The organism is Alteromonas sp. ABH2_165, from assembly GCF_056159945.1.
The window spans coordinates 288,056-647,776 of record NZ_JBSWWF010000002.1; the positions used below are offsets into that span (position 1 = coordinate 288,056).

The 359,721-nt window shown below is 48.6% G+C and carries 282 protein-coding genes, 1 tRNA gene and 8 pseudogenes (1 of these 291 running past the window's edge); 176 read left to right on the top strand and 115 right to left on the bottom strand.

Annotation, left to right across the window (positions count from 1 at the left end; translation table 11 throughout):
- A protein-coding gene (tal, locus tag ACXAFQ_RS05915) for a transaldolase (RefSeq protein ID WP_474818761.1) crosses the window boundary here: on the bottom strand, nucleotides 1-668 show its 5' portion. It extends 286 nt beyond the left edge of the window; the window shows 668 of its 954 coding nt (coding positions 1-668); it begins with the start codon at nucleotides 666-668; its stop codon lies beyond the left edge, outside the window.
- A 223-nt stretch (nucleotides 669-891) separates the two neighbouring features.
- Here tal and ACXAFQ_RS05920 point away from each other — a divergent pair, with 223 nt between their 5' ends.
- The 6 genes from ACXAFQ_RS05920 (at nucleotide 892) to ACXAFQ_RS05945 (ending at nucleotide 8,716) form a co-directional block, all read left to right on the top strand.
- Nucleotides 892-2,550 (top strand): ribulokinase, encoded by a 1,659-nt coding sequence (locus ACXAFQ_RS05920; protein WP_474818762.1) that lies wholly within the window; start codon nucleotides 892-894, stop codon nucleotides 2,548-2,550.
- The gene (locus ACXAFQ_RS05925) at nucleotides 2,547-3,239 is read left to right on the top strand and encodes an L-ribulose-5-phosphate 4-epimerase (RefSeq protein ID WP_474818763.1); all 693 of its coding nucleotides are present in this window, start codon (nucleotides 2,547-2,549) and stop codon (nucleotides 3,237-3,239) included. Before ACXAFQ_RS05920 ends, ACXAFQ_RS05925 begins: the two co-directional genes overlap by 4 nt.
- 31 nt (nucleotides 3,240-3,270) lie before the next feature.
- The gene (araA, locus tag ACXAFQ_RS05930) at nucleotides 3,271-4,770 is read left to right on the top strand and encodes an L-arabinose isomerase (RefSeq protein ID WP_474818764.1); all 1,500 of its coding nucleotides are present in this window, start codon (nucleotides 3,271-3,273) and stop codon (nucleotides 4,768-4,770) included.
- Between the two features lie 136 nt (nucleotides 4,771-4,906).
- On the top strand, nucleotides 4,907-5,491 hold the full coding sequence (locus ACXAFQ_RS05935; RefSeq protein WP_474818765.1) for a beta-phosphoglucomutase family hydrolase: 585 nt from the start codon (nucleotides 4,907-4,909) through the stop codon (nucleotides 5,489-5,491).
- A gap of 90 nt (nucleotides 5,492-5,581) precedes the next feature.
- On the top strand, nucleotides 5,582-6,781 hold the full coding sequence (locus tag ACXAFQ_RS05940) for an aldose epimerase family protein (protein WP_474818766.1): 1,200 nt from the start codon (nucleotides 5,582-5,584) through the stop codon (nucleotides 6,779-6,781).
- Between the two features lie 6 nt (nucleotides 6,782-6,787).
- Complete coding sequence (locus ACXAFQ_RS05945; RefSeq protein ID WP_474818767.1) at nucleotides 6,788-8,716, top strand: family 43 glycosylhydrolase; 1,929 nt, start codon at nucleotides 6,788-6,790, stop codon at nucleotides 8,714-8,716.
- Nucleotides 8,717-8,863: 147 nt separating this feature from the next.
- On the opposite strand, the gene ACXAFQ_RS05950 is transcribed toward ACXAFQ_RS05945, so the two are convergent.
- Nucleotides 8,864-10,402 carry an alpha-N-arabinofuranosidase gene (locus tag ACXAFQ_RS05950; protein ID WP_474818768.1) on the bottom strand — a complete coding sequence of 513 codons (1,539 nt, stop codon included), beginning with the start codon at nucleotides 10,400-10,402 and terminating at the stop codon, nucleotides 8,864-8,866.
- Nucleotide 10,403: 1 nt separating this feature from the next.
- Nucleotides 10,404-11,369, bottom strand: coding sequence for a glycoside hydrolase family 43 protein (locus ACXAFQ_RS05955; protein WP_474818769.1), 966 nt, complete (start codon nucleotides 11,367-11,369; stop codon nucleotides 10,404-10,406).
- Nucleotides 11,370-11,694: 325 nt separating this feature from the next.
- On the opposite strand from ACXAFQ_RS05955, the gene ACXAFQ_RS05960 reads away from it, so the two are divergent.
- The 8 genes from ACXAFQ_RS05960 to ACXAFQ_RS05995 all read left to right on the top strand — a co-directional run bounded on the left by ACXAFQ_RS05960 (nucleotide 11,695) and on the right by ACXAFQ_RS05995 (nucleotide 30,170).
- The gene (locus tag ACXAFQ_RS05960; protein ID WP_474818770.1) at nucleotides 11,695-15,129 is read left to right on the top strand and encodes a LamG-like jellyroll fold domain-containing protein; all 3,435 of its coding nucleotides are present in this window, start codon (nucleotides 11,695-11,697) and stop codon (nucleotides 15,127-15,129) included.
- A gap of 91 nt (nucleotides 15,130-15,220) precedes the next feature.
- Complete coding sequence (locus tag ACXAFQ_RS05965; RefSeq protein WP_474818771.1) at nucleotides 15,221-18,142, top strand: TonB-dependent receptor; 2,922 nt, start codon at nucleotides 15,221-15,223, stop codon at nucleotides 18,140-18,142.
- Nucleotides 18,143-18,714: 572 nt separating this feature from the next.
- Nucleotides 18,715-21,513 (top strand): TonB-dependent receptor, encoded by a 2,799-nt coding sequence (locus tag ACXAFQ_RS05970; protein ID WP_474818772.1) that lies wholly within the window; start codon nucleotides 18,715-18,717, stop codon nucleotides 21,511-21,513.
- A 438-nt stretch (nucleotides 21,514-21,951) separates the two neighbouring features.
- Entirely contained in the window at nucleotides 21,952-24,621 is a 2,670-nt protein-coding gene (locus ACXAFQ_RS05975) for a TonB-dependent receptor (protein ID WP_474818773.1), read from the top strand.
- 205 nt (nucleotides 24,622-24,826) lie between these two features.
- Nucleotides 24,827-26,248, top strand: coding sequence for an MFS transporter (locus ACXAFQ_RS05980; RefSeq protein ID WP_474818774.1), 1,422 nt, complete (start codon nucleotides 24,827-24,829; stop codon nucleotides 26,246-26,248).
- On the top strand, nucleotides 26,248-27,189 hold the full coding sequence (locus tag ACXAFQ_RS05985; RefSeq protein WP_474819270.1) for a glycoside hydrolase family 43 protein: 942 nt from the start codon (nucleotides 26,248-26,250) through the stop codon (nucleotides 27,187-27,189). The genes ACXAFQ_RS05980 and ACXAFQ_RS05985 overlap by 1 nt, the downstream gene beginning before the upstream one ends.
- 8 nt (nucleotides 27,190-27,197) lie before the next feature.
- Nucleotides 27,198-29,660, top strand: a complete 2,463-nt coding sequence (locus tag ACXAFQ_RS05990; protein WP_474818775.1) for a beta-L-arabinofuranosidase domain-containing protein — start codon at nucleotides 27,198-27,200, stop codon at nucleotides 29,658-29,660.
- Nucleotides 29,661-29,732: 72 nt separating this feature from the next.
- Nucleotides 29,733-30,170: an FKBP-type peptidyl-prolyl cis-trans isomerase gene (locus tag ACXAFQ_RS05995; protein ID WP_474818776.1), complete on the top strand. Its 438-nt coding sequence runs from the start codon at nucleotides 29,733-29,735 to the stop codon at nucleotides 30,168-30,170.
- A 35-nt stretch (nucleotides 30,171-30,205) separates the two neighbouring features.
- Here the strand turns inward: ACXAFQ_RS05995 and ACXAFQ_RS06000 are convergent, their stop codons facing one another.
- Entirely contained in the window at nucleotides 30,206-31,231 is a 1,026-nt protein-coding gene (locus tag ACXAFQ_RS06000) for a family 43 glycosylhydrolase (RefSeq protein ID WP_474818777.1), read from the bottom strand.
- Between the two features lie 115 nt (nucleotides 31,232-31,346).
- Here ACXAFQ_RS06000 and ACXAFQ_RS06005 point away from each other — a divergent pair, with 115 nt between their 5' ends.
- The gene (locus ACXAFQ_RS06005; RefSeq protein ID WP_474818778.1) at nucleotides 31,347-32,369 is read left to right on the top strand and encodes a glycoside hydrolase family 43 protein; all 1,023 of its coding nucleotides are present in this window, start codon (nucleotides 31,347-31,349) and stop codon (nucleotides 32,367-32,369) included.
- An 81-nt stretch (nucleotides 32,370-32,450) separates the two neighbouring features.
- On the opposite strand, the gene ACXAFQ_RS06010 is transcribed toward ACXAFQ_RS06005, so the two are convergent.
- Nucleotides 32,451-34,079: a sodium:solute symporter gene (locus ACXAFQ_RS06010; RefSeq protein WP_474818779.1), complete on the bottom strand. Its 1,629-nt coding sequence runs from the start codon at nucleotides 34,077-34,079 to the stop codon at nucleotides 32,451-32,453.
- A 244-nt stretch (nucleotides 34,080-34,323) separates the two neighbouring features.
- Between ACXAFQ_RS06010 and ACXAFQ_RS06015 the strand changes: the two genes are divergently transcribed.
- From ACXAFQ_RS06015 to ACXAFQ_RS06030, 4 genes are all read left to right on the top strand, one after another.
- Nucleotides 34,324-35,043 carry a FadR/GntR family transcriptional regulator gene (locus ACXAFQ_RS06015; protein WP_474818780.1) on the top strand — a complete coding sequence of 240 codons (720 nt, stop codon included), beginning with the start codon at nucleotides 34,324-34,326 and terminating at the stop codon, nucleotides 35,041-35,043.
- A 42-nt stretch (nucleotides 35,044-35,085) separates the two neighbouring features.
- The gene (locus ACXAFQ_RS06020; RefSeq protein WP_474818781.1) at nucleotides 35,086-35,865 is read left to right on the top strand and encodes an SDR family NAD(P)-dependent oxidoreductase; all 780 of its coding nucleotides are present in this window, start codon (nucleotides 35,086-35,088) and stop codon (nucleotides 35,863-35,865) included.
- 116 nt (nucleotides 35,866-35,981) lie between these two features.
- Nucleotides 35,982-36,689: a TSUP family transporter gene (locus ACXAFQ_RS06025; protein WP_474818782.1), complete on the top strand. Its 708-nt coding sequence runs from the start codon at nucleotides 35,982-35,984 to the stop codon at nucleotides 36,687-36,689.
- 47 nt (nucleotides 36,690-36,736) lie between these two features.
- Nucleotides 36,737-37,642, top strand: a complete 906-nt coding sequence (locus ACXAFQ_RS06030) for an SMP-30/gluconolactonase/LRE family protein (RefSeq protein WP_474818783.1) — start codon at nucleotides 36,737-36,739, stop codon at nucleotides 37,640-37,642.
- A gap of 5 nt (nucleotides 37,643-37,647) precedes the next feature.
- Here the strand turns inward: ACXAFQ_RS06030 and ACXAFQ_RS06035 are convergent, their stop codons facing one another.
- On the bottom strand, nucleotides 37,648-39,072 hold the full coding sequence (locus ACXAFQ_RS06035) for a sensor domain-containing diguanylate cyclase (protein ID WP_474818784.1): 1,425 nt from the start codon (nucleotides 39,070-39,072) through the stop codon (nucleotides 37,648-37,650).
- 214 nt (nucleotides 39,073-39,286) lie between these two features.
- Here ACXAFQ_RS06035 and glmU point away from each other — a divergent pair, with 214 nt between their 5' ends.
- Complete coding sequence (gene glmU, locus ACXAFQ_RS06040; RefSeq protein WP_474818785.1) at nucleotides 39,287-40,645, top strand: bifunctional UDP-N-acetylglucosamine diphosphorylase/glucosamine-1-phosphate N-acetyltransferase GlmU; 1,359 nt, start codon at nucleotides 39,287-39,289, stop codon at nucleotides 40,643-40,645.
- 48 nt (nucleotides 40,646-40,693) lie between these two features.
- On the opposite strand, the gene ACXAFQ_RS06045 is transcribed toward glmU, so the two are convergent.
- Nucleotides 40,694-41,185: an acyl-CoA thioesterase gene (locus tag ACXAFQ_RS06045; protein ID WP_070123454.1), complete on the bottom strand. Its 492-nt coding sequence runs from the start codon at nucleotides 41,183-41,185 to the stop codon at nucleotides 40,694-40,696.
- A 169-nt stretch (nucleotides 41,186-41,354) separates the two neighbouring features.
- On the opposite strand from ACXAFQ_RS06045, the gene ACXAFQ_RS06050 reads away from it, so the two are divergent.
- The 8 genes from ACXAFQ_RS06050 (at nucleotide 41,355) to ACXAFQ_RS06085 (ending at nucleotide 51,443) form a co-directional block, all read left to right on the top strand.
- Entirely contained in the window at nucleotides 41,355-42,401 is a 1,047-nt protein-coding gene (locus ACXAFQ_RS06050; protein ID WP_474818786.1) for a Gfo/Idh/MocA family oxidoreductase, read from the top strand.
- A gap of 65 nt (nucleotides 42,402-42,466) precedes the next feature.
- A complete protein-coding gene (locus ACXAFQ_RS06055; protein ID WP_474818787.1) occupies nucleotides 42,467-43,294 on the top strand; it encodes a DeoR/GlpR family DNA-binding transcription regulator in 828 nt (275 codons plus the stop codon).
- A gap of 3 nt (nucleotides 43,295-43,297) precedes the next feature.
- On the top strand, nucleotides 43,298-45,130 hold the full coding sequence (gene glmS / locus ACXAFQ_RS06060) for a glutamine--fructose-6-phosphate transaminase (isomerizing) (protein WP_474818788.1): 1,833 nt from the start codon (nucleotides 43,298-43,300) through the stop codon (nucleotides 45,128-45,130).
- Between the two features lie 365 nt (nucleotides 45,131-45,495).
- A complete protein-coding gene (locus ACXAFQ_RS06065; RefSeq protein ID WP_474818789.1) occupies nucleotides 45,496-45,825 on the top strand; it encodes a helix-turn-helix domain-containing protein in 330 nt (109 codons plus the stop codon).
- Complete coding sequence (locus ACXAFQ_RS06070) at nucleotides 45,825-47,111, top strand: type II toxin-antitoxin system HipA family toxin (RefSeq protein ID WP_474818790.1); 1,287 nt, start codon at nucleotides 45,825-45,827, stop codon at nucleotides 47,109-47,111. Before ACXAFQ_RS06065 ends, ACXAFQ_RS06070 begins: the two co-directional genes overlap by 1 nt.
- A gap of 151 nt (nucleotides 47,112-47,262) precedes the next feature.
- A complete protein-coding gene (locus ACXAFQ_RS06075; RefSeq protein ID WP_474818791.1) occupies nucleotides 47,263-49,437 on the top strand; it encodes a TonB-dependent receptor in 2,175 nt (724 codons plus the stop codon).
- Between the two features lie 10 nt (nucleotides 49,438-49,447).
- Entirely contained in the window at nucleotides 49,448-50,005 is a 558-nt protein-coding gene (locus tag ACXAFQ_RS06080) for a hypothetical protein (RefSeq protein ID WP_474818792.1), read from the top strand.
- A gap of 1 nt (nucleotide 50,006) precedes the next feature.
- Nucleotides 50,007-51,443, top strand: coding sequence for a PepSY-associated TM helix domain-containing protein (locus ACXAFQ_RS06085; protein ID WP_474818793.1), 1,437 nt, complete (start codon nucleotides 50,007-50,009; stop codon nucleotides 51,441-51,443).
- A 57-nt stretch (nucleotides 51,444-51,500) separates the two neighbouring features.
- Here the strand turns inward: ACXAFQ_RS06085 and ACXAFQ_RS06090 are convergent, their stop codons facing one another.
- The 10 genes from ACXAFQ_RS06090 to ACXAFQ_RS06135 all read right to left on the bottom strand — a co-directional run bounded on the left by ACXAFQ_RS06090 (nucleotide 51,501) and on the right by ACXAFQ_RS06135 (nucleotide 68,398).
- Entirely contained in the window at nucleotides 51,501-52,211 is a 711-nt protein-coding gene (locus tag ACXAFQ_RS06090; RefSeq protein WP_474818794.1) for a DUF6445 family protein, read from the bottom strand.
- Nucleotides 52,212-52,217: 6 nt separating this feature from the next.
- Nucleotides 52,218-53,732: a glycoside hydrolase family 30 protein gene (locus tag ACXAFQ_RS06095; RefSeq protein ID WP_474818795.1), complete on the bottom strand. Its 1,515-nt coding sequence runs from the start codon at nucleotides 53,730-53,732 to the stop codon at nucleotides 52,218-52,220.
- Between the two features lie 76 nt (nucleotides 53,733-53,808).
- A complete protein-coding gene (locus ACXAFQ_RS06100) occupies nucleotides 53,809-56,364 on the bottom strand; it encodes a carbohydrate-binding protein (protein ID WP_474818796.1) in 2,556 nt (851 codons plus the stop codon).
- Nucleotides 56,365-56,561: 197 nt separating this feature from the next.
- Nucleotides 56,562-57,584: a cupin-like domain-containing protein gene (locus tag ACXAFQ_RS06105; RefSeq protein ID WP_474818797.1), complete on the bottom strand. Its 1,023-nt coding sequence runs from the start codon at nucleotides 57,582-57,584 to the stop codon at nucleotides 56,562-56,564.
- Complete coding sequence (locus ACXAFQ_RS06110; RefSeq protein ID WP_474818798.1) at nucleotides 57,577-58,296, bottom strand: SapC family protein; 720 nt, start codon at nucleotides 58,294-58,296, stop codon at nucleotides 57,577-57,579. The genes ACXAFQ_RS06105 and ACXAFQ_RS06110 overlap by 8 nt, the downstream gene beginning before the upstream one ends.
- Nucleotides 58,297-58,398: 102 nt before the next feature.
- Nucleotides 58,399-61,377 (bottom strand): TonB-dependent receptor, encoded by a 2,979-nt coding sequence (locus ACXAFQ_RS06115; RefSeq protein ID WP_474818799.1) that lies wholly within the window; start codon nucleotides 61,375-61,377, stop codon nucleotides 58,399-58,401.
- A gap of 186 nt (nucleotides 61,378-61,563) precedes the next feature.
- Entirely contained in the window at nucleotides 61,564-63,036 is a 1,473-nt protein-coding gene (locus ACXAFQ_RS06120; RefSeq protein WP_474818800.1) for a tryptophan halogenase family protein, read from the bottom strand.
- Complete coding sequence (locus ACXAFQ_RS06125; RefSeq protein WP_474818801.1) at nucleotides 63,026-64,606, bottom strand: tryptophan halogenase family protein; 1,581 nt, start codon at nucleotides 64,604-64,606, stop codon at nucleotides 63,026-63,028. The genes ACXAFQ_RS06120 and ACXAFQ_RS06125 overlap by 11 nt, the downstream gene beginning before the upstream one ends.
- Nucleotides 64,607-64,668: 62 nt before the next feature.
- On the bottom strand, nucleotides 64,669-65,820 hold the full coding sequence (locus tag ACXAFQ_RS06130) for a helix-turn-helix domain-containing protein (RefSeq protein ID WP_474818802.1): 1,152 nt from the start codon (nucleotides 65,818-65,820) through the stop codon (nucleotides 64,669-64,671).
- Between the two features lie 454 nt (nucleotides 65,821-66,274).
- The gene (locus ACXAFQ_RS06135) at nucleotides 66,275-68,398 is read right to left on the bottom strand and encodes a TonB-dependent siderophore receptor (protein WP_474818803.1); all 2,124 of its coding nucleotides are present in this window, start codon (nucleotides 68,396-68,398) and stop codon (nucleotides 66,275-66,277) included.
- 221 nt (nucleotides 68,399-68,619) lie between these two features.
- Here ACXAFQ_RS06135 and tatA point away from each other — a divergent pair, with 221 nt between their 5' ends.
- The 5 genes from tatA (at nucleotide 68,620) to ACXAFQ_RS06160 (ending at nucleotide 72,249) form a co-directional block, all read left to right on the top strand.
- The gene (tatA, locus tag ACXAFQ_RS06140; protein WP_474818804.1) at nucleotides 68,620-68,856 is read left to right on the top strand and encodes a twin-arginine translocase TatA/TatE family subunit; all 237 of its coding nucleotides are present in this window, start codon (nucleotides 68,620-68,622) and stop codon (nucleotides 68,854-68,856) included.
- Nucleotides 68,849-69,217, top strand: coding sequence for a Sec-independent protein translocase subunit TatA/TatB (locus ACXAFQ_RS06145; protein WP_474818805.1), 369 nt, complete (start codon nucleotides 68,849-68,851; stop codon nucleotides 69,215-69,217). Before tatA ends, ACXAFQ_RS06145 begins: the two co-directional genes overlap by 8 nt.
- Entirely contained in the window at nucleotides 69,210-69,992 is a 783-nt protein-coding gene (gene tatC, locus ACXAFQ_RS06150) for a twin-arginine translocase subunit TatC (RefSeq protein ID WP_474818806.1), read from the top strand. Before ACXAFQ_RS06145 ends, tatC begins: the two co-directional genes overlap by 8 nt.
- 220 nt (nucleotides 69,993-70,212) lie before the next feature.
- The gene (locus tag ACXAFQ_RS06155) at nucleotides 70,213-71,637 is read left to right on the top strand and encodes an alkaline phosphatase PhoX (protein ID WP_474818807.1); all 1,425 of its coding nucleotides are present in this window, start codon (nucleotides 70,213-70,215) and stop codon (nucleotides 71,635-71,637) included.
- A gap of 63 nt (nucleotides 71,638-71,700) precedes the next feature.
- A complete protein-coding gene (locus ACXAFQ_RS06160; RefSeq protein ID WP_474818808.1) occupies nucleotides 71,701-72,249 on the top strand; it encodes a hypothetical protein in 549 nt (182 codons plus the stop codon).
- A 52-nt stretch (nucleotides 72,250-72,301) separates the two neighbouring features.
- Here ACXAFQ_RS06160 and ACXAFQ_RS06165 read toward each other — a convergent pair whose 3' ends face one another.
- Nucleotides 72,302-72,826: a prepilin-type N-terminal cleavage/methylation domain-containing protein gene (locus ACXAFQ_RS06165; RefSeq protein WP_474818809.1), complete on the bottom strand. Its 525-nt coding sequence runs from the start codon at nucleotides 72,824-72,826 to the stop codon at nucleotides 72,302-72,304.
- A gap of 303 nt (nucleotides 72,827-73,129) precedes the next feature.
- Here ACXAFQ_RS06165 and ACXAFQ_RS06170 point away from each other — a divergent pair, with 303 nt between their 5' ends.
- Together ACXAFQ_RS06170 and ACXAFQ_RS06175 are read left to right on the top strand one after the other, a co-directional pair.
- The gene (locus ACXAFQ_RS06170) at nucleotides 73,130-73,597 is read left to right on the top strand and encodes a hypothetical protein (RefSeq protein WP_474818810.1); all 468 of its coding nucleotides are present in this window, start codon (nucleotides 73,130-73,132) and stop codon (nucleotides 73,595-73,597) included.
- Nucleotides 73,598-73,646: 49 nt separating this feature from the next.
- Nucleotides 73,647-74,096 carry a RidA family protein gene (locus ACXAFQ_RS06175; RefSeq protein ID WP_474818811.1) on the top strand — a complete coding sequence of 150 codons (450 nt, stop codon included), beginning with the start codon at nucleotides 73,647-73,649 and terminating at the stop codon, nucleotides 74,094-74,096.
- Between the two features lie 77 nt (nucleotides 74,097-74,173).
- Here the strand turns inward: ACXAFQ_RS06175 and ACXAFQ_RS06180 are convergent, their stop codons facing one another.
- The 5 genes from ACXAFQ_RS06180 to ACXAFQ_RS06200 all read right to left on the bottom strand — a co-directional run bounded on the left by ACXAFQ_RS06180 (nucleotide 74,174) and on the right by ACXAFQ_RS06200 (nucleotide 81,228).
- Nucleotides 74,174-75,871, bottom strand: coding sequence for an NAD-dependent malic enzyme (locus tag ACXAFQ_RS06180; protein WP_474818812.1), 1,698 nt, complete (start codon nucleotides 75,869-75,871; stop codon nucleotides 74,174-74,176).
- 60 nt (nucleotides 75,872-75,931) lie between these two features.
- Complete coding sequence (locus ACXAFQ_RS06185) at nucleotides 75,932-77,314, bottom strand: TRAP transporter large permease (protein ID WP_474818813.1); 1,383 nt, start codon at nucleotides 77,312-77,314, stop codon at nucleotides 75,932-75,934.
- Nucleotides 77,314-77,844 carry a TRAP transporter small permease gene (locus ACXAFQ_RS06190; RefSeq protein ID WP_474818814.1) on the bottom strand — a complete coding sequence of 177 codons (531 nt, stop codon included), beginning with the start codon at nucleotides 77,842-77,844 and terminating at the stop codon, nucleotides 77,314-77,316. Before ACXAFQ_RS06190 ends, ACXAFQ_RS06185 begins: the two co-directional genes overlap by 1 nt.
- A 211-nt stretch (nucleotides 77,845-78,055) precedes the next feature.
- Nucleotides 78,056-79,387, bottom strand: coding sequence for a sigma-54-dependent transcriptional regulator (locus tag ACXAFQ_RS06195; protein WP_474819274.1), 1,332 nt, complete (start codon nucleotides 79,385-79,387; stop codon nucleotides 78,056-78,058).
- Between the two features lie 14 nt (nucleotides 79,388-79,401).
- Complete coding sequence (locus ACXAFQ_RS06200) at nucleotides 79,402-81,228, bottom strand: sensor histidine kinase (protein WP_474818815.1); 1,827 nt, start codon at nucleotides 81,226-81,228, stop codon at nucleotides 79,402-79,404.
- A 238-nt stretch (nucleotides 81,229-81,466) separates the two neighbouring features.
- On the opposite strand from ACXAFQ_RS06200, the gene ACXAFQ_RS06205 reads away from it, so the two are divergent.
- Entirely contained in the window at nucleotides 81,467-82,441 is a 975-nt protein-coding gene (locus ACXAFQ_RS06205; RefSeq protein WP_474819276.1) for a TRAP transporter substrate-binding protein, read from the top strand.
- 36 nt (nucleotides 82,442-82,477) lie between these two features.
- The gene (locus tag ACXAFQ_RS06210) at nucleotides 82,478-83,533 is read left to right on the top strand and encodes a porin (protein ID WP_474818816.1); all 1,056 of its coding nucleotides are present in this window, start codon (nucleotides 82,478-82,480) and stop codon (nucleotides 83,531-83,533) included.
- Between the two features lie 89 nt (nucleotides 83,534-83,622).
- Here the strand turns inward: ACXAFQ_RS06210 and ACXAFQ_RS06215 are convergent, their stop codons facing one another.
- Both ACXAFQ_RS06215 and ACXAFQ_RS06220 read right to left on the bottom strand, forming a co-directional pair.
- A complete protein-coding gene (locus ACXAFQ_RS06215; protein ID WP_474818817.1) occupies nucleotides 83,623-85,545 on the bottom strand; it encodes a metallophosphoesterase in 1,923 nt (640 codons plus the stop codon).
- A gap of 170 nt (nucleotides 85,546-85,715) precedes the next feature.
- Nucleotides 85,716-86,369: a haloacid dehalogenase type II gene (locus ACXAFQ_RS06220; protein ID WP_474818818.1), complete on the bottom strand. Its 654-nt coding sequence runs from the start codon at nucleotides 86,367-86,369 to the stop codon at nucleotides 85,716-85,718.
- A gap of 119 nt (nucleotides 86,370-86,488) precedes the next feature.
- Between ACXAFQ_RS06220 and ACXAFQ_RS06225 the strand changes: the two genes are divergently transcribed.
- Entirely contained in the window at nucleotides 86,489-87,367 is an 879-nt protein-coding gene (locus ACXAFQ_RS06225; protein ID WP_474818819.1) for a LysR family transcriptional regulator, read from the top strand.
- A 56-nt stretch (nucleotides 87,368-87,423) separates the two neighbouring features.
- Here the strand turns inward: ACXAFQ_RS06225 and ACXAFQ_RS06230 are convergent, their stop codons facing one another.
- Nucleotides 87,424-88,035: a Yip1 family protein gene (locus ACXAFQ_RS06230; protein WP_474818820.1), complete on the bottom strand. Its 612-nt coding sequence runs from the start codon at nucleotides 88,033-88,035 to the stop codon at nucleotides 87,424-87,426.
- Between the two features lie 186 nt (nucleotides 88,036-88,221).
- Complete coding sequence (locus ACXAFQ_RS06235) at nucleotides 88,222-90,117, bottom strand: M1 family metallopeptidase (RefSeq protein ID WP_474818821.1); 1,896 nt, start codon at nucleotides 90,115-90,117, stop codon at nucleotides 88,222-88,224.
- 208 nt (nucleotides 90,118-90,325) lie between these two features.
- Here ACXAFQ_RS06235 and ACXAFQ_RS06240 point away from each other — a divergent pair, with 208 nt between their 5' ends.
- From ACXAFQ_RS06240 to ACXAFQ_RS06250, 3 genes are read left to right on the top strand one after another with little or no spacing between them, the layout of a single operon-like run.
- Nucleotides 90,326-91,108: a hypothetical protein gene (locus tag ACXAFQ_RS06240; RefSeq protein WP_070123427.1), complete on the top strand. Its 783-nt coding sequence runs from the start codon at nucleotides 90,326-90,328 to the stop codon at nucleotides 91,106-91,108.
- A 21-nt stretch (nucleotides 91,109-91,129) separates the two neighbouring features.
- Entirely contained in the window at nucleotides 91,130-92,056 is a 927-nt protein-coding gene (locus ACXAFQ_RS06245) for a D-amino acid aminotransferase (protein ID WP_474818822.1), read from the top strand.
- On the top strand, nucleotides 92,056-92,781 hold the full coding sequence (locus ACXAFQ_RS06250; protein WP_474818823.1) for a sulfotransferase-like domain-containing protein: 726 nt from the start codon (nucleotides 92,056-92,058) through the stop codon (nucleotides 92,779-92,781). The genes ACXAFQ_RS06245 and ACXAFQ_RS06250 overlap by 1 nt, the downstream gene beginning before the upstream one ends.
- 20 nt (nucleotides 92,782-92,801) lie before the next feature.
- Here the strand turns inward: ACXAFQ_RS06250 and ACXAFQ_RS06255 are convergent, their stop codons facing one another.
- Nucleotides 92,802-93,641 (bottom strand): polyphosphate kinase 2 family protein, encoded by an 840-nt coding sequence (locus ACXAFQ_RS06255; protein ID WP_474818824.1) that lies wholly within the window; start codon nucleotides 93,639-93,641, stop codon nucleotides 92,802-92,804.
- Between the two features lie 132 nt (nucleotides 93,642-93,773).
- Entirely contained in the window at nucleotides 93,774-94,622 is an 849-nt protein-coding gene (locus ACXAFQ_RS06260; protein WP_474818825.1) for a LysR substrate-binding domain-containing protein, read from the bottom strand.
- A 152-nt stretch (nucleotides 94,623-94,774) separates the two neighbouring features.
- On the opposite strand from ACXAFQ_RS06260, the gene ACXAFQ_RS06265 reads away from it, so the two are divergent.
- The gene (locus tag ACXAFQ_RS06265; protein ID WP_474818826.1) at nucleotides 94,775-95,896 is read left to right on the top strand and encodes an S-(hydroxymethyl)glutathione dehydrogenase/class III alcohol dehydrogenase; all 1,122 of its coding nucleotides are present in this window, start codon (nucleotides 94,775-94,777) and stop codon (nucleotides 95,894-95,896) included.
- A 513-nt stretch (nucleotides 95,897-96,409) separates the two neighbouring features.
- Here the strand turns inward: ACXAFQ_RS06265 and ACXAFQ_RS06270 are convergent.
- From ACXAFQ_RS06270 to ACXAFQ_RS06295, 6 genes and pseudogenes are all read right to left on the bottom strand, one after another.
- Nucleotides 96,410-98,539, bottom strand: coding sequence for a tetratricopeptide repeat protein (locus ACXAFQ_RS06270; protein WP_474818827.1), 2,130 nt, complete (start codon nucleotides 98,537-98,539; stop codon nucleotides 96,410-96,412).
- A 381-nt stretch (nucleotides 98,540-98,920) separates the two neighbouring features.
- Nucleotides 98,921-99,298 (bottom strand): annotated as a pseudogene (locus ACXAFQ_RS06275) (ISAs1 family transposase); the annotation flags it as partial.
- A 9-nt stretch (nucleotides 99,299-99,307) separates the two neighbouring features.
- A pseudogene (locus ACXAFQ_RS06280) lies at nucleotides 99,308-99,478 on the bottom strand (transposase family protein); the annotation flags it as partial.
- Nucleotides 99,479-99,790: 312 nt separating this feature from the next.
- Nucleotides 99,791-100,150, bottom strand: a pseudogene (locus tag ACXAFQ_RS06285) (methyl-accepting chemotaxis protein); the annotation flags it as partial.
- Nucleotides 100,151-100,321: 171 nt separating this feature from the next.
- Nucleotides 100,322-101,098 (bottom strand): annotated as a pseudogene (locus tag ACXAFQ_RS06290) (PAS domain-containing protein); the annotation flags it as partial.
- Nucleotides 101,099-101,291: 193 nt separating this feature from the next.
- Nucleotides 101,292-102,491, bottom strand: coding sequence for an anhydro-N-acetylmuramic acid kinase (locus ACXAFQ_RS06295; RefSeq protein ID WP_474818828.1), 1,200 nt, complete (start codon nucleotides 102,489-102,491; stop codon nucleotides 101,292-101,294).
- 214 nt (nucleotides 102,492-102,705) lie between these two features.
- Here ACXAFQ_RS06295 and nagZ point away from each other — a divergent pair, with 214 nt between their 5' ends.
- Entirely contained in the window at nucleotides 102,706-104,616 is a 1,911-nt protein-coding gene (nagZ, locus tag ACXAFQ_RS06300) for a beta-N-acetylhexosaminidase (protein WP_474818829.1), read from the top strand.
- Nucleotides 104,609-106,168 carry a serine hydrolase domain-containing protein gene (locus ACXAFQ_RS06305; RefSeq protein WP_474818830.1) on the top strand — a complete coding sequence of 520 codons (1,560 nt, stop codon included), beginning with the start codon at nucleotides 104,609-104,611 and terminating at the stop codon, nucleotides 106,166-106,168. Before nagZ ends, ACXAFQ_RS06305 begins: the two co-directional genes overlap by 8 nt.
- Here ACXAFQ_RS06305 and ACXAFQ_RS06310 read toward each other — a convergent pair.
- Together ACXAFQ_RS06310 and gpmA are read right to left on the bottom strand one after the other, a co-directional pair.
- Nucleotides 106,143-106,859, bottom strand: a complete 717-nt coding sequence (locus ACXAFQ_RS06310; protein WP_474818831.1) for a TVP38/TMEM64 family protein — start codon at nucleotides 106,857-106,859, stop codon at nucleotides 106,143-106,145. The two genes, ACXAFQ_RS06305 and ACXAFQ_RS06310, sit on opposite strands and share 26 nt — an antisense overlap.
- A 94-nt stretch (nucleotides 106,860-106,953) precedes the next feature.
- Nucleotides 106,954-107,700: a 2,3-diphosphoglycerate-dependent phosphoglycerate mutase gene (gene gpmA / locus ACXAFQ_RS06315; RefSeq protein WP_474818832.1), complete on the bottom strand. Its 747-nt coding sequence runs from the start codon at nucleotides 107,698-107,700 to the stop codon at nucleotides 106,954-106,956.
- A gap of 322 nt (nucleotides 107,701-108,022) precedes the next feature.
- On the opposite strand from gpmA, the gene ACXAFQ_RS06320 reads away from it, so the two are divergent.
- Complete coding sequence (locus ACXAFQ_RS06320; protein WP_474818833.1) at nucleotides 108,023-108,199, top strand: hypothetical protein; 177 nt, start codon at nucleotides 108,023-108,025, stop codon at nucleotides 108,197-108,199.
- Nucleotides 108,200-108,265: 66 nt separating this feature from the next.
- Here ACXAFQ_RS06320 and ACXAFQ_RS06325 read toward each other — a convergent pair whose 3' ends face one another.
- Nucleotides 108,266-109,150, bottom strand: a complete 885-nt coding sequence (locus ACXAFQ_RS06325) for a LysR family transcriptional regulator (protein ID WP_474818834.1) — start codon at nucleotides 109,148-109,150, stop codon at nucleotides 108,266-108,268.
- Between the two features lie 281 nt (nucleotides 109,151-109,431).
- On the opposite strand from ACXAFQ_RS06325, the gene ACXAFQ_RS06330 reads away from it, so the two are divergent.
- The 15 genes from ACXAFQ_RS06330 (at nucleotide 109,432) to ACXAFQ_RS06400 (ending at nucleotide 129,855) form a co-directional block, all read left to right on the top strand.
- Nucleotides 109,432-109,971, top strand: a complete 540-nt coding sequence (locus tag ACXAFQ_RS06330; RefSeq protein WP_083272858.1) for a DUF2271 domain-containing protein — start codon at nucleotides 109,432-109,434, stop codon at nucleotides 109,969-109,971.
- A gap of 2 nt (nucleotides 109,972-109,973) precedes the next feature.
- The gene (locus ACXAFQ_RS06335; protein WP_474818835.1) at nucleotides 109,974-110,801 is read left to right on the top strand and encodes a DUF4198 domain-containing protein; all 828 of its coding nucleotides are present in this window, start codon (nucleotides 109,974-109,976) and stop codon (nucleotides 110,799-110,801) included.
- 251 nt (nucleotides 110,802-111,052) lie between these two features.
- Nucleotides 111,053-112,111, top strand: a complete 1,059-nt coding sequence (locus tag ACXAFQ_RS06340) for a 5'-methylthioadenosine/S-adenosylhomocysteine nucleosidase family protein (RefSeq protein WP_474818836.1) — start codon at nucleotides 111,053-111,055, stop codon at nucleotides 112,109-112,111.
- 92 nt (nucleotides 112,112-112,203) lie between these two features.
- Nucleotides 112,204-113,436: a diguanylate cyclase gene (locus ACXAFQ_RS06345; RefSeq protein WP_474818837.1), complete on the top strand. Its 1,233-nt coding sequence runs from the start codon at nucleotides 112,204-112,206 to the stop codon at nucleotides 113,434-113,436.
- A gap of 75 nt (nucleotides 113,437-113,511) precedes the next feature.
- On the top strand, nucleotides 113,512-115,356 hold the full coding sequence (locus tag ACXAFQ_RS06350) for a serine hydrolase (RefSeq protein ID WP_474818838.1): 1,845 nt from the start codon (nucleotides 113,512-113,514) through the stop codon (nucleotides 115,354-115,356).
- Nucleotides 115,357-115,566: 210 nt separating this feature from the next.
- Entirely contained in the window at nucleotides 115,567-116,928 is a 1,362-nt protein-coding gene (locus ACXAFQ_RS06355; RefSeq protein ID WP_474818839.1) for a TolC family protein, read from the top strand.
- Nucleotides 116,925-118,196 (top strand): efflux RND transporter periplasmic adaptor subunit, encoded by a 1,272-nt coding sequence (locus ACXAFQ_RS06360; RefSeq protein ID WP_474818840.1) that lies wholly within the window; start codon nucleotides 116,925-116,927, stop codon nucleotides 118,194-118,196. Before ACXAFQ_RS06355 ends, ACXAFQ_RS06360 begins: the two co-directional genes overlap by 4 nt.
- Nucleotides 118,186-121,365 carry an efflux RND transporter permease subunit gene (locus ACXAFQ_RS06365; RefSeq protein WP_474818841.1) on the top strand — a complete coding sequence of 1,060 codons (3,180 nt, stop codon included), beginning with the start codon at nucleotides 118,186-118,188 and terminating at the stop codon, nucleotides 121,363-121,365. Before ACXAFQ_RS06360 ends, ACXAFQ_RS06365 begins: the two co-directional genes overlap by 11 nt.
- A complete protein-coding gene (locus ACXAFQ_RS06370; protein WP_474818842.1) occupies nucleotides 121,343-122,014 on the top strand; it encodes a response regulator transcription factor in 672 nt (223 codons plus the stop codon). Before ACXAFQ_RS06365 ends, ACXAFQ_RS06370 begins: the two co-directional genes overlap by 23 nt.
- A 1-nt stretch (nucleotide 122,015) precedes the next feature.
- Entirely contained in the window at nucleotides 122,016-123,293 is a 1,278-nt protein-coding gene (locus tag ACXAFQ_RS06375) for a sensor histidine kinase (RefSeq protein ID WP_474818843.1), read from the top strand.
- A gap of 85 nt (nucleotides 123,294-123,378) precedes the next feature.
- Nucleotides 123,379-123,912 carry an RNA polymerase sigma factor gene (locus ACXAFQ_RS06380; RefSeq protein WP_474818844.1) on the top strand — a complete coding sequence of 178 codons (534 nt, stop codon included), beginning with the start codon at nucleotides 123,379-123,381 and terminating at the stop codon, nucleotides 123,910-123,912.
- Nucleotides 123,913-123,981: 69 nt separating this feature from the next.
- Nucleotides 123,982-124,968, top strand: a complete 987-nt coding sequence (locus ACXAFQ_RS06385; protein WP_474818845.1) for a FecR family protein — start codon at nucleotides 123,982-123,984, stop codon at nucleotides 124,966-124,968.
- An 11-nt stretch (nucleotides 124,969-124,979) separates the two neighbouring features.
- Complete coding sequence (locus tag ACXAFQ_RS06390; RefSeq protein ID WP_474818846.1) at nucleotides 124,980-127,919, top strand: TonB-dependent receptor; 2,940 nt, start codon at nucleotides 124,980-124,982, stop codon at nucleotides 127,917-127,919.
- A 203-nt stretch (nucleotides 127,920-128,122) separates the two neighbouring features.
- Nucleotides 128,123-128,518 carry a helix-turn-helix domain-containing protein gene (locus ACXAFQ_RS06395; RefSeq protein ID WP_474818847.1) on the top strand — a complete coding sequence of 132 codons (396 nt, stop codon included), beginning with the start codon at nucleotides 128,123-128,125 and terminating at the stop codon, nucleotides 128,516-128,518.
- Nucleotides 128,518-129,855 carry a type II toxin-antitoxin system HipA family toxin gene (locus ACXAFQ_RS06400; protein ID WP_474818848.1) on the top strand — a complete coding sequence of 446 codons (1,338 nt, stop codon included), beginning with the start codon at nucleotides 128,518-128,520 and terminating at the stop codon, nucleotides 129,853-129,855. Before ACXAFQ_RS06395 ends, ACXAFQ_RS06400 begins: the two co-directional genes overlap by 1 nt.
- Before the next feature lie 140 nt (nucleotides 129,856-129,995).
- Here ACXAFQ_RS06400 and ACXAFQ_RS06405 read toward each other — a convergent pair whose 3' ends face one another.
- Complete coding sequence (locus ACXAFQ_RS06405; RefSeq protein WP_474818849.1) at nucleotides 129,996-132,746, bottom strand: TonB-dependent receptor; 2,751 nt, start codon at nucleotides 132,744-132,746, stop codon at nucleotides 129,996-129,998.
- 36 nt (nucleotides 132,747-132,782) lie between these two features.
- A complete protein-coding gene (locus ACXAFQ_RS06410) occupies nucleotides 132,783-133,838 on the bottom strand; it encodes a Ca2+-dependent phosphoinositide-specific phospholipase C (RefSeq protein WP_474818850.1) in 1,056 nt (351 codons plus the stop codon).
- A gap of 229 nt (nucleotides 133,839-134,067) precedes the next feature.
- Here ACXAFQ_RS06410 and ACXAFQ_RS06415 point away from each other — a divergent pair, with 229 nt between their 5' ends.
- Entirely contained in the window at nucleotides 134,068-135,921 is a 1,854-nt protein-coding gene (locus ACXAFQ_RS06415; protein ID WP_474818851.1) for a metallophosphoesterase family protein, read from the top strand.
- Between the two features lie 22 nt (nucleotides 135,922-135,943).
- Here the strand turns inward: ACXAFQ_RS06415 and ACXAFQ_RS06420 are convergent, their stop codons facing one another.
- Both ACXAFQ_RS06420 and ACXAFQ_RS06425 read right to left on the bottom strand, forming a co-directional pair.
- Nucleotides 135,944-137,221 (bottom strand): aminotransferase class V-fold PLP-dependent enzyme, encoded by a 1,278-nt coding sequence (locus ACXAFQ_RS06420; RefSeq protein WP_474818852.1) that lies wholly within the window; start codon nucleotides 137,219-137,221, stop codon nucleotides 135,944-135,946.
- 243 nt (nucleotides 137,222-137,464) lie between these two features.
- Nucleotides 137,465-138,628 (bottom strand): MFS transporter, encoded by a 1,164-nt coding sequence (locus ACXAFQ_RS06425; RefSeq protein WP_474818853.1) that lies wholly within the window; start codon nucleotides 138,626-138,628, stop codon nucleotides 137,465-137,467.
- A gap of 100 nt (nucleotides 138,629-138,728) precedes the next feature.
- Here ACXAFQ_RS06425 and ACXAFQ_RS06430 point away from each other — a divergent pair, with 100 nt between their 5' ends.
- From ACXAFQ_RS06430 to ACXAFQ_RS06440, 3 genes are all read left to right on the top strand, one after another.
- Entirely contained in the window at nucleotides 138,729-139,634 is a 906-nt protein-coding gene (locus ACXAFQ_RS06430; protein ID WP_474818854.1) for a LysR family transcriptional regulator, read from the top strand.
- A 168-nt stretch (nucleotides 139,635-139,802) separates the two neighbouring features.
- Nucleotides 139,803-140,276, top strand: a complete 474-nt coding sequence (locus tag ACXAFQ_RS06435; protein WP_474818855.1) for an NYN domain-containing protein — start codon at nucleotides 139,803-139,805, stop codon at nucleotides 140,274-140,276.
- Between the two features lie 55 nt (nucleotides 140,277-140,331).
- Complete coding sequence (locus ACXAFQ_RS06440) at nucleotides 140,332-141,333, top strand: proline iminopeptidase-family hydrolase (protein ID WP_474818856.1); 1,002 nt, start codon at nucleotides 140,332-140,334, stop codon at nucleotides 141,331-141,333.
- A gap of 93 nt (nucleotides 141,334-141,426) precedes the next feature.
- Here the strand turns inward: ACXAFQ_RS06440 and ACXAFQ_RS06445 are convergent, their stop codons facing one another.
- The 5 genes from ACXAFQ_RS06445 to pedF all read right to left on the bottom strand — a co-directional run bounded on the left by ACXAFQ_RS06445 (nucleotide 141,427) and on the right by pedF (nucleotide 148,497).
- A complete protein-coding gene (locus ACXAFQ_RS06445) occupies nucleotides 141,427-142,299 on the bottom strand; it encodes a PEP-CTERM sorting domain-containing protein (RefSeq protein ID WP_474818857.1) in 873 nt (290 codons plus the stop codon).
- A 377-nt stretch (nucleotides 142,300-142,676) separates the two neighbouring features.
- A complete protein-coding gene (locus ACXAFQ_RS06450; protein ID WP_474818858.1) occupies nucleotides 142,677-144,794 on the bottom strand; it encodes a 4Fe-4S binding protein in 2,118 nt (705 codons plus the stop codon).
- Between the two features lie 104 nt (nucleotides 144,795-144,898).
- Nucleotides 144,899-146,665, bottom strand: coding sequence for a methanol/ethanol family PQQ-dependent dehydrogenase (locus tag ACXAFQ_RS06455; protein ID WP_474818859.1), 1,767 nt, complete (start codon nucleotides 146,663-146,665; stop codon nucleotides 144,899-144,901).
- Nucleotides 146,666-147,160: 495 nt separating this feature from the next.
- Complete coding sequence (locus tag ACXAFQ_RS06460; protein ID WP_474818860.1) at nucleotides 147,161-148,045, bottom strand: substrate-binding periplasmic protein; 885 nt, start codon at nucleotides 148,043-148,045, stop codon at nucleotides 147,161-147,163.
- 5 nt (nucleotides 148,046-148,050) lie between these two features.
- Nucleotides 148,051-148,497: a cytochrome c-550 PedF gene (pedF, locus tag ACXAFQ_RS06465; RefSeq protein WP_474818861.1), complete on the bottom strand. Its 447-nt coding sequence runs from the start codon at nucleotides 148,495-148,497 to the stop codon at nucleotides 148,051-148,053.
- 399 nt (nucleotides 148,498-148,896) lie between these two features.
- Here pedF and ACXAFQ_RS06470 point away from each other — a divergent pair, with 399 nt between their 5' ends.
- From ACXAFQ_RS06470 to ACXAFQ_RS06490, 5 genes are all read left to right on the top strand, one after another.
- Nucleotides 148,897-149,976, top strand: a complete 1,080-nt coding sequence (locus ACXAFQ_RS06470; protein ID WP_474818862.1) for an ABC transporter substrate-binding protein — start codon at nucleotides 148,897-148,899, stop codon at nucleotides 149,974-149,976.
- A 3-nt stretch (nucleotides 149,977-149,979) separates the two neighbouring features.
- Nucleotides 149,980-150,936, top strand: a complete 957-nt coding sequence (locus ACXAFQ_RS06475; protein WP_474818863.1) for a YVTN family beta-propeller repeat protein — start codon at nucleotides 149,980-149,982, stop codon at nucleotides 150,934-150,936.
- Nucleotides 150,933-151,670 (top strand): ATP-binding cassette domain-containing protein, encoded by a 738-nt coding sequence (locus ACXAFQ_RS06480; RefSeq protein WP_474818864.1) that lies wholly within the window; start codon nucleotides 150,933-150,935, stop codon nucleotides 151,668-151,670. The genes ACXAFQ_RS06475 and ACXAFQ_RS06480 overlap by 4 nt, the downstream gene beginning before the upstream one ends.
- Nucleotides 151,667-152,464: an ABC transporter permease gene (locus ACXAFQ_RS06485; protein ID WP_474818865.1), complete on the top strand. Its 798-nt coding sequence runs from the start codon at nucleotides 151,667-151,669 to the stop codon at nucleotides 152,462-152,464. Before ACXAFQ_RS06480 ends, ACXAFQ_RS06485 begins: the two co-directional genes overlap by 4 nt.
- A gap of 72 nt (nucleotides 152,465-152,536) precedes the next feature.
- Nucleotides 152,537-153,202, top strand: coding sequence for a response regulator (locus ACXAFQ_RS06490; RefSeq protein ID WP_474818866.1), 666 nt, complete (start codon nucleotides 152,537-152,539; stop codon nucleotides 153,200-153,202).
- A gap of 45 nt (nucleotides 153,203-153,247) precedes the next feature.
- Here the strand turns inward: ACXAFQ_RS06490 and ACXAFQ_RS06495 are convergent.
- From ACXAFQ_RS06495 to ACXAFQ_RS06535, 9 genes and pseudogenes are all read right to left on the bottom strand, one after another.
- A pseudogene (locus ACXAFQ_RS06495) lies at nucleotides 153,248-153,412 on the bottom strand (type II toxin-antitoxin system RelE/ParE family toxin); the annotation flags it as partial.
- Complete coding sequence (locus tag ACXAFQ_RS06500) at nucleotides 153,408-153,653, bottom strand: type II toxin-antitoxin system Phd/YefM family antitoxin (protein WP_474818867.1); 246 nt, start codon at nucleotides 153,651-153,653, stop codon at nucleotides 153,408-153,410. The gene ACXAFQ_RS06500 and the pseudogene ACXAFQ_RS06495, both read right to left, overlap by 5 nt.
- Before the next feature lie 119 nt (nucleotides 153,654-153,772).
- Nucleotides 153,773-156,466, bottom strand: coding sequence for a NahK/ErcS family hybrid sensor histidine kinase/response regulator (locus ACXAFQ_RS06505; protein ID WP_474818868.1), 2,694 nt, complete (start codon nucleotides 156,464-156,466; stop codon nucleotides 153,773-153,775).
- Nucleotides 156,432-157,643 carry a nitric oxide-sensing protein NosP gene (nosP, locus tag ACXAFQ_RS06510; protein ID WP_474818869.1) on the bottom strand — a complete coding sequence of 404 codons (1,212 nt, stop codon included), beginning with the start codon at nucleotides 157,641-157,643 and terminating at the stop codon, nucleotides 156,432-156,434. Before nosP ends, ACXAFQ_RS06505 begins: the two co-directional genes overlap by 35 nt.
- A 79-nt stretch (nucleotides 157,644-157,722) precedes the next feature.
- Nucleotides 157,723-158,445: an ABC transporter ATP-binding protein gene (locus ACXAFQ_RS06515; protein ID WP_474818870.1), complete on the bottom strand. Its 723-nt coding sequence runs from the start codon at nucleotides 158,443-158,445 to the stop codon at nucleotides 157,723-157,725.
- Complete coding sequence (locus tag ACXAFQ_RS06520) at nucleotides 158,442-159,281, bottom strand: ABC transporter permease (RefSeq protein WP_474818871.1); 840 nt, start codon at nucleotides 159,279-159,281, stop codon at nucleotides 158,442-158,444. The genes ACXAFQ_RS06515 and ACXAFQ_RS06520 overlap by 4 nt, the downstream gene beginning before the upstream one ends.
- The gene (locus ACXAFQ_RS06525; RefSeq protein WP_474818872.1) at nucleotides 159,223-160,203 is read right to left on the bottom strand and encodes an ABC transporter substrate-binding protein; all 981 of its coding nucleotides are present in this window, start codon (nucleotides 160,201-160,203) and stop codon (nucleotides 159,223-159,225) included. The genes ACXAFQ_RS06520 and ACXAFQ_RS06525 overlap by 59 nt, the downstream gene beginning before the upstream one ends.
- Nucleotides 160,204-160,323: 120 nt before the next feature.
- Nucleotides 160,324-161,841 carry an acetaldehyde dehydrogenase ExaC gene (gene exaC, locus ACXAFQ_RS06530; protein ID WP_474818873.1) on the bottom strand — a complete coding sequence of 506 codons (1,518 nt, stop codon included), beginning with the start codon at nucleotides 161,839-161,841 and terminating at the stop codon, nucleotides 160,324-160,326.
- Between the two features lie 142 nt (nucleotides 161,842-161,983).
- Nucleotides 161,984-163,150, bottom strand: coding sequence for a porin (locus tag ACXAFQ_RS06535; protein ID WP_474818874.1), 1,167 nt, complete (start codon nucleotides 163,148-163,150; stop codon nucleotides 161,984-161,986).
- Nucleotides 163,151-163,520: 370 nt separating this feature from the next.
- On the opposite strand from ACXAFQ_RS06535, the gene ACXAFQ_RS06540 reads away from it, so the two are divergent.
- The 4 genes from ACXAFQ_RS06540 (at nucleotide 163,521) to ACXAFQ_RS06555 (ending at nucleotide 168,484) form a co-directional block, all read left to right on the top strand.
- On the top strand, nucleotides 163,521-165,614 hold the full coding sequence (locus tag ACXAFQ_RS06540) for a TonB-dependent receptor (protein WP_474818875.1): 2,094 nt from the start codon (nucleotides 163,521-163,523) through the stop codon (nucleotides 165,612-165,614).
- Nucleotides 165,615-165,892: 278 nt separating this feature from the next.
- Nucleotides 165,893-167,185, top strand: a complete 1,293-nt coding sequence (locus tag ACXAFQ_RS06545; RefSeq protein WP_474818876.1) for an NAD(P)/FAD-dependent oxidoreductase — start codon at nucleotides 165,893-165,895, stop codon at nucleotides 167,183-167,185.
- 148 nt (nucleotides 167,186-167,333) lie between these two features.
- Nucleotides 167,334-167,972 (top strand): tellurite resistance TerB family protein, encoded by a 639-nt coding sequence (locus ACXAFQ_RS06550; protein ID WP_474818877.1) that lies wholly within the window; start codon nucleotides 167,334-167,336, stop codon nucleotides 167,970-167,972.
- Between the two features lie 23 nt (nucleotides 167,973-167,995).
- Entirely contained in the window at nucleotides 167,996-168,484 is a 489-nt protein-coding gene (locus tag ACXAFQ_RS06555) for a TIGR00645 family protein (RefSeq protein ID WP_474818878.1), read from the top strand.
- A gap of 20 nt (nucleotides 168,485-168,504) precedes the next feature.
- Here ACXAFQ_RS06555 and ACXAFQ_RS06560 read toward each other — a convergent pair whose 3' ends face one another.
- The gene (locus tag ACXAFQ_RS06560) at nucleotides 168,505-169,107 is read right to left on the bottom strand and encodes a LysE/ArgO family amino acid transporter (protein WP_474818879.1); all 603 of its coding nucleotides are present in this window, start codon (nucleotides 169,105-169,107) and stop codon (nucleotides 168,505-168,507) included.
- Between the two features lie 72 nt (nucleotides 169,108-169,179).
- On the opposite strand from ACXAFQ_RS06560, the gene ACXAFQ_RS06565 reads away from it, so the two are divergent.
- On the top strand, nucleotides 169,180-170,085 hold the full coding sequence (locus ACXAFQ_RS06565; RefSeq protein ID WP_474818880.1) for a LysR family transcriptional regulator ArgP: 906 nt from the start codon (nucleotides 169,180-169,182) through the stop codon (nucleotides 170,083-170,085).
- Nucleotides 170,086-170,159: 74 nt separating this feature from the next.
- On the opposite strand, the gene arfB is transcribed toward ACXAFQ_RS06565, so the two are convergent.
- The 3 genes from arfB to ACXAFQ_RS06580 form a co-directional block, all read right to left on the bottom strand.
- The gene (gene arfB, locus ACXAFQ_RS06570; protein WP_474818881.1) at nucleotides 170,160-170,579 is read right to left on the bottom strand and encodes an alternative ribosome rescue aminoacyl-tRNA hydrolase ArfB; all 420 of its coding nucleotides are present in this window, start codon (nucleotides 170,577-170,579) and stop codon (nucleotides 170,160-170,162) included.
- Nucleotides 170,579-171,457 (bottom strand): DUF2608 domain-containing protein, encoded by an 879-nt coding sequence (locus ACXAFQ_RS06575; protein ID WP_474818882.1) that lies wholly within the window; start codon nucleotides 171,455-171,457, stop codon nucleotides 170,579-170,581. Before ACXAFQ_RS06575 ends, arfB begins: the two co-directional genes overlap by 1 nt.
- A gap of 164 nt (nucleotides 171,458-171,621) precedes the next feature.
- Entirely contained in the window at nucleotides 171,622-174,054 is a 2,433-nt protein-coding gene (locus tag ACXAFQ_RS06580; protein WP_474818883.1) for a TonB-dependent receptor, read from the bottom strand.
- A 276-nt stretch (nucleotides 174,055-174,330) separates the two neighbouring features.
- On the opposite strand from ACXAFQ_RS06580, the gene ACXAFQ_RS06585 reads away from it, so the two are divergent.
- The 3 genes from ACXAFQ_RS06585 to ACXAFQ_RS06595 all read left to right on the top strand — a co-directional run bounded on the left by ACXAFQ_RS06585 (nucleotide 174,331) and on the right by ACXAFQ_RS06595 (nucleotide 175,989).
- Nucleotides 174,331-174,630, top strand: coding sequence for a hypothetical protein (locus ACXAFQ_RS06585; protein WP_474818884.1), 300 nt, complete (start codon nucleotides 174,331-174,333; stop codon nucleotides 174,628-174,630).
- A 60-nt stretch (nucleotides 174,631-174,690) separates the two neighbouring features.
- A complete protein-coding gene (locus ACXAFQ_RS06590) occupies nucleotides 174,691-175,251 on the top strand; it encodes a CBS domain-containing protein (protein WP_474818885.1) in 561 nt (186 codons plus the stop codon).
- Nucleotides 175,252-175,560: 309 nt separating this feature from the next.
- Complete coding sequence (locus ACXAFQ_RS06595) at nucleotides 175,561-175,989, top strand: antitoxin Xre/MbcA/ParS toxin-binding domain-containing protein (RefSeq protein ID WP_474818886.1); 429 nt, start codon at nucleotides 175,561-175,563, stop codon at nucleotides 175,987-175,989.
- 8 nt (nucleotides 175,990-175,997) lie between these two features.
- Here the strand turns inward: ACXAFQ_RS06595 and ACXAFQ_RS06600 are convergent, their stop codons facing one another.
- Together ACXAFQ_RS06600 and ACXAFQ_RS06605 are read right to left on the bottom strand one after the other, a co-directional pair.
- Entirely contained in the window at nucleotides 175,998-176,783 is a 786-nt protein-coding gene (locus ACXAFQ_RS06600; protein WP_474818887.1) for a siderophore-interacting protein, read from the bottom strand.
- An 827-nt stretch (nucleotides 176,784-177,610) separates the two neighbouring features.
- Complete coding sequence (locus ACXAFQ_RS06605) at nucleotides 177,611-177,868, bottom strand: superinfection immunity protein (protein ID WP_474818888.1); 258 nt, start codon at nucleotides 177,866-177,868, stop codon at nucleotides 177,611-177,613.
- A 221-nt stretch (nucleotides 177,869-178,089) separates the two neighbouring features.
- Between ACXAFQ_RS06605 and ACXAFQ_RS06610 the strand changes: the two genes are divergently transcribed.
- Nucleotides 178,090-179,043 carry a GlxA family transcriptional regulator gene (locus tag ACXAFQ_RS06610; RefSeq protein ID WP_474818889.1) on the top strand — a complete coding sequence of 318 codons (954 nt, stop codon included), beginning with the start codon at nucleotides 178,090-178,092 and terminating at the stop codon, nucleotides 179,041-179,043.
- Nucleotides 179,044-179,331: 288 nt separating this feature from the next.
- The gene (locus ACXAFQ_RS06615) at nucleotides 179,332-182,028 is read left to right on the top strand and encodes an ATP-binding protein (RefSeq protein ID WP_474818890.1); all 2,697 of its coding nucleotides are present in this window, start codon (nucleotides 179,332-179,334) and stop codon (nucleotides 182,026-182,028) included.
- A gap of 44 nt (nucleotides 182,029-182,072) precedes the next feature.
- Here ACXAFQ_RS06615 and ACXAFQ_RS06620 read toward each other — a convergent pair whose 3' ends face one another.
- Complete coding sequence (locus ACXAFQ_RS06620; RefSeq protein ID WP_474818891.1) at nucleotides 182,073-182,813, bottom strand: MauE/DoxX family redox-associated membrane protein; 741 nt, start codon at nucleotides 182,811-182,813, stop codon at nucleotides 182,073-182,075.
- 401 nt (nucleotides 182,814-183,214) lie between these two features.
- Here ACXAFQ_RS06620 and ACXAFQ_RS06625 point away from each other — a divergent pair, with 401 nt between their 5' ends.
- The 5 genes from ACXAFQ_RS06625 to ACXAFQ_RS06645 all read left to right on the top strand — a co-directional run bounded on the left by ACXAFQ_RS06625 (nucleotide 183,215) and on the right by ACXAFQ_RS06645 (nucleotide 190,324).
- The gene (locus tag ACXAFQ_RS06625; RefSeq protein ID WP_474818892.1) at nucleotides 183,215-184,531 is read left to right on the top strand and encodes a methyl-accepting chemotaxis protein; all 1,317 of its coding nucleotides are present in this window, start codon (nucleotides 183,215-183,217) and stop codon (nucleotides 184,529-184,531) included.
- Between the two features lie 137 nt (nucleotides 184,532-184,668).
- Complete coding sequence (locus tag ACXAFQ_RS06630) at nucleotides 184,669-187,203, top strand: efflux RND transporter permease subunit (protein ID WP_474818893.1); 2,535 nt, start codon at nucleotides 184,669-184,671, stop codon at nucleotides 187,201-187,203.
- 19 nt (nucleotides 187,204-187,222) lie between these two features.
- On the top strand, nucleotides 187,223-188,032 hold the full coding sequence (locus ACXAFQ_RS06635) for an outer membrane lipoprotein-sorting protein (RefSeq protein ID WP_474818894.1): 810 nt from the start codon (nucleotides 187,223-187,225) through the stop codon (nucleotides 188,030-188,032).
- Nucleotide 188,033: 1 nt separating this feature from the next.
- Nucleotides 188,034-189,368: a hypothetical protein gene (locus ACXAFQ_RS06640; protein ID WP_474818895.1), complete on the top strand. Its 1,335-nt coding sequence runs from the start codon at nucleotides 188,034-188,036 to the stop codon at nucleotides 189,366-189,368.
- Between the two features lie 191 nt (nucleotides 189,369-189,559).
- A complete protein-coding gene (locus ACXAFQ_RS06645) occupies nucleotides 189,560-190,324 on the top strand; it encodes a sulfite exporter TauE/SafE family protein (RefSeq protein WP_474819281.1) in 765 nt (254 codons plus the stop codon).
- Nucleotides 190,325-190,361: 37 nt separating this feature from the next.
- Here the strand turns inward: ACXAFQ_RS06645 and ACXAFQ_RS06650 are convergent, their stop codons facing one another.
- Nucleotides 190,362-191,669, bottom strand: coding sequence for a sigma-54 interaction domain-containing protein (locus ACXAFQ_RS06650; RefSeq protein ID WP_474818896.1), 1,308 nt, complete (start codon nucleotides 191,667-191,669; stop codon nucleotides 190,362-190,364).
- Between the two features lie 358 nt (nucleotides 191,670-192,027).
- On the opposite strand from ACXAFQ_RS06650, the gene ACXAFQ_RS06655 reads away from it, so the two are divergent.
- From ACXAFQ_RS06655 to ACXAFQ_RS06695, 9 genes are all read left to right on the top strand, one after another.
- Nucleotides 192,028-193,596 carry a cytochrome ubiquinol oxidase subunit I gene (locus ACXAFQ_RS06655; protein WP_474818897.1) on the top strand — a complete coding sequence of 523 codons (1,569 nt, stop codon included), beginning with the start codon at nucleotides 192,028-192,030 and terminating at the stop codon, nucleotides 193,594-193,596.
- Nucleotides 193,593-194,729: a cytochrome d ubiquinol oxidase subunit II gene (cydB, locus tag ACXAFQ_RS06660; RefSeq protein WP_474818898.1), complete on the top strand. Its 1,137-nt coding sequence runs from the start codon at nucleotides 193,593-193,595 to the stop codon at nucleotides 194,727-194,729. The genes ACXAFQ_RS06655 and cydB overlap by 4 nt, the downstream gene beginning before the upstream one ends.
- 11 nt (nucleotides 194,730-194,740) lie before the next feature.
- Nucleotides 194,741-194,854: a cytochrome bd-I oxidase subunit CydX gene (gene cydX, locus ACXAFQ_RS06665; RefSeq protein ID WP_070123361.1), complete on the top strand. Its 114-nt coding sequence runs from the start codon at nucleotides 194,741-194,743 to the stop codon at nucleotides 194,852-194,854.
- Between the two features lie 8 nt (nucleotides 194,855-194,862).
- Nucleotides 194,863-196,461, top strand: coding sequence for an ATP-binding cassette domain-containing protein (locus ACXAFQ_RS06670; RefSeq protein WP_474818899.1), 1,599 nt, complete (start codon nucleotides 194,863-194,865; stop codon nucleotides 196,459-196,461).
- Nucleotides 196,458-197,963: an ATP-binding cassette domain-containing protein gene (locus ACXAFQ_RS06675; RefSeq protein ID WP_474818900.1), complete on the top strand. Its 1,506-nt coding sequence runs from the start codon at nucleotides 196,458-196,460 to the stop codon at nucleotides 197,961-197,963. The genes ACXAFQ_RS06670 and ACXAFQ_RS06675 overlap by 4 nt, the downstream gene beginning before the upstream one ends.
- Before the next feature lie 106 nt (nucleotides 197,964-198,069).
- Nucleotides 198,070-199,044, top strand: coding sequence for a cation diffusion facilitator family transporter (locus ACXAFQ_RS06680; protein ID WP_474818901.1), 975 nt, complete (start codon nucleotides 198,070-198,072; stop codon nucleotides 199,042-199,044).
- Between the two features lie 309 nt (nucleotides 199,045-199,353).
- On the top strand, nucleotides 199,354-199,599 hold the full coding sequence (locus tag ACXAFQ_RS06685) for a type II toxin-antitoxin system CcdA family antitoxin (RefSeq protein WP_474818902.1): 246 nt from the start codon (nucleotides 199,354-199,356) through the stop codon (nucleotides 199,597-199,599).
- A complete protein-coding gene (locus ACXAFQ_RS06690) occupies nucleotides 199,599-199,916 on the top strand; it encodes a CcdB family protein (RefSeq protein ID WP_474818903.1) in 318 nt (105 codons plus the stop codon). The genes ACXAFQ_RS06685 and ACXAFQ_RS06690 overlap by 1 nt, the downstream gene beginning before the upstream one ends.
- Before the next feature lie 194 nt (nucleotides 199,917-200,110).
- Entirely contained in the window at nucleotides 200,111-202,354 is a 2,244-nt protein-coding gene (locus ACXAFQ_RS06695) for a TonB-dependent receptor (protein WP_474818904.1), read from the top strand.
- 138 nt (nucleotides 202,355-202,492) lie between these two features.
- Here ACXAFQ_RS06695 and ACXAFQ_RS06700 read toward each other — a convergent pair whose 3' ends face one another.
- Complete coding sequence (locus ACXAFQ_RS06700) at nucleotides 202,493-203,893, bottom strand: amidase family protein (RefSeq protein ID WP_474818905.1); 1,401 nt, start codon at nucleotides 203,891-203,893, stop codon at nucleotides 202,493-202,495.
- 218 nt (nucleotides 203,894-204,111) lie between these two features.
- Between ACXAFQ_RS06700 and ACXAFQ_RS06705 the strand changes: the two genes are divergently transcribed.
- Nucleotides 204,112-205,629: an amino acid permease gene (locus tag ACXAFQ_RS06705; RefSeq protein WP_474818906.1), complete on the top strand. Its 1,518-nt coding sequence runs from the start codon at nucleotides 204,112-204,114 to the stop codon at nucleotides 205,627-205,629.
- On the opposite strand, the gene ACXAFQ_RS06710 is transcribed toward ACXAFQ_RS06705, so the two are convergent.
- On the bottom strand, nucleotides 205,611-206,390 hold the full coding sequence (locus ACXAFQ_RS06710; RefSeq protein ID WP_474818907.1) for an AraC family transcriptional regulator: 780 nt from the start codon (nucleotides 206,388-206,390) through the stop codon (nucleotides 205,611-205,613). The two genes, ACXAFQ_RS06705 and ACXAFQ_RS06710, sit on opposite strands and share 19 nt — an antisense overlap.
- Nucleotides 206,391-206,456: 66 nt before the next feature.
- Nucleotides 206,457-209,675 (bottom strand): amidohydrolase family protein, encoded by a 3,219-nt coding sequence (locus ACXAFQ_RS06715; protein ID WP_474818908.1) that lies wholly within the window; start codon nucleotides 209,673-209,675, stop codon nucleotides 206,457-206,459.
- 162 nt (nucleotides 209,676-209,837) lie between these two features.
- Between ACXAFQ_RS06715 and ACXAFQ_RS06720 the strand changes: the two genes are divergently transcribed.
- Nucleotides 209,838-210,452, top strand: coding sequence for an FMN-binding negative transcriptional regulator (locus ACXAFQ_RS06720; RefSeq protein ID WP_474818909.1), 615 nt, complete (start codon nucleotides 209,838-209,840; stop codon nucleotides 210,450-210,452).
- Nucleotides 210,453-210,486: 34 nt separating this feature from the next.
- Here ACXAFQ_RS06720 and ACXAFQ_RS06725 read toward each other — a convergent pair whose 3' ends face one another.
- From ACXAFQ_RS06725 to ACXAFQ_RS06735, 3 genes are read right to left on the bottom strand one after another with little or no spacing between them, the layout of a single operon-like run.
- Nucleotides 210,487-212,703: a xanthine dehydrogenase family protein molybdopterin-binding subunit gene (locus ACXAFQ_RS06725; protein WP_474818910.1), complete on the bottom strand. Its 2,217-nt coding sequence runs from the start codon at nucleotides 212,701-212,703 to the stop codon at nucleotides 210,487-210,489.
- Between the two features lie 12 nt (nucleotides 212,704-212,715).
- A complete protein-coding gene (locus tag ACXAFQ_RS06730; protein ID WP_474818911.1) occupies nucleotides 212,716-213,696 on the bottom strand; it encodes an FAD binding domain-containing protein in 981 nt (326 codons plus the stop codon).
- A 9-nt stretch (nucleotides 213,697-213,705) separates the two neighbouring features.
- On the bottom strand, nucleotides 213,706-214,365 hold the full coding sequence (locus ACXAFQ_RS06735; protein WP_474818912.1) for a 2Fe-2S iron-sulfur cluster-binding protein: 660 nt from the start codon (nucleotides 214,363-214,365) through the stop codon (nucleotides 213,706-213,708).
- 428 nt (nucleotides 214,366-214,793) lie between these two features.
- Between ACXAFQ_RS06735 and ACXAFQ_RS06740 the strand changes: the two are divergent.
- The 7 genes and pseudogenes from ACXAFQ_RS06740 to ACXAFQ_RS06770 all read left to right on the top strand — a co-directional run.
- A pseudogene (locus ACXAFQ_RS06740) lies at nucleotides 214,794-215,342 on the top strand (carbohydrate ABC transporter permease); the annotation flags it as partial.
- A gap of 10 nt (nucleotides 215,343-215,352) precedes the next feature.
- Nucleotides 215,353-216,099: pseudogene (locus ACXAFQ_RS06745) on the top strand (ABC transporter ATP-binding protein); the annotation flags it as partial.
- A gap of 53 nt (nucleotides 216,100-216,152) precedes the next feature.
- Nucleotides 216,153-217,349, top strand: coding sequence for a mannitol dehydrogenase family protein (locus ACXAFQ_RS06750; protein WP_474818913.1), 1,197 nt, complete (start codon nucleotides 216,153-216,155; stop codon nucleotides 217,347-217,349).
- Nucleotides 217,350-217,455: 106 nt separating this feature from the next.
- Entirely contained in the window at nucleotides 217,456-218,175 is a 720-nt protein-coding gene (locus ACXAFQ_RS06755) for an HAD family hydrolase (RefSeq protein ID WP_474818914.1), read from the top strand.
- The gene (locus tag ACXAFQ_RS06760; protein ID WP_474818915.1) at nucleotides 218,172-219,131 is read left to right on the top strand and encodes a sugar-binding transcriptional regulator; all 960 of its coding nucleotides are present in this window, start codon (nucleotides 218,172-218,174) and stop codon (nucleotides 219,129-219,131) included. Before ACXAFQ_RS06755 ends, ACXAFQ_RS06760 begins: the two co-directional genes overlap by 4 nt.
- Before the next feature lie 138 nt (nucleotides 219,132-219,269).
- Nucleotides 219,270-219,674: an acyl-CoA thioesterase gene (locus ACXAFQ_RS06765; protein ID WP_474818916.1), complete on the top strand. Its 405-nt coding sequence runs from the start codon at nucleotides 219,270-219,272 to the stop codon at nucleotides 219,672-219,674.
- A gap of 2 nt (nucleotides 219,675-219,676) precedes the next feature.
- Nucleotides 219,677-220,384, top strand: coding sequence for a 2OG-Fe(II) oxygenase (locus tag ACXAFQ_RS06770; RefSeq protein WP_474818917.1), 708 nt, complete (start codon nucleotides 219,677-219,679; stop codon nucleotides 220,382-220,384).
- A gap of 107 nt (nucleotides 220,385-220,491) precedes the next feature.
- On the opposite strand, the gene ACXAFQ_RS06775 is transcribed toward ACXAFQ_RS06770, so the two are convergent.
- Entirely contained in the window at nucleotides 220,492-220,980 is a 489-nt protein-coding gene (locus tag ACXAFQ_RS06775; protein WP_474818918.1) for a DUF3299 domain-containing protein, read from the bottom strand.
- Nucleotides 220,981-221,074: 94 nt separating this feature from the next.
- A complete protein-coding gene (uvrA, locus tag ACXAFQ_RS06780; protein ID WP_474818919.1) occupies nucleotides 221,075-223,897 on the bottom strand; it encodes an excinuclease ABC subunit UvrA in 2,823 nt (940 codons plus the stop codon).
- Between the two features lie 172 nt (nucleotides 223,898-224,069).
- On the opposite strand from uvrA, the gene ACXAFQ_RS06785 reads away from it, so the two are divergent.
- From ACXAFQ_RS06785 to ACXAFQ_RS06795, 3 genes are all read left to right on the top strand, one after another.
- The gene (locus ACXAFQ_RS06785; RefSeq protein WP_474818920.1) at nucleotides 224,070-225,413 is read left to right on the top strand and encodes an MFS transporter; all 1,344 of its coding nucleotides are present in this window, start codon (nucleotides 224,070-224,072) and stop codon (nucleotides 225,411-225,413) included.
- An 88-nt stretch (nucleotides 225,414-225,501) separates the two neighbouring features.
- Nucleotides 225,502-226,089 carry a beta-phosphoglucomutase family hydrolase gene (locus tag ACXAFQ_RS06790; RefSeq protein WP_474818921.1) on the top strand — a complete coding sequence of 196 codons (588 nt, stop codon included), beginning with the start codon at nucleotides 225,502-225,504 and terminating at the stop codon, nucleotides 226,087-226,089.
- Nucleotides 226,090-226,168: 79 nt separating this feature from the next.
- Complete coding sequence (locus ACXAFQ_RS06795; RefSeq protein ID WP_474818922.1) at nucleotides 226,169-227,026, top strand: alpha/beta hydrolase; 858 nt, start codon at nucleotides 226,169-226,171, stop codon at nucleotides 227,024-227,026.
- A 70-nt stretch (nucleotides 227,027-227,096) separates the two neighbouring features.
- Here ACXAFQ_RS06795 and ACXAFQ_RS06800 read toward each other — a convergent pair whose 3' ends face one another.
- The 3 genes from ACXAFQ_RS06800 to ACXAFQ_RS06810 form a co-directional block, all read right to left on the bottom strand.
- Entirely contained in the window at nucleotides 227,097-228,491 is a 1,395-nt protein-coding gene (locus tag ACXAFQ_RS06800) for a M20/M25/M40 family metallo-hydrolase (protein WP_474818923.1), read from the bottom strand.
- A gap of 23 nt (nucleotides 228,492-228,514) precedes the next feature.
- Entirely contained in the window at nucleotides 228,515-229,249 is a 735-nt protein-coding gene (locus tag ACXAFQ_RS06805; protein ID WP_474818924.1) for an RDD family protein, read from the bottom strand.
- An 87-nt stretch (nucleotides 229,250-229,336) separates the two neighbouring features.
- Nucleotides 229,337-230,338 carry a substrate-binding domain-containing protein gene (locus ACXAFQ_RS06810; protein ID WP_474818925.1) on the bottom strand — a complete coding sequence of 334 codons (1,002 nt, stop codon included), beginning with the start codon at nucleotides 230,336-230,338 and terminating at the stop codon, nucleotides 229,337-229,339.
- Between the two features lie 278 nt (nucleotides 230,339-230,616).
- On the opposite strand from ACXAFQ_RS06810, the gene ACXAFQ_RS06815 reads away from it, so the two are divergent.
- The 6 genes from ACXAFQ_RS06815 (at nucleotide 230,617) to ssb (ending at nucleotide 239,343) form a co-directional block, all read left to right on the top strand.
- Nucleotides 230,617-231,669 carry an aldose epimerase family protein gene (locus ACXAFQ_RS06815; RefSeq protein WP_474818926.1) on the top strand — a complete coding sequence of 351 codons (1,053 nt, stop codon included), beginning with the start codon at nucleotides 230,617-230,619 and terminating at the stop codon, nucleotides 231,667-231,669.
- 192 nt (nucleotides 231,670-231,861) lie between these two features.
- Nucleotides 231,862-232,914, top strand: coding sequence for a UDP-glucose--hexose-1-phosphate uridylyltransferase (locus ACXAFQ_RS06820; protein WP_474818927.1), 1,053 nt, complete (start codon nucleotides 231,862-231,864; stop codon nucleotides 232,912-232,914).
- Nucleotides 232,907-234,049 carry a galactokinase gene (galK, locus tag ACXAFQ_RS06825; protein ID WP_474818928.1) on the top strand — a complete coding sequence of 381 codons (1,143 nt, stop codon included), beginning with the start codon at nucleotides 232,907-232,909 and terminating at the stop codon, nucleotides 234,047-234,049. Before ACXAFQ_RS06820 ends, galK begins: the two co-directional genes overlap by 8 nt.
- Before the next feature lie 49 nt (nucleotides 234,050-234,098).
- Nucleotides 234,099-235,661 (top strand): sodium/sugar symporter, encoded by a 1,563-nt coding sequence (locus ACXAFQ_RS06830; RefSeq protein ID WP_474818929.1) that lies wholly within the window; start codon nucleotides 234,099-234,101, stop codon nucleotides 235,659-235,661.
- A 225-nt stretch (nucleotides 235,662-235,886) separates the two neighbouring features.
- Nucleotides 235,887-238,439, top strand: coding sequence for a right-handed parallel beta-helix repeat-containing protein (locus ACXAFQ_RS06835; RefSeq protein WP_474818930.1), 2,553 nt, complete (start codon nucleotides 235,887-235,889; stop codon nucleotides 238,437-238,439).
- 334 nt (nucleotides 238,440-238,773) lie between these two features.
- Entirely contained in the window at nucleotides 238,774-239,343 is a 570-nt protein-coding gene (ssb, locus tag ACXAFQ_RS06840) for a single-stranded DNA-binding protein (protein ID WP_474818931.1), read from the top strand.
- An 87-nt stretch (nucleotides 239,344-239,430) separates the two neighbouring features.
- Here the strand turns inward: ssb and ACXAFQ_RS06845 are convergent, their stop codons facing one another.
- The 5 genes from ACXAFQ_RS06845 to ACXAFQ_RS06865 are packed head-to-tail and all read right to left on the bottom strand — an operon-like array spanning nucleotide 239,431 to nucleotide 244,472.
- Nucleotides 239,431-240,072, bottom strand: coding sequence for a TetR/AcrR family transcriptional regulator (locus tag ACXAFQ_RS06845; RefSeq protein ID WP_474818932.1), 642 nt, complete (start codon nucleotides 240,070-240,072; stop codon nucleotides 239,431-239,433).
- Between the two features lie 8 nt (nucleotides 240,073-240,080).
- The gene (locus tag ACXAFQ_RS06850; RefSeq protein ID WP_474818933.1) at nucleotides 240,081-240,404 is read right to left on the bottom strand and encodes a DUF190 domain-containing protein; all 324 of its coding nucleotides are present in this window, start codon (nucleotides 240,402-240,404) and stop codon (nucleotides 240,081-240,083) included.
- Between the two features lie 45 nt (nucleotides 240,405-240,449).
- On the bottom strand, nucleotides 240,450-241,475 hold the full coding sequence (locus tag ACXAFQ_RS06855; protein WP_474818934.1) for an HlyD family secretion protein: 1,026 nt from the start codon (nucleotides 241,473-241,475) through the stop codon (nucleotides 240,450-240,452).
- Between the two features lie 5 nt (nucleotides 241,476-241,480).
- Nucleotides 241,481-243,013: an MFS transporter gene (locus ACXAFQ_RS06860; protein ID WP_474818935.1), complete on the bottom strand. Its 1,533-nt coding sequence runs from the start codon at nucleotides 243,011-243,013 to the stop codon at nucleotides 241,481-241,483.
- Nucleotides 243,006-244,472: an efflux transporter outer membrane subunit gene (locus ACXAFQ_RS06865; RefSeq protein ID WP_474818936.1), complete on the bottom strand. Its 1,467-nt coding sequence runs from the start codon at nucleotides 244,470-244,472 to the stop codon at nucleotides 243,006-243,008. Before ACXAFQ_RS06865 ends, ACXAFQ_RS06860 begins: the two co-directional genes overlap by 8 nt.
- A 334-nt stretch (nucleotides 244,473-244,806) precedes the next feature.
- Here ACXAFQ_RS06865 and ACXAFQ_RS06870 point away from each other — a divergent pair, with 334 nt between their 5' ends.
- Both ACXAFQ_RS06870 and ACXAFQ_RS06875 read left to right on the top strand, forming a co-directional pair.
- Nucleotides 244,807-246,147, top strand: coding sequence for a hypothetical protein (locus ACXAFQ_RS06870; RefSeq protein WP_474818937.1), 1,341 nt, complete (start codon nucleotides 244,807-244,809; stop codon nucleotides 246,145-246,147).
- A gap of 165 nt (nucleotides 246,148-246,312) precedes the next feature.
- Nucleotides 246,313-249,180, top strand: a complete 2,868-nt coding sequence (locus ACXAFQ_RS06875; protein ID WP_474818938.1) for a M16 family metallopeptidase — start codon at nucleotides 246,313-246,315, stop codon at nucleotides 249,178-249,180.
- A gap of 72 nt (nucleotides 249,181-249,252) precedes the next feature.
- On the opposite strand, the gene ACXAFQ_RS06880 is transcribed toward ACXAFQ_RS06875, so the two are convergent.
- Nucleotides 249,253-249,627, bottom strand: a complete 375-nt coding sequence (locus ACXAFQ_RS06880) for a Dabb family protein (RefSeq protein ID WP_474818939.1) — start codon at nucleotides 249,625-249,627, stop codon at nucleotides 249,253-249,255.
- Between the two features lie 91 nt (nucleotides 249,628-249,718).
- Complete coding sequence (locus tag ACXAFQ_RS06885; protein ID WP_474818940.1) at nucleotides 249,719-250,261, bottom strand: DapH/DapD/GlmU-related protein; 543 nt, start codon at nucleotides 250,259-250,261, stop codon at nucleotides 249,719-249,721.
- A 432-nt stretch (nucleotides 250,262-250,693) separates the two neighbouring features.
- Between ACXAFQ_RS06885 and ACXAFQ_RS06890 the strand changes: the two genes are divergently transcribed.
- The 24 genes and pseudogenes from ACXAFQ_RS06890 to tldD all read left to right on the top strand — a co-directional run bounded on the left by ACXAFQ_RS06890 (nucleotide 250,694) and on the right by tldD (nucleotide 275,281).
- Nucleotides 250,694-251,650, top strand: a complete 957-nt coding sequence (locus ACXAFQ_RS06890; protein ID WP_474818941.1) for an MSHA biogenesis protein MshI — start codon at nucleotides 250,694-250,696, stop codon at nucleotides 251,648-251,650.
- Nucleotides 251,640-252,248 carry a hypothetical protein gene (locus ACXAFQ_RS06895; RefSeq protein ID WP_474818942.1) on the top strand — a complete coding sequence of 203 codons (609 nt, stop codon included), beginning with the start codon at nucleotides 251,640-251,642 and terminating at the stop codon, nucleotides 252,246-252,248. The genes ACXAFQ_RS06890 and ACXAFQ_RS06895 overlap by 11 nt, the downstream gene beginning before the upstream one ends.
- The gene (locus ACXAFQ_RS06900; RefSeq protein WP_474818946.1) at nucleotides 252,245-252,889 is read left to right on the top strand and encodes a hypothetical protein; all 645 of its coding nucleotides are present in this window, start codon (nucleotides 252,245-252,247) and stop codon (nucleotides 252,887-252,889) included. Before ACXAFQ_RS06895 ends, ACXAFQ_RS06900 begins: the two co-directional genes overlap by 4 nt.
- A complete protein-coding gene (locus ACXAFQ_RS06905) occupies nucleotides 252,882-253,244 on the top strand; it encodes a hypothetical protein (RefSeq protein ID WP_474818950.1) in 363 nt (120 codons plus the stop codon). The genes ACXAFQ_RS06900 and ACXAFQ_RS06905 overlap by 8 nt, the downstream gene beginning before the upstream one ends.
- 10 nt (nucleotides 253,245-253,254) lie before the next feature.
- Nucleotides 253,255-254,928 (top strand): pilus (MSHA type) biogenesis protein MshL, encoded by a 1,674-nt coding sequence (mshL, locus tag ACXAFQ_RS06910; protein ID WP_474818952.1) that lies wholly within the window; start codon nucleotides 253,255-253,257, stop codon nucleotides 254,926-254,928.
- Nucleotides 254,929-254,931: 3 nt separating this feature from the next.
- A complete protein-coding gene (locus ACXAFQ_RS06915) occupies nucleotides 254,932-255,846 on the top strand; it encodes an ExeA family protein (RefSeq protein ID WP_474818956.1) in 915 nt (304 codons plus the stop codon).
- On the top strand, nucleotides 255,843-257,135 hold the full coding sequence (locus tag ACXAFQ_RS06920) for a tetratricopeptide repeat protein (RefSeq protein WP_474818960.1): 1,293 nt from the start codon (nucleotides 255,843-255,845) through the stop codon (nucleotides 257,133-257,135). The genes ACXAFQ_RS06915 and ACXAFQ_RS06920 overlap by 4 nt, the downstream gene beginning before the upstream one ends.
- 3 nt (nucleotides 257,136-257,138) lie before the next feature.
- Nucleotides 257,139-258,884 (top strand): GspE/PulE family protein, encoded by a 1,746-nt coding sequence (locus ACXAFQ_RS06925; RefSeq protein ID WP_474818962.1) that lies wholly within the window; start codon nucleotides 257,139-257,141, stop codon nucleotides 258,882-258,884.
- Nucleotides 258,871-260,106, top strand: coding sequence for a type II secretion system F family protein (locus ACXAFQ_RS06930; protein ID WP_474818964.1), 1,236 nt, complete (start codon nucleotides 258,871-258,873; stop codon nucleotides 260,104-260,106). Before ACXAFQ_RS06925 ends, ACXAFQ_RS06930 begins: the two co-directional genes overlap by 14 nt.
- A complete protein-coding gene (locus ACXAFQ_RS06935; RefSeq protein ID WP_474818966.1) occupies nucleotides 260,103-260,618 on the top strand; it encodes a hypothetical protein in 516 nt (171 codons plus the stop codon). The genes ACXAFQ_RS06930 and ACXAFQ_RS06935 overlap by 4 nt, the downstream gene beginning before the upstream one ends.
- A gap of 43 nt (nucleotides 260,619-260,661) precedes the next feature.
- Nucleotides 260,662-261,297: a pilus assembly FimT family protein gene (locus ACXAFQ_RS06940; protein WP_474818968.1), complete on the top strand. Its 636-nt coding sequence runs from the start codon at nucleotides 260,662-260,664 to the stop codon at nucleotides 261,295-261,297.
- A 56-nt stretch (nucleotides 261,298-261,353) separates the two neighbouring features.
- Nucleotides 261,354-261,447 (top strand): annotated as a pseudogene (locus ACXAFQ_RS06945) (type IV pilin protein); the annotation flags it as partial.
- A gap of 416 nt (nucleotides 261,448-261,863) precedes the next feature.
- Entirely contained in the window at nucleotides 261,864-262,433 is a 570-nt protein-coding gene (locus ACXAFQ_RS06950) for a prepilin-type N-terminal cleavage/methylation domain-containing protein (RefSeq protein ID WP_474818971.1), read from the top strand.
- Nucleotides 262,423-263,010 carry a type IV pilus modification PilV family protein gene (locus ACXAFQ_RS06955; protein WP_474818975.1) on the top strand — a complete coding sequence of 196 codons (588 nt, stop codon included), beginning with the start codon at nucleotides 262,423-262,425 and terminating at the stop codon, nucleotides 263,008-263,010. The genes ACXAFQ_RS06950 and ACXAFQ_RS06955 overlap by 11 nt, the downstream gene beginning before the upstream one ends.
- Entirely contained in the window at nucleotides 263,007-263,858 is an 852-nt protein-coding gene (locus ACXAFQ_RS06960) for a prepilin-type N-terminal cleavage/methylation domain-containing protein (protein WP_474818980.1), read from the top strand. The genes ACXAFQ_RS06955 and ACXAFQ_RS06960 overlap by 4 nt, the downstream gene beginning before the upstream one ends.
- A gap of 7 nt (nucleotides 263,859-263,865) precedes the next feature.
- A complete protein-coding gene (locus tag ACXAFQ_RS06965; protein ID WP_474818984.1) occupies nucleotides 263,866-264,288 on the top strand; it encodes a pilus assembly PilX family protein in 423 nt (140 codons plus the stop codon).
- Nucleotides 264,289-264,598: 310 nt separating this feature from the next.
- Nucleotides 264,599-265,642, top strand: coding sequence for a rod shape-determining protein (locus ACXAFQ_RS06970; protein ID WP_070125118.1), 1,044 nt, complete (start codon nucleotides 264,599-264,601; stop codon nucleotides 265,640-265,642).
- A gap of 72 nt (nucleotides 265,643-265,714) precedes the next feature.
- Nucleotides 265,715-266,599, top strand: coding sequence for a rod shape-determining protein MreC (gene mreC / locus ACXAFQ_RS06975; RefSeq protein WP_474818988.1), 885 nt, complete (start codon nucleotides 265,715-265,717; stop codon nucleotides 266,597-266,599).
- Nucleotides 266,599-267,078 carry a rod shape-determining protein MreD gene (gene mreD, locus ACXAFQ_RS06980; protein WP_474818992.1) on the top strand — a complete coding sequence of 160 codons (480 nt, stop codon included), beginning with the start codon at nucleotides 266,599-266,601 and terminating at the stop codon, nucleotides 267,076-267,078. Before mreC ends, mreD begins: the two co-directional genes overlap by 1 nt.
- Nucleotides 267,079-267,087: 9 nt before the next feature.
- Nucleotides 267,088-267,672 (top strand): Maf family protein, encoded by a 585-nt coding sequence (locus ACXAFQ_RS06985; protein WP_474818994.1) that lies wholly within the window; start codon nucleotides 267,088-267,090, stop codon nucleotides 267,670-267,672.
- A complete protein-coding gene (rng, locus tag ACXAFQ_RS06990) occupies nucleotides 267,669-269,135 on the top strand; it encodes a ribonuclease G (protein ID WP_474818997.1) in 1,467 nt (488 codons plus the stop codon). The genes ACXAFQ_RS06985 and rng overlap by 4 nt, the downstream gene beginning before the upstream one ends.
- 15 nt (nucleotides 269,136-269,150) lie before the next feature.
- Entirely contained in the window at nucleotides 269,151-273,029 is a 3,879-nt protein-coding gene (locus ACXAFQ_RS06995) for a YhdP family protein (protein WP_474819002.1), read from the top strand.
- Nucleotides 273,022-273,846 (top strand): carbon-nitrogen hydrolase family protein, encoded by an 825-nt coding sequence (locus ACXAFQ_RS07000; protein ID WP_474819007.1) that lies wholly within the window; start codon nucleotides 273,022-273,024, stop codon nucleotides 273,844-273,846. The genes ACXAFQ_RS06995 and ACXAFQ_RS07000 overlap by 8 nt, the downstream gene beginning before the upstream one ends.
- Nucleotides 273,839-275,281 carry a metalloprotease TldD gene (gene tldD / locus ACXAFQ_RS07005; protein ID WP_474819011.1) on the top strand — a complete coding sequence of 481 codons (1,443 nt, stop codon included), beginning with the start codon at nucleotides 273,839-273,841 and terminating at the stop codon, nucleotides 275,279-275,281. Before ACXAFQ_RS07000 ends, tldD begins: the two co-directional genes overlap by 8 nt.
- Nucleotides 275,282-275,387: 106 nt before the next feature.
- On the opposite strand, the gene yjgA is transcribed toward tldD, so the two are convergent.
- Nucleotides 275,388-275,939 (bottom strand): ribosome biogenesis factor YjgA, encoded by a 552-nt coding sequence (yjgA, locus tag ACXAFQ_RS07010; RefSeq protein WP_474819016.1) that lies wholly within the window; start codon nucleotides 275,937-275,939, stop codon nucleotides 275,388-275,390.
- Between the two features lie 71 nt (nucleotides 275,940-276,010).
- Between yjgA and pmbA the strand changes: the two genes are divergently transcribed.
- Nucleotides 276,011-277,342 carry a metalloprotease PmbA gene (pmbA, locus tag ACXAFQ_RS07015; RefSeq protein WP_474819019.1) on the top strand — a complete coding sequence of 444 codons (1,332 nt, stop codon included), beginning with the start codon at nucleotides 276,011-276,013 and terminating at the stop codon, nucleotides 277,340-277,342.
- An 86-nt stretch (nucleotides 277,343-277,428) separates the two neighbouring features.
- On the opposite strand, the gene arcA is transcribed toward pmbA, so the two are convergent.
- The 6 genes from arcA to ACXAFQ_RS07045 form a co-directional block, all read right to left on the bottom strand.
- On the bottom strand, nucleotides 277,429-278,136 hold the full coding sequence (gene arcA, locus ACXAFQ_RS07020) for a two-component system response regulator ArcA (protein WP_070125108.1): 708 nt from the start codon (nucleotides 278,134-278,136) through the stop codon (nucleotides 277,429-277,431).
- Nucleotides 278,137-278,268: 132 nt separating this feature from the next.
- Nucleotides 278,269-279,930 (bottom strand): sensor histidine kinase, encoded by a 1,662-nt coding sequence (locus tag ACXAFQ_RS07025; protein WP_474819023.1) that lies wholly within the window; start codon nucleotides 279,928-279,930, stop codon nucleotides 278,269-278,271.
- A 90-nt stretch (nucleotides 279,931-280,020) separates the two neighbouring features.
- Nucleotides 280,021-281,448, bottom strand: coding sequence for a glycogen synthase GlgA (glgA, locus tag ACXAFQ_RS07030; protein ID WP_474819028.1), 1,428 nt, complete (start codon nucleotides 281,446-281,448; stop codon nucleotides 280,021-280,023).
- Between the two features lie 107 nt (nucleotides 281,449-281,555).
- Nucleotides 281,556-282,644, bottom strand: coding sequence for a methyltransferase (locus tag ACXAFQ_RS07035; RefSeq protein ID WP_474819032.1), 1,089 nt, complete (start codon nucleotides 282,642-282,644; stop codon nucleotides 281,556-281,558).
- 39 nt (nucleotides 282,645-282,683) lie between these two features.
- A complete protein-coding gene (gene trmB / locus ACXAFQ_RS07040) occupies nucleotides 282,684-283,403 on the bottom strand; it encodes a tRNA (guanosine(46)-N7)-methyltransferase TrmB (protein ID WP_474819036.1) in 720 nt (239 codons plus the stop codon).
- A 111-nt stretch (nucleotides 283,404-283,514) separates the two neighbouring features.
- Nucleotides 283,515-284,210: an alpha/beta fold hydrolase gene (locus ACXAFQ_RS07045; protein ID WP_474819040.1), complete on the bottom strand. Its 696-nt coding sequence runs from the start codon at nucleotides 284,208-284,210 to the stop codon at nucleotides 283,515-283,517.
- 79 nt (nucleotides 284,211-284,289) lie between these two features.
- On the opposite strand from ACXAFQ_RS07045, the gene mutY reads away from it, so the two are divergent.
- The 5 genes from mutY to ACXAFQ_RS07070 all read left to right on the top strand — a co-directional run bounded on the left by mutY (nucleotide 284,290) and on the right by ACXAFQ_RS07070 (nucleotide 288,129).
- Nucleotides 284,290-285,330, top strand: a complete 1,041-nt coding sequence (gene mutY / locus ACXAFQ_RS07050; protein WP_474819044.1) for an A/G-specific adenine glycosylase — start codon at nucleotides 284,290-284,292, stop codon at nucleotides 285,328-285,330.
- 75 nt (nucleotides 285,331-285,405) lie between these two features.
- A complete protein-coding gene (locus tag ACXAFQ_RS07055; RefSeq protein ID WP_070125101.1) occupies nucleotides 285,406-285,678 on the top strand; it encodes an oxidative damage protection protein in 273 nt (90 codons plus the stop codon).
- A gap of 170 nt (nucleotides 285,679-285,848) precedes the next feature.
- Nucleotides 285,849-285,924 (top strand) — tRNA-Phe (locus ACXAFQ_RS07060).
- A 212-nt stretch (nucleotides 285,925-286,136) separates the two neighbouring features.
- Nucleotides 286,137-287,468, top strand: a complete 1,332-nt coding sequence (locus ACXAFQ_RS07065; RefSeq protein ID WP_474819047.1) for an amidohydrolase — start codon at nucleotides 286,137-286,139, stop codon at nucleotides 287,466-287,468.
- 388 nt (nucleotides 287,469-287,856) lie between these two features.
- Entirely contained in the window at nucleotides 287,857-288,129 is a 273-nt protein-coding gene (locus ACXAFQ_RS07070; RefSeq protein ID WP_474819049.1) for a hypothetical protein, read from the top strand.
- On the opposite strand, the gene ACXAFQ_RS07075 is transcribed toward ACXAFQ_RS07070, so the two are convergent.
- On the bottom strand, nucleotides 288,130-289,302 hold the full coding sequence (locus ACXAFQ_RS07075; RefSeq protein WP_474819053.1) for a diguanylate cyclase domain-containing protein: 1,173 nt from the start codon (nucleotides 289,300-289,302) through the stop codon (nucleotides 288,130-288,132).
- 416 nt (nucleotides 289,303-289,718) lie between these two features.
- Here ACXAFQ_RS07075 and ACXAFQ_RS07080 point away from each other — a divergent pair, with 416 nt between their 5' ends.
- From ACXAFQ_RS07080 to ACXAFQ_RS07090, 3 genes are all read left to right on the top strand, one after another.
- Nucleotides 289,719-291,749, top strand: a complete 2,031-nt coding sequence (locus tag ACXAFQ_RS07080; RefSeq protein ID WP_474819055.1) for a BCCT family transporter — start codon at nucleotides 289,719-289,721, stop codon at nucleotides 291,747-291,749.
- Nucleotides 291,750-291,964: 215 nt separating this feature from the next.
- Nucleotides 291,965-293,848, top strand: coding sequence for a CocE/NonD family hydrolase (locus ACXAFQ_RS07085; protein WP_474819057.1), 1,884 nt, complete (start codon nucleotides 291,965-291,967; stop codon nucleotides 293,846-293,848).
- Between the two features lie 100 nt (nucleotides 293,849-293,948).
- Complete coding sequence (locus ACXAFQ_RS07090; protein WP_474819059.1) at nucleotides 293,949-294,620, top strand: MBL fold metallo-hydrolase; 672 nt, start codon at nucleotides 293,949-293,951, stop codon at nucleotides 294,618-294,620.
- Nucleotides 294,621-294,706: 86 nt separating this feature from the next.
- Here the strand turns inward: ACXAFQ_RS07090 and ACXAFQ_RS07095 are convergent, their stop codons facing one another.
- Complete coding sequence (locus tag ACXAFQ_RS07095) at nucleotides 294,707-295,309, bottom strand: glutathione S-transferase family protein (protein WP_474819063.1); 603 nt, start codon at nucleotides 295,307-295,309, stop codon at nucleotides 294,707-294,709.
- Nucleotides 295,310-295,446: 137 nt separating this feature from the next.
- Here ACXAFQ_RS07095 and ACXAFQ_RS07100 point away from each other — a divergent pair, with 137 nt between their 5' ends.
- Complete coding sequence (locus ACXAFQ_RS07100) at nucleotides 295,447-296,355, top strand: LysR family transcriptional regulator (protein WP_474819065.1); 909 nt, start codon at nucleotides 295,447-295,449, stop codon at nucleotides 296,353-296,355.
- Nucleotides 296,356-296,466: 111 nt separating this feature from the next.
- On the opposite strand, the gene ACXAFQ_RS07105 is transcribed toward ACXAFQ_RS07100, so the two are convergent.
- Both ACXAFQ_RS07105 and ACXAFQ_RS07110 read right to left on the bottom strand, forming a co-directional pair.
- Nucleotides 296,467-297,576, bottom strand: coding sequence for a glycerol dehydrogenase (locus tag ACXAFQ_RS07105; protein ID WP_474819069.1), 1,110 nt, complete (start codon nucleotides 297,574-297,576; stop codon nucleotides 296,467-296,469).
- A 144-nt stretch (nucleotides 297,577-297,720) separates the two neighbouring features.
- A complete protein-coding gene (locus ACXAFQ_RS07110; protein WP_474819073.1) occupies nucleotides 297,721-298,572 on the bottom strand; it encodes an MBL fold metallo-hydrolase in 852 nt (283 codons plus the stop codon).
- 389 nt (nucleotides 298,573-298,961) lie between these two features.
- Here ACXAFQ_RS07110 and ACXAFQ_RS07115 point away from each other — a divergent pair, with 389 nt between their 5' ends.
- From ACXAFQ_RS07115 to cheD, 5 genes are all read left to right on the top strand, one after another.
- Entirely contained in the window at nucleotides 298,962-299,330 is a 369-nt protein-coding gene (locus ACXAFQ_RS07115) for a response regulator (RefSeq protein ID WP_474819076.1), read from the top strand.
- Nucleotides 299,331-299,807: 477 nt separating this feature from the next.
- Nucleotides 299,808-300,311, top strand: a complete 504-nt coding sequence (locus ACXAFQ_RS07120; protein ID WP_474819078.1) for a chemotaxis protein CheW — start codon at nucleotides 299,808-299,810, stop codon at nucleotides 300,309-300,311.
- A 3-nt stretch (nucleotides 300,312-300,314) separates the two neighbouring features.
- Entirely contained in the window at nucleotides 300,315-302,603 is a 2,289-nt protein-coding gene (locus ACXAFQ_RS07125; RefSeq protein WP_474819080.1) for a methyl-accepting chemotaxis protein, read from the top strand.
- Entirely contained in the window at nucleotides 302,604-303,434 is an 831-nt protein-coding gene (locus tag ACXAFQ_RS07130) for a CheR family methyltransferase (RefSeq protein WP_474819082.1), read from the top strand.
- Between the two features lie 12 nt (nucleotides 303,435-303,446).
- Complete coding sequence (cheD, locus tag ACXAFQ_RS07135; RefSeq protein ID WP_474819086.1) at nucleotides 303,447-304,055, top strand: chemoreceptor glutamine deamidase CheD; 609 nt, start codon at nucleotides 303,447-303,449, stop codon at nucleotides 304,053-304,055.
- Nucleotides 304,056-304,105: 50 nt separating this feature from the next.
- Here the strand turns inward: cheD and ACXAFQ_RS07140 are convergent, their stop codons facing one another.
- From ACXAFQ_RS07140 to xylB, 3 genes are all read right to left on the bottom strand, one after another.
- Complete coding sequence (locus ACXAFQ_RS07140; protein ID WP_474819088.1) at nucleotides 304,106-305,278, bottom strand: pyridoxal phosphate-dependent aminotransferase; 1,173 nt, start codon at nucleotides 305,276-305,278, stop codon at nucleotides 304,106-304,108.
- Nucleotides 305,279-305,421: 143 nt separating this feature from the next.
- Nucleotides 305,422-306,741 (bottom strand): xylose isomerase, encoded by a 1,320-nt coding sequence (gene xylA, locus ACXAFQ_RS07145; protein WP_474819092.1) that lies wholly within the window; start codon nucleotides 306,739-306,741, stop codon nucleotides 305,422-305,424.
- Between the two features lie 115 nt (nucleotides 306,742-306,856).
- Complete coding sequence (gene xylB, locus ACXAFQ_RS07150; RefSeq protein WP_474819097.1) at nucleotides 306,857-308,347, bottom strand: xylulokinase; 1,491 nt, start codon at nucleotides 308,345-308,347, stop codon at nucleotides 306,857-306,859.
- Nucleotides 308,348-308,518: 171 nt separating this feature from the next.
- On the opposite strand from xylB, the gene ACXAFQ_RS07155 reads away from it, so the two are divergent.
- From ACXAFQ_RS07155 to ACXAFQ_RS07165, 3 genes are all read left to right on the top strand, one after another.
- Nucleotides 308,519-309,739, top strand: a complete 1,221-nt coding sequence (locus ACXAFQ_RS07155) for a XylR family transcriptional regulator (protein WP_474819100.1) — start codon at nucleotides 308,519-308,521, stop codon at nucleotides 309,737-309,739.
- 38 nt (nucleotides 309,740-309,777) lie between these two features.
- Complete coding sequence (locus tag ACXAFQ_RS07160; protein WP_474819104.1) at nucleotides 309,778-311,196, top strand: sugar porter family MFS transporter; 1,419 nt, start codon at nucleotides 309,778-309,780, stop codon at nucleotides 311,194-311,196.
- Between the two features lie 87 nt (nucleotides 311,197-311,283).
- Complete coding sequence (locus ACXAFQ_RS07165; protein ID WP_474819108.1) at nucleotides 311,284-312,501, top strand: MFS transporter; 1,218 nt, start codon at nucleotides 311,284-311,286, stop codon at nucleotides 312,499-312,501.
- Between the two features lie 24 nt (nucleotides 312,502-312,525).
- On the opposite strand, the gene ACXAFQ_RS07170 is transcribed toward ACXAFQ_RS07165, so the two are convergent.
- Nucleotides 312,526-313,011: a cupin domain-containing protein gene (locus ACXAFQ_RS07170; protein WP_474819111.1), complete on the bottom strand. Its 486-nt coding sequence runs from the start codon at nucleotides 313,009-313,011 to the stop codon at nucleotides 312,526-312,528.
- 222 nt (nucleotides 313,012-313,233) lie between these two features.
- Here ACXAFQ_RS07170 and acnA point away from each other — a divergent pair, with 222 nt between their 5' ends.
- On the top strand, nucleotides 313,234-315,954 hold the full coding sequence (gene acnA, locus ACXAFQ_RS07175; protein ID WP_474819115.1) for an aconitate hydratase AcnA: 2,721 nt from the start codon (nucleotides 313,234-313,236) through the stop codon (nucleotides 315,952-315,954).
- An 85-nt stretch (nucleotides 315,955-316,039) separates the two neighbouring features.
- Here acnA and ACXAFQ_RS07180 read toward each other — a convergent pair whose 3' ends face one another.
- The 3 genes from ACXAFQ_RS07180 to ACXAFQ_RS07190 form a co-directional block, all read right to left on the bottom strand.
- Nucleotides 316,040-316,399, bottom strand: a complete 360-nt coding sequence (locus ACXAFQ_RS07180; RefSeq protein ID WP_474819120.1) for a DUF3392 domain-containing protein — start codon at nucleotides 316,397-316,399, stop codon at nucleotides 316,040-316,042.
- A gap of 132 nt (nucleotides 316,400-316,531) precedes the next feature.
- The gene (locus ACXAFQ_RS07185; RefSeq protein ID WP_070126443.1) at nucleotides 316,532-317,425 is read right to left on the bottom strand and encodes a sugar phosphate isomerase/epimerase family protein; all 894 of its coding nucleotides are present in this window, start codon (nucleotides 317,423-317,425) and stop codon (nucleotides 316,532-316,534) included.
- A 122-nt stretch (nucleotides 317,426-317,547) separates the two neighbouring features.
- Entirely contained in the window at nucleotides 317,548-318,552 is a 1,005-nt protein-coding gene (locus tag ACXAFQ_RS07190) for a LacI family DNA-binding transcriptional regulator (RefSeq protein WP_474819125.1), read from the bottom strand.
- Nucleotides 318,553-318,849: 297 nt separating this feature from the next.
- Here ACXAFQ_RS07190 and ACXAFQ_RS07195 point away from each other — a divergent pair, with 297 nt between their 5' ends.
- The 12 genes from ACXAFQ_RS07195 to ACXAFQ_RS07250 all read left to right on the top strand — a co-directional run bounded on the left by ACXAFQ_RS07195 (nucleotide 318,850) and on the right by ACXAFQ_RS07250 (nucleotide 331,109).
- Complete coding sequence (locus ACXAFQ_RS07195; RefSeq protein ID WP_474819129.1) at nucleotides 318,850-320,007, top strand: Gfo/Idh/MocA family protein; 1,158 nt, start codon at nucleotides 318,850-318,852, stop codon at nucleotides 320,005-320,007.
- Between the two features lie 30 nt (nucleotides 320,008-320,037).
- Nucleotides 320,038-321,093 (top strand): sugar phosphate isomerase/epimerase family protein, encoded by a 1,056-nt coding sequence (locus ACXAFQ_RS07200; RefSeq protein WP_474819133.1) that lies wholly within the window; start codon nucleotides 320,038-320,040, stop codon nucleotides 321,091-321,093.
- Nucleotides 321,094-321,146: 53 nt separating this feature from the next.
- On the top strand, nucleotides 321,147-322,367 hold the full coding sequence (locus ACXAFQ_RS07205) for a nucleoside permease (protein ID WP_474819135.1): 1,221 nt from the start codon (nucleotides 321,147-321,149) through the stop codon (nucleotides 322,365-322,367).
- A complete protein-coding gene (locus ACXAFQ_RS07210; RefSeq protein ID WP_070126448.1) occupies nucleotides 322,360-323,250 on the top strand; it encodes a hydroxypyruvate isomerase family protein in 891 nt (296 codons plus the stop codon). The genes ACXAFQ_RS07205 and ACXAFQ_RS07210 overlap by 8 nt, the downstream gene beginning before the upstream one ends.
- A gap of 41 nt (nucleotides 323,251-323,291) precedes the next feature.
- Complete coding sequence (locus ACXAFQ_RS07215; RefSeq protein WP_474819141.1) at nucleotides 323,292-324,974, top strand: GMC oxidoreductase; 1,683 nt, start codon at nucleotides 323,292-323,294, stop codon at nucleotides 324,972-324,974.
- A 2-nt stretch (nucleotides 324,975-324,976) separates the two neighbouring features.
- Nucleotides 324,977-325,594 carry a gluconate 2-dehydrogenase subunit 3 family protein gene (locus ACXAFQ_RS07220; RefSeq protein ID WP_474819145.1) on the top strand — a complete coding sequence of 206 codons (618 nt, stop codon included), beginning with the start codon at nucleotides 324,977-324,979 and terminating at the stop codon, nucleotides 325,592-325,594.
- Between the two features lie 73 nt (nucleotides 325,595-325,667).
- Entirely contained in the window at nucleotides 325,668-326,417 is a 750-nt protein-coding gene (locus tag ACXAFQ_RS07225; protein ID WP_474819285.1) for a 3-keto-disaccharide hydrolase, read from the top strand.
- A 313-nt stretch (nucleotides 326,418-326,730) separates the two neighbouring features.
- The gene (gene mqo, locus ACXAFQ_RS07230; RefSeq protein WP_474819149.1) at nucleotides 326,731-328,398 is read left to right on the top strand and encodes a malate dehydrogenase (quinone); all 1,668 of its coding nucleotides are present in this window, start codon (nucleotides 326,731-326,733) and stop codon (nucleotides 328,396-328,398) included.
- 226 nt (nucleotides 328,399-328,624) lie between these two features.
- A complete protein-coding gene (gene rpsF / locus ACXAFQ_RS07235) occupies nucleotides 328,625-329,023 on the top strand; it encodes a 30S ribosomal protein S6 (RefSeq protein ID WP_474819151.1) in 399 nt (132 codons plus the stop codon).
- Nucleotides 329,024-329,034: 11 nt separating this feature from the next.
- Nucleotides 329,035-329,265: a 30S ribosomal protein S18 gene (gene rpsR / locus ACXAFQ_RS07240; protein ID WP_070126454.1), complete on the top strand. Its 231-nt coding sequence runs from the start codon at nucleotides 329,035-329,037 to the stop codon at nucleotides 329,263-329,265.
- A 17-nt stretch (nucleotides 329,266-329,282) separates the two neighbouring features.
- Nucleotides 329,283-329,735 carry a 50S ribosomal protein L9 gene (rplI, locus tag ACXAFQ_RS07245; RefSeq protein ID WP_474819158.1) on the top strand — a complete coding sequence of 151 codons (453 nt, stop codon included), beginning with the start codon at nucleotides 329,283-329,285 and terminating at the stop codon, nucleotides 329,733-329,735.
- 219 nt (nucleotides 329,736-329,954) lie between these two features.
- Complete coding sequence (locus tag ACXAFQ_RS07250; protein ID WP_474819160.1) at nucleotides 329,955-331,109, top strand: glycosyltransferase family 9 protein; 1,155 nt, start codon at nucleotides 329,955-329,957, stop codon at nucleotides 331,107-331,109.
- Here the strand turns inward: ACXAFQ_RS07250 and ACXAFQ_RS07255 are convergent.
- The 3 genes from ACXAFQ_RS07255 to ACXAFQ_RS07265 form a co-directional block, all read right to left on the bottom strand.
- Entirely contained in the window at nucleotides 331,088-332,029 is a 942-nt protein-coding gene (locus ACXAFQ_RS07255; RefSeq protein ID WP_474819162.1) for a bifunctional helix-turn-helix transcriptional regulator/GNAT family N-acetyltransferase, read from the bottom strand. The genes ACXAFQ_RS07250 and ACXAFQ_RS07255 overlap by 22 nt on opposite strands.
- 72 nt (nucleotides 332,030-332,101) lie before the next feature.
- On the bottom strand, nucleotides 332,102-333,193 hold the full coding sequence (locus ACXAFQ_RS07260; protein WP_474819164.1) for a glycosyltransferase family 4 protein: 1,092 nt from the start codon (nucleotides 333,191-333,193) through the stop codon (nucleotides 332,102-332,104).
- Nucleotides 333,190-334,227 carry a glycosyltransferase family 9 protein gene (locus ACXAFQ_RS07265; RefSeq protein ID WP_474819168.1) on the bottom strand — a complete coding sequence of 346 codons (1,038 nt, stop codon included), beginning with the start codon at nucleotides 334,225-334,227 and terminating at the stop codon, nucleotides 333,190-333,192. The genes ACXAFQ_RS07260 and ACXAFQ_RS07265 overlap by 4 nt, the downstream gene beginning before the upstream one ends.
- Nucleotides 334,228-334,304: 77 nt before the next feature.
- Here ACXAFQ_RS07265 and waaA point away from each other — a divergent pair, with 77 nt between their 5' ends.
- Entirely contained in the window at nucleotides 334,305-335,609 is a 1,305-nt protein-coding gene (gene waaA / locus ACXAFQ_RS07270; RefSeq protein ID WP_474819172.1) for a lipid IV(A) 3-deoxy-D-manno-octulosonic acid transferase, read from the top strand.
- Between the two features lie 277 nt (nucleotides 335,610-335,886).
- On the opposite strand, the gene ACXAFQ_RS07275 is transcribed toward waaA, so the two are convergent.
- On the bottom strand, nucleotides 335,887-337,686 hold the full coding sequence (locus tag ACXAFQ_RS07275; protein WP_474819175.1) for a cation:proton antiporter: 1,800 nt from the start codon (nucleotides 337,684-337,686) through the stop codon (nucleotides 335,887-335,889).
- Between the two features lie 220 nt (nucleotides 337,687-337,906).
- Here ACXAFQ_RS07275 and ACXAFQ_RS07280 point away from each other — a divergent pair, with 220 nt between their 5' ends.
- Both ACXAFQ_RS07280 and ACXAFQ_RS07285 read left to right on the top strand, forming a co-directional pair.
- The gene (locus tag ACXAFQ_RS07280) at nucleotides 337,907-338,743 is read left to right on the top strand and encodes a hypothetical protein (RefSeq protein WP_474819179.1); all 837 of its coding nucleotides are present in this window, start codon (nucleotides 337,907-337,909) and stop codon (nucleotides 338,741-338,743) included.
- A gap of 155 nt (nucleotides 338,744-338,898) precedes the next feature.
- A complete protein-coding gene (locus ACXAFQ_RS07285; RefSeq protein ID WP_474819181.1) occupies nucleotides 338,899-339,480 on the top strand; it encodes a hypothetical protein in 582 nt (193 codons plus the stop codon).
- 76 nt (nucleotides 339,481-339,556) lie between these two features.
- Here ACXAFQ_RS07285 and ACXAFQ_RS07290 read toward each other — a convergent pair whose 3' ends face one another.
- The 3 genes from ACXAFQ_RS07290 to thpR all read right to left on the bottom strand — a co-directional run bounded on the left by ACXAFQ_RS07290 (nucleotide 339,557) and on the right by thpR (nucleotide 343,396).
- Nucleotides 339,557-341,746: a M3 family metallopeptidase gene (locus tag ACXAFQ_RS07290; protein WP_474819183.1), complete on the bottom strand. Its 2,190-nt coding sequence runs from the start codon at nucleotides 341,744-341,746 to the stop codon at nucleotides 339,557-339,559.
- 119 nt (nucleotides 341,747-341,865) lie between these two features.
- Entirely contained in the window at nucleotides 341,866-342,720 is an 855-nt protein-coding gene (purU, locus tag ACXAFQ_RS07295) for a formyltetrahydrofolate deformylase (RefSeq protein ID WP_474819188.1), read from the bottom strand.
- A gap of 76 nt (nucleotides 342,721-342,796) precedes the next feature.
- Entirely contained in the window at nucleotides 342,797-343,396 is a 600-nt protein-coding gene (gene thpR / locus ACXAFQ_RS07300) for an RNA 2',3'-cyclic phosphodiesterase (RefSeq protein ID WP_474819192.1), read from the bottom strand.
- A 159-nt stretch (nucleotides 343,397-343,555) separates the two neighbouring features.
- On the opposite strand from thpR, the gene ACXAFQ_RS07305 reads away from it, so the two are divergent.
- The 3 genes from ACXAFQ_RS07305 (at nucleotide 343,556) to phbB (ending at nucleotide 348,168) form a co-directional block, all read left to right on the top strand.
- Complete coding sequence (locus ACXAFQ_RS07305; protein WP_474819196.1) at nucleotides 343,556-344,533, top strand: alpha/beta fold hydrolase; 978 nt, start codon at nucleotides 343,556-343,558, stop codon at nucleotides 344,531-344,533.
- Nucleotides 344,534-344,638: 105 nt separating this feature from the next.
- Nucleotides 344,639-347,146: an ATP-dependent helicase HrpB gene (hrpB, locus tag ACXAFQ_RS07310; protein WP_474819198.1), complete on the top strand. Its 2,508-nt coding sequence runs from the start codon at nucleotides 344,639-344,641 to the stop codon at nucleotides 347,144-347,146.
- Nucleotides 347,147-347,445: 299 nt separating this feature from the next.
- Entirely contained in the window at nucleotides 347,446-348,168 is a 723-nt protein-coding gene (phbB, locus tag ACXAFQ_RS07315; protein ID WP_474819202.1) for an acetoacetyl-CoA reductase, read from the top strand.
- Nucleotides 348,169-348,227: 59 nt separating this feature from the next.
- On the opposite strand, the gene ACXAFQ_RS07320 is transcribed toward phbB, so the two are convergent.
- The 5 genes from ACXAFQ_RS07320 to phaR all read right to left on the bottom strand — a co-directional run bounded on the left by ACXAFQ_RS07320 (nucleotide 348,228) and on the right by phaR (nucleotide 352,556).
- Nucleotides 348,228-349,454, bottom strand: a complete 1,227-nt coding sequence (locus ACXAFQ_RS07320; RefSeq protein ID WP_474819206.1) for a lytic murein transglycosylase — start codon at nucleotides 349,452-349,454, stop codon at nucleotides 348,228-348,230.
- Nucleotides 349,455-349,594: 140 nt separating this feature from the next.
- Nucleotides 349,595-350,812 carry a polyhydroxyalkanoate depolymerase gene (locus ACXAFQ_RS07325; protein WP_474819210.1) on the bottom strand — a complete coding sequence of 406 codons (1,218 nt, stop codon included), beginning with the start codon at nucleotides 350,810-350,812 and terminating at the stop codon, nucleotides 349,595-349,597.
- A gap of 108 nt (nucleotides 350,813-350,920) precedes the next feature.
- The gene (locus tag ACXAFQ_RS07330; RefSeq protein ID WP_070126467.1) at nucleotides 350,921-351,268 is read right to left on the bottom strand and encodes a phasin family protein; all 348 of its coding nucleotides are present in this window, start codon (nucleotides 351,266-351,268) and stop codon (nucleotides 350,921-350,923) included.
- Nucleotides 351,269-351,294: 26 nt separating this feature from the next.
- Entirely contained in the window at nucleotides 351,295-351,948 is a 654-nt protein-coding gene (locus tag ACXAFQ_RS07335) for a phasin family protein (protein WP_474819215.1), read from the bottom strand.
- Nucleotides 351,949-352,139: 191 nt separating this feature from the next.
- On the bottom strand, nucleotides 352,140-352,556 hold the full coding sequence (gene phaR, locus ACXAFQ_RS07340) for a polyhydroxyalkanoate synthesis repressor PhaR (RefSeq protein ID WP_474819216.1): 417 nt from the start codon (nucleotides 352,554-352,556) through the stop codon (nucleotides 352,140-352,142).
- 246 nt (nucleotides 352,557-352,802) lie between these two features.
- Here phaR and ACXAFQ_RS07345 point away from each other — a divergent pair, with 246 nt between their 5' ends.
- Nucleotides 352,803-353,201, top strand: coding sequence for a DUF4168 domain-containing protein (locus ACXAFQ_RS07345; protein ID WP_070126470.1), 399 nt, complete (start codon nucleotides 352,803-352,805; stop codon nucleotides 353,199-353,201).
- Between the two features lie 286 nt (nucleotides 353,202-353,487).
- On the opposite strand, the gene phaC is transcribed toward ACXAFQ_RS07345, so the two are convergent.
- Nucleotides 353,488-355,263 carry a class I poly(R)-hydroxyalkanoic acid synthase gene (phaC, locus tag ACXAFQ_RS07350; protein WP_474819222.1) on the bottom strand — a complete coding sequence of 592 codons (1,776 nt, stop codon included), beginning with the start codon at nucleotides 355,261-355,263 and terminating at the stop codon, nucleotides 353,488-353,490.
- Between the two features lie 15 nt (nucleotides 355,264-355,278).
- Nucleotides 355,279-355,518 (bottom strand): DUF6489 family protein, encoded by a 240-nt coding sequence (locus tag ACXAFQ_RS07355; protein WP_070126472.1) that lies wholly within the window; start codon nucleotides 355,516-355,518, stop codon nucleotides 355,279-355,281.
- Between the two features lie 162 nt (nucleotides 355,519-355,680).
- Between ACXAFQ_RS07355 and mrcB the strand changes: the two genes are divergently transcribed.
- On the top strand, nucleotides 355,681-358,017 hold the full coding sequence (gene mrcB / locus ACXAFQ_RS07360; protein ID WP_474819230.1) for a penicillin-binding protein 1B: 2,337 nt from the start codon (nucleotides 355,681-355,683) through the stop codon (nucleotides 358,015-358,017).
- A gap of 553 nt (nucleotides 358,018-358,570) precedes the next feature.
- Here mrcB and ACXAFQ_RS07365 read toward each other — a convergent pair.
- Nucleotides 358,571-359,488 carry a DUF808 domain-containing protein gene (locus ACXAFQ_RS07365; RefSeq protein ID WP_474819234.1) on the bottom strand — a complete coding sequence of 306 codons (918 nt, stop codon included), beginning with the start codon at nucleotides 359,486-359,488 and terminating at the stop codon, nucleotides 358,571-358,573.
- Nucleotides 359,489-359,721: the final 233 nt, after the last annotated feature.

Sequence of the window (359,721 nt, forward strand, 5' to 3'; positions counted from 1 at the left end):
CCCATAACGATTGTGTCGAAGTCATGCTTTTTAAAATAGTCGTAAATGGCGCTGACAGACTTCACACCAGGATCGTTGTCGCCACTAAAATCAGCTTCAGGCTGACTGGCTTTGTACCAGTCCAGGATGCGTCCAACGAAAGGCGATATCAGATAAGCGCCTGCTTCAGCACACGCTCTGGCCTGAGCAAAGGAAAATACTAAAGTAAGATTACAGTGAATTCCCTGTTCTTCCAGGATACGCGCAGCTTGTATACCTTCCCAGGTGGCCGCAATTTTGATAAGCACTCTTGAAGTATCAATCCCTTGTTCTTTATATAAGGCTATTAATTTCTCTGCCTTATTGACCGTCTCCATAGTATCGAAGGACAACCTTGCATCTACCTCAGTTGATACCAGCCCGGGTACTTCGTCCATCAATTTTGCGCCAATTAAAACTGCCAGCTTATCGGCAGCTACTCGACCAACGTCTCCGGCTCCTGACTGTTTTTGTGCCCACTGAACAGCTTCTATACCCAAAGGTCGATATTTTTCTATTTGCATCGCCTTGAGCAATAGAGAGGGGTTAGTTGTGGCATCCTGCGGCTGATATTTCTTAATCGCCTCAAAATCGCCGGTGTCGGCTACTACAGTGGTCATTGATTTAAGTTGTTCTAACTGGCTGGTCATACTTATCCCATAAACATATTAAATGATAATTGCACGCTAAATTTCAGAGGCGAGAAGCTACTGAAACACAAGTTTGTATGCTTTTTGGTCATTCTGGCCCGAATGACGCAAAGTAACGGTGTTAATATTATTTTTATATTACCTTTACAACCTGACATTGTTGATATTATCATACAAATAAATGAAATGACTATCGATGTTAACAAATAGTTGAAAGGTATTTATGTCTCGTTACACGTTGGGATTGGATTACGGCTCAGACTCGGTTCGTGCATTGCTCGTTGATGTAAAAACCGGTGCCGAATTGGCCAGTCATTTAATAAACTATCCGCGTTGGGCTGAAGGGCGATTCTGCGAACCGTCCGAGGATCAATATCGTCAGCATCCACAAGATTATATAGATAGCCTTGTTGCCGTTGTACGCGGCTTATGGGAACTCGTACCTGCTGGAACAGCAGATAAAGTAATTGGCATGAGCTTTGACACGACTGGCTCTACGCCAGTGGCAGTGAATAAACACGGCGTCCCCTTAGCGCTGACAGAAGAGTTCAGTGAAAACCCGAATGCTATGTTTGTGCTATGGAAAGATCATACGGCAATTCAAGAGGCTCGTGAGATTACCCAGGCTGCTACTGAAAATGCTATCAACTACCTCTCTCACATGGGGGGCATTTATTCTTCAGAGTGGTATTGGGCCAAAGCACTGCATATTTTCCGCAAAGATGCAGCGGTGAAAGCCGCTACCTATGCGTGGGTTGAGCATTGTGATTGGATGACTGCGCTGATGTGTGGCACTACACATCCTGACCAGCTGGTACTCGGCCGCTGCGCATCCGGGCACAAAATGATGTGGAATGAAGCGTGGAATGGTTTCCCTCCGAACGATTTTTTCACCAGCATCGATCCGTTGCTAGATGGCTTAGTGAATCACATCAATCCCGCTACCCAGTCAAGCGATAAAGTGGCCGGAAGCTTAGTTTCAGAGTGGGCCGAAAAGTTAGGTTTGCCAGCGGGTATTGCGGTCGGATTTGGTGCTTTTGATTGCCACATGGGGGCTGTTGCAGCAAATGTCCGCCAAGGTGTTCTTACAAAAGTAATGGGAACGTCTACCTGTGATATCACTGTGACATCTAAAGCGCACCTTGGTGATACCTGTGTCAGAGGTATTTGCGGTCAGGTGGATGGCTCAGTCATCCCAGACATGATTGGTCTCGAGGCTGGTCAGTCTGCATTTGGCGATCTTTATGCCTGGTTTAAAAACGTTGTGTTATGGCCAACTCGCCAGCTTGTTTCGGAACTGACTGAGAGAGGGCAACTTGAGCTGGTTCAAAAAATTGAAGACAGCGCTCTGATCCGCCTCTCCGAAGCGGCAGCAGCATTGTCGGTAAAATCGACAGATATAACTGCGCTCGACTGGGTTAACGGCAGGCGTACGCCAGATGCTGATCAAGGTGTTTCTATGGCCATTGCCGGAATCAAAATGGGAACCGGCGCGCCGCAATTATTTAAAGCATTGGTAGAAGCGACAGCATTCGGCGCCAGAGCGATTACCGAACGGTTCCGTGAAGAAGGGGTGCCAATCGAATCGGTTGTAGTAATTGGCGGTATCTCAAAGAAATCTGATTATGTTATGCAAACCTGCGCAGACATTTGGAACTGTCCTATCGACGTACTCGAAAGCGAGCAGAGTTGCGCACTCGGTGCTGCCATTATGGCCGCTGTGGCAGCGGGTGAATATCAGACTGTAGAAGCCGCACAGAAAGTGATGGCATCGCCGGTATGTAAACAGTATCTGCCTAACCCGGAACGTTCTGAGATTTACGACGAACTTTACAGTAAGTACCAGACTTTAGGTGCACATGTAGACGGAGGAAAAATATGAGTTACAAGGAACTTAAACGCGAGGTTTTTGAGGCGAATATGGAGCTTCAACGCCGAAACCTTGTGATATATACCTTCGGCAACGTGTCTCAGGTTGACAGAGACAAAGGCGTTGTAGCCATCAAGCCTAGTGGTGTGGCTTATGAAGATATGAAGCCGGAAGATATTGTTGTCGTGGACCTGGAGAACAATATTGTTGAAGGCTCAATGCGGCCTTCATCTGATACAAAAACCCATACGCACTTGTACCGCGCTTTTGAAAGCATAGGTGGTGTTACCCATACCCACAGTACCTATGCCACAGCATGGGCACAGGCAAAGCAGAGCATTCCCTGTTTAGGTACTACCCATGCCGATTACGTATATGGCGATATTACCTGTACCCGAGAGCTTACCGACGAGCAGGTGAATGGAGATTATGAGGAAGAGACCGGTGTGCAGATCACCGATGCTTACAAAGACAGAAATCCTGCCGAAGCGCCAATGGTAATTGTAGCTGGCCATGCGCCTTTTACGTGGGGAAAGAGCGCCGCACAGTCTGTGTATCATGCGGCGTTATTAGAAGAAATTGCCAGAATGGCCTATTTAACGCGTACGCTCGATCAGAATGCTGCACCGTTAAAGCGCGCTGTGATGGATAAACACTATTTACGCAAACACGGTAAAAATGCCTATTACGGCCAAAGCTAATTAGTACCGTGACGATAGAGAGGATTTAAATATGACGACGATAACGAAAGAAGTTTGGTTTGTCACAGGTTCTCAACACCTGTATGGGCCAAAAGTATTAGAAAACGTTGCAGCAAACAGCCAAGCCATTGTTGCCGGTTTAAATGAGTGCGGCAAGCTGCCGGTAAATATGGTTTTCAAACCTACCGTAAAATCACCGGAAGAAATCCATGCGGTGTGTCAACAAGCCAATGCGAATGCTGACTGTGTCGGTTTAGTATTATGGATGCACACGTTTTCTCCAGCAAAAATGTGGATAGCCGGATTAAGTGAATTAAGAAAACCCTGGCTACACTTACATACCCAGTTTAATGCCGCCCTGCCGTGGGACGACATTAATATGAACTACATGAACACGCACCAAAGTGCACACGGTGACCGGGAATTTGGGTTTATTGGCACACGCATGCGAAAAGACCGAAAAGTTGTAGTTGGACACTGGCAGCGTCCGGAAGTGCAGGACCAGATTGATGATTGGTGTCGCGCTGCGCTAGGTTGGGCTGAAAGTCAAAGCCTGAAAGTTGCACGCTTTGGTGACAACATGCGCCAGGTGGCGGTAACTGAAGGCGACAAAGTTGCAGCACAAATCCAATTTGGTTATGAAGTGCATGCTCACGGGTTAGGTGAGTTATCTGATGTAGTAAACGCCGTTTCCGATGCTGATATTGCAACACAGTTAGATCTATATCATCAGGAATACGTGATTTCAGATGCAACGTGGAAAGACACTTATAACGTTGACATGCTGAAAAACGAGGCTCGTCTTGAATTAGGTATGCAGCGTTTTCTTGATGGTGGCAACTACAAAGCACTTACTAACTGCTTCGAAAACTTATCAGGGCTAACTGGGTTACCGGGTTTGGCAACTCAACGCCTGATGGCCAAAGGCTATGGCTATGGTGGCGAAGGCGACTGGAAAACCTCAGCGATGGTTCGCATCATGAAAGTAATGGGGCAGGGTCGTGAAGGTGGTTGTTCGTTCATGGAAGACTACACCTATAATTTTGGTGCAAAAGATCAGGCGCTAGGTGCTCACATGTTAGAGGTTTGCCCATCAATAGCTTCAGCCAAGCCTCGCCTGGAAGTTCACCGTCATACTATTGGTGTTAAATGTGATGTTGGTCGCTTATTGTTTGAAGCCAAACAGGGCCCGGCGATTAATGTATCACCAATTGATATGGGTAACAGGTTCCGTATTCTGATCAATGAAGTTGATACGGTTAAGCAGCCTGCAGAAACGCCTCATTTGCCAGTTGCTTCAGCGCTGTGGGAGCCTAAGCCGAATCTGTCAGTTGCAGCTGCGGCGTGGATTCATGCAGGAGGTGCGCACCACACTGCATACAGCCAGGCGGTTACTACAGATATAATTATCGATTATGCAGAAATGGCTGGCGTAGAAACTGTCGTCATCGACAGTGATACGACGATTCGTTCGTTCAAGTCTGAGTTACGTTCAAATGCAGCATACTATATGCTTAAGCAAGGAATCTAACTGAAGGGACTTCTGCTCTACTTTGTACTGCAATATAGCAGCAGTAAAGTTGCTTTACTTTTTGAAACTGACGCCATGTGCGTCAGTTTCTTTTTCCGGCATCCGAATCTGTCTGTGAAATAATTGAGGATCTAAAATGGTAAATTTAAGCGCTTACGAGGGCATAGTGTTTGATATGGATGGCACGCTTATCGATTCCATGGGGGCACATATGGAGGCGTGGCGAATGACCTGTGAAGAGTTTGGTATTCCGTTCGATTTAAAATATATGTACGGACTAGGCGGTGTACCCACGCGTAAAACTGTAGAGATCCTGAATGATAAATACGGACTAGCACATAGTCCGGATATGGTTGCATTGCACAAGCGTAAAGTTTGGGAATCCATGGATTTAATGCCAGAAATCATTGCTGAAACCGTTGATATTTTTCATCACTACCGCCCTGACTTGAAGATCGGTATCGGAACTGGCTCAGAGAGAAATCACGCGCTTCATTTGCTGGAACATCATGGTTTATTAGATAAATTAGATGCACTGGTAACGGCGACAGATGTGACACATGGGAAGCCGCATCCTGAAACATTTTTGAAAGTGGCTGAGCTAATGGACGTTGCACCTGAAAAATGTGTTGTTTTTGAAGACACCGAGATTGGTTTTGAAGCCGCGCAGCGTGCGGGAATGGATTGTATCTTGGTAAAAGACGGTAGAGTCCAAATTTAACATTTTTTTAAACGAAATCGGAATCACCCCTTGCTTTACTTATGCTATTTGTAATATAAAAGTATAAAATTAGTTAGGGAACTGTATTTCATGTCTGTATCCGAATATCAACATAAAACCATTTCTTCTTTTTCTCAGGGCAGTTTTAAAACCAGCGTGAAAATGGCCGTGTTGTTCATGACCAGCCTGGTACTAAGCCCTTCACAGGCACAGGAAGTCAAAAACGTGAATAATCAACCTTCTGCTAGTTCAAGTTATTACGGGGCGATGCCAGACAGCACGCCGGTCTATAGGGTTACGTTAAAAAACAGCAACGGCGTGGAGGTCGATGTTATAAGCTACGGCGGCACCATCACCCGTTTACTTACACCAGATAAGAAAGGTCAATTAGGCAATATCGTGCTGGGGTTCGACAAACTGGAAGACTATTTGTCCGCTGGTTATTACTTTGGTGCCATTATCGGCCGGTATGGTAACCGTATTGCAGAAGGTAAGTTCACTCTGAACGGCACAGAATACCAATTAGCAACCAACGATGGTGATAATCATCTTCATGGCGGCGTACAGGGTTTCGATAAGAAGGTGTGGCAGATGGCTCCCTTTGTCACTGAAAATAGTGCCGGGGTTGTGCTAACGCTCACAAGTCCTGATGGTGACCAGGGTTACCCGGGAAAACTAGACACGCAGGTGACATACACACTGACCAACAGCAATACGCTGGATATGGCATTCACTGCAACCACTGATAAGCCAACTATTGCGAACTTTACTCAGCATTCTTATTTTAATCTGCAGGGTAAAGGCGACATTCTTGATCATAAACTGCAAATTAACGGCGACAGATACACGCCGGTTGATGGCGGCCTAATCCCTACCGGTGAAGTCGTATCTGTAAAGGGAACCCCGTTTGATTTCACACAGCCTAAAGCGATTGGAAAAGACATTGACGCTAAAGATAAACAGCTGTCTCTTGGTCAGGGCTTCGATCATAATTTCGTGATTAAAGACGCGCCCAGCGATGATTTAATAGAGGCAGCAAATGTCTATGAGCCTAAAACCGGTCGTACTCTTACCGTGTACACCGTTGAGCCCGCTGTACAGTTTTACTCAGGCAACTTCCTTGATGGCAGCACTCAGCAGGAAGGCATGAGCCATACACTGCGTTCCGGCTTCTGCCTTGAGCCTCAGCACAACCCTGATTCACCGAATCAACCTGATTTTGCCAGCACTGTACTCAACCCGGGTGAAGTATACTCCACACGCATTGTTTATGAGTTTGGTACGAAGTAGAAGGGAATGAGTGATTCAATGAAATCTATGAAGTTAAAAACGCTTGCGGCGTCATTGCTGGTGGCTTTTGGTTTGACTGCATGCTCATCGACGCCGGCTACGCCGACCGGTGAAACTGCAGATAAAAGTGATATTCGAAAAAGTGGTACGTTCACAAATCCACTTTTCCCTAATGGTGCGGATCCGTGGTTGGAATACTGGGATGGTAATTACTACCTTACTACTACAACCTGGACGTCTGAATTAGTGATGCGCAAGTCACCGACACTTGCTGGTCTAGCCGATGCAAAGCCGGTGAATGTGTGGTCGGCTACCGAGTCTGATCGGTGCTGTAACTTTTGGGCTTTTGAGTTCCACCGTCTTAAAGGACCAGAAGGCTATCGCTGGTACATGATGTACACCGCAGGCAGAGACGGTACGCTGGACTTTCAGCATTTGAACGTGCTGGAAAGCGCCGGCGATGATCCGATGGGACCATACCAGTATAAAGGCGCGCTGATGCCCGATGTGTGGAATATCGACGGCAATTACCTTGAATACAAAGGAAAATTGTATGTGATTTATTCGCAATGGCGCGGTGATCAGCAAATGAACATCATTGCTGAAATGGAAAACCCGTGGACGCTCAAGGCTGACCAGCCTCACACAGTGCTTACCCGGCCTGAACTGGACTGGGAAATCAGCGGACGCAAGGTAACTGAAGGCGCTGAAATTCTGCAGCACGATGGTCGTACATTTATGACTTACTCTGCCAGCTTCTGTAATACCCCGGATTACAAACTGGGTATGCTTGAGCTGGTTGGTGATGATCCGATGGATGCCGCAGCATGGAAGAAATTTGATGATCCGGTATTTGTGCGCACAGATAAGGTCTTCGGTCCCGGCCACAATGGCTTTTTCACCTCTCCGGATGGCGGGGAAGACTGGCTGGTTTATCACGGTAATGATTCCGTGGAGCATGGTTGCTCAGCAACCCGCTCTTTGCGGGCGCAAAAATTTGAGTGGCAACAGGACGGATTACCGGATTTCGGTGAACCGTTAACCCCGGGAGTCGTTGTGCCACCTCCTTCCGGAGAAAACGGTCCGTTGGTAACAAGAGTACAGGGACAGCGCTATCAGTTAGTTAATGCAACGAGCGATTTGTGTCTGGATATTTCTTCTGGTCCGCAAGACAACCGAGCGGTGCAGCGTCAGTGTGCAGCAACTAACGGACAATGGATCCTGGATGCCACTTCTGATGGCTTTGTGCGCCTTGCCAACCGTGAAGACAGTAAATTCCTTGAAGTGGCGAACTGCAGTACCAGTGAGAATGCCCGTGTGCAATCGGCTGCGTGGCGGAATAACTTCTGTCAGGAGTTTAAAGTAGAGAGCGGTATCGACGGCAATGTCACATTGACGAACCGTTACTCTGGTAAGCCTCTTGCGGTGGCTGGATGTTCTGCTTCAGAAAATCAGGCGGTACTTCAACAAAACGAAGACAGTGCCTGTTCACAATGGCAGCTCCGGCCAACTGGTGATGTAGTGATCCTGAGTGAGCAAAGCGGTAAAGCGTTGTCTGTTCACAATGATGCACTGTCGGATGGTGCGAATGTAGAGCAGCGGGGCTTCGATAAGACACCTGCGCAATACTGGCAGTTTGTGCCCACAGATACCGGCTACGTTAGTTTAAAAACGGCAGGAAACGATTCGCTGTGCATTGGTACAGATGACAATGCCGTCGTGCCCGGCGCGAATTTGTCTATGGTGAGTTGTGGCGAGCCCACTGCACAGTGGCGTATTAGCCCTGCAGATGGCGGTGGTGTGATGTTATTTAACCGATATACCAAACAAGCTATGGGCGTAAGTGACTGCGGGTTAGCCGAGGGGACCAATATAGCCCAGCAACCTGATTTAGGCACAAAGTGCCAAGTGTTTCATTTGCGTGAGCCGCAATAGAGCCTTAAACGTATTGTCGCAGTTTTTTCGTTGAAGAGAGGGTATCCGATTGTAGGGCGGTACCTTCTCTTTTTTATGGCCGTAAAAGAGCAAAAAACGGGCTGGTGAATACACACCAGCCCGTTTTTATTTGGTTATGCTGTTTAATCAGTTTAACGTCAGTACCACCACTGATTTCGCCGGAAGCACCAACTTATCAGCCCTTGCTTTGAATGGCTCAGGCTCTAAGCTATGTTGATCGTCGAAAGTGTTTTTTGCGGTAATGATATCAGCGGTGAGAATACTGCCGGACAAGGTTTTATTTACCTTACCATCAAGGTTCAGATCAATGTCGGCATCTTCCGTCGGGTCCATATTAACCAAAGCTAAATACACATGGCCATCCGTGCCTATTGCCAGTGAACCTGTTACAGCCGGTAAATCTTCCCCGTTCATTGAATAGCGCGATGTATCCAGTTTGAAAGGAATGGATGTGGCGTCCTGAAACACCGTATACATGCCATAAACATGATAGGTGGGTGTTTTCACCATCTTCGCGCCATCCGTTAAGATCATCGCTTGTAATACGTTTACCATCTGCGCGATATTCGTCATATGAACACGTCTGGCGTATTCGTGGAATAGATTCAGGTTTACTGCTGTTACCACAGCATCACGAAGCGTATTTTGCTGATACAGGAAACCGGGCTCCCGCCCTTCTTCAGCGTCGTACCACGTACCCCATTCATCCACATAAAAGCCCAGCTTACCGTCAGGATCATTCTTATCCATGATGTCGATATTATTCTTCAGGTAAGTTTCCATCCGATAAGTGCGCTCCATGGTTTTAAACCACATGGCGTTATCGAACTCGGTAGCATGCCCTTTTTTCTGCCAGTCACTGGTGGGAAGGGTGTAGAAGTGGTAACTGATACCATCCATATTACGGTCGATGTTTGCACTCAGAACGTCTGTCCATTCCGTATTATCTGTGTCACCACCGCTACCCACCAGGAGAGGCCTCTTGCCCTTAGGGGTTTTGATAAACGTGGCGTACTGACGATACAGGTTTACATAGTAATCAGGGTCCATGTGACCACCACAACCCCATGATTCATTGCCAATGCCGAAGTATTTAATGTCCCAGGGTTCTTCGCGTCCGTTAGCGCGTCGCTCATTGGCCAGGGTAGAGTTTTTATCAGACGTCATGTATTCAACCCATTCCGCCATTTCCTGCACGGTACCACTACCCAGATTCCCGTTAATGTAGACATCTGCACCAATGAGTTCAGCTAAATCGAAGAATTCGTGAGTACCCACAGCATTGGTTTCTTCAACGCCACCCCAGTGCGTGTTAACTTTTACCGGGCGTTCATCTTTGGGGCCAATCCCTTCGCGCCAATGGTATTCATCGGCGAAACAGCCTCCTGGCCAGCGGATCAGCGGTACTTTGATGTCTTTCAGGGCCCCGACAACATCATTCCGGAACCCTTTTGTGTTTGGGATTTCCGAGTCTTCACCGACCCACAACCCTTCGTAAATTCCGTGCCCGAGATGCTCGGCAAACTGGCCGTAAATATCTTTATTAATGACAGCACCACGGTCTTGAAGGTTCGCGCTGATTGTTACTTCATGGTTGGCAGCCGATGCGTTACCCGCCAATATCGACGCAGTTAATAGTGAAATTTTCAGTAGTTTACGTTGCATATTAATCTTCCTTGGTTGATCGAGTAACGCCTTCTGTTGTCATAATGACCCGTTGCAGCGAGCCATCTTTATTGTAGTGAAGAGGATCCACTGCAACTGAGCGGCGGAACCGTCCGCCACTTGGCTTATCGCCTTTCGGAGGCAAAGCACCGGTGTGATAAATGAAATAATCCTGGCCCTTAAATTCAATAATAGACTGGTGATTTGTTTCGGTATTGCCCGCGACTTCATTCAAAATGCCCTTATACTCCCACGGACCGTGAATACTTTTACTCATCGCATAGCAAATCTTTTCCGGAAACTCGCAAGCGTAGGAAAAGTAGTAGTTATCGCCTTTTTTATGAACCCAGGAAGCTTCTGTATAATTTGGGACATCAATGACTTTTATCTCACCATCCAGTTCCAGCAAGTTGTCTGATAACTTGACGTATTTCGGTACCAGATTGCCGAAGAACATGTAGGTGTCGCCATTTTCTTCAACATAAATTGCAGGGTCGATATCATCCCAGTCATTCGGCGTCTGTTTGGTCATATCATCTGTGACAAGGGCATGACCGATGGCGTCCTTAAAGGGGCCTGTCGGAGAGTCTGATACCGCTACCCCAATAGCAAAACCGGGTTTGTCGTCTTTGTGACGGACGGTGGTGAAAAAGTAAAATTTGCCATCCTTTTCAATCATATGTGACGCCCAGGCATCGCCTTTCGCCCAGCTGAAATCAGTGGCTTTCATAATGGGACCATGTGACTTCCAGTTCACCATATCGGTGGAAGAATAGGCTAGCCAATCGTGCATTTCGAAGAAGACATCGTTGTTGGGCGCCTCATCGTGGCCCGTGTAGAGATATACCGTACCATCATGCACCATGGCTGCCGGATCGGCAGTGAACACATCGGTAATAATCGGATTCTGTGCGAACACTTGCCCGCTTAAAAGCAAAGCCGCTGAAGATAACAATACACGTTTCATGTAAATTCCTTGTTGTGACCTGAATTCACCATGCCAAATTTTTAACAACACATGGTGTGGCACTGGTTAAATAGTAAGGTTCTGATATTACGTTGATATTCTGACATTTCCCCAAGTCTGGCCGCCAATCAAAACATCTGATTATTAGAACTAATGTAAAAAAATTGTTTAATAGTATTGTAATATTAATGTAGAAGATGTAAATATTTTAAAAATACTATTGTATTACTTTATTGCGATGTTGGTCACTTTACTTTGCCATTCGTCGTATGACAACGCTCTTTATCGTAAAGAGCATAATAATAAATCCTGAGGGAAAACGAGAATGAAACCTAGATCGGCGCTCATCGTGAGCAGCATCCTCTGTGTCACAGGGTGTGGCGGTTCAGGGGGAGATAGCACTCCCCCTGAAACCATCACGGTAGTTGACAACCAAACGTTGGCTAATCCCACGACTTCAATTGCCGATAGCAGTGGATATATGGATATCGGCGTACACGACCCGTCTGTTGTAAAGGTAGATGGTACTTACTACATATTCGGTTCGCATCTGGCAGCCGCGAAAACAACAGATCTACAAACGTGGGAATATATTTCGTCATTAAGCGCCAATAATTTGGTGGATGAATCTCCGTTATTTAATACTTATTCCACGGAGTTTGCGGAAGGTATCGCCTGGACCGATGATTTCACCGGCAGTTGGGCATCTGATGTTATACAAGCCCCAGATGGTGAGTTTTGGTTTTATTATAATCACTGCGCACAGGACAACCCTGACACGCCTGAACGTGACGAGGTTTGCTGGCACCGCTCGTATCTCGGCCTGGCAACGTCCGACTCTGTCGAAGGCCCTTACGTGGATAGAGGCGTTTTCCTGAGATCTGGGTATCGCGATGAAGCAGAGCTAGCCGCCTACCCCGTTGACGGTGTGGAAAGCTATAATCCGTCTGTGCATCCCAATGCAATAGACCCGGCAGCGTTTTATGACAAAGACAATAATCTGTGGATGGTGTACGGCTCTTACTCCGGCGGTATTTTTGTATTAGCGATGGATGAGCAAACAGGTATGCCGGAAGCCGGGCAAGGTTACGGTAAACACCTTGTGGGCGGCAACTATAACGCCATTGAAGGTGCATTTGTCATCTACAGCCCCGACAGCGATTATTATTATTTGTTCTGGTCAAATGCGGGATTTGCAGCCGGTGACGGTTATAACATCCGTGTTGCCCGCTCAAGAACGCCAGACGGCCCTTACCTGGATGCGGCAGGTAATGATATGACCGGTGCGACTGTTGCTAACAATTACGGTAACAAACTCCTAGGTAGTCATCTGTGGTCGTCGGCCTTCGGTGAGACTTCTAGTCAGTACGGTTATAATGCGCCGGGCCACAATTCAGCTTTATATGATGAGGAGTTGGATAAATATCTGCTGTTCACCCACACCCGTTTTCCTGATGAGGAAGGTCGCTACGACAATCCGGAGGCGCATGCCGTGCGGGTGCATGAGATGTGGATTAACAACGACGATTGGTTGGTCGTTTCGCCACATCGCTACGCGCCAGTTGACGGAGAGAATGTCACTGATGCAGAGGATGTTGCAGGTGATTACCGTCTTATCCTGCAAAGCAATGATAGCAATGGCGATGAACACGAGTCTGTTTACGTTACCTTAAATTCGCAAGGGCGCAGTATTCAGGGGCAGCTGACCGGTACATATAAACTATACAGTGACGAACCGTCGCGGGTCCGCCTTACCATCGATGATGACACGGTTTATGAAGGCGTCGCCAAGTGGCAGTGGAACGTGGAAGATGCCCGTTTTGAAGTTGTCATCTCTGCATTAAGCGGTGCCGGTGAGAGTTTACTGGCAGCGAAACTGCCTGAGCAGTCTGTTGCTGACGTGGTTGATGACATCAGTAACGCCATTGATGTTGCATTTGCTAATCCGGCAAACCCTGATGCCATGCTGGAGGTGAAAAACGACCTGTCTTTGCAAAGCACTGGTGCACGGGGAGCTGTTATCTCCTGGGAGTCCAGCCACCCGCAATTTATATCTGCTTCAGGTGCAGTCACCCGGCCTAACGTGGATGAGGGCGATCAGGTCGTTACGCTTACAGCCAACGTTGATATCAATGGACAAACGCTGTCTGTAACAAAAGACGTCAAAGTGATTGCCCGTTCTACGTACAACCGCACAGCATGGTACTCCTTCGAGGACAGCCTCGATGACTCACTGATGAATTATGACGATGCGCAGTCTGTTACGGACGTCAATTCGTTCACCAGTGCCAGTGCTGTATTCTCGGATGGTGCACAGGGTCGTGCCGTTAACCTGGATGGTTCGTACGGCATATTATTGCCGGACAACCTCATTGACAGTTATCAGTACACAGTCTCTTTCTGGCTGAATACCGCACAAACGCAGTTCTTTAGCCCTGCTTTTTTCGCGGCAAATCAAACCGATCGCTGGATCAGCTTCCTGCCTGTTAGCTGGAATGCAGAGCTTATGGTCTGGGCTAACTACGTGGATGATGAAGGGGCTGTCAGCTGGTTTGACGGACTCTCGGGCGTTGCCTTCCCGCTTAATGAATGGCATCACGTGGCATTCTCGGTAGACCAGGGCTTCGTCAGCATTTTCTATGATGGCACGCTGGTGGGAACAGCGTCGTCTGTCAGGGATATTTTTACTGTACGGCCTGAAGGCGCAATCATCTCCCTTGGTCTTAACTTCTGGGATGTCCCCCTGAATGCTCAATATGATGAATTGAAAATTTATGACGAAGCATTGTCTGCAGCTGAAATCTCAGCGCTGGATGTTGAGCAGTTACCGGCAGAAGCACTGGTGAATATTGCTCAGGCAGATTTGGATCTTGGCAATCTGGACTTCGTTATCACCGATATTGCACTGCCACATACCGGACCGTTTGCTTCGGCGTTGAATTGGGAATCAAGTAATACTGCGGTTATCGATCCTGCTACCGGAAAAGTTACCCGTCCGGCCCGTGGTGAAGCGGATGCAGAAGTGACCCTGACTGCGACAATTTCTCTGGCTGGTCAGTCGGTGACGAAGTCTTTCGTAGCCAATGTCATTTCAAACACCCCTCCTGAAGCCATTGCGCGCTTTAGTTTCGAGGAGAACCTCGAAGACGCGCAAGGCAACTTTGCTGCCGGCGAAGAAGCCACTAAAACTGCAGACGCGCCCCTTATCGTTCCAGCAGATACGTCGCTGACTTATCAGGCTGGTGTAGTCGGCTTGGCTGCGGAGTTCAAAGGTGATCAGGGACCGGGCGTCAAGTTACCAGATGGTCTTATTTCAGACTACAGCTATGCAGTATCGATGTGGTTGAACCCTGCCTCGTTAAACCAGTTTACGACTACGTTCTTTGGCTATGCTGCGTCGAACAGCTGGATAAGTTTAGTACCGTTTGGTCCAGGCTCCGGTGACACCATGGTGTGGTCTGGAGAACAATGGTTCGATGGCACATTAAACGCGCAAATACCGACAGGTAGCTGGACACATATCGTTTTTGTCGTCAACGAAGGCACCTTTTACGGATACATCAACGGTGAACTGGTCAGCGAATTGGAAAATTTTCCTGACGTGTTTACAGCATCCGGAGCTAATTCGGGCTTTTCGCTGGCCACGAATTTGTTCCCCTGGGATGCAAACTTTTCAGGCTTGATGGATGAGTTGGTTATCTACGACGACCCGCTGTCTGCAGACGATGTACAGGCGCTGTTTACTGAAGGCAGCAACTAAGAAACGGGTGAGGCCGGGAGAATGCTCTCCCGGTCAAAGGACAACAAGATAAGACCCGAAAAAAAGGGTACAGAGAATCCGGGAGAAAACCATGTTTAAACCCACTTTTTTAAGCACAGCCGTGGCTGCATCTTTAATGACGCTCACCCCTGCTGCTATTGCACAGCAAAATGAACAAACAGAAAATAGTGAAGAGGATGCTGTAGAAGTCATTCAGGTCTCCGGTATTCGCGGATCACTGGCAAAAAGCCTAGATATTAAGCGGGAAAAAATTGAAGTAGTCGATTCAATCGTTGCCGAAGATATCGGTAAGTTTCCTGACAACAATGTAATAGAGGCATTACAGCGAGTACCCGGCGTACAGGTAACTAACCGGGATCGGGGTGAAGTAGGTACGTTGTCAATTCGCGGCTTAACCGATATCACTACTACAGTGAACGGGCGACAAATGTATATCTCCACAGGCCGCTTTTATACGATGGCTGATACACCGGCTTCGCTGATTAACCGGGTTGATGTGTACAAAGCGCGCTCGGCAGACAAAGTGCCTAGCGGTATTGCCGGTCAGGTTGATGTAATAACCAACCGCCCCTTCAATTTCGAAGGGAGTAAGTTCGCCTTTGCGGGACGCGGAATATACTCTGATCAGGAAGGTACCGTTGATCCGAACCTGAGTGTGATGCTCAGCAACAACTGGGACACTGATTACGGTAAATTTGGAGCGCTGGTAAATGTAGCTTATGCACGCACAAACTGGCGTGACCAGGGTATTACCGCTGGTGCCGTGTTTCCGTATTTTACCGCAAGTCCTGAAGGAGAGGGACTAGACCGGTTTGGGAATAGTGGTGAGTTCCCTGCATACGAGCGAATCAATTCGGCTTATTGGGATCCGGGCTTAGAAAACGGGCTGCCGTTTGCCAGTGGCTCTACCCTGAATACCAATGGCTACGAAAATGATTATATCTTGTCCAGAGATGCTATTTTTGCCTCCGATTTATCCGGTAAACGGGAGCGACCTGCGCTGAATCTGTCGTTTCAGTGGGCGCCTGACGATTACTCAAGTTATGTGTTCGAGGTGTTCTATAACGGCTATCGTGAGCGGGTAAGAAACAGTCTGTTTTTTGCCTATCCCGATTCTGCTTATAACGTAAATTTCAATGACGATATTGTCTTTTATGAGGGTACAAATATCGTGAAAGAGCGCACTGTCTATGATGGTGACCCCCGCTATGGTGTATGGGAGACTGACTTTAACAGTACGGACGTTGATGAACGCCAAACAGACACCCTGATGTTTGCTTTCGGTGGAGAATGGTCTCTTACCGAAGAATTCACACTATCTGCAGAAATAGTGTCGCAAAAGAGCGTGTTCACCTCAGACTTTTTTGCGGTTCGACTGTTGCACGATTACTACGCAATGACTGCCGACTTCAACACCGGTGAGGGAATTGCCGGCTTAACCTTCCATGATAACCCTGCGACCGGCGAAATAGATGAATCTGACCTTTACGACCCGCGTTTATATTCGATGGGGCCTGCGTGGGACAATGGTTCTCGCGATGAAGGTACGTCGAATGCGCTGTATGTGGATGCAGAGTGGCTTACTGATTTCGCTGGAATAATGGAGGTAGATTTTGGTTTGCTGTATGAAAAACGAGAGTTAAGTAACGAAAGTCGCGCAGCAAATGTGATCGTTAATCAATATGATATTCCGATGACAGATATGCCAGAAGAATTTCTCGACAGAACCGAAAACTTCTTTGATGGCCGGGCAGAGTTTCCTGATGGCTGGTTGATTGGGAATGTTGACTACATGGTTGATAACGTAGATTACTTTAGGGAGCTTTACGGTTTTACCGATGAAAACGGTCAGCCTGTAGATGATTACCTAACCGGTGGCGCATCGCTGATCTTACGGCCTACATTTGAAGCCGACGAAACTACACTCGATTTATATGTGCAGGCGAAATATGAATACGATGTTCCTGGCGGTTTCCTCGATGGCGCCATCGGTGTGCGTTATACCGATGCCAGCACGCCTTATAGCTTTGTTCGTGTAGACACCGTTAATCAGATTGTTGAGCAGGACAGCGGTGAGAATGAAAGTAGCGAAGTGCTTCCTACATTCCTCGCCCGCTATAATTTTTGGGATGACTACATGCTTCGTTTCTCATACACAGAAACAATGCGTCGTCCGGACTTTGGGTCACTTAACCCTTATACCACGTACACCAAAGGTGTGACTTCAGTTGGTACGGGAACGGCTTCATCAGGCAACCCTGCACTTGCGCCGGTCATCTCAACAAACCTGGATATTTCGCTGGAATACTATTTTGGCGAGGGCAACGCTATTTATGCTACCTGGTTTAAACGTGACATCGACGGCCTTGTGGTAAATTCCCGCTCTGAGGTGTATTACGATTACCCGGACGACACTGATGAAAATGGTGAAGAAATTGGCGAGTTGCTGCATATTCTTACCCAACCGGCTAATTCAGCGAACGGCAGCTTAGAGGGTATGGAGCTTGGCCTGGTCTATTTCCCGGATGATCTGCCTGCATGGCTACAAGGAGCAGGTATTCAGGCTAGCTATACAACATTAGATTCGTCTCAGGATTTGCCAATTTTCGACTTAGAAGATCCGACCAACCCAGATCCTATTGACTATGAAACGGTAGAAATGTTTGGTGTCTCTGACGAATCATTAAGTGTTGTTCTGGCGTACGAAAGGGAAAAATTCAGTACTCGTTTGTCCTACGTATGGCGGGATGCCTTCCGATACGATAACGAAGCGGCTATCTTTGCGAACCCATTGGCGCGCTATCGTGCTCCGGAACAAAGCTTAGATTTCCAGCTTTCGTACAATGTGAACGATAACCTGGTGCTGACATTCGATGCTACCAATCTTACTGACGAGGTATTTCAGGCATATTATCAATATCCTGATATTTATAACTTCTCGAGTGGGATTTACAGTCGCACTTATGCACTGGGAATGAGGTATCAACTTTAATATCAGTTTTTTCACAGTTTTACTGAAGCCCGGTCAAACCGGGCTTTTTTAATCTGAAATTTTATTACATTTCTTGAACATAGTTTCGTACTCCGGAAGTTCATTTGAATACCATAGTAAGGATACGAGGCCTGCAAAGCATTCATTTTATACGAAATGTACTATTGTAGTATTTAATTGAAGGGGTTCTGCCGAAATACCGGTAAAAATGAAGTAAATTGGCGGATAATCTTTTGAAATAAAGCAACAAGTCAAGCATAAAATTTCCCGAATCTTTGCGATAGATCATCGCTATTACACTGAAAAAAAGCCAAATTTCTTGGTGCATACGCATAATGCAAACCAGATAATCGAATTTAAGCAGTCTAGCGCTGCATGTTTATAAATCGTTAAATTAATCCTGTTGACAGAAAATATATCATACAATAGTATCAAAAGGGGGTAACAAATCTTTAACAGGGAAAATGGTCTGCCAGAACTGCTACCCGACGTGCTGATTGCCTCAGTAATGTGCCTTTTTTTTGGATATCGCGGACCATTTTAGCGACATCTCAACCGGAGTACTTAACTAAATGTTTAACCGAACACACCTTGCCAGTGCTGTTTTATTTGCACTGTCATGCAATGCTGCAATTGCGCAGACAGCACCGTCCAATACATCAAATGATACTGGTAACCAATCTGATGACGTTGAAGTAATTGAAGTTTCAGGTGTTCGGGCCAGTTTAAGTAAAGCGATAAATATCAAAAGAAATAACGTTCAAATTGTCGATGCTATTGTGGCTGAAGATATTGGTAAGTTTCCGGATAACAACGTAGTTGAAGCATTACAGCGTGTAACGGGTGTTCAGGTTACCGACCGTGGCGCTGGGGAAGTCAATACTGTAACGATACGCGGCCTGAACGATGTTACAACGACAGTGAATGGCCGCAACGTGTTTACAGCTTCTGGTCGAATGGTTGCTCTCGCCGATATTCCGGCAGCTTTGTTGCGTAATGTCAGTGTTTATAAAACGCGTTCAGCATCGCAAATAGGTAGCGGTATTGCCGGCCAGATTGATGTAGAAACACAAAGACCGTTTAATTTTGACGATAAAACATTTGTATTTGCAGGTCGTGCTGTTCATCAGGAACAAGCTGACAAAACTGATCCACAAATTAGTATGTTGGCATCTGACCGTTGGGATGTGGGTGATAAAGGGGAATTGGGTGCGTTGTTAAACGTTGCATACACCCGCACTAATTTCAGAGACCAAAGCATCACGGCTGGTGCAATGTTACCTTTCACAACCTCTTCACCTTCAGGTACGATGTTAGGCGGCACAGAATATGGTCCTCTTCAACGTATTTACCCTGCAGAATGTTCGCCTGAATGCTGGTCTCCCGGACTGGATGCCGGACTGTCTTTTGCTCCCGGTTCAACACTTAATCTGAACGGTACTGACGCTGAGTATTATTTGAGCCGCGATGCGATATTTGCATCCGATTTTACCGGCAAGCGTGAACGTCCAGCTGTTAATCTTTCCTTGCAATATGCGCCAAATAGCGATTCCACCTATACGTTCGAAGCGTTTTATAACGGTTATGAACAGGAATCTTTTAACTCGTTATTTTTCCAATTTGTAGACTGGTGGGGTAACGTAGATCCGAATGATCCGGTCACGCTTATCGATGGCACAAACATTATCCAATCCAGATATGTGAATGAGGCTTTTAACTTTACGTCTGGCGACGTGTCGAAAGCAAAGACAGATACTTACCTTTTCGCTCTAGGTGGTGAATGGCAGATTACGGATTTTCTAAAAATCGAGTCTGAGGTCTACTATCAAACATCCGAATATACGACAGAGTTTTTTGCGCTTCGTGGCACAACGGTGCAGCCTCGCGTTTTCATGGACGTTAATGACGGTAGCGGAATCCCATCATTGGAATACCCGGAAACAGATCCTGCAGATGCATCTCTTTACTCTGTCGGTGAGGCTTACGATAACGCTTCGGCGTCAGAAGGTGATGCGATTACTTGGACACTAGACGGTGAGTACCTCCTTGATAGCGACATCTTTACGAAAGTCAGTTTCGGAAGCTTTATCGACCGCAGAACTGCCAAAGAAGGGGCTTACGATTATGTAGGTTCTGCAATAGGCGGGTTGCTCACCGATTATGATGAGAATTTGCAGTACACAAATAGTAACTTCTTTGACGGTAATGCTAACTTTCCTTCATCATGGGTTTCTGCAGATGGTTATTACGCATTCAATAATCGTGAACAGTATCGCGAACTAGCCGAACTGCCGACAAACCCTGAAGTTTTCTATAACTTCGATATTGAGGAAACAACTATTTCTCTTTACGGGCAGGTAGATTTCAATACTGAAATTGCTGGGCGCGTTTTAGACGGACAATTTGGTCTCCGTTATGAAATGAATGATGCAGACATGACCTTCTTTACTGAAGATAGCAGTCTTCCTCCGCAGAGCTTCGCTGAGCGAAGTGATAACACACTCTTGCCAAGCTTAGTACTGCGTTATGAACTGGCTGAAGATGTCATGTTACGTGCTGCGTACACCGAAACAATTCGCCGGCCGGAAATGTCGCAACTTAATTCGTACGTCAGATACTTCCCTGATGTTACTGACATTGGTTATGGCACAGCGACAGGTGGTAATCCGAATCTTAAGCCTGTCGAGTCCACTAATATCGACTTTTCATTAGAGTGGTATTTTGCGCCGGAGAGCTCTCTGTATGCGACTTATTTCACCCGTGACATCGAAGGTTTTGTTTACGATTCTGTCGTTGCACAAGACTATCAGGGACCAACAGATGATGAGCCATACACCTATATTGTTAGCCTGCCGGATAATACTTCAAATGGTAAATTGGATGGTTGGGAGTTCGGAGCAATATACTTCCCGGATTATTTACCAGGTTTATTAGACGGACTGGGTGTTCAGGCGAGTTATACTTTGCTTGATTCCAGCCAGGATATTCCCATTTTTGATCGTGAAACCGGTGAGCTCAATGGGTACAGCAACCAACCAATCTTTGGTGTATCAGATAGTTCTTATTCAGCTGTACTTGTTTACGACAATAGTAAGCTAAGCATGAGGCTGTCATACGTATGGCGGGATGACTTCCTGAATAATTACGAAGCGCGTTTATTTGCTAATCCTTTAGGAGTGTATCGCAAACCTGAACGTTCAATGGACTTTCAGCTGACCTACGATGTAACTGAAAACTTCACTGTGACATTCGACGCAACAAACCTGACCGAAGAGATCTACCAAAGTTACTATCAGTATCCTGATACCCATAATTTTGGCAGCTCCTTATATAGTCGTACGTTCGCATTAGGAGCACGCTTCAAGATTTGATATTGAAGTGCAACAATTTAAATAAGCGACTGTTAGGGGTCGCTTATTTTTTAATAATGATTTGATTTCTCTTTTTTCACGACCCCCATCAACAAAACTTCAAACACCACGTTGTATTCGTTTACATAATCTTAATGAATGGATGCTAGACGCAATATGTTTTGAGCTATCTTTGTAAGCACAAATCAAAATATCGTTTCAAATTGCAATTAACTGCTTGAAAGTTATGTACATTTTTATTTCTCCTGATTTCTTAGCTTATACTAAAGTATTGTTAATGCAATGTTGACTATATTATTATCATACAATACTATCTAGGCTGTTTTTAAATCATTCATCGGCATAAAAACTGCGCCGAAACACACATTTGATAAAGCACCAGACCACTATGCAGGAATATATAGTGAATCGTGCACAGGACATACCCGGAGAATTTCTATGTTTAAGCGTGGCCAACTTGCTTCAGCCGTATTATTCGCACTGACCGCACAGCCTTTGCAGGCACAGGATAATGGTAGTGACAACAGTGACGACGATATTGAAGTTATTGATGTCCGCGGTGTTAAAGCCAGTCTTAATTCCGCCCAGACAATGAAAATGAGTGCCACAAATGTTTCAGACGTTATTGTGGCTCAGGATATCGGGAAACTACCGGATAATAGTGTGGCGGCTGCACTGCAGCGAGTCACGGGTGTACAGGTAGCAAGAACCAACGGCGAGGTTAATCAGGTACTGATACGTGGGTTACCAGATATAGTGACTACCATGAGTGGACGCAATATATTTACTACCACGGGCCGCTCGATCTCACTGGCCGATATTCCAGCAGACTTGGTGTATTCTGTCGACGTTAAAAAATCTATCAGTGCGGCTGATATCGAAGGTGGCATCGCAGGCAGTATTGATATTCAGCTAAGACGCCCTTTCGACTTTGACGATGGCTTCTCAGCAGCGGGGAATCTACGCTATGAATACAGTGATGAAGCAGCTTCGTGGAATCCCGTTGGCAGTGTCACAATTAATAATAATTGGGAAAATGGAAGTGGTAAATTTGGCGCGATGCTGAGTGTTTCACATCAGGATCGTGATTTTCAGGATCAGGTGAATTTCGTTACTGCGCCTTTCATATTGCCAGACTCAGTTGTGAATAATTCTAATTCTGCGCCACTGAATGTGGCCGGAGAACCAGCCATGGCACCTAACGTAATTGGCGGATATTTCCGTTACGGTGACAGAGTCCGGGATTCATTTAATGCTTCTTTCCAATGGGAACCGAACGCAAACAGTTCTTACTATATCGATATATTCGGCGTGAACTATGAGCAGAATAGTCAGCTTAATTTTTGGGTGCCATTACCCAGTTGGGGAGGTTGGGGCAATGGTTATGTTGAGTCGTATAAAGAAGGCTCGAATGTAGCACAGTCGGTAGTGCGTCCGGATGCACCAGGCACAATTACCAGTAATCAGTCTTTCTTCAACGAGTCAGATACCTATCAATTCGCTCTAGGAGGCAAATGGTATTTCGATAATGTGACTATTGAATCCGATCTTGCCTATACCGATACAGAAGCTAATAGCCGTGGATTCATTCTGGATCTGGCCTTCTTTGCAGACACTATTATTTATGATTTTGATAAAAATGGTGCTGGTATTTCAGATGTTCAGATTTTGGATGCCAATGGTCAACCTTACGATATGACTGATTTAAGTCAGTATAACTTATGGACCTACTTCGATTCTCGGGGTCACCAGGAAGGAGATGCTATAGATTGGACGCTTGATGCAAACATCGGATTAGATTCGTGGATTCATTCTGTCGATATGGGATTGAGAGTCAACGAACGCTCGGCATTTAATCAGGAAGCTGATACGGCAGGGCGCGGTAACATTTCGGGCCGAAATATTTCACTAACGGAATTTCCAGGAATGGAGGATTACTCTCCATCCGGTTATATGAGTGACGTAACCAGCTTGAATAATACTCAATGGCTTACTCCCAGCGCTAGTTATATTATGGAAAACCGTGCAGACATTCGCGAAGCAATGGGGTATTCCCGCGAAGAACCAGAATTTCTTCCGGCTCGCTATTATGATAATACCGAAAAAAATTATGCTATTTACGCGCAAGCTAATTTCACTCAAGAATTCAATGACATGATTCTTGATGGGCAGGCCGGCGTCCGAGTTGTTCGTCTAGAATCCGAATTAAACGGTAATAGCATCACAGATGGCGTGGTTTCGCCTGTCACTGTTGATACGAGTGCTACAGAAGTTTTACCTGCGGTAAATATGCGCTTGCAGATGACCGACGAAGTGTATTTGCGTGCAGCTTACGGTAAAACGATTAAACGACCTAACTTCGCAGATCTAAATCCTAGCGCTTCGTACTTCCTGCCTACGGAAACCGGCTCAATTGGATATGGTAATGGCGGTAACCCTGAACTAAGTGCTGTAGAGTCTCAAAACTATGACCTGGCTGCAGAATGGTATTTTGGTGAAGCCAGTTCTCTTACCGGGACAATTTTTTACCGCGACATCGATGGATATGTGAAATACGTTGCCAATGAAGAAGTTGTTGATGGCCGTGATTTTGCTATAACTCGACCTGTGAATTCTGGCGCAGGCTCCCTTGAGGGCGTTGAATTAGCTTATACACAGTTTTTTGAAAACCTTCCGGATATCCTGGACGGTCTCGGCGTACAGTTGAATGCTACGTTCATGGACCATGAAGCCGAAAATGCGGACGGGGTTATGGAGCCATTGCCGAATGTTTCTGACCGCTCATATAACGCAATCTTGATGTATGAGCGTGATGGTCTCAATATGCGTCTGGCTTATAACTGGCGAAGTGAGTGGTATGGAAGCTTTAATGAGGTGGGCGATCAACCAGGAAGTTCAGTGGTACATGACCCTATCAGTTCGCTTGATTTTTCCATTAATTACGACGTTAACGAGAGACTAACGGTAAGTTTCGATGGCACAAACCTTACCGACGATGTTGCAAATGACTATTTTGGCGGTGGTTCTGCGGATGATGCAAGGCTTTATCCGCGCGACACCTACATTCGCGACCGAACGTTTGCGGTGGGTGTCCGCTACAGAATGTGATTTCCCTGTAACTTAAAATGTTAAATCCATGATATTGTAATCTCTACAGCGGGATGATTTACTGAGTAAATCATCCCGTTTTCAATAGTAATGCCCTGATAGAATTCCCGCACTACATAAAAGCAGAATAAAGGTTGTAACTTAATTGGTATGATAATAGTATATTTGTCGTATTAACATTTGATTTGCAATCCGGAAACGCTTAATGACTTCCCAGAAATTATCAAAAATCGAGAAAATCGGTTTCGGTGCAGGCGACATGGCAGTGAATGTTGTTATTTCCTCCATGATGCTCATCATTACCTTCTTCTATACCGATATCTACGGCTTAAAGCCATCAGACATGGCGTTAATGTTTCTCTTAGTGCGCTTTCTGGATGCGGTTAGCGACCCACTTATGGGCACTATTACAGACAAATACACCAGTCGGTGGGGGCGATACCGACCGTATTTTCTGTTTCTTTCCATTCCTTTTGGGATCTCAGTCTTTCTGACATTCAGTACACCGGATGTTGACTACAATGCAAAGCTGGTATGGGCTTATTCCACTTACATTTTTGTGACACTGATGTTTACTGCGGTAACGATTCCCTACATCTCGCTTATTGGTGTGATGACGGCAGATCCTAAAGAAAAGCTATCTGCCAATGGCTACCGATTATTCTTCGCTAAAATTGCTGCTTTCTTGGTTACGATTATTGTGCCAAAACTAGCCGGTGCTGATATGTGGGAAGGGAATCTGGCGGAAGGCTACCGCGTGGCTATGGGGCTAATGGCAGTGCTGGCCGTGATAATGTTTCTATTTTGCTTTTTCACAACAACCGAGCGCCTGGAACACAGCGTTGACGAAAAGCCGTTTAAGGAACAGTTCAGGTTGCTGATGAAGAATGATCAATGGTTAATTCTGTGTGGGGTATGTGTCCTTGGTACTGTTGGTTACGTAGTTCGAGGCTCAGTGGCTATTTTTTATGCCAAATATTACCTTGGTGGTGGCGCTGACATGCAAGCTAATTTCATGGCTACTGGTGTCGTGGCTGCTATTTTGGCGATGATAGCCTCAACCTGGATTACTAAACGCTATTGCAAGGTTAAGTTGTTCCGCTTTAGTCAAATGGCAGTAGGATTACTTAGTGTAGCCATGTACGTCACAGTGGGACAGGGTGATGTAGTGCCTGCTTTTATCTTCTACTTCCTGATCTCCTTCGTTGTAGATCTTCATGCCCCTATATTTTGGTCAGCAATCGCTGAAGCTGTCGATTATGGCCAAAGTAAATCAGGCAAGCGAGTTGCGGGCCTCTCGTTTGGCGGTATTTCATTCTGCCAGAAAGCTGGTATGGGCTTCGCTGGCGCGATGGTCGGCTGGTTGTTGGCATGGTTCGATTATGCTCCTGAGCAAGTGCAAAGCGAGTTTACTCTTACCGGACTGGCATTGATGCTAACCATTATTCCCGGAGTATTTCATTTTCTCGTTGGCTGGCTGATGAATCGCTATCGCATCACTGACGCAGAGTATCAGCGTTTGGTATTAACGCTTGACGCAGAATATAAAGCGCCTGGTGAAAGCCATAGTAATAACGAAGAGCACCTTAGCAATAACCAAAACATGACAAGAGGAGTCCAGTCATGATGAATTCAAATACACCGCTGATCCCCCAGCGCGCAGATCCGTTTATTTATAAACATACTGATGGCTATTATTATTTCGTTGCATCGGTACCGTCTTACGAAGGCATTGAGCTGCGCCGTGCTCGCACTTTAGAGGCGTTGGCAGAGGCTGAAACGCGTATGGTGTGGACAAAGCCGGAGACTGGTCCCTACTCAGATCTAATCTGGGCTCCTGAAATTCATTTTAACGATGGCGCATGGTATGTCTATTTTGCTGCCGCCCCAAGTCGTGAAATTAAAGACGATCTGTTTCAGCACCGTATGTATGCTATTTCCTGCCTGGACGATAATGCAGTAACAGGAGAGTGGTCGTTTTGTGGACAGATTGACACAGGTATCGATACTTTCTGCCTGGACGCGACAACGTTTCATCATAAAGATCAGCTCTATTACTTGTGGGCGCAAAAAGGCCCAGGCATTAAAGGTAATTCTAATCTCTACATCGCGCCGATGTCTTCACCAACAACAATATCCGGCGAACCTGTTCTGTTGACTAAGCCTGAATTGGAATGGGAAATTCGGGGATTCTGGGTGAACGAAGGTCCTGCAGTTTTGAAAAAGAACGGTAAGATTTTTGTGACCTATTCAGCCAGTGCCACAGATGAAAATTATTGCATGGGTCTCATTTACGCTAATGAGAACGCTGACCTGCTAGATCCGGCGAGCTGGACGAAAGTGCAGGACCCCGTATTCCAGACTGATGAGTCCGTGACTATGTTTGGACCGGGCCATAACAGCTTTACAAAAACAGAAGATGGCGAAGATGTACTGGTCTATCATTGCCGCCAGTATACTGAAATTGAGGGAGACCCATTGTGGAATCCCGATCGCCATACTTTCGTGAAAATGGTGAAGTGGGACGAGAATGGCATGCCGGTGTTTGGGAAGCCAGGACAGCCGTAAGGATGACTATGGCCAATTCATTTTCAGTATTCAGGCGCCCATTAGTGTGCGCCTTCATTTCTGTAGCATTTCTTACAGGATGCGACTCCTCGACGCACACTTCCTCTGGTCAGCTTACTTCTTCCAAGCAAGCCGTAACGGACAATGTCGGCCATGAGTCATGGCAGCAACAGATGGATTTTGCTATCGCACAAGTGCAGATTACTGATGGGCCGTTTCTTCACGCCCAGCAGACCAACATAAAGTATCTGATGGCAATGGATCCCGACCGCTTACTAGCGCCTTATCTCCGTGAGGCCGGCCTTGAGCCCAAAGCTGACAACTACGGCAATTGGGAGAGTTCAGGTTTGGACGGACACATCGGTGGGCATTACCTCTCTGCACTAAGCCTGGCATGGGCGGCTACTGGCTCTCAAGAAATCAAGCAGCGTCTGGACTACATGATCAGTGAACTGTCTCGGGCGCAAGCCGCGACCGGCGGATATCTGGGAGGGATCCCAAACGGTAAGGCAATGTGGGAGGAGATAAAGGCGGGTAAGATTAAAGCCGATTTGTTCAGCCTTAACGAACGCTGGGTGCCGCTTTACAACATTGATAAGATATTTCACGGGCTGCGAGATGTCTATCAGGTAGCCGGCATCGAAAAGGCGAAAACGATGTTGCTTTCGCTGGGTGAATGGATGCTGGAAGTTACCGAAAATCTGACCGACGAACAGATACAGGACATGCTTTATTCAGAGCATGGTGGGTTAAATGAAGTGTTTGCTGATATGGCGCAAATCAGTGATGATCAGCGGTACCTAGAGTTGGCGCGACAGTTTTCTCATCTTTCCGTATTAAAGCCTTTGGAAAGACGCGAAGATAAGCTAACCGGGTTGCACGCGAATACGCAAATTCCAAAAGTAATTGGATTTCTGAAAGTTGCAGAAATTGCAGACAAAGACGCCTGGGAGCAGGCGGCAGCGTTTTTCTGGGCCACCGTTTCTCGTGAGCGTAGTGTCAGTATTGGTGGCAACAGTGTACGAGAACACTTTCACGATAAGTCTGACTTTACTCCCATGATTGAAGATGTTGAAGGCCCTGAAACCTGCAACACCTACAATATGATGAAGTTAAGTAAAATGTTGTACCTTCATACTGGTGAAGAACGCTATCTGGCATTCTATGAGCGCGCTATGTACAACCATATTCTGTCTTCACAGCACCCTGATCATGGGGGCCTGGTGTACTTTACACCAATGCGCCCGGGTCACTATCGCAAGTATTCTTCTGTTCAGGATTCAATGTGGTGCTGTGTAGGATCGGGTATCGAAAACCATAGTAAATATGGTGAGTTGGCATACACTCATAAGGGGGACGAGCTATGGGTGAATCTTTATGTGCCTTCACGATTAAATTGGCAGGAAAAGGGCTGGACCGCTTCTCTTGACACGCTCTTCCCGGACGACAATGCAGTGACTCTTACACTGAATACTGCTGGTCGTGCCGCGACGTTTTCCCTGCATCTTCGCAAGCCACGCTGGTTATCTGCAGAGATGCAGATAAATGTAAACGGCATGGTGGCAGATTATAAAGAGCAGAATCAGTTTCTCACTTTAGAGCGTGAATGGCAGGATGGCGATAAAGTTACCTTTTCATTACCTGCAGCACCGTACGTTGAGCAACTTCCAGATGGCCAGGATTATTACTCTGTACTCTACGGGCCAGTAGTAATGGCGACCAAGGTACAGGCATTTGCAAACGAACAACTTAGTTTTGTTGCAGACGACAGTAGGATGGGTCATATAGCTTCAGGGCAGGTGTGCCCGCCAGAAGCGTTACCAGTTATGTTAGGTGACCCGGAAACTTTTCTGGCGGGGCTTGAGCGTAGTGAAGACACGAAACTGGCTTTTACCACCAGAGAAAATGTAGCGATTGCTAATCAGCCTGAATTAGACAACCTAAAATTTATTCCGTTTTTCCGGCTGCATGATAGTCGCTATGAGGTGTATATGCCGCAGTTAAGTAAAGACGGTTTTAAACGCTTTGTCGCGAATGCCAAGGCTGAAGCTACGAAAGCCGAAGCGTTACGCAGAATCACGGTTGACTCTATTAACCCGGGCGAGCAACAGCCGGAAGTTGAGCACAATTTCAGTGGTGAGAAAACACGTGCAGGTGTTAATAATGGTCATCACTGGCGGGATGCCACTGGTTGGTTTGGGTATGAGCTTAAGAACCCTCAACAAAAGGCCACTATGCTGCGGCTAACCTATTTTAAAGGTGACGTGGATCGCGAATTTACAGTTTACGTGAACGACAAGGTTTTGGCTGAAATTAGTCTACCGGTAAAGGGGGCCGACAGTGAGTTTTACACAGTAGATTATCCGCTGCCAGACTCATTGCAGAGTAGCGAATTGTTGCGAGTGAAGTTTGTAGCTAATGCTGATTCTGTTGCTGGTGGGCTCTACGGGATACGTTTAGTTTCAGAGTAGAATATTTTAATATTATACGCCGCGTCTGGCTTGTCAGTCGCGGCGTTTTTCGTTTCGTGTTGTGGTTAATCAATGGCTAAAAATAAACAGAAAAAGCAAAGTAAAGGATCTGCCGGGCAAAACCGAAATCAGACTGCCGCTTTTCTTGAGCGCTATGCCCAGAGAGAGGGAGTTATCAGTACGGGGTCGGGACTGATGTACCGTGTTATTGAAGATGCCATCAATCCGTGTCCGGACCTGAATCAGGTTGTAAAAGTACACCAACGCATTCTGCTCGCTGATGGTAGCGTAGTTGATGATACCTACAAGAAGGGGCCACCCGAAAATTTCCATTTGGCCGAAGCGATAGAAGGGCTAAAAGAAGGCTTTCAGCTTTTACCAAAAGGTGCACGATATGAGTTTGTTATCCCTCCCGCACTGGCATGGGGTAAAAAGGGAAATGGCGGTAAAATTGGTCCTAATGCCGTGATGATCGTAGATGTGCGACTAATTGAATTTGAGGCAGAATAACCTGCCTGCAAAAGTACGGCAGGCAGGTGAGTCTGTTAGTCTTTGCTGAGTGTGGTAGTGCGGATGTTAAGATCTTCCGGATCAACCTCTGGCCAGTTTTCATTCCATTGAATGGGCAGAATTCTCAGTTTCTGTTTAGCGTTATCTGCAGTTTCATAAGCGTGAAATACAAGATAATCTTTACCGTCAAAGGTATAAGCAGCGTTGTGTCCAAGTGCAACCCAGTCTTCATTCCCTTCTAATACAAGCGTGCCGCCACCATCATTTAACGGCTTGCCACTTTTGTCCAAGTAAGGCCCTTCGACCTGTTTACTGCGACCAACGCGAATATTGTACGTGCTATCCATGCCGCGGCAGCATTTATCGAAAGATACGAATAAATAATAAAAACCATTCTTCTTGAAGATATAGGGGGCTTCAATAGCACCTTCGCCAGGATCTGAATCGTCATTAGTATCTCGTCCAGGGCGTTTGGCAATAGTGTACCACTCCTGAGGCTCTGCCAATCTGACCATGTCATCATCCAGTTTTACCAGCTTCAGGCCGCCCCAAAAGGAACCGAAACTCATCCAGGGGGTGCCATAATCATCTTCTACAATCGCAGGATCTATCGCGTTCCAGAAATCCCGGTTTGGCACCGACTCAATCACAATACCATGATCAACCCAGCGGTAGTTTTCGGCATCGGGATCAAGAGTTTCATTGACGGTGACACCTATTCCTGAGGTATTTTTTCCAAACGCTGAAACTGAGTAGTAAAGGTAAAATTTACCGTCTTTCTGGTAAACATCAGGGGCCCACAAGTGGCCGTTAAACCCTGGGGCGACCCGCGCTGCCCAACTGGGCTCATCAGGGAAAACCCGTCCGGTGAGTTTCCAGTTTTCCATGTCATCAGACTCGTAGTAGGTGATGCCCGGGCCAGTACTAAATACATAGAAAGTATCACCTTCTTTTGTCATCACCGGGTCGTGAACCTCGACCTGTTTAGCGCTGACATCATTGCAACCTGTTAACAATAGGATTGCTGAAGACCAGGCGATTTTTTTTAATCCATTTGGCATATCATTTCCCCAATAACTGAATTTGGTATAGGAAGTTTATCAGGTATCATGTTAAATATGTAATACAATATTAATAATTGGTTTTCAACTTATCGTCTTAATTTAAGGAAATGCTATGTCAGGGTGCAAACCATCTTTACTTGCAGGTTTCATGTTTACCTGTTTTTCAATTAATGCCTCATCCGAAATTCAGTTACCTGCGCCACCAATAGATAACCCTATCGTACTGCAACGCGCGGACCCTATGCTAGTGAGACACCCGGATACCGGCTGTTATACCTTTATTGGCACCTCGCCTGATTTTGATGAGATTGAATTGAGGCAGGCTTGCCGGCTCAATGACCTTAAACTGGCGAAGCCAGAAGTAATCTGGAAAAAGCGGGAAAAAGGAGAAATGAGCGCAAATATTTGGGCACCAGAGTTGCACAAAATAGAGGGAGACTGGTACATCTATTTTGCAGCTGGTGATGCAGATAAACCATTTAGCATCCGAATGTATGCACTAAAAAATACCAATGACGACCCAATGAAAGGAGAGTGGCTGGAAGCTGGAAAAATAGAAAGTGGCTGGGATACTTTCGCCCTTGATGGCACCACATTTGAACACAATAACAAGCGATATTATGTTTGGGCACAACAAGACAGAGCGCGCTCTTACAACTCAGCATTATGGATTGCAGAAATGCTTTCACCAACCACACTCAAGCTGCCAGCCACATTGTTATCAGAACCCTCACTTGATTGGGAAGTGCAGGGATATAAAGTGAACGAGGGCGCATCGGTTATTTCGCATCAGGGAAAAGTATTTATGACTTATTCAGCCAGCGCCACCGACCACCGTTATGCCATGGGATTATTGTGGGCAGATGCCGATGCCGATTTACTCAGTCCTGGCAGTTGGCACAAGATGGCCGAACCTGTGTTTACCACCAATCCGGAGGTTGGACGTTTTGGCCCTGGCCACAATAGCTTCGTAAAAGCTGAAGACGGTACTACCGATTTGATGATTTACCATAGCAGGGACTACGAGACGCTTAGAGGCACGCCGCTGACAGACCCTAATCGGCATGCCAGGGCTCGAGTACTGCGTTGGAATGACAAAGGCTTTCCAATATTTGGCGAGTCTATTGCAGACTAGCGGCATGAATTTGGCGAAGAGAAAAAAAGCCCCGGTATATGCCGGGGCTTTATATGTGTTTTACATGTTATCCGTTTACGATCACCAGAATCGAATGTAAATAAACGCAGTGATACCAAGAATACCGGCTGTGTGAATATAGTCCCACTTATCGATATTGTTGATAACCTCACGGTAAGTGCCTTTATCAAGAGTGGAGAAAGTCAGTCCGGCTAACTTTTCTTTACTTGCTGGCTTTGTAAAGATACTCGTTACAATAATAATCCCCACAACTATCACAAACAGCAGAATACAGAAATATAGCCAGTTCATAGTGACAATCCATTCAAATGGACTCCCTGCCAGGTTATCTCGGAAAGGTAGCATTGCTAGACGAATCATACCCAGTACAAAGCCCGATACAAGGCCGACAAAACCAGCTGTTGGCGTAACCCTCGTGCTACATAAACCAAGCAAGAATACTGCAGCGATACCTGGCGCTATGAGTGATTGAACACTCTGTAAATATTCATACAGAACATCTGCAATTAGACGCATAACAGGAATCCATAGAATACCGAGAAATACAATAACAATCGTAGCGATGCGACCAACCCGAAGGAGATGCTTTTCACTGGATTCTGGCTTGAACTTTTTATAGAAATCGATTGTGAACAGCGTAGCCGAAGAATTAAATAGTGAAGCCAGGGAACTCATCAGGGCAGCCACCAGACCGCCGATAACAATACCTTTTACTCCTGCCGGCAGCAATTCAGAAACCAGCGTAGGAAACGCTTGATCAGCACTTTCGTAGGAAATGATGCCTTTCGCGTTTAGGGCATATGCAATCATGCCCGGTACCAGGAAAATAAATACAGGTAATAGTTTCAGGTAGCCGGCGAACATCGTTCCTCTTCGAGCTTCCTTGATGCCTTTTGCTGAAAGAACACGTTGCACAATATACTGATCAGTACACCAGTACCAAAAACCAATAATAAAAGACCCGAAAATAATACCTGGCCATGGGAAATCGGGATCCGAAGCGGACCGAATAAGGTGCATTTGTTCAGCATTGAGGCGCTCTACTTCTTCCCAGCCTCCCACTTTATCAAGGCCAACCCACAGAATGACCACTGAGCCAATAATTAAAACGGGTGTTTGCAGCACAGAAGTCCACATAATGGCTTTCATGCCGCCCAGTACAGTGTAAATGCCGGTAATGATGACCAGTCCCAGAGCCGATATCCAGAAGAAATCAATGCCCCATATACTTTCAATGCCAAGTATTGTTTTGAATGCGATACCGCCAGCATAAACAGTAACTGCAACTTTAGTAAGTACATAACTGACTAGAGAAATGACTGACAGAAAAGTTCTGGAGGAGGCATTAAACCGGCGCTCCAGAAATTCTGGCATGGTATAAACCTTACTGCTCCAGTAGAAGGGAACAAATATCCAACCAAGCAGGATTATGATCCAGGACTGAAGTTCCCAGTGTGCCAGTGCCATGCCTGACTGAGCTCCAGACCCAGAAAGACCAACCAAGTGTTCTGAACCAATGTTTGAGGCGAAAATTGATGCCCCGATAACAAGCCAGCTAGCATTACGACCAGCGAGGAAATAGTCCGCAGTATCCTCTTCTTTCTGGCGCATAGAAAAGATAACGACGGCCAAAAGCAGTACAAGAAAACCAGCAAGAACGAGCCAGTCAAGAGTGCTAAGTTCTACCATTTTGAATCCATATTACTTCCCTGTTAAACAGGATGATTTTGAGATATAGAAATATTATATGATAATTAATCGGATGGGAAGAACTTGTAAAAAGTAGGTTAAGTTTACGGCTATTTAATTTGATATCTGAAATTTCTAACGTAATTGCACTATTTCAGCGACCGGTTTCGAAGTCTGAGCCGGTAACAATGACTAGCTAATATTATCGTAGTATTATAGGGTTTCTGACTACAAAGGAATCACCATGGCGCGCATTGAAAACCTTAATTTGTCTCAACGGGTAACGAATGAGCTTGGCAAAGCTATCATCTGTGGATCGTACAATACCAATACTGGCTTACCTACTGAAGCCCAGCTTTGCGAGGAATATGGTATTAGTCGTACTGCAGTGCGTGAGGCGGTAAAAATGCTCGCTGCCAAAGGACTTATTTCATCTCGGCCCCGGCAGGGAATTCGTGTCGAATCTTCTTCTAATTGGAATCTTTACGATACCAGCGTTCTGCGCTGGTTGCTGGATAGTAGTCCTTCTCTCTATGTGCTTAAAGAGTTTCTGCAGATGCGAATGGCAATTGAACCTCAAGCCGCTGCCCTTGCTGCCCGAAATGGTGATAAAGAAGCAATAAGCAGAATTAACGATGCACTGCTGGACATGCGAAAAGCCGTAGATCAAAAAGAAGGCAGTCTGCATGAAGCCGACCTTGCATTTCACACGGCAATCTTGTCTGCATCTGGCAACCGCTTTTTCTTTCAGCTCAGAGAGTTCATCATTACTGCCCTCAATGTCAGTATTCAACACACAACGCCAGCAAAGGGTAACAAAAGCACCATTGTTGAGGAGCATGAAAAAGTGTATGCCGCTATTCTAGCCGGGGAGCCTGAACGCGCTAAGAACATGATGGCCTATCTTATTGATGAAGCCATGGCCTTCATTGAATCAGAAATTGCACAATCTCAAAGTGCGTAAATGCCCTTTAAATCTTTTCGAGTTTAAGCTTCCAGGATGGCAATGAATCAATCGTCCGATCTACAAGCCGTATATCCCAGTCTGTCAGACAAAATTGTCTTCATTACCGGTGGTGGTACTGGTATTGGAGAGGTGCTGGTACGAAAGTTTGCAGCACAGAATGCACGAGTTATCTTTGTCGACATGGCCGTTGAGCAAAGTGAGTCACTGGTAACTGAACTAAAAGGCAGGCATCGCTACGATGTGATGTTTTATCAGTGTGATATTCGCAATATTGCGCTCCTTACATCAATACTTTCAGATGTGGCTGATAATGTCGGGAACATTGCTGTGTTAATCAATAATGCTGCAGATGATACTCGACATTCGGTGGAAAATTTGACAGTAGAATATTGGGATGACCGCTTTGCGGTTAACCTTCGTCCATCATTTTTTGCTGCGCAAAGCGTAGCCCCGCAGATGAAAGTGCGTGGCGGTGGCTCTATTATCAATATGGGGTCAGCAAGTTGGCGTATGAAACAAAGCTGTATGCCTGCTTACACTACCGCGAAAGCGGCAATTGAGGGATTGAGTCGGAGCCTCGCCGGAGCACTTGGTGGCGATAATATTAGAGTAAATACACTCATCCCTGGTTGGGTAATGACTGAACGTCAGATGAGCCACTGGGCCAATCCGGATATTGTTGAAGAAGTAAAAAAAGAACAATGTTTGCACGACACTCTTCGCCCTACACATATTGCTGATGCTGCGCTTTTTCTGGCCGCAGACGAAAGCAGAATGATGACAGCACAGACACTTACCGTAGACGCTGGCTGGACCTGATATAAGTATTTAAAAAGAAGGTTGACGAAAATTCATATTTACAATAAAAAGTAATATAATATTAAAAGTGAAAATATTGTATCTATTTCGTTAATTGTTGAAGGTTGTTAGCTGCTTTGTCTGAGTTTGTCCTCGTTTACGTTATTTTAATTATTGGCTCCTGCTTACAAAGCGTGATCGGATTTGGCCTTGGCCTGTTGTCTGCGCCCTTACTCTATTTTCTAATGCCTGAACTGGTTCCTGGTCCAATGATTCTCAACGCTCTGCTATTAACATCACTACTTTCAGTAAAACATCGAGGTGAAATAGATTTAAAGATGACGGGGTTTTCAATTCTTGGCGGTACTGCGGGTGTTCTTATCGCCGGTAGTGTACTGTCGTTCATCGACAGCCATCAATATCAGTTGCTGTTCGGTGTATCTATTTTACTTGCTGTAGCGCTTTCCTTTATAGGTATCATGCCGAAAGTATCAGTGATTTCTAATCTCGTTGCTGCTATGGCATCGGGCTTTATGGGAACAACTACATCGGCGGGCGGGGCCCCAATGGGTCTTTTGTATCAATCTAAAGATGCAGACACTATCAAAGCGAATCTTAGTATCTTCTTTGTTTATATTAACTTCTTCGGCATCAGTGTGTTGTGGTGGAATGGCAAAGCCGGTCATGACGATTTACAGTTGTTCCTTAAATGTGTACCTGCGCTTATTCTGGGCTGGGCAATTTCATTTATCTTTAACCGGCAATTAAATGAAAAGCTTATTAGGCTGCTCATTTTATTTATTGCAGCATTATCGGGGCTGCTACTTATTCTTTTCCACGGTTAATCTACGCGTTAATATGACGTTCGATCTTTCTCAAAATGGTGCTCATTATGCAGCAAGGTTCTAATACGAACATGGAGCAATTCACTCTTGTACATACTGTGAAATGTCAATGTGTGCTAGGAGAAAGTGTTTTTTATAGCGATGATCGGCAGCAAGTCATTTGGAATGATATTGAAGGCAGAGTCATCCACACTCTCGATTGGGATACTAAATTCCACAGAACCTATGGCGTATCTTCGCGCCTTTGCTGGCTGATTCCTTTTGAACATGGTGGTTTTGTAGGCGGTTTTGAGAATGAAATTTGCCTTCTTGACGACAATTTCTGCAGACAGAAAACGCTTTGGGTGAATAAAGATTTCGCGGAGCGTGTACGCCTGAATGATGCTAAAGCAGACCGATCAGGACGAATCTTCTTCGGCACAATGGATGATGAAGAGAAGGAAGCGAAAGGGAATATTTACCAACTAGTGGTGTCAAAGGAGCCGAGGATCATACAACGTGATTTTACGGTTTCTAATGGTCCTGCTTTCAGTACATGCGGAAAGTATATGTACGCCGTGTCATCGGCCGAAAAGTGTATTTACCGTCTCTTCCTTTCAGCTGCAGGCGAATATCACTCTCCTGAAGTGTTTATACGATTTGGTGAATGCTTTGGTTGGCCAGACGGTGTTACCGTTGATGCTGACGATCATCTCTGGATAGCTGGATGGGATGGTAAAGGCGTATTCAGATTTACTCCCGAAGGCGAACTAATTGCAAAATTGTCTACACCCGCGCCACTGACAACATCTGTCGCATTTGTGGGGCCGACCAGAAGGCATATAGCCGTTACTAGTGCATCAAGAGACTTAACTAATGAGCAGCTTGCCCTTTACCCTGAAAGTGGGAATCTTTTCATCTATTCAGTAGAAGCAACCGGTGTGGTGGAAACACCGGCAACGCTATCTGACTAACAACGTCAAACACCAATAAGCTGTTTACACACCCGGTTACTGCCGTCTCGTCTTGCTTGATACAGGGCATCTTCGGCATTCGCGGTAAGCTCGTTCAACGACTTACTTGATGCAGAGAACGATACCCCGAAAGAGCCTGTGATTTGAATTTGTGATTGCAGATCACTGGTATCCATTGTGGCCAACCCCACGCGCAAACTCTCGGCGATATCCATTGCTTCGTGGGGGCCGCTTTCTGGCAATAGAATAATGAATTCTTCGCTACTCCAGCGACCAATAATGTCCTTGGTGCGGATGCTGGCAAGGAGATTCCCCGCCACTTTATCAAGCACCTCGTCGCCAGTATTACGGCCGTAGGTATCATTGATTACCGCGAAATTATCGATGCCTGCGATCACAACGCTGATAGAGGAGTACGCTTCCAGCAATTCTTTGTACTGCATTTCAATGCCTGGTCTATCTGGCAAACGCTGGCTTTTGCGTACCACCATTTCAGGCTGCATATCTTTGCGGAAATAGTAAAGCAGGTGGTAAATCATGAGGAACAGCGAGAACACCACAACCAGTAAGGTCACTACACTAACCACAAAGGCCTGTGAGATATCCGCCTGACGTTTATCCAGCGGGCTTAGCAGGTACACCGTCCAGTTGAACTGGTTAAGTTTAACTTCGGCGATTAAGTATTCCTGCTGATTAATGGTGACAAGGCGGTTATTCAGCGCGCGCTGATCTTTTACATCTACCGGTAAACTGGCAAACCACGGCAACTCTGAAAGATTGGTAAAATCAGAGTATTCGGCCATGAGCGACGATTCTGAAGACAGCATGATGTCGCCTTGCTCATCGACGAAAAGGAAATCATAACCATACTGTTGTTTGTAGGTATCGAAGATACTGATAAAGCTCTTTAGGCTTTTGGCGATACCAAAAAAGCCAAGGAACTCATTGTCTTTGTTGTAAATCTTAATATCGATATAGAAATGGGTGTCCTCCCACTTACCGATATCCGCGACTCTGTCGGCTGGTAATTTTTTATACTTGAAGTACCAGCTTACTTTGCCTTTGATCAGTGGAATGGTGGTACCATCTGAATTGTACTGCATGCGGGCTTTTTCACTGGCAATGAAGAACTTCATGCCAAATTCATCTTCTAGGCGGGCCAGGGCCGACTGAATTTCAGGCACATCGAGTTCTTCGCTGTCCATTAGCGCCACTAATTCTGTTGAGCGACCCAGAGCTTCAGACACATGCAATGGCTTTAATAACTGATTGACGATCAGGGAAATGGCTGGAGAAAGTGACTGTTGTTGCGCCCGGCTTTGCTCGGCAACAATTTTATTTACACTGAAGTGGACCAGCGTAACGATAGCGATCACCACTACTGCAAACAACAGTAAAATACTGCGGTGAAGTGTCCTAAATGTGCTCACAGATTACCTGCTCTCCCTGCCTGTTTCTGTAAATGATTTTGACCTAATTAATAGACAAAAGAGTATACCTTTTCACCAACAAAACTGCTACCCAACGCAATTAGATTTAATATTCTCTCTCAATTTTTCATAACGATGTCGCTGACTTGTTCTCATCCCTTGGTTACACTAGCGCCATTAAGTAGGTATGCAGCACTTCAATTAAGGATTATAAATGGCTTTTTCTGTAGTTGTTCTCGCCGCTGGTAAAGGCACGCGAATGAAATCTTCTTTGCCCAAGGTATTGCACCCCATCGGCGGTATTCCCATGGTTCAGCGGATCATCAATACAGTGGAAGCACTTAGCGCCAGCGCGGTTCATCTTGTTTATGGTCATGGTGGCGACCAATTGCAGGCGGCGGTAAGTGGTAACAACCTAAACTGGTGTTTGCAGGCTGAGCAGCTGGGTACAGGTCATGCTGTGCAGCAAGCTGTTCCACACATCAAAGACGACGAAGATGTACTGGTGCTGGTGGGCGATGCCCCATTAATTCAGAAGGCCACACTGGAGCGGCTGGCTGCAGTAAAAGCAGAGTGTGATTTAGCGTTACTTACCGTGCAACTGGATGATCCTACCGGCATGGGCCGCATTGTGCGTGAGAACAACAACATCACCGCCATTGTCGAGCATAAAGATGCCACCGACCTGCAACGCGAAATCAAGGAAATTAACACGGGCATGATGATGATGGCCGGTGCCGATCTGAAACGCTGGTTGGGTAACCTGAGCAACGATAACGCCCAGGGCGAGTTTTATTTAACCGACGTTATCGCTATGGCGGCTGCCGAAGGAAAATCAATTCAATCTGCGCAGCCCGATGCGGTTGAAGAAGTGGAAGGCGTTAACAACCGTGCGCAGCTTGCGGCGCTGGAACGTGCCCTCCAAGCTCGCCAGGCTCACGAACTCATGATGAATGGTGTGACGCTGGCTGATCCTGCCCGCGTAGACATTCGCGGTGAAGTCACTACCGGCAATGACATCGTGGTTGATGTAAACGTGATCTTCGAAGGTAAAGTGACGTTAGGCAGCAACGTGAAAATTGGTCCGAACTGCATTCTTAAAAACTGCACCATTGCCGATAACGCCGTTATTGAAGCAAATTCGATTATTGAAGAAGCCGAAGTAGGCGAAGCATGTACCGTGGGGCCGTTTGGTCGTTTACGTCCGGGGGCGGTGATGAAAGCGAAAGCCAAAGTCGGTAACTTTGTGGAAATGAAAAAAGCCGTGCTGGGTGAAGGCGCGAAAGCAAACCATCTTACGTATCTGGGAGATGCCGAAATTGGCGCTGGCGCAAACATCGGTGCCGGCACCATTACCTGTAACTACGACGGTGTGAACAAATCGAAAACGGTAATTGGCGAGAACGCTTTTATCGGTTCCAACTCTGCGTTGGTGGCACCGGTTACCATTGGGAACGGTGCAACCGTGGGAGCGGGGTCGATTATCACTGCTAAGGTAGAAGACAATGCACTGGCCATTGCCCGCTCAAAACAGCGTGTTATCGCCAACTGGCCGCGCCCAACTAAGAAGTAAGTGTTTACTTATTGAGCGGTGATGTCTGAAAAGGCATCACCGCTTTTTTTATGCTTCGCCGTCGAGTTTCGCCAATGTCTGCGACATCTCGTCGTTAATTTCGGTACGCATCTTCGCTAAGCGCAGCGCATAGTCGCGCAGGTAAATGTCCCGCTCGGTGGTGGGTTTCCATTCCGGTACTTCTGCCGGTTTCCCGTCTTCATCTACTGCCACCATGATCACAATACAGTGGGTCGTTTTATGGCCGTCTTCCCGTTTCGGATCGCGGGCGTTCACATCAATAGACAAGTGCATCGATGTGCGGCCGGTGTAAATGACCGATGCTTTTACTTCAACCAGGCTGCCCACCAAAATAGGTTTCATGAAACGAATACCGCCCACATAAGCGGTGATACAGTACTTACCGCTCCAGCCCGCCGAACACGCGTAGGCCGCAAGGTCAATCCAGCGCATTACAGCCCCACCGTGAACCTTACCACCAAAGTTCTGATCGCCGGGCTCGGCGAGAAAGCGTAAGGTGACTTCTCTGTTATCTGACATCTACTTCTCCGTGGGTCATCAATCATTTGTTCTCTTTATATTCACACTATTACCATTCTGAATGGCAATGTCACCCTTTTTACTTATTTGAGGCCACTGGTCCGTCAGGCTTTGAGGCTTTGGGCAATATGCGATAATGTGCGCAAATAGTTTTTCAAACGAGACCGTTATGATCCGCACGCTTTTAGTGGGCTTTGGTTTTTCAGCCACCACCTTTCATCTTCCTTTTCTACAGCAGCTTTCCGGGTTTTCACTTTCTGGCGTAGTGTCGTCCCGGCCCGACGATGTAAAAGCCGTGGTTGACGATGTACCTGTTTATGCCTCGCTGGCCAAAGCACTGGCAGCAGACAGTTTCGATTTAGTGGTGATCACCACGCCGAATACCCTGCACGCCCTGCAGGCAAGACAGGCATTGATGAACGGTGTCAATGTGCTGGTAGAGAAGCCGTTTACGCTTTCTGGTGATGAAGCCGACGAACTGGTTTCATTGGCTACCCGAGAAAACAAGAAGCTTTGTGTTTACCACAACCGTCGCTTCGATGGCGACTTCCTAACCGTGAAGTCGTTAATTGAGACAGGCACGATGGGTAATGTGAAACGGCTGCAATCCCGGTTTGACCGATTCCGGCCGCATCCGCGAAACCGCTGGCGAGAAAATGCGGGACCCGGCGCGGGTATCTTTTGGGACTTGGGTCCGCACTTGATGGATCAGGCCGTGCAGCTGTTCGGTGTACCAAAACAAATTCATGCTGATGTTCAAATCACCCGTGAGGGTGGTGAAAGCGACGACAGTTTCGATATTACCCTGTTCTACGGTGACAAAACCGTGTTGCTGGGAAGCTCGCCCCATCAAGCCAATACCACATTGCGCTTCGACCTTCAGGGTACAGCAGGCAGCTATCGAAAATTCGGCTTAGATCCGCAGGAAGATCAACTGAAGCAAGGGCTCACTCTCGACCACCCGGCCTTCGCCACTGAATCTGAATCAGCTTATGGTGAAGTTGCTGATGGCGAGCAGGTGATAAAGCACCCCACGCAAAACGGCGACTATATCGGCTTTTACCAGCAACTCGCCGGCGCCATTACCGAAGGCGAGGCATTACCTGCCGATGCTGAATCGGTGGTACCGGTTATTCGCCTTATCGAGCTGGCTTTCGAAAGTGCGGAAACGGGCAAAGTGATGCCTGTATACCTGGATATGAAAGTAAATAACTAATTTATCTTGCATGTCGAAACTTTATCTGGTTAAGTGCTTTCACTTCGTAAGATAAAAGTTTCGAAATGCAAAAAAGAAATACACAGCAGCGTCGTGAAGACATTGTTGAATGGGTGAATCAAGCTGGCCAAGTTCAGGTAGATGAAATGGCCGCTCGGTTTGGCACCTCGGAAGTCACTATTCGTAAAGACTTAACGGTGCTGGCCGAAGAAAAAAGAGTGCTCCGCCAGTACGGAGGCGCTGCGCCTATGCCCATGCTTCAGCAGTTCGGTCCGGCTCAGCAGTCCGGTTCGGCTCAGCCATCTGGCTCCGGGTCAGCATCGCAACATGCGCAGCAGGTTTCACCGCCTGTGAAATCTGCCATTGCTCAACTTGCCGCCCAGCTTGTTGATGACAGCAGAAAACTGATCCTCGATAGCGGTAATACCACCGCAGCCCTCATTCCGTTTCTTACCCAAAGTAAATTGGTGGTAATGACCAATTCTTTAAGAAATGCTAATGAATTAACGATCGCCGACAACGAACCTACCGTACTCATGACCGGCGGAACCTGGGATGCGCACTCGCAAGCCTTTCAGGGCCGCATGGCAGAGAACATGATTTCCGCTTATAGCTTCGATATCGCCTTTATTGGCGCGTCTGGACTGGACGTTGCTCGCGGTACGACTACGCTGAATGAACTTACTGGGCTTTCCAAAGCTATGGCTGGCGTTGCCAGCAAAGTGGTGATTCTGGCGGAATCCGAAAAATTTACTTATCGCATGCCAAACCTTGAACTGGCGTGGGATGACATTGATGTGCTGGTAACCGACAGCGGCATCGACGAACAGATTAAACAAAAGATTGAACAGCAGGGCGTCACCGTATTGGTCGCGCCGGCAAATGGAGAATAACCGATGTGTGGAATTGTAGGCGCTGTTGCAGAGCGTAATGTAGTTGAAATTTTGCTAGAAGGTCTGAAGCGCCTTGAATACCGTGGTTACGATTCCGCCGGTGTCGCGCTGTTACAACCAAGCGGTGAACTTACCCGTATTCGTCGTACCGGCAAGGTACAGGAACTGGCGGATGCTGTAGCATCTGGCGAAGCGCTGGGTTCTACCGGTATTGCGCATACCCGCTGGGCAACCCACGGTGGCGTAACTGAAAAGAACGCCCACCCGCACTGTTCAAGCGACCGCATCTCGGTGGTTCACAACGGCATTATTGAAAATTACTTGGCTTTGCGTGAAGCGCTCACCGCGCAAGGTTATACGTTCACCAGCGACACCGACACTGAAACCATTGCCCACACCGTGCATGCAGAAATGCAGAAAGGCGGCACGCTGCTACAAGCTGTGCAGAACAGCGTGAAGCAGTTCCACGGTGCTTACGGTACGGTGATCATGGACAGTGAAGACCCAGGTCGCGTCGTGGTTGCTCGCTCAGGCAGCCCGTTGGTCATTGGTTTAGGTTTAGGTGAGAACTTTATTGCGTCTGATCAGATGGCACTTTTACCGGTTACCCGTCGTTTCATCTTCCTGGAAGAAGGTGATGTGGCAGAGATTACCCGTCGTGAAGTGCGTGTTTACGACGTAAACGGCGAGCCTGTTGAGCGTGAAGTTATCGAATCAAACATCGAGCATGACGCTGGTGACAAAGGCGGCTATCGCCACTACATGCTAAAAGAAATTCACGAGCAACCTACGGTAGTTCGCAACGCGTTACAGCATCGTTTGGATGAAAGCGATTTGCTGCCTGATATCTTTGGCCCGGGTGCAGAAGAAATATTCTCTAAAGTAAAACACGTGCAAATTATTGCCTGCGGTACCAGTTATCACGCAGGTATGACCGCGCGCTATTGGCTGGAACAGTACGCCAATGTGTCTTGTAGCATCGAAATTGCCTCGGAGTTCCGTTACCGTAAATCGGTGGTACACGAGAACAGCTTGCTTGTGACTATTTCTCAGTCTGGAGAAACTGCCGATACCTTGGCAGCATTGCGTTTGGCCAAAGAGCTGGGTTATATGTCTAGCCTGACTATCTGTAACGTGCCAGGCTCATCACTGGTGCGCGAGTCTGATTTGTCGTTTATGACCCGCGCCGGTGCGGAAATCGGTGTGGCGTCGACCAAAGCATTCACCACCCAGTTAACTGCCTTCCTGATGCTGACGTTGGCGATAGGTAAGCACAGCGGTATCAGCGAGCAGGATCAGCAAAGCATTGTGAGTGCGCTGCACAGCTTGCCCGCAAAACTGGAAGAAACCCTGACCATTACCAAAGGCATTGAAGATCTCGCAGAGGAGTTTGCCGACAAGAACCACTCACTGTTCTTAGGTCGTGGCGACCAGTATCCCATTGCCATGGAAGGCGCGCTGAAGCTGAAAGAGATTTCCTACATTCACGCTGAAGCCTACGCTTCGGGTGAACTCAAACACGGCCCACTGGCCCTGATTGACGAGGAAATGCCAGTCATCGTAGTAGCTCCGAACAACGAACTGCTGGAAAAGCTGAAGTCTAACGTGGAAGAAGTGCGCGCCCGTGGCGGTATCATGTATGTGTTCGCTGATAAGGATGCACACTTTGCCAGCGACGAAACCATGCGGGTAATCAACGTGCCGCACTGCGAAGCGCCTATTGCGCCCATCGTTTACACCTTGCCACTGCAGTTGCTGTCTTATTACGTAGCGCTGATTAAAGGTACCGATGTGGATCAACCTCGTAACCTGGCCAAGTCGGTGACGGTGGAGTAGGGATACGGAGTACTCTGAATGAGTGCATATTAAACGATGTCCGAAACATTGTTTAATATGCACATCTCTTTTTAAACTCAAATACGACTAACTTCCCACTATCGAAAGTGTGAATCAGCTTTGTGAAATTCGAATAGACCTCTGATTTGAGAGCATAGCTGCACAGCGGATAACAAGTGGTCTTCCTCACTTGAGCAATAATTCACATTTTGCCGACAGCACGTTTCCAGCAAATATCGTCTAATTAAAATCAAACTATGTAATATATGGAATATCTCTAATTATTCCAAAAAAAGAATATTGCGAAATATTCCTTATAGAGTATATTTTGTATTATTCACTATAGCGAATACTGAGGTCTAGCCATGAAAGTGATTACACCAATGGATTTTGGACATTTCATTGCGTCAACACGCAAGGCAAAGCAGTGGTCGCAGGTCCAGTTAGCCCAAAGGATAGGTAAAGACCAGCGCTTTGTGTCAAAACTGGAGAAAGATCCTTCGAGCGTGGCGTTCGGTACGGTTATGTCAACGCTGACTACACTGGGTATTAAAATGGAACTAAATAACGACGCAAATACAGCAGGGCCATTAGGCAAAAGACAGGCTAATGATAGAAAGGGTACAGTTTTAGCTGGCAGAAAAAACTTCAAGAAACCTGCAATTGTTAGCTCCGAGCCGGGCGACAAAAACTAGTGAGCAAGAAACGCAAGACTAACCTTTTGCATGTCGGCATTAACGGACGCCACGTGGGTACCTTTGAGCGCAGAGGTGGTACTCATGCGTTTAACTATGATCTTGAGTGGTTAAATAGTAAAGACAGTCATCCTATTAGTCTATCGATGCCACTGACTATGCAGCGGCATACCGGTGAGGCGGTGCGCTTTTATTTTGAAAATCTACTGCCAGATGACACCGACATACGAAAGCTGATTGTCGATAGAGTAGGAGCGTATTCTGTTGATGCCATGGATTTGCTCAATGAGATTGGGCGGGACTGTATAGGATCCTTGTCGCTGACCGCGGAGCCCGTTGACGGTATGACGCGCATGGAAATGCAACCGATGTCGGAACAGGAGGTCGCCGAACACCTGAGAAAAACGGCGCGGCGTAAAACGCTGGGTATGGATAACGATGATGTGTTCAGGATATCGCTAGCTGGGGCCCAAGAAAAAACGGCTCTGACGTATATCGATGGGAAGTGGCATAAGCCAATAGGTACAACACCGACTACACATATATTCAAATTACCTTTATCGGATCTCGGTAACGGACTTAACTTCAATCACAGTGTGGATAATGAATGGTTCTGTTTACGGGTTCTTCATCATCTGGGCTTTCATGTTGCGCAAGCTGACATCCAAACCTTTGATGATCAAAAAGTACTCGTCGTTGAGCGCTTTGACAGGGCTTTTGGAGAAGATGGCAGATTGTATCGTCTTTCCCAGGAAGACATGTGTCAGGCGATCGGAAAGGGAGGGCAAGCCAAATACGAAAGCCAAGGTGGCCCTGGTGCAAAAGAAATATCGAATCTACTTCGTTTTAGTAATAACAGCGATGTAGATCCCTATGATTTCTTCCTGGCGCAGTATGTGTATTGGCTGATGATGGCTATTGATGGTCATGCCAAGAACTTTAGTGTGTACATTGATCACTCGGGATACTGGATGACACCGTTGTACGACATTATGTCGGTGCATCCAATGAAAGATCAATTTCGACGCCGACAGCTTAGGATGGCAATGCGCGTTCTATCTAAAAATAGTCACTATATTTGGTCGGATATTCAAAAGCGTCACTGGGTGTCACATGCTAAGAAAACAGTCCTGGACCCTGTCACGGCAATGGCGTATATGCAAGAAATTGATGCGACTCTCGATGATGCAATTAGTCTAGCTTTTGCTGATGCGGATGAGCAATTTGACCAGTCGACCGGCGAGAAGATTGCCGAAGGAATGCTTCTGGCAAAGACAAAACCATAGTACGCCTGCACTTTTCGCAAGGTTTGGCTATTCCCTTTACTAAACCCGCAATAACCGCCATTCATCTTTCACTTTTGAATGATTCATTGTTTATATTTCTGAAAATAACTATCATTTGCATTCTTTTTTAAAGGTTCGACTCGGAGTATCAATGAAGTCTCGTAAAAGTACGCTCGCGCTAATGATGAGTTTAGCCATGGCAAGCCACGTTGCTCAGGCGCAGATAACACAAGAAGACGTTGAAAAGGACGACGAAGTCGAACACATCACAGTAAGCAGTTCACAGGTAAAACTTAACGACAGTTTTGCTGGTGGTCAGGTTTCTCGCGGGGGCCGCGCCGGTATCCTGGGTAACCTGGATATGATGGACTCGCCTTTTAACAGCATTAACTTTACCGCCGATATTATTCGTGAGCAGCAGTCGCGCAGTGTGGCTGATGTACTGCAGAACGATCCGGTTGTGCGGGTAGCAAAGGGCTTCGGGAACTTCCAGGAATTGTATGTCATGCGCGGCCTGCCGGTGTATTCCGACGATATGACGTACAACGGACTATTCGGCATTTTGCCCCGTCAGTACGTGGCGGCTGAATTACTAGAGCGGGTTGAAGTATTCCGTGGTGCCAGTGCCTTTTTGAACGGCGCAGCACCGGGTGGTAGCGGCCTGGGTGGCTCGGTGAACATCGTGCCGAAAAGAGCCGGTGAAGAACCGCTGAACCGCTTTACTCTGGGCTATGAATCTCAAAACCATTTTGTTGGTGCGGTAGATGTAAGCCGTCGCTTCGGTGAAGAAGATAACAGTACTGGCGTACGAGTAAACCTGGTTCAACGCGGTGGCGAAACCAGCGTAGATAATCAGGATCGCGATTTAAGCGTGGCATCTGTGGGTATCGACCACGAAAGTGAGAAGGCACGGGTATCGCTGGATTTAGGCTATCAGGATCATCAGGTGGATGCGCCGCGTCCGGCCGTAACGCCATCTGGCGGTATTCCTGAAGCACCAGAAAGCGACACCAATTTCGCACAACCATGGACCTACACCAATGAACGCCAGTTGTTTGGTGCCGTACGTGGTGAATACGACTTTACCAATAGCATGACAGGTTGGGTTGCCTACGGCTTCAGAGAAGGCGAAGAAGATAACATTTTTGCTAATCCAACGGCGCAGGTGAGCGGCGAAAGCAGTGCATATCGCTTCGATAACGTACGCAATGACAGCATTCGTTCTGGTGAAGTGGGCCTGAACATCGAGTTTGAAACCGGTGAGGTTGCACACACACTAATCACATCGGCTTCTGTTTTCTCATTGTCATCTGAAAATGCCTACGCGTTCTCTAGTTTCGCTGGGTTCCCGGGCAATATTTATAATCCACAACCTGCAGAAATGCCGGCTGCTGACTTTTTCATAGGCGGGGAGCTGGATAATCCACTGGTTACCGAAGAAACCGATTTGTCGAGCGTGGCTATTGCCGATATGCTGTCACTGATGGACGGTAAATTACTGGTTACCCTGGGTGGCCGTTTCCAGAATATTGAAACTCAAACGTTCAACTATAACGATGGTTCATCGCTGTCTGCTTATGACGAATCTCAATTCACGCCAGTGGCTGGCGTGGTGTACAAGCCTTCTGAGCAATTGTCTTACTATGCCAACTACATCGAAGGTTTATTACCAGGCGAAGTAGCACCTGCCAGTAGCGGTGGTGAGCCTATCGATAACGCCGGTGAGGTATTCGACCCGTATCGTGCAGAACAAATCGAAGTGGGTGTGAAGTACGATGCCACTGACTTTGGTGGTGCATTCAGCGTGTTCAGTACCTCGAAGCAAACATCCGTGGTAAGAAATAACGTGTTTTCTACCGATGGTGAGCAGGAAAACCAGGGTGTTGAATTAAGTGTCTTTGGTATGCCGTCAGACAACCTGCGAGTGGTTGGCGGATTTACCTGGTTAGATGCTGAAATGACCAAAACCCAGGACGGCCTGCTGGACGGAAAAACCGCTATTGGTGTGCCTGACTTGCAAGTAAACGTGAATGTTGAGTGGGATGTGGTGGCATTACCAGGCTTAACACTGGATGCCCGCGCTGCGTATACGTCTGAGCAGTACGCCAGTGCAGACAACAGCCTGGAAGTGGATGCTTCAAACCGCTTCGACATCGGCGCCCGATACAGCTTTCTGGTTGGCTTAACCGATATTACCCTGCGTGCACGCATCGATAACGTTTTTGATAATAACTACTGGGCATCGGTTGGTGGCTACCCAGGCTCCAATTATCTGGTACTCAGTGAGCCGCGTACAGTTAAGTTATCTGCTTCAGTAAGCTTCTAACAGGCTCTCCATGATGTTATCTCTCGCTGCCTTTTCAGGCAGCGCTTTTGCTGTCGGACTGTTTTATTCAGCCTGGCGCTCTCATCAGCCCGCAACTGGGCGATTCATGAAGCTCTTTGCCATAGCATTGATAGTCGCGAGCCTATGGCTATGGTGCAACCAACATGGCCCAGAGCTGGGTACTTGCTACGCCGTAGTGGCGTTTTCCCTGCAAGCCTGGATCTGGATTTTCCTCGCCAGACAACGTATCGACAAAGACATCAAACGCGTAATCTTACCCTTTGAATCTGGTCTGCAGTTGCCGAAATACAGTGATATGACCTTGCGGCTAGCGAAAGCGGCTGGGTGTATCTTCTTGTGTGCAATCAGTGCCATGTTGCTTACCGTGGTGTGGACTACAGCTTTGCCCATGGATAGAGTAGACCAAATTGCCCTTGGCATTTACACCATGCCATTGCTGTGGGGGGCGTTTGTTTACTGGCTGTGCGCCGACGATGCATGGTGGCGACCGGCTGTATCACTGAGTGTGATTGGCGTGTTGAGTTATTTGCTGATTTATTATGTGTAGTATGAAAATTCCAATTTCTCCCAACGCCAATAAAAATGCACTGAAGAGCCATGCCTGGATTGGCTTGGCGGTGAGTGTGCTTATGTACTGGGTTTGCTTGTCTGGCGCGCTCTCTGTGTTTTCCCAGGAGCTGTTGCGCTGGGAACAGCCCCATATAGCCGACAACCTGGATTACTCACCTGAGACTATCCAGAAAGCCTATGAGCAGTTCTTGTCTATACAAGGTGGCACAACACAAGGCAATATCGTTGTGCGTTTACCCACCCAAGATCTCCCTCGCGCGCGTATCAGTGCCGACGATGAAGTGTGGAACATAGCCCCAGATGGCACGCTCAGTGAGCCGTCCAGTACCCCGATTACCGATCTCATTGTTGATTTACATGTGGCGCTGCACCTGCCCGAAGATACGGGCATGATAATCGTGAGTATGCTGGGTGCCATGTTAAGCGCGTTGATACTGTCCGGCATCGTCGCTCACCGACGCATCTTTAAAGATGCCTTCCGTTTGCGAACCGGGAACAACGAGCAGTTAACTCAAGGGGATTTGCATAACCGAATGAGTGTTTGGGGTTTGCCTTTTCATTTGATGATTGCACTAACGGGTGTGTACTTCGGGCTGGCGTCGTTTATGACGTCGTTCTATGCCGACACTTTATACGATGGCAACAAGATGGCCTTGTTTGCCGATATTTACGGCTCGCCCATTGAGGTAGAGCCGCAGGCGGGAGTAGCTAATATCACCCGGGCGCTATCTGAGCTAGAGAGCATAGCGCCGAATACCCAACCGATTTTTGTTACCCTGGAAAATGCGACCCGCGACAACCAATACATTCTGCTTAGCTCTCAGCATATGGATAAGTTGATTTACGCCGAGCAATATCGTTTCGATGCGCAAGGGAATTACATCAACAAAGTTGGCTATTCTGATGGCAAAGCAGGTCAACAGGCCATTTTCTCTGTTTACCGTATTCACTTTGGTCACTTTGGCCCCGAGGCGATGAAAATTTTCTTCGGACTCATGGGCTTTGCACTCACGATTATTTCTGTAACGGGCATCAATCTGTGGCTGGCGAAACGACAAAAACAAGACATGTTAAATCAGCTGTGGATGGGCATTGTGTGGGGAACGCCCATTGCGATGGCCGTAGCCGGTATCGCTTCGCTGGGTGTTGGCTTGCCCACAAAACCCGTATTCTGGGTTGTTTTAACCGCCGTACTGGCGGGTTCGCTGCTGCAAAAAGCGCTGGTTAAAACGCATTTGAATTTGCTGCAAATACTGACAGCACTGCTGGTCTTACTGCCGGTCACTCACTTCGCAGTGCACTACCCAGATGTACTGGTATTAAACTCACTGGTCATCGATGCCGCATTTGTGGTGTTTGCTGGTTGTGTGTGGCGCTATCGGATGTCTCGAATTCGCAAAGGCTGGATGAGCTAGGCCGGTCATTTCGCCTTGCTCGTCCACCGGCTAGCTATCTCTCATGAAGCCAAGTCCTCAAGAAACCCCGGCAAATACATTCACCGTTAGCCTGCCATCAAAAGGAGAGTCAGACAGCGTTTGTGAACTGTCGATTAATCCAGAATGCAGAAGTGTGCCCGGATAAATCACCAGTCGGTTTGGCTTGTAGTCTATCTTGCCCATCAGGGTATATTCTTCGTTACTTCCATAAAAATAGGCTTGTGCGCGTGGGTTTCCATTGGAAGAGTATTCCTGCCGGGATTGTTCAAAAGCAGGCCAGCGTTCTGGCGTAATGTTTTCGAAACCGGTTGGATTGTGGCGATAAAACCCGGTGCCTTGAAAGCTCTGTGCGCTGGCATATAGCATGATGGCGAAGTCGGTGTGTCGCTGAGAATCGAAGTGTGGGACACATTGCAGAGGATGCAGCTTGTCGGGTGGGGTGCTGGCGATGCTTACCCAGGAACCCTGATCGGCTAAACCATCATTGCCAGATAGTCCGTAGGCCTGGCGGATAATACCACTGCTCATGGTCGTTAAGGCTTCTCGTAAAGCATCTGGGCAACGGGCGCGAACGCCCGGATAATAGGTGCTGGCTTCTTTGTCGAATGCGAGCTCATAAGCCATGCTCTGAACAGCAGAGATATCGACAAACACATCATCGACCAGCAAAACACGGGTTTTCTCATGGCCTATTTTCAACACATGCCAGCGTGCCCGGGAATTTAATGCGAGTGCGGATTCAGTCATGGTTAATCACCAGATAACCGTCGCGATACTGTTGCCCGGAACGTCAATCTGCCACAGTTTGTCATGCAGAGAGAAAGAGACGGTTTGCGTGCTGTCATTGGGATTTGTGATCACACTCACCACTGAGCCGTCAGGATTCTGAAAGGCGACATTTTCCATATGATTAATGGTTTCTGGTGAGGAGGCGATACGAACAGCACCCCGCCGAATGAATTTTGAAAATTGTCCGGTAAGCCAGTATTCCGGGGTTTTGTACCAACCTGCGCTGTTGCCTTTCTCCTGGATGAGCATGGTAGGGCCCACAACACCCAATTTGTTATACGGCCCCTGATTGGCTTCATCCACCTGTTGCGGCAGCATGGTAACCCAAGAAATATAGGCAGTAGACCAGTGACGAAAATGACGAATAACTGATTGGAAACCTCTGTTCAGGTTCGCATTGCCCACGCCCCACACGCTGCCTTCGGTGAATATCACGTCTTTTTGCGGATGGGCCTGATGCACACTGGCCATGGCCGAAGAGTCACCGGCGTAGTGATGAAATGCGGTGCCGTCGATATAGTGATACAGCCCCTTTTCAAGAAAGTCGTCTAGCTGTGCAACGGCTTGCTGCCAATAGTCAAAGTTATGGTCGAGAGTCCACAATTTCACATTCAGCTCTCTGCCATGATGCTGATTAACGTTATGGAAATTGTGATACACCGCAATCAGTAAATCCCGTTCTTGTTGCCATGACAACACCATGCCCGGATAAGCGGGTGGTTGAAACTGGCGCTCGTTCTGTAGCGTGAGTGCGTAAATGGGAATACCCTCTGCCGCATAAGCTTCAACAAACTCACGCAGATATTGGGCGTAAGCTTCGTAATACGCGGGCTTCAATGTGCCGCCTTGAACCATGTTGTTGTGCTCTCGCATCCAACGTGGTGGGCTCCATGGGCTTGCTACCAGTTTCACCGGATTATGGGTTTCCTTACCAACTTCCAAAGCCATTTGAAGCGTGTTTACAATTCCCAGCTCAATATTGCGCTGAATAGAGAACGCACTGTCAGCGGTATCTTGAAAGCTGTACCACCCCTTTTGGTTGTCTGGCGGCGTCTGCGCATGGGTGCCATCGGAGAAATCTGAGGTACCAATGCTTATTCTAAAGAGATTCAGGCCAATGCCATTCACCGGGTCGATAAGTGCAGAAAGCAGGGCCTTTTGCTGTGCTGGGCTTTTATTTTTGCGGATGGCATAAACCGTGGAGTGCTCCAACGAGGCGCCTATGCCCAAAATGCGCTGATATTTCTGTTCTGGGTCAAGCACTATCAAGTTCTTCGCATCGGCATTACTGACTGACTGAACGGGCAAATCATCGAGTCGGTGCGGTACCGCTTCTTCCGGCCAAGGTTCGCTATACCACTGCTTGTCATTGGGATGCCACTCGGTGGAAACCACGGCTTGAGGCGCTGAGTGGGTTGATGTATTTCCGCAGCTGACAGACAAACCGGCCACGGCAATTAAAAGAAGCAATCGATACATAGTGAAAAAAATCTCGGTTAAATAAAAAAGCCGGTAAGCGCGCGAGACTTACCGGCAACAGGGCCAAACTAAAGGGCTAGTTTGTCGTAAACTCCATCCAGTTCAGGTTCCACGCGCCGCCTAGAGCGGTAAGTTGTAGTTCCTGATCGCCGGCTTCCAGCGTAACGGTGAGTGAAATGGTGGACCAGTTCTGCCAGTCGCCGGTATCGGCCACCGCAATGCTGCCAATGCTGTTTCCATTCATTGTGAATGCAATGCCTTCAGAACCGCCTGAACTGGCTACTCTTAGCGATAGTGTGTACTCGCCAGCTTCAGCAACCGACACGTTGTAGGTTAAGGTGTCGCCCGCATCGGTATAGCCCAGGTTCTGGCCACCACCTTCATCCTGCGTATCTTCTACCTCGAAGCCCGACTGACCGCTGAAGTGCTCAGCTTCAATGCGTCCTGGAATGGCGGCATAAAAGATTTCAGTGGCAACTTCGTTGGAGGCGTAGCTTTCTTCACCATTGTCGGCGGTTACCATGTAGTAGTAAGTCACGCCTTCCGTGGTGGTTTCGTCGAGGTACATTTCCGATTCCAGGCCTTCTGCAAGCAATTGATAGTTGCTGCCTGACGAGGTAGTGCGGTACACGTTGTAGGTTGCATCGCTCACCCCCATCCAAACCAGACTCATTCCAGCGTCAGTTTTTTCCAACGTGAGGGCCTCGGGGGCATCGGGAAAGTTAAAAATATCAGCCGGCTCATCAGACACCAATGCCTCATACACGCCTTGATTAATTTCATATTCCACCGTCGACATGCCTGCAAAATAGGCCTCGATGGTTTCTTTGGAATCGTTATTTAAATCGATTTTTGCCATCGCTGCGGCGCTGATGTCCTCGCCATTTACTGGTGGTTCAGGAAGTAGATAGATTTCTGCCCACATATCAGAGGAATTCACATCGGCAAAGGTGCCGCTGAGTAAATACGACTCGCCACCTTTGAGTTCAACGGCTTGATAAACACCGCCGTTTGAAAAGCCATCTGTTGCAGAAAGGCGCAGTACGTTTTCATCACCATTGGCGAAACCGAGCTCTACCGACAAGTTATCATCCTGAGGACTGGTATTCGTACCGCTCCACTCGGTCCAGCCTGCATCGGTATCGAATGCGCTGTTTGTGAGGATGTTTTCACCGCTTGATTGTGCGGTGAGTTGCAGGTTGTCGAACTGCACATCATGCTGTCCACCCAAAGCACCCGATTTCACAATAAGATAAAACGTTTGATCGGTGTCTGTCGGGGTCACTATTTTCGCTGGGGTTTCACAGGCTTCGGCGAGGGTTGAATCCCAACCATCACAACTCCACGTGGTGGCTTTTGCCAGCAGACGCTCTCCTTTGTTAGTGACATAGCCCCAGGTGCCATTCCCCTGACCGCCGTTAGTGCTTAGTACCTTGTAAGACCAAGCGGTTCCAGCCCAACTCAGCTCATTGTATCGGTCGAAGGTGGCACGGGTGATGGGGCCTCCAAGTTCGCCTAAACCCGCCCAAGGTTGCATTTCACCTATCAGGAACGGGGTATCCAATTCGCGAATGCGGGCGTCCCATTCGCACACACCCGTAGTGCCATTTTGTCCGCAAGTCAGCCAGTCGCGATGCACGTCGTAGCCAATTTCACCCCAGCCGAAAATGCCCGGATAAAAGTGCATTTCAAACGCAACATTGTTCATCCCGGCGTCTTCAGGATCGCCGTAAGCATCAATGCCGCTGTTGTGCCCAGGTAAAATAACCACGTGACTGGTATCGACTTCGCGAATGGCGGTATAGAGCTCGGTTACGTTTGCCGCCAGCGTTTCGGCATCCGTGCCCCAGGGTTCGTTCAGTACGCCGTAACCGGCAATGGCGGGCTCATCTTTGTAGCGCTCAGCAATCTGCTGCCATAGCCAGCGGGTGCGGGCCTGATTGTCTGCTGCATTGGGGCCATCCCAATATTCATTTTTACCTGCGCAACCGCTGTGATGTTCCCAGCCCTGGGCGCCCGCCGCACCGTGTAAATCCAGTACTACCCACATATTGCGGGATTTCGCTTCTTCGATGGCGTAATCCAGGTATTGCCATGCGTCATCGCGAAGCGTCATTGGGTTGTTGGCGTCTTCAATAAGCTGGTAAGGGAAAGGCAATCGGATGAGATTGAATCCAGCTTCCTGCATGATGTCCCAGTCTCGCGTAGTAATGAAATTGTCGCGGTACACGTCCATCAATCGGGCTTTTTCATCGGTACCGAAGCGTTCTTCCAGTTTTGCCTCAAAGGTACATTGGTCTTCAATGCCTTCACCCACAGGGTTATCGCCACTGTCGAGCATCCACATTTCCAGCATCAGCCAGTTGCCGAGATTCACCCCACGAAGAGAAACTATTTCGCCTTGGGCATTCATCCAGCGTTCGCGATCTTGCTTTAACAGACTGTATTGCTCAGCGCCGGTTGTGGGTTTAGGTGGGGCAAAGTCGTATACCGTAACGCCATTATTGCTGTCAGCATCACTGGCTTCGTCCAGGCCGCCGCAGCCAACTAAATTGAGTGCCAGGCCACTTATAGCAATCAATTGTGCGAGTTTGGTAAGCGTAAACTTATTCTGTTTATGGGTTGTTTTCACCGGTTCTCTCCGAATAGCTCTATTGGGTTTGTCGATGCGCTTGATTCAACAAGTTTGCAACAATCAGTTAACCAAAATCTGTCGCAGGAAGATTCCGCATCGGCGCGAAAAGGCCAATCAGAACGTTCTGATTAAGGTCAGAACGCGATTTTTGAACGAAAAGTAGGCAGAACCTTTTGTGGTTTGGGCGAAAGAGGTTAGCGGTTAAGGGATTGCATGAGTAGGCTGCGAAGTTGCCGTGCCTGGTTGTCATCGAGTTCTCCCAGCATGCCTTTGGCTGCGGTAGGGATATGCGAAAAACGCTCGTTGTCGTTGCTGAAAATGTAGTGAGCGAACATGTCCTGCCATATCCGCTTTTCATGCTCTGGTAGGCTGGCGATGCTAAGCAAGGCATGTTGCAGTGCATGAATAGGCGCATCTGCAAAAGCCGGTGTGGTGCGCCACCAATAATTTACTAACATATTGAACGGTGCCGTGGCTTCTACCTCATGCCACCACATACTGGGAATAAATAACGCGTCACCCGGTGTCAGCGTGGCAATTTGTGCTTGTGCGAGTGCTTCACTGAAAGCAGGGAAGCGCTGTTGGTCGATGTGGTGCAAGTCAACCAGGCTTACTGGCTGGCCAGAGGGAGTAAACTCCAGCGGACCAACATAAAGGTTGTTAGTTTGTGACGGCGGAAAAAGGGTGAACTGTCGTACTCCTGCCACACAGCAAGCAATGTTGAGGGGCAAATCCTGATGAATCGCTACCCGAGACTGATTGCCTACCCACAAACCATTGCGTACTTGAGAAGCCGGGATGGGAACAGGTAGATTTAGCGTACTGAAATTCGGCAAATAATGTTGCAAATGGGTGCCGCCGATGAACATGGCGGGCGGCGATGTGAGGTCCGCGGATTCAATGAGTTTTGTGAGGATGAGATCAAGACCGGCGGCCACCTTTTCGAAATTAAAGCCGCTCATATCGTGATTGTAAAAGAAACGACCTTTCACTTCGGGTTCGGCAAAGAAGAACCCCAATGGCTCGCCGGTGTAGTATTCAAGCAAGTGATCGCAGAGTGCCTGTGCACTTTGTTGTGCGAGGGTGACTGCAGGCCAATGGCTGACATAGTTACTCAGTTTCACCGGCTGCTGGCTGGCAAGTAGCCAGTCTGGAAGTGGCGCGCCCGGGGCCAATGACACTTCCTGACAGTGCGGTAAATTGTGGCGATTACTCACTTTGTCGGGCCCGTTTTTTGTCGATAAGTTCGGCAAAATTAGCCTGACTGGCTAACACGAAATGAATTAACGCCAGCATGCCGGTTTTGTGTAAATGCAGCACTTGTGCGTCGGTTAGCGTGCGTAACTTATCTTCGTTTATCGTGTAATAACCATTGAGGCGGTGTTTACTGTCGTTACCCATGTCCACGTCGAGATAGAAACTTTCCAGTAATTCGTATTCGGTGAGCGTATTCATGAAAGCGCGGGTTTCTTGTTCTCTTTCTTGGATCGCCGACAGAATATCTGTCACTTTTTGTAAGTGTGCACTGTGTCCACCGTGGGCTAAGAACAGCGGTTCTCCTTCGGTGTGACTAAGTTTGGGACTATCGGTGTCGACCAATAAAACCGTTTGGCGCTCTCCATCGTCGTTGGCTGGGCGTTGACCAATTAAAAACGGCTGACGCTGTACCATAAGCGGAATATAGCTGGCGTCCCAACCAAACTGGTTTACATACAAGTTTTCGTTTTGCTCTAATCCTAGTAAAACAACAGCATGGAATTGTTGCTTATCGTCTTTATAAAACACAATCGGGTATTCATGCTGCAAGCTTCTAAATTCAAACGGCAGCGCTAACGCAATCATCAGCGACTCGGTGTTCTGGCTGTTATGAACCGGATTTATTTTTAGATCTTTGTGCGTAACGTTGTTCAGTACTACGGGGTTAGGCATGGTATTACCTCGTTAAACAGTAGGTTAAAACGCAAAAAAACCGCACGAAGAGCGGGGTGGTTGGGAATGCTCTTCGTGCAGCGCTGGGCTCATTGCTATGGCTTAAAAGGTGTAACGCATACCGAGGTTGTAGCGCGGCGATGATTGTCTGAGGTTAATCAGCATTTGTTCATGTCGGCCGTGCTGGCGCTGGTACTCGTTGGTCAGGTTAATGCCTTCCGCAAAAACGGTAAGGTTTTCGGTAACGTCGTAACTCATGTTTACGTCCCACTGGCCGTATGCCTCGGTGTAAACTGGGTTGTCGCCAGAGCCATCCCCAATCCAGGCAAGGAATTTGTCTCGCCAGTTATAGGCAACACGAATAGACAGCTTATCGTTCTCGTAAAAAGCGATGAAGTTTGCCGAGTCGCTCAAGCCGGTAAGGGCATATTGCGGCTCCATCGACGCGTTGTCGTAGTAGAGGTCGCCGTCAACCATGGTGCCGTTCACGTTCACGCCAAATCCAGAGTCCCAGAACATGTGCTGAATCGCTACTTCCCAGCCATTCACGTTGTTATCGCGCTGGTTAAAGGGAATATTGATTTCGAACTGAGCCAGGTCGTCTTCCGGGCTGGCGTCAATCACCACGTCGCCGTGCTCGTTTAGGTACACATTCGGATCGCTGTCGAGATAGTTATCCAGAATGTACTGACGAATTTCAGCGTTGCCAGTGAAGCCGGCGGCTCGTGCTGCATCAGATCTTGGCCCTTGTGCCGGGTTGCGCAGATCAAACGCCGTTTCGGTTATGGTGCGACGGCCGACAAAGTTGGTTACGTCTTTATTGAACCAGCCCACTGCGGCGTAGCTGGCTTCGTCGTAATACCATTCCAGCGATAAGTCGTAGTTGGTGGATTCCAATGGCAATAGGGCGGGGTTGCCCCGTGAACCACTACCTTGAATGGTAGTAATTTGTCCGCCCAGGGTTTTACCACCCTGCATATCGCCGTAACTTGGGCGGGAAATGGTTTTACTGAATGAAGCCCGGGCAACCAAATCGTCTGTCAGATCAACTTTAAAGTCGATGCTAGGTAGCCAATTACTGTATTCACCGTATTCATCGGTAAAAACCGATTCGCCCGTGGGCTGCAGTACTAATTCATTGGTGCTGCTCCAGGAAATACCGTCGTAGCTAGGTACCAATGCTGATGCATGGGTTTTGGTTTTCTCGTACCGCACACCGGTGATGATTTCTGCCGGCATGTCGCCAATATCGAATACCAGATTAGCTTGCACATAAGCGGCCTGCATTTTTTCATCAGTATACCGGTCTGTGGTGTAATTGGTGCCGCCACAGAAGCGTGGGCCACAAGGCCACTCAATATCATTCTCGTTGTAAAAGTTGGCTGCGGTAAATTCGGCAATTTGTTCGAAGTCCCAATCGATATAGTAAGGTTCTAAATCGGGGTCACTATGCCCTGGAATATTGTCAAACATATCGCCAAGTGAGCGCTGGGTGAACCAGCTGTCTTCCCAGTCTTCGGGCTCGCCCACACCGCTCCAGGTGCCGCGTGTTGCGCTGGCATATTTAGAGTGATTATTGGTTTCTGTTTGTGAAATACCAAAATCAATACTCTCAATAATGCCGGCGTCAAAATAATACTTACCACTGGCCTGAATTTGCTCTAGATCGGTGCGCTCGTGGTTGTTTCCGAAGTTACTCCCTGCGCCAATCATGTCTTCTGGCTCAAATCCATCAACGCCTTCAGGATATTCGATGCTGAGCACAGGTAGTACCTGAGAAAAATCCACCGTCGTACGGATACGGTTGTTGGAAATCATTGCCAGTGAACCCCAGCTACCGTATGGGCTGTTTGGTTCATGTTTAGCCGAGGCGTCGTGATAATCCAGTTCTACCATCAGGTTATCATTCACCTGATACTCAAGATTAAGACCCACTGAGTTATTGGTATTTTTAGTGGAGGAGAATCCTCTACCAGAGTTAATGCCAGTACCCGCACCACGAGCGGCATCCGCGCTGAAGTTATCGGTATCCTGATATTGGATGGGATAAGAGATACCTTCTTCATTGGGATCTGACCACACCATGGTCGCATTGTTGTAGTTGAACGAGAACCAGGTCGACATATCGGTGAGCTCTCGGTCGATACTGCGCTCTGAGTAGGTGTAGTCCAAACGGGTTTTCAGTTTGTCGGTAGCCTGATATTCCAACGTAAGCTGGCCATTCACCCGGGTGCGATACGCTTCATTAAACTGGTACACCAGGTTCTGAGGTACAGCGTAAGTCACGCCATCGGCAGGCTTATTCAGATACGAATTATCAGGGTCTTCTGCGGGAAGATTACCCCAGCCGCCTTCATCCTGACCGGATATAAACGAACGCCAACCCGAGGCAACCGAGGCATTGCTGTTGCCGCTGTCACGCTTTTGGTAGCTGCCGGTTAGTGCGATGCCGAATTTATCGTCCATGAAGGTTTCAGAGTATAGACCGGAAAGTTCCGGTGTCCACTTGTCGCCTTTCTGCGTGGAGTCGTCATTCACGGCTTTAAAGCCAAACGTTGCCTGCCGGCCTGGGTTTGCCAGCGGTCGGGGAGTGATAATGTTTACTGTGCCACCAAGGCCGCCAGTCGCGATAGAAGCGCGTCCGGTTTTATATACTTCTACTGTACTCACCCCTTCAGATGCCAAATCGGCAAAGTCAAAAGAGCGGGTTGGGGTTGGCATTTGTCTGCCGTTTAGCAGTACTAGGTTGCGGTCGGCACCGAATCCGCGAATGGTGACGCGGCTACCTTCACCGTCAGAACGGTCTATAGAAACACCGGTAATCCTTTGCAGTGACTCGGCCAGGTTGGTGTCGGGGAATTTCCCGATATCTTCTGCTGATATGGCTTCGACGATACCATCCGCTGAGCGTTTCAAATCCATGGCGCGAATCATACTGCCACGAATACCACTGACTTCAATAACCTCAACGGCATCGTCAGTGTCTGCTTCCTGAGCGTGTGTGCTGGTGATCATCGCCGAACCTAAAATCAGCGATACCGAAAGGGCAATCCTGTTTTTATTAAAGGGGCGAGTTTTCATTATTTTCTCCCTGCGTAAGCCTATGTGTTGTGCCCGTGTTGCACTCAATTTTTAAACCTTTCATTAACATTTTTGAAAAGCATGGCGGAGAGTACGCTTGCGCAAAAAATAAGTCGTTTTAATGGTGAAAAATCCGCGAATACGAACGTTCTGATCAGGGAATAGAACGTTCTTTTTTCAATATTGCTAAGCCCGGGTCTTTAAATACACATGGTGGGGAGGGAGGTGGTTGACTGTGCGATCAACGTTCCCTTTGATATGACTAAGAAATTCCTTGAGTTCCTGTTCACTCATCATATCTGCAATGGGATGATAGCCCTCGGGTAATAAACCCTGACCAATCATTACTTGTTGCCAGGAATCATCGAATAGCTCATTGGCTTTTCGGTGGATTTGACCGCTTTCTCGGAAAATTTGTAGGCGCTGAGCGAGCGTTTCCGGTATATCCATGTGTCGGCAATGTCGCCAGAATGCGGAATCAGTTCGCGCTGTCACGTGATAGTGAAGAATAATAAAATCGCGAATATGCTCGATTTCATCCACACTTTGACGGTTAAACTCATCCACGATGGCTGGCCTGATTTCGTCGTGGGGAAACATTCTGAGAAGCCGCACAATACCCTGCTGAATAAGGTGGATGCTGGTCGATTCAAGGGGCTCGATAAAACCGCTGGCCAGGCCTAACGATACGCAATTACGGTTCCATTGTTTTATGCGTCTGCCTGGCCGGAACTTAATCACCCGCGGCGGGTTAAGAGGTGCGCCATCAATATTGTCAGTAAGCCGCGTGATCGCATCGCGCTCAGAAAGATACTTACTACAAAATACTAAGCCGTTACCCACTCGTGTTTGTAGTGGTATGCGCCATTGCCAGCCATCTTTATGGGCGATACTGCGGGTATAGGGCAACGGTAAGCTAACACTTTCTGTTTGCACGGCAACGGCACTGTCGCAAAGCAACCAATGCGACCATTCTTCGTAGCCTGTGTGTAGGGTTTCTTCGATTAGTAAGCCACGAAACCCGGTGCAATCAATGAATAAGTCCCCTTCTATTTTTTCTCCATTATCCAATTGCAGATGACGGATGTAGCCATTGTCTTCTCGCGTTGCCACTTGTGCTATTCGGGCATCGAAGCGTCTGATCCCAGCTTGCTCGGCGAGGTTGCGCAGGAACATCGCGTATTTACTGGCATCCAAGTGATAGGCGTAGTTAAGGCCGTTTTGAGGTAAATGCGCAAATTTTCCCTGTTCTGCAGCAACACGCTCTAAACAGTATGCGCCGAAGTCATCGCTTAGGCCCAGCTGCCTCCCTCTTGTCCAGAAATGTTGGAATCCGGCTGCCCAGCAATCTTTTCCCGTTGCGCCAAAGGCATGCAAGTAGGCGTCGCTGGTGGTTTTCCAGTTTTCAAAATTGATCCCAAGTTTGAAGGTGGCATTGGTGGCGGCCATAAAGGATTTTTCGTCAATTTTCAGCAGGCGATGAAAGAACGTTAGCGTTGGGATGGTGGCTTCGCCCACACCAACTGTACCAATGTCACTGCTTTCTATCAGGGTAACCTCTACCCGATTATGTAATAAGCGAGAAAGGGCTGCTGCTGCCATCCAGCCTGCAGTGCCTCCGCCGGCGATAACAACGCGCTGTTTCTTATTATTGTTCATGGTGTTTACCTGAAGTTACTGCAACTTGTGTTAATTGACTGAGAAGTGCCCGGTTGCCTGGCAATCCGGCCAGATACTGTTGAAGCAATTTATGCTGCTCTTGTTGTTTAAAGGTTTGCTGTTGGTGATGTTGAAGGGCGCCGACAGAATGCTGGAAATCCGTTGTAAACCCCATGCCATAAAGCACATAGAGGTAACTGGCTGCGGGAAATATTTCCTCTCGAAAGCTAAAGTCAGCAGCACTGGGCGAACGGGTTTTCCATAACGTCAGCCAGTCACACAGCTGTTCTGAGCAGTCACTCATGTTGGTTACTTTTCGCCAATATTCGCTGTCTCTGCGTTCGCTTAACACATAATGCAGCTTGAGGAAGTCGACTATACGCGGCCATTTAGTACTGAATTCCCGATTAAATTGTCGCGCTGCGGCCGGCAGTTGATAATGGTATCGGGGAAGACGTTCAGCGAGGTGCGAGGCGGCTAACTCTGTCATGACCAGCGCAGAGGCTTCAAGGGGTTCGAGAAAGCCCGAAGCGGTACCAATAGCAATACAGTTTTGTATCCAGGGGCGTTGGCGATAGCCAGGTTGAAAACGAAACAGGCGGGCTTGTTGCGCAATGTCATCCCTTGATTTAGGTGCTAAAGCGCTATCCGCTAAAATGTATCTTTGCAGCGCATTAATGGCGTCATCTTCAGAGCTGTATTCGCTACTAAAAACATGACCAACGCCGCGCCGGTTTGTTAGCGCAATGTCCCAAATCCAGCCGTTTGCTTGTGCCGTAGAGCGAGTAACCGATGGGATGTCTGTATCGCTTTGTGTATAGGCGCATTGCAAAGCGACAGCGCTATCGTTAGGCAGTTGTGCCTTACAAGATAAAAGCGGCTCTCCAAAATGCTCGCCAATTAATCGTGCTGAAAAGCCGCTGCAGTCTACAAATAAATCGCCTTTGATCTGTTTGCCAGATTTCAACGTCAGTCCCTGTATGGCGTTGCCTGGCGCAGCAATAATACGCTCGACATGATCAACAACATGGGTGACACCCAATTTTGAAATGGCGTGAATTTTCAGTAGTTGTGCAAACTGGCTGGCATCCAGGTGATAACCGTAATTCAATACACCGGCAAAAGGCGGCGTTTCTACCTGCTTGGGCGCCAGGAAATGATCGCAAACCGTACTTTGGGTGGTAACCGCATGGGCGAAACTGGACTGGCTCGCTTCTCGCTGCCACCATGCTGCGCAATCGGTGTCAAAGTAATTAAAAGGCAGGCTGAAAGGATGGTAATACTCGTCGTTGCTGTTGCCCGTCCGCCACTGGCGAAAGTGTGTTCCCTGTTTGAATGAGGCGTGACATGCGTGAAGAAAAGTGACCTCGTCGATGCCTATTTTTTGTAGGGTACCACGCATCGTGGGCCAGGTACCTTCGCCAACACCAAGTAAGGGGACATCCGGAGACTCAACGAGTGTAACTTGTATATCGGCGCTGTGTTGTGCGGCCAACAATGCGGCGGTAAGCCAGCCTGCACTGCCTCCGCCAACAATAACAACCGATGTAATTTGGGTGGTGTCCTGCATCTTACTTCCCTAAAACTGCTGCACAGTGTCAGGGGAGTGATTCAGTTACACTTATTCCTTAGCTATGCACTTTGCCTGGCCAGCCTGAGTTTGCATTCACTGCGATACTGACTCGGCGTTTTATTAAATTTTTTCTTAAACAGCGTGTTGTACACCGACTTGCTGTTGAATCCGGCATCGTAAAAAATATTGGTGATGCTTTTGTCATTTTCTGCCGGATCTTCAAGCATCCTGCGGGCTTCCTGGATGCGATAATTGTTGATGAACTCGTAAAAATTCACTTCGTAGTGCCGGTTTATGGCGTTTGAAAGTTCCTTCACCGGAATATCCAGCTTCTCTGCCAGCCGCTCAAAAGAGAGGTTCTGGTTCAGATAGGGCCGCTCCGTTTCCATGGTGCTTTCAAGGCGTTCAATAACGGCTTCACTTACCGGCTCTTTATTTACGGTTTTTACTTTTATTGGCTGTGTTCTCAGGAAATGAGACGCCGCCATAAAAATTACTGCGTTGAACAACACGAACTGCATGTAATACGATGCCAGCCCAATGAACTCCACCAGTTCGTAGTAAGGGAACCCGTACATAGCATGATATACCTTGATACCGCTTAGCATGGTTTCCCAAGCCATAATGCCCGCAAGTACCATCAACACTTTTGGTAGCCAGGCTGGAATATTAAATCGCTCTTTTACTTGCTCATCGGCCCTGCTTACCACTGCCACGGCATAAAGACTAAAGCCGACCCGGGCGATTTTGGCGATTAAGTCCACAAACACGTAATCAAAGTCGGCAAAACTGTAATTTCTGATCAGTGTGACCTTGGTCTCGTGGGGCAGAGCGTAAAAATGCAGATAGATAAATATTCCAAATATCAGCACCGGTAATAGCAACGCACTGTGCCATCGCTGCAACGTAAATTTCTTTTGTGTGATGGCGCATGAAAAAAGAAACAGCAAAGGGCCATCGAGCCAGTATGCAAAGTTAAGCGTGAAAAAGTAGTTTGGTGAAGATTCAAGTACCCAGTACCTCACTGAGCTTCCCCAAAGCACAAGTTCATGCAGTGCAATACAGGCATGCACAACAAAAAATGCGATTAGCAAACTGGTAGGGAAGCTGCCTTTGGCGCGATTAAATCCTATGTAAATCGCTACCGCCAGACATTCGAAAGCGATAAGGAGAAGCACCAAATCATGCAGGTTGAAGAGCGTTTTATCCATGACTCTCTGATTATGACTGTTGTAATAATATTGTTAATAAGTCATAGGGATAGTAACGAGTGCCTGTTACTAAATCAATCGATAAAAGTGCCTTCAGGCGTTTAACCGAACGTTCGGTTGCACGATGTGGCGAGTAGTTTCCCTGCTTTCAGACTTATGCCCCTGTCAGTTGTACTAACGTCTTACAAGGTGAATAAAAAACGAGAATTCAGTTGGTTACAAGTTCGTACCGGGATCAGAACGTTCGGATAAGCGTTTAGGCGCAGAATGAAGCGAACCTTAAATCTGCAAATGCAATCGTATCAGTGAGTTACGGTAAAAGGAGAGAATAAAGGGAGTGGTGATAAAAGTTACAATTATGTTGCATTTATTGTGTTTTTCGGTGAGGCCGTATGCAGGCCAGTGACGTTGTTGGCAACATCACCGGCCCAATTTCAATGCTATTTTAAGTGCATCAGAACTGATATTTCACGCTTACGCTGTAGTTAACTGGCGAGCCTGGCATGGTCCATAATGCATGATAAGAATTCTCGAAATATTCCTCATCAAACAGGTTGTTCACATCAAGCTTCACCGATAGCTGATTGGTGAGGTTTACCGAACCTGACAAATTCACCAACGTGTAAGACGGCAGAATGTAGTCTGGGTCGGTGGTTTGTCCAAGGCGGTCGCCCACGTAACGCACTGTTACACCAACGAAGGCGTCTTTCGCCATGACTTCGGTATAGTGGTTCAGCGAGATAAAGCCCGAGTGCTTAGCAATGTTTATTAGTCGGGAACCTTTTGGGATCGGCACGCCCCAGTCAAGATTGTTCACTTCGTTTGCGGTTTTTGCGTCGGTATACGCGTAGGACACATCAATACGAGTGGACGCGGTTAAATCGGTTGTCATCTGGAACTCGACGCCCTGACTTTCAACTTCACCCAAGGTGGCGGAGAAACCCGTATTCGGTTCTGCTGTTAGCATGTTAGTTTTTTCGGCGTTGAAGATTGCCAGACTACCGGAAAACATGTCGGCGACATTTTCCCATTTTGCCCCCACTTCATACGACGTGGTTTCTTCCGGGTCAAAGGCATTTCTGTCGGAATCCAGACCTGGATTCGGACGGAAGCCTTCGGCATAGCTGGTATACAAATTCAGATTTTCGGTAACTTCGTAGGTAAAGCCAAAACGTGGGGTAAACGCGGTCTGATCCTGCTTCTGCGGCTCTGGCGTTTCGGCGAGGAAGTTAGTAATTTCCTGCTCGAACTTATCTACACGGAAGCCTATCAATAAGGTAGCTTTTTCGGTGAGTTCAATTAAGTCTTGTGCATAAAAACCAAGACCTTGCTGCTCTTCAGCCGTAAGCGTGGTGGGAGATACTTCTGGCCGGAAAATAGTGTAATCCGGGTTGTTCGGATCAATGCTGTAAGTGGTATCGCCAGCACCCCAGGCCGTGCGCCATCTGCGATAGTCTGTGTCGATATCGTAGTTGTAATAGTCCAGACCGAACAGCACATTGTTCACTAAGCTACCGGTACTGAACTCGCCGCTTAGCTCCAATCGCAGAGATAAATCCTGCGCTTCGTAATCTCGGGTACGGCGTTGTCTGGATAAAATATTCGGATCAGTAAACAACAGCTGACGACCGCTAGACAGCTCGGTATCAGAAGACTGACCTTTCATCGAAGAGTCGCGGAATGCGACACCACTCAGCAGGTGCCAATCGGGATTCAGTTCATGGTTAAGTACTAACTGGTGTCCAAACGCTTTCACTTCATGGGCGCCGTCGCGGATGTCGCCATAGAAGCTTTCAGGTTCAACGGCATCAAAGTCGCCGTTAAGTACAAAAACGCCTCGATCCAGTGGTTTTTCCTGGTCGAGAATCTCCATCTGATAGCTCATGCTGGTGGCTTCAGAGATATTCCAGATGAAAGACGGATTAATGTTCAGATTTTTGAAGAATACATGGTCTCTGTAGGTGTCCGAATCTTCATAGGAACCGTTCAGGCGGTACGCCATGTCGTTGTTAAGGGCATTGGTGTAATCGAACTCAACTTGCTTTTTATTGTAGTTTCCAACGGTACCTTGCACGTAACCTTGTTCTTCAAACTGCGGCTTTTTCGTGATCACGTTAATCGTGCCGCCGGGTTCTCCCTGGCCGTATAACGCAGAGCCAGGACCTTTCATCACTTCGATAGTTTGAATATTAACCGTGCTGCGATTGCCGCTGTAGCCGCGGGTATTAAATCCGTTGATCAGGTAGCCAGTAGGGTTGTTCTCATCACCAGAAAAACCGCGCACGGCAAAACTATCAAACAAACCGCCCGAAGCGTTTTGTCGAACGATAGTAGGGCTAAAATCAAGTGCGTCGAGAAATCGGGTAATACCTTCATTATTCAGCGTTTCCGCGCTTATGCGGTCGATTGCCTGTGGTGTGTCGATAAGCGGCACGTTACCGCGATAGGGCTGGTAGTGCTTTTTTACTTCAACGTGCTCGATGTCATCGTTTTTTTGTGAAGTGCTCTGTGAAGTGTTTTGTTGCGCCGCTACGCTGGTTGATACGGCGAGTAATGAAAGTAAAAACTGCTTTTTCATATATTAAGTTTATCTTAGCCAGGGAATGAACGGCGAAAGATGTTATAACATCACATAATTGGGGGCAAGTGCAAAACAAGTCTGGGTTTAGTGGTCGGCTCACAGCGCTAATTCGATTTCGATAAACAGTGAAAATCTCATCAAGTGTTCACTTAATCGTCATGGTCCGGTCATATTTTGCTCCCAACATGACTGTCGAAAAAATATTAAGGAGACAGAGCATGGGCGTGAATATGTGGCAACTGCTGTTGGTATTGCTAGTGGTTATTTTGCTGTTCGGTCGGGGTCGCATTCCTACACTGATGGGCGATGTCGCGGCAGGCATTCGCAACTTCAAGCAGGGCATAAAAGACGAAGAAAACGCTACGCTGGCAACCAATCAGAATGCGGAAAAAGCCACAGCCGGTATCGATGAAATAAACACGCAACCCGCTTCGGTAGAGCAAAAAAATGCTTGATTTGAGTTGGACCGAACTGTTCTTCGTGGCTGTGTTGGCCCTTATTATCATTGGGCCAAAAGACTTGCCTGAAATGTTCCAGTTGTTCGGTCGATTCACTGCCAAGATCAAGCGGATGTATGCTGACATGCAAGGCAGCATGAACCAGCTCACAAAAGAAGTGAACATTGTGAACGGAAAAGCGCAGCCTGGTGATGAAAGCTGGAAAGCCTTTCTGCCCGAGGAAATAAGAAACTTACCGACGGATTACACGCCGGGTTCAATGACCGCAGAGCAACATGCAGAGCGTCGTAGCAGAATTGACGATGCACGCAGGCAGGCTGAAGAAGCGCGCGCTGCGAAGGAGTCGGGCAATGAATGACGAACAGATCAATAAGTCTACGGCTCCCTTACTCAACCACCTCATCGAGCTTCGCACGCGACTGCTTTATTGTCTGGCGTTTTTTATGGTGATGTTCGGTTTGGGTTACTATTTCTCTGCTGACATTTATCACTTCTTGCAGCAGCCTCTACTTGAGCAATTCGGTGCAAACAGCCAACGCCGTATGATCTATACGGGGCTACAAGAAGCCTTTTTCACCTATCTGAAGCTGGCCTTTTTTACTGCTCTATTTTTCTCCATACCGCTTATTCTCATTCAGATATGGCGATTTCTTGCGCCTGGTATGTATGCCCACGAGAAAAAGAGCTTTATGCCGCTATTCCTGATGACACCTGTATTGTTTATTGCCGGTGCAGCGCTCGCCTTTTACGTGGTTATGCCCATGGCGTGGCAGTTCTTTATGAGTTTTGAAACTGCCGGCGGCAATGAGGCAATCAGAGTCGAACTTGAAGCGAAAGTGAGCGAATACCTTTCACTGGTGATTAAACTGATTCTGGCATTCGGATTGAGCTTTGAACTACCTGTATTTCTACTCATTTTGGCAAAAACTGGCATTGTGACTGCGCAGACGCTGCGGCACTACCGACGTCATGCCATCGTGATGATTTTCCTGGTGGCCGCGTTTATAACGCCGCCGGATTTAATATCGCAAATAGCACTGGGCACACCCATCGTGCTGCTTTATGAAATCTCAGTTTATCTGGTCTCGCTCACCGAGAAAAAAGCCGCAGAAAATGAAACAGTAACTGCGTAGCTAACTTCCTAACACATTATTTATTCGGTGTTTTTTTTCTGAAGGTTGCGCTGTGTAAGCAAGTAAATCATCTGTCATTATTTGTTCTTTTAATCGTCAATAAAATGACGACGAAGTGTCATTTTTCCACCTTACCTTATTGGCTGGCAAGACCGGGAAGTTGTCCCCGTAGAGGTTCGGGGTTCCAAACATTAAAAACCAAATTATACAGGTGCAAAAAATGTCTAAAGATACAACCGGGATGAATGCTATCCAGCCGGCGGTCAATCGTCGTGATTTTGTTAAAGGTGGTTCAGTGGTCGCAGCAAGTACGGCGCTGGCGTCGTTATCTGCAAAGGCGGCAACGCTGCCGTTTTCTTCATCGTATGGGCCGCTCACGCCAAAGGCATGTAAAGCAACAGGTTTAGAGCTGTTGGCTCTGCCTGAAGGCTTCGAATACACCTCTTATGGTTGGACAGGTCAAATCCAATCTGACCGCAACCCTACACCCACTGATCACGATGGCATGGCTGTTGTGGCTGCGAAGCAGAACATTGTGTGCCTGGTACGCAACCATGAATTGAGCGAAGGCGAAGGCCACAAATGTGACCCATTACGTGGTCGTGGTATCTACAACTCAGCGCAGTACGGCGGCACCACAAACGTACTTTTCGACGTAGTAAACGGTCAATTCTTATCGTCTTACAACAGCCTTGGCGGCACAATTCGTAACTGTGCTGGCGGTGCAACGCCTTGGGGCACCTGGTTATCTTGTGAAGAAACCTATCAGTTTGCGCAGGATATTCCTCACGGCTACATCTTCGAAGTACCAGGATTCGGTATTTCAGACGGTCAACCTATTCGTGAAATGGGTCGCTTTACTCACGAAGCGGTTGCGGTAGACCCTGCCACAGCCTTCGTTTACATGACTGAAGACACAGGTAGCTCCGCTTTTTATAAATTTGAACCTGCTGGCGCATGGGGCGATCTGAAGTCTGGCGGCACACTGTACGCCATGGTTGTGAACAACACACCTCGGGTTGATTTGCGTGGTGGTTTGGTTGAAGGCGCTACTTACGATGTAACTTGGCAGGAAATTCCTGATCCTGACGCTTTCAATGAAAGCTGTTTCAGCCAGGCAACCGACGCTGCGATTATTCTTCGCGGTGAAGGTTGCTGGTATGACGATGGCAAAATCTATTTTGTATCCACCTCTGGCGGTGCCGCAGGTCTGGGTCAGATTTTCTGCTTCGACCCCCGCCGTCAGTTACTTACCGTGGTATTTGAATCTACCAGCACCTCCGAAGTTGATGGTCCAGACAACATTGCCGTTAGCCCTCGCGGTAGCATTCTGATGTGTGAAGACGGTGGTTCTGATCCTAAGCGTCTGGTGGGTTTAACGCAGGGCGGCGAAACCTTCACCTTCTGTGAAAACCGTATCGCGTTGGACCAAGGCGACTTAGCGGTAATTGACGAAGTGTATCCGGGCGTTGCATCTGGTTTTACCGACAGCGTAGGTGAGTCATTTGATGGTTCTGCACGTCGCAGCTTTACCAGCCGTGAATGGTGTGGTGCATGTTTTTATGGTCGCTGGTTGTTTGTAAACATCCAGTCGCCGGGCGTTACGTTTGCCATTACCGGCCCGTGGGAAAACGGCGCGTTATAAGCTTTTTAGCAAATTAAAAATCCGGGGGCAGAGTCAGCCCCCTTTTACACTTAAGGAATAGTCATGAAAGTTTTAGTATTACTCGCGTCTTTGCTGGTAGCTGTACAAGCCAACGCCGCCATTTTGTCTCTTGACGTACCAGGAACGGCAACCGGCTCTTTTTCTGACGAAAGTGGCTGGTTAAACGGCGATACCGCAGAAATTGATTTTTACACCTTCGAGCTTACTGCAGATACCGATGTGAGCTTCTCGCTGGAAACCGTTTTCACGTCGATGGGAATGAGCTTATATACCGGCGAGATTATGATGGATCCGGGCTTTCTTTTTGATAACAGCGGTGACTTCTTCGATTTTGCCGGTACCGCGTTAACCTATGTAACCGGAACGGACGCGTTACTGCCTGGCGCTGGTGACAACGAACTGGCAGCGGGTTTATTGGATGCAGGCTGGTATACGTTGGCAGTAGGTGGAAATGAAGGTTTCAGCTTTGGTGCGTTTGATTATACGCTGACTGCAACAGCAGTTGCGACTACGGTGTCTGAGCCTTCTACCTTTGGTGTTGTGCTAATGATGTTAGCCGGTCTGGCGTACAGCCGCCGCGCGCAACGATAAGCAACAGCTTAAATTTATAGAAGAGGGCCGTGCAGGCCCTTTTTTGTTTGCATCAGCAACCCGACAAATCCACAATAATTTCAGGCGCTTTGTAAGCATCAACATATGTTTCGTAAGACACGTAGCATCCACTTCCTGCAATTTGCGTGTGCCCCGCACCACTGGCCATGCGATTTCTGGTGGTGATATACATTTCCCGGGTTAATTCGCCGCTGATTGACTGGCCGTTGAAGTTTTCGGCAATGGTAAAATCGTTGGAGCCATATTCAACCAGCTCCAGAATTTCAGGCACGCCGTCACTGTCTCCAAAGGATGTGCCAAGAGGATAGCCTTTATCGAAGTACACGCCGTCAAAATCAAATCCATTGGTAAAGCCGCCATTTCGACGGGCAATAATGGCTTTGGTGTGAGCAATGTTAGCGGTTGAGCGAAGGGTGCCTGCCATTGTTTTCAATACGGCAGCATTGGCTTCACCCGAAAGATCGACAAATCTTGGCAGGGCTGTCACAGACAGCACACCCAGCAGGATGATCACCAGAATAAGTTCGATAAGCGTGAAACCCGATTGCTTCGTCATCGCCGAATTCATTACCTTCTCTCGAAAAGTTTCCCTGAACACATCTATTTAACCCGTTCAGTCTAAAACAAACCCAGCACTGTGTGGTTATGCTTACACATACTCAGTTAGTCTGCTTTTTACCCGATTTGTAGTTAAGCTTTCTTCATTATTAACGGCTGCAGCGCGGGAAACCTGAAGCGAATAGGCAAAATGGACTGGAATATCTGTAGGTTGATGACGGAATTTTAATCGAATTAATAGTGACAAAGTCCATGGTTCTCGCTATTTTTAATTAATTGTTAATAAAGTGGGAGACGAACAATGAAGTTTGTAATTGCTGGGCTTTTAGCCATAAGCACTTCAGCTTATGGAAGCTACACCACTGATGAAGCAGAAATCATCGCTTTACTTGAAAAGGAGTCGACGAGTTGGCGGCTAGGCGATTTAGAGGCGCATGCCGAGTGCTGGAACATTCAACCCTATAGCCGAATTCTTGTGTCGGAAGTGAATGGTGCCGTCAGAGATATTCCTCCGCAGATAATGGTTTCGCCGCCCCCGGGTGCGGCAGGACAGGGAGGCACGTTTGAACATTCAGATTATCGCTTTAGTGTGGTGGGCGATTCTGCGTGGGTAAGCCACAACGAGGTATCTACTGCGGCCGATGGCGACAAAACCTATACCTATGAAATTCGACTGCTCGAGCGTTTCGACAATGAATGGAAACTGGTGGGGCAGTCCATCCACGTTTATGACTATGACTGGGATGAAGATTTGATGATGCCGGACTGATTTTTTTTCTGTAGATTAATGATGATGCATTATTAATTCAGGGAAAATCGTGAAATCTACTCTTAAAGTTATTATTACAGCACTTTGTTTATCTGTGGCATCTGTAGCGGCAAGTGCATCGTCCGGGCCTGTATACTTTCCAAAATCAACAGGCGCACCTTATTCGAAAGCCGTTCAGGTGAACAATACGCTATATATTTCTGGCCTGCTGGGGATGGGGAAAGGCGGCCTTTCTGATGATTTTGGTACTCAGATGACGCAGTTGATGACGAACCTGTCGTCTACACTGTCTGAATTTAATCTGACAAGTGCCGATGTGTTTAAATGTACGGTGATGATTGACGACATGGCTAACTGGCCTGCGTTCAACAAAATCTATGTTTCATTCTTTGAGTCTGATCGTTTGCCAGCGCGTAGCGCTTTTGCTTCAAATGGTTTACCTGCAAATGCGCTTGTTGAACTGGAATGTCTGGCGTATATGCCGAAGAGGGAAGAATAGCCCGATAAAGCGATGAAAGGATGTGTGAGCCGAAGGGGAGACGTATAGCTCACACATCAAACTAGCAGAAGAATTTACTAAGGCGTAGTACGCAGGTACTCCCGGTATTCCGGTTTCCAGAAGTTGGCTTCGATGACAGCACGCAAGTCATCATCGGAAATCGGCGAACACAGGTTTTGCATCTGTGCGACTTTCGCCACATTAAATGCCATTTCTTTACTCAGTGCTTGCAGCTCCGTTAATGGCGGCAGCAGTGCTGACTTATCCTTGATGGTGCGGTTAGACCATTCTGCCAGCGTATCGGCAGCGGTAAGTAGCATTTCATCAGAGATACGATTAATGCGTGCAGACACCACACCCAAACCAATGCCCGGGAAAATGTAGGCGTTGTTACACTGGCTTACTGTGCGTTTCTCACCATCATATTCTACTGCTGCGAACGGGCTGCCGGTGGCAACAATGGCGCGGCCTTCAGACCATTCGTAGATGTTTTCTGGCGTCGCTTCTACCTGAGAAACCGGGTTACTCAGCGGGAAGATTATAGGGCGTTCGTTCACGGTGCTCATGGCGTGAATAACTTGCTCAGGGAACAGGTTAGGCTGACCAGAAACCCCAATCAAAATGGTAGGTTTCGCACAGTTAATAACATCCAGCAGCGTTGGGTATTCGCCGCTATAGCTCCACTCGGTAAGACTTGCTTCTTTACGCGCCAAGGGCAATTGGAAGTCACGTAAGTCAGGGGTGGATTCGGTAACAAGACCAAAACGGTCTACCATGTAGAGGCGATCCCGAGCTTCTTCTTCGCTTAAGCCGTTCGACACCATGTAGCTGATGATTTGTTCTGCAATACCACAGCCAGCACTTCCGGCCCCGGTGATCACCACGCGCTGGTTCTGCAGAATTTCTTCTTTACGGTAACAGGCAGCAATCAGTGTGCCCAGCGCCACAGATGCGGTGCCTTGAATGTCGTCGTTGAAACAGCGATAGGTGTCACGGTAACGTTTCAGCAGTGGCATGGCGTTTGGCTGTGCAAAATCTTCAAACTGGATCAATGCGTCAGGCCAGCGACGGGCAATGGCTTTCATCGCCAGATCCACGAACTCGTCATAGGATGCCTGATCGATACGCTCATGACGATTACCCATGTAGAAGGGGTCGTCCAGCAGCTTCTGGTTATTGGTACCCACGTCCAGCGTGATAGGCAGCGTGTAAGCCGGGCTGATACCACCACAGGCGGTGTACAGTGAGAGCTTACCGATAGGAATGCCCATACCGCCAATACCCTGATCGCCAAGGCCAAGAATGCGCTCGCCGTCGGTGATAACGATCACTTTTACGTTTCGTTTTGGCGCATTGCGCAGTACTTCGTCAAGGCGGTCTTTGTCGCGATAGGCGAGGAACAAGCCACGGTTATGACGGTAAATATCGGAGAAGCGTTCACAGGCTGCGCCCACGGTAGGCGTGTAGATGATAGGCATCATCTCGTCCAAATACTGGTTCAGCAGCGAGTAAAACAAGGTTTCGTTACGATCCTGAATAGCGCGCAAATAAATGTGCTTGTTAATCGGGTCGCTGAAACTGGAGTATTGCATGTAGGCCCGACGTGTCTGTTCTTCAATCGACTCGAAACGGGGCGGGATAAGGCCGGTGAGGTTGAAGTCCCAACGCTCTTTTTCAGAAAACGCCGTGCCCTTGTTCAGCAACGGGATTTCCAGCAGATTAAAACCCGCGTAATGGGTAAACAGTCGTTTTTTACTGTTTGATTTGGTAGTCATGATGTTTCCAACAGAAATGTGTGACGAGAAGGGGGTCGAAAGACCCCCATTAACGATTTATCAGTGCAGCATCTCAGGCAGGAAGAGCGAGATGGCCGGAATGTAGGTGATCATGGCCAGGAAGATAAGCATCAGACCTAACCACGGCGCACAGGCCTTGATGGTCCACAGCATACTCTTTCCGGTAATACCTGACGTTACGAACAGGTTCAGACCCACCGGCGGTGTTAGCATGCCCAGCTCCATGTTCACTACCATGATGATACCGAAGTGGATTGGGTCGATACCCAGTTGCATGGCAATCGGGAACAGAATTGGTGCCATGATCATAATGATCGCACTTGGTTCCATGAAGTTACCGGCAACCAGCAGCAGAATATTCACTAAAATCAGAAACGCCCAGGCTGGCAGACCCCATTCAACCAATGTAGAGGCGATACCGTGAGGAATTTGCTCGGTAGTCAGTACGTAAGCGAACAGCATCGCGTTAGCAATTACGAACAGCAGAACCACACTTACACGGGCTGATTCTTTAATCATCTTGCCCACTTCCTGATCGAACGCAGATTTCACGATGGCAACCGGCAGAGCGATAATGTTGCGCATCAGGGCTACGCCCAGGTTTTCACCTTCGTTGCGCCACTTCACGCCTTTCAGCGGGCCCACATCACGGTAAACCCATACGCACACCAGGTAAGCGTACACGGCAGCAACCGCAGCGGCTTCAGTTGGACTAGCAACACCGCCATAGATAGAACCCAGTACCAGGATGATGAGCATTAATCCACCCATTGCGCGGGCACCGGTGCTCATTAGCGTGCGAACACCTGGGAACGGCTGAGAAGGCAGGTTCTTTTTAATCGCTACGATGTAAATAACCACCATCAGGCTCAGGCCCATCAACAGACCAGGAATAACACCGGCTTCGAACATACGTGCTGCAGATACTTCAGTGGCAGACGCGTACACCAGCATTACGATAGAAGGAGGAATAAGAATACCCAGCGTACCAGCGGTAGAAATAGTACCGGCGGCAAAATCAAGAGGATATCCGCTACGCGCCATACCCACCAGTACGATTGAACCGATAGCTGCTACCGTTGCTGGTGAAGAACCCGATACCGCAGCAAACAGCATACAAGCCAGAACCGATGCCATTGCCAGGCCACCGCGAACGTGACCAACAGAAGCGATGGCGAAGTCGATAAGACGACGGGCTACACCACCGGTTGAAAGGAACGAAGAAGATAAAATGAAGAACGGAATAGCAAGCAGTGTGTAGTGCTCGGAAACCGACTCAAACATCTTCAGGGCCACAGAGGCCAGTGAATCGTTAGTGAAAAATAAAATAGTGAGTAGTGACGACAAACCCAGCGAAATTGCAACAGGTACGCCAATGAACATCAAAATAAATAAACAGGCAAACAGGGCGAGGGCAGTCATTACTTCATCTCCTCAGATTCGTCGAATGCTTTGCTGACATCATTAGCTTGATGCACATGGAAGGTGTCTTCTTTGCCGCGGATGATGTTGAACAGGATTTCCAGAATACGGTAACCCAGTAACACGAAGCCGATGACCATGACTGAGTAGGCAATCCACTTTGGTACCGGAAGGTCGTCGAGTTCCAGCCCAATTAACTTCATCTTGCTTAAGTACACGTAGCCGCCGTAGCCAATTAGTACGCAGTAAGTCAGGCTCGCCAGACAGCCGATAGCGACTATCCAAGGGCGAACTTTTTCAGAGAATTTTTCCAGCAGAAAATCAACGCCGATGTGAGCACGTTCACGCAGCGCCCATGAGGCACCTAGCAGAACCATCCAACCCACTAATATGGAAGTCACTTCCTGCGACCAGTGTAAACCTGTGTCAAAGCCGAATCGCAATACGACTTCGATAAACACTAACAATGTTGTCAGTACAAGCAGGATGCCGATGAGTGCATCTTCCGCTTTGTTTATAAATTGCCTCATGTTGTTATCTCATTAACGAAACGTAACCTCCTATGGCAAAGAGGATGCCAGAATGTTAAATGATGTTAACGCAATGAAAGATATGGACTTTATTTTAAAGGGTGAAAATTGAGCAATTGAAATGGGTGGACAACCACACGTTTAAAAAGGCAAATGTGTGGTTGTCGGTACATACGTTGAGCCGGTGACCCGGCGCAATGCATGGAAAATGTTACTTAAACTGGCTTTTATCGATGTCGAATTTTTTCATCTTTTCGTACAGGGTTTTACGTCCAATGCCGAGACTGGCTTGAACATCTTTAAGTACACCATTATGGCTATTGAGGGAGTTTCGGATCACTGATTCTTCAAAATGGTCCATTTGTTCGGTAAGTGTTAAATGCCCACCCGAAAAATCGCTGCTGTCCGCCATTTCACCAAAAGCCCTTGATTCGCCTAACAGAGTAAAGCAGTCGGCCACGTTGCGCAGTTCCCGCACGTTACCGGGCCAGTCGTTATTCTGAAGGGCATGAGCATGGGCTTCCGATAAACTCGGCATCTCCGCGCCATAACGGTATGCGGCCATGGCCATGAAGTGTTCGAACAGCAAGGGTATGTCAGATTTGCGGTTGCGCAGGGCGGGAATATCTACCTGAATCACGTTCAGACGATAATACAGGTCAGAACGGAACTCACCTTTGTCAGAAAGCTCACGTAAATCTTCTTTGGTGGCCGCAATAATACGGATATCCAGCGGAATTTGCTTATTCGAACCTAAGGGCTCTACCTTACGTTCTTCCAGCACCCGCAACAGTTTGGTTTGCAGGTTCAGTGGCATACTTTCGATTTCATCCAGCATCAGGGTGCCGCCGTTGGCGTACTCAAATTTACCTACACGCTTCTTGTTAGCGCCGGTGAATGCGCCGGGTTCGTGTCCGAACAGTTCACTTTCGATGATGGTTTCCGGTAGCGCACCACAGTTAATCGCCACGAAAGGCTTCTGACGACGTTTGCTGTGATGGTGAAGATAACGGGCGACCAACTCTTTACCGGTGCCGGTTTCGCCGTTAATGAGTACGTCTGCCGGGGTGTCTTTTACTTTATCCAGCAACGCCCGCATTTTTACCACGCCGGAACTACGGCCAATAATTCGCGGGCCAGGTAATTCCGAGGCTTCCAGTTCCCTGCGCAGGCTACGGTTTTCCAGGGTCAGAGTGCGCTTTTCCACTGCCCGGTGAACCGTTTCCAGTAGAATGTCGACAGAAAAAGGCTTCTCAAGAAAATCGTAAGCGCCCAGTCTCATGGCTTCTACGGCCAGCGACACATTGCCGTGACCGGTTAGCACAATCACCGGAATATCGCTGTCGATGGCCTGAATGCGCTCAAGTAACTCTACGCCATTCATGTGCGGCATGTTAATGTCGGTGATGACAATGCCTTCCCAGTTCGCTTCAATAATTTTTAGTGCTTCCTGCGCGCTTTCGCAGGCTTCAATATCAAAATCTTCCAGGGTAAGTGTTTGTTGAAGTGATTCACGAACGTGCTTTTCATCGTCAACAATCATTACTTTTAACGCACTCACGTATTATCTCCATGCAGCTCTTTGAGAAGTGTGATGGTAAAGGCGGTGCCGTTTGGCTCTACCGCTTTTACAGTAAGGGTACCATTTTGTGACTCAACAATACGCCTTGATATAGTTAACCCTAAACCGAGACCTTTCTCTTTGGTGGTAAAAAAAGGTTCGAACAGGTTTGCCATTACATCGCTGTCCATACCGGGCCCGTTGTCAGTAACCGTGATCAGCATCCATTCGTCACAGTCTGAAATGTTAACGACAATGCGTGCATCAGGTGTGTCTTCCAATGCTTGCGCCGCATTCGATATCAGATTAACCAATACCTGACCAATCATTACGGGCTCGCAGTTTATCATCTGGTCAGTGGCTTGATTATCGATCTGGTAATCAATCTGTTGTTTCTGAATTTGCGGCATGATGATCGCCGATACGTTATCCAGAATTTCGCCAATGAACGCTTTGCGGCTGTCTGGCTTGGCGCGGCGGGAAAAAATCTTAAATTTGGCTACGGTTTCTGCCATCGTAGCGGCAATGTTGGCAATTTCTTCTAAATTTTTCTCTGCCAGCTCAATTTTATCCCGCTCGATGAACTTCTTACCATTCTGAGAATAGGCGATGAGCGCTTGTAGCGGCTGGTTCAATTCGTGGTTTATCCCTGCAGCCATTTCACCTAATACCGCCAGTTTGGCGGTTTGAATCAGTTCAGACTGGGTGTTCTCCAGCTCAGTCTGGGTGCGTTTATAGTGATCAAGCGACAGCTCCAGCTCTTCATTTTTACGGGTAAGGTTAGCCGCTAGCTGCTGAACCCGGATCTCCAGAGAATTATTCAGTGCAGCAATTTCCTGATGATGACGTCGTCGCCCGCGGTACACCATTAAAAAAGCCGCGATGGCGAAGTAGGTCAGCATGGTTATGCCGGTCATCTGAGCGACAAACATCACGCGGTATTTATAGTCTGAAATACTCATCACCGACCAGGATAGCCCCGGAATGGGTAATTTGTATCCACTAAAATAGGCCTGAGTTTTACCTGACTTCAGTAGCATGCCTTCACTTAAACCGGTATTTAAAACCGGTTGATTACGGATAACTTCGATAGGTTTGTCGTTAAATCGCTGTTCATAATCAAGCTGCGTTATATCTTTATCGCTAAGCGTTGATAACCCTTTTTCTTCAAAGCGCCCAGACCCAGAATAGAAAACGATATTTTTTTCGTCGAGGAATAGTAAGTCGGTGGTTTTTTCTACCTGAATGGTAGACAGGAAATCGATATTCACCTTCAGTGCCACACCACCGATGATATTGCCGTTCTCTCTGACAGGGGCAGAAAAATAAAAGCCCCGTTTGCGGGTTTTTATTCCCACCGCCATGAAGCTCCCGTTATCACCTTTAATGGCGCTTAGCACATAGGGCCGGAAGCTGTAGTCGTCATCAATGAAATTTAATTCGTTATAGAAGTTGCTGGCCGCCAGTACTTTGCCGTTTTCATCGAATACGTAGGCAAAATTTACGCCCAGCGTGTCGGTTAACTGCAGCAGAAAGAAATTAGCCGCATCCTGTTTTTTCTGATCGGGCGCCGTGAGTAACTCCCGAACAATAGGATACTGGCCAATAACCTGTGGCAACCCCTGAAAGTGACTACTCCAAAGATAGACCTCCCGCTGTATACGGTTAGTTTGCGTGTTCAGCAGGTTTCGCTGGCGTTCGGCGGAATATAACCAGAATCCGCTGAGGGCCAGTGAAAGGACAACCACACCCATAATGATGAGATTGCGCCTGTTAATGTTAGCAACCAGAAGCGTTTCAATGTCGCGATGTGTCAGTTTCAACCCATTTCCCGTTTATCTATGTTTCACAATCCACTCATAGAGGGATTGGTTAAGGGTGATAGTTTGTATATCTCACTGTTTTACTTGATTTAAATCAAGTTGGCACACGCTGTGCCTATAGAGTGTTGTAAATGAATCATTTCATTTCGGTTAATTGCCAGTTTTATTTTAACCAGTAATTAAAACATATAACGAAAACCTTCTGAGCGTTAAAGGAAATAGATAAATGTTTAACAAAATGATCGCTTCACTCTTGCTGACTGCCGCTGCCCTTACACCGGTAACCAGTATAGCCCGTCCGGTTGAAATTAAGTTTTCACACGTTGTAGCAGAAAATACGCCAAAGGGACTGATGGCTGAAAAATTTAAGGAACTTGTTGAAGAACGTATGCCAGGGAAAGTAAAAGTCAGCGTTTACCCTAACTCACAGTTGTTCAACGATAACAAAGTTCTGGAAGCGATGCTTCTAGGTGACGTGCAAATGGCTGCACCTTCACTGTCTAAGTTCCAGAGCTTCACTAAGAAACTGCAAGTTTTCGATCTGCCGTTCCTGTTTAAAGATATCGACGCGGTAGACCGTTTCCAGCAAAGCGAAACAGGTCAGGAACTGCTGGGTTCACTGAAAAAGCGTGGCCTGGTAGGTTTAGGTTACCTGCACAATGGTATGAAGCAACTGTCTTCTAACGAGAAAATCGTTACCCCTGATCAAATCGCCGGTAAGAAATTCCGCATCATGACTTCTGACGTACTGCAGGCGCAGTTTGAACAAGTCGATGCGATTCCACTGAAAAAGCCGTTCTCTGAAGTATTTACCCTGCTGCAAACCCGCGCTATCGACGGTCAGGAAAACACTTGGTCAAACACTTACTCGAAGAAGTTCTACGAGGTTCAGCCTTTCATTACTGCTTCTAACCACGGTGTACTGGACTACATGGTTGTGACTTCTGCAGAGTTCTGGATGACCCTGCCAGATGACCTGCGCACTGAAATTAAACGTGCGATGGACGATGCCATTGCTTACGGCAACGCTATCTCTAAAAAGAAAGCAGACGAAGACCGTCAGTTAATCGCCGAATCAGGCGTTACTGAAATCATCGATCTGACAGACGCACAGCGCCAGGCATGGGTAGCTGCGATGAAACCAGTATGGAAAAAATTCGAAAGACAAGTTGGTAAAGACGTTATTCAAGCCGCTGAAGCTAGCAACGAATAATTCCTACAACCGTCGTAGCAAATAAGAAGATTAATTATGAAAAATAGCACACTGAAACTTGCCTTAATGAGTGCTGGCTTATTTTCAGCAGCCAATGTAACTGCCGCCGCCATTCCAGATGCCTACGTACCCAATGTTGATGTGTACGGCTCTATTCGCCTCGGTGCCGACTATATCGACGCCGGTGTAGAAGATGATGGCGCGAACGGTCGTGACTTTCTTAGCCGAATTGGCGTGAAAGTAAGTGGCGAAGTCAGTCCGGGCCTGACAGCTGTGGGCGTGGTGGAATACGGTATTCGTGAAGAGAATATTGTTGATTTCGTCCAGAACAAAGGCCCTACGCTTCGTCTGGCTTTCATTGGTCTAAAAGGTAACTTCGGTGAAGTGTACTTTGGATCGCAAACCAATGTGTTCCACAAGTACCTGCGTACTTCTTATTTCTCCGACGGTCTGGATACTATCCGTCAGGGATCGGTTCGTGATGACGACTTACTGCAGTACTATTACAACGAAGGAAAGTTCTCCTTCGGTGCGAGTGTAATGATGGAAGGACAAGATGGCGATTCCTTCGATCAATTTCAGTTAGGTGGTCAGTATAATGATGGTCCCATAAAGCTTCAGGTTGCCTGGTCTAAAGACAATCGTGGCGAGAACAAAGGAAACCTTTACGGTATCCGTGGTTGGTGGAAGGTTACTGATAAAATTACGTTGTCAGCTTTCCATCACTATGCGGACGACCAGTACGATATCTACGGCGGAAGTCTGACAGGTACTGTACGTTTACGAGACGCGGAATTTGAAGGGAATAAAAATGCCCTGAATCCGTGCCGCACTGAGTCTCGTACCAGTTCTGCCATTTACGCAGGCTACCGCACTGGTCCTCACCAAATCCACGCTAAATACGCGCTGGATGCCTGTGATGTATCGGGTGACGTTAAAGCTGTGAAAGTGGAATACGCTCACCACTTCAGCAAGCGTTTCCGTATGTGGACAGCGGTTGAAGCCTTCAATAACGACGAAGGCCGTGCACCGACTACCGCATCAGGTAAAGACTTCACTCAGGTTCAGGCGGGTGCCCGTTTCGATTTCTAATCGAACAACACACACATTCCTCAACACTTAAGCAAAAACCCACCTAAAAAGGTGGGTTTTTTATTTAGATCCCTTTTTTGTCCTGTGTGCTATTCGATGGAAAACTCATCAAAAAGCATAACTTCAGAATCTAGGTCGCTCGGGTCGAAAACATAGCTTTTCACTGTTCCAGAGCCAGTATCAAGCACAGAGAACACGGATAACACATTGCTCGCTACAAATGGCAGGTTCGGATAGTCTTCATTCTCAGCACTCATAGGGCTGAAATTGGTAGGGAAGGCCATCACACGACCTTGTGGATCGCCATTAGGCGGGTAATCCGTTTCGGACCAACGTGGATTGGCAGAATACACGTCTTCCCAAAAGTCGGCTGTTGCCGGTCTGCGGTTATCTTCGTATGCACCGGATGCATCATCATAGTAAGCGCCGTAACTGTTGCCTACATTAGAACTCTCCAGGTAGTGGAGGTTTTCAACCTGTGCGCGGTTCCACAAATGTGAATGGCCGATATGAACCAGGTCCACACCGTTTTCCAGCAGCAGTGGTTCAATATCATTTAACCAAACATCTTGGTCTAATGGGTACTGATAGCGTATTTCAGTGGCCGTTTCCAGCATAGGCGCTATGGTTTCTGACCATGTAGCAGGCTCAATAGGGAAGGTATATTCTGAAACGGTTTCAGCGCCTGAGCCATTATCCTGCACTACTTGCAACACAGGCTGTGACAATACAGGAACCGTGTTGTCACCCAATCCAAACACGCCCTGATGGGCCATAACCACTTTATATTTGGCATTTTGGAATGCTTCAGACTGCATCACCTCTGTAAGCCAGGCATATTGCTCTGACTCGGCATCGAAGCGTTCAAACAGAAACTCACCAAAGCCCCATTGTGTTGGGTCGGTATAGTTTTCTGCGTTTTCAACGAACTTGGTTTTGTTGTTCGGCGTGACGCTCCATGAGCGCCAGATACGAGAAACGTTCATTGAAATCAGGAATACGTCACCAAAAGACACGGCGAAATATTCTTCACCACGAGGACCATCATTTGGGAAGGAGAAGATATCCAGGAAGCTCATCTGGTTGTGTGAATGGTCGGCAATCCACTGCGCTTTTACTGTTTCGTCGTCAGAAGGATTTACCTCGGTTTTCACTTCTTCGTACGCCACTTCTGCAAACCAGGCTGGTTGAGGATCACCAAAGCCACCGTTCAGGGTGTAGCTTTCGCTATCAGGGGTATAACGCCCCATGACTTCGTGATTTCCGATAGTGCCGAAAACCGGCGCGTGCTGGAGTATTTCCCCGCCATTGTATGCAAAGCCGGGCATGTATTTCTGATAGTGGCCCTGCAGCGCAGGGAAAAAGGCTGGGGCACTGTCTTTCGCCTGATCGAACCATTCAGATGCACGGTCGGGAACGTTAACAAAATCACCCGCAAAAAAGACGGCGTCAGGAATACCGACGGTCTCTACCACTTTCTGATAATTCGCCACCACGTTTTTCTTCGACTGAAGATCGGATGTAAGCAGGATCATGAGCGGTTGGTCTGCTGCCGGAGAAGGTGCCAGCGTGAACGTGTCGCTGGTAAAGGCGAAACCATCCTCATCGGTACTGGAAACTGAGTAATTGACCCTTTCACCCTGCGTTAGGCCAGTTGCCGTTGCTTCGTGACGATATACATCACGGTAGGTGATACCTTCATAAGTCTGCCCTGTTACTGCGGAACTGGCATCTTCCATCATCCGGTCAAGTTTGGTTGTCATTACGTCGGTCACAGTTTGATCGGCAAAAGTCAGGGAATGACTACTGCCTTCAAAATTTGTGAACCAGACAACGTTAACGGTAGATTCGGTGGGTAATTGTAAGAATGGGTCGGTGAGCATAGTATGCTCAGGATTGACGGTGACGGGGACTTCTACGGGTACTTCGACTTCAATGGTTTCATCGTCGTCACAGGCCGTAAGAGTAAGTATTAGTCCGGCAACACCTGCAACACGTAACTTCCACAACATGGATACATTCCTTTTTAGAATAGAGAAAATGGGGAAAAGAGGGTACTGCAAAGTCCACTTTCTCAGCTTCGTGTGACGGGAATGAGTTTAAAAAATGACAGTGTTGTGAATACTTTCGAACGACGCTCTAACTACTTATTAGAGCGTCGGTTTTGTACCGTAGAAAAAGCCTATTTTGTTAAAGCATTTACCAGTTCACCCAAATCCTTCACGATGTAATCCGGCTTTTGTGCTAATGGATACAAGGCTTTGCCTGGTCTGGCGACAAATGCGGTTTGCATACCGGCTGCTTTTGCACCGGCGACATCCCAACCGTGGGCGGCCACCATCAGGGCCTCTTCGGGTTTCACGCCGAGTTTGGCAAGAGCCCACTCATAAGCGCGGAGGTCGGGCTTATAAATTTGAATATCTTCGATACTGTATCTGGCTTCAAAAAAATCTGTTAACTGCGCGTTCTCGAACTGCGTTTTAACGCCGTAATTGGATGAGTTTGTCAGGCTAACCAGCTTATAGCCCTGCTTCTTCAGGGCAGTTAATCCGGATTTTACATCGGCATGAGGCGGCAGGCTGAGGAGCGGTGTAACAATGGCTTCTTTGGCTTGCTCTTCAGTAATATCGATATTGTTATTCTGCGCAACCATCATCAGTGCTGCGACACCAATTTTACCGAAATCCTGATATTCGCCCGAGACGGTTGAAACTAAGGAATAGTGCAACATGGTGGAAAACCATAACGGTAACAGTTCTTCCTGGCCGTTTAATGCTTCGCCCACGGAGTCACGCATATTTTCCAGGTCGAGTAGGGTTTCATTAACGTCAAACACAGATTTCGAAAATTCATAAATTACCTACGTTCTAAATGATGAGTTGATCTTATTTGTTTTGATTTTTTAAATGAAGTGGCGGATATTGAAACCTGTGTTTAAGTTTCTTAAATGATGTTATGTACAACCTAAGCGATCTTGAAACCTATATTGCGGTAGTGGAAAACCGGGGGATTAACGCCGCTGCGCAAATGCTAAAAGTATCCCCTGCCACTGTCAGCTTGCGCTTAAGTAAGTTAGAGCAAGCGCTATCAACGGTATTGGTGTTCCGTGATAGTCGAAAGCTGAAATTGTCGGCAGAGGGTGAAGTTTTCTATCAGCAGGTAAACACTATTCTTGAGGCACTACGGGACGCAGAATTTCAGATTGGTGCTAGACGCTCATCGGTGAGCGGCGTATTACGAGTCACCATGCCGCCTTGGGTGTATTCTAAATTTGTATTGCCGGCATTAATGACATTCGAGCAACAATATCCAGATCTCAAACTGGAATTCCTGGTAAACGATCAGTTCGTTAATGTGGTCGAAGATAAGCAAGACGTCGCTATTCGGGTGGGCAAGCTGCCAGACTCCGGATTGCTGGGGCGCAAATTAGTGAGCAACCACCGCTTGTTGTGCGCTTCCCCCGACTACCTTGAACGCTTCGGCACGCCTAAAAACTTAACAGCATTACGCCAGCACCGCTGGGTAGTGCTACCTTGGCAGCGTCAGTTAAAAATGCGCGATGCTAATAAGGTGGTAACCTTTCATACTGATGCCCGGTTTACGGTGTCTAACTCTGACAACATGACGCAGGCCGTGCTTGCTGGTCATGGTTTGGGGATCAAGTCGTTCATTGCGATTAGGGAAGAGCTGGAAAGTGGCAAGCTCGTGGAGGTTTTGCCCGGTGTGTTAGCCGATGACGATGCGCCGGTGTGGTTTCTAAAACCGCAAAACAGCCTCACCACCCGTAAAACCGAAGTATTTTTCGGGTTTATGAAATCACTGTTTGCCCAATAAAAAAGGCAGAAGTACATCTCTTCTGCCTGATGGTGTGTTTCCGGTTAGATTACGAATTACCGAAAGAAATACCACATTATGCTGTGCTCTGAACCCATGCTCCACAGCGCTACAGCAATGATCAGTAAGGCTTCGAGGATCAACACGCCCATACACAGAGTAGAGGTGGAGAGAATGAATCCTTCTTTGTCATTAATGCCTAAAAAGCTCGGTGTGCCTGTATACAGTAAGAAAGCGGTGTAAACCACGCCTGCGCATACCGCAGCAACACATAGCCAGAACACCGGATAGATGGCAAACACGCCGCTTAAAAACAGTGGTGTGGCGGTATAGCCGGCAAATACGATGCATTCTGCTCGTGATGGGCGCTCTGGGTATCGCCGTGCCATCCAATGGATAACGCTCCCCACTGCAGCGACTGCTAATAGGATTAATCCGTAAAAGGCTGCTCCTAATATTAATCCGCTAGTTGGTGAAACCTGAAATACTTCTTCGCCACCGAACGTCCAGCCTACGCGGGTAGTGCCGATATACGAACAGACGACGGGAATTAATGCGTACCAGAGCACATGGTGTGTATACAGATGACTTACTGTTTCATGCTCTTCGTTAATAGAACGCCACTCTTTATCCGGGTGATGGATCAAACCCCAAATGTGATTGCTCATAAACAACACTCCTGCTGGTCAAAGAACGAACACTTTCATTATTAACATAAAATAAACATTTGGCTATAACTTTTAACATATAAGCAAGTGGGCTGTAGTAGCTTTATGGAATAAAGCCGCGTTGAGGGCAAAAAAATAGCAGCTCAAAGGCTGCTATTTGCATTGTGGATTGAAACTTCGTATCGGTTAGTCTTCGAAGAAACCTTCATTAGCGCGCACGGTCATCGGGTGATAACCGGGCTTCGCTTCTTCAAACGCTTGCTTCGCAAATGCTTTACCTTCCGGTGTTTTCACCAATTCACGATAAAGTGGTCTCACCAACTTATTGCGGCCGATGGAAACCAGATAATCATGTAAACGGTTATAAGCAGGCTTGTATTCGTTCTGCACTGCAATCATCAGCCAGCTATGCGCGATTTCGTTGTTGTGGCTTTCGGTTAGGCCAAAGGCACTGTCTAGTTCAGCCAACTGTTCGTCAGACAACGACGACGGCATGTTGTTGAGGAAATACAGCCACTCATGGGTGGTCCATGCGGATGTATCGATGTCTGCGGCCGCCTCTTTACCGTTTAGCCATGCAGTGCGAGATGCATCGACTTTATCGAAGGCATCAGACTCAGGCTTAGGTGCGCCTTCAGGCAGACCCGGCTCAAACACCCACTCATTGATACGTTCTTTGCTTAATTTTTCCGGATACTGCTTCAGCAGCGTTTCATCCAGGTAAGTCAGGAAGGTATCGGTGGTAATGCTCTGGAAGCTGAACTTTTTGAAGTAGCTCATAAGGAACGCGTCAAAGTTTTCACGTCCCACTTTCTGTTCCAGCTCGCGCAGGAACAGCGCCCCTTTTTCGTAAGGAATATCGCTGAACACGTCGTCTGCACCGCGACCACGAAGGTCAATGGCGAGGATTTGATCGTTTTCAGGCAAGGCGGCAATATCTGCTTCCAGACTTTGGTAACCCAGCACGGCTTCCATATTGAAGCGGTCTGTACCGTACAGCATTTCCATAATGCGGTAGGTCAGATAAGTGGTGAAACCTTCGTTTAGCCATAAATCCCGCCAAGTAGCATTGGTTACCGTATTACCCGACCAGCTATGCGCCAGCTCGTGGGCGATCAATGAAACCAGGCTCTTATCACCAGCAATAACCGTTGGCGTGATGAATGAAAGACGAGGGTTTTCCATACCACCGAACGGGAATGAAGGTGGCAGGATCAATAAATCATAGCGATCCCAGCTGTACGGGCCGTAGGTTTTCTCGGTCAGTTCCAGCATGCTTTCAGTATCTTCAAACTCTGCCGCAGCTGCATCGAGAATTTCTGGTTCTGCGTACACGCCGGTGCGCTCACCCATGGCTTTAAATTCTAAATGCCCAATGGCCAGCGCAATTAGGTAAGAAGGAATAGGTTGTGGCATCTTGAAGCTGTAGTCGCCATCACGAGCGGTGTCAGGATCGTTCGACGCACTCATTACCGCCAGCAAGTCGGCTGGGGTTTTAATATGGGCGTCGTAGGTTACGCGAACTTGTGGAGAATCCTGCAGGGGAATAAAGCTACGGGCGTGAATGGCCTGCGCTTGGGTAAATAAGAAAGGATATTCTTTACCCTGAGTTTGTGCCGGTGTTAACCATTGTACGCCGGAAGCGTCTTCAGAGGTGGCGTATTCAATAGTTACGGAGGAAGCGGCGTCGGGTAACGAAATCGATAGCGCGGAACCCAGGTTCTCATCTTCTGCAGCCAGCTTAAATTCAACCGGCTTACCTTCTGCAGTCACCTGTTTGATATCCAGATCGCGGGTATCAACAACCAAGGTATCAGCACCGTCTTTAATGCGGTCGAAGTCCAGCGTCACAGAACCAATCAATTGATGCTTATCGAAATCGGCGGTGAGATCGAGTTCAAGGTGAGTAACGCGCACTTCATCCGGATTAGACAGTGAATGATAGTCGGTTCCTGAAACAATCGTGGCTGGTTTTCCAGCCGCAACTGCTGGTTTTTCTGTCGTAGGTTTGTTGTTTTCTGCCGGCTGAGAACAGGCGAACAACAAGGGTGCTGATACGAGCACCAATGAGAGTTTATTCATTGATTTCCTTCACTCTTCAAATTAGTCTGGGCCGGGAAAGTCATCTGTTTAACCCGGGTGACGTACACAATAGCAGGCAGTCGTCGCGTGGAAAACCCAAACGCCGTAAATCGGTGGTGGCAGGCGTTCAGAAGCAGTAGTGTGAAAAAGCATTACGTCTGTAGGCGCAATACGTAACGACTTCATTCATCGTTTCAGGGAGCAAGTTATGAAGAAAGTTCTGGTTATTTTGTTGCTGGTAGTCGTGGTTATTGCTGGCGCAGTGGTTTATTTGGCGAGTGGCGCAAACGACTTTATTCGAGCGCAAATAGAGTCGCAGGGAAGTAAATACCTCGATACACCGGTAACAGTAAGCGCGGTTGATTTGTCCTTCACCGAAGGCCGTATGACCATTACTGATATTGATGTGGAAAACCCAGATGGGTTCAGCGATGAAGATGCGTTTAGCCTGGAAGGTGTAACACTGGATTTAGCTGGTGCAACTGAAGAACCTTATCGCATTCAAGAAATTACCATCAACGCACCGGAAATTCTGTATGAAGTAAATGCGGCTGGTGAGGGTAATTTGCTGGCGCTAAAAAATAACCTGATGGCCAACCTGCCTCAAGGCAATGAACAACCTAGCGAAAGCTCAGGTGCAAGCCCTAAGCTGATTGTAGATAAAGTGACGGTGAGCAATGCCAAACTGATGCTGAACTTTGAGCAATTAAACACCGGCGAGTTGCAAATCGACAAGAAAGCGTACGAGGTTACGTTGCCAACGTTCAACGCGGGCTCTATAGGCCAGCCTGACGGACTTCCAGCAGACCAGGTAGGTGCTGCTATTGTGCAACAAATGTTGGACAACGCTATTAAGCAAGCAAAAGCTGAAGCGAAAAAAGTACTGGCTGATAAAGCCAAAGAAAAAGTACAGGAAAAGATCGATGAAGAGAAAGAAAAGCTGATGGAAAAAGGCAAAGACAAACTCAAAGATCTTTTCAATAAAGACTAATTTTTTACAAGGAACATGGCAATGAGTATGGCTGATGTATCGACCCATACCGCGGCAGAAGATGCCCGTAACGACGACATTCTGATTTACGTAAACGGTGACATTGTTCACCGTGACGAGGCTAAGGTCTCGGTTTACGATAGTGGCTTTATGCTGGGCGACGGGATCTGGGAAGGCATGCGTTTGTATGATGGCAAATGGGCATTCCTAGAAGAGCATATGGATCGCTTATTTGAAGCTGCCAAAGTGGTTGATATGGATTTAGGTATGAGCCGTGAAGAAGTGATAGCCGCGCTGGAAGCCACCCGTAAAGCGAATGACATGCATACCGACGTCCATGCCCGTCTGATGTTCACTCGTGGCAAGAAAAAGAAGCCATTTCAGCATCCGGCGCTGTCGGTTCATGGCCCTACGCTGGTGATTATCTGCGAACATTCTAAGCCTGCCATTGCCCGTCCAATTAAGCTTGCCACTGTGCCCCATTTACGCGGGCTGCCGATGACGCAAGATCCTAAGCTTAACTCTCATTCTAAGCTGAACTGTATTCTCGCGTGTATCGCCGCTGAAAAAGCAGGTGCTGATGAAGCCTTGATGTTGGATGTTCACGGTTTTGTAAACACCACCAATGCATGTAACTTCTTTATCGTGCGCAAGGGGGAAGTATGGACTTCCACCGGCGACTACTGCATGAATGGCATTACCCGTCAGAAGGTCATTGAAGTGTGTAAGCGTCTTGGCTTAACCGTACACGAACGCAACTATTCGCTGGTAGAAACCTTTGGTGCAGACGAAGCGTTCTTAACCGGCACTTTTGGGGCGCAAACGCCGGTGTCACACATCGATGGTCGCGCCATCGGCACCGAGCATCCAGGTCCGGTGACGCAAAAAATTCGAGAAGCCTACTATCAATTAGTTAAAGAGAGCCAGATGATTAAGGAGGCGCAATAATGCGTATCGCAATGTGGTCTGGCCCAAGAAACCTCTCCACTGCAATGATGTACGCATTTGCTGCAAGACAAGACTGTGGGGTAGTGGATGAACCTTTCTACGCGGCATTTCTAAAAGCCAGCGGCGAAGTGCATCCGATGCAGGAAGAAATTCTTGCATCGCAGCCCCAAAGCGCCGATGACGTTATTGCGCAATGCCTGGGTGAGGCACCGAATGGAAAGTCCGTGTTCTATCAAAAACACATGACACACCATATGATGCCCGATTTTCCGATGGCGTGGACAGATAACGTCATCAATGTGTTTCTGCTACGCCACCCAGCACGGGTTATCGCCAGTTACCATGAAAAGCGCGAGAAGCCGGTGCTAGACGATATTGGTATTCGTCAGCAGGCGGTGCTGTTTCAGCGCCAGTTAGACAAAACCGGCACGCCGCCGGTGGTTATCGACAGCGATGACCTATTAGTGAATCCCGCAGCAGGCTTGCAGGCGCTGTGCGAGGCAATTGGCATTCCTTACGATGAAGGTATGTTGCATTGGCCTGCTGGTGGCAACGAAGCCGATGGTGTTTGGGCCAGTCACTGGTACAACGCCGTGTGGGCAAGCACTGGTTTGAAAGCAACGCCAATGAAGCCACTACCGGCTCTGGATGATGAGTTACAGGCAGTGTGTGAGCAAGCGCTACCTTACTATAAACAACTTGAACCCTATAAGCTTAAATTCTGAGCAGTATTTCAAAGTGTGATTCAGGGCTGGTCTGTTGAAGGCAGTGCCAGCCCGAGCTTCTGCTCTGCCAGGCGAATGATATTTTCATCCAGCGGCGGCGGGGTAATATCCACACCCTCACGTAACGCTTTCACGATAGTTTTGATCACCTCAATACGGGCATACCATTTGTGCTCCCCATGAATCTTTGTCCAGGGGGCCTCTGCGGTGTCGGTGTTATCAAACATATCGTGAATAGCAGCTTCATACTGGTGCCATTTCGCCCGGTTACGGATGTCTTCTTCGGTGAGTTTCCAGCGTTTATAAGGGTTGTGCAGCCGCTCTTCAAAGCGGTTCAGCTGCTCTCCGGCAGAAATGTGCATGAAAATTTTGATGATCTTCACATCATCATCAATAAGCATGCGTTCGTATTCGTTAATCTCCTGATAGGCCCGCTGCCACTGCGGTTCAGAGGCAAACGCTTCCACTCTTTCTACCAGCACGCGCCCGTACCAGGAACGGTCAAAAATGGCGATGCGACCAGGCTTGGGCAAACGGGTCTGGAATCGATAGAGATAATGACGCCCCTGCTCGACAGCGGTGGGGGCCGCGATGGGGTGCACGACAAAGCCACGAGGGTCGAGTTTCTCGGTTAGCCGGCGAATCGCCCCGCCTTTGCCCGAAGCATCCCAGCCTTCAAATACCACAATCGCCCGCCTGCCCTGATGAAAATAGGCCTGCTGCACGTGCAGCAGCTTTTTCTGCCATTTCTTCAGCAAATGCTGATAGCGGGCTTTATCATCCAGAGCCGGGGCGTGGGTTTCCTCATCAAGGCGGATTTTACGATTCTGCAGAACAATATCTGATACGCCGTATTTCATACACTTCCCTGTCGTGGTTAAAAAATAAATGACTGCAGACCATTTATACACGCGCAAACAAGAATGTAAACGCAGGAGCCCTGAAGAAAAAACTGCTGTTGCGCTCGATCAACCCCACCTTTTTTGTGTGGGTTAGTGGTAGAGATTTGCAATCAGGTAGTCGAGCAACAGCCGCACTTTGGTTGAGACGTGGCGGGTTTGCGGATACACAGCCCAGATCCCGTCGTCATCCACCTGCTGGGTGGCCAGAATGGCTTTCAGTGAACCGTTGCGGATATCTTCCGCTACGTAGTAGTCCGGCAACTGGATAATCCCCAGATGCTTAAGCGCGGCATCACGGATACCAATACCGCTGTTGCAGCGAATGCGCGGATTCGAAATACGATGGGTGGTCACCCGATCGGCCACCTTAAACTGCCAGTGTGCCGAAGTACCGGCAATACACTGATGCTGGTTCAGATCCGCAGCGGTTTCTGGTATGCCGTGATCGGCGAAATATTCAGGTGAAGCACAGGTGTAAAGGGTTCGGTAACCCAGACGCCGGGCAATCAGCGATGAGCTTTCCAGGTGCCCCAGACGTATGGCTAAGTCATAGTTGTCCTGCACCAGATCCAGCATTTGGTTGGTAAGATTCAGTCTTATTTCAATACGGGGGTGTTCTGCGAGGAAATCGTTTATCACCGGCGCGATGATGCGTTCGCCGTAGGTAACCGGTGCAGTGACCATTAGTTTACCTGACGGCGCGAGCTGCTGATCGGAAACAAATCGCTCGGCATCTTCCAGCTGATCAAGAATATGACGACACTGATGATAGAACTGCTGACCCACGTCAGTAGGGGTGACAACCCGGGTCGTGCGATTAAGTAATTTCGACGACAGGCGGGTTTCAACAAGGTTAACCTGGCGGCTGACTTTGGCGGTGGAGATCCCCCATCTTTTTCGCTGCCAGTGTGAAGCTGCGCTGTTCAACCACGGCGACAAATTCAGTGATACCTTCCCAGTTCATGGTCATGCTCCGGTGTTTAGCTTTATTATTGCAAATATGAAAAAGTGATTTTCAATTTGTCTGTATTGTTTCATAACTGTAACTGGTTAGAATTGTAAAAACATACATAGAATTAAGGATTACACTCATGGCAGATGTTATTACCTGTAAAGCGGCAGTTGCGTGGGAAGCGAAAGCGCCACTGTCCATCGAAGAAGTTCAGGTTGCTCCACCTAAAGCGGGCGAAGTTCGTGTAAAAATCATGGCGACCGGCGTATGTCATACTGATGCCTTCACCCTGTCAGGTGAAGATCCTGAGGGTGTATTCCCGGCTATTATGGGTCACGAAGGTGGTGGTATTGTTGAGTCTGTGGGCGAAGGCGTTACGTCGCTGAAAGTGGGCGATCATGTTATTCCGCTTTACACCGCAGAGTGTGGCAAGTGTAAATTTTGTCTGTCCGGTAAAACTAACCTGTGTAGCGCAGTACGTGAAACTCAGGGTAAAGGTCTGATGCCTGACGGCACTACCCGTTTTACCTGTAACGGTAAGCCAATCTATCACTACATGGGCTGTTCAACGTTTTCTGAGTACACTGTGCTGCCTGAAATTTCACTGGCAAAAGTAAACCCGGAAGCACCGCTTGAAGAAGTGTGTCTGTTAGGTTGTGGTGTTACCACCGGTATGGGCGCAGTAACCAAAACGGCAAAGGTTCAGAAAGGCGACACTGTGGCTATCTTTGGTCTGGGTGGTATTGGTCTGTCTGCAATCATCGGTGCGACTATGGCAGGCGCGGGCCGTATCATCGGTATCGACCTGAACGAGTCTAAGTTTGAACTGGCGAAAAAACTGGGTGCCACAGACTGTATCAACCCGAAAGACTACGACAAGCCAATCCAGGAAGTGATTGTTGAAATGACTGACGGCGGCGTGGATTTCTCCTTCGAGTGTATCGGTAACGTGAATGTAATGCGTTCTGCACTGGAATGCTGCCACAAAGGCTGGGGTGAGTCGGTTATCATCGGCGTAGCTGGTGCTGGCCAGGAAATCTCTACCCGTCCGTTCCAGCTGGTAACCGGTCGTGTATGGCGCGGCTCTGCGTTCGGTGGCGTAAAAGGCCGTTCTGAGCTGCCAGGCATTGTTGAAGACTATCTGGCAGGTAAATTCCCGCTAACGGATTTTATAACCCACACCATGCCGCTGGGCGATATCAACGAAGCCTTCGACCTCATGCACGAAGGTAAGAGTATCCGCTCTGTTATCCACATGTAATGTGCTGAATATGAAAAGCCCCGAATTATCGGTAATGCCGATCATTTAAGCGATTGACATTTGGCGTAAGAGAATCAAAATCCGATGATCGTAAGGTCATCGGTTTTTTTATGGAACTCAGCGAAGCACTCGCCCGCACATCTATCAATCGACTTACCGAGTTTCGGTGTTTAGCCGATATATTAGAGCCTGAAATCATTGAGTCTTGTCTGGGTAACTGCTCAGCAGGACCCTAATGACAGGCTGCTTTAAAGTTGTTGAGCAGAGGATAGGTAGTTTTGTTCTGTGTAGCTTCGAGAATAGCGCGGATCCAATTCAGAGGATTCAGCTTTTGCTTCCGGCACCTTAAGTGAACGGCATTAGGCTTAAGTGCCGCTTTTTTATTACCTTAAAAACGTAGCAGACCTATCTTCTATCATATAGTTTCTTCCAAAAAAGCGTTTGTTTGAAAGCATATAACACTCATTAAAAATAATGTCATATCTAATAACAAGGGCTGACTCAGGTTTACCGTTATAAGCGACCAAGCTGCTTTAAGATTTTACCGTTATCAAACTCTGACACATCTCTACAGAATTGATATTTTTTATAGGAAGGTAAAGTTTTATCGAATACAGCTAGTTTCTGCGCTACTTGTTTGTGACCTAAAGATTTAATCGAGCCGATATTTCCTGATGCAAAGTCAGCGAGAGCTTTAAGTGAATCGTCAAGCTGTCCGCCCATAATTTCGTGAGAAGCATCTTGATAATCTAATGACCAAATGAGAAATTCATTTTGGCAAAAATAATCAACACCTCCATCGATTATTGTAAATCCGGACTCATTAGATATTCCCTCTAGCGCGGCCGACATACCTCTGCTGTAAACATTCATGAGTGAACGATCTCGCCCACTTACAGACAGAAAATGAAAATCTTTTTGTATTAATAAACCGGAAAATTGGCTTTTCAATTTTGCCAAGTCTGCACAATCTGGAAAGCATTCGAACAACAACTTTCTCGTACGTTGAATTGATACTTCTAACTTCTTAAGATCTACTGCTTTAGCAAACACTCCAGAGGCCGCAGCTCCAGCTTGCGCACCCATACCGGAAAATACATATTCTGTTGGCGTAAGTAACCGATATTTAAAGCTGTTATGTGACGAGACTGTAGGCGAACTTGGGGTGCTTTGCGTTTTGTCTAACGAATCCAAAAGACTGCGCGATGTTGCACTTGGTAACTCGAATGCTCTTTCAAAAATTAAATAGGTTTTATCTGATAAGTTCCTATAAACACTTTTATAGGGGGAGCGATCTTCTCGAAGCTCGTTCTTCTCTCCACCGTAATAATCACGTACGGAGTTATCTTTCGCTTTGGAAAAAGCTAGTTCATAAAGTTGCTGCCACATCTTTATTTCAAATCGGAGTGCAAACGCTTTTTTGTTATACCAATCGTTAAATAATTCGCTTGTTATAGCAGAGTTTTCACTAAGGTCTGTTATCAATTCATCGCTAAGCTTAGTTAAAATAGGAGGAATAATGTCTTTAGCAAAATAGCCAATCTCAGATACTAATTTATCATACTCCTTTTTCGATGATATCTCGTTTGAATTAAGCCTTTGTATGAGTTTTATTCTTTGAAGCGCTACGTCATCTATAGTTTTCATAGAATTTTTGCTTTCAATAACGTTTTCATCAATCTTTAATTCATCTTCTATAAGTTTTTGCCTTAAATTCCCAAGCATAGCCATTAATGGGTGCGATTGATATTTACCTTCAAATTGTCTTATAACCTCTAGCGCTTTGTCGTTCTGCTTTAACTGCGTATATATTGCCGCAAGTCCAAACATTACATCAGGCGCGCGTCGTTCATTCGGAAAGTGCTTAAGAAAGTACTCATAAATTAATCTTTTCTGCTCCCAATCTTGAGTCTTCTTCGCTAAATCAAGTAAGTCGCTCGCACTAAGGTCTTCCATCTTTGGTGTTGCTGCTTCTTGGGGCTTCTCGTTTTGACTTAATGTTCTACTCTCGGAATTAGGTGCTTGTGTTAATGCTTGTGAGTTTCTTTCGTTTTCAGAGGGCTTATATAGAGGTTTGCTGCCTTCTATAGTGTTTACGTGACGCGCCGTAATTTGTCTTTGTGTTGTTTTATTCTCTGCAATTATCGCCGCATTATCGTTTGATAACATATCTACGGGGGGCATGGAATAAAGCAAGGAAGCACCATCGAATCTGGAGCTTTTGTTTGTTTGAAGTTTTTTGATAAGAACTAGCATAGTATTTCGGTGCTTATTGTTCCTGTCATTTATTATATTTTTCACATCACTTTTTATTCCCCAGTAAATTGGTACTCCTTCTTCTCTATTTAAAGTAAGAAAACGCAGCACTGCATAGGGTAAATATTCTGAACTTTTATGTTCCTTGATAAGCTCGTGAAGAATCACTCTTTCTCTTTTCGCCAGCTTTTGTTTTTGTCTAAAATTACTGGTTGTTAGGCTTTCTTTTGACACTAACTCACTGAGAATTTCTTGACTGGCGAGCGCTTTCTCGTAAAGTTTATTAGCCTCTGTATTTTCACCAGATAAAGCAATGTTGCAAGAGAAACTCAGAACGATGAAGCAAAGAAGCATTTTAGAAAGGGGAAGTGCTTTAGTTTGGTGCATATAGAATTTCCAATGTCCGTATTGTATAGCCTCAAATAGGCATAGCTACGCATCCAATATCTTTACTGAGCTGCGCTTTAAATAGCATTCAAAGTCAACGAATGATGCTATCTGCGAAATTTGATCCACTAACTAGTGCTGATACTGTCTCGCTTTATATAGTCAATAAAAGTTAGATTTAACTTAAGCCTAACCCATATTGAACAAATATTAACCTTAAATATGGATAAATTAGCTCACTAAATAACAAATCTTTGTCTAATCAGTTAAATACGAACAAGAAAAGGTTCGACGAAAAAGTTGGATATTAATGGCTCATTTGTTAAAAGGCGTATTTCCGAACCAGCTAAGCTTACGTGATCAGGGCGAGAGCATGAACGTTCAAATATCGTTCAGCGCTACCAACCCCGCCGCTAAAACCTTTTCCAAATAATCAGTGCTACCGTGCGCACGTTTCTGTTTCCGTGGCACTCTCACTTTTCTGGTTGTCTTTGCTCGAAGCATGTTCAAGGCAAGCTTCCGTGCCCCTGATAGTATTTCGGCGGCATTGCCACGATATATCTGGCATTCATCTTCTTTCATCGAGACATCAAGGACCCAATGAAGACTGTTTTCTACTGCCCAATGACTTCGCACGGCATTGGCGAAGCGGGCTTTAGTCAAAGCGGCTGAGCTAATGTAGTACCGGTATTCCAATGATGCTTTACCGTTTTTGGGCTGCCGATAGCTTAACGTAACGCCTATCGTTTTCAGCCCTTTCTCGCGGAACCAGTTGAAGTGTAAATCACCAAAATCTTCGATGTCTTCCCAGCCTCTTGCTCCAGCGATGGAAGAACACACAACAAGGAATAAAATATCAGTGAATAAATGCGCCACCTTAGCTGATTGACGAGGATCTTCTAACTCACTAAAAAGCTGTTCAAATGCGCCTGTGCCCATGACTCTCTCCGCAAAAGAGAGTAGAAGATCACAGTCACTATATTTCGTCCAGTTGTAATATCTACTGTTAACTCAACTGTTCAATAAATGTCCCCAGAATTATACTAGATATCAAAAGAAATGCTGCACAGTTCAAGCTTGAAGGAAGGTGTGAAAGAAGTTATCCAAGGTGTTTAAAGGCGTCGAAGAATCGGTATCCAATCGCTAGAAAAAGAAATGCCGCTCACCTTAAGTGAACGGCATTACCGAATTATCGGGGCTTTTAGTTATGGTCATGAAAGGCGGAGCATCCGTGCTCCTAGTCGATTGGACTTACTGGGTCATGATGCGGGCAACGTTTTCTGACACGCTAACCGCACCTTGATATATCTCATCCATCACGGCTTGTACGCTCTGGATCTGTTCTGCATTGGCATCTACGTCATTTTTCACTTCAGACATTTTGTCTCTGGCGCGTTGAGCAAGACCTTTGTTTTCGCCTACCACGTTTTCAATCTCGATGGTGGAGTCGCTGGTACGTTTTGCTAACTGGCGAACCTCGTCAGCAACAACCGCAAATCCACGCCCTTGATCGCCCGCTCGGGCCGCTTCAATCGCTGCGTTAAGTGCGAGTAGGTTGGTCTGATCAGCAATGCCGCGAATGGTAGATACGATCTGTTCGATATTGGCCGATTGCGTGGTGAGTCGCTCGATTAACTCGTTGGCGTCGTCAACTTCTTGCAACGTGGCGTTAAAGAAGTTCACTGAGTTCGCCAGTGACTCGGTGCCACGCAATGCAATCTGCGAGGTCTCTTCTGAAATAGCCACAGCATGCTCAGACGCTCTGGCTATATTGTTTTGCTCGTTGACCCGTTTGGTAATGTCAGCAGCAAACTTGATGATTTTTATTACCCGGCCATCTGGTGAGTAAATCGGGTTATATGTGGCTTCAAGCCATAGCATTTCACCGGCAGCATTTTTACGTTTGAATTGCCCAGACTCGAACTTACCGTTAGCAAGTTTATCCCAGAAATTAGGATTGTCGATGTAGAAGTCGTCGTAGCAGAACATACGGTGGTGCTTGCCGCGAATCTCGTCGAGGGTATAGCCTACAGTTGATAAGAAGTTATTGTTTGCTGTCAGAATAGTGCCGTCTGGCTCAAATTCGATAACAGCCGTGGACCGGTCTAGGGCATCGGAAATGGCTTTATTCGCTTCAGCGGTTTCAATCTGTTTTGTAATATCAGCACAAATTTTCAGTACACTGGTAATGACCCCGTTGTCATCAACGATAGGGTCATACGATGCTTCCAGCCAAACAGCAGTGCCGCTACGATGGCGACGACGAAACTGACCAGTGCTGGCGCGCCCGCTGTGCAAATCGCGCCACATTTGAGCGTATTCAGGAGAATTCTTATATTCGTCGAAACACAAGCTGCTGTGATGCTGACCAATAAGTTCGTTGGCAGAGAAGCCGAAGATAGCAGCAAACTTATCGTTGGTTTCAGTGACGATACCATCAGGCGTGAAAATAACATACGCGTTATGACGTTTTACGGTATCTGAGAATGCTTTGTACTGATTCGCATCTTGAGAAAGTTTCGCGATATGATTTTCGTAGGTTTTTTTCAGGGCAAACATTAGAAGTCTCGCGCTTTATTATTAATTATCATAACCATACTACTTTCATTGGTTTGAATTGTGAGTTAGTCAAAAGGATAAAGTTTGTCTACCCAATTGAATTTATTACTAAAATAAATCTGACTTTATGAAGTCATGACAAATTTTAATAAATTGGTGTAATCAGTTTGTACTTAAATGTTAGGACAGAATGTTAAGGCAAACTAATTTTACCCATCGTGGTTTCAGGAATGCCGTAGCGGTTGTCTTTGAAGCAAGGGCCCCCAGCAAGCGTTTCATTCGCCAGTATGGCGAATAACAGCGCTTCTTTTGCATCAGGGTCGATACCCAGCTCAGCGAGGTTTTTCAACGTAAAGTTGGCTGGTAAGTCCGCTTGGATTGCCGAGGTTAACATTGGATTATGCACGCCTCCGCCACTTAGATACACGGTGGTATCCATACTCGTTTGAACGGCATCAACAATGCCATTGGCAATCGCTTTGGCAGTGAATGCCGTTAGCGTAGCCACAACATCCTCTTTGGGTAGTGTCAGTGTTTGGCTGTGTAAACGAGACTGATGCAAATACTCAAGGTTAAACACTTCCGGCCCGGTCGTTTTAGGCACGGGCGCATCAAAAAATTCGAAGCGTAGTAACTCGTTCAGCAGAGCTTCGTTAACCGTGCCACGCTTCGCGATTTCGCCGTTTTTGTCGTAGCGCAAATGAGAAAAGTGTTTCGACACAAAAGCATCGAGAATCGTATTACCCGGTCCAATGTCGGTACTGAAAACGTCCATGGCTTGCTGACCAGCGGGTAACCAGGTGAAATTAGCGATGCCTCCAATATTTAGTAACACTCGGTTTTCGGTTTCGCTGCCAAACACCAGATAGTCGCCATACACTGCCAGCGGCGCACCTTCCCCCCCCGCAGCAATATGCTTTTGACGAAAATCTGAAAGGGTAATTATGCCGGTAGCCGTAGCAAGGCGGTCACCGTCGCCAATTTGCAAGGTGCCGTTGCCGTAGTCTGGTAAACCGTGTTGTTCTTTCGGACAGTGGAATATGGTTTGACCATGACTGGCAATACAGTCAATGGTTTCAGGCTCGACCTGCCATTTGCTCAGGGTTTGATTAATAAGCGCGGCGTGACAGTCGGCCACCCAGCCATTCAATAGGGTGACTTCCTGTAAATCCACATCCCGGCGGGCAAAAACTTGCTGAATGGCAAGACGGAATTCAACATCATAGTTAACCGTGGTGAAGCGCTCTACCCGCACTATCGTTTGCTGGCCGTGGTATTGAATGTCGCATAGCGCGATATCCAGACCATCCAACGAAGTTCCACTCATCAAACCGAGAATTTTTCGGCTGGATTTGTTACCACTGTTATAAAGGCGTTCTATATATTTGTTCATGCTCTCTGGCCGGTTAGCAATCCGTATTGCAAAAGCAGTAGAATGGCGCAAGATACTACAACGCACTGCGAAACAGAACTCGAATGCTGTTAGTAAGTCCAAACTAGCACAGACTATGTGTATAGTCGTGAACAAAGATTCAGGGTGAGATTACCCGTGATAAAAGTGCGACCGGCTTCGGTTCGCCAGTAGAAGAAGAAGGTAATGAGTAACGATGTTGTCAAACAAGGTTTTTCGCCGTATCGGATTTCGTATTCTGATAGTATTACTGGGCGTGCCGATGCAGGTGAATCTCGCCATGAGTGCTGAATTTTCTAAATCACAAATTCGGCAGAATATTGCTCAAAAGCTCATGCTCGACATGCGCTATTTTTGTCACGACGACAATGACAAATGCCGTGAGCCTATGACGGTTTTGCCAGAGTCGTTAGCTGATTTAATTGAAGATACTGGGCTTGGTGGTGTGATTTTGTTCAGTGAGAATCTGCGCTATCCCAATCAAATTGCGGCCCTTACAAGTGATATGCAGAAAGCGGCACTCAGTAGCAAAGCTGGACAGCCCTTATTTATCGCTATCGATCAGGAAGGGGGGCGCGTGTTCCGCACGCCGAGAGTATTCACCACCGATTTTGCGGGCAATATGGCGATTGGTGCAACAGAAGCGAAGCACGGTACCCGGTTCGCATCAGAAAGTGGACAGATCTTAGCGCAGGAACTTAAAGCGTTAGGGATTAATACCAATTTCGCGCCCAATGTGGATGTGAATGCCAATCTCGAAAACCCAGTGATCAATGTGCGATCTTTCGGTCAGGACCCAAAACTCGTTGCAGAGATGGGGGAGGCACAGGTGAGGGCCATGCAAGGTGAAGGTGTGCTAGCAACGTTGAAGCATTTCCCTGGTCACGGCGACACGCATACTGACAGTCATCTGGCCTTACCGGTTGTCGACCATACCAAAGCGGTAATCGATGCCGTTGATGTATATCCGTTTAAACAAATTATCGCCAAAGCCAATCCCGCCATGGTGATGACAGCGCACATTCAGTATCCACAGCTCGACGACAGCACCCTGCTAGACCGTGATGGCAATCCGCAAATTAAACCGGCTACGTTATCCCATAAAATCCTTACCGGCATTCTACGCGACGAACTTAATTTCGATGGCATTATTGTGTCAGACGCTATGAACATGGCGGGTATTGCTAAATTTTTCGACCAGACCGATGCGGTTGCGGCTTCTTTTGCAGCAGGGACTGATGTGGTGGTTATGCCATTGCCCATGCATAACAAACAAGACATCAAACGGTTCAATAAGCTGCTTGATGCGTTAGTGAAAAAAGTGCAGAAAGGTGAGCTCGACGCGAAGCAAATTGCCCGTTCTGCTGAACGCATCCGCGCCACGAAGCAGCGCTTTGGGTTAGCCAAGTGGCCAGCACCCTCGCCAGAACAATTGGCCGCGAATTTGTCTGCTAACAAACAAGAAGCCCAAAAACTGGCTGATGCCGCAGTGGCTGCTTTGTCTGGCATGGCGAAGGATTATGTTATCCCGGAAAGCGACAAAGTACTGGTTTTGATGCCGGAAATGAATGTGTGCAGTGCCCTTGAGTATCACATCACGTTGTACCGCCCGAAGCAGCAAATTATGTGCATGAGTTTGCAGCAAATTAACGCAGCGTCACTGAAATCAGCGCTGCAACAAGTAGACAGCGTGGTGGTTGGCAGTATGACACCAACACCAAGCCTGGTTGAGCTTGGTGGTATGGAAGATATGGCGGCGAATCAGCAACAACTGATGGGGTTTGATGAAGCGCAGGCCATGCTACCGGGTTTGTTTGATCAGGTTCAGGCCAGCGGCAAGCGCAGCATTCTGGTTTACCTGCGAATGCCTTACGACAAAGCGCGATTGGACACCCGTGCTGGTGCGGTTCTGGCCACCTACAATGCGAATGTGTATGCCCTGTCTGAAGACGAAGATGCCCGCTTTACCGGCGGCACGATGGACAGCCTGGCAAGGGTGTTAATCGGCCTGCTTAGCCCATCAGGTGGATTACCTGTGTCGCTGACAAACTCTGTTCATACTGAAGCGGCACCTCATCCCGCGCGATTTGAATGGGCCAATGATTAGGCGCTTTCGTCGCTACGCCACATTGACACTGGCGACCCTTATCGGCGTGACACCCGTGCTCGCCGATGGGCTCTCGGGCCAACTGGTATTGCAATCAAAAAATCGGGGACAACGTGTTTCCGGTGTGTTTACTACGCCGGGTGAACGCGCCCGGCTGCGTATTTTTCCCATGCAGTACAGTCAGGTCATCATTGAAATTAACCATCAGATTGTCTACCAAGGCGAACTTAGCCCTACATCGAAAGGGCCGCTGATCTTAAATGACAAATCCGCAGTGCACGGCGGAGAAAACACGCTTACGCTCACGCTCACTGAGGGTGATGTTGCCGTGGCGGTGGATTATCCGCAGCTTGAAATGGCAGGCGAAGACGCAGCGCTGACAGAACCCCAGAAGCGTGAACTCAGGCAAATCATAAGTCGCTATTCAGGCACAGACCCCAATACCAGTCTGTACCCTGGTGCGGCTTTACTGGTGGCCCGGGGCGGAAAAATCCTCTTTGCTGAAGGGCAAGGCATGGCGCAATATCAAGGGGCAACAGACGGCGAGCTTTACCCGTTTACTGCCCCTCGTAAGGTGCACGCTGACACTGTGTTCGATTTAGCCTCGGTGACCAAGGTGGTGAGTACCACTGCTGCGATAATGCATCTTGTGAGTAAACGAAGTTTGTCACTCACCGATACCCTGGGCGAATTGTTACCCGGCATGTCCGGCACAGATAAAGCGCAAATCACATTGCAGCAACTTTTAACGCATCGAGCGGGCCTGTGGGAGTGGCAGCCTACCTGGCTGCATAAAAAGCGCAGTCGAAGTTCTGTTTATGCTTATCTGGCAGCGTTACCTCTGCGCTATTCGCCGGGAGAAAAGCGTGCTTATTCTGATATTGGGTTTATGTTACTCGGTGAAATTGTGGAGCATACAACGGGCTCCCGTCTTGATGACTATGTGCAAAACACCGTATTTGGTCCACTAGGCATGAATCACACCCGCTATCTGCCGCCTCCAGAATGGCGAAGCAATATCGCCGCGACGTCATTAGGTAATAGTTATGAACAGCATATGGTCTCGTCGGGTAAGCCTTATCCGATTCTAGATAATCCACCGTTCTCCAATACGTTCCCTGGTTACCGTAATGATGTGCTTAATGGCGAGGTTAACGATGGTAACGCCTGGTACGGACTGGAAGGTGTGGCGGGTCATGCGGGATTGTTTTCTACCGTGCAGGACCTGGCTGTTTTCTGCCAGACATTGTTAAATGGCGGTGGTTACGGCAACACCATGCTGGCCGATCCGGAAACCCTGCATCAGTTTTTGCAAACGCCTTACGATACCAATCAGGCGCTGGGGTTCTGGCGATTTGAAAATGGTGAAGGGCGAGAAAGCTTCGGGCATTCTGGGTTTACCGGCAGTGAAATCATGTTTAGGCCAGACGACCAGCTCATCGTGATCATGTTGACCAATCGGCAACATAATGGACGCTCTGCCGATGGTACATACCCTTCTGTTAAACCTGCCTGGAATGCGCTACTCAGAGCGCTTGACGGGTTTTGGTAGCGGTATTATCCCGGTTTTGTGATTGCTTGTAGCAGTGGTAAAGATACACACTGAGTAGCGCCGAAGCACCTACTAACATCACACTTAGCGCTATTTTCCAGCCAGATTGAACAACTACCCCTTTGCCCATTAATGAGAAAATTATCATTTGCGGAATATAGCCAATGGCCGAACCAAGGATAAATGACTGCGGTTTCACGGCAGTTACGCCAGCAGCAAGATTGGTCAGTAAATTGTTACCAATGGGCAGCAGCCTGATGACAATGGTTTTGAGAAAGCACCGCTCCAGAAGGAAGTCGTTAATCTTGGTAATTTTTTCTGGGAAACGCTTGTTTACCCAGCGACGGGCCCACAGTCGAGACACGGTAAAGCACAATGCGCAACTTGTTGTCGCTGCTAATGTGGCATAGATAAATCCTTCGGTGAATCCAAACGCATATCCAGCTAAAAATGCCACGACCTGACGGGGTATACCTACCGATAAAAGGCCCGTTGCCAGAGCAAGAAACAGCACAACGCCATTGATACCCTGGTTTCGCGCATGCGCATCAATCCAAGCCTGATCAAAGCCGATCAAAGCTGGAAGCTGGCTAAGCAATTCACTGGCAGCAAACAGCACTAACAACAGTAGTATCAACTTTATTATGAGGTTTTTCAGCATGGAGCCAGAAATGAGATTGCTATTTTTCATCGACTGAAAGCGCGGAGGCTGAATAACGCTTAAGAGAAAGGAAGGAAACTAACATACGCCTGATAGGTCAGGCGTATGTTTGAAGAAGGCCAGCTTATTTAGCTTTACCTTGCTTAGCTACGGCATCCATCATCGCTTTGATGGCTTCCGGGTCGCCCAGGTATTCTTTTGAAATCGGCTTCAGATCTGCATCCAGTTCGTAAACCAGTGGAACACCAGTAGGAATGTTCAGTTCCAGCACTTCTTCTTCAGACATACCATCCAGATACTTAACCAGGGCACGCAGGCTGTTACCGTGAGCAGCAATAACCACTTTCTTGCCGCTCTGAATTGAAGGGCGAATCACATCGTGCCAGTAAGGCAGTACGCGATCGATGGTCAGTGCAAGGCTTTCTGCGCGAGGCAGGATGCTAGGATCAACATGGCTGTAACGACGGTCATGGCCAGGGAAATGTTCACTGCTTTCTTCAACCGCCGGAGGTGGTACGTCGAAGCTACGACGCCAAATTTTAACCTGATCTTCACCGTGCTTCGCAGCAGTTTCGGCTTTATCAAGGCCAGTTAGCGCACCGTAGTGACGCTCGTTCAAGCGCCAGTGGCGCTCAACTGGCAGATAATGCTGACCCATTTCTTCCAGCGCCAGATTCAGGGTTTTAATCGCACGCAACAACACAGAGGTATAAGCGATATCAAACTCGAAGCCAGCATCTTTCATCAGTGTACCTGCGTTTTTCGCTTGCGCGACGCCGGTTTCTGTCAAATCCACATCTTTCCAGCCGGTAAAACGGTTTTCCAGATTCCACTGACTTTCGCCGTGACGGATTAGTACCAATTTATACATATAGGTTCCCTAAGACTTGGTGTTGGATAGAAAGTGGTAAAGGCATTCAGACTGCTATGCCAAATTTACAATCGAAATTGCAGTAATCATCCTTTATTCACGGTTAAAAATCCAGTTTAGCTGGTCGGGCTACCACAACTTATTGGTATTAGTTATTGAAATAAAGGCACTTTTTAAGACGGTATTTAGAGAATAAACCGGGTTTGGTGTGTTTTATGCTTCGTCAAAGGGGGAAAGAAACTTTTTAGCTGGTCTGAAGAGCGCATTCAAACCTGAATGGTTACGTCGGGCAGGTATTTAAATTGTGCAGGGAGTAACGACAATGTGTCTTGATTCTATCAAAATTCAAAAAAAACGCGGTAAAGCAATAAAATTAGGCGCTGACGACGCGGCTGATATTAAGGGTGCTGGCAAGCAGTATCGTTACAAGGCGCGAGGTACGCGCAGTTCACAACTGGTGAATAAATCGATTTCTTCTACGTCTCACGCCAGCTATTAATTCGCACTCGTTTACCGCTCATTCAGGCCGGTTGCATCGGCCTGAATGACAAAAAATCTTTCGCAGTTAAATTTCTGCAAACGCCTCTTGCAGAATTTGCACTGCAGCCAGAGTTTTTACAGGTGTAGCGTCGTGTTTAGGGCCAATGGCATATACGCTGTAAGACGCTTTTTTCCATTCCGGCATCACATTCACTAGTTTACCTGACGCGATATACTCGCGAATTTCTGGTTCTGGCAGAATGGCGTAACCCACGCCATCAAGTGTAAGGCGCACCAGTGCCTGCACAGAATTAACAAGCATGCGGGGTACGGCCGGCACCAGATTTCGAATTGCGTCTGACGTTTCAACGGTATCTTGCAGGCCGCGATGAGCCATGTAGGTGTACTCTGATAATGCCTCAGAAGTAAGTTCTGACTGATTCGCGAGGGGATGATCGCCAGCTACACAGAGCATCAGATTCCAGGTTGCCAAGTGACGACAATGTAAATTCACATCGTGAACTTCTTCCACTGAAATAGCCAAATCGGCACCAGATGCGATGACATCCACGTGATCATCGGTGAGATCCAACGATACTTTTATCTTGGGAAATTCATTGAGTAGGGCTTGTAACGGACCACTTAACAAACCACCACCAAACCCTTCAGGAGCAATTATCTTCAGTTTTCCAGACGGCGTCTCCTGAAGTTGTTCCATTTGTTGCTGGGCTTTTTCGGCCACATCGATCAGCTCTAAACTGGTTTTGTAATAGATGTGACCGGCTTCAGTCAGGCTGATGTGGCGGGTATTACGATTAAACAGGCTAAGGCCAATTTCATGTTCCAGTTTTCTTAACTGCTGACTAATGGCTGAAACGGTCATGTGGAGTTTTTTGGCTGCAACACTCATGTTGCTGGTTTCAGCAACTTCAACAAAAATCTGCAGCGAACGGAGAAGCTTGGTGTTCATATAACGAGTTGTTCCTTTGAAATCTCAGAAATGAGTTGAGAAATCGTACGAGTCAGTTTAGTCTAAATAAAAATAATTCTCATTTCTTGATAGTTCACACTTTGCCAGAATAGAGTGGTTAGAAATAAGAGTCGAACCCATAGCGCTCAATTCGTGGGGCAATGGGATAAACGGCTGATAAGCCCGATTTATCTGGGGATTGTGAGTTTTTAAGACGTTTTCAGTAACATGAATTTAATAACCCAACTACGGGTTCAGATATTTTTTATAGGAGTTAGTTCATGGAATTTACTTTTCGGAAGCCAACGGGGGTCGCCAGAAAGGCGCTCTTTTCTCTTGCGGTGGCTTCCGTAGCTCTGATGTCCGGTGCTAGTCAGGCGGATGAACTCAAAGTCACGTTGCCGAGAATGTCAGTGGCTGAGTATCACGCGCCTTACGTGGCGGTCTGGCTGGCTGATGGCAAGAACAAACGCGTAAAAGACATCGCCGTGTGGTACGACATGGAAATGGAAAACGCCAAAGGTGAGAAGTGGCTGAAGGATTTGCGCTTGTGGTGGCGTCGCAGCGGTCGTAGTGCAGATATGCCTCTTGATGGGGTGAGCGGTGCAACACGTCGCCCTGGTGAACACAGTATTGATCTCGGTAACACGTTTGCGGATATCCCTGCTGGTGAGTATACGCTGAATGTAGAAGCAGCCCGTGAGCTTGGTGGCCGTGAAGTTGTAAGTGTACCAGTAACATTGCCTGTAACGTCCGCCCAGCATCAATCTGCTGATGGCGAAAGTGAAATTGAAAAAATTGAATTAACCCTGGAACGGTAAAAATGAAATTAAAAACTCTATTAGGAACCGGCGTTGTTGCCTTGTCTTTAATCGCAACGCCAGCCATGGCACACCGTGCATGGATCAAGCCTTCTACCACTGTAGTATCTGGTGAGAACGAATGGATTACGTTTGATGCCGCTGTCGCCAACGGTATCTTTATGCCTGACCACTTTGCACTGGGCACAGACGCTATTTCTGTTACTTCCCCTTCTGGCAAAGCCGTTGAGAAACAAAATGCGCAGAAGCTGCATTATCGCAGCGTGTTCGATATCAACCTTACTGAGGAAGGGACCTACAAAGTTGAGATTGCGAATCAGTCTTTGATGGCATTCTGGAAAGATGCCGACGGCAAGCGTCAAATGTGGCCTGGTCGCGGTAAAACCGGCACGCTGGCAGAATTTAACAGTGCTGTACCTAAGCAAGCCGATGGCCTGCAGGTCGTTGAGTCTTCGCGCCGTATTGATGTTTTCGTTACCTCTGGTGAGCCAAGTGAAGCGTCTGTTGCACCGTCGGGTAAGGGTCTTGAGTTAGACGGTAAAACTCATCCAAACGACCTGTACACCGGTGAGGAAATCAGCCTGGGCTTCCTGATGGATGGTGAAGCAGCAGCAAACACCCACGTCACTATTGTTAAAGACGGTGAGAAGTACCGTGATACCGATGACGCGATGAAACTGACTACCGACGCCAGTGGCGCTATTGCTGTGACCTTTGACGAGCCGGGTATGTACTGGCTGGAAGCAGAGTTTGAAGACGACAATGCGAAAGCACCAGCACAGAAGCGTCGTGGCGCGTTCGTACTGGTTATGGAAGTACTTTCTCTGTAATCGCAATGCCTGGTTAAACACCTTGCTTAAAGCCCCGAAAGTTAACCTGTCGGGGCTTTTCTATTTGTAACGGACATTTACCCTAATTCACTGGCATCGACTCGCGCTTATATGTCTACTTTTGCGCCCCAAAGTGATAGTCTTAACCCATAAATATTAATTCCTGATGATTCTCACCACGCATCGGCAACGCCGCTCTGGCCGTATCAGCACGGCGAGGTAGATATCATCTTCAATTCAGGCTTACATCCATGTTCCGCGCTGGTTTTACTTTCCGCTCCGCCATGTTGTTAGTGACGGTTTTACTTTTTGTTGGTGGTTGCTCCTCTACGCTTCAATCTGAACTTCCCCGCGTAGAAAGCGCAGAAGCTGGAATCGGTTTTGGACCTAAACAGTTTGAACAAGCCGGTTTCACGGCGATTGCTGTGGCCTATGGCCCGGAAATGAAAGGTATTCTGGGCCGCATTGAAGCCGACCCGGCGGCAGAAATAACCGACGTGGTGCAATACAAGGGCGTAACTTATCGTATGGGCAGCTACCACGATGAGCCCATACTGATTTTTGCTACCGGCATGAGTATCGCTAATGCGTCTTTGACCATGCAAATGGCCATCGATTATTTTCCAGTAAAGCAGGTTGTGTTTATGGGGATTGCCGGTGCGGTGAACCCTGCCTGGCAACCGGGCGATGTAATTGTGCCGGAGCGTTGGTACTATCATGACGAAAGTGTTTATGCCAATCCTGATAAAGCCAACCCGGGCAGCTATGTTCTGCCAGAGTATTACGCCAAATTTGTTGATGAACAAGAGGCCCGCCGGCGTGTAGACCCGCACTTACCCAAATATAAAAACTTCCGCTTTATTCACCCTGATGAAGTGCTCATTGTGAAAGACGGCATGACAGTGCCTCAGGACACGGCATATTTTTCTGCAACACCACGTCTGCTGGATGCCGCCAGGGAAGCGATGATGACCATGCCAGAACAGCGCATCTTAGGTGAACGTAAGGCGCAACTGACAGTGGGCGGCAACGGGGTAACCGGTTCGGTATTCTTAGATAATCGGGAATATCGAAAATGGACCAGAGAAGTGTTTGATGCCGAAGTAACGGAAATGGAATCGGCTGCGGTGGGACAAGTGTGTACCATCAACAATATTGACTGGGTGGTAATACGTGCTATTAGTGATCTAGCAGGAGGCCAGGAAGGCGTAAACGTTGAGCATCTATATGATCAGGAAGTGTCGCGAGTTGGTGCAAATGTGCTGTTTGCGGTATTAAACTCTCTGGTAAATGCAGAGAAATCACGCTAAGCCTTATACATCCGTATAACTTTAGTATTTTGGTGGCGCATAATTATAATTTATTAGGTAAGCTAGTCTGACCAGAAGTTCAGGTTGTAACTATGTTTAAAATTCTTGTTGTCGAAGACAGTCAGATTGTTCGTAAAATTCTGAATAAACTTGTTGAAGACAATCCTCATTTTCAAAGTGTGCTGTGTTCCGACTATGCGCAAGCAAAGGCGAAGATAGAAAGTGACGAGGAATACCTCGCGGCCATTGTCGACCTGAATCTGCCAGACGCACCACGTGGTGAAATTGTAGAGCTGATGCTGTCTCACAATGTTCCTACTGCGGTGCTCACCGGTAACTTTGATGAAACACTTCGCAACGTACTCATTGATAAAGGTGTGTTGGATTACATTACCAAGGAATCCCGCTATTCCTATATGCAGGTAATCAAACTCATCGACCGCTTGCGAAAAAATCTCACTACCAAAGTGCTGGTGGTGGATGACTCCACTACCAGTAATTCCTACTTATGCGCATTTTTGCGGAAATTCCGTTTCCAGGTCATGTCTGCGTTTGATGGTGTGGAAGCGCTGAAGATCTTGCGCGAGAACCCTGACATAAAACTCGTCATTTCAGATTACATGATGCCCAATATGGACGGCTTTGAGTTGGTTAAAGCGGTTCGACAAGACAGGGCCTTCCAGGATCTCGTATTCATTGGCCTATCGGCAAACGGAAACAGTATGTTGTCCGCCAAATTTATTAAAAGCGGTGCCAATGATTTTCTGAGTAAACCTTTCTATCACGAAGAGTTTTTCTGCCGGGTGTTACAAAACCTCGAAGCTCAGGAAATGCTGGAAACAATCCGCGAAGCTGCCAGCCTGGATTCCCTAACCAATACATATAACCGCCGCTACCTTTTTGAACATGGCGAAGCACTGTTCAGACAAGCAAAAGGCGAAGTGGGTCTCAGTGTGGCCATGCTTGATGTTGACGACTTTAAATCCGTGAATGATACCTATGGGCATAAGGTGGGCGACCAACTGTTGCAAGAGTTTGCCAGCCTGATGGGAGACTACTTTGGTGATGATCTCTACGGTCGATATGGCGGTGAAGAATTTAGCGTGATGTCAACGCGTCAGTATCACCTGTTTATTGAAGACATTAATAAATTTGTTGCGGCGGTTAGAAACCACGAGTTCACCGAACACAGGCTCAAACTCACCTGCAGTATAGGTATTTGTTCAGAAGAGCAAGAAACGCTGGATCAACTGGTTGATATTGCAGACGCTCGCATGTACAACGCCAAGCGCTCAGGAAAAGACCAAGTTATAGAGATGGATTGAGTCGACGGGCTTATGAGCCAATATTCAGTGCGCGGTGCTATGGAAAGTATTTAAAATTGATTAAGGACAATGGTTATGTGCAATCGAATACCTTTTGGCGCGCTTTTGTTTACGCTGGTTTGTTGGCTTTCCACGCCACTTGCCAGCGCTAACGAAGATACGCCAGACACTCTAAGCCAGCTTGATAGTGAAATAGCAACCCTCCTCGAAACCCGCAATATTCCCTCTATATCCTACGCCATCATCCAACCTGATCAGCCACTGCATATTAAATCGATTGGCATTGCCGATAACGCCACAGGCAAACCGGTGCAACCTTCTTCTCAGTACCGTATCGCTTCTGTCAGTAAGATGTTTGTGGCTATTGCGGTGATGCAGCTCATTGAGCAAGGCCGCATCGATCTTGAAGCGAATGTGCGTGATGTATTGCCCGACTTCATGTTCGAGAACCCTTGGGAAGATAGTCACCCCCTCAAAGTAAAGCATCTGCTCGAGAGTACAACGGGGTGGGATGATTTGTCGCTGATGGAATTTGTCCATGATAGTCGGCCAGCACTGCCGCTCGACGATGCGCTGAATTTCCACCCAGACAGCCATGTATCACGATGGCCGCCGGGAACCCGCCATGCGTATTCAAATAGTGCTGCAGCCGTTGCGGCCCTGCTGGTAGAAAAAACTTCTGGCATGCCCTTTGGTGACTATGTCAAAGCCAATATCTGGCAGCCATTGGGCATGAATAACACCACTTACAATGAACCTGACGATGAGCATTCCGTTACGGGATACAGTAACGGCCAAGCAGTATCTCATCAACAAATACTGGTTTACCCCGCTGGCGGCGCATCGGCCAGTATTGAAGACCTGGTTACCTTGCTACAAGTGTATCTCAATCGCGGTGAACCGCTGCTAGGCACTCCAAGTGTCGAGCGAATGGAACAGTCTGAAACCACCAACGTAGGTACGTTCCCTGGTGGCTATGGCGTTTATAATTTTGCAGCCACGTTCGACGGCTGGCGTTTTCGTGGTCATGACGGCTCAATAGCTGGCTGGTCTTCCGAGCTGGCATACATGCCAGAAACCGGCGCCGGATTTGTGGTATTGCAAAACAGTGGAGATCAGCGAGGTTTTTATCAGGTGGTGCGTAAACTGGCAGATTTTCTTACCCAAAACTACCCGTTGCCAGAATTAGAATCACAACCTGTACCAGCAAATTGGCAGGAAAAATCAGGTTTTTATCGCCCTATTAACCCCCGTATTGAGAAACAATATTTTCTTGAGCGAATTGGTTCACCTTTGAAGATAGATATCACCGAAAGTGGCGCGCATCTTTACAGCGTGGCGACCCCGGGATTCGACCGGGAAGCCGTTTATGTGGGTGATAATTTATGGAAGAACGACAAAGGTGCCGTGGTAATGACTGCCGGAACCGATCCGGAAGCAGGAGACGTCATTCATTACGGCAACATGGTGTTAATGAAAACCTCCGCGTTCGATGTTTTTGCCGATAAAGCCGTTTTATTGCTTTGGTTGCTGTGCTTATTGATTTCTCTGGTATACACGCCGGTGTGGCTGATCAACAAGGCCAGAGGCAAAATCACAGCACGCGCTGGCATTATGCTTCGTAAGTGGATGTCGTTGTCTATGCTATCAGCAGTGGCTTTCTTGGCGTTACTCGCAGTTGGTTTAGGCGACCCTTTTGGTCAGCTTTCTGCGCCCGGATTTGTGTCGATAGGGATCACCGTGATGTCTGTGGTATTTGCTGCTATCACCATGTATGCCTGTGGTGTGCGGTTCAAATATCGTGGCAAAGACACGTCCCGCTGGCTCCGGGGCTTTGTTGGTTTCTATTTGGTTTTACAGGTGGTTGTGGTTATCTATTTGTTTATCAATGGTGTAATCGGACTCATCCCCTGGACCTGATAGCGCAATAAATTAGCCCATAAAAATCTGTCGCTCCTGTTTTTTTACATCATAAGGCCATTGCGCCTGTGATAGTGAAAAGGTGGGAGCGCCTACCTTCCACTTTTTTTGCTTTTAGCGTTTCACTTTTTACGTTTCAATTTGCGCGTTAACCCGTCGTTAACCCTCCCCGCGTTATTCTGAGATCATCAGAGTAATAAGAGATGCGTCATGAACGTTAAACTGTCGATGCTGGCAATCGGCATCAGTTGCCTTCTAAGCGGCTGCGCCAGTCAATCCGAAACCCATTACAGTGAGCAGGCATTGGAAAGCCTTAACACCGGTGAAAGCTGGGGCCTCGAGCAGTCGAATGCCAAAAGAACAACCAGTCTTGTTGAGTTAATGCCGGTTGCACAAGTGCAGCATCTAATCGACGAAGCCTTGCTGCATAACCCCGGATTGCAACAAACGCTGATCACCTTGAAGCAATCCCGGGTGCGGGAAACCTCGGCTAACGCATCCCGACTGCCGCAGGCATCAACCTCATTGTCGGGCTCAAAATCTGAGAACGGGGAAGACGTGTATAGCGCTGCACTGAATGTAAGCTGGGAACTTGATGTGTGGAATCGCATTGGAAACAGTGTGAGTGCAGCTGAATTCACTTCTCAGAGCAATGCCGCCGCACTGCAGTCGGCGCAAGCGACATTAGCAGCCAGCGTGATGCAGGCTTATCTTGACGTAATAACACAGCAAAAAGTGTTGGAAATTGAGCGAAGAAACCTCGCTACGCTGGAAAACAGCGAAAGTGTGATTCTGGCGCGCTACCGGGCAGGTCTTGGCACCTTGAGCGATTTAGACACCGCCCGTACCAGCAGCGCGACTTCTCGCGCAAATATTGCAGAATACGAATACAACCTGGCGAATTCACGGCGTTCACTGGCGGTGTTGCTGGGCAGAACCGATATGTCGCTAAGCGATATTAGTGATGCCAGTCAGTTCCCGGAAGTGATATTGCCACTGGCAACCATGCCCGAACAGGATTTGGCCCGCCGGCCGGACCTAATGGCAGCGTATTATCAGATAAAAGCGAATGAGTCCTCTGAGAAAGTCGCGTATAAACAACTGCTTCCTTCATTAAGTATTTCTGGTTCACTCAGTGACAGTGGCGGCACGCCAGCGTTAGCATTGTTTAAAGATCCGGTATGGAGTCTGTTAAGCAGTGTAACTGCGCCACTATTCCAAGGTGGTGAACTGCGAGCCAATATCAAACTGGCAGAACTGGATACCCTGAACAGTTGGTGGGGTTATCAACAAACTCTGCTGACTGCCGTACAGGAAGTGCAATCGGCACTGGATTTGGAAACCACCTACCAGCACCAGCAACAGCACACCCGTCAGGCGTATCAGAACGCCAGACGTAGCCTGGACAACTACACCAGCCAGTACCGTCAGGGTTTGAGCGACATACTCGATTACCTCTCGGTCACCCAAACCACCTATTCGCTGGAAGCGCAGTTGGTACAACTGCAACGCAATCAATTATCAAACCGCATTGACCTGGGCCTGGCGCTGGGCCTTGGAGTATCGTCATGAGTCAGAAACGTAAAACTATAATTGTCACCCTTGCTGCGGCAGCGGTGATTTTCCTGTCGTTACAAGTGGTAGGTGGCTCGTCGCAGCCGCCAGGACCACCGTCTGCCCCTGGCGGTAAACCCGAATCTTCCCAGCCGAACGCTGAGCCGGATTCACAAAATCCCGAACGTGAAGCAACACCTTCTCGTCCAGCAACACCTTCTCGTTCACCTATGGGCGCACAGGAAGCGACCGTACCTGAGGTGGGTGTGGTGAATGTAGTAAGCCGCTCGCATCAGGCCAATGTGGAAGGTTACGGCCAGGTGAATCCACAGTTCAATCTTACTTTATCTGCGCAAGTAGCAGGGCGCATTCAGTCACTGGCTGATAATTTTGAAACCGGCGTACAGTTCAGTGAAGGCGACATCCTTGCAACCATCGACGATACCGACTACAAACAAGCGGTTGCTGCAGCCAGCGCCGCGCTGGAAGAGGCAAAAGTTGCCTTGGAAGAAGAGCGATTACAAGGCAAGCAGGCTTTGTCTGAATGGCAGCGTTCGGGTTTGGATGGCGAGCCTTCCTCTGCGCTGGTATTGCGCGAGCCGCAACTGGCTGCCGCCGAGGCAGCAGTGAAGCAAGCCAGTGAAGCCTTGACGCAGGCAAAGCGCGACCTGGCTTATACGGAAATTACATCTCCGTTTAACAGTGTGGTGGTGAGCAGAAGTATTCAGCCTGGCAGTTTTGTTCAGTCTGGTGCTGAAGTCGCAGGCTTGTACGCTACGGATATCGCCGAAATCTCTGTGCCGCTTTCTGCTAGTCAGTGGAACAACCTGCCGCCTGCAAGCTCGCTTAAACAGCAGCAGTGGCCGGTAACGCTCACCGACATGGACGGGCTTACTCAATGGCAGGGTGTGGTTGAGCGTGTGGAGCAACATCTTGATACCACGTCGCGCCAGCGTAGCGCTGTTGTACGTGTGGAAAAACCTCTTGAGCAATCTACACCGCTTTATTTCGGCACTTATGTGGTGGCGAAAATCACTGGTCGCGTGTGGGATGACGTGTGGCAAATTCCGTCTACGGCGATTTCCCAGAAGCAGGAAGTTTGGTTCGTCACCGATAACAACACACTGGATAAATTTACCCCGTCAGTACTGTTTATGGAAGGCGGTCACGCCTTTATCACCCCGGTGGAAGGTATGGATATGGCGAAAGTTGTCGTGCGCCCGCTCAACAGTTACTTGGTGAACACAAAAGTAATGCCGGTATCGGAGGCGTCTGATGGACAATAATAACGGCGGCGCTATTAATAACGGCGGTATCATTGGCTGGTTTGCCCGTAACCCGGTAGCCGCTAACCTGCTGATGCTGACAATGATTGTGGTGGGTATTGCGTCGTTGAGCGATATCCGCAAAGAGGCATTCCCAAGCATGGACCCCCGTTTTATTACCGTGTCCATGACCTACGACAGTGGTGATGCCGAGCAGGCGGAAGAGGGCATTGCGATTAATATCGAGAATGCGCTCGAATCTGTGCCAGGCATTAAGCGGATCACGTCTACCTCATCTGCCAGCGGCGCCAGTGTGCAGGTTGAGAAGGAAAGTGACTACGACCTCGATACGCTGCTAACCGATGTGAAAACCAAAGTCGACAGTATCTACAATTTCCCGTCAGATGCAGAAAAAGCGGTGATTTCGAAAGGGCGTCGTCAGGAGCATGTGATCTGGGTTGAGTTATACGGCGATACCGACCGCGCCACCCTGCAACAACTGGGCGAGCGCCTGGAACGAGAATTACTGGCCAAAGACGGTATTCGCGAAGTCAGTACCCCTAATTTTATCGACCCGATGATGTCCATCGAAATTGATGAAGCGAAGTTGCAGGCTTATGGGATCACCATGTCCGACATTGCTGATGCAATTAATCAGGAGTCGGCTACCGCCCTGACCACTAGCCTGCGGAATAAAGAGAAAGTCATCCGTCTTAAGGCGTCTGAACAAGCCTATTATGCCGAAGACTTTGCCAGTATTCCGCTGGTAGCCAATGACAACGGCACCTATCTTACCGTGGGCGATGTAGCCAAAGTCACCGATATGTTTGCCGACGATAGCTATTCGCTGGCCCGTTATAACGGCGTGAACGGCTACGGTATCGAGATCGTGATGGACGAAAACGGTGACGTGGTCAACATGGTTGAACAGGCGAAGCAGGTCGTTGCCGACTGGCACGAGCGCGATTTACTGCCTGAAGGTGTCGAGCTGGAAACCTGGTACGACAGCAGCTCTATGATCACCGACCGCCTTTCTCTGCTCACTAAAAATGCCATGTCGGGCATTATTCTGGTGTTCATAACACTGGCAATATTCCTGAACTTACGCGTGGCGTTCTGGGTTGCGGCAGGCTTGCCGTTTATCTTCTTCGGCACACTGTTTTTCATGACCGACGATTTTGCAGGCATGACCATTAATGAAATGACCACGTTTGGTTTCATAATGGCCCTGGGGATTGTGGTGGATGACGCCGTAGTGGTGGGGGAGAGCGTATACTCCACCCGGCAGAAATACGGCGATACGTTGAGCAACACGATTAAAGGCACCTTACGGGTTGCTGTGCCTACCTTATTTGGTGTGTTAACCACGGTGGCGACGTTCTTTGCGTTGTCGAACGTGGAAGGCGGATTAGGGAAGCTGTATTCTCAGTTCGGTATGATTGTCACGATTTGTCTGTTACTGTCGGTGGTTGAATCTAAGCTCATTCTACCGGCTCACCTTGCACACTTGCCCACACACAGAAAGCCGAAAAAAGGCATTGCTGACTTGTGGGGTAAAGTGCAGCGCGGTGCCGATCGGGGACTGTCTTTCTTCAACGAGCGCATGTATCAGCCTGCGTTGAAAAAAGCGATTCAGTATCGCTATGCCTCGGTAATGCTGTTCATTGCCCTGTTTATTCTGGTGATTGGCATGCCTATGAACGGTATTGTGCGGGTCGGCTTTTTCCCCAGCATGCCGGGTGACACGGTATCCGCTACCATGACCTTACAGAGCGATGCCAGTTATGGTCAGAATGAGAAGAACCTTACCCGCCTTGAAAATACCCTCAATCAGGCCGACGCTTTTTTGATGGAAAAGCATGGTCTTGAAGGTTCGGGTATTGGTAACCTGCAGGTTACCGCCTCTGGTGACCAAAGTGGTAGCCTGACCGTGTTTCTTTCAGAGGACAAGCCTTACACACTGGACGAGCTGGCAAGTAAGTGGCGTGAACTGGCAGGGAACCCGGAAGGGGTGAAGCAACTTAAAATTCAATCCCGCCGCGAGATGGTAAGTGCCTTCCAGGTTGAGCTGAAAAGTATCAGTAACGACACCCTGAACGCGGCTGAAGCGGCTTTTCGTGAAGAGCTCGCCAGTATCGAGGGGGTTCACAGTGTGGAAAGTTCACTCACACCCGGTGAAGCCATGCTGCGCTTTGAACTAACGCCCCAGGGCCGCGCGCTGGGTATGGATACCAAAAGCCTTTCACAGCAATTACTGCGGGCATTCGGTGGTGAAATTGTTCAGCGTTATCTGCGCGACAAGAACGAGGTGAAAGTGCGGGTACGTTACCCGGAAGCCGATCGTTCTAACCCCGCAGATATTCTTAACGCCCGTGTGCGTTTGGACGATGGTACAGTGGTACCACTGGATGTGGTCGCCAGAATCATCCCAGATAGCCAGCAGAAACAAATCACACGGATTGATGGTTTGCGAGCGCTTACTGTCTCTGCGTCGGTTGTTAGTGATACGGTCACGTCTACAGAGCTAGTGCAACAGTTGAACGAAGGTTTGGCGGCGAAGCTTGAGCGTCAGTATGCCGATCTTAAAATTCACTTTGCCGGTGAAGCCGAGCAACAGGAAGAAACCCAGAGCTCTATGGAAACGGTGTTCATCCTGGCGCTGATTGCGATCTATTCACTCCTAGCCATTCCATTGAAATCGTACATACAGCCGCTAATCATCATGACCGCCATTCCCTTTGGCATCGTTGGGGCTATTCTCGGTCATTGGAGTAACGGACTGATGATGAGCTTGCTTTCATTGAACGGCATTCTCGCCCTCAGCGGGGTAGTGGTGAATGACTCATTGTTACTGGTTTCCCGGTTCAATGAACTGCGCCGCATGGGGCAAGGTGTGCAAGACGCTATTGTCGAATCTTGCAGTAGCCGCTTGCGGGCCGTTCTGCTGACATCGGTAACCACCTTCGCCGGGTTGTATCCTATTCTTGGTGAAACCTCACGTCAGGCCCAGTTCCTGATCCCTGCGGCGGCATCGTTAGGTTATGGTATTCTGTTTGCCACTGTCATCACCTTGTTGCTTATTCCTGCACTGGTGCTGATTAACGAAGATGCCAAACGTGGTCTGCTGTCACTTAAGCATGCCATTGGAAAACGGTTTGGAGACCGCAATGACCACATTACTGCTGGTTGAAGATGATTTCGATTTAGCCGGGAACATTGTTGATTATCTGGCACTGGAAGACTTTGACTGTGATCATGCCAGTAACGGCGTGGCCGCACTGAATTTTCTGGAGGAAAACGAATATGCCGTGGTCATTCTGGATATCAATTTGCCCCGACTGGATGGCTTGTCGGTCTGCGAGAAGCTGCGTGAAAAGGGCAATGATACTCCGGTTATCATGCTCACCGCACGGGACCAGCTAGATGACAAGCTGGCCGGGTTTGCTAAAGGGGCCGATGATTATCTGGTAAAGCCGTTCGCCATGGCTGAGCTGGTGGCACGTTTGCAGGCGCTATCGCTACGACGAAGCGGACAGGTAAAGCAGCTGCGATGTGGTGAACTTTGCGTAGACGTGAACGGAAAAACGGCTACGTTGGCAGGCGAGCCGATAAAGATGAGCCCCACCGCGTTTATTGTTCTTGAACAACTGGTGCGGGCTTACCCTGCGCCGGTATCCAGGGAAATGCTTTCTCAGGCGGTGTGGGGAGAAAACCGACCAGACTCCAACAGCCTGAAGGTACATATTCACCACTTGAGAAAAGCACTGGGGAAAGACAGCGGCCTGGACGTACAAGCCGCTACCGGTGTGGGTTTTAGATTAGTTTCCGGAGCACAATAATATGGTTCGTGGCTTCAGCCTGAGTTTAAGACGCTATATTCTCATTGCTTTGCTGGTAATGGGAACCGTGGTCATTTCTGGTTTCAGCGTACTCGCAATGATGAATTTTTTTGCCGGTATGGATGGCGTTATGCGCGGCACTATGGTGGATGCAGCCAGACAGACCAGGGTCGAGCCAGGTAAGCCACAGGAAGTACTGAGCTATATTATTGCTGCCGACTGGAACGATTTGCCCGAAAGCGTTAAATCAAAATTTAACCCCGACACGCTTCGCCCTTTTCACTTGTATAAGGAAGTGGAGCGATCATTTATTTTTTTCCGCCCTACGAGCGCAATGTTTGTGGTGAAAGTGGTTGATCGCAGAGGCATTCATCCCGACAGATATGTGGCGCAGGTGTTTGGTACGTTGCGATTAGAAGATGAGCCGAGGTACATCCTGTCCCACGAGGGCTGGTCTATGCTGTTAGGTCTGGTGGTACTGATATTGTTTGCGGGCGTGCTGATGATCCTGCTGCGTAGTGTGTCCAAACCGGTAGAACGATTACGTTTATGGGCGCAGGGGCTTAACGAGCAAACTCTGGAGCAACCTGTACCGGAATTTAAATACCAGGAGCTCAACGAGTTGGCGGGTATTGTCCATTCCAGCCTGCAACACGTGCGGGAAGGATTGGTGAGGGAACGAGAATTTGTTTCCCACGCCAGCCATGAACTTCGCACCCCTATTGCGGTGATTCGTTCCAGTGTGGAATTGCTACATAAGCTGGAAGAGAAGGGGCCATCAAAAGGCGGCAATGCCATACGACGGATTGACCACGCTTCGCACACCATGACCGACCTCACCGAAACTCTGCTGTGGCTGAGCAGACAGGACCACGACGATCTGGTTATCTCTGAAATTCAGCCAGGCAAAATGCTGTCTACACTGGTGCAGGACTTACAATACCTGCTAATCGGAAAGCAGGTGCAGGTGGAACTCGCTACGGATGAGGCCGTTTGCTCTATCCCGCGTACGGCGCTTCGCATTGTGTGCGGCAACCTTATTCGTAACGCATTCCAACATACCCAAAGCGGCACGGTTATCATTCGCCAGTGCGGCCAAACGCTGACCATCAATAATCGTGAAGACAATACCGATCAGTGTGATGACACAACCACAGGCAACGAGCTAGGTTACGGGCTTGGTTTGGATTTAGTGAAAAGGGTAACGGCCAAACTGGAATGGACCTATCAGCACCGTTTTACTTCCGATGGCTGCGAAGTGCGTATTGTGCTCTCATGATTGAAGTTTGCTGTTTGAGTATCATCCCACTGTCATAAATCTGCATTAATGTTGTCATCTCTCATCTTCTGCAGCGAAGGCAACATTGAACGAAAGCAACTCTCCGGCTGACTGGCAGGGCATTACCGACCCGGCAGCCGTTCAGTCCCGCAGCGCGTTAAAAGCGTTTATCCGCGGGCTTACCAATGATCCGGTGGTAGCCGAAGACGTGCTGCAGGAAACCCTGCTGCGCACCAGTAAAAGTGTGCGCTTCGCCGAACTGGAAAATCCACTTGCCTACATGATTACCGTGGCGAAGTCGGTGCTGTATGATTTTCAGCGTAAAGCCGTGCCGAATGCCGTGGACTGGCAGAATGAAGAACTGGAAGCCGCCAACGACAGTCCCGAAACCCATTATCACAACGCGAGTAAACTGGCTTTTATTGAAACCGTATTGGCACAAATGTCGCCGTTACGCCGGGACGTTTTTGTTATGCGGCGAGTAGACGGTATGAGCCGGGACGATATCGCCGCCGCGCTGGATTTGAGTGTGGAAGCGGTGAAAAAGCACCTTACCCGGGCCATGGTAGAGCTGACGCTCAAACTGGAAGAAGCGGGTTGGACAGAATCTGCAGAATAATCATTCTTTTTGTCCCCGAATGCATAAAATCACCATCTATATAATTGAATGTAAGTAACAGAGGCACAGATGACACACGCAGATCATTTAGATCAGGCCGCAGACTGGTTTGATCGCTTTGATGAACTGGACGAACAGGGCAAGGTTGAATTGTCGCTGTGGCTTGCTGTGCCTGAACATCAACAAGCTTTCACGCGCATTGCAGCGGCGATTGGCCAGCCTGAGGTGGCAGCGGCAGCAATACAGCTAGCCAGTCGACAGCGCCACGATAAAACAACCACCATTGTGCCTGACGTCGTCGAAATACGCCGTACAGCGCGCCCGTGGTTTGCCATTGCGGCCAGTATGGCGGTGGCGGCAGTACTGGTTATTTGGCTGGGGTTACAACACAACAATACCGTGCAAACAGAGTCGCCAGTGGCCGTTGCTCAGGCTCAGACACTGTCTGTCGAAACACACGCAGGCTCACCTGAATCGGCCGTGTTGCGAGATGGCTCGGTGGTCTATCTGAGCGGCAATTCATCATTGCAGGTGAATCACACGCAGGCGTTGCGTGAAGTGAGTCTTACCCAGGGACAGGCTTATTTCGATATTGCTCATGCTCCGGAGCGCCCCTTCGTAGTTAATGTCGATACCACCAAGGTGCAGGTCGTCGGCACCGCGTTCGATATAGATAAACTAGCGCATCAAACCGTGATCAGAGTGTACGAGGGGGTTGTTCGTGTGTTTGCTGACAAGTCGCTCACGCTGGTGAAAGGCGAGGGCGTGATCCTGGAAGATGGCAACTGGCACCGTACATTCCGAATCGACGACAGTTTGTTGCCGGAATGGCGAAGTGGTTGGCTAGATGCAGATAATCAGCCTGTTGGCATCGTAACCGAGCAATTGTCCCGCTATCTGAATAAGCCGGTGCACGTGGTAGGGAACGGTAACCAACGCATTAGCGGACGGTTTAATCTTAATGAAGCAGCGAAAAGCCTGCGATTGTTGGCGCATTCAGGTGGGCTTTCACTGGTAGAAAAGGATGACGCCTACGTCATAACGGTGTCCGACTAGCAGGGCGGGTTGTGAAAGTGTTTAAGCCGTTAACGCTATCTCGCTTCTCGTTCACTGCCATCGCGGTGGTGACAGGTTTGTGCATTGCCTTACCCGCCAGCGCTGCGGTTTCTTCACCGTCTCCTGTTCCTGTTTTTATTGCATCCCAACCGCTTAAAGACAGCTTGCGCGCGCTCTCTGAGCGGTTTGGTCAGTCTTTTGTCACTGACGCTGCAGTTAATACGGCCATGAGCACCCCAGCGTTGAATGGCCAGTTTACCTTGCCGCAAGCCTTAGAAGCGCTGCTACATCCCGCGGGATTGCAATACCGCATCACCGCCGAGGGTATCGTGATTAGTCCGGCAGATGAATCGCTCCCCCAAGCGCCTATTGAAGAGGTGGCAGTTACCGGATTACGGGCTTCGCTGGATGTCTCCCGTCAGCGTAAGCGTGAGAATCACGTGATTTCCGATGTGATTGCATCAAACGATATTGCCAGTTATCCAGACCGCAACCTGGCTGAATCGATGCAGCGAATTCCCGGCATGTCGATTACCCGTGAAGCCGGGGAAGGCCGTCAAATCATGCTGCGGGGGCTCAACCCGGATTTCACCCTGGTTACCCTGAACGGCATGACAGTGTTGGCAAACAACGATTCGCCCATGGATAGCAGACTTCAGAAGCAGCGGGACCGCTCTTTCGATCTGAATTTGTTTGCCACTGATTTGTTCAGTGAAATACAAGTGCTGAAAACCTACGATGCTGAATTACCCACAGGGGGAATGGCAGGCATTGTGGCGCTTAAAACCGCGCACCCTTTCGACCACCCCGGTTTACACTGGAACCTGTCTGCCCAAACCGGTGAAAACCAGTTTACCGACGTATTATCGAAGCGGGTATCTGCCATGGTGTCGAATGCCCGTGGTCACTGGGGCGCATTGTTCTCTGTGGCCTACGGCACCCGTTCTTATCAGGAAATGGGCGCAAATACCTTTCGGTGGCGCAGTATTCCGCCTGATGGGGCGGATATCTCCGCCTTACCCACAGCGCTTGCCAGTGCATGGCAAAATGGCGAGTTAACCATACCTCGGGGGAATCGCTACTCGGTATGGCAGAGTGACATGGACCGCGCCGGAGTGGGAGCCTCCATTGAATATAAAACCGACTTTGCCCACGTTACCCTGGATTGGTTGCACGGACGTTTGGCTGGTGAGCGATACGAATATCACTTGTATCCCCGAGGCTTTAATTCGACTCCGGTGATTGAAGGGGAAACCCGTATCGTTGATGCCGCTGTGAACGACCAGAACGAACTGATTTATGCGGCCTATGAACAGGCTCAGGTGGGAACGGAAAGTCGTTATCAACAAGTGGCCACCATTTACAATCAGTGGGTGATGAATGTTGAGCATCATTGGGCACAGGCGCTAACCGGTAGCGGTGTGATTGGCTGGGAGCACGCCCGTTACGATATGCCCCGCAGCAACAAGGCCTACATGGAAGGGGAAACCGATATCACGGTGGATTATCGCCACGACGCTCGCTTTGCGGACATCACCTATCAGGACGCTCTGACACAACCCACTTTCTGGCAAATGAAGGAACTGGACGCCGAAGCCTATTTCGCCGCCACGGATTTTTTCAACGCCCGCTATACATTAGCTTACAAGCCGACGGATAACACGACCTGGAAGACCGGCCTTGAGCTGGTTCATTTTCGCAATCAGACCGATTTCTATGATATTCAGGATCTCCTGTCTGCAGACTGGGCAAGCGGGCAACGAGACAGCACGGTGCCTGAAAGCTACAGCACCCCTCTCACTGCTCATCCTAAGCTGAACTGGCTGACACTCAATACCAACGCGATATTTGGTTATTTTGGATTGCCCAATGAGGTAAGTGCACTGAAGGGCACCCATGCTGCCGCTGAAAGTGAATATAGCACCGAACAAGACGACATCATCGAGCAGCGCCTGGCGCTGTATTCGTCATTCAGCACAGATTGGGGAAACTGGCTGCTGGATGCAGGCTTACGCATTGAAAGCGAACAAACCCGCATCAGTGATTCTGACAGCGAGTTCGCCCGCAACCGCACACTGCGTCACGTCCATTGGTTACCTGCGGTGAATCTGCGTTATCGTTTAGCCGCAAACAACACATTGCGCCTGAGTGTGAGTAAAACGCTGGGCCGCCCGCAGTTAGATGATCTGGCCGCGACTGTACGCTATGACAGCGAAGAAAATACGCTCTATGGCTATAACGACAGCCTGAAACCCTACAGTGCTTACAACATCGATGTGGCCTGGGAGCGATATCTTTCCGACACGAATCGGTTTGCAGTGAGCGCCTTTACAAAGTTTCTGGATGACTACATAGTGTATGTAAGTGACAACTTACTCATCAGCCAACTTCCGGAATATGAGGAGTTGCTTTCGCTATCTGCGAGCGACAGTGTTACACTGGTGACGGCACAGAATGCCCAGCAAACCTGGCTTTACGGTGTAGAGGCCAGTGTTCAGCTTGAGACGTCCTGGCCCTGGTCGCCTCAATACCATCTGGGTGTGGTGGGAAATGTGAGTTACACCGAAGGCGATCTCACTTACCATAATGCCAATACCGGCGAAGCGCTGTCGGTGAAAAGCTTGCCGTTTCTATCCCCCTGGCTGGCGAACATTACTGCTTACTGGGAAAGCTACGATTTAAGTATTCGTCTTTCAGCTACCTATCGCGACGATTATCTCGCAAGGGTTGATAGCCAGACATTGCAGGATGAAGACGAGACCGGCTTCGAAGAAAGTGTGTATGTTGATGCCGTTATTGCCTGGTATGTGGCGGATAACTGGGAATTGCGCCTGGAAGCTACAAATCTCACCAATCAACGGGAAATTCAGTATTCCGATTCCTCTCACCGCCCTTACAACACCACGCTAAGCGGGCGAGATTACTACGTTGGCGTAACGTATCGTTTTTAGTTTGCATTTATAGCTGGCCAAACACGAATACATTAAATTTTACTCGCCATAGGCACGCGACGTAGCTTCTGTCGGCTGTTTCTTAATATTGTAAAAAAACAATATAATGCAACTTTAATGTCATAATAATGCTTTTTTACAATGTTATAATTCTAGAGTAATAGTGCTTTTCTGCACTATAATGCCAGTATTCACACACAATAATGAGTATTAACATTATTATGGAACTCGACAGAAAAAGTAATGCAGCGATCCTCGAAATGATAGGTAAGCGATTCTTACAAGTACGTCTTAATGAAGGGCTTGAGCAGCAAGAGTTGGCCGACAGAGCTGGCGTGAATGTGTCAACTGTGCAGAGCTTAGAGGGTGGTAAGCGAAGCGTTGGTATTTTAAAAATGTTGGCTGTAATGCGTGCCTTGGGCAAGTTGCATGAAATAGATAATTTTATGCCGGAGCCACCAATTAAGTCAGCGTCGTTGTTAACAACAAGAAATGAGAAACGTAAGCGCGTATCAAAGGCAAAAAATAAGAATGAGCGAGTAGCGGGTTTCGAGTGGAATAAAAAGATCCAAGATTTACACGGAAACAAGGACAAGTAATGGCTGAAGTCATCGAAAAAGCTGATGTGTATCTTTGGGATACATTGATTGGTTCAGTGATTTGGCAAAAAGGATTGGGTTACTTTGAATATTCAGAACACTTTCAGCGTTCAGGGATAGAATTGTCGCCGCTGAAGATGCCGTTGAGCAGTAAGTCTTATTCATTTGGTGATTTGTCAGAAGAAACCTTTAAAGGTTTACCTGGAATGTTAGCTGATAGCTTACCTGATAAGTTTGGTAATCGGCTAATTGACCAGTGGTTAGAGCGTAATTCTCGCGATCCGAAATCATTTAGTCCTATAGAGCGTCTTTGTTATATCGGCTCTCGTGGTATGGGAGGTTTGGAATTTAGGCCCGCTCTCGGTGAGTTCAAAGAAGGTGTATCAGAAATTCAGTTGAGTGAGCTTGTCAGTTTGGCGAACAAGGCTCTTCAAGAAAAGACAGAACTAAACACGTCGTTTGAGCACGAAAATCATGATGCGCGACGGGATATTGTCGAGCAAATCATCTTAGTTGGTACATCGGCTGGTGGTGCGCGAGCAAAAGCGGTTGTCGCGTGGAACAAAGAAACCAATGAAATTAAAACTGGTCAGGCTCCTGCAGGTGAAGGTTTCGAATACTACTTATTAAAGTTCGATGGTGTAGATGGGAATAAAGATAAAGAGTTACTTTCTGATCCGAAAGGCTTTGGACTGCTTGAATACGCGTATTATTTGATGGCCTTAGATGCTGGTATTGAAATGAATGAATGTCGTCTGTTTGAAGAAAATGGGCGCTCTCACTTTATGACTAAGCGCTTTGATAGGATCAGTGGCGGTGACAAAATTCATATGCAATCGCTGTGTGGTTTGGCTCATTACGACTTTAACGTATCTGGCGGTTATTCCTATGAACAGGCAATAGGAGTCATGCGTGAATTGGGCTTATCAGCAAAAGAAATTAAACAGTTCTATTTACGTATGGTGTTCAACGTAGTGACTGTTAACCAGGATGATCATACAAAGAATATTTCATTTTTAATGGACCAGTCTGGTGCTTGGCGGTTATCGCCAGCTTACGACATTACCTACAGTAATGGCGCGGGATGGACGAGTAAGCATCAAATGACCGTAAATGGTAAAACACGGGATATTCAGTTAGACGATCTAGTCGCTGTAGCGCGTTTTGCTGATATTGGAACTGCGAAAGCTAAGAAAATGGTGGAATCGGTGGTTAAGGTCGTTTCAAATTGGCCGTATTACGCGGAACGCTCCGGTTTGGTCGCCTTTGGTGATATGAATGAATTTGTGGCAGAAGTGGGAAAAGCACATCGCCTATACTTAGGTGAACATTTATAACTGAAACAATGATAATGGTTCGATGTCCATACATTTAATGTTGGGTCATAGCTTGGCTGGAAGAGAAAAACGGGATCTTTGCGATCCCGTTTTTGCTTTCAGGCCGTGAAACCGGCCCTTTTGGGTTTTTCAATGAAACCTTACATGACGTAAGTCACGCCCAGGTACACCGTACGGCCACTTAATGTGGTGTTGTACAGGCGGTCATCAGAGTCAGAGTACTGCTCTTCACGCTCATCGCTCAGGTTAATGCCTTCCAGGCTCACTTTCAGTTTCTCGTTAATGTTGTAGAACGCCGAGAAGTCATAGTAAGTGGTGCCGTGGAAACCCGCTTCATCCTGATCGTCACTGGACGTTTCTACCTGTGTCAGGTAGTCATCACGATGGGCTGCAGATACGCGGGCACCCCAGGTTTCTGTTTCGTAGTAAACTGTTAGGTTATAGGTATTTTTCGACAGTCCATAGAACGGTCGGGATACCTGCACGTTTTCGCCGTCTACCAGAACATTGTGTACCGATTCGCCATCCGCATAGGTGTAGTTGGCAATCGCGCCTAGTTTATCAAACGGTGCTGGCAGGAAGTCGAAATCACGCTGAAACGCCACTTCCCAACCGCTGAAATCACTGTCTTCCAGGTTCTGTGGCTGTGACACGTTGTACAGCGTGCTGGCAGACTGCGCCACACCGTTTTCGTCTACCGCGCCTTCAATCAGGGCAGAAGGATAACCGGTTTCACCGTAAGGTGTAGGAATGGTGGTGGTGGCGATAAAGTTGTCGATGTCTTTGCGGAAGTAAGACAGCGCTGCGTAGCCTACGTCATCAAAGTAGTATTCAACGCCGGTTTCCATGTTCAGGGTTTCGAATGGCTGCAGTGACGGGTTACCAGAGCTGATTGACAAGCCGCTTGAACCGGCCAGCGGATCGGTGTTGATGCTACCGCCAACGGCCAGGTTATTTAGCGTTGGGCGAGTCAGGTTCTTACCCGCACTGGCGCGCAATACCAGATTGTCGGTGGCATACCAGGCCAGGTTCATCGCTGGCAGGAAGCCATCGTAGTCACTTTCAATGGTGACATAGTTGGTGTCGTTAACCAGGCCGGTAGACGCAATTTCTGTTTCATAGTAACGCACACCAAAGTTTGCACGAAGCTCGGTATCGCCTAGCAGCATGTTCAGATCGTAAAGCGCGTACGCTGCTTTGGTTTCTTCTTCCACATTGTTTGGCGTGCGGCTCATGGTGCCATTACGGTCGATATTGAAGTCGGCGAGCACAGCGTTCACATCTGTACTCAGCCACGACTGACGTTCGTGCCCGTTATTCACGTACACCGTGGTTGGGTCTACTATGTCAGACACTTCACCCGACTGCCATTCACTGCGCAGCAGGTTGTCGGTTTGCAGGTAGTTGTCCATGTGTTTGAACTTCTTATACGACAACCCGAACTTCACGCTGCTGATATCATTGAGAAACAAATCGGCATCAATTTTAGCCACGTCGAAACTGTTCTCTACCTCGTTTTCAAGTAGGTCAATTTCATGATAGCGGAACTCATCGATGTTAGTTGGATCGTAGTCGTTGATATAGGTGTTCTGGCCGTAGAATCGGTCTGGGCGGAAGTCCAGTGTCATGTCGCCGAAGGATTCAAGATACACCTTAGCGCTGTTGTCTTGGTATTCGCTCTTCATGTGACCAGCAAGGGCAGATAGCGATAAATCAGAATTCACTGTCCAGTCTGCATTGAAGACAAATTGGGTAATTTCTGTTTTCGCGGTTTGATCGCGACTTTCCGAATGCAGCGCCGTGTTTTGCCATTCTGAGTACACCACTTCATTGTTGCTGTTGAATTCAATGTCAGTCAGTTCAGAGCAGTAGTAGCGCGCGCCGTCATCGTAGTCCGGCCCGGTGCAGCCTAACGCCGTTGAGCTGGAACCACGGCTTTGCAGGTGAAATTCAGAGCGCTTGTTATCCAGTTTGCCGTACAGCGCATCTAAACCGAACGACAGGTCGCTGGTAGGACGATACTGCAGTGCAACCGTTGCACCCAGACGGGTTTGGTCGCTGTTAAACAGCGAGTAGCGGCTACCACGGGAGAAGCGCAAATCACCACTGTTTACCGCGTCCTGATCTTCCGCTGATAACGCAGAAATGTCAGAACCCTGGGCATCACGAGGACGCCAGCGATAGGTGTTATAGCCCTGTTCGCTGGTATCGCGGTTGCTGTATGCGATGGAGAACAGTGCGCCGAACTTGTCCCAGGTATTCGAAACCAGAGCCGCGATGCGCGGGCTGGTGTCCTCGGTATTTGAGTTCTGACCCGCTTGTGCACTGATTGCACCCTTGAAGCCATCGTAATCAAAAGGTTTGGCAGTGTGCAGACCTACCGTACCGCCGATACCACCTTCATCCATATCAGCAGAGTACGATTTCTTCACGTCGATTTGGTTAAACAGTTCTGACGCAAAAATGTTGAAGTCGAAAGAGCGAGAGTTGTTTGTGGTACCACGACTGTCCATGGGCGAAGAAGACGTGCCCAGTGCTTCCATGCCGTTTAACTGTACTTGCGTAAAGTCTGCATTCAGACCACGTAATGAAATTTGACGGCCTTCACCCGCTTCACGGGTAATGGTGACGCCCGGTACACGCTGCAGAGATTCTGCCAGGTTCAGACTGGGGAAGTCGGCAATGTCTTCGGCCAGAATGGTATCTTGCGTGCCCAGTGCATCTTTTTTCAGATCTTTTGCTTTAATGAGTGAGCTACGAAAGCCTGACACTTCAATTTTTTCAATGTCGTCTGTACTGGCTTGTTCTTGTGCCACAGCAGCAGAAGAAATGGAGCCTAATACGCTGATGACGGAAGCCGCCAGAACGTGTTTCTTAAACGTGGTTGTCATAGTGTGTTCCTATTTTTTAATGTTGAGTAATGTGAATTATTGAGAAACCGGGTTTTTCCGGCGCAGGGCGCCATCGGCAAAACTGACAACGTGGCCGTCACGTTTTGCCTGAAGAGAACCCAGATAAAAATCGGTGGAAATCATGTGCGCGCCACTGGTAAACGCCGCCATTTTTTGCGCTGTTTTGTCTTCATTGCTGGCACTGAAGTCAGCATCGGCACGGGTGCGAACCAGAAATCCCTCTGCCACACGCTGCTTAATTTCGGTGTGTTGCGTGAACGGGTCGTTGATGATCATGAAAGCGGCGCCATCATCGTTTGCTGGTAACGAGGCAAACATCACGCGACCTTTTAGTCCTGCATGGTTTTCCATGAAGCGGGCGTTCTGATCAACGTTGCCATCGAACACGAAAATAAATTTCCCGCGCAGGCTGTCAGCGTCCGGCCACCCGCGTTCGAGCACAACTTCACGCAGGGTGCTGAAATCACCCCGGATATCGTCAGGGGTAATAACGCCCTCTTTTAATACTTTGCGGATGACGTCATTGAGTTGGTCGTAAGTGGCGGCGGTGAACGGCGCAGGCGCAGGGCTATTTATAAAAGAAGGCTGGTTCTCTTTGGCGTTCATCAGTACCACGATAGGGAAGTGGTCAGCATGGGCCTCAGACCAGCGTTTTAACTTGTTCAGGCAAGCGGCAAAACCGGTGCAGTGAGATTGCACATCAACGTGAGGTATATGCAGTACCTTAAAACCCGGTCGTGCCAGCTCGCGTTGAGCCTCATTACTTAGCCAGGTTTCGCCAAGGCGAGTAGCCAGTTCCGGTTTGTCATATTGATTGCCTGTAGGGTCATTCACCACGTCAATTTCTAACTGACGCAAACCGGAATCCAGCTGTGCTTCAAGAGTGCCATGGCCGTAATTAATTTGTTTGGCAGCTCGCGGATTGTTTTTGGCCAAAAACTGATAAACCGACGCAGGCAAGCCTTGCTTATAACTGTTGTGCGAGCCAATCCATTGATAATCTGTCAGCGCATCTGCAAATGTTGTTTGCGTGGCCGCTATGGATAAAAGCAGGGTAGTTAAAAGTCGCATTGGTTTTCTCTCACAGGTCATGTGTGAGGAAGATGCGAAAAGCAAAATTTCGGGGACAGCAAAAATTCGCTAACCTATTAATATTCATCAAATTGTCATATTTCAGATGAAGTTTTTGTGACATTTGAAAATCTCTGTCCCCGTTTTTTAAAGGTGCACGTCTATGTGAGTTGGGCCGCTATTTTTTGTGTGTTTTAACGGGCGGCATTGGCTATGCAGGACGAAAAAAATGAAAACGGTACTATGGGGAAAATGGGTGTTTGGTATGGTTGCCGGAATAATACTTTCTGGCTGCGGTGCCGAAGCGGCGAAAACTGAAGTGCCGGAACCTGATAATCAGGAGAAAGAGCAGGAGTTACAAATTGCCTTTCTTGCAGACATTCATTTGCATGACTTCTTCTCGGCAGCTGAAAATTTGGATGCCTCTGAACTGCCGTTGATAGTAAATATCCCAACCTCAGCTATCAGCTCACAGGGAGCACAAACGCCAGTGTTAATGCGTAGCATGCAGGCGCAGCTCAACAGCACCCGGCTGTTCAATGAAAACTATTTTGTTTTTCTTGCTGCATTGGATGAGATTGCTGCCAAAGGCATTAAGCTGGTGGCGTTACCCGGCGATTTTTCAGATGACGGACAGCCCGCCAACGTGAGGGCGCTGGCTAGCATTCTGGCTGAATACACCGGCAAATACGGCATGCGCTTTTTTGCAATTACCGGCAACCACGACCCCGTGCGACCCTTCTCCCGTGCCGGAGGAAAGAAGGACTTCCTGCATCGCAGCGGCAAAGAAGTAGCGGTAATGAGTCCTGACCACCCTGATTGCCTGAATAAATCGGCATGGCAATGCAGCAATGCACTGCGGGAATGGGGCTATGCTGACATCATGGAAACCCTGAAATCACAGGGCTTCAGCCCGTCATCACAGGATGCGTTGTATGAAACGCCCTTTGGTACAGCTGATGTTGCTAAACGGGGCTGGCGCTGGTGCGATCCAGAAAGTAAAAGTGGGGAAAGCAATTCGACTGAAGAGAACGGGGAATCTTGTATTTTCATGCCTGATGCCAGCTATCTGGTTGAACCGGTAGAAGGCCTTTGGCTATTGGCTATCGACGCCAATGTGTATACACCCAAAGGAATGGTTTCGTCGCGGGAATTTAATGGTTCGGGAAATGCGGGTTATAACGCGCTGGTGGACTACAAACCTGAACTCCTTGATTGGATAGCGGGCGTAGTCAAGCGGGCTGAAAAGCACAACAAGCGCCTGATTGCGTTCAGCCATTTTCCCATGGCGGACTTCTACGACAACACACAAAAGCAGCTGGCTGAGCTGTTCGGAGACACCGGCATGCAACTCAAACGTATGCCGTCAGCATCGACAACGCAAATTTTATCTGATCTCGGATTGCGGTTGCATATGGCCGGGCATATGCACCTGTACGACATTGCACAACCTGAAGACACCGGCGGGCTGGTGAATGTGCAGGTGCCGTCGCTGGCTGCCTATCAGCCAGGCTACAGCGTGGTTACCTTAAGCAATGATGGCAGTGCTCAGGTTGATACCATCATTCAGCAGCAAGTCGGCCGTTTCGATACCTTATTCCCTGTGTATGCTCAAGAGTGGCAATACCGCAACCAGGCGGGACTGATAAACTGGGATAAAACCATTTTAGATGCGCCGGACTATCTGCGTTTTACCGACGCGCATTTAAAAGAAGTGGTGCGTCAGCGCTATGTGGGTCGTGAATGGCCGCAGCCGCTGGCTACTTTCATTCAAAGCAAAACGGTTGGTGACGCACTTCAAACGCTGATATGCAGCAATGTTAGTCGTGTTACTGATGAAGCACTGTTCGCAATGCCCGCTATCACATTGGCTAATGATTATTACCGTATCAGGAACGCCGGTCAGTTTGCTGACCTTGGTGGACGGGAGGTGGTATACGAGCGCCTCAGTGATACCACGTTACATTGTGAGTTGCCAGAAGCTGCTCCTGAGCAAACGCAACAGGTGAGGCGCTTTGTCGAACTGCTCAGCAACGTGGCGGTATCACGGGACGTTACGTCAATCACGGTGAAGGGCGTTTAACAGGGCACGTTGCGCCCCGTTGTCAGCCTGCTATCGTGATGATCGCTTCTGCTAGCTTCTGCATGTGGGCAACCGGAGTAAAAATTTGCGGCGTCACGCGGATATTACTGCCGCTGGATAAGTCATTTCTGACAACGGTAAAAATACCAAATTCTTCTTCCAGGCGTTTTTGTAATGCCTGATTTTCTTCGGGGCTGGTTTTGCCTTTTAAACGAAAGCCACCCATGCCAGATGCATTATCTGAACTGGCTGCGCCAAGTATTTCAACTTCAGGGTTTTCCCTCAGTGGTAGCGTCCAGCTTTCCCACAAATACCGCAACCGCGCTTCTTTATTTTTGCCGCCAATTTTGTGGTGAAATGCCAGGGCATCTGGCACGCTTAAGAAACTGGCGAAGTCAGACGTTGCAAGATGTACGCGGTTAGCCACGTCATTGTCGCCCGGATCTTCGCCCGGAAAGGGCATTACAGGTGCTAAGGTTTGTTCCCGCATATACAGAGCGCCTACACCCACCGGTGAACCAATCCATTTATGCAAATTGAAAATTGCCCAGTCGACACCAAGTTCATCCGGCGTGAAGTCGAGTAGACCCCAGGACTGAGCGGTATCACAAATAACATAGATTCCATGTTCTCGCGCAAGTTCTGCAATACGCTTAACCGGCATAACAAGGCCATGCTGATTGCTCACATGGGTAAGCAGCATCAGTTTTAAACGTGGATTGCGCTTAAATGCTTTGCGATACGCATCAACGTAATCATCATCTGCACCGGAGGCCGGAAGTGATAACTCGTGACCTTTTACGTTTCTGCTTTCGCTTAACCAGACCATCATGTCCTGGTAGGCAGGGTAATCTATATCTGCCCACAAGATTTCATCGCCTTCCTTAAAATCATTGAATTGCGTGATCAAATTTACAAATGATTCCGTGGCATTGCGGGTCAGCATGATCTCATGAGTTTTAACCTTCAAAGCGTCAGCAACAGACTCCCGCGCGGCAAGAAAATCGGCTTTATACTGCTTACGCACGTACCAGGACATGGCATGATTGACCTTCTTCGTGTGGTCAAAGAAGGCCTGCTGAACAGGATTGGCCATTTTGCCCCAGTAGCCCTGTTCCAGATTGATGATGTCGTTTTGCACATCAAACTGACTGCGTACGGCTTGCCAAAAGTTCTCATCCCTGGCCACGGTTGCAGCTGAACCAACCGGACTTTCAAATTGCTGAGCAGATAAAGACAAAGCGGTAGATGATGCGGCAAATGCCGCTGAATATTTCAAAAACTGTCTTCTGGTTGACATTTGTTCCCCGAACCTTGTTATTTTTAGTAATGTTATAGTGTTGCAATTCCTACGCTATAACCCTGAAATGTAAAAGTCCCGGTTTTGAGACGGATGTGCGGAAAATCTAGCCGAAGATGCGGTAGCCGGAGAGATGGATAGTGAAGCAGTGAGGGAGAGAAGGGGCTATCAGCCGTTTGAAGGCACCTGCACGATAAGCAGGTGCATCCTTTTTCTGGCCGGTTATTTGATTATTAATTCCGGCTAGGTGCTTAAAGCAAAGCTCGTTTTATTTCTGCTGGCAACTAACACCATGAGTAGCCCAAGCAAGGCGGTGCCTGCGCCAGCTAAGGCTACCGCTGGTAATCCAAGGCCTGCACTTATAACGCCGCCACCTAAAGCTGCGCCAACCGCATTACCAAGATTGAACGCACCAATGTTCATGGCCGATGCCAGATTCGGCGCTTCGCTGGCCTCCTGAACCACCAATGATTGCAGCGGTGGAACCACAGCGAAGCTAGCAATGCCCCAAAGGAAAATCAGTGGCACAACAACAACGGAAGAAGACATGGTAACGGTAAAGATCACCAGCAGCAGAATGACCGCAATTAACGATACGATTAATGTGCCGTACAAAGTGCGGTCGGCATAGCGTCCGCCCAGCACATTACCCACCGCAAGCCCCACGCCGTAAAGCACCAGCATAGCTGTGACAAAAGTCGTCGAAGCATGAGTTTCTTGCTGCAGAATTGGCACAATGTAAGTAAATACCGTGAACATAGAGCTGGCACCCACCACCGTTAACAGTAGTGCTGCCAACACCGACCCTTTGCTTAACACAGCTAGTTCATTTCGAATGTTGGCTTTTTCTTGATTCACCAACGGAGGCAAGCTAAAGCGCAATGCTATCATTGCAACCAAACCGATAGCCGCAATACCTAGAAACGCATTTCGCCAGCCCAGCGTTGTGCCCACAAAGCTTGCCAGCGGCACACCGCCAACAGTTGCAATGGTGAGCCCTGAAAACATTGCTGCAACCGCACCGGCACGTTGATTTGGCGGCACTAATTGGGTTGCGACGACAGCACCAACACCAAAAAATACGCCGTGATTGAACGAGGTGATAATGCGGCTAATCATCAATGCGCTGTAACTGTCGGCCAGCGCGCTCATTAAATTGCCTAGGGTAAAAATGCCCATGGACAAAACTAGCAGGCGACGGCGCGGCATATTGGCAAACAGTAAAGTCATGACCGGCGCACCCACCAATACCCCAAAAGCATATGCACTAATGAGAATACCTGCTGTTGGAATAGAGACGCCTAAGTCATCTGCTATCACGGGCAGCATTCCCATAGGAGAGAATTCCGTTACACCAATTCCAAAAGCACCAATGGCCAGCGCCATCAGTGGGAAGTTAATCTTCATGTTGAACTCAAGTTTATTTATGATGTTAGGGAATATAACGACATAGAGAATCCCCGAGTAGTGGGGTGGAAAGCTAATCTGTTTTGCATTGGATTCACAAATGAAGCAAGTTAAAGCTGATAAAACGACTGAAATGGAAACCTTTTTAACGGTGGCGAAACTCGGCAGTTTGAGTGGTGCAGCCAGAGAACTCGGTCTAACACCGTCGGCAGTAAGCCGGATGATGACCCGAATAGAAAAGCGTTTAGGTGTGCGGTTGCTTGTTCGTTCTACTCGCAAGCTTTACTTAACCAGCGAAGGGGAATCTTATGCCCTGGCTGCCAGGCGAATCTTAAAAGACGTCGAAGAGACCGAGCGCGCCATTGCCGACCGGGCGAGTCCAAGCGGGTTAATTAAAGTGAGTACCGCAACAGCCTACAGTCGTTTGACCATGATTCCTTTGTACAAAGAGTTTTTAGAGCGTTATCCCAACATTAAAATAGAAGTCGAGGTGAGCGATAAAATCAGTAATGTGGCCGACGGCCATATTGACGTCGCAATTCGTTTCGGCCCTTTACCTAATAGCAATTTGACCGCCAGGCGCTTAGGTAAAACCGGCAGAACCATTGTCGCATCACCCAACTATTTAGCACAGGCAGGCATTCCCGAAACCCCTGCAGACTTAAAACACTTTAATTGCCTGGATTTCAGTTTTCAGCGCATAGAGCCCGGCTGGCCTTTTCGTGAAAATGGTGAAGAATACATTCTGCCCATAGAAGGGAATATGACGTCGAACAATGGTGAAACGCTGGTTGAACTTACCATGGCTGATATTGGCATTACCCGGGTAGGCAACTTTCATATCGAACAGATGCTCGCATCGGGACAACTTGTTCCACTGCTAGAAGACTTCAACCCACAAGACAAAGAAGTTATCCACGCTGTGTTTATTGGCGGGCGACACATGCCGGCCAGAGTGAGGGTGTTTGTGGATTATCTGGTTGAGAAAATGGCTTCCAACTCTTAGAAAATGCTACTTCTCTCCCCGTATTTATATAAATCCGAACAGGGCTTTCTTTTACAACGGAATGGAGCGTTCTTGTTAGAATGTAAAATATTAAAGTCAGTAATGCGCTATGCTGGTTGCCCCGGTTTTGCTGATGGTTAACGCTATACAAATTTAATAAGGCCTGTTGTGAAAAAAGTCGGTATTTTCGTAGACGTGCAAAACGTCTATTACACCACCCGCAGTGCGTTTAAGCGCAATTTTGACTACAACCGTTTCTGGGCTGAGGTGACTCACGATAGGGAAGTGGTGACAGCCAATGCTTATGCTATCAATCGTAACGACGAAAAGCAGAAGCAGTTTCAGAATATTCTCAGAGCTATTGGCTTTGAGGTGAAGCTTAAACCGTTTATCCAGCGCGCCGACGGCAGTGCTAAAGGCGATTGGGATGTGGGTTTAACGCTGGACATGATGGAAGCGGCGGAACATTGCGACATACTTGTACTGGTGTCCGGCGACGGTGATTTTGATTTGCTGGTTCAGCGTGCCCGGGAAAAGCACCAATGTGAAGTGGAAGTGTACGGTGTTGAGGCGCTGACTGCCGACAGCCTGAAGCGCGCGGCTGATCGCTTTGTGCAGGTAACGGATAATCTGCTACTCTGAACCCCCATGCTGCTGTCAAACTGATAATTCTTAAAACATTTAACCGGATTCCTTCATGCGCGTAAAACTCCCCTACTCAGCCAAAGCTGTTGCTCTATCGTTAGTCACGGTTCTCTCTTTCTGTGTAACGTCTTTCACTGCTGTGGCAAAAACGGCTGCCTGGGCCCAACCAGAAAAAGAGCTGATGGTGCCGGTGGAAGGCGGCAAGATCTATGTGCGTTTAAATGGAATCGAACATAAAAACACAACGCCGGTGGTATTTATTCACGGTGGCCCGGGTGGCACGCACAATGGCTTCGTCGGCATGACTGAGCTGGCCAACGATCGAATGGTGATCATGTACGATCAACTCGACAGTGGTAAATCAGAGCAGCCAAACGATCCGGCCAACTGGCGGGTCGAACGATTTGTTGATTCTCTAGAGACGATTCGAAAAACCCTAGGGTTAGATGAGTGGCATGTTGTGGGCCATAGTTGGGGCTCGGCGCTGGCACTGGAATACTCGGCTAAATATCCCCAGCACACCGTGTCTACGGTTTTGGGAGGCACATTTATTTCGACGCCACATTGGATCATGGATGCAAACCTGTTGGTAAAAGCCGCCTCGCAAAACGTACAAAAAACGCTGAAACAGTGCGAATCAGCGAAGCCACCAGAAGGCGATGTTTGTCGTAAGGCTTACACCAAACTTTATTCAGCTTATTACACCCGGGGTATTGGCACCGAAGCGGCTAGAGTCTACTACGAGAACGTAGGCGGCAACGGCTTTAACCCGCTTATCTACAACAAAATGTGGGGACCGAGTGAGTTTTCATCTACCGGCGTGCTAAAGAGCTACGATGCCACCCATTTACTGGCAGACATCGACCCAATGAAAACCCTGTTTATGATTGGTCAATATGACTCAGCCCGGATTGATACGGTGCAGGACTATCTGGCACTGACACCCGGTGCTGAGCTGGCTGTGGTACCCGGTGGCGCACACGGTTTCTATAGCGATCGGCCACGCATTACGTTTGCATTGTTGAAAAGCTGGTTGGACAGAAAAGACAAGTAAAGTACTCCCTGTCACAGCGACTTGCGCAAAATAAACACTCCGCTGAAGCGGAGTGTAGTCATTGCATGTAAAGTACAAAACCTTTCAAGTTAATTAGCTTCGCTTTACCCTTTGTCTGAAGCCGGCGAGCCCGGCTAAAAGGCAACCCATCATTGCAAGGGTACCAGGCTCTGGCGCATTTACAGATGGTGGTGGGGCATTGAAACCCGCTTCCCCGGAAACATAAAATCCAGCAAAGAAAATATTGTCGTTAACTGAAGGGTTAATCGTATCTACTGTGATCGAGCTATCGCCAACGTTAATGTAGTTTGTTAGGTCGTAACGTTCTGTATCTTCAGCATAGGAAGGCATGAACGGTGAATAAGCATCGTCGAAGCTGCCGAAGGTGATCAGCGAACCATTTGCCTGGTTTTCACCGTCATCAAATCCTCCGGCATTTTCTGTAATCAGTGTACCATTGACTGAAACGTCAGAGGCCTGATTGCAGCAACTAAAGCCTATACCTAACACCATCTCCGCAAAAAATCCTGGCGAGGTAGGATCTAAAGGGCTTGCGAAGTTAATTGATGTTGTATCGCCGAGAATGTCCGAGAAACCATCCAGCAAGCCAACAGAAGCAATCGGTAAACTTGAGTTTTCGTAAACGATAACCAGTCCACTTCCATCAACTGATGCACCACCCACGAGTTCTTCGATACTGAAATCGTAGATACCACCAGGACCAGCATCGATAGTACTCTTCACAATGGAAGTTACGTCTGCTTTATGCATTCCTGTATGTGGATAACTTGGATTAGTGACCTCAGGGCCAAAAGTAACATTCACACCGTCTAGTGCCACGGTTGGCGTAGTATTTGAACCTTGAGTCGCAGTGTAAAGGTATGCAGCCACAACTGTTGAACCTGCGTCTACACTAGCACTAACAATACCGCTATTACTCGAACCGCCCCATCCATCTGTGGACATTCCGACATTTCCATAATAAGTCGAACTTGGTATAAGGGCCCCGTACGATGACGCTGACAGAGCAAGTGCAGAGATACTTAATGCCTTTAAAAGGCGCGACTTTGACTTTTGCATTGCAAAATTTCCTATGATTTGACTATATCCTTGCTTAGAAGTTTTTCTAAGAATTTTTCCGCAAATTAAACGGCTAAATGCGAACTTAAATTGTGCAAAAAATAAGCCAAATAAGGAAATTCTTATTTAACAGAAAGTTAAATTCTGTGTAAATTTTATACGGTTTGGGTTGTAATTTTTACCGACAATAAAAAAGTATTAGATAGCGCGTTTTTACTGCATGTGCACTGTGGTTAACAGCGAAAAGAAGCCGCTGAAGACGGTTAATGTGCATGAGGGCTAACGATATGTATCTGTTGATTGCGTTTTCTATCCTGTCGCTTGGCTTTCTTAAGCGGCGGGCATAAATCATCGTTGTTGTAGTACACAATGCATTCCAGACACTGCACACATTCGTTGTAATTGATATCGCCTTTGGGCGTGATGGCTTTGATGTCGCACTTGTGATGACATAATGTGCATGGGTTGCCACAAGCCTTGCGACGGGTAAGCCATTCTCCGGCGTGAAAGTAACCCAGAACGGCCAGGCCGGCGCCCAGCGGACAGACATAGCGGCAGTAGAATTTATTGATCCACAGGCCGGCAACCAGCAAGGCTACGGCATACAAAACAAACGGCCAGGTACGTACAAACTGGAGTGTGATAGCGGTTTTAAACGGTTCCACTTCTGAGGCGATTTCGGCTACTCTTACTGATGCAAAAGACGTGGTCACCAGGCCAATCAGAATGGCGTACTTAACCCACCAGAGTTTACTGTGAGCGTCGAAAGGCACCTTCTTCTGGCGGATACGCAGCTTTTTCGCCACCCAGCCCACCATTTCCTGCAGTGCGCCAAACGGGCACAGCCAACCACAAAAAATACCACGCCCAACGATAAACAGACTAACGAATACGTAGCTCCAGAGAATGAACAGAATGGGGTCCATCAAATACATATTGATGTCGAAACCATTGATCACACTTTGCAGGATTGGATAAATGTTGACGATGGAAAGCTGTCCCTGCCACAGCCAGCCAATGAATATGAGCGTGTAGGTGAGGAAACTCCAGCGAACCCAGCGGAATAGCTTCTCGTTACCCGACAAGCGATGCTGGAAGATGAAAATCAGCGTGACCAGAATCAGGCTCACCACCAGAACGGAAATATCCACGATGCGGTTTTCCCAAATCCGCACCCAAGGCGCTTTCGGGGCTTCTTCCACCACGGCTTCGGCAAAATCAAACAGGGTTTCCGGCAGGCTGTAATCATCGTGCAGGTGCAGTTGATTGCGGATGAGATGGTTGCGGGCAATATCAATGTTCAGATTCAATGACATGGTATCCCCAGGGTTGAAGCCAGACTGGGTGTTTACCACGAATACCTGCACATCGTCGCTCTCAGGCATGCCAGTGCCCAATTGCTGGTCGGCATAGCTGTAGAAATTTAAATCCCGCATGGGGAAGGGCAAATCATTCTGCGTCAGCGAAATGCGATTGGCTACCGTGCCGGGTTTGAAGTCGTCTTCCAGGTAGTTAAAGAAACCTTCCGACATCACCAGAAAAGCCTGCTCGTTAGGTTTCAGGATTGTCATCAAGCGCTGATATTCGCTGTCACCCAACAAATTACGCCCGATAGTTGGGGCGTTCAGGTAGGCGTAATACACGTCGAAGTTATCGTAAGAAAGGTCAAAGGTATCGCTGGGGAATGTATCAAGCTCGATGTTAAAGCCATCGGCCATCGCTTGTTGGCTGGTACGCCAATGACGTACCAGACCTTCTTCCAATAACTGCTGCCAGTTCTTTTCTTCAAACGTATCTTTTGGCGTGGCCAGCGGTGAACTGGCGAAGCCGGATAATAATTGACGCGCAACTTTAAGCGAAGACAACAAAATGGTGTCATTGATGATGATCACCGACACCGTGGCTTTGGTAACGCCATCCACATGCACTGTAGAGGGGTCGTCCGGATTATTCTTGGCAGCAGAATCTACAATTACCCGCTGTCCCACATTCAAGCCTTCATATTGATTAATGAAATTGAGCATGGGTTCCGGGCCAAGCCCATGCAGGAAAATGGGCTCATGGTGATTGATTATACGAATGCCTTTCACATTGCCGGCGGTGTCTATGCCAATAAGCAGGTTGATTCGGGTACCCGAGAAGCCGGGTAAATTCACCAAATCGTTACTGGCAAATACATAGCCCAGTAATTCCTGTAACTGATAAACCGGTTGTACGGGGACATCGGTTTGCTTTTCGCCTATGAGCGTGGCTTTAGGAAAAATGGATTGGATAAGGGAATCATCGATACTGACTTCTTCGGCCAGCGTGGCACATGTGCTAATGCAGAGTGTAATGAAGAAGAGGAGTCTTAAAAAGGCAGTATGGATGAATCCTGTCATGAGGTGGGTCCTTAAAAAAAGAGCTGGCGTCAGGTCCATACCAGCTCCTCAAAGAAAAACTCGCAACAGGGTTGTGGGACCAAAACCCTGCTACGATGCCCGCGTTACGAGCGAGGCAACTTGAAGGTCCAGACTGTACCGCCTTGGTTGATGTCTTTTACGCGTTTGGCAACTTCACCACCCCAAAGAGGAACGGCGCCACCCCAACCTGACAGAACACTCAGATATTGCTCACCGTCCATCTCCCAAGTAATTGGAGAGCCGACGATACCTGAACCTGTATTGAACTTATAAACAATCTCACCGGTCTTCGCATCGAAGCCCATCAGATAGCCTTCTGGAGTACCGGTGAATACCAGGTTACCCGCAGTAGCCAGAACACCACCCCACAGAGGCGCGCCGTTCTTGTATTCCCACACAGTTTCACCGGTTTTCGGATCAACCGCTTTCAGTGAACCAATGTGGTCTTCGAATACTGACTTGATGGTGAAACCAGAGCCTAAGTAAGCCGCACCTTTCTTGTAGCTTACTGGCTCATTCCAGATGTCCATACCCCATTCGTTAGAAGGTACATAGAACAGGCCAGTGTCTTCGCTGTACGCCATAGGCATCCAGTTCTTACCACCTAAGAATGAAGGTACTGAGAATACTGTTTTACCTTTCTCACCGTTTTCGCTTTCAGAAGGGTCACCAGGACGGCCGTTTTCAGTATAAATAGGTGTACCGTCGTCGTTCAGACCGCTCGCCCAGGTAATACCGCTTACGAATGGGAAGCCACGGATGAAATCGCCGTTTTCGCGGTTCAGTACATAGAAGTAGCCGTTACGGTCGGCGGTAGCCGCTGCTTTAACGGTTTTACCCTTTGACTTGTAGTCGAAGGCAATGAGTTCGTTAACACCGTCGAAGTCCCAGCCATCGTGTGGCGTGGTCTGGAAGTGCCATTTGATTTCGCCGGTATCAGGGTCGATAGCCAGACGTGAAGAAGAGTACAGGTTGTCACCAGGACGTAAGTGAGAGTTCCACGGTGCAGGGTTACCCGTACCCATAAAGATCAGATCTTGATCTGGGTCGTAAGTACCGCCAAGCCATGTTGCTGCACCACCGGTTTTCCACAGGTCGCCAGTCCAGGTCTTGTTCGCTTCACCACCAGTGATGCCGTTTTCTTTGCCGTTCAGGTAACCCATGTGACCTTCAACAGTAGGACGGGTCCATACCAGTTCACCGGTTTTCGCATCACGGGCTTCCACTTTACCTACGATACCGAATTCACCACCAGAAATACCGGTGATAACTTTACCTTTAACAATCATAGGCGCAGCTGTGAAAGAGTAACCTGCTTTGTAGTCACCCATTTTCTTACGCCATTTCACTTTACCGGTCTTTTGGTCAAGTGCTACCAGAATCGCGTCCAGTGTACCGAAGATAACCAGGTCGTCGTACAGTGCTGCACCACGGTTGATTACGTCACAGCAAGGCATGATGCCGTCTGGCAGACGGGCTTCGTATTGCCACAGCTCATCACCGGTTTTTACGTCAATGGCGTAAATACGTGAATAAGAGCCGGTTACGAACATAACACCGTCGTGTACCAGAGGCTGTGATTCCTGACCACGTTGCTTCTCGCCACCTAGTGAGAATGCCCATACCGGGTGCATTTTCTTAACGTTTTTGGTGTTCAGCGTGTCCAGAGGGCTAAAACGCTGACCGCGCGGGCCCATACCATAACTAAGTACGTCGCCGGTAGTTTTGGCATCGTTGAGGATATCTTTATCGGTAACGCCTGCCGCTTGAACACCAACAACGGTGCTAAGAGACAAAGCCAGACCGACAGCAGAGCTAATCAGGTGACGTGAAACTGTTCGACATTTCATCAGGTTTCTCCAGTAGTTCAACAGGTGCTTGAGGTGGTTATTCCACCTTTTTGCGCAACCGGCGCGCCTTTCTAAAACCTCGTTAAAGGTTGGGAGAGGTTTTTCCAGGTTGCCTAGCGTTATAGTTTAATCCGTCTTCCGGCGTGTTATGAGTTGGGCAACAGTCACTAAGCATAGACTATGTTCGGATGACGACAGCATCAGTATTAGCTAATGTTTTTTTAACAACCATTAAACCTTGGATTATCATTTTTAATCCCTTAGTAGTACTACCTGCTTATTTGCTTCGAAAAGTCGTAACCAAACCGCTGTCATTTAGCTGCTTTGCATTGATAGTGTTACGTTTTTTGGTGTTTTATATAAAAGCGGTGAATGTGAAAAGTGGCGCGAAATTGGAACTAAAACAAGGCTGTAATGCTGGCTATTTAAGGGTGAGTAGGGAAAAGTTCCCGGTATAAAAACTGGGCTTCTTAGAGTTGAATGGGGTGTCACCGGCTATTCGGCATAAAGACCAGGAATAGTGTAGGTGACGCCGTACTTTTCAAAGATACTTTGCATGCGACCGTCTTTGATCATCGGCTCGGTGATGCCTTCAATGGCATAGGCAAGTTGTCGGTAGTCCGTTTTTACCGCCATGCCGATGTCCCAGGCTTTTATGCTCATGGCAGCTAAGCCGGTAGCATTGATGGTGTATTGTTCAGAGGCAGGTTGTGCCCACTCCAACTGAGATTGCATACCCGCGACAGCAGCAACTTCACCCTTCTTGAACAAATCAACGCCATCGAAGGTGGTGGTTGTATGCACCATGTTCTTGCGCAAACGGCCGCCAATGGTCGAACCCAGAAAGGTGTCGGGCAACGAGTCGATTTCTACCGCAATTTTTTCATACTGAAAAATCGCTAGCGTATCGATGCCGTTGGTCTTTTCTGTGTTTTTGAGCAGCGCCCATTTCTCACGATGGTAGGGACCAAACATGGCCACCATTTCATTGCGAGGTAAACCGTAGCCATCAATGCCATAGCTAAACTTACGGTCGTAAGGGACACGCAACATTAAATCGGCTTTCTGGCGAGTGATGATATGGCCTTTCCACACGGCCTGACGCAGGTCGTCTTCAAGGTTCTCGTCGGCATTGATCCACATGAATTCGGCTTTTACGCCCAAACCTTCGGCAATGGCATTGCCCACGTCAATGTCGATACCCGTCGGTTTATCGTTTTCCAGGTAGGAATAGGGAGGGAAGTTATTGTACACCGCGATGGTGATGACGCCAGCATCGATGATGTCGTCGTAGCTTTTGGCCTGAACTGAAAAAGCGCTGGCTGCTATAAAAGCAGTCAGCGCCAGGCCCGTTATCCAGCAACGTAATAAGCGAGCCATGGTCGTTACTCAGGCGTACCGCGAGTCTCAATGTAAGATTTAATCGCCCACATCGCTTCTTGGCTCAGAATGCCTTCAAACGGAGGCATATAAACGCGACCGTCGATTACTGCACCGTTTCGGATACGCATCAGGAACCACTCATCAGCTTCTTCCGGGCTGAAAAATTCGTTTTCGTCATTAAGTTTACGCAAATCAGGCGTGATACCACCAGAGATAACTTCCAGACCGTGACAACGTGCACAGTTCTGGTTGTAAGCTGAGTCACCAATTTTGATGGCAGTTTCATTGCCGGTGAATGGATTAGTTGTTTTCCACTCTTCACCTAATTGCGGTAACGCACTGGTATCGACAGCCTGAGGGGTAACGTCGCCGTGGGCAAATGCCTGCGCGGAAGAAAGCGCAATCACTGCTACAAGCGTGCTACGCATGATGGTAGAAAAAGTTTTCATGTGTACATCTCCAAAAGTTGTCAGATAGTGTCAATGCTGGTTAGAGTTGGCGGACAACTTCAGTTGGTTTTGTTGTATTTGCGACACAACCAGACACCTTTTACAAATTAGGATATAAGCGCTTTTCCTCCAATTGTACTAAGGTAGTAAACCTTTCATCCTTTAAGCTCATTCATTATGGCGGGGGCATCAACTAGTATTTAGTTCACCTTCGCGAAAAGGAGGGTCGGAATGACCGCCCTATATAAAAAAATAATAGCGAAACTTGCCAAGACCTTATGTTTACGTGCAGCGAAGCGTTGCTGTAAACGGTTGCGCCTAAACTTTTTCCTGCCATTGCTTATGCTTTGCTTACCGCCCGTTCACGCCAATGAACTGACCGTAAATATAGCGTACGTTATGCAAACCTCCAGTAAACCTTCGCCATCGCTAGCGTTGTTTAAAACACCTGAGAATAACGGCGTTGCGGGTGCTGAACTGGGCATTGTCGATAGCAACACCACCGGGAAATTCTTAAAGCAGCATTACGCTCTTCAAGTGGTTGAGGGGGCGGATTCTGCTGAGCTTATCGAGTCGTTGAAAAGCTGGCTTGCCACGAACCCAGGGCCCGTTATCCTTGATGTGTCAGACAAGGTAATGTCGGCAATGTTGGCACTGCCAGAAGCTAGCAACCGGTTATTTATCAACGCCACAAATAAGTCTGATCGTTGGCGGGTTAACCAATGTCAGACTGGGCTGCTACACACAGCTCCGAGCTACGCCATGCTAGGCGATGCACTGGGACAGTTTTTAATGGCGAGACGGTGGCGTGAATGGTTTATCGTAGAAGGGAGCAGCGAGGCAGATAAAGCCATGGCTAACGCTTATGTAAGAAGTTCAAAGCGTTTCGGCACAGAAATTACCGGCCGCAGAACCTGGACCTTCGATACGGACCTACGTCGCACCTCTCAGCAGGAAGTGCCTGCACTGACGCAGGGTGAAGATTACGACGTGGTGCTGGTGGCTGACGCAGGTAACCTGTTCGGCTTTTATCTTCCTTACAACACTTACCTGCCGCGCCCTGTAGCCGGTACGCACGGAATGAAAGCCGCTAGCTGGCATCGCAGTATTGAACAGTGGGGAGCACTGCAGTTGCAAAACCGCTTTTTCGATACCAATGGTCGCCCGATGAATGAAGATGACTACAACGCCTGGCTGGCCGTACGGGCGGTTTCTGAAGCCGTCACTCGCACCAAATCAGCGAATTCTGCTACGCTTTATCAGTATCTTATGAGTGATAAGTTCGATTTGGCGGCATTCAAAGGGCGTAAGCTTACCTTCCGAAAGTGGAACGGTCAGCTACGACAACCCATTCCTCTTGTTCAACCTGAATCTCTGGTTTCCCAGTCGCCTCAGCAGGGTTTCCTGCATCCGAATACCGACCTGGATACGCTGGGGTATGACAAACCTGAAGTGCGCTGCTCAATGGCACAGGAGTAAATAATGAAGTCTTGGATTTTGCCTGTAATGATGATGGCTGCGAGCCCGGCGATGGCAGATATTGCCTACGTATCGAATGAAAAAGATGACACTCTGACCCTAATTGATACCGACGCCCTAGAGGTATTGCAAACCATTGACGTCGGCATGCGCCCCCGGGGCATTATTTTCAGTCACGACTACAAATATTTGTACATCTGCGCCAGTGATTCTGATGCGGTGCAGGTACTGGATGTGGCAACCAACAAAATTATCCATAACCTGCCTTCTGGTGAAGATCCTGAGCAGTTCGCACTGCATCCTAACAATCACCACTTGTACATCGCTAACGAAGATGATGCCGTTGTTACGGTGGTCGATACTGAAAAGCGGGATGTGGTGGCACAAATCGACGTGGGCGTAGAGCCTGAAGGCATGGCGGCCAGTCCGGACGGGAAATGGGTGATCAATACCTCTGAAACCACCAACATGCTGCATTGGATTGACGCCAGCACCCAGGAACTTGTCGATAATACCTTGGTGGATCAGCGCCCCCGTCATGTGGAATTTACCAAAGATGGCAAAACCGTATGGTCATCTTCTGAGATTGGCGGCACTGTCTCCATTGTTGATGTGGCCAGCAAAGCCATCACACATACCATTAATTTTAAAATTCCCGGCGTGCACAGAGACAAAGTTCAGCCTGTAGGCGTAAAACTCACCGATAACGGCAAATATGCGTTTGTGGCACTGGGTCCTGCTAATCATGTTGCTGTGGTTGATGCGAAAACCTACGAAGTACTGGACTACCTGTTAGTCGGTCGCAGAGTGTGGATGCTTGAATTCGCCAACGATCAAAAATTACTGCTGACGACCAATGGCGTGAGTGGAGACGTCTCGGTAATTGACACCGACGATTTAAAAGTGATTAAAACCCTGAAAGTGGGTCGCTACCCTTGGGGTGTGGCGGTGAAGCCGTGAGTCTGGCCCTGAAAGTCGATTCGCTGCGTTATCGTTACCTGCAAAAGTGGGTGCTGGACAACGTGGATCTGCAACTAGAGCAGGGGCAGTTTTACGCCTTGCTAGGGCCAAACGGCGCGGGTAAAAGTACGCTGTTTAATCTGTTGTGCCAGCTGCTTCAAACCCGTGACGGCGCCATTGATGTGGCCGGTCACAGCACCTTGAAGGCACCGCGCAAAGCGTTGGCAGCACTGGGCATTGTGTTTCAGCAAAGCACGCTGGATTTAGACCTCACCGTGCAGCAAAACCTGGAATACCACGCCAGTCTTCACGGCATGTCTACAAAAGCGAGTAAAGCGGCTATCGAGCGCGAACTTGCTCGCTTTGAACTTACCGACCGCAAAAAAGATTCTGTACGTTCGTTAAATGGTGGCCACCGTCGCAGGGTGGAAATAGCCCGTGCATTGCTGCATGAACCGGCCATTTTGCTTCTCGATGAAGCCAGTGTGGGACTGGATATGCCAACCCGCGACAGCATCAATCAGCATATTCGTGGCTTGTGTGAATCACGGGGCATTACTGTGTTGTCGTCGACCCACCTGGTAGATGAAGTGTTGCCTGAAGACCACCTTATTCTGTTACATCAGGGCAAAATTCTGCTCGACAAACCCTGTCAGCAAGCGCTGGATGATGAACAGGTGGGCGACGTGAAATCACTGTATCGCAACCTCACTACTTCCGGGGAGGCAGCATGAAGTATTGGGTTGCGTTCAAAGGCATTGTGATTCGAGAAATGTGGCGTTTCTGGCATCAAAAAGCCAGACTGGTTAGTGCGCTAGTACGACCCTTATTGTGGCTGGTGGTGTTCGCTGCTGGATTCCGGGCTGCGCTGGGCATCGCAATTATTCCGCCCTACGACACGTATATCACCTATGATGTATATATTATGCCGGGTTTAGCAGGAATTATTCTGCTGTTCAACGGCATGCAAAGTTCTTTGTCGATGGTATACGACCGGGAAATGGGAAGTATGAAAATTTTGCTTACCAGCCCATTGCCAAGGCCATTTTTGTTGGTGTCGAAACTGGTGGCTGGGGCGATTATATCGTTGTTGCAAGCCTATGCTTTTTTCCTGGTAGCCTGGCTGTTGGGTATTGAAGTGCCGCTGATGGGCTACTTATATGCTGCTCCAGCTCTGCTGATAACCGCCTTAATGCTAGGCGCTCTCGGTTTGTTGTTGTCGTCGTTTATCAAGCAGTTAGAAAACTTCGCCGGAGTGATGAATTTCGTCGTCTTTCCCATGTTCTTTCTTTCCTCAGCGCTTTATCCGTTGTGGAAACTTAAAGAATCGAATGAGTCGCTTTATTGGGTGTCAGCGTACAATCCCTTTACCCATGGCGTTGAATTAATACGATTTGCTTTATATGAAAGCTGGAATCCTACGGCAACATGGGTCACTCTAGTTACCACAGTCCTATTCTGCGGCGTGGCAATTTGGGGGTACGATCCAAAGCGTGGTATGCAACAAAAGAAAAAACCAAGCAAGTAGACAGCTTAATGCTCGACAGCGGTATGCTGAATTGACTACTATTCGTTTAGAATTAACAAAAGGTTTACAATTATGGTAGAGATCCTGGTTGCAGACGATCATCCACTTTTTCGTTATGCCATTACAGATTTCGTAGAGCGCAATATCGCTGACACGAAAACTGTCACCTGTACTGATCTCGATGCTGCCATTGAGGTCGCAGAAGAAAATCCAAACATTGATCTGGTTTTGCTCGATTTAAACATGCCAGGCATGGACGGATTGAACGGTATTGTTCGATTCCGAAATCAGTTTCCGGAAATTCCCATCGTGATCGTTTCTGCTGAAGAAGATAAAAACGTGGTATTGCAGGCGTTTACCTATGGTGCAGTAGGCTTTATCACTAAATCCTCCAGCTGTGAGCAGATTGTAGCAGCGTTAGAGCAAGTGCTTTCGGGTCAGGTTTATTTGCCGCCAGACATTATTCGCAAAGGTGGTAACAGCAAGCCAAAAGATGACAGTAATTCTCAGCAAATCGACCCTAAACTGATTGCAGCGCTAACCCGTCGTCAGCTGCTGGTATTTGAATGTATTGCGAAGGGTAAGTCGAATAAACAGATTGCGTACGAACTTAACATAGCCGAAACCACGGTGAAGGCTCACGTATCTGCTATTCTCAATAAACTTAACGTGCACAACCGCATTCAGGCTGCCCTGTGTGCGGCCAGCATCGACTTTAATCATTATTTGATGCGATGAATAAATGATGATGTGGCCGGCTGCCATGGCTGGTCGCAGCTTATGCTACTTATTGCTTAACAGGAATTTACGTAAATCCCGCTCTTCCCGCATGACGTATAAGATGAATACCTTATCTGCTTCCAGTTTATAAAAAATCCGGCAAGGACTTGCTACAACTTCGCGATAATTTAAATGCTCAAGTTCGGGCGGAATGCGTCCTGATTCAGGACATGCTATTTTTAGCTTCTGAATGACTAACAACCTTGCCATCAGAGAGTGCACGTTCTCCCCGTGCTATGCCTTCTAGAATAGACAAACGATTTTGCATAAACTCATAGTCACTGACATCTACGAGGTAAGCCGAAGGAATACCATGTTCTGTTATCAAAACAGGTTCTTTTGTATCACGTAAATCAGCAAGAATTTTTGTCGCCTGCCGCTTAAGCGATGTGACCAATTCTACTTTCATATACGGTGTCTCCGATGAACACTAAAGTATCACTCAAGTGATACTATTCTATCATTCACACATTTACAAATTGGAAACAGTCATGGCCGGACTTAAGTGATGAGACAGGTCGTCTGAAATCACTCCCCAGCCTTTTTCGACATCAGGTTGCTCAACGCCAGTTTCATCTTGTGAGGCTTAACCGGCTTGTTCAGTAGTGAATAGCCTTTGGCCCGCACGGACTGACGAAGCTCGTTGGTGTAGTTGGCGGTGATCATAATTACGGGCACATCGCTGCCCAGCTCTCGCTCTACAATTTCCAGCGCGTCAAAGCCCGTATCTCCATCGTCGAGATGGTAATCAGCAACGACGAGATCAGGTTGTAAGTCTTTTAGCCAGTTATCCCGCGCCAGGTCTTCCAGTGTTTGTACGCTGGTCACATCAATGCCCCAGCCGGTAAGTAACTCTTCCATACCACGACAAATGGCTTCGTCGTTATCAATGATCAGTAGGTTTGCACCTTCCAGGTGACTGTTAAACCGGTCTTGTACTGCAGGTTTAATGGGTAAATCTGCTGTACTGCGTTGAGTACCAAAGGGCAGGGTTACCGTGAAGCGGGAACCTTTGTTCTCCACTGATGCCACGCGGGTTTTGTGATTCATCACGGTAGCGAGCTTATCAACGATGGCCAGTCCTAAACCCAAACCTTGATCGTGACGCCGTTTTTTCGCTTCTACCCGGTTGAATTCCTGGAATATTTCGCTGAGCTTATCTGCCGGTATACCGATGCCGGTGTCGCAGACCTGAATTTCAAGACCGTGGGCTCTGCGTCGCGCACCCAGCAGAATTGTGCCTTCATTGGTGTAGCGAATGGCATTGGAAAGCAGGTTTCGCAGGATGCGGGCCAGTAGATAGCCGTCGGAATTTACTACTCTGGACGAGTTACGGAAACGGAATTTGAGCCCTTTCGCTTCTGCTTGAGGACGGAATTCAGCTTCCAGATTTGTCATTAAATCTTCAACCGCGAAGTCGTCGAGTACGGGCTCAATAAGGCCCGCTTCCAGCTTAGAAATGTCTACCAGGGCGGAAATTAGCGATTCGAGATTTTCCAAAGAATAACTTAATGAATTTGTCAGCTTTAGTGCTTCTGGTTGTAACTTTTGTTCTGCCAGCGCGCTAACAAACAAGCGTGCGGAGTTCATAGGTTGAAGTAGATCGTGACTGGTGGCAGCCAGGAACTTACTCTTTGATTCGTTGGCGTGGTCGGCCTCGCGCTTAGCTTCCAGCAAGTGGATTTGTGCTAACTGGCGGTCTTCAATTTCTTTGCGCAACTGTGCGTTAATCTCAGAAATTTTCTTGGTACGCTGATTAACCCGCTGCTCCATGTAATCGTAAGCATGCTTAAGGGCCCGGGCTGTTCTACGTTGTTCGGTGACATCCTGTTCAAGGGCAAAAAAGCCCACCACGTTGCGGTCGTGATCGAAATGGGGAATGTAGGTTTTATTGGAGATCCGGCTATTGCCATTCTCCATGGTACTTTCTACCTCAAAGTTCACCGATTGCCCCAGCATTGCCCGTTCGATGTAGATGAATAGATTATTGAAGGCCTGCTCACCCAACACGTGGCGTAGATGCTGACTGATGATCTCTGAACGGGAACGGTGATACCACTTTTCGAATTCGCGGTTAACGAACTCGTAGCACATGTCCTTATTCACGTAGGAAATAAGCGCCGGCATGGCATCGGTAATTAAGCGTATGCGCTGCTCACTTTCCTGTAATGCACGCTGATGATGACTGCGCTCGGTAATATCGGTAAAGGTATTGAGCATGCCGCCAGAAGGGATCAGGTGGCTCTTGAACAACAACACACAGCCATTTTGCATGGTCACTTCTGTCTCGCAGAAGCCATCGTCGTTGAGTTGTTCAGATAAACGTAACGCAGGCAGGGCGTGTAATTCGCTGTTGGCGAGCAGGTCATCATACTTGTCGCCTCGGCGCACCTCACTTTCCTGTAAACCGGCAAACTCAAGAAACTGCTGATTCCAGGTTTCTAGCTCATTGTTTTCGTTAATGAGCGCCACACCCTCGGTCATGTTTTCAAGGGTAGATTTCAGCAACTGTGCTTGTTCCGCCATGGCGGTTTGATAGCGAAGTTCTTCGGTTTTCTTGATGTTGGTGATATCGGTGTACACCACCACCAGGCCATTTTCAGCGGTTTTCCTTTCCGACATCTGAATCCAGGTGTCGTCGCGCAATTTAAAAATCGTCTGGGTAATGGATTCAGGAAACGCACTGACTTTACGTTGAACCTTGCAGCTATGATCGACTAACGGCAGCGAAGCGGCGGTGATTTGCTGAAAAGTTGTTACTCCCATTTCGAACTTAATGCCGAAACGGTTCCAGAATTCACGGCAACGACTGTTTACCAACACAATTTTGCGTTCGGCGTCGAACAACACAAACGATTCTGAAATACTCTCGATGGCGTCGGTCAGTCGTTGTCTGTCTTGATCTGACGATACCCGGCTAATTTCCGCTTCGTGGCGAGCTTGATCGAGTTGCTGGTTGGATTCTTCAAGCCGGTGCAGGGTTTGCTGAAGCTTGTAGGTACGCTCTTTAACCTTGTCGGCCAGCAGTGCTGCGTCTTCAAAGCTTTGATAAGCATCACTGTGGTTGCCCCAGCCCATTTCCACACGGCGCATTAATACCGAATTGATTTTAGTGAGCTTTTCATTTTCGTAACGAAGCCGTTCCAGTTCGTCGGAAGCGGATTCAGTTTCAACGGCCGGGTAGGGGCTATGAGTAGGTATGTTCTGGCTGGAATTCGTCACGGGGATATCCTATAGCAACACCAGTGAAGGTATGGTTAAGGTGTAACCCATTGATTTGCTCACCATAGGTATTAAAGCCAATGACATTGTGCTCCCGGTATAACGCAGACATTTCTGTTTCCAACTGATACTCGTCAACTTCAGCGCGGCGATGCACGCAATCGAAGCCAATAAGCAGTTGGATCTCACCCACTGATTCTTCCAATAAATTAAAGATCATTGAGGTATGAGAAAGCAAGCCAGGTGAGGTCATTTGTGTAAGCACTACGCCTGCGTCTATTGCGCAGAAGAAGGTAAGGCTGAGGTCGTCATTAACCTGCTGAATACTACGAATGTAGAGATGATCACCAATCTGAACCGCCAATGGATACATGGCAAAGGTGCGAGGATTGAGATCTTCCAATTTCAGGTTGTTGATGCGGCAGTATTCCAGTGCAGCGGGCTCGGCATTAAACTCTTGTACCACACGTAAATTGGGTGATACCTGAGTGACTACCAGTTTTTCCTGTTGCGGAGCCAGATGATGCTGCGAAAATACTTCAAACATACAGGTGGTATTCACCAGCATGAATACGGCAGCGTCGCTGTAGAATTTACCGTTATAGAATACCTGGGTGTCTACGAAATGCTGGTCATCACCGGCAGAACCTCCCACCAGCGGCACTTCATGCAAACTGGTACTCAGAGCAGCAATTACCTGCTCCTCGCGGATGGATAATCCGTCGAGCAATGTCATAGCAAAGCAATGCTTGTCGATAGGAGTGGGCGTGACAGCCTTTTTCCGTAGATTATCCATCATGCTGGCAACCAAAACATCGGCGTCGTTCTTAGTAAACGCCGTCAGGTTCTCAATGAGTACTGACTCCACTGCAAAAGACTGATGGCTTAAACCAAACGCACTAATGCTATGTTTACAGTACCCAAAAGGGGTTATTTCACCCGCAGATGTACACCCGATAACGGTAATATCAGGGAAGTAGCGCGATAATTCACGGGAGAGTAACTCCAGCGGATATCGTGTGCAGCAATAAAATACCACGCAGGTAGGCTCACACGGAGCAAGTGCCCGATAGATTTCAGCAGCAGCTTTTACCGGGTCTTGATTTTCACTCCCGGCGCGGGCTACACCGCTGACTACATCGTGGGCGACAGCCAGTTGTGCTTGTTGACGACTCATGTTTCCTCCAGAGGTATGGAGGAATAATATCTGTTTCACAAATACTTAACAACAATGTTGTGCAATTTCACATACGGACTCACCTGTCTGTGTCTCCATAAAGGAGTGCCGGGAAGGCGTTATACAGTGGTTTACATACCTCATTGACCGCCTCATCGTGGAGGAATCGCGGGCGGGGCAGTGAGATAATTTCCTGGTGCACAATGGTCATGGGCTTTGCGTCTAATATCAGCACGCGGTCGGCTATGGTGACGGCCTCCTTTAAGTCGTGGGTTACGTGAATAATGCTGAAAGGCTGTTCCTCTTTCAGCGTCAATAATAATCGTCGTAAACTTTCTGCGGCCGGGGCGTCCAGTGATGAAAACGGTTCATCCATGAGTAATACGCCAGGGTTAAACATCATCGCGCGCGCTAACGCCAGGCGTTTGGCCATGCCGCCAGACAATCGCGCAGGATAGCTGTTGATGTCTTTTTCCAGCCCTACCAGTGAGAGTAGTTTTTTCGCTTCGCTTTGTGGATCAGGATGGGTGGCGGGGGCAACCAATGTGACATTTTCCAGCGCAGTGAGCCATGGCATCAGGCGGGCTTCCTGGAACATTAATCCAACAGGACGCTTGGGCACTTCGGCAATCGTACCGTCGTATTCAGTATCGAGCCCGACGATAATGTTCAGCAGCGTACTTTTTCCTGCGCCAGACGGACCAATAAGAGCAACAATTTCACCTTCTTCAACGGAAAAATTCAGATCGGCGATTAGTGGGGTAGCGGCTTCAAATGCCTTTTGTTTGACTTCAATTCTCATCGTTGACGCCACCCTGACACCCTTTTTTCAAGCGGGCGTAAAACCAACGCCTCAATGCCGTATACAATGCTAACAAAGGCCAATGTGTAGGCTAAAATGGCGGTGATATCGAACAGTTGGAAATAGGTAGAAAGCTGAAAGCCAACCCCATTACTGCAGCCAATAAGTTCTACTACCAGCACGATTTTCCATACTAGGGCAAGGCCGCCTCGTGCAGCCGCGATGACATACGGATAAAGCTGAGGTAAATACACCTTGCTGAAGGTTCGTAGTGGAGACAACTGGTAAACTTTGGCGACTTCCATCAGTTTGTTGTCTACGGCACGGGCGCCTTCACGCAGGGTCACCGCCACATTCGGCGCCTTGTTTAACACCACAGCCAGAATAGCGGCGATATCGTTCAGACCGAACCAGATAAAGCACAGGATGATGGTGACCAGTGCAGGTACATTCAGCATGAGAGTAAGAATGCTGTCTGCCCAGTCATCAACCCGTTTGCTATGACCCATAACCAGGCCAATGGCAATGCCGATTACCATAGCAATAGAAAATGCAATGGCAACGCGGAGTAACGTTTGGCCGAGGTGATACAGTAGCGGGCCTTGCAATTCACTACCTAAGCGGGCAAATACGTCTGTTGGCGCAGGCAAGAGGGCAGGGTTAAACACGGCCACGTACACTTGCCAGAAAGCCAGTAACAGGCACACTGATGCCAGCCGCTTCAATACCGGAAGCTGGTACCAACGCTGAGTGCTGGCATTTAGTTCGCCAGACACGCTATTCCCATTGCCAAAGGATGGCTTCTGGCAGGGCTGTGAGGTTACCGGTGACATCATTGTCTTCCTGGTTGGCTACAAGCATGGCAAACACCTTCGCCATGGCGGGTTCGGTTTGTTTGGTCTCGTGGGTGAAGATACCTTCACGAAATCCGGCAATAAGAAAAGGCTGCGCCGGTATTGGGTAGCGAGTGAAAGCGGGTAGCGATTGCCATACCTCGTCCTGTTCTTTCATTTTTTGCTTCGCGTCGGCTGACAGCGCCAGAAATGAATTAATCGCGCTACGGTGCTCATTAGCCCAGTTTTCACTGAATACCCAGCCTAGTACCGGTAATTTTGTCTCGATACCTGAAGCTTGAAGTAAGTCTTCCATTGTCAGCAGTGTCGGCATATCTTCAGCGTTAAGCTGCGCAGCGTAGTGCCAGAAGTTGAGTACACCGTCCAGTTCGCCTTGTTTTACCAGTGCATTAAGCATGGGGGGCGCACCGAATTTAACGACGATGTCTTTGCCCAGTATTAATCCGGTTTGTTGCTGAATAAATGTTTTGAATAGCACCCAGTTTTTATTGGTTTTCCCGCCGGCGATACCGATAGTTTTGCCTTTTAAGTCACTGAGTGAATGAATGTTTGCGTTGTTTCTAACAACAAGTTGGCCACCGTTAGACGAGTAAGGCGCGAAACGGTATTCGCGGCCAAGGCCTTTTTGTCTGGCTACCCATAGCCAGTCGTTGAGAATGACGTCTACTTTTCCGCCCTGAAGTGCGACAAGTAGCGCCTGAGTAGATGCAAGTGGTATCGCCTCTACTTGAATATCATGGTTTTTTTGCAAGCCTAGGTGTTCAATGGCCTGCATTTCCCAGTTCACTGTGCCGTACTGTAAAACACCTACGCGGACAACGTCTTTGGCAAACGCGTCTTTAACCTGCATAAAACTGGAGAATAGGAGGCTTAACAGAAACAGAATGCGCGGCAATGCAGTCATAAGGTACTTTTTTCTTCTAGGTTTTGAGAATGGCTTACCTTATTAAGCGTAGACCAGCAGAGGAAAAAGGTACCCGCCAGAATGACGGGTACCGGACTTACGCCTTTTCAGGCAACGCTTTTAGAAAAAGCCCAGCGGGTTGATGTCGTAGCTGGTCAGCAGGTTTTTAGTTTGCTGATAGTGGTCAAGCATCATTTTGTGTGTCTCACGACCTACACCTGATTTCTTGTAACCACCGAACGCGGCGTGTGCAGGATATGCGTGGTAGCAGTTCATCCATACACGGCCAGCTTCGATACCACGACCCATGCGATATGCACGGTTAGTATCACGGGTCCATACACCAGCACCCAGACCAAACTCGGTGTTGTTAGCGATGGCCAGTGCTTCCGCTTCATCTTTAAAGGTAGTCACGCCTACTACAGGACCAAAGATTTCTTCCTGGAATACACGCATGTTGTTGTTGCCTTTCAGCAGCGTAGGCTCGATGTAGAAACCTTTGTTGAAGCCTTCGATGTTAGCAGGGCCGCCACCGATAAGGACTTCTGCACCTTCTTTCTTACCAATTTCCAGGTAGCCCAGGATCTTGTCGTACTGCTCAGCAGATGCCTGTGCACCAACTTGAGTATCAGTATCCAGCGGGTTACCACGTTTGATTTGTTGAGTACGTGCAACTACCAGAGAGATAAAGTCATCGTACATATCTTCTTGGATCAGGGCACGTGAAGGACAGGTACATACTTCACCTTGGTTGAAGAAGGCCAGAACAGTACCTTCCACACACTTGCTGAGGAACTCATCTTCATGCTTCATTACATCAGAGAAGTAGATGTTAGGCGACTTGCCACCCAGTTCCACGGTTGAAGGAATGATGTTCTCTGCAGCGCACTTCAGAATGTGAGAACCAACCGGAGTGGAGCCTGTGAAAGCAATCTTAGCAATACGCTTGCTAGTTGCTAGTGCTTGACCCGCTTCTGCACCGTAACCGTTAACTACGTTCAGGGTACCAGGAGGCAGAAGGTCACCGATAACTTCCATCAGTACCAGAATTGAAGCAGGTGTCTGCTCAGCTGGCTTCAGAACGATACAGTTACCCGCAGCCAGTGCCGGCGCCAGTTTCCACGCTGCCATCAGCAGAGGGAAGTTCCAAGGAATGATTTGACCTACTACGCCCAGCGGCTCGTGGAAGTGGTAAGCAACAGTGTTCTCGTCGATTTCACCGATGGTACCTTCTTGTGCACGGATACAGCCTGCGAAATAGCGGAAGTGGTCAGCGGCAAGAGGAATATCGGCGTTCAGTGTTTCGCGAACTGCTTTACCGTTGTCCCAAGTTTCAGCTACTGCCAGCTTTTCCAGGTTTTCTTCAATGCGGTCTGCAATTTTCAGTAGAAGCAGAGAGCGTTGTTGTACAGACGTTTTACCCCAAGCAGCTTTCGCTCTGTGAGCGGCATCAAGTGCCAGTTCTACGTCTTCTGTAGTAGAACGTGGGATAGAACAGAATACTTCGTTGTTAACCGGTGAAACGTTGTCGAAGTACTGGCCTTTTACTGGAGCGACCCATTCGCCGCCGATGTAGTTGCCATATTGTTCTTTAAACGTTACAACCGAGTCTTGTTGTCCAGGTGCTGCGTAAATCATATTTATTACTCCGGTTTTTCAATTTTAAAAGCGTTGCCAGATCGCGAGTTTTAGTCTGCGGACAGTATTTTCGTCTGTCCCGACCCCGGCCCCGCGGACCGGAAATGAATGACTGTTATTTTTCTGGCAATCAAATAACAGTTTAGAAATTCACAATGCCGCCAATCGCGATAGTGTCGGCTTCTTCGTCACCGAGGATGCCGCTGAATTCACTGGAGGCGTATTCAACCGCAAAAGTGACGTGGCTGTTGTAGTTGTAGAACCAAGCAACCTGCATCGCTTCGTGGCCAATGTAGTCTGAATCTTCAATTTCGTTCTCACCGTAAGACACCACAAAACGGTGATCGTCCATTTTGTATGAACCTTGAACCAGATAACCGCTGCTATCTAATTCATTCATGTTCATGTCGTACATCGTGACTGGGCCTAAGCCAAGTGCTGCTTCTGTTGGGCCAAGCAAAATACCGATACCTTCACCGGTGTAACCTGATGCATGCAGTGCAAAGCCACCAAAGCCTACTTTTACGCCGTAAGAAGTACCTGTTGAGTCAACATCACCCATGGTGTCTGACTCTGAACTCTGGTTCAGGAAACCAACCCACGCTGTTACATTACCGCCGTCGAAATCAGTTGAGTAAGTGGCTTCCGCTTCGATGCGTGGTGCAGATTCTTCGCGGTCATCAGCCGCATTGACAGGTGATGGATCGATTGCTGCGATTGCTACTTTGAAACCGCCACCAAAAGTCGGTGTGGTATAACGAATTTGAGAGGTTGGCATAGGATAGGTGTAACCGCTGCCGATGTTACCGAATGAAACGCCCTGACCGTCGATAAGACCAAGCGTGTCATTTACGTTGCCGTAGCCCATCAGGATTTCATCTAAGAAAATGTTGTTACGGTTGAACAGGGTAAAATCTTTACCCAGTAACACTTCACCCCAGTCTGAACCGAGTGTTGCGTAGAACTGACGTACATCAATACCGGTTGAAGTTACCGTGCTGTTGCTGTCATTGATGGTGACCCAGAAAGAAGAACGTCCGCCTACTTTCAGGCCGTTGATGTCTTTGCTGAAGTTCATTCCCAGCCAGTTTGGCAGGAAGCCCATCTTGACGCGAGACTGGTCGCGAGATGTACCAGCAGCATCGCTTTCGGTGCTGGTATTTACGTAAAATGTGTTGAAAGACGCGTCCACAGATACTGTGGCAACTTCTGCGTCATCATAAATCGTGATGGCTGCATTGGCGCTTGAGCAAACCAGTGCTGATACGGCTAAGGCAAGAGGCTTGAGGCTTACGTTCTTGTTGTTCATGTGTTTCACCTATCTTTGATTTGTTTAGTTTTCGTATAGGCGGAGCAACAATTCACATCGATCCCGGGTTACTCATGCCCATTGTTCACTGATGCGTTGCCAGCGAACTTTTTTTGATGTTTCGAGTATTGTTGTCGGGGGCTAAATTGGAAACTCGTCGATAGGGGCGATTCGCTTATCCTTTAGTCCGTCAATGAAATGAAACTATAGGTGTACTTCCAAAGTAGTAGTATTGGCGGTGGCGTCAGGTAGCGCTAAAAAGTACCATTAAAACAAACCTGAATGAGGCCGTGCGCAGGCTTCCCCAACTGTTTTTTTCCATTTACTATTGAGACAGTTCAAGCTGTCTGTAATCCATTTTGAGAGAATTATGACTTCAAAGCGTCACACATCATTTCCGTTGAGCTCGCTGTACTGTGCCCTTTTGACTATCGGCGCAGTCTCTTCTGCGGCAGCGCAAACTGAATCGGACAGTATTGAACACATCACCACCACTGCATCCCGCACTGGCACAGACAGCTTTACCCAACCGGTAGCGGTAAGTAGCGTAGACGAAGACGAGATTGCGCTTCTATCGGCAACACATATTGAAGAAGTGTTCGACAATATCGCCGGGGCGCAATTACAGCGCGGGAACGGCCAGGAATACCTTCCAGCATTACGCTCGCCGGTATTTTCGGGTGCGGGCGCCTGTGGCGGCTTACTTACTGCCGAAGACGGCATTCCTTTGCGATCGGCCGGTTTCTGTAACATTAACGAATTGTTTGAAGCCCACAGTGAAATGGCCCAGCGAATTGAAGTGTTAAAAGGCCCAGGCTCGGCACTTTACGGTTCTAACGCCATTCACGGCGTGGTGAACGTGATCACGCCAGATACCACGCAGGGTGGTGGTATGGCGGGTTTTGATTATGGTTCTTACGGCTACACACGATACAAGCTGCGCTCAGGCTACGACGCTGGGAATACTGGTGTAGGTATTAATGCCAGTGTGACCAGTGATAACGGTTACCGTGTTGATGAGGGGCTGGACCAGGAGAAAGTGAATCTTCGTCACCGCTACGAGGGCAACCAATTTTCTGTTAATACTGGCCTCACTTATACCAACCTGGAGCAAGATACAGCGGGTTATATCAGCGGTACCGACAGCTACAAAGATAAAGCACTGGCGCAGGGCAATGAAAACCCGGAAGCTTACCGCAACGCCCGTTCACTACGACTGTGGAGCAAGGTAGCAATGACGCTGGATAACGGCGATGAAATCATTGTGACCCCTTATTTACGCGATCAGGACATGGACTTTCTGATGCACTTCCTGCCAGGACAACCCGTTGAGAAAAACAGTCAGCGTGGTGCGGGCATACAAACGCTGTGGTCTCATGAATTGGCTGACAATATGACATTGCAGGCCGGTGTCGATGGCGAATATACCTCCGGCGATTTGTTGCAATATCAGGACTCGCCAACCGTAGGCTCTGCATTTCTGGTAGAAACCATTCCTTCTGGTCGTCACTACGATTACAGCGTAGACGCCACCGTACTCGCGCCATTTGCGGAGTTAAGCGGAGACATCGACAACTGGCACTGGAGCGCGGGCGTGCGATATGAGCACACCAAATATGACTACACCAATAACATGAATGCAGGCCGGGTACGTGAAGATGGCACCACCTGCGGTATGGGGGGCTGCCGTTACACCCGTCCAGAAAGTCGCGATGACAGTTTCAGTAATTTCTCGCCAAAGTTAGGCGCATCGTATTCGCTATCAGACGATTTATTGGTGTACGGAAACCTTTCGCGGGGCTATCGCGCGCCACAAGCCACCGAGCTTTACCGTTTGCAACGCGCCCAATCTGTCGCCGATCTTGAACCAGTGGTTGCCGACAACATCGAAATTGGCCTGAAGAGCAAAGGCGACGTACTTCGCTACAACTTGTCTGTGTATCAGATGGACAAAGACCAATTTATCTATCGTGACAGCGATTATTTCTATGTGGCCAACGGCAAGAGCCGTCACCAGGGCATTGAGCTTGAGGCGGAATGGCAGATGAGCGAGCAGTTCGCGTTAATAGTTGCAGCCACAGCAGCGAAACATACGTACCGCCATTCACAGCTTTCCGGCGAAATAGACATTAACGGCAACGACATGGATACCGCCCCACGACACGTAGCCAACACCCGCCTTCGCTACACGCCGGCCGAAAACATTATTGCTGAACTGGCGTGGAATCACGTAGGCTCGTATTACACCGATCCGGAAAACCAGCACGAATACGATGGCCACGACATTGTGGACCTGAGAACTAGCTGGGATATAACACCGCAAATGACGGTGTCTGGACGAATAAATAACCTGCTTGATGAAGCATACGCAGAACGCGCAGACTACACCTCATTCAGCGGAGACCGCTATTTCCCCGGTCGTCCGAGAAACTACATGGTTAGTCTCGTTTATCGTTGGGAATAAAATTTCCAACCGTATGTACCGTGGTGAATCTGTGATGTCTGGCATCTGGCGCTTCTGGCTGAGGTGGGCGTTGATTTTCAGAACACGGCGTAAACCCATCCATGGGGCCTCGGCTGCCGCTTCCCTGCGGCAGACGGTTCTGAAAATCAACGCCTCCCGCTTGCAGAAGCGCCAGATTCTTTCACGCTGTATAAGCACCGAGAGCAGTTTTTCGAGCTATTGGATGACACCGTTTTCAAGACATTCAATAGCTGGAAAAATTGTATTGAGGAAACATCATGAAAAAGATCGTCGTTGTTGGCGGTGGTGCTGGTGGTCTCGAATTAGTGACACATCTGAGTCACAAGCTGGGCCGGAAAGGTGAGGCAGAAGTTATTCTGGTTGATCGTAGCCAGACACACGTGTGGAAACCTTTACTTCACGAAGTGGCGGCCGGGGTTATTGATAAAAACTCCGACGGTGTGGATTACCGCATGCACGCCGTGCGTCATAAATACCAGTTCCAGTTGGGTAATATGCGCCAGCTGGACAAAGAGAAAAAGCAGATAATTCTCGACCCCCTCAACGACCGCGACGGCAAAGAAATCTTGCCAGAGCGCACTATCGATTACGATTACCTGGTGATGGCCCTGGGCAGTGTTTGCAACGATTTTGGTACCCCCGGCGTGGCCGAATATTGCTATAAACTCGACTCCCTGGCCGGCGCTGAGCGTTTCCACCGCGCGTTACTGAATCAGTTACTACGCATCAATCAATCTTGCACCGAGCAGGATATGCTTCACGTTGCCATTGTTGGCGGTGGTGCTACGGGCACTGAGCTGGCGGCACAACTTCACCATATTGCCAATCTCGCCCGGGCGTACGGTATGCCGGAAATGTCTGCCAAGCGTTTAAAGGTGTCCATCATCGAAGCTGGCCCTCGTATTCTGCCCGCATTACCTGAAAAAATAGCTGCGTCAGCGAAAAAAGCACTGCTGAAACTGGGTGTAGAAGTACTTGAAGGCGCTATGGTGTCTGAAGCCACAGAAAAAGGCTTTAAAACCAAAGACGGTCAGGAAATTGATGCTGACTTAATGGTGTGGTCAGCAGGTGTGAAAGCGCCGGATTTCCTGGTGGACATGGGCATTTTTGAAACTAACCGTGCTAATCAGATTTTGGTGAATGAGTATCTGCAAAGCACCATTGATAATCACATTTTTGCCATCGGTGACTGCTGTGGCTTCAAACAGAAAAACGGAAACTGGGTGCCGCCTCGTGCGCAGTCAGCTCACCAAATGGCCACCACTGCCGGTGAGAACATCATTGCCATGTTCCGCGACAAGCCTCTGAAGGAATATGAGTACAAAGACTATGGGTCGCTGGTGCATCTGAGTAAGTACAGCACAGTCGGCAGCCTGATGGGCGCCTTGTCTAACTCCAGTATGTTTATTGAAGGGCGACTGGCACGTCTTGTTTATATCTCACTGTACAACATGCACCAGTTTGCCGTACATGGTTGGTTTAAAGGCACTATGACATTGATGAGTCGTAAGGTGGGCAATATTGTGGGTCATAAACTCAAGCTGCACTAGCACCGTATAAAAGCCAGTGTAATGAGTTAGAGAGTCAGGGGTTCTGGCTCTCTTTTTTATTTATAAAAGGCTGAATCGAATTTGTGTACTTAAATAGTGTCAAAGCGATTCCCGTAAACGATGTCTGGTCCGCATGGAGATTGAAAGTATGAATTTACACAGCGTTTTAAATCAGGTGCTTAACTCGTCGGTAGTGAAACAGCATAAGGACAAACTGGGTGGCTTAGGTTCCGGGTCGTCGTCGGGTTCCGACTCACTAAAGAAAATGGGGCTGGGTATTGCCGGAAGTAGCTTGCTCAAATCACTGCTGAAAAAAGGCAAAGGTTCCACGTTACTTAAAGCGGGTGGCGCCGTGGCTATCGGGGCACTGGCCTACAAGATTTACAATAATTATCAGGCAGAAAAAGCGACGTCTGGTACGGCTGAAACGTTCAGCGAGAATGATTCGAAGCATTCGGTAAATGTATTAAAAGCGATGATTGCCGCGGCGAAAGCCGACGGTCATATTGATGAAACTGAAATGAAGCATATTCATGAAGCACTGGCTAATTCAGCCATCGGCAGCGATGAAAAGCAGTTTCTGGAAAGAGAAATCAATAAGCCGCTTGACCCTTCAGAAGTGGCGGCACTGGCTTCGACACCTGCTGAGGCTTCAGAAATTTATTTGGCTTCATGCTTAGTGATTGATGAAAAAAATCATATGGAAACCGTATACTTGCAGGAGCTTGCCCGCATGCTCAAGCTGGATGACGAGATGGTCAGGCGGCTTAATGAAAGTAGTCGATAGTTATTTTGGAATTTAAATAGAAAATGGAAAGATTGTTCGAAAAGTTGCTTTACGCATCGCGCTGGCTGATGGCACCTATTTATCTGGGGCTCAGCCTGCTTCTTATCTTGTTAACGGTGAAGTTCTTTCAGGAACTGATCCATATAGTGCCCATCATTTTCTCAGTACCGGAAGTTGATTTGATTCTACTGGCGCTGACACTTGTGGATGTGTCGCTAGTGGGCGGCCTGGTCGTTATGGTGATGTTTTCAGGTTACGAGAATTTCGTTTCTAAAATCGATCTCGAAGAGAGCAGCGACAAGCTAGGTTGGTTAGGTACGCTGGATACGGGGTCGCTTAAAAATAAAGTCGCCGCTTCCATTGTGGCAATTTCATCTATTCATCTGCTAAAAGTTTTTATGAATGCCCAGACCATCGAGAACGAGAAAATCATGTGGTATCTGTTCATTCACATCACGTTTGTCGTTTCTGCGTTTGCCATGGGCTATCTGGAAAAAATTAAGAAACACTAAGTCATACAAAGTAATGGCTGTTAAACCTCTATGCTGGCAAGCTTGATGGCAATAACAATGAGGACAACAGCCACGGTTCCATCAAAAATACGCCACCGCAATGGCGAGCTTAACCAGACTTTCAGTTTCGGTGCCAACCACACCAGGCTACTGAACCAGAAGATAGAAGCGACAATCGCGCCCGCTGCAAAAATTTCCGGCTGTGGCTGCAAACTACCAATATTTCCCAGCAATACCACGGTATCAAGGTACACGTGAGGGTTGAGTAAACTGATCCCCAATGCCACCAGACAGGTTTTACGTGCAGACAATGCTTGTTGTGGCGCCACTTGTAGCCCACCGTTTCCTTTCCATGCCCGAGTGAGGGCTTGTGCTGCGAGCCAAAGTAACAGCGCTACGCCGCCCCACATAAGAAAAGGTAACAGTGCGGGCAAAAAAGCCTGAATTTTTACCGCAGCAAACACGCCGGTAATGATGAGTAACACGTCGCATAGAATACAGGTGAGTGCGATGGTTACGCGATGAGGGTTCACCATGCTTTGACTCAGTACCCAAATATTCTGCGAACCAATGGCGACAATCAGGCTAAGCCCCATCAAAATTCCGGTGATCAACGATTCCACGCTATTTCCTCTTACATTGTTCATGCGTTTTCAAACAGTGCGCAGAATAAAGATTAATGGTTTATGATTCTAATGAATAAACCTACTCCATCATGCGTAAAAATCATGTTTGACTATCAATTACTCCGGGCGCTAGAAGCCGTGATTGCCAACCGGGGCTTTGAACGGGCGGCGCAAAAGCTGTTTATTACTCAGTCAGCGGTGAGCCGTCGTATTCGCCAACTGGAGCTGCAAATCGGTGAACCTGTGTTGGTGCGCTCACAACCGCCAGTGGCTACACCTGCCGGAAGCCGACTGCTCACTCATCTGCAACAGGTTATTCAGCTTGAGGCTGCGTTGGGGATGCAGTCGGGCGATGAAGACGCCGAGCAAAATATTCTTGCCGTTCGCATGGCGGTGAATGCAGATTCTCTGGCAACCTGGTTACCTCGGGCGTTGACGTTACCAGAGCAGAAATTCAGTTTCGATTTTCTAGTGGAGGATCAGTCTGTAAGCCTGAAAAGAATGAAACAGGGTGAAGTGATGGTGTGTATTTGCAGCAGCGATGAAACCGTTAATGGTGGTAAATCCGTTTATCTTGGTGCGCTTCGTTACCGCGCCGTGGCCAGTCCTGGCTTTCTGTCGGCTCATGGCATCACAGAAACTGCTGACCTATTCCATGCCCCTTGTCTGGTGTTCGACCACAACGATAGAACACAACACGATTTTATGCGTGAATACGCGGGCGGTGAGCCAGAATATATTCATTGGTGTCCGTCGTCCGAAGGCTTTCGGCAGGCCATGCTAGCGGGCATGGGGTACGGTATGTTACCGGATCTTCAGATTGAGGATGCCATCGACACCGGTGAACTGGTCGATTTGTTTCCTGGCAAGTACATGGATATTCCCCTGTACTGGCACTACTGGCAATCAGAAAGTCCGCAACTGAAAGCGTTAAGGGAGCATGTGGTTACTTCGGCGCAAAGCTATTTGCAATGAACTATTTGCAATAAGTAATCAGCAATAAGCCATCCGTAATCGTCTTCTTAACTTTTCGAACTGTTGATAGCAGGCTAGTAATCCACCTTCTTACGCATATCCTTGCGCTGGCTCTGCTGTTTCTTTGCTTCCGCACGACGTTTCTGTACGCCTTTACTTACACGCGTCGGGCGGCGGGTTTTCTGTACTTTGGTGGCTTCGCCAATCCATTGTGAAAGTCGGTCGATGGCGTCCTGACGGTTCTGCTCCTGAGTGCGGTAATTCTGTGCTTTGAGCACAAACACGCCTTCTGCAGTGAGCCGTGTGTCAGCTTTAGCCAGCAGACGTGCTTTAATGTGCTCAGGCAATGAAGACGCGGCCACGTCGAAGCGCAGATGAATTGCGCTGCTCACTTTATTCACGTTCTGTCCGCCAGCGCCCTGGGCACGAATAGCGCTCATATCAATTTCGCTATCATCAATGCGCAGGGTGGGGGTAATAAATAACGTCGTCATCAGTTTACCGTTAGACAATGCTGAGTGGGACGTGCCGGAAATACTCTCAGCAATGTACTGTTGAGGGTTTCATAGCCTGCAGCCATTTTGTCGGCTTGCTGCTGGGTGAGAACGCTGCCGAAGGCGGCAATCCGGGCTTCTTCTACGTGGGTATAGTAGAAGATTTGCATGTCGGTGCCGCTGTCTTTCCAGGCGGCATACATATTGTCGATATTCTTTTCTGAGTCATCGATAAACACTACTGCATCGAAGTGACGATTAGTCTGCTTCAGAACCCAGTGCAGCATGTCGCCTTTATTCATACCGGTTGTCATCATCACGCCCTGGCTGTAAGTCAGTTCACGCTCTAGTTGCTCGCGGTATTCGGGTAATGCGCCATCTTCGGTGGCAAGCGGCGATTTGGTCATATCAATACCGTTACTTTCCAACTCGCGCTCAGTCGCCGCACGGTAGCGGGGATCGCGTGAAGTGAGCGCTATCACCGTATTACCGTTCATCTGCCAGGTTGCGACCATTTCCGGTACCAGTGGATCGGTCAATCGCATGGGGTTGAGTTCATAAAGTAACCCAATGGTGTCTTCAAACAGACAGGACACTTTTTGCTGGTCTGTAGGCTGAATGTCCAGTTTGCCACGCTGCCACTGATACCAGATGTCGCCACCTAAATCAGTCGCACTGGTCAGCAGGGTATTGTCGATATCGGACACAATCAGCACATTCTCGGGGCCGTATTTGCGGTTAAAAGCATCCACTTTCGCATCGATATCAGAGTAAGACGTGGTTTCTGTAATTTTTACTGTGCCCTTGGGCGTTGGCGTGCTGGCACAGGCGGTAAGAAACAACGCTGTCGCCACAGAAAGCAGGGCAGATTTTAACAAAGGGTTTTCCATAAACGCGTTTTATTGATTCCAAAAACCGTACTTTAGCAGGTCGTGTTAGCGGAGAAAACGGCAACATGTGGATTAGCGTCGGTTTCGAAGAGTGCTTTGAGGTGATAAGAAAAAGCCGGTCATAGGGAATGACCGGCTTCAATGGGCTTACATCAGAATACCAGGCTGACGAATGCAGAGATGCTGCGCGGTGCACCAACGCCGACAAACTCAGTGGATTCGATATCGTCGTAAATCCCTTCCAGTACTTCATCGGCTTCACCATAGGTACCGAAGGTCTCGTACTCTTTGTCGAGCAAGTTGTCGACACGCAAGCCAAGTTTTAAGGCTTCGGTGAGCTGCCAGGTCGCTGATACATCAACAACCGTGTAGCCGCCAAGTTGGCGGTTCTCGTTGGCTTCATCGCCACGGAAGTATTGGCCGCCAGTGTAGTTTACTGACATATCTACCAACAGGTTGTCGATTACCTGCCAATCGAAGTCCAGTCCAAGTTGCATGTCTGGCTGTCCTGGAATGGTGTCACCCGCTTGAACCTGACGGTTACCACCCAGCGGATTTTGCGGGCTAAAAGCGGTATAGTCAGATTGGAAAGTGGCATCTAAGAAGCTGGCACTGGCACCAACAGAAAGGGTGTCAAAGTTATAGCGAGCCGCAAATTCTGCACCCTGACGGCGGGTCTTATCTACGTTCACAAAGTAACCCACAGACGGACGGTCTCCGGCTTGTTGGAAGATGATGTCATCTTTGGAGTTACTGTGGAACACCGCACCGGCCAGTTCAAGGTTATCTTTTATCCAGGAAGCGCGTAGCTCCAAGGTGTCGGTAACAACCTGTTCTAGAGGAGGATCGGCCACGAAACCGTTAGGCAGCTTGCACGGATCATCTTCATCGGCACAAGACAGTTCTGCCGGGCTGGGTGTCCGCGACGATTGGCTATAACTTGCTGAAACCGTTAATGCGTCACGTTGGTACTGTGCCCCAACGGCAGGGTTGAAACGGTTGAATGTGTGATCGCCGTTCAGCGACCCTTCACCGGTTTCAATTTGATCCATCATTTTTATTTCAGAGCGATTAAAGCGGCCAGAAGCCCAAACCTGCCAATTCTCAGACAGTTGCACTGAGTCGCTTAATAATAAGTGGTAGTGCGTTACGTCAGTTCGAAGGAAAACCTCTGAACCCGCATCGAATACGCCCACACCGGTCACGCCGCGGGTGTCTTCTGCAGTGTCGTTGTCCAGAATTGCAAACTCAGTCGCGCTGTTGAAGTCGATATTCGCTCTGTCGATACCGCCACCAAATACCCAGTTGTGGGTATGCATGCGCTGCGCTTTACCATGTAACTCAAAGCTCGCACCATAACTGCGGTTTTTAGTCAGTGAGGTATTGGCAGTGCCGTCCAGCTCGTCTGGGTCTATATCAGAAATGTCTTCTAACGCCGTGTTAGGCAAGTAGCCCACAAACTGCACTGGAATATCATCTGCATCGCCGTCTTCATCATCATCGTCGTCGTCATCGACAATGACGTCATCGACAATGACGTCATCATCACCATCGAAATCATCATCGTCGTCATCGTCATCTTCTTCACCCTCTTCACAGAGGGTTTCACCAAAGCCGACATCACATTCTTCGTAATCGCTGTCGTCACCGTTGTAGGTTTCGATTTCGTTTTCGCGATAGTAAAGGTTAACTGCCAGCTGGAGGTTGTCATTCAGTTCCCACTCTTGCGCCAGGCTCACAAAAGTGAGGTTGGTCAGTGTTTGATCTGGACGGGTATAGATGGCATCGCGGCCTTCGTAAGGAATTAAATCAACGGGAATGGCGCCATTACCAATCAAATCATTGTCGGCCAGTGCCAGCGTCAGCTGCGTGGATGAGTCGTCAGTTTTCCGCGAAAGCGTACCAAAAAGCTGTTTGACTTCGGTAGGCGAAAAGTCGCGCCAGCCGTCTTCTTCATAAAGACTGGCATTTACATAGTAACCCCACTCTCCGTTATTGCCGCCACTTTCCAACGTAGCGCCTTTCTCACCAAAACTCCCACCTTGTAAGGTGAGCTTGTTGTCGGTGAATGAGAAACCGGTTTTGCTTCGCAGAGACAGCGCACCGCCAAGGGTGTTTTGGCCGAAAAGCGGGTTAGCGCCGCTGATCAGGCTGACGTTATCAAACGCTGACATCGGGACTAAGTCCCAGTTTACGGTATCACCAAACGGTTCGTTAAAGCGCGTGCCGTTCAGGTAAACCGATAAGCCTTGCGGTAAACCAAGGAGTGGAGATGCCGTAAAACCGCGATACTGTACATCGGGTTGAAACGGATTGTTTTGCACATCATTAATCGATACTGAAAGTAACTCGCTGTCGAGCAAGCGAGCCAATGAACTCGCATTGGACAGGCTCAGGTCGTCCGCACTTAGTGATGCATTAACCTGCGAGTTATCAGAACCGTAGCCGGAAAGCGGGGTTTGACCCACCACTTCGATAAGTTCCTGATCTTCCCAGTCCACTTTGTTGGCATGAGCCGCGGTTACCGGAAGCATTGCACACACTGAAAGTGCTAAAAGGCTTTTATTGAATGTTCTCTGAGTCATAGTGCTATTCCACAATTATTATAATGTAAATCGTATGGCAAATGCCGTTTACAGAAAATTAACTTATGGTCTGAGGATAGGTGGTACTTTGGTATCAACTTATGGGAACTTTTCCCGGTTTGGGTGGGAATACTTCCCAATCTCTAGCTGCGGCAGAATATTTCCCTGTCGACGAGCCATTTGAATACTGCGTTAAAGTGTAGTTTTAAATTCTGAAAAACGTCGTATGTTATTAAAGAGGCATGCAGAAAATTGATATGCCTCAAAGGAGAACACATGCGTTTCTGGGTTATTGCTCTATGTTTGCTTACTTTGTTGCCTGCTTTGTCAGACGGCAGAGGTGCGGCTGCGGGCGCGAAAACAGAAGCCTTCGTTGCAGCTGTCAGCGGCGATTTGTTTATTGTTGCTGAGCAGCCAGGTGCAGAAGCCGAGTCTGAAAACGGCGATGGCATATTGTCTCCTGTCGACATACCGCTTCCGCGTTTCATTTCTTTTTCTAATACTGAAATAGTTAGTCTCGGCGTTGCTGATTATTTCAGTAGCAACGAGATCAGAGGTCCGCCCCGCTTTTCCTGATATCAACTGTGGGTTGCAAATTGGTTGCAGCCAAAATTTTCGATAATTAAGGAATTAGCTATGCATACCTTACCTTTATACAAAACTGAATCTGTAGACAAACTCGCCTGGCCTGAAGTGCAAAACAGACTTACTTTACAGTCGCCAGCAAAGGCCGTTTTCACCGACTTTAAACAACATGTGCCGCTGGTCATTGATTACGACGCCAAGGCGGCTGACCTCGAGCAGCTTATGAAGCAGTCGCACGTGAAAATGAAAATTGTGCTGGATAAGGCCGGCCAGTTCAGCGGCATTGTTACATTGGCAGATTTGACCAGTCAGCGCATTATGCAGAAGGTTGCCCAGGGAATTCCCCGCAGCGAATTGACAGCCGCAGATTTCATGCAACCTAAATCTATGTTGCAGTCGTTCGACTATGAGCAGCTCTCATACGCTACCGTAGAAGATATTATCTGTACGCTGAAAGATAATGGGCAACAGCATTGTTTGGTGATCGACCGTGAGGAGCACGTTATACGGGGTATTATCAGTGTGAGTGATATCGCCAGAGAATTGCACTTGCCTTTAGATATTCAGGCTCAGCCCTCCTTTTCTGCACTATCTAGCGTGATTGCTGCCTGAACGAAGAAACTGGTGTGGTGTTCCTGCCATGCCGGTTTCTGCTCAAATAAAATGGGTCGTGAAATAACTCGCGACCCTATATCTACCTGAGACTCTCTATTCTCTGAACAAACCATATTGTTGCTAAAGTTGATGTTTATGCAGCAAAAAGCCAATTTCCTCTGTTGCCAGAATTGATGTTCTGGAAGTTTTAAGTAATTTTTTCCTTATTTTCAGCGGTTAAATGGATAAATTTAACTAAACTGTAATAACTGGAATGGTTCTCGCAACAACAGGAGCATACAGGTCCCAATTACAGGAGCAATCGCTATGCATGCAACGGGAACATCACCAGCCGTTTTAATGAAAGCCTATGTAATGGCCTATGAAGCGATAGGTTTAACACCGCCAGAGGCCGCGAATTTACTGGGTGTGTCGGAAAATGCACTAACCCAAAGTTTATATGTGGGGTTTGCAGAAAACTCCAACGAAGCAGAAATTCAACTGGCACTGGTGCGAATGTACCATTTGCTGTTTGCGTTGTCAGATGGTGACAGTCGACGCATTGCTGAATGGCTGAACCGCTTTAATTTTCATCTAAATGCAGTGCCCCTTACCGTTTGTCATAATCTGGCAGGCATTATTTACGTTACGGATTATCTTGAAGATTTGCACAGCGGGGAGGGCATGCCGTTTGTGGACATCAAAGGCCACATCCATGCGGCCAATGATGACGAAGAAAGAACGATGCGAAGGTAGGGTTGGGGTTAATTCCCTGCCTCAAATGCTTCTGCATCTTTACGTTTATCAACTTTATGCTGATCTTCAGAGCGACCTTCACGCCAGTAGCTGCTGATATACAACTGCTCATGGGCAACATGGCGTTCTTTCACCAATAGTTGACGCAATCCGCGCATATCTGAAAATTCACACGCTACCCAAATGCCAGGCTTCCCAGGGTGCCACGACAGTGCTGCCACTTCATCAATCAGGCTATCATTGCCGGTTACCCAGATAATCGATACACCTGCGGGCGCTTCCAGTGCTTGAATGTCGTCTGCCGTCGTTACTTTAATTACGGCATAACCCACTGTTTCTGGCGCGAGTTTCTCCAGATAGGTAGAGATAGCGGGGAGCGATGTCATGTCACCAGCGAATAATACCCAGTCATAACTCTCGGCTAAACCTTTTGAACTGCCCGGTCCGCCCACGACAATGGTATCGCCTTCCAACGCAGAGGAAGCCCAATAGGAAGCAGGGCCGCTGTGTTTGTCATCACCATGAATTGCCATGTCTACATCCATTTCGCCGGCATTTTGGTTGATTGCCCGAATGGTGTAGGTACGAAGCTGCGCATCTTTCATTGATGCGGGGGGCGATGTTAATGGATTACCATCGAAATCAAACATCAGTTTGACGTACGCCGAGGTTTCTATTTCAGGATATTGCTTTAGTGCCTCACCAGAAAAGGTAATGCGACGCATGTTAGGGGTGAGTTCGCGATTTTCTTTTACCACTAGACAGGCGGGTTGTCTTGGCTGTCTTTTTTCCATAATACTCTTCTCATTTATATATTCACTAGTGATTGTAAATACGAATCATTATTGAGAACAGCTCATTGTTACGGATAAACAGACACTGGGGAATCGTATAAATCGAACATAAAAAAAAGCCGGTGACCTGACGGCACCGGCAAAACACTTTTAGGAATACACATGGAAGCAGAAACAATGACATTCAACAACTGTCGTTCTGTAAGATAAACATTAGTTCATGATGATTTATTGATCGACATGGAAGACCATATCAACGTAGTAAACTGTATACCTATTGAACAGAATGTTCGTCTATGGCAGTAAAATTGATTGTTTAAACCCTAGAAAAAAAGCTCCCGCCATATGGCGGGAGAAATCAGAGGTTTTGGAAAGGCCGGGATAGGCCTAGAGGGGAGATTAACTGCCAAGAAGACAGTTCACTTTCAACGTCACAACGTCATCAGTGTTCTTTGCACAACCTGAACATTCCTCTGTGAAGTATTCAGATTTGCCAAATTAGGTAACAATCCTTCGTACTGCTGACATCCTGTCTGCTTTTCCTAAAGTGATTTCCTTGTCTGATTCTATTAATGCCAGTTGTGTGCCAGAGTGGTGGGCTTGTTACTGATTAATTCAAGATATTGAAATTTATAAGGTTTTAGTGTTGTTGGAAGTAAGGTTGGATAATTTTGGTAAATAACCATGGAAATATTTTCCCACCCAGTGTGTATTTTTTCATACACACTGTTAACACTGCATTTTTATCTCGATGAAATCGCGGTTCGATACACTTCATGGAGCAGGCGCATTGGAATAACGCAACCCGCTCTCCAATTCGAGAGCGCTTAGGCAAGCTGTTTTCTTATTTTTGCGGGTAAGTATTTTTCTACAGCCTTTCCGGTAACCGACCATACAAGCACGGCCGTCCAGGCAATCACTGAAAAACCCGCGGGAATGCAAGCCAACGCAATGAGCTTGGCCTGTTTACGATTAAAAATCATCGCTAAAATCGCGGGCAGGAACCACAAAACGGCTACAGCAGCACAAATAACAATAAGCTCTATAGCGGATACATCCTGAAGTCGGGTAAAAAATTCATTCACGGTCACTCTCCTTATTAACTTGTTCATTGTGCTTAGTCCAAGGCGAATCACTTTTATTACAGGTTGCTGCAATAATTTGTTGGGCCTGGGTAATATCTGACGGATGTCAGCTGAGAAAAGGCCTGAGAGAATAATGGCAGTTTTGGTTGTTTTGTAGTCATATGTGACATAACGAAGTGCAGTAGATTAATCATCTCCTGAATAAATGTTAAGCAAATATTATGACTAAAACGATTTGTATTCTTGCCTATGAGGGCGTCGAACTACTGGATTTATCAGGCCCACAGTCTGCATTTTTTGAAGCGAATCAGTGTCAGCCCGATAGCTATGAACTGAAAGTCGTGGGTTTTAGCACCAAAGCTGTTACTTGTGAAGCCGGCCTGCAGATTATACCCGAGCTGTCTATTGAAGAGATTGGCAAGTGCCATTCCCTGATTATTCCTGGCGGTGCGGGAAGTCGCAGTGACAGTATTACAGAATCGGATTTAGAAAAGCTTAGAAAGCTGATGGTTCACTCAGAGCGGGTAGTTTCTATCTGTACCGGAGCATATTTGCTTGCGCGAACAAGGTTGCCTTCGGGAACGAAAGTCGCCACACATTGGGCATTCGCAGAAAAATTGAAAACCGCGTTTCCCACACTAACGGTAGAAAGCGCAAAGCTCTATATCAGAGATGGGAAGTATTGGTCGTCTGCCGGTGTGACTTCTGGCATCGATTTAACATTAAGCCTCATTGAAGCCGATTGCGGCAAGGCTGTTGCTCATTATGTGGCGAAACATCTTGTGGTTTATATGAAACGTTCAGGTAATCAGAAGCAGTACTCAGACTTACTTGATATTCAGTCGCCACGGCAAGATCGCCTGGGCAATGTGATTAATTGGATTCGGGACAATATCGGCCGCGATATCACGGTTTCTCTTCTTGCTGAACAACTCTGCCTGAGCGAACGACAGTGTCATCGCTTCTTTATTGACGAAACGGGGCTTAATCCAGCTGCCTATGTAGAGAAATTTCGCATGCAGGTGGCCAGCGATCTGTTGGTCAGTTCAGAGCGGGAAATGAAAGCCATTGCCGTGTTTGTGGGCTTTTCCTCATACGATGGTTTTCGCCGGGCCTTTATTCGTAATTTTTCCGTTTCGCCTTCTGCATATAGGAATGCATTTCGGTTTATCTAATTGAGTATGCGAGTGTTAGAAATAAATTTATATTTTTAAATGAAAGTATTTAAATTTTTGTCCAATTAAATTATCTACACCAAAACATTAAAGGTTTTTAATCTAACAATTTCAAAATCTGACTTAAAAGTCTATGTGTTTGAATTTAAACGTTATTTTTTAAGGGGAAGAGCTCGCGCTCAGTTATTTTAAATAACTATACTTTCGTCTATATTTTTTGCTTTTTTCCAGACCACACCTATAAAAAAATGCATAATGGAGCGCTAAATTTCAGGGAAAGTGCTTGTCATGAATATCAAAAATTGTGAAGACGAAGCGATCCATTTAATCGAGTCAGTACAGAGCTTTGGCTATCTTCTGGCTATCGAGCCTGGCACCGGGCTGGTTCGCGTGATGAGTGTAAACATCGCGGATATTTTTTCGTCACCCATCGTGCCAAATGAAACACTGATGTCTGAGTTGGTAGAAATGCCCGACAACAGCACAGAAATTCTCACAGAACTTTATGCTAAGGCGGAAGCGGTAGGTCGCCGTCATTCATACGAGTGGAAGTTTCGCAATCAAATTTACCACGATGGTGAATGGCACCAATTGGTCAGCAGTGTTATTTACGCCAGCGGTGATTATCTCATTATTGAACTTGAGCCCTCACCGGTGCTCACTGGCAGTGTATCGTCTAAATGGACGCCAACAGATACCGATATCCGCCCCTTACTGCCTAGTCTTTTTGAACTTAACTCCGTGGAAGCAGTGGCGGATAAGATAGCGTCTGCCATGCGTGGCTTTATCGAATTCGATCGGGTGTGCGTGTACAAATTTGATAAAGACTACTGCGGAGAAGTCATCGGTGAAGATTGCGCTGACGACATGGTGCCGTTCAAAGGTTTACGATTTCCTGCTTCAGACATCCCCTCTCAAGCCCGTGCGCTTTACGTGAAAAACCTGGTCCGTTGCGTTTACGATACCGATGAAACACCAGTGCCTTTACTACCTGCGCTTTCTGATAGCGAAAGAACGCCCCTTGATATGTCACTTTCCATGATAAGAGGGGTTTCACCTGTTCATTTACAATACATGCGTAATATGGGCATTCGGGCTTCTTTTTCGGTGTCTTTGATTTATGAAAATCGTCTGTGGGGGCTTATTGCTTGTCATAATCGCGAGCCGAAATATGTAGAGCAGCGTAGTCGATTGATTTGCGAAAGCTTGTGTCAGGTTTTCACTTATCAATTGCATGGTAAAAGCGTAGAGGTCAAAAGGGAATCGCTTCAGAAGCGACAGCAAAACTTGAATCAGGCGATCAATGCCTTGACCAACAAAGGTAATCCGCTGGAAGGACTAAAAGACGAGCAGGACTTGTTGCTTTCGACTATGCGGGTATGCGGTATTGCGGTGGTCACGCCTAATTCCCACTATCTGGTAGGGAAAACGCCCAGCTTTGAAACCATTTCCCACCTGTTTCATGAGTATTCCAGCGATAGGTCTGGACCATCGAAGGTAACCGCACTGACGCGGATCTCCAGCGACATAATTGCAAACTTTAAGTTAAACGGTGTACGCGGTCTGTTTATTTCTCCGGTTTCGAGTCGCCACGGTTATTACACGATGTGGTTCCGTGAACCAGTGGATAAAACCGTACGCTGGGCGGGCAAAGTGCAAACCGATGGTGAAAAGCCTAAATCACTCACGCCGAGAGATTCATTCGAGACGTATCTGCAGACGGTGGTGGATCAGTCTGTTGAATGGTCTACCGACGATAAATTACTCATTGAAGCTTTTGAGCAATTGTTTATTCCTTACGCACTAGGGATGAAAAACTCGCTGGATAGCCAGGTGGCAAAATTAGAAGAACTGGATAAAGCAAAAGATCAGTTTCTTGCCAGTATTTCCCACGAATTACGTACCCCACTGAACTCGATTATGGGGTGGACGGATCTAGCATTAATGGATACGTCGAATAAGGAGCGTTTGGTTGAAGCGTTAAACGTAGTGAAGCGGGCTGCAAGCACTCAGGCTGATTTAATTAACGACATTCTGGATCTTTCCAGAATCATCTCAGGCACCATGAAGCTGAGTACACACACGTTGCCGATTAGCGAAGCAATTAAAGACGTAACTAAGCAATTCGAGGCAGGTTTCGGGGCGAAGAGTATTCACCTAACCAGTGTGTTCAAAGACGAGCATACTACCATTCTGGCGGATAAAGTGCGTATCAAACAGGTGATACATAACCTGCTCTCCAACGCCCTTAAATTTACGCCCAAAGGTGGCTCTGTCACTATTAGTGGAGCCCGTGACCATTCTAATTATAAATTCTTCGTGCGTGACACCGGAAAAGGTATCCCGGAAGAGCAATTGAATTATGTTTTCGAGCGCTTTTATCAAGGAAAGGTTTCGCACAACAAACAGGGCTTAGGCCTTGGGTTATCGATTGTTAAAAGTATTGTGGAAATGCACGGCGGTAGCATTTGGGCAATGAGCGATGGAGAAGGGTTGGGAGCCACATTTTATGTGACCTTACCCATTGCCCCTGTTGCTACGAAAAGCCCAGAAGAAACACAATCCAATATTGTTGAAGGCGCAGCGGGAAGCAGCGATCGTCTTCGTGGCCTGCGCATTCTGGTTGCAGAAGACGAAGAAGATGCCCGCAGATTCATTCGCCTGTTCCTTGAAAGTCACGGTGCGGTCGTCACCCTGGCGAAAAATGGTCTGGTAGCCTGGAAGTTACTTAATGAAACGCCTGAAGCGTTTAATCTGGTGCTTTCTGACATCGGCATGCCGGAACTTGATGGTTTGGGTTACATCGCGAAAATCAGAAGCAGCGAACGAGAAGATATTCGGAATTTCGATGCGGTTGCACTAACTGCTTATGCTTACACGGCGGATAGGGTTAAAGCCCTGAAGGCAGGATTTTCCAACTACGTTTCGAAGCCAGTTGATGCCGAAGAGTTGCTTACCGTACTGGAAATGTACAAACCTGAATAATCCTTCACGCCTTATCTGAATCTCAGATAAGGCGCCTGGGCGCTTTACAAATAAGAAAGCCACAGCATGAGCAAAGCGCCGCCTATCATAAACAAATTCTCTGAAAGTGATACAAAACCCAACGGCACATTACTGTCGCCGCCCACGCAAGCACACTTAAGTTCCCGCTTATCGATGTAAACCGCTTTAACAACGGAAACCGCACCGATGGTACCGATAAAAAGCGAGATTGGCGCAATGATTACTGCCGGCAACATCGCTACCATGCCAATACCCGCAAATGCTTCAAGAAAGGGATAAATATAGGCGTAGCGAAGATGTCGCATAGCCAGCAAATCGTAGGTGATGAAAGAGTTGGTGAAACTAAATAAATCTCGCAGTTTCTGAACGGCTAATAGGGTCATTGAAAAGGCGATAAAGAGCAATAGCGTGCGAATGCTAAATAGATTCGCCATTAGCGCATGCTGCATAGCCAGCGCTAACAGTAATCCAACGGCAAAAATGGCGAGTACAGGTGTATAAGTCGTACCAGACTGTGCGCTGTCCCCTTTATTGAACAAGGCTTGAAGGTCGTCATAGCCTCCTACACGCTTGCCGTCGATAAATGTTTGAGGCGTCGTTTTTACACCATGATCTTGCTTGAACTTGTCAGTTTCTTCTCGCGAGGTCAGCTTATGATCTTCAATTTCAAAGCCTTCTCGTTCTAGCAAATCTTTTGAGCGTAAGCCAAAAGGGCAAATATGCTCATTTGTTACCATACGATAGAGAATTGCTTTCTTAGCCATGTTTGCCTCATTTCAACGAAAACCTTATACAAAGTAGCTACGGCGTCAGCTTGATTTTTGATCGTCTTCCATTAAAAGGGTTTGAAATGACATACTTATATCTTAAGTTTTGCATTTCATCTTGCTCGTCACGGTGGTAACTTCATCCATAGACAATTCGCCTAACCTTAATTTGACGAGCGGTTTTAAAAGCGAAAACCGTGGTCGTACCTGGCCTGGGTGCCAAACAATGTCAGGGATTGCGCCAAGATATTAAAATTGAAACATATTTTGGTTAGGTTTCTGGTTAAGAAAGCGGATGATAGTGCCGATACAAATACTATCCTGGTGTTCAGGCAAGTGCGCTTCGAACTGCGAAATCGAATTCAATATCAATAAATAACTCGTTGGAAAGACAGTCTATGTTTAATCGTCACCTCGTCAAAGAAAATGAAGCACTTCGTCAAGAGCTTCACATGCTCAAACAGGTTCGTGAAAGTTTCTTAGAGGAAACGATTTATCTACGTCTGGATCATGCTGGCCGAATCGAATTCGTTAACCAACATTTTCAAAACGAGCTCGGATATACCGCATCTGAAGTAATGGGCCGTCCGTTTCTAGAGTTTGTTCCTGAAATCGCGAAGTCGACAATGCACTACAAAAAACTCAAAAGTGCTTTCGACATTAATCAGACTTATCAGGGGGCTATTGAATTTACGCGTCGAAATGGCGAAGAAGCTTGGCTGCGCAGCATCTTGCAGCCCGTTGTTGATATAGAAGGCCGGTTAGATCATTACTCTGTGAGCATGACAGATCTCACAAGAACGATTGCGTTGTCTAAAGAGCATGAAGATTTGGTAGAAGCATTACACAAATCGACCGCCACAATCGAGTTTGACCTAAACGGCCATGTTATCGACGCCAACAAGCCGTTCTTGCGTACAGTGAAATACGACCTGAATGACATCAAAGGCAAGCATCACCGCACCTTTTGTACCGACGAAGAAGCGAACTCTGAGGGCTACAAACAGTTCTGGTCCAAGTTAGCCCGTGGCGAGTTTGTCGCAGGTCGCTTCAAGCGCGTGGATTCGCATGGAAATACGATTTGGCTAGAAGCAACGTATAACCCCATTCACGATTCTCATGGGCGCTTGTATAAAGTATTTAAGTTTGCCACTGAGATTACTGCGCAGGTAGCGCAGGAGCAAGCCGTATCGAACGCGGCAGACATTGCCTATCACACATCTAACAATACCGATGCAGTGGCGAGAAAGGGTAAAGATGTCATCAACAAAGTGCTCGAGGAAATGTCTTCGCTGTCTGAACAAATGGATAAAGCGAAAGAAGGTATTCACGCCCTCGACTCACAATCTCAACAAATTGCCACGATTATTGGCAGTATCAGCGCTATTGCAGATCAAACCAACCTGCTTGCATTGAACGCAGCTATCGAGGCAGCGCGGGCAGGAGATCAAGGCCGTGGATTTGCTGTTGTTGCCGATGAAGTGCGTCAGTTGGCTTCACGCACCTCAGAAGCGACAGATGAAATTGTTAACGTGGTGAAACACAACCAATCTCTGGCTGCTGAAGCTGTTGACCTTGTAAACAAGGGTGATGAGAAAGCGCAGACAGGTTTGTCATATGCTGAAGAGGCCGGCGCGGTTATTGAAGAAATTCAAAATGGTGCCAGAGCGGTAGTGGATGCTGTTGGCCAGTTTGCGAATCAGCTAAACAACTAAATAGATTTTTCTTATATAAAAACGCAGCATGATCAACATGCTGCGTTTTTTTTGCAAAATACATTGATGTATTAGTTTTTATTTATATAATGAGGGTGAATATCTTAGACTTGATGTGAATAACCAGGCTGAATCTAATGTCTTCACTGTTGTTACGCTTTGCCACTCAGCGCGCTGGCTGGGTCTACATTCTTCTTCTGGCACTCACACTGGGTGCCGGCGCAATGATCCCTAATCTGACTGTCGATACCGATCCGGAAAACATGCTTCCGGCTGACCATCCGGCGAGAATTTTTCATAACCAGACTAAGCAGACGTTCGCCATGCACGATGCCATTGTGGTGGGCGTGGTCGCTGAGCAAGATGCTAACGGTGTCTATACGCCTGAAACTCTGTCGGAAGTGAAGCAACTTACGGATAGCATTCTTGAGCTCGATGGTGTGATTGATGCGGATTTAATGTCGCTTTCCACGGTGGACAATATTTCTCAGGCCGGGCCAGGGACCATTCGGTTTGAGTGGATGATGGACAAGGCACCGGTTGATGAAGCGGGCGCGAAAGCCATCGAGCAGAGCATCTCCCGCCTGCCGCTGCTGTACGATACGCTGGTGGCGGAAACCGGCAAAGCGGCAGCGATTTATGTGCCTATTGCGGATAAAAACGAAAGTTATCGCATTGCTGAAGACATCCGTGCCGCCATCAGCAAAATGGGGTCGCAGCAACAGTGGTATATCACCGGTCTGCCGGTGGCGGAAGATCAGTTTGGTGTAGAAATGTTCATTCAAATGGGCATTTCCGCGCCACTGGCCGGGCTAATGATCTTTATTCTGCTTTTCCTGTTTTTTCGCAATTTGCCGCTAATCATCGCACCAATGATTGTTGCTATGGCGACGGTGATCGTCACCATGGGTATCATGATTGGTATGGGCTTTACCGTACACATCATGTCGTCGATGATTGCGATTTTCCTGATGCCCATCGCGGTGGTGGATTCGGTGCACATTCTGTCGGAGTTTTCAGACCGCTATAAGCCGGGCGAAAGCGCCGGGGAAGTTATCAGCAAGGTGGTGTCTCATCTGTTCACACCCATGCTATATACCTCAATTACTTCATCAGTAGGCTTTTTCTCACTCATGCTGACGCCTATTCCGCCAGTGCAGATCTTCGGCGCGTTTGTTGGCTTCGGCATTCTGTTCGCTTTCCTGGTCACGTTGGTATTCATGCCCGCCTATGTGTCCCGTATGAGCGATAAGGCATTGCTGAATTTGCAGCAAACAATGCACGGTGAAGGTGATGGTCAGTCTCGTGTTGCTGCTATTGCCCGAAGTATTGGTAAGCTGGCAATGTCCTGGCGTCGGGGCTGGCTGGTCGTATTCAGTGCTTTATTTGCAGTTTCAGTTTGGGGAATCACCCAGATCCAGATTAATGACAACCCGGTTCGCTGGTTTAAAGCTGACCACGAAATCCGTGTGGCTGACAGAGTGCTGAACGAGAATTTTGCCGGGACTTATAATGCTTACCTGGTGTTTAGCGATACCAATGCGGTGCCTTCGGCAGCGGCATTAATTGGGGTGGATGTACCCGAAGAATTATCTGGCTGGCAGTGGGATACGCTTAAATCTGTGGCAGAACAAACCCCAACTGCTGCACTGGAGTCGCTAATTATCGCTATCGACGACGCCTTGTTTACCGTGGAGTCGGATGAAGCCTTGGATTATCTGGACAAACTGGTAGCACGCACAGAGAAAGCCTTGTCGGCAAGCAAAACGTTCCAGTTCCCCGCTCAACTGGCGTACATTTCAGATCTTCAGAATTACCTGGCGACCACCGGTCTGGTGGGTAAATCTAGCTCGCTGGCTGATGTGGTTAAAGTGGTGAACCGTGAACTCCGTGGCGGCGAGGAGAAAGACTACGCCCTGCCGGATTCTCCCCAGGCCGTTGCACAAACCCTGCTGCAGTATCAGTCCTCACATCGCCCTAATGATTTATGGCACTTTGTTACGCCGGATTACCGTGAAAGCCTGCTGTGGCTGCAGCTCACCAGTGGTGATAATCAGGATATGACAGCGGCGATGAAGCTGGCTGAGCAATACGTTTCTGAGCATCCGCTCCCTGCAGGAATTGATTACCAGTGGGCAGGTAAGGCCTATCTTAATGTGGTGTGGCAGGAGAACATGGTCGCCGGCATGCTCAATAGTCTGCTTGGTGCGTTCATCATGGTTTTTGTCATGATGATGGTGCTGTTCCGATCCTTCGTTTTCGGCGTGCTAGCCATGCTACCACTGACGATTACCATCGCTTTCATTTACGGCCTCATTGGTATTGTCGGTAAAGACTACGACATGCCTATCGCCGTGCTTTCTGCACTCACTTTAGGGTTATCAGTGGACTTCGCCATTCATTTCCTCGAACGTGCACGGGCAATATTCAAAGAAACTAACAATGTATCCGCAACACTTGAAGCCATGTTCGGCGAACCTGCCTCTGCCATTACCCGCAACGCTCTGGTTATCGCGCTGGGCTTTACGCCCTTGTTGTTTGCCCCGCTGGTGCCCTACATCACCGTAGGTGTTTTTCTGGCCAGTATCATGGCAATTTCCGCACTGGTGACCCTACTGGTGCTGCCTGCGGCAATGAGTTTGCTGCATCGTTTTGTTTTCAAATCCCGTTAACCGGGAGCAGGAGAGTAAGATGGTTGTGAGAAGTATGAAATCTGCAATGGCATTGGCATTCACCGGTTTACTGGTGGCATCTGCATCAGTCTGGTCTGCTGAATTCGATGTAAACGAGCTGATTCAAGCATCAGAACGGGCATCGTATTATGCCGGTGACGATGGCCGTTCAGATGCGCGAATGATGATTGTGGACGCGCAGGGCCGTAAACAACTGCGTCAGTTCACTATTCTGAGAAAAGACGTTGCCGACAATGACGATCAGAAAATGATGGTATTCTTCACCCGTCCGGCCGATGTGCGCGATACCGTATTCCGGGTAGAGAAACATGCTGCCGTTAGTGAGGACGATGATCGCTGGTTATATCTGCCGGCGCTGGACCTGGTGAAGCGAATTTCTGCCGGTGATAAACGCACCTCATTTGTCGGTTCACACTTTTTCTACGAAGACGTATCTGGCCGTGCTGTTAGCGAAGATCACTTCACTCTTCAGGAAGAAACCGACAGCCGTTACGTACTGAAAGCCGAACCTAAAAATCCTGATTCCGTTGAGTTCAGCTACTACGTGGTGGAAATCGATAAAACTACGAAAATACCTATGCTGATCAACTTCTACAAAGCGAATGGTGAGAACTATCGCCGGATAGAGGCGGTGGAAGTAGAAACGATTGAGAGTTTTCCCACAGTGACCCGCTCGAAAGTGTCTGATTTGGCTTCTGGTGGTTACACGCTGATGGAATTCCGAAATATGGACTACAACCTGGGCCTAGAAGACGACATCTTCAGTGAACGTAGTCTGCGCACGCCGCCTATGCAGTGGTTGAAATAATATGGCCGGTAACAGCTTTCGTACAAGCCTGCTGGCGGCAGCACTTGCGCTGAGTGTTGGCGTATTCGCGCAGGAAGCGTCACCAGCTGTAGACGATTGGGGCGCTTTTGATGAAATGGGCGATTGGGACGATGAAGAAGTCGCGTCTCCGTTCAACTGGGCCGGATTTATTGATATTGCCGCCGGTACCCGTTTACAGAGCGACAGCGCTATTCGTGGTGACACCACGCTGGCTGATGTGCGCGGTCAATTTCAGGCGGACTATGCTTTTGAAAGTTCGAAAATCGGCTTTCGTGGTGATGTCTGGTACGACGGTGTCACCGATAGCTGGGAGTCACAAATCCGTGAGCTTTACTGGCAGGGCAATCTCGGTTTTCTCGGTAACGCTGGAGAGAAGTTCGACCTCAAAGCGGGTCAGCAGATCCTCACCTGGGGCGTCGGGGATTATCTGTTCCTCAACGATTTATTTCCTAAGGATTATCAGTCCTTCTTCGCCGGGCGGGACGACGATTACCTGAAATATCCGTCACTGGCGGTAAAGCTCAGTGGCTACTTTGACTTGGTGAACGTGGATTTTGTGGTGATGCCGGAATTCGAGCCGGATAACGGTATCAACGGTGAATATTTCTCCTACTTTAATCCCATGCTCGGTGAAAACACCGGTGCACGTATGGTGATCCCGGATGAAAACAAGCCCGACGACCCGGAATACGCGCTGCGTTTATTTCGCAGTGTGGCGGGAACGGAACTGGCGATTTACGGTTACAAGGGGTTCATCAAGCTGCCTGAAGCGGCTGGCGAACTTGGCAGGCCTTTGTACAGCGACCTTATCGTAACCGGATTCAGCGCCATCCGGCCCATTGGCCCGGGTATTGGTAAGCTGGAATACGCTTTTCATGATGGTGAAGATACCGATGGCTCAGACCCCCTTATTCCTAACGATCAGAGCCGCCTGCTGATTGGTTACGAGCAAGAACTGATTGCAAATTTGACCGGTGGCCTGCAGTGGTACACCGAGTTTAATCATGGTTACGATGCGCGGATAGCCAACAGCCCGTGGCCGCAATTCGAAGCGGCGGAGCGCCGTCACGTGATCACCACACAACTGCGCTATCAGGCATTGCAGCAGACGCTGGTGTTGCACGCATTTAACTTCTGGTCACCCACCGATGATGATGGCTTCCTGCGATTCCGGGCAACGTACTCACCCACCGACAAATGGCAGGTGTCCGGCGGCATGAATCTGTTTTATGGCGATGAAGCACATACGTTTTATGGTCAGTTTGAAGATGCATCCAACGTGAATGCGTCTTTTCGTTTCTTTTTTGAGGGATAGCATCGCTTAATTCTGTATCCGCAGATACACAGCGTAGCAGTACGCAGCAAAGACTGTGGTAAATTGTATGTGTGAGGGTAGGTGAGTTGCACGGCTTGTCTCCTTTTGACTGGCTCGTCTTAACAAAGTAACGGGGCAGCTTCTTCAAACGGGTTATTTATTTTTCTTTTTTCGGAGTTTTCTTGGAAGGCATTGCATTTTTCGAGCTGTTTACCGGTGCCGGTGAGCTTTCTTCACTGGTTGCCGCTGGCCTCATCGCACTCACATTCATTACCAGCATCATTACTGCCACCATTGGTATTGGCGGTGGCGTTTTATTGCTGGCGACCATGGCGACGGTGATGCCGCTGGCGGCGCTCATTCCTGTTCATGGTTTGGTGCAACTGGGCACAAATGGTAGCCGGGCGTTTATGACTCGGCAGCATACCGACTGGAACATGGTGAAGTGGTTTGTGGCTGGCGCGTTGATTGGTGCTGTCATGGCATCTTTTATTGTGGTGCAGTTGCCATTAGTGGCTATTCAGTTTGCTATTGCAGGCTTTATTTTGTTTCTGGTGTGGGGGCCTAAACAGAAAAACCGGGAGTTGGGTGACAAAGGCCGCTTTGTTGCGGGTATTTTTACTACAGTGGCAACCATGTTTGTAGGTGCAACTGGGCCGCTGGTGGCGGGCTTTGTTCATCGTTCTACCAGCGACAAAATGAAGCTGGTATCGACTTTTGCTACCTGTATGACTTTTCAGCATCTGCTTAAAGCGTTTGTATTCAGTTTTGCTGGGTTCGCTTTTTTTCAGTGGTTTCCATTAGTATTGGCAATGATTGCCAGCGGCTATGCCGGTACCTGGCTTGGGCTTAAATTTCTGAAAAAAGTCCCGGCTGAAAAATTTCGTTTAATATTCCGTGTGGTGGTAACGCTGTTAGCCATGCGCCTTATCTGGCAGGGGATTGAAGGGTTATGATGGCCAAGCGTTGACGCGGCTTACATCAAAGCTTACGTCAGCGTTTACGCAACGTCAGCTCGTATCTTTGTAACTTGCGGTACAGCGTACGGGTGCTTACGCCCAGCAATTCTGCGAGTGATTCCGGCGTGCCGTCATAAGTTGCTGCTATATCCGAAAGATAACTGGCTTCTGCCTCATCCAGCGTTTTAAGGTGAGGGGTAAATTCAGGCTCACCACCAGTATTCTGTACGCTAAGGTGCATCGGTAAATCAGCAGGGGTGATCTGATCGTCAACAGACAGCAGCGCTGATTGCTCCACAATATTACGTAGTTCACGGATATTCCCTGGGAAGCCGTAACGATTCAGGAGTAGCAGTGCTTCTCGGGTGAAACTTTTATCTGCATGCCCAGTTTGAATAAGAAAGTGTTGGCAAAGCTCCGCGATATCTTCCCGTCGCTGCCGCAAAGACGGCAATAAAATGGGAAAGCCTGCAATACGGTAATATAAGTCCTGACGAAACTGCCCCTTTTCCACCATCTCTTTTAGATTCTTGTGGGTGGCGCACACCAGTCGGAAATTGGATTTTCTCTGCTTCAAGCTGCCCACCGGGCGATAGCTGCCGGTTTCCAGCAAACGCAGTAATTTTACCTGCATACTCAACGGTACATCGCCAATTTCATCAAAGAATACGGTGCCACCGTCGGCCGCGTCTATCAGGCCCTTTTTCGACGTGCTGGCGCCGGTGAATGCGCCTTTCTCGTATCCAAATAGCTCCGACTCAAACAAGGTTTCGGTTAGACCTGTACACTCAATTACCACAAAGGCTTCTTTACGGCGCTTGCTGCTGTCGTGAATAGCCTGGGCAACCAGTTCCTTGCCTGAACCGGTTTCCCCCTGAAGCAATACGGCAATGTCTGCCGGCGCCGCGCGGCTGATTTGCTGCAACATCTGGCGGAAAGAGGGGGCGTTGCCAATGAGCTTGCCTTTTCCTGCCCGACTCGAAGCGTATTGAATTCGTTCCAATATTTCCAAATACCCGAGAACCATGCCGTCCTCATCGTGCACCGGTTTCATCAGAATGTCGCAGTAAGAATCACCATGCTGGGTTTTATGGTTATGCACCACTGTGGTGGCGCGTCCGGACTGCTGACACTCTGCCAGCGGGCAGGATTCTCCGGCTTGATCACAGGGTACCGTGTTGCGGTGAGATATCTGGTGGCAACGACTCTGACCCGTAATAACGTCATCCTGATAAGTGTCGCGGTAAGGCTGATTAACGGCGTGGATAACATAGTCCGGCGTAATAAAAATGGCCGGTTTGTCGATGGCATTAATCATCGATTGAATGATGCTGATATTCATATGTTGTCTGACGATACTGTCACTATGGTGACAAATTTGTCAAAAAATTTCGTTTTCCGCAATGAAAGTTTGCCAATTCTATAAAGATAAATCTTGCGATGGATCAAGTTGCGACAAAATCTAAAGGTGTAATGTAGCGCCATGAATCCAGCGACGTGTCTTGAGTCTTACCGACTAGCCTGTTGTCTCTGCTGTATGCGTATATCTATCGGTTATTAGCTATTTGCAAGCACCAGACGATAGGAGTTCGCCATTCATTCAACGGTTGGCACGACACGTGCTCAGGAAGTGAATAAATGGCAGCCGATGTGTCGCCAAAGAAAGAGCCAAATTACTAATTAACCGGGAGATGTTCCTAATGAGCGATACATTAATTGAGTTATCGCGCTGGCAGTTTGCATTAACTGCTATGTTCCATTTTATCTTCGTTCCTCTCACCCTCGGACTCACGTTCCTGCTTGCCATTATGGAATCGGTGTACGTGATGACCGGCAAGGAAATCTATAAAGAGATGACCAAGTTCTGGGGTAAGTTGTTCGGGATAAATTTCGCAATTGGTGTGGCAACGGGCCTCACCATGGAGTTCCAGTTCGGTATGAACTGGTCCTATTATTCTCATTACGTAGGTGACATTTTTGGCGCACCACTGGCAATTGAAGGATTAATGGCGTTCTTCCTCGAATCAACGTTCGTGGGCCTGTTTTTCTTCGGCTGGGACCGCATGTCAAAAGTGAAGCACCTCATGGCGACCTGGTTGGTAGCTATCGGCTCAAACTTCTCTGCACTGTGGATCCTTATCGCCAACGGCTGGATGCAAAATCCTGTGGGCGCAGAGTTCAATGTTGAATCCATGCGTATGGAAATGGCCAGCTTCGCTGATGTGATTTTCAACCCTGTGGCACAAGTCAAATTTGTTCACACCGTCTCTGCAGGTTATACCACTGGCGCCATGTTCATTCTGGCGATCTCAAGCTATTACCTGCTTAAGCACAAACACGTGGCCTTCGCCCGTCGTTCGTTTGCAATTGCAGCAAGCTTCGGTCTGGCATCGGTATTGTCTGTAATCATCCTCGGCGATGAAAGTGGTTACGAAATCGGCGACGTGCAGAAAGTAAAACTGGCTGCTGTTGAAGCTGAATACGAAACCCATCCTGCTCCCGCGCCATTCACCATCTTTGGTATTCCGAACGATGAAGAAGAGCGTATGGACTATGCCATTCAGATCCCTTATGCCATGGGTATTATTGCCACTCGTAGCTTCGACGAAGAAGTGATTGGTATTAAAGATCTGAAAGAGAATCACCGTGTGCGTATTCTATCTGGTGTTCAGGCGTACAAATACATGGATGCAGTACGTGACGGCTCTGCAACGCCAGCTGAAAAAGCGTTGTTTGAAGCAAACAGAGAGAACCTGGGTTACGCCATGTTGCTGCAACCTTACACCGACGATATCACTCAGCCCACACCTGAAGCGCTGAAAAAGGCCGTGGATTACAGCATTCCGCCCGTGGCGCCGCTATTCTACTCTTTCCGCCTTATGGTGGTTGCAGGCTTCCTGATGTTGGTGCTGTTTGCCACTGCATTCTGGTACAGCACTAAACACCGTATCACCCAACCACGCTGGTTACTTAAATCTGCGTTGTATGGTTTGCCGCTGCCTTGGATTGCCTGTGAAGCGGGCTGGTTTGTGGCTGAGTTTGGTCGTCAGCCATGGTCTATCGCCGAAGTACTGCCGGTTCATGTGTCAGTGTCAAATTTGAGCGTAAGTGATGTGGTGTTCACTATGGTTGGCTACACCCTGTTCTACACCGTGATGTTCATCATTAGCTTCTATCTGATGAAGAAGTTCGCCAAAAAAGGACCCACTCCGCCAGCGGATGAGAAAGAAGAAAGCGTTATTGGCCTGAATGAAGGAGTACACGCATGATTGATTATGAAGTTCTAAGGGTAGTTTGGTGGGTGCTGGTGGGCGTGCTGCTGATTGGCTTCGCCATCACCGACGGCTTTGATTTAGGGGTAGGCGCACTGCTTACCATTATCGGACGTACCGACGAAGAGCGTCGGGTAATGATTAATACGGTAGGACCACACTGGGACGGTAACCAAGTCTGGTTTATCACTGCAGGTGGCGCTATTTTCGCTGCCTGGCCAATGATTTATGCCACCGCGTTCTCCGGTTTTTACATTGCATTGTTTCTGACCCTTGCGGCACTGTGGATGCGTCCGCTAGGCTTTGATTATCGCAGTAAATTACCCAGCCAGAAATGGCGTAAAAACTGGGATATTGCCCTGTTCTTCGGTGGTTTTGTTCCTATCCTGATTTTCGGTGTGGCCTTCGGCAACCTGTTGCTGGGTGTACCTTTCGAGCTGGATAACACCCTGAAATCAACCTACAGCGGTTCTTTCTTTGGTCTGCTAAACCCATTCGCTATTCTGTGTGGCTTGGTATCAGTGGCGCTGCTGCTTAATCATGGCTCTGCCTGGTTGCAGATGAAAACGGACGGTTTTGTTGAATCTCGGGCACGCTCTGCATCGATGGTGTTGTCGCTGGTTACTGTGACACTGTTTATTCTGGCTGGCGTATGGATTGCGTTCGGTGTCGATGGATACGTAGTAACGTCGACTATCGATACGGGTGCAGTGACTAATCCTATGCATAAAACGGTCGCCACTGAAACCGGTGCGTGGATGAATAACTATAGTCTGTATCCCTGGATGGTGATCGCACCTGCGCTGGGTATTCTGGGCGGATTAGCTTGTGCTTTTTTCTCAAAAGCAGCGCGCGGCGGATGGGCATTTGTCTCTAGTTCTGTCATGATTGCGGGCGTCATCTTAACTGCGGGTTTCTCCATGTTCCCGTTCCTGATGCCAAGCAGCACCATGCCAGACGTGAGTCTGACAATGTGGGATGCGACATCCAGCGAAATGACCCTACGTATCATGTTTTTTGTAGCCTGTGTGTTTGTACCGATTGTTTTGTCTTACACCGCTTACGGCTTTTACGTAATGCGCGGTCGCATTAAAAACGCTGATTTAGACAAATCTCACGCAATTTACTAGGAGAAGATACTATGTGGTATTTCACTTGGATCCTTGGTGTACTGCTGGCTTGCTCATTCGGCATTATTAATGCCATGTGGCTGGAAGCGACCGAGAACCTGGACCGCCCCGATACTGAAGAATAAGGGCTAATTTGAGTCGTTCCCCCTCACTATCTGGCTGGTTTCAGCAATCTGTAGCCACCGGAGACGCCGCTTCCCGCGGCGCTCTGGTGGCTTTAATCTTTCTGCAGGTGTTCCGCGATATCGCACTTATCGTGGCCTACTGGGGCTTTTCCGCCATGATTGCCCAATGGGTAATGGAAGAAAGTCCTGCTTCAACCTCGATGCTCGTACTTACCCTTGTCAGCCTGCTGCTGGTGTGGCTGAGTCAGGGTCTGTCACTGTTTCTGAATCATCGATTCCGTTTGGGCCTGCTGGCGCAACTGCAATCGCGGTTGTTAGTTACTTTTTCCCGTCAGCAGCACGCCTTGGTGCGTCAGCATTCGGCTTTTCACTGGCAGACCTTGTGGCAGATGCATTTGCCTGCTGTGGTGAACTGGCATTTTGATTACCGAGTGCAGCAGATGGTGGCCGTCGTCGTGCCGGTAATTGCGCTAGTGGCGATTTTGGCGGTGAATTTGGTGGTAGGGGCGAGCCTGCTGATCACCTTGCCCATTGTACCGTTATTTATGGTGCTGGTAGGTAAAGGCGCTGCTGCCCAGCATCGCAAACATTTCATCGCGCTGGAAAGGTTAGGCCGCCTGTTTGTTGACCGTGTGTCGGCACTGCCTTTACTGGCGATGTTTCGGGCGCACGATGCACAACGTAAACTGTTGGACACCGCCGGTAACAGCCTGCGGGAGCGCACCATGAAAGTGGTGTCTATTGCTTTTCTCTCTACCACTGTACTGGATTTCTTCTCTACTCTGGCAGTGGCGTTGATTGCCGTTTATATCGGTTTCACTCTGCTGGGTGAATTTGATTTGGGCGAATCTATTAATTTGCAGCAGGGCTTATGGCTGTTGCTCACTGCACCGCTGTTGCTCTCTGAAATGAAAAAGCTGGGTCAGTTTTATCACCAGAAAGCCCAGGCTGAAGCTGCCCGGGAAGCCATGGGCGATATGCTGAAAAACGATGAGTTGTCAGCGTATGACGCGGAATTCTCGTCGCTTTCACTCACCGGCGAACTGACTACGACGCCGGATCTGCGTACCGAACAGCTGAACTTGGAAACCGGAGACTGGGTGCGACTTGGTGGCGAATCCGGTGCCGGTAAAACCGTGTTGATGGAGCTGCTAAGCGGCCAGCGTCCGGGCCTTGATGCGTCGGTCACTCACTACGCGCTGCTCACTCAGACTCCGGTTATCCTGCCGTTTTCCGTGCGGGAGAATCTTACGCTCGGCGGTGATTTTACCGACGATGTGCTTAGTCAGGTACTGGCCGAAGTCGAGCTAACCGCCTGGGTGGCTTCACTGCCTCAGGGGCTAGATACGCCAATGGGTGAGCATCCACCACTTTCCGGTGGGCAAGCTCAGCGATTGGCGATTGCTCGCTTGCTGTTACGCAAAGCGCCAGTGTGGTTTCTGGATGAACCCACCGCCCACTTGCCGCAGGCACAACATGATGCCATCAGTGCACTCATTCATCGCACCTGCGGCGATGCTACCGTGATTTGGGCATCACACAAACCGCTGCCTGAAGCCTGGTTTAACCGCAGTTGGCAGGTTGCAAACGGGGTGGTGTCACAATGAGAAATATACCGTTCATCAGTTTACTTTTAGCTATCCTGCACACCACGTCAGGATTACTCATTCTTATATTTTCATCATGGTTTCTCGCTGCTTGCGCGCTAATGCCGGTTAATTTTAATTACATGCTGCCTGCTGTGATTATCCGAGCCCTCGCACTTACCCGAATTGGCGCCGGTTATGGCCATATGTGGCTGGCCCACCATGACTTATTGGGCCGCACGACTTGGTTGCGCAGCGAACTGTTCAATCGCCTAAGAAATCATATCTTGCTGGAAAAAGCGGGGGATGTGGAAAAGCTCGCCGCACAAACTGAAATGCTGTCATCCGTGTGGGTGGGCTGGGTAGCCCATCAGGCCAGCGCTGTGGTGCTGGTACTGCTGTCGGTTTCTGTAGTGACGTATCTAACATTGCCCGGTGCGGCTTTCATGTGGATCATGGCCGGACTGTGGCTGGTGATCAGCCTCTGGCTTGTGTACTTCGGGCTGAATAAGGCCGCCAGTCAGGCGAAAGACGAGCAAGCATTTCGTTATCAGTCTGAACATTTCTTTGCTGCCAGCAGCCTGTGGCATCTGCAACTGAATGAAAATAACCAGCAGTTTCGCAATGCGCCGCAGCTTTCATCAGTATGGCAGAATCAGCAGACGGTGGAATCCGCCGGTCAGTGGGGGTTGTGGTTCATTCACGGTGCCGCTATTGCAGCCATTGGCGCACTGTTCTGGAGTAATCAGCAGGACGGCTTTGGCGACGCCACGGCGATCATCGTGCCTATTCTGCTACTGAGTATTGCCGACTGGCTGGGGCGTCCTGTGGGCACGGCGGCCCATTTGGGTAAATACCGGCAGGCGGCACAGGCGCTGAAGCGGGACGATGCTGCGCCATTACCGCCTATGGTTCAGGGCGCGCCGGAACAGAAGATTGAGTTGCAGTATTTTCAGGCACAGACCATGCCTCACGGAATATCTGCGACACTACCGGTTTCCGGGCTGGTGGTCTTACTCGGCGCCTCTGGCTGCGGCAAATCTTCGCTGATGAAAGCGCTGGCAGGTCTGGTTCCGGCTCACGGCGAATTGCTGTTTGACGGCAGTACCGTGGCGGCTGGTCGTCGTGAAGGCTGGGTATATGTGGAGCAATCGCCGCGTATTCTTGAAGCCACGCTGAAAATGAACCTGAATCCGGCTGAGAAAACGATGACTGCGGAAGCAATGTCGCAGGCACTGGCGCAGTTTGGTCTGCAAACGCTGACCAATACTGATGAGTGGCTGGGGCAGGGCGGACGTCGTCTCTCTGGCGGTGAATCTCGCCGATTGTCTATGGCACGGGCGCAGCTAGCCGAACCTGATGTGTGGCTGGTGGACGAGCCTTTTGAAGGACTGGATGAACGTAACCAGCAACTGGTTGAAGCGGGTTTGTTGCAAGCCGCTGAGAATAATTTGGTGATTGTAGCTACTCACGTTCTGCCAGCGAAACTGGCTGACGGGGCCGTACAAATTATTGAAATGTGACAGCTAAGACTGCACACTCTGCTAATACAATAATTCAATGCCGGTATGCTGATAGCGCTTTCTGAAGCGCCCGTCATGCCGGACCTCAGGCGGGCGGAGACTCACCTTGCATTCTCATAGTCATCATCACGGTCATTCTCATGGCCATCACCATCATCACGATGTGAGTGATTCGCAACGTATCGGCTGGGCGTTCTGGCTCAACTTTGTCTTTACCATTATTGAGTTTATCGGTGGCTGGCTTACCAACTCCGTAGCCATAATGGCTGATGCCGTACATGACTTAGGTGATTCCCTTTCTATCGGACTGGCGTGGTACCTAAGTAAAGTGGGTCATAAGCAAGCTGATGACGAGTATACCTATGGCTACAAACGTTTAAGTTTGCTGGGTGCCATGATTAACGGTCTCATACTGGTGGTTGGTTCGGTTTGGGTGCTTTCTGAAGCGATTCCACGGTTGTGGGACCCAGAAATGCCGGTAACGGAAGGCATGATTGGTCTGGCTATTCTGGGAATTGCAGTAAACGGTTACGCCGCTTACAAGCTTTCGGGCGGCAGTTCTATGAACGAAAAAGTGCTTAACTGGCACTTACTGGAAGATGTGCTCGGCTGGGTAGCCGTATTGATTGTGGGCATTGTGTTGCACTTTGTTCACTGGCCAATCCTTGATCCACTGCTATCTGTACTGTTCACGCTGTTTATTCTGTTCAATGTGGTTCGATACGTTATCGACACAACTAAGTTATTTCTACAGGGCAACCCTGATGTAGAGAAAAAGCGGGAAATTCACGATGCGCTGATGTCTGTCGAGCACGTGAAAGCCCTGCATCACGTGCACTTCTGGTCGCTGGACGGCGAACAGCACGTTCTCACCGCCCATGTCGAATTACAATGCGACATTGATGCTGACACCAATCGCCGACTGAAAGCACAAATCAACGATAAGCTGGCAGATTTTGCATTAGCCCACACCACCATAGAGTTTGAAATGCCCGGTGAAGTCTGCCGCGATCATGACGACCACGACCACGACCACGACCACGACCACGACCACGACCACGACCACGACCACGACCACTAGATCGTGGAGAGCAGGGGCATTCGAAACACGCCGTGAATACATCCATGTAGGCTCGGCTGCCGCATCCCTGCGGCAGACGGTTTCGAATGCTCCCTGCTCTCCACTGAGATGGTCGTTTTCGCACTTGCACTCGAAACTCGCCGTAAAACCGTCCCTGGGCTAAGCTTTTATTGAGAATACAACCGCATCCATGCGGTTGACGGTTTCGAATGCCCCTTCAATTCAACGTGTAGAATCGAGTACATTTACTTTTCAATGCGCATGCATATGCGTATATTCGATTCTGTACTACGGATCTGGAGACGCTATATGAATACCCTGTATGATCAGAATGCACCTAAAAAAGCCACTAATCTGAGTGTTAACAGCGATTTATTGAGTAAAGCGCGAGGAATGAATATTAATCTGTCGGCAACGTTGGAACAGGCTTTAAAAGAAAAACTAGCCGCAAGCGAAGCTGAAACATGGAAAGCTGAGAATAAAATTGCGATGCAGAAATACAACGAGTTGATCGAAGAGAATGGAAACTTCAGCGACGAATTCAGAGTATTCTGATGGCGCAGTTCGACGTTTATGCCAATAGCAATCGGAATACGAAAAAGGTATATCCCTTTATTGTCGACATTCAGCATGATGCCCTGTCGCATCTGGCTACACGTCTGGTTGTGCCATTAGTCAATGCCAGTAGAAAACCGGGAATGGTAATGAGAAAGCTGACTCCGGAAATAGTCATAGATAAATCCGTTTTCATCTTCATGACTCCACAGCTTGCAGCAGTGCCTGTTGAAATGTTGCAATCGCCTCTAGGCTCCCTCAGTCACTCACGACACATGCTGGTGGATGCGATAGATTTCGCTGTCACCGGTGTATAGTTCCTAAATTTAATCTTGGCTGCAGAGTATTATTCTTCATGCAATGTGGCCTGTTCCGACAACAAATTGACCCTGCCTAACAGTTTTTTTGAGATTCCCTTCAATACACTGAATATCAGAATACTGGCATTACGTAGCTAACGTGCCTGTTCATATTAAAACAAGTGAAAAGCTGATAAACCGAGGGAATAATCATGAATCATTTCAAACCGCAACACCTTGCCAGACTGGTAAGTGGTGTGCTTGCAGGTTCGTTGCTGCTGCCGGGGCTGGCGCTGGCACAGGACGAATCTGATACCCAAAAAGAAGAAGAAACAGTCTTTGAGAAAGTAACCGTAACCGCGACCAAGCGTAGCAACGATTTACGTGAAGTGGCGGGTTCAGTCAGCGCCCTGACCGGCGATATGCTCTCCGAAATGGGCGCGGAAACCCTGGGAGATTATATTAACCGCTTGCCGGGTGTACATTTTAACGACTATCAGCCCGGCGTATCTGAAGTGGTTATCCGTGGTGTCTCAGCGTCAACCTATCACGAGCAGGGCCAGACTACAGTGGGATACTTTATTAATGATATTCCACTAAGTGAAGCGGGCTGGCCGATTGTTCTGCCAGACGTTGATACCTTCGATTTACAACGGGTTGAGGTACTGCGCGGACCTCAGGGTTCACTGTATGGTGCGGCTACCTTGGGTGGATTGGTGAACTATATCGCCAAAGAGGCGCAGACAGACGGTATTGATGCTGCGGTAGAAGCGTCCCTTGGCTCTACAAAAAATTCCGAAGACGCGAACTACTCTGTGAAAGCCATGGTGAACCTGCCCATCATCGAGGATACCCTGGCTGCACGTTTTGTTGTGCTGGACCGTTACGAAGGCGGCTATCTGGATAACGTGGGTACCGGCGTTGATGCGTCTAACAATGTGGAAGTGAAAGGATATCGTGGTTCACTGGTGTATACACCCGCGGAAGGCACAAAAATTTCACTGATGAGTATGTTCCAGGAATCGGATCTAGATGACCAGACATATGCCACTTATCCCACGTTGACCCGCGATACGGTTGTACCTGAACCGCATCATACCGAATTTACCCTGCATTCACTTCGCGTGGAGCAGGATCTGGGTTTTGCTGACTTAACCTTTCTTGGCGCACTGGCTGAAAAAGACAGCCTGATTGTTTTCGATTATTCCCTTAATGGTTACCTGCAATCGGATGTAGGTACCTGGTCAGACGGTTTTGGTCATGCAGACAGTGACCATCTTGAGCTGCGGCTTACATCTAAAGACACCGGGCCACTTAACTGGATTGTAGGTGTAACCCGCTACACCAGTGAGAAGCGCTCAAACGATGCGGTTTATCAGGCTGGCGCTGCAGACTATATCGATGCAAACCCGGATTTATTTGGTGGCTTCTCCGGGGATTTACTGGCACCTGACGATTATTTCTCTCAGTATCAGGTGGCACAGGATAACGAGGATTCGGCTATTTTCGGTGAAATCAGCTATGCATTCACACCGGATCTGGAAGTAACGCTTGGCGGACGCTACTTCGATACCTCCAGCGAAACCTATATCACAAGACCGCCAGGCGCCACGTTTGCGGGTGTCTACACCAGTGAAACGGTAACCTACGGTGGTACTTCAGCTGAAACCGGTTTTACACCGAAAGCGTCTGTGAAATATACCATTTCAGACGATCTGATGATATATGCCAGCTATTCTGAAGGTTTCCGCGTGGGTGGTACCAACCCGAATCCACCAGGGTTAACAGCTAATGCACCACAAACCTATGAGCCGGATTCCACTAAAAACTATGAAATCGGTACCCGATACGACCTCATGGATAAACGTTTGTTACTGGATGCTACCCTGTTCCGTATCAACTGGTCTGATATTCAGGTTCGTCTGTTTACGCCGGCTCCTGACTATCTGGCTTATGTAACCAATGCTGGTGAAGCACAAATTGATGGTATTGAGTTCTCAGCCGCATGGCGTCCGGTAAATATCTTTGAATTCAACACCAACGTGACTTATCTGGATGCTGCCATTTCAGAATTCCTGCCTGATACCTTTGCCGCTGGCGGTGGTTATGAAGCGGGTACTACTCTGCCGGGCGCATCGGACTGGACGGTGGCGAACAATGTGACCCTGCACCTGGACGATGTGGCTTTTGCGCCAAAACTGTCTCTGGCTCATCGCTATGTATCTGCGGCACCGGTTGCGTTCCGTTCGGTCACTCAGCGTGGCGGCTACAATATGGTTGATTTCCGTGCGGACTTCGCGCTGACAGAAACGACCAAACTGGCGTTATACGTGGATAACCTGTTTGACGAATATGCCATTCTGAACTCGCCTTTTGGTGATTATTACCCCGCGCCATTGGCCAGTGTCACCCGTCCTCGTTCTTTCGGGGCACGGATAAGCTGGTCAATGTTTTAAATAAAAATAAAATCTGACGGCAGCATGCCCGCTCGACTGAGCGGGCTTTTTTATATGTAAAAAACGTTATCGCATACAAAAAAGCCCCGGCAGTGTTGTGCTGTCGAGGCTTCAAACTGTGACGCTTCAATAAGTTAGTCAGGCATGTTCAGGCCAGCGCTGGGTCCACAGTTCAGCGGCTTCCATTTGAGTTGCTAAAGTCAGAAGTAAATCATCCTGGCCGTAATCAGCAGACAACATCGCACCAATCGGAATGCCCGACTGGCTCATGCCCATGGGCACGCTGATACTTGGCGTGCCGGTCAGGTTCTGGATGGGCGTATGGCTCATATAACCAAATAGTGCTTCCCAGAGTTCATCGAATGCACGGGTAGGCGCCAGATGACCAAGCGGCGGAGAAACGGTGGCATTAACTGGGCTCAAGACTACATCGTACTGTTGGTGGAAAGCACGAAGCACCGCTGTCTGCTCAACGATGACCTGATATGCCAGAGCAAGGTCCGTTGAACCCAGTGTGCTACGGCGTGCATGTAAACCCAGCGTCCAGGGTTCAAGCAACGTATCTATTGGTATGCTGCCACAATTTGCAGCAATGCTATCGACAATGTCGCCACCAAGATAACACCAGATAGTACCCAGAGACTTCCCAAGGGCATTCACATCGATAGGTTGCGGTACAACGTCCACCTGGTGGCCCAACGCTGCCAGTTTATTTGCTGTTTTCGTAATGGTGTTTTCGACTTCGCTGTCGGGTTCTACACTATTGAGGCCCTCCATTACCACCGCAATGCGCAGTCTGGTTACTTCAGGCTGTGTGGCAGGAAACTGAGACGGACGCACCCAGCGGGAGGCCCAGCATACATCACGCATGCTGCGGGCAATCAGGGTATCGTTACATAAGTAGTCATCAACGAAGTGATGAGGCCGGGCACGTAAGTTGTAGTCGCGGGTGGCTTTAAAACCTATGACACCGCAAGACGAGGCGGGCATTCTGATTGAACCTGCTGCATCGCTGGCATGGGCGAACGGCACCATGCCACAGGCAACGGCTGCGGCGGCACCACTACTTGAGCCAGATGTCGAATGGGCGAGGTTCCAGGGGTTGTGAACAGGTCCGCTTAGCACAGACTCACCGGACGCTAACAAACCAAACTCCGGCATAGAGGTCATGCCTACGGGCACCAGTCCTGCTACATCCAGTCGGTTGAAAAAAGGTGATTTGTTCACGCCCATGCGGTTGGCGGCAGAGCGTGAGCCACTCTGTAGCGGAAAACCGGGATATTCTGCCGATGCTTTTAGCAAATATGGCACTTCCTGCATAGCAGCACCAGTTGTTACCGGACAGGGAATGAACTCTGGTTCCGACGTGACGGCTTTTACGGCGGGATTCAGCTTTGCAATACGGGCTCTGGCCACTTCGCCGAGTGCGCCTGGAGGTAGCGCTTTGCTGGCAATTAATGCCGCCTGATCGTGTGCGTCCAGCCGGGCTATGTGCGTCACATCCGACGCGGAGAGTGTGATTAGGTCTTTTTCTGACATTTTTAAAGCTCATACAGGCAAATTAACTGGCTACATTCAATCATGGCTGTGCAACAAGAACTGTCGTTAAGGGGTCGGCTTTTATTCTGAAAGGGCCAGAGCGCTAACCGTATGATTTAAATAGGCCTGCTCTGAAAAATGTGTGGCCCGGACACGCACGTACAGGGGGGCGTTGCGTGGTAGGTTTTTCATATGTCTTATTGCGCATGAAAATCAGTATGCCTAAATCAGTTCAGTTATTTGCCAGAAAGCCGGTTGAGCCGGTATCAGACCAACCACTTAACCGGGTTATGGGGCCTGTACAACTGGTGCTTATCGGCATTGGTTGTATTGTTGGTGCCGGTGTGTACGTTATTACCGGTCCGGCAGCCGCCGAATATGCAGGGCCCGCCATTATGCTGTCATTTATTATGGCAGCCTGCGCCTGCGGTTTTACCGCCCTTTGCTATGCCGAGCTGGCTTCAATGATGCCGGTATCCGGTGCGTCTTACTCCTATGCTTATTCAGCGCTTGGTGAAGTGTTCGCCTGGGCGCTGGGCTGGATGCTGATGCTTGAATTCTGGCTGGCCGGGTCCGCGCTGGCGGTGGGCGCATCTGGTTATCTTGTCAGCCTGTTGCAGGATTTCGGGCTATATCTTCCTGCCTGGTTAACCACTGCTACGGTAGATGCGGTAAAGACCGGTAGCGATACCGCATTCAGCGTGACCGGCAATATCAATCTGCTGGCCGTGGTGATTGTGGCGGCGGTGTGTTCTGTGCTTGTACGAGGCGTACATCAGTCTGTGGTAGTTAATACCATTATGGTGATCATCAAAGTAGGTGTACTGCTATTATTTGTTGCTTTTGGTTTTAAGTATGTGGATACCAGTTTGTGGCAGCCTCTAATCCCGGAGAACGAGGGGGGCTTTCGCTATGGTATTGAAGGTGTGTTCAGGGCTGCGTCTATTCTGTTCTTTTCATACCTGGGGTTTGAGGCCGTCTCAACCGCTGCACTGGAGGCCAAAAATCCCCGCCGGGATGTGCCAATAGGTATTCTCGGCGCGCTGGTGATCAGCTGTTTGCTTTATATGGCAGTGGCCATGGTGCTCACTGGTCTGGTGCCGTTTCGTGAACTCGGCGTGGCCGATCCTATCGCCCGGGCTATTTCGGTTATCGATGAGCCGGTGTTGAATCTTGTGATTAAGATCGGTGCGCTTACTGGTTTACTCTCAGTATTAATGGTGAATACCTACGGCCATTCACGGATTTGTTTTGCGATGTCCCGGGATGGTTTGATTCCGCCTGTTTTTAGTGAAGTAAGTGCTCGCTTCAAAACCCCGCTTAAGGGTACGGTGATTGTGGCAGGGTTAGCGGCGGTGGCTGCTGCATTACTACCTATCAGTATTCTGGCTGACCTGGTCAGTATCGGTACCACTTTTGTTTTCGCCACGGTGGCCATTTGCGTTATTGCATTACGTAGTCGTCAGCCGGATATACCACGTTTGTTTAAGGTGCCTCTTGGCGGTGTAAGAGTTGGAAAAGTCTGGCTGGGCACTACCCCGGTGTGTGCGCTGATATGTTGTGCCGTGATGGTGGCACCAGTATTTATGGATATCTTTCAGCGTGCGAGCAACGGCGATGTCATTCCGCTCATCATTCTGCTGGCTTATCTGGTCGTGGGAATTGCAATTTATGTGAACTACGGTGTGAAAAAATCGCGACTGCAGCAGCGGCTAGCTCAGCTCTCTGAGAGCTGAGCGTCATTAAAGTATTTGCTTGGCGGCACGCCGAATGTTTTGTGAAAAACAGAGGAAAAAGCACTGACACTGGAGTAGCCCACATCAAGGGATACGGTGGTGATGGGCGTGCCTGCCGAAATGCGCGATAGCGCCTCTAGCAACCTCACCTGCTGTCGCCAGGTGGAAAAGCTCATTTCTGTTTCTTGTCTGAACATTCGGGTAAAGGTGCGGCGACTCATGCTGGCGTCTGACGCCCAGTCATCCAGATCTTTATTCACCGAGGGATCCTGCAGAAACTGCTGACACACTTTCAGCAGACGCTTTTCTGTAGGCATTGGAATAAGAAGCGGATCCACCGGCATGCGCTCAATTTCATCAAGGATGAGCTGCATAATACGGCCGTTACGGCTGTCGACGTCATACAGCATAGGGATAGAGCAGGCTTCCAGAATCAATTCCCTCAGAAGCCCGGATACGCCCATTACCTGACATTGCGCAGGAAACCGCTGCTGGGTAAAGGTGTCAACATATAGCGTACGCAGAGATACATCGCTCTTGCAGAATACGGTATGGCGCACCCCAGCTGGTATCCATAACGCACGCTGGGGAGGTAGCACAAAGCTGCCGGTTTCTGTTGTGATATTAAGCACGCCCTTGGATGCGTAAACAACCTGATTGCGCTGGTGACAGTGCCAGTCATCAACATAGCCGCAAGGATATTCGTCTTCCAGTGAAGCCACTGGTCTGTCAATAGACTGCAACTGAGCGCTACTTTTCATATCTGGATCTTCGTTCATCTAAATGATTATTCTTATCATATAAGATGCACAGATCGTACCGTCAGACTATTTTTTCTGCTGATTAAACCAGGTAACAGGCGCAGGCTTTTGGTTAGGCCAGACTTCACTGAGTGTATCGGCCTGATAAATCCGTCCATTCTTAATTACCTTCTCAAGCTGGCGCATGTTTGCCATGTTTTGTCGGGGGTCAGCCGACAGAATAAGCAAATCAGCATACTTACCCGGTGTGATACTACCAATCAGGTGATCCCGCCCCAGCGCTCTACTGCTGCCCATTGTAGCGGCATAGAGCACCTCTAGCGGGGAGCCATGGCCGGAAGCCAGCGCTTCCATTTCCCACAAATAGCCAAAGCCCTGAACTTCACCATGACTACCTACAGCTACTACACCGCCCGCTCGCTGAATATTTATGGCATCGTCAGCAAAGCGGGGATAAGCCTGATTGTCATGGGGTTGCCAGCTATTAGCCTGGCGAAGTTTATTATTTATTAGAGCTGGTGGAAGAAAACGGTGCACCTTTGCATTGGTGTGGGGCAAGTGCTCGGCGATAAAGTCGCTTAGCCCGGGCTTTCCACCATACAGTACTGTGAGTGTAGGGGTATATGAAGTCTGGCTGGCGGCAAATAGCCCAACGATATCGTCATGGAGCGGACTTACCGGCAGATTGTGTTCGTTTCCGGAAAAACCATCCAGTGCGTGGGTGAGATTGAGGCGTAGATCAGACGCGCCTTCGGTAGTGGGCATCATGCCCAGTTCAGCGGCGGCTTCCACCATGTACTGGCGGCGTTCACGCGGCCCCACCATGTAAGATTTAAGATTGCGTGTGCGATAATAGTCGCGATAGCGGGTGAGGACGCCGCGTGCTGCATCCAGTGAGTCAATATGGCTGTTTACAAAGATACCGGGGCCAGTTGAAAACGCTCGTGGACCAGGCATTACACCGGCATCAATCATATCCTGATAGCTGAATACATCCACGGTAAATGGTTGTACATCCAGGCCGCTGGTTACCCCATTAGCCAGGTTCGCGAGAAAATTCCACTGATTATCTGTGTCGAGAATCCCTCGCTGAATATCGAACCAGTGCGCGTGGGCGTCTACCAGTCCTGGTGTGATGTACTTTCCATTTACATCAATAATATGCGTACTTGCGGGCACATCGAGGGAGCCCACAGGACCTACTGCTGCAATCCTGTTTTGTTCAATCAGGATATCTGCCTGTTCAAGCACGTCCTGCTTTTCCATGGTTAACACCGTGGCACCACTCAACAGAATACTTCCTTCGGGGACATCCCGCGGTACGGTGACAGAAAGCGATGTAATTTTTCCTGCCGATTCGGCATCAGAGAACCCCGATGCCTGCAGTGAGGCAAAGTTTATCTGATGAAACTCACTGCCGACTGTCCAGTATAAGGTGTTGCCGTCGGACGACCAGCTTACGGAATCTGCGCCGATGCGGGTTAATTTATAGTGGGGCACAGTAGGTGTCGACAAATTCACCGTAGGGGTTTCGCCATTACTTTCAGGTATGCTGACAAGGTGTAACTGAGAGGCATTTTTGACTATTGCCCAGTCACCTTGCGGCCGAATTTTAACGCTGGTCACCGGCAATGGGTTATCAATGTATTGAGAGAAATGCTGACCGGTGATACGCAGTAGTGGCGCTTTCTGTCGGCTTGGTAGATCAACTACCTGTAAAGCAACACCGTCGTAGTAGAACAAGGTTTCGCCATCTTCCGATTGCTGCAGCGAGACTGCCCCGAAAGCCGATGTAATGGTAATAAGCTGTCGGGTGGCTAAATCGATGCGAATAATGTCCCAGGCCACGTCGTTGGCCAGTTCATTTACCCGGTTCAGGCGTTCAACGTGGCTGCTTCGAAGGGCATATATCGATTTGCCGTCAGCAGAAAAAAGCGGATGCGCGTAATAATCAGCAAACTGAGTTAATCTAACCGGCTTCCCGTCAGGCGCTTTCATCCAGATATGGCCCGCCGTGCTAGCCTTCCAGTTTACAAATGCCATGTTTTTGCCATCCGGCGACCAGGTTGGCTGGAAAGCGCCACGCCCGACAGCACTGATTTTAGCTGGTTGCCTATCATCAGACAGGTCTTTGATGTAAAGCTCACCCAAAGCCGAAAACGCCACCTGAGATGCATCCGGTGATAATGCCGGAAACTGCGCTATCCGCACTTTCACCGGACCAGTTTCATCGGCTACGGCTACCCGGGTTTGCTGACCTAGCGGTAGTGACAACGCCGCTTTGAAAGGAATGTCGGTGGCGCTGCCATTTGCAATACTGATACGGACTAATTTGCCGTTTACGCTGGTGATAAGTGATTTATCGTCTGGGGTGAAGACGAGTCTGGGAAGCAAGCTTTTATAATAGCCTCCCTCATGACCATCATGATCAATACCCGTCATCAAGGTTTTTTCACTGCCTGTTTTCAGGTTACGAAGCCGCAGTACGGTGTCTTCTCCCATGCGGGTTCCGTATACCAGCAATTCGCCATTGTGAGACAGTGCCGGGTTCATGGCTCCACCGGGAGCGCGTACCAGCGGGGTTTCTTCGCCAGTTGTCAGATCACGGCGGATCACAGACCAGTGGGGCATCAGGTGCGGCGACCAGGTATGTCCCAGTTTATGGGAGTAATAGAGATATTGGCCGTCCGGGCTGGCTACGGTGCCAAGATTATTATGACGGTCGTCGAACCCTTCATTCCCGCCGGGCTGGGCCTGAGTGATTGCATAACCTTCACCACCGTCTGTCGGGTACGCGTGAATGTGAAAAGCCAACATGGCATAGCGCATTTGCGAAACCATGACTGTATTGCCATCAGCCATCCAGGCTGGCGAACTGAAAACCATGGCATCGCTGTTATGGGAAAGTTGTTTCAGTTGACTGCCGTCAGCATTCGCAATCCAAAGGTTATTACTGCCGGAACGGTCACTGATAAAGGCAATTTTACTGCCGTCCGGTGAGAATACCGGCTGGGATTCATAGGCGATGCCAGTGAGCAGTGGCTTAGCGCTGCCGCCTGAACTGGGGAGTGTATAGATGTCGCCGAGTATATCAATCAACAGGGTTTTGCCATCGGCAGAAATATCCGGATTCATCCAGGTTGCTTCAGATACCACACTTTCGTAACGACGCTCGGTTTTCAGCGAAAGGCCTTGTGAAAAACATGGCACACTTGCCGCCGCCAGAATTGTTGAAAGCAATAAATGAGGAAGGTAGGGGGCGCACCGGCGGACTGACAGCATCATGAATTTCTCTGGTATATGGTTTGATAAACCACGATTGAAGCATGTCATTAAAGGATAAATCCAGTGTTTGGCCCGTTAAGCAAACACATTGGCCCTGACACAGGTACGTTATCTGGCGAGTTTGGCATAGTACGCCAAAATGCCGTTTTGTAAGGAACATTCGTGTACGCTCCAGCGCCCTTTTATTCATCCTCGTTTAAAGATGCCAGTCAGATTATAGAGAAAACAACAATGGGGACACTCGTTCTTGTTGGCTCCGATGGCATGTCTGGCTCACCCCTACCATTTACAGTGAGCTCTACTTCTGAGGGGCTGCGTTTATTCGGACATTTAGACAGGCAGAATCCGCTGGCAGCGGAGCTATCCAGTGCGCAGTCGGTAATGATCATCTTCTGGGGTGCTGGCAGTTATATTTCTCCCTCTTTTTACACCAGTTCGCCTCGTGTGCCGACATGGATGTTTGCAACGTGTCATGCCTATGGGGTTACTCAGGCGATAAACGATGAAAGCGAGCTGAATGACGAAATGGTAAGACTTACCCAAGAGCTTGAACCTGAAAATTCCGGCTGGAAGCTTGAACAGGTAGCATCCTATAAAAACCGACTGCTTCCGGCTATTCAGGGTTTCTGGGTGGATGTGACGAGAGTGGATAGTCAGTTGCGGCACGGACAGCACAACAGCGATGAAGATCAGTTGTCGGTAATGACAAGCCTGCAAAATGGTAATAAAGATGCTCAGGGCATGGCGAACTGGATAAAAGGCTGGAAAATACAGTAACACAGGCGTTAATACGCCTGTGTTTCACGCAGGATTAAATCAGCTTATCGATGGTAATGGGTAAATCACGCACCCGTTTTCCGGTGGCATGATAAACCGCATTGGCGACAGCTGCTGCCAGGCCGGTAATACCAATTTCACCTAAGCCTTTTGCTCCCACTTCACTGAAGTTGTAATCCGGTTTATCCAACAGGATCACGTCCAGTTCATCCGGCATGTCGGCATGCACCGGCATAAGATACTCAGCGATATTATTGTTGGTAGGGCGACCAGTGCGCTCGTCATATTCGGTATGCTCGAACATCGCCATACCAATACCCATTACCACTGCGCCCGCAACCTGGTTGGTAGCAGTTTTGTGGTTAATGATTTTGCCCACATCAATCGCGCTGACTACCCGGGAAACCCTCAGGTCAGCAATTTCCGGATCCCACTTCACTTCAACAAAGTGCACACCAAATACCCGGCTTGAGAAGCCTTCTTTCATAGCTGCATCGGAACTGCCTTCGCCTTCTGCGCTGGCCAGCTTCTGTGATTTCAGGATGTCTGTGAAAGTGGCGGTAGTGCCGCTCCCATTGCTAAGCACACCATCGGCGAAGGTCAGATCCTCTTCGTCAGCATCGGCAAACGGCGCGTTCTTCATTACCGCGTAGGATTTTAGCTCTTCAACAGCTTTGTCGCAGGCATCCTTCACTGCCGGCAAGACGCTGGCGGTAGCCCAGGAACCGCCAGACAGCGGGCCATCCACATATTCTGAATCGCCAATTTTTACTTCAACGTTTTCAACATCCACGCCGGTAGCGGCGGCGACGGCCTGAGCCATCACATTGTAGGTGCCGGTACCAATGTCCTGAATCGCACAGGATACCCGGACCTTTCCGTTGGAAAGAAAGGACACGCTGGCCTTACTGGGATTTTTCATCGCGTCCCAGGCGCAGGCCGCTACGCCCCAACCAAGAATATCTTTGCCATCGCGCATAGAGCCGGGGTCGGGAGTTCGCTTGTCCCAACCAAATTTAGCCGCGCCTTTATCGTAAGCTTCAAGAATGTTTATGTCAGACCAGGGGAGGTCTTCGGTCTGGTCCTGGTCTGTATAATTCCGTCGGCGTAATTCAAGGGGATCCATTTTCATTGCCACGGCCAGTTCGTCTATAGCTGACTCTGAAGCGAACAGGCCCGGCGCAGCGCCTGGCGCGCGCATGGAAGCCGGGCTGCCCGTGTTCATAGGAATCACACTGTTCGCCACATCCACATTGGGGCATTTGTAAAAGATGGGGGTAATCACACCGGCGCTTTCCACCCGGGTATCAATTTCTGAAGTGCTGTTCAGCGTATGATGGGAAATAGACGTAAAATTCCCGTTTTCATCTGCACTCACGCGCAGCGTTTGTTCCGTACTAGAGCGGTGACCGGTTGTGGTGAACATCTGTGCACGGGGCACCATAAAGTGAACGGGCTGCCCCAGTTCACGGGAAATAGCCGCTGTTGCGAAACAGTGTGGCCAGGTAAATAATTTACCGCCAAAACCGGAACCAAGAAATGGCGTTTTTACCACCACATTTTCCTGCACCAGGCCAAATACCCGTGCAATGGTATTGCGACTGAACGTTACGCCCTGGGTGCTTTCGTATACGACTAAACGACCATTTTCCCAGTACGCGGTGGTAGCGTGCATTTCCATGGGGTTATGGGTTTCAATTGGTGTGGTGTAGGTGGCTTCGTGGGTGTAAGCCGATTGACTAAATGCCGAAGAGGCATCTCCGCGACTCTTTCCCACAGGCTTTTGTTCCTGCACCTCTACGCCAGCAGAGCGGGCCTGACTGATTGACGACACCGGTTTGCTGTCTTCACTGTACGAAACCTTAATTTTCAGGGCAGCTTCACGGGCTTTGGCAAATGTATCTGCTACTACATACGCCACCATCTGTCCGGCGTAATACACCTTATCGTCTTCAAAAGGTAAGCGGCTTTCATCCACTTTTAAACCCTTCTGCATGTTGCTGGGTGCCTTATAAATGCGATCAGTAAAGTGATTGTGATGAAACACATCCACCACACCAGGCATTTGCTTCGCTGCGCTGGTATCAATGCCAGTTATCTGCCCTTTGGCGATGGTGCTGTACACGCCATAACCGTACAGCATGTTTTCAAGATGATGGTCGGCGGCGTACATGGCCTGACCGGTGAGCTTTTGCGGGCCATCAATACGCGGCAGCGCTGCGCCTAATACTTTTGCGTCTTTCATTTCCATCTGTCTGGCCTCCTATGCGGTGACGGTTTGCAGGCTGCGTACCACAGCACGTTTACCAAGGGGAATTTTAAAAGCGTTCTGCGATTGTGGAACTGCGCCTTTAAATGCAATTTCAGCTGCTTCTTCAAAGGCTTTATCTGAAGGGGGTTTTCCAATCAGGGATTGTTCGGCTTCAGTTGCGCGCCACGGTTTGGTTGCAACACCGCCCATAGCAAGGCGTGCCTCTTTGATGGTGCCGCCCTGTACTGACACGATGACCGCACTGGACGCCAGAGCAAACTGATACGATGCCCGATCACGCAGTTTAAGGTAGTGGGACTGATTGCCCGCGATAGGCTTATCCAGGATCACGTGGGTGATGAGTTCATCAGCGGCCTTCGTATGTTCTTCCTGGGGGGTATTACCGGGTTTGAGATGGAAATCGGTAAACGGAATTTCTCGTTCGCCTTTAGGGCCTTTTACCACAACGGTTGCACCAATGGCCGCCATGGCTACACACATATCAGACGGATGGCTGGCAATACAATGCTCGCTCGTACCGAGTACGGCATGCACTGAGCGGTTATGACCACCAATCGCTGCGCAACCGCTGCCAGGTTCTCGTTTGTTGCAGGGGGATACACCGTCGCGGAAGTAGGAGCAGCGCACTCGCTGCATCACGTTACCGCCGGTGGTGGCTTTATTACGAAGGGAAGTCGATGCGCCGGACAACAGCGCTTCAGAAAGTACAGCGTAATCATTCTGTACAACTGGATGATAGGCTAACGCAGTGTTAGACACCAGTGCGCCAATTTTTAAGCGACCATCAGCCAATTGTTCAATATCGTAAAGCGGCAGACTGTTTATATCGATCATGGTCTCTGGCTGCATTACATCCAGTTTTACCAAGTCAATAAGTGTTGAACCACCGGCGAGGAAGGCATTGGCCTCGGCACCCTTGGCAGAAACAGCCTGGGCAGCATTCTCAGCGCGTACATATGAAAATTGTCTCATATTCGCCTCCTATGCGGTTTCGCTGGCTTGCTGCATGGCAGCCAGAATATTTTTGTAGGCACCGCAGCGGCATATATTGCCACTCATCGCCTCTTTCCAGGCTTCCGGGCTGGCCGGGATGTCATCACTGTTTAGTACATAGGTAGCTGTCATCATCTGTCCGGCAGTACAGTAACCGCACTGATAAGCATCACATTCGTGAAATGCCTTTTGCACCGCACTCATCTCGTCATTGTCTGACAAGCCTTCTACCGTGGTGATGTCATCACCATCATGCATCACTGCCAGAGAGAGGCAGGAATTGATAACTTCGCCATTGATATGCACGTTGCACGCGCCACACTGGCCGTGGTCACAGCCTTTTTTGGTGCCGGTAAGAAGAAGGTCATCCCGCAGCACATCCAGTAATACGGCATTGGGAAGCACGCTAATGTTTCGTGCACGGCCATTCACATTCAGATTTATTGCCACTTTACTGGCAGCGTCAGGATCAGCCTTCGTGTCAGATTGCTGCTCGTAGGCCATGCGCTGTGAGGCACAGCCACTTGCTGCAACAGCAACGCCAGACACGCCGACGCCTTTTAGGAAATTTCTTCGTGAACGGGACGCGCTGAAGCTTTTAAACGGCTTTCGGTGGGGGCTTGCTGGCCTTGTCTTTTCACTTGCCATGAATGACTCCTGATCTGTTTGTGGTGTTAATGCCTGGTAATGTGACTCATACCGGAAGGTGGTGTGTAAAGCTGAAACCGGTGTGAAAAACCTGTCTTAATGCCTGATGGATGTGTGATGACTACGACCTTCTTTACATTCGAAGATCAGTTTCAAACATTACATTTGGCTATTAACAGACAGTTCTGTCCTATCTGCCTGACCATTTTTTCTCACAGTCTGTTTGCAGCTTGTTACCCGAAATGTTGCTCAAACTTTGTGTAGAAAGAGTGAATAAGCAGCATTGTTAAAAACCCTTTTTTACATCTACATCTTTTGTTCTATTTACAATTATTTAACCTTTAGGGGGCTCACGTGTCGGTCATATGCTCATAAATTGGCAATTGCTTATTTCTAGTGGATTTAGCTCTTCATTGGCACGATGAAAGTGGGGCATGGCGTTTGTATCCAACAAGCGTACCAAAGACGTGCTGATGTGGATGCTGTCTACCAAGATGCTGCCACCAGTAGGCGTACTGGTACCTATCTACCTGTTGTTCCGCGACTTTGATCTGCTTGATACCAAGCTGGGTCTGGTAATTGTGATGACGCTGATTAACCTGCCTATCATGATCTGGATGCTGTACACCTATTTCCGTGAAATCCCTAAAGAGGTTCTGGAAGCGGCGCGTATGGACGGTGCGACACTGGGCTCTGAAATTGTGCACGTGTTACTGCCAATCGCCTTACCGGGTATTGCATCAACCTTGCTGTTAAACGTTATTCTGTCCTGGAACGAAGCATTCTGGACACTCATTCTGACTGCGGCCAAAGCGGCGCCTCTTACCGCGTTTATCGCCAGCTATTCCAGTCCGGAAGGACTATTTTACGCCAAGCTTTCTGCGGCATCCACGCTGGCCATTGCGCCAATTCTCATCATCGGCTGGTTCAGCCAGAAGCAACTTGTCCGCGGCCTGACCTTCGGTGCGGTGAAATAAGGAATTCGTCATGGGTAAAATTACATTAAAACAAGTGACCAAAAACTTTGACGGCCACGAGGTCATCAAACCATTAGATCTGGCTATTGAGCAGGGCGATTTTGTTTTCTTCGTTGGTCCGTCTGGCTGTGGTAAATCTACCATGCTGCGTATGATTGCCGGTCTTGAAGACGTAAGCAGCGGTACTATCGAAATTAACGATCAGGATGTGACTCATCTGCCCCCGGCCAAGCGTGGCCTGGCAATGGTATTCCAGTCGTACGCACTGTATCCGCACATGAGCGTACGTAACAACATTGCTTTCCCACTGAAGCGTGCGAAAGTTGACGAATCGGTAATTAAATAGAAAGTTGAGCAGGTTGCTGAGAAACTGAACCTGAGCGCTTATCTGGATCGTCGTCCTGGTCAGCTTTCAGGTGGTCAGCGCCAGCGGGTAGCAATTGGTCGCGCCATCGTGCGTGAGCCTGCTGCCTTCCTGTTTGATGAACCCTTGTCTAACCTCGATGCGGCGCTGCGGGTTAATATGCGTCTTGAGATTTCTCAGCTCCACAAAGACCTGCAATCCACCATGATTTACGTGACCCACGATCAGGTTGAAGCTATGACAATGGCTGACAAAATCGTGGTGTTCAACGCCGGTAATATTGAACAGGTTGGCTCACCTATGGAGCTGTACCGTCATCCGGTTAACAAGTTTGTGGCAGGCTTCATCGGTTCACCAAAAATGAATTTCATTGATGTGAATGAAACGGTAAATGGCCAGACTGCGTCTGTCTGATAACGCTAACTGGTACATCTGGAGTATAAATAGTGACTACTCAATTAAATCAGGCCAATCTGGCCAGTTTACCGGCGAACGTTAAAGCGCCGTCTTACGACCGCTCAGCGCTGAGAGCGGGCATACTGCACATCGGTATCGGTAATTTCCATCGTTCTCACCAGGCTATGTACCTGCAAAAGTTGTTTGAACAGGGTAAAGATCACGACTGGGCCCTCATCGGTTGCGGTGTGAAATCTTTCGATGTGGCCATGCGTGACAAGCTGGCAGGTCAGGACTGGCTGACTACAGTGGTAGAACTGGACAAAGACGCACTGAGTGCTGAAGTCTGCGGCTCGATGATTGATTTTCTGAATATCGATGCCGATGAAGTTATCGCTGCGCTATGCAAACCTGAAATCCGTATTGTGTCTCTGACTATCACCGAGGGTGGCTATTTTATTGATGCCAAAACCGGTGGTTTTCAGCAGGACCACCCGGACATTCAGGCCGATGTGGCTGACGCCTCACCGGTATTCTGCGAGCCCTTCCGTCAGTGGGTTATCGAAGATAACTTTCCACAGGGTCGTCCGGCACTTGAAGACGTCGGCGTAGAGTTTGTGGAAGATGTGACCGCTCACGAGTTTATGAAACTGCGTATTCTGAATGGCGGCCACGCTGCATTAGCGTTTCCTTCTGCATTACTGTCACTGTTTTATGTACACGAAGGTATGCAGCATCCACTGGTGCGTGATTACGTGCGTAAACTGGTCACTAGCGAGGCGATTCCAACACTGTCACCGGTGCCAGGTACCGATTTTAACGATTACGTTGATCTTATTGAGGCCCGGTTTGCCAATCCGGAAATCGGCGACACAATCAGTCGTCTATGTACCGATTCGTCCAACCGTCTGCCTAAATTCATCCTGCCAATCACGCAGGCGAATCTTGACAGCAACGGGTCAGTAACGGGGACTGCCCTGGTGATTGCGTTGTGGTGCCGATACTGTGCATTCACGGCCGATGAGAGTAATAACACCGTACTCAATGATGAACAGGCACCACGCTTACAGAAGCTGGCGCTTGAGGCGAAAACAAATCCAGCCTCTTTCCTGGCGATGGATGACGTATTCGGTCAATTGGGTCAGAACCCGCGTTTTGCCGAGGCGTTCAGCTTCTGGCTGCAAAAACTCTGGGAAACAGGTGCCGCCGATACACTGACTGCTTATATCAACGGCGACTCAGAGTAGAGCCTTCCCGTAGATTACGGTAAAGTACTTTTCTCCGGATCTGGCCCGGATTGAACCCGGGCCAGATCAGAGTGACTTTAATGCGGTATTTACGGGAGTTTCCGGATTGCACAGCCAATATGCACCTAGCACTGACGAACGTGGTGGTATACCAGTAGAGCTGGTGATATTCGATTGCGACGGTGTGCTGATTAACAGCGAGGTGATTAGCCTTTCGGTGCTGGCCGGTTTGCTGGGCACTTACAGTATTTCAATAGACAACAGCTATTTTACCCGTCAGTTTCTCGGCCGCAGCTTTTCTCATGTCCGTGAAAAAGTCAGTCTGGATTTCGGCGTCACGCTGCCCGATACGTTTGAACAGCACTATCTTTCAACACTGATGCAGCGGTTTGACAAAGAGCTGACGCCGGTTGATGGCATCGAAGACGTTCTGTCTCAATTGAATGTGCCATTTTGCCTGGCCACATCCAGTCATAGGGAAAGAACCGACCGGGCACTAAAAGCCACCGGGCTGGCAAAGTACTTCAGCGATAACATTTATACGGCTTCACAGGTAAAACGCGGGAAGCCTGAACCGGATCTTTTTTTGTTTGCTGCCAGCGAACAGGGTTTTGCACCACAGAATTGTCTGGTGATTGAAGACAGCCTGCATGGCCTACGAGCGGATACCGCTGCTGGCATGCAGGTATGGCATTTTCAGGGCGGCGCACACATGCCCTCCGCCATTGGCGACATCAGTTTGCCCGACGGTGTCAGCAGAGTCGTCACTCACTGGTCTCAATTTTTCTCTGTGTTGCCTGAACTAAGGAATAACATACCATCATGAATTTGCCTCAAGCTAACGATTCCAGACGATTAGACGAAGCGGCCCGGGCGGGCTGGTTATATCATGTTGCCGGGAACACGCAGGACGAAATCGCTCGCAAGCTGGGAGTTTCCAGACAGTCCGTTCAGCGTATGGTGGCACTTGCTGTGTCAGCCGGACTCATCAAGGTGCGTCTTGATCATCCTATCGCTCGCTGCATGGAGCTGAGTCATCGTATCCAGGACCGTTTTGGTTTACAGGACTGCGAAGTCGTTCCCAGTGATCCTGCCGATCCGTCTTCCATCATTGGTCTCGCTCAGGCGGGAGCGGCTGAACTTGAGCGTTATCTTAAGCTTCCCGAACCGCAAACCATTGCTATGGGTACGGGTCGTGCACTGCGCGCCTGTGCCGACGAACTTGCTCCTCTCAATTGTGAGCAGCACCACATTGTTTCGCTGATTGGGAACATCATGAATGACGGCTCTGCGTCATCCTATGACGTGGTGGTTCGGGTCGCCGACAGGGTAAATGCCAAATATTATCCTATGCTGCTACCAGTGCTTTGTCCTACGGCCGAACAACGCCCAGACTGGCTGGCCCAGGATCACATTAAACCTATATTCGAACGTGCTAAAACGGCTGACGCTACCTTTGTGGGGGTGGGTAACATAGGGCCTACCTCGCCAATATTTGTCGATGGCTTTGTCAGTAAGACCGATGTGGATGATTTGCTGCACAAAGGCGGAAGCGGGGAAATGTTGAGCTGGATATTTGACAAAAATGGCAAGATGATTGATTGCGATATCAATCGCCGTGTTACCAGTGTCGAGCTTAGACCGGAGCCTGAAAAACCGGTTATTGCCATGGCTGCAGGGGCGATGAAAGTGGAAGCGATTATGGGTGCAATGAGAAGCCGCCTGATCACTAAGCTTATCACTAACGAATATACTGCAGAGCTCATCCTCAGTAGCGATTGAGTTGAATATAAGTCAGGGGGCTTATGCCCTCTGCTACCCGGCTCTTTACACCATATTTCGTAAAGGTTCATCTGCGGACCTTCAGAAATACGCTGAAAATGCTATGCTGGCACTCCGACATCACAACAAAGATAAAACATGTCAGCAGTTCCTTTTGAAACCACCTTCGATGTACGTTTTTACGAAACTGACGGGCTCGGGCACGTGGGAAATACAGTGCATGTTGGTTGGCTGGAAGCGGCGCGAGATCCGGTGTTTAAACTGTTCCTGCCAGATCTGGATTTATCCCGCTGGCCGCTCATCCTGGCCAGCTACAAAGTCGACTTTCTCCAGCAGATTTACTACGGCAAGTCCGTTACGGTGAAAACCTGGATCGGACGTCTAGGCGGTAGTTCTTTTGATGTGTATCAGGAAATCTGGCAGGACGATAAGCATTGCGCCACCGGAACCACTACGATGGTTCACTTCAATTATGAAACCCAGAAATCAGCGCCTATCCCCGACGACATTCGCGCAAAGATGGAACAGCATTTAAAGGACTGAGCATGCACCCTAAAGAAACCGACTTTATCGCCGTAATCGATGACGTACTGTCGCCTGAACAGTGTAGCAACATTGTTGCCGCTTTCGAAAAGAGCGCGAACCTTGCCCCAGGGCAAACAGGCGGTGGCATAGACACAGATAAAAAACGCAGCGTGGACGTGTCATTCTCACGAGACGACGTGTTCAAACCTCATCTGAAAGACGTGATGGCCCAGGTAGGCAACGAATTGATGAAATACATCGATGAGTATTTCTTCTCCTTGGTAGGCCCCATTGGCCTCACTGTTCGCCATCCGAAAACCGGTGAGCCGGTAAAAATGACCGGCGAAAATTACGCCGAAGTGGGCCGTCCGGCACTACCGAATCTGGTGAACTACCTGTTTCGTATTGGAGATATTAACGCCCAGCGCTACAAGGCGGGCGAAGGCGGCTATCCTTACTGGCATTCAGAGGTGTATCCACAGTTGCAGCACAACGATGCCCTGCACCGGGTGGTGCTGTTTATGTTCTATCTGAATGATGTGGAAGAAGGCGGCCAAACGGAATTCTATTATCAGCAGCGCAGCGTGAAGCCCAAAGCGGGACGTATGGTCATCGCCCCTGCAGGCTTCACTCACACCCATCGCGGCTGTATTCCTGAGAGTAACGATAAGTATATACTCACTTCGTGGATGTTGTTCAACCGCGCCGAGCACATATATACGAAATAGAGGTGGCGGCTATCGCGGGGACGGTTTCCTGTCACAAAACCTTACCCCGCTGCGCTGCCCGAGGCTCTATCGAGAGACAAAACTGTCCCCGCGAAAGCGCGGCTTAATCACAAACTATACGGGGCGATTTCTGCGCCTTTCATGCTGTAACCTACTGACGCAATGTCACCCTGCCAGCCGTCGGTGGAAATTACGCCGGTCACCCAAATTGGGCTGCTGCTGAATTCCACGGCAACGCCTTCTTCAAACGTTACGTGAATAATCTGATTGGATGCCGGTGGCGGCACATGTACGCAGGCACCAAAAAATGGCACCAGAAGGAATTCTGTAGTGAGATCGTCTGTGCCTTCCAGGGGTACCACGAAGCCCGGGACTTTTACCAGTTTACCATCGTACTTTTTCACCACTGGCGCGTTAGGTTGGGCCTGTGCCATGGTGCTTTGATGGTCTGAAACCGGTTCTGGCGGCAGTGCACTGAATCCAGGCGGCTCCAGATCTTCCCAGAACACCTCTATAGGTTCAGCGGCCTGTGCGGCGGTTGCGATAAAAGCGGAAACGAGCATGAACATGCTCATAAATTTGCGTGATAAAGCCATTCTTCACTCATCTTCGGTTTCGACAAAGCGATTATGACATAAATAAGCGCAGGTTAACGGCGACTTAGCTACCGCAACTCAGCGCTTACCGTGTTTACAGCATGGGTTTCAGGAATCGACCGGTATGAGACTGTTTCGCTTTAGCGATGTCTTCCGGTGTGCCTTCAGCGATGATCTGACCACCGCCAGAGCCGCCTTCTGGACCCAAATCAACCAGCCAGTCGGCGGTTTTGATCACGTCGAGGTTATGCTCGATAACTACCACGGTGTTGCCGTGATCCCGCAGTCTGTGCAATACGGCCAGCAGCTGTTTAATGTCGTGGAAATGCAAACCCGTTGTTGGCTCATCCAGAATGTACAGGGTTTGGCCGGTATCCCGCTTTGACAGTTCTTTCGCCAGTTTTACCCGCTGAGCTTCACCACCAGATAGTGTGGTTGCAGCCTGACCTAATCGAACGTAAGACAAGCCTACGTCGATCAGTGTTTGTAGCTTACGGGCGATGGCCGGAATCGCGTCGAAAAATTCTCGTGCTTCTTCCACCGTCATTTCCAGCACTTCGTGGATGTTCTTGGCCTTGTACTGAATTTCCAGAGTTTCGCGGTTGTAGCGTTTGCCTTTACACACATCACAGGGCACATACACGTCTGGCAGGAAGTGCATTTCTACCTTAATGACACCGTCGCCCTGACAGGCTTCACAGCGACCGCCTTTCACATTGAAGCTGAAGCGACCCACTTTGTAACCCCGGGACCGCGCTTCCTGCGTACCGGCAAACAATTCACGAATAGACGTGAAAATGCCTGCATAAGTCGCTGGATTAGAGCGGGGTGTACGGCCGATAGGACTTTGGTCGATGTCGACTACCTTGTCCATCATCTCCAACCCCTCCATGGTTTTGTAAGGGGCCGGTTCTGACGTAGTGGCTTTATTCAACTCGCGGTGCGCGATTTTGAAAAAGGTATCGTTGATAAGTGTAGACTTTCCCGACCCTGATACGCCGGTCACACAGGTCATCACGCCAACGGGAATGTTCAGTGTCACGTCTGTAAGGTTGTTGCCTGACGCGCCTGTTAACGTAAGCCATTTATCGTCTTTGGCGCTGTTGCGCTTTTTCGGTACTTCAATTTTCTCACGACCAGACAGGTATTTCCCAGTAAGTGAGTCTTCACTGTCTAAGATATCCTGCATAGTACCAGCTGCAATTACCTGACCACCGTGAACTCCGGCACCAGGGCCGATATCGACAATGTAATCGGCTTCGCGGATGGCATCTTCGTCGTGCTCAACCACCAACACGGTGTTGCCGAGATCACGCAGGTGCGTCAGCGTTTTCAGCAGGCGTTCGTTATCGCGCTGGTGCAAACCGATAGACGGCTCATCGAGCACGTACATTACACCCACCAGGCCGGCACCAATCTGACTGGCCAGACGAATACGCTGAGCTTCACCACCGGAAAGGGTATCGGCACTGCGTGACATAGAAAGGTAGTTCAAACCAACGTTTACCAGGAAGCCAAGGCGATCGAGAATTTCTTTTAAGATCTTCTCGGCAATTTGCGCTTTCTGCCCCGTCAGGTTCAGTGTTTCAAAGAAATCAAAAGCGTCGGCGATAGACATATCGGCGATTTTTGGCAGGTTAGTGCCTTCAATGAAAACATTACGCGCTTCTACCCGAAGACGGGTACCGCCACAGCTGTTACAAGGCTGCTGACTCAGGTTCTTCGACAGTTCTTCACGAACAGCGTTGGATTCGGTTTCACGGTAGCGGCGTTCCATATTCGGAATAATGCCTTCGAATGGATGCTTGCGCTCCATAACGTCGCCGCGCTCGTTAATATATTTGAAGTTCAGCGATTTACCTTTAGAGCCGAAAAGTACCACGTCTTTCGCTTCTTTCGACAATTCCGAGAACGGCGTGGTAAGGCTAAAACCGTAGGCGTCGGCAACAGCCTGCAGCATTTGGAAGTAGTAATAGCTGCGCTTGTCCCAGCCGCGGATAGCACCGCCAGACAAACTCAATTCATCGTTAGATACAATTAGCGCCGGATCGAAAAACTGACGAGTACCTAAACCGTCACAAGTGGGGCATGCACCCGCGGGATTGTTAAACGAAAACAGGCGCGGTTCCAGCTCGCTCAGGCTGTATCCACAATGCGGGCAGGCGAAATTGGCTGAGAACATAATTTCTTCAACGTCAGGATCGTCCATAAACGCCACTTTCGCGTTACCGCCTGCCAGTTCAAGGGCGGTTTCGAACGACTCTGCCAGTCGCAGTTGCAAGTCATCACGCACTTTGAAACGGTCGACCACCACTTCGATTGTATGCTTTTTGCGTAAATCCAGTTCAGGTGGATCGGATAAATCACAGACCTCACCGTCGATACGGGCACGAATAAAGCCTTGGGCTGCCAGGTTCTGTAAGGTTTTTACGTGCTCACCCTTACGTTCCTGAATCACCGGTGCCAGCAGCATCAATTTGCTTCCTTCGGGCATGGATAGCACTTTATCTACCATCTGGCTGATGGTTTGCGCATCCAGTGGCACATCGTGGTCCGGACAACGTGGTGTACCTACACGGGCAAACATCAAACGCAAATAATCGTATATCTCAGTAATCGTACCCACCGTTGAACGGGGGTTGTGAGAGGTGGATTTCTGTTCGATTGAAATTGCCGGAGATAAGCCTTCGATATGGTCAACATCAGGCTTTTCCATCATCGAGAGGAACTGACGGGCATACGCCGACAGCGATTCCACATAACGACGCTGTCCTTCAGCGTACAGGGTGTCGAAAGCTAAAGACGATTTACCTGAGCCGGAAAGGCCTGTAATAACAACCAGTTTGTCTCTGGGAAGGGTTAAATCGATGTTTTTAAGGTTGTGGGTGCGGGCACCGCGAATTTCGATTTTATCCATTGAAGCCTGAGAATTGCCAAAAGAGAAAGTATGCCACAGACGGCGCGGAATTTAATCATTAACTACGTTTAACTGTTAGTGTAGATCACTCATTCGCTAGTACTCGGAGGTGGGCGACGAGTGGTTTTGTGCTACACTTCGCCGCCATACAAGAATAAGGTCGAGAACACACTTGAACGCATTAGAAGTTCGCGCCGCATTAGCATTGGCGCTGGTTTATGTATTGCGCATGATGGGCCTGTTTATGGTCATGCCTGTGCTGGCAGTTGCTGCGATGGACTATCCTGATTATTCCCCTCTGCTGGTAGGTCTGGCAGTGGGTGGCTACGGACTTACCCAGGCGGCGTTACAAATTCCTATGGGGATGATGTCGGACCGCTGGGGTCGCAAACCGGTCATCTTGCTTGGATTGTGTGTGTTCGCTGTGGGTTCGTTCATTGCAGCATCGGCCGACAGTATGATGGTGATGATTATTGGCCGTATTCTGCAGGGCGCGGGTGCGATTGCCGGTGCCATCATGGCGCTGGCCACCGATGTGAGCCGGGAAACCCAGCGGGCAAAGGTAATGGCGGTGATCGGTATCGCGATTGGCTTCTCTTTCTACCTTGCCGTGCTCATTGGCCCGCTGATTGCCCAAAACTGGGGCCTGGCCGGAGTATTTGGCGTTACCGGTGTACTTGCCATCTGTTGTATGCCGTTGGTGAAATGGGTGGTGCCGGATGTCACCGTTAGCGCCAGTGGCGACACCCTGCCACACGTTTCTGAAATTAAATCCCTGTTTGTGTCACCGCAGCTTTGGCGTTTGAACGTTAGCGTGATGGTGCTGCACATGATGATTACGCTGCTATTCGTGCAATTACCGCTTACGCTGACGCAGTTCGATATGTCGCTGGAAAGCCATTGGACCATCTACCTGCCGGTGCTGGCGGTATCCATTATTGGCCTGATTGTGTTGATGGGGATCAGTCGTGGACAAACGCCAAAGTCGGTAGTTATCACGGCAGCAGCGCTGATGATGATGGCATTTCTGATGATGAACATGCAGGACCACCATTTATGGGTAGTCGTTACGGCAGTTGTATTGTTCTTTACCGGTTTTAATTATTTGGAAGCAAGCTTACCCGCGCTGGTCTCGACCATTGCGCCTGCTGGTCAGAAGGGCAGCGCCATGGGCATATATGCCAGTTTTCAATTCTTCGGTGCGTTTCTCGGCGGTTTATTGTCGGGCCTTGTAACCGATATCTGGACCCCGAAAACGGCCTATCTGGCCGGTGCCATCGGTGCGGCATGTTGGATTATCATTCTGTTTGGTCTTAAAGAAGTGATGAAATTACGTCGCTTATCCATGCAGGTTTCCTTCGCCAATGTTCAGCCGCAAACACTGGAAAAATCACTGCTGCAGCTAGAAGGTGTGCATGAGGTGGTGGCGTCTGAATCTGATGGCACGGTATATCTTAAAATCAGTAAAGGATTCGATACCAAAGCGGCCAGAGAATTGCTCGCCCAGTATGCCTGAGGCACTGTCGCTGTAGAATAAGTCATCCAGTTGTTGTTTTACGGTGTATAACCTCATCAACCAGTTTTACAACGCGTAAGGAGTCGTGATGGTAGATTTAAGTCGCTACAAAGGCATTATTTTCGATATGGACGGTACCCTGATTGATTCTATGGGTGCACATATGAAAGCCTGGGAAAAAACCTGTGAGCATTTTGGTTATCCCTTCGATTTAGATTACATGTACGGTTTGGGTGGCGTGCCAACCATGAAAACGGCGGAGCTGCTAAACGCGAAGTACAGCAAACAAAACGACCCGCAAGAAGTAGGGCAGTTTAAGAAGAACACCTGGTTGGCAATGGACCAAACCCCCACGCTAATTGATGATACGTTTCAAATCTTCAATGCGAATTTGGGTAACAAGAAAATCGCAGTAGGCACTGGCGCCGAGCGGTCTGGTGCTGAAACGCTATTAGGGCATCATGGATTACTGGGTAAACTTGATGCATTGGTAACATCGTCTGATGTCGTCAACGGTAAACCGGCACCGGACACCTTTCTTAAAGCTGCCGAGTCAATCGGTGTAGCGCCAGAAGATTGTGTGGTGTTTGAAGATACAAAGATTGGTTTTGAAGCGGCCTCCCGCGCCGGCATGGACTGCATCATGGTGATCAACGGTAAAGTGCAACAAGGTTGATAGTACTTTCTGTCAGCGCCAGCTGGTTCTATAATCTAAAAACTCACTCCGATTAATTACAATAAGAGCGTAACGTTCAGTGGTCATAAGCTTTCGTATTTTCGCCGTCATTTCTATGCTGTCTGCACTTGCAGGCTGTGCCATAGATGTCAGTTCTTCCAGTTTCCTGCATCAGGATAATTCACCGTCCACACTAGACACTACCGAATTAAATCAGGCGGTAACGGAAGATGAAGCGGCGATCACAATCACTACGGTGGAATTGAAAAACAGCCAGGATCTCACGTTACGGGGTGTTGCCGTTGCGTATCCGGAACCCAAGGTTAATATTGTGCTGTTTCCAGATAACGGCATGAGTATTAGTAACAATTCCGCGCTCATTCATGAGTTTGGTAAACTGCCAGCGAACATCCTGTGGGTGGATTATCAGGGCACAGGTGCCAGCGATAAACCTGGCAAAGCAAGAATGTACAATCTGAAACGTGATGCCTTGCTGGTTTATGACTACGGAAAAGAAGTGTTTCAGAATGATTTGCCAACGGTTGTGCATGGCATATCAATGGGCTCTATTCTGGCAAGTTACGTAGCGGTAAAACGGGATATCGACGGTTTAGTGCTCGACAGTGCCATTAATAAAGTGAACGATGTGGTGCAGAACATGGTGCCTGAGTGGACCAAAGTGTTTACCTTTCTGCAGGTATCTCCAGAACTGGCCATCATTGAGAATGACGACTTTATTCGGCAGTTAGATAAGCCATTATTGTTGATTGTGGGCGATAAAGATCGCACGACGCCCATTACGTTTAGTCGCCAACTGTACGAAGTCTCGCCCAGTAAGGACAAATTGATTTACGTGGTACCCGGCGGTAAACATAACAAGTCGATGACATATCCGGATGTGATAGGCCAGTATCGGTTGTTCCTGCGAGATTTATAACCATCGAATAAATATCAAAAAAGCAGCCGAAGCTGCTTTTTTTGTCACTGATTTTTCGCGTAGCGCAACATCACTTTCTGAAATTCGTCTCAGACGTTGCTGCCCAATAAGCAAAGGCGGTGAAAATACCGGTGTTAATTTTCAGTGCGTCTGTATCTACTTTATCTAAGGTGTCGTTTTCTGTGTGATGGTAATCGAAGTAATCGCTGCCATCCGGTGAGAAGTTGATGGCGGGTTGGCCCGCTTCACCTAGCGCACTCATATCCGACTGCCCCTTGGCATCGTTTTTATCCGACATACCTACACCATATGGTGCCAGGTATTCAGCAAAGCTTCGCACTTCAGACAGTGCTACTGCACCCACACCCGGGGTTAGCTCGTAAATCGCGCCATTACCGAAATCCCATTCAGCGCCAATAACGTGCTGATCCATATCGCCTTTGTGTTGTTCAACATAATCCTTTGCGCCCCAAAGACCAATTTCCTCGGCAGCAAACAGGATAACGCGAACAGTACGAGCAGGGCGCTGCGGTAATTCTGCAATATAGTGGCCGGCAGCCAGCGTAATACCCACACCAATGCCATCATCAATTGCGCCGGTACCTACATCCCAACTGTCGAGGTGCGCGCCAATGGTAACTACTTCATCCGGCTTTTCACTACCGGTAACATCGCCAATAACGTTGGCTATGGTGGCTGTTTTACCGGTAGGGCCACTGGCTGAAGTGGTGAGTGAGAAAGTGACTGGCTGTTCACGCTTCAGCATATTTTCCAGCAAATCGGCATCTGGGTTTGAAATGGCAACAGCGGGGATTTTCTTAATTCCATCGCTGTAACGCATCATGCCAGTGTGTGCGAAACGATTGGTGTCGGTTCCAACAGAACGCAGTAGAAAAGCCACCGCGCCTTTTTCAGCTGCAGTGGACGCACCGGCAACGCGAGCCCCCACTGCATCACCGTAGCCGTGACCGTCTTTGTGACGTTCCATACGGTAGCCAACATAAGCAATTTTACCGTCCAGGGAACCTGGCTTGGCAGCTTGCAGAGCTTCTAACGACGCAAACTCAACCACTTCCGCTTTCAACTCTTTGCCGTTAGTTCCCACACTACCGCCCAGCGCCAAGGCAATAACTTTGTGTGGGTAAGGGCCGGAAATGGCAGCGGTTAGATCGCCACGGGTCCATTGCGGTACCTTGCTTTCTTCTATCCAAACTTTATCGAAACCCAACGCCTTCATTTTATCCTGTGCCCACTGCACGGATTTGTCTGCGGCAGGTGTGCCTGCATAACGGGCGCCGACTTCCGTGGTGAGTGATTCGATAACGTCATAAGACAGCGAATCTTGTTTGGCATTAGACTGCAGTAAGTCGAGTATAACTTTTTGATCGTCTGTTACTGCCTGACTTTGTGAAGAAAGCATTGCTGATGCGCCGATCAGCAATGAAAGAACGGTTTTGTTTTTCATTCTTATTCCTGTTGTAAGGGTTCTTACGCGTCTATTGACTCAGGCACGCGGCATACACGGGTACCCGCGATGAAGTCGTGCACACAGCGACGGTCTTTGCGGAATACGAAAAAAATGTCTACCAATGCGGCAATGCCACCAATAAACGGTATGTTCACTATTACGGCCACCGGCAGGTATCGTCTTACCACGATATTGGTAAAAGAAGACTGGGAGCCATCGAGATTTTCGATTCGGGTATTAATGAAGTGCTTACCAACAGTTTGTCCGAAATTAATCAGAAAGTAACCATGAACAACGATGTAAGTGACTACAGAGTAGAACATCGACATCAGCAGTACTGAAAACGTAGGTTGGGCCAAGGCTTCCATCCCAACGAAAAAAAACAGAGGAATAGAAATAAGCACACTGATCACCATATCAATGATGGCGCCACCAAGGCGTTCTCCGAGTGACGCTAGTCTGTCATCGGGCTGTGCTGAATGTGTCGGTTCTTGTTCCGGTTTGAAGGCTGCATTTGCGCCTTCTGACGCGGTGCTGGCAGGTGTAGCTTCATGGCTTACAGAGCGTGTGATAGTGGTATCACTTGGCTCAGTAATGGTTTCCGCGTCTGGTGCGGCGATTACTTCTGCCTGTTTCCGGGCTATCGCGGCATCAATCTCTGCCGCCCGTTCAGGCTCTTCTTCAGCATTCAGTGCAGCGCGAAGAGCCTGCAGCTCTTCTAAGTTCAGCGCATCATATTTCCCTTGATCTGACATAGACTTCTCCGGTGTTTTTTTCCCATAATGCCAATATTGCAGACAAAAGGAAACGCATGCGGAGAACGTTCTACAGACTTTAAGAATCTAGCGTGGCGCTGCCACAGATTGGCGGGTAATGAGCGTTGGTGTGTATTTGTGGGTCTCTTCTTTACAGCTTTTCCCCATAGCAAAATCGAGTGCAAGTCGAGTAGCCAGTCCGGCCATCATTTCCACAGGGTAGTGGAGGGTGGTCAGTTTTGGGCGACAGTACTTGGCGAGTAACACATCATCGAATCCTATTACCGAAACATCCTGCGGCACGGCAATATTGTTATCTTGCAACATGGTCATCGCACCTGACGCCATCGCATCGTTGTAGGCCAGAATGCCAGTAAATTGCACATCACGACTTAATAGCTTTTGCATAGCCAGTTCGCCGCCTTCCTGATCTGGCGTGGAAAACTCAATGTGTGAATCAGGTATGTCGATACCGTGGGCGTTAGCAGCGCGGCGAATGCCATCAATACGCATTTGCGGGTCGGTAATTTGATAATTGCTTGAGACAACCGCTAACTTACTGTGACCCTGTTTGATCATATGTTCGGACATAATAAAACCACCCGCCTCGTTATCCAGCCAGACACAGCGGTTGGCTATTTCAGGAATGTAGCGGTTGATCAAAACAAAACCGGGGATCTGACAAGCAAAATCAATAAGTTCCGCATCGGATAACGCTTTGCTATGCACCACCATGGCCTCAACCCGATGCTCAAGCAAGGTTTCAATTGCCCTGCGTTCGGTCTCTTTTTCAATTGAGCCAGCGCTCAGCAGAATTTGGACTTTTTGTTGCCGGGTAACGGTTTCTATACCCTGACCAAGCGCAGCAAAAAACGGTTCAAGTAGTTCAGGAATGACTACCCCTAACGACGCGCTTCGCTTAGTAACCAGTGCGCGGGCATTGGCGTTAGGACGATATCCCATTTCCTGCATGATCGTTTTCACCCGGGCTCGGGTAGCATCGCCAACCTTCGGCCCGTTATTAATTACCCGGGAAACCGTAGCCAGTGAAACGCCCGCAGCAGATGCGATATCTTTAATTGTTGCCATTTATTGTTGTGCCTGTAGTCGGTTCTTTTTACCAAATTGCGGACAAGGCCGCCTATGTTAAGAAATTTAATCTCAAATGCACGAAAAACCGGTTTGCCTGAAATTTAAAGAGAATATAACATGATTTTATTTTTAAGGGTAAACGTATACCCTCATTGTTTCCATTGTGTTAACATTTTGCGCTATATTAAGAGATACAGTGATTTAACCCTTCTGTAAAGCACTTAGCGACCGCGACAGAAGCCCGCGATTTACCGAGCCATTTTTGAGGTGAAAGTTTGCCAGACATTTCTGTAAAACCCTTTGGGGCTGTGAACGGCTGTGATGTGAGTGTGTTCACGTTGCGCAACGATAACGGCATGACCGTATCGGTAACGAATTTCGGCGGTATTGTTACGGCAATTAATGTTGCTGATCGAAAGGGGCACTTTACTAATGTGGTGGCCGGCCTGGATTGCGCGGAAGATTATGCCAACGATGGTGCCTTCCTTGGCGCGCTGGTAGGGCCTTACGCCAACCGCATTGCGAATGGTGCATTTGTCATCGATGGGCAAAAATATCAACTTGAACAGAACGCAGGTACCAACAACCTTCACAGTGCCAGTGCGGGTATTAATAAGAAGGTTTGGCAGGCAACATCTTCTAGCGATGGCCATACTGCAACGTTAACGCTAACTGTTGTTTGCCCCGATGGAGAAGGCGGCTTTCCAGGCGATAGAGAAATCACCGCCGAGTATTCATTAGACAATACCAATACGCTAAGTCTGTTGATGAAAGCCACGTCTACCGCTACGTCACCGTTAAGCTTAACAAGCCACGGTTATTTCAATTTAGCGGGTGAAGGCAATGTGCTTGGCCATCAGGTAGTGATTAACGCTGACACTTTTACCCCATTGAACGCAGACTGCGTGCCTACTGGAGAGTTACGCAGTGTGTCCGATACGCCGTTTGATTTTCGAGCGCTGAAGGCCATGGGGGAAGACATCTCAGTAGCCGATGAACAACTGCAGCTAGGTTCGGGATACGACCATAACTTTGTACTCAATACTTTTGCTGAGCCTAACGCAGAACCTGCAGCAAAAGTGCTTGAGAGTCAGAGTGGACGAGTAATGACCTTATGGACAAATACGCCAGGTTTGCAACTTTATTCTGCAAACTGCCTGAGTATGGCTTCAGCCGGCGCGCAAACGTTTGTTGATGACGGTGCACTCTGTTTAGAGCCACAGGCTTTTCCAGATTCGCCCAATCATCCGGAATTTCCAGGCGGCTGGATTACACCGGGGGAAGAGCACGTTACCTGGATGAAGCTCAATTTTAGCGTTCAGGATTAATCTTAATATCGTTCCTGAGGGAGCGATATTTTTTAACCATTAGGTAAAACGTTTACCTTAATTGCAATAGCAGTAGGCTGGCGCAGCTAAGCCGCAGTCAATTGCCAACAAGGTATAACAGATCGCTTTCAGCGCCAGGTATGATTATTTTGCCAAAATAATCCGGCGCGCCAGCAATAAAGTGAGATAACTATGACTACACCTTTCGACCCTACTGACCATCCGCATCGCCGGTACAATCCAATGATTGGCGAATGGATTCTGGTATCGCCTCATCGCGCCAAACGGCCGTGGCAGGGGCAGAATGAGCCACCTTCAAACGAGGTGCGTCCGTCTTATGATGATAATTGTTATTTATGCCCGGGCAACATCCGTGTAAATGGTGAAGTGAATCCGAAATACACTGGCACTTTCGTGTTCGGCAATGATTTTGCTGCGCTTCAACAAGATACGCCAGACGCGTCATCAGACGATCCACTGTTCACCTTCAGTGCGGAGCAAGGCTGCAGCCGGGTAATTTGTTTCTCCCCGGATCACAGCAAAACCCTGCCAGAGCTTACCGATGAAGCACGCGTAGAAGTGGTGAAAACCTGGGTGGCACAAACCGAAGAGTTAGGTAAAGACTATACCTGGGTGCAGGTTTTCGAAAACAAAGGTGCGATGATGGGCTGTTCCAATCCGCATCCTCACGGACAAGTGTGGGCACAGCGCCATCTACCCACGTTAGCGGCAAAAAAGCAGCAGCATTTTAGCGAGTACTACACTAAGCAGGGTACCAGCATGCTGGCAGACTACGCGCGCCGCGAGGTGGAAAGCGATGAACGTGTGGTTTGCAAAAACGACGATTGGGTGGTTGTGGTACCTTATTGGGCCGCATGGCCGTTTGAAACCTTGTTACTGCCGCGCTTTGAAGCGAACTCACTGCTGTCACTGAACGATGGACAACAGCAGAGCCTAGCGCAAATCATCGGTAACATTACCACGCGCTACGATAACTTGTTTGAAACCTCGTTCCCGTATTCTATGGGCTGGCACAGTGCACCGTTCGATGGAGAGGCACATGCCGAGTGGGGTTTGCACGCACACTTTTTCCCACCGTTACTGCGCTCGGCGTCTGTGCGCAAGTTCATGGTGGGCTACGAAATGATGGCGGAAGCGCAACGAGACTTAACGCCAGAACAAGCCGCACAACGATTAAAAGCACTGTCAGAAGTACATTATAAAGAGACACAACGCCATGACTGAGAATACACACATTGCCTCCGCTTTCGAAACCGTTTTTGGCACGGCTCCTACAGTGACCATTCAGGCGCCCGGCCGGGTGAATCTGATTGGTGAACATACCGATTACAATGGCGGTTTTGTATTTCCAGCGGCGATTAACTTTGGCACCTGGATCAGCGCATCTCCCAGAGACGACCGTGTCATCGATGTTGTTGCCCTGGATTACGATGGTGAGCGCAATCGCTTCTCCCTGGATAACATCGAACATGTGAAAGAAGCCAGCTGGTCGAACTATATTCGCGGCGTGTGCAAGGTGCTGCTGGAAGTGTTTCCAGATCTGAACGGTGCGAATCTGGTGGTTACGGGCAATGTGCCTCAAGGCGCAGGATTAAGTTCGTCAGCCTCGTTTGAAGTGGCCATCGTGAAAATGTTCAAGGCCCTTTATAACATCGATGTGAACGGCATTCAGGCTGCGCTGCTGGGTCAGAAAGCGGAGAATACGTTTGTGGGCTGCTCTTGCGGCATTATGGATCAATTGATCTCAGCCATGGGCAAAAAAGGGGAGGCAATGCTACTCGATTGTCGTTCACTGGCTATTCAACATACTCCCATTCCCGACAAGTATGCGATCATGATTATTAACTCAAACGTTAAGCGTGGTCTGGTAGACAGCGAATACAATGTTCGTCGTCAGCAATGCGAAGAAGCCGTTGAGATTCTTGGCGTGCAAAGCCTGCGCGATGCGCACATAGAGCAATTAAACGCAGCGAAAAGCGACATGTCTGAGGTAGTTTTCAGGCGAGCCCGACACGTGATAACGGAAAACGCGCGTACTTTGGAGATGTTCGACGCGCTAAATGAAGAGCGTACCGCCGACGTAAGCAGACTTATGGCTGAGTCGCATAAGTCTATGCGTGATGACTTTGAAATTACCGTTAAACCTATTGATATTCTTGTGGAAATTATCGCCGATGTTATTGGAGAGCAGGGCGGAGTAAGGATGACAGGCGGTGGCTTTGGTGGTTGCGTAGTGGCATTGGTGCCAAAAAATATCGTAATCCAAGTAGAAGAAAACGTTAAGAAACATTATTATGCGCGCACCGGGTATACACAATCCATTTACATCTGCTCGGCTGAACAGGGGGCTTTCGCTTAACCTGTTACAAAAAATATTCAGATAAAAATAACATTCGTTGGGAAATAATATGAACATTGAGACGTTGGATATCACGGTATTTGTGATATATGTCATCGCGCTTATTGGGATCGCATGGTGGGTTTCTCGTGAGAAACAAGGCCATGAAAAAGATACCAATGATTACTTCCTTGCTGGCTCAAGTTTGCCCTGGTGGGCAATTGGGGCATCATTGATTGCAGCAAACATTTCCGCAGAGCAAATTATCGGAATGTCTGGCTCGGGTTACGAGATCGGACTTGCCATTGCTTCCTACGAATGGATGGCTGCAATCACGCTGTTAATCGTTGGTAAATACTTTCTGCCGATCTTCCTTAAGCACAAAATCTACACCATGCCGCAATTCCTGGAACAACGTTATGACCATCGCGTTCGCGTTGTCATGGCAGTATTCTGGTTAGCGGTCTACGTATTTGTAAACCTCACTGCAGTTCTGTGGCTTGGCGCGCTGGCAATTAATACTATTGCGGGTGTCGACATGATGTACGGCATGCTGTTCCTTGGCGTTTTCTCGCTGGCGTACTCGTTGTATGGCGGTCTGAAAGCGGTAGCGATGACAGATATCATTCAGGTTGTACTGCTGGTACTGGGCGGGTTATTCCTGTCGTACACGGCACTGAATCTGATTGGTGACGGCAACGGCATTATCCACGGCTTCAATGAACTGACTACGCGTCTGCCTGAAAAATTCGACATGATTCTGTCTGAAGACAGCCCGCACTATAAGAGCCTGCCTGGTATTTCGGTACTGATTGGTGGTATGTGGATCATGAACCTGTCTTACTGGGGCTTCAACCAGTACATCATCCAGCGTACGCTGGCAGCGAAAAGCGTACAGGAAGCGCAAAAAGGTATCGCGTTTGCTGCCTTCCTGAAACTGCTGATGCCGTTAATTGTTGTACTGCCTGGTATTGCTGCTGTATTGCTGGTACCCGATCTGAACCGTGCTGACGAAGCGTATCCATCACTGATGACGTTGATGCCAGTGGGTCTGAAAGGTCTGATTTTTGCTGCGCTGGTTGCTGCTATCGTGTCTTCACTGGCATCAATGACCAACAGTGTGTCGACCATCTTTACCATGGACTTCTACAAGCCAAGAAATCCTGATAAGTCTCAGAACCACTACGTGAAAGTGGGTCGTATTGTGAGCCTGATTTCTCTGATTATTGCTATGCTGGTAGCGAAGCCGCTGCTGGGTAACTTTGATCAAGCGTTCCAGTACATTCAGGAATTTACCGGATTCTTTACGCCGGGCATCGTAGCGCTGTTTGCGTTAGGTATGTTCTGGAAGAAAACCACGGCCAACGGCGGCTTAATCGCAGCCCTGGGCTCATTCTTCCTGAGCCTGGCAGGTCGTTCGTTCTTCCCGGATGTGCCGTTTATCGACCGTGTAGGCATTGTGTTCCTGCTGTGTGTAGCACTGGCAGTTATCGTGTCACTGGCCGAGAAGAAAGGCGACCATGAAAATGCGATTGAGCTGGGTGAAGTGAGCTTTACTACTACTTCAGGCTTCAACATTGCAGCCGTTGCCATCGCTATCGTAACCGCAGCGTTCTATATCACTTGGTGGTAAGCGAACACCGGTTACAAGTGATCTGAAAAGACCGCCTCCGGGCGGTTTTTTTATTGGCCGTTAATTTCTATTAATTCAACCGGTTAGCGCATCGATTAATGCTCTGTTAATGTAATCAGGTTATTTGATTTACATACTGTAATGTTCTCTAGTGATCTCCTTCCTAAGCCCATGCGGTAGCGACTAGTAATACCTTTTTCCACCTTGCTACTTTACGAGGTCGCTATGTCACGATTACGCCGCTTATTCATTCCTGCAATGCTTTGTACACCTGTTGTCTGTTCGTCTGTTGTCAGTGCAGAGGCGATAAGTACAGAGCAGCCATCAATGAACCTGAGCGCGTTAATCGAATCGGTAAACATCACCATGGCAGGCGCTGACGAGACAACATCGAACAACCTTCAGTACCGCAAGGTTGGAGACAGCGAATGGCTTGATGCCAATGCTTTATATTACGACCCTGTAGGCGAGCAGCTTTCCGGCGCCATTGTTCGACTCACGCCTGCTACCGCTTATGAAGTGAAATTGAGCGTGCAGGATGACGACGGCGAACACAGCATAGTTGAAACGGTGACTACCCGTGCCAACAAACCGCCCATAGATCCAGACAAAATCTATAACCTGAAAGACATTTACGACGGTGGCGTGCTGAATGTTGAAGCGCTCGGCATCGAAGGTGGCGAAGATGGCTGGGCAATGATTAAAGGGGACAAAGCCACCCCTATTATAGCCGGTGACGATGCGAAACAGGCAATTTGGCTGGGAGCCCAGAGCTACATTTACTTTGAGGATATTGTCATTGAGCAGGGCGGCGATTTGGGCTTTTTCGCTGAAGAAGCGCACCATATCTGGGTAAATGGATGTGATATTTCGAATTGGGGCCGGGAAGCCGCTGGCTACGATCGTGGTCGTGCTTATGATGACGAAGGTCGTCGTATTAATCACGATTCCGCGTTTTATTTACGCCGAACCGGGGTGGTTACCATCGAGAACTGCTACGTGCACGATCCGGTACTCAGCGCCAACCACTGGGGCTATGGCCACCCTAAGGGGTCAAATGCTTTTATTGCATTTGCCAATCACCCGAACGAAGCATTTCAAGGCCAGATCATTTTGCGCAACAACACCTTCATGGGTAGCGACAGCGTAAGGTTTAACGATGTGGTGGAAAGCAGATATAACTTGTCTGACGTGGGCGGCTTTATTCGCGACTCCGCCATTTACAATAACCGCTTTGCCTACGCTAACGATGACATCATCGAGCTCGACGGTAGTCAGCACAATGTTCTGGTGTACAACAACGAATTCTCCCATGCCTACGGGGGTATTAGTGTTGCACCGAACCGTCAGGGACCAAGCTATGTGTTCAATAATACCATTCGCAAGATGGGCGATGAACGGGGTGAAATGTGGGCATCGCTCAAAGCGGGTGGCTTAAGTTCCAATCCCGAAGGACAGGTGAATTTTTTCAATAACTATGTGATTTCCGAACGTAACGGTATCACAGCCTCGAATGTGGAAGGCGATAATAGCTTTTGGGTGAATGCAATTAACAACGTGCTACTCAGCAACAACCCCAGCGAAAACAGTGGCTTTGGCGTGTGGGACCCACAGCGCGACTACCGCAGCCGCTTTATCAATAATTATTCGTTTAATTTAGAAGATGGCGAGGTTAGGGATAATGCCGATATCTCAGAGCCTTTTTATGATGATTCACTTGTTAATCAGGATGTCGCCGTCGAGCTAAAATCACAGCCCGCACCAAAAACGTTGTCCGTACCTGAAACAGACCGCATACCTAACTTTTCCGTTGGAGGAGAACAACTTGTGGTGGGTATTACCGATGAAGACGTGGGCGCCTTTCATTATCGAAGAGCACCTGTTGCCGGTGCCATAGATTTCAATACTGCTTCGCTGCAAAGCTATGGTTCGCAGAACCAGAAGAACGCGTTTACCCCGTGGCACAATGAATTAAGCCTAGAGGGCAACACCTGGCTTTCTTTGGAAGGCGAATATCAGATAACTGAAAACACAGTTCTGGACGCAACCGTTTATGGCGAGGGCAATCCTGAGTTGGCCGGTATAGGCTTCGATAACGATGAACGTATCGCTGATGACGAACTGATTGCTTTCTTTGGCACACAGTCTTTTGGCATACCGGTATCGGGCTATGAAAGTGGCGCACGTCAGCAGCGCTTTTCTTTGCCGTTAGGGCAATTGCTAAAACACGGTGAGTACTCGAATATGGTTTTCGCCCTCGACGATGACGCACCTTCAGCACCAAAATTACCGCTGCTGTCGTTAACCAATGTGCGACTTTATGACGCGCTAAACTTTAGTCAGAACACAGTGTCAGCCTACGACGCGAAGCAAGACAGCGCAGAGACCAGCAATGCCGAAGTGAGTAACGATGGACTTTCACTTACCTTATCTGGCAATGCGTGGAAACGTGTGGAAGGCGATTTCGATGTTGAAGCCGATTCTGTATTGGTGGCTCAGGTTCGACTGTCAGGTACCATGGAGATAGCGGGATTGGGCTTTGACACCAATAATTCCCAGAATGAAAACGCCGTGTTGTCGTTTGGTGGCACTCAAGACTACGGGCTGGATGCGGAAAACGTGACAGCCACTGACGGCTGGCAGCGAATTGAGATCCCGGTGGGCGAACTGATGACTCCTGGTGCTTACCGTTACATGACTTTCATTGCCGACAACGATGCTGCGCCAGAAGCCGGGCAAGTGGAATTTCGTCACGTGAGCCTGTTTACGCCAGATTAAGCTCCTGAGCGTGAGTAACGTGCTGCAGCGTGATACCACGAACAAGTGAAAACTCGTCAAAGGTGCAGTTTCCTTACGCTTCTTCCATGCTACTCTTGCGGCTATCAGAAGGGGGCTGAAATCAGGAAAACTGAGCGCTGAGAATGGCTTAATCGCGTTGGTGAAAATTATCCCTCAGTTGCTGAAAAAAATCAGGTATACTGACCCACTATCGCAATTTATGGCGCGAAATTTTTTGGTAATCGGTCGAGCGACTTGAACCGCTCAGAGTCCGTAAAATAACGCTTTAAATGCACCAAGTTACAGAATAAGACAGAGTTTACAGGAGACATCGATGGCAACGAGAGGCGTCAACAAAGTCATTTTGGTAGGAAACCTCGGGAACGATCCTGAAGTACGTTACATGCCAAATGGAAACGCCGTGGCAAACCTGAGTCTGGCGACCAGTGAAAGCTGGAAGGATCAGCAAGGTCAGATGCAGGAGCGTACAGAGTGGCATCGGTTAACCATGTACCGTCGACTGGCAGAAATTGCTGGTGAGTACCTGAAGAAAGGCTCACAAATTTACGTGGAAGGTAAACTGCAAACCCGTAAATGGCAGGATCAACAAGGCCAGGATCGCTACACCACAGAAATCATTGTCGACCAAATGCAAATGCTGGGCGGCCGCGAAGGTGGTGGTCAGGGCGGACAAGGTGGCTACCAGCAACGTCCACAAGGTAACCAGGGCGGCCAACAAGGCGGCGGTTACGGCAACAATAATCAGGGCGGTGGATATCAACAACGTCCACAAGGCAACCAAGGTGGCGGCTTCGGCGGTAACCAGGGTGGAAACCAGCAAGGCGGCAATAAGCCCCCTATGGCTGAGCCTGACTTCGATTTTGATGATGACATTCCGTTCTAGGATTATCTGTTTCATATACAAGAAACCCGCTGCTACAGCGGGTTTTTTATACTTATAAGAAAGTGTTCCGGCACTTTTCTAGACAGATTACGACAGGTCAGATGAACGGCTCAGCGCTTCAATATTCCTCATCACCATTTGTACTGCATAAACGGCATGGTCATCGAGCTCTTTAGCCGATGGCCTGTAGTTGATGAGCAACAAGCAGCGGGTGTGCATTTCACCTCGCAGCAACGACATGAACATCGCGCCAAAACGGTCGGCTTGTTCGCTTGTCAGTGAGTTGCAGTGTGAATGGATGAAATCGGTGAACAGTGCATGGGTGGTTCTAGGCCCGATGTCGAGGAAGTTGCTTGCCAATTCAGGAAAGCGGGATGCTTCGGAAACCATTACCCGGTAAAAAGCTAGCGTATCGGGGTCAACTAAAACATCCAGATAAGCCCGGCCCATACTATATAAGCCTTTTTCCAGCGATTTGGTTTCTGGCAGAATTTCAGTAAAGACTTCTCTGAAGACTTTGCATTCTTGTTCAATTACCGCAGCAAATAAACTTTCTTTGGTACCGTAGCAATTGTAGAGGGTTGCTTTAGATACACCCGATTCCTTTTGCACCATGTCGGTAGTGGTGTTGCTGAAGCCATATGTCAGAAACAGCTTTCTGGCGGCAGCCAGCACGGCCTCTACTTTTTCCGGTCGCGGATTCCGTCCCGCACGGGTGCTCTGGTGCATAATGCTTCCTACTGATTTTCTTCGTCGGTGTAGCCGTACTCTACCGGGTGCTGCGTGTAAAACAGTCGTGCTCCGGTCGCTTTTATCGCGGCCATCAGTTCGTCTCGTTCAGATTCGGATACTACCATAGTTATTTGTACGGGTTGATCGTACGAGTCGTACATATTGGTGGCGTGAAACTCACCATGGTGGCCGAAACTGGAAATCGAACCATTCACTGTGGCTCCGGATAAATTCATTCTCTTCGCACAGGCCATTAGCCATTCGGCAACGGTGCTGTCTTCCAAAGTACGCCCTTGGGTAGTACAAAACGTGATGACAATACCTTTCATCTTCTTTCTCCAAATATGGCCGGGCTGAAAAACGCGGCAATCCATTTAAATAACTTGTACGTCTACGATGGCAGACATGCCCACCCGCAGGTACGACTGTTGTTCTGGCGTGGCATCAAACTGAATGCGCACCGGCAATCGCTGTACAATTTTGGTGAAGTTGCCAGTGGCGTTTATCGGATCAACCGGCGAATAACTGGCGCCTGAGGCCGGCGCAAAGGTCTCGATGGTGCCATGGAAAACTTCACCCGGTAGCGAGTCAAAGGTAATCGAAACCGGATCGCCCACTTTCATGTGCGCAACCTGTGTTTCCCGGAAATGGGCCTCAATAAAGAGATCATCTTTAGGCACCAACATCAGTGCACGCTCGCCAGCATGAACATAACCGCCCACACGCACATCTCGCTGTGAAACCACGCCGTCTGATGGCGCAGTGACGCGAGTATATGAGAGGTTGAGCTTGGCGTTTTCTAGACGGGCATTGGCAAGTTGTGTCGCCGCATCGGCCTCGGCCAGTTGCGCGTTAATAATGGCAATGGTGTCTTGCTCGGTGGTTAGCGATAGGCGGGCAGCATCCAGGGCGGCTTGCGCCTCGATTTGGGCGGTCTGCGCATTTTCCTGATCCTGACGGGTACCTGAACCATCTTCTGCCATATTGGTGTATCGGGTTTTGTCTGCACTTGCCACATTCAGGCGCGCTCTAGCGGCATCAACACGGCTTTTGGCAATGGAGATTTTGTTTTTCTGATTCACCAGTTCTGCTTCAAGTCGAGTGTGGGTAGCCTGGGTGCGAGCCAACTCGGCCTCGGCAGCCGTTACCGCAACTTTCTGCTCGGCATTGTCGAGCTCGAATAGCACATCGCCTTGTTTAACGGCGTGATAGTCCATGGCAGATACAGTTTCTATCTGGCCGGAAATGCGGGAAGAAACCGCAGTGAAATGCGCGCGAAGATAGGCATCGTTCGTTCGCTGATCAGAAGCATCGGCTTCATCGGTGCTTAAAATTACCCAGGCCAGACCGACAACAACAATGGCTGACGCGGCAAAAACGAGGTTTTTGGTTAGTTTCATAGTGATTAAGGCTCTTTAGATTTATTAACGGCGGTGTTCTGCATAACTGGCGCGGGTATGTATTGCAGGCACATAACCAGTGGTACCAGGATCAGAAATAAACCGGCGAAAAATACAAATATGTCGGAAGCGGCGATAACGGTCGCTTCCCGTGTAAACAGATTGGCTACGGCAGAGGTGACATCGGTGCCTGGCATCGCTCGCCAGCCCGACGCTTCATCTAACATATAAAGTTGATTGGTACGGGTACTGTCAGACATGAACTGGCCAATCAATGCCGAGCCCGCAAGGGTACCTAGCGAGCGTAAGGTATTTATAATGCCTGACAAGAAGGGCCCTTCAGACGGTACTACCACGCTGGTACTCATAAACAGCAAGCACACGATAGCCATAGGCATGCCCAGCGCATACAGGCACTCGATAAGGACAAACTCCTGCATTTTCCATTCATGCGTAATGAATGATGCCAGTCCGCTTGCGGTGGCCATCAGCAACAAACCAATAATGAAAATGACTCTTGCATCTACCCATTTCTGGTACAACAGAATGGCAATCACCGATCCTAAAATGAGTTGTGGAAGGCCCACAATCAGTCCCAGCGACGCAGTTTGCTCTACTTTCAGGTGATGAAGCTGCTGCAGAATAGATGCAGGAAAGCCCACGGCGGTGGTCATGGCGATAAGCATGAAAAAGAAAATGATAAAGCCAATACCGATGTTTCTTTTTGCCAGTAGTTGGAAGCGCACGAAGGGAGCGGGATGAAACCATTCAGAAATACCGAACAGCAGCAGCAAGCCCGAGCCAGCAAAGAAGGCAGCTTGAATTACTGGAGAGTTAAACCAATCGAGACGGCTGCCTTGTCCAATGCCGATGGCAAGACAAATCAACCCGCTCACGCCAATCACCAGTCCCATCCAGTTCGCCTGTTTAAGACGAGGCAGTGCGGGTGGCATTTTGGGGATGCCGTAATACACCAGTCCTGCTGAAAGTAGCCCAAGCGGCACCACCTCCCAGAATATCCAGCGCCAGTCGTGAAGATTCGAAATAATGGCGCCAGTTAGCCAAAGCGCCACATTTGGCGAAAAGGTGGCAGTAAGGGCGTAAAGTGCCAGCCCGTGAAGTCTGATTGGCGGCGGTAAAAAGCGCAGCGCAGACATCATCAGCAAGGGGATCAGTGCGCCAGAGAAAACGCCTTGCAACAGACGCGCCGCGTACATCGCACATGGATGATGAATGAAAGGCAGAAATATGCCAATCACTATCACACCGGCTAGCATGGCAATATGAAAACGCCGCAGTGAGAAGGTGATCGCAAACCAGCTGGCAAATGGCATGGCTGCCAATTCACCCGCGGAATATAGCGTGTCCATCCAACTGGCGATATCGTGGCTCATGTGCATCGCACCTTGCACATCAAGCAAGGCTAAGCCGACTACCCGGCTGTTCAATCCAGAAAGCATGGCGGCCAGCAAAATACCCAGTAGCCCCATGGCCAGCCTGAAGTCAAAGACGGGTCCTTGTGGTACCGCTTTACTCATTAATTGTGTCCTGCATAGCCAGATGCTCGCTCTGCTCACCAGACGGGGCTTCCAACCAACTGCGAGTGACCGCGCGTTGCAGCGCTACCACGTTCAGCTTGAATTGGGTGTCGTCCATTAAATAACGTTGTTTTGCATTCAGGCGAGCGAGATTCGCTTCCACCACTTGCAAACGACTGGCTGCGCCCTGCGACAACTGATTCAAGGCGGAATTCACCACCTGGTCCCAACTATCAAGGGCTTCGGACTGGGTTTCCCGGCGCAGTTTCGACTGCTTGTAAGCAGATAGCGCGTTGTCTACTTCATGCCAGGCACGCAACACCGTGTCCCGGTAGGAAATGGCAGCCTGTTGCTGACGTACTTCGGTGAGTTCCAGATTCTTCTGTAGTGCGCCGCCATCGAAAATAGGCAGGTGAAAAGCGGGGCCAATCATGAAATTACGAGAATTCCACGTAGCGGCCTCCGGTAAGGTAAAGGCCTGAAACCCAAAGCTGCCATCCAGGCTCACGCGGGGATAGAAGTTCGCTTCAGCGGCATCGATGGTGGATATTGCTGCACGCAGGCGGGCTTCCGCGGCCAGTATGTCTGGCCGGTGGTGCACGGCTTCAGAGGGAATGCCAATGTTAACTTGTTCAGGTACATTAATGGGGTCACTGTTGAGTTCGATGTGCAGTTCGCCCGGCACTTTGCCCGTGAGGTAGGCAAGACGATTGCGTAATGTTCGCTCTTGCTGCACCAGTGTGGGCAGAATGCTTTTACTCGAAAGTAAGGCTGCCCGTACGCTGTCTACCTCGGTTTGCGCGGCTGCGCCGTTGCGACGGCGACTTTCTGTATAAGTTAGCTCTTCAGCGAGCAAATTAACCCGCTCAGTGGCCACATCTTGCATAAACAAGGTGTTCTGCAGCTCCAGATAAGCATTCACAATTTCAGCCGATAACGAAATGCGCACCACATCGGTGGCGTACATCTGGGCGTTAATTGTTTCGCTGGCTGCTTCCTGAAGTTTTTCCTCGTACCCCCATAAATCTAATTCCCAACTGGCAGCCAAGCCAGTATTCCACAGGGAAAACCCGGAACTGGGCGCGCCCAATAAGGCTAGAGGCGAGTTCGCGCTAATAGCCTGGCGGTCGTAGCCACCGTGTAAATCCAGTTTCAGCGCATCGTTCGACTCAAGCAGGCCGAGATTTATCTGTGATGCTTTCACCCGGCTCATAGCGAGTTGCAAGTTATTGTTATAACGCAGTGCATCGTTAATCAGCGCATTAAGCTGCGCATCATTGAACATTGTCCACCATTGCTGTTTGGCACTGGCGCTGGAAAGTCCGTTGTATTGCGTTAGATCCATTTCTACGTCTGACGGAGTTGCGTCTGCCTGGCTCACTATTTCAGAGCGATGGGCACAGCCGGTTAAGGAAAGAAGCAATGTCAGGGTGAGAAGAGATGTGGAGAAGGCTTTCATACACTCCCTTAGGTATAAAATTAAAATAACGCCCAAACTGTACTGAACGGTTTAGTTTTATTCAAGAGTGAATTATTTGTCTTGCGCTAAATGGGGGATTAATTCCGTTTTGCTGCAATTAAATTGGTACAGTCAATAATAGCTTCAGCACCTTACTTCTCATCGCATAGTTTGCGAACAGTGAGGGCTGCCAGGTAGCAGACACATTTTGTAAACAATCTAATCGTTACCGTGCTTTGAACATCGCCGCATTTTGTTTAATTTAGTCTTTCCTCTCTGGCCTGATTCAGATGTTTCAGCGCCTCGGAACAGTTGCTATTACAAGGATTGATATTTGAAAACGCTAACTGCTTTTCTATTGCTGTGTGTGAGTTTCTTAAGCTGGTCACAGTCTGCACCTATGGTGGACGTATACCTTGATAAGAGCGTTACAGGAACTTGGAAGCTCACTTACGTTCTACCTGAACCCACTCATCGCCTGGCTTTTGTCAGAAATCCTGATAATTCCAGAACCACACGCTGGACTCCTGAATCCACTGAGTTTGAAATTGCTTTTCAAGACGGTAATGAGTATTTGCAGCGCGGCGACGGAAAAATGTTTAAAGAAGTCTCGGTGACGTTGACATCAGACTACAAACATCTTTCAAAAGACTATGCGCCATTTTCACCGTATTCAGATGGCGGCACACTGATATATTCCGGACGTTTATTCAGTTGTCCTCAGGACTGCAAAGGTAATGAGCGCTGGCGCTTTACACTGACTGCCCAGAAGAACGACAAGATTGTGGTAAATGGTCGTCTTTATACCGGTAAGGCTAGCTGGATTGATGAAAACGACGGAACCAATGTGTATGTCGGGCCGCAAGAACCAGTGGAAACAGGCAATGTGATTGCTATTGTCGACAAAGGCTTGCCGGAAACCTTGAAAGCCGCTTTGAATTCGGAAATTCCCCGATTGATGGACTATTTTGAGCAGCGGTTAGGCAGAATTGAGGGGGTGAAACCTACATTGTTCGCCTCTTACGCCATGGTTGACGGCCATTCGTCTCAAGGCGGCACATTGCCACATCAGATATTCATGCACTGGAATGTAAACAACCTCATTGAGCGAGAAAACGATAGCGACTTTATTAATGATACCCTGTGGTTCTTCGCTCACGAAGTTGCAAACTTTTATCAGAGCCCTGGTAGCGAGAGACTCCCTATAGAGCCTGAATCATCTTGGATCCACGAGGGGCACGCAGACTGGTTGGCAGCCAGAGCGCTAACTGAATTGTATCCCCGCAGTGAAGATTATGTTCAGCAACGGATAGCGCGGGCAGTAACTGACTGTGAGAACGGACTTTCCACGATGTCTCTGGATAAAGCGGCTACTTCTGGGCGTTTCGGGATCTATTATTCCTGCGGCCTTCTCATTCATCGCGGCATAGATCACGCACTTCTGTATGCGGAGAAAGGCGACACTTTCGCATTATGGCGGGCTTTCAGGGAAATGCCGGTGAACGAGAACCAGAGTGGCAGGTCTCGTTTCATTTCGTTAATTGCAAATGAATTACCGACTGAGTTTGTACAAACCGTGAGACAAGTTTCAGAACAGGCGCTGTCAAACCCCAAGGAAATATTAAAGCGTCTGGATACTGAAGATATAACACCTCGCGCAGACGATATTGAATAAGTCAGCTCGAACACTCCGCGTTAACCGTCAGCCTGCTGTCAGCTAAATATGTAATGGTTTGTGTCAGAATCGGCTCGTCGCACGTGAAAGCGTCTGAACGGCTGGTAAATTGGTTTACTTTCTGGCCGGTGCTATATTGGCAAAAAACAACAAGATCACATCATTATGAATCCAAAATCGCTGTTTAAAATTTCCTGTGTTGCAGCCGCAGTAGGGCTGCTCGCATCCTGTTCTCAAACACCCACGGCAACAACTAAAGCAACAACCGCCACCGTGGCAGATGATACCGCCTTTTCTGTTAATTATGAAAAGTTCACCCTCGATAACGGATTGGAAGTGGTACTTCACCAAGACCATTCCGACCCGATTACCGCCGTTGCGCTCACCTTCCACGTTGGCTCTGCCCGTGAACTGGAAGGCCGAACCGGCTTTGCCCATTTGTTCGAGCATTTGTTGTTTCTGGAGTCTGAAAACTTAGGTAAAGGCGGCTTGGATAAGATGAGCTCACGCATTGGTGGCTCTGGCGCGAACGGGTCTACCAGTCGCGACCGCACCAACTATTTCCAAACTGTGCCTAATGACGCGCTGGAAAAAATGATTTGGGCAGAAGCCGACAAGTTGGGCTACTTCATTAACACGGTAACCGATGCGGTACTGGCCAAAGAAAAGCAGGTGGTAAAAAACGAGAAGCGTCAGGGCGTAGATAACCAGCCTTATGGTCATGCCCGCTATGTGATTGGCAAAAACCTGTACCCGGAAAGTCACCCTTACAATTGGCAGGTTATTGGCTCGCTGGAAGACCTGCAGAATGCCACCTTGCAGGATGTAAAAGACTTCTACAACAAATGGTATGTGCCAAACAACGCAACGCTGGTAATTGCCGGCGATTTCGACCCGCAGCAAGCAAAAGCCTGGGTACACAAATATTTCGATGAAATTCCCCGTGGCGACGATATTAAACCACTGAAAGAACGTCCGTCTGATCTCGAAGAAACCAAAAAGCGCTTCTACGAAGATAACTTCGCCAGATTACCAGAGCTTAGAATGGTATGGCCTGGCGTAGCGAATTTTGAAGATGACGCTTATGCGCTGCAAATTCTCGGTGAACTGCTGGCTGGCAGTAAAGAATCGCCACTGCAAAAAGTGCTGGTGGATGAGAAAGAGCTGACAAGCGATGTTTACTTCTATAACAGTACTTCTGAAATTGCCGGCGAAGTGAATCTAATCACCCGCGCGTATCCTGGCACCGACCTCGATGATGTGCAGGCTGCCGTGAATGAAGCCTTTGCCCGATTTGAGAAAGACGGTTTCAGTGATGATGAGCTGAAACGCGTAAAAGCCGGACTGGAAACCGAATTCTACAACGGGTTGTCAGATGTATTGGGCAAGGCCTTCCAGCTGGCGCAGTACAATATTTTCGCCGGCGACCCGGGTTATATTAATGAAGATCTGCAAAAGTCGCTGGCAGTAACCCGCGAAGACATCATGCGGGTATATAACACCTACATTAAAGGCCAGCCGTTTGTTGCAACGAGTTTTGTGCCGAAAGGCGAACAGGAACTGGCATTAGCGGGCTCTACTCCGGCGCAGGTTGAAGAAGAAGTCATTGTGGCGAATGGTCGCGGCGAAGACTTTGAATTACCCGCAGAAACTGAATATGCCCGTACGCCATCGAGTTTCGATCGCAGTGTTGAGCCTGCCTATGGTAAGGCGCCGGTTCCGGCCATTCCTGATGTGTGGCAAACTCAATTACAAAACGGAATGGCGGTATCGGGAATTAATAATACCGAATTACCGCTGGTGGAATTCGCCCTTACCATTAAAGGCGGTCATCTGCTCGAAACGGCGGAGAAATCAGGAACTGCGAATCTGCTGGCCGAATTGCTTACCCGCGGTACGACAACGAAAACACCGGAACAACTGCAAAAAGCCATCGACATGCTGGGTGCCAGTATTCATGCTGGTGCAAGCAGTGACAGCTTCACTATTTCCGGTACAACGTTATCTCACAACTACGCAGAAACCATGGCACTGGTTACCGAATTGTTGTTGGAGCCCCGTTGGGATGTGCGTGAATTTGAACTGGCAAAACAAAGCACACTGAGCACGCTTGCGCAGCAAAAAGCCGAGCCAAACGCCATTGCCAGCATTGAGTTTATGAAGCGGCTTTACGGTGAAGACAGCATTTTGTCGATTCCCGCAACAGGCACCGAGGCGTCAGTTAACAATGTGACCATGGCAGATCTCAAAACATACTATGAGAACTACCTTACGCCGTCGGTTGCTGACTTCCTCATTGTGGGTGATGTGAAACAGCAGCAAGTCACTGAGTCGCTGACAGAACTGACTGCGAAATGGAAAGCGAAACAAGTAGCCCTGCCAGACTTTGGCACACCGGCTAAACCTGATGCCTCAAAAGTGTATTTCTATGATGTGCCAGGTGCTAAGCAATCTGTGCTGCGTTTTGGTTATCTGGCTCTGGCAGAAACCGATGCAGACTTCTACCCGGCAACAGTAATGAATTACAAACTCGGCGGTGGTGGTTTCGCGTCGCGTCTTACTCAGGCACTGCGTGAAGGCAAGGGTTACACCTATGGCATTCGTTCTGGCTTCCAGGGTTCAGATAGGGTGGGCCCGTTCCAGGTTTCCAGTGGCGTGCGCACTAACGTTACTTACGAGTCTGCTGCGTTGGTAAAGGAAATTCTTGAAGACTATCCAGCGTCGTTCACAGAAGAAGACTTGGCTAACACCAAGAGCTTTATGGAAAAAAGCACCGCGCGCCAATTTGAAACTTATGGCGCTAAACTGAATCTGTTAGAGAAGGTGACTGACTATGGCTGGGAACCAGGATACGTAAATCAGCGCCTGGAAACAGTGAAAGGCATGACAGTTGAAGAGATCAAACGTCTGGCTAACACCTATGCCGACCCTGAGCACATGATTTGGCTAGTCGTAGGCGATGCAGAAACGCAATTACCACGGCTGAATGATTTAGGCTTCGGTGAACCTGTGTTGCTGAATCCGGCAGAATAAGTCGCAAAAATAAGAAGCTCGCCAACTGGCGAGCTTTTTTAATACTGTAGAACTGAGCGCGACTATTAACGCTTAGAACGCATAATCGACAACAAACACATCATCCAGAATATCCAGTTCGCCGAGTAAATCGGTAAAGCGCTTATGGTCAGGGTGGGGCAGGTAAGCCTCTCGGGCCGCAACATCGGTGAAAGTCAGTTGGAATACGTGGGTAAACCCCTTGTTCAGACCTTCAGGGCTGTTATTCACCCCCATCTCAAAAGACAAGATCCCAGGGATTTTCTCTGGCAGTTGGCTGAAAGCCTGATTGATTCTTTCTATCTCTGACGGATCAGCGCCATCTTTATATTTAAATACCACAATATGACGAACCTGAGATTCATCGGCAGAAACAGTCGTTGTAAAAGCGGTCATGAGCAGGCACCAGCAAAGTAGTAAGTTTTTCATTGATTCTCCGGAAAACTTATCCGCATATCGCGATGTTAATAACAACCAGATAATATCGGACTTTTGCCGCTTTATGTGACAAAAATTGCCGTCAAATTGAGTCTTGTTGTTTTGCGCGGGAGGTAATTTCGGCCGGTTTTCCTGCCACCATCGACATCGCCGGTACATCTTTATTCACCACCGAGCCGGCTCCGACAATAGCGCCATCGCCAATTTTTACGCCCGGCAAGATCACCGCATTGGCACCTATCCATACTTGCTTTCCAATTTCCACCGACGCTGAAACGTCGGCAACCACACCATCTGCTTCCAAAGGAAAAGCGCTCACCACCACATTGGGGCCGAAAAAAGTGCTTTCGCCCACCGTGATCTCATCGCCAGCGAGTAACGTGAGGTTGTGGTTTGCAAATACGAACTTGCCGAAGGTTACTTTGCCTTCTCCGGCCAGATGGAACCTGCTCTCCAGCCAACATGGCCCATTGCTATTCAGCAAGGTTTTCAATGCATTACGCTTCTGCTTGGGGGGCACATCTACGTCATTTATCACGTCGATAAAGGGTTGATGCAAGGTTGTAGCGGGAAAGCTATCGCGAATGTGCCTAATATTTCCGCACCTGAATGCTATTGGGGTCAAAGTTCTTTCTCTTTGAAAACTGAATGGATAATATGCAATGCGCTTTATCTAATACTAAGCGAAATAAATAGAAATACTACACTCCCGGATTGGCGCGATCTCGCCAAGGATCTGTCAGACGATCTGGCGCTATCTTTGCACAGGTTGCAGATTAAGAAGTATGTATTTGCTAACAGGACATTTTTTTGACGCTAAAGTTAGCGCCGCAGTGGCCGTTAACTTACCAGAAATACGAGTAAAAAGTGACTGTCAGCAAACGCACTCTGGCCACGTTTATCAGAAATGGAATTTCGCCACTGGTTCCTGGCTCCCGCCGGTTACCGGTGTAAGAGAATGTTGGTTGTCAGAAAGGTTCGTCTACACTTAACAGACAAGCTAAGTGATGCAGACACCTTTTTCTGAACCGGGTTTTAACAAAAGCGAACTTATTCTATGTACATCGGTTGGACTAAATATCTGAAGCTGCGCTTTCAGCCAAAACGCTCAGACGTCACCATAGGGGTTGCTCTGTCACCAGACACGGCGACCTTTACGGCATTACGCCGCAAAGCCGATGAGTTTTACGTTATATCTGAAGTTTCGGTTCTTTATTCCCAATGGAAAGCTCAGTTATCTCAGTGGGTGACGAAGCGTAAGCTAACTGGGGCAACCTGCCACGTCGCGCTTTCTCAAAACTGGTATCAACTTTTGCAGATCGATCGGCCTAATGTGCAAGAGGACGAAGTCGCAGATTCGCTGGTGTGGCCGGTGAAAGAATTGATTAATTTCGAAAGCCCCATCGTTCTCGATTATTTCGATTTACCTGTACCGCTAGCGGGCAGTAAAAAAGTGAATGTTGTTGCCATGCCCGAGAACACCGTAGAGGACATTGTGGCTGGGTGCATAGAAGCGGGGGTGAGATTAGACAGCATTTCTGTTGAAGAACTGGCGCATTGCTCGCTGCTACCTGTGACCGACGAAGCGGTGGTCACACTAACGCAGGAAGCCGGTGAAGAAATCATTCTCAATATTGTGAAAGATGGCCATTTATATATTAGCCGTCGACTAAAAGGGTTCGAGAATCTGGCGGCATTTTCTGCCGAAGAATTGAGAATGGGTGTGCTCGACGGGCTGTGTATTCAAATTCAGCGCTCCATGGACTTCTTTGAAAGCCAGTTACGACAACCGCCAGTAAGAAAAGTGGTGTTGCACATTAACGCCGCGCAGCCAGAAATCATCGTTCAACAAATTTCTCAGGTGGTCTCGGCATCTGTCATGGTGATGGATCTAAATGCTGTAGTAAATGACCCATCAGACTCGCTGACAAATTTAAGTAGTCTGGGAATGGCACTACTGCCTTTCAGAGCAAAGCAAGTGGAAGCCAAGCAGGAAACCGCCGATGAAAAGTAATATAAACCTTTATCATCCGCGCTTTGCACCTAAGGTCGACTATCTGGCACTGCCCAGTATTACCCTAGTCTTTGTGGTTTGCGCATCTGTCATGCTGCTTATCGGTTTATCGGCACATTTTATGGCCTCCCGGGCTGAAAACGCCTACGACGCCGTTGAGACACAAAATCGCATGTTACAAAGCCAGGTAGACATGTTGCAGGCAGAGGTAAGCAACTGGAAACCTGATGAAGCCCTTACCACGGAAGTGGAAGATATCACCCGGAATTTGGAAAAGCAGGAAAGGGTGTTAGAGGAACTGCGACGCCGTTCTCCGCTTCGGTACAAAGGGTTTAGTGTGCTGTTCAACGACCTCGCAAACGAATCATCATCAGATTTATGGCTGGAATCCATTATGGTGTCTGAAGCCCGGATGGACTTTACCGGTGAAGTCTCTTCCCCTGCCGCGTTTCCTCAGTGGTTACAGCGCTTAAGCAATACCACTAGCTTCAATGGTAAGCATTTTGAAGAAGCAAAAGTTTTTCTTAAAGACGATGGCCTTAAATTTGAGTTAAGAACACTAAGAGCGGCAGAGAATGCAAGCGGGGTGGCACCATGAGCGCTCCCAGTTTAAACGAAAAATTTGCCGCTCTGTCACAGCGCGAAAAGGTGCTGACATTAATATCGGGCCTGGCACTGATTTTTATGGCCGGCTTCACATTTTTCATTGAGCCCGCGATAGACGATTATTCCAAGTACCGCACCGATTTAGCTTCAGAAGAAGTTAAGCGTCAATCGTTGAATGCCCAGCTTGAACTGTATTCAGAAGCATTGTCGTCTGATCCCAATGCCGAACTCAATGCTGAGCTCGCTCAGCTTAAAATTCAGAAGAAGCAAGTTGAAACTGTATTTGCGAACGAGTTAAACGAACTCGTCACGCCCGGACAAATGGTGTTTCTGGTTGAACAGGTATTCAATCACGCCACCAGTTTAACGCTTATTGAGATGTCTTCGCTGAATCCGGTATCGGTTTTTGCCGGCAATGAAGAAATGGCCGACGTGCCACTTTATCAACATGGCGTGTCGCTCACATTCAGCGGTCGGTATTTCGATGTGAAGCAATTTATTGAGGCGCTGGAAGAACAGACTCAACAGCTATTCTGGCGTGGTATTGATTATAAAGTCACAAGTTACCCGCTAGCTGAAGTTAACGTTGAGGTATACACCTTGAGTACAGAGAAGGCATTTATCGGTGTTTAACAGTAAATCCATGCGCATTCTTGTCAGCCTACTCGCTATAGCAACCAGCGCTGTGGCGGCATCTGGCGATCCAACACGACCAGGACGCAGCTACAAGGGCACGTATGCACAAAAACCGGCCTCTGCAAATTACAAGGTGTCTGCCATTTTTGTGAATGGCGAGCGACCTCAGGCAATCGTAAATAATCGACTGGTAAGTGAAGGCGACCGCTTCTCAGATGCGGTGGTGAAGAAAATAACCAAACAGTCAGTGGTGTTAAACCAGCAGAAAGACGGCAACTGGCAATCAATCACGCTTACAGTCGGTAAAGCGTCATCGAATAAGTTTAGTATCCGCAGCGCGGATAAGTTTTAGGGATCAGGCAATGCGTAAAGCCACAATCACCTTATTAGCCACCATGGTACTCAGTGCTTGTCAGTCGGCACCTAAAGAGTCGGCGGTCGAACGCTCATTGAAGCAGGAACTGCAAGCTCAACTGGATGCTGAGAAAGCCCGTGAGGAAAAAGCCAGTAAGTTAGACAAGCTACCAGATGCCGTTAATTCGGCACTGCTGGACAAACCGGTAGGTACGTCGATGCCCACGGCACTGCAAGGCCCTGAGAAGTACGATATCAATGCGCAAGGTGTCGATGTGCGTCAGTTCCTTTCTGGCCTGGTGTCAGAAACCCCTTACAGCGTTGCTGTGCATCCTGACGTTACGGGTTCAGTGAGCCTCGACCTAAAACAAGTCTCTCTGGATGAGACAATGGCGCTGCTTTCTGATCTCTATGGCTTTGACATTCAGCGCTCCGGCAATGTGTTCAGAATTTTGCCCGCTGGTATGCGAACAGAAACGTTTGCGGTGAATTACTTACTGATGAAGCGCGATGGTGCCACGCAAACCAGCATTATCTCGGGTGGCGTGTCGCAAAGCGCAAATGGCGGAAATAGCCAGAGTAACAACAACGGCAATTTCAGTAACTTTGCTGGCAGTAATGCTAATGGTGGCGGCAGTCAGTACAACAACATGAATGCCAATAACAATGGCACCATGATCAGTACCCGCACAGAAACCAATTTCTGGGATGATCTGCAAACCAGTCTTGAATCCATGCTGGGCCAGGATAACGGACGCGCGGTATTTGTGACGCCTCAGGCTGGCTTGGTAACAGTACGGGCATTACCGTCTGAGATCCGTGCAATTAAGCGCTTCCTGCAAGTGTCCGAAACCCACTTACAACGTCAGGTGGTACTGGAAGCACGCATTCTGGAAGTGGTATTGAGCGATGGTTATCAGCAGGGAATAAACTGGAACGAGATTGTCGCTAACGTGGGCAGTACCGATTTAACCTTCTCTTCAAGCGCCGCCGCATTGGGTAACAGCATTTCTGCCAGCTTGGGTGGGGTAACGAGTTTATCGTTCCTGAATCAGGACTTTTCCGGTGTGCTGAACCTGCTTTCTACCCAAGGTAATGTGCAGGTGCTCTCAAGCCCTCGTGTCACTGCCACCAATAACCAGAAAGCGGTGATAAAGGTGGGTGATGATGAATATTTCGTTACCGATGTTTCCAGTCAGAATACCATCACCGCAGCATCTACTTCCGTGGTACCGAATATCGAGCTAACCCCATTTTTCTCTGGTATTGCGCTGGATGTTACCCCGCAGATCGACGACAAAGGAAGCGTGCTGCTGCATGTGCATCCGTCAGTGATTGAAACCGAAGAGCAGACCAAAGTGGTCACGCTTAATGAGGAAGAAATCGTGTTGCCACTGGCGCAAAGCACCATCAGAGAATCGGATACCGTGATCCGTGCGTCATCCGGTGAAATCGTGGTCATTGGCGGTCTGATGCAAACAACACGTTCTGACAACGAAAGCAGAACGCCGCTGCTAGGTGATATTCCGGTACTGGGTAACCTGTTTAAAAACAGACGTGAGCAGGAAACCAAGAAAGAATTGATTATTCTGCTGAAGCCTACGGTGGTTGAACCGGGCACCTGGAGCAAGCAAATCGAAATGAGCCGCTCGCAAATGGCAGACTGGTTATACGTGGAATAGAACATGTATCTGAGCCACTTTGGCCTGCAAGAGCAGCCTTTCACCCTGACTCCCAATACCCAGTTTTACTTTGGGTTGCCTAGCCACAACGAGGCGATGGAGGTGTTGCGAACCGCACTTGATGCGGGGGAAGGCTTTATCAAGGTGACTGGCGAAGTGGGCTCGGGCAAAACGCTCCTGTGCCGCAAACTTCTAAACGAATTACCTGAAAATTTCCCAACGGCTTACATTCCCAACCCTATGTTGGCGCCACAGGAATTCCGTCGCGCTGTGGCGGCCGAGATTGGCGTGGTTTTGCAAGAAGGTGGTGATCAGCAGCAGTTTACCCGGCAAATCGAAGACAAGTTAATTGAGAAAGCGTCGGAAGGTCTGTCGGTGGTACTCATTGTTGATGAAGCCCAGGCAATGCCAGATGAAACCATTGAAGCATTGCGCCTGATGACCAATTTAGAAACCGAATCAAAGAAACTCCTTCAAGTGGTGCTGTTCGGGCAGCCTGAGCTCGATCAGAAACTGGCTTCGCCCCGCCTTCGCCAGCTTCGACAACGTATTACGTTCAGCTATAAGCTAAGAAAGATGGACGCCGATCAGGTAGAACAATACGTACATCACCGGCTGCAAATTGCTGGCTATAAAGGCGCGCCCGTATTCGGACACAAACAATGCAAAGCAATGGTTGCAGCGTGCCACGGCACCGCGCGACTTATTAATGTGGTGTCACATAAAGCGCTGATGCTGGCTTACGGAGAAGGTAAGCATGAAGTGTCATTGGAGCACGTAAAGTACGCCGTTAACGACACGGAAGCCACCCGTGGTGCCGTGATGAATCGATTCATGGGATGGGCGGTTGCTGCTTCCACCGTTGTTTTCCTTACGGTCTCAATGTTTGTGATGTGGCAGACAGGAGGCGGTTGGTGAGTGTAATCAACAAAATGCTGCGGGATCTAGAAGGGCAAAATGGCCAGAATCCCAACGGCAAAAATTACCAGCCTTCATCGTCAACGGGGTCGTCGTTACCGGTTTGGCGCATTGTTGTGTTGAGCATTTTGCTCATTGCGGCTTTAGTGTGGAGCTGGATGACATTTACTGACAATCCAGCACCGGTGAGCGCAGGCAAGTTTGTATCAAACCCGGTGCCGGCGTCAGTGGCCAATGCGGCTGCAGCGCCACAGCAAGCTATGAGTAACAATACAAGTGCTGCAAGTGTCGAAAGCACCGCACAAGCTGCGACTCAACCCGCCTTGAATATGAATAGTGGTATTGCTTTTAATGGTGACAGTGAGTCGCCGGTACGAAAGCTGACGCCTACAAGCGAAAATAACGAGCCGGTGCTGATCCCACAAGCGGGAAGCGAAGGTTTGGTGGCAGTGGAAAATACATCGCAATCGCAGCCACTAATTCAAACAGAACAAACAGAACAAACAGAACAAACAGAACAGACAGGTGTAGCAGCAACCCCCGATGTGCCTGCCAGTAGCGCGAGCGCCTCACAGACCAGCCAGTTTAATGATGCTCAGGATGCGCCGCTTATCGTGTTTGCCAGCAAAGATGAGAATCAACAGCGCCCGCCGGCAAATCCTACCCCTCAACCGGATGCGATTGCAGAAAAGCCAGCTACCATGAAAGTGGCCAGAGCGACGCCCAGAGAGGTGGAAGCCACGCTACGCGACGAAATTGACCGGTCGATGAAAAGCGGCGACACCCGGGAAGCGATTCGTTTACTTAATAAGCTCACGCAGCGAGAGCCCGATAACATTAGCGTACGCAAAAAACTCGCCTCTGTGTATTTCGCCGAAGGTCAGATAGAGCAGGCACAACAGCTGCTGGAACAAACCTTAGTCAAGGTGCCGGCGAACACCAGCGTCAGGCTGATGCTGGGGCGTTTGTACGTGCAGCAAAACATGCATTCTCTGGCCTGGGAAGCGATACGTGAGCCTGCACTGACCAACGATACCGACTTTTTAGGCTTTCGTGCCGGGTTTGCCCAGCAACAGCAACGCTTTGAAACCGCCCTGGCAGACTACAATACCCTGGTGGCCTTGCAGCCAGGGGATGCCCGCTGGTGGCTGGGACTTGGCGTAGCGTCAGATAAAACGAATCGAAGCCACATGGCTGTGCAGGCTTATCAAAAGGCGCTCCGGTTACAGGAACTGGATGATGATGTTGAAACCTTTATTCGCCAGCGAATAAGCGAACTCTCGGAGTAACCTATGAATCAGCCGAAAATACGCTTAGGCGATCTGTTAGTACAAAATGGCTTGATCTCAGACGAACAGCTGGTTTCGGCGCTGGGAGAACAGCGTAAAACCGGCCGTAAGCTGGGGGCTACTTTGATATCCATGGGGTTGGTGTCAGAGCAAGCTTTACTGGAGTTGTTATCGCGCCACTTAAATGTGCCGCTGATTAATTTGGAGCAGTATCAGGTAAACCCCAATGCGGTAAAACTTTTACCTGAAATACAGGCCCGCCGATATCGCGCCTTAGTGATTGAGGACAAAGGTGACCGCCTGCTGGTGGCCATGAGCGATCCTGCAGACCTTAACGCTCAGGATAATCTCTCTGAATTATTAACTAAGCCATTCGATACTGCCGTTGTTAGCGAAGCGCAGCTTTATGATGCCTACGACACGCATTATCGTAAAACCGATGAAATTGCTTCATTCGCCACCGAACTGGCTGAAGAATATCAGCAAACCGATGATTTCACGTTAAGTGCCGGGGTCGAAGAAGAGCAGGACACCGCGGTCTCACGGCTCCTGCAGTCTATTTTTGACGATGCGGTGATTGCAAAAGCATCAGATATTCATATCGAGCCTGATGAAAATAAACTGCGTATTCGTCAGCGTGTTGATGGCATGTTGCAGGAAACGGTAATTCCTCAGGGCAACATTGCAGCGGCTCTGGTGCTTCGCCTCAAACTCATGGCCGGGCTGGATATTTCGGAAAAGCGTTTGCCTCAGGATGGGCGCACTCAGGTAAAAGTGAAAGGCCATCGTATAGACGTGCGTTTATCTACCATGCCGGTTCAGGCTGGGGAATCTGTGGTTATGCGTTTGTTGGACCAGTCGGCAGGAGTGCTCACCCTCGACCAAACCGGCATGCCAACGGCTATCCTCAATCGATTTCGGGCCTTGTTGCAGCGTCCTCATGGCATGATTTTGGTTACTGGCCCCACGGGGTCAGGTAAAACCACCACGCTCTATGGTGCATTGAGTGAACTGAACCAACCGCAGCGCAAAATTATTACTGTTGAAGATCCGGTGGAATATCGTCTGCCGCGTATTAATCAGGTGCAGGTAAACGCAAAAATCGACCTGACTTTTTCCAGTGTGCTGCGCACAACCTTACGTCAAGACCCCGACATCATCATGGTGGGGGAAATGCGGGATCAGGAGACCGTTGAAATTGGTCTGCGCGGCGCTCTAACGGGGCACTTGGTGTTGTCTACCTTGCACACAAACGATGCCGTATCCAGCGCAATTCGTCTGCTAGATATGGGCGCGCCGGGATACTTGGCAGCGAGTGCCCTACGAGGCGTAATTGCTCAGCGTCTAGTTCGGCGAATTTGCGACAGTTGCGAAGAAACTTACACGCCCACTTCTCAGGAGTTGTTCTGGTTAAAACACGTCGATGAAAACATCGGTGAAGTGGTGTTCAAGCGTGGCCGTGGCTGTCAGAAATGCAGTCAAACCGGCTATAAAGGCCGAATCGGTGTGTTCGAGTTGCTGGAAATGAACGATGCAATGATGGACGCGCTAAAAATGGGGGACACCGTGGGGTTTGCCCGCCATGCCCGGGATAGCAAAGGCTACCGGCCGCTGGCCTATGCCGCACTAACCTACGCGAAAATGGGTATGACCTCGGTAGACGAAGTACTCAAACTATCAGAAATGGTGGCTGAAGCGGGAACCGATACCGAGCAGGCTGAGGATACAGGCGAGTATGGCCAAATATAGTTATACCGCTCGCGAGCGCACCGGGGAATTAACCGAAGGCGTTATTGAAGCTACCGACGAAAGCGCGGTAGCAAAACTGTTGCTTGCCCGTAACGTGGTGCCTATTCGTATTGAGTCGGCAAAGGAAGAGGCGAGCCCTGGGGCAGCGAAATCATCTGAAGTGCACTGGTATACGCCAAATGTCGCCCTTGAGGAATTGGTGATTTTCTGTCGGCAAATGTACTCGCTAACCCGGGCCGGTATTCCAATATTACGTGCCGTGAGTGGCTTAGCCGAATCCAGTAGCAGCGTGCGTATGCGCGTAGCATTGCTGGATGTGATTGCACAGCTTGAACGGGGTCGTACTTTATCATCGGCACTCCACCTTCACAGCGATATCTTTAACCAACTGTTTGTCAGTATTATCCATGTGGGTGAAAACACCGGTCAGCTCGATGCCGCCTTCTTGCAGCTCGCCGAGTACCTGGAGCGTGAGCAGGAAACACGCAAACAAATTAAGGCTGCAACCCGTTATCCCATCTTCGTTATTGTCGCTATTGTTGCGGCTTTTATCGTTCTAAACGTTTTCGTTATTCCTAAGTTCGCCACCATGTTCGCTAAATTTGGTGCAGAACTGCCAACCATGACCCGTGTGTTGTTGTCGATCTCGGATTTTATGATTCATCGCAGCTACATTCTGGTGGCTATCGTTGCGCTTATCGGGTTTGCGATTTACCGCTATATCAACACCCAAACCGGTCGTTACAAGTGGGATCGCATGAAGCTTCGATTACCCATAGTGGGTGAGATTATTCGTCGCTCCCTGCTTGCCAGATTCAGTCGCAGCTTTTCCATGATGCTGCATTCCGGGGTGCCGTTAACCAATGCGCTAAACCTTGTGGCCGATGCGGTCGATAACGCTTATGTGGGTGCTGCAATTATTGAAATGCGCCAGCGCATTGAAAAAGGGGAAAACCTCACACGGGTGAGCCGGGCAAGCGGGCTGTTTACACCCATGATCATGCAGATGATAAACGTGGGCGAAGAAACCGGTCGGGTAGATGAACTACTGGCAGAGGTGGCCGGCTTTTATGAACGGGAAGTGGACTACGATTTGAAAAGTCTCACTGCTCGCATAGAGCCTATACTTATTGTTTTTGTGGCCGGAATGGTTCTGGTGTTGGCACTGGGTATCTTCTCGCCAATGTGGGACATGATGAGTGCCATAAAGGGGGGCCGATGAGAAAAAGTATCGACACCGCCGAAGGCGAACAGCGGAAAATGTACATCGGCATTGTGTCGACCCTGGTGTTCGCCATATTGATGGCCACTTTTATCATCTATTTTTATGAGAGCGAGCCAAACCTGAAAGGGCAAATTCTGTATCAGCGGGGTGAAGCGCTTGAAGATGCGGCCATTACGTCTCACTGGCAGTGGCAAGCTGAGGGGCGTCCGCAGCGGATTATTCTGGTGCACTACAATAGTGATGGAAAAGAAACCGATCGCAGCCCAGTTGCGATGAATCTGGCGGGGTGGCCTGAAGTGAACGCCTCATCGGAAGGATGTCAGCGGGTTTGGCAGATGCTGTTGCACCAACCTATGGAAGTCGATGGCTTCAGGGTGCGCGGTGAATTTTATGATGAATCACAAGGCGAAGGGCGAGCCGACAATTCTTACTGTCGATTTAGTCTGAGTAGCGGTGATTACTTTGATTACGCTATTTTTCGCGGCGACGTGATTTATGACGATGAATAATTTGTCCGTACGCAAAAAATTTTATCATTTGGAGAATCAAACCATGGAAACGCAGCCTATCCAACGCGTCAATAAGCAGGCGGGCTTCACGCTCATTGAGCTGACAATCGTAGTTGTTTTGCTGGGGCTACTTGCTGCTGTAGCGATTCCGCGTTTTCTGGATGTCACCGAAGATGCCGAAAACGCCACCGTTGAGGGTGTTGCTGGTGGCTTTGCCACTGGCGCGGGATTGGTGCGTGCGCAATGGGAGCTCGATGCCAGACCGGAAGAAAACGGTGGCTCAAATCTAACGTTTGTCACCCTCGACGGTGTCGAGGTGGGCGTTGATAGAGATACTGGTTATCCAACCGGACAGCTTCTTAATGATGGAAGTTCGGAAGATACCAATATGACCGATGCAGATTGCCAGAGTGTGTTCAGCTTGATTATGCAGAGCGCACCTAGCATCACATCGATATGGAGTAACGTGCCAACGGAGCGATACCGTTACTACACCGCAGTCCGCACGGGGCAAGGCTCTGGTGGTAATGACTTGTGCTATTATTACTTAAGTCAAACCATTAAGAATCTTAACAGTGCGCCAGTGGATAACACTCAGGGAAATGGATTTATATACGACTCACGGATAGGTCAGGTTATTGTTTTTACTAACAACAACGATCAACTCATAACCAACTAGCCGTTGAAATAGCCGATAATACATTTAGTTTAATTTCCAAGTCAGAGGTACTGAGCATGCAACAACGTGGTTTCACATTAATAGAACTGGTCATTGTGATCGTCATTTTAGGTATTTTAGCGGTTACTGCAGCACCGCGTTTCATTGATTTACAAGGAGATGCCCGCGCATCTACCCTGCAAGGCGCAAAAGCAGCAATGACCAGCGGTATGCAATTGGTTTATGCGAAATCTGCAATTGCAGGTGAGCAAAATAACGCAAACGCTGGCGACGATACATCTCGGGTTACCATTAACGGTAACGCAGTAGAGACTGACTTTGGTTATCCAGATGCTGAGACAACCACGACCATTGGTATTCTGAATCAATGGATTGAGCTGGAAGATGCAGACTGGGATCTGACTGCTGATCAGCCTGCCGCTGGTCAGTTTGTAGTGACACCTCAGGGTGTGACCTATAACGCAACAGCAGCCAGTGCTTGCCAACTGATTTTCACCGAATCTACCGGCGCTAATGTTGCACCAGTCATCACATTGGAAACTGGCGGCTGCTAACCGGACAATTAAATGAAAGAAAATGTAGGGCGCGCTAGCCCTACTGGTAAAGTTCAGTCGGGGTTTACCTTGGTCGAGCTCATCATAATCATCGCGATTCTTGGCATTATTTCCGCAATGGCCATTACGCGTATGGATGAGGGCGCAGGGTATGACGAGTATCTGTTGCAGAAACGCCTGCATAGCGCGTTGAGGCATGTTCAGATGCAGGCGATGCATGATACCCGTGACGGCTATTGCTACCGGCTGAACTTTAACTATTCCCCCGGCACTCAAAATTTCGGTCCTCCCGTGAGTAATATGAGTGCAGCCTCGGCTTCTGATTCATGTTCATCCTCTATAGCATTTAATGCGCCTGATTATTTGCGTACCAGTGCCGGTGAAATGCAGGGCCTTGATATTACAATGAACGGTGTAGATGAAGGCGCTTCAAGACCCATGTACATCGGTTTTAATAATGCGGGTCGTCCGCTAACTGCGGGGGCATCTTGTGCTTCAGGCAATGGTTGCCGGTTTTCATTCACTGGCAAGTCCACGGTGGGTGTATGTGTTAATGGCGAAGGGCTAATTTATGAATGCTAGCCGCGGATTCACATTGCTTGAAACCGTCATTGGGCTGGCTATATTTGCCATCGTTATGGCTACCACTGTGCAAATGATTGCCGAGCAATCCAGACGCAGCATGGAGCCTATCTGGCAAAGTCGTGCTGCCGAACTGGCGCGTTCCATTCTGTCTGAAGCGCAAAACAAAAAATTCGACACCCGCTCCAGTTCTAACCCTGCCGATCCCCGCTGCAATGAAAATGGCAGTCGCTGCTCTCAAACCAATGAGTTAGGCCCCGGCGGCGGAGAGCAACGTCAGAACTGGGACGATTTTGATGATTTTCATCGACTGTATCAGGTAGGTGCGGATATTACTGATAGCCGAGGCGTTCGCTTGGTAAACCCTGATGGCTCGGCTATGTACGAAGGCTTCGCCCTATATGTGCGCGTTCACTACGATGACAATACCGACGGCATTGACGATGACGATTTAAATCAGGATGGGGTGTACGATACCGGCACCTATGTTGGCAACGTAAAGCGCATGGTGGTGTATGTGAATACCCCCGGTGGTGATTGGGTGCGGTTTTCTGCGATAAGGTGGAATATTCGATGAATGCCCGTAGACACGCCGGCTTTACCCTTATCGAAATGGTCACCGTTATTGTGATCCTCGGTATCGTGGGAATAGGGCTTAGCAGCTTTCTTGGTAATGCAATGCTGCTGTTTAGCGGCAACGTTGAACGGGACCAATTGCTCAGTGAATCCCGTTTCGCCATGACAAGAATGCAAGAGGAAATGCGTAAGGCCGTGCCCAATAGCTTCCGGGTCGCAGGTAATAGCAGTACGCATTGTGTGGAATTTGCGCCTACACTCTGGCAAATAAACTATTTTTCTATTCCTCAAGGCTCAACATCCAGTCGGCGCGTTGAGATGTTTTTCCCTCACGACCCCGACGGTAACATCTGGGTGATTGCTGCCGGCCAATACCTCACGGTAAACCCACAACAGGCCGCTGACGTTTATGATGAAGGGCGCAATCGCCGGGCACGGGTAGAGTCGTGTTCCGACGGTGGAGATGGCAACTGTGCCACCCGGGATGATCCCGACGATGTCATTCAGGTGAATGTAAATCGCGCATTTGCCAGTAGCTCTGGTGCAAGACGAGGGTATTTGCTTAACCGTACGGTAAGCTATTGTGTTTCTAACGGCAGCCTGTGGCGTAAAGAAGGAGCGCTGGAAGTGAACCAGAACTTTTCTTTATCTGGGGCCACGGTGGTTGCAGAGCATGTAACTAATCCGTTGTCGTCTAACCCTGTTACCGATTATCAATCGACCAACCCGTTTGCGGTATTTTCTGGCGTGTATCCGTCTGGCAATTTCGTGAAAATCAATCTGTATTTTAACAGTTACGACGAAGTGGTTAATCATCATGAAGAGGTTGGCAGTGTATTCACGCTTTAAATCTTCCATGAAAAAACAGCAAGGCAACATGCTGGTTATGGCCATGTTCGCCATGGTTATTTTGTCTTTACTGGGCATTAGCATGGCCACGCTACTGACATCATCAGAGCGTACTATCGTGAATGAAGTGATCGGTGAGCGGGCAGAGCAAGCGTCACGGGCGGGGTTGGAAATTCTGATTTACGCAATTCAACCTGCCAACGATTCTACCATTTATATTTGTAACGCCAGCTTCAATCTGACAAGGTTCTCCACCTTGGAGGGCATGGAAGGCTGTTCCGTTGTTGTGCGTTGTGATACCAGAGATGTGAGCTTCAGTGGCGGCCGTGATTGGCACTACGAGGCAAAATCAACAGCAACCTGCTCCGCGGGTGATTTTACCGCGGTAAAAACCAACACCCGCAGTATGACCCGCCGCTTTAACTACTAATTCGAAATAAAACGTAAATTAGCTTGAACAGAATGAGATCGCGCTGGTCAAACATCGGGTTCAGCCGTTTTTTTGCACTAAAATGTCTGAGGCTAAATTTAAGTCGACATATAAGCGGGATTTTTGCGGCATGAACAGTGATTTGCTTGCCCAAACTCTGACCCGTTGTTAAAGTGTGCGGATATATACTCAAACTACTTCTGAACCATCTTTCACGAGGTATTTTGAGTATAATCTTCATTTTGCAGTCACGCCGAAAGACATGCCCGAACAAGAGGTATGCAGGCGCAATAACAGGAACTGGCATTTCATGTTTAAAAAGCTTCGAGGCATGTTTTCCAACGATTTGTCCATCGACCTCGGAACGGCTAACACGCTCATTTACGTAAAAGATCAGGGCATTGTACTTAACGAACCGTCTGTTGTGGCAATCCGTCAAGAGCGCGCATCAGGACCAAAAAGTGTTGCCGCAGTTGGCTCTGAGGCCAAGCGCATGTTGGGTCGTACACCTGGCAATATCCGTGCAATTCGCCCAATGAAAGACGGTGTAATTGCCGACTTCTACGTAACAGAAAAGATGCTTCAGCACTTCATTAAGCAAGTGCATGACAACAATTTCTTACGCCCAAGCCCGCGTGTGCTGGTTTGTGTGCCTTGTGGTTCGACTCAGGTTGAACGCCGTGCGATCAAAGAATCTGCCCTGGGTGCAGGTGCCCGTGAGGTGTATTTGATTGACGAGCCAATGGCAGCGGCCATCGGTGCCGGCTTACCGGTATCTGAAGCGACCGGTTCAATGGTGGTCGATATCGGTGGTGGTACCACTGAAGTTGCGATTATCTCTTTGAACGGCGTGGTGTATTCCTCTTCAGTTCGCATTGGTGGTGATAAGTTTGATGAAGCGATCATTAACTATGTTCGCCGTAACTTTGGTTCTCTGATTGGTGAAGCAACCGCAGAGCGTATCAAGCACGAAATCGGTGCGGCTTACCCTGGCGATGAAGTCCGCGAGATTGAAGTACGTGGCCGTAACTTGGCTGAAGGCGTACCGCGTGGTTTTGTACTAAACTCTAATGAAATTCTTGAAGCATTGCAGGAGCCGCTAACCGGAATCGTGTCTGCGGTAATGGTTGCCCTAGAGCAGTCTCCGCCAGAGCTTGCATCAGACATTTCTGAGCGTGGTATGGTGCTTACCGGTGGTGGTGCGTTATTGAAAGATCTCGACCGACTGCTCATGGAAGAAACTGGTATTCCGGTAGTTGTAGCCGAAGACCCGCTAACCTGTGTGGCCCGCGGTGGTGGTAAAGCCTTCGACATGATTGATATTCACGGCGGCGACCTGTTCAGCTACGAATAACATCAAATAATCAGGCTACCGAAAGGTAGCCTGTGTTTTTATAGCCTTTATCTCGTTGTACGTACCCTATTTATGGATACTATTTTTACACGCGGTCCGTCACTCAATATCAGGCTGATACTGGCTCTGGTGATGTCTGTGGCGCTGATTATCGCTGACACCCGTTTCGATATGTTCCAATCTTCGCGCGTGTACATGAATTCTCTCATGAGTCCGCTTCAGTATTTGGCTAACCTGCCTTCCGTGTTGCTGAATGTGAGTGCTCAGCGCCTTACCTCCCATGAAGATCTGGTTGACGAAAATCAGCGCCTGACCAATCAGGTATTGCTGATGAGTGAGCGCATGCAGCGATTCGATGTACTGCAAGCCGAAAATGACCAGCTTCGCGCATTACTCGATACCCCTTCTAAACCCGGCATGCGAAAAAAGGTGTCAGAGCTGATGGCAGTGGAAACCAGCCCGTTCAGCCAGCAAATTGTGCTGAATAAAGGCGCGCTGGACGATGTGTATCTGTCGCAATCGGTGTTGGACGACCGCGGGATTGTTGGGCAGGTATCGGAAGTGGGTACCACGAACAGTCGTGTCATTCTGATCACCGACGTAACGCACGCGGTTCCGGTACGTTCTGTGCGTAATAATATTCGTTTTATTGCCAGTGGAACGGGCTCGCTGGATGAGTTGTTGCTTGAGCACGTGCCACACAGCGTCGATGTGGAAGTGGGCGACATGCTGGTAACATCTGGCCTGGGCCACGTGTTCCCGGAGGGATATCCGGTCGCACAGGTTTCAAAAGTCACCAGAGACGAAAGCCGACCGTTTGCTATTGTTGTGGCGAAGCCAGTGGCGCGTCTCGACAGGCTGAGATATTTGTTGTTGCTATGGCCGGAAGGGGCAGATGGTCCGCAGGAAATCGATGCAGTAACTGAAGACGAAGCATCAGTAGAGGATGCCAACTGATGCTCAAAGTTCGTCATTACTCTATTATCATCAGTATTCTGATTGCCCTGGTATTACAAATTATTCCACTACCAATTCAGGTCGATATCTATCGCCCTGACTGGGTGCTCATCGTGCTGTCTTACTGGACGATGGCATTGCCACACAGGGTGAATGTGGGTGTGGCATTTATGACCGGCATCGCCATGGATATTCTGCTGGGCACCGCACTGGGCATTCATTCCATCGCACTCAGTTTGTCGGTATATACATTAACCGCAAACTACCAGCGTTTGCGTAATTATTCGGTCTGGCAACAGGCTATCATTATCGGTGTAATCAGTGCGCTCTACCATGTTGTGTTGTTCTGGGTACAGCATCTTCTCACCGGTATTCCATTCCAGCTTAGTTATTTATGGCCAGTTGTCAGCTCTATGCTGCTGTGGCCGTGGATTTTCTGGCTCCTTCGTAAAGCACGCAGACAATTTAGCATCAATTAAGGGGCGCTTATGTCGATTTCACTCATTCTGGCATCAGCATCGCCCCGTCGTACGGCCCTTCTAGACCAAATGGGGCTTAGTCATCGCCAGTTTCCCGTAGATATCGACGAATCGCCACTTGCCGATGAATCTCCCGAGGCCATGGTAATGCGCCTTGCTGAGCAAAAAGCGGCCACCGCCTGGCAGCGTCTTTTGGTAGCGGGTGATACGGGCATGGTTGTGCTTGCCTCAGATACGCTTATCGCTTTTAACGGCAAGCCGCTTGGAAAACCTGTCGACCGTGAAGATTGCTTCTCTATGCTTCGCTCTCTTTCCGATAACGAACACGAAGTGCTTACTGCCATTAGTGTAAAAGGTGAGCAGGGAAGTAAAACCCAATGCATTTGCACCAAGGTGCAATTCGCCCCTGTATCCGACGACGATATTGCCGCATACTGGGATACCGGTGAACCTGCTGATAAAGCAGGCAGTTATGCCATTCAGGGCATTGGCGGCCAGTTTGTAAAATCTGTGAGTGGAAGTGTGAGTTCGGTAATTGGTCTGCCGTTGTATGAAACCCGTTGTTTGCTTAAAGAATTTGGAATTTCAAAGTGAGTGCAGAACTGCTGATTAACGTGACACCCTCTGAGTCCAGGGTGGCACTGATTGAGAACGGGATCCTTCAGGAGATCCACGTAGAGCGTCACACGAAGAAAGGCATCGTGGGCAATATTTATCGCGGAAAGGTAAGTCGGGTGTTACCGGGCATGCAAGCAGCGTTTGTGGATATTGGCCTGGATAAAGCTGCATTTCTTCATGCATCTGACATTGTTGCTCATAACGAGGTGGCCGATGAAGTGGCCAGCAGTCAGGTTCAGAAAAAAGATATTCGCGAGCTGGTGCGTGATGGTCAGGATATCATCGTTCAGGTGGTGAAAGATCCTATTGGTACAAAAGGTGCCAGATTAACCACCGACATCACCATTCCATCTCGCTATTTGGTTTTCATGCCCAGTGTTACCCACGTGGGCGTGAGTCAGCGAATTGAAGACGAATCTGAGCGCGAGCGATTGAAAAACCTGGTGCAGGAGTACTGTGACGACGAAGGCGGCTTCATTCTTCGCACCGCTGCAGAAGGCGTTTCTCAGGCTGAGTTATCTTCTGATGCGGCATTTTTACGCCGGTTGTGGAACAAGATAAAGCAGCGCATGGGGCGAAAGAAACAGCATATCATGTATGAAGATTTGCCTCTGGCCCGCCGCGTACTTCGTGATTTTGTTGGCACCGAGCTTGACCGCATTCGCATCGACTCTAATTTGTCGTTTCAGGAACTGAAAGACTTCACCAGCGAATATGTGCCTGAACTACAGAGCAAGCTGGAATACTACCGTGGCGAGCGCCCCATTTTCGATTTGTACGATGTAGAAAACGAAGTGCAAAGAGCGCTGGAACGTCGGGTCGATCTTAAATCGGGTGGCTATTTGATTATCGATCAAACCGAAGCCATGACCACTATCGATATTAATACCGGCGCGTTTGTTGGTCACCGTAACCTGGAAGAAACCATCTTCAATACCAATATCGAAGCGACCCTGGCTATTGCTCGCCAGCTCCGACTGCGGAATTTGGGCGGCATGATCCTGATCGACTTTATCGATATGTCGGAACCAGATCACAAAAGACGGGTCTTAAATAGTCTGGAAACGGCCACCGTAAAAGACCGGGCGAAAATCAATATTCACGGCTTTACCGCACTGGGTTTAATTGAAATGACCCGTAAGCGTACAAGGGAAAGCCTTGAACATACGTTATGTGGTGCGTGTCCGGTGTGTAAAGGGCGGGGGTCGGTGAAAACCATCGAAACCATCTGTTTTGAAATTATGCGTGAGGTGGTGAGGGTTAACCGCGCCTACGACGCCGACAAATTTGTTATTTATGCCTCGCCAAATGTAGCCGATGCGCTGCTGGGTGAGGAATCCCATGTTCTGGCTGAGCTGGAAGTGTTCGTGTCTAAGCAGATTAAAGTGCAGACAGAACCGCTGTATAATCAGGACAAATACGATGTTGTGATGATGTAAGGCGGACCGAAACCGGTGTCAAAAGCAAGAACTGTAGCAGCCTGGGCAATTAAGAAGCTTTGGCTGTTACTGGCAGTGTTACTTGTTCTCTTTGCCGTAGTGCTTAGCGTGATGCGCTACGCATTGCCTCACATCGACCATAAAAAATATATCCTCGAAGACTTCGTTAACGAAAAGTACGGTGTCGAGCTTAAAATCGGCAGTGTAAAAGCCGACTGGGAAAAGCGCGGCCCCAGTATTGTGCTTAACGACGTGGTGCTGGCCAATAACGAATCCTCTCCTGTTGAACTGGAAATCAAGCATGTGCACATGGAAATTGATTTCTGGGAAAGCCTGCGGCTACGCATGCTGTCTTCCAATGTTTTCACCCTTGATGATTTAAGCCTGGAAATCGATGCAGACAGGATGGATGGTGCAGGTGAAAGCGACTTTCCCGTTGTTGATGCATTAAAGCGTTTGTTTCTGGAGCAACTCCAACGCTTCTCACTCACCGATGGTGAGGTAGCCATTGTTAGAAATGGTGAGCGAGAAGTACTGCAACTGGAATCTTTAAGCTGGATAAACGAAGAGCAGCATCACCAGGGCACTGGCGAAGTGCGGGTGCAGGAACTTACCGCCAATTCAGCCTCGTTTATCATCGACTTAAATGGTTCGGCAGATTCGCTTGACGGTGTGATGTACGCCAAAGCGGAAGAGCTGGATATTTCGCCTTGGGTAAAAGGGTTGTTGGCAACCCGCCGCCCACTTAAAGAAAGTCGTGCAAACTTTGAAGTGTGGGCCGAGGTAAAAGAAAGTCAGTTCAGTGCTTTTTATACCGAATTTCATGAAAGTAAGCTGGCCTGGGGCGGCGATGACGATGTGGTATTTAACACTGGTATTCGCGGTGGCAGTATTCAAGCGCAACCGTACAACAATCGCTGGCATTTCCGCGTAGACCAACTGATTTTCGATTCGAACGACCAAAGTTTGGTTACCGATTTGGTGGGTACGGTATCGCCTCAGGGCGAGGTACTGGTGAATACGGTGAAACCTGCGCCGGTGAATCCCTTCTTGGTGCTGCTACCCTTGTTCACCGATGACACCGCCGATGACAACATTCGTGATTTGAAACCGGAAGGTCAGCTGGCCACGTTGCAACTGAATATCAGGCCGAAGGGAGTAGACGTTGCCGCTAAACTACTGGGTGTGAGCTGGCAGCAAGACAATAAAACACCGGGCATGTCGAGCCTGGATCTCGATATCTATTGGCATAAGAAGCAAGGCGTCGTCATGCTGTCTGCGAACGAGGCCAAACTGGATATCGACAACTTGTTGCCCGAGTCCGTCGATATCGATGCGCTGCGTGGACGCGTGTATATTTATCAGCAAGACGTTAACGAAGAAAAGCACTGGGTTGTGCAGAGTGACCGCATGATGCTTGAGTCCGCTAAGCTCACCGCAATCCCTTCATTCCGCTTCGATACGAAAAATGGCGAGTTGGCAGCGCGTTTAGATGTGCAGAAACGTCCGCTACAAGACATTCAATTGTTATTGCCCGGCCCAATCATGGGCAAAAATACCACCGCATTTCTTAATCGTGCATTTGAAGGGCCTGGCACCATTGAGGCCGCGAGCATCGTGTGGCAAGGCAAGCTTGCCGACTTTCCGTTTGAAAATAACGAGGGCGTGTTTCAGGCCAATGTGCGTATCACCGACAGCACCTTCCGGTTTTCTGACAAATGGCAGCCCCTTGAGCATCTCGATCTCACCTTACTCTTCGAAAATGAAAAACTGTTGATGTCTGGCCCGGATGCCCTGCTGGGCGACGTGAAAGTGAGCCAATTACGCGCAGAAATCCCGGCGCTAAAAAGCAATTCAAAAGTCATTATAGATGCCTTAGGCGAGGCGGATTCAAAAGCTGTTACGGCACTCATGCTAGACAGTAGCTTGTCTGAATCACTCGGCAGACTGCTAGACAAAGACGTACTGATTGATGGTGCACTGTCGGCCAGTCTGCATCTCGATATTCCATTCAGCAGTCCTGATGTGGTGGCATCCGGTACGGTGACGTTGCCAGGAAACGACGTTCACATTGCCAGTACCAAGATGGATTTTGGTGACGCAAAAGGCCAGGTGTCGTTTGTAAATGAAAGGGTGAACTTCGATAACCTAAATGCCCAGCTTCTGGGACAGCCGGTAAAGCTAACTTTTACCGGCGATAAAGCCGAACAAGATTACGTTGTCGACCTGTCAATGAACGGCGACTGGGAAGTTGCCTCGTTACTGGCAGAATTTAACCCCAAATTTAATCAATCCCTTTCTGGCAATGCCCATTGGCAAGCGGTGCTGAATTTGCGCCTGTTACCAGAAGGCTTTAATTATAAAGCGAATATCACCACGCCCTTGGTAGGACTGCACTCTTCACTACCTGCGCCGTTCGCTAAAGCCTATACCGATGAGCTGCTGTTTAATGTGGTAAGCGAAGGCAACGAGCAGGCATCCACGGTGCAGGCGAGTTTAGGTGACGATGTGCGCTTTGAAGGCGTATTGCCGTACGAGCAAATGCAGTTCTCACGAGCGCACCTGGCGCTGGGTAAAAGCGATTTTGTCGGTATGGGCATCGGCTTTAGTATTTCGGCCAATATGGACGAAGTCGATATCAATGAATGGCACAATACGGTGGATATGTTGATCAGTGGTTTCGGCGACAGTAGCCGCACTGAAACTACCGCGAAGCCGTTATTTTCCGTACCAGAGCGCATTTTCCTGAATGCCAACACGGTGAAGCTGGCAGGGCAGTGCTTGCATCAGGCACAAATCACAACCAAGCAGCAAAATAACAACTGGGTGGTAGACATCAACACCACGGAAGCGCGGGGTACGGTGAACCTGTTTGATGACTGGCTGGCACGAGGTATCGTGATTGAGGCCGACTATCTTCAGCTCGATAACTGGGAAGCAGCCAGTGAAGACGACGAGAGTGTCGCTAAAGACTGGGATGCGTCCACTCTGCCACCTATTTATTTTCACTGTAATCAGTGCTCCCTGCTGGAAAAAGATCTGGGTGAGGTAACGCTGGATGTGGCCCGGGCTGATGACGGTTTGGATATTCGCCAGTTCAGCGCAATCAGCAAGCACGGTAAATTTAACGCCAAGGGCAAATGGATTTTCACCGAAGCCTCCAATCGCTCAGCCCTGAACGGTACGTTTACCAGCGACGATGTGGGCATGATGTTGAAAAGCTGGGGTGTAGACAGCGGCATTAAAGATTCGGGTGCCGATCTGAAATTTGATTTAGGCTGGGCGAAGTCGCCTATGGATTTCTCGGCTCAAAGCCTTACCGGAAACATGGATTGGTCGTTGTCTGACGGCTATCTCAGCGACGTGAGCGACAAAGGCTCACGGATTTTCACGCTGTTTAGCCTGAACTCACTGGTGCGCAAACTCAGCCTGGATTTCCGGGATGTATTTGCCAAAGGGTTTTTCTACGATGATATGAGTGGCACGCTTTCTATCGCTGATGGTAAAGCCTATACCGACGATACCCGAATTGATGGCGGTGCCGGTGAGATTAATATTAATGGCTACACCGATTTGGTTGATAACCAACTGAATTACAACGTGGAGTTCACGCCCAATGTGACGGGAAACCTGCCTGTGCTGGTGTATTTCCTTGCAACGCCGCAAACGGCATTGGCGGCACTGGCCCTTGATCAGGTGCTCACGTCTGCTAAGGTGATTTCAAACGTGAATTATCGCGTTACCGGGAGTTTGAGCGAACCGGTGTTTGAAGAAGTCGGTCGAGATAGCAAAGAAGTCTCGTTACCGGCTAAAACCACACCGGCAACTTCTCCCGACGACCCGCTCACAGAGCAGGACATGCAACGCATTAAACTGGAGGTAGACGATGGTTAACGTAGTGGCAATTCAAATGACGTCTACGCCCCATGTAGACGAGAACCTACGGTTTGTTGAGTCACAACTAAAATCGTTGCCTGATCCGGCCAAGGTAACCAGCCTTGTGGTGCTGCCTGAATGTTTTGCCCGCTTTGGCTCTCGCGATGGTGAGCAGCTTGCTATCGCTGAATCGAAAGGCGCTGGATACATGCAAGACGAACTGAGTCGCATGGCAAAGCAGTATCAATGCTATCTGGTGGCAGGCACCATTCCACTTAAAACTGACGACGACAATAAATTCACTGCGTCTAGCTTGTTGTATTCACCGGAAGGTGAGTTAATGGCGGAATATCAGAAGATACATCTTTTCGATGTGGCCGTGAACGACAACACTGGCAGTTATCTGGAATCAAAATACACCCGCCACGGTGGAAAGGTGGTGGTGGCCGATACGCCGATAGGGCGTATCGGTATGGCAGTATGTTATGATGTGCGCTTCTCTGGTTTGTTTGCCGCTATGGGCGACATCGATATTCTGGTATTGCCCGCAGCCTTTACTCAACGTACGGGTGAAGCCCACTGGGAAGTGCTTTTACGCAGTCGCGCCATTGAAAAGCAATGTTTTGTAGTCGGAGCCGGACAAACTGGCATACACGCGAATAACCGGGAAACTTACGGCCACAGTATGATTATCTCGCCATGGGGTGAGATCATGGCAGAAAACGCCACTGATACCGGTATCGTCTGCGCTGAAATAGATATTAACGATCGGAAGAAGCTGAAGACAAACATGCCTGTCAGCCAACATAACCGATTCAGGAGCCAACTTGTTTAATAACGTAAAAAACCATTTGCTTACTGATTCAGGCCTCGACCTGTCGTCGCTGGAAAAAGCATTAGGTGAAATTTATCACTACGACAACGACTACGCCGATTTGTATTTCCAGTCCAGTCAGCATGAAAGCTGGGTGCTGGAAGACGGTATTATCAAGGATGGCAGTTATAACATTGAACGTGGTGTTGGCGTACGGGCAATCAGCGGTGAAAAAACCGGTTTTGCCTACTCAGACGACATTAACGAAAGCGCTTTGCTGGATGCCTGCCGGGCCGCGCGCACCATTGCGCCCTCTGGTGGTAAGCATCAGGTGAAGTCGTTGGAAAGCGCCAAGTACAGCAATCGTTATAAAGACGATAACCCGCTATTGGCCATGCAAGACGCCGATAAGATTTCTCTGCTGAAAGCCGTAGATGCCTATATTCGTGAGAAAGAGCCAGGCATCAATCAGGTCGTAGTGAGCTTAAGCGGCGTGTACGAAGAAATTCTGGTCGCTGCCACAGACGGCACGCTGGCGACAGATATTCGCCCGCTGGTGCGCCTGAACTGTTCCGTCCTGATGGAAAAAGGCGACCGTCGAGAACGCGGCAGTGCCGGTGCCGGTGGCCGTCATTCCTATGATTTTTTCAAATCCGACAAAGACGGCCGACCCTACTTTGAAATGCTAGCTGACGAAGCCCTGCACATGGCCCGAGTCAACATGGAAGCCGTAGCTTCGCCTGCTGGCACCATGCCGGTGGTGCTGGGTAACGGCTGGCCTGGCGTACTGCTGCATGAAGCAGTAGGCCACGGTTTAGAAGGTGATTTTAACCGCAAAGGTGCGTCGACCTTCAGTGGTCGCATCGGTGAACGTGTGGCAGCAAAAGGGGTCACAGTGGTGGACGATGGCACCATGGCTGACCGTCGTGGTTCTCTGTCGGTAGACGATGAGGGTACACCAACCCAGCACAACGTGCTGATTGAAGACGGTATCCTTAAAGGCTACATGCAGGACAAGATGAATGCCCGCCTGATGGGGGTTGCGCCAACCGGTAACGGCCGTCGTGAGTCATTTGCACATTTGCCCATGCCGCGCATGACAAACACCTACATGTTAGGTGGCCAGTACGATCCGCAGGAAATTATCGCGACCATCGACAAAGGCATTTATGCGCCTAACTTTGCTGGTGGTCAGGTGGATATCACCTCCGGTAAGTTCGTATTTTCCAGCGCGGAAGCCTATCTCATTGAGAACGGAAAAATCACCGCACCGGTAAAAGGCGCCACGCTGATTGGCAACGGCCCGGAAGTTATGCAAAAGATTTCTATGATTGGTAACGACGTAGCACTCGATCGCGGCGTAGGCGTATGCGGTAAAGACGGCCAGTCGGTACCAGTAGGGGTTGGACAGCCAACACTTAAGGTAGATGAACTCACAGTGGGTGGTACGGCGTAAGTACCTGTTCACAGATAAACAAACGGCGCGATATTGCTATCGCGCCGTTTTTGTTTGTACTGGTTTCTAGTACCGCTTTGTTACAATAGGACTTTAAAAAGCGTGCCTATTCTTCGTGAATCATTTCTTTCAGATATTGAAATAATTCGCGGAATGCTTTTGGAGGCCCGTTCTTTTCACGTTCTTTTCTAATCTGGCGGTGAAACTGGCGTAGCTTTTGGCGATCGAGCTGCGGATGCTCTTCCATTAAGCGCTGAATACCGTCATCACCATGATTGATAACGTCTTCACGGGCTTTTTCCAGCGCGTGGAAGGCCGCATTCTGCGCCTGGTGCTGGTGGGTCAATCGGGCCATGGCAGCTTCGATGTCTGACACATCACGGCTACGCATTAATTTTCCGATAAACTGAAGCTGTCGGCGGAAGCCATCTTTCTTGCGGTTGATATTCCGCGCTAGCATGACCGAATCTTCCAGCTCTTCATCCATTGGAATGGTCGCTAGGTGGGCGGCAGACAGATTCACCAAATCTTCGCCAAGCTTCTGAAGCTCTTCAGACTGGCGTTTCAGTTCAGATTTACTGACAATATCGGAGCCATCTTCAGGCTGACCATCGTCAAAATAGTTTTCTTCGTCAGAATGATGCTTGTTATCGCTCATTTGGCACTCATAAATGTTACACTGCAGTATTCGAGTATTGTGACATACAGACGGAAATAGCGAAACTCACTATGCAAATAGAAAAGCAAATTGCGGAAATCCAGGGCGTTGTCGACGACGTGCTGAAGATGGCTCTGAGTAAAGGCGCCACGCAGGCCGAGGCCAGTATGTCGAAAGTGCAGGGCATTTCTGTGTCGTCCCGCATGGGCGATGTGGAGAATGTTGAATTTAACAATGACGGTGGACTGGGTATCAGTGTTTACGTGGGTAAGCACAAAGGTAGCGCCTCAACCGCTGACCTGAGTAAAGAAGCCCTGGCGCTGACAGTAGAAAAAGCGGTAGATATTGCCCGTTACACCAGCGAAGACCCGTGCACCGGCTTGGCTGATGAAGACTTAATCGCCACGGAGTTTCCCGATCTCGACCTCTATCATCCCATCGAGTTGGACCCGCAAAAAGGTATCGAGCTTGCCATTGAGGCCGAAAAGGCCGCGCTTGAGTACGATGAGCGCATTACCAATTCTGATGGAGCTTCTTACAACGCTAATCTGGGTATGCGGGTTTATGGTAATACCCATGGAATCAACGCTGGCTACCCGAGCAGCCGCTATAGCCTAAGCTGTATGATGATTGGAGCACAAGATGGCGACATGCAGCGCGATTACGCGTACACAGTGAACCGTCAGGCCCATTTACTGAAATCTGCAGCAGAGGTTGGTCGTGAGGCTGCCGAAGCCACTGTAGCCCGTCTGGGTGCGCGTAAGCTGCCTACGGGTAAAGTGCCTGTGATGCTGCACCGTGATGTCGCCAGCTCTTTGTTTGGTCACTACGTGAGTGCTATCAGCGGTGGTAGCCTGTATCGTCGTTCATCGTTCCTGCTCGACAAACTGGGTGAGCAGGTGTTTCCTGAATGGCTGAACATTGAAGAAAAGCCGTTCCTGAAAGGCGGTCTGGCAAGCTCCAGCTTCGACTCTGAAGGTGTAGCCACTAGAGACATGACCATTGTGGAAAACGGTTTATTGTCGCACTACCTGTACACCACTTATTCTGCTCGCAAGCTGGGCGTGAAGTCTAACGGCCATGCTGGTGGTATTCATAACTGGATAATTGGTACAACCGGTCAGTCCGATGCCGAAATGCTTAAAAAAATGGGCACAGGATTATTGGTGACCGAGCTAATGGGGCAGGGTGTAAACACCGTAACCGGCGACTACTCCCGTGGTGCAGCAGGTTTCTGGGTAGAAAACGGGATTATCCAGTACCCGGTAGCCGAAGTGACCATTGCCGGTAACTTGAAAGACATGTTCATGAACATTGCTGCCATCGGCGCTGAGCGCGAGTTACGCGGCGGTGTACAAACCGGTTCTGTATTGATTGGTGAAATGCGGGTGGCGGGTAGTTAAGCCCACATTCGTAAATTTCGGGCATAAAAAAACGCAGCATTAAGCTGCGTTTTTTGTTTGTGGTTATCAGTAAATAAGCAGCGTGCTTATTGGTCTACTGAACCACAGAAACGGTAACCTTCACCGTGGATGGTTACGATCAATTCTTCTTCACTTGGCTCTGACTCGAAGTGCTTACGAATACGACGAATGGTAACGTCTACCGTACGGTCATTCGGGCGCAGTTCACGGCCAGTCATTTCCATGATCAGTTGTTCACGGGTAAGAATTTTGCCTGGGTTGCTCAGGAACAGGTGCAGTGCACGGAACTCAGAGCGTGGCAAACGGAATTCTGTACCGCTTGGCGAGATCAGTGAGCGGCTATCGCCATCCAGAGTCCAACCATTGAAGCTAACGCGGCTTGGTAAGTCGTCGTCTTCAGCAGAGTTAGTGGTACGTGCAAGCAGGTTACGAGCTCGAATCGTTAACTCTCGTGGGTTAAATGGCTTCGTCAGGTAGTCATCGGCACCGATTTCCAGACCTAAAATACGGTCTACATCGTTGTCACGACCAGTCAGGAAGATAAGGCCGACGTTTTTGCGGTCGCGAACTTCACGCGCCAGGATTAGACCATTCTTACCTGGCAGGTTAATGTCCATAATAACCAGATTGATAGAGTGGTTTTCAAAAAAGTCATGCATTTGATCGCCATTTTCGGCCTCAAACACATTGTAGCCTTCAGCTTCAAATAAGCTTTTCAGCGTGGTACGGGTTACCACTTCATCTTCAACAATTAAAATATTTGGCGTATGCATGGTGTTTTACACTCTTCTACAATCGATTAAGCTGCTTCTTCTGACAAATTCTAATATCCGATAGCCTGTTTTAAAAGTACTTATCGAACAACTTGTCTACGGTATAAGTTTTCGTACAAAAATTACAAGGGCTTATTCACCTTTTAACGGTAATTTTCCACTTTCAGAGCTTTCGACAGGGAAAATGATAAGAAATTCCACGCCGTTGCCTTCTTCACTGGTAATTGTGATGGTGCCGTTTAATGCCTGAGTCACCAGGTTATACACCAGATGCATACCCAGACCGGAACCACCTTGCCCTCGTTTTGTTGTAACAAACGGGTCAAAGATACGTTTGCGGATGTCGTTGGAGATCCCTTTTCCGTTATCTTTGTAAATTAGTTTCATTTTTGTCGGCGTCATCATTTCTGCAATGATGTTTATTTCGCCGTGATCCATGTCTTCAAAACCATGAATAACTGAATTCATGATTAGATTGATCAGGATTTGGTTGATTGGCCCTGCTTTGGTTTCAATAACCAGTGTAGGATCGCAATCTACCCGGATATCATGCTCGACCTGCTTTAGCCGGGGCCGCAGAGATAAAAGTATCTCATTGACCAGTTGGGAAAAGCAAAAAATACGGTCATTTTCTGATGATTGATCTACAGCAACCTGTTTAAAACTGGAAATAAGCTCGGCTGCGCGATTCAGGTTACGGTAAATAATATTCAGATTTTCCTGACTTTCGGTCAGAAACCGAGCCATTGTACTGGCTTTTAACGTTTTACACTCGAATTCTTTTTGAATTATTGCTAATCGGTCCAACATCATGGTTGATGCAGTTACGCCAAGGCCAATTGGCGTGTTAACTTCGTGGGCCACCCCGGCAACCATATCGCCCAACGATGCCATCTTTTCATTTTGTACAATTTGGCGTTGAAACTGGTGTAATTTTTCCAGCGTCTGAATAAGTTCGCGGTTTGCCTCTTTAAGGGCCAGAGTACGCTGGCTTACCATGTCTTCCAGGCTCGCATTAAGCTTACGATGTTGCTCTTCTGCCATCCGTTGTTTTTGTACATATTCCTGCACCCGGCTCAGCATCACGTTAATCGATACAGAAAGGTCTGCAATTTCCCGAATATTGGTGGGTTCGGCCCGGGCGCTGTAATCTCGTTGACGAGATGTGTTGCTGAGAAAGTCACCAAGTCGTTCTATAGGCTGGGTGATCAGCTTCTGCATGCGCAGTGAAACTATCAAACACAACGCCAGAATCACGATAATAACGGCCACCGTGGTAAAAATGGCTTGTTCAATTTCTCGGTTCAAGCGCTGAGTGGAAAATTTGATATAGACGTAGCCAGCCGTTCTGCCTTGTTGATTCTCAATCGCCCGGGTAATTTCGATGGCATCTGCAGTCATCACGGGCTCGAAATATTGGCCGATGGAAGTTTGCTTAGGCGTAGCTGGAAAGTCACCTTCGCGGGTATAACTGGCAAGCGGATTAAGATCGCCAGCTTCATCTTGTTCATAAATCCTAAGGTTAATCAGATCGGGCGATGCGGCGAGCTTGCTAAGATGACCATCAAGTTGTTCTTCTTCGTGGTCACTCAAACCGCTTATTATCATATCGCCATAAATAGCGCCAAGCAGATCGGCGAAAATCACCACGTCGTTGCGCAAGGTTTCGCGGTAATGCTTTATTTGGTTATAACTGGTGAGTCCGGCAGACACGATGAGTGACAAGGTGGCAATGGCCATCACAACCCAGAGAAAAAGGCTTCTTATCGATAGCTGCACGGTTGGCTGTGACATTTGTTATGAATGATTATAATTTGCGCACTCTTACGCTAAATATGGCTGAAAGAGGCGTAAAAATAAAGCGGGATGATTATTTATCTTTTTCTAATGGCTCATTGAGGCATAAAGAGCGCGATAGGCTTCCGCGGCGGTTTCCCAAGTGAAACGGGTATTCATACCGCGAATTTGCATCTCACGGAACTTCACGGGGTGCTCATAATAGAATAATAAAGCGCGACGGATACAGCTTAGCAGTGCCGCTGGACTCGGCGCATTAAACACAAAACCCGTGGCGTTGTCTTTGTCTTGATTGGTGTCGACTACTGTATCTTTTAAGCCGCCCACTGCACGTACAATAGGCAGTGTGCCATAAGCCAGACTGTACATCTGATTCAGTCCACATGGCTCGAATTGAGAAGGCATCAGGAAAAAGTCTGCGCCAGCTTCAACCAGGTGCGCATGATGAACACTAAAGCCATTGATGAAAGCAAACTGGGAAGCATGGTTTTGGGCAAACTCATCCAAATCCATACACACCTTCGGATCGCCGGTGCCTACAATAACGAGCTGCACATTGTGGTGCATGAGCTCTTGAAGAATAGGCACTAAGTAGCCGAATCCTTTTTGGTCTGTCAGGCGGCACACCATGCCGAGCAGGGGCACGTCTGCATTGAGCGGCAGATGACTGATTTCCTGTAGCGCCAGCTTACACATTTTCTTATCGTGTAAGGTGTCGGCTGAATAATTTTTGGGAAGGTATTCGTCGTCTTGCGGATTCCACTGGCCATAATCACATCCGTTTAGAATGCCGCTTAAATCTTGCTGGCGGGTAACTAACCGTTCGTGTAGCCCGTGCGAACCTAAATCGGTAAGCAGTTCCTCGGCGTAATTCGGGCTCACCGTAGTAATTTTAGTGGCGAACTCGATACCCGACTGCAGCATGTTGATATAGCCTCCATGCACTTGTGAGGCAATAGCAGGGTGATGGCGTAAGTAAGGAATATCGTCTAACTTGGTTACGCCCTGAAAAGCCGCATTGTGAATAGTGAATACGGTTTTAGTGGTGTTGAAAAAACCAGAATGATCATTGTGAAGTAGGAATGGCAGCATTGCCGTGTGCCAGTCGTGGCAATGAATGACATCGGGCTGAACGCTGAGTGCTTGCAAAGCATTGAGTGCCGCACCGCAAAAGAAACTGAAGCGTTCTGAATTATCGGCGTAAGCTTCATAAGTGCTGGTGTACAGGCCTTCACGGTCGAAGTATTCAGGGTAATCTATAAAATAAACGTCAATGTCATTCCAGGACAACTGCTTAATGTTGTAGTGGTAAACCTTGCCTTCTGTGAACAGCGTTTGCTGGGCGCAGGCGTCAGCAAGTTTGTACTGCTCAGCAATGGCTTTGTAATACGGCATCACAATGCTGACCTGTTCACCGGCTTTCTTAAGCGCCAGTGGCAATGCCTTTCCAACGTCGGCGAGACCGCCTGTTTTAACTAAATCTTCTACTTCCGAAATGGCGAAAACAATATTCACGGCAAGTCTCCAAACAACCCAAAGCCACGGTGCGTTTCGTACACATGCTATGTAAGTATGACACCGGTTACATTCAACTAAACGTTATCACACAGAATTAAATCTGCCTAACCTGTTGTGCTCATGTACAGGGAAAAGCGGGTGTCTTGCGCCACGGTGTGCGTTTGAGGAAACACATCGCCTAGCAAGCCAGGGTAGGGCAAAAATCGATTTGCTACCATTTGCAGAGTGCCACCAGAGGCAAGACGCTGCTTACTGTCTTCAATAAATCTGCGGGTAATGGTGTAGTCGGTTTTTACGCCCGTGTGGAAAGGCGGATTAGTAACTATGTGCGAAAAGTTACGCTCGATGCCATGCAGGCCGTTTGCGGCCAACAGACACGCAGACTGCTGGTTGGCGTTTAAGGTACGCGCGGCGCAATAGATGGCCAGGGCGCTCACATCCAGCAGTTGCATATCGAGGTGAGGGAAGCGCTTAAGTAAATAAGCCCCAATAACGCCCGCACCGCACGCGAAATCCAGTACCCTGCCACGTAAACGGTCAGAGCCTTTTTTCAGCAACATGCGGGTACCTTCATCGAGCTCGCCATGGCTGAATACACCCGGTGACGACACCACTTCCCAGGTAAGGTCGTCTACTTCGTATTCTGATTCGGTGAGCCAGTCTGCCGGAGAAAAAGCCGGGCCTGTAGTTTCCGGCATTACCGAAACCAAGCTGCAATGGCGGGCAGAGTCGATTTTTTGGTTAGGGCCAATTTTGTCGGTGAGTTTAGCAACGCTTTTTATGCCGCCTTTGTTTTCACCTACGATATGAATTCTGCCACCTTCAGATAACGCGCTATGGGCCATTGCCAGCAGCATTTGTGTGTGCGGCTTCGACTTGGGCATAAATATCAGAATATCTGAAAACGTCTTTTCGGCAGGAATAAACGGTGAGAACCAGTGCATATGACCACTGGCTTTTTGTTCAATACAAAACCCATGTTCCCGTTGGCTTACATCGCGACTGTCGAATTCGCAGGATGGGATCACCCGCACGCTTTCTGCAAAAATATCGAAATACTGATGCAAAAAGGTGGCTGGTTTGTTGTCGAGTAAATCAGCGAAATAGGCATCGCTGGGATTAATGAATAACCAGTTTCCAGTATCAAAAAGCTCAAGGTTCCGTTCTAATAACTGGCTTTGCGGGCTCAACATGTGGTTCTAGGTTCCGTTAGTTTTATTTATTGTTTTGTATTAATTTGCGCGCTGGTAAATCAGGTCCCAAACACCGTGACCCAGCTTCTGACCACGTACTTCAAATTTCGTGATAGGACGATAGTCCGGGCGCGGCACGTAATCGCCGTCGTTGGCGGTATTTTCATATCCTGGGGCCGCATTCATGACTTCAGCCATATGCTCAGCGTACTGTTCCCAGTCGGTTGCCATGTGAAATTTACCGCCAATAGCAAGCTTTTCACGTACCATCTGAACAAATTCAGGCTGCACTATACGACGTTTATGATGACGTTTTTTGTGCCATGGATCAGGAAAGTAGAGTTGAACCCGGGCAAGACTGCCGTCGGGAATCATTTTCTTGAAAACTTCTACCGCGTCGTACTCCATGACACGTAAGTTTGTCAGGCCGCGTTCTCCAGCCTCAGACAAACAAGCGCCCACGCCAGGGCGATGAACTTCAATACCAATAAAGTTGGTGTTTTGGTCGTTCTCCGCCATTTCTACCAGAGATTTGCCCATTCCGAAACCAATTTCCAACACAACCGGGTTGTCGTTGCCAAACAATTCAGTAAAAGAGAGTAAGTTTGACTGAAAATCTACCCCCATGGTTGGCCAGAAGGATTCAAGCGCTTTCGCCTGACCGTTCGTTAATCTGCCTTCCCGTTTTACGAAGCTGCGAACTTTGCTGACGTAAACACCAGCCGCTTCTGCTTCTTCCTGATTTTTGTATTGACCCATGCTACGCCCATTTCTTTAGCTGTTGAAACCGGGCGGCATTATGCCCACTGCCCGGCTGATTGCAATAATCTCTGCTGTATTTTACTGCAAATCCGTGAGAAGTGGGGTGCGTTAGCCGCAAATCGCCTGAATTGATTGCGCCAGCGTGTCTGGTTGCTCTAAAAGGCACATATGTCCTGCACCTTTTACTGTGATCAGATGACAAGATGGGATTTCATCCGCGGCCTGTTGTAATGAAGAAAACGGCACCACCTCGTCATCTTCGGCGGCAATGATGTTCACCGGGAAAGTACAGGTTTTTAATTTGTCGATAATGGCTGGTCTGGGAGTAGTTGCATTAGTATGGGCAAGTAATGTGGCCGCGCCCAAATCTGTGCCCATCTCCCGTACTACACCAGCGATGTCTGGGTTGTTCTGGTGAGAAGGATGCACAAAGCGTGAAACATAAGCGGCTTTATCTGGCTGAAAACTGCCTTTTTTCAGCATAGTTACCAATTGGCCGCGGCGCTTTTCTTCTTCAGCGGTAAGGCCATAGGGTGATGCGCCAATCATAGTGAGCGACGCCACCTTAGATTGATTCTGCAAAGCCCAGGTTGCAGCCATATAACCGCCCATCGAGAAACCCACTAAATTGACTTGTTCGTTGTCGATCACCCGGTCTGATGTTAGTGCCAGCATGTCTTCTTTTGAGCTCGCCCACTGTAGCGGCACGTAACGGCGCTGATAAATAGAGAGTTGCCGCCATACTGGCAGCCACACGCGCTCGTCACAAAGAGTACCGGGAAGAAACAACGTAGGCTTTGACACAAAAGCTCCTGACTGGGTTTGGTATTTACTTGTGCATGTTATCATACACCGCATCAAGACCGACCGATTTTAGTATTCGATGACAAAGCCATTTTCCCGCCTCGTGCTCGATTGGTTCGATAAGCACGGCCGCAAGACATTGCCCTGGCAGCAGGATATTTCTGCTTACCGGGTGTGGGTGTCTGAAATTATGTTGCAGCAAACTCAGGTGACCACAGTAATTCCGTACTTTGAGCGCTTTATGGCGCGATTTCCTACCGTGGTAGATTTAGCTCAAGCGCCACAGGATGACGTGCTACATTTATGGACCGGCCTTGGTTATTACGCCCGAGCCCGAAACCTGCATAAAGCCGCACAGCAAATCGCCAGTGAATACGGCGGTGAATTCCCGCAAACGTTAGAAGAAGTCATGGCACTACCCGGCATCGGCCGTTCTACTGCAGGGGCGATTCTCTCTATTGCGTGCGGTCAGAACCATCCTATTCTCGATGGCAATGTAAAGCGTGTACTGGCACGCTACTATGCCGTAGAGGGCTGGCCAGGACAAAAAGCAGTAGAAAATCAGCTATGGGAATATGCCACAGCCAATACGCCGGATGAGCGCTGTAATCACTACACGCAGGTGATGATGGATTTAGGCGCTATGGTTTGCACCCGTTCGAAGCCTCGTTGTGATGAGTGCCCACTGCAATCAGGTTGTCTGGCCTATGCGCAGGGAAGACAAGCCGAATTCCCCGGAAAGAAACCAAAGAAAACGTTGCCGGTTCGCACTACGACTATGCTGGCCGTGTTCTATAACGGCAGCGTATTAATGGAACAGCGCCCACCAACCGGATTGTGGGGGGGACTGTTTGGATTTCTGGAAACACAGCTTCCTGTGGAAGATGCTATTAAAGCACTGCCTTTTGAAATATCAGACCATAAAGCGCTGGAAGGCTTTCGTCATACCTTCAGTCATTTTCACCTGGATATTCAGCCTTATCTGTTGTTTGTTAATGCTCCTGGCGGCTTGCAAGTAAATGAAAGTAATCAGCGCTGGTTCAATATTAATGAATCATTGGGAGTAGGTACCGCAGCACCAACGCAAAAAATTATCTCGCAGATAACACAAATCCTTTAGACTATGCCCATTATTGCCTGTGCATAGTGAATGGCGCAGGCATCGCAGCGCTCAGACCCGATTTAAGGAGACACCATGAGCAGACAAGTATTTTGCCAGCACTTCAACAAAGAAGCCGACGGCCTGGATTTTCAGCTTTACCCCGGCGAACTGGGCAAGCGCATCTTCGACAATATCTCCAAAGAGGCATTTTCTGAGTGGCAGAAGAAGCAAACCATGCTGATCAACGAGAAAAAGCTCAATATGATGGAACCAACCGACAGAAAATTTCTCGAAGAGCAGATGGAAGCATTTTTATTTGAAGGTAAAGAACCTTCCATTGAAGGCTACGTGCCCCCGAAAAAGTAATCTAAACCGGATGAAAAACGCGCGGGTTGCTGTTTTTTTCTCGGAATTGCGCAACTAATGCGCAGTTGAAAAAAATATGAAGAAAAACGGTTGACTTGAAGCACGGAAATCCGTTTAATACGCACCCACAGCAGGACAGGCTTCAAAAAGCCACCCGCTAAACAGTTTCAGCCTCGATAGCTCAGTTGGTAGAGCAGCGGATTGAAAATCCGCGTGTCCCTGGTTCGATCCCGGGTCGAGGCACCATTATTCAGAAAGCCCTTGCAGAAATGCGAGGGCTTTTTTGTTGTGCTGATTCGAGCCCAGCAGTCAGGTTCGATGTAGTGCTCCTTCCTAATTGCTTATCTGTTTAAGCGCAATTCGCTCAGCCTGCCAATAACTACGTTAACGTCAAGCTCACCACTATTTCATCCTCTCCCCCACTAGGGTATTGTTTTTACAAACAAGGAGATCCTGAAATGAACAAATTTTTGAAAACAGGTGTGTGTCTGGCGGTGTTAGGTTTTAGTAGTGCCAAGGCACTAGCTGAGCCGGTGGCGGTTGAATCTGCAATTCAGGATGACCTCCCTCAGCTAATGGAACTGTACAAGCATCTCCACGCGAATCCTGAGCTCAGCGGATATGAAGTGGAAACCGCTAAACTGCTGGCAGACAAAGCGCGCAAGCTTGGCCTTGAGGTCACTGAAAAAGTGGGCGGCACCGGTGTTGTGGCAGTGATGGAAAATGGCCCTGGCCCAGTGGTACTTATTCGCGCTGATATGGATGGCTTGCCCGTGGTAGAGCAAACCGGGTTACCTTTCGCTTCTACGGTTACAGCAACGACCGATGACGGCGTGGAATCCGGCGTAATGCATGCTTGCGCTCACGATACCCACATGTCTGGCTGGATGGGCACCGCTCAGCAACTGGTGAAGTTCAAAGATCAGTGGTCTGGCACGGTGGTAATGATTCTGCAGCCCGCCGAAGAGCGGGGCAAGGGTGCACGGGATATGCTGGCTGATGGCCTTTTTGAGCGCTTCCCCAAACCTGACTACGCGTTTGCCTTCCATAACTCAGCTGCCATTCCGGCAGGCGTTATTGGTTACACCCCTGGTTTTACCTTTGCTAATGTGGATAGCGTAGATATCAATATTAAAGGCATTGGCGGCCACGGTGCGTATCCTCAGGCAACCAAAGATCCAGTAGTACTGGGCAGTCGCATTGTTACTTCACTGCAAACATTGGTAAGCCGTGAGCTGGATCCACTGGATTCTGCTGTGGTAACTGTGGGCAGCTTTATCGCTGGTTCCAAGCACAACATCATTTCTGACAAAGCCACGCTGCTGTTAACAGTAAGAAGCTACTCTGATGAAACTCGTCAGAAGTTGCTGGATGGCATCGCCCGTATCGCCAAAGGTGAGGGAATTGCCGCTGGTTTGTCTGATGATATGCTGCCGGAGGTGGTGGTGAAAGACGAATACACCCCAGCGGCCTATAACAACCCTGAATTTGCTGTTGAAATGACGGATTACTTCAAGGCCGAGATGGGCGATGAAATGGTTACCGAGGTGCCGCCAACCATGGCTGGTGAGGATTTCGGTCGTTACTACCGGGCAGATAAATCCATTAAGAGTTTGCTGTTCTGGGTAGGCGGTGTGCCAGAAGAACGCTGGGAAGCTGCGCAGAGTGGTGAGCAGAAGCTGCCGTCATTACACAGCCCGTTCTGGGCACCAGATGCTGAAAAGGTGATTAGTAGCGCCACCGAAGCGCTGACACTGGCTACGATGAAGGTGTTGGCGAAGCCTGAGTAAATTGAATGAATTTAGGAGTTGGCGGAGACCTGGTGCTTCAGTTACCTGCGGGCTCCCCACTTTTTAAGCCACTAAAAGACATACCGCAATTAATGTAAAAGCGTAGAAAGTCGCAAAAATCCATTCCCGCCGTGATTCACGTTTCATATCTACTTTGTGTTCGTTCCAACTTTTCATTACGCCCTCCGTCTGCTGCCTGTTTACCTGAAGACTAGTTCAGTGGTCGGATTAAAGCGAAAAAATATTTGCAGGTAAAATTACATTAACTACTCACAGTCCTGGTCTAGTGGCGAAAACAGACCATAAGCCCAGTTAAATTTGGTGAATGGATTAAATAGCCTGTCTAACGAAAATGACTTCTTGGCAGTTCGCAGAACAGAGGATTGTTATGAATGCGAAAACCAGCGTTACTAATATTTTGATAATATTTTTCTTTCTAACCGTTGCCGGGGTTTTGCTGGTGGCTTCAGGCTACGCGCTTGCAAAACATCAACGCTTAGCATCTGCGAGTGTTGCCGGTCTTGCTGTTATAGTATGTTTGGTTGCAACACAACGTATTGAATCCTTGAAGCTGAATAAAGAATTCTTCAAAAGGTTTATCCAGCTTATCGCTTTCCTCATTGTGTTCTTCAGTATTATTTCAACATTTACGGCGAATTAGTTAATGCCGTATTTCTCCAAATTGCGAAATCAATTCAGACAGAGCGGTGCACTGTTTATGGATACGCTCAACAGCCTGATCAATTTGCGGTATCTGTTTCCCTTCAGCCATTAACTTAATCAAATCAGCCTCAAGAGACACAACATTCAGGTCGTTTCTCATTTGATGAAGTTTTTTACGTATAGACTGTGCCTTCTGATTTGCAGATTCAGTGGGCGAATTAAAAGAGGTGTATTTCATGGCCGCTGACGGAGCAGCAAGACTGAATAAAGGCTCTTGTTTCTGATACAACACTGCATTGTTCTTACCTTTCGATTTCGCTTCATACAAAGCCGAATCTGAAGCGGAATAAAGTGCGTCCAGGGTTTGCGCGTGTTGGGGGAAACAAGCAATACCAATGCTGGCAGAGATTTTCACTGGTATTTTATTTATTGAATAAGGGGCCGAAATCACTTCAAGCAATTTATCTGCTATCCGGGTAATTTCGTCTTCAGACTCCAATGCTTCACATAGCAGAAAGAATTCGTCTCCTCCGCCTCTGGCCACATTGTCAGTAACCCGTACAGCACCTTCAATCCGTTGGGCACATTGTTGTAACAGCGAGTCTCCAGTGGGATGACCATGGGTGTCATTTACGCCTTTAAAGCCATCCAGGTCTAAACTGAACAGAGCCAAGTGAGGCTCTGCTCCACTGCCGCTCTGGGCCAGTTTAACGCTCGCTGCCGCATTAAAACCCCGTCGGTTTAACAGCCCGGTAAGGGGGTCGGTATTTGCCTCCTGTTTAAGCGAGTTAATACGCTGGTTGCGCTGAACAGCAAAGCGGAGAACTCTGTCGATGGCATCAGGGCGGAACTCCCCTTTTCTGATGAAGTCCTGTGCACCCATTCTCATGATGTCTGAGGCCAGGCGTGAGCTTGACTCACCAGTATAAATAACGACTGCCAGTTCAGGATATAGTTTGCACAGGCTAGCCGGCGCCTGCTCACCCTCTGCATCTGGCAAACCCAAATCAACCAGCGCAATGTCAAACGCAGTAGCTCCGGCGTTAAGGTGACTGAGTGCCTCTTTAACGGTACTAACATGCATAATCTGATAATTGTGGTCAATTTCTTTTAATGCCCTAATTAAAGAATCAGCCGTAGGTTTCTGATCTTCTATTAGTAATAAGCGCAAAATACGCCTCCGTCTGGCCAATTACAGGCTGTGATACATACCTGATGTTTAACAGGGAAATAAGAACGCCACATAAGCCGTTTAAGCATAGCGTCGATATTAATGAAAGTTAATTTATAGCAACTTGCATGCAAATAAAGCGGAAATTTACAAAAAAATATTAAATTCAATGGTTTGCTACGCTTTCGTGAAAAAGTGAGACTGGTAAATGCAGAATGAGCTTATGCAATCAGGTAAAATATATACATTTTTGAGTAAGATATTTATCCCACAGCCGGGAAGCAAGCTGAGCTATCATCCCAGATCATTACATCCACCAGACAACCTGAACCAATCCATCCTCCTTCCAGTAGTAAACAGAAAGTTAAAACAATACCAACAGCACGCAACTTATCTGTCACTGACAAGGACTTTTCATGAAAGGCAAAGCGAATAGCTCTACCATTCTCCTTCCTGTATTTCTTCCGGCTGTAGCCATTATTTTATTGTTGGTGATGGGTACCATCAGTAACCCCGATATGGCAGGGGAGGCATTTGATGCCACGCTCGCCTGGATCACCAAAACCTTTGGCTGGTTCTACATGCTGTCTGTGGCCATTTTTCTGGTATTCATTGTTGCTGTGGCGTCATCGAGTTGGGGCAATATTAAGTTGGGCCCTGACCACGCCGAGCCCCAGTACAGTTTTCCCGAGTGGTTTGCCATGTTGTTTTCTGCTGGCTACGGTGTGGCGTTGCTTTACTTTGGTGTTGCGGAACCGGTTTTGCACTATTCCTCACCGCCCGCAGGTGCGGCTGAAACAGTAGACGCTGCCAAGCAGGCCATGCAGATTGCATTCTTTCATTGGGGTTTCCATATCTGGGCGATTTATGGGCTGGTGGGCCTGGTGCTAGCTTACTTTGCCTTTCGTCACGGCTTACCGCTTTCCATTCGTTCTGCGCTATATCCGCTTATCGGTGACAAAATTTACGGCCCGATTGGGCATGCTGTCGACGTGTTCGCGATTCTGGGCACACTGTTCGGTATTGCTACTACGCTTGGCTTATCGGTCACGCAGATAAACGCGGGCTTGCATTATCTTTCTGACGATATTCCCATCGACATCATGGTGCAGGTGGGCACTATTGCTATTGTCACTGTTGCGGCGACGGTTTCGGTAATTGCGGGTATGGATAAGGGCGTAAAGCGCTTATCTATTTTGAATATGATCCTCGCTGTTGCATTGATGACCACGGTGTTTATCTTCGGTGAAACGGTACATATTCTTGAAGCGTTTCTACAGAACACGGGCAGCTATCTAAGCGGCATTGTAGAGCGCACATTCAACATTCAGGCGTATAGTCGAAGCGATTGGATTGGTAACTGGACGCTGTTTATCTTTGGCTGGACCATTGCTTGGGCGCCTTTCGTCGGCATGTTCATCGCTAAAATCAGCCGCGGCAGAACCATCCGTCAGTTTGTCTTCGGAGTGATGCTGGTGCCTACCATGTTCACCTTTCTTTGGTTCTCCGTATTTGGCGATACCGCGCTGAACGCCATCATGAACGAAGGCGTGAATACATTGATCACCGATGTACAGGATAACGAGGCCATAGCGCTATTTAAGCTTTACGATTTACTGCCGGGCTCGTCGATTATGTCAGGCCTTACGGTGCTGCTTATCATCACATTCTTCGTGACATCTTCAGATTCTGGTTCGCTGGTCATCGATTCCCTGGCTTCAGGTGGTAAAGAAGAAAGCCCGGTATGGCAGCGTATTTTTTGGGCGTTTCTGGAAGGAACGGTTGCCGCAGTGCTGTTGCTGGCAGGCGGGCTGAGTGCGTTGCAAACCATGACAATAACCAGTGCATTGCCGTTCGCAGTAATCATGCTAATGGCTGCTGCCGGGTTGTGGCGTGCGCTTATCATCGAAGGTTATCGCAACAACAGCCTGCAGGCGAACACGCTGAACCGCAATCGTGGGCGCTCTACAAACCTCAAAGGGCGCCTGGCGGCCATGGTGGATTACCCGACCCGCAAAGAGGTGCACGAGTTTATTGAAACGACCGTGATTGAAGCCATGAATGAAATGCAGACTGAGCTTAAACACAAAGAGTGGGATGCAAACGTGGAATTCGATAACGAAATGGGCCGCGCACTCTTTACCGTTGAGCGCCACGAGCACATGGACTTTATTTACGACATCCGCATGACCGAGCATCTGGTTCCAGGATTCAGCTATGCTGAACTGCGTCACGAAGACGATGAATCAGAAAAGTACTTCCGCGCAGAGGTATTCCTGCGTCGGGGTGGCCAGGCTTACGACATTTACGGATATGACAAACAAAGTATTGCGAAGGATATTTTGGATCAGTTCGAGAATTATCTTCACTTCCTCGATACCAGCCCTGGTGAGTTGCCTTGGGAGATGGACGCACATGACGAAATGTTGAATAAACCAGAAAGTTAAATCACCTCCTCGTCACCTGTTATTGGTGTTTATAAGGCGCTTCATCTCCGGAGCGCCTTCGCCTCAAACCATACACTCACGCCGACAACCGCAGCAGACACCGCTTTCATCAGAAACCTGCCCTTTACGCACCCGTAACAGTGCTAGACTGCGTTCACGCTGCGCATGCGTGCATTGGCGGCGAACCAACTCTGAACGATTACCCGGAGATAACTATGACAATAAAGGTAAAGTTGCCAGCATTTTTGCTGGCGCTGGCGATACTGTTTTCCGCTTTTAGTGCCACGGCGGCGACGGAAGACAAACGGGCGGAATATATTCGCTCACATTATGCAAAGTATGAGTACAACGTGCCCATGCGCGATGGCAAAACCCTGTTTACCTCAGTGTATGTGCCCAACGACCAATCGAAGAAATATCCCATGCTGATGCAGCGCACGCCTTATCGTGTTGCGCCATACGGCACCGACAAATATAAAACCCGCTTAGGCCCCAGTGAGAAGTTTGAGCAGGAAGGTTTTATCTTTGTATTTCAGGATGTGCGCGGTAAGCAAATGTCCGAGGGTGAGTTCGTGAACATGCGTCCTCAGGATGCTTACAAGCGCGGCAAGAAAGCTGTGGATGATGCGACCGACGCCTACGACACCATCGACTGGCTGGTAAAGAATATCCCTAACAACAACGGCAAAGTAGGCCAGTGGGGCATTTCTTACCCCGGCTACTACACCTCTGTGTCTGCAATTAACAGCCACAAAGCATTGAAAGCGATTTCTCCACAAGCCCCGATTGCTGACTGGTTCTTCGATGATTTCCACCGTAACGGTGCGTTTTCCACACCCATGGCATTTATCTTCTTTGATTCATTCGATAAGCCTCGAGACGGCGTGTTTCCGTGGTCTGAAGAACGCCGCGATTTGCCTACACAAGACGGCTACCAGTTTTATCATGAGTTAGGTTCACTGAAGAATGTGAATGAGAAATACTTCCACCATGAACGTCCGTTCTGGGATGAGCTAACGCAGCACCCGAACTACGATGATTACTGGAAAGCCCGTGATGTACTGCAGCATCTTGATAATGTGAAACCTGCCGTGCTGGTTGTGGGTGGCTGGTACGACACCGAAGATCTGTATGGTCCTCTGGCGACTTACAAAACCATGTCTGACAACAACAATAAAGACAATGTACAACTGGTCATGGGCCCCTGGTATCACGGTCAGTGGATTCGTGACAAAGGCGAAAACCTGGGACTGGCACAGTTCGGTTTTGAAACCAGCATCTACTTCCAAGACAACATCTTGCTGCCATTCTTTAATCAACATTTAAAAGACGACAGCAAAGTGGCCTACAAGCCGCAAACCACCATGTTCGAAACCGGTGCAAACCGTTGGCGTACCTTTGAAACCTGGCCGCCAAAGCAAGTGAGCGAGAAAACCTGGTACCTAACGGCAGATGAATCAATTTCTGATAAGCCGTCTGCCGACAAACAAGGCTTTGACGAATACCTCAGCGACCCGAATAAACCGGTTCCACATTCTGCAAGTATCAGCCGCGGTTGGGATCGCCCGTACATGGCGGAAGATCAGCGTTTTGCTGCACGCCGTCCTGACGTACTGATTTACAACTCCGAGCCCATGGAATCGGACATGACCATTGCCGGTCCAGTAGATGTATCGCTGTGGGTATCTACCACCGAATCTGCGGCAGACTTCGTGGTGAAAATTGTTGATGTGTTCCCGGGTGTTGATGAAAACACCAATAAGGTCGACCGCGAGACCGACAACCGCCATGAACTGGTACGTTGGGGCATTATCCGTGGCCGTTTTCGTAACAGTTTCAGTGAGCCTGAGGCATTTACGCCAAACTCGCCTACTGAAGTGAAGTTCCAACTGTACGATGTACTGCACGACTTCAAACGCGGCCACAAACTGCAAATTCAAGTACAAAGCAGCATGTTCCCGTTCATGGACATGAACCCGCAGAAGTATGTAGAAAATATCTTTGAAGCCGATGACAGTGATTTTGTGAAAGCCTTCCACCGCGTGTATCGCACGGAAGACATGCCAAGCAATATCTCGTTTACCGTGTTGGAGAAGTAACATCTTGTTCGGTTAGCGCCTGTCCACGGTGCTAACCGTCATGATCTAAATGCTGCCTAAAATAATATAAATGAGACGTTATATTTTTAGGCAGTACCCCATGCAAGTAAGAGCTTTCAAGGCGGAAGGTTTCGCTCAGCTTTCATACCTTATTTCTGAAGGAACGAAGGCAATTGTTGTCGACCCTCATTTGGATATCGGCACATACCTGAACGCTGCTGAAGGCCTTGGGGTGAAGATATGCTTTGTGTTGGAAACGCACAGAAGCCTTGATTTTGTCTCTGGCGGCCAAGCGCTCGCCGAGCTTCTAGATATTCCTGTTTATCACGGCGTTCGCAGAGATTGCATCAATAACTACACAACAGCCGTAGAGGATGGTGACGTACTTCACGCAGGTAAGCTGAAAGTGACTGTACTTGAAACACCAGGCCATACCAAAGACAGCGTGTGTTATCAGGTTGCCAATACCCGTATTTGCGATAAGACCGAAGTCATATTTACCGGTGATACTCTTTTCGTAAATAGTGCCGGTCGAAACGATATTTACCCTGACGAAAAAGCCTACATTTCCCCAGCACTCTTTCAAAGCTTAAATAAACTTATGCACCTTCCTGATCACGTAGTCGTTTACCCCGCTTATGGCGCAGGCTCGGTGTGTGGTGGCGAACTGATGGAGCGGGAGTTTTCTACAATGGGTTATGAAAAGCAGTGTAATCCTCGTTTGCAACTCGGCATTCACGACAACTTTGACAGAAGTGCAATTAACGGCTAACTAAATAAAAAACGGAGACCAGGCGGCCTCCGTAAAACGCTGCAGGCTTAGCTCAAAGCCCATCGCAACGGGTTCGAATAGTGCGCTTACTTCGCAATTCCCGGCATACCATTAAAACCAGGAAGCGCCTTGATGCGTGCTATCCACTTATTAATCGCAGGATAGTCGGCAAGTGAAACGCCACCTTCTGGAGCCAGTGCGACGTAAGGCATAACCGCACAGTCGGCAATGGTCGGGCGAGCCAGTGCCAGCCAGTCGTTGTGCTGCAGGTGGTCTTCCAGCAGTGCCAAGATCCTTTCAGAATTCGCAATAGTGGTAGGTTTGTGAAGTTCGTAGCCAAATTTATCCACTAAGCGTGCTGCATTAGGGCCATGCTGAATTTCATTCGATGCGGTAGACAACCATTGCTGCACTTCTGCCATTTCTACTGCATTAGAAGGCAGCCAGCTTTCCAGCTCATGGAAGCGTGCCAGGTAAACAAGAATTGCCTGCGCGTCACGTAATACCACATCGTTATGCTCGAACACCGGCAGTTCGCCGAAGGGGTTCAGCGCCAGCATTTTTTCAGATTTGTGCTCGCCGCCGAGAAAATCAACGGGAATAATGTCGAGGTCGATGTTAGCCAACGCGGCGAACAGTCTTACTTTAAAGCAGTTACCAGATAATTCTAAATCGTAGAGTTTCATCATTTTCTCCCCCAGGCGGGTGTCTTTTTAACAAGTTTCAAACAGATTAATCGGTCCGCTTTTCGCAAAAAATATGCAATAGTTGATTTCTGTAAACCGTTTTTCGCACTAATTGGAAATTCGACAAGAGGAATTGCACGTTGGACAAACTAAAAGCCATGCGGGTGTTTGTTGAAATTGCTGACGCCAATAGTCTCACCGGGGCGGCGAAAGTGCTCAGCATGTCGCTGACTTCTGTAGTGCGGAGTTTAGCCGGGCTTGAAGAGAACCTTGGGGTACGCTTGTTCAATCGAAATACCCGCAAAATTGTGATTACAGACGAAGGGCGTGAATATTACCAACGGTGCCGCACCATTCTCAGCGAAATTGAAGATGCTGAATCCATGCTGTCAGAGCGACAGGCTGAGCCCCTTGGACGTGTTTCTGTTACCGCACCGGTCACGTTTGGCAAGCGCCATGTGGCACCCAAAATAAATGCATATCTGGGGAAGTATCCGAAAATGACGGTGGATCTGATTTTTGTCGATCGCACCGTGGATATGTTGTCTGAAGGGATTGATATTGCGGTGCGCATTGGTCGCATAGGTAATCACGACTTAGTGGCCCGGCAGTTAGGTAAAATGCGACACGTATTATGCGCTAGCCCCGATTTTCTGGCGTCCAGAGTGATGATTCGCTCCCTTGAGGACATCCGCAACCAGCCTTCTATTCAACTAAGCGCACTGGATCACAGCGACGAATGGTCTTTTGAGACTAATGGAGAAGCGGTTAAAATGCCATTGCAGAGCCGACTTTCAACCAATCAGGTAGATGTTGCCTTGAATGCCTGTATTAACGGTGTCGGGCTTTGTCGTTTTTTGCACTATCAAGTCATAGATGCCGTTAAACGCGGTGAACTTTGTATCTTGTTGGAAGACTATGAGCCCCGTCCGTTGCCAGTACATCTGCTGTATGCGCCAGTAAAGCTACAGACTAAGAGATTGCGCTCGATGACAGAGTGGCTAACCCGTTCGCTTCAGCGGGATCTGGAGCTTGTCAGTACCTCTTAAGCGGCAAGTGCTGTTTTCTCTTTTGCGTCTATTGAAAAATTGGGGGCATAGTAAAAGCCGCCCATCGTTGTTTAACGTTAGGCGGCTGTAGTCTCAGTAAAAGTGGAAAGCTTATGCTTGCGCTTTGTATCTTTCAGCCATGGCATTCGCGGCAATCATTGCTTGATAAACATCGTCTTCCGAGACTTCCATGGTCATGTTGCCCATGGTATCGCCTTCGGCACAGGCAATTTTAGCCACTGTGCGCCATTCTTCCTCAACGAAGTTTTTCAGCCCCATGTCGGCCAGTGTCAGCGGTAGACGGGCGGTTTTAATGATGCGGATCACTTCATCAATTTCCGCTTTGGGCGCGTTTTCTAGCACCAGCTGCGTTAACAAACCAAACACCACTTTCTCGCCGTGCTGCACTTTGTGTAAATCAGGCACTGCAGACATACCATTGTTCACCGCGTGCGCTGCTGCCAAACCACCCGCTTCGGCACCCACACCGCTAAGATAAATAGTCGCTTCTACAATCTGCTGGAGTGCTGGTGTCACAATCTTATTGTCGATGGCATCCATTGCCGCATCAATGTTTTCGCGCAGCATGGTGTAACAAAGTTCTGCCAGACCAAGACCAGTGCGAGATGGCTTTTTCAAAACCAGGTTCACCCCGTCTGAGGCATAACAGGTGCGGGCTTCGAAGTAAGTGGCAAGGGCATCACCCACACCGGCAGAGAAGAATCGAGCCGGGGCTGCACTTAGAATATTCATATCCGCAATAACCGCATCTGGGTTCTGTGGCAGGAACAAATATTCGTCGAATTCGCCATCTTCTTTGTACAGTACTGCCAGCGCAGTACAAGGGGCATCAGTAGAGGCAATAGTGGGATAAAGCACAACGGGTAATTTCAGGTGATAAGCTGTGGCCTTGGCGGAATCCAGCGTTTTCCCGCCACCTATTCCCACGATTACGTTGGCATGATTTTCCTCAGAAAGCGCCGCTAAGCGTTGTACTTCCTGCTTGGTACATTCGTAATTAAATTTTTCAACATGAGATTTAATGCTGTTTTCATTCAGGCCGGGAACGGCTTCTTCTTTTACGCGATTAAGAATGAATTCATCACTGATAATGAAAGCATTATCACCGAAGTCGCTCACATATTCACTGAGCTGACCAAGAAGGCCTTTACCGATATAGAATTTTTTAGGTGAGGTGACAGTGCGAGGTGTAACGGACATAAGTCCTCCTGATGGATTTGTAAGAAGCGTCTCCCTGAAAGGGGAGGTAGGGTACAAATAACCAAATAAGGTCACCTGTACCATTTTCCATCATAAGGTGCGGTGAGTTGCCGGTATTTGACGAAGAACAAATAATCAGCAGCTTTAGGGCCGCATTTCAAGGTAGGAGCGCGAGATAAGCTGGTTATAAACCCCCTCAATATTCAGTCCTACCCATTCATCGTACATTTTCAAATCTGACCAGGCAGAAAGGGCATCTGTTTTTTGAATCTCAGAGAGGCTTTTCCCAGCAATAATTCCGTCGAGTACGGTTTGGTGAAGGGTAACCAGATATTCGTGATAGTTTTCCACGTCTTCGTAGTTGCCTGTATCTGCATGCCCACCAACGAATTGATCGAAGGGTTCACGCAAAATGGTTTCGGTTGACGTGATCATGCCTTCAATATCGTAACCCATCAGGTTTTTATAAGGCAGGCGACCGAGCGTTATCCAATCCACCACCATCAGTAAGTTGTCTGGCTGCACTCGCACCGCAACATTGCCGTAGCCATTATTGGGACCAAGGTATTCTAGGTTGATCTGTTTCTCCCCTGCATACAGGGTAAAACTGTCACTGAATACGTTTGAAGGAATTGCGGTTTCAGCCTGGGTTCGCACCAGATTAGCCCTCGCGTCCTCGTGACTAATGAAGACCGTTTGGCCATTATCAAAAACGTCACCTCCATAACTGTGATCAGGATGGCTATGGCTGTAAATGACGTATTTCACCGGTTTGTTAAAGCGTGTTATCACCGTGTTTTTAAGCCACTGCGCTGCATCATGATTGAGAGGATCAACCAGAACAACGCCATCAGCCGTGTTCAAAACCAATGCGCGGTAATTGCCAGCGACATAGCGATACACATTGTTACCTAAGTCTTCAAGCCTATATTCCTCGGTTTGCGCAAAAACAGAAAGCGAAGTAACGGCACAGCATACTGCAATGGAATATTTCATGGTGGTCCCTGTTGGTAAATGAAAAGCGTCAGAATTCTTATGGTCCACACGACGTAAAGATCAAAACATGCTACCGCTTCTTATTTTCTTTTAAACACTCACTGCAATTCCTCGTTAATACGGTCTTAATGTTATGGCTTTGCATAACTTTGTATGGGCAGGCATCCCTGCTTGCCAGCTGTGAGCTCAAAAACAACGGTTATGTGAATTTTTCTAATTAAAACAGCTTTTTATGCAGAATCATATGCTGCTGTCGCAAATGTCGTATTAAATTCTAATGTCGCTAAATGGTCAAAAGTATAATTTCGGAATTACACATTCAGATCATACTTTGTTTCGATGCATTATCAGAGTGAAGTGCGGGCAGTATTCAAAGTGGAGAGCACACAATGAAAGCACGGGTTTTAGTGGTAGACGACTCCGTCTCTATTCGGCAAATGGTAGAGATGACATTACGTTCGGCTGATTTCGACGTGACATTGGCCGAAGATGGACAGCATGCCCTCGAGGTCTGCTCAAACAAAGCCTTCGATTTTGTGTTAACCGATCAGAATATGCCACGCATGGACGGCCTAAGTCTTATTCGCGCGTTGCGGACTAATCAAACCTACCAGCGCACGCCCATAGTGATGTTAACTACCGAGTCTAGTGATGACATGAAGCAGCAGGGGCGGGCAGCCGGTGCGACAGGTTGGATGGTTAAGCCCTTTGACCCCAATAAATTGATTGCGGTTTTAGGCAAGCTAATGAGCCGTTAACGGCATGTACTACGCATCTTTTTTATACCTAAATTTTACCGGAAATCAGGTGCTTTTTTATTTGCTAGGCATCTTTCCTCTAGCATTCATAACGTATGTGCAGCTGCCCGAACACAGAGATCGCGGCAAATTTTATTGTTATCGCGACAACAAAAATAATCCATAAAAATCAAGCGAGTCAGCTGTTTGTGATGAATCCGGCGAAGTAGGTATAAATAAACTTACCATTAAGGGTCACTTTGAAAGTCGCATTTTTTTGATTCCTCGACTAAATACTATTGAGGCACAAAAATTAAACAACGTCGTGTCAGTACCTAATCAGTAAAAGTTGAGCCCAGTGGTCCCGCGAGCTTAATCACCAGTTCGCACTGGCTATGATCCCCAAGATCCAGCCCTACGACCACTCATGGCTTGGGCTGAAGTGTGAATGAGTGATTTTTAACTAACGTTAGCAAGCGCGGAAGAGGAGCTGAATGTATGAGCGAAGCCGCCGTACAACAAACCGATATGGCAGGTGACGACCGTGAGTTTCTGAGTTTTGTCCTGGGCGACGAGCACTACGCCCTCGATATCACAACGGTTAAAGAAATTCGCGGTTACGAGCAGGTAACAAAAATCGCCAATGCCCCTGACTTCATAAAAGGGGTCATGAACCTGCGGGGCGATATTGTTCCAGTGGTAGACCTGCGGATTAAGTTCAACGTTGGTGAAGCTACTTACAACGAATTCACCATAGTAATCATGCTGAATGTCGATGAGCGAATTGTTGGCATCGTGGTGGATGGCGTTTCCGACGTTATCCGCCTGTCAGATGAAGAAATGTTGCCACCCCCGGAATTTGGTGTGGCATTTGATAGTCGCTATTTACATGGTTTGGCGGATGTGGACGAAACCATGGTCATTCTTGTCAATATTGAAAGCTTAATTAACAGTAATGAACTCGGTCTGGTTGAAATTGGTCAGGCTGGCGTAGGAGAGTAATCGATGGGTGTTTTTAAATGGTTGAGTGGTGAAGATAATGCGGTCATCGGGTCGCTGGAAAGCATGCAGACGCTGGACGCATCGACATCCAGCCTACTGATCCTAGACAGCCAGATGAATATTGTTGTGGCCAACAGAGCGTCGAAATCGCTGTTAGCGAACATTGAAGGTGATATACGCGCCAAAAACGGGGGCTTCTCTGCAGCAATGGTGGTGGGCAGCAATATTACTGCATTAGGCATACAGGCTTCTGCTATCCAACAGGCGGCAAATGCATCTCCGGAAGGTGGAGTTACTGCATTGTCACTGCCTTCTCGAAGCGTGAAACTAAAAGTGACGCCGTTGAAAAATATTCGCGGCGAAGCAACGGCATACAGTGTCGAGCTTATTGATAACGAAGCTGACCAGTTAACTAAAGCGCTGACAGACTCACTTAATCGCGTTCAGGCTGTGATTCAGTTCGAGCCCGACGGCACCATCATTACTGCAAATGAAAACTTCTGCGGTGCGGTAGGCTATGAGCTCGAGGAGATTCAAGGTCAGCATCACCGTATGTTCTGTTTACCCGCCTATGTCTCTTCTGCTGAGTACAAAGACTTCTGGCGCAATTTGGCTAAAGGGCAAGTGTTCGCCGGTGAATTCTGTCGTATTCGAAAAGACGGGTCGGAGATCTGGATCAACGCATCTTATAATCCCGTTTACGACGAACACGGCAAAGTGATTCGCGTCGTGAAGTTTGCTACAGACGTTACTGATGAAAAAATAAAGAATGCCTACTTGGGCGGGCAAATCGAAGCGATTAATCGTGCACAGGCGGTAATCGAATTCAACCTTGATGGCACCATAATTAATGCGAATGATAACTTCTGCGGGGCTATGGGCTATAAATTGGACGAGATTCAGGGCAAGCATCACAGCATGTTCGTTGATGCCGAATATCGCAAAAGTGCAGAGTACCAATCTTTCTGGGACCAGTTGAAGAAAGGCATTTATTTTTCTGACGAATTCCGACGCATCAATAAAGCGGGCGATGATGTCTGGATTCAGGCGTCTTATAACCCGATCCTTGACCAGAACGGCGAACCCTACCGGGTGGTGAAATATGCTGTTGATATTACCGCTAGAGTTGAGGCAGTGCAGGCTATTCGTGCCACTATGAGAAAGCTGGTGGTGGGTGACTTAGACACGCCACCGCTACACCTTGATGGTGACTTTGCCGAATTGGGTAACTCTATTAACCAGTTTGTTAGCGATATAAAGGCCATTATCAGCCGCATCAGCGATGTCATGTCTGCTATGTCGGCGGGTGATCTTACCCAACGTATCACTGAAAACTACGAAGGCGAATTTGCGGTACTGGGAGATGCCATCAACTCCTTCTCGGAAGAGATTTCTGGCACCATTCGTTCCATTAACGATGCCGTGGACACCATCAATACCGCCTCTTCTGAAATTGCCACGGGTAACGCTGACCTCTCAAGTCGTACTGAGCAGCAGGCTTCGAGTCTAGAAGAAACGGCGTCGGCCATGGAAGAGCTCACTGGCACGGTGCGCCTGAATGCCGAAAACGCAGAGCAGGCCAATATGCTGGCATCTCAGGCATCGAAAGTTGCCAACGAGGGCGGCGACTTGATTCGTCAGGTGGTTACCACCATGGGCGAAATTAATGCGTCTGCGCAGGAAATTTCCGACATCATTGGTGTTATTGATGGTATCGCTTTCCAAACCAACATCCTGGCACTGAATGCCGCGGTTGAAGCCGCAAGAGCCGGTGAGCAAGGTCGCGGGTTTGCCGTGGTTGCTTCCGAAGTACGTACCCTGGCTCAGCGTTCAGCCGAAGCCGCGAAGGAAATTAAAGAGCTGATTTCCGATTCGGTATCGAAAGTGAACGGCGGTAACCAACTGGTGAACAAGTCTGGCGATACCATGGCAGAAGTGGTCACCGCGATTCAGCGGGTTAACGACATCATGTCCGAAATTTCCGCAGCTTCTTCTGAGCAAGCAACCAGCATCGAAGAAGTGGGTAAAGCAGTGAATAGCATGGATGAGATGACACAGCAAAACGCGGCTCTGGTTGAAGAGGCGGCAGCAGCGGCTGATAGCCTGCAACAGCAAGCCATTGGTCTGTCTGAGCGCGTGGCGATGTTTAAGCTGGATGGCGGTAGCATGCTTGCGCCACCACCTAAGCCTTCATCTAACGTTACCAGTAAACCCGCAATGCGCGTGGCAGCGAACACCGGGCGAGCGCTCAAGCCGAGTACACCTAGCGAAAACGAGTGGGAGTCGTTCTAAATGGCAACAGCATCCGCGGAGAAGACCGACAGAGAGTACGCATATAGTCAGGACGACTTCGAACGGGTGCGCGCCACCGTGTTTAAAATTGCTGGGATCAGGCTAGCAGACTCGAAAGAAACCATGGTGTATAGCCGACTTTCCCGACGCCTTAGGGCGTTGGGAATTAAAAGCTTCCGAGATTATCTGGAGAAAGTAGAAAGAGACGATATTGAGCAGCAAGAGTTTGTGAACGCGCTCACTACCAACCTCACATCGTTTTTTCGTGAGGTGCATCACTTTGTTGCGCTGGAGAAGTTTCTCCGCACACATAAAAATGTGACCGCTATTTGGTGTGCAGCAAGCAGCACCGGTGAAGAGCCTTATTCTATTGCGATGACAGTGGCACAAGTGTTCGGTACGTATCGCACCGGCATTAAAATTTATGCATCGGATATCGACTCTAAGGTGCTGGCGACGGCAAAAAATGGCGTTTACAAATACTCGTCTATTGAAAAAATGGACAAGAGTTTGCAGAAGCAGTTTTTCTATCGTGGCAAAGGGCCTAAGTCCGGTATGGTGAGAGTGGTTGATGAAGTGCGGGAAATGGTCGAGTTTCGTCAGATTAACTTGCTTCACGATGACTATGGCTTCAAAGAGAAAATGGACGTAATTTTCTGCCGTAATGTAATGATTTATTTCGATAAACCTACGCAGTATAAAGTGTTAAACAACCTTGTGGGCAATATGAAGCAAGACAGTTTGTATATTGCAGGCCACTCTGAACACTTTCAGGAGGCCACCCACTTGCTGAAACCGGTTGGCAAAACCATTTATGCACCCGTTCGGTAGACGTAACCGAACGTGCCTGACCACGATTTTAGCCGTCCACCCTCTTATTACGACTCTCGCTTCGGACGAGATGCAGTAAAGATTTTGCCCGGGCAATACTACGTTACCAATGCAGATAAACTCATTGTTACCGTGTTGGGCTCTTGCGTGGCGGTATGTCTATACGACCCCATCACCGAAGTAGGAGGCATGAATCATTTCATGCTTCCTAGCAACAATACGGTTAGCGCTGCATCGTTTGAAGCGAACCGCTACGGCGTGCACGCAATGGAAGTGCTGCTGAACGATTGCCTACGATTGGGCGCTGAAAAGAAACGTCTGGTGGCAAAGGTATTTGGTGGCGCACGCGTGCTACCAGGTTATGTGAGCAACGATATTGGGGCAACCAATGCGGCATTTGGGCTTGAGTTTCTGCAAACAGAAAATATACCGGTACTCGCGCACGACTTATTGAAAAACTACGCCCGCAAGGTGTATTTCACGCCGTCAGATGGCTCTGTTATTATGAAACGCATATACGATATGCACAACAACACCATTTACGAGCGCGAAGCGGAATTGTCTGTGAAAGTAAATGCGGATACAAGCAAAACAGGAAGCGTCGATCTTTTCGATAACTAAGAGGCGTGTTCCTTCACGCACTTAGTTTCTATTCAATGCAACGTCACGCCTTAGGTTGATATACCTAGCTTACTGACAAACTCGCCCATCCGCTTAATGCCCAGTTCCAGTTCTTGTTCGGCAGCGGCAAATGATAAACGCACATAATCATCTCCGGTGGCCTGACCGAAGTCGTTACCCGGCGTGAGGGCAACATGATGCTCTTCGAGCAATCGCTCGCAGAAATCCATGGCAGTTAGCCCCGTAGGCGTTACGTTGATGTACACATAGAAGGCGCCATCGGGTTCCACATCCACCGACAGCCCGATTCCTACCAGACCTTCTAACACCAACTGGCGGCGATGCAGCAAAATATCACGACGACGTTCACATACATTCAGGGTTTCGGGCGTGAAACAGGCAAGAGCTGCATGTTGCGCTGGTGTAGACGGACAAATGTAGAGGTTCTGCGCTAAACGTTCCATTACCGGTACCATTTCATCTGGCACGACGCACCAGCCAAGACGCCAGCCTGTCATGCCAAAGTATTTGGAGAAACTGTTTATCACAATGGCGTCGGGATCAAATGCCAGCGCCGTTTGCCCATCATCATGATGGCTGAGGTTTAAATAGATTTCATCAACGATGCGCCAGCTACCATTTGCTTTGGCGAATTCGCAGATGGCTTGTAAATCGGCTTGAGAAACAGACGTACCGGTTGGATTAGAAGGAGAGGCCAACATGACGCCTTTAGTGGTACTCTGCCAGTTTGCTTTCACGCTCTGCGGCGTAAGTTGAAAGCGGTCTTCTGCACCCGCTGCAATACTTTGAAGCTGGCCACCGAAAGCGCGGATGAACTGACGATTACAGGGATACGCTGGGTCGGCGAGCATCACTTCATCACCTTCATTAATCAGCGCCGCGCAAACTAATAGCAGGGCGGCAGATGCTCCTGCGGTTACCACCACATTATTGAGCTTCACTGCTACCCCATGACGGGTTTGATAAAACCCCGCGATGGCTTCACGTAGTGCTGGCAATCCTAGCGCCGATGTATAGGGCAGTTCGGCCCTTTCCATTACCGCTTGCATTGCAGCAACCACAGGTTGCGGTGCGCCAAAGTCTGGCTCACCGATATTGAGTCTGACAACATGAACACCCTGAGCTTCCAGCGCAGAGGCTTTTTCTGAAAATGCCATTGCATAAAATGGCGTGATGGCATTGGCGCGGTCTGAAAATTTCAACGTTTTTGCGTTCCCGTTACATGTTCTCCGATACATAGGGGCGACATCATAACAGCGCATTAAGGAAGGTGCAGCCCCGGATAATACCGTCTGTGTTATTACCGGTATTACAGGGGGCTGCTAAGGGACAGTGCTACAACTGATTATTTGTAGAGAATTTGATTAACCAGGTTTTCCAGGCCTTCCTGCTTGCCTGAAACGGGTTTTGGATCCAGCGCATTGTTGCGGGCATAGTTAGCAACGTCTTCCAGTGACATTGTGCCGTTAAGCACCTGATGACCAAAGTCTTGATTCCAGTCGGCGTAGCGTTTTTCTACCGCGCTGGATAAAGCTTCAGACTCGAGCAGCGCAGCTGCTTTTTTCAAGCCTAAGGCGCAGGTATCCATACCACCAATATGACCAAGGAATAAGTCTTCTGCGTCGATGCTCTGACGACGTAATTTGGTGTCAAAGTTAAGACCGCCGCTGGTAAAACCGCCATTTTTCAGGATCTCGTAACAGATGAGTGTCATCTCTTCTACCGAGTTAGGGAATTGGTCGGTGTCCCATCCCAGTTGCGGGTCGCCGCGGTTGGCATCAATAGAGCCGAACACACCTAACGCAAACGCGGTAGCGATTTCGTGATGGAAAGAATGGCCCGATAAGGTTGCATGGTTAGCTTCGATATTAACGGCAAATTCTTTTTCCAAACCAAATTCAGTCAGGAAGCCGTGTACGGTGGCCGTATCATAATCGTATTGATGTTTAGTGGGTTCCTGCGGCTTTGGCTCAATCAGCAGCAGGCCATCAAAGCCAATTTTGTGCTTGTGCTCTACCACCATGTTCATGAAGCGACCGAGTTGTTGGCGCTCTTTTTTCAGGTCGGTATTCAGTAAGGTTTCATAGCCTTCACGACCACCCCACAATACGTAGTTTTGACCCCCCAGTTGTTTGGTTGCATTCATCGCATGGAACACCTGAGTGGCAGCACGAGCGAACACGGCGGGATCGGGGTTGGTTGCTGCACCCGACATATAGCGAGGATGGCTGAACACATTTGCCGTGCCCCAAAGCAGCTTCATGCCTGTTTCTTCCTGCTTGTGGGCGAGCACTTCGGTCATCGCCGAAAAGTTGTTGATATAGTCGTTTACCGAATTTCCTTCAGGGGCCACGTCTACATCGTGAAAGCAGTAGTAGGGCGCGCCGAGTTTTTCCAAAAACGAAAATGCGGCATCCGCTTTGGCTTTCGCTTGTGTCATTGGGTCGCCGCCAGCTAACCACGGACGATTAAATGTGCCTGCACCGAATACATCGGCACCGTCCCAACAGAAGTTGTGCCAATAACAGGCCGCGAAGCGTAAGTGGTCTTCCATGGTTTTACCCATGATCACTTCTTCAGGGTTATAGTGTTTAAAAGCCAGTGGATTGGTCGATTCCGGACCTTCGTATTTAATCGCCGGAATGGCGTCGAAATAATTGCTCATGGTTATTTTCCCCGTCGAAGGAATGAGTCGTCCAGGAAATATTCCTGCACGGATAAATTGCGCTGTTAAACGTTACCAGACAGTCTGGTGTATCTCTTCGTTTGCAACAATTATGTTAATTAGTGAAAGTTTTGTGTTTTTTCGGGGCCGAGTAAAAAGGCTCAATAGCATAGTAAAGTTCACGAAACTGCTGACGCTTCAACAAATACGCATTGTGAATGGCGTCGTTGGGCGAATAGCTGGCTTCGATAGCAGGCTGAAAACAAATGTCCGAAGCTGCGATATCTGGATTAACTGCCAATTGTGCCAGGCGAGCAGCGCCAAGCGCCGGGCCCACATCGCCACCCTGGCGATAAGAGAGTTTACGGCCACTCACATCGCTGAGAAGTTGTCGCCAGAACGCACTTTTCGCACCACCACCAATTAGGCTGATATCTGACACAGTAGCACCGCTTTCATCCACCGCATCCATGCCATCAGCAAGGGCCATCGACACCCCTTCCATCACTGCTCGTGCCATGTGGGCGCGGGTTGTGGATGCTGATACACCGAAGAAAGACGCCTTGGCATAAGGATTATTGTGAGGAGTACGCTCGCCGGTGAGATAAGGTAAAAACAACGGGATGGCAGCATCATCAAATGCTACGTTGTGCTCGACATCGTCAATCATTTCGCCCACGTTTTGATAGCCGCTTTGCGAGGCGTACCATTGCAGGCAACTCGCCGCACTCAACATTACCGACATCAGATGCCAGCGGTTGGGGAGGGCGTGACAAAAGCTGTGCACCGCTTGCGCTGTGTTAGTACGAAAATCTTCTGTTACTGCAAAGTACACACCTGACGTGCCTAGCGACAACATGGCTTGCCCGGGCTCAACAATACCGCAGCCGATGGCACCCGCCGCGTTATCGCCACCGCCACCAGCCACGGCAACTGCGTTCATGCCCCAGCGTTCTGCCAGCTCGGTGTTCAGATAACCCGTTACCTCGTTACCTTCGAACAGTGAAGGCATGTGAGATTCATCCAGACCACAGGCGCTAAGCAGGGTGTCGTCCCAGCAGCGGCTTTCAGTGTCCAGCCAGATTGTCCCGGCTGCATCAGACATATCGCTGGCGAATTCGCCGGTAAGTTTGTAACGCAGGTAATCTTTTGGAAGCAGGATTTTTTTCACTTTCGCAAACACGTCTGGTTCGTGATTTTTCACCCATAGAAGTTTGGGCGCAGTAAAACCTGCCATGACAATGTTGCCGCTACGCTGACGGGCATCTTTTACCGTAGATTCAATTTCACGACATTCGGCGTCGCAGCGGCCGTCGTTCCACAATATAGCTGGTCGAAGTATTTCGCCGTTTTCATCAAGCAGCGTAGCACCATGCATTTGGCCACTCAGGCCAATGGCTTTCACCTCTGCGAGTGATTGCTTATCTGCTAATTCATCCAGACAGGCGCAGGTGGCATTCCACCAGTCCTGCGGATTTTGTTCTGACCAAAGGGGCTTTGGCATCGACACGTCCAGTGCCGCATGAGAGGTTGCTACCACCGCGCCCTGTTCGTTGGTTAACACCACCTTAACGCCGGAGGTGCCTAAATCTATGCCCAGATACATGTTTCGTTCACTTCTTAAAATCGCTGATACCGCTATGTTGATTATCAAATGCAGTTAGGGCAATTATGAAATTTTGTAATCTTTTTGTTAATTGATGTTGACTGGTTTAGGATGCTGAAAAACAATAATCATAATCGCCTTTATGGAATTTGCTTTTATCAGGACAGAATCATGTTTGAGAAGTCGCACAGTATTACGTTGCTGTTCAATGCCAGTAAGGTTTACGACCGCCAAATCATTGAAGGAATAGGGAAATATCTGCAGACCTCCAGAGCCGACTGGGATCTGTATCTCGAAGAAGACTTCATGACTCGCTTAGAGCACCTCGATGAGTGGAGCGGCGACGGGATTATTGCTGATTTTGATAACCCAGCGATTGAGCGTGCACTGACCAAAGCCAAAGTGCCAGTGGTGGCGGTGGGCGGATCGTACCAGAATAAATCTGACTATCCTGAAGTGCCTTACGTGGCCACCGATAACTACGCGTTGGTAGAGGCCGCGTTTGAACATCTTAAGCAAAAGGGGATTGAACGTTTCGCCTTTTACGGTGCACCCGTCAATCCGCAGCATCGCTGGGCGCAGGAACGTGAACGCGCCATGCTTGAGCTTACACGTAAGGAAGGTTACGAATGCTATCTCTATCGTGGTCATGCCGTTCGTCCTGAAACCTGGCAGTATTCACTTAAACGCCTTACCGATTGGTTACGAAGTTTGCCTGCGCCAACGGGCATCGTTGCAGTAACTGATGCACGCGCTCGTCATCTTCTGCAAGCCTGTGATCATCTGGGCTTACTTATTCCTGAACGCTTTTCCGTTATTGGCATCGATGACGACGAACTTGCCCGTTATCTTAGTCGGGTCAGTTTAACTTCCGTTAAGCAGGGGTGTTTCGACATGGGCTTTCAGGCTGCCAGAATGTTGCACCGCCAGTTGCAGGGCATGCCGGTGACAAAAGCGCCGGTGCTGGTGCCACCTGAACGAGTAGCAGAGCGGCAGTCAACGGATTACAAAGCCATTAAAGATCCGCTGGTAATGCAGGCGATGCATTTTATACAACATAATGCTTGTCGCGGGATTAAAGTGGATCAGGTGCTCGATCACGTTGGTATCTCCCGCTCTAATCTTGAAGGGCGCTTTCGTGATGAACGCGGGCACAGCATTCACACCGAAATTCATAACGAAAAACTCAACCGTGCCTGCAAAATGCTAAAAGAAACCGAAGAACCCGCTACCGAAATCGCGGAATTGTGCGGCTATCCTTCTATTCAATACATGTACGCTATTTTTCGAAAGCATTTTAATCAAACACCGGTGGAGTACCGACAGGCAAACCGGCCGCAAAGCCTGGAAGATGTGCCGGACAAAACACTGCCAAGATTCGCGGCACTCTGAACCTATTACAACCCTAACCCACGGAGAATAACAACAGCATGGATACAGTGATGACATCAAGTAGTAGCGAGCGAACAACCAATGGGGCGTTTATATTGTTTATCAGTATTGTTGCCACCATCGGCGGTTTCCTGTTTGGATTCGACAGTGGGGTGATCAATGGCACCGTCGACGGATTACAGGTTGCCTTCCAGTCTGAAAGTGTGGGTACCGGTTTTAACGTATCGAGCATGCTGCTGGGTTGCGCCGTGGGGGCTTTTTTTGCTGGGCGACTGGCAGACAAATTTGGCCGACGTAGTTTGCTACTGGTCGCAGCTGTACTGTTCATCATAAGTGCTTGGGGGTCTGGTATTTCTACTTCTGGCGGGGAATTCGTGGTGTACCGCATTCTCGGCGGTTTGGCGGTTGGTGCCGCATCGGTGATGGCGCCTGCTTACATCGCAGAAGTGTCTCCGGCTAAGTATCGTGGCATGCTCACTTCAATACAGCAAATAGCCATAATTAGCGGGTTATTTGCCGCGTTTCTTAGTAACTACATTCTTGCTGACGTTGCAGCCGGTTCAACCCAGCCGCTGTGGTTAGATTATGCCGCCTGGCGCTGGATGTTTTGGATGGAATTGTGCCCGGCGTTTTTGTTTCTGACAATGTTGCTTTTCATTCCTGAAAGTCCGCGATTCTTAGTGGTAAAAGGGCGAACAGAAAAAGCCAGAGAAGTGCTTACTCGACTTTATGGAGTCGAAGGGCAGCTAAAACTCAAAGAAATCCAGGATACGCTGGCCTCTGATCACCAACCAAAACTGAGTGACCTGAAGCAGCCCGACACCGGCAAGGTTCGACCCATTGTATGGATTGGGCTGGGGCTCGCCACGTTACAGCAATTGGTGGGTATTAATGTGGTGTTCTATTACGGCGCCGTGCTTTGGCAAGCGGTCGGTTTTTCTGAAAGCGATGCACTGTTGATTAACGTTATCAGTGGCGCTATTAGCATTGCAGCTTGTTTGGTAACCCTTGCGATTATCGACAAAGTTGGCCGCAAACCACTACTCATGTGGGGTTCTGTCGGCATGACTATTACCCTTGCCGCACTGGTTGTTGCCTTTGGCAATGCCGATCAGGGCGCTGATGGTCGCTTGATCATGGGCGACTGGGGGCCGGTGGCGCTGGTGGCAGCCAATCTCTATGTCTTCTGTTTTAACTTTTCCTGGGGCCCGGTGATGTGGGTGATGCTCGGCGAGATGTTCCCGAATCAAATCCGCGGCTCAGGGCTGGCAGTGAGCGGACTAATCCAGTGGCTGACAAACTTTGCTATCACCTGGACATTCCCAATGATGTTAGCTGGTGTGGGTCTCGCTGGTGCCTATGGTTTCTATGCCGTGTGTGCATTCGTTTCTGTGCTGTTTGTGGTGCGATACATTTATGAGACTCGCGGCCGGGAACTGGAGAGTATGCAGGGTTGAGCGAACACTTCTTCTCCAATAAAAAAGACGGTAGTATGGTGGAATCTTTCCCGCCAACTACCGTTTTTCTTTTTTAAGGCCCCCCTTATGTCACAGCCTGTTCGACTCTTAAGTTTTTCTATTGCGTTTGCTTGTGTGCTTTTAGCACTCAACTTTGGCCTGCGCTCTTCCATGGGCTTTTTTATGGAGCCGGTGTCTTCAGAATTTGGCTATGGCAGAGAAGTGTTCGCGTTTGCATTGGCTTTGCAGAACTTGTGTTGGGGGCTGTTTCAACCGCTGGCAGGGGCGATGGCAGATCGCTACGGTACGGTGCGTACTATTATCGTTGGCGCAATCTTCTACGCTGTAGGCCTGGCGGTTACTGCGTTAACTGACAATTCAGGTGGTCTTAATGTTGGTGCGGGCCTGCTTATGGGCATGGGCATCGCCGGTTCTGGCTTAGGCGTTGTGTTACCGGCGATGGCGCGCATGGTGTCTGCAGAAAAACGCTCATTCGCTTTAGGGCTGGGCAGTGCAGCGGGTTCAGCTGGCCAATTACTGGTGGTACCTGCCGCGCAGGCGTTCATTGCCAGTTTTGGCTGGAGCAATGCATTACTCCTGATGGCGGGATGTGCGTTATTGATGGCATTGATGTCCGGTTCATTAAAAGGCAGTAGCGGACAAAGTAGTGCTACCAACAGCGCTCAGCCAAAACAAACCGTCTCGGAAGCATTAAAAGAAGCCTGTAGCTATCCACATTACTGGCTGATTGTGGTGGGATTTTATGTTTGCGGTTTTCAGCTCGCCTTTATTACCGTTCATATGCCAGCATTCCTTTCAGACAGAGGGTTCGATGCAAACGTAGCGGTGGTGAGTTTAGCGCTGATAGGTCTATTCAATATTTTTGGCTGTTTGCTTTCCGGTTCCTGGGCGGGGAAATATTCAAAGAAAAACCTACTCACATTAATTTATGCCCTAAGAGCGGTGGCTATTGCTGCATTCATGTTTTTCCCGATGACGCCCACTTCCGTTTATGTTTTCTCCGTAGTCACGGGCTTGCTGTGGTTGGCAACGGTACCTCCCACTTCAGGGCTGGTGGCGCAATTGTTTGGCTTGCCGCACATGGGCTTGCTGTATGGCATTGTCTTTTTAAGCCATCAGTTGGGGTCGTTTAGCGGCGTGTGGCTTGGCGGCTATCTGTACGATCAAACGGGTTCTTACGACATGGTGTGGTGGAGTGCTTGTGTTATTGCTGCCGTCACGGCGGTTATTCATGTCTTTATCGACGAGCGCCCAGTAGCACGACTTCGTGCTGCAATAGCTTAAAAAATAATAGCTATTCCGACAGGCTCAGATGAATCTGGCCATGTCGGGATGGGCCACTTCAATCCATTGTTTCAGACAAGGCTCTTCAATAAAACTGAAATCGGCGAAATCGAATCCGGGGGCAACTGAACAACCTACCAGTGTGTACTCCCCCGTGGTTTCCGCAGCCTGAAAATTCCCCGCAGGAACAATCGCGGCGTAACCGTGGGCAGCATCACCTAAGCGCTGCTCTCTCAGTTGTTGCTGATGTATTTGATACAGTCGCAGTGGCGCACCTTCGTAGAAATTCCACACTTCATCATGCAGTACTCGGTGAAAACGACTGATCTGACCCGCCAATAACAGGAAGTAAATGTGTGTCATTGCTGGGCGAGCTTGCCCGTGAGAAGGCGAGTTGACTTGTTTGGAAGATTCAAAGATCTGGCGAAAATAGCCACCTTCTGGATGAGGTTCCATCTGCAACTGTTCAATGAGTGGATGTTGTCGCGATTTAGCCAGTGTCATAACCATTGATTTTTATATCCCTGGGTTAAGTGCCCTCTTCTTAATAGCTTACCGCGCTATTTAAACAAAATTATCATGATAGTTAACCAAATCGCAACAATTCACTTGTTAAGTCAGGTGAACTTTTTTTCGACGACAGTTCGTATGAATGGAAAATTATTCCAAGGGATTTCAGAGCGGCGTTGTATTTTGTTCTGGCCCATAAACTAATGTGCGATAGGTGAAAACGTGAAATATCAGAAGTTTACTACTGTTAACGTTGGTGAAAATGCATATAAGGCAATCAGCTTCGATTCCATTGGCAAGCAGTTTGACCTCGACCGTTTGCCATTTTGTATCAAGATCCTGCTAGAAAACTTAATCCGCCATGAAGATAAGGAATTTGTCAGCAGCGACGACATTGAAAAAGTGGCAAAGTGGGATACCAGCGACGATTCTCAACATGAAATTTCGTTTGTACCAGCCCGGGTTATCCTCCAGGACTTCACGGGTGTACCTGCTATTGTCGACCTTGCTGCCATGCGTGATGCGGTGAACGACCTTGGCGGCGATGCGCAGGCCATCAACCCGCTGAACCCGGTAGAGTTGGTCATCGATCACTCGGTTATGGTGGATTATTTTGCTGCAGACGATGCGTTTGAGAAAAACGTAGACGTAGAAGTGCAGCGAAATCGCGAGCGCTATCAGTTCTTGAAATGGGGACAATCATCGTTTGATAACTTTAAAGTGGTGCCGCCAGGCCGAGGCATTGTTCACCAAGTGAACCTTGAATACCTTGCCCGCTGTGCATTCACCAAGCAAGAGGGTGACGACACTTTGGTTTACCCTGACACGCTGGTGGGTACCGACTCTCACACCACAATGATTAATGGCCTTGGCGTACTAGGCTGGGGTGTGGGCGGTATTGAAGCCGAAGCCGCCATGCTTGGGCAGCCTGTCACCATGCTTCGCCCTGATGTGGTGGGCTTTCGTTTAACCGGCAAACTGAATCCAGGTGTTACCGCAACCGATATGGTACTTACCATCACGGAACAACTGCGTAACCACGGCGTAGTGGGTAAGTTTGTAGAATTTTATGGTCCGGGTATCAAATATCTAACCACCGCCGATCGCGCGACTATCGCCAACATGGCTCCCGAGTATGGTGCGACTTGCGGTATTTTCCCCATCGACCAGGTTGCTTTAGATTATCTTAAACTGACAGGCCGCCCTGACGCACAAATTGAGTTAGTGGAAAGCTATGCGAAGAGCGCAGGTATTTGGCACGATGACCACAGTAAAGATGCTATCTATCACGAAAATATGGAGATAGATCTGTCAGAAGTTGTACCGTCTATTGCAGGTCCTAAGCGTCCGCAAGACCGCATTCCGCTGGATAACGCCGCAGCTGCGTTCACCGATTGGTATAAGCAACAAATCGACGTGAAAGTGGTTGAAGAGGAAGCTAAGTTTGTCGCTGAAGGCGGCGATATGGCTGAAATCGATGAAGAGCAAGATTCGTTCGTAGAGTTCGACGGAGAGAAATTCAATCTGGAAAGCGGAGCGGTAGTGATTGCCGCTATTACAAGCTGTACGAACACGTCAAACCCGTCCGTTCTCATTGGGGCTGGTCTGGTGGCGCAAAAAGCCGTTGAATTAGGCCTAACTCGCAAGCCGTGGGTGAAAACATCCCTTGCGCCGGGTTCTCAAGTGGTAACGCAATACCTTGAGGATGCAGGTTTAATGGACCCGCTGGAAAAACTCGGCTTTAACCTGGTGGGCTATGGCTGTACAACCTGTATTGGTAACTCAGGCCCGCTACCGGAAGAGATTTCTCGTGGCATTAACGATGCGAAGCTCACAGTGACTTCAGTGTTATCGGGTAACCGTAACTTTGAAGGGCGTATACACCCCGACGTAGCCGCAAACTACCTGGCATCGCCACCACTCGTGGTCGCTTATGCGCTGGCGGGTAATATGCGTATTGATATTACCAAAGAGCCACTGGGCAAAAGCAAAGACGGTAAACCTGTTTATCTAAAAGATATCTGGCCCTCTGAGGAAGAGATCCAGTCGAAGATTAATGAGTATGTATCGGGTGACCTGTTTAAACAGAAATATGCTGATGTGTTTAAAGGGAATGAAATCTGGAACAAGCTCGATGTATCGTCGACTTCGGTTTACGACTGGCCGGATTCAAGCTACATCAAACATCCGCCTTTCTTTGCCGAAATGGGCGGTGAACCGGCGGCGTTAAGTGCTATTGAAAGTGCTCGGTGTCTGGTTAAAGTGGGCGACTCTATTACAACCGACCACATTTCACCGGCAGGTGCCATTGCACCAGACAGTCCCGCAGGCAAATATCTTCTGGAGCAGGGCGTCGAGCCAGAAGATTTTAACTCACTGGGTTCTCGTCGAGGTAATCACGAGGTCATGATGCGTGGTACTTTCGCCAACGTACGCTTGAAAAATCAATTAGCACCTGGGACTACCGGCAGTGCGACCACTCACTTCCCAAGTGGCGAGTCGATGTCTATTTTTGATGCCGCAATGCGTTATCAACAGGAAGGTGTTCCGGCGGTGGTCATTGGTGGTAAAGAATACGGTACCGGTTCAAGCCGCGACTGGGCTGCAAAGGGGCCGTCGTTGCTCGGCGTGAAAGCTGTAATGGTTGAGAGCTACGAGCGAATTCACCGTTCTAACCTGATTGGTATGGGTATTCTGCCGCTACAGTTTAAACCCGGCGACAGTGCAACCTCGCTAGCGTTACGCGGTGACGAAACGTATTCGATTGCAGCGGTAAGCCGCGATCAGAAAGAAGTGGAAGTTACGGTTACTGATGACTCGGGTGAAAGCCGTTCATTTATGATGGATATTCGCATCGATACCGCGAATGAATTCACCTACTTCGAGCATGGCGGTATTCTGCACTACGTCATCCGTGAATACCTGAAAAAAGGCGCTCAGTAAATTATTGCTTGAGTAGCAACAGAAAATCCCGCACTTCGATGCGGGATTTTTTTGCTCATTTCCACGAGGAATTCGTGTTCGTGGATCAGATGTAGCGACGACGCTCAGCTAAGATCCCAAGCACGATAAACGCAGAAACAAAACCAATACCCTGCAAATACCAGGGTAAGTACTTGACCAAATATAACAAGAACGGTGCCCCATGAATGGTAAGCAACCCGTACCCGAAGGCACAAAGCAGCACAAATAATGTGGTGCGAATAAGGAAATGATAGGGGGCCAGCATGCGTTTAATATGTTTGTTAATCACATCGCCATACACCACCAATATCGTGGCCATTAACATAATGCTAAGTTGCGTAAAGTAGGGCGAAAGCCACTGACTGAACTGACCCAAGGTTTGTGTCATACGTACTTCCTGATGCTCGTTTTTATTGATTTGCATGGGGCGCAGCGTCTTTGCACTGCCATTAGCGCACAAAAATGCCCGCTATTGCGGGCATTCAATATCAAGTAGTGTAGCACTGGCGAGCATTAGCCAGCGTATCTGATTTTCAACGTGGGTATTTGAAAGCTATCAGGCGCCAAGTAGCGCTGATACTGCTTTGTAACCTTGTTGAATGGTCTTCAGCTTGTCTTGCGTTTGGTCACGTTCAACAAAACGGTGCTCGACACCCGCCTGGGCTGATGCAGCAAAAATACGGGCAAAATCGATAGTGCCGGTACCAACATCGGCAAACTGACCTTCAGCATCTTTGTCTTTTACATGCCACAGTTTGAAACGACCTGGATATTTGGCGAAATAAGCCAGTGGATCTTTACCGGCTTTGCTCATCCAGAACAGATCCATTTCCATCGCCATTTTGTCGGCATCCACTTCGTTAAGCAGAACGTCGTAAGGTTCAACGCCGTCAGTCACATGGAATTCAAAATCATGGTTGTGATAAGCCAGTTTCAGACCGTGTTTATTACAGGCTTCGCCCCACACATTGCACTGTTCAGCAAGCTTCTTATAAACATCAATGGTGGTACCGCGTTGTTCTTCAGTCAGGTAAGGAATAACCACATATTTGTGACCGACTTCCATGGCGGTGTCGATAACTTTATTGATACCGTCGTTACGGAAGGTATCTAAAGGAATGTGCGCAGACGGTGCTGACAAGCCCTCACCATCAATGATTTTACGAATTTCTTTGGTGCTGTGATTAAAGTAACCGGCAAATTCCAATTCTTTATAGCCCACAGCTGAAACCAGTTTAAGAACGGCTGGAACACTCACTGCCATCATGTCGCGCAGTGTATAAAGCTGTAAGCCAACTCGGATTTCGGGTTTAGCCTGTGCAAATGCAAAACCTGGTGCCATGGCAAGGCCAAGACCCGCAGCTCCCAGTTTGACGAATTGGCGGCGATCCAGTTTTGAATGCGTAACCTGAGCGGCTAAACGGCTTACCGCTTTATTTGTGCCTGACATGTTTCTCTCCTTCGTCATAATGACGTTTATAATGAAAGCTGAAAATAGCTTTAGTGCAACTTTTTAGGTTTCCTGACCGTTGTAAACTTGCCCGAAATCTTCACCGCTAAACCCTTTTTGACTTACGCCGGTGCTTTCCCGGTACTGCCCCGCAAGATCAGCTCAAAGGGCATAATGACTTTGGGCGTGGTAGTTAGTTTGCCTTCTAAAAGGTCTACCAGCAAGTTCACCGCAGTGCGACCAAATGCTTCCGCCGGTTGAGCAATGGTTGTAAGCGGCGGATCGCAGTACGCTGCAAAATCGATGTTATCGAAACCTGCAACAGAAATGTCATCAGGAACTTTTAATCCTGCTTTTTTAAAACCCTGAACCGCACCCATGGCGGTTTCGTCGTTTTCACAAAACACGGCGGTGGGACGACTATCGAGCGCGAGCATTCTGCCCGCTGCTTCGAAACCTGCCTGCAGTGTGAAGTCTCCGGCAAATAACAGAGATTCATCATATTCGATGCCCGCTGCTTGCAGGGCATCTCGGTAACCCGTTAACCGATCTTGCGTCAGTGGACTCTGTGCTGGCCCTTTAAAAATAGCGATACGTTTATGACCTAACGACAATAGGTGTTCTGTCATGGCCTTTGCCGCTGCGCGGTTATCCAGTGTAACGGTGGGAAACTTAACAGTATTCATCACCTCACAGGCGTTAACCATCGGGAGCATTGCATTATTGCTGTTATTGTCTTCGGTAAAAGGATTGTGCGCTCGCAGCTGAATGAGTCCGTCGGCCTGAGAAGTCTGTACCAGTTTGGCATAGCTGGCTTCGATTTCAGGATTACCTAATGTGTTCCCTAACAAGAGCGAATAGCCAAGTTCCGCTGCCGCTTCCTGCATACCGCTTATAACCCGGGCAAAAAATACGGTCGCAACGGTAGGAACCAGTACTACCAAATTATGGGTTTTCCCGGAGCGGAATTTCACCGCCATTAAGTTAGGTTTATAGCCCACCTCACTCACAGCAGACATCACTTTAGCCCGCGTTTTCGGTGAAACACGTTCCGGTTGTTGCAGGGCGCGCGATACAGTCGCTACAGAAACCCCAGCTAAATCAGCGACATCACGAATGTTTGACATGTTTTACTTATTAACTCTCAACACAAACAGAGACTAGGCACTTGGCCATCACAAAAACTTAATAATATGTAACGGGTTACATTAAGACTGTGAAGAATTACTCAAATGTAACAAGAAATCCAGTGTAAAATCCAAAAATGAAACAAAAAAACAACAATTGTTCTGGTAAATCAGAATAATTGTCCGTAATGTCTACTACCTTAGACTAAAAGCCGTTGACAGCCTCTAATGTAATCCGTTACATTTTTACAGTAATTACAACTTTGTAACATTAGAACTGCAGATTTGGGAGAAACCATGGCGAAATTAGAACGTGTTCGCGCGGGAATGGTCGGTGGCGGCGAAGGCGCATTTATCGGGGCGGTTCACCGTCACGCAATGGGTCTGGACGGCCAATATGACCTGATTTGTGGCGCTTTTAGTCGCGACGAAGGTAACAATCAGCGCACCGGAGATAGTCTGGGGCTGGATTCAAATCGCGTTTATGCCTCCTGGCAGGAAATGCTCGATAAAGAAAATGCACTTCCTGCGGATGAGCGCATGGAAGTGGTTATCGTGGTGACGCCAAACCACCTTCACGTTCCGGTAACCATTGCTGCATTGAAAGCGGGCTATCACGTGTTCTGTGAAAAACCTGCTGGCCTGAATCTGGAAGAAACGAAAGAACTGGCAAAAGTCGTAAACGACTCTGACAAGCTTTACGGTCTTGCGCACACCTATCTTGGTTATCCTATGGTGTGGCAGGCAAAAGCCATGATTGAAGATGGCAAGCTAGGCAACATCCGCAAAATTCTGGTGGAATATCCGCAAGGCTGGTTGAGCGGCGAAGACGACCCATCAAACAAGCAGGCTTCCTGGCGTACCGACCCGGCGCTGTCTGGTGGTGCGGGTTGTATGGGTGACATTGGTACCCACGCTTTTGGTCTGGCTGAATTTATCAGTGGTCACACAGTAACGGAACTGTGTGCAGACATGAATATTATTGTACCGAATCGTCGTCTCGACGATGACGGTGCCGCGTTTTTCCGCACAGCTGAAGGTGCTAAAGGTGTGCTAATCGCAAGCCAAATCTGCGCTGGCGAAGAGAACGCACTGAAAATCAAAGTTTACGGTGACAAAGGTGGTCTGGAATGGCACCAAATGGAACCGAACTCAGTTATCTACCGTCCGCTGGGCGATGTGTACTCTGTGTATCGCGCAGGTTCCGGTCAGCCAGGCCTGTATCCTGAAGCGTCTGATCGCTGCCGCACACCATCTGGTCACCCTGAAGGTTATCTTGAAGCGTTTGCCAACCTGTATCGCTATTTCGCCATTGCATTGCGCGAAGGCAAAAGTGGTAAAGCCGATGGCGTACCAGGCCTGAAATCAGGTCTACGCGGTATGGCGTTCATCGAAGCCATGGTGGCATCTGGTGCTAGCGATGTGAAATGGCACGCTATCCCGGACACCGAGTAATCGAAACAGAAACGAATTTAGGAGACAACCATGGCAGCAATTAAAGGGCCTGCAATTTTTCTGGCACAGTTTGCCGGTGATGAAGCCCCATTCGATACACTGGAAGGCATGGCAAAGTGGGCCGCGTCTTTAGGCTATAAAGGGATTCAGGTTCCCACTGACCCAAAACTGTTTGATCTGGAAATCGCCGCAGAAAGTCAGGAATACTGCGACGACGTTAAAGCAAAATGTGCGGCAGCCGGAGTGGAAATTACCGAACTGTCTACTCACTTGCAGGGGCAGCTGGTTGCTGTTCACCCGGCGTATGACGAACTGTTCGACAACTTTGCGCCTGAGCACCTGCACGGTAAGCCAAAAGAGCGTACCGAATGGGCAATCAATCAACTGATGCTGGCGGCAAAAGCCAGTAAGCGTCTGGGCCTGACCGCACACGTTACCTTCTCTGGTGCGCTGATGTGGCACCTGGTTTATCCATGGCCACAGCGTCCGGCTGGCCTGGTAGATGAAGGCTTTAAAGAGCTGGCATCACGCTGGAAGCCGATTCTGGATGCCTTTGAGGAAGCCGGTGTTGACCTGTGCTACGAAATCCATCCGGGTGAAGACCTGCACGACGGCGCGACCTTCGAGCGTTTCCTTGAAGAAGTTGATAATCATCCTCGCGCCAACATCCTGTTCGATCCTAGCCACTTTGTGCTGCAACAACTGGATTACCTGGACTTTATCGATCGTTATCACGACCGTATCAAAATGTTCCATGTTAAAGATGCTGAGTTTAATCCAAATGGTCGCAGCGGTGTGTACGGCGGCTACCAAGGCTGGGTTGACCGTCCGGGACGTTTCCGTTCACTCGGCGATGGTCAGGTAGATTTTAAAGGAATCTTTACTAAGCTCACTCAATACGGCTTTGAAGGTTGGGCTGTACTGGAATGGGAATGCTGCCTGAAAGATTCTGCACAAGGTGCTGCTGAAGGCGCACCATTCATTGCATCACACATCATTGAGCCAACCAAAGTGGCATTTGATGACTTTGCTGGTGCTGGTAGCAGTACAGAAAGAAACCGCCGGATCCTGGGTCTGGATAAATAATAACAACAAGGCTGGGGCGGCAGCGCCCCGAAGAGTAGTAAGAGGATATAACAATGATAATGACCCGCCTGAGCATTATGATGTTTCTCCAGTTTTTTATCTGGGGTGGCTGGTTTGTAACCTTAGGTACTTTCATGGGGACGTCGCTAGGTGCCACCGGTAGTGAAATCGGTATGGCGTTTTCGACTCAGTCATGGGGCGCAATCATCGCACCATTTATTGTGGGTTTGATTGCCGACCGCTTTTTTAATGCAGAGCGTATTCTGGGCGTGCTTCACCTTATTGGTGCCGCACTGATGTACATGATGTACACCTCCACAGACTTTGCTTCATTCTATCCTTACGTACTAGGCTATATGATTGCCTACATGCCAACTCTGGCGCTGGTTAACTCTGTGTCGTTTGGCCAGATGACCGACCCGTCGAAAGAGTTTGGTAAAGTACGTGTTTGGGGCACCATTGGCTGGATCCTTGCTGGCCTGGTAATCAGTTATGTATTCTCCTGGGATTCACAATCAGCTATCTCAGAAGGCGCACTGCGGAACACCTTTGCACTTTCTGCCATTGGCTCATTAATTCTAGGTATTTTCAGTTTCACCTTACCTGCAACACCACCTAAAGCAAAAGGCGCGGCTTCAGCAAGCATTGGCGAGATGCTGGGTCTAGATGCCCTTACGCTACTGAAGAGTCGCAGTTTCCTGGTGTTCTTCCTGTCATCGGTACTGATTTGTATTCCACTGGCGTTTTACTACCAGAATGCGAACCCGTTCTTAGCTGGTATCGGCGTAGAAAACCCTACCGGTAAAATGGCCTTGGGTCAGGTGTCTGAAGCCTTATTTATTCTTGCGTTACCTGTATTCCTGAATCGCTTCGGCATCAAAGCCACGTTACTGCTAGGCATGCTGGCTTGGGTACTGCGCTACGTAATGTTCGCTTACGGCGATGCTGATGGCGGTATGTTCCTGCTGCTGATTGGTATTGCACTGCACGGTATCTGCTACGACTTCTTCTTTGTGTCTGGTCAGATTTACACCGACGCAAAAGCGGGTGAAAACATTAAGAGTGCGGCGCAGGGTCTAATCACGCTGGCTACCTATGGTGTCGGTATGCTGATTGGTTTCTGGGTTGCCGGCCAAATTACAGACGCGTACACCACCGAAGCGGGCGCGGATTGGGCAAATATCTGGCTATTCCCTGCAGGCTTTGCAGCGGTAGTGCTGATACTGTTCTTCATCCTCTTCAAAGAAGAGAAAAAGGTTACCACCGATGCGTAATGGGCGCAGATCGGTGCTTAAAGGGCTGGCGCTGTCGGGGGTTGGGCTGACAGCGGCCAGTGCTTTATCTATGCAGGCCCGTGCACACGGGAATGCTGAACATGGAACGTTGAAAGGGAATATCAAGCACGCCGTGGCGCGCTGGACTTTCCCGGACTTTTCTTTAGATGAGCTTTGTGTAGCGATTAAAGATATGGGATTTGCTGCCATCGATTTGGTTGGTCCAGACGAATGGCACATTCTTAAAAAGCATGGTGTTGATTGCTCCATGTGTAATGGCGCAGAGCTCAATCTTGAAGACGGTTGGTGTGACGATCGTTTTCATGAGGCACTTATCGAGCGGTATATTCCGCATATCGAAAAAGTCGCTAAAGCCGGTTATACCAACCTGATTTGTTTCAGTGGAAACAAACGGGGCATGGATAACGAAACCGGACTCAAAAATGCCGTAAAAGGTTTATCTCAAATTCTGCCTCATGCTGAGAAGCATGGGGTAGTTCTGCAAATGGAACTGTTCAACAGTAAAGTCAATCATCCTGATTACATGGCCGACAATTCAGCCTGGGGTATCGAGTTGTGCCGTCGCCTGGAATCGCCTAATTTCAAACTGCTTTACGACATTTACCATATGCAAATCAGCGAGGGTGACATCATTCGCACCATTCGTGACAACCATCAGTATTTCGGGCACTACCACACTGCTGGCGTGCCGGGGCGTCACGAGATTGATGACTCTCAGGAACTGTATTATCCGGCTATTGCAAAAGCGATCCGTGATTTACCGTTCGACGGGTATCTGGCCCAGGAATTTGTTCCAACTCCAGATAACAAGGCAGGCAAACTGAATTCGCTGAACCAGGCGATCCGTATTTGTGATGTCTGAACAATAAATGCTTTTGCCGGACGTGTTTAAGGGGACAATACATGGCAAGTAATACTTATGATGCGATCGTTGTCGGATCAGGGATCAGTGGCGGCTGGGCTGCCAAAGAACTGACCGAGAAAGGTCTGAAAGTTTTAATGCTTGAGCGTGGTCAAAATATCGAACATGTAAAAGACTACATCAACGCACACAAAGAAAGCTGGGATTATCCTCACCGTGGGCTGGCCACGCAGGACATGAAAGAAATCTATCCTGCACTTTCCCGCGATTATCCGCTGAACGAAATGACGCTCGGTATGTGGGCCAACGAGCAAGAATCGCCTTACATCGAGAAAGAGCGTTTTGACTGGTATCGCGCCTATCAAATGGGTGGACGTTCACTGTTATGGGGTCGTCAGAGCTATCGTCTGAACCCAGAAGATTTCATGGCTAACGGTAAGGAAGGTATTGCTGTTGACTGGCCCATTCGTTACGAAGACCTGTCGCCGTGGTATGACTATGTTGAAAAATATGCCGGTATCAGTGGTACTCGCGAAGGTTTGAGCGTGCTGCCTGACGGCCACTTCATGCCACCGATTCCGTTGAATGCGGTTGAAAAAGATGTTGCTGCCCGCGTGAAGAAAGCGTTTGGTGGCTCACGTCACTTCATTCACTCTCGTTCTGCCAACATTACCCAGGGTATCAACGATATCCGTGTGGGTTGTCAGTTCCGTAACAAGTGCTGGTTAGGCTGTCCATTTGGCGGCTATTTCTCTACTCAGTCTTCTACGCTGCCAGCAGCAATGGCAACCGGTAACCTGACTGTGCGTCCTTTCTCTATCGTAAAAGAAATCAAATACGATAAAGATAAGAAGCGCGCTACTGGTGTTGAAATCATTGATGCGGAAACTAACGAGACCTACGAGTTCAACAGTAAAATCGTATTCGTTAACGCTTCTGCCTTTAACTCTGCATGGCTGCTGATGAACTCAGCGACCGACGTATGGGAAGGCGGTCTGGGCAGCAGTTCGGGCGAGCTGGGTCACAACGTCATGGACCACCACTTCCGCGTAGGTGCAAGCGCCAGTGTTGAAGGGTATGAAGACAGCTATTACTTCGGCCGTCGTCCAGCGGGCTTCTATGTGCCGCGTTTCCGTAACTGGGATGGCGACAAGCGTGATTACGTGCGTGGTTTCGGTTATCAGGGTTCTGCGAGCCGTGCAGGCTGGCGTAAAGACATCGCTGAACTGGGTCTGGGTTCCAACCTGAAAGACGCGATTTCTGAGCCGGGTGACTGGACTATTGGTATGACAGCGTTCGGTGAAATGCTGCCGCATCACGACAACCGTATCTTCCTTGATAAGAACAAGAAAGATAAATGGGGTCTGCCGGTACTGACCATGGACGTTAAAATTCGTGAGAACGAATACAAAATGCGTAAAGACATGCAACAGGATGCGGTTGAGATGTTTGAAGCGGCGGGCCTTAAGAACGTTCAAGGCTACGACGTGGACTACGCACCAGGTATGGGTATTCACGAAATGGGTACTGCACGTATGGGTCGCGATCCGAAGAGTTCAGTACTTAACAAGCACAACCAGGTTTGGGATGCACCAAACGTATTTGTGACCGATGGTGCAGCAATGACTTCAGCATCGTGTGTTAACCCGTCTCTGACCTACATGGCAATGACTGCCCGTGCAGCAGACTTTGCAGTAGACGAACTGAAAAAAGGAAACCTGTAGCCATGAACCGTCGTGATTTATTAAAATTCATCACTGCTGCCACAGGTGTTGCATTTGTCGGTGGCAAAGCGCTGGCTTACGAAAATCTGCCAGTGGTGCCGCTGTCTGACACCGGTTTCAGCAAAGAAGACGTTGCCTTCTTCAACGAATTAGGCGAAGTCATCATTCCCCGTACCGACACGCCGGGAGCTAAAGACGCCGACGTAGGTAGCTGTATGGCGGTACTGGTAGCAGACTGCTATCACCCCACCATGCAAAAAACCTTTAAAGACGGTCTGGTAACGCTGAAGAAACGCGCTGAAAAAGAGTACGGCAAAGATTTCCTGCTGCTGTCTGCCGAGCAGAAAATGGAATTGTTGTCTGCCCTCGATGAAGAAGCCAAAGCTTACAATGCTAAGAAAGGCATTTATAGTGATGTGGCCATGAGCAATCCGAATGCCGGTGCGCCATGGGATGAAGAGCTGGTTGCTCCTCACTACTTCTCGCTGATCAAGCAATTGGTATTGTTCTCATTCTTCACGTCTCAGGTTGGCGCAACCAAAGTGCTACGTTACGTTGCTATTCCAACCAAATACGAAGATATCCCTTATAAGAAAGGTGACAGAGCCTGGGCTACCTAAGGTAGTCCGCGTTTCTTCTCTTTTAAAAATAATAAGGACACAAAAAATGACGAACAGAAAAAATGCCATCGTAATGGGGCTGGCTGCATCCTTCGCGGCTTTCGGTGTGTCAGCGAAAGAGCTGACTCCTGAGCAACAGGCGGCAAAGTCTGAAGTGTGGGAGCCGGTTCCGGCTATGGTTGAAAGCGCGCCAGGTAAAGCGCCTTCAGATGCAGTGGTACTGTTTGATGGTACTGACTTGTCTGCTTTTGAATCGCTAAAAGGCGGTGCAGCGAAGTGGACGGTAGAAGACGGCACGTTAACCGTAAAACCCGGTGCGGGTGATATTGTTTCTAAGCAGTCTTTCTGTAGCGTGCAACTGCATGCCGAATGGAAAACACCGACTGACGTTGAAGGGCTGGAAAGTCAGCAGCGTAACAACTCAGGTATTTTCCTGCAGCAGCGTTACGAAGTGCAGGTATTAGACTCTTACAACAATAAAACCTACCCCAATGGACAGGCTGGCAGTATTTACAAGCAATCTATTCCGTTGGTTAACCCGGTAAATCCGCCGGGTGAGTGGCAGACTTACGACATTATCTTTAATGCACCGGAGTTTGATGGCGACAAGTTGGTAGAACCGGGTTATCTCACTGTGCTGATTAACGGCGTACTGGTTCAGAACCACACCGAAATTCTGGGTAAAACCGAATGGATTGGTGGGCCTTCTTATGAAGCTCACGGTTGTGCGCCTATTCAACTGCAAGATCACAGTAACCCTGTTAGCTTCCGCAATATCTGGGTACGTGAAATCGGCGATAACACGCTAACCGATTTCCGCTAAGTCCAGCGCTTTCAAGCATTCACTAAGCCGCGAATTATTCTCGCGGCTTTTTTGTATGCGTCGCTGCCTGCACCTGTCAAAGCGTTTAAAACCAACCCTGATCGAAAAAGTGAATAAAGTGATGGGCAGATAAATGGCTTGTTAATAAAAGGAAAGTGAGTTTTTTCGGCCCGTATATTAACTTTTCATTTATGCCAGTCGGCGATAAAACCGTTCCTGATTACCAAATTATGCTATTCAAGCGGGCACAAATCTGAGTGCCCCAGCCTGCGTGTTTCAAGCATTCTTCCCCCTTCGTATATCAGGAGTCCCTATGCGATTTTCAAAAAGAGCAATTATCGGTTGCTCGTTAGTGGCAGTGGTTGCTGCTTCATTCATCTATTCATCGGTAAAAGATGATTCTGGCAGAGACATCAAGGCCGACACAAAAGTGGATGTGCTGCTCATCGGTGGCGGCATCATGAGTGCTACGCTCGGTACTTATTTACAAGAGCTTCAACCCGATTGGTCGATGATGATGGCTGAACGCCTCGATGGCCCAGCAGAAGAAAGTTCGAACGGATGGAACAATGCCGGTACCGGCCATTCTGCGCTGATGGAGTTAAACTACACGCCACAAAGAGAAGATGGTTCTGTAAATGTGGAAAAAGCCATTAAGGTAAACGAGGCGTTTCAGATCAGCCGTCAGTTCTGGGCGTATCAGGTTGAAAATGGCGTAATGAATGACCCGCAGTCGTTTATTCGCAGCGTTGACCACATGAGCTTCGTGTGGGGCGATACCAACGTAAACTTCTTGCGCGCACGTTATGCGGAACTGCAAAAGAACAGCCTGTTCCAAAGCATGGACTACAGTGAAGATCATGCGCAGATTGCAAAATGGGCACCGCTGCTAATTGAAGGCCGTGATCCGAGTGAGACCATTGCCGCCACCCGTTCAGGGATCGGCACCGACGTGAACTACGGTGAAATTACCCGTCAGCTGGTAAACGGGTTGAAAAAGCACGATAACTTCGATTTACGTCTACGTTCAGAAGTCCGTGGAATGAGCCAGAACGAAGACGGTTCGTGGCATGTACTGGTTGCCGATTTGGCAAACAATAAAGAGTACACCGTTGATGCAGGATTCGTGTTTATTGGTGCCGGTGGTGCCTCACTGCCGCTGTTGCAGGCATCGGGCATTCCTGAAGCCAAAAACTACGGTGGTTTTCCTGTGGGTGGTCAGTTCTTGTATACCGATAATCCTGATGTGGTGGCGAATCACAAAGTGAAAGCCTATGGTCAGGCAGAAGTGGGCGCGCCGCCGATGTCTGTTCCGCATATCGACGCCCGCCGTATCGACGGAAAAGAAATCGTACTGTTTGGGCCTTTCGCCACGTTTTCGACGAAATTCCTCAAGAACGGTTCTCTGTGGGATCTGTTAGATTCAACGACAACCTCTAATATCATTCCTATGATTGAGGTGGGCCTGGATAACTTCAGCCTGGTGCAATATCTGATTAGCCAGGTCATGCTGGACGATGAAGACAGAATGGCAGAGCTGCGTAAGTACTATCCGGAAGCAAAAGCGGAAGACTGGAAATTGATCACTGCGGGCCAGCGCGTGCAGATCATCAAAAAAGATCCAGAGAAAGGCGGTAAGCTGCAGTTTGGTACAGAAGTGGTGGTGTCTGACGACCAAACGTTAACCGCATTGCTGGGCGCATCGCCAGGTGCCTCTACTGCCGCGCCAATTATGCTTAATCTGATGGAACGGGCGTTTCCGGAAAAAGTGAATGGTGAATGGTTGCCACAACTAAAAGCGATTATTCCCTCATACGGTACTAAGCTTAACGGCAACGTGAGCGCGACAATGGACGAGCTAAATCACACCAGTGAGGCCTTACAATTGAGAAAGCCTGAGGCCGCTCAAGGTAACGCGCCGATGCCAGATGCATCTGTGCCAGTGGCCGAAAAATCTGATGTCGCGGATATCGAACTGTAAGCCGAGCTGCTGCAACGGTGGCGTCTGGTCCAGGCGCCATTATCATCTTGTTGAGGTGTGCTGAAAGCATGAATTAGGCCGAAGTTCGCTGCAGGCTTGAAATTGCTTGTCTGCTGAACAATTGATCTATATAATGCGCCGCCTTACAGCCATCAAACCTAACTTAGTTCCTTGTCTCCATACAGTCGGGCTGTACTGTCGAGGCTACAACCGTAAGGAGCGTGTAATGCGTCATTACGAAATCGTATTTATGGTTCACCCTGATCAGAGTGAACAAGTACCTGGTATGATCGAGCGTTATACCACTATCCTGAAGCAAGAAGGTGGTCAAATCCATCGTCTGGAAGACTGGGGCCGTCGTCAACTGGCTTACCCAATCGAAAAGCTTCACAAAGCACACTACGTTCTGATCAACGCAGAAGCAACTGCTGAAGCTGTTGATGAGCTGGAAAATGCTTTCCGCTTTAACGATGTGATCCTGCGTAACCTGGTTATGCGCACGAAAAACGCTGTAACTGAAGCTTCTCCTATGATGAAGGAAGAGCGTCGTGAGCGTCGTGACGATTCTGCTCCACGCGGTGAACGCGCGGAAAAGAAAACTGAAACCACTGAAGATAACGCGTAAGGAGATCAATCATGGCTCGTTTTTTCAGACGTCGTAAGTTCTGCCGTTTTTCTGCAGAAGGTGTTGAGCAAATCGATTATAAAGATATTGCTACACTGAAAAACTACATCACTGAGAGCGGTAAAATCGTTCCTAGCCGTATCACTGGTACCAGTGCAAAGTATCAGCGTCAGCTGTCTACTGCTATTAAGCGCGCGCGTTTCTTAGCTCTGCTGCCGTACACAGATTCACACAACAAGTAAGCGAAGGGGTAACTTAGATGGAAATCATCTTATTAGACAAAATCGCTAACCTGGGTGGTCTGGGCGATACTGTAAACGTTAAAGCTGGTTTTGCTCGTAACTTCCTGTTTCCACAGGGCAAAGCAGTACCTGCAACTAAAGCAAACGTTGAAAAGTTCGAAGCACGTCGTGCTGAGTACGAAGCAAAAGTTGCTGAAGAGCTGTCTGCTGCACAAGCACGCGCTGACAAAGTTGCTGAGCTGGGCGAAGTAACTATCGCTGCTCCTGCTGGTGACGAAGGCAAACTGTTTGGTTCTGTTGGTACTCGCGACATCGCTGAAGCAATCACTGCTGCTGGCGTTGAAGTAGCGAAAGCAGAAGTTAAACTGCCTACCGGTACTCTGCGTGAAACTGGCGAATACGACATCGACCTGCAACTGCATTCAGAAGTGACTACTTCTGTTAAAGTTGTAATCGTTGCTGAAGCTTAATAGCTAACCAGTTAAACCGATTGAAAAAGCCGCGCTGAGCAATCAGCGCGGCTTTTTTTATGCCTATTGCTCTCTCTAACTACTGAACACTCCGCCACGTAAAGACAATTTACACCGGCCTTTACATCCCTTTAATCATCTCGTCGTATTTGTCGTTTAACATACCGTCTTGCGTCTAAATCCAAGCTTTTACGCAAAGTGTACCAAAAGGACAAGAATGTGAACCCGGCTATAGCCAACCGACTTTCTTCAGCGAGAAGAATTCTTTACATGAGTCATATGGCCATCGGCGATTATCTTTATCAGCGAACTTATCTTCAAATGCTGTCTAAGCAGTATCCCAACGCAGAGATTGATCTATGGATAGATGATTTTCGCACGAAAGGGAAAGACTGGCAGAAAGGACGCTCAGATTTTCTTTCCAATTGGATGAAGGATGAGACGTTTATAAACCGTCTTTACCCTCAGGCCACCAGTATTGTTCACCGCAAGGAAATGTTGGAGGAAGCAAAAACACGAGGCTACGATGCAGTCTTGTTTATTGCCAATCTGCGTAGTGACCGCTTCGCCAATGCGGCGAAAGAGATTGCTGGCAAATCAGGGTATTGTGCTGGTGTTGTAAATCAAAAGTCGTTGGATTGGCTACAACCCTGGAAATTTGCGGGCCTTGATGCTTGTTATCGTAATAACAAACGGGATGGGCAAAAGCCAATCCTGGCCAAATACGGTGATAATTTTGCTCAACTAGCGGGGTTACACAGTGCACCGGCTATTGCCTCTTTAACTGTTGAAGCATATGCAAAAAACCAAGCTAGCGATGTGCTACAGCGCTGGCACAACAAGTTTGGCACCCAGCGGATGATGCTGGTCAATACTATCTCCACCACGGCAAAGCGCGACTATCCCTGGGAGAAAATGGAAGTGGTAATTCAGCGGCTGCATGGGCAATATCCTGACTATTTGTTTGTACTGAATGCACCTCCCCATCTCATTGAAGATTTTACGAGCAAAGCCGAAGCAATCGTAAGCCACCATCAAATTCCCGCAGTGGCGTTCACCGCAATGGCTGGTGTGCAGTCACTTGCGGCCATGATACATCAGGCTAATTGTGTTCTTACCGTTGAGACTGCCATTATGCATTTTGCTGAGGCGTTATCAGTACCGCAATGTGTGCTTATGCGCAACGCGTCAGCCCACTGGTGTCCAAAGTCAGCGAGATACCGTTTGTTTTCCGATACGATTGTGGCCGATCTTAGTGTCGATAAAGTAGCTGATGAGGCATTGTCGCTTCTGTCAGATATCAGAGAAATCAAAAAACGGCGTGTTACGTTGTTGAGGACGCAGAAACAGGCTTATAAAGCACGCTCCATCTGAATATCTGCGCGGGCGTAAGGAGATGGCTTGGCATCAGTCAGTTCCTCAAACCCGAGTCTGCGGTAAAGGCGGATAGCGGTTTCAAGGCGGCGATTACTTTCCAGATAGAGTCGCTTGGCCCCCAGTTCCTTTGCCCTGGCAATCGCTGCCTGACCCAATTGCCAACCCAGACCTTTACCCTGTTCACTGTCGGCAACCGCCATTTTTGCCAGTTCATAGCAGTTGTCGCCCATATTGATTAGCGCCACGGTGCCACAAATACGCCCGGCGTCATCCTGCAGCAATAAAATGTCGCCGCCTTTATCAATGATGTAGCCTTCCGGGTCTCCCAGGGAGGCATAGTCAGACGCTTCCATCTCGAAGTAGCGTTCAATCCAGAGCCGGTTTAGTTCGAAGAACGCGTCGCGGTGCTCACTGGAAAAGTGTATAACCCGGATACCCCCGCTGTTCAGGGCTTTCACCATGTCGAGCAGAGAGGAGGTATTCAGCAGGGTCTCTACAGCATTCAGCTGTGTAAGAAACCCGGGCGCTACCTGATTCAGCGCTGCATCAAGGGCATTGCCTATATCCGCGATTTGCTGTTCCAGTGCAGGCTGTATCGCCAGCCCTTCGGCAGTAAGTGTGAGTAATTGTACCCGTTTGTCGTCGGGGGACGGGCGCGTCTCTATCAATCCGGCGGTTTTCAGTTGTGTCACCGTTTTGCTGATAAACGGATGAGATTGCCCGGTCATCGTGGCAATACTGCCAACGCTTTGAGGCGACGCTTTCATCAGGCTGTAAATAACCGGAAACCAGCTTGGTTCCATCGGCACATGGTAGTTCTGGTAAACCTGCTGTGACTGCATTACCAGTTTTTCTGCCAGTCGGCGAAACCGGCTGCCCAATGCAGCTGCCCCTGCCTGGATCAGGATATCGTTCATCGTCATCACTCATTAATGTAACTAGTTACGGATATTATTTTATCCGATGAGAATTAGCAACAATGCATTTAGTCAGTGCTGACGATTGTGGAGTATATGCTGGTAAAGCTGACCGTATTTTTTTGCCATGATGTCTGGGGTAAACCGGGTCTGCAGATGGTGGTATGCCGCATTCCCTAACGCTCGCGCGCGTTGCGGATTATTCAACATATCAAGGATAGCTGCAGACAGCCTGTTAACGTCGCCGACAGGAACCAGCAATCCGGTCTGGTTGTGGTTAATAATTTCAGGAATTCCGCCCACCGGGCAGCTTATCATCGCGCACCTGCAGGCTGCGCCCTGCAACAGGATCACACCAAGGCCTTCGGCATGGGCCGGATGCACCATAACGTCAATAGCCGGAAGAATGCGGGCAACATCGTCGCTGAATCCACAGAGCCTGACTTTTTCGCGGAGCCCCTGTGCGTCAATTAACTGCTGATACGCATCGCGCTGTTTACCTTTGCCAAAAAGCAGACAAATTACGTCACCACGTTGCCGGACAACGCGTCCCATGGCGGCTATCAGTTCTGCCTGACCTTTGCGGGGAATGAGCTGGGCGAAATTAGCAATGACCTTGCTGCCAGGCGGTATGACGTAGTGCGCTTCCAGCCATTTTCGGGTGTTGGTATGAGTGTAATCACTGAGCTCAACGGCTGAATGAATTACTTCTACCCGATTTTCCCGACAATGCTGACTGACTACCCTGCGTACGCCCTCGGAAATACTGACGACCGTGTGGTAATAGCGATATTTCAACTTAGCCAGCCACGATTCAGGGTTGTCGACCCGGCGGGTGCACACGGCGGGTATCTGACTGTAGCGTGCGACCAGTCCGCCCCAGACATCGGCACCCCGCCGGCTATGCACATGCACGATGTCTGGCCGGTACTGCCTGGTGCTGCGATTCAGCAGGAACGGAAAACGGATATCCACGTCACCGGCACAGGGAAGCGGCACCACGGTACAGTTGGGCAGCGATAATGCTGAGATTGCGCTACCCTCTGTGCAGACCAGAATATTGGCATAATGTGCCGGGTCGAGGGCGCGGATCAGGTATTCAACCTGCTTGGCACCGCCGTACAGCTGGCGCCCTAGCTCAATGTGCATAATACGCAGTGTCATATCTGCTGCTCCAGCCAGGCACCGACTTCTGCCGCAGAGATATTGCTCATACAGGTAAAGGCGCCATCACAGGTGGGTCTGCGTTTGCATGGGGCGCAGGAAAGGGCTTGGTAAATTACCCTGGCGCGGGAATTCTGCGTGTGCAGATACGGGCAGGTTGAGCCAAACAATGCGAGCACTGCACGCTCGTGAGCAATGGCCAGATGCGTGAGGCCCGTATCGACACCTACCACAGCGGTCGCGGCAGCTATCAGCGCGCCACTTGATTCAAGGCTCAGTAAACCAGCCACCACTACAACGTTATCTGCACCTGCTGCTAGTGCAACGGCATGGTCCCGATCAGCGGGCCCACCGGCTATCACCAGCGGGATCGCTGAACGGGCGCCAAAATCCCTGATAAGCTGTTGCCAGTGGCTGTCAGGCCAGTGCTTTTGCGGTCGGGTGGTGAACGGACACAGCACGATAAACGGATTGCCGCCGTTGATAAATGTGCCACACACCGCGTTAAGTGCGGCGTGCGCCGCTGGCGAAGCAGGCAGATGCATGGTGTAGGTTGATGCGCCCAGATAACGGCCCAGGGCTTTGTATTCAGAGCAGATGTCGTTACTTACCGGCTTATCAATACATTCCGTAAGCAGCCGCTCACTATGCTCTTTGCTTCTGAATCCAATTCGCCGCGGAGCGCCTGACAGCCAGCAAAGAAAGGCACTTTTGAGCAGCCCCTGAGCGTCTATGGCAAGGCTGAAATTTTGCATTCTGAGCGTGCGGCGAAATGCGCGAATTGTCCGGAACAGGGTCAGCCACTTACGTTCTTTTGCCAGTGCCGTCCATTCAGCCTTCGGCCAGGGGATAACGGCATCAATATCCGGATGCGCGGCGATAAATTTGCAGTAAGGCGCTTCGACCAGCCAGGTAATACTGACGTCACCTGAAGATGTTTTTATGTTGGCCGGTAATCCCGAGGCCATTACAATATCGCCAATCGCGCTTAACTTTACAAAAAGCACCTTTGGCCGGATTGGGGCGTCTGACATAAAATAGGCGCACAAACAGAGATCAGGCTTCGCAGTTAAGCAAATAAAAGCGACACTTTAATGACGACAGGAAGTAAATGATGACAGCCCCGCGCGATAATTACCGACCAACCCTGGGCCAGAATGCGTTTCGCTGGTTTTATTCGTTGGTATTGGCGCTTATTGTTCCCTTTGCGTTTATCAACCTGATGATTCGAGGCCGCAAGCGCAACAAAGAGTATAATCATCGCCGATTCGAGCGATTTGGTTTTGTGCGTCGCCCGGCAAAAACCGGTGGGTATCTTTTCCACTGCGTGTCGGTGGGAGAAGTAGTCGCCGCATCGGTGTTGATTAAAAAAATAATGCGCGATGAGCCAGAAACATCAATAACCATCACCACAACCACGCCAACAGGCTCTGCACGGGTACGCGATATTTTCGGTGATGCGGTACATCATTTTTATCTGCCTTACGATCTTCACATGGCCATGTCTGGTATGCTTCGCCGGGTTAAACCCAAGATGGTATTGATTACCGAAGTGGAATTATGGCCCAACTTTATTCATTGTTGTTGGCGGCGCCACATTCCAGTCGTGGTTGTGAATGCCCGCATGACGGACCGCTCAGCAAAGCGCTATAAAAAACTCAGCATACTCTTCGCTCCCATGCTGCATAAAATCAGTCATGTTTGTGCTCAGGGCCAACGGGATTATGATAACTACCTGTTCCTTGGCTTAGACAAGCAAAAGCTGACGCTTACCAACAACATCAAATTTGATCAGGCCGTGTCTGCCGGTAGCGCGTTGTCAGATTTCCATGGCGTCAGTCGCGATTCCCGCACTGTACTCATTGGTGGCAGTACCCACGATACTGAGGAACTCGCGCTGATCCGCACCTACCAGCAATTGAAAAGCGAATACCCGCCGTTGTTGTTGATCCTGGTACCCAGGCATCCAGAGCGCTTTAATGTGGTGAAAAAATTGCTGACGGAAGAAAAAATGCAGGCCGTCTTTTCCTCTGAAGGCGGGCAAGTGACACCGGGAACCGATGTGCTATTGGTGGATGAAATGGGCAAACTAAACGCTGCTTATCAGGTTGCCAGCATCGCTTTTGTGGGGGGAAGTCTGGCGGACAGAGGCGGACACAATGCCCTGGAACCCGCAGCAGTAAAGTTACCCGTCATCATGGGGCCAAATACCTATAACAACCCCGTAATTTGTCAGTACCTGCAGGACAACGGCGCGTTGTTTGTCGTTAATGACGCAACGGCACTGGCAATTTGTTGCCAATCATTGCTGACAGACCCTGCCAAAGCGAAACAGTCGGGTGAGGCGGGCTACGCTGTGTTAAGGGCTAATCAAGGCGCTGTAGAAAAAACCATCGAAGTCATTCGTTCCCTGTGACCAGCATTAGTGCGAATAAGAGTTTTATGGGCACCAATTTGGTGCGGTTGAATTTTTGATTGCTTGATTATTCATCAAATTTTTAACTACGTTTATGTTTCTTTAGGCTTTTTTACATTTGGCACTGTGTTTGCTTTTATATGGCCGACGACGCTAATCAAGCAAAAAATAAACAACAACGCATCCAATAATAATAATAGAGGGGAGCACTTGATTACTCGTTTTTCCAGGGAGAGGCACCCTGCCGAAAGGTAGGGTGCTGTTCTGGCCTCAGATCTCAGACAGGTTCACTGTCAGGTACAATAAGACTTATCAATTTCCAGTTCGCTTTAGGTTCTAGCGCTTTCCCGGAAAGGAAGGTATGGGTACGACCATTCTCATCAAATGCAACCAAGGGTACCGCTCTGTCACCATACTGCTTAGTGTAATCGGCAAAGCTAAACTCTTCACTCAAGCGGGTTGTCTTAACTTTGGCACCGCGAGTGACCGCCGTTGCCAAATAGCCATAGGTTACACCCTCGTCAAACAATGCCATTTTCTTCGCATACTGAGTACTGACCTGATGGCTAGGTCTTGCCGTTTGCTCATTGTTGGTAAGTCCCCAAACCTTATCTTTACCCATGGTGTACTCAAAGTGATAGGCAATCATTGGATTAAGTTGTTTGTAGGGCGACATGATCAGTACCGTGCCGAAGAGGTTGAGTTCGAGGCTTCTGGCAGCATGGTCAGACATCGGGTTACCGAAATAAGCAGGGATATCCATCATGCGGGTTTCCCGAATGGCATCCCAGTTCGTGTCTGCTATGCAAACCGGTAAGTTGTGGCTCTGCAATTCCTTTGCTAGAAGCCGGCTGAATTTGCTACCACCAAAAATGAGAAAACCATTAGGGGCTGGCGAACGCACTTTTAGAAACGTCGCTACATATTTAGAAGACAAGCTCTGCACCACCACGGTGGCAATTATTACTACGAAAACCATTGGAACAATAACGCCTGCGCCCTCGTAACCTATTTCTTCCAACTGCAGAGAAAACAGTGCTGATACCGCAGCTGCAACGATACCACGGGGGGCTATCCAGCTAATCAGTGCCAATTCACGCCAGTTGAGTCCGGTTCCTAATGATGAAGCGAGCACTGAAAGCGGTCGCGCGACAAACATAATGGCTATCAACACCACAAATACCCCAGAACCCACTTCTATAACGGCGTTTAGGTCGAGTCGTGATGCGAGAATGATAAATAATCCGGAGATAAGCAACACGCTAAGTGTTTCCTTAAATTCCAGAATGTCCTCAACATCCACATCTTTCATATTAGCCAGCACCATACCCGCAATAGTCACTGCCAGCAGGCCTGACTCGTGGGCAAGCGCGTTTGAAATGGCGAAAATACCAAGGATAAGGGTGAGTACAGCAGTATTTTGCAGATAATGTGGAATGAGTTCTTTTCTTAGTGAAATGCCAAGCAGATAACCACCGGCAAGACCAAAAATGGTGCCCAGTCCTACCGTCTTACCAAAGGCGATGAGGGTGTGCATTAGCGCGGTGTCTTGTGACGCCACGATATACTCGTAAACCAGAACCGCTAGTAAGGCCCCGATGGGATCTATAACAATGCCTTCCCAGCGAAGAATGTTGGCGATATTACTTTTGGGCCTTACTGTCCGAATCATCGGAACAATAACCGTTGGACCCGTTACAGTGACTATGGCCCCAAAAAGTGCTGAAAGCTGCCATGAAAGATCCAGGCTAAAATGCGCGGCGAGTGCAGCGATTACCCAGGTAACCAAAACACCTACGCTACACAGGTTTCTTACCATGTTGCCATGACCGGCGATATCGCTGAACTTGAGCGTTAATGCGCCCTCGAACAGGATAATTGCTACAGACAGTGAGACCACTGGAAATAACAGATCGCCAAACAGAGCATCGGCATCGAGTAGGTGAAATGTGGGACCGACGATAATGCCGACAATGAGTAGCGGCAAGATAGCCGGTAACCGAATTTTATAGGCCAGGAACTGGCAGCAAATCGACAGCAGTCCGACGGTGACGAGGCTCAGTAAAGGGTCTGACACGTTATTTTCCTTTTTACCTTAAGTTTTCCGCCATTAAACAAATTTGGCATCTTATTGTTATATGGCTTGTTTATACTGCTTGCAGGATGAACCGGATTTACTTTCAAAAGGTTGCATAACGTCGTTACCTGCGTGCATAGTACTGAAGTTTGTTCTTATCATATTGTTTTAATTATCTATAGCTAATATAGCTTAGGCCCTTCTGTCAAAGAGAGTAATTGTGAATCGTATTTTTTTGTTATTGAGCCCTTTGTTCCTGATGACGGGTTGCTCCGTGTCAGCAGATACCCAGCGAGGGGTTGAGGTACTGTCCAGTTATTCTTTGGATAATGCACTAAAAGAAACCTCAGGTCTGTTCTGTATAGACGGAGGCGCGTTCTCAATTAACGATTCTGGCAATAAGCCGGAACTGTTCACCATAAACGAATTGGGTAAAATTACCGGAAAAGTAGAGCTGGATATCACTAACCAAGATTGGGAAACCATCACGGGAAATGAAGATTATTTGTATATCGGTGATATTGGCAATAACGCCGGTAAACGAAAAAACCTCAAGATATACAGAATAGATCGCAAAGACAGTTCGAAAACAGAAAAATTGCGCTTCACCTATACCGGTAATAAGCCTGCAGACAATGTGCCTTACGCCCACGATTACGACGGTGAAGCAATGACTATGCGTGACGGTAAACTGCAGATTTTCTCAAAGAGCTGGGCGACGGAGACCGCGCATGTGTATAACGTGCAGGACATCAAAGCCAAACAAGCGCTTTCGCCAATCGCAAACGTCGAAGGGTTACCTGGTGTTGTTACTGGCGTAGACTGGAGCGAAGAGAAGCAGGAATATGCGCTGGTTGGGTATCGCAGTAACGCACTGGGCATGTTTAAGCCGTTTATCGCCACGATAAGCAATGAGTATCAAGTTACTGGCGTTTATATGCTGTCGCAATTTGCGCAAGTAGAAGGCGTTTGCCATGCGCCAAATGGCAATATCTGGATCACACAAGAAAGTTCTCCATATACTTCTGCAAAAATCGCAGTACTGAAAATCAACTAATTGTTTTAAAAATCAACAGATGCCGATTATAAGGGTATAGTTTTAGACTAATTGATAATCTAATTTTATACCCAAAGTCTCTCACCTTTTCTTATACTCAGTTCATCGATTGCAGCGATGAGCTGCGTTAACTAACAATGAGAAGGGAGCTGGCAATGTCGAAGTTTATTGCATCTTTAGCAATTTGTGCTTCGCTGAGCACATTTCAGGTTCATGCTGGCTCTTTGTTCAGTGAGAAAACGGAGGCTTGGCTGAAAAAGCACCTCGAAGTCTCGAAGCAATTTGCCGTTTCACTTACCAAGAACAAAATCAAATTTAATGGCTGTCAGCAGAAAGACTACAAACTCAGTATGTCTTTACAGCTCTCAGACAATACAAGCGTTGAAACCCTGGCCCTTTACGGCAGAGGGGTATTAGAGTTTGGTGTTTTCAATCAACGGGTAACATCCCGTTCTTACGAAGTGATCTCGTGGTGGCATAATGAAGATTTTCGTTACGGCATCGCAACGGGCTTACGTCCAGCCCACGACCTTGATTTACCCATGAGCGGATCATTGGCGTTACCAGATAGTCGCACGCTATCCGTTTATCTCGAAACCGATGGCTTCAAAGAAGATCATGTTTTGTCTTTTGCTATGCGACGTGAGACGTGGTTAGGCAATACTTCGGATTTGACGCTTAACTGGGATAAAAGTTACGACAATCAACTGCAACTGGGTTACCGAATTAGTTTCTGACATCGACTGAGAGGCCGGTTTCACTAAAAAGGGGGCGATGATTTCATCGCCCCCTTTCTTATATGCAAGTGGTTACTTACTTATCTTCTGGAACCGGGAAGCCGCGGTCTCGCATCAGTGCGTCCACTTCCGCGTCGCGACCTCGGAACTTGCGATACGCCTCTGCTGGGTCCATTGCGTTACGTACAGAGAACAGGTATTTAACCAGCTTCGCAGACACTTCCTTATCGTAGAAGCCGCCCGGCGCTTCACGGAAAGCTTCAGCGGCATCGGAAGACAATACATCGGCCCACATATAGCCGTAGTAACCTGATGAATATCCTTCACCAGAGAATACGTGACCAAACTGGGTGCTGCGGTGACGCATCACGATTTCTTCTGGCATATTCAGTTTAGCTAACTGTTCGCGCTCGAAAGCATCGGGATCAATTTTGTCAGGATCTGTGGTGTGATACAGCAAATCCATAATGGCTGATGCCATGTACTCAGTGGTGCCGAAGCCTGAGTTAAACGTGGCGGCATTTTTAATTTTCTGCACCAGTTCTGCAGGGATAGGCTCGCCGGTTTTATAGTGAACCAGATAGTTGTTGATCACTTCGTCAGTGGTAAGCCAACGTTCCAGCAATTGAGATTGGAACTCGGTGTAATCACGAACGCCAGAGTGTGACGTTGGATACTTTACATCTGCCGACAGGAAGTGCAGTGCGTGACCAAACTCATGGAAATACGTGTTGGCGTCATCCCAGGAAATCAGCGTTGGCTCGCCTTCCGGCCCTTTCACGAAGTTTGAGTTGTTAGATGCCAATACGGTTGTTTCGCCATCGTAGGTGGTGTAACTACGATATGTGGTTGCCCAGGCGCCAGAGCGCTTACCCTGACGAGCAAACGGGTCGAGGTACCATAAACCAATCAACTTACCGCTGTCTTTGTCTTTCACTTCCCACACTTTCACGTCAGGGTGGAAAACGGGCACTTTTCCTTCTGGTACTGGTGTAAAGTCGAAGTTGAACAAACGACCGGCTACGTAGAACATCGCTTCGCGTAACTTATCTAACTGCAGATATTGTTTTACTTCATTGGAATCGAGATCGTATTTTGCCTGACGGACTTTCTCAGCATAGAAGCGATAATCCCACGGTGCGATAGTGATATCTGCGCCTTCTTCATCGGCAATGGCTTGCATGTCTGCCACTTCTTCATCGACGCGAGCAATGGCTGCAGGCCATACCTTCATCATCAGATCCATGGCATTTTCAGGTGTCTTAGCCATGCGATCTTCTAAGCGCCACTGGGCATAATTGTCGTAGCCAAGCAGTTCTACACGCTCATCACGCAACGTCAGAATTTGCTTGATAACGTCGTTGTTATCAAACTCATCACCATTGTCACCACGGTTGTAGTAGGTATTCCACACTTTCTCACGCAGTTCGCGATTGGTACTGTAGGTGAGGAACGGGTCCATGGATGAACGTGTGTTAGTGATTGCATACTCACCTTCATGGCCACGTTCTTTAGCCGCTGTAGCGGCACCCTTAATAAAAGAATCAGGTAATCCACCTAATTGATCTTCGGTGATGTAAGTGACATAGCTTTCTTCATCATGCAGCACGTTGCTGGAAAACTTGTTGTAGAGACCGGCTAACTCTTTGCTGATTTCAGCATAGCGCGCTTTGCCTTCGGCATCTAAAGTTGCACCGTTGCGAGCGAAACCGTTATAGACATTGCTAACTACACGCTTTTCCTCTTCGCCCATGCTTTGCAGCTCTTCGCTTTCATAAACGGCTTTTACTCGCTCGAACAAGGCTTCGTTCTGGGTAATTTTTGTCGAATAGGCCGACAGTTCCGGAGACATCTCCGTGCGCACGGCGCGGAACTCTGGGCTCGATTTATTTGAACTGAAAATGCCGTAATATTTAAACACGCGGCTAAGTGCACTGCCTGCGCGTTCCATGGCCACGATAGTATTCTCGAATGTGGGCGGCTCTGGATTATTAGCAATCGCTTCAATTTCGGCGAGGTTCAACTCCATCCCTTTGCGCAGGGCAGGTTTCACATCTTCAACCTTCATTTTGTCGAACTGTGGTACACCGCCGTATGGGCCGGGGAATTCTTGAAGTAGCACATTGCTAAATTCACTAGCTTGTTGGGTTTGTGTTGTTTGCGGTGCAGCAGCGGTAGTCGCTGACTCATTGGCAGCCTGATCAGAACAGGCGGTAAGGGACAGGGCAACGGCCAGGGCCGTTAGTGAGGTTTTAAAGTTTCCCATGGTTCATTCCATCGTCGTTATTATCAGCATTCCAGTCTACTGGAATGCTGATAACATCGCTATATGGCGACGACGGGCACTACCTGAGGCGAGTTACTTTACCTTTACGCAAAAGCGTCTTAAGCAAAAACAACCGTCTTATTGCGATGAATGATCACCCGGTCTTCCAGGTGATTACGCACGCCGTGGGCGAGGGCATTTACTTCGCAGTCCTTACCTTTGCGCACCATATCGGCCGCACTGTCGCTATGGCTGATGCGTTTCACGCTTTGTTCGATGATTGGCCCCTCGTCGAGATCTTTGGTGACGTAGTGGCAAGTTGCACCAATCAGCTTTACACCGCGATCGTAAGCCTGCTGATACGGACGGGCACCAGCAAAAGAAGGCAGGAAGCTATGGTGGATGTTAATGGCTTTGCCCTGCAGTTTTTGGCACAAGGTATCGGGTAAAATCTGCATAAAGCGAGCGAGCACGGTTAAATCAATATTGTAAGATTCAAGCAAGGTTTCGATTTGAGAGAACGCTTGTTCTTTACCTAACGATTTGAAATCCACCCAGTGGAAAGGCACTTTGTACCAGTCAGCAAACTGTTTCATTTGCGGGTGATTGCCAATAATTACCGGAATATCACAGTGAAGTTCACCGGTATGCCAGCGGTGAAGCAAATCCACCAGGCAATGTGACTCAAGGCTAGCTAGCAATGCCATGCGTTGCTTGGCGCGCGAATCCGTAAGTTTCCAGTTCATCTGAAATTCGTTTGCTAGCGGGGTGAAAGCTTCGATGAAGCTGTCGTAGTTTAAGCGGAGAGAATCTGCACCAATCTCGTGACGCATGAAAAAACGACCGGTTTGCAAATCGGTATGATGGCTGGCTTCTACAATGGTACCGCCATGATCGGCTAAGAACTGGGAAACCCGGGCAACCAGGCCAACCTGATCGGGGCAATCGATAACTAAACGAAACGTATGCTGCATGATGATTATAACTCTGAAAAATATGCCTCATGTTTTACCATGCGGTGCGCATCTGTAAAGCCGAAATTAATATATCTCATAGCAGTCCCCGGCGAAGCCGCTCGCGAACAGAAATATTCGGCTCCAATGACCAGGAATGTCGGATGGGATACCGCACCCCAGAAGGCGTTGAAACAGACTCAAAAAAGTGAAAATCCTGACAGTGCAATTTAAGTGACGGCGGGAGTAAAGGAGCAGGTACCTCGGTGTTGGCTTTTCTCACTAAAGTTACATGTGGACGATATTCTCGACTTTCTACCGGAATGCCGCTGGCCCGGGCTGCTTTACGGATTTCCTTTGCCAACTTCATCAGCGGCTTTTCGGGCGAAGAGGGCGCGGCAAAGAGAATTTTCGGGCCGTCCCAATAGCCGGTGGTATCCAATTTAACATCAAAAGGCTCAGCAGTGAGCTCGTCCAGAATGGAAAGTAATTCGTCATGCTGGCGGGGAGTGATGTCACCAAGAAATGCCAGCGTGATGTGATAGTTTTCTGGCGGCACCGCAACCGGCGGACTTTTCTGATTAGGCAGTAATCCTTCAGGCCGCTTGGCAGACAAAGACGGCAGGGCTTTCTCACGCCATTCTGCCAGGGCAAGTTTGTTGTTAGCGGACAAGTCCAGTCCGATGAAGCTGCGCATAGAATTATTTCCGCCTTGAGTGTTGAGCCGGGCTGGCCGTTCAGAGGTAACTGGCGGCGATTATACCAGACTAGCACAAACTGGTTGTCCGCACTTTAATATGTTATTGATAGGTTAATGGTTTTAGCAGGGATCAATTTAAAAAAGGACTCTAGGCGTATGGCACTGACCCGCAAAATTCTGAAAGCCACCGGACTTCTCGTTTTATTCTTGGTTATCGTTTACGGATTGCTACGAGCGGCTGCCTGGATGCATTCTCCCTCTTCGCAACTTCCCGGGGAATACGTGTCGGTTGATGGTAAGCAGGTACGATATGTCTGCAAGGGGAAAGGGGCTCCGTTGATTTTTCTCGAAAGTGGCTTTGGTTCAGGCTCAGATGAAACCTGGAAATCACTGTCTGAACAGCTATCAAAAACGAATCGGGTTTGTTACTACGATCGTTTGGGTTACGGCGGGAGTGATGACATTGACCCCGATTTCTCTACCGATGATAAATCGATGGTGCAGCAAGCCGTTCTGACCCATGTTGCCGCTGACCAGCCTGTCATTATTGTCGGGCATTCCTACGGGGGTATTCTGGCCCGCCGTACGCTGCATCGTGCTTTGAATGAAACCGGCGACGCGGAAAATCTGAACATTGTCGGACTGATTCTGGTGGATTCCGCCCATGAGAACCAGCATGAAGTTCTGCGTGGAAAGCTTGACCCGATCCCTGCTGAAGTAGAGCAAAAAGCTTACTGGACAGCCTGGTTAGGGTTGAATGATATTCTGGCTATGTTCAGGTCCGGAAGTGAGGAATTTGATACGAACGCATATTATGTCAGTCTTCGCTGGGCTCATGTACTCTCAACTTATGTCAGAGAGAAGGGGAACTACACGCCGCTGGAAGAGTTCGGGTATGATTTTGGTGATTTGCCTGTGATTGTACTTTCCCATGACGATAAGGCCTATGAAGGTAACCCGCGTTTCGATGGTGTAGGCCCGTTGTGGACAAGCTTGCAGGAAGAACTGGCAGCGCTTTCTGACAACAGTGAATTGCGTGTGGTTGAGGGCGCGACCCATGACATTCCCGCAGATGCACCATCAGCCGTTATCCAGGCGGTGGAAGATATGCTGATTAAGGTAGCGCCAGAGTAATCGTAAGAGAAGTGATGTAGCACACTGCGATGTCATCCCATTCGCCCCGTGCAAATTCGTGGCAGGCAGGTAAAATGCGGCATACGCTAACCAGACCAAAGCCTTATGACCGCCGCCAGACCCAATTTACCTGCCAGTATCCTGATCCCTGAACTCCTCGATGCGGTTTCATCCGGCAACGTGATTGTCGGCGCGCCGCCCGGAGCCGGTAAATCTACTGTACTACCACTGGCATTGCTGAACGCTGTAGGCGGGCGGATTATTATGCTTCAGCCCCGACGTGTGGTGGTGCGTAATCTGGCGGGATATCTGGCTTCCCAACTGGGTGAGAAAGTTGGCGAAACAGTGGGTTACCGCATTCGCGGTGAGAACAAAACCAGCAACGCCACCAGACTTGAAATAGTTACCGAGGGCGTACTCTCCCGGCTCATTCAGAACAATCCCGAACTTACTGGCGTTTCTCTGATCATCTTCGATGAATTCCATGAGCGAAGCCTGCATAGCGACTTTGGTCTGGCGCTGACGCTGGAAGTGCAGGAAGGTCTGCGTGATGACTTAGGTATCATCGTGATGTCGGCAACCCTCGATGTGGACGAACTGAAAACACTGTTGCCTGACGCCACGGTGCTCAAATCGGAAGGCCGACAATTTGAGGTGGAAGAGGTCTACCTTGGACAGCCTGCTGCACATCAAATGCATGAAGCCGTGGCTCGCGCGGTGAAAAACAGCGTAGATTTGGATGATGGCGACATTCTGGTATTTTTGCCGGGCACCGGCGCTATCAGACGGGTTACGAATTTGCTTCATGATCGAAATGTCTCTTCTCATTGTGTGATTCATCAGCTGTACGGTGCGCTCACTAAAGATCGGCAGATAGCAGCGATTCAACCGGACGAAAATGGTAGAAGAAAAGTTATTCTTGCAACCAATGTCGCTGAGACCAGCTTGACCATTGAGGGCATTCGTGTGGTGGTTGATAGTGGCCTTGAAAATGTAGCGACCTTCCATCAATCCAGTGGTTTTACTCAACTGACCACCCAATTAATTTCTCAGGCATCAGCGACTCAGAGAAAAGGACGAGCAGGACGACTCGGGCCGGGTAAGGTATATCGATTATGGAGCAAAGAACAGCAAGATCGACTGGCTGGCTTTCCCGTACCGCAAATTCAGCGTGAAGATATCACATCGCTGTATCTCGACGCGCTGGCATGGGGCACAAAGCCTGAAGACATGGCCTTGCTTACCAAGCCTTCAAAAGCGCAGTGCAATGGTGCGACCCAGCGATTGCAAGCCCTTGATGCACTTGATGATAGCGGTAGCCTCACGGGAACCGGGCGACAGATTGCAGATGTGCCCGCGCAACCCGCTATCGCAGCAATGCTAATGAAAGCCGAGCTGCTGGCTTCGCAATTTAATGATCTGTTTATAGAAGGCACCATCAAAGAGGCGGCATGTTGGATAGCAGCGGTTGCTGAAGAGAATATTGTGCAGTCGTCAGGTATTCACCTTTCAACATGGCTTCAGCACGCAGACGCTTCCACAGTCGAACGCATGAAAAGTCAGGCCCGACGGTACGCAAAACTGATAGCGACGACGTTAAAACATTCGCCCGATAAACTGCCCGCCAGAGCGCTAAGTCTATGTCTCGCGGTTGCTTTTCCATTTCGGGTGGCTTATCGCCGCAAGGGTAACGAGTATAAGCTTGCCAGTGGCCGCGGTGCCAAGTTACCAGACAATGTTATTGAGAAGTCGGATTGGCTGGTGGTGTTAGATGGTCAGGTGCTGGGAAGTGATGTCATTATTCGCGCTGCAGAACCGATAACCGAAGCGGATTTGCGAACACTATTTCCGCAGCATTTTAGCGCTCGGGAAACAATGATCTTCAATGCTCAGAAGAAGCAGATGGAGGCGCGAACCACTGAAGGTTTTTATAACATTACGTTGAGTAGCGAACCCGCTACTTCGGTAAGTGAAACCGTCGTGGCTACGGCATGGTATCAGCTTCTTGAAGCGACGCTCTTGAATGACTGGCCGATGTCTGAAAAAGACCGGACATGGTGGAACAGATATCAACTAGCTTGTAAGTACTCACTACGGCAGCCGCAGGCGTTTGATGGCGACGCAAATTGGCTGCCCGCAGACACGCCTTTATCTTTACTGCAAGCTGATGAGCTTAAAAAGCGACTTGGGAAACTCCGTCGCTGGGAGCAGCTTGAAAGTCTTAGCTGGGCAAACCTCTGCCACCAGGCATTGCCTTGGGGACAGCAGCATGCAATGGATACTTTCCTGCCAGTGAGTATTACGGTACCTGCTGGCGAGAATCGAAAGTTGGTTTATCGGTCTGATGGCGAAGTGATGCTTGCAGTAAAGTTGCAGGAAATGTTCGGGCAAACTGAGCCTGTAACGGTAGCTGACGGAAACAGAACCGTGACGATTGAGTTATTGTCGCCGGCCGGACGACCCATTCAAACCACCTCCGATCTTAAAGCGTTTTGGCAGGGCAGTTACTTCGATGTGCAGAAAGAAATGAAAGGTCGCTACCCTAAACACCGATGGCCTGACGATCCGATGAGTGAAAAACCTGGGCGTTCGATTAAACCGAGAAACAAGTAGCCCGACCGTCGCTCATAAAAAAGTTATTTCCCGTGCTGTCTACTGCTATTTAGTGGTAATTTTCATGACTCAACCCCTTGTTTTTGAAAAAGATAATGAGGGTAATTCCATCATAAATGCCCTGGATAGAAATTAAGCGACTGATATTTAAGTAAATATTAGGCGACATAGTTATTTATAAATTTTATTAGACAAAAGTCGCATAAAAAGTCTTTCTGAACCCGTTGTAAAAGTATGAATAAGCGTGTTTATATAGGCATTGTTGTACATATTTACGTCAACAATAAGAGGGAGACGAAATGAGTAAAGTTGCACTAGTCACAGGCGGTACCCGAGGAATTGGTGAAGCGATTTGCACAGCATTAAAAGATGCTGGTTATACTGTTGTGGCAAATTATGGTGGTAACGATGAAGCAGCCAAAGCGTTTACTGAGCGCACCGGCATTCCTTCATTTAAATTTGATGTCTCGAATTTTGAAAAAACCAAAGAAGCAATTGAGCAAATTGCGACTGATTATGGCCCTGTTGAAATTCTTGTAAATAACGCCGGCATCACCCGGGATGGCACCATGCATCGCATGGATTTCGAACAATGGAATGCTGTTATTCAAACGAACCTTGCTTCCTGTTTTAATACTTGTCGTGCAGTTATCGATTCTATGCGCGAGAAAGGTTTTGGTCGCATTGTGAATATCGGTTCAATTAATGGTCAGGCTGGTCAGTATGGTCAGGTTAACTATGCCGCTGCGAAATCAGGTATTCATGGTTTTACCAAAGCACTTGCTCAGGAAGGTGCGGCTAAAGGGGTTACCGTGAATGCGATTGCACCGGGTTACGTTGATACTGAAATGGTTCGCGCTGTACCAGAAGAAGTATTGAAAAAGATTATTGCTAAGATCCCGGTCGGGCGTCTTGGTACACCAGAAGACATCGCGCGTAGCGTATTGTTTTTAATTGGCGATGAAGCGGGTTTTATTACCGGTTCAACTTTGTCCGTAAACGGTGGTCAACATATGTACTAAGCCTCTCGGCACAGTACGATACTTCAGAGAGCGAATGCTCGCTCTCTGAAAGATTCAAATTAGCTTTGCTTTTCTTGCTTCGGCGTTTCGCTGAAAACCCCTATCGCTTCCATCACATCTAAGCCCGGAAATCCGTCGGCAACCAAGTTTTTCGACAATTGGTATTCCCGAATGCCTGAGCGGGTCGCAGGTCCGATAATGCCGTCAGGCTTGCCCACATCATAGCCCAATTCATTGAGCGCAGTTTGCAGCTTAATGATATCGTTGCGTTCGTAGGCGGGGAGTTCAGGTAGCGGCTTGATGAGTCCGGCTTCACCGGCAATTTGATCGGCAAGCTTCCCTACTGAAATAGCGTAAAACTCAGAATTATTCCACCGCATGATGATGCGGAAGTTGTGGTAGGCAATAAAAGCAGGGCCATTGTGACCTGCCGGCACCACAACGTATCCTTTCTCGTCGCTGCTACCCAGTGACTCGCCATTGGCTTTGGTAATGCCCATCTGATCCCAGTTGGTGATTGCCTGGCGGTTTTTATAACCGGTATCACGGTAGTCGAAATTTTCTGGTAAGTTAACTTCCCGGCCCCAACGGAAGCCCGGCTGCCAGCCTAACTGCGATAAGAAATTCGCTGCAGATGCCAAGGCGTCTTCCTCACTATCCCAGAGATTGATCTGTCCATCACCATCACCGTCGATAGCATAGTTCATGTAGGCTGATGGCATAAATTGCGTGTGGCCCATGGCGCCAGCCCAGGAACCGACCATTTGTGTTTGGTCGAGAGATTCCCGCTCAAGTAGCTTCACTGCAGTAATTAATTCTTTAGTGAAATAAGTACTACGACGCTCATCACACGCTAATGTTGCCAGCGAGTTTAATACGTTCATTTTGCCTTTGTAGGAGCCGAAGTTAGTTTCAAGACCCCAAAATGCAACAAGGTAGTGCGCCGGTACGCCGTACTTCTGACTCAGTTTACGAAGGAGTTCGCGATGCTTCGCGTACATCTCACGGCCTTTGCCAATCCGCCACTCGGTTACGCGCTTACCGTAATAACCCGGAAACGTTTGAACAAATTCTGGTTGGCTGCGATCGAGTGTAATCACTCTGGGCTGATATTGAATATTGGCAAACACTTTACTGGCAGTTTCGCCACTAACGCCCTGCGCAACGGCCTGTTGAGACAGTTCCGTTTTACACTGTTCAAAATCGGTGTTGGCGTAAACAGAAGAAGACGCTGCCAGTAATGACAGAACAGATAAACCAAGTTTACGCGGGATCCATTTAGACATGACAAATTACCCTTTTTGTTTAGGCGTTCATGCTACCTTAACTGTCCCTATTAGGGCGAGAGAAACATAGGGGAAAATACGAAACGCGCCTGATTGGAGATCAGGCGCGTAGAGATGGTAGTGCGTTAACCACAGAGTGATTAAGCGTATTTGTGGATGAAATCAGTGATGATAGGGCGCACACTTTGACGGAATTTAGATCCGCTGAAAATACCGTAATGACCCGCGCCCGGTTGAACATGATGCTTACGCATGCCTTTAGGGATATTCTTGCAAATATCCTGCGCAGCTTCCGTTTGGCCAAGACCGCAAATATCATCATCGGCACCTTCTACGGTAAGTAGTGCCGTATTTGTGATTGTTTCGAAATCAACCGGTTCACCCTGATAGGTAATAGCGCCGCGGGCAATTTCATTGTTCTTGAAAACGCGCTCGATGGTTTCGAGATAGAACTCAGCCGGCATATCTAAAACGGCCATGTATTCATCATAGAATGCGCGGAAGCGGTCAGCATCTTCCTCTTCGCCAAATACCAGGTTCTGGAAGAAATTCTGATATTTCTTCATGTGTGACTTCTGGTTCATACTAATGAAGCCACCGAGCTGCATAAAGCCAGGGTAGACCTGTCGACCTTCACCAGGATAGCCATAAGGCACTTTCATAATGGCAACGTTACGAAACCAGTTCATCGAGTGTTCCTGAGCGAACTCGTTTACCCTAGTTGGATTTTTGGAGCAATCTAACGGGCCGGCCATGAGTGTTAGTGACTTAGGCACACATTCATTTTTCTGCCCAGCCATAACGGCTGTTGCAATTAGCGCTTGCACGGTTGGCTGACAGATCGCCATCAAGTGCGTGCCAGGGCCAAGGAATTCGAGCATTTCGATAAGATAACCCACATAGCAGTCGAAACTGAAAGGGCCATCTTCAAGAGGTACTTCACGGGCATCAGCCCAGTCGGTCACGTAAATTTCGTGATCAGGTAATAATGCTTCAACGGTACCTTTCAATAACGTAGCAAAATGGCCTGATAACGGCGCAACCAATAATACTTTATGATCGTCGTGCACACCGGCTCGATGAAAGTGAATGAGGTCGCAAAATGGCTTACTAAATACGACCTCTTCTTTCACTTTATGCCGTTTATCGTCGATTTTTATCTCGTCGATATTAAACCCCAGCTTTTCGTAGCGTTGTGTCAGCCGCATAGCAGTTTCCAGCGAAGCGCGGGTGATGCGGCCGGGCAAGGTATGACCATAGAGATTGGAAGGATGGCTCGCAATATCGTTAAGCAGACTGAAACCCTCGTGCATAATATATGCGCCGCGTGTCAGATAATCATATGCCTGATAATTCATTACGTCTCTCCTCAAAAACTGGCTGGGGCTAAGACCTTTAGGGGAAAAAAAGGTTCACACAATGTGGAGGGGAACAAGAGCGACGAGAACGTCGCTCTGTCGGGTTTTTTACGCTTTAGCGGCGCTTTGGAACTTAGATGTCATTTCGTCACTTAAACCTTTAAACATTTCGCCAGCTTTTTGCTGTGCTTCTGAAATGATAGCGTAAGAGCTTTTAGCTGTGTCAGTCACTGTTTCCTGAACAGTTTCTACATAAGCTTTGTTCATTTCAGCCAGTGCAGACATGTCTTTCTGTTGTGCTGCTTTCTCAAAATAAGACATGTTCTCTGATAACAGAGAGCTATACATGGCGTTTTGCTTCTCAGCCAGATCCTGCATAGTGCTCATGTTTAATGTAGCAAGGTCAGTCATAGGCTTCATTGCGCTTTTCATTTGCTCGTTCATTTGCTCAAACATTACTCTTCTCCAGTTTCTGGGTTGTTTTAACTTGTAGATTTACTTGCCGCAGGCTTTTTCGCAGCCGTACGACGGGTTCGGGTAGCAGGCTTTTTAGCCGGTGCTGCTTTGGTTTCAGTCGCAGCCTGCTTAGTTTCTTCAGCTGCAGCCTTTGTGGTTTCTGCGGCTTTCTCAACCGTTTTCTCCGTTGCCTCTGCGACCTTTTCGACGGCCTTTTCCGCTTCTTTCGTTACGGTTTCTGCTGCTTTCGCAGGTTTGGCGGCCGCTTTCGGTGTCGCTTTAGCAGCTGGCTTCGGCGTAGCTTTCTTCACTGCTTTTTTCGTTTCAGTGGTTGCCTTAGTCGCCGTCTCTTTTGCTGCATCCGCCGCAGAAGATAAGCTAGAAGCCATCACTTCTGTTACTTCTTCACGCATGGCGTTGAGCGTAGAGTAGGTATCTTTCGATGCGCTGGTCATGCGCTCACGAACTGATTCTGCCAGCTCTGAATTCGCATTCATCACACCTTTCAACTCCGTTTGCTTAGATACCGCTTCGATATAGTGCATACCGTCGCTCAGTAACCCTGTAAACAGTGTTGTCTGATGCTGAGACAGACTTTCCAATGTTTTTGTATTCACAGCAAACAGCGTATGTACCGGCTTAGTGGTACTTTTCAGCTGCTCTGAAAACTTGCCAAACATATTCTTCTCCTGACCAGTTGATGGTTTCCATCTGCTGCGTTGCAGCAATCTTTGGTTAGATATTAAGCAATCGAAATCAGGAGATCAACTAAAATGTTGCGGTGCAGCAAGAATAGTTAGACGAATAAATAATAAGCAAATAGCTTTTTATGCTGCTTTGCAGCAAAGTGGCGTTAAGGAGGGAGACAAACTTACTTTTGCGACTTTTTCCACGCTTCCATATTTTGTTCAACCATTTTATTGAACATACCAAAAGGCGTGTTATCCATCATATTCTTCATCACACCCTGAACCTGATCATGCTGCTCAATAAAGGCCACTAACGACTGTTCTAAATACTGACGAAGAAAATATTGCATGTCAGTGTCGTAATAGCGAATAAGTTGCTTAAGCAGGGTATTTGTCAGCAGAGACTGATTTTCGTTGGCTTCAGATTCACTGATGATCTGCAGGAGTAATGACTTGGTGATGTCATCTTCGGTTTTGGAGTCAATGACCTTAAATTCCTGCCGTTCATTAATCAGTGTTTTAATGTAATCAAGGTTTACATACTGACTCTGTGACGTATCGTACAGTCGGCGGTTAGGATATTTTTTAATGATGATCATGACGTTACCTCTTCGGTTCAATACGCAGAGTAGCGCATTAGACGCTCCACCGGCAACTTAAAAGGTGTGAAAAAAAGCGACACTGTTGCACAACAATTACCGGTGAAAATATATGCGTTTTTCTTAATTGCATGATATTGCAGGGTTTTGTCGGGGTGGCATGGTTATCGCTGTAGTGATGATGAGAGCCGTTTTACGCTGAGTCTTAAAGTTAGACGGCAATTCGAATCCAAATTGGAGATCAATATGAATAAATTCGTCAAATCATTAGCGCTTGGCCTGGCAGTAGCATGTTCTGTTAACTTCGCTTCACAGGCTGCCGAAGATACCAAAGAGACGGGTCTATCCAGCGCACCTACTATGCAAACTGAAAATTTTGATGACGCAACTCTGGAAAAATTTACTGTTGCGATGAATGCAGTTAGCGATGTAGCAGATAAATACCAGTCTGAAATCAGCGGCGATGAAACGCCTGAAAAAATGCAGCAAATTCAGCAAGCAGCGCAAACTGAAATGGTAAGTGAAATTGAGAAAACAGGTCTGGAAGTGCAGACTTACACCACAATTGCACAATTAGTACAAACGGATGAAAAACTGCGTTCACGTGTACTAGACATCGCTAAAGAGAAAAACAGCGAGTCATAATTTACCGCAAACCGAATAGACAAAAGCACTGGGGCCGGAAGGCCCCTTTTTTTGTGCCTGTAGACAGCGAGGGAGCGGCGTTCTCGGTGGAGGAGGGAAGCGAATTCTAAACACGGCGTGAACCCATCCATGGGGCCTCGACTGCCGCATCCCTGCGGCAGACGGTTTAGAATTCGCTCCACCTCCTCCACCTGCACTTGCTCCCTCCTGGATCTCCAAACAGCTCGCCGAAAGCGCCGTGTTTAGATTTTACAATAGCCCCACCCCGAGAGCGCTGCTCCACACCTCAGCCGAGTTGTTTTTTCACGTACGAGCCGGGCGCGGCTTCGATGACCGGGTATTTTTCGTGTTCACCGGGTTGGGGGGCGTTTACTTTGGTTTTGCGGTGGCTAATAAGCCATTCGTGCCAGTTCGGCCACCATGAACCTTCGTGCTTCACCGCACCGTCGAACCATTCACTGGCACTTTCAGGCAGATTTTCGTTCGTCCAGTGTGGGTATTTGCCGGTTTCTGGCGGATTAATAACGCCAGCCAGGTGGCCTGAACCTGCCAGTACGAAACGGGTATCGCCTTTCACTAACTGCGTACCTTTGTATGCGCCTTGCCACAGTACGATATGGTCGGCCAGAGTCGTCAGGAAGTAGACCGGTACATCAATGTTGCCAAGATCAATTGGAATGCCATCCACTTCCACCGCGCCCGGATCTTTCAGTTTGTTTTCCCAATAGGTGGTACGAATGTACTGCTTGAAGCAAGACGCGGTAATGTTGGTCGCATCACTGTTCCAGAACAAAATGTCGAAAGCCGCTGGGTCTTTGCCTTTAAGGTAGTTATTAATGAAATACGACCAAAACAGGTTGTTCTCACGCAACAGGCTGAAGCTCAAACCCAGAATGCGGCCATCGTAAATACCCTTAATGTCTGCATTTTGCTCCATAATGGGCAAAGCGTCTTCAGTGAGGTAGTTGCCAACTTCACCGGGCTCGCTAAAGTCCAGTAGCGTGGTGAGCAGGGTGAGTGACTCGATCCGGGTATCTTTTTTCGCTCGCAGGTAAGACGTAGCTGCACTTAATAGTGTGCCACCAACACAAAAGCCCACCATGTTCACTTTTTTCTTACCCGTAATGTCGCAAACCACATCCAGTGCTTCTATAGGGCCTTGTTTCATGTAGTCAAAGAAGTCTTTGTCTGCCAGTGATGCATCCGGGTTTACCCAGGAAATCATGAACACTGAGAAGCCAGAATCCAGTAACCCTTTTACCGCAGACTTGCGCTCTTCAAGGTCAAGAATGTAGTACTTATTAATAAACGGCGGTACAAATAGCACTGGCGTTGAATAGGTTTTCTCCACCTTAGGTTTGTAATGAATCAGCTGCATGAGCTCATTCTGGTAAATCACCTGGCCTTCCGTTGTAGCCAGGTTCACACCCACTTCAAAAGCATCCATATCGGTTTGGGTAATTTTGAAGGCTTCCAGCGGACTCTTTTCCAAATCACGCATGAAGTTCTCGATACCCTTCACCATGTTCTGGCCTTTGGTTTTAAGAATTTCTTCGCAGACTTCCGGGTTAGACAGCAGATAGTTGGTAGGAGACACCGAGTTAATATACTGGCGAGTATAGAACTTCACTTGTTCTTCTGATTTTGGATCTTTGAACTGCATGGATGAAATCATTCCCTGCAACATTTTAGAGTTAATCAGATAAGCCTGTTTCATGTAACTGAAGATAGGATTGTCTTGCCAGTCGGTGTGGGAAAAGCGGCGGTCGCTTTTTTCTTCCTGCATGACAGGATGGGAATTTTCGCCCAGCATCGCTTTTGTGGCTTGTTGCCACAATTCAGTTTGCTGACGCATAAAATCCATTTGAGTTTGAATGAGTTTGGCTGAATCAACTTCTACCGCGTCGCCTGAAAGCAATGTGCCCAGCTTCTCCGGATCGAACATAGCGGACGTCTCCTCGCTGCTATTTTTCTTGGTAAGAATATTGTGAACCATTGCATTAAACTGCTGCGCATACTGATTCAGTGTGTCCAGAATATCGTCTTTGTCCTGCTCGTGCACAAGACACCTCCATGCTTACTTTTTGCTGGTTCCTGCAGTGGCCATGCTCTCCAGCATTTTCTGATAATAGGTAAAGGCCTGCTGACTGCCATCCAGGTATGGCTTCAGCATTGACAACATTAGCTCCTGATTGCCGCTTTTGATTTGCTCTGTGAGTTGTGAGATGGTGGCTTCATGGATTTTGCTCATGTCCGGCCAGCCCATTAATTCGCGGGCTTCCTGTGGGGACAGGTCAACATCGATAGAAATTTTCATATTTCGCTCCTTTCTGGCTCATCCAGCCATCCGGATTGATGGTTCTGACGTAAAGGTTTTATCACAACAGAACGACAATGATTTTTACGGTAACATGCGGCTGGCAATTCCGCTGCGAAAACCGCAAAATCCCTTGTGACATTTTCTATATTGGCATGATAAGTGGCTAAAAAACAGACGAAAGTAACGAAACCGAAGAAAATTGGTAGTAAGCCCCGTCGGCGCTGGCCCGGGCTGCTTTTTAAATTATGCCTGGTTGGCTTTGCCGTGTTACTTGGCTACATGGTGTATCTCGACGCACAGATAAAACACACTTTCACCGGTAATAAGTGGGAAGTGCCTGCACAAATTTTTGCTCGCCCGCTGGTGCTGTCTGAAGAACAGGAAATCACTCCGAAAGAAGTCCTCGATGAGCTGAAATTACTCGGCTATCGCAGCGTAAACTCGCCTGATAGTAGCGGTGAATATCGCTATACCCGAAACAAGTTAGTGATGCAGCGCCGGGCGTTCAGTTTCCCCGACGGTGATGAGCCGCTAAGACAAATCACTATTAGCTGGAGCGGTAATCGCATTGGTTCAATTAACGACGACAGTGCCGGGCAGTCGCTGAACCGTATTCGCCTGGAGCCCTGGCTGGTCACTCGTATGGTGAGCAGCAGCCGTGAAGATCGCATGCTGGTAAAACTGGATGAAGTGCCAGCATTACTGCCCAAAGCGTTAATACTCACTGAAGACAAAGATTTTTATTCACACCATGGCGTGGCACCGCTTTCGATTTTACGGGCGTTGATAGCGAACATTCGCGCAGGCCGCACAGTGCAGGGCGGCAGTACGCTCACGCAGCAGTTAGTGAAAAATCTCTATCTTACCCGGGAAAAAGCCATTACCCGCAAAATCAAAGAAGCGCTGATGGCATTGATCATTGATGCCCGCTACAGCAAAGATGAGATCTTGCAGGCGTACCTTAACGAGGTATTTCTGGGGCAGAATGGAGACATGGCGGTGCATGGTTTTGGCCTCGCCAGTTACTTCTATTTTGACCGTCCGGCAAACGAGCTGAGTACCCCTGAAATCGCCACGCTGGTGGCAATGATCAAAGGGCCCTCTTATTACAATCCTCGACGCTACGAAGAGCGAGTATTGGAGCGTCGTAATCTGGTATTACGCATACTGTTTGAAGCCAATGAGCTCGACCGGGCTGCCTATGAACGCGCGGTGAATTCACCTATCGGCTTGGCTTCAGGTGCGAGTTTGGCAAGTGGTAAGCATCCTGCCTTTATGGACAAGGTTCGTCGGGAGTTAACGGAAATTCTGGCCGATCCTTCGCTACGGGACTCTGGCGTTAAAGTATTTACTACGCTAGATATTTACGCGCAGCGCCGGGCAGAGAAGGCCGTTGCCAGTACCTTAAACGGTTTACAGTCAGACCGTAAGGCACAGTTGCAGGGTGCTATGGTGGTAACTGATATTGCCAGTGGCGAAATTCGCGCTATTGTTGGCAGTCGAGAAACCGGATTTAAAGGGTTTAACCGTGCGCTGGATGCCAAGCGTCAGGTGGGATCGTTGATCAAGCCTGCGGTATATCTCACTGCGCTGGAAGATCCTGTTTCGTTTAATCTGGCAACACCGCTTCAGGATGAACCCATCACGCTGGAAAATGAAAGCGGAAAAACCTGGTCACCCAAAAACGCAGACAAGAAATTCCGCGGGCAGGTACCGCTGGTGGAAGGTTTGTCTGAATCACTCAACGTACCCACGGTTAACCTGGGTATGCAGGTAGGGCTAGAAAACGTAGCAGATACCATTCATCGTTTGGGCGTGGAAAGCACATTCCGCGAAGTACCAGCAATGACGTTAGGTGCTATGTCTTTATCACCGTTGGAAACTAACCAGATGTACCAGACCATTTCTAATAATGGCCGGTATATTCCGCTTCATACTGTTACGTCGGTGGTGTCTGCAAACAACCGCTTGGTTTGGCGACATGCAGAGTATTATTCGCAGCGAGTAGACGAGGCGGCCACTTATCTGCTGAATTATGCGCTTTATAAAGTGACCACGGAAGGCACGGCGAAGCGGGTAGGGCAAACGTTCCCCAATATCAATATGGCCGGTAAAACGGGGACTACCGACGATTATCGTGATAGCTGGTTTACCGGCTTCGACCGCAACAATGTGGCCACAGTTTGGGTCGGCAACGATGACAACCAACCGGTTCTACTTACCGGTGCGGGCGGTGCGCTGCCAGTGTTTGTGAACTACCAGAAATCACAGTCTCCTAAATCGTTATCCCGTCGATTCCCGCAAGGGTTGGGGATTGCACATTTCGACAGCAAAACCGGCGCTGTTACCATTGCTGGTTGTCCGGACTCTATGAGTGTGCCAGCGATTTTGGATGTGCTGCCACCACCAAGTCAGGATTGTTATGGTCAGCCAGTAAGGCAAGAACAACAATCGGGTAAGAAAAAGAGTTGGTGGGAGCGGTTATTTGGTGGTTAAGCTAGCAATGGGTAAAGGCCATTACTCTTCCATAACTGTAAAGACGTAAAGACGCGGGCATAAAAAAGCCCTGCGGCCAGGATATATCGATTAATTAAAACTCGTACGCGATATATCAGCTGACCCAGGGAAAGGCCCTACGGGAGCGTTGGGATTAGTGAAAGCGGGCTGCGAGGCTTTGCAGTCCGCTGAAAAGTACGGCACTGGCCAGGTATGCAACAACGGGCCCAAGCGCAAGAAGTAATAAACCACCGGAAGTTATCATCGTTACTCTCCATTAACTAAGATTAGAAACTGCGCGCTGGCTGACTTCCCGGCAGTTGATTGTTTAGTCGTATTTGCGTAAGTGATAGTTGAATAGCGATAGTTGTGCCATATCGCTTAAAATTCCACTTGTATTGATTTTAAAGGAATTTTTATTTCGAAGAGGGCGCAAATAAATAATTTTGAAAGGAAAGAAACCAAAATTTGGTGAAAATAAAAAAGCAAAAGTGGTGAAAATCACCACTTTTGTTATTTGAAAATTGATGTTTGCCCGTAAGCACCACTAGGTTTAGTCGTGAGATTTACCGCGGGTAAAAATTGATACCACGCCCACAATCAACGAGCCCGCAATCAAACCTGCTACACCATCGATGAGCAACGGAATGATAAAGCCAAGCTGCTCAAAGCCATGACTCATACTTTCTGCAACATGATGCAGGAAAGGGATATTGTGAGTGAGTATACCGCCACCTACCAGAAACATGGCGATGGTTCCCACAAACGCGAGTACTTTCATTAAAATTGGAGCCGAAACCAAAAGCGCGCGCCCGGTAATACGTTGAAAACCATTGTAACCGCCAGTGAGAGACCTTCTGAGCAGGTACAGGCCAACATCGTCCATTTTCACGATACCGGCGACAATGCCATAAACGCCAGCCGTAATACCCACGCTAAGCGCACACAAAACACCTAATTGGGTGACTAAATCGGCACCTTGTACACTGCCGAGTGCGATTACAATGATTTCAGCAGAAAGAATAAAATCGGTACGAATTGCCCCTTTAATTTTATCCTTTTCCATTGCCACAAGGTCGACATCTTCCTGCGCCAGCTTGGCGATTCTCGCTTCCCGTTCGGCCTCGTCCTGCTTATGGAACAAGCTATGAATGACTTTTTCTGCTCCTTCAAAACACAGGTACAAGCCCCCAATAACCAGCAAAATGGTGATAAGTACAGGTATAAATACACTGATCAACATGGCTGCGGGAACCAGGAACACTTTGTTTAGCAATGAGCCTTTCGCGACCGCCCACACCACAGGCAGTTCTCGTTCAGCGCGCACGCCCTGAACCTGGTTCGCATTAAGGGCTAAATCATCACCGAGTACGCCGGCTGTTTTTTGAGCGGCGACCTTAGACATGGCTGAAATGTCATCGAGCAGGGTGGCGATATCGTCAATAAGAGCAAGTAAGTTGGCGGCTGCCATGGATATTTCCTATAAAAATTTCAGCGGGTAGATTAACCACAGTTATGGTTGTGCGCAATATGTGGGCTAGCGGTTCTCATCGTCTTTTACACCTTTGTTCAGGTGTTTATCGATAAACTTATCGAAGCCGTTGCTTCTATTGGAACAAGCGACACGCCCGCCGGTAAAGGTGGCGATAGTGGCAAGCACATTCGTTGTTGTATCGGAACAATTTACGTTAACCGTAGGTGGAG

What these genes read in the sequence shown, in the direction of transcription:
- ACXAFQ_RS05920 (WP_474818762.1), top strand. Translation starts at nt 892, where the DNA reads ATGTCTCGTTACACGTTGGGATTGGATTACGGCTCAGACTCGGTTCGT.
- ACXAFQ_RS05925 (WP_474818763.1), top strand. Translation starts at nt 2,547, where the DNA reads ATGAGTTACAAGGAACTTAAACGCGAGGTTTTTGAGGCGAATATGGAG.
- araA (WP_474818764.1), top strand. Translation starts at nt 3,271, where the DNA reads ATGACGACGATAACGAAAGAAGTTTGGTTTGTCACAGGTTCTCAACAC.
- ACXAFQ_RS05935 (WP_474818765.1), top strand. Translation starts at nt 4,907, where the DNA reads ATGGTAAATTTAAGCGCTTACGAGGGCATAGTGTTTGATATGGATGGC.
- ACXAFQ_RS05940 (WP_474818766.1), top strand. Translation starts at nt 5,582, where the DNA reads ATGTCTGTATCCGAATATCAACATAAAACCATTTCTTCTTTTTCTCAG.
- ACXAFQ_RS05945 (WP_474818767.1), top strand. Translation starts at nt 6,788, where the DNA reads ATGAGTGATTCAATGAAATCTATGAAGTTAAAAACGCTTGCGGCGTCA.
- ACXAFQ_RS05950 (WP_474818768.1), bottom strand. Translation starts at nt 10,402, where the DNA reads ATGCAACGTAAACTACTGAAAATTTCACTATTAACTGCGTCGATATTG.
- ACXAFQ_RS05955 (WP_474818769.1), bottom strand. Translation starts at nt 11,369, where the DNA reads ATGAAACGTGTATTGTTATCTTCAGCGGCTTTGCTTTTAAGCGGGCAA.
- ACXAFQ_RS05960 (WP_474818770.1), top strand. Translation starts at nt 11,695, where the DNA reads ATGAAACCTAGATCGGCGCTCATCGTGAGCAGCATCCTCTGTGTCACA.
- ACXAFQ_RS05965 (WP_474818771.1), top strand. Translation starts at nt 15,221, where the DNA reads ATGTTTAAACCCACTTTTTTAAGCACAGCCGTGGCTGCATCTTTAATG.
- ACXAFQ_RS05970 (WP_474818772.1), top strand. Translation starts at nt 18,715, where the DNA reads ATGTTTAACCGAACACACCTTGCCAGTGCTGTTTTATTTGCACTGTCA.
- ACXAFQ_RS05975 (WP_474818773.1), top strand. Translation starts at nt 21,952, where the DNA reads ATGTTTAAGCGTGGCCAACTTGCTTCAGCCGTATTATTCGCACTGACC.
- ACXAFQ_RS05980 (WP_474818774.1), top strand. Translation starts at nt 24,827, where the DNA reads ATGACTTCCCAGAAATTATCAAAAATCGAGAAAATCGGTTTCGGTGCA.
- ACXAFQ_RS05985 (WP_474819270.1), top strand. Translation starts at nt 26,248, where the DNA reads ATGAATTCAAATACACCGCTGATCCCCCAGCGCGCAGATCCGTTTATT.
- ACXAFQ_RS05990 (WP_474818775.1), top strand. Translation starts at nt 27,198, where the DNA reads ATGGCCAATTCATTTTCAGTATTCAGGCGCCCATTAGTGTGCGCCTTC.
- ACXAFQ_RS05995 (WP_474818776.1), top strand. Translation starts at nt 29,733, where the DNA reads ATGGCTAAAAATAAACAGAAAAAGCAAAGTAAAGGATCTGCCGGGCAA.
- ACXAFQ_RS06000 (WP_474818777.1), bottom strand. Translation starts at nt 31,231, where the DNA reads ATGCCAAATGGATTAAAAAAAATCGCCTGGTCTTCAGCAATCCTATTG.
- ACXAFQ_RS06005 (WP_474818778.1), top strand. Translation starts at nt 31,347, where the DNA reads ATGTCAGGGTGCAAACCATCTTTACTTGCAGGTTTCATGTTTACCTGT.
- ACXAFQ_RS06010 (WP_474818779.1), bottom strand. Translation starts at nt 34,079, where the DNA reads ATGGTAGAACTTAGCACTCTTGACTGGCTCGTTCTTGCTGGTTTTCTT.
- ACXAFQ_RS06015 (WP_474818780.1), top strand. Translation starts at nt 34,324, where the DNA reads ATGGCGCGCATTGAAAACCTTAATTTGTCTCAACGGGTAACGAATGAG.
- ACXAFQ_RS06020 (WP_474818781.1), top strand. Translation starts at nt 35,086, where the DNA reads ATGAATCAATCGTCCGATCTACAAGCCGTATATCCCAGTCTGTCAGAC.
- ACXAFQ_RS06030 (WP_474818783.1), top strand. Translation starts at nt 36,737, where the DNA reads ATGCAGCAAGGTTCTAATACGAACATGGAGCAATTCACTCTTGTACAT.
- glmU (WP_474818785.1), top strand. Translation starts at nt 39,287, where the DNA reads ATGGCTTTTTCTGTAGTTGTTCTCGCCGCTGGTAAAGGCACGCGAATG.
- ACXAFQ_RS06045 (WP_070123454.1), bottom strand. Translation starts at nt 41,185, where the DNA reads ATGTCAGATAACAGAGAAGTCACCTTACGCTTTCTCGCCGAGCCCGGC.
- ACXAFQ_RS06050 (WP_474818786.1), top strand. Translation starts at nt 41,355, where the DNA reads ATGATCCGCACGCTTTTAGTGGGCTTTGGTTTTTCAGCCACCACCTTT.
- ACXAFQ_RS06055 (WP_474818787.1), top strand. Translation starts at nt 42,467, where the DNA reads ATGCAAAAAAGAAATACACAGCAGCGTCGTGAAGACATTGTTGAATGG.
- glmS (WP_474818788.1), top strand. Translation starts at nt 43,298, where the DNA reads ATGTGTGGAATTGTAGGCGCTGTTGCAGAGCGTAATGTAGTTGAAATT.
- ACXAFQ_RS06065 (WP_474818789.1), top strand. Translation starts at nt 45,496, where the DNA reads ATGAAAGTGATTACACCAATGGATTTTGGACATTTCATTGCGTCAACA.
- ACXAFQ_RS06075 (WP_474818791.1), top strand. Translation starts at nt 47,263, where the DNA reads ATGAAGTCTCGTAAAAGTACGCTCGCGCTAATGATGAGTTTAGCCATG.
- ACXAFQ_RS06080 (WP_474818792.1), top strand. Translation starts at nt 49,448, where the DNA reads ATGATGTTATCTCTCGCTGCCTTTTCAGGCAGCGCTTTTGCTGTCGGA.
- ACXAFQ_RS06085 (WP_474818793.1), top strand. Translation starts at nt 50,007, where the DNA reads ATGAAAATTCCAATTTCTCCCAACGCCAATAAAAATGCACTGAAGAGC.
- ACXAFQ_RS06090 (WP_474818794.1), bottom strand. Translation starts at nt 52,211, where the DNA reads ATGACTGAATCCGCACTCGCATTAAATTCCCGGGCACGCTGGCATGTG.
- ACXAFQ_RS06095 (WP_474818795.1), bottom strand. Translation starts at nt 53,732, where the DNA reads ATGTATCGATTGCTTCTTTTAATTGCCGTGGCCGGTTTGTCTGTCAGC.
- ACXAFQ_RS06110 (WP_474818798.1), bottom strand. Translation starts at nt 58,296, where the DNA reads ATGCCTAACCCCGTAGTACTGAACAACGTTACGCACAAAGATCTAAAA.
- ACXAFQ_RS06115 (WP_474818799.1), bottom strand. Translation starts at nt 61,377, where the DNA reads ATGAAAACTCGCCCCTTTAATAAAAACAGGATTGCCCTTTCGGTATCG.
- ACXAFQ_RS06120 (WP_474818800.1), bottom strand. Translation starts at nt 63,036, where the DNA reads ATGAACAATAATAAGAAACAGCGCGTTGTTATCGCCGGCGGAGGCACT.
- ACXAFQ_RS06125 (WP_474818801.1), bottom strand. Translation starts at nt 64,606, where the DNA reads ATGCAGGACACCACCCAAATTACATCGGTTGTTATTGTTGGCGGAGGC.
- ACXAFQ_RS06130 (WP_474818802.1), bottom strand. Translation starts at nt 65,820, where the DNA reads ATGGATAAAACGCTCTTCAACCTGCATGATTTGGTGCTTCTCCTTATC.
- ACXAFQ_RS06135 (WP_474818803.1), bottom strand. Translation starts at nt 68,398, where the DNA reads ATGAAAAAGCAGTTTTTACTTTCATTACTCGCCGTATCAACCAGCGTA.
- tatA (WP_474818804.1), top strand. Translation starts at nt 68,620, where the DNA reads ATGGGCGTGAATATGTGGCAACTGCTGTTGGTATTGCTAGTGGTTATT.
- ACXAFQ_RS06145 (WP_474818805.1), top strand. Translation starts at nt 68,849, where the DNA reads ATGCTTGATTTGAGTTGGACCGAACTGTTCTTCGTGGCTGTGTTGGCC.
- tatC (WP_474818806.1), top strand. Translation starts at nt 69,210, where the DNA reads ATGAATGACGAACAGATCAATAAGTCTACGGCTCCCTTACTCAACCAC.
- ACXAFQ_RS06155 (WP_474818807.1), top strand. Translation starts at nt 70,213, where the DNA reads ATGTCTAAAGATACAACCGGGATGAATGCTATCCAGCCGGCGGTCAAT.
- ACXAFQ_RS06160 (WP_474818808.1), top strand. Translation starts at nt 71,701, where the DNA reads ATGAAAGTTTTAGTATTACTCGCGTCTTTGCTGGTAGCTGTACAAGCC.
- ACXAFQ_RS06165 (WP_474818809.1), bottom strand. Translation starts at nt 72,826, where the DNA reads ATGACGAAGCAATCGGGTTTCACGCTTATCGAACTTATTCTGGTGATC.
- ACXAFQ_RS06170 (WP_474818810.1), top strand. Translation starts at nt 73,130, where the DNA reads ATGAAGTTTGTAATTGCTGGGCTTTTAGCCATAAGCACTTCAGCTTAT.
- ACXAFQ_RS06180 (WP_474818812.1), bottom strand. Translation starts at nt 75,871, where the DNA reads ATGACTACCAAATCAAACAGTAAAAAACGACTGTTTACCCATTACGCG.
- ACXAFQ_RS06185 (WP_474818813.1), bottom strand. Translation starts at nt 77,314, where the DNA reads ATGACTGCCCTCGCCCTGTTTGCCTGTTTATTTATTTTGATGTTCATT.
- ACXAFQ_RS06190 (WP_474818814.1), bottom strand. Translation starts at nt 77,844, where the DNA reads ATGAGGCAATTTATAAACAAAGCGGAAGATGCACTCATCGGCATCCTG.
- ACXAFQ_RS06195 (WP_474819274.1), bottom strand. Translation starts at nt 79,387, where the DNA reads ATGATTGTTGACGATGAAAAGCACGTTCGTGAATCACTTCAACAAACA.
- ACXAFQ_RS06205 (WP_474819276.1), top strand. Translation starts at nt 81,467, where the DNA reads ATGATCGCTTCACTCTTGCTGACTGCCGCTGCCCTTACACCGGTAACC.
- ACXAFQ_RS06210 (WP_474818816.1), top strand. Translation starts at nt 82,478, where the DNA reads ATGAAAAATAGCACACTGAAACTTGCCTTAATGAGTGCTGGCTTATTT.
- ACXAFQ_RS06215 (WP_474818817.1), bottom strand. Translation starts at nt 85,545, where the DNA reads ATGTTGTGGAAGTTACGTGTTGCAGGTGTTGCCGGACTAATACTTACT.
- ACXAFQ_RS06225 (WP_474818819.1), top strand. Translation starts at nt 86,489, where the DNA reads ATGTACAACCTAAGCGATCTTGAAACCTATATTGCGGTAGTGGAAAAC.
- ACXAFQ_RS06230 (WP_474818820.1), bottom strand. Translation starts at nt 88,035, where the DNA reads ATGAGCAATCACATTTGGGGTTTGATCCATCACCCGGATAAAGAGTGG.
- ACXAFQ_RS06235 (WP_474818821.1), bottom strand. Translation starts at nt 90,117, where the DNA reads ATGAATAAACTCTCATTGGTGCTCGTATCAGCACCCTTGTTGTTCGCC.
- ACXAFQ_RS06240 (WP_070123427.1), top strand. Translation starts at nt 90,326, where the DNA reads ATGAAGAAAGTTCTGGTTATTTTGTTGCTGGTAGTCGTGGTTATTGCT.
- ACXAFQ_RS06245 (WP_474818822.1), top strand. Translation starts at nt 91,130, where the DNA reads ATGAGTATGGCTGATGTATCGACCCATACCGCGGCAGAAGATGCCCGT.
- ACXAFQ_RS06250 (WP_474818823.1), top strand. Translation starts at nt 92,056, where the DNA reads ATGCGTATCGCAATGTGGTCTGGCCCAAGAAACCTCTCCACTGCAATG.
- ACXAFQ_RS06255 (WP_474818824.1), bottom strand. Translation starts at nt 93,641, where the DNA reads ATGAAATACGGCGTATCAGATATTGTTCTGCAGAATCGTAAAATCCGC.
- ACXAFQ_RS06265 (WP_474818826.1), top strand. Translation starts at nt 94,775, where the DNA reads ATGGCAGATGTTATTACCTGTAAAGCGGCAGTTGCGTGGGAAGCGAAA.
- ACXAFQ_RS06270 (WP_474818827.1), bottom strand. Translation starts at nt 98,539, where the DNA reads ATGCACCAAACTAAAGCACTTCCCCTTTCTAAAATGCTTCTTTGCTTC.
- ACXAFQ_RS06295 (WP_474818828.1), bottom strand. Translation starts at nt 102,491, where the DNA reads ATGAACAAATATATAGAACGCCTTTATAACAGTGGTAACAAATCCAGC.
- nagZ (WP_474818829.1), top strand. Translation starts at nt 102,706, where the DNA reads ATGTTGTCAAACAAGGTTTTTCGCCGTATCGGATTTCGTATTCTGATA.
- ACXAFQ_RS06305 (WP_474818830.1), top strand. Translation starts at nt 104,609, where the DNA reads ATGATTAGGCGCTTTCGTCGCTACGCCACATTGACACTGGCGACCCTT.
- ACXAFQ_RS06310 (WP_474818831.1), bottom strand. Translation starts at nt 106,859, where the DNA reads ATGAAAAATAGCAATCTCATTTCTGGCTCCATGCTGAAAAACCTCATA.
- gpmA (WP_474818832.1), bottom strand. Translation starts at nt 107,700, where the DNA reads ATGTATAAATTGGTACTAATCCGTCACGGCGAAAGTCAGTGGAATCTG.
- ACXAFQ_RS06320 (WP_474818833.1), top strand. Translation starts at nt 108,023, where the DNA reads ATGTGTCTTGATTCTATCAAAATTCAAAAAAAACGCGGTAAAGCAATA.
- ACXAFQ_RS06325 (WP_474818834.1), bottom strand. Translation starts at nt 109,150, where the DNA reads ATGAACACCAAGCTTCTCCGTTCGCTGCAGATTTTTGTTGAAGTTGCT.
- ACXAFQ_RS06330 (WP_083272858.1), top strand. Translation starts at nt 109,432, where the DNA reads ATGGAATTTACTTTTCGGAAGCCAACGGGGGTCGCCAGAAAGGCGCTC.
- ACXAFQ_RS06335 (WP_474818835.1), top strand. Translation starts at nt 109,974, where the DNA reads ATGAAATTAAAAACTCTATTAGGAACCGGCGTTGTTGCCTTGTCTTTA.
- ACXAFQ_RS06340 (WP_474818836.1), top strand. Translation starts at nt 111,053, where the DNA reads ATGTTCCGCGCTGGTTTTACTTTCCGCTCCGCCATGTTGTTAGTGACG.
- ACXAFQ_RS06345 (WP_474818837.1), top strand. Translation starts at nt 112,204, where the DNA reads ATGTTTAAAATTCTTGTTGTCGAAGACAGTCAGATTGTTCGTAAAATT.
- ACXAFQ_RS06350 (WP_474818838.1), top strand. Translation starts at nt 113,512, where the DNA reads ATGTGCAATCGAATACCTTTTGGCGCGCTTTTGTTTACGCTGGTTTGT.
- ACXAFQ_RS06355 (WP_474818839.1), top strand. Translation starts at nt 115,567, where the DNA reads ATGAACGTTAAACTGTCGATGCTGGCAATCGGCATCAGTTGCCTTCTA.
- ACXAFQ_RS06360 (WP_474818840.1), top strand. Translation starts at nt 116,925, where the DNA reads ATGAGTCAGAAACGTAAAACTATAATTGTCACCCTTGCTGCGGCAGCG.
- ACXAFQ_RS06365 (WP_474818841.1), top strand. Translation starts at nt 118,186, where the DNA reads ATGGACAATAATAACGGCGGCGCTATTAATAACGGCGGTATCATTGGC.
- ACXAFQ_RS06370 (WP_474818842.1), top strand. Translation starts at nt 121,343, where the DNA reads ATGACCACATTACTGCTGGTTGAAGATGATTTCGATTTAGCCGGGAAC.
- ACXAFQ_RS06375 (WP_474818843.1), top strand. Translation starts at nt 122,016, where the DNA reads ATGGTTCGTGGCTTCAGCCTGAGTTTAAGACGCTATATTCTCATTGCT.
- ACXAFQ_RS06385 (WP_474818845.1), top strand. Translation starts at nt 123,982, where the DNA reads ATGACACACGCAGATCATTTAGATCAGGCCGCAGACTGGTTTGATCGC.
- ACXAFQ_RS06395 (WP_474818847.1), top strand. Translation starts at nt 128,123, where the DNA reads ATGAGTATTAACATTATTATGGAACTCGACAGAAAAAGTAATGCAGCG.
- ACXAFQ_RS06400 (WP_474818848.1), top strand. Translation starts at nt 128,518, where the DNA reads ATGGCTGAAGTCATCGAAAAAGCTGATGTGTATCTTTGGGATACATTG.
- ACXAFQ_RS06405 (WP_474818849.1), bottom strand. Translation starts at nt 132,746, where the DNA reads ATGACAACCACGTTTAAGAAACACGTTCTGGCGGCTTCCGTCATCAGC.
- ACXAFQ_RS06410 (WP_474818850.1), bottom strand. Translation starts at nt 133,838, where the DNA reads ATGCGACTTTTAACTACCCTGCTTTTATCCATAGCGGCCACGCAAACA.
- ACXAFQ_RS06415 (WP_474818851.1), top strand. Translation starts at nt 134,068, where the DNA reads ATGAAAACGGTACTATGGGGAAAATGGGTGTTTGGTATGGTTGCCGGA.
- ACXAFQ_RS06420 (WP_474818852.1), bottom strand. Translation starts at nt 137,221, where the DNA reads ATGTCAACCAGAAGACAGTTTTTGAAATATTCAGCGGCATTTGCCGCA.
- ACXAFQ_RS06425 (WP_474818853.1), bottom strand. Translation starts at nt 138,628, where the DNA reads ATGAAGATTAACTTCCCACTGATGGCGCTGGCCATTGGTGCTTTTGGA.
- ACXAFQ_RS06430 (WP_474818854.1), top strand. Translation starts at nt 138,729, where the DNA reads ATGAAGCAAGTTAAAGCTGATAAAACGACTGAAATGGAAACCTTTTTA.
- ACXAFQ_RS06440 (WP_474818856.1), top strand. Translation starts at nt 140,332, where the DNA reads ATGCGCGTAAAACTCCCCTACTCAGCCAAAGCTGTTGCTCTATCGTTA.
- ACXAFQ_RS06445 (WP_474818857.1), bottom strand. Translation starts at nt 142,299, where the DNA reads ATGTCCACAGATGGATGGGGCGGTTCGAGTAATAGCGGTATTGTTAGT.
- ACXAFQ_RS06450 (WP_474818858.1), bottom strand. Translation starts at nt 144,794, where the DNA reads ATGACAGGATTCATCCATACTGCCTTTTTAAGACTCCTCTTCTTCATT.
- ACXAFQ_RS06455 (WP_474818859.1), bottom strand. Translation starts at nt 146,665, where the DNA reads ATGAAATGTCGAACAGTTTCACGTCACCTGATTAGCTCTGCTGTCGGT.
- ACXAFQ_RS06460 (WP_474818860.1), bottom strand. Translation starts at nt 148,045, where the DNA reads ATGGCTCGCTTATTACGTTGCTGGATAACGGGCCTGGCGCTGACTGCT.
- pedF (WP_474818861.1), bottom strand. Translation starts at nt 148,497, where the DNA reads ATGAAAACTTTTTCTACCATCATGCGTAGCACGCTTGTAGCAGTGATT.
- ACXAFQ_RS06470 (WP_474818862.1), top strand. Translation starts at nt 148,897, where the DNA reads ATGCAAACCTCCAGTAAACCTTCGCCATCGCTAGCGTTGTTTAAAACA.
- ACXAFQ_RS06475 (WP_474818863.1), top strand. Translation starts at nt 149,980, where the DNA reads ATGAAGTCTTGGATTTTGCCTGTAATGATGATGGCTGCGAGCCCGGCG.
- ACXAFQ_RS06485 (WP_474818865.1), top strand. Translation starts at nt 151,667, where the DNA reads ATGAAGTATTGGGTTGCGTTCAAAGGCATTGTGATTCGAGAAATGTGG.
- ACXAFQ_RS06490 (WP_474818866.1), top strand. Translation starts at nt 152,537, where the DNA reads ATGGTAGAGATCCTGGTTGCAGACGATCATCCACTTTTTCGTTATGCC.
- ACXAFQ_RS06500 (WP_474818867.1), bottom strand. Translation starts at nt 153,653, where the DNA reads ATGAAAGTAGAATTGGTCACATCGCTTAAGCGGCAGGCGACAAAAATT.
- nosP (WP_474818869.1), bottom strand. Translation starts at nt 157,643, where the DNA reads ATGAGTCGTCAACAAGCACAACTGGCTGTCGCCCACGATGTAGTCAGC.
- ACXAFQ_RS06515 (WP_474818870.1), bottom strand. Translation starts at nt 158,445, where the DNA reads ATGAGAATTGAAGTCAAACAAAAGGCATTTGAAGCCGCTACCCCACTA.
- ACXAFQ_RS06520 (WP_474818871.1), bottom strand. Translation starts at nt 159,281, where the DNA reads ATGATGTCACCGGTAACCTCACAGCCCTGCCAGAAGCCATCCTTTGGC.
- ACXAFQ_RS06525 (WP_474818872.1), bottom strand. Translation starts at nt 160,203, where the DNA reads ATGACTGCATTGCCGCGCATTCTGTTTCTGTTAAGCCTCCTATTCTCC.
- exaC (WP_474818873.1), bottom strand. Translation starts at nt 161,841, where the DNA reads ATGATTTACGCAGCACCTGGACAACAAGACTCGGTTGTAACGTTTAAA.
- ACXAFQ_RS06535 (WP_474818874.1), bottom strand. Translation starts at nt 163,150, where the DNA reads ATGAACAACAAGAACGTAAGCCTCAAGCCTCTTGCCTTAGCCGTATCA.
- ACXAFQ_RS06540 (WP_474818875.1), top strand. Translation starts at nt 163,521, where the DNA reads ATGACTTCAAAGCGTCACACATCATTTCCGTTGAGCTCGCTGTACTGT.
- ACXAFQ_RS06545 (WP_474818876.1), top strand. Translation starts at nt 165,893, where the DNA reads ATGAAAAAGATCGTCGTTGTTGGCGGTGGTGCTGGTGGTCTCGAATTA.
- ACXAFQ_RS06550 (WP_474818877.1), top strand. Translation starts at nt 167,334, where the DNA reads ATGAATTTACACAGCGTTTTAAATCAGGTGCTTAACTCGTCGGTAGTG.
- ACXAFQ_RS06555 (WP_474818878.1), top strand. Translation starts at nt 167,996, where the DNA reads ATGGAAAGATTGTTCGAAAAGTTGCTTTACGCATCGCGCTGGCTGATG.
- ACXAFQ_RS06565 (WP_474818880.1), top strand. Translation starts at nt 169,180, where the DNA reads ATGAATAAACCTACTCCATCATGCGTAAAAATCATGTTTGACTATCAA.
- arfB (WP_474818881.1), bottom strand. Translation starts at nt 170,579, where the DNA reads ATGACGACGTTATTTATTACCCCCACCCTGCGCATTGATGATAGCGAA.
- ACXAFQ_RS06580 (WP_474818883.1), bottom strand. Translation starts at nt 174,054, where the DNA reads ATGACTCAGAGAACATTCAATAAAAGCCTTTTAGCACTTTCAGTGTGT.
- ACXAFQ_RS06585 (WP_474818884.1), top strand. Translation starts at nt 174,331, where the DNA reads ATGCGTTTCTGGGTTATTGCTCTATGTTTGCTTACTTTGTTGCCTGCT.
- ACXAFQ_RS06590 (WP_474818885.1), top strand. Translation starts at nt 174,691, where the DNA reads ATGCATACCTTACCTTTATACAAAACTGAATCTGTAGACAAACTCGCC.
- ACXAFQ_RS06595 (WP_474818886.1), top strand. Translation starts at nt 175,561, where the DNA reads ATGCATGCAACGGGAACATCACCAGCCGTTTTAATGAAAGCCTATGTA.
- ACXAFQ_RS06600 (WP_474818887.1), bottom strand. Translation starts at nt 176,783, where the DNA reads ATGGAAAAAAGACAGCCAAGACAACCCGCCTGTCTAGTGGTAAAAGAA.
- ACXAFQ_RS06610 (WP_474818889.1), top strand. Translation starts at nt 178,090, where the DNA reads ATGACTAAAACGATTTGTATTCTTGCCTATGAGGGCGTCGAACTACTG.
- ACXAFQ_RS06615 (WP_474818890.1), top strand. Translation starts at nt 179,332, where the DNA reads ATGAATATCAAAAATTGTGAAGACGAAGCGATCCATTTAATCGAGTCA.
- ACXAFQ_RS06620 (WP_474818891.1), bottom strand. Translation starts at nt 182,813, where the DNA reads ATGGCTAAGAAAGCAATTCTCTATCGTATGGTAACAAATGAGCATATT.
- ACXAFQ_RS06625 (WP_474818892.1), top strand. Translation starts at nt 183,215, where the DNA reads ATGTTTAATCGTCACCTCGTCAAAGAAAATGAAGCACTTCGTCAAGAG.
- ACXAFQ_RS06630 (WP_474818893.1), top strand. Translation starts at nt 184,669, where the DNA reads ATGTCTTCACTGTTGTTACGCTTTGCCACTCAGCGCGCTGGCTGGGTC.
- ACXAFQ_RS06635 (WP_474818894.1), top strand. Translation starts at nt 187,223, where the DNA reads ATGGTTGTGAGAAGTATGAAATCTGCAATGGCATTGGCATTCACCGGT.
- ACXAFQ_RS06640 (WP_474818895.1), top strand. Translation starts at nt 188,034, where the DNA reads ATGGCCGGTAACAGCTTTCGTACAAGCCTGCTGGCGGCAGCACTTGCG.
- ACXAFQ_RS06650 (WP_474818896.1), bottom strand. Translation starts at nt 191,669, where the DNA reads ATGAATATCAGCATCATTCAATCGATGATTAATGCCATCGACAAACCG.
- ACXAFQ_RS06655 (WP_474818897.1), top strand. Translation starts at nt 192,028, where the DNA reads ATGAGCGATACATTAATTGAGTTATCGCGCTGGCAGTTTGCATTAACT.
- cydB (WP_474818898.1), top strand. Translation starts at nt 193,593, where the DNA reads ATGATTGATTATGAAGTTCTAAGGGTAGTTTGGTGGGTGCTGGTGGGC.
- cydX (WP_070123361.1), top strand. Translation starts at nt 194,741, where the DNA reads ATGTGGTATTTCACTTGGATCCTTGGTGTACTGCTGGCTTGCTCATTC.
- ACXAFQ_RS06675 (WP_474818900.1), top strand. Translation starts at nt 196,458, where the DNA reads ATGAGAAATATACCGTTCATCAGTTTACTTTTAGCTATCCTGCACACC.
- ACXAFQ_RS06685 (WP_474818902.1), top strand. Translation starts at nt 199,354, where the DNA reads ATGAATACCCTGTATGATCAGAATGCACCTAAAAAAGCCACTAATCTG.
- ACXAFQ_RS06690 (WP_474818903.1), top strand. Translation starts at nt 199,599, where the DNA reads ATGGCGCAGTTCGACGTTTATGCCAATAGCAATCGGAATACGAAAAAG.
- ACXAFQ_RS06695 (WP_474818904.1), top strand. Translation starts at nt 200,111, where the DNA reads ATGAATCATTTCAAACCGCAACACCTTGCCAGACTGGTAAGTGGTGTG.
- ACXAFQ_RS06700 (WP_474818905.1), bottom strand. Translation starts at nt 203,893, where the DNA reads ATGTCAGAAAAAGACCTAATCACACTCTCCGCGTCGGATGTGACGCAC.
- ACXAFQ_RS06705 (WP_474818906.1), top strand. Translation starts at nt 204,112, where the DNA reads ATGCCTAAATCAGTTCAGTTATTTGCCAGAAAGCCGGTTGAGCCGGTA.
- ACXAFQ_RS06710 (WP_474818907.1), bottom strand. Translation starts at nt 206,390, where the DNA reads ATGAAAAGTAGCGCTCAGTTGCAGTCTATTGACAGACCAGTGGCTTCA.
- ACXAFQ_RS06715 (WP_474818908.1), bottom strand. Translation starts at nt 209,675, where the DNA reads ATGATGCTGTCAGTCCGCCGGTGCGCCCCCTACCTTCCTCATTTATTG.
- ACXAFQ_RS06725 (WP_474818910.1), bottom strand. Translation starts at nt 212,703, where the DNA reads ATGGAAATGAAAGACGCAAAAGTATTAGGCGCAGCGCTGCCGCGTATT.
- ACXAFQ_RS06730 (WP_474818911.1), bottom strand. Translation starts at nt 213,696, where the DNA reads ATGAGACAATTTTCATATGTACGCGCTGAGAATGCTGCCCAGGCTGTT.
- ACXAFQ_RS06735 (WP_474818912.1), bottom strand. Translation starts at nt 214,365, where the DNA reads ATGGCAAGTGAAAAGACAAGGCCAGCAAGCCCCCACCGAAAGCCGTTT.
- ACXAFQ_RS06760 (WP_474818915.1), top strand. Translation starts at nt 218,172, where the DNA reads ATGAATTTGCCTCAAGCTAACGATTCCAGACGATTAGACGAAGCGGCC.
- ACXAFQ_RS06765 (WP_474818916.1), top strand. Translation starts at nt 219,270, where the DNA reads ATGTCAGCAGTTCCTTTTGAAACCACCTTCGATGTACGTTTTTACGAA.
- ACXAFQ_RS06770 (WP_474818917.1), top strand. Translation starts at nt 219,677, where the DNA reads ATGCACCCTAAAGAAACCGACTTTATCGCCGTAATCGATGACGTACTG.
- ACXAFQ_RS06775 (WP_474818918.1), bottom strand. Translation starts at nt 220,980, where the DNA reads ATGGCTTTATCACGCAAATTTATGAGCATGTTCATGCTCGTTTCCGCT.
- uvrA (WP_474818919.1), bottom strand. Translation starts at nt 223,897, where the DNA reads ATGGATAAAATCGAAATTCGCGGTGCCCGCACCCACAACCTTAAAAAC.
- ACXAFQ_RS06790 (WP_474818921.1), top strand. Translation starts at nt 225,502, where the DNA reads ATGGTAGATTTAAGTCGCTACAAAGGCATTATTTTCGATATGGACGGT.
- ACXAFQ_RS06800 (WP_474818923.1), bottom strand. Translation starts at nt 228,491, where the DNA reads ATGAAAAACAAAACCGTTCTTTCATTGCTGATCGGCGCATCAGCAATG.
- ACXAFQ_RS06805 (WP_474818924.1), bottom strand. Translation starts at nt 229,249, where the DNA reads ATGTCAGATCAAGGGAAATATGATGCGCTGAACTTAGAAGAGCTGCAG.
- ACXAFQ_RS06810 (WP_474818925.1), bottom strand. Translation starts at nt 230,338, where the DNA reads ATGGCAACAATTAAAGATATCGCATCTGCTGCGGGCGTTTCACTGGCT.
- ACXAFQ_RS06820 (WP_474818927.1), top strand. Translation starts at nt 231,862, where the DNA reads ATGACTACACCTTTCGACCCTACTGACCATCCGCATCGCCGGTACAAT.
- galK (WP_474818928.1), top strand. Translation starts at nt 232,907, where the DNA reads ATGACTGAGAATACACACATTGCCTCCGCTTTCGAAACCGTTTTTGGC.
- ACXAFQ_RS06830 (WP_474818929.1), top strand. Translation starts at nt 234,099, where the DNA reads ATGAACATTGAGACGTTGGATATCACGGTATTTGTGATATATGTCATC.
- ACXAFQ_RS06835 (WP_474818930.1), top strand. Translation starts at nt 235,887, where the DNA reads ATGTCACGATTACGCCGCTTATTCATTCCTGCAATGCTTTGTACACCT.
- ssb (WP_474818931.1), top strand. Translation starts at nt 238,774, where the DNA reads ATGGCAACGAGAGGCGTCAACAAAGTCATTTTGGTAGGAAACCTCGGG.
- ACXAFQ_RS06845 (WP_474818932.1), bottom strand. Translation starts at nt 240,072, where the DNA reads ATGCACCAGAGCACCCGTGCGGGACGGAATCCGCGACCGGAAAAAGTA.
- ACXAFQ_RS06850 (WP_474818933.1), bottom strand. Translation starts at nt 240,404, where the DNA reads ATGAAAGGTATTGTCATCACGTTTTGTACTACCCAAGGGCGTACTTTG.
- ACXAFQ_RS06855 (WP_474818934.1), bottom strand. Translation starts at nt 241,475, where the DNA reads ATGAAACTAACCAAAAACCTCGTTTTTGCCGCGTCAGCCATTGTTGTT.
- ACXAFQ_RS06860 (WP_474818935.1), bottom strand. Translation starts at nt 243,013, where the DNA reads ATGAGTAAAGCGGTACCACAAGGACCCGTCTTTGACTTCAGGCTGGCC.
- ACXAFQ_RS06865 (WP_474818936.1), bottom strand. Translation starts at nt 244,472, where the DNA reads ATGAAAGCCTTCTCCACATCTCTTCTCACCCTGACATTGCTTCTTTCC.
- ACXAFQ_RS06875 (WP_474818938.1), top strand. Translation starts at nt 246,313, where the DNA reads ATGAATCCAAAATCGCTGTTTAAAATTTCCTGTGTTGCAGCCGCAGTA.
- ACXAFQ_RS06880 (WP_474818939.1), bottom strand. Translation starts at nt 249,627, where the DNA reads ATGAAAAACTTACTACTTTGCTGGTGCCTGCTCATGACCGCTTTTACA.
- ACXAFQ_RS06890 (WP_474818941.1), top strand. Translation starts at nt 250,694, where the DNA reads ATGTACATCGGTTGGACTAAATATCTGAAGCTGCGCTTTCAGCCAAAA.
- ACXAFQ_RS06895 (WP_474818942.1), top strand. Translation starts at nt 251,640, where the DNA reads ATGAAAAGTAATATAAACCTTTATCATCCGCGCTTTGCACCTAAGGTC.
- ACXAFQ_RS06900 (WP_474818946.1), top strand. Translation starts at nt 252,245, where the DNA reads ATGAGCGCTCCCAGTTTAAACGAAAAATTTGCCGCTCTGTCACAGCGC.
- mshL (WP_474818952.1), top strand. Translation starts at nt 253,255, where the DNA reads ATGCGTAAAGCCACAATCACCTTATTAGCCACCATGGTACTCAGTGCT.
- ACXAFQ_RS06915 (WP_474818956.1), top strand. Translation starts at nt 254,932, where the DNA reads ATGTATCTGAGCCACTTTGGCCTGCAAGAGCAGCCTTTCACCCTGACT.
- ACXAFQ_RS06925 (WP_474818962.1), top strand. Translation starts at nt 257,139, where the DNA reads ATGAATCAGCCGAAAATACGCTTAGGCGATCTGTTAGTACAAAATGGC.
- ACXAFQ_RS06930 (WP_474818964.1), top strand. Translation starts at nt 258,871, where the DNA reads ATGGCCAAATATAGTTATACCGCTCGCGAGCGCACCGGGGAATTAACC.
- ACXAFQ_RS06935 (WP_474818966.1), top strand. Translation starts at nt 260,103, where the DNA reads ATGAGAAAAAGTATCGACACCGCCGAAGGCGAACAGCGGAAAATGTAC.
- ACXAFQ_RS06940 (WP_474818968.1), top strand. Translation starts at nt 260,662, where the DNA reads ATGGAAACGCAGCCTATCCAACGCGTCAATAAGCAGGCGGGCTTCACG.
- ACXAFQ_RS06950 (WP_474818971.1), top strand. Translation starts at nt 261,864, where the DNA reads ATGAAAGAAAATGTAGGGCGCGCTAGCCCTACTGGTAAAGTTCAGTCG.
- ACXAFQ_RS06955 (WP_474818975.1), top strand. Translation starts at nt 262,423, where the DNA reads ATGAATGCTAGCCGCGGATTCACATTGCTTGAAACCGTCATTGGGCTG.
- ACXAFQ_RS06960 (WP_474818980.1), top strand. Translation starts at nt 263,007, where the DNA reads ATGAATGCCCGTAGACACGCCGGCTTTACCCTTATCGAAATGGTCACC.
- ACXAFQ_RS06965 (WP_474818984.1), top strand. Translation starts at nt 263,866, where the DNA reads ATGAAAAAACAGCAAGGCAACATGCTGGTTATGGCCATGTTCGCCATG.
- ACXAFQ_RS06970 (WP_070125118.1), top strand. Translation starts at nt 264,599, where the DNA reads ATGTTTAAAAAGCTTCGAGGCATGTTTTCCAACGATTTGTCCATCGAC.
- mreC (WP_474818988.1), top strand. Translation starts at nt 265,715, where the DNA reads ATGGATACTATTTTTACACGCGGTCCGTCACTCAATATCAGGCTGATA.
- mreD (WP_474818992.1), top strand. Translation starts at nt 266,599, where the DNA reads ATGCTCAAAGTTCGTCATTACTCTATTATCATCAGTATTCTGATTGCC.
- ACXAFQ_RS06985 (WP_474818994.1), top strand. Translation starts at nt 267,088, where the DNA reads ATGTCGATTTCACTCATTCTGGCATCAGCATCGCCCCGTCGTACGGCC.
- ACXAFQ_RS07000 (WP_474819007.1), top strand. Translation starts at nt 273,022, where the DNA reads ATGGTTAACGTAGTGGCAATTCAAATGACGTCTACGCCCCATGTAGAC.
- yjgA (WP_474819016.1), bottom strand. Translation starts at nt 275,939, where the DNA reads ATGAGCGATAACAAGCATCATTCTGACGAAGAAAACTATTTTGACGAT.
- pmbA (WP_474819019.1), top strand. Translation starts at nt 276,011, where the DNA reads ATGCAAATAGAAAAGCAAATTGCGGAAATCCAGGGCGTTGTCGACGAC.
- arcA (WP_070125108.1), bottom strand. Translation starts at nt 278,136, where the DNA reads ATGCATACGCCAAATATTTTAATTGTTGAAGATGAAGTGGTAACCCGT.
- ACXAFQ_RS07025 (WP_474819023.1), bottom strand. Translation starts at nt 279,930, where the DNA reads ATGTCACAGCCAACCGTGCAGCTATCGATAAGAAGCCTTTTTCTCTGG.
- ACXAFQ_RS07035 (WP_474819032.1), bottom strand. Translation starts at nt 282,644, where the DNA reads ATGTTGAGCCCGCAAAGCCAGTTATTAGAACGGAACCTTGAGCTTTTT.
- trmB (WP_474819036.1), bottom strand. Translation starts at nt 283,403, where the DNA reads ATGGGTCAATACAAAAATCAGGAAGAAGCAGAAGCGGCTGGTGTTTAC.
- mutY (WP_474819044.1), top strand. Translation starts at nt 284,290, where the DNA reads ATGACAAAGCCATTTTCCCGCCTCGTGCTCGATTGGTTCGATAAGCAC.
- ACXAFQ_RS07055 (WP_070125101.1), top strand. Translation starts at nt 285,406, where the DNA reads ATGAGCAGACAAGTATTTTGCCAGCACTTCAACAAAGAAGCCGACGGC.
- ACXAFQ_RS07065 (WP_474819047.1), top strand. Translation starts at nt 286,137, where the DNA reads ATGAACAAATTTTTGAAAACAGGTGTGTGTCTGGCGGTGTTAGGTTTT.
- ACXAFQ_RS07070 (WP_474819049.1), top strand. Translation starts at nt 287,857, where the DNA reads ATGAATGCGAAAACCAGCGTTACTAATATTTTGATAATATTTTTCTTT.
- ACXAFQ_RS07080 (WP_474819055.1), top strand. Translation starts at nt 289,719, where the DNA reads ATGAAAGGCAAAGCGAATAGCTCTACCATTCTCCTTCCTGTATTTCTT.
- ACXAFQ_RS07085 (WP_474819057.1), top strand. Translation starts at nt 291,965, where the DNA reads ATGACAATAAAGGTAAAGTTGCCAGCATTTTTGCTGGCGCTGGCGATA.
- ACXAFQ_RS07090 (WP_474819059.1), top strand. Translation starts at nt 293,949, where the DNA reads ATGCAAGTAAGAGCTTTCAAGGCGGAAGGTTTCGCTCAGCTTTCATAC.
- ACXAFQ_RS07095 (WP_474819063.1), bottom strand. Translation starts at nt 295,309, where the DNA reads ATGATGAAACTCTACGATTTAGAATTATCTGGTAACTGCTTTAAAGTA.
- ACXAFQ_RS07105 (WP_474819069.1), bottom strand. Translation starts at nt 297,576, where the DNA reads ATGTCCGTTACACCTCGCACTGTCACCTCACCTAAAAAATTCTATATC.
- ACXAFQ_RS07110 (WP_474819073.1), bottom strand. Translation starts at nt 298,572, where the DNA reads ATGAAATATTCCATTGCAGTATGCTGTGCCGTTACTTCGCTTTCTGTT.
- ACXAFQ_RS07115 (WP_474819076.1), top strand. Translation starts at nt 298,962, where the DNA reads ATGAAAGCACGGGTTTTAGTGGTAGACGACTCCGTCTCTATTCGGCAA.
- ACXAFQ_RS07120 (WP_474819078.1), top strand. Translation starts at nt 299,808, where the DNA reads ATGAGCGAAGCCGCCGTACAACAAACCGATATGGCAGGTGACGACCGT.
- ACXAFQ_RS07125 (WP_474819080.1), top strand. Translation starts at nt 300,315, where the DNA reads ATGGGTGTTTTTAAATGGTTGAGTGGTGAAGATAATGCGGTCATCGGG.
- ACXAFQ_RS07130 (WP_474819082.1), top strand. Translation starts at nt 302,604, where the DNA reads ATGGCAACAGCATCCGCGGAGAAGACCGACAGAGAGTACGCATATAGT.
- xylA (WP_474819092.1), bottom strand. Translation starts at nt 306,741, where the DNA reads ATGAGCAATTATTTCGACGCCATTCCGGCGATTAAATACGAAGGTCCG.
- xylB (WP_474819097.1), bottom strand. Translation starts at nt 308,347, where the DNA reads ATGTATCTGGGCATAGATTTAGGCACCTCCGGCGTTAAGGTGGTGTTA.
- ACXAFQ_RS07155 (WP_474819100.1), top strand. Translation starts at nt 308,519, where the DNA reads ATGTTTGAGAAGTCGCACAGTATTACGTTGCTGTTCAATGCCAGTAAG.
- ACXAFQ_RS07160 (WP_474819104.1), top strand. Translation starts at nt 309,778, where the DNA reads ATGGATACAGTGATGACATCAAGTAGTAGCGAGCGAACAACCAATGGG.
- ACXAFQ_RS07165 (WP_474819108.1), top strand. Translation starts at nt 311,284, where the DNA reads ATGTCACAGCCTGTTCGACTCTTAAGTTTTTCTATTGCGTTTGCTTGT.
- ACXAFQ_RS07170 (WP_474819111.1), bottom strand. Translation starts at nt 313,011, where the DNA reads ATGGTTATGACACTGGCTAAATCGCGACAACATCCACTCATTGAACAG.
- ACXAFQ_RS07180 (WP_474819120.1), bottom strand. Translation starts at nt 316,399, where the DNA reads ATGCAAATCAATAAAAACGAGCATCAGGAAGTACGTATGACACAAACC.
- ACXAFQ_RS07185 (WP_070126443.1), bottom strand. Translation starts at nt 317,425, where the DNA reads ATGTCAGGCACAAATAAAGCGGTAAGCCGTTTAGCCGCTCAGGTTACG.
- ACXAFQ_RS07190 (WP_474819125.1), bottom strand. Translation starts at nt 318,552, where the DNA reads ATGTCAAACATTCGTGATGTCGCTGATTTAGCTGGGGTTTCTGTAGCG.
- ACXAFQ_RS07195 (WP_474819129.1), top strand. Translation starts at nt 318,850, where the DNA reads ATGGCGAAATTAGAACGTGTTCGCGCGGGAATGGTCGGTGGCGGCGAA.
- ACXAFQ_RS07200 (WP_474819133.1), top strand. Translation starts at nt 320,038, where the DNA reads ATGGCAGCAATTAAAGGGCCTGCAATTTTTCTGGCACAGTTTGCCGGT.
- ACXAFQ_RS07205 (WP_474819135.1), top strand. Translation starts at nt 321,147, where the DNA reads ATGATAATGACCCGCCTGAGCATTATGATGTTTCTCCAGTTTTTTATC.
- ACXAFQ_RS07210 (WP_070126448.1), top strand. Translation starts at nt 322,360, where the DNA reads ATGCGTAATGGGCGCAGATCGGTGCTTAAAGGGCTGGCGCTGTCGGGG.
- ACXAFQ_RS07215 (WP_474819141.1), top strand. Translation starts at nt 323,292, where the DNA reads ATGGCAAGTAATACTTATGATGCGATCGTTGTCGGATCAGGGATCAGT.
- ACXAFQ_RS07220 (WP_474819145.1), top strand. Translation starts at nt 324,977, where the DNA reads ATGAACCGTCGTGATTTATTAAAATTCATCACTGCTGCCACAGGTGTT.
- ACXAFQ_RS07225 (WP_474819285.1), top strand. Translation starts at nt 325,668, where the DNA reads ATGGGGCTGGCTGCATCCTTCGCGGCTTTCGGTGTGTCAGCGAAAGAG.
- mqo (WP_474819149.1), top strand. Translation starts at nt 326,731, where the DNA reads ATGCGATTTTCAAAAAGAGCAATTATCGGTTGCTCGTTAGTGGCAGTG.
- rpsF (WP_474819151.1), top strand. Translation starts at nt 328,625, where the DNA reads ATGCGTCATTACGAAATCGTATTTATGGTTCACCCTGATCAGAGTGAA.
- rpsR (WP_070126454.1), top strand. Translation starts at nt 329,035, where the DNA reads ATGGCTCGTTTTTTCAGACGTCGTAAGTTCTGCCGTTTTTCTGCAGAA.
- rplI (WP_474819158.1), top strand. Translation starts at nt 329,283, where the DNA reads ATGGAAATCATCTTATTAGACAAAATCGCTAACCTGGGTGGTCTGGGC.
- ACXAFQ_RS07255 (WP_474819162.1), bottom strand. Translation starts at nt 332,029, where the DNA reads ATGAACGATATCCTGATCCAGGCAGGGGCAGCTGCATTGGGCAGCCGG.
- ACXAFQ_RS07260 (WP_474819164.1), bottom strand. Translation starts at nt 333,193, where the DNA reads ATGACACTGCGTATTATGCACATTGAGCTAGGGCGCCAGCTGTACGGC.
- ACXAFQ_RS07265 (WP_474819168.1), bottom strand. Translation starts at nt 334,227, where the DNA reads ATGTCAGACGCCCCAATCCGGCCAAAGGTGCTTTTTGTAAAGTTAAGC.
- waaA (WP_474819172.1), top strand. Translation starts at nt 334,305, where the DNA reads ATGATGACAGCCCCGCGCGATAATTACCGACCAACCCTGGGCCAGAAT.
- ACXAFQ_RS07285 (WP_474819181.1), top strand. Translation starts at nt 338,899, where the DNA reads ATGTCGAAGTTTATTGCATCTTTAGCAATTTGTGCTTCGCTGAGCACA.
- ACXAFQ_RS07290 (WP_474819183.1), bottom strand. Translation starts at nt 341,746, where the DNA reads ATGGGAAACTTTAAAACCTCACTAACGGCCCTGGCCGTTGCCCTGTCC.
- purU (WP_474819188.1), bottom strand. Translation starts at nt 342,720, where the DNA reads ATGCAGCATACGTTTCGTTTAGTTATCGATTGCCCCGATCAGGTTGGC.
- thpR (WP_474819192.1), bottom strand. Translation starts at nt 343,396, where the DNA reads ATGCGCAGCTTCATCGGACTGGACTTGTCCGCTAACAACAAACTTGCC.
- ACXAFQ_RS07305 (WP_474819196.1), top strand. Translation starts at nt 343,556, where the DNA reads ATGGCACTGACCCGCAAAATTCTGAAAGCCACCGGACTTCTCGTTTTA.
- hrpB (WP_474819198.1), top strand. Translation starts at nt 344,639, where the DNA reads ATGACCGCCGCCAGACCCAATTTACCTGCCAGTATCCTGATCCCTGAA.
- phbB (WP_474819202.1), top strand. Translation starts at nt 347,446, where the DNA reads ATGAGTAAAGTTGCACTAGTCACAGGCGGTACCCGAGGAATTGGTGAA.
- ACXAFQ_RS07320 (WP_474819206.1), bottom strand. Translation starts at nt 349,454, where the DNA reads ATGTCTAAATGGATCCCGCGTAAACTTGGTTTATCTGTTCTGTCATTA.
- ACXAFQ_RS07325 (WP_474819210.1), bottom strand. Translation starts at nt 350,812, where the DNA reads ATGAATTATCAGGCATATGATTATCTGACACGCGGCGCATATATTATG.
- ACXAFQ_RS07330 (WP_070126467.1), bottom strand. Translation starts at nt 351,268, where the DNA reads ATGTTTGAGCAAATGAACGAGCAAATGAAAAGCGCAATGAAGCCTATG.
- ACXAFQ_RS07335 (WP_474819215.1), bottom strand. Translation starts at nt 351,948, where the DNA reads ATGTTTGGCAAGTTTTCAGAGCAGCTGAAAAGTACCACTAAGCCGGTA.
- phaR (WP_474819216.1), bottom strand. Translation starts at nt 352,556, where the DNA reads ATGATCATCATTAAAAAATATCCTAACCGCCGACTGTACGATACGTCA.
- ACXAFQ_RS07345 (WP_070126470.1), top strand. Translation starts at nt 352,803, where the DNA reads ATGAATAAATTCGTCAAATCATTAGCGCTTGGCCTGGCAGTAGCATGT.
- ACXAFQ_RS07355 (WP_070126472.1), bottom strand. Translation starts at nt 355,518, where the DNA reads ATGAAAATTTCTATCGATGTTGACCTGTCCCCACAGGAAGCCCGCGAA.
- ACXAFQ_RS07365 (WP_474819234.1), bottom strand. Translation starts at nt 359,488, where the DNA reads ATGGCAGCCGCCAACTTACTTGCTCTTATTGACGATATCGCCACCCTG.